Genomic DNA, 461,373 nt, shown 5'->3' with positions numbered 1-461,373 from the left:
CTACAGTTTTATTATCTCTTTGGATTTCCTTAAAGCGAAAGGACGGTTATCTAGGTTCAGTGATAATATCTTTTCATTGGTAAGTTATTAATTTTGAAATATACGATTTAGAGCAATTCACATGATACTTTTTGCAAACGCTAAACTAAATATTGGGCTGCAAGTCATTGCCAAGCGTACGGATGGTTATCATGAACTGAATAGCGTTTTCTATCCACTTCCGATTTACGATATTATCGAATTATTGGAAACGACTGCTGCGGAGACAACACTAAACATTCAAGGGGAACGTATCCCAGGGAATCTCCATGATAACCTTTGTATAAGAGCTTTTGAATTGTTGAAAAAAGATTATGGCATTCCATCCGTTTCCATTGATTTGGTCAAACAAATTCCGATTGGAGCAGGATTAGGCGGCGGTTCTGCGGACGCGTCTTTTGTTTTGAAAGGACTCAATACGCTCTTTCAATTGAATCTTACTGAAGAGCAGCTGGCGGGATACGCCGCAAAGCTAGGCGCCGATTGTCCTTTTTTTATCGCAAATAATCCTGTTTTTGCAACAGGTATTGGGACAGATTTTAAAGACTTAAATCTAAATCTGGATGGCTACCATCTTGTGGTAATTATGCCTAATATTCATATTTCTACGGCTGAGGCTTTTGCTGCTGTGCAACCTAAGGCACCTGAAGTTAATTTGGAAGAAGCGATTCGTTTGCCCATCCAAGAGTGGAAGTTTCATATTCGAAATGATTTTGAGGATGGTATTTTCGAAAGTTACCCCTTGTTGAAAGAAATCAAAGAAACTTTATATCAAAAAGGAGCAATTTACGCTTCTATGTCAGGGTCCGGAGCAGCCATTTATGGTATATTTTGGGAAAAGACAGATTTAAGCGAACTTGCGAAATATGGCAAGATCTATCATCCGACCAAGCTTTAGAAGTAATATCGACTACTGAAAAAGGTGTTATGTATAGCTGTCCAAACAGGTATACATAACACCTTTTTTTATAATTAATATTCTTCTTCCACCTGATAGTCGATGAGTTCGCGAGCCTCGTTTAAGACCTTTTCTTTCCGTTCTTTTGTTAAGTTTAGGAGATCCAATTTCTCGGGATTACTCACGATATCTTTTACCAAAATAAGTTGATTTTTGAGCAGTTGCTGTTCCTCAAGGTCGGAAAGAGTTGTGAGACAAGTGACCGGATAGAAAACAGCTTTGTCTACTCTTTTTTTAATGCTATTTTCTTTTGGATAATCCCAAGAAAGCAAGTTGATATGATAGTATTTGGCAAAATCAATCGAGTCGGAGGTGAAGTATGCATTGGTAATCAGCCAGCCTTCTTGAAACTGCAGCTGTTTTCCAAAAAACTGATAATTGATATTGCTGATATCTTTGAATCTTGAAAGATAATACATGGGCGTCGTTACGGATATTTTTGCGTCAATATCGTTTCGAAATTTGCATTCGGCGGTGATCAGTTTACCGTCCTTATAGGCTACAACATCCAATTCATGGGAAACGGCATGTCCCTGTACGGTCTGTCCGGTGGTGCTTTCATATCCGATGGATCGCAGAAGGTGGGCAATGTATTTTTCGAAGTAGAAACCTTCGGGGCCAAGTTCACGCAGGGCTTTCTTAAGGCTGTAGCGAGCGGCGTAAGAATTTCGCACAGTTTTTAACGTATCAAAGGCCAGCTGATAGAGTTCTCTTGTTGAAATCCCATCATATATTTCGTTGAGTACCTTATCGTAGACCTGATTGACCTGGTCAGCATTGGCACCGGAACGAGAAAGCGAATGACGTAGCGATTCACCATTAAAGGGTACCAATTCACCAGAATATTTTTTGATTTGCATGTATCTCTAATTTGTTAAATACGAATATAAGAGATGTCGTCGGAGAAACAACATAAAAAACTATTATTCTATTCCTAAACTTTTTTAGGACACCATTTGTTTATAACATGTACGATAAATAAAATGGAGATAATTATGAGTAACCTACTAAACTTTGCATTTGATAAGATAAAAACAAAGATCGAAGACGATTGTATCGAAGAAAATATTGGCACCTCTGAGCGTGTTCTGTCGGTGATTGCCGGCGGATTCATATTGGGCTTGGGTGTTAAAAAACTTTTTAAATCACCACTGACTGGATTATCAGGATTGACCCTTGGCGGAGCGCTGATCTATCGCGGCGTAACTGGTCATTGTGATGTTAAGAAAGTGCTGGAAGATAAGGATATCAAAAAAGTAGAGGTGATTGAACACCGCTATTTTGTTAAATAACACAAAAAAAAAGAGGCCAGTACATGAAATGTACTGGTCTCTTTTTTGTATTTATCTGTTTGAACAGGTGGGAATGATTATACATTAAAACGGAAGTGCATGATATCGCCATCTTGGACAATATATGTTTTTCCTTCCACTGATAATTTTCCAGCTTCTTTTACTGCATTTTCGGAGCCAAGTGAGACAAAATCGTCATACTTGATTACTTCAGCGCGGATAAACCCTTTTTCGAAATCTGTGTGGATTACACCTGCAGCCTGAGGGGCTGTAAATCCGTTCTCAATCGTCCAGGCGCGAACTTCCTGTACACCAGCGGTAAAATAAGTCGCCAAATTTAAAAGCGAATATGCAGCGCGGATGAGCTTATGTACGCCAGATTCTTCAAGACCCAAGTCGTCTAAAAACATCTTTCGTTCTTCGTAGCTTTCCAGTTGTGCGATTTCAGATTCGATCTGTGCTGAGATAATCAATACCTCGGCTTTTTCATCCTTTACAGCTTCCTTAACACGTTCTACGTAAGCGTTACCTGTATTAACAGAACCTTCATCTACATTACATACATAAAGTACAGGTTTAGCCGTTAACAAGGCTAAATCCTGGATAAACTCAAAATCTTCCGCTTCTATTGCTGCTGTACGGGCGGATTTTCCAGCTTCAAGATGATCTTTGACGATTGATAGGATGTCAAACGTTCTTTTTGCATCTTTATCGCCGCCTGTTTTAGCCATTTTTTCTACCTTCTGGATACGTTTTACTACAGTGTCCAAATCTTTAAGCTGCAATTCGGTGTCAATGATTTCTTTATCTCTGATTGGGTCTACCGAACCATCTACGTGGATCACGTTCCCATCGTCAAAACATCTTAAAACGTGAATAATAGCATTTGTTGTACGAATATTTCCTAAGAATTGATTGCCTAAGCCTTCACCTTTTGAAGCTCCTTTCACAAGACCGGCGATGTCGACAATCTCGATGGTGTTTGGAACAATTCGTTGCGGGTTGACTAATTCAGCTAATTTATTGAGACGGGCATCCGGTACGGTAATTACCCCAACATTTGGTTCAATTGTACAAAATGGAAAGTTAGCCGCTTGCGCTTTCGCGTTCGACAAACAGTTAAATAATGTTGATTTACCGACGTTTGGTAAACCTACGATACCGCATTGTAAAGCCATATATAGTGCAAATTTTTGAAATTGCACAAAGATAGAAAATTCACTGTAATTTTTAGCTATCTTGTCGAATGGTTCATTGGTACAAAATTGAACATGCCGATTTTCTTAAAAATCAGGGCATCAGCGAACATAAATTTGGTGGAAAAATTATTTGTATTACCTGGTACGAAGACCAACTCTATGCTTTCTCGCCTAAATGTCCACATGCTGGGGCACCATTGAAAAATGGCTGGTGTGAACGTGGCAAAGTAATCTGTCCTTTTCATCGCCATGAATTCGATCTGGTGTCGGGAAGAGGTAATCCCGAACAGCATGATTTTATTCGCGTTTACCCCATAAAATTCGAAAACAACGATTATTATGTTGGCTTGGAATTAGGCTTCTGGGAGCGTTTATTTGCTTAAAAAGTAACGAAAGTATCATATCTCACCGCGTGAATCGTATATCTCGTTAGTAAATAAGTATATTTGCTGTCGAAAACAAATTAAAGACATGCAGGGGAAAAAGATTGGTATAATTGGTAGCGGAAGTTGGGCTACTGCTATGATCAAGATGCTATGTGAAAATGACCAAGACAAGCATATTTTTTGGTGGGTAAGAAAGGAAGAGGATGCAGAATATATTCAAAAATTCAAACATAACCCGACTTACCTGAGCAGTGTTTCGGTTGATCTTAGTATTACGACGATTGATACCGATGCTAAAAATGTAATTACTAATTCAGATATTGTCATTTTAAATACGCCTGCGGCCTATTTGAAGGATGCACTGGCCAATGTGACGAAGGAAGATTTTAGAAATAAAATTGTTGTTTCAGCCATCAAGGGGATTATTCCCAAAGATAATTTGATTATCGGTGAGTTTTTGGAGCAACGCTATGAGGTCGATATTGAACAGATCTGTGTGGTTGGTGGTCCCTGCCATGCGGAGGAAGTTGCCTTAGGCAAATTGTCGTATTTAACTTTCGGCTGTAAGAACCTGGATAGTGCAGCATTGGTTGCTTCCTTTCTGTCGTCAAGGGTTATCAAGACGATTCTTTCGGAAGATGTACTCGGAATAGAATTTGGTGCAGTATTGAAAAACATCTATGCGTTAGCTGGAGGTATCTGTCACGGCTTAGGTTACGGTGATAATTTTCAGGCTGTGCTGGTCTCCAATGCAATTCGCGAAATGCGTCGTTTTGTAGGTAAAGTAGATGGTGATACGTCAAGGGATGTGAATACTTCGGCTTATTTAGGGGATCTTTTGGTAACAGCCTATTCCCAATTTAGCCGAAATAGAACCTTTGGTAATATGATCGGAAAGGGCTACAGTGTACAATCTGCGCAGTTGGAAATGAATATGGTGGCTGAAGGGTATTACGCATCGGCATGTATTCAAGAGTATGCGAAAAAATATGCGGTGGAATTGCCAATATGCGATGCCGTGCATCAAATTTTGTATGAACACCTCCCTGCATCTAAAATTATTCAAGCATTGAGCGAAAAATTAACATAATAAAGTAGCAATAGAGTAGATGATAACAAAAGAAGCGATTGCTTTAGCTTATAAAGAAATTCAGGACGAAATATGTCAGGCGCTGGAGAAATTAGACGGATCGGCACGCTTTGAAGAAGAATTGTGGGAGCGTGAAGGCGGCGGTGGCGGTCGCACCAGGATCATTCAAAATGGTCAAATTTTTGAAAAAGGAGGCGTTAACTTTTCGTCTGTGTATGGCAAATTACCTGAAGCGATCAAAAAGTCATTTGCGGTGGAAGAAGATGATTTTTTTGCGACAGGAGTTTCCATTGTAATCCATCCAAACAATCCCTTCGTACCTATTATACACATGAATATCCGCTATTTTGAACTGAACGATCAGATTCGTTGGTTTGGCGGCGGTATTGATTTAACTCCGCATTATATCGATGAAGAGGATGCGCGTTATTTTCATCAGCAGCTGAAAGATGTCTGTGATAGACATGATTCTACCTACTATGAAAAGTTTAAAAATTGGGCGGATGATTATTTTTATATCAGACATCGCCAGGAAACACGTGGCATAGGAGGTGTATTTTACGATAAGTTGAATACTGAAAAAACGGGGGTGAGCATGGAAGATATTTTTGCTTTTTCCTGTGACCTTGGACGCACGTTTGCACCAACCTACACTGCATTGGTGGAGAAAAATCGACATAAAACCTTTACAGATCAACAGAAAAATTGGCAATTGATCCGTCGCGGACGCTATGTCGAATTTAACCTCGTATGGGATTCGGGGACTAAATTTGGACTTGAAACGAATGGTCGGATTGAGTCCATATTGATGAGTCTACCAGCCCAAGCCAATTGGGTATATGACTATCGTCCTGAAGAAGGCTCCGAAGAAGCCAAAACCTTATCTTTATTGCGAAAAGGTATTAACTGGATTTAAAAACATCGAAGAAAAAATAGATGGTTTCTTATCAAAAATTTACGTTGGAAAACGGCCTACGTGTATTGGTACACGAGGATCATAATACAGCCATGGCCTGCGTCAATATCTTGTACGATGTGGGAGCAAGGGATGAATCGCCGGAACAGACCGGATTTGCGCACTTATTTGAACACCTGATGTTTGGTGGAAGTATCAATATTCCTAATTTCGATACCGAATTACAAAAAGTGGGTGGCGAGAATAATGCATTCACCAGCAACGATATTACAAATTATTACATCACTTTACCCTCTTCAAATCTAGAAACGGCATTGTGGTTGGAGTCGGACCGGATGTTAAGTTTGGCTTTTTCCGAACAAAGCCTCGAAGTGCAGCGGAATGTCGTGAGTGAAGAATTCAAACAGCGTTATTTGAATCAGCCTTATGGTGACGCTTGGCTAAAATTACGTCCATTAGCCTATCAGGTACATCCGTATCGTTGGGCAACCATCGGAAAAGAACTGAGCCATATTGAAGAGGCTACAATGGAAGATGTTAAAGCATTTTTCAAATTACATTATAATCCGCAGAGTGCAATTATGGTTGTTTCTGGAGATGTTCATTTTGAGGAAGTAAAAGCTTTGACTGAAAAATGGTTTGGCGATATCGAGGCGGGCGAAAAATACAATCGCCAATTGCCTAAAGAACCCGCGCAAGATAAGATTAGGCGTGAAACGACTTGGGCAGAGGTGCCTTTGGATGCGCTTTATATGGCATTTCATGGCCCTGCTCGATTGGAAGAGGGGTATTTTGCAATGGATCTTCTGTCGGACATTTTATCGAGGGGCTCTTCTTCACGTTTGTATCGTCGATTGGTAAAAGAGGGGCAGTTATTTAGTGAAATAAATGCTTATGTGATGGGAAGTATCGACAATAACCTCTTTGTTATTGAAGGAAAACCATCGGAAGGCATCTCGCTAGAGGAAGCTGAACGTGCGGTGTGGGCAGAATTGGAGGTCATAAAATCCGAGTTAGTACCTGCAGCTGAATTGGAAAAAGTAAAGAATAAGATCGAATCGACAAATGTTTTTGCAGAACTATCTATTTTGGATAAAGCCATGAACTTGGCTTTCCATGAGTTGCTGGGTGATGCAAACGGCATCAACACAGAGGTCTCAAAATATTTGTCGGTGAGTGCTGAGGAAGTTCAACAGCAAGCTCAGGTTATTTTTAGACCGGAGAATGCTTCTATATTAATGTATAAATCAAAACAAGAGGAGGCTGTACATGTTGGATAGAACAAAAGCACCCGAGTTCCGTGAAATTGGAAATATAAGTTTGAAAGAACCAATCAAGAAGCAGTTTGCAAACGGATTGCCTGTCTATGTATTCCAGTCGCCCGAGCAGGAACTGGTACGGATAGAATGGATCTTTGAGAATACCTATCTTGACGGTGCGGCTGAAAATCCGTTGTTAAATAGTACTTTAAGTGCATTGCTTAAGGAGGGGACAAAGACCATGTCGAGTGCAGAGATTGCAGATAAAGTGGATTTCTACGGAGCATTTCTTGTTCCTGAATATTCTTTTGACGTAACTTCTCTGTCGCTTTATACATTGAATAGACATAGTCAAGTACTCTTGCCGCTTGTAAAAGATATTCTGACGGAAGCATCGATTCCGCAACAGGAGTTAGATACCTATTTGCGTAATAACAAGCAAAAGTTTCAAGTTTCTATTCAGAAAAATGATTATCTGGCGAGACGCAAATTTTACAATTTGATCTTTGGTGAGAACAACCGTTATGGGCGTACACCAAAACTAACAGATTACGATGCAATTACGCGTGCGCAGCTGATCGAATTGTACCGTAGGGAAATTGTTCCTACCAATTGTACATTAATTGTTTCGGGTAATGTTTCTGAAGAGCTTTTGCAGGAGATGGAGCAAATCTTCGGTGTCGATTGGCAAGGAGCAGCTGCTGTATCTCCTTCGGAAGTCCCAGTTTTGGTGCAAGGTTCAAATAACCTGGCTTATGAGGAAAAAGATAATGCCTTGCAGTCTGCCATTCGGTTAGGCTGTCAGACAATTGGAAGGGAACATCCCGATTATCCGGCATTACAATTTGTCAACACATTATTAGGTGGTTTTTTCGGTTCCCGCCTAATGCGCAATATCCGAGAAGAAAAAGGGTATACCTATAGCATTGGTTCGGCTGTTGCTACCTTGAAACATACTGGTTTTATGACCATTGTAACTGAAGTTGGGGTAGATGTAACACAGGCCACGTTGACTGAAATAGAAAAGGAGATCAATTTGTTGAAAACAACTTTGGCCTCCGAGGATGAGGTCAATCTTGTGAAGACCTATATGGAAGGTTCTATGTTGGGTTCGTTGGAAAGTATCTTTTCGCATGCCGACAAGTTCAAAAGTGTTTTGTTAAATGGGATGACATTGAACTATTATTCCTATTATATGGAACAGATCAGAAATATGTCGCCCGAGAAGGTGCAGCATCTTGCCAATAAATACTTGGACTACGATGCCATGGTGAAGGTTGTTGTTGGGAAAATCAGTCAAGTAGAACCAGTTCATCAAGCGGTTGTAAATTAAATTTCTTAGACTACAAAAATCGAATACTACTTTGTATTTTTGGTTTTTGATAAAAAAGTGTATTATCCAGCATGGAATTAAAATTAAAAAGACCATTGGTATTTTTCGATTTGGAAACTACAGGTGTTAATGTAGCGACCGATCGTATTGTGGAAGTATCATTTCTGAAAGTGATGCCCAGTGGTGAAGAAACAGTCTATACAAAGAAGATCAATCCAGAAGTGCCTATCCCTGCGGAATCCTCTTTTTTTCACGGCATTTATGATGAAGATGTGAAGGATGCTCCTAATTTTAAAGCAATCGCAGTGGAACTTGCGGCTTTTATTGCCGATGGAGATCTCGCGGGCTATAATTCCAATAAATTCGATGTCCCAATGCTTATGGAAGAGTTTTTACGGGCAGGTGTTGATTTTTCATTGGAGGGTAGAGCATTTGTGGATGTTCAAAATATCTTCCATCAGATGGAACAACGTACGCTGAAAGCTGCATACAAGTTTTATTGCAACGAAGATCTTGAAAATGCGCATACAGCGGAAGCGGATGTTCGTGCCACATATGAGGTCTTGAAAGCGCAGCTGACAAAATATGAAGGCGCAGCATTCGAAGATAAACATGGGACAGTATCTTATCCTGTCGTAAACGATGTTGAGGCGCTACATACGTTTACCAACCTAAGTAAACCTGTAGATTTTGCCGGACGTCTCGTCTATAATGCGGAGGGATTGGAAACGATCAATTTTGGTAAACATAAAGGAAGACCTGTTATAGAAGTATTTGAGCAAGAGCCCAGTTACTACGCATGGATGCAGAATGGTGATTTTCCATTGTATACCAAGAAGGTCTTGGAGAATATCTGGAATCGGTATAAAAAGGAAAAGAGTGAGCAAAAGGCAAAAGCAGCTGCAGCCCCCCATTCTGTAGAAGATAAAAAACTTGCGAAAAAGGAATTCAATCAACAAAAAGAAGAAGCGCCGCAGAACATTTCTTTGGATATGCTGAAAGGATTGCAAGATAAATTTAAAAAATAACGTTAATTAATAGCTTAGAAAAAGGATTATGGAATTCAAACAAGAAGTGGAACATGTACAGTGTTTGATTATTGGTTCGGGACCAGCAGGTTATACTGCCGCGATTTATGCAGCCCGTGCGGATATGAAACCAGTCGTTTATACCGGTATTGTGCCAGGGGGACAGTTGACTCAAACAACTGAGGTGGACAATTTCCCTGGTTATCCAAAAGGTATCACTGGACCAGTGATGATGGAAGATTTGCGCGAGCAAGCTGAACGCTTCGGAACTTCAGTGCGTTTTGGATATGTGACTAAAGTGGATTTTACAGGTGAGGTACACCGTGTTGAGATCGATGGAACGGTACAAGTTACCGCAGATACTGTGATTATTGCGACAGGAGCCACAGCAAAATGGTTAGGCTTGGAATCTGAACAAAAATACAATGGTTTTGGTGTTTCAGCATGTGCTGTATGTGATGGGTTCTTCTTTAAAAACCAAGAGGTTGCTATTGTAGGTGCTGGGGATACAGCGGCAGAAGAAGCAACGTATCTTGCAAAATTATGCTCAAAAGTACATATGTTGGTTCGCCGTGACGAGTTTCGTGCTTCTAAAGCAATGGTACATCGCGTTATGAATACACCAAATATCGAAGTTCACTACAATTCTGAGGCAAAAGAAGTCCTAGGAGATGGTCAGGTGGTGACCGGAATACGTGTTGTAAACAATAAAGACCAGTCTGAAAAAGATATCGAAGTAACAGGTTTCTTCGTTGCTATTGGGCATAAGCCTAATACCGAGCTTTTCACAGGTATATTGGATATGGATGAAACAGGTTATTTAATTACAAAACCAGATAGTACTGCAACAAATATCCCGGGTGTTTTTGCTTGTGGTGATGTTCAGGATAACATCTTCCGTCAGGCAATCACTGCTGCAGGTACAGGTTGTATGGCAGCTTTGGAAGCTGAAAGATACTTAGCAGCTAAGGAAAGCGGCGAATAATCGCATGGAAATAATAAAAACGGGGCATTGTACAATGCCCCGTTTTTATTTACCTTCTTCCATTTCAAAAACACTATCGATTTTCCAATTTGCCTTATCTTTGGATGCTGCGACAGCTAAACGATCACAGCGCTCATTTAACGGATGCCCAGCATGGCCTTTTACCCATACAAGGCGTACGGTATGGAGCTTATAGGCGTTCATTAAGCGCAACCAAAGATCTTTGTTCTTTTTTCCCGCAAAACCTTTTTGTATCCAACCATATACCCATTTCTTATCAATGGCGTCAATGACGTATTTGGAGTCAGAATACACGGTAACATGTTGCTGTAGATTTTTCAGTGCCTCGAGGCCGACGATCACAGCCATCAATTCCATCCTGTTGTTAGTCGTTTTGCGGTAACCGCCCGAAAACTCTTTTTCGATCAGTTTACCTTTAAAGGCTTCATTATCGCCTGTATAAATAGTTCTTAAGATGGTTCCGTAACCTCCAGGGCCCGGATTTCCACTTGAAGCCCCATCTGTATATAATTCGATCATACCGGCCAAATATACATGAAGTTTTTGTAAGCACATACAAACAGGTAAAAATGATCAAGACTAGTCCATATTTTGATGCTCGAAGTAGAAGAATTTTAACACTGCGACATGTTCAATCAATTCAACGATAGGGCATAGTGCTACAAGCATCAAAATTCATAGGTATTTAAGACTGACTTTATAGGTGTTTAAAAGGGACTTTACACGGCTTTATCCGAATGAGGTCCGAATGAGGTCCCTATAAAGTCCCTATGAGATCCGTTTAAATAATAGAAATATTCCCTTTGCGTTTTAAGCTTAAGCTAAGCGAAGTATGATGATAGATTTCAGCCGCTCTCCAACGTAATTTATCCCTTACATAGTTGGATTGTGCTGATTTATGTGTATTTTGCCCGCTTAAACTGTTATGTAATCGATAAAATAGCTTTATGAAGTTTCGAAAGATTTCTCTTTTTGTTCTATTGGCGTCCGCGTGCTTAAACGTTTCAGCGCAGAACAATGTATCACCGCAAAAAATGGATTGGTTTGAAGATGCCAAACTGGGTATTTTTATTCACTGGGGGATTTATTCTGTCGATGGAATATCAGAATCTTGGTCATTCTTCAATAATTACATCAACCATGACAATTATATCAAGCAACTGAATGGTTTTACAGCAAAGGATTATAGACCGAAGGAATGGGCCAAATTGATCAAAGAAGCTGGTGCGAAATACACGGTGATTACGACCAAACACCATGACGGGATCTCGATGTGGAATACGAAGGCTGATAAAGCGATCACGACATTACAAGACGCAGCTGCCAAACAGGATGTAATCACACCATTTGTGAAAGCCATACAAGAAGAAGGCTTGCATACTGGACTGTATTATTCTTTGCCCGATTGGAGCCATCCCTATTACGATGTTTTTACGCGCAATCGAAAACGTTATGAATTGAAAAGTGAGCCTTCTCGTTGGGATAATTATGTAAAATATTACCAGAAGCAATTGACTGAGCTATCCGAACAGTATAAGCCCGAATTACTTTGGTTTGACGGGGATTGGGAGCATAGTGCCGAGGAGTGGAAAGCTAAAGAGACCTTGAATCTTTTGCGGAAGTATAATCCGAATATTATTATAAACTCGCGATTGAATCATCATGGAGATTACGATACACCTGAGCAAGGGATTCCAGTAACCCGTCCTGATGCTAAATTTTGGGAACTCTGTTATACCATGAATGATTCTTGGGGCTATCAACCCTTTGATAAAAAGTACAAATCACCGAATATAATCATTCGAACGTTGGTAGATTGTATTTCCATGGGTGGAAACCTATTGTTGGATATCGGTCCAAAGGCAGATGGAACGATCCCTGAGGAACAATTAAATATTTTGAAACAGCTGGGGCGATGGACACATAAGCATGCAGCTGCGATCTACGGTACAAGAGCCGGTATTCCATTTGTGAACTACGGCGGGAAATCTGCTTTATCAAGGGACGGAAAGACACTTTACCTGTATGTATACGAACAGAAACCCGAATTGCAGCTCAGAGGTTTGGTCAATCATACAGCCATTAAAGAAGTCTCAGTTGTTGGTGATGTATCCGCGAAAGTGAACGTTAAGTCTGAAAACGGAACCGTTCAAGTCGATTTGACGAAAGTAAACTTTGATCAGGATGTGACTGTGATTGCACTAACCTTTGCGGAGGTGCTTCGTTGGACTGCACCGCAAGATACTGAAGTTACGTTGAAATCTGTACTGGATAATAAGTTGACAGGTCGTGCTTTAGGTCAGATCGCTTCAACACTGCATGCCGGAAAAAATATCTTTGATAATTCCGGATTGACCGTGGATGGCTTAGAGACCAAATTGCCAAGTAGTAATGCGACTAATCCAACGGTATTAAAGTGGATTAAGGATCATGCCGAGGCACTTTATGAGACTGGAAAAGGCTTACCTGAAGGACATTATGAAGGACTAAGCGCGCTCTCTAAAGATCGCCAGACATTGTATCTGTTTGTCGAGGGAAAACCTACGGGTCCTATTGCACTAAAAGGTGTTAAAAATGGAGTCGCCAGGATCCGCGTGGTCGGTGAGGGCTCCATGATAAATCATGAGATTTTCAATAAGCTTTATTGGAGTAGCATCCCGGGTATTATCTACATTCAGGCACCAGCAGAGCGCTTGGATAAAAATATGACAGTTATTGCTGTTTTGTTGGATGCGCCAATACAACTATATCGCGAGAAAGTGGGCGCTATCGAAAATAACCTTTAAGAGGTCGGATAGCAATTAGCGTTGAAAAAAAGCCTGGGATAACAAAATATCCTGGGCTTTTTTGCGAGATATAAACTATGCTGATTTATTAATTCTGATCCATTTTCTTTCGGTATTCGGTGCATTTTCTCCTGAATTGTGGCGCAAAAGCATTTTTTATTATAACTTAGGCCTATGAATCCAATCAAAGCTGTTTTGATCCCAATTTTTGCTCTTCTTTGTGTTTGTTGTTCTTCCGGTGACGGAAGTAAATCCGAGCGATTGCGGGCAGATTCGTTAGTGAATGAAGTGGTCAATGGAAGGTTAGCTCTAGCAACATTAGCAGAGTCAAATGAATTTATGTATTTCAATGATAAATACTTTCATGAACCGGCGGATTTAAAGGTCATTCCGAAATTTGATAAGGTACAGATTCAAGTTGTTACTTATCGGATTTATCAGCATGTCAAATTAAAAAATAATCGCTATGTGTTCAACGTGCAGAAAGCCAGTGAACTGCATATACCAAATAGCGCTTTTGTGTATTACCAACGTTCTTTTGATGATATGAACCGTAAGGCAGCCTTGAGTAAAGATTCGATCCGACTCGAGCTGCCGGATAATTATGCATCTTTGTTGATAAATGAATGATCTAGATCAGGCCTACAGACATGATGAAGGTCATATCAAAAGTCAATCTTAACTATACAATGGTGCAACAAATAGATTTAAGATGGAAAAGAAAAATATCGTTGTATTGACGGGGGCCGGTATTTCGGCTGAAAGCGGTATACCTACCTTTAGGGATGCCAATGGATTGTGGGAAGGACATGACGTCATGGAAGTTGCTTCCATTGAAGGTTGGCATAAAAATCCAGCCTTGGTGCAGGAGTTTTATAATCTGAGACGGAAAGCCGCTTTGGTCGCACAGGCAAATGCGGCTCATCATGCGCTGGTAAAATTGGAATCAGCATACCGGGTGAGTATTGTGACGCAGAATGTAGATCTACTGCATGAACAGGCAGGTTCATCCCATATCGTTCATTTGCACGGACGCCTGGATCAGTCGAAGTCATCTGTCGATGACCGTTTGGTGTATCCCATTGTTGGTGATGAGATCAAAATGGGTGATCTTTGTGAGAAGGGTAGTCAGCTGAGGCCAAATATAGTCTGGTTTGGAGAGGCTGTGCCGGCCATTGAGGAAGCGATAAGCCTGGTTTCGAGGGCCGATATTTTGATTATTGTGGGAACCTCCCTACAGGTTTATCCCGCTGCGGGACTTAAAGAATTTGCGCCTAGTCACTGTAAATCGTTTTTAATTGACAAAAAGATTCCTCATGACAACGCTTTACGTAATATACAGTGTTTTGAAGAATCGGCGACCATAGCTGTTCCTGAACTGGTAGAACAATTACTTAATTAAATGTTATATAGTCGTTTATAAAATAAGGGTTTATGAAGAAAATAATAGGGCTTCTTTGCATGTCCGTTGCTTTTGTTGCATGTCAAAATAATTCAGCGATCAAAGTAAATACGAGTTCAAATGATCAGCCTTTAACCTTGGATAGCGTTCAGGCCAAGCATCTGCTCAGTTTGCCACTGCATTGCATCGAAGTGGAATATCCCAATAAGCTGGGACAGGTACTCGGTAGTGATGGTGATCTAAAAGCACCGCGTACATTGCATCCAATTTTTTACGGTTGTTTTGACTGGCATTCTTCTGTACACGGGTATTGGTCAATTGTGCATATTTTGAAGGAATTTCCAAATTTGGATAGCTCAGGTGAAATTCGACGCCAATTGAACCGAAATATTACAGCAGAAAATGTGGCTGTTGAATTAGATTTCTTTCAAGATAAGAACAATACGAACTTTGAGCGTACGTATGGCTGGGCTTGGTTGTTGCAGCTGCAGAAGGAATTATTAACTTGGGAAGATGCCGATGCAAAACGCTGGGCATCGAATCTTGAACCGTTGGTGAAACATGTGGTAAAATCGTATCAGGAATATTTGCCCAAATTGGTCTATCCGATCAGGACAGGCTATCATGATAATTCTGCCTTTGGCCTTTCGCTGTCCCTGGACTATGCAAGAAGCACGGGAAATGTGACGTTTGAAAAATCATTAATGACGAATGCTTCTCGTTTATACAGTCAGGATAAGAGCTGCAACATTTCTTTTGAGCCAAGTGGAAGCGATTTTCTTTCTCCTTGTCTTGAAGAAGCCCTTTGTATGAGTATGGTGCTGCAACAGGAGGATTACCGTAAATGGTTAAAGGATTTTATGCCAGATCTGTTTAATCCCGATTTCAATTTAGAACCAGGAATCGTGAAAGATCGAACCGACGGACATTTGGTCCATCTGGATGGACTTAATTTTAGTCGCGCCAACTGTTTAAACGGTATCGCCAAAGCGCTGCCTGAATTAAGTTATTTGCATAGGTTGGCGAATAAACATTTAAAGTATTCTTTGCCCAATATTACAACCAAGGATGATTACATGGGGTCACATTGGTTAGGTACTTTTGCACTCTATGCACTATCAAAGCATTGATTCGGGGAGATTATCTTCTCCCCATTTATCCATTAGGTTTAATATTTCCTCGAGCGAACGGCCGAGCTCGGTTAATTCATATTCTACCTTTGGGGGAACTTGCTGGTATACAATTCTATTAATCAGCTTGTCATGCTCCAGTTCCTTTAATTTGGCGATCAGCATACGTTCAGATATTCCCACGAGTCTTTTCCGCAACTCACTATAGCGGAGTTTACCTTCATTTAGCAAATAGGAAAGGATATTGATTTTCCATCTGCCACCTATGGTGGCCAAGGTAAATGCAATACCACAACGGTCTTTCCAGTATAGCTCATTAATGTGATTGGTTGAATTCTCTTTTCGCGGGTTCATACAAACTTTTTTGTTGGTATCATACAATCTTGTATGTACTGTTATTCCTGCAAATTAATAAAGAAATTTGTAGGAAAACAAAAAGTATAACATGGAAACGATTAAATCAGTCGCTCATTGGTTGAGCTATGCGTACTACCTTTATGTATTTGGATATGCATCATTATTCAAAGTTTTTCAAAAGAGCGCCATGATGCAAAGCATGCAGTCCCTGGGTTTTAATAAGACTTGGACGATCATTATCGGAATAGGGGAACTAACGGGGGTAGTATTGCTCTTAATAGGTTTGTATAACCCGCAATTTAAGAATGTTGCAGTGCTGCTGTTGTTTCCATTTGCGGTTGCGGCGTTTACGGCACATATGGCGCATCAAGAGTATCATCATTTCTACAACTCCTTGCTGATGTGTGTACTTAGTATTGTGCTGTTGGCCACAGACAAAACCTTTAAAATTATACTTTAAATCCTGCGTCAGCTTTAGCATGATCATTAGAAAATTAGGATTATTTTATGGCTTAATTTTCTAATGATCCTATGTTTATCCGGAAGCAAGTGGTGTTGGAGATGCAAGAGGGAAAATAATGTGATAGACTACAATTATAAGCGGTATGGCAAGCCGGTCGATAGCCGAAAATATAGGAGCGACTTGATCGGTTGTAAATCGTGATTTGTGCTAATTTAACTCTGTTGATTTATGCTGGGATATTTTGTTTTTCTACCGTTTTATTGCGTTTTTATTGGTATAAGTAAAGTTTTCGCGCTGTTTTTTTTAGATATACATTTTTTAGCAAGTTAGAAAAAGACTATAAAATTCAAGATTTGTGCTACTCTACACGGTCAAACTTATAATACATTTGATCTATCAATCCCATAGGGATGTTACATGCTATGTATAGGTATTTAAGACAACTTTTAATGGTTTTGCCCATTGTTTTTTTCTGTCTGTTTTTTACAGGTAAAATAAACAAGGATGTCTTTTCACATACTGCCTATAAAAACACCTCAAAAACGGCAATAACTTCTTCACAATCCCATTTCGATTTTTATGTCGGATCGATCGAAGAATGCTCGTTCGAATGGCGTTATGATCAACATTTAGCATATGCCGTTCGGCTCTGTACCTTGGGACTGATTCTACCAATTTTCTTGCTATTTGCGGATAAGAAGTCATGGCATAGTTTTTATGAACTCCAAAATAAATATCTATCGAACAGGCTGCCAGACAGGTGTATCCTATACCATTCCTTTAAAATTTTCGGTTAAATCCCTTTTCCTTTTCGTGAATATCATCGGTTGGGTCGACAGACGGCTATAAAACCGATTTAATAAATCATTGCTTGAAGAAAGCGGCTTAATCAGCTGCTTTGCTATTAAATCATTTATATGAACACAACACTTTACGCATTAGCTATTACAGCTATTACGATCAGTTTTTTTCATACTGCATCGGGCCCAGATCATTATCTGCCATTTATTGTATTGTCCAAATCGAAAAAATGGTCGTTGGGGAAAACCATATTATGGACCATTATATGTGGGCTTGGGCATGTTTTCAGTTCGGTCATACTGGGGATTATTGGCGTTTATCTTGGATGGCAGCTCAATAAGATCAGCTGGTTGCAGGACGTGCGCGGCAATGTTTCGAGTTGGGCACTATTTATTTTTGGACTTGGATATTTGATTTACGGGATCTGGAAAATGTCAAAGAAGCATTCTCATAAGCATTTTGATGTGATGGGTGATTAGGTGTATGTGCATGAACACACGCATGGGAAAAGCACATCAGGGCATCATCACCATCATCAAAAAACGAAGGTAACGCCTTTGGTATTATTTGCAATTTTCGTCATGGGACCATCGGAACCATTGATTCCACTTTTATTTTTTTCAGGTGCTCACCGCTCAATGCCAGAGGTGATTACACTGATTAGCACCTTTACCATCACAACAGTGGCAACTATGGTTGGGATGGTCTTGTTGGGAATTTATGGTTATAATTTGCTCAACACCGAAAAACTTGATCGCTATGTACACGCTATTAGTGGTGCTGTCCTGTCAATTTGCGGTGCGGGGATGTTATTTCTGGGATGGTAATTTTTTAAATAGGATATGAACAAACATCAAATCACCTTTTTTATAAGCCTAATGGCTACTACACACAGTTATGCCCAGCAACATGTAATTCAGGGAACTGTGAAAGATAAGGATAGTAAACAGAGATTAGAAGAAGTCAATATACGTTACCAACGTGGAATAAAACATAGTCATACAGCATCGAATGGTACTTTTTCCGTACAGCCGGGAACATTTCCGGATACTTTATTGTTGAGCCGGATTGGCTATCTCGATCAGGTATACATCCTAAAAGAAGCGAAGTCTCCTATTGAAATCGAGATGCAAAAAAATGAAGTGCAGTTGAGTCAAATTCAGGTGGATGCATTCAATAGCAGTAAAACATTGAGCAAAGTTGATTTAAGTAAGATTCCCGTTAATTCGGCGCAAGATCTGTTACGAAAAGTTCCTGGGCTCTTTATAGCACAGCATGCCGGTGGTGGAAAGGCTGAGCAAATATTTTTGCGTGGATTTGATAATGATCACGGTACAGATATTGCCATTACTGCAGATGGCATTCCCGTTAATATGGTCTCTCATGCGCACGGTCAAGGATACGCAGATCTCCATTTTATTATTCCAGAAACGGTAAAAGACATTGATTTTGGCAAGGGTGCTTATTATGCAGACAAAGGCGATTTGAACACATCGGGTTATGTTAATTTTACGACCTTGGATCATTTGGATCATAATCTTTTTAAGGTTGAAGGCGGTTCTTTTGATTCCTGGCGTACCGTGGCCATGCTTAATCTGCTGAATAACCATGAGCAGAATAAATATGCCTATGCCGCAGGAGAGTTCAATTATTCGAATGGTCCTTTTGACATCAAGCAAAATTTTAGTCGTGTCAATCTATTTGCGAAATATAATCAGTGGATCGATGAGAAACATTATATCAATCTCCAGGGGTCCATATTCAGTTCGGGTTGGAATGCATCGGGTCTGATTCCGGAGCGGGCTGTTCGTCAGGGACTGATTAGCCGTTGGGGTTCGATTGATTCTACAGAAGGCGGGAATACATCCCGCATGAATTTGGCGATGCAATACCGTGCGCTGATCAGTGATCAAGAAAGCTGGGAAAGCAATGTTTACTTCTCGCGCTATAAATTTCAGTTGTTTTCGGATTTTACTTTCTTTCTGAAAGACCCCATTCATGGCGATGAAATAGAGCAGGTTGATAATCGATACTTGTACGGTATCGAAAACAAATACAATCGCCAATTTCATTTTGGTCATAGTCAGCTTTCTTGGACATCGGGGTTTGGGCTCCGAGTGGATGATATCAAAGATCTTCAACTGAACCATGTCTATCAGCGCGACGAATTATTGGATCGGCTTTCGCATATTTCGGGTGTAGAAATGAATCTTCATGCCTATAGCAATCTGGATTGGCGTATTGGAAAATGGACGATTAATCCTGCATTACGTGTCGATCACTTGATTTTCAACTTGCATGATAAGCTGAAAAGTGATCCTGCAGGGCAAGAGGCTTCTGCAACAAGAATCAGCCCAAAGCTGAACTTTGGATATACGTTCAATCATAGCGCCCAAATCTATTTGAAAACGGGTATGGGATTTCATTCCAACGATATCAGGGTGGTGATGGAACAACAGGGAAAAGATATTATGCCCATTTCCTTTGGTGCAGATCTTGGCTTGATCTGGAAGCCAACTGATAACCTCTTTATTCAGCCTGCTTTATGGGGGTTATACCTGCAGCAAGAATTTGTGTACGTCGGGGATGAAGCTGTTGTAGAGCCTTCAGGCAAAACGAAACGTCTGGGGGCTGATTTGAGTCTACGCTATCAAGCTACTCCATGGTTATATTTTGATGGCGACATCAATTATGCGTACGCGCGGGCAATTGACCAACCTAAAGGCGAAAACTATATCCCGCTGGTACCTTCTTTAACAAGTACAGGGGGAGTATCTGTGAAGCTACCGCTCGGCATTTCGGCCAATTTGCGCTATCGTTATATGAATACAAAACCAGCGAAAGAAGATAATTCGGTACGTGCTAAAGGTTATTTGGTCAACGATCTCCTGCTTAACTATGGCGTGGGAAAATGGAATTTTTTGTTGCAGGCCCAAAACGTATTTGACACCAAATGGAATGAAGCACAGTTTGAGACCGAGACTCGATTAAGAAATGAACAACAGCCCGTTTCTGAATTGCATTTCACCCCTGGAACACCTTTTATGGTAAAAGCTGGCCTGTCCTATAAATTCTAAAGACTGGGTAAAGTGGTCGCCTTAAAATTTTCCTTTGTATCTTTAATAGGAATTATAAGTCCTTATAAATGATGTATTATGGAAAAGAGTAAGTTACTTCGAATGGATAATATGGGTATCGTGGTGGAGTCGTTGGACAACGCGATTTCGTTTTTTTCAGAACTTGGTTTACATTTGGAGGGAAGGGCACAGATTAAAGGGGAATGGGCAGGTCGAATAACAGGTCTCGGTGCTCAGCATGTGGAGATCGCCATGATGGTGACACCAGATGGGCATAGCCGATTGGAGCTTTCAAGATTTATTGATCCAGCGATAATTGCAGATCATAGAAACGCTCCGGTCAATGCCTTGGGGTATTTGCGGGCAATGTTTACCATTGAAGATATCGATGATGTGCTGCGGCGGCTAACTGACAATCATGGAGCTGTGCTGGTCGGGGAGGTGGTACAATATGAAAATGCGTATCGTCTCTGTTATCTAAGGGGAGTAGAGGGATTATTGATTGGTTTAGCACAACCGCTGTAAGGTAATCGATATGAAGCGGTAAAAGACAGCTATAGGAATAATTACAAGGCAAGTGATAGGAATTGAATCTTTGTACGAAAAAAGAAAATTTAAGAAATTTCTATGTTTTACAAAATAAATAGGAAACTAAGACGTTATTGATACAAATACTTTTCATAAAATAGGTTAATATATGGCTAAGACCCTAGAGTTCCCCGCTCTAGGGCTTTTTTGTAATTATACGTCCGGGAAAAACGAAATTTTGTACAATCTGTCTGGATCGCGTTCTTTCCTGATCAATAAAGCGAAATTTAGCTACTTGATGAAAGCCATGAGGAGGGCCTAAGAATCTATTTTTTAGATGCTGTTTTCAGCGATGAACTCGTCGTTATCACTGGTTTTGCAATTTTGCCCAAACTGGATATAAATTAGGCAATTTTTGAACATGTGGTCATTAGTATAATCACACATAAGACGAGTAATATAATAACAGATGTGGTGTAAGGCGTTCTTCTCATAATACTTTTTTTTACTTAGTAGTTTACAAAAGCCGTGCCTTTATTTTTAGAACTTGCAGTAAGTCTGGTTGTTGTAGCTTCGTGTCTACAAGGCGTCGATATGAATAAGGAAATGATATGTTTGAAAAGGCTTTTGCCGATGTCTTGTGCATCGATTGTGGAATTAATGGATCTGGTTCCTATTGTTCGTTTGAAACGATGTTTTTTTTGATAGTCTATAGACGATGAGAATACCCAAAAGCATTACAATCGTATAGGCAATAAACGCGATGTTTTCAGACTGATGTTCGCTACCCTTTGCAACACAACGCTGTCTGTTTGGTCACAGCGGCAGCGAAAGCAAACAACACCAGCGAAGCCACGTAAAATAATATTACTTTTAGGTATATGGTTTCTCTTTTCATTTTCTAACTGTTTGGTAAACGTGAATTTACACTATTTTTGAAGAAATAGTGAAGGTTATCTGAAAGAGTGGTGTGCTTTTTGTTTATAGGGGAGAAAGATTAGAGAAATAATAATATGAAGTATCCTTATTTAGGAATTAGTATGGTATGTGCGGCCCTAGCGAGCATGGCCAATTCAAAGGCTGTATTTGCCGGAGAGCAATTAGCTGTTCAACACATTGAATATGTGCAGGTAAATTCAGACTCATTGAAGGTTGAACAATTAGCAACAGCGCTGAGAAAGATGAAGCCTATCAGTTCGGCTGATTTTAAGGCAAAGTTCAAACCGGAAATCAACGGATTTAAGCTCACAGAGGTGACGGCTTTCGAGGATGCGGAGTCAGGATCTTACGCAACGGCAAACTATGTGAAGGGAGAGCAAAATATTTATTTGATGGTTACCGACGGAGCCGGTCCAGGTTCGGATCAGGTAAAGTTAAATTTGATGAACTATATCGACCTAAAATCAATTGAAGACCTAGGAACCAAAATGCAGGTTAAGCCTTACAAAGGTTGGCTGGCGTCTTTTGACTGGAGCATGTTTGAAAACGATGGTTTGACTAGCATTCAATATCTCGAATCAAATCGATTTGCAACTGTCTCTTCAGCAAATAATGTAGCAATTGAAGAATTAGAGAGTTTTTTGAATAGTTTTAGTCTATAAGAAAATTGGCACAGTCCCGGAACCTTTAATCAAAGCCGGGACTCAGTCCATCAAACCGATTTAATCCATTCCCCGACTGCTAAAAGTCGTTAAATATCTATATCTTCCGAGCCTTTCTTTCCGTAATTTCCCAGATTATCCGCTCTATAGCTGCGCTTGTTGATGCAATATTTTATTGTTTATTGCTTATTTTTCTTATATTAGGTAATAAACCAGCAAATTGTGTCTATGTTCAATCTAAATCGGAGAAAATTTATTCAAGGAGCGGGAGCAGTCTTAACTTTATCCGCTTTGCAAGTTAAAGGTCTGTCGTTTAAAGATGCGATTAAAAATTTTCGGGTCGGATTGATCGGTGCGGGTTGGTATGGGAAGAGTGATTTGTTCCGTTTAATGCAGGTTCGGGATGTTGATGTTATCGCCATATGTGATGTTGACGACAACCATTTGCAGGAGGCGGGGCGATTAACTGCTGAGCGCCAGGTTTCAAAAAAGGTTCCAAAGCTTTATAGAGATTATAGGGAGATGCTCGCTAACCATAAATTCGATCTTATCCTTATTGGCACACCGGATCACTGGCATGCAAGACAGGCTATAGACGCGATGCGTGCGGGGGCTCACCTTTATTTGCAGAAACCCATCAGTGTGGATGTACTTGAGGGCGATGCCATATGGCGCGCGGCTAGAAAATATAACCGGAAAGTGCAGGTAGGGACCCAACGGCGGAGTACGGCGCATCTCATCGACGCTAAGAAGCGGGTGGTCGATAGCGGCCTGCTTGGTAAGGTTTCGCATGTGGAGATGTGCTGCTACTATCATATGCGGAAAAATGGTAACCCGCCTACACAACAAGTTCCAGAGTTCTTAGATTATGAGTTATGGACAGGACCGGCACCTTTACGAGCTTATGATGGTTTACCGCATGGCAGCTGGTGGCGAACCTTTATGGCTTATGGAAATGGGATAACCGGCGATATGGGAATGCATATGTTTGATACGGTACGTTGGCTTTTGCAACTTAAATGGCCCAAAAGCGTGAGTGCCAAAGGTGGTATTTATGTCCAAAAAGAAGGCAAATCGACGATTGCAGATACGCAGACCGCTCTATTTGAATACGAAGATCTTAACTGTGTCTGGCAGCATAGGACATGGGGAGTAGCAACAGACCCTGAATATCCTTGGGCATTTGTTATATACGGTGACAAAGGTACTTTAAAGGGAAGTGTGATGAAATATGAGTTCATTCCCATCGGAGAAGGTGAGACTATCCGAAAGGATGTTATCTTAGAAAAAGAGACGTTTCCTAAAGATCTTGAAGAGCATCGAATAGAACTGCATACAGCTCCGGCAACGCGACGACACATGCTCGATCTTTTATCAGCAATTGAAAATAATCACCTACCTGTAGCCGATATTGAAGAAGGCTATATCTCCACCGCAAGTTGCATATTAGCCAATTTGTCGATGCAGTTGAATCGGCCCCTGATTTATGATCCTACGCAAAAAATATGTATTAATGACCCTGAAGCAACTCAATTATTGCAGAGAGGGTATCGCAGTCCATGGCAACATCCGTAATAAAAATATCAAGCGACAGATACCGGCAAATGGAAAAAACGCACCCGTCAAAATATGCCATGCATATGGACAGACTTGGCATTTATCAATATATAGAACGTTCCTGACCTAACGGCAAAGGGATCCAATAGATTAAACAAAATATGTTCAAGCTTAAAATTCTAAATTTCTACAGAATTCGAACCGTTCTTTACTCGATTAAAAGACGAGTAGACGATGAATATGAATTCGACGATAACCCATAATTATGCTAGGCTTAGAAAACCCTTGTTCTTTCTACCTATACTTCTATTAGTTCTGCTCATTCTATTTCTCTATTTTAATCATGCATTGAATGTATATGGCTATACGGTCAATCAGAAGAATAGCTTTTTCACAATAAATGCTTACCTCGGACAATATCCAAATCTTGAGTCTAATTTTACACAGTTTGGAGATTGTTTAATTAGCCTGTCACTATTGAGTGTTTTTGTATTATATGCGCCTAAATTATGGGAAGCATTGATATCAGCATCGCTAATTTCAGCTTTTTTTTCCATTGTTTTAAAAGTGGCATTTGCTGTGCCTCGACCTGCAGCGGTGTTTAATCAAACGAGTTTTTTGATTACTGGTAAGATGCTTCTTGGTAACAATAGCTTGCCTTCGGGCCATTCCATTACGATATTTACAACGCTGACCGTTATCATGTATGCTTTTATGCCGCAACGATTGAGTTATAAAATAATGTGGTTTTTTTGTTTAACATGTATTGGGTTAATGCTTGCTTTATCTCGCGTCGCGTTGGGAGCACATTATCCATTAGATGTAGTTAGTGGCTGTATTATAGGATATGTTTCGGGACTGCTCGGAATTTTTTTTAGCAGGGAATTTAAAATATGGAATTGGGTCAACGACCAACGGTATTATCCAATTTTCATTTTATTATTCCTCGTTTTCAGTATAGTATTGGTCAATAGAATAATTAATGATAATTTGCTAATATTTTATTTTACATTTATCTGCTTAATTAGTACACTTTATAAAACCATTACCGTTTATGCTAAAAAATAGCTTAAAACTAGTTCATTTTGTCCTTTTCATGAGTGTGTTGAATTTTATATTCTTCCATTTTCCATTTTATACTTTTGTTTTTAAAAATGTTGATTATAAAAGCTTTGGGGGCATTGTTCTCATCGGCAGTCTAATGGTTTTGATGCTGGTAATGAATGCTTTTGTACTTTATCTATTTTTTTCAGCCTCGCGTCGCTTCGGGAAATCGATACTTGTGTTGTTCTTTCTTATCAATTCAGTAGCCGTTTATTTTGTAAATACCTATAGCGTTATTTTGGATGAAACCATGATCGGCAATATCTTGAATACCCGTTATTCCGAGTCCAGCGGTTTCTTTTCCCTGAAATTGATCGTTTATCTCGTTTTTCTCGGTATTATTCCCAGTATCTTCATTATTAAAGCAAAAATAATAAAGGATAAACCAAAGAAGTTCTTTATCAATTCGTCACTTTCGCTATTATTTATCGTTATTTTAATATTCGCCAATGCGACTAATTGGTTATGGATCGACAAGAATTCGAAGACTTTGGGCGCACTTGCCATGCCGTGGTCTTATACCGTCAATATTTCGCGTTTTTACATTCACGAACATCAAAAAAATAAAAAAGAGATTTTATTGCCAGATGCGAAGATAACTGACCACAAAAAGACAGTGGTTGTCCTTGTTATTGGTGAATCTGCTCGAAGGGATAACTTTTCCTTATATGGCTATCAAAAGAATACAAATCCGCTACTTTCCAAAACACCCAATCTTTATCATTTTGACGCAACTTCTTGCTCCACCTATACGACAGCAGGAGTAAAATGTATATTGGAGCATAAAAATACAGATGATTTGTACGAAATCCTGCCGAACTATCTCTATAGAAATGATGTCGATGTGATCTGGCGAACAAGTAATTGGGGGGAGCCACCTGTACATATTAAAGAATATGAAACAAATGATCAACTTGCCACAAATTGTAAGGGTGAAGGATGTGCTTACGATGAGGTACTTTTAACAGGTCTAAAGGAGCGAATATCCTCCAGTAAAAAAGATAAAATTTTTGTTGTGCTCCACACAAGTACAAGCCATGGGCCAACATATAGCAAAAAATATCCCGCTCAATTCGAGCTGTTTAAACCTGTATGCAATAGTGTTGAACTCGGGAACTGTTCTAAAGAAGAGTTGATCAATGCTTATGATAACACCGTTGTTTATACAGATTATATTTTACATAATCTGATTGAGGATCTAAAACAATTGAAGGAATATAATAGTGCCATGTTGTTCGTCTCGGACCATGGCGAATCGCTGGGTGAAAATAACCTTTATATGCACGGATTGCCGATGAGCATTGCACCAAAAGAGCAATACGAGATTCCCTTTATTGTTTGGGTTTCTGATCATTCAAAACAGTTGAAACCAAATAAAACGTTGACCCAAAATCACGTATTTCACAGTGTGTTGAAATTTCTGGATATGAAAAGCCCTATTTATGATGAAAATATGGATATTTTCGAATAGACAGGATTGCGGGTACAGTTTGGTCTAAAACGGATGGACTATGGCCAATCAGATCAATACCGGATGGTGGATAGGTTATGTTGAGCAAAAAGAAAAGATTTATTTCTTTGCAACGCGGCTTATTCAGGACCGCAAGTTCAATCGTCCTGATTTCTCGCGCTGCCGCAAAGAGATACGCGGAAAGTCTTTAAGGAGCTAAAAATTTTGCCCTAAACCTTAGGGCATTAGATATCAATCATCAAATTTTACCAGGACAATAGACAGATGGAAAATTTTAATCGAAAGAAGCATTGGGAAGACATATACGAAAACAAGCCGCTGGAATCAGTGAGCTGGTACCAGCCCAATCCAAAAGCATCGCTACATTTTGTAGAGCAAGCTAACCTTCCAAAAAAGGCGAAAATCATCGATATAGGTGGTGGTGACAGTTTCCTGGTTGATTTCTTGCTGAAAGCAGGATTTGAAGATATTACTGTATTGGATATATCCAACGCTGCAATTGAACGAGCGAAGAAGCGATTAGGGGATGAGGCGACTAAAGTCAAATGGATTGTTTCGGATATCTTGGATTTCGTTCCCGACGCAACTTATGATTTTTGGCATGATCGGGCCACCTTTCATTTTTTGACTGTTCGCCAGGAGATTGATCGTTACATCAAAATCGCAGATCAATCAATTGCGTTGGGAGGTATTTTAGTCGTTGGAACTTTTTCTGAACAGGGGCCAAAGAAATGTAGTGGCATTACTATTAAACAGTATTCAGCACAATCAATAAGCGATTTATTCCAGACATGTTTTAGGAAAATTGAATGTATGACTATTGACCATATAACACCCTTCGACACGAAACAGCATTTTGTGTTTTGCAGTTTTCGTAAATAGCTGTCATAGCTGGGGCGAACGCATTTCGTACAAATAGCGCATCGGTGTGTGGCTCGAATCTGCCCCTTTGTGCTAATTTTTATTGGAATTTTCCAATAAAAGTTCTCCCCAGGCATTTAATTTCCAGAGTACTTCCACTAAACTTTTCCCTAAGGGTGTCAATGAATACTCCACTCTGGGAGGAAGCTCATGGAAAGATTGTTTACTTAAAATACCATCATTGACCATTTCGGCCAATTGTTGGTTTAGCACCCGTCTATCAACTGTTGCAATACCACGAAGCATTTCACTTGGGCGTTTTTCCCCTTCATTGATACGCCAGACAATCGGAATTTTCCATTTCCCGCTAATCGCATTGACGGCAAATTCCAATGGACATATTTTTTGTTTTATTGCTTTCTCTGTTATACTCATAAAATTGACTTTTTTGCCCCATAGGGATAATAATATGCGGTATTGTGATTGTGCATTTACTTTTAAAACTTTGCAGAAATAACGTACAGCATCATGAAAAATTTAGAACACAAAATTGCTAAATTAAATGCGAATTTAGCTAATCTTCGTCTTGAAATAAAGGAAATATTTGGCAGATCCATTCAGGATCTTCAGTCTGGCGATCTAATCGAAAAGAGCCTGCAGATAGGGGACAAGGTCCCGAATTTTAGTTTGATGAATTCGCTGCATAGCAAAATTGAGCTCGGAAAACTTCTGGAGAATGGAACGGTTAGCGTGGCCTTTTTCCGCGGCAACTGGTGTCCTTACTGTAATCCCGAGCTAAGACTAATATTGATGCGTTAATCATACAGCTATGAGCAAAGTACAACGTAAAGGGGTAAGGCGGACAGCTGATATTTCAATAGACTGCCTAGCCAGTCTGAACCGCGGTGAAATTGAAACTGCAAATCTTGTAGAGTGGCTAGCTGTTGACCAACGGCTTTTACTTGCGCACATTCTTCAGCAGAATGCGCGCATTCACTACTTAAAGCCAATCTTGTTGCTTTTGGAGCAGTTACAGAAACCGACGGTAAATTCCATCAATGAAACGATCGGACGTGCGCTGTTCGACATGATCACACAAAATCGTGATAATACCTTCCTGACAATATTATTCAATCATCCTGCAGATCTCGTGCGTTGCTGGGCGACCTACGCGATTGGAAATGATAAACAGCTTGAAATTGAGGAACTGCTTTCATCAATACGTCCTTTTGCTGCAGATACACATTTTGGTGTACGAGAAATCAGCTGGATGGCCATCCGTAATAGGATAGCTTTTGATTTGGACAGGAGCATTACCTATCTGAGCCTATGGGCGATAGAGAAGGATGAAAATGTGAGGCGTTTTGCTACGGAGTCAACCCGACCGAGGGGCGTATGGTGTAAGCACATCGATCGGTTGAAGCAGGAACCAAGTCTAGCCTTGCCTATTTTAGAACCGCTAAAATCCGATCCTTCAAAATATGTTCGGGATAGCGTCGCAAATTGGCTGAATGACGCAAGCAAAAGCCAACCTGGTTTTGTTAGAGCACTTTGTCATCGTTGGGAAGAAGAAAGTAATACCAAGGAAACACACTACATTATTCGAAAAGCATTACGCACAATTTCGAAGTAAAAATTACCGGTATCAGTATTCTGTTTTTTGCGTCTTTCTAATTCATATTTAATTTTTTATGCAGTAGTTTATTTAGAATTATTAAAAATAATTTGAAATACTGTGTTAAAATACGTTACATTTGCATCTGTTTAGAATCATTTTAAATAGATGTGCCTTTTTGTGCGCTTTTATTCTCACTTATGAAAAAGCTCTATTGGACTAGTTTTATTTTATTTTACACAATTGCAGTTGCGCATGCACAGTCGATATACATCCGGGGAAAGATCACTGATGGTAATAAGAAAGTCCTATTGGGAAGTACCGTTATTTTGGATCAGTTAGGATTCTCCAGTATGAGCGATGGGCGTGGTGAATATCGTTTAACCATCCCTAAAGAGCAGTATGGCAAACTTGTTACGCTATCGGTTTCCTACATTGGTAAGAAAAAGGTTGAAAGGACAGTCCTGTTAGATTCGATGCAAAAGATTGAAAATTTTTTGTTGCAAGATATGAGTCTTGCTCTTGAAGAAGTTGGGGTACAGGCGAAGAGAGGGGAGTTGAGCAACTCATCACTCGTATTTGATCGCGAAATGATTGAACGTTATCCGGCGCTAAGTTTAAACGATCTGCTGAACCGATTGCCAAACCGGAAGAATACAGCCCCTTCTGTGCAGGAGATGCAAAATCTGACGCTGAGAGGTGCTTTTAGTGAGACTACAGGACGATCGCGAGACGCGAATGAACTGAATAACTCCTTTGGTGTCGCTATCATAATGGATGACATGGTTTTGGGTAACAATGGTAATATGCAAGGGCGGAACGCTGGAATATTTGGCATGTCTTCCGCAACGAATGCAATTAGACCTTCAGATTATGGTTTAACCGGTCGACCGACAACGGGAAAATTCTATTCTGGAGAAAATGTGTTTAGCGGTCTGGATCTGCGTCAGATTCCGATAGAAAATATCGAACATTTGGAAGTTATTTCTGGCGTAGCACCGGCACGCTATGGCGATTTATCAAATGGTGCCGTTATTATCGAAAGGCAGGCTGGCAAGACTCCGGCTTTTTTTAGGCTTCAAGTGCGGAGCAATGCAACTTCATATGGTCTGTCTAAGGGAATGCAGCTCGGAAAAAAGCTTGGGACAATTAATGTGGATTTAGGTTATGTGCAGTCTTACGCAGACAATAGAGATAAGCTGAAACAATACGACCGCGTAAACGGAACTTTGATATGGACAAACTATTTTGGCGCAGATAAGCGTCTGAAACAAACCTTCTCAGGCTCTTACAATAAAGTTATTGATCAGGTCCGAAAAGATCCAGATGACCCACTCTCGAATGCCATTTCTTTTGGCGGCCGGGGTTGGAATGCTGCTAGCCGAACCAGTTACAAATTGGACCATAAATTCCTTAAAAGCATTAGTCTCAATGCAGGAATAAGTTCAACACTGCAGAAAACCTATCGGGAGTATTACTATAATGGTGCAGTCGTGCTTTATACCGATTCTGTGCAAACTGGAATTGTAGAAGGACAATATGCACCTGGTCAGTATACTGCGCTAGATCATGTGGATAATAGACCATTGAATTTAAATGCCCGATTGGAAGGAAATGCCATCGCAATTACCGGCGATATTATCCACAAAATAAACTTTGGAAGTAACTATAGTTATGACATCAACCGTGGAAAGGGGCGAATTGCAGATCCTTCTATTCCCAAAAAGGATCTTGGAGCGAGATCGGATAGGTATTATGATTTTTCATTAACAAACGCTTTGCAAAACCTGGGCTTGTATGCGGAGGATGCTATGCGGACAAAAGTATGGGGAAGGGATCTTAGCATGCGGGCGGGCGTTCGCTGGGATCTTATGAATGGTCACTCTTCCATCTCTCCAAGAACCAACATCAATTATTCACTTTCTAAATCAACTCAGATTGGGCTAGCATACGGCTTATCCTTCAAATCTCCTGGATTAGCACAACTATATCCCGGGCCTACTTTTGATGAAATTATATTGCTCAACTCTTATAATGGTAAGGTTGACGAAAGTATGGCATTGATTTACTTGCGGCGTTATGAAAAAGATAATAGCAATCTCAAAAGTAGTGTAGGGCAAACGCTGGAATCATCGTTTTCATGGCATAAGAATGGGCATCAGCTACGTACGAATCTTTTCTATAAAAAAAATACGCGCGGAATCAACACGGTTACGGCTGATCAACTCATTGACTTGCCTACCTATTCGGCTACTGCGGTGCCCGGGGGTAAACCAATAGTTGAACAGACGGGGACGAGAAGCTATTTAATGTCCAATCTGTACTTTGCCAATAGTAATAAATCGTCCAATATTGGTGCGGAAGTCATGTATTCTACACCTAGAATTCAACAGATTATGACAACTTTCTCCGCTACTGCCGCATTTACCCTAGCCAATTCTAGTTCCAGTGCGCTGAGCCGTTTGAATTTTAATGCCGAAAAGACAGCGTTAGATGACGTTATCCTTGGATTTTTTCCGTCCAAATCTACCAAGAACTATTTAAGTCGAGCGCAGTTACGAAGTTCAACTCATTTTCCGGCTTTGCGTTTGATTATTGAACTGAGTGCAGACTGTGAATTATTAAACTACAATAAATCTAATTACCGAGATATTATTCCTGTAGGATATTATACACGTGATTATACGTATCATACCATTGATCAATTTGATATAAACAATCCGAAGCATCTCGAATTATACACAGCAAGGAAAAATGAAGCTGACTTGGTAAATATTGAAAACAACTACGTCTACTGGAACTTTGGTCTCAATATGGCCAAGGAAATAGGCAAGAATATTTACCTGTCATTTAACGTCTATAATTTTCTGGATTACCAACCGCGCTTTTATAGGGAAGGAGCTTCTTCAGTGCAAGCCCCAAATTCATCTCCCAACTATGGCGCCCAACTGACTTATAAATTTTAACATAAAAACTAAACACAATGAAAACTCGTTACTTAATTCCTTTTCTCTTTTTACCTTTTATCTCCTGTAAAAAAGATAATACACCCGGTGTACAACCGCTGGATATTAAGCTGAATTTAAAATATGCTTCTGAAAATTTTAATACCAAGTTGGACTTAAGCAAGGTTATTGTTAAGATAACCAATCTGGCAACAAAAACCAGTGCTACATATTCTTCGTCCCAAGGTGTGGTCAACCTGACTTCTATTATACCGGGTGAATATGATATTGATGCTTCTATTTCGATACCCAAAGCGCAATACAACAGTTTGACAGGAGAATCAAGTATTGAAGACGTGACATTCAATGCTTCGCTGAAAAAAATCAGTTTAACCAGTTCTACGACTTTGGATATGGAATTGGTTGCAGGTCTATTGGGCGACTTTGTCATCAAGCAGATTTACTATGCGGGTTCTGATAATAAAGAAGGAGCGGTATTCAGGGATCAGTTTTTTGAAGTTTACAATAATACAGAACGTGTTTTATATGCCGATAGTCTTTACTTTGGCCGGTTATGGGGAAGGCAATCTCCGACCAGTCAATCCGATTACTATCAATCCAATGGCCAATTGGATTGGAGTAAATCTTCAGGAATGGGCGGCTACGAATCAGAAAATACAGACTATGTTTACTTAAGAGATTTATTTATGATTCCTGGCAATGGAAAGACCTATCCAGTGGAACCTGGTAAAAGCATTGTAATTGCGCAAAATGCTCTAAACCATAAAGCACCGTTTGTTGGTAATAATGGAAAAGAAGTAGCCATCAAGAATCCGGATCTTACAGTAGATCTGAGTAAAGCTAATTTTGAGGTTTATTTTGGAGATATCCCTGGCAAAACTCCTTTTGCAACAGATATTGACAATCCGGCTGTTCCCAATGTGGAGATATTGGATTATACGGGGAATGACTGGATATTGGATAATTTAGGGCGGGATGCTTATGTTATTTTTAAGCACGCGAATCGTTCAGATGTGGAGAATTTGAAGAGCTATGCGGAACCGTCCATCAGTGTTCCGACTTCCACCGCAAAAAAATACAGACAGTTACCTGTCGGTTGGATTATGGATGCCATAGAAGTACAGCCAAACACCAAGGACGCGAGAATTCCTAAAAAATTGACGGCGTCACAGGATGCAGGTTTTACTTTCGCACCATTAGGTGGCTATTCATCGCAATCTGTAATTCGCAAAACCGAAAAAACGAACAATGGAGTTCGTAAATTAAAAGATACAAATAATTCCACAGAAGATTTTATCGCGATAAAAGCAAATCCATTTGGATTTGGTGATTAATGAAAAACGGTTATTCCCAATACCAGCTTTTTCGTTGGAAAGCTGGTATTTTATAAAAAATACCTGAATGAAAAGTGTGAGATACATCATGTTATTTTGGGTGGCTTTCTTAGCCCACCACGCTGTCTTCGGGCAGAGTACGTCTAATTCTTTAGATTCAACAGCAGCTTTGACCTATTGGTATCAGCCATCATTTGTAATAATGCATGATATGGCCATACGAAATAGGGTATGGATTCCTGAGGAAATCAAAAATAGATCTTCTCTATTTGGTATTCGGCACAGCAGGGGGCAAGGGGACTTTAAGGCGGCGCAAGGAACTGATGGGCTCATTCAATCCCAATTGTATACGGAAGGGAAGACCGATTGGCGCAAAACTAGCTTTTGGGGAAGATTTTCATATGACCGCTCCGCAGAAGACAGTACTGCTTTGCGCCATCAGTCACGATGGAATGTCGATGCGCCATTGTATTTTGGTTCGTTGCGAAAAAATAAATACAGTCGAGAGACCTATAAGCTCGATGCGGGAATCCAAAGAGCATTCTTCGATGCTAAGCTCCCGATTTCCCTGGGCATCGATTATCGATTAGGCTCTCACTACTCCAATAATGATCCCAGAGGCGATATCAAAGATATGAACCTGCAGTTTGAATTGAGTGTTGGTCACAATCTGCCAACATTTTCTTATCATATTGCTGGTATTTGGGGATATGGTTCTGAACGGGTCAACGTGGGCTATAAAAATGACAAGTATACAACCAATACAGAAGACCCATTGTATGTCAATTGGATGATGAACGGTTTTGGAAGTGCGAGTGAGCGACTAAAAGAGATCAATTACAACGATATTATTCACCGTAAAGGCGTCGGCGCGCATATCTTCCTGAAACCCAATGATAGGAATAAGATCTATTTTAATAGTCGCTATCTAAATGAAGAACAATCATTCAGACGAAATGATAACTCAAAACAGACCTATTTGTCCTTAAATGATTATAAAAAAGATATCGGATCAATCGATTTTTTATGGAGCCGGCAGATGCATCGTAAGCGATTGCTAAGAGTAGCGCTGCAGGGACAAATTGAAAATGGACAGGATTTTAATTATAGTTATCTAGCAAATAACTACACCTATCGTCGGCATGAAATTTCGTTTAAAACTCAATTAGCCGTACATCAGTATTTGTTTGAAGGCCATGCTGGTATGTATAAGACCGAGAAAAAAGATGGTGTTAGTGGTAACCAAATGGAATTTGATCAAGTTAAACTGGGACTGGGACTGAATCGAACATTCCGGCTCGGCCAGTCGGCCGATATAATAGGAACAATCGCCTATACTAAACAATGGTCACCAAGCCATAATCTCTACGTATCTGAGTTGAATACAGGGGATTTTGGGAAGCAGATACTGTATCAAGATTATCTTTACGACACCGCTCCACGTAATAGCTGGAATATGTCCTGGGTATGGGGCACGCATCATGCAAAGAACAATTGGAGCATACAGCTCCAGATGGATTATCAGTGTAGGGGTAATTTGGTGCCGATAGACTATACGTTGTCAAGTGTACCGGGTAAAAATTGGTTTCTGGGTAAATTGGGGGTTTCTTATATATTTTAAAATAGTTATCGTACTTGTTTATAAGCATAATTAAGAGAGAATGAAAAAGCAGTTTTGTGTATTGGCCACTATTGTTGGTTTTGTGGGTTTGCTTTCTATGAAAGATCAACAGCAAGCCTTTGATGATGAGATACAGCTTTATTATCGACGGCCGGTGAGCGAATGGCCAAAACCAACAATTGATGTAGGGGCTCATTGGAATGAATTTAAGTCTCTACCCAAGATCGATACCGGTTATTTTTCTTTAATGGAAAAGCCTGATGTGAAGTTGGGGAAATATCTTTTTTTTGACCCCATTCTATCGGGAAGCAATCAAATATCCTGTAGTAGCTGCCACAACCCCCAGACTTCCTGGGCTGACAAGCTTACCGTACCAGTTGGTAATGATCATCTTGAAGGCACGCGTAATACGCCATCTTTGCTCAATGTGTATGCACGCAAGGAATTGTTTTGGGACGGTCGTGCTGGTTCATTGGAGGAACAAGCGTTGGGTCCTATTGAAGCTCATCATGAAATGGATATGGAATTGACAAAACTGATTCCCAAGCTAAAGGCCATCCCCGGATACAACAAATTGTTTGTGGATGCTTTCGGGGAAACCGATTATTCGATGCCGGAGGTACTGAAAGCCTTGAGTGCTTTTCAACGGACATTAACAAGTAGAAGAAGCCGTTTTGACGAGTTTTTAGATGGCAATTATAAAGTGTTGTCTGATCAGGAAGTTCGCGGTCTTCATTTATTTCGCACCAAAGCGCGCTGTATGAATTGTCATAATGGTCAATTTTTTACCGATGATCTGTATCACAATATTGGTCTCACCTATTACAAACGGAAATATCAGGACCTGGGACGATACGAGATTACAAAGGATCCTGCTGATGTAGGACGTTTCCGTACACCATCCCTACGTGACGTGATGAATACCGATCCGTGGATGCACAACGGATTGTTTTGGAATATGACCGGTCTGTTGAATATGTACAATAGTGGTATGCAGATGAATTCCGCTACTGCTGAGCAGAAAGCAAAAGATCCACTTTATCCTGTAACTGATCCATTGATGCAACCCCTAAATTTGACAAAAGATGAAATAAAAGATATTGAGGCCTTTTTGCACGCCATCACAGGGACTTCTTATCGTATGCGCCGTCCCGAAAGTTTACCGAGATAGATGACAGCCGAACAATCGTGAAGCTGTGTTTGCATACTGTTCGACATGCTATATTGAGAGTGGGGCAATTTCAGGATAGCTTCTTGCACAAAAAAGGTTATCCAGCTATTGGATAACCAATGTTTTAAACAGATACTGGTAGGGTGTTTATTTTTCCAAATATCGTGAATTCTAGTGACTTATAAAGAAATTTTAAAAAGATGGACGTTTCTCTTTCTTTTAAATACGGCCAAGAGGTTGATATATGGTTACACTTTTCTTACTTCTCCTGTAAAAAAATAACCTGTATAGCCCATTTTATTCCGACTAATTTGTATCTTAATAAGCTGTATAGCCATCCGCAATTTCTTGTTTTAAGGCCTTAAATTGGGTTGTTAACTTGTTGGTCGTATTGGCTTAGAATCGCTATCAAAGGAATATTGCGACAGTTTTAAAAATAAGGAGAAAATACGAAATGAAAAAAATTATCGTCATTGCTATGTACTGTGTTGTGTTGTTTATGTCGTGTAACAGTGGCGGTGGAGATAGGGAAAATGATGAGGTTGCTGAGGTTGCTCATAGCGGAATAGCCTCGGTCGTAAAATCATACTTTCTCTACCATGAAATAAAAAATGTAGACTATGCTATCTATATCAATGATGTATTGGCAGGACAATCTCACGAAAATACTGGTATTCCGGGGCCCTATAAGCTAAATCCGTATATAACTTCATCGGGCAAGCAATTTGTAAAAATGATCATATCTGCCAACAGTCGAGAAAAAGAGATTACCCCAGAAATATTAAGAGAAATAGGTAAGAACGCAGGTATATATTTACTTCTAAATAAAGATTTTGAACATATTAGGGAACTCAAAAAACTGCAATTTCCACACATTGATAAGCCTGTTCCTTCCTATGAATATAGATGGGAATTTGAAGCGGAGTAGTCTTAGTTTTATGCTAGGTTTATATTATTATTTGATTGATCAGTAGAAAGGTATCATCGTCAAACATACTATTTTGATCTGCTTAAGTGTTGTATCGGCCATCAGAAACGGTGTAATGACACCATTCCACACTGGTCCAACTGTATGAATTACATATTTAGCGGCTAGCTTGCCTGCAGTTGTGATGACGGCTTCACCTACCTTGCAGCCTCCTTGTTTAGCCCCAATGTTACGGCATCCTTCCAGAATTTCCGGCCCACCGCAGCGATGAATAGTAACTACGGTTATTTTGTTGTTACTATGTGACGTCGGATTGATCTTAACTCAAATAAATGAAAAAATAATTAGCAGGTTTAATTGGGGTATCGCAGGATAGCCGTTGTATTCAATGCCTCGCTTTAAAAAAGTGAAAATAATATTGCGTAGTTACATAACTACATTTATATTTGTAGTCAAATAGCTACATAATAAAGAACGGTCAGTAAAAGAGCTGCTTTATTTTGGGTGGCAAGGATAATACCGGGTGTTGAAGATAGGAGAGGTGGCTAGGAATGTAAAGTAATTAACAGGATAATAAATAAATCAACGCATTATGAAAAGAAATCGGATAATTTATTGGATAGCAACCATATGGTTGGCTGTAGGGTTATTGTCAACTGCTATCATACAGATTTTTAAAATTCAAACAGAAGGAGCAGGTGGGATACAAAATATAGACCATTTGGGATATCCGAGTTATATACTTCCTTTACTAGGAATCTGGAAACTATTAGCTGTGGTTGCCTTGCTTTGGCCTAAAAGACCACTTTGGAAAGAATGGGCATATGCGGGTATTTTCTTTACGGCTACTGGTGCCTTGTATTCGCATATTGCATCGGGAGATTCTTTCGCTTTAATGGCTCCGGCACTATTATACATTATTCTAATTGCTACTTCTTGGTATTTCAGACCAGCCGATAGGAAATTCGATTAGAAATTGTGTTGAAATCTGTGATGAATTTAATGAGTTACCCGAAAATATGTACTGGGTGAAAAATCCATCAGGGACAGTATTTAACTTGCTTTAACCTTTACTCTTCAGGTGAAATATAGTGATCTCCGGTAGTATCCCAACTCGGCTTGGATAATCTAGATAACCGAAGCCAACATTTACGTACAGTGCCTGATGCTTTTCACGGTACAGGCCTGCCCATTCGCGGTAAGCATATTTGACCGGACTCCACTGATAATTCGGGTTGTTATAGCCGAATTGTCCCCCATGCGTATGCCCGCTGAAAGTGACGTCGATTGTGGGATATTTGGGTAGGATCTCTGCGCGCCAATGGGAGGATCGTGTGAAAGCATCAAATTGATAGGCGAGGATTTATCTACTTTAGACATGGCCAGATCGATATTCCCATAATTTTGTGGATTATTTGCGCCCCAATTTTCGACACCTATAATCGTAATCTTTTCGTTATTCAGTACGAGTTCTTTCGATTCATTGAGAAGTAGTTGCCAACCCAGTTGTTGATGAATGGATTTGAGATTTGAAAGGTTTTGTTGTTTGGTCAAATGCTTCTGATCAAAGAAATGATGTCTGTTAAAATGATAATCTCCATAATCATGGTTCCCGAGGATAGAGAACGTAGCTAATGGAGCCTTCACTTTATCAAATATGGATAAATAATCTTCCATTTCAGCAGCAAAATCATTGATTAGGTCCCCGGTAAAAAAGATGATGTCAGGGTTCTGTGCTAACAAAAGGTCAATCCCTCTTTTTACAGCAGTTGAATTAAATAGACTACCTGCATGTATATCGGAAATTTGGGCTATAGTAATTCCTTCAAATGATTTCGGTAAATTAGGTAAAATTAAATCGAGGTGGTTGACCTCGTACTTATACAAATCAAAGACAAATCCACGTGTAAGTGCAACGATGGGGACACTGGCTAACAGGAGACCACTTTTGACTATAAAATCTGATCTTTTTATGGAGGGTAAATTTCCAATTTGTTTCGGCAACGATTTAGTTTCTTTTATTCGTTTGTTTATTATGTTGAAAATATGCACAACCGCATCAATACCAATAAAAAAAAGGCAGATTATCTTACACAATAGCAACGAAACTGGAAAAAATACTAAACAGGCAGATTCAAAACTAGTCCATCTAAAAAATAAATTAAGAAATATGGATAGATAGGAAAGTATACTGATAGACCACCAGACTATGTTCAGTAGCTTTCGATTGGATTTCCAAGTTGATAATGACCGTATTCTTAGAAATATTAGAAGATCTAAAAAAATGAATAGCATTAAAATTTTTAGATAGGCATAGAATTGTTGGATCATATTCGAAGTCTAAAATTGAATCTGGCATATTTGGAATGAATAATTGGATTACCAAATCTAAAATAGCTGTTTTTCTCCATAATCATAATTTCAGTTTTAAATTATTTTCAAAGCTGATGACTATTAGCTTTGGAGCAATAACCTCCTTTCGCTTTGTGTCATATTATTGACGAATGTGGTGCCACAGATGTAGGGTAGAAGTCTTAAATTTGTCCCTATTTGCAGTGGATTGTATGCTATTAAAGAGATTTTAAATTATGGGAAAACGAAAAGAAAATTCAACCAATAGGATTAATGAACAGTATATTATTGAATGTGATTTAGCGTATGCTGTATGTAAGATCGGTGGCCGATGGAAGCTGTTGATACTTGCTAAATTACAGCATGGCAAGCTGCGGTTTGGTGAGATTAAACAATTGATTACAGGGATTACAGATCGCATGCTCACTTTGCAGCTCAAAGAGCTGGAAAAGCAAGGACTGGTTAAAAGGATTGCTTACGCGGAAGTGCCCCCTCGAGTGGAGTATCAATTGACTGAAATTGCGGCAGAACTTATCCCTATTTGGTGTCAGTTGGAAAAATGGGGCGCCAAGCATAAAATGATAACATAAAGACGGCTTTGTTTTCAGCACTGATTTTTTATCGATACCTAATTCAAAAAAGTTTAGTATAGCCACAATGGAAATTTACACTAGGATGGTCTCTGAAAGATTTTTATTTCAGAGAACCGGCCTTGCTTTAGGTCCCACTTATATTCGAATGCAATGGAATAACCTAAAGATCTAATTTTCCACACCTGGTCTTTTTCATGTCCAACGATATAGTGTAAAAACCCTGACATCGCATTTTTTCCAATTTCTTCAACATCTTGATTAAAGGGGATAATGCCGTTTGAAAATGAAAATAGCTGCTGTGCAACTTCATCGGGTTGCAAAATATGGTTTTTTAAGGTTTTTGTCAATTGTATATTTTCATCGGAAGATAAGTGCAATTCTTGCCAGTTCGTATCCAAATTGCTTGCTTTTTCCAGATCCTTGAGTATTTCATTTTGAACTTTTATGAAGCGGGGCTGATTTTTTAGGTAAAATGTACCTAATCGCTTATCAATAGTATCTTGCCATTCTTGAGGGCTGAGTTGTTGTATCCAAGTTGATGAATAGCTGTTCCAGCGTATTTCATCCATTTCCTGGTAGAGTTTCTCTAATTCATTGGCTGGTTTCTGGGGCACGAACGGAATCCCAAGTCGTAAATATTCCACTTTATTGGGTAGCGTATATTCCGAATTTTGGATAACCATCGTTTGTAGATTAAGGTTGAACTTAAGCATATAAAGCTTATTTACTAGCCAAATTTGCCAAACCTCCTCCTTTAATTGTTTAGCGAAGACTTGATTTCCAAAGGCATAAGCTATTGTAGATTCGTTTGTTCCTATGTTCGATTGTTGGTAAATCATAGGTTGTATAATTCCGCTGATAAGTCGCGCTATTTCGATAGGTCGATAACACTGTAGCAAGTTTACTGTCGTGAATTGTGGGGTTTCCAACATTTTTGACAGTTCCTCAGGAGGCTTGCTATCAAAAATAAATGCATTAAGTGCTGTTGGTGGAGCCTTTATTTTTTCAAAATATTTTTTGCGCAATCGTGTTAAGCCAGTATGTTCTTTATGAGCATACGCAACGATCGGGTTAAATAGTGCATTTTGCTGTTCGGTCGTTAAGGTCGAATCCGTTATTTTACTTCCTATTTCAGTAATAAACTTCAAAAATTCCTTTTGCGTCTTTTCCTTTTGATTCCTCAGTTGGCGATCAAAACTCTGGCCTGTACAAGTGAGTGCCATTAATACGAAAAGTACAGTTGACAGCGCTATTTTTGAATATATCATGTGCTGATAGATTTTATCTCAATGTTAGTATGCAAAGATCGTCCTTTTACTTAACATGCATATCATCTAAAATGTTTATGCTAAAGTTAGCTTAGATAACGAAGGAATATTAATTTATTACAAACGATCTTTGGTTAGAAGCTGTTTGGTTTTTAGAGACATTTGGATTGGGCAATTCCAATCCATTCGTACCGGGTCAGGGAAATTTAAACCATTATGGACAATAAAAATAAGGAACAAATGACGACAGCATATTTGCAAATTGTGTTAAAAATGAATTCTTCCAATAGGGGGGAATTGACAAGTACATATAATAAGTTCAAAGATTTATTTCGAGAACAAATAAAAGGAGCGAAAACACAAGAGCTACTCTTCAGCGATGAGGATATACAGCTCTTATATGGCTTTGATACTTATGAAGATGCTGAGGCCTTTTTGTCAACAGAATTATACAATAATATCATCCTCGTTGCACTAAAGCCACTAATAAGCAATAATCCTGAGATTAAAATATACCATGTGGCATAAAGATAGCGTAGGCAATGCCTTCATATGTAGATGACCTTATATTAATATATAATGAAAATAGAGTTTCCAGAATTGTTACTGCGCGAAGTCGCTCAAAATCTCAAAGATGCTAAAGATCGTATTGCCGTTGCTGAAAGTGTGACAGCGGGATTGTTGCAGTTAGCCTGTTCACAGATGGAGGGAGCAATGGAAGTTTTCGCTGGGGGAGTGACCACCTATACGATTAATGCTAAGATAAAAATACTAAAGGTAGATGCAAAGGAAGCCGAAAGATGCGACTGCGTATCTCCGAAAATTACCGAAGAAATGGCACTTGCAGTAAGCAACCTGTTTGGTACAACATGGGCTATTGCCACAACCGGATATGCAACAGCCGTGCCCGAATCAGCTGGTAAATTGTTCGCCTATATTTCAATTGCTGAAAAGGACAAGATTATATCTACCGAAAAAATTGAACTTCAATCGAGCGTCAAAATGGAAGAAGCGCAGGCCATTTATACCATAAAGGCATTCGAAACTTTAAATAGGCTATTACGACTAAATAGGGTGAGTAAAAAGTCAAGCCAATCCGTTTGAGAACTGATTATCCGAAAGGCTGTTGAATTGGATGGGATGTACATAAAATAGTAAAAAGGAAGGGCTGTCCACGTTAATCACTGCCCTGAAAAGTTAGACTCCTCGGACAGCCCTTTAACTTTATGCTTCTCTTTTCAAATCAAAAGAGAGGTATTTTTCATAATCAATTAAAGATCTCACCGGTGTTGTTACTCCATTTAGAAGCTCGATATACATTTTTGCTACGTTTTTCCATACAGTTTGTTCTCCGTAGCTGCGTGCTTTGAAACGATGCCAAGCGAGTAGTCGATGGGAGGTATACAATAATTTGATGTTGCCACGCATGGATTCTATGTCGTTAAACGGAGTGAGAATGCCACGATCATCTTTCAATAGATCTTTGGCATGCCAGTAAGGAGTGGAGATAACTGCAGCTCCCGCGCCTACTGCAAAAGATAAGGTTCCACTGCTTATTTGTTGTTCGTGAGGGTATGGGGATAAGTATATATCGCATGCTGTCAGATACTCTTTAAGTTCTTCATCCGTTAAGAATTTATCAATAAAAACAACTTTATCCTGTAAACCTAGTTGATCAACTAAATTTTGAAGTTCGAATCGGTAAGATTCACCTTCATGGGCAAGCACATTGGGGTGTGTTTTTCCAACAATCAAGTATTTGAATCCAGGAAGATCGATACCCGACAGGGATTTTATGGCATATTCAAGCCCTTTACTTCTTCCGATTAAACCAAAAGTCATCATCACAAAGTTTTGCTGTAAATTCAACCTGTACTTGGCTAACCCCTGATTATAGTCAAACTGCGGCACGCCATGCGGTATAACTTTAATTTTATCCGTAAGAGCCGAATCAAATTGCTCCTTTAACAATTCTACTCCTTTTGGCGATAAGCTGACAACCACCTGAGATTTTTCCAGAAGTAATTCCATAATTTCTTTCTGCTGCAATGAAGGGGTTTGCAGAATAGTATGAAATACGGTTAATAATGGTATAGTAAGATTGTTGGCGATTTGTGTGATGAAAATACCGTCGGCACCACCAAATATTCCAAATTCATGTTGCACAATACAATAATCATATTCCTCATTGATGATACGAGCTGCTTGATGATAACTATCAAGTCGATCCCGAAAGATGACAAAGCGTACAGATTCATTAAAATCCTCTAATCCATGTTTAGATAAAGCGATGATGTCAATTTGTACAGTAGGATCGAATTCCATACCTTGTTTAAGGTCTTTCGTAAAAGTTGCTAACCCACATTCTTGAGGCGGACAAGTACTGATGATTGCTATTTTTTTCATATGATTTAACCCTCCTTTACTGTATTTTGTACTTCTTCAACTGGAAGATCCAAAATGGCCATTAGCAATAAATAGTAGCCTTTTTCCAAACCTATTTTTTTTGCTTTCTTTTCAATATTTTCCATATCCGTACGCTATTTGAGTGTAAATTCTTTTGATGTAATTGAAACAAAATTTATACCTAAAGGATGTTTATGAAGCTTTAACCGTAGTTTTTGAATAGAAATAGCGTAGGGTAGCTAAGGAACTTCCGAAAAATACAGGTTAAATACGTATTTATAGCGTTGGAGAAATGAATTTATCGTCGTATCACTTAAATAGTCATTTAATCCCATACAAATTTCATAAATAAGTGCTGTTTTGCTAAAGATGTTCAATTTTCCTCGCTTAAATTTTTCTTAGCAGTTTCAAACAATAAAGAGGTTCCTTTGGTTGTTTATTTAAGTTAAAAATGAGTTCATGAAAATAGCTACCTATAATATTAATGGTATCAATGCGCGTCTACCAGTCTTGCTTCGCTGGTTGGCCGAAGAATCGCCTGATGTTGTATGCCTCCAGGAGTTGAAATCTCCGCAGGAACGTTTTCCACTGAAAGAAATTAATGCCATCGGATATCATGCCGTTTGGCACGGTCAAAAAAGCTGGAATGGGGTTGCGGTTCTTTCTAAATATGAGATCGAAGAAATCTCTAGAGTGCTTCCAGGTGATGCCGAAGATGTTCAAAGCCGTTATTTGGAGGTTATGATCCAGCAAGTCGCGATTTGCTGTCTTTATCTGCCCAATGGGAACCCATTTCCCGGGCCCAAATTTGAGTATAAATTGACGTGGATTGAGCGCTTAGCTAAGCGGGCCAAAACGTTGCTTAGTATGGATAGTCCAGCGATACTCATCGGCGATTTTAACATTATTCCAACTGAAATGGATACCTATAAACCTGAAAAATATGTCGACGATGCATTGTTCAGAAAGGAGGTTAAAGAGGCTTTCAGTCAACTTCTTGAAGCGGGCTGGCAGGATGCGATTCGTCAGCTTTTTCCGGATCAGCAGGTGTATACGTTCTGGGATTACTTTCGTCAGGCTTATAGTCGAAATGCCGGTTTGCGTATAGATCATATCCTATTAAGCCCTTCAATTCAGAATCGTTTGATTGAAGGCGGTATTGATCGCCATGTTCGCGGCTGGGAAAAGAGCAGCGATCATGCCCCTACATGGATTCGGTTACGGAATAGCAGCAACAATGGCTAAAAAGATAAATACCAGTGCTGGATTGTTATTGTATAAATTTGAGGCGCTAGAAATTTATTTTTTCTTAGTACATCCTGGTGGTCCCTATTTTACGAAAAAAGATGAAGGCTCTTGGACAATCCCTAAGGGAGAAATCGATTTGTATGAAGATGAACTTGAAGCAGCCAAAAGGGAATTTATTGAAGAGACAGGCTATCTTCCCAGCGGAAATTTTATTGCGCTACAAGCTATTCAACAGAAAGGGGGAAAAATAGTTAAGTGCTGGGCAATTGAAGGAGATATAGATCCTGCTGATCTGGTAAGCAATACCTTTGAAATGGAATGGCCGCCGAAATCCGGAAAAATGCAAACTTATCCAGAAGTAGATCGCGGAGGTTGGTTTACATTTGCGGAGGCTAGGAAGAAAATAAACGAACGGCAGATTTCTTTTTTGGAGCAAGTGATTGCTCATGAGAAATGTTAATTTTTTCAACACCATTTTATTTTGCAAGTGCTACCTAGTAGACCTCATTGCTTTAACTTTCGCTGTATTATCATCCGCTACAAACTTCTGATAAATTGCTGTTTCCATTCCATATAGAGCGATCTTGCCTTCACTATTACTATGAATCCCATACCCATAGGTTTTTGTAAGCGGGGAAGCTCGCAGGCAAGCTTGTCCTCTTGAGAAAAAAACTGCTCTTGCTTCAGGATACTCATCTGGCGTTAGATCCCTTCTTTCCGCATAGACTTGGAAAATAATATCGTCAGATGTATACTGATAAGGTGCAGAGGCGATTAATTCATATTGTCGTTTAGCAACGGTTTTATTGCTTTTTGATGGTGGAATAGTGCCCTTAACTACTTTGGTATCTGCAGCAGCTTCAATCAATGTGTTAAAATAATTGGTCGAATGGATTTTCATAATTTTCATCTTTCTTTAATCAATGGAGCCGTAAGGATAACAACAAAAATAATAGGATATCTTACGATTTGAAAGTGAATCGCAAAATATCCTATGATTTATTGATTATTATGCTCGTATGTTCTAGAGCGCAGCTTTAATAGCGGCTAAACAATCCGATTGGTATTTCATGATGTTATCTTTATCCGAAGCAGATATTTTTCCATCAGCAAGACTTTTTTCGATCTCGTTTTTAATATCCAACAGTGATTTCTCTTTATCCAACGCTTGATCTGCAGACTCTGCATTGATGCGATCCACCCAAGTTTTACCTAATTTTGTATAAAGCTCCTTGGCTTTATCATTGGAAAGGACAGGGGCTGTCACTGAAGCAATGGCTGCATTAGCCGCCGCTTTATCGGAATAAACAACGGCTTCTGCATCTTTCGTCGCAGCATCTTCGGAAGTTTTCATTGCCTCTTCATTGGCGTCAGCTGCTTTTTCCTCCGCATGCTCCATCTTCTCAGCCGCCTTTTCCTGCGGTGTTTGATTATTACACGAAACTAAAATCGCTGCGGTAGCTAGTGAAGCAAGTAATGTTTTGTTTGAAATCATAATATTTATTTATTTAGTGATAATGTTTAAATAACAAGATTTATTTGTAAATAGTTTTAATTTTTATTTTTTTATAGTTTAATATATCCCCTATATTAATGATATATTGCTAACTGCTTTTGCATGGTCTTTCGAATAAAATGAATGCGTGTTTTAATAGTACCTTCAGGCATCTGCATATATTCAGCGATTTCATGATATTTATAACCTTCTAGAAACATGTTGAAAATTTCATAATTATCTTCGGAAAGCTGACGCAATGCTTTTTGGATATCATCCTGGATAAATTTGCTGCTGCTTAAATTTGTTGAAACAGAATCCGCACTGGCTAAAGCTGCATACTCATGGTGATAGTTCTCAGTACGTTTTGTTTTTCTGTAATGGTTAATATAAATGTTGAGCATAATCACATACAACCATGAGCCCACCTTAGGATTATGTATAAGCTTTTCGATGGATTTTAATGCATTAACCATGGTGTCCTGTATAAGATCATTTTTAATCTCCGGATCTGAAGTAAATTGCGAAGCGAAATTTTTGAGTAGGCTTCTTTTTTCTTTAAAAAATGAGTTTATCTCGATGTGCTGCATGTTGTTATTTTCTAAATTTTACGGCTATTATAGAACAACAACAGTGCAGATTTTAGTCAAAATGCTGCGTGTTGGAACGCTGATACGATCTTTAGGTAAATATTACGGAAGATGTAATTTATACTTAATATTGGTTATAACTGCTCATTATCAGTATGTTATATTCACTGTGTGAGTCGCGCCAACATAATCGGCTAAGGATTTAAAACCGTATTAAATTTTTGCGATTGGAATTTTCTCGGTAATGCCTCAAAGTACACGTTATTTATACGCTTATCTCAGGTATTTCATTAAAAAACGAAGCCATCACTTGTTATACTAATGTGCGTTCATGAAGGGAGAGCGTACTGTTAGATTCCTAATTTGTGTAAAAAGCTGGAGAATCTCTATGTTTGGGGCTACATAGGCATCAACAAACTGTTGACATCGCTTCGCTTCTTTTAGCTGAGTTTGATCCACAAGAACAATAACGATCAGGTTTGGATAGCGATTATTTAGAAGCGAAAAGAAAAGGGCGGTATCTTTAAATACCAAACGATAATCGAGCAGCAGCAATTCAGGCTTTTCATGAATGAGAGAATTGCTGCTAATAGATTCAAGAGATGCTGCTTCTAGTACAACCCTTGCGGGACTTTGTATATGTTCAGAAAAAAGGATGCGATAGGCAAACAACTGCTTTCTTAAACTCGTAATAATACCGATATTGATTTTTTCCATAACGAACGATATTGTTGTTGTTTACAAGCCTGCAGTATCTATATTTCATTGCTACTTTATTGGGGTGTGGTTGAAATAATATTTGCGGAATGGCATTTTAAACTTGCGCCAAAACTCCTTTCCGCCTTCTCAATTTCTTTTTCACTCACAATTTTTCGAAGCGACTGACTTGAAAATCGGTTTTTGTTCTTGGTATAACAAATTTCAATTCCCTCTGAAATACAATAATCTCTGCCTGAAAAATCAACCATCTTATAGTCTTCCCCTATAAAGAATTTGTGGACAGGTAGTGACTGAAGCATATCTGTAATGTCGTGATCCGATTCAAAAGGGATGATTTCATCAACAAACTGACAGCCTTCCAATTTGATGAATCTTTCGACCATGGTCTGAGCCGTGTCATGGCCATCAGCTTCCTGTACATTTGAATCAGTTTTAAGTCCCACAATGAGATAATCACACTGACTCTTCGCTTCCTGTAGCGCAACGATATGGCCTACATGCAACATGTCAAATACGCCGAAAATAATACCTATAATCATATTTTTAATATTAGTTTATGCATTTATGCGCTTTAACGCGTAATTAGCCCCATCGTTTATACTGACTACGGCGCCCTTACTAGTGTTTTCCTTCGATGCAATTATTCTTCGCAAAGACGAACTCGAGAACCTGTTTTCCCGTCTATTGAAATAAAGCCGTATCCCTTTTTCTTCGCAATACTGTCTGCCTGTAAATGCCTTATCCATATATTCATCACCCAAAATGCGAACATGTATTTTGTATGAACGTAAAACATCTTCTAGGTCCTGCTCAGTAGCGTAAGGGATAATCATATCCACATGTTTACATGCCTTTAATTGCATATAGCGTTCAAATACCGATTGTGTCGGCTTGTTTTTTTCTGGACGATCCAGCGTTGGATCTGTCTGCAGACCGCAAATCAGAAAGTCGCACTGTTCTTTGGCATCTTCGAGCATCTTAATGTGACCTGCATGAAGCAGATCAAAAGCGGAAAACGTAATTCCTATTTTTTTCATATTATAATAATTTAAACTGCAATTATTGAAGAAGTACAGGTAGAACGCAGCTCAGAAAGATTCGTTTTAATTTTAAATTATTTTTTTGCCTTATTATTTTCAACACCCTTCCATCTCATTTCAACTTCCCTTTTTTGAAAAACGATTGAACTAAAATGGCTGGCTGGCGTTCTGAACTAAAATGAAATCCAGCACTATGCAGACGAATAGAAATGTATCCATTAATAAGCCAAATACAACCTACAGAATTCAATTTCATAAAGCGTTTAACTTTGCTGATTTTAAAGCCATAATTCCTTACCTGCTTAATCTAGGTATAGATACGATTTATGCTGCACCTATTTTACAATCAACGCCGGGGAGTGTCCATGGCTATGACGGTGTTAATATGCATCAGATAAATCCAGAATTAGGTACACTCGACGAGCTCAGGGCTATTAAGAAACAATTAAGAGAATCCAATATCAAATGGATTCAGGATATCGTTCCAAATCACATGGCATTTCATCCAGCGAACGAATGGCTCATGGATTTGCTGGAATTTGGACAGTCATCAACATTTAGCCGTTTTTTTGATACCTGCTATAGTTCTAATTTATTTGAGCAGGGAAAATTAATGGTACCTATATTAGCAAAGACTTTGGATGAAGCAATATCAGACAATGAAATTACAGTCGTTTCTTCCGATGATAGTCTTCGACTTTCTTATCAAGGAAATGTTTATCCAATTTCACCAGAATCTTATGGCTTTATATTGGGCGATTATTTACGGGACACACAAGCCGATTTTAGCGGCCTTTTGGTTCAGATAAATACCGCTCAAGCCAATGGAGATAACGAAGAGTGGAAGCAGTTGCGAATACACATCTTTAAAGGTCTCTCAGGCGAGATACTTACGTCTACGCTGCAACGCTTTAATGCGGATCCCGATCGTATTCTTGAATTGGTAACTAGTCAGAATTATGAGCTTTGTCCTTGGTGGCATACACATCAACGAATAAATTATAGACGTTTTTTTACGGTCAACGAACTAATTTGTTTAAATGTGCAGGACGAAGAAGTATTCAAGCAGTCTCATGAGCTAATCAAAACACTCGTTGACGAGGGGCTGATTGATGGACTCCGCATTGATCATATCGATGGACTTTATAATCCCACAGCCTACCTCTACAATTTGAGAAAATATATCGGTCCGAAAACGTATATCGTCGCTGAAAAGATACTGGAGAAAGGAGAGAAGCTCCCGATCGACTGGCCTATACAGGGAACAACGGGCTATGATTTTTTATCAGTTTGTAATAATGTATGTTCCTGCCAGTCGGGAAAGAAAATATTGAATAACTATTATCGCAAAGTTACTGGCGAAAACTTATCAATTAAAATAGATCAATATGCAAAAAAATGTAAGATTCTTACAGATCAGATGCAGGGAGAGCTCGACAATCTTGCCAAATCGTTAGCATCACTTCTGGGTGTTGTTGACCAAGAGAAGCGGGATGCGCTAAAGGACATTTTAAAGTCCTTTATTGCACTTTTTCCGGTCTATCGGCTTTATGATGATTGCTTTCCATTGTCAATAACGAACTTCGAACTTGTGTCTTCACTTTTTGAAAAGTTGATGAAGAACCCCGAGCTCGACCAAGAGCTGGTCGATCAATTTCGAAATCAGTTTCAGCAAGCGCAGGTAGCTTATCAATCGCCGAACCAAACTGCTTTAGCCGATTTCTTTCTCCGCTGCATGCAATTGACTGGGCCAGTAATGGCAAAAGGGGTAGAAGATACCTTGATGTACACCTACAACCGGTTTATTGGACATAATGAAGTGGGTGACCATCCGCAGAATTTAGGGCTTAGTATCAAGCAATTTCACCGATTTATGCAGGATCGGCAAAAAGATTGGCCACTGTCAATCAACGCCAGTTCAACGCACGACACCAAGCGAGGGGAGGATTCACGGAGCCGCCTTTTGGTCCTAACTGCTATGGCGCAAAAGTGGGTAAAACAACTGCGCATTTGGCAGGATGTGGTCTGGAATGAATATCGAAAGGACCTTCCGCACCCAAATGATGAATATTTCATCTATCAGTCTTTGGTCTCCTCTTATCCAATGGAGAAACAGGATGCGAAGGCATGTGCAGCATTTGAAAAACGTTTCTTGGACTACTTGGTGAAATACCTTCGCGAAGGTAAAGAACGCTCAAGCTGGGAGAATCCAAATTTAGTTTATGAAGCTTCAGTTCGGGACTTCGCTTCTTTTTTGCTGGACAAAGACCGTCCTTTTTTTACGAGCTTTTATCAATTTATTGAGGCAGTCGCTGATTATGGAATATTGAATTCACTTATTCAGCAAATTTTAAAGTTTACTTGTCCTGGTATACCCGATATCTATCAGGGATCAGAACTTTGGAACTATAGCTTTGTTGATCCCGACAACCGACGACCTATAGCTTATGAATTAAGTAAAAGTCTCCTCGACACGATCGAAGAGACAGCCAAAGAAGAGCGAATTCCATTTTTATGGCGAAATAGACACGATGGAAGAATAAAGCTTTGGTTGATAAAGGAATTGGTGAAACTGAGAAAGGACGATCATACACTTGCACCGGATAGCAGCTATATTCCACTGAAGGTGACTGGTCGATATCGGAAACATATATTGGCCTTCGCACGTAGGTCAGGGGATGAGTGGTTAGTGGTGATTTTACCGCTACATCTTGCCGCTATTGGTAAAATCTCAAAATTTGTGCCCTGTTCATTTGATTGGTCCGATACAAAAGTTCATCTCTTAACTCATCGTTCTGTGACTTGGCAGCATGTTTTGATGGATAGCAGTGGCGAAGGCACAGAAATTCCTATCCATGCTATTTTTAAGGATCTTCCCATGGCGATCTTAAAATATAAAGATTCCACTCAGAAAAGGAGTTCCGGTGTATTGTTGCATATAAGCTCATTACCGTCACCTTATGGGATCGGAGATCTCGGGAATGAAGCTCGCCGTTTTGTTAAACAGCTCCAACGTGGTGGCCAAAGCTGGTGGCAGATCCTTCCATTGGGGCCTACAGACTTAGCACAATGTTATTCGCCTTATAGCACGCTAAGTAGCAGGGCTGGAAATCCCTTACTCATCGATTTAAAGGAATTATTAAAATTTGGCTTGCTGAATAAGGATGAATTAAAGACCTTGAAAATGAAGGGTTTGCAAACAATAGATTTCGCGGAAATAAACAGCTCAAAATATCGGCTCCTTGAAAAGGCATTCCATCGTCTTCCAGCGCAGCCTACGCATGAATTTACCGAGTTTGTAGACCGCGAATCTTCCTGGCTTGATGATTATGCACTCTTCAAAGTTTTGAAAAATAGACATGACGATCGTCCATGGTATCAATGGCCAGCGCTTTATAAGCTTCGCGATAGCGCAGCGCTGGAAGATTTCGCCACTCGATTTGCAGATGAATTGCAACAGGAAAAATGGTTTCAGTTCCTATTTTTTAGGCAATGGAGTGCGTTAAGAAACTATGCGCGTGATTATGGGATTAGGTTTATAGGGGATATCCCATTTTATGTTGCCTATGATTCTGCCGATGTGTGGGTCAATCCGCAGTACTTTTCATTAAAAGCAGACGGTACTATAAATCATGTTGCGGGGGTACCACCCGATTACTTCAACGCCGACGGCCAATTATGGGGTATGCCAACCTATAATTGGATCTCACTTCAAAAAGATGGTTATCAATGGTGGGTGGAACGTTTGTCACATAACTGTACGCTATTCGATACGTTACGGCTTGACCATTTCCGAGCATTTTCTTCCTATTGGGAAGTGCCCCATGAAGAAACTTCCGCAAAAAATGGAAGCTGGGTTGTAGGGCCTGGGTCGGATTTTTTTGATCATGTGAAAACTTCGTTGGATCATATGCCTTTTATCGCCGAAGATCTTGGTGACATAGACGCTAAGGTATATCAGCTACGTAATGAATATAATTTTCCGGGAATGGCCGTATTACAATTTGCTTTTGGCAACGATATGCCCCGTTCACCTCATATCCCGCATCAATATAACCGCAATACTGTCGCCTATACGGGCACCCACGACAATAATACTTCGCTGTCTTGGTTTAATCAAGATCTCGATGGAGCGGGCAAAGAAAGGATCAATAATTACTATGGGCAAATCGTTGAAAATACAAATCTAAATGATGTCCTCATACGTTCACTCTACGCATCCGTTGCAGACAGCGTCATTATCGCGATGCAAGATATCCTGAATCTTGATGGATCTTGCCGCATGAACCGTCCCGCCAGCACAGCTGGCAATTGGGTATGGCGTATGCAAAAAGGGGCATTTGCAGCAAACCACCAGGAAAAATTAGCTTACTACACGAAATTATACAACCGTTAAACATACAGATGGAAACAAAAATTTATACCGGAAGCCCTTATCCATTAGGAGCTACTTACGATGGGGAAGGGGTTAACTTTGCCCTTTTCTCCGAACATGCTGAGGCTGTTGAACTTTGCCTCTATACTAGTTCCGATGAGGAGGAAGTCGCAAAATTTAAAATAACCGAGAAGACGCACCAAGTGTGGCATATCTATCTCTCGGGAATTAAGCCAGGACAACGCTACGGCTATCGGGTATATGGTCCGCACGATCCATCGCAGGGACACCGTTTTAACCCCCATAAATTGTTGATTGATCCGTATGCAAAAGCAATATCAGGTACTGTACAATGGGATGATGCTTTATTCGCGTACACTATAGGGGAGGACGATATGAGCTTCGATACAACGGACAGCGCTCCTTTTGTTCCCAAAGCTGTTGTTATTGATAACAAATTTGATTGGGGGAACGACAGTCCGCCGCGGGTACCGATGCATCAGAGTGTGATTTACGAAACCCACGTAAAAGGTTTTACAGCGACACATCCTGACATTCCCGAAGAAATAAGAGGAACCTATGCTGCTTTGGCACATCCTGTTGCTATAAATTACCTGAAAGAACTGGGTATTACTGCCGTCGAATTGTTGCCGATCCATCATTTTTTGACTGACCGTCATTTAAAGGACAAAGGACTCACTAACTATTGGGGATACAATAGCATCGGTTTTTTTGCTCCCGATGTGCGCTATTCCGCTTCAGGTACACATGGTGAGCAGGTTATGGAATTTAAAAAAATGGTCAAGGCCTTACATGATGCCGGTATCGAAGTGATCCTCGATGTTGTCTACAACCATACCGGCGAAGGTAACGAAATGGGGCCAACACTGTCTTTTAGAGGGATTGATAATGCTTCTTATTATCGCTTGGCGGAAGATCCACGGTATTATATGGATTTTACCGGAACTGGCAATACCTTAAATACACGTCAACCCAATGTATTACGTCTGATTATGGACAGTCTGCGCTATTGGGTTGAGGAAATGCATGTTGACGGGTTCCGCTTTGATTTGGCATCAGCATTGGCACGGGAGTTACACGAGGTCGATAAATTAAGTTCATTCTTTGACGTTATTCATCAAGATCCGGTGATTTCACAGGTTAAACTCATTGCGGAACCTTGGGATATCGGAGAAGGCGGCTACCAAGTTGGCGAATTTCCTGCCGGCTGGGCCGAATGGAATGGAAAATACCGTGATTGTATCCGAGATTATTGGATCGGGGCAGATAGCATGATTGCTGAATTTGCCAATCGCCTTACAGGATCCTCCGATTTATATAGGGGAGATAATCGAACACCCTCCGCCAGCATTAATTTTATTACTGCACACGATGGATTTACACTTCATGACCTTGTATCGTATAACGATAAGCACAACGAAGCCAATGGCGAGGATAATCAAGATGGTGAAAGTCACAATCGCTCCTGGAACTGCGGGGTCGAAGGACCTACAGAGGATGCTACAGTTAATAGCCTAAGACAAAAACAAAAACGAAATATGCTGGTGACCTTGTTCCTGTCGCAAGGTGTGCCTATGCTCGTCGCTGGCGATGAACTGGGCAGAACACAGCAAGGCAACAATAATGCGTATTGCCAGGACAATGAGATCTCTTGGCTGGACTGGACCAGCGTGGATGGAACTTTATTGGATTTTACTAAAAAATTAATTCATTTTCGCCGTGAACATCCTGTATTCTGCCGTCGTAAATGGTTTCAAGGTATACCCATTCGTGGTACGGGTGTCGAGGATATCGTATGGTTTCTCCCAGACGCATCTGAGATGGATGATCATCATTGGCAGGAGGATTATGCCCGTTCCCTTGCTGTATTTCTCAATGGTCAGGGAATTCGATCAGTAGACACCGCTGGTAATAAAATAGTGGATGCCAATTTTTACCTTTTATTTAATGCCCATTGGGAAGATGTCGCCTATAAACTCCCTAGTGAAATCTATGGGGCTTCCTGGAATAAGATCATAGATACGAATAGCGATAGGATAGGTGATTTTGGGGAGTTTCCAGCTGGGGATACGGTTTTAGTTCCCTCGCGCTCGATTCTTTTATTTCAATCACAATAGAGCGACCACTGGATTATGAGCAAAACAGGAATTAGACAATTAGGAGTTCAATACAATGGTGCGCTATGGGAGATTCGCGTATGGGCGCCAAATGCAAAGAATGTCTATTGCATGCTTTATAATATGGGTGTCGAAATCCCGCTAGAGCAGCAAGCCTACGGTTATTGGTATGCCGAAAGTGATCTAATCCGTGCGGGCGATTTGTATAGAATACGGGTAGACGACAACGAATTCCCTGATCCGCTTTCTCGTTCACAACCGGAAGGTGTTCATGGACCGTCTCAAGCTGTAGACCTCGCTTTTTCATGGACCGATCAAGACTATCAGCCGCCGCAACAATCAGATTTTATCATCTATGAGCTTCATGTAGGTACATTCTCGTCGTCCCATGACTTTGATGGAGTTATCAAAAAGATTCCTTATCTGAAAAATTTGGGAATAACTGCTATCGAAATCATGCCGGTCGCTCAATTTCCCGGAGAGAGAAATTGGGGTTATGATGGCGTATTTCCATTCGCGGTACAGCATTCTTATGGTGGCGCTTCCGAATTGCAACGGCTAGTTAATGCCTGTCATGAGGCTGGTATAGCTGTAATTCTCGATGTGGTCTATAATCATGTGGGCCCCGAAGGAAACTATTTTGCGCAGTATGGTCCTTATTTCACTGAGAAATATCGAACGCCCTGGGGCGATGCACTCAATTATGACGACCGTTTCTGTCACGGACAGCGGGATTTGGTAGTCAACAATGTACGGATGTGGTTTGAAGACTTTCACATTGATGCGCTGCGCATGGATGCAGTACATGCGATCAAGGATTTCAGTCCAATTCACATCCTTCAGGAAATCCGTGCGGAAACGGATAATGTGATCGCTAAAACAGGGAAAAATCGATATCTCTTTGTTGAGTGCGATCTTAACGACAGAAGATTTTTAGACCCCTTGGCAAAAAATGGCTTTGCGATGGATGCGCAGTGGCTAGATGAGTTTCACCATGCCTTACGCGTAGCCGTAGGTGAGCCGAAGAAAGGTTATTATCGGGAGTTTAATGGCGTGGAAGATCTCGCAAAAGCCTACGAGAAGGCCTATGTTTTTGATGGGAACTATTCTTTTCATCGCGAGAAATTTTTTGGAACAGATACGGCGGGTATTCCAGGCGATCGCTTCATTGTTTTCAGTCAGAATCATGATCAGGTCGGCAATAGGATGCTGGGTGATCGTGCGGCCTCGCTTTACGCCAGAGAAATAACACGTCTTATGACTTTTGCTGTATTCATGTCACCCTATCTTCCGCTACTATTTATGGGCGAAGAATGGGGGACAGCGCGACCTTTTCCGTATTTTATCAGTCACAGTGATCCAGAGCTAGTAGAGCTGGTGCGGGAGGGCCGCAAGCGGGAGTTTGAAGATTTTCTCACAGATCACGAGGTTCCCGATCCACAGGATGAAACAATATTTAGGCAAGCTGTGTTGGATTGGGACGAATTGAACAGGCAACCATATCAGCAACAGTTGTCCTATTATAAATCGTTGATCGCATTTCGGAAAAGCAATCCGTTGTTAAAAAATATGCAACGAAGTGATATCAGGACTGAGTGCCTCTGTGATAAGAAGGTACTTAGTATCTATGTGGAACAAAAGGAGAGGCAAATGATTATCCTAATGAACTTTTCAGCTCATATTCAACATGTCAATCTACCAGCGGCTGTACAATGGACCTCGTCATTCGATACGAATGTGCAGGACGCCGACCTTTTGGCAGAGACTGACGCTGTTGCAGCGAAGGACTGTTCCTTATTACCATGGTCAGGGTATGCTTACACTTCGAAATAGATCGTTTTGGAAAGATTTAAGGGAGTTGATCTTCAGGAATGAAAGCTATTAAAAGATAAAAACAAATTATTCAAACAACTTCGTTAAAAGTATTGTTTCTTATTTAAATACGGCTTGTCCAGTCGTGAAGAAAGTTTTAAAAGCTAGGTCCTTTCCAACCTAGCTTTTTTATTTTTAAAAGGAACATTTGCTCATAGCTTTGAATACCAGTGGTTTGAACGATAAGCTATTCAGAATAAATTTTAAACAAACGTTTGATCTGTTATTCGTCGCAATTTTTTTTTATCTTAGCCTAAGATATGACATGTTTGAAGAGGGGTGCTAGATTTATGATGTATGGCAAATTATCTCTTTCGAGAATTTCCTATTATTAGCGAATTAAATGATTAAAAACTAGCAAACTATGCGTCAACTGGAGTGTCACGAAGAGAAAATCCACCTATGCGGTAAGATCCAGTCTTTCGGTTTCCTTTGTATTTTTGATGAGAGCGGATGTATTGCCGCAAGTGAAAACTTAACTATCGTCCTTGATATTCCCATGAAGGAAATCCTCGGACGCTCTATTGCTCAGCTATTACCATTGCTATCGTCCGAAAAGGAGTTGAATCTTAAAGAGATTGAAAAGCAAATTAGAGGAGAGATCTTTACGCGTTTTGTGGAGCGTATCCGCATTAAAAATGTAGACTATTACCTGAGTATTTACCAGTACGACGAGCGGACATACCTTGAAATAGAAATCTGTAATGAAAATCATTTAAAAGCGACGCGATTATTTTATTATGCGAAGTACCTTGAAGAACGTCGTGGCAATGCTTGGCAATCATTGACTGTACTGATTCGTCAGATCATTGGTTTTGACCGAGTTATGGTATACCGTTTCGAGGAGGACAATAGCGGACAGGTCATTGCAGAGTCCATCGCAGATGGAATGACCCCATTGATGGGCTACCGGTATCCGGAATTTGATATTCCGGCACAAGCACGAGAACTCTATGTGAAGTTTCTTGCGCGCCACGTAGCTGATGTTGATGGTCCGACTATTGGTATACAGGGTTTGGAGGCTGGTGAGGTAGACTTGACGCGCTGTAGCCTCAGAGCATTATCTCCAGTACATCTACAATATCTTAAAAACGCTGGAGCACGGGCCAGTGCCAGTTTTTCTATCGTTATCGAAGGAAAACTTTGGGGCTTGGTGGCATGCCAGAATAGCGAGCCTTTGAATGTTGATCTCGCCCAACGTCATTTATGCGCTTTTTTAACGCAATACGCTATAAACTACTATCTTTCAGAACATCAAAAAGAAAACCTGGTAGCGCAAACCATTATGGGTGTTATGGAACGTGATCTGAAGTCTGAGTTATTAGTTAATAGCGATATTGGAATTGTGCTTGAACGCTTTGCACCACAAATTCTAGAAATTGCGGGCGCAGATGGACTAATGATCAAGCACGACCGGGGTTCTAAAAGTTGGGGCGATGTACCCACTGAATTGCAGTTGCGTGAGATCGATCGCTTTATAGAAGAGGAGGGTCAAGATGACTTGTTTTTCACATCAAACTTTGTCTATGGCGACAGTGAACCCCCGCAACCGGTTATATTGCCTGGCATTTTGCGGATAAATATCCTTCCCAGCAATAAATGGCACATCTATTTATTCCGCAAAGAACATGTTTACGAAGATGTATGGGCTGGAAAACCCGAAAAAATATATCATTACGATCCCGAAAGGAAAGTCGAATTTCCATCTCCACGGACATCTTTTGAAGCTTGGCGTGAAAAGATGAAAGGCAAATCTATCCAGTGGAAAAGTGCCGAGCTTTCTTTTATGGAGAAAGTCGCACAAATAACCCAACAAGCTATTGCCCAGCGCGGCGGAGAGATTGCTCAGCTCAATAAAGAACTTGTCAGATCCAACAATGCTTTGGATACATTTGGCTATACATTAACCCATGATCTTAAAAATCCACTTTCATCGATAAAGCTTGCTGCCCAGATGATGTTGATGAAAGATGATCTTCCGAAGGATATGTTACGCAAAATGGCACTAAATATTATGGATGCTACTGCGCTGATCACTGAAATGATGGACAAGGTGTATCAGCTCACGCAATCGAATTATGTAGCCTTCAAAACGGAACTGATCGATCCACGGAATAAAATTCTTAACATTCTCGAAAGCTGTAAGCAGCAGTTTGAAAGCGCCCATCTTGAATTTGTTTTGGGAGAAACTTTGCCGATTCTAGGGGAGAGAACACTGTTATACCAGTTGTTCTTAAATCTGATCAGCAATGCCATAAAATATAGCAGCAAAAAAGATCGCCCGAGAGTCGAGGTATATAGTGAAAAGCAGGGACAATTCGTTCACTACTACATTAAAGACAATGGTATCGGAATGGATATTAAAGATGATAGTAATATATTTGATATTTTTAAACGCTTGCCTAACTCGCAGGGATTCGAAGGGTCGGGGATTGGGCTTTCTATAGTAAAACGCATCGTAGATCGTCTAGAGGCAAAAGTCACCGTCGATAGTGAGCTTAATATTGGTACAACTTTTTGTATAACATTTAAAGCCTAATGGACGAAGAAAAAAATCAATAAACCAAAAAAGGAGCCCGAAAGCTCCTTTTTTTTGTTTGAACGTAGCAGCAACCTTTAAGAGCGGTAGAGTTACTATCTGCCCAACCTACTCTTATTCAAAGTTTCATCCAATCTATACTTTGCCTTATTGACAGGCCATCCGATCTTCTGGGATACGAAAATTTAAGAACACTTTTAGAATTAAAACAAACGATTAGTCGATTGGAAAAGTTCCTATATGAAATGGTGAATATTGCCCGTCCAGATGGATATGCAAAAGTTACAGCTGAATTTTCTCCAAAGTTTATACAACAAACGATGTTTAAACCCAAAAATCGATTATAATGAAAAAAAAAGAATTGAAGACTGAACAAGTTGATCCAGTGGAAAATAAAAAGGTCAACGCCCTAAGACCACATACGGCGGACGCCACAGGACAGCAAATGACCACTGATCAGGGAGTCAAGATCAATGACGACCAAAACTCACTGCGCGCTGGAGATCGGGGCGCTACGCTTTTGGAAGATTTTATTCTTCGAGAGAAGATCACACATTTTGACCACGAGCGCATTCCCGAACGTGTTGTACACGCAAGAGGTTCGGGCGCGCATGGCGTATTCAAACTATACAAGCCTTTAGCTGAATGGACAAAAGCGGGTTTTCTTAATGATATCGAAACTGAAACCCCAGTGTTTGTGCGTTTCTCTACGGTTGCTGGTTCGAGGGGGTCGACGGATCTTGCTCGCGACGTTCGTGGTTTTGCCGTCAAATTTTATACACAAGAAGGTAATTTCGATCTGGTGGGTAATAATATGCCTGTATTCTTTATTCAGGATGCAATGAAGTTCCCCGATCTTGTTCACGCTGTCAAGCCTGAACCCGACAATGAAATTCCACAAGCGGCTTCTGCCCATGATACATTTTGGGACTTCATTTCTTTAATGCCTGAGTCGACACACATGATCATGTGGCTGATGAGTGATCGAGCAATACCGCGCAGCTACCGCATGATGGAGGGATTTGGTGTTCATACTTTTCGGTTGATCAATGCCAATGGCGAATCGCACTTTGTTAAGTTTCATTGGAAACCACTGCTCGGAGTTCATTCAGTCGCATGGGATGAAGCTCAAAATATATCCGGTAAAGACCCCGATTTTCATCGAAGGGATCTCTGGGACGCCATTGAAAGCGGTGCCTTTCCGGAATGGGAACTCGGCATACAGGTCATTCCCGAATCTGATGAATTTAAGTATGACTTCGACCTGCTAGATTCAACGAAGATTGTTCCTGAGGAGCTGGTGCCTGTTCAGCCTATCGGAAAAATGACTCTAAATCGCAATCCCGATAATTTCTTTGCCGAAACGGAACAGGTTGCCTTTCATATTGGCAATATTGTACCTGGAATTGATTTTACAAATGATCCGTTGTTGCAAGGACGATTGTTCTCTTACACAGATACCCAACTTATTCGTTTAGGTGGACCTAATTTTCATGAAATTCCGATTAATAGGCCCATCTGTCCTTCGCACAACAACCAGCGTGATGGATTTATGCGGCAAAGGATTGATCGGGGTAAAACGAGTTACGGACCAAATTCATTGGGGAATAATGATCCTGCGCAGGTAGGCGAGGCAGATGGTGGTTTTAAAAGTTATCAAGAGCGTATTGATGCCAGAAAAGTGCGGGCTAGGAGCGATAGTTTCCGCGACCATTTTAGTCAAGCAAGGCTGTTTTATAATAGTCAGTCTGAGCCGGAAAAAAATCATCTTGTAGATGCGTTCAGTTTTGAGCTGGGTAAAGTGAAGGCCGTTTCGGTAAGGCAACGCATGATTGGTATACTGTCGCTGGTCGATCAGGGGCTGGCAGCTGAAGTTGCGTTTGCCTTGGGGCTGCAGGTGCAAGAAGAAGTTGAAAAGCCGATTAATAAGAGCCTCCCAGCCGATGCTGATCCTTCCGATTATGAACCTATTCAAGTTAAGGAAAAATTAAAAAAATCGGCGGCCTTAAGTATGCAAAATACGATAAAAGATACGATAAAGAGTCGAAAGATTGCCGTGCTTGCTGCTGATGGAGTAGACACGAAATCATTTCAGGCCGTGGTAGATACGATCCGGGCTCAAGGTGGAATTGTCCACGTTATTGCACCTAAGCTCGGGGAGGTTACGGGCACGGACAAAAAGAAGATCCCTGTGGAAGAAAGCTTTCTAACGGGAGCATCGGTGCTGTATGATGCCATATATATACCTGGAGGAAAGGATAGCGTTGCTACGTTACAGTCCAATGCCGATGCTGTTCATTTTCTAAATGAAGCGTTCAAACACTGTAAAGCAATTGCAGCAGATGTCGAGGCAAGTCCAGTTTTGGAAGCGACCTATTTTTTTAGCAAGGTATACCAAGAGTTTTCAGCGGAGACTGTACTTGATGACGGAATCATAGTTGATCAGGATCCGAAGTCCTTAGTGGATAAATTCATTAAAGCAATTGCCCAACACCGGTTTTGGGAGCGGGAAAAATCGCGCAAAGTGCCTGCGTAGTATCTAAATAATATCCAATGTAGAAATATGCCCCAAAAAGTTTTATACTATTTGGGGCATATTTATGGACCATCCTATTTAAATAAATACTAATGCTGTAGCAGTGTGAGGGCGGTATCATTTCCCTGCTGCGCTGCAAGATCTAACACCGACAAGCCACGGGTATCGAGTAGCCTAGTATTTGCACCATTGTCAAGTAAAAGCTTGAGTACTTCATTTCTACCAAACATGGCTGCAAACATCAGCGCGGTGCCACCGTTCCCATGTTGCAGGTTTAAATTTGCGCCATAACCGATTAATAATTTGGCAATATCATGATAACCTTTAAAAGCAACACCCATCAGGGCTGTGTTTCCACCGTTATCCTGTGCATTTACATCGGCACCAGCTTCCAATAGTAATTGGGCTGCAGCCTGCTTATTGTTATAACAGGCAATGATCAATGGGGTATAGCCTTTGTCGTCTCGTGTATTTACATCGGTATTCTGATTGATCAATTCACGTAAGACTTCGAGATTGCCCAGTCGGGCAGCATGAATCATGATTTCTGAGTTTTGTGTCATAGTGGTTCAGTTTATATCGTAAAAAGCGTTAAATGGGATCGGCAAAAATGCTTCCTGGCGTTCCTTTTTAATTTGAACAAAACTGGGAACCGAAACGTTTGCGCTCATTCGATGTTTTGAAAAGCTTAATTAAAATGTGAAGGTATTATTCTTACGTCAGCTACTGATGAAGAACATAAACTTAGCGACAATATCACACTATTCTTTTTGCTATGGATTGAATAGCGAGTCTGTAAATCTTTAAAATAAACAAAGCCGAACGTAAACTACGTTCGGCTTTGTTTCATCTTTTGAGTTCAGTTTAAGCAGCACCACGAATGACACGTAATAAAACGACAATAATGGCAATGACCAATAACACGTGGATGATATTTCCCGTAGCGTAACCTCCAAAAAAACTTATCGCCCAAATGATGACCAATATAACGGCGATGATGTACAATAGATTTCCCATAATATGATTTTTTTATTTAGAACAGCTTTCGAAGAGTGATAGTTTGCTTTTATATCGTATTTCGATCAATAGGATGTTCAGTTTTCTCAACAACTGTATACAATGTTCATCTGAGTATAAATTGCTAAAACGCAGAATAAACGTATTTCTAACATTTCAGCAGTAAATAAATACCTTATTATCTTTTTTTATTAGTTGCTTATTTTTTGATCATTATTTAAAATAAATGTCAAAAAGCTATTAAACTTTGCTTAATTAGCTTTATAAAATAGGAAAACGTATTTCTACCCTCAACGCTGCTATTTATTTTTTTGCGCAAATGGAACTTCAAATCTAGCATCCTTCTTGTTACCTCTGTTCATGTAAAACCATTTTAAACAATCAGTTGAAAAAAGAAAGAGGATAAGTTATGAACAACTACAATTTAAATGTACTCATCAACGAAAAAAGAAGTTTGCTTAATCATTTTGCTGCTAAATTTACAGCTGATCCGGATGAAAAGGAAGATTTGATCCAAGAAACCTGGATAAGGGCATTGAAGTCCATAGACAACTTTGTGCAGCATCCGAAGTTAATGAGCTGGCTATATGTGATTATGAAGCATACGTATATTAATAAGTATAGAAAAGCCAAGCGGGTGACGGAAATTCAGGATAATTATATTGCCTTAGAAAGTACCAATACGTCTGAACTTAACAAAGGGATCAATAAATTTATGGCCGAAGACATCGAAAAAGCGATGACCAGTCTTACGCCCGAAAATTATGAAATTTTCCGTTTATTTTTAGATGGTTATAAATACCATGAAATCGCTTCCTATTTTAATATGCCAGAAGGCACTATAAAGACCAGAATTCACATGGTACGTAAAAAGCTGCAAAAACAGCTCAAAGTTTACCGCTTAAATTAACTGTTTCGACAACTATAAATAAAAGCTAGGCTTCAATTGTCTAGCTTTTATTCCTCGAAAGAGGACATTTTCCTTTGCAATAAACGTTGTGGTAAAGTCAATCAGAATATCAAAATCAACTTCTTCAATAGCAGTTTTATCGTATCTACAGGAGTGTTGGAGATCGACACAACCTGTCACTCCGCGATAAAAATATTTTTCATGTAGATGCTTTTTTACCTAGCATAATTGTCAAGGGGATGTATTGTTTTTTGAAAATAAGTTCTCGGAAACTGTTTCACTTCAATTTTATTCAAACAAGAAGCTTCCTGCAATTGTTGTTACATATAACTGTATTTATTTCTTAACGTATTTCTTTATGATAATGTTCGAAAAACAACTTTTGCAAACCCTTATTCGGGTTCAGGATAAATTATGTGTCACCATTTCTGTCAATACCCATCGCACACATCCTGATAATCTCAGTGACCGCATAAAAATCAAAAATTTTAAAAGAGAAGCGATTGATAGGTTGTTGGATAAACATGATCAGAAAGATGTTGTTGGTCTGATTGAAAAATTGGAAAAAATAGATCAAGAGCTCGATATCAATTATAATCTTGAAAGTCTACATATTTTCGTTTCTGATACCATCAGTGAAGTTTTCAAGTCCTCTTGGGAGACAAACCAAGAAGGAGTCCATATCAGCAATACATTTGCAGTACGTCCTTTGGTTAAGGAGATTGGCCGTCAAACCAGTTATCTTGTGATGCTCCTTTCGCAAAGCGGTGTCCACCTTTTTCGAGCCACCAATGGTCGTATTGTTGAGGATATCAGTAGCGAAGAGTTCCCGATTCCCGAAAATCAATTCCATAATACTTTTCCGGATAAGAGCAGTGATGCCAAACATCTTGATGATCTTCTCAGGGAATATCTTAATCGGGTTGATAAAGCGCTTTTACGATTTATTGGTGAAGAGAGGATTGTCACGCTCGTTTTCTGTACAGAAGATAACTATAGCAAGCTCTTACAGGTTGCAGATCGCCCCTCGGTCTATTACGGATACCTGCCTATTGATTATAACAACATTGAAACACATCAGTTGGAGAGCCGTGCTTGGAATTTTATGAAACAGGAGCTTGTACGAAAAAATGAGGACTACTTTAAAGAATTGGAAGCAGCTGTGGGCAAGGGCTTAGTGATCACTGATCTTCAAGAAATCTATCGCGCCTGCCAGGATGGCCGCGGGGATATCTTAGTGGTTCAAGAAAGCTTCCATCAGGCCGTAAAGATTCTTTCGGATCGGGATATAGCTATAGTAGACAGCCCTATAGGATTGGACACGATCGACGACATCAGTAGTTTATTGGCCTTGTTGATCGACGAAAGGGGAGGACAGACCGTATATGTTCCTCAGATACCGAATGAGGAATTACAACCTATTGCCCTGAAGACTCGGTACTAGTCCAATTAAGTTAATTATGCTTAGTGAATAACCATTTTTGGAGCTCGTCCGTTAGTAGAAACGGAATGACAATATTATTATGCTGTAAATTTTTAAAAGTTGTGAAATTGAGTTTACGATTTCCGTGCAGCTTTTTGTACAAAACTTCGCTTCCAATATAAGGGTTCTCTATATCTTTTTCACCATGGATAAGCCAAATGTTTTTATGAACAAGTGCGTTGATATTAGATAGATCTGGTACAGCGGCGATAGAAATCATTGCTGCGAATTTTTCTGGGGCCAGGCTCATGAGGTTTTGTGCTGTTGACGCTCCCATAGAATAACCGACGAGATAAATTCGATTTTTATCGATATTTTTAAACTCGTCTTCAATATTTTCTATCAATTCTAAAATTTGCCGTGCATCTCTTGAAGGTCTTGCCTCAAGTATACCATTCTTATTCAATTCGTAGATTGATGAACGCTTTTCAAACTGTGGGGCAACAACGAAACAGTTGAACCTTGTATAAATATCTTCTCTAATCCAGGTTCTTGCCAAATGCTCTAATTGGTTTTCATTGTCACTACCCATTCTAGATGAATTATGAAATGTAATGACAACGGGATATTTTCTTTTTGAATTGAAATTTTTTGGTAAGAGATGCCGGTAAGGTATTGTAACGAACTCATTGGTGAATATCCTTTTCTCATATTGATCCGTGCTTAACTGGCTTAATATTGTTCTAGTTTCAACAAATGTTGCACTATCTATTCGTCTATTATCGTATTTGTGTCTTTGTGCAAAGCAAAAATTACATGTAATTAAATTTAATAGAATACCAAATTGTAGAAAAAAACTTGATCGTTTTTGTAGCATAAGACCTTATTGGTTAGTGATTCGTGTATACTTATATATTAATTCCAATATAATTTAGATTGCGTAATCCAATGGTATTGATTACGGCATTAATATCGTGTTCTGTGCGTTGCAGCTTTTTGTCCACAATAGCCGCAAAAATTGGTCTCTATCGCACAATTGCAATTAAGACATTTATTATTCATTGCTTGGTTAATTGTTTTTTTTGCAAATATAATTTTATTATCGAGATATATCGCCTTACTTCGCTCTTTAATTTCATCGTACTGAATCGCTATTTCAACGAAAATTAGACACAAGCAATTATCTCCGCTCGGAAGCTATTAAACTAGTTTTTTATATTTGAAGCGTAAATCAGTAATGACACTTACACTAAATGGTAGCGACGACGGGTTGAATCGCTCAAAAAGAATGTGAATTTAGAATAGCTTTTATGGAAAATGAATTTTAGATGCATCATTTAGATAAGTTATTGAATGTACATTCTTTATGCTGAAAAAAAATATACCTATTTTATAAAGTAATCGATCCATTTGATTATGTTGAAGCCTCTTGATTTACCAAAAATCAGAGGCTTTGTTTTTCGCCTCGCGTCAAAAACAATCTTGAAAATAACAAGGCCATTTCTGTAGAACTGGCCTTGTTATTTATATTTTTCAATCTAAATGGGTTTTAATCATTTCCATGATCCTCTGACGCATAGGAAAATTTAACTGATTTTTGCGGATAAGCTTCCATACTCTTGCGGCTTGTATTTTTGATAATGGTTTTGATACTAACGCGATCGCCCAATTTATAGTAAGTTTCTACGGTCTGATAATCCAGTAGGTAGGGACCACAAAAGTAATTCCCGTTGTCATCTTTTTCGATGATTCCCTGATAAAGCCCTGTTCTTGTCTCTTTTGGCATGTTAATTTAATTTGAAGAACAAAGGTAGCAAGAGTATTTGGAGAAAATGATATTAAAGATAAAATTAGGGACATTTTATTAAAATTCTGGAAACACCTCCCAAGGGCCATTCTAAATAGCGGATAGAAGACTGAGTGGATTTGATTGTTGGAACTACCAGAATCCGGGATCGAATAATTGCATAAAATCCAGCACCATTTAAAGAAAACAATGGAGCAAGAAGAGGTCAATAGCTCAGGTCTCGCTCCATTGCTTTTTTATTGGATAATAAACGGTCTTTTATTTGCTTTTTACACCTTTTTGAGCCCACACAGAGTTGTTGCACATCGCAGGAAGATGATGGCAAAAGCAGAATGTCAAACCATAGGACAAGTGCTTAAGTATGCCCGTGAGCATAATCTAATTTAAAAAACTAGCGATAGGGATGTTATTCCTTAATAGTGCTCACCAAGATAATGGCGGTTTTAGTTGAAGACTTTAGCTGACTTTGAAAATTGGCGTACATAATCAAATTAGGTTTAAACAAGTCTGAAACTAACCTCGCGGCGAAATAATCGTTATTAATTAATTGTTTAAATATTCTGGTGATCCGTTGTGCAAAGATAGAAATCCTTGGGTATTTACTAAATAGTTGATCTATTTCTTCCCGAAACTGGAATGAAAACTGCACAAAGGATCCTTAGCGATTGCTATGGATAAAAGCGCACCAATATTGTGCGCTTATTGGAAAAGATGATACGAGGAACGTAGGATCTTGTAATTAAAACCGGTAGCCTATGGATAATGCGGTGCGAATACCCGCAAACGGTCCGCTAGTGCTTAGTGTTACGCCATCCGCATTTACTTCTTTTTTGATTTTCATGAGATTACTATCAAATTCATCCAGTTGTCTCCTTACTTCGCGTTGTTCGTCTGCATTTAATGGAGTTTTCCCTTCGAACTTTCCATTGTTGAAGCCATAACCGGGACCGACAATGCGCCAGTCTAAATAGATGTTTTGTCCAAGTTTCCATTGGTTACCGACAGCTACCCCACCGGTAAAAGCATCTAAGCTGCCCGATAGAGGTACTTCACGGTGATAATTTGATTCATCGACGGTTATCTTTGTGTGTACACTATAATTGGCGTATTTGACAAAGGGCGCGATATAGAATCCTTTTGACACTTCTTTATTCCCGAGGTAGAAACGTACTTCGGGGATAATGGAAAAAGCGCCTAATTTAGCTTCGCCCAAAATATTATTATCATCATCAAAAACAGATTCCCATAGGGATTTAAAGGGTAAGTTGGTTTTTGGACGATAACTTATCGTTCCATTGATCGATAGGTGCTCATTGAGCGATCTTTCATACTCCAATGCAATATTCCCGACAGATAGGGGCCAAAGATTTAGTTTGATAAGATTTGATTTTTCTTGTGCTTTTAATCCAGAGATAGTACATATCCCAAGAGTAAGCATCGTAAGGTAGCGCAATTTCATAGTAGTTTTTCCAAAATATAGGTAGCAAAGATATTGGAATATATTTTAGTTCGGAAAGAACAGGTGCGTTCTTCAATTTGTTTTTTAAGCATTATATCTCCTAATGATTTAGAATTGATTTTTTAAAGAACGAAAGCCAGCTGGATTTTGTTCTTTAAATTCTTATTTTTAGAAGTCGTTCAAATTTTTATGCTTTCGAAGGCATATCTTCAGATGCTATGGAAAGTTAAGTTTTCAAGATAAAGGGAAACAGGCAATGGCACAAAATTTAGAACTAGAATATGTGTTTTGAACAATACACTGAGGGAGGACAGCTCCCTCAGTATGATGAACAAATTAAAGTTTGTTGCCTTCTAAAGTGCTTATACTTTTAGCAGGTATTGTTAAGGAATAGACACCTGAGCTGTTTGGTGTTACAGCTCCGACGTTACCCCAATGGCCAGAACTGCTTGCCGTGGTTTGGTAATTGTTCAGCGCGCCGCTTGCAAAACCTGTGAGGTTGATATCCAATGGAACAGCTGCAGTACCCGTGTTGGTGACAACTAAGGCAAACTTACCTGATTGAGGATCTTTGTAAGCCGAAATCAATAAGCCATTTCCATTTTGAACCGCTACATTGATACGCATATAACCTGCTTTGATAAACCTGGAATAATGTCCCATCACATCATACGTTTTTGGAAACTCCAAAGAACCATTACTCTTTGTGCAAATAAGCGCCTCATTATTTTGAAATGCCAGCATCCCTAGCCAAAACACATAGGCATTGGCGTTACAATCCGCCAGTAGTTTGTGCATATTAACGGCCAGTTTCAAGCCGCCTTCAATGCCACTGTCATAATTGCCGCCATCATCGGACGCTTCTGTTACCCACATTGGTTTACCACCAATACTAAAATTCCACATGGACGGACTCTGGTTAAACCCACGTTGACCAGTGATGATGCCACTTATTTCAACGTAGCCGTGCCCCGCAAGGATGTCGACATTGCTTCTGTCCATGCCTGAGAGGAAATTATCGGCAGTTCCCCAGGCCGCATTTTCGGAAGATATAATCTTGGTGGATTGTAGACCAGCGCTGTTTAATTCTGGACGGAGATTGTTGGTAATAAATTGTCCCAAATGCGAAGCGTCCCAATAAGAAGCATCCCAGTCTGAAAAGACATTTTCAGGCTCATTTGAAGGGGAGATGGCATTGATTGTAATTCCTTCATTTTGAAATGATTTTACAAATCCAGTCAGGTAGCGCGCGAAAGCTGTTGAAGAAGTATTAAAATTAAGTCCATTAAACCATTTCGCGGAAATACTGCTCGTATTGGTCTTCATGTATAAGGGCGGAGTCCAGGTACTTGCCATAACGAAGGGAACTTGGAATCTTTCTTTTGCTTTCTTGATGATCCAGACCTGTCCAAGCTGTTCTTTTTCATCTGCTGTCAAATTCTGATAAGTCGCACTATTGGGGTCTACGTCAATCGAAACTCCTGCCGGTTTAATGGTAACGACCTTGGTCTGTTGATTAAAAGGATAGGTATGAAGTACTTTTCCACGAAGGATATTCAGTTTCAATCCACTGCCTCCCCATAAATAATCCAGAATACTATCTCTTTTTGCGGATTCAAAGAATGGAACAATCCGGCCTCCGAATGCACCAAATCCATCAATCTTTTGATAGGTTTGATCCCAATTTAATGTTGCAATTGTAGCTCCTGCCTGTGCGGATACAGCAGCTTTTTTGTTCAGTTGTGCTTCTGGACTCTCAGGAGTTAATGAAGCTTTTTGGCAACTAAAAATAGAAAATGTGGAAACTACGGCCAAAACAGCATAAAGTCTGTTCCAGCGACTGGTTAATTTTAACATAACTTAGTTTTTAAGATTTGTGAATGAATCATTAATTTAATTGTGCTTGGTTTTTCAAGCGGTTCTCATTGTCGTTGTTTTGTTTGCCTCCTTTCTTTAGTTAAAAAAATAAACATTCACCGATTTCCACATTGGTTAGTTTCCGAAAATTAATAATATTTTGGGAGAATTTATTATTACTTCTCTTATTTTAATTTTATTTTTTATTGAATTAAAAATAAAAACATATTTTTTTAATGATAACTTAATTTTAATCCTTCTTTTCTGCTGAAGATGAAGGCTGAACCTGTCGTCGATTATACAGTAATAACTGATGTCTAATGTCATTTTCAAGTTCACTGACCTTGCGTTGATCAATGGTGTCGTTGACCATAATAACGATACCATAATCATCTGTGGGATACAGCACACATAAGGTATTGTAGCCTATTTTAGTATTTCCATCGTGATAGAAATAGCGAACCCCACGTTCATCACGATTGATCATCCAACCGAGCCCCATACCAAATCCATCGTCTTTTCCATAAGTCAGTTGATGTGTTAGACCAAGGGCTCTATCGTTTAGTTTGAGGTTGGCTTCGATGTAGATCAACATATCATTGATCGTTGAATTCATTGTGGGGCCAAAGTAAAACCCGCTCAGATTCGCAAATGGAACAGGCTGACCTTTATTGTCATGGCCCTGTACAACGTCGTTTATTTGTGACTCATCTAAATAGGGCGCTGTATAATGCATACCGAGGTGTCCCTTCAGATATGCGCTGATAAGATGTTCATAGGAATCTTTATAGCTACTTTCCAATAGCGCAATAATTACCACCACAGCCGTGCTATTGTAACTGAACTTTGTACCTGGGACGGTGTCGGGCTTGACTTTCCTCAGATCATCCAATAGGTTGTCACGACTGTACTTTCCAAGATAGTCTACCTGTTCCGGAATAGTGAGCCCCCTTAAACTATCGACAACTTTGGTAGGTAGCGATCTGAAAGTCTTTGGAAGGGCAGAAGTATGATTTGCTAGATGCTTAACGCGGATTCCATGGCCGCGGTATTGTAAATTGGAATAAACCCCTGGCAAGTATTTACGGATATCATCATCGAGGTTGATTTTCTTATCAAGGACCGCTTGCGCAAGTAGAGCGCCGACAAAGGTTTTCGCCACCGATCCAATGTTGTAATAGTTATCGGCGTTTGGTAACTTTTCTCTACTGTAGGTGTAGGTTGTTTTGTGCCCTTTAATATAAATCCCAATAGACACACTAAATGTATTGTTGTTGGAAAGATAATCAACAACAGAACAGTTTACAATTGTATCGAGTTGGTTTTTAAGTTTATGGTCAGTATTGATGGGTGAAAGATACTGTCCGTTTGATGAAAGGCTATTAATTAGCAACAGGGTGCTCAATAGGATAAATAAGGGTTTGGATAGTATATTCATAAACAAGTTAATCGTTCTTGATGCTGGAATCTATCGTCGGTATTCGGAAAAGCATTGGGTTTACAACCTGCCCAAGGCGGGGGATTAGCTAATTTTATTAAAGTGTTAGTGAAAGGTACGAATTGTTATGTAAATATCACAAGGTTAAGTTTTTAAAAGGGCAATACTTCATTTGAACGTATTGCCCCTTTACATGGAATATAAACTACTAATAATTTGCTGTAAACAGGCGTATTACGGCAGTGTTGTTAGATTTATTGAAGGTGCTGTGCCAGTACCTGCTTGTGTAAATTTCGTTCCGGGATTTACGACAGTATTGAAAAAACCACCATTTTTCAGGAAGAAGCTATTCCCGGTTATTCCGCCAATGGCGTCTATCCGCTGGTTATTGGAATAGGTTGCATCAACCGTAAAGGTACTTTCCACGACTTTCAGCCAAGTTCCAGCAGATGTTCGAACCCATTGATTACTATATTCTGCCGAACGTCCCAGAAAGCCGTTGTCGGCGTTGAAATTTTCGAGGAAGCTATGAAATCCTGTTAAATAAGTATTTGTTTTGGGACGTTTCCAACTTGCAATGAGTATCCAAGTATTGGTCGAAGGATCATTAAACCATGCTGTAAAATCAGTACTTCCATTATTATCAGGTTCTCCCTTTAATAAAAATTTATAGGTAGTAGCGGCAGTCCAATTAAACTTGAGGTAGCTTTGTCCGCCAGAACCTTCGCCACCGAACTCTCCTGTCGTGGTATTTGCACCTTTTCTATTTAATGTAATGCGGTCCTCTGCAGGTATTTGTGATGGGTTATCGGTGCTATATGGACTCCAAACAGAAAATAATATTCTGCGCTCTGTCGCTGAATTGACCTGCATTCCGAAATATCCTTGGCCGAAGCCATTTGCCATAAAGTAAGATCCTATTTTATCTTCTCCTGCGGGGACTTTCACCTCGCTATAATAATAGGAAACTTGCTGATTTGTTGGAATGGTATAACTCAAATGGCAGGATGGACCCCGTCGCGACCAATAGTAGGTATTATCTACATTATTGTCACTATAAATTACTGTGCCATTCGTTGCCGAACTATCTAAAATCAAATGGGATACATCGGCAAAGTAACCACCTGACTTGGATACACCTTGAAGATCCATTTTTATATAACCCGCCGCATTTAGCGAATAGGTACCAACAGTGTAATCCTTAAGGGTTCCACCCTTAAGTTTGATTTGTTTACTTACACCGTTGATCGTTAACTTCACCGTACTGCTATCGCCGGACGGTAATACTTTAGCCCTTATTTTAACACGTAAAGCGCCTGCTTGGGGGACCTTTGCATAGGTACTGATCACGCTATTGGCATTGGTCCAGTTTGCCAAGCCATTGCTATTGATGACTTCAACTGCACCGGAAGGTGCTGAAGTAACAAAGGCATTACCACCTAAGGGAACTTCGTATCCGCTTGCTCCAGGGGATGCAGCACGGAGCGATAATTTCTCTTCTAAATTGGTTTGCACCTCGCTTTTTTTGCAAGACAGAAAGCTTGCCAATACTGCACAAAGCAATAGTGTAAATTTGGGATATCTCATAAGTTAAATTTAATTGTTGACTCTAATTTTATAAATACAATTAAATTAAACGAAAATTATTCAATGCAATCGTTTGTGTGAATTGCTTTTGTAACAAAAGGGATACGTTAGATAATCGCCATTGTTTATTTAATGAACTATCATTAGGTAAATGCTGCAATGCGCAATAGCTTAAATAGTCTCTAGTGGTTTGCTGCACACAGCCGTTTTATCTGACGATTTGCTAAGCCATCTCGATTATTCGGCCAGTTTATCGGCATGTCGATGCATAAGCTTCCAATTGCCTTGCTCTTTTCTGAAGATTTCGGTGATTCTGAGATTGAAAATCACTGCTGTATCTCTCCCTTTTACGTTGACTGTCGAACGTTGTATACCCGTCCAGTAAGCTAGCGAATCACATGCATCTTGATGGATCACTTCAAATTTGTTCTCTGCACCCGGAAGGAAATTGGAAGCTCCTTTTTGATTAAAATCATTGACCTCGGATACCCCAGAGATGTATATTCCATTGGGCGGATAAATTGTTGCCGGCTCATTCGAGACAGAAATGTCTTTAAGAGAGTCAAAATGGCCCTCCACAAAATCTGTTGAGGATTTCAATCGGATAGCCATAAATTTTTCGAATTCCAAGAGTGCGTTATTGTCTGTTTTCATATTTCTTATCTGTGTTTGTTAAAAAATCAACCAGTGTGTGAATGTAATTGCGAATATTGTCCATGGTTAAATCGTTTCATCGTCGTAGTGACGCATCATGTAATAAAAATAGTCTATCATCTTCAGGTAGTTTTCAATGCTGATGTATTCATTGGTACTATGCATACTCTGCTGTTCGGCGTGATTAATTTTAATGGGCATAAAACGATAGATATGATCACTGAGATGCTGATATTTGATGGCGTCGGTTCCGCCCACCGTCAGGTAGGGCGTAATAATAAGATCGGGGTATAATCTGCGGATAGCAATTTCCATCATTTTGTAGGCTTTAGCGTCTGTTGGTGAGACTTTGGATGCTTCTCGGGCATTGTCGACTTGTTCGATCTCAACATCAAACCCGCTTGTAGCCTGCTCGACATGATCCCGAACTTCCTGTAGGGTGTTTTCGGGTAGCAGTCTAAAATTGACAACAAATTCAACTTCAGGTGAAAGGACATTGGGGGCATCGCTGCCTTTCATCATTGTCAGTGCCGTAGTTGTTCGCACGAGAGCATTAGTCGAATGGTTTTTCGTTAGTTGAGCCAGAAGTAAAGGTTCAAGAAGCCAGCGGTTAGCGATCGCAAAGCGGGAGGCAAAAGGCATGCTGCCACCAACCTGTTGAAAGAAGTTTTGGATAATGGGGTTGATCTGTGCTTTCATCTGGTGATTTTCTAAGCGCTGCATGATGACTGCCGCTTGACCAATTGCACTCGTTGTTGGGGGCATCGAAGAGTGCCCACCAAGACCTTTAACCTTTATTTTCAGGGATAAAAATCCCTTCTCCGCGCAACCGATCAACGCTACATCCGAGCTGATTCCCTCGACCGAGCCCTTTTCCAGAATGAGTCCACCCTCGTCATAAACGGCTTCGAATTTAAGGCCCTTTTCTTTGAAGTAGTCTGCTATTTTGGCTGCGCCACGTACGCCCCCAACTTCTTCATCAAAACCAAAAGCGAGGTAGATATCCCGCTTGGGCTGTACCTGTTCTCGAACCAGCTGTTCTGTCGCTTCAAGTAAGGAGAAAAGCATGCCTTTCATGTCTAAGCTTCCACGTCCATAAATGCGGCCGTTGGCTACTGCCCCCGAAAAAGGTGCATAGTCCCACTCTTCGGCGATTTCGCTTACAGGGGGTATCGCCTGGTCGCTAGGCCGAAATAGTGATGAATCGTTGTTTTTTATAGCAGCTGAACCAGGAGGGACGACATCCATATGGGAAAGAAAGAGTAGCGGAAGCAAGCTCTTGTCGCTTCCCTTGAGTCGAAAGACCAGCGCATGACCATTGATTGTATAGGTTTCCAGCGAGCGATAGATCAGTGGAAAGTTGTACCTGATGTAATTATTAAGTTCTTCAAAAGGAGCATGATTAAATAATGTCGAGTCGCCGATAGAGATGGTGGCTATTTTGATACCGCCAGCAATTCGGGCAACAATACTGTCATTGACCGCTGGCGGCATTGGCGCCACTTCCGATTTTTTGACTCGCGTAAACGGATAAGTCAGCGTTCTAATGAAAAGCCCAATGAGAAATAGAATAAGTAAGACAAAAAAGATTAAGAGAATTTTCTTCATAACAGAATTCAGATTAATATAAACCACCTACCACATATACCTTGGAAAAAGTCATCCAGCGCATATTCTATTGTTTCTAGTAGAACACGAAAGCCCTTCGTTTGTTTCTTATGTCCCATTAAATGTGCAATAGCTCAAATTCCTGTAGGACCATTTCTCGCCCATTGACAATAATGGAGATTTTATGCTTCCCTGCATAGAATCTCCGGGTGGTAATCAATTTAAAAGATTGCTTTCGCTCAATGCGGTTTATCTCAGCTCCCTGATAAATTCGTTCACTAATTTTAAAAACCTTTCGAGATAGCTGACCATTTGATTTTTGATAATATAACCCATATTCCAGGCGTAGTGATTTAGCGGTGCTGCTTCCATTCTCGATTTCAAAAGAAAAAATAAGATGTTCACCTACTTTAACAGTCGCTGTATGGATGCTGAAATTCGTGACGTGAAAATCGTTACTATCCAGTCCATAAAAGCTTAGAATTGCTGGATGCCCTTGTTTGAGTAAGGTACGGCAGCCATGTTTGATGATAGCATCTGTATTTTTACTGATACCTTTCCATTGCTGGGCAATACCCAAGACAAGATGGGGATGATCCTTAGCGATATCGTTGAGATTGTTGGCTACACTTCTTCTGACGCTCTCGGATGAATCATTATGGAGGTTTTGTAGGATGGACAGGATAGGAGTAGGGTCTTTTTTCAACGATGGAATTGCCATCGCCCAAGGGAGTCGGGGTCGAGATCCTTCGCTTGCAAGGCGTCGTACCTGAGCATGTGGACTTTTGGACCACCTTTCCATTTCCGCGATCATTCGAGATCCATAGTTGATAATAAATGGACGAACGGCAAATTCGCAGCTGATAAATCTCGTGACGATTTCAAATGACTGTACAGCTGTTTCAAAATCTTCGATGCCGTAAGTTTCGATATAGTCTGGAAAAATAACATATTCAAGTCCTCCCGGATGCTTCGTTTTTAGGAGATGTTCCACAACTTGTCTTAGTAAGGCCGCTGCTTCAGGAAAGGAGGTCGGCATAAATTCGTGCAAGACAGCTGTGCTATGTTTTGTGCGCTGTTTCCATTCCATTTCATGAAAACTGCCTGCAAAAACACGTTTGATAATCTGTTCTCTGTTAAAATTGTTATCAACGCGGTGGAACTGATCGGCAATAAACTGATAGAATTCCCGTGTATATATATCTTTAATGAGGGCCATGAGCTGAATAGCTGTTAAATGTCAATTAATGAAGACAAGATACTATATTCGATGTTAGTATCTTGTGCGATGAGCAGACTAGTTAGTAGCGTCTAAACCAAATTTCTTGATGGCCTCAGGGCTCAGTGGCGTGAAAAAGTTAAGCAGGTTACCATCGGGGTCACAAAAAAGCAATGAGCGATTGCCCCAAGGCATTGTTGTCGGCTCCTGAACGATTTTTGAAGCACTATTTTTGATCCGAATATATTCATGATCTACATTTTCTACTAAAAATTCAATAATAATGGGGGCCGTGTTGCCAAATATTGTGGGGCTGTCGCTAAACATTTGCATCGTACGCGTACTTCCAATAGCTATGGTAATCGAACTGGTGGAAACTTCAGCGAAATCTGGTGTAAACCATTGCGCGGTGAGGCCCAGGATTTCTTCATAGAATGTGATGGATTGCTGGATGTCATTTGCAATCAGCCGAATGGATGTTAATTTCATGATGATCTAAATTTATTGATAACAAAATTAAACGGACTATTGACAATAGTCTGTCAATAGTCCGTTCGAAACTGTCAATAAATTTAATGGTTGTTTTTAGATCAGTACGTCGTCAATAATTCCAAATTCTTTTGCTTCTGCAGCAACCATCCAGTGATCCCGGTCGCTAACATCATGTACACGTTGATAGCTTTGTCCACTATGTTTGGCAATAATATCGTACAGCTCCTTCTTTATTTTCAACACTTGATTGGCTGTAATTTCAATGTCAGATGCCTGCCCTTGAACACCGCCCAGCGGTTGATGCAACATCACCCGTGCGTGCTGCAAGGCGCTACGCTTGCCGGCGGCGCCGCCACAGAGTAATATCGCGCCAAAAGAGAGTGCCATACCGGTGCAGATTGTTGCAACATCAGGACTGATCAATTGCATCGTATCATAAATACCTAATCCAGCATAAACTTCGCCGCCAGGAGAGTTGATATACAATTGTATATCTTTTTTGGGATCAACAGATTGAAGAAATAGCAGCTGGGCTTGTACGATATTGGCGATGTTGGATTCTACGGCAGCACCCATAAAGATAATACGGTCAATCATCAATCTGGAAAATACGTCCATCTGTGATACGCGCAATTCGCGTTCTTCGGTGATATATGGAGTCATGGCCAGCGGCATGTGGGATTGCTCGATACCGGAAATGTAATGATCCACCAGATCTTTTTGGACATAGCAGTGCCCTACCGCAAATTTGCGGAACTCATTTTTGTCAATCGTCATGATGTTAAGAATTTAGGATTTGCGAAATAACTTTAGTATTTTTTTTCTAAAAGAGACATGTTCAGGATATGTAAATAATGCTTGCGTTATGGCTTCAATTTCAGTTTTTAATTGTTTGCGCCCAAATTGCTGAATAGCTTCATAAGCTTTTTGTTGCGCAATAACCTTGTCTGCCAATTCTTCGTCCAATACCAATTGCGCTTCAAAAAGCAATGCATCTTCTGGTTCAGCCATTCCAAAGATATATGCTTCTATCTGCTGGGTTTCATTCCATGAAGTCGTCATAAACCAGGGATTTTTCTTTAACGGATTCTCTAACTTTCTCCAGGCATTTGAATTTCTGTACAGTGGCGCTCCTTACGCCCGAATAGCCATATTCATCTGCAATTTCTTGCAGGGACATTTGATCATAATAGAAGCTTTTCAAAAGTTCTAAACATTTGCGCCCGGCAATCTCCAAAAAGCGAAACAGCCTTGCGCTAGAAGGAGACTCTTCGGTTGTCAAAGCAATATCCACTTGATCTAGGGGGAGGTTTGGGCTGGATTGACCATACCGTTTAAGCCATAGATTTTTGGCTGTTCCGACCAAATAACCAATAGCGTTGTTTAGTGGTGTTTCTTTTAAATGTATCTTTTCATAATACACTAGTAAAGCGTCCTGAAATACATCTTTGGCTTCATCTAAATTACCGCCCATGCGACTGACGTACTTAGCCACGATAGGAAATGTACTTTTATACAAGTTCATAAAGAGCAACTGCCGGTCTATTGTTCGATTTGAATTGATCAATTGTTGCATAGCAATATCATTTATAGACATGTACCAATTTAGCGAAAAGTATCACCTTTTATTTGAAAATTAATTAAACAAAAATGCTTCCCCAAAAAGAGGAAGCATTCATTCGCTTATCTGAGTTGACTCATTCCAGTGTATGTTTCTACTGCGCAAGGCTATTTTTTTAAATCCAGTTCCATCTGGATATTACAGCGTTGATAAGTACTTGGAAAGCCATTGATTTTTTGAAAACCTAACTTGTGATAGAGATTGATCGCAGGTTTTAAAATGGTGTTACTCTCGAGAAACAGTTTTGAAGCCCCTAGAGTCTTTGCTTCTTCAATAATTGCTTTTCCCAAAAGATAGCCTATATTTTTGCCCTGCACTGTTGGGGAAACCACCATTTTTGCCAATTCATAGTCAAAATCGGGATGATTCATTTTGATAAGTGAACATACACCTACGGGCTTGTCATTATAAAGAGCAACCATAATTTTGCCGCCTTTTGCCAAAATATACTCCTCAGGGTTGTCAAGTGCTTTATGGTCCGCCTCTTCCAATTCAAAATAGGTGGAAATCCATTCCTCATTCAAGGACTTAAATGCTAAGCGGTAGGCTGGATTGTACGGCACAATGTTGATATCCTTACTTTCACGCATTTTCTTTTGCTCTTGCACCCGTTTTAATAAGGATTTTTGTTGAAGGAGAAATTCCCATTCCGCTAAAGCTTCCCATAGATTGTGCGTAGCTTCCTGGATAATCCCATCAATGGCACGATCGATATCGATACATTGAATTTTCATTCTTTCCCATAGCGTTTTTCCTTTATTACTCAATCCAACCATATTTCTCCGTTTATCCATAGAGCGAAGGTTATCTTCAAGTAGGCCCGCTTCGATCATTTCTTTAACGATTTTAGTGACCGATGGCTGGGAGTGGCCAATCTCTGTTGCTATATCAGTAATTGTCTTGGAATCACCTTCCGATAAAATAAAGAATACGGGAAACCATTTGGGTGCAAATTCAATCTGATAAAGCTCGTGTATCCGGGCGGCTTCTTCTGTGATGTTGGAAGCCATGTAGCGCAATCTGCTACCTAAGGCTATTTTTCCTGTTTTTTCAAATAGTTCCATCGTATTATAAGTAATTATATAACTAGTTATGTAAATGTAGGAAAATAATTTGAATGTTTTAAAATTGAATTTTAAAATTCGACTGGAAGAAAAATATATCGTTGCTTTTTTCGTTATATTTCAATAAATTCAACACATAAAAAACCAGAACCCCTTAAAATAGACCGAAGGACATGAACGAGTTAGAAACTTATTTCCGAAATAATAATGCGAAGCTAATCAATAAATGGATGCATTATTTCGATATATACGACAGACATTTTAGTCGTTTCAAAGGCAAAGAGATCGTGGTGTTGGAAGTTGGGGTTTTTCAGGGTGGAAGTCTGCAGATGTGGAAGAACTATTTTGGCGATCGTGCTAAAATATATGGTATTGACATCAATCCGCACTGTAAGGAACTCGAAGAAGAAAATGTCGAGATCTTTATTGGTTCGCAGTCCGACCGAAAGTTTCTGCGTCAGGTAAAAGAGTCTATTCCGCCGATCGATATATTGATTGATGATGGTGGCCATACGATGAAACAACAGATTGTGACATTTGAGGAGCTTTTTGATCATGTGAAAGACAATGGCGTATACCTTTGTGAAGATTTACATACATCTTATCAGGTATTTTATGGTGGTGGCCATAAAAGGAATGGTACTTTTATAGAGTATAGTAAAAATTTTATTGATTACATCAATGCTTACCATTCCGAGCAACGTGGATTGAAGGTCAATGGATTTACGCGTTCGGTAGGCTCTCTACACTACTATGATAGCATTCTGGTAGTGGAGAAACATCGAAGGGATGAAGCGCCGATCCATATGAAAACAGGGGCGGCGACAGTGAAAGATTTCAATGCGGCTCCCACAGGATTCGATGGATTAAAATGGAAGATTAAAAAACCTGCTTTAACCGTGATCAACAAGTTGCTCCGCTTTTTCCGTATTGGCGGGTTTATGTGGCGCTAACAGACGGGAGCAAACAGACGGGACTAGAAACAAAAAAGGCAGATCATTTGATCTGCCTTTTGGGTAAGTAATCGGGCTCGAACCGACGACCCCTAGAACCACAATCTAGTGCTCTAACCAACTGAGCTATACCTACCGTGATTTTGATGTCACAAAAGTAGTATTATAGCTCATATGTTCCAAATGTTTTTTAAACTTTTTAACTAAACAATTGTCTATCAAAAGGTATAATTTTCAAGTATGCCCATTTAGTGACCCTGAAGAATAATATTGAGGTAATATTTTCAGGTTAAATGTCTAAAAAAGCAGCTTGGTCTTTAATTTGTATAGTATAGTTTATGGGAAAATTTTTAAAATTTTTAATTATCGTAGCCATTTTGGCAGTTGGCGCCTGGTTTGTGTATCATAAATATAACAGCGGACCGACAGTGGAAAGTAAACATCAGCTGTTGGTGGACCGTATTGAAGCCATGGGAAAACTGGAATTGGTCAAATACCGTTACAGTGATGTTGTAGAGCACAAAAACGTGAATACTTTTTTACCGGATGCAAGTGTATTACTCATCGTGAAAGCAGATGCTGTAGGCTGTGTGAATCTGACGAAACTTAGTCCGGAAGATATCACGGTTTTGGGGGATTCGGTCTCCATCAAATTGCCGGCTCCAGAAATTTGTTACATCAAGATCGACCACGAGGCGTCGAAAGTCTATGATACGAAAATGACTTTTTTGCGCGAAGCAGAGCTCGTGGATGAAGCTTATAAAGCTGCGGAAAAAGCTGTTGCTGATGATGTAAAGAAATCGGATATCCTGCAGCAGACCAAGGCCAATGCAACCACCGTTTTTAAACCACTCTTACAGGGATTGGGATTTTCGAAAATCAATCTGACCTTCGAATAGTGCCCAAATAAAAAAGCTAGACAATGTTTACATTGTCTAGCTCTCTACAATAAATCTAATCTCCAGCCATCTCACGACGGGAGGACTTCATAATTATGCTATTATCAAGCCAAGAACAATAGCCAAGTTACATTCGTTTTATTTTTTTGTCGTTGTATCCGGCTGTGGTGTCGGCGGGATTTCTCCACGGGATTCGGCAGATGTGGTGTCGCGATATTGTATCGTCGTGGTATCGTTGGGAACGGAATCACGCATCAGTTCCTGTGATTTTTGATCATCAGTTTTAGCGCCGTTACATCCATAGGCTGCTAAGCATAATAGACTGACGGCAATTAATTTTGTTAAGTTTTTCATATTATCTATCGTTTAATGATGGCATGCCACCTGCATGCACTTAGTAGGAGAACAAAGCTCAGGTCAAAAGCGTTTCGCTTTCTATATTTGCTATTATGATAGAAAAAGAAAATCAATCTTATTTTCTTTATTTTTTAGATAAATTCAATTGTAAAAAACTTTTTACAATTGGGTGCTGTTCCTAGAAGTACATAAGTTCATTAAACAGATAGCTATGATTCAGATAGTGCTTGTTGACGACCATCATTTGGTAAGAAGTGGTTTTCGGCTGATTTTAGAAACACAAGATGACATTACTGTTTTGGCTGATGTTGAAAGTGCTGAAGCAGCTTTGGATGTGTTGAATATCGATCAGCGACCAGATATGATCCTTACGGATATTAATATGGGTGAAATGGGCGGGATAGCCCTCATTGATTTCGTTAAACAGAAATACCCCGATATAAAAATCCTTGCCTTGACGATGGAAAATGACAAACACATTGCCGCAGATGTATTGCGTGCAGGAGCAGATGGCTATTTAGTGAAAGATAGTAGTTGTGATGAGGTACTTTTTGGTATACGGCAGGTTGCCAAAGGAGAAAAATATATCAGTGGTTCCTTAAGTGTTTCCTGCCTTAACGATTATAAAAACTTTGCGGACAGGGCTCCAGACCTAAATCGTGTTTTGTTAAAATATGATATTTCAGAGCGCGAATTGCATGTCTTGGAACTTATCGCACAGGGATACACCAACGGCGAAATTGCAGAGCGTATTTTTTTGAGCAAACGTACAGTGGAAGGGCACCGACAGAAACTGATCGAGAAAACGAATACAAAAAATACAGCTGGTCTTGTCAGCTTCGGTTTTCATCACATGCTCTTACGTTGATTAAACAATAAAAACAAAAAATAGAGGAATATGGCAACAAAAAATGAAAACCGCGTCGTCGGAACCGAAATGGAAAAAAAGAAAAAGGTCAAGTTAGGTGTAAATGGAGAGACACTGCGAGATGTAGGCGATAAGGATCAGGGCGATGCCGAGGCCGGAGTAGACCCGCAGGTGGATCAGTTGAACGACATGCCCAATGATCCTACAGATAGGCCAAAAGAAAGGAAGAAATAAGAAAGACCCGCATTTAAAATTGCGGGTCTTTCTGTTAAGCTTAGTTTCTAACTGAAAATCTGTATCTATTTTCAGGACTAATCGGCACTTGTCCGTGAATGACATTTCTATTTTTTGCCCTGCTTCTCAATGGCTTTAGCAAGTTCATCTTTCGTCATATCGTGACGCCCGGTAATCTCCATTTTCTTTGCCATTTCCAAGAGTTCAGCTTTGGTTTTATCAGAACTTCCGTTTTGCGATCCTTTAGACGCTGAAGCACTTTTTCCTGTTGTTGTCGCTGATTTTTTTTCTTTGTTAGCGTTGCTGCTTTGCGATTGCCCTTTGGCAGTCGTATGGCTTGAACTTTTTGTTGTATTCATAATATACTGTTTTATGTGTTATTTATATGCTGAACATGTTACAAGATCTAAAGGTTGGCCGATTTTATACGTTATTGAAACTGTACTACTACGCTTTGTTCTTTTTTTCTGTCGCAAACGCTTTAATGATGGCTTTATTAAAAGCGGGCAGATCGTCTGGCGTACGACTTGTAATAAGTTTGTCGTCAACCACCACTTCGCTGTCTTCCCATAATGCGCCTGCATTAATCAGGTCCATTTGAATGGCTTCAACGGACGTTATTTTTTTATCACGCACCAGATCCGCGTTAATCAGTAATTGAGGTCCATGGCAAATGGCTGCGATCGGTTTATCCCGTTCCCAGAAAGCATTGATCAATGCAATAGCCGTTTTATTCGTCCTCAATTTATCAGGATTGATGACCCCGCCTGGTAGCAGCAATCCGTCATATCGATTCTCTTCTGCCTCCTGCAGAGCAACATCGACAGGATAGTCATTTGACCATTCATCTCCATTTTTTGCCCGCACTGTTCCTTCAGCCGGTGATATAATGTCTGTTTTGGCGCCTGCATTTTCCAAGGCTTCCTTTGGGCTAGTCAGTTCAATTTCTTCAAATCCATCCGCGACCAATATCGCTATCCGCTTATTCTTTAAATTCTCCATATCACTAATTTTATTTACGTTCTTTCTATACTTCAAGAGAACGGATGTAAATCTGCGAAGGTTTGAAATAATATGATTTAGCGTAGGAAAAGCGTTTTGATTGATAAAAAGGAATAAATCAAACTGTATTTCTTTGGGGGTTGTCTATCCTTAAAATCGATGGTATGTTTAAGATAGCTATTTTTCGGGCCCTTCAGCTGGGCGATCTCCTGTGTTCCATCCCCGCCGTCAGGGCATTGAAGTCGCATTATCCCAATGCCAAGCTCTACTTTATCGGCTTGCCCCATATGCGTACATTGATGGAACGCTTTGATTGCATCGATGAATATGTGGATTTTCCCGGGCATCCGCAGCTTCCCGAAATTGCATATAATCCCGACAATCTTGAACGATTCGTCAAGCAGATGCAAGCGGAAAAATTTGACCTTCTGATTCAGATGCAGGGAGATGGAACTGTGGTGAATGATTTTTTACAGAATTTTGCGGCAAAGCGACTGGTAGGATTTCAACCAAGAGCTTCAATTGACAACCCCGACTGGATGACTTATCCAGGAAAGCTTCACGAGGTGAACAGGCACCTAGCTCTTATGGAATTTCTAGGTTTAAAAATTCCAAATCGTACAATGTATTTCCCCTTATTTCCCGAGGATTGGGAGGCCTATAGGAAAATAAAAGCTGAAATAAACTATCCTTTCGTTATTATCCATGTGGGCAGTCGGGACGCCAAACGACGCTGGCCTATTGAAAACTTCGGATTTCTTGCGACCTTAATGCAGCAAATGGGATATCAGATTATCCTGACTGGGGTAAGTGCTGAAGAATCTTTGGTCAATGAACTGCAGCGCTTACTTGAAGGACCTGTGCTTAACCTCTGTTCCAGACTTGATTTGGGTACGCTTGGCTGTCTTTTGAAGGAATCGACTTTACTTGTATGCAACTGCACAGGAATATCCCATATTGCCGCTGCCTTAGAAGCAAAAAGTGTGGTCATAAGTTTAGATGGTGAGCCCGAGCGTTGGGGGCCACTCAACACAGCACTGCATACCACTTTTGATCTGACCAAACCTATCGCCATAGAGCATATTGTACGCGAGATCAGACGGGTACTTCCGGCGCTGTCTGTTTTTGGGAGGAATGCTTAAGTAATGAATTCAATTTATCCATGATATTTTCAACACTTAACGGTGTCATTCTAGATGATCCATTCTGCTTATCGACAAAGCTGCTAATCGTATTTTTGGAGCGCAGAGCAGGGTCGACGGGGTAAAGGATAAAGTCAGTATCCTGCGACCATGGGATATGCTGCGGGTTTGTCTGAGCGTAAAGAACCAACGTTGGTTTTTGTAGCGCGCAGGCAATATGAGCAACGCCCGTGTTGACCGTGAGCACAGCATCTGCATGTGCTACGAGGAGTAGGAGATCATCAATTGTCGTCTTTCCAATAAGGTTAATCAGATTTTCCCTTTCGAGTTCTGAAAAACATGATCTCAGGTAATCGTTGTATTCCTTGCCAACAAGTATGACCTGAAATGCTGAATCAAGCAGCTGCCGCGTCAATTGTTGTGCGACAGCACGGGGAATTCGTCTTTTTTGCTCCGAAACATCACAATTGACAATAATCTGTTTCCCCCCACGTAAAGGAATTAAATTCGATAATTGACCTCGGGGTACAATTAGGCTCGGTAATCGATTGATCGACCGGCTGATGCCAAGCAGTCTAACCAGTTCGAGATCACGTGCTATCTGATGCTGTACCTCAAACAAAGGTTCTTTGTCTGGTATCCAATGGGTAAGCAACGTATAGGGATTTTCGCGCATATAAGCCGCTCGTAGGGGGATTTCCGCTAGATATGCCAACATGATCGAAGCCATTGGATTTTGGCTGTATACGTTGAAGATAATACAACTATCAAATTGCCGGTTTTTAATGGTTTTAATCAATGCTTCAGTCGAAGCAACCGTGTCATGCGAGCTCAATTTCATCCAAGGGGCATCGTATTGTATATAGTCATCGACAGTGCCTAGGTAGGGGATAATGGGAACAGCCATTTCTGACGCAAGTAATGTGATTTTACAATTTCCATTCGCTGATTTAATTTCCTGAAGCGCTGCATTACTCATGATCAGATCGCCCATATTGTCTAAGCGAATGATCAACATGTTTTTACAATCTTTCCAAGTCCCCATTTTAGCTGATTTTCTTTAACAGTTGATTGTCCTTTTCCTTCACCCGCTGAATGATTTTAGTAGTCGACTGCTGATGGACATGCGGAATAAACACGAGTTGTGTCCCTAGTATTTGCAGTAGCCCTTGTTCGGCCAGTTCTTTATTTTGGTATGCTTCACCTTTTACAAAGATATGCGGTTTAACCTTTTCGATGATCGGGATAGGGTTGTCCGATAATTCATCACCAAACGGTACAATATAATCTACAGCTCCAAGCGCCCGCAATACTTCAATTCGATCGTCAAGCGAATTGACAGGTCTTGTTGCTCCTTTTAAACGTCTGATGCTCTCGTCTGTATTGATGCCGACAATCAAAATATCACCCTGTGCCTTAGCTGCACCGAGGTAATGGGCATGGCCGGCATGGAAAATATCGAAACAACCGTTGGTGAATACGAGTTTATTTTCTTTCCGAAGTCCATCGCATAGTGCTTCAAGATGATTCAGGTCGGTAATTAATTTATCATCTTTGTTCGTAAGGCGCTGGGCTAATTCCGTGCAGCTACAATGTGCTGTACCATTTTTTTGTATACCGATCTGTGCTGCCTTTACACTCAGTGCTATCGCAATATCCGCATCAAGTTTATTATAGTAAGCCAAGCAAAGCACGGTCAGAAAGGTGTCGCCAGCGCCGGAGAAATTTCCTTCTTTTAAAGCAGGAACCCGGTAGTGCTTTGCTGAACCACCTTTTTTTGACAGGATGACACCATCCTTATCGAGGGTAAGTGCCACCCAGTTCGCCTGAGACAAGGCAGCTAGGCTTTCGGGCCATTTCGATGCTTGTGTTAGGCGGTCATCCTCTTCTTCCTGGCTCAGGATTTTTCTTGCTTCGTCATAATTGGGCTTAATTAAGTCGGGATTTAGGCATGCATACTTGTCGTAATCTTTGCTGTCTATGGCAATAATTTTGGGCTCAATCTGCTGTTCTTCGGCGAGCAGCACAATGAGCTCATCCGTGATGTTACCTTTTCCATAATCTGCAATAAAAACAATGTCGACATTTTGAAGGGCTTTTTTTACCGCTGTCAGATACTGGTTGGCTAGCGCTGCACTAAAGTGATACTTCTGACCAATATCATAACGCAGCAGACAGTGTCCATCTCTACGTAATCGCGTTTTTGTTAGTGTCTGACAATTTTTATTATAGAGCAGGTCACCGGTGTCAATTCCCTGTCGCTGCACACTGCGTGCTATTGTCTGTCCACTGCTATCGTCGCCCAACAGACTAACGACCGACACGACGGCCCCCATATTGCTGAGGTTCGTGATCACATTCCCGGCTCCGCCAAGGCAATGTTCTACGGATTGGACATCGAGCACGGGTACGGCGACATCGGGAGCAAGCCGCTTGCATTCCCCATCTAGATAAATATCCAGCATGCAGTCTCCCAAAACAAGGACCCTTGGATTGTCAAAACCATTTTCGACAAGTTTATTTAATGCTATATCTTTCATAATCTACTTTTTCTGAGTTGATAAGTTGAGCCAATCCGTAAAAATCATCTACGATGAAATCTGGTGTATATTTAGGATCAGAAATTCGCTCCTGTTTCCTTTCTTCCTGGCTTCGGTCTACCAATATGGTCCTGCAGCCTGCCGCACGGCCGGCGCCGACATCACTTAAAATATCGCCGATCATCCAAGATTTTTTTAAATCTATGTGCAGCTCCTTGGCAGCCCGGTAGAGCATGCCGGGTAAAGGCTTACGGCAGGAGCATTGCGGTTCGTCCATGACATAGCCGTGTGGACAATAATAGATACCGTCTAATTGGATGTGCTCGTAGCGGAGTAGTTCGTGCAATGCTGAAAAAGCGACATCCAAATCTTCAGCTGTAAAATAACGTCGGGCTATACCCGACTGATTGCTGATGACAATGAGCTTATAGCCCCTTTTTTGTAACCCTCTTAAAGGCTCAAAAATGTCGGAATAAAAAACGATGCGTGCGGGATCAACGTTGTAGGGAACATCCTTTATCAGCGTTCCATCCTTATCCAGAAATACAGCGCTCTCCATCATGATGCGATCAATTTATTATGTATAACGAAGTGTTCATTTTTCCTGCTCAGATTTGCCATCCGCTGTTCCACCAGTGCGCAGAGCTGATGAATAATATGTAGCTGTACTTCCTGAATACGGGCCGTGTGATCGGAAGGAACTATGAGATTGTGATCTCCGAATTGCGTGGCATCGCCACCATCTTTTCCCAGCAAATTTGCACAAATGACCCCAGCTTTACTGGCTTCTTTCAATGCGTTTAGGATATTGGGCGAGTTGCCACTTGTACTTAAACAGATCAGCATATCTCCTGGTTGCCCAAGTGCCTGTACCTGTCTTGCAAATACGCTTTCGTAGCCAAAGTCGTTTGCCCATGCGGTGAGAACCGCCACATCAGCGTTAAGCGAGATCACCGGATAGCCGGGACGCTGTGGTATTTCAAATCGACCCACGAGCTCGGCAGCGAAATGCTGGCTCTCCGCGGCACTACCACCATTGCCGCAGATCATGATTTTTTTACCTTCACGCAAGACGGAAACCATTTTAGATGACAGTCTGGCTATGCCAAGCGCCAAAGATTCTGCCGCTTTTTCGAAGGTCTTTGAGGAACCCAAAAAGCTTTGCTTGATTTGTGTAATTGTTTCTTTTTCGGTATCCTGAGGCAAACATTGTGCATAAAGCTGCGCAATGCTTTCGCTGACCACTTTCCACGTAAAGGATTTAACATGGCGTAGGGAATTAACAGAAAATTTCAATCGTTTACGGTCGTTATTTATCAGGTCAACAATCGCAGCAGACAATTGTTGTGGCTGTTGTGCCGCTACCAAAAGGCCGGTATCTTCATGCCTTACCGTAAACGATATACCGCCCACATCGGCACCAATTACGGGCGTACCACAGGCCATGGATTCCAGCGGAGTAATCCCAAATGGCTCATACCACGGCGTGGTGATAAAAAGCTCACTTGCAGCATAATAGTACCTAAGCAGATCACGACGCTGTTGTCCCGTGAAAATGACCTTATCTTCCACTTTTAACTCGATACACAGATGATGCAGACGATCAAATTCTGCGCGGTCTTCCGCTGTCGTCAGATTTCCACCAACGACCAATAGCCGCAATTCGGGCAGCGCATGGTGCGCATGGGAAAAGGCTTCGATCACATTGTCTATTCCCTTTCGTTTCACCATGCGACCAAGTTGCAAAATGTAGGTGTACGCGGAATCAAGTCCAAGCTTTTCCTTTGCTTCGGTGCGATCTGTTGGATGAAAATCAGCCGGATTAAAACCACAGGGAATAATTTCTATTTTATCCTGTGGCGCCTGATAATGTTGAATCAAGTCTTTCAGATCGTTTGGGCATTCGGCAATGACGCGTTCGGCTGCCCAAATGATATCTTTCTCAATTTTTTCACGAATTTTCGGAAATTTGTCTGAGCCCCCCTGGTGTAAGCGGCGCACCGCACCTAGGGCATGAAAAGTAATAACAAAGGGGATATGCAGTTGTTTCTTGATTTCCATGGCCACCATACCTGACAGCCAAAAATGCGCATGTACCAACTGGTAGCTCAGCTGGTTAGCGGTCATAAATTCGATTGTATGGGCGGTAAATTCATCGATATGTCCATAAAGCTCTTCCTTTGGGAGTATATCTTTGGGGCCTGCGACAATATGAATGACCCTTATATTTTGTTTCCAGAGGACGACCCCTTCTCGGCTTGGATGCTCACATCGCGTATAGATGTCTATTTGATTGCCCATCAAAGCGAGCTGCATGGCAACCTCGGCAACATAAACGTTTTGGCCGCCGCTGTCTTTACCTCCGAGGGTCGCTAAGGGTGAGGCATGATCACTAATAAAAGCTATTCTTTTTTTCATGATAGTATATATTGATGAATTTTTTCATTAATTAAATTCTCCCATTGTTGTCCAAATCGAACTATGTCGAAAAGCTCTTTTGCTTTCTGCTGTGCGTTTACACTGAGCTGCTGTGCATGTTGGGGATTATTCAGCAGCATTTTCATTTTAGCGATGAGCTCTTCGATCTCTAAGCCGATATAGCCTGTTTTTTCATTTTCAATAATGGTAGAAAGCTCTGTGGTAGCCAATCCAACGATCGGAAGACCCACCATCATAGCTTCGCAGATTGCTAAGCCCAAACTTGTGTACCGTATTGGATTGAAAAAGAAACGATAGTCTTTAATAAATTCGGGTAGGCGCGGATGGAGCACTTCACGAAGCCCATAGGGTTCGTTACCCATTCCGATGAGATCTAATGGTACCTGCTTTTGTACATACTTGAAAATATCGCTACCTAGCATGCGTCCACGGGAGGGAAGGTTGTTGATAACGACAATCCCTTTTTCCAATCGACCATTGTAAGCGACATCGTGTGTATCTACACCATGTGTGATGACACGTACATCCGGAATATTTGCCTTCCACATTAACTGGTTGAAGTGTGTCACATGCACCAGTGTAACGGCTGGATTGGTGACTGGATGAACTTCATCACAGGGATGCTGCCATGGCGGGTCGTGTTCAATATAGATACGAGGTAACTGTTGCTGCACTTCAGACAGGATCAGATATTGATCTTCCAAGTAATTTTCATCGCATTGAAAAAGGATAAGATCTAGGTCGAGATTACGCACTTCGCCGGCAGGAACTTCAATCACATTGTCGCCAAAAGGGAAGGTTGTTCCCCGTCCGCCATAGCGAGGTCCTCTTTCGGGCGTATATGGAATATATAAGATATAGTCACCTTGGGATAAATAATACAAGTACGATCCATGGATATGCCATGTTAATACGCGTGGTTTGTGTGTCATAAACAATTTTTAATTTCAACAATGGAAAAACGCCGTTTTTAGCGATTCAATTTCGCAGAAGGAAACGCGCTTTTAACCTTTGCTTAATGAACGGCTGTGGTAACGACTTGGTTGGATGGACTAATACCCAATTGTATGTTGGAAGTACTTCGCCGAACGTATTAAGCTCATTAATTCATTTTAAGGGAACTAACATCCTGGAGCAGCTGTTACATGAGAAAAGGCTATGGATCTCAGACCGGTACATCATCTCGAAACACAAGATATTGACAAAAGCCTCCGAATGGTCATCATAGACGGTGTATGTTCAGAGGTTGTTGTCTGTTTGAGCAGCGGTGTTATTTTGGTCGGAGCAGGTTTGTTGATGGGAGCAAGTAACTTTCAGCTGGGACTGTTGGCGGCCTTTCCAACCTTATGTAATCTTGCCCAGCTGTTAACCATTCTCGTCATGCAGATTTACCCGAATCGGAAAGTAATAACCGTATTCGCTGTATTTCTTGCAAAAATGCCTTTGGTCCTGGTTGGGCTTTTAATGTGGCGGGAAGTCGATTTCTCTTTTACGACCTTGCTCAGTTTTATGTTCATACATTACCTTCTCAGCGCGATAGGTGGCGCAGGCTGGAATTCCTGGATTAAAGACCTCGTTCCTGAGGAACGTTTGGGTACTTATTTTTCCAAGCGCACGGGCATCATGCAATTGACGAATATTACAGTTAGCATCATTGTCGCAGCGTTAGTTGACTATTATACCAATCATGCCGTTATGCAACTACCAAAGCTCTACGGCATATACTTTTTAATCGCAGGGGCTATAGGAGCAGTTGGTGCCTTTTTTTTGGTACAGGCCAAAGAGCCCAAACAACAGATGTCTGGGGGACATTTGGGAAGTTTGTTGCTACAGCCGCTTAAAAATAAAAATTTTAAAAATTTATTGATCTTCAATGCGGCTTGGTTGTTGGCGATTAATTTAGCGATACCCTTTTTTACGGTCTTTATGTTAAAAACATTGGGGCTTTCGATGAAAATAGTCATCCTCCTTACTGTTGTCAGTCAGATAGCCAGTGTCCTGGGCCTACGCTTATGGGGAAACCTTTCGGATCGTTATAGTAACAAAAGTATTATCTACCTCACAGCACCCATTTACATTTGTTGCATTTTATTATGGATATTTGTCGGAATCTATTCGCGTGCATTGCCCAATTTACTTTTACTCCTATTTCTGCATATCATGACGGGAATCTCCACTGGAGGCATTAATCTCGCCCTCACAAACATTGGCCTGAAACTCGCTCCCAAGACAGATGCAATTGTCTATATCACTGTAAAAAATATGGTCGCTTCGTTTTTTACAGCCTTGGGACCTATTTTAGGAGGATTGTTAGTTGATTATTTTGCAACTCGCGAGCTTCAGATTAGCATCTCCTGGAAAAGTCCCAACCTCCAGACTATCGCCAAACTGATCTATCTGCATGAATGGAATTTTCTATTCCTTATTGCCGCACTTCTGGCATTTATATCGCTCCGTTGGCTGGGAAAGGTACAGGAAAATGGCGAAGTAAGTCCACAGCTTGTCAAACGTATTATGAAAAAACGTTTTCGTGCCGGATTGAAAGAAAGCCTACTTGTGGGGAATATTATCACGCTTCATACCCAACTCAAGCAGATTGTTAAACGAAAAACCAATGCATCAGATAACGCAATTTCGGACGAGTAAAAAATAATGCTAAATATCAATGAATGCAAAGCCGGCTTCACTTCCATGCTGGGCCATTAAAACAGGCACTGCCACATTGTAAATCGGTATTCCAGAAGGGGACAGGGCCTTGAATTTTCCGGCATGCGCATGCCCGTGGAAGGCAGCACTTACTTTACGCCGTTGCAAAGGTTCCATTAAATGCGTTGACCCTAAAAAAGGATAAATTTGCTCGGGCTCACCTAAAACAGTTTCAGCAATGGGCGCGTAATGCATTAAGGCAACTTTTTTTATGTCTGCATGTTCTTGTTCGAGGCGCGCCAAAGCTCGATCTAAAAGCAACGATTCGTTTACAGCTTCCTGCACAAAACTTTTCATGGCATCTTCACCAAACATTGATAACATATAACGGTCAAAACCACCGCCAAAGCCCTTTACGCCAGCAAAACCAATATTTTCGATCACGATAGCTTCACCATCCAAGACCGTAATTTTACTGTCTGTCAAAATTTGGCGGATCTGCTTTTGTCGTCCTTTCTCATAGTCGTGATTTCCCAGTACGGCGATGACTGGAACCTTAATGGATTGGAGTTCAGCAACGAGTAATTCTGCTTCTTCTTCATCCCCCGTATCTGTTAGATCACCGCAAAGTAAAAGGACTTTAGCCTTTTCCGAAATCTCCTCAAATTTGGTTTTCCATTTTCCGTGCTGGTTTGCATTCATATGTATATCGCCCAATGCGGCTATGGTTGTCTTCTTGTTCATATTAAACAGTTTTTATTGTGTATGACTTATAATCCCATTCTTTAATATCAATTTCATATTGCGTTTGATCTATAAAGGGTCCCAGACAAACTTTCTCCAAACAAGGAGGCAATTCATATTGATCCGCTGCGCGTTTAATGAGCTCATCAAATAAGTCTTTTGGGAGAATATCGCGATAGTCATGCGGATAAGTAAACTGAAAGATGAGCATTTGAGCCAACAAGAGGTGCCAATGTTGATCCATTCGCGTTAGTAAATGGTTCCAGTCCAAACTTTTTCCATATTTTAGCCAAATATGGTTAATATCGGCGCTGTCATGCCGCTCTCTGTTTTGTACATATAGCTTACACCATACTAGCTCTTCTGCTGGTACATAACGTACATCAGCATCAAAAAGAGTACCTTCAGGTGCTCTGTCAAACCAATCCTGCTCAACAGTGCAATTGTGATTAACACTATCGAAAATAATATCAATGAAATAGGGGTCTTTGTAAATCTTGGCGAGCCATCGCACATCTGTCAATTCGGTCTCATAACCATTAGCGGCAAGGTGTTTAAGAATTTTTGGGTATTCGCTGCTTTTGCAAAAGATATCCATATCCTTAATAGGCCGTATGATCCCCGTGTAGTGAAACATGGCTAAACCACCGCCCACCATAAATTGAGCTCCGCTATCCTGGAGCAGCCGCAATGTATCCTGAAAGAAGGCGAGACAATCTTCAGGTGGATTATCTAAATGAATCATATCGTTTGCTTTTCTTAAAGACAGTCAATTAAATGCAGTAGTTTGTTGACTGTCGATGAAAACGTATTATCCGCCTGTTGAATAGGTAAAAGTACTCAATTTGAAAAATGAGGGAACAGGGAAGGCTCCTACCGATGTTCTGAGATAAAGTAGGCTATTTTGAAATAAATAAAGAGCACATTGCTTCATGATGAAGATGGGCGTATAACAACGATCTAAACGGTATAAAAATATGGACAGTTTTTTTGGCTCTGGTGAAGACCTGACGATGATACAAATGGGGGCGCGTGCGTTTATGATGTTTATCATCGCACTTTTTTTGGTTCGATTGGGCGGAATTCGAATTCTCGGCCGAAAGTCTGGAGTAGATTTCGTCATCATTATTATGCTAGGTGCGGTATTAGCGCGGGGAATAGTTGGCGCTTCGCCATTCCTGTCAACCGTGTTTGCCGGCTTCGTGATGATTATTGTCAATAAAATCCTAGCCCAGGTATCGGCCAGGCTTCCCTATTTGGGTAATATGGTAAAAGGTAAGCCCGCTGTTTTATACAAGAACGGTAAAATCCAATGGGATCAAATGGACCGGTTGGGGGTAAGCCGTACTGATCTACTGACGAGCTTGCGGTTAGAGACAAATAGTAAGCACCTCGATGAAGTGGATATGGCTTTGATGGAGCCGAATGGGCGAATAAGTTTTATACTCAAGGAAAAGGCATAAATACTTAATTGTTAAGTTGTTATTGAAGTTATATGTACTTAATAATAAAATAAATCTTGCTATGGAAAACAAGAAAAATTATTCTTTTTTTTATCGTAATGGCCTAAGCCTGGTGTTTGCAGCGCTTTTTGTCTTTTCCCTAGGCATGCAATGTTTTACGGGTTGGAAAGTACATAATGAAGAGTTGCTGGAGGCCAATCGTGCACCACTGGACATCATTGATTATTTGAGCACAGGACATTTTACATCCGCAACTTTTGAAAATTTCGAGAGTGAATTTCTTCAGATGGCGATGTATGTGATTCTGACGGTGGGATTACGCCAATGGGGCTCTGCTGAATCAAAAAAAATAGGGGAAAAAGAAGAGGTAGACCGTGAACCGCAGCCCGGCCCGAATACGCCTTATCCTGTTAGAAAAGGTGGCTGGCTGTTGAAATTATATAGTTCATCGCTATTCATTTGCTTTGCGCTACTTTTTTTGGGGAGTTGGGTTATGCACTTTTATGGAAGCTGGAGACAGCACAACACCGAACAGCGGCTTGAAGGTTTACCGGTAGATGACGCATGTACGTACCTCATTATGCCTCAATTTTGGTTTGAAACTTTCCAGAACTGGCAAAGTGAATTTTTGTCTGTTTTGGCCATTGTTGTATTCACCATTTTCCTACGTCAAAAAGGATCACCTGAATCAAAGCCCGTTGATGCTCCACATAGCGAAACGGGGAAGGGGTAACGAATAATAATAAAAGGTAAAAACTATGATTAAATATTTGTATTTGGCCATCGCATTCGCAGCTGTGGCAGCAACATCTTGCGATAATAGAACCAAAAGTAGCGAAAAGGAACAGAAAGTAGATACAACAGTCAACCAGAATGGTCTACCATTAGACAATATTCACCGTAGCCGTGGAAAAGATACGACTAAAAATAAGGCTGGGACCGCACAGGAAGCTGTACCATTGGACAATTTGGATCGAACTAAAGCTGAGGATTGAACAGGCAGCGTTGATTAACATGAACACCTGTTTGTAGACGTTTGACCTGTTGCGTACTTCTACGATAGGGAGATATTTTTACTTAAATGCGAACTAAAGAGAACCATTGTTTTTTTTGCACTGTTCACTTTTCGAATAATTTCATACTTAAACTCAAAACATATGAAAAAGATTAGTTTATTGATATTGGCAATCCTTGGACTATGGGGATGCGGCAATAGCAGCAATAAAGGCAATCAGGCAAACGGCAGCTATGATTCCTCCAATACACCCGATGATGGGCAGGTTGGTGTTGGTATAAATGACTCGCTTGGCCGGGACAGCACCGATTCTTTGCAGCGGCAGCCTTCTCCGGCTAAGCCCGATTAAACATAAAGACAAATTTAAAACGTAAAAGATTATGGGCTCAATAATTTGCGCCATGCTAAGGCTAAGCTTGGTCATCCAGCTTAGCCTATTTTGTTCTACGATGCACGCTCAAGAGGTCGATTCCGTTGAGCGATCGAAGGATTCGGTCAGTATTCTTGATTCGTTGCCGAGTAATCCACTGGCCTCGGCGAGAAACTTTTTGGAACAATGGCGTGAGCAGGTTGATCGTTATTATACTGGATTGGACAGCGTAAAGCGAGGAGTGGCCTGGCAGCGGCCGGATGATGGCCGGCTCGTGCCCAGTCAAGTACAGCAGTATATCAGCCTGGTTAAACCCGCTGTGCACGATCTACAGGGAAAAGTTACGGTGTTGCGCAAGCAAACGGTGCCCCAGGACTCCACGGCCAACTCATGGCGGGCTGTGCAAGATAGTGCCGCAACACTAGAACGGGATATTGAATCGCTCCTGTTGGACATGCAAGACCTTGGCGACAAGGCCGAGCAGCAGCAGAATGTGACTCAGGCAGCGCAAGAAGGAACCTTTTGGTATCACTGGAAAAGTATAATACAAAAGAACCTGGAGCAGGATGGACTATCGCAGCGTTACTATGATAGTGCCTGGGATGGCCGTTTCCTCCTTATCCTACTGAGCCTTATTTACTTTTATTGGCTATATCAGATGCGCAGACGTGCCATAGGGGCCGAAGAGACATTGCCCTTACATCGCAATCAACCGTGGTGGATTCCTGTCCTCAAGTTTGCGGTCTTTTTCCTTATTCTCCTGCCACTGACTTCCCTTAGAATCCCCGTGATCGTGCTCGAATTGAGCTATCTGCTTATTTTCGGCTTTCTATATCTTTTGATTCGCTCGGAGTTATCCAATCAGCATCTGAAGATGATGCAATATGTGTTTTTTTATTATCTATTGGTACTTGCCAGCAATCTAGTGCTGGATACAGGTTGGATGTCGCGAATTATTGTCATGTTGATCAATTTATCTGGTATTTGCCTGCTTTGGCACCTCGGGCGGAAGGTCGACGGAAAAATACCTTTTGATTATCTGCGCCCCTTTTCACGATGGTTACTGCTAATTATCAGTATGGCCGCCATTATATTTAATCTGTTTGGTTTTCTAAATCTGGCCCGTACATGCAGTATCGCTGGAGCTGTAGGGTTATTGCAAGCATTCTCCCTGCATGCATTCCGCGACATGCTGTCTCATGATTTACTCAACTCTTATGAAAATTCGAAAGAAGACCGTTTTATAAATCGCTTTGATAAGCAGAAGATACTTGCCGCACTCCGTCGTATTATTGGCCTATTTGCGGGTATATTGGTCATTATTATCTGGGCCAACACCTTGCATATCACAAGTGAAATTCGTCGACTTGGGGATCGCTTGTTAAATAATACCCACCCCATTGGTGGCGTTAATTATACGTATGGCGATGTGCTTTTAGCATTTGCAGTCATATGGACAGCAAATTGGATACAAAAAAATTTAAAAGACCTTCTTGATCAGCCCGACGCGAAAAAAAATCAGCGTCGAACAGCCTTATTACCACTCGTACGTGTTGTCATTTTTATTGTTGGCTTCCTCATAGGAATACGTATTCTGGGGTTGGGAGTTGACAAGCTGACCGTCATTGTCGGTGCATTAAGTGTGGGGATAGGTTTAGGCCTGCAGAATATTATCAACAATTTTGTTTCAGGTGTGATTTTGGTATTTGAACGTCCGTTTAAAGTGGGGGATTATGTGGAACTTGCTGATAAAAAAGGGCAGGTCATGCAGGTGGGTATCCGATCGAGCACCTTATTAACAGACCAAGGGGCCCAAGTTATTATACCAAATGGAGATCTCCTTTCCGGTCGCCTGGTCAACTGGACATTTGAAGAATCGGATATCCGTCTGAATCTTCAGTTGACCATCGTTACGGCACGCAGCATCGAAGAGTGGAAAAAGTGGTTGGAAGATACCATTACTAGCTTTAAGGAGATCGACAGAAGCCTGCCCATGAAAATTTTAACAAAGGATATTACGGCGGATGCCTATGTTGTATCAATTCAGGTAGGTATACAGAACGTGCAACAGATTGAATGGTTTAGGAGTAAGTTTCTTGAGCAAGTTAAAGCCGAAGCCGTACTTCATGATTCAAAAGTTACCTCGGCTTAAACAAAATTAGTTACTTCCCTAACGATAATAGATCCAACCTTGCAACTGTTCTAATTGATTTGGTATTTTCAGATCTACGAGGGTATTCATTCCGAGTTCTTGGGATAATTTTCCGAATGCATCTAGTTCATGGACTGGGTAGAATATCGCGTGTTCATTGGGCATGTCTACATTTCCCTGTAAAAAACGGTAGCCCTCGGCATGTAGATTATCGATAAAGGTGTCGGTAACAGCCGCTAGATAATGCATCATTTTATTAATCCAGGTAAGTTCATCTTTAACCCGCATCGGATAGTGTTCATGCACAAAATCGAGGATCAGTTGTTCGCCCTCCATATCCCAGCCGTCGCGAATCATCGCTAGCCCCATGGAGCGCACTTCTTCCTGATAAAAATCCCGTCCATAGCTCATTTTTATTTCGCCTGCAATAGGGCTTTCTTCAATTTTGGCACGTAGTGCCATTTGTCTATTAAGGAGTTCGTGTATGTAGTCGAATGTCTGTTCCATGTGATGTAAGAAATAGCGAAGGACAGAGCCGTAATGGCTTTGTCCTCCGGAGTGAATTATTGGAAAAAATATGTTGTTATTTTAATGTCGGTTTTGGTACCTTATTCTTGATTGCTGGGGATGGCGCATTTGGTGTAATGGGCATGTCACTTATCGAAGGATCTGAAGGTTGCCAATTTTTAAGCTGATCAAGGTGCTTTTCGAACGCCGGAATTTTATCGGTGGCAAATTTCTTCAGGTCAGCATCTGTAATTGCTGTGCCTGCGCTTGCATCTTTGAAAAGTGAAATTGCATCTTGATGGCTCTTAACCATCAGATCAGTGTAAACGCGGTCAAAATTGGCTGTGTCGGCCTTATTGAGTTGGTCGATCATGGCTTTATAATTTTGATCGTCACTCGTACGCAGCTGCCAATTTTTATTTTTTACAATGGTCGATAGTTCATTTCCTGCAGCGGTATGGTCATCAGTGATCATCTGTGCATATTGTTTGATCGTTGGGTTTTGTGATTTAGCAAGAGCAATGCTTGCCGCCTGCAGTTCGAAATTGTTGCTGGCCGTGGCTTTGCTGGCAAAGTCCAGATCTCCAGACTGTGGCTGAGCGGGATTACTGTCTTGCGCCTGAACGACAATTATACAAGCGAGGGTGGCTAGTAATATTCCCAGGGTTTTTAAAATGATTTTCATGATACTATTATTTAAATGTTAACGATTTTTTCTGTTTCGCGTATTATTTCCCTTTCTTCTATAGTTGATGACGATATAGGATGCTAAGAAAATAAAGACGATGCCAATAATGATGGATGTAAACATATGTTCTTCTTTCGTTGTGTTTTCAAGTGAACAGCGGCGAGGAAGGTAGCGTTTGAAAAGAGCCTATTTTGCGTATTTAAAGCAAAAATTGTGGTGCTTACGCAAAAATATCGTACTAATTCCCTCGTGGAGGAATAGCGAGACTTCAATTATTTATATGCTCTAGCAGAGACATCTCTCACGCCTTTCCAGAAAAAAGAATGCGGCGGCGGTCAAAATCTTTCCGTTGATGTTATGTATGCATTTGCCAAGAGCTATTTTTTTAAAACATTTTTGGCTTGAAAGCTGTTTCGTTCAAAAATCAATCACTAAACGAAAAAGAAAGAAAAACAGATAGCTATGACACAGTTGCTTTTGGTAGATGACCATACGTTAGTACGATCCGGTTTCCAATTAATATTAGAGGCGCAAGAAGATATAACTGTAATTGCGGGGATGGAGAATGGTCAAAAAGCCCTGGAATTTCTCAAGGGAGCCAAACCGGACATCATCCTGACTGATATCCATATGGAGGTAATGGATGGCATTCAGTTTATACAAGAAGTAAAAAAACATTATCCAGCCATAAAAATCATTGTTTTATCTATGGAAGACAATATCCAGATTGTTCAGGAGGTTTTAAATCTTGGCGCTGATGGCTATTTATCGAAAGATTCCAATGTAGAAGAGATTTTATTCGGAATTCAGCAGGTAAAACGTGGGCAACAATATATCAGTGCAGCATTAAGTATTGATTTGATCCGAAACTTATCAAAGTATGCGCAGTTGGATATTGATCGTACAGCAATAATGGCACGATACGATATCTCTGAACGCGAACTGTCTGTATTGGAATTGATTGCGGAAGGACATACAAATGCGGAAATAGCCGATCAAATTTTTTTGAGCAAAAGGACCGTGGAGGGCCATCGGCAGCAATTAATTGAAAAAACCGGTTCGAAGAATACGGCGGGACTTGTCCGTTTTGGTTTTCAGAAAAAGTTATTGAGATAGGATAGGGCGCAATGAACCCCGACACTGGAAAAAGAGCGGGGTTCTTCTGTTTTTTTGTCCACGTTATAGGGGTGTTGCATCTAAATCAGAAGGTGTTGTCACCGGTTGCGTAGGCAGCCCTTCCGCATCATTAGCACCCTCGTTTTCATCTCTTTCATCTTCTTCTGGAAATTCATCTTCACCTGCTGAACCAATTTCCTCATCGAAACCGAAATCATCCTGTCGGGGTATTTCAGGTTCTTCTGCATCAACTGCGAAGTCTAATTCTTCATCCGTTTCCAAATCTTCCTGATCAATTTCCTGATCAATTTCCGGATTCTGATCCGGTGTATTTTCCGGTAGTTCTTCTTCATGCTCTTCCGGAATATCGTTCGGTAGATTTTGGGGGCCTGATTGTGCTACAATCGCTAAAGCGAGGATGGCCATACCTGGACGGACATCCTGAACTGTACATTTTTTATTCATACTGCGTTTAATTTATAATCGTTTGTTGATGAACCACTGTTGTTGCCAGATCGTTAACTGTGTTAGTACGCATTGTCGTATGATTTGTACGTTAATTATAGCTTTGTTGTTCGCTATCATTCACATGTTGGAAAAACGTGTTTTTACTTATAAAATGTGGTATATGCGTGATTTGCAGGATTTACACAGTTCTGGCGAACGAAAAAAGTTTGAGAGCTGTTTATTTGACGAACCGCTCGTTTGAGCATAAAAACTTAGTATTATGGCAACAGCAACAGCAACAGCAGAAAAAAGTAAAACAAGCACAAAATCAGGTAACACAGCAACTTCAAACGCTAATTCAGAAGGAAAAAAAGTACCTGCCGAAGCGGGGGCAGCGAAGGATCTAGCCGAATTATTTGAGGATGGATTAAAGGATATTTATTGGGCAGAAAAAGCGCTGACGAAAGCACTTCCTAAGATGGAGAAAAATGCAAGTTCAGAACAATTAAAATCTGCTATTTCTAAACATCTGGCAGAAACGGAAACACATGTGGATCGCCTAGAGCAATGTTTTGAGCTTATCGGAGTGAAAGCAAAAGCCGAAAAATGCGAAGCTATGGCGGGGCTACTTGAAGAGGCGGAAAGCCTTATGAAAGAAACAGAAGCTGGATCTGTCCGCGATGCAGCAATTATTGCTGCCGGCCAAAAGGTGGAGCATTACGAAATTGCCACGTATGGCACATTGGCGGCTTTTGCGAAAGTGTTAACACATAAGGATGCCTTAAAATTACTACTTGAAACACTGGGTGAAGAAAAGAAATGTGATGAAGATCTTAGCGCGCTGGCCGATACAAACCTCAATTCAAAAGCTGAATAAGTGTACAATAGACCTAGCGTGAACACTATTAAAAAATCAAAAATTTAAGTTATGGCATTAAATACAGGAAACGAAGGTGAAATCACCAAAAAGATAGAAGATCAAACTTCTAAACTACCATCCACCGTATTTTTAGGCGCTGCATTGCTGGCGATGGGTGTATCTGCCGCATTAAAATGCATGTCGAACGATAAAAACGCCCTATTTGTAGGCCAATGGGCTGCACCGTTCCTTCTATTGGGCATCTATAACAAGATTGTGAAAACTGAAGGACATGATTAACGTGCATTTTTTGTAAAAACACATCTGTAGAATAAATATAAAAGGCTCAATTTCATTGGGCCTTTTCCAAAAACGAAAAAAGCTATGAAGTATTCAGATAATATGGGAAGAAGAGCTGCTATCGGTAAAATAGGTTCTGGAATCTTGGCATTGAGTATCATTGGAAGTCCCGATCGCTCAGCGGGCCAAACCCAAGACAGACCGGTCAATCCGGTTAAAGAATACCCAAAACCGCCGTTCAAGAGCCAATCTCAACCTTGGCCTGGACTCTGCAGTGAAATGGAGCCCCGGCCGGATCATGGCGAGGATAGTTATAAAGGATCAGGAAGGCTCCAAGGGCGCAAAGCATTGATCACCGGGGGCGATTCGGGAATGGGACGTGCAGCAGCTATCGCTTACGCCCGAGAAGGGGCCGACGTTGCCATCAACTATTTGCCCGAGGAAGAGAAAGATGCGAAGGAAGTCATCGCTTTGATAAAAGCGGCGGGCCGAAAGGCAGTCGCTATTCCGGGAGATCTCCGTAAAGAAGAGTTTTGTATTCGGCTGATTGAGGACGCCGTACTTCAACTCGGCGGTCTGGATATTTTGGTCAGCAACGCGGCACGGCAGCAGACAAAACCATCGATATTGGATATCACCACTGCGGAATTTGATGCCACGATGAAAACCAATATTTATGCACCTTTCTGGCTTATTAAGGCAGCCTTGCCTCATCTTAAACCTGGAGCTGTAATTATCGGTACAACATCGGTACAGGCCGCAGACCCCTCGGAAGATTTGTATGACTACGCACAGACAAAAGCTGCGACCACCAACTATATTCGGTCATTGGCCAAGCAGCTTGGTCCAAAGGGCATACGGGTCAATGGCGTGGCTCCCGGTCCAATTTGGACTGCACTACAGGTGAGTGGTGGTGCTACGCAGCAAAAGCTGGTGAATTTCGGAGGTGATACCCCCATGGGACGTCCGGGGCAACCCGCCGAACTTGCTTCAATCTATGTGCAATTGGCTGCGGCAGACGCAAGTTATGCGAACGGACAAATTTATGGGGCCGCGGGCGGCGGTGGACAGCCCTAAAAATTAGCGATTACAGCATGACAAAAAAAATCCCCTTCAAGGGGATTTTTTTATCATCAATAAGCTGAATTCTAGTCCGTGGTGTTCGGTCTTTTATCTGCTGAGCGGTTGTGTTTTTCTTTTTGAACCTTTACTTTATAATCATGGTTTTCCTTTGCGGCATCTATGGAGTGTGTGCAAGTGAGATCCCTTTCTTCCAGAGCGAGCTTCGCCACGTGCGCATAAAACTTAGCGAGCTGATCCAATTCCTCTTCACTTAAGTCTTCCAGATTGACCATTCGGTTGCTGGTGCCTTCATGCGACGCTATCAGTTCATTGAGTTTCAGGTGGATTGCTTTGGAATCCTTATTTTGGGATTTTTGAATGAGAAATACCATTAGAAAAGTAACAATGGTCGTACCTGTATTGATGACCAGTTGCCAGGTTTCAGAATAATTGAATATGGGGCCGCTCACGGCCCAGATAATCACCGTCGAAGTTGCGATAATAAATGCGGCTGAACTACCGGTGGCATGCGTTGCCCAGTTTGAGAATCGTTCAAACAAGTTTTTCTTTTTTCCCATGACACAAATTTTTTTAAGGACGTTCAACTAAGTGGATTTGTTTTCTTGTTGATAAAATCGCAGATGACTTATATGATTTGTCTCAAAGGTTTAACCTGTGTATGCACGATGGAAGTACGTAGTGGTTGAGATAGGATATAAGCTATGGTACGCGCGATATCTTCGGCATAGAGCATTTCTAAATGATCAATTTTTTCCTGCTGCTCCTCCGGTGAAAAAGGTTGCATATCTGTTCCAACTGATCCAGGTTCAACAAGCGACACCTGGATACCCTTGGGATTGGCTTCCTTCCGTAACGATTCTGTAAATGCTTGAATACCTCCTTTCGAGCAGACATAGACAGAACTCTGCGCTTCGCGTACATCTGCACTCATTGATCCGACATTAAGGATATGTCCTGTTCCGCGGGGTTCCATCCGTAACAACGCGGCTTGGGTACAAGCCAAATAGGCCAGCACATTCGTGCGAAGGAGGTAGGCCTGATCCGAATAACTTCCGTCCTTAACCGACTGAAAGGCTATAGCCGCATTATTGATGAGAATATCCAAACGGTCATATTGTTCGTCAAATGTCCTGAAGAGCATGTGTATGCCTTCTTCCGTCGCCAGATCTACTACAATCCCTTCCATCTTACCTGTGCATTCCAATTGATTAAAATCACGGAGCGTATCGTCCAACTGGTTTTGATGATGGCCGCAAATTAAAATATCGTTACCCATCGCGGCTAAAAGTAGGGCGGTCGCCCGGCCAATTCCGGTGGTGCCGCCAGTAATAATTATTTTCTTATTTTTTACCCAACTCGGTAAAATGGAGTTGACGTAATCCTTCGCATTTATTTTCATAATGTATATCGTGTTAAAGGTGCAATGAAGCACTTCGTTATTTCATGAAGGAACAGCCTATTTTATACATTGGTTTGGGGGCGCAAAGGAAGACGTACTTCTTCTTTTTTTTACGTATTTAACCGCTAAAACGAAAGTGGAATAGCATGGTTCTTATCTTGGACGTGTTGTATTTGCAATAAAGCAAAGACTGATTCTTTGAATTTAATATAATGACTATGAAGCGTGACGGAACGAACAAGAGCTTTTGGCAGGATGTTGACATTGAAAATTTTTCGACTGACCCTGCCATTTTAGATTTCCATACCATTGTTGTGGGGGCGGGTATAACTGGTGTAACATTGGCCAAGGAACTTCAGAATAGAGGCATAAAATGCCTACTGTTGGACAAGGAGAATCCAGGGTTTGGCACAACCGGAGGAACCACTGCCCATATCAATAACTTTTATGACGCTTCTTACAATGAGATTATTGAAAATTTTGGAAAGGATCCCGCTCAGCTGCTTCTGAATGCGACGCTTGAGGTCTTAGATTATATAAAAGATAACATTTCCAAATATTCCATACAGTGTGCATATTCGACATGTGACTTTTTTCTCTTTAGCGCAGAATCTGGACAGAACGAGCAGCTTGAGCAAATTTACGCGGCCCATCAGCAATTGGGATTGCCTACCCATTATGTCGAAACCATACCTTTTGATATACCTTTCGAAAAAGCAATATGCATTGAGGGACAAGCACAATTTCATCCCATGAGATATATTGCGGGCATGATCGAAGCCTATCGTCGTGAGGGCGGCGAAATATTGACGGGTCGAGGAATTGAAGCCTATAGCAATGAAGATGGAAGGGTCAAATTGAAGCTGAGTGGAAAAGAGGTTTATACGGCAAAGAATATCATTTGGGCTACCCATGTGCCACCAGGCAAAAACAGATTCAATTTTTTACTGGCACCTTATCGAAGTTACGTCCTGACGTTAAAGCTTCATGGAGAACCTGAAGCATTGGGACAAGCTGCGGATCTGTATAATCCCTACCACTATTTTAGGTATCATCGATCTGATAAAGAACATTACCTTATCGTGGGTGGTTTTGATCATAAAACTGGCGACGACCAACAAACAGAGCAACATTTTGCCGACCTAAAACTTTGGGTTGATCAGCATTTCGACTATGATGAACTTACTGCAAGTTGGTCGTCGCAATATTATGATTCAGCCGATGGCTTACCCTTTATCGGCAGTATGCCAAATGAAAATAATGTGTATATAGCCACCGGTTATGGCGGTAATGGAATGACATTTGGATCAATGGCGTCACTTGTGATCCCTGACTTATTGGAAGGAAAGGAGAATCCGCTGGCTGAACTGCTGTCACCAAGCCGCATCAAACCTGTTGCGAGCGCACAGCAGGTATTATCGGAAGGTGTCAATGCTGCAAAACATTTTATCATGGACAAATTTTCGGCTGAAACGCTGAAGGAGGTCGAAAGCTTACAGCCAGCGGAAGGTAAAATTGTTCACTATAGGGACAGAAAACTGGCTATTTGTCGGGATATGGAAGGGGAGTTGCATGCTGTAAACTCAGTCTGTCCGCATATGGGGTGTACAGTAAGCTGGAACCCATCCGAAATGTCCTGGGACTGTCCTTGTCATGGTTCACGGTTCGGAATGAATGGAAAGCTTTTGAATGGTCCTGCTAGTGTAGATCTTGGTCGTGTCAATTTTGATTAGTGCAACTTTGTTTTGACGCTTTTCTAACATATCTGGGACTTATATTGGGTTGGCGTGATCCCTTTAATTGATTTGAAAATTTTATTGAAGTTTGAAAGGCTGTTGAAGCCACAGGCATAAGCAATGTGTGTGATTTGATGCTTGTTTTCGACAATCAATCTACAGGATTCACTGATGCGAACCTCATTGACAAATTGGACGAAGGTTTTCTGCGTACGGGATTTGAAATAACGGCAAAAGGAGTGTTTTGACATATTAGCGAGCTGCGCAACTTGATCCAATTGAATTTCTCCGGTATAGTTGTTAAATACGAATTTAAAGATGCTGTCAATTTTACTATTGTCAATAGGGCTATAGTTGTGGGTGTATCCAGCGCTGGAAATGTAATCAAATTCATCTGTCGATAACATCAATTCGATAATCTCTAGTAACAAAATAGTTTTTTCAAAGCCATAATCCAGCTGTACGATCTTTTTTAGCTTTACCTTCAATTGTTCCTTTGTTGCGCCACGGAATAGGAGACCGCGTTTGGAGACTGAAAAGAAGGTTTCGACTTTGTGTGTTTGAAAGAAATGCCCTAAAAGTTTAATCATTAATTTAGGTTCTATATACAAGGCTAAAGAACGGGAAGTTTTTGTCTCCGCAATAGTAGAGCCTGCGCAATTTATCATGTTATTGTGCCAGACATGTGGCAGATCAGGTCCTACAAAAGTAAGTTCATCGGAAACAAAGTTACTCACATTGTCGCCAATAATCCGCTTTCCCTCACTTTCCACAATATAGGTCATCTGGCAGGCGCTATGAAAATGAAATTCAGTTGAGAAGAATGGGCGTTGCACATCTTTGGTCGCAAAAGTTGTGATAGCTGCACCTTCCAAAATTTTGGCGAAGACAGGTTTCATGTGTTTGGTTATTTTTAAATTAAGAACAGGCAATATAGCCTATTTTGCCTTAAAAATAAGTAAACATGTGTAAAATTGTTAATATAGTGGGAGAAATGAGCAATCTAGCAGTAGTCTCCGTCCTGCTAAGCGCGTAATTTAGTAGTACTATACAACTACGTATAATTATACAATAACGCAGAACTTATGTATCCTAAATTGTATCCTTACATCCTTGTGATCGTCTTGGTCGTACTCTGTACAACAGCCTTCCGGTCTACAGAGAGCAGTCGCTCCGTGACTCGCTATGCATCCATAACAGGATTGAAAGCCGAGAAAGTAGCGTATTATAAAAAGCTTCATGCCAAAGTTTGGCCCACAGTACTTCGAAAGATCAAGGCATGTCATATCCGCAATTATTCTATTTTTTTGAAGGAGATAGATGGTCAATTTTTTCTTTTCAGCTATTTTGAATATGCAGGACAAAATTTCAAGCTTGATATGCAAAAAATGGCTTCCGATCCTGAGACACAGCGGTGGTGGAAGGAAACGGATCCTTGTCAGCAACCCTTATCCGATGCACAGGAGAAAGGGGAGATTTGGTCTGGTATGACGGAGGTATTCCATACGGACTAAAGAAATAAAATTAATAAACGCTGTAATAACCAATAGAATGTAACCATGAGAAAAAAAATATTATTTAGTTTGGCACTCGCTGTTTTAGGTATACATGTCGGTGCTCAAACAAAGGCTATAGTACCTGTTCCATCGGTACGGCCCAATGCATATCAGCGAGCGCAGATCGACCGAAAATATGGCATGTTCGTTCATTTTGGCATGAATACATTTCATGATCAGGAGTGGACAGACGGATCTAAACCCGCCAGCACATATGCTCCATCAGCAATTGAGGTTAAACAATGGGTTTCGACAGCAAAGGAAGCCGGGATGAAGTACATGATTTTGGTAACGAAACACCACGAGGGTTTTTGTTTATGGGATAGCAAGTATACGGATTATGACGTAGCGAACTCTTCGAACGCAACAAATGTTGTACTGGAGCTGGCTAAGGAATGCGCCAAACAGGGAATGCGCCTTGGCTTGTATTATTCTTTATGGGACCGAAAGCAGAACCCCAATGTTAAAGACAGGTCTACAGATGCAGCCTATAATCAATATATGTTGAACCAGCTCAATGAGCTGGTGGATATAACCAAAAAGTATACGGATATCGTTGAGCTTTGGCTGGATGGAGGCTGGGAAAAAGAGAATTATCGATGGCCCACGCAGGAGATCTATAATTTAATCAAGAAAAAGGTTCCTGGATGTCAAATTGGTATAAACTGGAGCATCGGATCGCCTGAGAATACGGACAAACACATTGTTTTGCCGAAAGACCAGCAGAATTATTACCCAATACGTTATTTTCCAAGTGACTTTAGGCTAGGCGACCCTTATCTTCCGGTCGATCCTGACCCTAAGCTTTTTATGGCACAGGGGAACACTTACTATATGCCTTTTGAGACAACAGTGGTACTTGGAGAACGCTGGTTCTATAACACGACAGACAAGAAGTATAAGTCTTTGGAAGAGCTTGCGGGGATTTATCAGACCGCAACTGCGCAAGACAATATCCTGATCTTAAACGTTGGTCCCAATCGAATGGGGCGCATAAAGGATTCGGATGTTGACATTTTACGCAAATTAAAAGAGAAATTAAAGTTATAATTCAAAATAGATTAACCTAAATACTAAAAATAAGCACGTTACGATTTTATGATAAAGACGTTTGATATTCAGGATCGAAGATTTCCTTTGGCTACAGGTGCAGGCAGTGATGCGATACACAAAGATCCGATCTATTCTTATGCAGTGACCCGATTGGCCGATGATAAGGGGCGCGTTGGGACAGGTCTGGCTTTTACACTGGGTGCAGGGAACGAGCTGGTCTGTCGTGCCGCAGCTTTTTATGCCGAACGACTGAAAGGGATTCCAATTGAGGATCTTATGGCAGATTTTGGTCAATTGTTTAATAGGTTGAGCAATGAACAGCAGTATCGTTGGTTGGGTCCACATAAAGGGGTTGTTCATTTGGCCTTAGCTTCGGTAACAAATGCCTGTTTTGATCTTTGGGCTAAAACGAGAGGAGTTCCACTTTGGAAATTGTTAACCGAGCTCAGCGCCGAAGAGATTGTCAATACGCTGGATCTTTCCTATTTGGAAGATGAGTTGACAAAGGCGGAGGCCATCAGCTTACTGGAGTCAAATATGGCTACAGGTCATAAAAGAATGGGGATTATTGAAAAGGGCTATGTGGGCTATGATACGTCAGTAGGCTGGTTTAACTATTCTGATGAAAAGGTACGGGAGAATTGTAAGCGTGCTTTAGAAAACGGCTTCTCCGCAATGAAGCTCAAAGTGGGCAGTGAAGATCCCTTGCGGGATATTCGTCGTGCGCATATCGTGCGTGAGGTTGCTGGTGATGAAGCTAAAGTAATGCTCGACGCGAATCAGCAATGGACGCTGCCGCAGGCACTATCCATCTGTCAAGAGCTTAAAGAGATGAACCCGTTTTGGGTAGAGGAGCCGACACACCCGGACGACATTGTTGGTCATAAACGCTTGGCCGAACATATTGCGCCGATAAAAGTTGCCATGGGTGAGCATGTGCCGAACCGCATTTTGTTTAAAAATTATCTTCAAATGGGTGCGACGGGATTTGTACAGGTCGATGCTGTTCGCGTTGGCGGCGTAAGCGAGTTTATATCCGTGAGTCTACTTTGTCGAAAATATAATATCCCTGTTGTACCACATGTTGGGGATATGGGGCAGCTCCATCAGCACCTGGTTTTATTTAACCACATAAGCTTGGGGCATGAGGCTTTGTTTTTGGAGCATATTCCGCATCTAAAGTCTCATTTTGTACATCCAGTGGCTATAGAGAATGGCGTTTATCGTACCCCAATGGATGTGGGAAGCAGTTGTGATTTGTTATAAGTTGACATTATGTTAGGAAATTTAGATTTAGGTATCGCCATCTTTTACATACTGTTGATTTTAGTTGTCGGCGTATTGGCAGGATCGGTGCGATTTAAGAAAGTCAAGGAAACAAGTGCAGAGGGGTATTTTTTGGCTGGAAAGACACTTCGTTGGCCAGCCATTGGACTAGCGCTTTTTGCAACCAATATTTCAACAGTCCATCTGGTCAGTTTGGCACAGAGCGGATTCGATACCGGGTTGCTTAATGGTAACTTTGAATGGATGGCGGCCTTTACTTTAATCTTACTGGCGCTTTTTTTTGTGCCATTTTACCTCAAGTCGGGTGTTGCCACCTTGCCCGACTTTCTGGAACGGCGCTATGATCGTGCCAGCAGAGATTGGCTTACGTTTATCTCTATACTATCGGCAATTGTTATTCATATCGCTTTTTCGATGTTGGCCGGAGGGATTGTGCTGCGCACACTTTTTGGATTTAATATGTATTTAAGTATTACAGTAATCTGTGTGATAACTGGAATATATACGATTTTGGGCGGATTGCGTGCTGTTGTGGTGACGGAATCTATACAGACAATTGTGTTGCTTGCGGGGCTTTCATTATCAGTTTTGCGGCTTTTGATAAGATGGGCGGTTGGACGCCGATGAAAGCTGTACTGGTACAGGACAATGCTCTTGATCGTCTATCTATGCTTCGCAGTAGCAACGATGGAAGTGGAATGCCTTGGTATGCCGTTTTGTTTGGCTATCCGATTTTGGGTATTTGGTATTGGTGTGCCGATCAGACCATCGTTCAGCGTGTTTTAGGGGCGAAAGATGAAAACCATGGACGTGTGGGCGCTCTTTTTTGTGGTTTTCTAAAAATCTTGCCTGTTTTTATTTTTGTGCTTCCAGGCCTATTTGCGTATACCTTGTTTAAAACAGGTCAATTGGATTTAAGCAGTCTCGGCGTGGACCATCAAGGGCAGGTCAATTCAAAAGGCATCTATACACTTATGATTACACAACTTTTGCCTTCCGGATTGATCGGTGTTTTGGTCGCAGCGCTCCTGTCGGGTTTAATGAGCCAGATATCGGGTGCGCTAAATTCGATATCGACCATGGTGAGTTACGATATCTTTAGACAGCGGAAACCTGCCGCTTCCGATGGTCAGTTGATTCGTATCGGGAAAATTGCTGCAGTTATTGCCATGGGATTTTCCTTGGCTCTTTTACCACTATTGGATCGCTATGAGAGTATTTTCTACGGCATAAATGATGTGATAGCACACATTGCGCCACCAATAACCTGCGTATTTCTTTTAGGTGTGTTTTGGAAAGGGGCATCGGCAATAGCTGCAAAACTTACCTTGTGGATAGGTTCTGTTTTGGGGGTTGCCGTATTTTTACTGAACAAGCTGCTGCCTGACTCGTGGATAGGTCAGACTCCATTTATGATGATGGCTTTTTATCTGTTTTTGATCTGTATGGTACTTCAGGTATTATTATCGTATAAGTATCCCGTGCAGCACACTGCACAAAGTCGGGATTTGTACTGGAAGAATCCCATGGACCCACTTCGGGGTAAAGCCTGGTCGGGTATCGGGAGTTACCGCATTTTGTCGACATTGCTACTCGCTATTGTCGTGATTTTATATGTAATTTTCAACTGATTTTTTAATTTGTTCCAATGCTTTGGAACTTGATGCTAAATACAAGAATAATAGAACGTGAAAATCTTAGAAGATAAAATCATATTGGTTACCGGAGGAAGTGCTGGTATCGGTTTGGAATGTGTAAAAGCCTATGTCAAAGCGGGGGCAAAGGTTGCCTTTATTGGTCTCGATCAAACATCCGTGGATGAAACAGCTGAACTGATCGGGGCACCACATATGGGCATCTGTGCGGATGTCACGCAGGCCAGGGAAGTTGAATTAGCTATCCAAAAGACCGTTGCTGTTTTTGGGCGGCTTGATGCAATCCATAACAATGCTGGCTTGGCAAGTCCATCAAAACCTTTGCATGAAACGACGGACGATGAATGGATAAGGTTACTGGATACCAACATGAAAAGTGTTCTTTTGACTACACGGTATGGCTACCCCCATTTAAAGGAATCTGCCGGTTGTATTCTAAATACGAGTAGCTTAGTAGGGGAAATAGGCCAGGAGAACCATGCGGCATATGCTGCCACAAAAGGGGCTATCAATGCGTTGACAAAATCGATGGCCATAGACTATGCGTCTGTCGGCATACGTGTCAATTCGGTTATGCCTGCAGCTGTTATGACACCCATGCTCAATAAATGGACACTGGAGCAACCACAGCCGAAACAGGTTTTTGATTTTTTGAAGGATATTCATTTGCTTGGATACTGTCCTGACGGTGATGTCATTGCTGATGCCTGTGTGTTTCTGCTGTCAAACCAAGCGCGCTTTATTACAGGGGTAAATCTACCTGTAAGTGGAGGTGCCGAGTTGGGCTACCGCAGAAATGTGTGACAGATTTTTTTATATTAACTATAATTAGCTTGCATTTGAAAAGCAATTTATCTAAGTTTGGCGCGCAGTTGTAGACTGCTTATAAATAATACATCAATCATGAGCCAGAAATTTATATATAATACCCGTTATCCTTCTGTTGAAGATCTAAAGATTAAAGCGAAGAAAAGGATTCCCAAATTTGCATTTGATTATTTGACCGGAGGAGCCAATGAAGAATTGAACCTTGCCAGAAATGAAAACGATTTTGATAATATTCTGTTGAAGCCTCAATATCTGCTTGCGAGTGAAGAAATAGACCTTTCGGTCGAACTATTCGGTCGCCGTTATAGTGCGCCTTTTGGGGTTTCGCCTATTGGACTTCAGGGATTGATGTGGCCGAATGCGCCAGAGATTCTTGCGAAAGCGGCTGCAAAAAATGATGTTCCTTATATTTTAAGTACTGTATCAACAAGTAGTATTGAACGTATTGCCGAGGTATCTGATGGGAAAGCGTGGTTCCAGCTCTATCATCCGACAGAAAACAGGTTGCGCGATGATATTATTCAACGTCTACAGGCTGTTGAATGTCCCGTATTGGTAGTTTTGGTCGATGTTCCTGCTTTTGGACTTCGTTATCGTGAAATAAAAAGCGGATTGTCTATGCCGCCTAAAATGAGTATCGCCAATATCTTGCAAACTTTTGCCTGCCCAACTTGGGGGATAGAAACATTAAGACATGGAATTCCTTCTTTTGCAACATTGAAGCCTTATATGGAAAAAGGTCTTGATTTAGCGCAGCTGGGACAGTTTATGAATAGAACATTTACCGGTAAGGTAGATGTTGAGAAAATTAAAGCTATTCGCGATCTTTGGAAAGGGCCATTGGTGCTTAAAGGGATTGCCACCGACGAAGATATGCAGTCTTCTATCGCATTGGGCGTGGATGGAGTCATTGTCTCAAATCATGGTGGACGACAGCTCGACGCAAGTGAATCTTCGATCAATTCATTGATCCATTTGGCGAGCAACCCAGAATATAAAAATAAGATAAAAATCATGTTAGATGGTGGTATTCGATCGGGAGTTGACCTAGCCCGCGCCCATGCGGTTGGATCGGATTTCAATTTTATGGGAAGACCATTTATGTATGGCGTTGGCGCATTGGGCAATGAAGGTGGGGAACATACAATCAATATGTTCAAGACACATTTGTATCAGGTTATGAAGCAATTGAGTCTTTCAAAGATTGAAGATTTGCCGCAACGTCTACAGGCTGTCCTGTAACCGTTGTAGCAGGTCGAGTTTTCGATCCAGCGTTGAGGTGGGAATCAGGCCTACCATAGAAAGAAGAGAATGTCTCTTATGTTTGTATGAAGCAAATGTAGGAGACATTTTTTGTTTTATAGTTTGACATAAAAGCTAGTTGGCTTTGATGTAATATGATTAAGTTTTCGATATAGCAAACGTAGATCAATCGGTGGCCAAATTCGCGATTTTAACAGTGCTTGTTCAGTGCTCGTTCAGTGCTTGCTCAGTGCTTGCTCAGTGGAGACTGAATAAACAATGACTAATTACTGTCCAAATATTGAATAAAAATTGTTTTTTCACCTAATTTGGTATGAGTATGTTTCCTTGATAATGTTTATCTTTAATATCTATAACATTATCAAGCAATTATGGCGATCGTTAAAAATGGTGTTAATGGAACTGTTTCCGGGAAAGCAGGTTCTGTTGTATTTGTGTCGACTAAAACAGGAAATTATGTACGATCTCTCCCTCGTGTTAAAAAACGGGAGCCCAGTCCTGAACAACTGCTCAGTAGAAAACGCTTCAAAATGGTGAGGTCACATATTAGCCAGTTAAAACCGATCATCAATATGGGGTATAAAGCGTACAGCTATCCTAAACGGGCATACGATGTCGCGATGTCTTATAATTTGAAAGAAGCGCTTATCCAGGAAGAAAATGGTTTTTTGATTGACTGGCAGAAATTTATGATTGCCAAAGGAAGCCCCAATCCCATCACTTCCTACACAATGGATTTTGACAAAGAAAACCAAGTACTTCAGGTTACCTGGGAATATGACGCCTATCTGGAGGAAAAGTTCAATACCAGAACTTACGATTCCTTCTTGGTCCTGTATAATGTAGCGGATAACGGGAACGGATATTCACTTGTCATGAACGACTTCAAAGGTAGCCTACTATCTGGCAAACAACATATTGAAATGCCAAAACATAGAAAGGAAGTGACCTATCAGGTGTATATCTTTTTTATCGAGAGTTACGGTGGAGGTAATACAGACAGTCTGCATTTGGGTTCAATAACGATTTGAGTATACATAGTGCTGACACGATCGTGTATTATAATATAGCATAAAAAAGGGCTATCCACATTCGGCTAGCCCCTTTTTATCCACATTGGAAATAGTTTACCAGTCGATATTTCTATTGTCTGTTGAACCTACTTCCCATTGTTCGCTCACTTTACCGCTGTTGGCATCTTCTGGTCTGGCGTATGCCGAACCGGCGGCGATACCTTGTTCAAGCTCGATCGTGGCTACGCTAATTTGAGGGGCGATGTATGCTAATTTCTTTTCCATAATACCTTTTTTATCCTTGCTGAATTTCTATTGTTATGCTCAGCGTGTATTTAATTTATAAGATTATTGACCTATTTATTGACTATTGGTGACTACTGACAAGGGATTTTCTTCTTTCCAGCGCCTACACCTTTGATAATTGTACGTCCATCAACAAGTTGGGTCACTTTTACGGTGTTGCTTTGCGTTGCGCTCCAAGGGAATGTGTTGAAGCTGTTGCCATTAACGAGTTTAAGTTCATATAGAGGACCGCCGGATGTTTTGCTACCAAACATGGTAACCTGGCCAGTTCTGCTGATGACAAGCTTGATCAATGGGGCTGCACTTGTACCTTTCATGTTGTAGACCTGATCAATTCTTTTACCAGTTTCAATATTGTTGCCTGCGTATTTGCTTCCATCAACAAACTGGATGTTTTGAGCAGAAGAGGCACCCACTTCAAATTGAATTTCTTGTTTCGCCAATTTGACACCATTTACTTCCATGTTAAATGCATTGTCCAGTTCGGTAATGTCGAAAACAAAGCCATAGTCTGCCGCTGGGGCAGTGAAATTTCTATCGATTGTCGTTCCATTGGCATAGAATTTTCCATCTTTCATAATACCCGTTTTACCTCCCGATGTAGTTGCCGGATAACTCCAGTCCAGGCCATTGCTGGTTACATTTTGTGTGCAGGTTCTGAAATTGAGTTTCAGATCGTATTTCTGTCCGGGATTGATCTTAACATTTGGAATGGTGATGTTTGTTTTAGTCTCATCATCCAGTGTTAGACTACCGAGCATCAGTGTTCCATTGCTGGTTGCCGGGTGGATCAATAAAGAGGGGTTACTGATCACGGTACGCAGGCCATTTCCTAAAGCCGGGAATTGCGTGGTCACGCCTGCGTTGTTCAAGCCATTGTAGGTTAGTGTTTGGTCTGAGAATTTCAAATTTGCACTACCATGACTAGGTTTTAATACGGCAGTCCCGATTTGAGTAATAGCTCCGGTCATACTTGGATCCATGGTCAATGTTGTGGTGATTTGGCTAAACCGGTGTTTTAATACAACATTTAAGTTATTTACACCACTTTTTAACGTTAATGTGCCCGTGTAATACATCAAATCACCACTTATATTGTCTAAGCTGGCAGTGGACAGTGTATTTTGATTGTTGATACCCGGTAATGCTGTGGTACTATTGATTGAATAGGCAATGAACGTGTAAGATTTTCCAGCGTCAAGAACGATACCTGCAGCAGTAGCTTCCTCACCATAGCTATAAATCTTTTCCGTTACGTAAGCGCCTTGGTTGTCATAGACAACAACTTTATATTTAACGTTTTTGTCCAATGGCTTCTCTTGTGTCTGGACAGCCGCTAGTTTGGGGGTGGACGAAGCGACGAGGCTTTTTGTGATCGCTGAATTGTTTGTTAGGACCACGTCGACAGAACCACCGTTTTCAAGCGGTACTGTCATTTCCTGTACATCAGGTGCCTCGATTGATGTGCGTGAAGCTTTTGCAGATGCTTGCTTTTGAACAGCATTGTTGTCCGTTTCAGTGTAAGCTTCTACACCCGAAAGATTGACTTTAACGACAGTTTCTCCTGTCAATGCGGTGTTTTCTCCACTTTTGTTACAGGAGTAGAGACTAAGTGCGAAAGCACTGCAACCCAGCATGAACAGGTTAGTCAGTCGGTGATGGGGGATTAGATTCATGTTAATTGACATTTTGTTTTGTTATTGATTTTTTGATTTAGTTATTGATTTATTTGTTGTACTGTCTTTGCAGGTGTATGCCTGTTTGTGTTTAAAATATGGTATACGATTGCTTTTTTTTGTTGCTATTATTTTTTATCGATGCAATTATATAAATAGCATTTTACTTAATATGACGTATTTGTATTATCTTATTTTTCTTGTAGAGAAATATCTACAATACAATTATTTGCTGCTTTAAAGCTGTTTAAACATGTTTTATGCTGTTTTTCTGTTAATTACAATTCGTTTTATTTGAATAATAATTTACTTGTAATTAATATTAGTATCGAGTGATTGTTCTTTGTTGGGTTATGCGGTTTTGTGTGGATTTAAGGTTAAGAAAAGCGTTCGATAGAGGGCAACTGTTCCATTGTTTTTTAGGAAGAATAGGATGTGATGATCGCAATAGATTTCTGAGACTAAGCGGAGATTTTAATTTATTTTTTTAAATTTGTGCATTCATGAGGTTAATTGTTTTCATATTGATAGCATATATTATGGGACTTTCTTTTGTTCCCTGCAGTGATTCTACCAATCGCTGCGAGCAGACTGCTATGGAAAGACAATTAAACCAAACTCATAAACATAATGATGACGCGTCCGATGCTTGTTCGATTTTCTGCTATTGCAATTGTTGTAGTGGAAATATAACGGCTTATGCGTATCAATTTCCGCAAATAGATGGTGTCCCGGTTTCAATTTATTTTGATAATCGTAATCCTGTCCTCAATACAGCGATTGTTTCCAGTTATTTTGGGAGCATCTGGCAGCCGCCAAAGGTTAATGCTTAATTTTTCGTAAAAATTCTAGAAACAAATCTGATAGAGCATGCTATGCTGTTCTTTATTCAGCTTTGTGCTCGGAATACGCTTGTTGTATGGTATTACGACAAAAGATGAGCTATTCTAACGAGCTATTATTTAAGCATTAATCACGTATAATTGTGTTAGATCATATTATAAAATTTAGCATTAAGAACAAGATCATTATCGGTTTAATGACCTTGTTGCTTATCATATGGGGGGCATGGAGTGCAACGAAACTGCCAATCGATGCCGTTCCCGATATTACCAATAATCAAGTACAGATCTTTACCTCTTGTCCAACGCTTGCCGGGCAGGAAGTGGAACAATTGGTTACTTTTCCAATTGAACAAAGTATTGCAACTGTACCCAAAATTGAGGAGATCAGGAGTATTTCGCGCTTTGGACTTTCTGTCATTACTGTTGTTTTTGACGATGATGTAGATATCTATTTTGCCCGTCAGCTGATTGGTGAGCGTTTAAAAGAAGCGGTGGATCAGATTCCACAAGGTATTGGTAAACCTGAGCTGGCTCCAGTGAGTACTGGACTGGGAGAAGTATATCAATATATTATACATCCCAAAAAGGGAAGCGAAAAGAAATACAACGCAAAAGATTTGCGCACCATGCAAGATTGGATTGTTGCCCGTCAGCTCTATGGCACACCTGGAATTGCCGAGGTCAATAGTTTCGGTGGTGAGCTCAAACAATATGAAGTAGCTGTTGATCCGAATAGACTTAAGGCGATGAATATCAACATTCCAGAGCTATTTACTGCCCTGGAGAAAAACAATCAAAATACAGGCGGTGCCTATATTGATAAAAAACCGAATGCCTACTTTATTCGGGGAATTGGGCTGGCGACCTCCTTGGAAGATGTCAGAAATATTGCCATCCGAAAATCAGGAGCAATACCGATTTATGTTAAAGATGTTGCGGATGTACGTTTTGGTCATGCTGTGCGCTATGGTGCCTTGACATACAATGGTGAGGTTGATGCTGTGGGAGGTGTCGTCATGATGCTAAAGGGTGAAAACAGCAATGAGGTGGTCAACCGCGTGAAAGAAAAACTACCGACTATTCAAAAGTCGCTACCTGACGATGTGGTTATAGAGCCTTATTTGGACCGGACAGACCTCGTTGGGCGTGCGATAAGTACCGTTGAAAAAAATCTGATTGAAGGTGCCCTGATCGTCATTTTTGTCCTGGTCTTATTTCTTGGGAATTTGCGTGCGGGTCTTATCGTTGCTTCGGCAATTCCACTGGCGCTGCTATTTGCACTTGGACTGATGAACGTCTTCGGCGTAAGCGCCAATTTAATGAGTTTGGGCGCGATAGATTTCGGTTTGATTGTAGACGGAGCCGTCATTGTGGTGGAAGCTACACTACACCATTTAGGCTTACGAAAGTCTACCGAGAAATTGACCCAGGCCGAAATGGACCATGAGGTATTTGAGTCTGCTTCAAAGATTCGTACCAGTGCAGCCTTTGGTGAGATTATTATTCTTATTGTCTATATTCCAATTTTAACATTAGTGGGTGTTGAAGGGAAAATGTTTCGTCCAATGGCACAAACAGTTGGGTTTGCTATTTTCGGCGCATTGATTCTCTCGTTAACCTATATCCCCATGATGTGCGCTCTGTTCCTGCCGAAAAAACACAGCGACAAGAAAACGTTGAGCGACCGGATGATTGCGGGACTGCAACGTATTTATGAGCCTTTATTACAAAAAGCCATTCGGTTTAAATACTTGATCGTGAGTTTAACCGTTGCCATTTTTGCTTTGTCGGCCTTCTTTTTTAAGAATATGGGAGGCGAATTTATTCCACAATTGCAGGAAGGTGATTATGCATTCCATTGCATACTTCCCCAGGGAAGCTCACTTTCGCAAAGTATCGAAACCTCGATGCAGGCATCCCGGATTATCAAAGAGTTCGATGAGGTGAAGATGGTTGTCGGTAAAACAGGAGCTGCTGAGGTACCAACAGACCCTATGCCACCGGAAGCGACAGATATTATGGTGGTATTGAAGCCTCAAAAAGAGTGGAAGTCGGGCCGTTCTTATGAAGAACTGGGGAGCGCTATTCTGGAGAAACTAGAAGTAATTCCGGGTGTCTTCTTCGAAAAAAACCAACCTATTCAAATGCGTTTTAATGAACTAATGACGGGTATCCGTCAGGATGTTGCTGTAAAGATCTTCGGTGAAAACATCGATTCGCTGGCCGCTTACGCCAATGTGGTTGCCGCGCAGATTCAATCCGTTCAAGGGGCGACTTCGCCACAAGTGGAGCGTGTATCCGGCCTCCCACAAATCAATATCGTTTATGACCGCACCCGTATTGCAAATTATGGCTTGACGATTCAGGACGTCAATGACGTGGTGAGTACTGCTTTTGCCGGTCGAAGCACGGGACAGATCTATGAAAATGAACGTCGCTTTGATTTGGTCGTCCGGTTAGATACAACGCATCGAAACAGCATTGATGATGTGCGTAATCTGATGATTCCTACAGATACGGGTACGCAGATTCCGCTTTCTCAGGTCGCTGCCATTGATTATAAATTGGGGCCGGCCCAGATCAGCCGCGAAGCGGGTAAACGAAGAATTGTGATTGGATTTAATGTGGCCGGGCGTGATGTTCAAACCGTCGTAAAAGATATCCAACAACAATTGGCTGCAAATGTAAAACTTCCTGCAGGGTATTATTTCACCTATGGGGGGCAGTTTGAGAATTTACAGAAGGCGAGCTCACGCTTGTTGATTGCTGTGCCAGTTTCCTTATTGCTTATTTTTATGCTGTTGTATTTCACGTTTCATTCCTTTAAGCAGGCGACGCTTATTTTTACTGCAATTCCAATGAGTGCTATAGGGGGTGTATTTGCGTTGATGTTGCGCGGCATGCCTTTCAGTATTAGTGCCGGTATCGGTTTTATTGCCTTGTTTGGCGTAGCCGTACTCAATGGTATCGTTTTAATTGGGACATTCAATCAGTTGAAAAAAGAGGGTGTCGATGATATTTTTCAACGCGTTAAAGAAGGTACGTTGACTCGTCTGCGTCCAGTACTCATGACTGCGACCGTGGCTTCACTGGGCTTTTTACCGATGGCAATAAGTACAAGTGCCGGCGCTGAAGTTCAGAAACCTTTGGCAACGGTTGTTATTGGCGGATTGGTAACGGCAACTTTCCTGACCTTGTTTGTGCTACCCTTATTGTATATAATTTTTAATTCTAAATTGAATATGAAACGAAGTAGAGGTGCTAAGACCATCGTCACAATACTTGCTTTCCTATTTATGGCTTTGGGATCTCAGGTGTTTGGACAGGAGCGCATTTCTGTCACAGAAGCTGTAGAAACTGCGCTGAAGAACAATCGTCAGTTTCAGATCAATCAGGCTGAAATCGTGGGCGCTGGTTTCAATGTTAAGACGGCGACTGAAATTCCCAAGACCGGGATTTTTGCAGAAAATGAAGATTACCGTCCTACGGATAAGGCCGGCTTATTGAAAATTGGTATAACGCAAAGTATTGCCTGGCCTGGACTCTACACTGCGCGTAAGGCGTATTTTAAAGAACAACTAAAATATGCGAACCTAAATACAGATGTATTGAAAACTGCGATTACCAAAGACGTGAGGACAGCCTATTTTCAGCTCTGGTATCTTCAGGATCGCCAAAAACTGTACATGGAGTTGGATAGTATCTATACCGCCATGTTCAAAGCAACTGAACTTCGCTTTAGAACAGGTGACGTAGCTGCGCTGGATAAGATCGCGGCTGAAGCAAAGCTGAAAGAGCTGCAGGCACAACTTGTTCAAAACAAAAAGGATATCATTATTCAGCAACAGCAATTGATGATGTTGTTAGACCGTAATGAGTGGATGCTCCCCTTGGATCAATCCTTGGAGAAGATTGTCGTGGACGCAAGTCCATCAGATGAAACGGCGCATCCTTTACTGGTTTTACAGCAGCAAAATGTAAATATCGCTTCATCAAACATCAGTGTTCAGAAAAATACCAATAAGCCTGAGTTCTCGGGTCGATTTTTCTCCCAACGTGTTTGGGGAGCCAAAGATCCATTATCGGGATTCTCGGTCTCCGCATCCTTCCCGGTCTTTAGCTTGGGCGCCTATAAAAGTAAAGTGAAGGTTGCCAACGCTGAAATGGAAGTTCAACAGCGTAAGTTGGAATATGATACGCAGGTATTCCAGACAAATAAAGGGAATGCACTTGCTGAAATTGACAAGAATAGTGCATTGCTGCAATTTTATGAGTCTTCGGGGTTAAAACAAGCTGATGCAATTATTAAAGCAGCTAGTTTGGGTTATAGAACGGGGGAGATCAATTTTGCTGAATTAAGCCAATTTTTAAGTCAGGCCATTGGCATTCGCCAGAATTATTTAGAAGTCCTCAATCAGTATAATCAATCAGCAATTCAATATAATTACTTCAATAACAAATAAGGCAACAATGAAAGTTTTCATAAAGATATTTATCGTATGTGTAGCCGTTACTGTTTTTTACGGTTGCGGTTCTAATGAGTCGGAGCGTAAAGGTCAACCGGAAGAAAAGGAAGTACCCAAAGCCGAAGCGGAGCATGAGGAAGGGCCGGTTACGGTGGCGGCATTGAGTGCTGCACAAATAAAGGCTGTGGGAATCGTTTTTGGAGGGATTGAAGAGAAGGAACTAACAGCTACCATTAAGGCCAATGGACTTTTGAGTGTACCCAATAACAATAAAGCGAATGCGACGGCGCTTTATGGTGGTGTTGTAAAGACATTGAATGTGCAGCTGGGGGACAATGTGCGTAAGGGGCAGGTGATCGCCACGATTACCAACCCCCAGTTTGTACAATTGCAGGAGGAATATGTATCCCTGGCAAGTAAGATTACCTTGGCCGAACAAGAAATGGCAAGGCAACAGGAACTCAATGAAGGCAATGCAGGCGCACGGAAAAATCTCCAGGCCGCAACAGCAGACTTCAACAGTTTAAGGGCCCGAAAGGCTTCCTTGCAACAACAGATCCAATTGATGGGTATTAACCCCAATAGCGTGAATCTGTCCAATATGCGAACTTCACTGGCCGTAACAAGCCCTATCAATGGAACTGTTAGTAATGTTTTTGCGAAAATAGGGAGTTATGTGGATGTCTCTTCTCCGGTGATCGAGATTGTTGACAATAGTCTGTTGCATTTGGATCTGCAGGTATTTGAAAAGGATCTACCTTTGGTTAAAGTCGGACAGCTCATCAACTTTCAGCTGACCAACAATCCGGATAAGACCTATACCGCTAAAGTTTTTACAATTGGATCTTCATTTGAAAATGACAGCAAGACCATCGCTGTACACAGTACGGTTGTGGGCAGCAAAGTGGGGTTGATTGATGGGATGAACATTACGGGTATGATCGGTGTCAAAAATGTGCGGACTCCGGCTGTTCCGAATGACGCAATCGTGGAGGCTGACGGCAAGTATTATATTTTTGTGGAGACCAACAAGAAACCGGAAGAGCATGAGGAGGGGCATGACGATCACGGGCATGCGCACGATGAAGGTGAAGCAAAACATGCACATAAAAATGAGCAAGAAGCCGGGCAGCATGGAGAAGAACAGGCTAAAAACATCAATTTTGAAAAAATTGAGATTCAAAAAGGCGTATCTGCTTTGGGATATACGGCGATTACCCCGGTTACAGAAGTGCCTGCTGGAACAAAAATTGTTGTGAAGGGTGCTTTTTTTATCAATGCCAAAATGAGCAATACAGGTGGGCACGAACATTAATTGACCGTATTTGTTAACATAATCAAAGCAAGTGATGGAACATAAACATCGTTATGATGCACAAGGCAGGCAGCTTTGTTGTACACAGACAGAAAAAATATATAATCAGGCTGGAGCTGAGGATCTTATTGGGAAAGCTCCGGCTTCCAGCCAAGGTCATGACCATAGCCATGATGAGGACGGTCACGATCACTCGACGGCAGGGGCCAGTCAGATGCAGTTATTTCTACCTGCGCTAATTTCTTTTATCTTACTCATTGCTGCTATAGCCATGGATAATTGGATTGCACAATCCTGGTTTAAGGATTGGGTCCGTACAGGCTGGTACATATTAGCTTATCTACCGGTTGGGTTTCCTGTTATCAGGGATGCTTTAAAGAGTATAGCCAAAGGGGAAATCTTTTCGGAGTTTTTGTTAATGAGTATTGCTACCATAGGCGCTTTTGGGATCAAAGAATACCCCGAGGCTGTAGCGGTAATGTTGTTTTACGCCGTAGGAGAGGTGTTTCAGACCTTGGCGGTAAGTAGGGCTAAAAGTAATATTAAGGCTCTACTGGATCAGCGTCCGGATGAGGTGACCATTTTGGAGAATGGAAAGAGCAAAGTGATCAAAGCTGCCGATGCAGGTATTGGAGCAATAATTCAGCTGAAACCTGGTGAAAAGCTTGGGCTTGATGGTGAATTGTTGTCTGAGCAAGGTGCATTTAATACAGCTGCGCTGACTGGCGAGAGCAAGCCAGATACAAAGATGAAGGGTGATGTTGTACTGGCTGGAATGATTAATATGAACACCGTGAGCCTAATTCAAGTGACAACAGCATATCAGGACAGCAAGTTGAGCAAAATCCTCGAGCTCGTACAGAATGCAACGGCTCAAAAAGCACCCACAGAGCTGTTTATTCGCAAATTTGCTAAGATTTATACCCCAATTGTCGTGTTTTTGGCCATTGGAATTTGTCTCCTGCCTTACTTGTTTGTGGATCAATATGTATTTAGCGAATGGTTGTATAGGGCCCTCGTGTTTTTAGTGATCTCTTGCCCCTGTGCACTCGTCATTTCAATTCCTTTGGGGTATTTTGGTGGAATTGGTGCTGCAAGTAGAAATGGTATACTTTTTAAAGGCAGTAATTTTTTGGATGCGATGGCAGCTATCCGCCATGTCGTGATGGATAAAACCGGAACAATGACTGCCGGCGTTTTTAAAGTGCAGGAAATTAAGCTACAGGCCGGTTACGACGAAGCAAGGATTTTAAAGCTCGTCAATAAAATAGAGAGCCACAGTAGCCATCCAGTTGCAACAGCGATTAGAGAATATGTCGGTCCGATCGATGAGTCTGTCGATCTCAATACCATAGAAGAAATCCCTGGACATGGACTAAAAGCTATGGCTGATGGCAAAGTGTTGCTGGTGGGCAACTTTAAATTGCTGGACAAATTTAATGTAGTCTATGATATCGATCCCAATAGTATCGTATATACGACCATCGCGATCGCTTTGGATGGTAAATTTGTAGGATTCATGACCATTGCTGATAGCATCAAAGCGGATGCTGCGCTTACCATACAGCTACTGCATAAACTCGGTGTAAAAGCCACAATGCTGAGCGGGGACAAGACGACTGTTGTCGCCTATGTTGCCAAGGAACTTGGAATAGATCAGGCCTATGGCGATCTGCTGCCGGAAGATAAAGTGAATAAAGTCAAGGAAATAAAGGGACTAAACGAATCTGTTGCTTTTGTGGGGGATGGCGTTAATGATGCTCCGGTTGTCGCACTGAGCGATGTTGGAATAGCGATGGGGGGACTGGGCAGTGATGCGACGATCGAGACGGCAGATGTCGTGATACAAGATGATAAACCTTCGAAAATTCCAATGGCGATTCGCATTGGAAAAGAGACGAAAAAAGTCGTTTATCAGAATATAGGCCTTGCCTTTATAGTTAAGGGGATCGTGTTGATTCTTGGCGCTGGGGGATTGGCAACGATGTGGGAGGCAGTCTTTGCCGATGTTGGCGTATCGTTGATTGCGATATTGAATGCCATAAGAATTCAGAAAATGAAATTTTGACATTTAGCATCAAGTTGCACCCGCCCTTTTCATTGGATGAAATGAAGGGTGGGTGTATGCCTATTTTTATTAGCCATCATCTAAAACACTAAATATATTAGTATATTTGGGCGTGATTTTTATGTAATGACGAAAGAGCAAATTGCCGGATTGCTTGAAGGAGTACCTTCAGCAGTCGGCGTATATTATATTTATGATAAGCATGATGCGCTAATTTATGTGGGCAAGAGTATCGATATTAGAAATAGGTTATTGCAGCATTTTAGAAGTACAGATTTTAAGGAACGTAAAATCCAAGGAGCAGCCTGCAGAGTTGGATTTGAACTGACCGGTCATGAATTACTTGCGTTATTGTATGAATCTGACCTGATCAAAAAACACCAACCCTATTACAATCGAGCGCAGCGTCGAACTTACTATGGATTTGGCCTTTATCTGGCTGTGAATCCGTCAGGTTATCAAGTCTTGCAGGTTGAGACACTTGATCCCGAACGTGAAGAGTTAATGACTTTTTCGAGTTACCAGGAGGGGCGGGAGCAATTATTTCATATCGTGGAAGCTTATCAGCTGTGTCAAAAAATAAACAAGTTACAGACGTATACGAAACATTGTTTTCAGTATATGTTGAAGACCTGCAAGGGGGCTTGTATTGCGCAGGAGCTTCCAGAAGACTATAATCGAAGAGTGCAGGAATTTGTCGTCTCTTCGGAGCTTCCGCTGGGCGAAATATTTTTGGAATTTTTAGGGCGTAATCCAAATGAAAAGGGCCTTGTTTACTTGTTGGACGGTCGGTATAAAGGATTTGGCTACTGCAATAAGCGTGTTTCTAGCGAAAAGAAAAAGCGAGAAGCCATCGTCTTCAAGGCCGAGAACAGAGATGTTAGACGTATTTTGAGACGCTATTTCAAACTCAACCCTGTTTAAATTTTTATCAACACTGATTTACTGGCTTGATACACCAGTAAATCAGTGTTTCACCTTTGGTAAAAACTTTTTGTCGTTCTCATCGGAATCTTTATAGTAGGCTCGCGCTTCGTCCAGTTTATGATGCATTTCTTCACGTACGTTGTGGTATCCTTGTACATGGTATACATTCTGCATTTCCTGTGGATCTTTTTCTAGATCGTATAATTCCCACTCATCTTTGTCATAATAGAAATGGATCAGTTTGTACCTTTCGGTACGAATTCCATAATGTCGTTTTACCATGTGAATGGAAGGATACTCATAATAGGTGTAATATACGGCATCGCGCCATTGCTTTTCTTTTCCATTGAGTAGGCCACGAAAAGATTTTCCCTGCATATCTTTCGGGATTGCAAGTCCTGCATAATCTAGGATTGTTGGGGCAAAATCGAGATTCTGGACAAGTGCTTTTGAGGATTGGCCAGCTTTAATTTCTGCTGGATAGCGGATCAATAAGGGAGTTCGAAGCGATTCCTCATACATAAAACGTTTATCAAACCAACCATGTTCACCTAGATAGAATCCTTGGTCTGAGGTATAAATGACAATGGTATTTTCGTCAAGTCTATTATCTTTCAGAAATTCCAATAGGCGTCCAACACCATCGTCTACCGCTGCAACGGTACCCAGGTAATCTTGCATATAGCGTTGATATCGCCAGCGCATCAGGTCTTCTTTGGACATGCTGGGATATTTTATCTTAAAATCTGCCATAATTGGGTTGTATATTGAATCCCATGTTGCACGTTGTGCTGCGGTCATTCTTCCTAAGTTTCCATTAAAGGCAGCTTTATCCCAAGATAGATATTCTTTTAGTCCCAATTCATCCATTAGCGTAGGCGGTATCTTATTGTCACCAGCCCAGTTCATGTGTTTAAGGATATTCATTTCCGCGGTTTTTGCGGCGGTTCCTCTTCCTTCGTAGGTGTCGAATAGATTGTCCGGTTCTTTATAGGTTTTTGATGTATATTGTTGAATATGCCGTAAAGCAGGTAGCCATTCTCGGTGTGGCGCTTTTTGATGATAAAGCACACAGAATGGTTTACTAGTATCTCTTTTAGCGATCCAATCTAAGGTCATATCGGTGGTGAGATCCGATACATAGCCTGGCATTTGTTGTTTCACACCATTGATAATGAAGTTAGGATTATAATATTCGCCCTGGTCGATAAGTACCGCGGAGTAGTTGAATCCCTGTGGCAATCCATCCATGTGGATTTTACCAATTAATGCTGTTTGGTACCCATTTTTTTGAAGAATCTTGGCAAAGTTGTCCTGATTCCAGTCGAATTTTGCCTCATTATCAATTTTCCCATTCATATAACTGTGCTTTCCCGTTAAAAGTACAGCCCGACTGGGCGCACATAATGAATTTGTCACGGTCGCACGTGTGAAAATGGCACCTTCCTTTGCTAATCTGTCAATATTGGGTGTTTCATTTAATCCGTAACCATAAGCGCTGATCGCTTGATAACCATGGTCATCACTCATGATATATACAATATTTGGATGCTTTTTTGTCTGCTCTTTTTGTGCCAATGCCCAAAAAGGTACACATGCGTACAAGGTGAATGTAAGAATATAATGATGCAATTTCATGGTTAAGGTTTGTATGTGTTGCGACGATCGTTTTTACCACAAGCTAATATAGCTGTTTTCATTGAGACAAAGATGATGCTATTAGTTTAATGATACCTTTTACTATTTAAATGATTTGTTTATTTTATTATTCTGATAGAAATTTGCAGTATTGATAATTTTACTTATATATGAAGAAGAGTTTATTAGCACTTGCACTAGGGGGATTAGGGATAGGTATTACCGAATTTAGTATGATGGGGATGTTACCGGACGTTGCCCAAAGCCTGCAAGTTTCAATTCCGGAAGCTGGTTATCTCATTACCGCTTATGCTTTGGGTGTTGTTATTGGTGCTCCACTATTGGTAGTTGCTATGAATCGGTTCTCGCCCCTTAAAACCCTGATTACCCTCATGGGATTATTTACCCTGTTTAATGGGTTATCTGTGATTGCTCCAGACTACGGTCTTTTGCTGGTGTCACGATTTATTTCAGGATTGCCGCATGGTGCTTTCTTCGGTGTAGGGTCTGTCATTGCTAGTCGATTAGCCGATCCTGGGAAAGAAGCGCAGGCGGTAGCGACGATGTATTCGGGATTGACCGTTGCCAATTTATTTGGGGTTCCATTGGGTACCTATATTGGGCATCATTTTTCATGGCGTTATACTTTCTTATTGATTGTTGTCGTCGGTATTTTGACTATGTTAGCCTTAAAGTTGTGGATGCCTAAAATGAAAGCAGCACCTAAAAATAATCCCTGGAAGGACTTTGGCATTTTTCGCAATGTGAATGTCTGGTTTATGGTTTTATTATTTTCAGTGGCCCCAGGGGCGTTGTTTGCCTGGATAAGTTATATTGCTCCGCTGATGACTGAAGTGTCTGGGATTGCTGATAAATACCTGCCGTATATTATGGTGTTGGCTGGATTGGGTATGTTTGTGGGGAATTTGATCGGCGGGAAGTTGACGGATACTTTTTCGCCAACAAAGGTGGTCGTAGCCGTATTGGTGGTTCAGATTTTATGTATGCTGGCTATTTATGGCCTGTCCGACAACGTTGGGATATCCTTGGTGATGACTTTTTTAACCGGAGTCACTACTTTTGCGCTTGTACCTTCGTTAACCCTATTATTGCTTAATTCGGTAAAGAGTGATGCTGAAATGTTGGTTGCTTCTCTGGGGCCTGCATGTTTTAATATTGCGAATGCGTTGGGTGCTTTTTTAGGTGGTGTGCCTATTAATCAAGGCTATGGTTACACTTCTCCAGCTTTGGTTGGTGCGGTAATGGCGGCATTAGGGATAGTCATTTCTTTATGTTACATCCAACGAAGCAAAAAGCAGCCGACTATGGATAACAAAGAAGTTCTTGAGGATGCCGTTGGTCAACTTTCATAACCCTTCATGTCGTCTTGAAATTTGTTGTCGGTCCTAAGAAAATAGCGAATAGAATTGATGTTAACCAATATTTCCACCAATTCTATTGAAGATAGACTTAAATTGAACATCGATATTTTCCCCCAGGTACATGCGCTTGGCCCGGCGTTTTATAGGATTTCCTTGGTTCAATAGGAAGGAAACTGTGGTTGTATTCTCTTGAGGTAGTACAATTTTGGAATTTTGCCTTAAATAGAGTTTTAACAAAGCCATTCCGGCGGATTGTTTATTGGCGACAATAAGACCTTCTCCCAAAGTGGGAAGATAATAGCCGCGGACAGTTTCGTTCTCCACATAGACAAAGCCAGCCGTGAAATGTGGTTCTATTTCGAACCGTCTATTTTCGGCAGCAGTTTTCTGGTCGAGTGCCAAAAGTTGCTCGCTATAACGGGATTGATAGTGCTGTATGCTGTGGTCCGGTTCTTCAAGCTGAGTGATCTGTATATCATCAAAGAAAAGATAGGAAGAAGATTCCTTAAAGCCGAGTTTTGTGTAAACTGGTGCGCCCATATCCGTTGCAATGAGTTGGATGCTCTTGCATTTTTTGCTATTTGCTATACGAATAAGTTCTTGGGTGATGTGTTTCCCATAGCCTTTTCCTCTTTCATCGGCAGCAACGATAATATGTCCCAACCAGGCTACGTTACTATGGATAATGGTCGTACCTATGGCGACAATTTTCTGATCGACCAGGAGTTTTATGGGAAAACAAAAAGGGCTTTCTATATAGTGTTGTATTTTGATCGTGATATTGCCCCATCCTTCCGGACTTAGCGTTGTAATTATGGGAAGATCGGAAAACTGAATAGGATCAAAATTCATGTAGCCTCTATTTTATTGCGGTTTTATTGTACTTGTTTTTATATTCAAGGGGGGATAGTCCCGTAAACCGACGGAATATTTCACGGAAAGCCTTTACGTCAGTATACCCAATAGCGTACATTACTTCATTTACCGTTTTCCGCGAGCTTTCCAATTCCTTTTTTGCCGATTCCACTTTTATCCGTTGAAGATATTCCACAGGTGTATTACCTGTCGCTTTAATAAATCTACGGTCGAAATTCCGGCGTCCGACGGTGAATTTTTCAGATAACTTCTCCATGGAGATTTTTTCTGAGAAGTTATTCTCGAGATAGTCCTGTGCACGCATGACCATTTCATCGCCATGTGACTTTTGACCATTAAAGATCATAAAATCGGATTGCGTTTGTCTGGCAATATCAATTTGAAATATTTTGGAGCAATAAATCGCTGTCTGTCTGTCGTAAAACTTTTCAACCAGGTAAAGGAGGAGGTTGAGGAAGGAATAACCGCCACCATTGGTATAGATTCCCTGCTCATCGGTAATAATTTGTTCTGTTTTTAAGTTGACTTTGGGGAAGAGCTTATGGAAGTTTGCTGCTGATTTCCAATGGATAGAGCAGCTTTTGTTATCTAAAAGTCCCGTGGATGCGAGCAGATATGCACCGGTACACATGCTTGCAACATTTGCTCCTTTGGCATGATGGTGTAATATCCATTCTGAAAGAACGCTATTCCCAGCTTCTATTGCAGTAAAATTGGAAATGACAGCGGGTACAATAATGAGGTCTGTTTTTTGAATTGCAGTGATATCTTTCTGTGGCATGACCGTTAATAATCCATTGACAAAGTTACTCTGTTTAGAAACTCCTGCTAATTCTATAATAAATATAGGCTCCCTGTTCAGTTGATCGTAATAGCGGTTCGCTTCGGTGAATACATGGTATGTTCCAATAATGCACGATATGGTATTAGGGCCTGTCTGACTGTTTGGAACTAAGATCGTTAGGTGTTTCATGTTGAAAGTTTATAAGATTGAATAAACGATAGTACGCTTATTTGATACTATTCAAATATACCGAAACGACTTGTCTAAATCAACCGCTGAGAATGTCTATTTTACACCCCTTTTTGTGTTTTGAACTCCACTATATTTGATCTATAAATTTAAATTAATACGACAGGATGGTACAAATGATCGCAATATATAAGTTGACCGAAGAATCTTGGCACCTCATGATGATGATGTTCAGATTTACATATTTGATTCGATTGAGGTATAGGAAGATAAGAAGTATGAGTTAATGGTTAAAAATACGAAGAATGATGAAAAAGGAAGATTTTAAAATGAGTATTACCGTTGAAGCAGGAGCTCAACGCGTATTTGAAGCAATCAATAATGTCCGCGGATGGTGGTCTCAAAATATTGACGGGCCAACTACCGCTTTGCATGACGAGTTTATATATCATTATCAGGATGTACATCGTTGTCGAATAAATATAGAAACGATGGAAACGGATCGTAAAGTAGTCTGGCGGGTGCTCGAAAACTATTTTAAATTTACCCAGGATGAACGAGAATGGACGAATAGTTCCATTATATTCGATATTGTAGAAGACGCAGGTACAACTACATTACATTTTACCCACCAGGGGCTTAATTCCGATATGGAATGTTACAAGGTATGTCATGATGCCTGGACATATTACATAGCGGACAGCCTAAGACAATTGATTTTAACGGGGATGGGACAGCCTACTCCAAAGGAGGAAATAGCGCTGGACGCTATGGAAGAGAATCGCATACCACATGATCCTGGGACAAAAAGTATCTACCATAGATTGTTAATTGAAACTCCGGTAGAGACTGTTTACAAGGCGCTTACAACGGCGGAAGGACTAGCAGGCTGGTGGACACCAGATACGAAGGCAAAGCCAGAGATTGGTGCGATCCTGCGCTTTGGATTTGGTCCCAGCTATTTTAAAAATATGGAAGTTATTTCGCTGAAGCCTTATTCCAGGGTCGAGTGGCGCTGTGTCAAGGCATTTGAGGAATGGATTGGAACGACACTGACCTTTGAACTTGAACCTCAGCAAAAGGGATGTATGCTGCTGTTTCACCATGATGGCTGGACAAATTATAGTGCGGAATTCGCTTCCTGTAGTTTTGATTGGGCGCTATTTTTCAGGAGTTTAAAATTTTTCTGTGAAAAAGGAAAAGGGTTTCCTTATCCTGAATTTAATGTATAAAATTGCTGCAGGGGCATGATGTATTTTAGGGATAAAATAACACTATCGCAATAGATCGGCAATTGCATGCAGATAGTCTTTATTTTTAGAAAAATCATTATGTCCCTCCTTTGCCAACCGAATCAATTTATCCTGTTTTTTAAAGAATCTACTCAGTTTAATGGAAGAGTCAAAATAGACGGCTTTATCCTGGTCTCCGTGGAAGATGATCGTTCTACATTTTACTTTTTGTAATGCCGAAGCATTGTCGAAATGAAAGGGGAGCCCGCTTGTATCGAGCTCAGGAGCGATATGTTGCGTCCAATCTTCAAAACTATAGTAAGGTGCCTGAAGAATAAGTATTTTTGGGGCGTTATGCGAAGCAATAGTTGAAGCCAGTGCTGTACCCATCGATTGACCAATTATGATGATATGATCTTCCGGATAATGTTGTTTCAGGTTATCATAGACTATTTGCAGATCACTATAAAGTAGTTCTTCATTGGTTACTTTACCTTCACTTTTTCCGTAACCTCGGTAGTCTAACATAAAAAGATCATAGCCGTTATCAGTATAGATATTCGCAATTTTACCCCAAGTGTCTACCGCCCCATTACTGCCATGCAAATAGAAAATTAGTCCTTTGCTCTTGTCTGCCTTAAACAAGATCCCATGGAGTTTAACATGATCTGCTGTTGTGTTAAATTTTTCTTCATATTTGCCCTGAAAATGGAAGGTTGAATCTTGGAGCTTTTTGCCTGGAAATAGTTGTTCCTCAAGGATCTCATTCCAGTTTGGTTTCACTTTAGCCTTACTATTGGCTTGCGCATGTACTACGAGGTATGAAAAGATGAATAGCAGGAGTAATAGCATTGGACGTGACCAAAGGTGACGATAGAATTTTGTTAATGCGGTGGTATTGTTTAACTGCATAAATATACTTGGTCTATGATTTTTATTTAAGTTACACATTTCTGTGGCATCCAGAAAATGTGGGAATTCCTAGTTTTAGCGGTATCTTTCTTATAAACTTAATCTAGGTTAAGTTTACGCCTTAATCTAGGTTGTTGGAAGCAGACTTCTTCTTGTCGTACCTTTGAGATAGCAATTTAAAATGAAGTGATCATTTAGGCTTCAACTTAAATTCATCAAGAACGATAAAAAAGGAGATTATAACATGAAAAAATCAATTGAAAGAATTTTCCAACGTCCAGCTCAACCTGGCATGGTAGGAGATGGATTTCGTGTATTTAATATGATACCAGGGAATGGGATTTCCCAAAAGAGGATGAGTCCATTTCTTTTACTGGATTTCAATGCAGCATTTGATTTTGGACCTTCGGATCATATTAGAGGCGTGGATGTACATCCGCATAAAGGATTTGAAACCGTGACTATCGCCTACAAAGGTAGTGTAGCCCATCATGACAGTTCGGGGAATAGCGGTGTTATTCGTCCGGGTGATGTACAATGGATGACTGCCGGCGCTGGCATATTGCATAAAGAGTACCATGAAGAGGAATTTTCAAAGAAAGGCGGATTATTTGAAATGGTTCAGCTCTGGGTTAATTTACCAGCGAAAGATAAATCAACAGCGGCGCACTATCAGGCAATTACTGCCGATCAGATGGGGAAAGTCGTGTTGCCCGATGCGGCAGGGGTAGTCAATGTCATCGCGGGGAAATTTCAGGATATGGTTGGACCAGCGAGCACCTATACCCCTGTCAATCTATTTGACATCAAATTGGAAGAACAGCATGAAACGAACTTTTTGGTTCCACAAAATCATAATACAGCGATGCTCGTTGTGAATGGCGAGGTTGTAGTCAACGGTGAACTTGCTAAGGAGCATAGCTTTGTCTTATTTGGTCATGATGGTGAAGAGATTTCGATAAGGGCAAATAAGAATGCAGTTTTACTTGTGTTAAGTGGTGAACCCATTGATGAACCTATCGTGAGTTATGGCCCATTTGTAATGAATACACAGGCGGAGATTTACCAAGCCTTTGAAGATTTTCAAGCTGGCAAGTTTGGCGTACTTGAATAAATGAAATAAATTTCCATACATGGCTTATATCCTTAATATGTAGGCCATGTATGGAAATCAAAATAGAAAAGATTGTCCGTTAACTTGCATTTCTTTGGATTGTCGTGCTCAACGACTAAGAAAAGTTTTTTGGTCGTCTATCATAGCCGACATGCACGATGAGGACCAGTAGTGTACAACAAAAGCCGGTCAATACCACGCCATTCCATTGAAAGTATTTCCAAGCCAGGGAGGCCAAGTAACTACCAAATGATCCACCGGCAAAGTAACTAAACATATAGACTGTATTTAGTCGGTTGGTTGCCCCTAGATTTAAGGCAAAAAAAGCAGATTGATTGCTGATATGCATGGATTGTAAACCCAGGTCGATTAAGATTACACCGGTTATTAATCCGATATAGCTATTCCCTCCGATGTAGAATACAATCCAGCTCAATAGCAGGATAAATATGGAACCAAGAATAATGGTATACGTAGAAACACGCGTTGCAATCCTGCCGACCACTGATGCTGCCAGCGCGCCAACAGCCCCTATTAATCCGAAGGATCCCGCTACAGCAGAACCTGCGTAGAAAGGAGCTTCCTGTAAATGAAATACTAATGTAATCCAAAAAGCACTGAATCCAGCAAAGCCTAAAGCCCCTCTGAGTGCAGATAGCTGTAATACCCGTTGAGTTTTTGTCAGATGGACCAAGGAGTGCATTAATTGTAGATAAGTACCTTGAAATGTCGGTTTTACATCAGGTAGTGCGAAAGCTAATAATAACATGAATAAAACCATTAATGCTATAGCTATATAATAGATTGCTTGCCATCCCCAGATATCGCCAATAAATCCAGCTGCGACACGGGAAAGCAGAATACCCAATAGTAAGCCACTCATGACCATTCCGATTGATGAATTGCGTTTTTCCGGAGCAGCAAGTTCGGCTGTCAGGGGGACCAGCATTTGAGGAACAACAGAGCTGAATCCAACCATAAAGCTTGCGATATAAAGCAGCTCGACGTTAGGTGCTAAAACCATAGTCATTAAGGATGCTATGATGAGCAGAAATATGGTTAATATTAATTTCTTTCTTTTTATCATATCTCCCAAAGGGACGATAAACAGTAGCCCAGTTGCAAAACCGATCTGTGTGAGCATAGCAATCATGCTAATTGCCGCTTCACTAACGTGAAAGTCTTTTGCCATCAATCCCAAAAGCGGCTGATTATAATAGTTGTTGCCGACGACAATTCCCGTTGTCAAGGTAATAAGCCATAAAAGGGGCTTCGTCAATACAGGTAGATCCGGTTTTGAGTTTACCTGAGGTTCTTTGCTTTGATCTGCTATTTTTGCTGTATGTATCATCTCGAATTGTATTTCCTTGGCCGCAAATTTAAAGAGAGAATTGTTGGCAGAAATGAAGAATTCGATCCATGAATTGAAGAATTGAAGTTTGATTAACATCAATAGTGTAAAACTCAACAGGCCTATGCAGTTCTTAGATGCATAGGCCTGTTGAGTTTTAAATGAAGATAGGCGAAAATATTGTGCACTGATCAATCAGGTTTAAAGATTTATTTGCTGATTTCTCTTTTTGCGAGAAGCATTATAGACAATGATCACACTAATCGTCATCAGGATAAATGCTAAGAAAAACGGCGCACCCGAAAATTTAAATGGTGCTTGGTCATGGGTGAAATAATAAAATAGGTTTGTCATCATCGGTGGACCAATAATCGATGTTGCACTCATCAAGCTTGTTAATGCACCTTGAAGTTCACCCTGTTCGTTTGAAGGAACATTTTTTGTAATAACCGATTGAAGAGCTGGTCCACAAATACCACCCAAGCAATAGGGGATAAGGAATACAAACATCATCCATCCTTCGCTTGCAAACGAGAATAACAGTAGTCCAATAGCATACAGGGTCAATCCATAGAAAATGCTTTTTTGTTCACCAAGTTTGGGCGTTGTCCATCGAATTAAAACACCCTGAACCAGTCCAATCAATAATCCAATAACACCTAATGAGATACCCACCATTCTTTCTGTCCAGTCGAATTTATACATGGTGAAGAAGTTCCAGTTACTTTGAACTGCGTGGCCTGCGATATATATTAAAATTAAGGCAACGATTAATCCGGATATTTCTGGATGTTTTCCAAGAAACTTAAAGGATCCAATTGGATTTGCGCGTTTCCATTCAAAAGCTCTACGTTTTTCTTTATCTAAGCTCTCAGGTAAGATAAAATAGCCATATAGAAAGTTTAGCATACACAGTCCTGCGGCCGCATAAAAGGGAACCCTGGCACCATAGTGACCGAGCAGACCGCCAATAACTGGGCCGATGATAAAGCCTAGACCAAATGCAGCGCCTATCAAGCCAAAGTTCTTTGCCCGATCTTCATCCGTAGATATATCGGCGATATAAGCACTTGCCGTTGTAAAACTAGCACCTGTCAATCCGGCGATAACGCGTCCTAAGAATAGCCAACCTATAGTTGGTGCGAGGGCAAGAAAGATGTAGTCTACCGCAAAGCCAAAAAGTGAAATCAATATAATTGGCCTTCTGCCATATTTATCGCTGAGGTTACCAACGACGGGAGAACAGATGAATTGCGTGAAAGCATAGGCAAAGCCGAGCCAACCGCCATATTTTGCCGCTTCACTAACATCGCTATGAATCAATTCCTCGATAAGTTTTGGGACGACAGGAATAATGATTCCCCAACCCGTAATATCGATTAGTAGTGTAATAAATATGAATCCGATTGCTGCTTTTTTCTTGGAATTTTCCATCATGATTCAAAAGTAATGAAATCCTTAAAAACTTGTTTGTTATTTAATTACTAATTTGTGGTGAGTGTCGCATTTTCGATACCGTTAACAAATCGAAAAGAGGAAGCTTTTTTCTTTCGATAGCGTGCCCATTTCTGGTTAAATCGCTTGACATTTGGGATGGTGCAGCACCGTGAAATTACATGAATTCGCAATAAAACACAGTTTATTTGCTTGGGTATGTAAGGATAAAGCAAGTTCTATCTGGGATTCATCTGTGATGAGAACCTCGGGGTGTAATATAACTTCTGTAAAACGACCACTTCCATCTCCATCCGTTTCCAGGGTAGCGATAGCATTGTCCTTATAGGATAAAATCTCAATGCTATTTTTCGAGCAGACGTATAAATAGGACATCATGTGGCAAGAAATCAGGCTGCTCAGCAGCAAATCTTCCGGATTGTACAATGCGGGGTCACCCTTGAATGCTTTTGCTGCGGAAACTTGCAGGTCAGCTTTCCCCTCGATCGCGATGTGATGGCTTTTTGTATAAATTTTTGAACCTACAGCACTAGGCTGTTCAGGATGATTCCAAGCCAAGGACGCTTTAAAGATATGTTTGTAACTCATTTTGTTTCAAATTTAAGGTATTCTCCGATAACCAAAGCTGCATAAAAGTAGTTGACATCTAATTGTTGTTTATGGGGGTTCTATAAAATTAAATATACGGAAGATCGCAATAAATTTTTTGCCAACCCCATCAATCGTTCATTTTATGGACAATTTATGGTTGAAAATTTAAAGCAATATATTTGTTACAATTTTATTCTTTTCTGCGTAATTCTATTTTTTGGTTTGTTCAGATCTTAATTGAGATATATTCAGATTGTTAGCGTTATAGGTTGTTGTTTTTTGTCGCAGAAATGTCTTTTTGCGTTCTCGCATAGCAAGTCAGACTACCACAAACTAAAGGATATCATTATATTAGACTGATATTATCGAAAAGTATGCTATCTATGAACAGGTTTTTCCAAAATTACAATACGGGAAAACGTATTATTCTTCATTTGTGTTTTTGGTTTTTGGTTTTGGGAATGCAATTCATTTCCTATCAGCGGATAGATATTGATAATTCCTGGATTTTGTTTGTAAAGGACGTATTTTCTTTGTTGACCATATTTTATGTAACAGCGTATGTCATCATTCCGCGCTGGTTTATTCCAGGAAAGTTTGTGTTGTGTATATTGTGGTTATTGTTTATTTATGCCTGGTGGTCGTTTCTAAGTTATTTTGCAGCCCTATTAACATTGAAATATCTAACACCAGATGTTCGCCTGTCAAGCTATCTTGAAATAATACTAAGTCAAGGAATCTTCGGTGCTTTTCGCCTTTCTTCCATTAGCGATTATTTGTTGGATTTTATTTTTCTGGTGGCCCTGCCTTTGACCGTAAAAATTGTACAGGCGTTTATGTCTGTCCGAAATTCAAAAATGAAACTCGAATTGAAAAATTCAGCACTTGAGTTGAACAATGTCCAGTTGGAACTTGCTTTTCTAAAATACCAGATTAATCCACATTTTTTACTTAACACACTTTATAGCATCTATGTGCTGGTATCCGATCATGATGAAAGAGGCGGCGAAAGTATGATGCGTTTAAGCAGTATGATGGTGTATTTACTGCATGAAAGTAATCAACCCAGGATAGAAATTAGTCGCGAATTTCAATTGCTAAAGGATTATGTTGAATTGGAAAAGTTACGCTATAGCGAGACCGTGCAGATCAATCTTAATTTGGCGGCTGAAGACGAAAGCTGCATGATGGTTCCTTTGATCTTTTTTCCGTTTGTAGAAAATGCATTCAAACACGGACCTCGGCTAAGCTCTTCGGCGGGATGGATATCCATAGACATTAAGGTGAAGGATGACAAGGTGTATATGCACGTGGCTAATGCATATAGGGAACTTTCAAAACCAGAAAATTATATCGGCGGATTAGGGATAGAAAATGTAAAAAAACGACTGGAACTTCATTATCCTCATCATCATAATTTGGAAATAAAGTCGCATGAGGGTGTATTTAGTGTTAATCTTGTTGTAACTTTACATTCGGAAACAGAGCCGTAGCACCAAAGCAGCGGGTTGCGAAGTACTTATGAATAGAATTAAAACTATCCTTATTGAAGATGAGCCTATTGCGAGAGGTCGCCTGGAGAAATTAGTTTCCAAATTAGGCCTGATCGAAATATTGGGTGTATTTGAAAACCCATTGCAAGCAATTGACGTTTTAAGGCAGCAGGAGGTAGATCTCATTTTGTCCGATATAGATATGCCTGAAATGGATGGAATTACCTTTCTCAAAGGACTTGCTCATCCACCATTTGTTGTTTTTATAACTGGGCATTATGAGTATGCGGTTGATGGGTTTGAATTGGAAGTAATCGATTATATCTTAAAGCCACTCCTGACGGAAGAGCGATTGATCAAGGCAATTGAAAAAGTTCAAAAGGCAATCTTGTTTTCTCGAAGAGGGGCACAGGGTGAAAGAAAAGCGATTAAGATAAAGGATCGGAACAAAACTATTTTTATAGATCCTGCAGATATTTTCTATCTAAAAGCCTGGGGGGATTACATTCAAATTTATACGTTAGAAGGTATGCAGACTTTGCTGTCGACCATGAAAGATATGGAAGCAGAACTGCCTTGGGATATGTTTGCTCGTATGCATCGATCCTATATTGTCAATATCAAACAGATCAAGGGTGTTGAGGCAAGTAAAGTCATTCTGAAAAATGGGACAGAACTCGGTATTGGTTTACAATATCGTAATCAGCTCTTCGCGAAGATGGGACTTATATAATTTATCGGGTTCATAGGTTATACGTTTTTTCTGTTTCCCAATTTGCATTTTATAATAGCCAACCATAAAATGGTAAACAGCAAGTTCATGTAAGCGTTGATCGGACATGAACAATCGGTTAATGAACATATGAATGTAGCTTGATAGTAACGATGTTCGGGCTGACTTGAATTCATCTTGATCGGTATGACTCCGTAAGGTGTTAAATATGCTGTATTGAAGTGCATTTAGTTTCTTTTTCGATTCTTCAGGGTTGTCTAAAGGTTTGTCGAACCAGTCTTTTTTCTCTTTAAACTTATTGTTGAGATGAATCCAAAGGTTTTTATTATTATCAAATTCTTGCTGATAAAGGGTATTCATCTGTATGCAGAAATCTCTTTTCTCGATCAGTGTAAATTTTGCAGCTTCTAATAGCGACTCAATATTTTCGAAAGCCAGGCGCCATCGATCATTGATTGAAGTACTTTGTTGGATAACCTTCAGTACCGTTTCGCTCTGTTGATAGAATAGCTCCTCACTAAGTTCCATACAAAATGGGGTATATCGTTCAATCTCCCGTGTATAAGTGTCAAAGGATAGCGTTGATATCTGTCCATCTTTAATAAACTGTTCCAATAGGGTATTAAGCGTGGATATAACGAAATAATACTGGCTTGGATCTGAAAGCTCAACTCTAAATCGAATGTGGGGTGATGGATCGTTGTAGCGTATAAAAAACCATTTTTTTAGGACATCTTGTTGATTAAGTGTCGCTACGATTAGGGGGAAAATTTCCTTTAACAAGGTGTCTGCAACATGTAAACCACAATAGATCTTGGCGTAAAGCCATTCACTGCTCAAGGGGAAGCATCTTTTTAGGTTACTTTCTTGAGGGGCTGATTCATTTGTGAAAGTCTCCTGCTGTGATTCTATTGGAATAATGATTTCGTTGGCAAAAATATGTCCATCTTTATCGCAGGCTACTGATGAATAGTCATTCAGGATATATTCGGTTAATATGATCTCTCTTTTGCACATATGATCCAATACGATTTCTATGCAAAAAGGATTGTCTAAATTTATCAACAATTCATTATCGCCACTGCTGATGATGACCATTGCAGGAATTGCTAGCTCCGCTTGTATATTTTTTATGAAAGCCTGAGGGGTACTGGGGTATTTCGCTATTTTTTGAATTCGCCATTGTGCTCTAGACAAGATAATATTTTTGTAGCTTATTCTTGGGAGTCTCGGCTGCTCCTTCATAATCCCCCAATTCCAGGAAAGATCCAACCTATTATTTTGGAACTGAAAATCTGCGAGAAACTTATATATATTCATACCCTGTTCAAAATTGTGGGCGGTAGTTAAACGGGGTATAACCATTTTATTGAATTTCCTGGACCACAAGATTAGGCGCTGGTCTTTGATGAACAGGTATAAGTCATTAACATCAATTTGCTCTTGTTCTTTATCGATTGTCGGGCTTAGACAAATTGATGCTTTTCGCAGCGCAGGTCTATAAATGATATTTCCAGCATTATTGTCTGGGTAATGACAAATCTCGGCAAGTATCGCATTTGGAAACTGCTGTTGCTCTGTGTCGGCAGATTCCTTCAACTTGTTATTCAATTTTTCATCCAGATGTGCAAATCTGGAAATTAAGTTTCCTGATGACGAACCACCAATGGTAACCAGATTGAAGAATAAGTTTTCCTGACATGAACTTCTAAGGAGATTGCCGATGGCATAGCATGAAGAAGGGATCGTATTGACAGTTTGTTTACGTTGTTTAGCGATATGATCTAGATCTTTGCTGGTCAGCTGAATTTCGGTGAATTGATTTTTTACACTTTCTACAAATTTTTCAATGACCAGATCTTGATAATGGTGGTCGCCATATTTTTTTTCGCCCGCCGGGGTGATGTTGTTAACTTCCCCGAGTATTTCATCCGTTATATTGTAAACACCTTCTTGACGTCCGTAACCAATCCCAATATCGGGGTCTAGAGCTGTCGTTAGCGGAACCATTCTATCTTCATATTTAACAGAGAACGCAGCTCTAAACCGATCAAAATCTGTTAACTTAGCCTGGCTGCAAAGTGGTAGTAAATCCTGAAATTGATCTCTTATGTGATCTAATGCGGTATCTGATAAATTGTTTTCGTCCATCCCTATGAGAAGGTCCCCCTGTAACGAATTGGTCATATCGAGGTCTGGAGCCAAAGGCTGCAATAATTTAAGGATGGCGGTTCGGATCTCAATGACAGATTGAGAACTATGAAGCCATTTTCTTATCGTTAATAAAGGATTTAAATAATTTCCCTCCTTATCCACTCTTTCAAGCGTCGTTATCAGGCTGTCCAGATAACCTCGGCCAATGACATTGGGCTGTAATTCAGAGGATATGATTCCAAGGCTGATGAGGTTATTGACGAATAGGGCCGCATGCCTTATCGATGCTCCAAGACCTTGCAGCAGATCGATTAATGATTGATAATGACTAGTTTTCTTATTGTGTTCAAAGTATTGGATGACTCGATCCAAAACTGGAGTAAGCCTTATACGTTTCAGGATATGCTGTCCTTTCTTCCCATTTGTCACTTTTTGATAATATTTGTAATATTTACCATCTAAGTATAAGGTGGGATTGAGACGATAATAGAGTTGACTGTAAATTCTTTTGTCTTTTGATATCTGTTCAATAATTTTTGTCAAAATGGTGGTATCCAGTTTTAAAACAGCTTGATTTGCATTTGACCTGATTAACGATACCTTTTTTTCGGAGACGGCAATGTTCCCAAAAGATACCCCTGCGAATAAACCGAAAGGCGTACTTCTGGTGCTCATCCTAATCGCATATTTGAGTAGTGAAGCGATCATTTTTGAGCTGCTTTCTTTCTTGTATTCAAGCCATTTTTGAACTTCCGCCGAGAAGGCCGGGCTTGCCAGAAATAAGGCTTCTTTTAATTGCTCATTTTGAAACAAATGACGAAGTTTCTCTTCTATTTCATGTCGCTCAGTTATCGTTAAAAGATCAACGGCAGATGCAGCTGGAAGTAGCGGCGTGCGCAGAAGAAAATAATCGGATAAGTGGAATAATGACATGAATTAGTTGGACTAGTATTGCATGACTTGTTTTATACAAGACTGAAAAATCTGGGGCGAAATTGGTTTTTGCAGCGCAAAATGCTTCCTGTTTTTGATAAATTCTGGATATTGCCAACGTGACACGGCGGAGGTGATGATCAGGATTGGAATATCAGCGATCAATTCGGCTAGTGTATTAATATTACCGCCGCTAACAATGAGATCGAGGAATAGGATGTCTGCAGATTTTAGATCATGGCTAAATAATGCTGGATTTTCAATGTCTTCAACCATCTTAATCAATTGAAGATCTGGAAACATGTGAATGTATTCAACTATTTTTTTTGTCGCCAGTGGTTCATCCTCAATGAGAATACATTTAAGCTTGGGTGAAGTCATATACTCGATTCTTTTTTATTTATTAGGCAATAAAGACGATTGCTGTAAAGGCGCCTACCAGAACGCCTTCACAGCGTTATCCTCTTTTATATTACTTTTGAAGATGTAACTGTCTTAATAGTTACCAGTTCCATATCATCAAAATCAAAAAATGAGATCGGTTCTACCGCGCAGACAGTTTGTACATCCAGTACAAAATCCTCTGCTAAAAAATTTTCAATGTTTTCCATAGTTATACGTTTAAATTGTAAACAAATGTGCTCGCTATGGAAAAGAACAACGAAAAATATCGACAGAATTGAAAATGAATCAGACGAACTAAAGAATCTATTCGACGAAAAAAATAGTGTCTGTTGCTATTTATGTTCGCGATGTAGTAGACTTTGTTTGCAGAGCCTGCCAGATCATCATGGACATTGAAAGAAGTTCTATTGTGTGTTTCTGGAAAATTCGACGAAATAGCATTTGAGTACGATGAAACAGCAGTAGCTTCATTGTAGTATTCCATCTGGTTCGTTATCTTAGATTCGTCTATTTTAGCATCAAAAAACCATTTCTTTAGCCATTAAAGCCATGTAGCTTAAATAGATAAACCAACGAGAGGGCTTGAGGTAATTCCTTAAACCAAAAAAGCATCTACCAAAAAAATAGGTGAGTAGTGTGGGCGCGTAAAACAAATGAGAATATGAATTTATCTAATGAAATGTATGGTTTTTTGAAAAGAGAAGGTTTACGGTTATTTAGAAAAAAAGTAAGCTGGCAGACCTCTGCGAGATATCAAATCTATGGAGATGGGAAAACAAAGATCGGTGTCGCATTTGACAGAATTCAAAATTTTATCGATGAAGATACCAGTGCATCCGGCTGGAGTGGAATGGAAAAGATTAAACTCGAAGAACGGGGTGATTACATTATCTATGGTTTTGTTGAGAAAATTGAAAGCTAAAGAAGAGTTCTCCATATGATTTTTCCATTGAGCTTGACCTTTCGTATTTTATTATCGAGTAAATTTTACAAATCAATTCCTTAATTGTGTAATGACTTTAATCTTATTTGTGGCCAAATTTGTTGTGTAAAATTAAACAATAAGTTATGGCGACAGATATTTATAAGGATACGGTTTATCTACCTTTAGAAGATGTTGAAAGCGAACATTGTGCATCAATTGTCGAAAAAGGACTAGCCCAAGTTAAAGGCCTAGCGAGCTATCGGGTGGAATTGAATAACCACAGAGCTGCTATCGTACCGAAGGATAGTGAAGCCGTCGTTAGCAGTGTAAAAACGATCAAAGATCTTGGTTATGGTGTTTCTACATTAACCAAAACATTTCCAGTTCTTGGGATGACTTGTGCCTCCTGCGCCAGTAGCGCTGAAAGTATGGCGAAATATGAACAAGGGGTTGTCAATGCGTCTGTAAATTTTGCAACAGGAAACCTTACGGTGGAGTATTTGCCTAATATTACGGATCATTTAAAAATCCAGAAAGCGGTTCAGGCTGGTGGCTATGATTTATTAATCGAAGATGAATCTACTCAGCAGAAAACGTTGGAGGCTATTCACGCCGAGAAATTCCGTAAGCTTAAAATCAAAACTCGATGGGCAGTAATACTTTCGCTTCCCGTGGTCGTGATAGGTATGTTCTTTATGGATATGCCGTACGCAAATCCTATTATGTGGCTGTTTTCCACGCCAGTAGTTCTTTGGCTGGGCAAGGACTTTTTTGTCAACGCGTGGAAACAGGCAAAACATCGTTCGGCCAATATGGATACGCTTGTTGCGTTAAGCACGGGAATAGCCTACATCTTTAGTGTGTTTAATATGCTCTTTGCTGAATTTTGGCATCAGCGTGGCTTGCATGCACATGTGTATTTTGAGGCCGCCTCAGTCGTCATTGCTTTTATTTTATTGGGTAAACTACTGGAAGAGAAGGCTAAAGGTAACACCTCATCCGCCATTAAAAAGCTAATGGGCCTGCAGCCTAAGACGGTGATGGTCATTCAATCGGATGGAACAGAGCGTCAGGTCGCTATAGAAGCCGTTAATACTGGCGATATTATTCTGGTGAAACCAGGGGAGAAGATCGCCGTTGATGGGGTTGTTATCAGCGGAAATTCCTATGTTGACGAAAGTATGTTAAGCGGAGAGCCGGTCCCTGTTTTAAAAATGGGCAATGAGCAGGTATTTGCAGGGACGATCAACCAGAAGGGCAGTTTTCAGTTCAAAGCTACAAAAGTTGGCCGGGAAACAATGCTTGCCCAAATCATTAAAATGGTACAGGATGCACAAGGAAGCAAGGCCCCTGTGCAAAAACTGGTCGATCGAATTGCTGCTGTATTCGTTCCTATTGTCATTGGTATTGCTATTTTAACTTTTCTACTGTGGTTTACTTTAGGTGGAGAAAACCATCTGGTACAGGGTTTAATGGCGGCAGTAACGGTTTTGGTTATTGCTTGTCCTTGCGCACTAGGTTTAGCAACTCCCACAGCAATCATGGTTGGAGTGGGTAAGGGAGCTGAGCAGGGTATTTTAATTAAAGATGCGGAAAGTCTGGAGCTGGCCAAAAAGGTAAATACAGTTGTTTTGGATAAAACCGGCACCATTACGGAAGGAAAGCCTGTGGTCACTGACCTTTATTGGAAAAATGATGAGGATAGTTTGAAAGGTATCTTGTTGAGCCTGGAGAAACAGTCAGAGCATCCATTGGCAGAAGCTGTAGTCGGGTATTTTAAAGATGTAAAAGCTACTCCAGTATCCTTTATCGAAAGTATTACTGGGAAAGGTGTTAAAGGCAGTGATGGAATCGAAACGTACTCTGTAGGTAATCGCAGGTTGTTGGATGAGAATGGGATTACAATTCCGACGGATTTGATGGAACATGGCACCCAGTGGGAAAATCAATCCAAAACAGTGATCTGGTTTGCCAACAGTCATACTGCGTTAGCGGTAATAGCCATTGCGGACCGGATTAAGGAAACTTCTGTGCGTGCTATCAAGGAGATGCAGGCCATGGGCATTGAGCTATATATGCTGACTGGTGACAACGAGGCTACGGCTAGGGCCATTGCCGCGGAAACAGGTCTTCAGCATTACAAAGCGGAAGTATTGCCAGAGCACAAAGCTGATTTTGTTAAAGAATTGCAGCAAAGAGGGCAGGTGGTCGCTATGGTTGGGGACGGTATTAATGACAGTACAGCCTTAGCAACGGCCGATGTCAGTATTGCAATGGGGAAGGGAAGTGATATTGCAATGGATGTAGCAAAAATGACAATTATTTCATCTGATTTGACGAAGATACCGCAGGCCATTCGACTTTCGAAACAAACGGTCGCGACGATTAAACAAAATTTGTTCTGGGCGTTTATTTATAATTTAATTGGGATTCCCCTCGCTGCAGGTATTCTGTATCCATTCAATGGTTTCCTTTTAAACCCGATGATAGCTGGAGCTGCAATGGCATTGAGTAGTGTAAGTGTTGTCAGTAATAGCTTGCGACTTCGCTGGAAAAAATAGCTAACTATGGTTGAGGTCTAGACCTCATCTTAAACGGTAAATATTGCAAAACAAAATAGAAAAACTGTAAGTACAACCCATCGAATTAAAGGGATATTTGCATAGATAATTAAATAGATTAATAACATTAAAATTAAATAACATGGAAAGCAAAGAATTTCAATTTAAAACAAACCTTACTTGTGGGGGATGCGTGTCCAAAGTAAGCGCTGATCTGGATAGTGTAGACGGTATCTATGAATGGAATGTTGACACCACAAATGCAGACAAAATTCTGACTGTAAAAGCTGAAGGCGTTTCGGAGGAAGAAATCATTGAAATTATCAAAAAGAAGGGCTTTAATGCCATGGCCTGCTCCGCCTAATTGTTCAATAAATCTATAGAACCCCATAAAAACACCCTAAAAGTTTTCTCCAACCTTTAGGGGTTTTTTATGGGGTATTGTGATGAGACTAAACCGAGCTTAGCTTTCTGTTAATTAAATTGGATAAACATATCTTTAAAATTTAGTATCATTATAGAAAATTGGCGAATAATATCTTGTCCTATATTTCCATACACGGTTTCATTCTTAATCTTCGATTTTAATAGGCTTATATTTTTAAGAGCGATCGGTTTATCGCTAATATGGAATGTATGTTGTATAACAAATCCGTCATATTCAACTTGACCGCCTGCGCCTCCCATGGCGACTTCAACTTGACCGCCTGCGCCTCCCATGGCGACCTTGGTCGGTATATCCTGTTTTTCGATATGTTGTTTGTAGGTTTCGTAAAATGGTGCATAAAGGATTGTTTTTTCAGCTCCTGTATCAAAAGTATAGTGCTTTCCATCAATGGCAATAAGCGGTGATAACCCATCTATTGCAAGATTCGATGCTTTCCATGAAACTGTAGGTCTCTTGGGTACAATGAAAAAATCGTCCTGTGTAAGCTGTACTTCTTGCAGTGCTTCAATAACAGGGAAGCCTATTATACCATTGATCTGATAGCCAATTTGCGGGATACAAAGTGCGCTGTCTGGGAAAACCAGGAATATTGCGTTTGAAATGTTGATGCTACCAAGTTTTAATTGTTTACAAACGGCCAAATCGGCTTTGATAGAAACACCGGTAATGGCGTCTACATCAATATCTGCACGGATAAGATCCATATGAAGACGTTTGGCCACGGACTCTGTGACTGTCGATAGGTTTGCTCCGGTATCAAATATAAAACTTGCGGTATCGCCGTTGACTGTTAGTGTTAGATTCTTCAACCCGGCTTTATCTTTCGTCATTTTAAGACGGGTATCGGCGTTGATTTCTATAAGCTGTGGCCGCACATGTTCAAGTGCTGACCAGATTTTTAGATTGTTTCTGAGATCCGCTCTTGTATCTGTTGACAGCAAAGGATCGAAGTCGAGTAGGATTTTCTGGGTTGTCTGTTTTGCCCCCGCGTAATCTTTCAGTTTGACAAAATTATCTTCCTGAACACGCCGTAATTTTAGTCGCAGTGTGTCGGGTAATTCTTCTGTTGCTGCGCTCAATAGTGCTATTTTTTTGTTTGAAGCGATGGGTTTGTTAAAGGCGTTATCGAGTATTGCCAAAATAAAAACTTGCTCATTGGCGTTTAAGAAAGGTTTATTTACCCTAAACAGGTCGCGGGCAGTGAAGAAATCTTTTGATGCTATTAGCTGATATAGCCTGTTGAATTTAGTTGAGGAGGATTGTCCGAAATTAAGCTGGATGGTGATGAATAACAGGAAACATATTGATACGCATTTTTTGAAATGATTTGCTGGGAGATTCATGGTGTATTCAATTAATTGTCTTTTGGTCAACGATATGTTCACGCTCTTAAATGTCGGAAAAGTTCTTGTTAATTTTTTAATTTTATTGTTGCTTATTTTGTTATTGATCAATGGTTTATGTTGTGGAGTTGTGTGTAATACTTGTGGTCTTGAATAATTAAGGTTAAATTAGCTAATGTTTTGAGAAATTTCTCCCAGAAGGATTGGATAGACGAGGTCTCCGCGATTGGTGGACAGTAATATATTTGTAAATAGCATAATTTAATGAAACAGAAGACGATGAATATTAGGTATAATAAAGGAATTATTTTTTTTGGTCTTGCGGCTTTATCGACCAGTTTATTTTTTGGCTGTGGAAACACAGGCACTAAAAATGAGGCCAAGGCCGAAAAGGTAGAGGGACCTGCTGAAGCTATTGCTGATACTGCAACCACAACGCAGGAGTTATCTTTTAAGGATAAAGAGGGTAAGGTTCTTCAATTAAGTGCTTTAAAAGGTAAGGTCGTGTTTATTAATTTCTGGGCGACCTGGTGTCCCCCATGTATTCATGAACTACCTTCTATTGACCAGCTTAGGCAATCGCTTAAAGATAATAAAGATATCGTTTTTCTCATGGTAGATGTTGATGGCGACATAGAAAAGTCTTCAGCATTCATGGCCGAAAACAAGTATGATCTACCACTTTACATAGCAGCGGGTGAAATTCCTGCAGAATTCTTAGGGCAGTCCATACCAACAACGGTTATCTTGGATAAAGCGGGTAAGATCGTAGAGCGTCTGGAAGGAAGCCGTGACTATGGGGCCCCTGAGATAAAAAAAGCATTGGAGGATATCGCGAGCGGTAGCTAAAGCTCGAAGGTTGTGATCACTATTTTCTATAGCTGGAGAATAGAATTTGAAAAGAAAAACAGTATTTTCGCGGTGTCAAGTTAATTTATAGCTATGTCCGAACTTCAAGAGCAGACTGCAGTCAGAACGACTTATTTTAGTATTGTAGGTAATGCATCACTGGCATTATTAAAATGGTTAGCTGGTTTCTTTGGAAACTCTTATGCGCTGATAGCGGATGCAATTGAGTCAACGGCAGATATTTTCTCTTCATTTCTAGTGCTCCTCGGTTTAAAATATGCGCAACGACCTGCCGACGACAATCACCCTTATGGCCATGGTCGGGTAGAACCACTCATTACATTTATTGTCGTTGGTTTTCTTATTGTTTCTGCAACCATAATCGCTTATGAAAGTATTGAGAATATAGGAACGCCACATGACCTGCCAAAGCCTTGGACCTTATTTGTTCTGGGTGGGATCATTGTGTGGAAAGAGATTTCTTATAGGATCGTTATGAAGAAAAGTAAAGAAACTAATAGTTCTTCACTTCGTGCAGACGCTTGGCATCATCGAAGCGATGCGATAACGTCAGTTGCAGCTTTCATTGGGATATCTATTGCATTGTTGCTCGGAAAGGGATATGAAAATGCGGATGACTACGCGGCATTATTTGCCGCTGGATTTATACTTTATAACTGTTACCATATTTTCAGACCGGCGCTTGGCGAGATCATGGATGAAAATGTATACGATGAGGTCATTGACAATATCCGGCAAGAAGCATTAAAAGTAGATGGGATAAAAGCCACGGAAAAATGTTTTGTCCGCAAATCGGGGGCTAAATATCACGTCGATCTGCACGCTATTGTCGATAGTGAAATTACGGTAAGAGAAGGGCATGAGCTGGCGCATAAACTCAAAGACCACTTGGTTGCGCATATTCCTGATCTTGGTCATGTGATGATCCATATTGAACCGAACGAATGCCTTTGGGAATCAAATTAAAAATGGCAGCACCTATTATTTTTCTTGAACCGTGCTGCCATTTGATTGTTTAAAAACTTAGGTGTTTTCAGCTTCAAGCAATTGAATCTGCCATTTAATCTGATCCGCTTTAATAGGGTAATCGATATTATTTCTTAAGCTTTCATAAATGGCTTCAAACAGCTGATTGTAATCTCCTGTATGTGGCGTTACTAAAGACTCATGTTTTTGATTTGATACGTCTATCGTAACAAGTTTTCCCTCGAGGCCGGCTGGCTCAAGGCCATAAGATGGATCGTCGGGCAGCATACCATCTACCAATTGCTGTTCTTGCACATCCGTCATATTCTTGATAAAACTCCCTTTTGTACCATGTAAGACAAAGGCGGGCTGCGGAGAGGCGACAAGTAAACTGCCTGTTAAATACACGTTCAGTCCAGCTGGATAATAAAGATGATAGTGAAAATAATCTGCAACTTTAGAATCGGGTCTGTTGATGGATGTTGTCTTGGTAAATTTAACCGGTTTTCCAAAAAGTGAGATTGCCTGATCAATAAGGTGCGGGCCTAGGTCATAAGTGATACCATTGGAAATATACTGCGTATCTTCCTTAAAGTATTTTTGTCCCAATTCCATTTTATAGCGATCAAATCTGAAATGCACTTCAATCAGCTTTCCTAATTCTCCACTTTCGATCACTTTTTTAATGTCTAAAAAGTGACTATCATATCGTCTGTTTTGATAGAAAAATAAGTCTTTTCCTTGTTTTTTGCTGATGGCAAGAAGCGTATCGAATTGTGTAGAATCATCAACGGCAGGTTTTTCTATCAAAACGTGTTTTCCTGCCTCTAGGGCGTCTTTTGCATATTGGAAATGGGTATAGTTTGGTGTGTTCACAATGACCAGTTCGATGCTTTCATCCGCTAGTAATTCAGTTATATTATCGTAGCTTTTTATTGCCGGATAAAATTCATGTGCGTTTTTTTTCGACCGTTCTACAACAGCGCTGAGATTGAAATGTGGATTGGTATGTATAAATGGCGCGTGAAAAACACGTCCTGACATGCCAAAACTTAGTATTCCTGTGTTAATTTGAGTGTGTTTCATGTTGATTTAAAATATTTTAGCGCAGTCTTGCTACTTGTTAGACTTCAATATAAAATTTAATGCTATTGCGTGCTTTTTTTGTCCGTGTTCGATTCTTCAATGCGGTTTGCAAAGTGATGTGTTACGCCATCTTCTGTTGCTAGAAGACATACCGAACACAGTTGATAAAAAAGTGAATGTTCTACAACGCCTGTAATGAGTTTGATTTGTTTATTCAAATCAAAAATATCAGGCAGTTTAGAAAAATAAATGTCTGCCAGGAAATTACCTCTCTCAGATAGTAGAGGCCCCGATTTTTGTTCAGATTTTCGTAATACAATGTTTGATATCGCTGAAGAATAGCTTGATTTTAGTTCTTTAAGTACCGATAGCCAAGCGTCGGGAATAATTTCAACACATAGCGGATATTTTGTGGTCAGTTTATCGACCATCTTTGCGCCATCGACCAAGAGAATAAATTGCTTTGCCATATTCGCCATAATCTTTTCACCTGTATGTACGCCGCCGCCACTTTTGAACGCATTTAAATGAATGTCCACCTGATCACAGCTGTCAAAATAATAATCCAGCGTTGCTATGGTACTGTTATCAATACAAATAAGACCATTTTCTTGGAGCAGTATTTTGGTTTCCAAAGAAGGCGATGTAAATTTCAGGCTGGATTTAAAACTGACCCTACTGGCAATTAATTCAATGAAATAAGCTATTGTTGATCCAACACCTAGTCCAATGAATTGATCAGGTTCTAAAAGTTGAAGAGCAGCTTTGGCGGCTTCCTGTTTGAGATTGTTCATAAATGGTAAACTTATAAAATTGTAATACCTTGTTCGACATAAGGCTGCAAAATGCGATCAGAAGGATCCTTTTCTGTAATTAAATAACTGATATCAGATGCGCGGCATGTTAGAAAAGATGCCAGGGTATCGAGCTTATTGCTCGTTGTGGCAGCAACAATGTTCATTGAATTTTTACATAGTACTCTTTTGATAGCTGTTTCTTCGCGAGTTCTTGCCGTAAGTCCACGATAGGGGTCCAGGCTACATACACCTATGAAGCTGACATCCGCATATATTTCTTCAAAGGTAGAAATAGTTTGCTGTCCCTGCATCGTAAGAGATGATTTGCAGAAAGCGCCACCCGCGAAAATCAAGCTGATGTTTGGGAGGTTTGCAAGTATATTGGCTATCGGGAGACTATGTGTGACCACAGTAAGGTTTAGGCTATCTGGAATATTGCCAGCAATTGCCTGTGTTGTTGTGCCACCGTCAAAAAAGACGACTTGATGATCTTTCAATAGTGTGATCGATTTTTCTGCTATGGCTTGTTTCTCCATAACATCAAGGTTATTTCGGTCGTATATATCGAATGGTAAGTTTGACCGTAAAGTGGCTCCCCCTCGAATAGCGCGGAGCAAGCCAGCGTCAGATAGTTCTTTAAGATCACGTCGGACGGTATGCTCAGAGACACCAAGTTCGGCCGCTAACTCTGTCATTACTAATTTCCTTTCCTTTTTGATTTTAACTAATATAAAATCGTGACGTTCTTCTTTGGATATCATGCTATAAATGTAGTGTTTTTGTGCTATATGTTGCAATATTTGTCATTATAATCGTTGTAGTGTTGCGATATATTGCAATATTTCGAGTTATTTATCGTTGAATTGTTTATTTGTGTTTTTTAGTTTTGGTCCCAATTCAATTTTGTTGAACTTGTTTTTGCGGTACTTTTTTCTATTAGCATTATATTTGTGAATGATCAATAATAGTTTCGATCGCTCTTCAGTGGTAACCAATTTATAATTTTCACTTTTACAGGCTGTTGTTTGCTACTACATGTAAAACCATAGAAATCAATTAAAATATGAATATTATCGTAAAAATTGCAGGCTCTATTCTGTTCGTCTTTTTATGCGGCTGCAGCGTGCAGCCTGCTGGAAAGCTTAAAAAAGAACAATGGGTATTAGGAGGCTTTGAACGGCCCAAAGGTGTCAATCCAATTATTGAGCCCGATACGAGTTCCGTATTTTATGATCCAATGCTGAAGAAAGAAATTCGATGGGAGGACAACGACACTTTTAATCCTGCTGCAGTGGTAAGGGGAGATAGTATCTATGTCATTTATCGTGCAGAAGATCGGACAGGAAAAGCTATTGGCCACCGGACCTCCCGATTGGGGTTAGCAGCTAGTGCTGACGGTATTCATTTTGAACGACTGAAAACGCCTATATTCTATCCGGGGCCTGATGAGCAGCAGGATAACGAGTGGCCTGGCGGGACAGAAGATCCCCGGATAGCACAGACTGAGGATGAGCGTTTTGTGCTATTTTATACCCAATGGAACCGAAAGGTACCGCGGCTTGGTGTAGCAATATCCACTGATCTGAAACACTGGACTAAATACGGTCCTATTTTTAAGAACTCGAGAAATAGGCGCACTCTAGTCAATGAACCGCATAAATCGGCTTCTATTGTGACTACATTGAAAGGTAACAAACAGGTTATAGCTAAAATCAATGGGAAATATTGGTTGTACTGGGGAGAACATGGTGTTTATGGCGCCACATCCGATAATTTGATTGACTGGGAACCCGTAACAGATAATAGAGGTACACTGAAAGCCTTCATTTCGCCGAGGGATGGTTACTTTGATAGTTCGTTGACAGAGTGCGGTCCTCCAGCAGTTTTGACTGATAAAGGAATTGTATTGCTATACAATGGTAAGAATCATGCTGAGAAAGGGGATGTGCGTTTTAATAAAAATACCTATTCCGCTGGACAGGTTTTATTTAGTCCACGAGATCCGACAAGCGTATTGGCTCGAATGGATGTTCCGTTTTTGCGCCCCATGGAATCTTTCGAAAAAAGTGGACAATATATAGATGGAACGGTTTTTATCGAAGGATTGGTCTTTTTTAAACAAAAATGGTTTTTATATTATGGTTGTGCGGACTCTAAAGTTGCTGTGGCTATTTATGATCCGCGCCATCCAGGGCTTATGGATCCTGTGCCTGAACTGTAAAAGGGAAGAAGTTGCCTTTGAAGCTTGTTCGGATGATGGGTAGCTGGTCAAGGAGCATTTGTTTAGTTGGCTGAGAACTTATCAAATTAAAAAAGGCAGATCATTTGATCTGCCTTTTTGGGTAAGTAATCGGGCTCGAACCGACGACCCCTAGAACCACAATCTAGTGCTCTAACCAACTGAGCTATACCTACCGTGATTTTGATGATACAAAAGTACGATTAAACCCTATTCCCTCCAAATATTTGACTGAAAAAAAACAGCGTTTAAAGCCAACTGGGTGAAGATTAGTTTATTAAATTTTAATAAAAAACATCTAAAGGGTTGCATTTTGATAGTGCTATGCATTTGGCTGCTCCAAATTTGTCATTTGTGTCCAATTTTTAATAAAAAAGGCGGTTACTATTAAAGAGACCGCCTTTTCTATTAGAAGGAATACCCTTAAATCATTTCTACACTTCTCTTCACAAAAGATGTCAGATCTGCTCCAGACAATAAACCTCTGGATAAGAGTGCTAAATCAAAAGCTTGTTTTGCCAGTTTTGAACCTTCTTCGTCTGATGACGATAAAATTCTTTTGATCAGCGGATGGTTCCCATTGACTGTTACCTTATAATTATCGGGCAATGAACCATAAAAATTCATGCCACCACCTGTCTTGGCCATATCTTTCATTCGACGCATAAATTCATCAATTGTTACCGATACAGGCAGGTCACTTTCATTTAATGCGTCAACTTCAACTTTCATATCTTGGCGCGAAATTGCTTTTTCGAAAACCTCCAGCGCTTTTTTGGATTCTTCTTCTGAAAGGGCCAATTCAACCTTTTCATCTTTTTGGATCAACTTATCGATAACGTCAGCATCTACACGTTTCAGCTGTACCTTATCGCCGCCCTTTTGCTCTAAATAAGCTGCAAAGTGTGTATCCAATGGCCCATCAAGCATCAAAACATCATAACCTTTGTTTAATGCCGTTTGGATAAAGCCATCTTGTTGAGCGGCGTCATGTGTATATAAGTAGACAATGTTACCATCTTTATCTACCTGGATATCTTTGACCTTTTCGTAATACTCTTTAATGGTGAAGCTTTGGTTACCTGTGTTTTTTACTAAACAGAAGTCATTTGCTTTTTCAGCAAATTTCTCATCGCTAAGCATACCGTATTTGATAAATAAACCGATATCCGTCCATTTCTCTTCAAATCCCTTACGGTCGGTCTTAAATATTTCGTTCAATTTGTCAGCCACCTTTTTGGTGATATAACTGTTGATTTTTTTTACGTTACTGTCTGCCTGTAAAAATGAACGGGATACGTTTAATGGAATGTCCGGTGAATCAATTACCCCATGAAGTAACATCAAGAATTCAGGAACAATATCTTTCACCTCGTCGGTGATAAACACTTGTCGAGAATAGAGTTTGATTTTATTACGCTGGATTTCCAGTTCATTTTTAACTTTAGGGAAGTAGAGGATACCTGTCAGGTTGAATGGGTAATCAACATTGAGGTGTATCCAAAACAAAGGTTCATCCATTGAATATGGATAGAGTTCGCGGTAGAAGGCTAGATAATCTTCGTCTTTTAATTCAGACGGTGATTTTGTCCAGGCTGGATTGGTATTATTGATGATATTATCTACCTCTACAGATTTGTATTTTGGTTTTCCTTCTTCGTCTTCACCGTCCTGTTCAGAATTTGTTTTGGTGCCAAAACGGATTGAAACAGGAAGAAATTTAGCATACTTATCTAAAATGTCCTGTAGTCGTGCCTGGCTTAAAAATTCTGTTGATTCTTCATTAATATGTAAGATGACGTCGGTACCACGTGTGGTTCTTGAGCCTGTAGAAATTTCGTAAGATGTACTACCATCGCAAGTCCAATGAGCCGGTTCTGCGCCATCTTGATAGGATAAAGATTGGATTTCTACGGTATCGGCTACCATAAATGCGGAATAGAAGCCTAAACCAAAGCGACCAATGATTTCATTTGCGTCATTTGCCTCCTTGAATTTTTCCATGAACTCTGTTGCTCCTGAGAAAGCGATCTGGTTGATGTATTTTTTTATTTCATCGGCTGTCATACCAATACCATTATCGGAAATAGTGATGGTTTTGGCCGCTTCATCAAATTTTACGTCTACAATCAATTCTCCTGTTTCCCCTTGGTATTGACCCAAAGAAGCCAGACGTTTGATTTTTTGAGAAGCATCAACGGCATTAGATACCAGTTCACGCAAGAAAATTTCATTATCAGAGTATAAGAACTTTTTGATTACGGGAAATATATTCTCCGTGTGAATTGAAATACTACCTTTTTCTGGATTCATAATTTGTATGTCGCTATTTTAATTTTATGATTTGTTTAAAACATACAATCAGTGTTCCAAATCGTCCCTACAGGACATGATGGCAGAAAACCGCCTATTTTGTCATAGGCTCATTCGGTGATTTACGGACTCGTAAAGCAAACTGTCATATAGCGTAAGTCCCTTTCGCTAATTTAGACCTGGGCTCTGTGGGAAGTTGGCGACATGTGCATATTTGGGACCTAATCCAATGATGGCATCCTTCCATAGCAATTCGCCATTACCTTCAAAAATGAGCTGATGGTGGTATTTGTTTTGTACAGCCCAGCTATTTTCTTTGATTTCGCCGTCCAACTGACCAGCAGACCATCCAGAATATCCGATAAAGAATTTTAATTCGTCAGGTTTTATACTATCGGTTTGTATGGCTTCAATAAGCTTTTCTTCATCGCCTCCAAAATAGATTCCAGGAGCCACTTCCTCGCCACTTAGCAGTAAATCAAAACGGCTATGTACAAAAAAAAGACTTTCCTGAGCCACAGGACCACCGACGTAGATGGGGAAATTGCAATTCGGTATAGATTCCAATAATTGGCCTATGCGAACATTTGTTTGATTATTTAGGACAAATCCGAGGGAACCCTCTGTATTGTATTCACATAACAATATCACGGATCTGAGGAATCTAGGGTCTAGCATAAATGGCTCGGAAATCAATAGACTTCCTTTTTGTGGGTTTAGTTCGGTAAACATATAGCGCGAATTTTAATTATTTATTGAATTTAATCTTTTTTATTTAATCTATGCGAGATTTGTGCCAAAATTGAGATTTTGTCAATTTCTACTAACTTTATAGAGAAAAAGCAATGATTTTAGTAAGTTTGTGGGATATAAAAACAGGTTTCTATGTCCATTCAACATAAAGATATTGCAGCAATCAGACAGGATTACGTATTAGGTAGCCTATCTGAATCAGATGTGGATCGTAATCCAGTCCAACAGTTTAAAAAATGGTTTGATGAGGCTATTCACAGCGAGGTAATCGAGCCTAATGCCATGGTGCTTTCAACGGTGTCATCCGATCAATTACCTTCCTCGCGAGTTGTTTTATTGAAGGACATTGTAGCTGAAGGACTGGTCTTTTTTACAAATTATGAAAGCCGTAAAGGGGAGGACATGAAAGTGAATCCGCATGTTGCCATGTTGTTTTTTTGGCCTGAATTACAAAGGCAGGTCCGAATTGAAGGTGTTATTGATTTTGTAAGTGAGGCCGATTCCGATGAATATTTCCAATCGCGCCCAAAAGCAAGCCGTATCGGTGCACTAGCATCCCCGCAGAGCCATGAAATCCCCGACCGTAGTTTTTTGGAAAACAGGGTGGAAGCACTCGAAAACCAATACAATGGAAGCGATTCTGTACCGAGACCGTCACATTGGGGTGGCTATCTGTTGAAACCGATTTATTTTGAATTTTGGCAGGGGCGTGCAAGCCGGCTACATGATCGCATAGTCTATAAAAAGGTGTCGGATTCCTGGAAGATTACGCGTATAGCTCCATAAATATGACATTTGACGAAATTAAATCGATGCTTGTTTCCAAATTTGGAACTCAACTTATTCTTAAAGAAGATCGCAATGGGCTGCAGCCTGCACTATTTATAGATAAAGCAGATATTGTAGCCGTTTGTTTATTCCTCCGGGATACAGAAAGCTTATATTTTGATTTTTTAAGCAACCTTACTGCAGTGGATTATCGAACGCATTTTACCATTGTCTACCATTTAAATTCCTTGCCGTATCAACACAGTTTGGTCTTAAAAGTTGAGTTGTCTGGTCATCGTTCGCTGGATGAACTACCGGAGATTCCTTCGCTTACTTCGGTGTGGCGCACGGCAGACTGGCATGAGCGCGAAGCATTTGACCTGATGGGGATTTATTTTGAGGGACATCCGGACCTTAGAAGGATTTTGCTGCCTGACGATTGGGAGGGCTATCCTTTACGGAAGGATTATGAGGAAGCGGAGAAATATCATGGCATTCATATTAATTGATAGAAATGGCGAATCCAAAATATAAAGAGGCATTACTGCGCTATGAAAAACACCTTACAGAGATCTCAAGTCAGGAAATGGTGTTGAATATGGGACCTCAGCACCCTTCGACACATGGTGTGCTTCGGTTACAACTGATTACAGACGGAGAGATCGTGAAAGAGGTTGTTCCACATTTGGGTTATCTGCATCGTTGTTTCGATAAGCATGCTGAATCGTTGAATTATGCAAAAACAATTCCTTTTACCGATCGCTTGGACTATTTGGCTTCGATGAATAATAGCCATGCTTTCGTTATGGGGGTTGAACGTATGCTTGGCCTTGACAGCAAAATACCTAAAAGAATAGAGTACATTCGGGTTTTGGTCTGTGAACTCAACCGAATAGCATCCCACCTGATTGCTATTGGTACATATGGTATTGATATCGGTGCCACAACGCCATTTTTGTGGTGTTTTCGGGATCGTGAACATATCATGAATATGTTGGAATGGGCCTCAGGTTCCAGGATGCTGTACAACTATATCTGGGTAGGCGGGTTATTTTATGATTTGCCCGTTGGCTTTGAAGAGCGCTGTACAGAATTTATCACGTATTTCAAACCTAAATTGGTCGAACTGGATGAGATATTGACACAGAACCAAATATTTATTTCCCGTACGGCTAAAATAGGTGTACTTCCTGCTGATGTAGCCATAAATTATGGTGTATCGGGACCTATGCTGCGTGCTTCGGGAATAAAATGGGATTTGAGACGCATAGATGGTTATTCTGTCTACCCGGAAATTGATTTCGAGATACCTGTGGGAAAAGGTGAAATGGGGGTAATCGGTGATTGCTGGGATCGTTATAAAGTTAGGGTGGACGAGGTCAAGGAATCGGTTCGCATTGTCGAACAATGCCTTGAACGACTACAGAAAGACTTTAAACGTACGGCCGAATTTGATCCGCGCGCTTTGGTCCCGAAGAAAGTGAATCTGAAAGCTCAGGACTACTATGTCCGTGCTGAAAATCCGAAAGGAGAATTAGGCTTTTATTTTGTCACAAAAGATAAATCAGATATCCCGTTGCGGGTCAAGTCAAGGGGCCCAAGCTTTAATAACCTTTCCGTGATTTCAGAACTTGGAAAAGGGGTGCTGATTGCTGATTTAATTGCGATCCTAGGATCGATTGATATCGTTTTGGGAGAGGTTGATCGTTAGACTGCGGTAGTGTGCATGTTTTATAAACGATTTAGCAAAATAAAATAGATATTGTATTGAAAATGTTGCATAAAAACGCAATTAAATTTGTAATTGAAAGCAATTTTCATCATATTTGCAGTCTCATAATTTAAGTTTATAATTGGTTAATGAAAGCTCGTTACTCCCAAAGTAACGGGCTTCTCTTTTTTATAGTGTGCAATCTATTGATGCTGTGTATTTATGATACTGGTGTGTTGGTTTGAGCTTGAAGGGTTTACTGCCTTTTCTCGCGAGTATTGTTGATTATCCTGTAGATTTCATCGAATTCCTGTACTAGAATTTAACGTAAATGATTACCTTTACTGGTCTTAAATATAAAAAAGTGACGGATAGTTTAGTTATCATTCCAACATATAATGAAAAGGAAAATATTGAAAAAATCATTCGCAAAGTTTTTTCCTTATCACACGCATTTGATATTCTAATTGTAGACGATGGTTCGCCCGATGGGACGGCTACAATCATCAAGAATTTACAGGTTAATGAATTTTCTGGCCGTTTGTTTATCGAAGAGCGAATCGGGAAGCTGGGTTTAGGAACAGCGTATATCCATGGATTTAAATGGGCGCTATCCCGCGAACATTACCGCTATATTTTCGAAATGGATGCAGATTTCAGCCACAATCCAGAGGATTTACTTCGTTTACGGCAGGCTTGTGCGGATGGTGCAGACATGAGCATAGGTTCGCGTTATATCAAGGGCGTGAATGTTGTCAATTGGCCGATGAGCCGTGTGTTGATGTCCTATTTTGCTTCAGTATATGTTCGTTTTATAACGGGAATAAATATCCAGGATGCTACCGCAGGATTTGTTTGTTTCACCAGGGAAGTCCTGAGGACAATCCCACTCGAAAAGATTAAGTTTGTAGGGTATGCTTTCCAGATTGAAATGAAATTCACCGCCATAAAATATGGCTTTGATGTAGTCGAAGTACCCATTATATTCACAGATCGGACCGAAGGCACATCAAAGATGAGCACAAGTATCTTTAAGGAAGCTTTTTTTGGAGTTATCCAATTGAAATTAGGAAGTATCGGAAAGCGGTACAAGAGAAATTAAAAGATCGCTACAATGAACGAGAATTTAGATCCAAATCCAGACCGTCTGAGCAACACAGATCGTGATATTGAACGGGCATTGCGGCCTCAGGCTTTTGAAGATTTTACAGGTCAGGCTAAAATATTAGAGAACCTCAATATTTTTGTGAAGGCAGCCAGGCTGAGAGGCGAGGCGCTGGATCACGTTTTGCTACATGGCCCCCCAGGCTTAGGAAAGACGACCTTATCCCATATCATTGCTAATGAGATGGGTGTTGGCATTAAAATTACTTCGGGACCTGTATTGGATAAACCGGGTGATCTTGCAGGATTATTGACAAATCTCGAAGAAGGGGATGTCTTGTTTATCGATGAGATCCACCGTTTAAGCCCTTTAGTAGAAGAATATCTCTATTCGGCAATGGAAGATTTTAAAATCGACATTATGCTGGAAACAGGGCCGAATGCACGGTCTGTGCAGATCTCCCTTAATCCGTTTACCCTGATCGGGGCAACAACACGCTCGGGGCTTTTGACTGCTCCTTTGCGTGCGCGCTTTGGAATTAATTCACGCCTACAATATTATGATGCAAAACTCCTGACAACTATCGTATTGCGTTCGGCACATATCTTAAACACACCGATTTCTGATGAAGGTGCCTATGAGATTGCACGAAGGAGCAGAGGTACACCCCGGATAGCCAATGCTTTACTGCGCCGTACACGGGATTTTGCACAGATAAAGGGTAACGGAAGCATCGATAAAGAAATAGCGAAATATGCTTTGCACGCGCTTAATGTGGATGAAAATGGTTTAGACGAGATGGACAACAAAATCTTAACGACTATTATAGACAAATTTAAAGGTGGACCTGTCGGTTTAAAAACTGTAGCCACAGCAGTTGGGGAGGATGAAGGTACGATTGAGGAAGTCTACGAACCCTTTCTGATTCAAGAAGGATACATTATGCGGACCTCGCGGGGTCGCGAATGTACAGAGGCTGCTTATAAGCATTTGGGCCGTGTCAATCACTCGAAAGGAAATACATTGTTTTAATCGCGAATAGAAACGATACTTTAACTTTTCTGCTGAATAATTTTATTGGTCCGGCTCATTAGTGCTGGACTCGGTTTTGTTCGTTGAAAATAGCTTATCTGAGCCTGTAACTCCTCATGTATCCAAGGGTACTTTTTTCGTAGGTTATTTAAGATGTCCAGGCAGTTGACCAATACAGCGACAGGACATGCAGGTTCGATCATCCATTGGAAGGAATGCTCGATAATTTCTTCTTCTATCTCATTTTGAAGTGTATATTCTTTATTTTTTTTAGACGTTAAAAATAATAGAATTTTAGTATAACTTCTAAGACAACTCCAGTTTTTTTGTTTTTTTAAATTGTTCAAGAATTGCGGGAGAACAGATTTTAGCAACGCTGTATTCTTTAAAACGATGGTTTCAAATACCCATGCGGCGCGAAAGGCAACCTTTTTATCCTTCTCTAAGGAGATGTTCAGCAGATCAGCCAGGGTTATTCCTTGGAGCATCTCCAAAGAAAAATCCGTTACCTCGAAAGATCTCAAGGTAACGGATAAAAATGCTAATTTTTCATTGTAGGTCATTTAACCGTTATTTTTGTGGTTTTTCTCGATTCATTTCAGTCATGTCAACTTCGTTCATCTTGGAATCACCCAACAGATATTGGCTAAAGTAATCGCCCATTTTCCAGAAGAAATACTCCGTCATATCGCCAAAACCGTGTCTTTGTCCAGGTAATAGCAGGAAATCAAATCTTTTGTTAGCCTTGATCAATGCGTCTACCATGCGAATTGAATTTGCCGGGTGCACATTGTTGTCAATATCTCCGGTAGCGATAAGTAGTCTGCCTTTTAGGTTTTTTGCGAGCTCTGTATTTTTATTGATTTGGTAGGAGAATGTTGTATCGCCTTTAGCCGATACTTTTTCTGTCACCCCATGATGACGCTCACTCCACCAGCGGTTGTAAATCTGATTTTCATGGTTTCCGGCGCCAGACACCGCAACTTTAAAGAAGTCAGGGTAAACAAGCATCGCCGCTGTAGACATAAAACCACCGCCGGAGTGACCAGTTATACCAACGCGGTTAATGTCGATGTATTTATAACGATCTGCGAGCTGTTCCGCCGCTACTTTTTTATCTTCCAAACCATAGTCACGCAGATTGCCATATCCATAGGTATGATACCATTGCGAACGTGAAGGATGTCCACCACGGTTACCAACTGTGATGACGATAAAGCCAAACTGCGCTAGCCTGTCGATTCTGTCCATGCTTCTTCCAAAGGATTTATTGACAGCTTCGGTTTGAGGCCCAGGGTATACATATTCCACAATTGGATAAGTTCTGGTACTGTCAAAATCAAATGGTTTGTACATAACCCCATAGAGATCCGTGGTGCCATCCCCAGCTTTCACTTTAAAAGGTTCTGGAAATTTGTAACCTGCAGCAAATAGCAAGGATAGGTCAGCTTTTTCCAGTGTCATTATTTTCTGTCCATTGCTATTGTATAAGATGGATTCAGGAGTCGTGTTTACTCTGGAGGAATTATTGACAAAATATCGGGAAGATTCACTCATTTCCACTTGGTGGTCAAAGTTTCCTGGATTTAATAATTTAATTCCGGAACCATTTGTATTTACACTGTACTGATGTAGATAATAGGGATCTTCATTTTTCTCACGGCCCGACGCTGTAAAGTATAGTGTTCCTGAAGCAGGGTCTAAACCGGTAATTTCCTCCGTATGAAAAGCTCCTTTTGTAATTTGATTAATCAATTTTCCATTTGTGTCGTAGAGGTAGTAGTGGCCCCAGCCATCTCTTTCCGACCAATGAACTAATTGCTTCTTGTTTTCGATCAGGAATGGTTTTTGAACATCCAAATATACATTGGAACGCTCCTGGATAATATTGTTTACCGTACCATTTATATTGACCTTTAGGAGATCAATCCGTTTGAGGTCACGGCTGGAGCGTGAAATGTAAAACTCTTCGTTATTGCCCAGCCAGTAGTTGGTAAAATAATCCTCTTTATAAGAATTTTTATCCGGGGTTTTTGTCCAGGTAGAGACGGTCTGATTTTTAAACGCAGCTATATTGATGCGGCGTGGAGTTTTTGCTGCCGCGTCGAAGATATATAGTTCAGTTTCTGTCGAATCGACTTCGCCTGGCATTTGGTATTTATAAGTTTCAAGTGTCGGCCGGGATGAGCCAACATTATTGATTACCCATAAGGGCTTTAGAGAACGGTTGTCCTTTCTGGTTAAGGTAAAGTAACGTCCATCCGGAGACCAGCTGATCCATACTCGCTTCCGTTTAGTATCGTTGTCTTTATCTTTTTCCTCACCCGTAGTTGTGCTATATTCATCACCGCCCCAAGCATAATATTGCACCCCGTCCTTTGTTATCTGGTGCTCAACAATGGTGCTGTCTTTTTCATACTTTACCGCTTTAAGATAGTTGGATTTGTCCATCCAATACAAGTTGTAATCTTTCGCAAAATAGACTGTATTGGTGTCAGGCGAGAATGTCGCCCAACCCAATGGCGGTTTTACCTTTGTCGAGTCGCTGATTTCTACCACAGACTGTGCTGCTAAGTCATATTCCAGATAAAATAGTTTCTTTTTGGTGGTATCGGACTTATTCTTGAGCTTTTGTATTTCATCTTTGGATTTTACGGTATCTTTGGTACTCTGAATCTGAAACCTCAATTTTTTCTCATCTTTGGTAAATCGAAGCCCCTGTAATTCCAGATGTTGGGCATCTACAGGATTTTTAACGATTTTAGTAATTTGAGCGGCGAGGTTGTCGTTATTGAAAAGAAGTTCTTTCTTTTTCAGTGCAGGGTTTACAATGTACCAGTTTCTTCCCTGCGGACTTGCGTAATCATACCAAAAGCGATCGGAAAAATTGATCCAATTTGGTTTGATGCTCGTCGAAAAAATCATTTTCTTTAATTTTTCAGGGGAGAATTTTGCAGCCAGCTGATAATTTGACTTTATAGGGGCTTCCTTCGCCTGTTGTGCAGTGCTAACATAGGGCAATAAGCTCGCCGCTAAGATTAAGTAGTACTTATGCATTAATAATATAGATAATTGTATAATAATGGTTCTGAACGTAAAAATATCTATTATTAGGTTCTTTTGCGAATGATTCGTGTAATAATCCTATGATGGATAGAAGTTTTCATTGAAATTGACCAGAAAAAGTTCCTTTGTTGCTCGGGTAACCCCAGTGTATAACCATCTTAAAAATTCAAGATCCAACATATCATCGTTTATATAGCCCTGGTCAACAAACACGATTGGCCATTGACCACCTTGTGCTTTATGGCAGGTAATTGCAAATGCAAATTTAATCTGAAGCGCATTATAATAGGGGTCTTTTTTGATTGCTTCGAGCCTGTCCTTCTTATCCATGATATCGGCATAATCCAAGGCAATCTCTTCGTAGAGAGCTTTTTGGCTTTCATAGGGCAGATTGGGGCCGTCTGTATAGAGGCTATCTAAGATAACGCGGCAGGTGATGGGTTCTATTTCGTCAATGTCTACAAATTCAAGTGTGACATCTGCAAATCGAAATCCATGCTGATCGTGGATGTTACTTACTTTTCGTACTTTGGCCATATCGCCATTTGCAATAAATCCATCGCCCATGTTGTTTTCCTGTAACCAGAAGTAGTTGTTTTTTACAACCATAATATAATCTCCGCCCGTCAGTTCCTCGTCCCGGAACAAAATTCGGTTCCTTATATTTTGGTTGTATAAATTTGCAGATCGATTTGAACGGCAGATAATCATGGTATTTTCGAGTCCATATTTGTCATATGCATAGTTTATACCTTCGATTAACCGTTCACCTGTCATTCTGTAAAGATCTTTAAATCCTTTTGTTATGAATTTTGGAAAAGGGAAGTCGTCTTGATCTTCTTCTGCCGAGGTTATCTCTTCGCGTATTTTGGTTGCATTGTACAATATACCGGAGTCTTTGGATTGGCGGACAACCGTGGTTAGCTCAAAAGGATAAACGCAAAGATGAAATTCACTTTCGAGATAGCTTGGGTTTAAGGCAGGACTATCCAGGAGTCCTACAGGAGGTAATTGAGCCGTATCTCCAACAAATAATAGGGTACAGTTCTTCCCCGATTGTACATAACGGATCAAGTCGTCCAACAGGCTTGCCGAAAATGCATTCACAGGTGCGTTGGATATCATTGAAGCTTCATCGATGATAAATAAAGTGTCTTCGTGCAGGTTCTCCGCCAAGGTGAAATCCAGCTGAAATGATACAGCAGATTTTTTTCGGTATATTTTTTTGTGTATTGTCAGTGCTTTGCGACCAGAATAATAGGTGATCACTTTTGCCGCCCTGCCTGTTGGTGCCAGCAGAACAGCCTTTTTCCGTAATGCAGGCAGCACTTTAACCAGCGCCGAAATTAATGTTGTTTTTCCCGTACCAGCGTATCCTTTAAGTACAAAGCAGGATTGCTTGTCAAAAGCGAGAAGAAATTCTTGCAATAATTCGAAAGCCTCCAACTGCTGTTCGGTGGCTTGCCATGGGAATTGCTGTATTAACAGATTTTTGATGAACACCCTCAAAGTTATTTAAAAGGTTTGTCTTATCCTCTAGAAAAAGCTATTTTTGCTCTAAGAAGTTTTAATTTTTACAATTCAGCGAATGAATTATATTTCAAAACAATTTAATATTCATTATTTACCGGAGTACAATCTTTTGGTCAAGGCTGGCTTTCAGAAGGATGTCTTGGCGGTGGTTGATAAAAAGTCGATCGCACCGATTTTGATCGAGTATCCGTCTGAGGAGCCAATTTTGGATGCCACACGGATTATGAGCCTTCCGTTTCGATTTGTCCGCGTTGTGATACCACATCAAACTTTTACGTTTATTCCAAAAGAATTTTTTCTGAGCGAAAATATCAGCGATTACCTACAGTTTTTAGGTACAACTGATCTTGAAAATACATTTAGCTATTCTTTAGATAATCTTAATTTAGTTGCTGTATACCAGTTTGATGGGCTTTTATTAAATAGGTGGAAGCGGTTGTTTCCTGATGCTGTTATACTTCCCGAATTTGCGGTTGTGCTTGATCGTGCCCAGGAGCGTGTATCTATTAGAGGGAGTGTGCTGGGGCTTCATTTTGTAGCTGAAAATACAGTTGATTTTTATCTGTTTAAAAACGGGGTTTTTCAGCTTTATAATAGTTTTGAAATTCATAATCTTGATGATATCAGCTACTATGTCCTTAATATTTTAACACAATTCAATCTAGGGGACTCCATCAATAAAGTGCTCCTTTCAGGAGAAATTCCAAATGAATCCTATTATAAACGTATCTCTACTTATGCGGGTGATATCGAAATATTGGATTTGAAGACAAAAGTCGTATTGGCGGATAGCGAGATCGAGTCAAATTTGGCCCCATATAATGTATTGTTTGATTCTATACTATGCGAATAATCGGAGGTAGTTTAGGTGGTTTAAGGCTGAACCCACCAACCAATTTACCTGTGAGGCCAACCACGGATATCGCTAAGGAAGCGCTGTTTAATATTTTACAGAACCGACTGGATTTTGATAGTTTAAAGTGTCTGGATCTTTTTGCAGGAACAGGAAATATTAGTTTTGAGCTCGCATCGCGAGATGTGGAGTCAGTAGATGCAATAGATCTTCATTTCAAATGCGTGCAATATATCAATGAAACAGCCGGGAAGATGAAACTGGAGCAAATTAAAGCAAGGAAAGCCGATGTATTTAAGTTTATTGCCAGTTGTAAGGATACCTATGATTTTATTTTTGCAGACCCACCTTATGATATTCCTAAATTGCCACAATTGCCAAAATTAATTTTTGAACAGGAATTGCTGCATGAACATGGGCTCCTTGTTGTTGAGCATCCGTCAACAAGACAAATGGAAGATCATCCAAATTTTATAGAAACTAGAAAATACGGGTATTCATCATTTTCTTTTTACGCTAAGACTATCTAATATGAAAATTGCTGTTTTTCCGGGCTCTTTTGACCCCTTTACATTAGCTCATCAAGATCTTGTTGAGAGAGCAATGCCGCTATTTGATAAAATTATTATTGCAGTGGGCTATAATGCCAATAAAAAAGGAATGTTAGATCATGACGAACGGGTAGATTCAATTAGCCGTGTTTTTAACGATGTGAGTAGGGTTGAGGTGCATAAATATAAAGGTCTTACAGTAGATTTCTGTAAGCAAGTTAAAGCAGGTTTTATATTGCGTGGGCTCCGAAATACCAATGATTTTGAATTTGAAAATGCAGTTGCTCAAAATAATTTGTTGCTCAATAATGATGTTGAAAGTTATTTTTTAATGAGTAGATCTGGAAAGGCTCATATTTCTTCATCCATTGTTAGAGACGTGTGGTTTAATGGAGGAGATATCAGTGCGATGGTGCCTGTTTCCATTTTATCCTTGCTGAATGAAAAAATAAGATAAGTTGCCTCGGGCTGAGAAAAAGTTGTTGAAAAACAGGCGTTTATATTCGTTATCTAAATCATCTGTTTTCTTTATTTTAGAACAGCTCACTTTCTCCTATACGGTATAGCCAAATATTATTTGGTAACTTGATTAGTATATTTTTAATGTTCTTATTTTCAATATACTAGATTGTTTTTTTGTGCTTTTGGTCTAGTAATCGCTTGCTTGGTTTAAGAGGTAATACTCTTCCGGTGTCAGCTTGATTTCTACAGCTCTGCTAAGTTCTTCGAGCTGCTGGATACTAGTTGCACTCACTATAGGCGCTGTAACTGAAGGCCTGTGTAAACTCCAGGCTAACGCTATAGCGGACATGCTAGCTTGTTGTGTATGTGCTATCTCAGCCAAAACATCTAAAATGCGCAGGCCGCGGGTGTTAAACTTGTCTTTTAGTGCGTCATAACGCTTGGCACCTTTGATGTCATCAATAGAGCGGTATTTACCCGACAGGAAACCACTGGCAAGTGAATAATAGCTGATGACGCCAAGATGATTATCGAGGGCCAATTGTTCATACTGCTCTTCGTATTTCATCCGGTCGTAAAGGTTATATTCGGGCTGAATAGCGATATAATACGGTAAATTGTGGTCTTCGGCTATACGAAGGGATTCTGAAATCCGTTCTGGACTTAGGTTGGAAGCACCGATCCATTTTATTTTTCCATTCTGTATCAGGTTATGATAAGCCTCCAGTGTTTCATCGATTCCAGTTGTCAGATCATCGTGATGAGATTGATAAAGATCGATTGTGTCTACATTCAATCGCAGGAGTGAATCTTCCACAGATTTAATAATATACTCTTTTTTAAGATTAGGTTTACTATTGTCTATTCGACGTCCGCCGACTTTTGTTGCAATCTGAATTTTATCGCGAATATCTCTTTTGCTGATCCATTTGCCAATGATTGTTTCTGATTCTGACCCACTGTGTCCCGGCACCCAATGTGAATAGTTGTTGGATGTATCAATAAGACTGAATCCCATATCGATAAAAGCATCTAACAGGGCGAAAGATTGTTTCTCATCGACGGTCCAGCCAAATACATTTCCACCGAAAACAAGAGGTTTGAATTCAATTTCACTGTTTCCGAGTTTTACTTTTTCCATAATCATTTGATTGTTTTCTGATTAAAAATACGTAAAAAAGGTCGTTTTCAATCGTTCTATAGGGAAATGAAAAGTTTTTTTAAAATTTTCTCATTCATTTTCAATGAGTTTTAAAAATGATCAGTATAGTGATTTGGAATAATAAAAACTTTACTTACTTTTGCATCATCCCAAACGGATATGCCCGGATGGCGGAATTGGTAGACGCGCTGGTCTCAAACACCAGTGGGAAACCGTGCCGGTTCGACTCCGGCTCCGGGTACTAAAGCTTCTCAATCGAGAAGCTTTTTTTATTTACTGACTATTTTTTATACTTAGCTTAGCGTAGTTTCGCGCGGTTCCTTATTCATTTCCAAAATGAATGGTCTTATTCTTCTGGTTCTAAAACTTTTTTCCATTAAAATGTAATAGAAATAAAAAACACCACAATACAGCGTATTATGGTGTTACATGAATATGTGGTTTGATTAGTTTTTTGCTAAGACCATTTCTGGTTCTTCTTTTCCGCCATGACAGGTTTTACAGGAAATAGCTTTGGCAGGCGAGCTATCCCAGCTTCGATTAAAATACTTTTTGTTTATCTTTTGGGTCATCTTAATCATCGCTCGTCCAATCTCTTTTTTGTGGTTATCATCACTCGCAAAATCCATTTTTTTGGGATCTTCCTTCGACGGTGCATGACAGAAACCACATTTTACACCCAATGCGACATTAAATTCCTTCATAGTGGAAATCAATTCATCGTGGGAGATATTTTTGGGAAGAACTTTGAGATTAGTCGGTTTTGGTTCTTCTTTAGGTTTTTCCTGTTGGAAGCTAAATGCACTCAAAGCAATGGCAATAGCAAACACAGATGCAATTGCACCTAATTTATTTATTTTTTTCATTTCTCTTTTCCTTTATGCTTACCTAAATATAGGGAGAAAGAGATAATTTTCAAACAGAAAATGAAGTTAATATGACAATTTAGATCGATTATTATTTACGTACTGCATTATCCACAACCCAAGATTGGCTATTAGATTGATAATTAATTTTCAGCAACTTTCCTTCGATCTTCACGTCTTTTAAGAGTGTTGTATCAGTAGACGTCCAAGTGCTATCATTGGTTTTATCAAATCGAACGCCTGTAATATTTGGGATGCCTGTGAAAAACTCAATTTTATAGGTATCGGTACCATCACGAAGCACCCGTATCAGGCGATTATCCCGGTCCACTTCAATGGAATTGCCTTGGTATTTAACACGACCGATAAAGCTGCCGGAAGCGTCCGCAGCACCACCTGTATTTTCATTTTTTTTACACGAGATAAATAAGATAACGAATAAAACGGACGAGACTAAAGGCTTAAACAACTTCATGTGTGTAATTTTTGTGCTAAAATAAGCTTTTTTGGCCAAAATCTCAATTGATCAATCCAGAAATGATGTTAATGGTCAATGCAACGACAAACGTATTTAAAGCAAAGGAGAGGAGGCCATGAAATAATGCTACTCTTCTTATTTTTTTTGACGATATTTCCACATCAGATACTTGAAAGGTACAGCCCATCACAAATGAAAAATAAGCAAAATCTAAATAATCTGGATGGTCATCTCCTGGAAACTCCAGTCCAGCTCCATTTGCGTGATGTTCGTAGTATAATCGCGCATAATGAAAGGTGTATATGGTGTGAACCAATATCCATGAAGCCAACATGGCCAGCATACAAATAATGATAATGTAGGCATCATTCAGCTGTTTATCCTTACTTGATATGATAATCATTAATACTGAAATAAAACAGCCTATGGTCACTAAAATAATAAAAAGGGATACAAAGAGACGGCTGCCATCTTCCTGCTGTGCTTTGCGCGCGATGGTAGAAATAGGTGTGGTGTAGAATGTATACCAAGATATAGAAACGTAGGCAAGACAAAAACCAAACCAGCACAACATTAAATTGAGCAAGGGGATGGTTTTAATGGGAGAGATGAAGTAGATCAATAAAAAAATACAGACCGAAATCATTGCCCTATGAATGGATTGCATTCGATGTAGGTAATAGTTTATTTTTCCCATTTCAGTTCTATTAACAATCAAACTGTTCTTCTGCATCAAAAATCAATGGATTGCCATGATTGGAAAGCAGCAGTAATAGTGCCTCTTCCTCATAATTCCTTGGATTGGAAAAAATAAAATCCAGCGCGCCATCCCGGTCAATATCTCCAACAAATAATGTCCTCATAAATACATGGTCATATTGATCTACCTGGAAAAGTGTCTTTTCTTTACCTCCATTGGTTGCGCTATAGTTGAGTTTATAATTGGCAACCTCATGAAATACTTTCTCGTGACCGTTTTCGTCGGTTTGCACTTCAGTCGATCTAATATCACCCACTGCTTTGAGGGTAACTTTTTGGTTTTTAAAAGTATACTGGACAGATTCTTTTGGCCAGATTTCGGCTTGATTTATTTTGACATGTTCAATGAGACCAGGCTTAAGTCCGCTTAACTTCAAGAATAACAATGAATTTCTGCGTGATTCGACACTCTTAGACGGTACCTGAGCACACTCGTCAAAACCATCTTTAATCACATAATCCGCCTTTGCCAAGTAATATTGTCCACTTTCTTCGTAAAGATCATACCATTCTTTATTTAAGACAGCCGTTGGATCTTCCTTCTCCCAGATACGGTAACTACGAACAAGGAAAATCTGACCTTTAGCAGGGTCTGCTTTTTGGTAAATAGAAGATGTTGTGTCATCCACAGTCGATACCGCTAAACTGTCTGATACTATTTTTGCATCAGGTCGATCTTGCTGTTGTTTTGTTGTCTGGTTTGAACATGCCTGCAGGGAGAGCAAACCCAATATCAGGCTGAAGGAAAAAAAAACATTCATATGCGGTGAATTTTGCTTAAATATATAAAATTCACCGTATATAAAGTAGTTTGGATTCTTACGTAAGAATTTCTTTCAACAATGATAATGAATGGAGACACTTTTCATCATCAAAGATATAGGAAGTCGCCATGATCTCGTCCACTTTGTGATCGTTTACGAATTTTTCTATTTCCGGAAGGATTTTAGGGCCATCGCCAATAAATGCACAGGAAGCCATACTTTGTACAGCTTGCTCTATCGCGGGAATGCCTTTGTAGATTACCTCTTGAGTAGGTTCTGAAAGTGGTCTTCTGGTATTTGTCACAATACCAGCGAATAGATTATAGAAGCTTGTTGCTAAGAAATTGGCTTCTTCCGTACTATCGGCAGCGATAACATTGACACAAGAGATGAAATATGGTTTTTCTAAGGTATTAGAAGGAACAAAATTTTGATGATAGATCATGCTTGCTGAGGCAAACTGTGCCGGAGCAAAATGCGTTGCAAAAGCATATGGAAGACCTAAGCTAGCAGCTAAATAGGCACTATCGGTACTTGACCCGAGGATATAGAGTGGGATGTCCAATCCTTCTCCTGGAAACGCACGTACTTTTGCGTCGTAGTTGTCTCCACTGAAGTAGCGCTGTAAGTCTTTTACCTCTTGTGGAAACTGAAAGGCTGTATTCAAGTTGTTTCTGCGCAAAGCCATTGCGGTCAATTGATCAGTGCCCGGTGCACGTCCCAAACCGAGGTCAATACGCCCGGGAAACAAGGTTTCTAATGTTCCAAATTGCTCTGCAATGACTAAAGGAGCGTGATTTGGTAACATGATCCCACCAGAACCCACGCGTATAGAACTGGTGTTTAATGCGATATGTTGTATGAGGAGTGAGGTTGCTGAACTGGCAATATATTCCATATTATGATGTTCGGCAACCCATATCCTTTCAAAATCTAATTTTTCTACATGTTGGGCTATTTTTACGGTGCGAGCCAACGCGCTTGCTGTATTTTCTCCTTTTTTGATCGGAGCCAAGTCCAATGCTGATAACGCTATTTTATCCATGCATTAAAATTACGGAGAAGTTATTCGACAATTGTAATGAAAATGTCTATTCTAAAATACGTTGTGTATGTATGACACTAAATTGATCATTCACGGTTGTCGTGAAAAATGTGAACGAATCACTAGCGTCTTTGATTTTAAATTTCTTTTTGATCTCTTCGGTCTTCAAGGGAAAATTTTTGGCGATGATATCGGAATTCAATGCTCTTTTATTTTTCTTAAAATCTGTAAATGATTCCACCTGTTTGATGATGAATGTTTTACCGGGAAAATTTTCGATCTTTTGATCGGAGGTGTAGAGATGGGTGTTTTTATGGAGTTTTTTTACGTTGAATACTTCGGCAATAGTCTTAAATGCTCCGGCTTTGGAGAGAGCTACATCCGGTTCGTATAAATAGGATAGCGGCCTACTGTAGTCATTTGAAATTGCACGTTCATTTTCGTAAGTGAAAGATATAATCTGCTGTTGTTCTTGATATAACCTGACCGCGTGGATGCAAGGTTCAGCTTCGTATCCTTTCTCCTGCACGAAGATAAGTTCTTTGCAGTCATTTTGCAAAGAGACGACATAAACGTCCTTAACATGTTGCAGCATGTGTATTGCTGCAGAAATATCCAATAGTGGAGCTAGCTTACTTATTATTTTGTTGGCATGTTTGAAAAATTCATCTTGCAAGACAACCAAATTAGGTTCACATTCATCAAGTAGAAACACTTTTTTGTTTTGAACTCTTCTTGAAGGATCCAAATAGATATAATCAAATCTTCTCTTTGGATCGTTTAGTATATATTCAACTCCATTTGCCGCAATGATCTGAAGATTTTCTGCTTTCAATATCTTTGCATTATGTTGGGTGATTGCAGCGAGTTCGGGATTGAGTTCGCAGGATGTTACTTGCTTTGCCCGTTTAGAGAAGTAAAAGCTATCAACACCGAAGCCACTGGTAGCATCAATTAAATGGCTGTTGTTTTCGATGAGTGAACTTTTAAATAATCCGGTTTTCTCGGAAGAACATTGTTCGAGATTGAGTTTGGTGGGGAAGTAAATCCCTGCTGTTTCGGCCCATAGTGGAATTTTGCCGCTCGCCCGTTGTCTACCATCGAGTTGTGCCGCGAGCTCGGAAGATGATATTCCTTCAAAAGGAGATTTTTTTAAAGCGATTTTAGTCGGAGACTCCAGTTTGTTTCGTTCTAAAAACTGTTGAGCCTCCTCTTGAAGGATTAATGTGTTCATTTATATTTTCTTAACGAGAAGTTGGCAAGTATAGGTATCCTTTAGTTCGCTAATAACTTCTTTATCAACCAAAACGCGATCAATGGTTTCTTGATTATAATAACGGATTGTAATGAGTTCTAGCCCAGATTCATACCTGACTTTGAATTTTTGCTCCAGTTCGTTAATTAAGTCGACTAGATTTTTTCCAGTATCATCGACGGAAACCGTAAAGTTGATCGCCGTATTATGCATCATATTAATTTTAATACGATGTTCATGAAATAGGTTGAAGATGTCTCTCAGATTGTCTTCAACGATAAATGAGAAATCCCTCGGGGAGATGGAAATAAAAATCTGGTTCACCTTAAAGATGAAGGAAGGCACAGGTAAAGTTTGGTTTGTACTCTTTATCATTGTTCCAGGTGAGTCAGGGTCCACAAAGGATCGCACATTTAATGCGATCTTTTTATTCTGAAGCGGCTTGATTGTTTTCGGGTGAATAACCGTAGCCCCATAATAGGTAAGCTCGATAGCATCGGTATAAGATAGCTCAGGAATCAACTCGGTTTTCTCAAACCACTTCGGATCCGCATTAAGTACACCTGGAACGTCTTTCCATATAGTTACATTTTCGGCATTTAGACAAGAAGCAAAAATTGCCGCAGAGTAATCGGAACCTTCACGGCCCAAAGTGGTTGTGAAATTTTCAGAGGTAGAACCTAAAAAACCCTGTGTAATCACAATAAACTCGTCTAGGATGGCTGGCAGTTCGGCACGGATTTTTTCTTCCGTTTTGTTCCAGTCTACGACAGCTTCGCGATAGGTGTTGTCCGTAAATATGTAATCTCGCGCATCTAGCCATTTTACCTTTTCACCAATGAATGCAACGTAGGCTGCAACAATCTTGGTGGAGATAAGTTCACCCATCGAAACAATTTGATCGAAAAGATAATCATATGAATCTTGAGGTTCTTCCTCTAAAATCCACTCGATCTCCACAAAGCAGTTGGAAATCTCATCAAATATAGGATGTTCAGCTTCAGGGAATAATTCTTGAAGGATTTGAAAGTGAAATGCTTTCGCCTCTTCAAGTGTCTGAAATTGGTTCCCCGTGTTATTAAAATATTCTTTGGTCAATTTCTCTAGAAGGTTTGTTGTCTTTCCCATGGCGGATATGACGACTAACAAGGCGTCGCCTTTGTATTTAGAAATAATCCGCGCCGAATTTCTGACACTTTCAGCATCTTTTACTGATGCACCCCCAAATTTAAAAACCTGCATTTATTTATTAGTTTAGTTGATTGCTAATTGATACTATTAATATAGTGTAATCCTTTTTCTGAAATCAGATGTTTAAATGTTGTATAGGGAATACGTAATTCAGTGTTTCCTTCAGCATAAGATTTGATTTCGTATACATTGTAGTAAAACAGGATGTCGTTTTTTTCAAAAGTGAAGTTATCGGCCAAAGAAAATTTACCGTCTTCAAAAAAGTACTTTCCATTTAGGGAATCATCAGCATTTAATCCTTCTTGCTTACGGAAGTATTGCTCGGCGATTTGAACGAATTTATTTTTGTTCTCTTCCTGAATGATATCATTGATTGTAATTGCACTGTTAGATTGACGATCAAAATTGGAGTACAGCGTGAAATGGTCCCCATGCGCTCCACCAGTATATTCCTCTTGTTTGGTTCTTACACCCAAGAAAACAGGCGTATTGACGATCACATCAATCTGTAGATCCCGACTCCAGGTTGATGTAGATTTGCCATTATTGTCTTCCACATATTCGTTGTATGAATTTATAAAGCGATGTGCTGCATCTGCCATGCTTGTGTCGCCTTCAAGATGAACGATACTTGATATGAGGGTATTGATTTTATTTTCTTGGAAAATCGGGTATTTTGCGCGAAAATAAGTTGTGTCCAAGCGATCATCTTCTTTTAGAAAATAATTGCTATGCTCATCGATGATTTTTTGACTATAGGAAAGTGTGTCTGTGGGCTGTTTCGCTATAGCGGCCTTTTTGTGGTCACTGCAAGCGGACAGAACGCAGCTAATAAATAATACTATTAAAAAAAAGTAAAATCGCATTGAATTGATGATTCTCGTTATTTAATACGTAATTGACACATTAATCCATTCGGCATCAAAGTTTGCTTTATATTTTTCATAAAACTTTATAGCTGGCTCATTCCAATCGAGGACCTGCCACACCATGCCATGAAATCCACACTGTTTGCCGTAAGCTAAAGTTTTATCAAAAAGCAGCTTGCCTATCCCTAAACCTCGCATTCTTTCGGTAACAATCAAATCTTCCAAATAGAGTCTTCTACCTTTCCAGGTTGAATATCGGACATAATATAATGAAATTCCGACAATTTCGCCATCCACTTCGGCAACAAATGCACCCCAAACGGGATTCTTTCCAAATCCTGCATCTTTAAATTCTTCAAGCGACACGGTGACCTCGTCCGGTGCTTTTTCAAAAATAGCCAATTCTTTAATTAGCTCGAGCATTTGGGTGCAATCACTTTCAATTGCCTCTCGTATCGTTGTTTTAATCATTGTTTTTGAAGTGTTTGATTACTCTTTTGCCAAATATTGTGCTTCCAATCCGTACCATTGTCGAACCTTCTTCAATCGCTAACTTATAGTCTGAGGACATTCCCATGGATAGGATATTAAAATACTCTTCCTTCCGGTAGAAACTTACCTTAATTCCATCGAATAACATTTTTAACTCATAAAATTCGGCTTTAATGACTTTTTCATTATCTGTATTGGATGCGATGCCCATTAAGCCACAGATCCGAATATTTTTTAATTCGAGAAACTCGTCGTCGCGAAGAAGTTCGATTAGTTCAGCATGGTCGAAACCAAATTTTGTTTCTTCTTCTGCAATATATACTTGTAACAAACAGTCGATTGTACGCTTCGCTTTCTGCGCATGTTTGTTGATCTCTTTTAATAATTTTAATGAATCAACTGACGCAATTAAGCTGATGAATGGTGCAATATATTTAACCTTATTAGTTTGAAGGTGACCAATCATATGCCACTGAATATCTTTAGGTAAAAGCGCTGCTTTCTCAACTAATTCTTGAACATGATTTTCACCAAATATACGCTGTCCTGCCTCATAGGCTTCCATAATGTCCGAATTGGATTTTGTTTTTGAAACTGCTACAAGTTGTACCCCAACAGCCTCGGTTTCCAATCTTAACGCTTCTAAATTACTAGCAATACTCATTTCCGATATAGTTTTGATGATGTAAAAAGTGCCAAATGTCGGTGCTTTTTGTAAATTTGTACAAAACTACGAAATGCTACGATTAATACTGAATCTACTTGCAGTGATTTTTTTATTTGGTTCTTGTATCGGAACTGGGGGGAAAGATATTATCCCTCAAAGTAAGTTTGTGGATGCATTGACCGAAATTCAACTGACAGACTCCTATCTTAATATTTTGCCCATTGACAGCGCACGTAAAGTAATGTTGCCTTTGTATCAAGTGACCTTTGATAAATATGGATTGGATTCGGTTTCTTTTCGAAAGAACTTAGACTATTATGGTAAGGATGCTGAAGTGATGTCTGCGATTTATAAAAAAGTGGAGGATAATTTAACGAAGGAAAATAAGGTTTACGCCGATATAGAACGGAAAAAGCAAGATTCAATTCGAACGCGCGATTCAATCCAGAATATGCGTATTCAAGATAGCACCAATCGCGTTATGCGTGCACAACAGGCTTATCAGGAACGAGTTGCAGCACTTATCCATTATCTGCCTAATAAGACGAAATTCACCTTTAGAGAAGCTTCTTCCTTGTTTAATACGAACTTTCAAACAAAGACTGGTATAAGCATGAACGGCTATCTCATGAACCAATTGTCGGTCGGTAATTCAAATTTACCAATTGAATCGCCTTCTCCACAGAAAGATACGGTTTCCCAACTGAAAACACCTGGTACTTCAGTCAAGGATACTCTTGTGATACAAAACCATGTGGAGCCACAATTACCAACAAGTGAATTGGAAAAAAGACCAATTCTTACACCGCCACGGCACATTAAGCCGCCGACGGAACTTTAACCATCAAAGAATATAATTTCTATGGTATATCCAATAAATGCAATTGATAAACTCGGGTTTTCCGAGATAAAAGATAAAATAAAACAAAAATGCCTAAGTGAGTCTGGGCGTGAGCTAGTTGAAAAAATTCAACCTCAAACCCGGTTTGACCAAATCGACCGATTTCTAAGACAGACCAGTGAGTTTAAGGATCTTCTAATGAATGATGGCGCATTTCCTGTTGAAAATTTCTTTCCGCTTAGATCCATTATCGAGAAAGCTCGAGTCGAGGGCGCGTTCTTACTCGAGGATGAATTTTTTCGGGTATTACTATCCCTCAAGACTGTTTACGCTATTATCCGTTATTTTAATGAGCGGGAAAGTCTCTATCCCAATTTAGAGGTATTGTTTGAGCATTTACCGATCGAGAAGGGGATTATTCGCGATATCGAAATGGTCATTGACGAGCGTGGAAAGCTTAAAAATAATGCTTCCCGATTACTGTTGGAAATAACCCAACAAATTCAACGGGCAGAACAGGAGGCCCTAAAACGTATCAATAGTATCTTTAAGAGCGCACAGGACAGCGGATGGACAGCGGATGGGAATCTGACGATACGGGATGGAAGGCTCTGTATTCCTATTCTTGCGGAAAATAAAAGAAAGCTCAAAGGTTTGATTCATGATGAGTCCGCTACGGGACAAACGGCTTATATAGAGCCTGAAGAAGTATTTCAGTTAAATAATAAAATTAGGGACCTGGAGTTTGAACGTAGGCGTGAGGTCATCCGTATTTTAGTCGAACTAACGGATAAGGTCCGGCCACATATTCCGCTCTTGCTTTCCTATCACAGCCTATTAACCAAAGTAGATTTTGTGCGAGCGAAAGCACTTTTTGCCTTGGATATTGAGGCAGAAATGCCTGAATTATCGAAGGAGGCTGAGATTAATTTGGTCAATGGTCGACATCCGCTTCTATTGCTAAATCAGCATCATACTGTTGTTCCTTTAAACATTCAAATTGATCATATTCAACGTATTATTGTTGTATCGGGTCCTAATGCCGGCGGAAAATCGGTATGTATGAAAACGGTTGGCCTTTTGCAAATCATGGTGCAATCGGGCTTATTAATACCAGCGGAACCGACAAGTAAAGTCGGTGTTTTTAAGCAGCTATTTGCTGATATAGGCGATGATCAATCTATTGAAAGTGATTTGAGTACCTACAGTGCACATCTGTCCAAAATGAAATATTTTACGGAATTTGCAAATGGACGTACTTTGGTACTGATCGATGAGTTTGGAACCGGTACCGACCCTTTGTTTGGCGGACCTATTGCTGAGGCTGTATTGGAATCCCTTAACAAAAAACAAATCAGGGGAGTTGTGACCACCCACTATTCAAATCTCAAAGTTTTTGCCAGCAATACGACAGGTCTGGAAAATGCTTCAATGTTATTTGATAATCGCGAAATGAAACCGATGTATATCCTACAAATTGGTAAGCCAGGAAGCTCTTATGCTTTCGAAATCGCGCAGAAAATAGGATTAGGTAAGGATATTTTGGAATCTGCTAAAAGTAAAATTGGTGTTCAACAGAAGAAGGTAGATACATTATTGATCGATCTTGAGCGAGAAAAGAAAGAGGTGTTTGATACAAAGGTTGCTATTAATAAGCGCGAGAAGGAACTGGAGTCGATTAAATCGGAGTATTTGGAATTACAAAGTTATTTGGAAGAAAATAAGCGCGTAATTTTGAAAAAGGCGAAAGAGGAAGCGCAACAGATTATTAAAAGTTCGAATAAGTTAATCGAAAATACGGTAGCGCAGATCAAATCTGCAAAAGCGGATAAAGAGAAAACTCGTGAGTTGCGCAGCAATTTGGATCAGGCACTTCAAGCTGTTCTTCCCAAAGAGCAAAAACCGGCGAAGCAAATCGTCAAAGAAAAAACGCCTGAAGCCACCGAATTAAATATTGGGGATTGGGTACAGATTATAGATAATGGTGCTGAAGCGCAGATTGTCGAAATTGCAAAGAACAACCTTATTCTTGCCATGGGGGAACTTCGCACTGTTCAAAAGCGAAAGAATGTGATTAAACTCGAAGGGCGGGAAGGGAAGAAGTCTGCAAAAAGTCTATCAAGATCATTATCTTCTGGCAGTGTAGCTGATTTCAAGCCAGAACTTGATTTAAGAGGAATGCGCACAGAAGACGCACTGCATGAATTAGAACGTGTTTTGGATCGGGCCGTCATGATAGGTTATCCGTCCTTAAAAATTATTCATGGTAAAGGTGATGGTATTTTGCGCAAATTTATTCGCGATTACCTTCGTAAATATAGTCATGTAAGCCGTTTTGAGGACGAACATCAAGATCGTGGGGGCGATGGTATAACTTACGCTTATCTATAGTCTTAATTTCATGGAGCTGAGCATGTTCGAAGCTCCGTGTTTCATCTTTCTGTAAAGTTCGGTATGGAGAATATCATTAACTTTTTGACTAGTGAGCCTTTGTTAAACGCTCTCACTTCAATTCTGTGTGGGAGTTTAATTGGTTTTGAACGTGAGTATAGGAATAAATCTGCTGGATTTCGGACGGTAGTGCTTATTTGTTTCGGTTCGGCGATGTTTACTATTGTTTCCTGTTTGTTTATTGGCAATAGTACTGATCGCGTTGCTGCAAATATTGTGACTGGTATAGGCTTTATTGGTGCTGGTGTGATCTTTAATGGCAAACTATCAGTTAGTGGTCTCACAACAGCGGCCGTTATTTGGGCGACAGCTGGTATTGGCATGTTTGCCGGATTGGGGCAACTGGTTTATGCGATTTCCTTTGCTGTTTTTATGGTGGTAATACTCGCGCTTTTTCAGCGGATCGAAATTCTTTTGGCTCGTTACTACCTAGTCCGTTCTCTACACGTAAAGTTTAGTTCCAATGAGTTTTATCACTTACATGAGTTTGAACAATTGGCATTGGATTTTAAGATTAAAGCTACCAGGCGTGTTATTGAAAAGATTAGTGGTAAGTTAGAAGTAATGTATGATATTTCTGGGAAAATGACCGATTTAGATCGTTTTAATCAACAATTGGCAGGTTCATTAGTTATAGATGAGTTTTATTATAACAAATAAACACATCTATAACTAACCTCATTGTAGCTTAAGTCGTTTCTTTACCTCCGAAAGTAATCAAAACCATACCTGAAATGATGACAAACATACCCAGTACCTGCTGCCAGCTCAATGAACTTTTAAAATATAGCGCCATCGCCAATTGGACAGTCAGAAATGTGCCACCAGAACATAAGGCTATTACGATAGGTTGAGAGACGTTCTTAAATAACTGCACAAGAAACCAACTTGCTGATAAAAGAATAATGTTTCCTATAATTAAAGTTGTCCATTTATACTTTGGATGTATCCCGCCAAGTTTAAACAGGATAGATGAAATAATTTGACAGGCCCAAAATGCCACAAAATATATATAGTTCAGCATGGATTTTTTATTCGTATCTACTATAAGCACTATTAAAAGATTGGCGCATCAATGCGAATTGATCGATCACACTCTTCATAAATTCTTCGTCAAGTAAATCAAAGACCCCATTTACACCGCCAATTATATCCATTTCTGCAATTTTATAAGATTGTTCTAAGTTTCCTTGTTCAAATTTAATAATGAATTTTTGATTCATACCAAAGATTGAAATCTTGCAATCGGGATGGGGGAGTTCAGCTATTAATCTCATTTAAATTTTGTGTTTTTTAAAATTAGCATAAAAGTATAAAAAAACGCCCAAATGCAATGCATTTGAGCGCTCAGGATTATGATATGATTAGAAAAAGGCGTGTTATACGATACCTTGTGCTTTCATCGCGTTAGCGACTTTTATAAAACCACCAATATTGGCACCTTTCAGATAATTAACGAATCCACTGTCTTGGCCATATTTCAAGCAAGTTTCGTGAATGCTTTCCATAATGGTTTTTAAGCGATTGTCAACTTCTTCTGTACACCATTGTGTACGGATTGAGTTTTGAGACATTTCCAAGCCGCTGACAGCAACACCACCAGCATTCGCAGCTTTGCCAGGTGCAAAACTGATTTTTGCATCTAGAAAAACTTTAATAGCTTCTGCAGTAGAAGGCATATTTGCACCCTCAGCTACGCAGATACAACCATTTGCTACAAGCGCTTTAGCATCCGATTCTTCTAATTCATTTTGTGTTGCACATGGCAGAGCGATATCACATTTAAATTGCCATGGCTTTTGACCAGGTAAGAATTTGGCGTTTGGATAGCGAGCAGGATATTGATCGAGGTTTCTTCCCAAAGTAGCCCCAAATGCCATTTTTTCAGCATTAAAACCATCAGGATCGTAAAGTGTGCCCAAGCTATTTGATACAGTAATTACTTTGGCGCCAAGTTGAACAGCCTTTTCAACAGCGTAAAAGGCTACGTTGCCAGCACCAGATACTGTAGCTACTTTACCTTGTAAAGATTTTCCTTGATATCTGAATATGCAGTCAACAAAATATAGGAGCCCATAGCCGGTAGCTTCGGGACGAATATATGATCCACCCCATAATTCACCTTTGCCCGTTAGAACGCCTGTAAAATTGTTTTGAAGTCGTTTAAATTGACCGAATAAAAAGCCTATTTCGCGTCCACCAACGCCGATATCTCCTGCAGGAACATCTGTATCTGCGCCAATATGACGATAAAGTTCTGTCATAAAGCTTTGACAAAAACGCATAATTTCATTATCTGATTTACCTTTAGGGTCAAAATCAGAACCTCCTTTACCACCACCAATTGGTAGTCCTGTTAAGCTATTTTTAAATACTTGTTCAAAAGCGAGGAATTTTAAAATACTTTGGTTGACAGAAGGAGCGAAGCGAAGGCCACCTTTATATGGACCGATTGAACTGTTCATTTGAACACGATAACCACGATTTACCTGTACTTGGTGATTATCATCCAACCAAGTTACGCGAAAAGATATAATACGTTCAGGTTCAGTAAGTCTTTCAAGAATTTTTTGGTCGAAAAATTCAGGATGATTTTCAGTAATATAAGGAAATAAATCCTCAGTAACTTCTTTTACAGCTTGTAAGAATTCTGGTTCATTTGGATTGCGTTTCTCAACGATTGAAATGAACTCGTTAAAGTTTTTTGACATGTTTTAATTAGTAAAATTTCCCTTTGGCTGGTACTAATTTATATAATTTTTAATAAAAAACCAATATTTGTTAATTATTTACAATTATTAGTCTTTTTTAATGAAATTTCATATTTTTTTTAAATTATTTAAAACAGACTAATCAATAGCGAAATGAAGGCATAATGAGCATTTAACAGTATTTTATTCGAAATTAAATCTAAAAGATAGAATCATTTTCGTTTTTGATAAAATAGCTATGAATACTCATTACAATTGATGAATATTTAACGTTTAGCTTTTTTTTCTGACTATTTGATAAATGTAGATGACCCCTATTTTCTTTATATATTTGGTATTTATAATTTATATTATGTTAAATAGTAAATATCCGAGTGTGCCCTCTCTATACAGTTGATCTTTAAGCTTGGTTCTTTAAAATGGATTCTGTGGTGTATAAGTTCAACTTCATAAAAAAAAGGAACCCAAACAATGCCTGAGTTCCTTGAATAATATTTAGGTTGAATATTTACGTTTAAAAAAATATTAATCGATTGCTTGAATCATTAAAGCACCAACTGTTAGATTTGTCCGTGGATCAATAACAATCGCTTGAGAATTTGCCGGATTTTCCTGCTGTAGATCAAATACTAGATTCTCAGCGGACTTAATGGCTATTCGACCAATATCATTTAGTTTGATTGGATCATTATATATTTTTTCCTGTGTATTGATATCAAATTTGTATAACACATCTACAATCTTAACCTTGGTTAATTTACTGTGGCTTTGGACAAGATAAACTTGCGCAGTATCCAAAGGTTTATTGTCGAACCAACATAAGTTTGCTTGAATATTGCGCTCAAACTTTGGCGGCTGTTCTACACTTGCAATGGTATCGCCGCGACTAATGTCGACATCGTCACTGAGGTGTACAATGACAGATTGTCCGTTTTCAGCCCGTTGAAGTTGTTGCCCGTTTAATTCAATCGCTTGAATTGTGCTATATGTTTCTGCTGGATAAACAATAACCTGGTCACCAACCGTCAGCCCCTCTCCTAGTACTCGGCCTGCATAGCCTCTATAGTCGTGTAAATCATCGGTTTGTGGTCTTACAACCCATTGGACGGGAAACCTCCAACTGGCTGCTTCCTGTTCGTGAATTTCTACATTTTCCAGGTAATCCAATAAAGATTCGCCTGCATACCAGCTCATTCTTTCTGACTTATGGACAATATTGTCTCCTTTTAAGGCTGAAACAGGTATGAAATCAATATCCTTAAGTCCGAGATTGTTAGCTAAAGTTAAATAATCAGCCTTGATCTGTTTGAAAACAGAAGCGCTATAATCGACCATATCCATCTTGTTTATGCAGACCAAGACTTGTTTCATGGCCAATAATTTGGCTATGAAAGAATGACGTTTTGTTTGCTCTATTACGCCTTTGCGTGCATCAACCAGAATGATTATGAGATCTGAATTGGAAGCTCCAGTTACCATGTTTCTGGTGTATTGGATATGTCCTGGAGCATCGGCTATAATATATTTTCGGTGTTCAGTCTGGAAATATTTATAGGCTACATCAATTGTTATGCCTTGTTCACGTTCAGCTTTAAGTCCATCAGTCAATATGGCCAAGTCTACCGTCCCATCGTCATTTTTCCGGTTGGCACGCTGTATAGCTTCCAATTGGTCGTCCAAAATGGAGTTTGTATCATATAGTAATCGGCCAATCAAGGTACTTTTACCATCATCTACAGAACCGGCCGTTATAAATTTCAATATATTCATTGTTGTCAATATCAGGTATTTGATTTGAATTAAAAGTATCCTTGTTTTTTACGTTCTTCCATGGCTGCTTCCGATACCTTATCGTCCATTCTAGCGCCACGTTCACTTACCGTTGAGGCCTTGATTTCGGCGATAATATCATCTAACTCCGTTGCTGTTGAATCTACAGCTGCTGTACAAGTCATGTCGCCTACAGTTCTGAAACGTACAGATTTGCGTTCTATGATATCATCTGCATCGATATTTAAGAATGAGGCAGCAGCCATCAGTTGCCCATTGCGGGTAATAACATCCCGTTCATGGCTGAAATAAATCGATGGCAATGCAATCTGTTCACGTTTAATATAGTTCCAAACATCGAGCTCGGTCCAGTTTGAAATAGGAAACACCCGTACATTTTCGCCTTTGTTTATTTTGCCATTAAAGATGCTCCACAGCTCAGGTCTTTGGCGTTTCGGATCCCATTGTCCAAATTCATCACGCACGGAGAAGATTCTTTCCTTAGCACGCGCTTTTTCTTCGTCCCGACGTGCGCCACCGATACAGGCATCAAAACCATGTTTTGCGATTGTATCGAGTAAGGTAACTGTTTGCAAGGCGTTCCGACTTGCATTTTTTCCTTTTTGCTCAACGACTTTTCCTTGATCAATGCTGTCTTGAACATAACCAACGATAAGTTTTTCTCCTATGTCTTCAATCAATGAATCCCTGAACGTAATTGTCTCGGGAAAATTGTGACCAGTGTCAATATGAACTAGTGGAAAAGGAAATTTACCAGGTCTAAATGCTTTTTTTGCTAGGTGAACAAGTGTAATGGAGTCCTTACCACCAGAGAATAATAGCGCTGGTTTTTCAAATTGTCCGGCTACCTCCCTTAAAATATATATTGCTTCCGCTTCTAAATGATCTAAATAGTCCATTCTCTGAAATAATAAAATTTGATTTTAATGAATTTGGGTTTCTACTTCGCTATTTTATGATTTAACGGCGTGCAAACCACATTCTTTTTTACTTTGATCTTCCCACCACCATCTACCAGCGCGAAAGTCCTCTCCTTCTTGTATTGCTCTTGTACAAGGTTGACAACCGATACTTGGGAAACCCTTGTCGTGTAGCACATTGTACGGGATATATTGCTCTTTACAATAATTTTTAACTTCCTCAAAAGTCCAGTCAAATAAAGGATGGATTTTGATGATTTGGTTCGTTTCATCGTATTCGATAAAGTCCATGTCGTGACGATTGATGGATTGATCTGATCGGATGCCCGTTACCCAAATTTTTTTCCCTTTAATCGCGCGTTGTAAAGGTTCAATTTTCCTTATCCTACAACATTCCTTCCGATTCTCAACCGACTCATAAAAGGAGTTTGGACCTTTTCTGCTGATAAAATCTTCCAACAATGTTGTATCCGCAGTATATGTTTTAATACGCAACTGATAACGCTCCAAGGTGCGGCTCCACAGGGAATAGGTTTCTTTGAACAGTCTTCCAGTATCCAGTGTGAATATGTCGATATTAATATTATTTTTACAGATCCATTCCGTGATTACTTGATCCTCAATACCGAAAGAGGTTGAAAAAACTACCTCATTAGGAAATAGTGAGGCTATTGTTTGTAAGAGCTCCACTCCTTTTTTTTCGCCAATAATTTCTTTAATTTCCTTAACGTTCATAACGTAATATATTTTTGGTATGCTCGTTCAACTGCTTTACTTTGTATTCAAAATCTCCTCGAAGCTGCTCTCGATAAGCACTCATGAGTGATAGTGTTTCATCAATTTCCTCCGGTAACAAGTCATTTAATAGTTCCTTCACCCTTTTGGCAATCGTCGGTGATTTGCCATTGGTGGAAATAGCTATTTTCAAGTCGCCTTTCTTTACGATGGACCCCAGGTAGAAGTCGCATAATTCGGGTTTGTCCGCGGCGTTAAACAGTATGTTATTTTGCCCTGTTAAATTACGCAGCTGCTCGTTGAGCTCCATGTTATTGGTTGCTGCAATAACAAGTTGTTTGTCCGTAAGGTCGTCTGGTCTAAACGGACGCATGTGGAGCTGAATTTGTGTGTAATTTTGTAATAGCTCCTTAAATTCCGGGATGATTTCCCGAGTCACAATGGTCAGTTTTAATCCCTCATCATTGGAAATTAAAGCTTGAAATTTTTCCAATGCAACTTTCCCGCCTCCAACAAGTAAGGTGTCAATTTGATTCAATTTGACGAATATTGGAAATAGCTGGTTCATATCTATAAAGCTAAAGCTTTTTCTTTAATGTGTTGGAATGAACGATGCTTGGCAACGACCTCGCCGATTACAATAATCGCTGGGACACCGACCCTTTTCTCTGTTGATTCATCAAGAATATTATCGATAGTACCTAGTACAACTTTTTCATTAGGCAATGAACCATTTTGAATCAAGGCTATTGGTAAATTATGAAGATTTCTTTGGCGGTAGATTTCCACGATCTCTGCCAATTTTCCGTATCCCATCAAGACAACGACAGTGGCCTTGGATTCTGCCGCCAGATAAAGATCTGTTGAAAGTGAACCGTCCGATTTGGAGCCTGTGATGACCCAAAAGCTCTCACTGATTCCCCGGTAAGTTAATGGAAGTTGCTGTAGTCCGGTAAGTCCAATTGCGGAGGAAATACCTGGCACAACGGTAGTTTCAATACCATATTGCTGTACGTAGTCAATTTCTTCGCCACCACGGCCAAAAACAAATGGATCACCACCTTTTAGACGTACAACATGGCCATAGTTTAAGGCATAATCCACCAAAAGGCGATTGATTTCATCCTGTGAAGTAGAGAGTTGTTCGGCTCGTTTTCCAACATATATCTTGATGCATTCAGCCTGTGCATAATCCAGTAGTTCATCATTCACCAAGGCGTCGTATAAAATGACATCTGCTTTTTCTATTGCTTTGATGCCTTTTAGGCTGATCAGATCCGGATCACCAGGGCCTGCTCCTACCAATGTTACTTTTGCTTTTATTGACATACCTATTCCCTCCTATACCAATACTGGTTTTAAATTTTTCCGTTGATAGACTTCATTGATAAACTTCGTTGCTTCCTGAAGGTAGTTGATTGCAAAATGCTCTGTTGGTTCATTTTTACTAATCTGTAGAACTAATTCTGGAAACGTTTGGTCAAAACTATATTCACCTGTTTCCACGAAATGTGTTTGGAATTCGTTGATTACAATATTTTGCGTGCTGGCGCTAATCCCTTTATCCAATAGTAGGGCTTTTGCTGCTTGTACAAAGGCATTATAAGCATGATAAATCGCATCCGAGAATTTGGATTCCCGAAATGTTTCATTTGCCCATTGTAATTTCTCTTCCGCCTCATAGATCAACGTAGCAACCAAGTCAATCACCACGCCTGCACACTCGCCAACTCCGATTGCCGTTTGGAAAGTTCCTTCATGTCCCCAGTCGACAAATTCGTCCGCAGCAAGATTGGTCAAATCCGATAGAGGCTTTAAAAGATTATAAAAGTAATTTTTACTTTGTCTGTCGTAGTAAGCATGGAAGTTTTCATTTGTTTCCGCATTTTTTTTATAATCACTCAGCACCCATTCTACAACATGCAAGACTCTTTTTGTCGGCACTTTAATAATACGCTCGGCAACACGTCCTTCACCATTACCAATTGTCCCGCCACCAAGCATAACTTGGGCTGCAGGGACCACTTTGCCCTCCGCTTTAACCGAGCTACCATGAAAGCCGATATGTGCCAGACCATGTTGGCCACAAGAATTCATACAACCCGAAATTTTGATTTTTAAATCCCGATTAAAGACAAAATCCTGATGAAATTCGGCGATATAAGATTCGATAACCCGCGCCATTTCAGTACTGTTTGAAATGCCTAGATTACAGGTATCCGTACCAGGGCAAGTTGTTACATCAGCAGTACTATCAAAACCTACCTGCGCTAGATCCAACGATTTAAGTAATTGATAAATATGTGGCAGTGACTTTTCTGTTGCGTATTTTAGCAGTAGGCTTTGGTTTTGTGTGATACGGATATCGTCCGCGACCAAATCCTTCAGACCTGCAACCAACGCGCGTGCTTTATCTGTACCTATATCACCGGTGGATACCCGCACATAGACACCGTAATATCCTTTTTGTTTTTGTTCGAATGTATTGGTGCCCTTCCAAACTTGATAATTTAGATCACTATCTAGGTTAATCGTTGATAGCTGATTGTCGTCCGGTGGTATTGGCTGTTCGATTTTGGTTCGGTCGATCGGATAGCTTTTCACCTTCGTGGCGATTTTCTCGGCTTCAATTAAACTTAGCACTTCCTCTAACCCTAGTTTCTGAATAAGGTATTTGAATCGAGCTTTATTTCGGTTATTTCTTTCACCATAACGATCAAAGACACGAAGTGTCGCTTCGATATAAGGGATCAATTCATCTTCTGGTAAAAACTCGCTTGTCACTGATGCTAAGAAAGGCTGAGATCCCAATCCCCCACCCAATAACACTTTAAAACCACGAACTTCCACACCATCAACAATTTTTAGTTTTGGAATAAAACCAAGGTCATGAATATAGGAAAACGCAGTGTCTTCATCACTGGCAGAAAATGACATTTTGAATTTTCGTCCCATTTCCGCACATACTGGATTGCGCAAAAAATATTCAAAGGTCGCCTGAGCATATGGCGAAACATCAAATGGCTCCTTTGGATCGATTCCCGAACTTGGAGAAGCGGTGACATTACGGACTGTATTTCCACAAGCTTCGCGTAATGTAATATCGTCATCAGCCAATTTGGACCAAAGTTCTGGTGTACGGTCAAGACTAACGTAATGAATCTGTATATCTTGACGTGTGGTCAGGTGCAGATTACGGCTTGCGTATTCGTCTGATATTGCTGCAATTTTGTTCAATTGCTTAAACGTAACCTTTCCAAACGGAAGCTTTATACGAACCATTTGAACTCCAGGTTGTCTTTGTCCATATACCCCCCTAGCCAAACGCAACGATCTAAATTTTTCGTCGGCAATTTTGCCCTCGTGGAACAATCGAATCTTTTTTTCAAGTTCGATAATTTCCTTCTCCACGATAGGATTTTCTAATTCTGTGCGGAAGCTTTGCATATAACAATTAAAATCTATTGATTTAGTATTCTTTTCTCGATGTCAAATGTAAAAATATTTTTTTAATATTCTATAATATCTACCAAATTAATATATATTTGCCCTATAAAATTTAATATATAAAACCTGTAGACTTTTAGGTGTAATGATGAGAAAGTTTTTTATAATCTTGATTTTAAGCTATGTAATCGTATTTAAAATGACTTCCTGTGCGCCAAAAGTCAAAAATGGTTATAGTAAGGAACATGGTTTTGAAGGTAATATTTCTTTGTCCGGTGCCTTTGCCCTTTATCCTTTAGCTGTAGTTTGGAGTGAAGATTTTAAAAAAATACACCCTAATGTTCGTTTCAATATTTCAGCGGGAGGTGCTGGAAAAGGAATCGCCGATGTTCTGACAGGTATGGTTGATATTGGAATGGTGTCGAGAGACCTACACGAGCAGGAAATAAAAAAAGGGGCTGTTCCAGTTATTGTTGCTAAAGACGCTGTTATCTGTACGATTAATCCCGGTAACCCTAATTATTCCGCTATTTTGAAGCGTGGTCTGAGCCGCGAAGAATTGCTGAATATTTTTGTAAATAGAAAGTTTAAGACCTGGAAAGAAATTGATCCTCAGTTTACGGCGGATCCTATCAACGTTTATGTACGTTCGGATGCTGCCGGAGCAGCTGAAACATGGGCTAAATTTTTTGGTCATAAGCAGGAGGATCTGCAAGGTATTGGCATTTTTGGTGACCCTGGGATTGCTCAGGCCATTAAAGATGATACTCACGGGATTGGATTCAATAACATTAACTACGTCTATAATCTGAAAACCAATAACGTGTTTGATCGTATTGCGGTTGTTCCTTTGGATCTCAATAAAAATGGGCACATTGAGGATGATGAGCAGTTTTATGGCACTCTATCTAATTTGACAGAGGCCGTCGCTACAGGAAAATACCCAGCTCCCCCCTCAAGAGAACTAACTTTTGTAACGCGCAATAAGACCGAATCCCTTCTCTTGAAAGAATTTATTTCTTTTGTGCTTCAAAAACAGGCGCAATCGCAACTCCTTGAGAATGGTTATGTCCCACTAAATGAAACATTGATAAAAGAAGAACTTAATAAGTTATAGCATGCTAAATACTCGTCTCGTTAAAGATTCTCTGGTCAAGCGATCCACCTTGCTCCTGCTACTGATTTCACTTTCAGTTGTGGTGATTATTGCGATTGGTTTAACTATAAAATCGATTCCGTTATTTGAATACAGTAATATCTTTCAACTGTTGACCGACAAGGTTTGGTCACCAATGAAAGGATCGTTTGGCTTTTTGCCTTTTATTGCAGGTACGCTTGCTGTTACCTTGATTTCTCTTGTTATTGCGATTCCGCTTTGTATACTGACTGCGGTTTATTTGACTGAATATGCTTCGGATGCCTTAAAAAATATGATGTTTCCGTTGGTCAATATTTTAGCAGCGATACCGCCGGTTCTGTATGGTGTTTGGGGGGTATTGTTTATTGTACCTTTAATTCAGCTGTATATCGCTCCCATCTTTGGGGTTGTTACATCGGGTTATTCAGTGCTTGCCGGTGGAATTGTATTGGCAGTGATGATCTTTCCCATTATGATTTCCATTATGGTGGAGGTGCTGCAAACGATACCTTATGAGCTAAAAGCGGCTTCGCTATCTTTAGGTGCAACAAAATGGGATACCATTAAGCATGTTATTCTGAAGAAGGCTAGACCTGGCATTGTTGCTGCAATTGTTTTGTCAACATCGAGGGCATTTGGTGAAACAATAGCGGTGTTGATGGTCTGTGGCAACGTTGCAAAAGTCCCTACTTCGGTATTTGATGCCGGATACCCAATTCCAGCATTAATAGCCAATAATTTCGGGGAAATGATGTCAATTCCACTTTATGAATCTGCGTTAATGTTCTCTGCGTTGTTGCTGTTTGTGATCATATTTGTTTTTAATTTAATATCTCGTCTTATATTGAGACGACTGGAAGGAGCTCAGCATGGATAATACGAAAAGACGGTTATTGAGTGAAAAAGTAGCGAAAGGTTTTATGCATCTCTCTGGGATAACCGTGACTGCTTCCTTGTTTTTTATCGTAGGAACCATCTTGTATAAAGGGCTTCCTTATCTCAGTTGGGAGATGGTTAGCCAGTTGCCAAAAGGTGGATTTTATATTGGAAAGGAAGGTGGGATTTTGAACGCAATCTTGGGCTCCCTCTATCTAGCAGGTGTAGCGACAGCCTTGTCCGCAATTATAGGTATTCCGATTTCGTTGTACCTTAACGTTTATTTGGGGGCGAAATCAAAAGTGACACAGCTTGCTAAATTGTTGTTTGATGTCTTGTATGGTGTTCCTTCTATTGTTTATGGAGCGGTTGGTTTTGGTATTATGGTTTATTTAGGTATTCGAGCATCGTTATTGGGGGGAATTATTACAGTGACACTGTTAACCATTCCAATTGTGGTTCGCACGGTTGATGAATTGATAAAAACAATTCCTGACGATTTAAAGAATGTCACTCTTTCCCTTGGGACCACACGCTGGGAATTGGCTAAGGTCATGCTAAGAAGCATCCGATCAGGGCTTCTTACCGCGATTTTGCTGGCTTTTGGGCGTGCTATTGGTGATGTTGCGGGCGTTTTATTGACAACAGGTTTTAGTGACAATCTTCCAAAATATATTGATGAACCAGCGGCAACGTTGCCATTGTCCATTTTTTTTCAGCTAAGTAGTCCTATTCCTGAAGTTCAGGGGCGCGCTTATGCTTCAGCTTTAGTTTTAACAATCATTATTTTAATTATTGTAGTATGCACTCATATCCTTCAATCGAAACAAAAAAATCGTCGATAATAAGTCCTTTGAGCAATCCCCACATTGAAATCAAGGATCTTAATGTCTATATTGACGGCCGACATATACTTAAAAATATTAATCTCGCCCTTCCTAACAATAGTGTAACTTCGATTATTGGTCCTTCAGGTTGCGGAAAGACGACGCTTTTAAAGACACTCAATAGATTAGTAGATGATACCAAGGGGGTTGAAATAACGGGATCTGTACTTGTTAATGGTGAGGATATTTATGGTAGAAATGCTGAAGTAACACATATCCGTAAGAAAATGGGACTTTTATCCCAAAAACCTTATCCTTTACCAATGTCGATCTATGATAATGTGGCTTACGGTCCTCGCATACATGGTACTCGAAGCAAAAAGGAGTTGGACAGAATTGTGGAAACGCAATTGCGAAATGTGGCGTTATGGGACGAAGTCAAGGACCGTCTCGGACATTCGGCTAGCGGATTGTCCATCGGTCAGCAACAAAGGCTTTGTCTTGCAAGAGGTTTGGCTGTAGAACCTGAGATTATACTTGGAGATGAATCGACATCAGCGTTAGATCCGCTTTCAACTGCTAAAATTGAGGAATTACTAATTGAATTGAAGAAAGATTATACCATCGTATTGGTAACGCATATTTTACGGCAGGCAAGACGGGTGTCTGACTATATTCTGTTTGTCTATGGCGGAGAAATTCTTGAGTTTGGACCGACGGAACAGGTTTTATTGAATCCGCAGAATGAAATCACAAAACAGTATGTAAAAGGATTTATTTCCTAGAAGCTTAAGAAACATCGACACTGGATTAGGTTTATGAGAAAGCAATAAGGATTGGCTGATAAAAAGAATAAGCCAAAGGCTTAATTTCTACTGTGGGATATCTTCCCTATAATTGTGAAGACGATTGCTTTGTTGAGATAAACATTAGCAAAATCAGCATATGACCGATATTGTTTCCATCAAATCAGTCCGTAACTTCGTTTAAGAAATTATGCGGGAGCATTCAGGTTTAAAATAGGAATACTCCCGCATTTATTTTATCATGGTATCAGATAGACTCTATTTCCTACTTCAGGTGGAATAAATCATCAACGCCAAGTATCTTCTTGGAAGTAAATCCTTCAGCATATTTCGCTTGGATATATCGTCCAAATTCTCGGGCTCTGGCAGCAGTTGATTCCATGAAATCCGGATTGGAAATGTAGGTTTGTGGTTCATCAGGATTTACGTTTTCTCCTGTGTAAAATTGAGTTTTATAGGCTAAAACGGATTTTTCTTTAACATGGTAATAATCTGTTATATCGATAACAACATCTGGTTTTATATAATAATCCTGTACAAATTGCAGTACCAATCGGGGGCGGTGGGCCTCCTGAGGAACATTGTCCTGATCAAAAGTTTCCACTCTTCTCAAGCCAGCAAGAAAGCAAGCTTCACTGACCATCTGCCCCGCTCTTCCATGGTCCGGGTGGCGGTCTGTGATGGCATTTGTAATAATAATTTCGGGTTGATATTTGCGGATAGCTCTTATTACTGCCATTTTCTCTCTTTCGGCATTTTCAAAAAAACCATCTCTTAAGCCCAGGTTCTCTCTAGCGGCCAGTCCTAGGATTTCGGCAGCATCTTTTGCTTCCTGAGCCCTGGTTTCTGCTGTGCCGCGTGTGCCAAGCTCGCCTTGAGTCAAATCAACAATTCCAACCTTTTTTCCTTCAGCAACATATTTTGCCATTACTCCACCTGCGCCTAATTCAGCATCATCAGGATGTACAGCAATGATAAGTAGATCTAATTTTAACATATGATATCTCTCTTTTTATTTGGCTCTTCAATGACAAATCATTCCATTTAATCAACGAACAATTTTACTGAGATGCTATAGACAGCTTCAATATACTATTGTTCCTGAGTCGATATACGATTAGATTGACGTTGTGAAAGCCGCGGCAAAGGTAAGCAGTTTATGGGTTACTCTTGTAAAAGACGCTCGATATTGCGGCAAATTTTACTTGATAATGGCGAAGTAGTCGGATAATAGAAATCAATGACCTCTCCTTTTTTGTTTATCAGGTATTTGTGAAAATTCCAGGAAGGTTTACTGTTAATATGTCCATTCTGATCTTTGCTTGAAAGAAAACTGTATAAGGGTGTTGTGTATTCGCCGATAACGTGGCTACGCTTAAAAATAGGGAAACTCACCTGTTGATTGATCCGGCAGAATGTCTCTAGCGTACCACCGGTTAATGGTTCCTGGTTACGAAAATTATTTGCCGGAAATGCCAGGATTTCGAAACCTTGGTCTTTATATCTTTGGTAGAGTTTTTCGAGCGATTTAAATTGTCTGGTAAAGAGGCATTGACTAGCAGTATTGACGATGAGTAAAACTTTACCTTCAAAATCAGCGAGAGATTTTTTTTTACCATTAAACTGAAGTGCGTCAAAGTCGTATACTGTTTTCATCTGGTTTTAGTTTGATTGGTCACATGACAGGTTGGGGTCTCGATTTCTCAAATTCCCTAATGATATTTTCAATGGCAAAGTCTTCTTTTGGGTCATAAGTTGACTTTAGGTTGTGACCGAATATTTTCGCGACTCCCTGATAAAAAAAAGCGGAAATCCCACCCTTCATTTCCTTTACCATTTCATAGCCGGTATGTCCCGTATAACGATCGATCAATTTAATGAGTATTTTGCCTTGGGAAATAGTCATATTTTTGATTTCTCGGTCAAACATCTGTTTTACGTCACTTTCACATTTTTCAACCAATGCTTTATGTTCCTTCTTGTCCGAAGTCAGCGCTAGGTCTCTGTCAAGTTGATCATATCTTTTTTGCGCATAGATTGCATAAGGAAGAACCTTGAGGACATTTCTTCTAAAGCGGAGATATTCTCTTCGTGCTTCTTCACTTGACCAGGTCCTTTTGGCCACAACAGTGACCTGTGGAATCGGAAACCAGGGTAATACCTCTCCGTTTGCCAAGGTTGTTGTCATATAACTGTTTACGGTCTCCTGTGCCCCCTCTCCATACAAAGGAAGAGTGAGTGATTGAGACTGCGCCCATCCGGACAGAGTCGCTGTGAGGAATAGCAAACAAAATAATATCGTCTTCATTTGGGCAATTATATAACGCTTTTTAATTTGTCAATGCTATAATATTTTGGTAGATTTATTACAAAATAGTTAGCTTGAAAATTAGTATTCAAGAATACAATAACTAAATTACACAAATTTACTCAAAAAACATCATTTACCTGCAACGTTTATGAAAGATTATGTGATTGATATTGAAGCAGAAAACAAAGAGATAAGGAAACGTTACCGAGCATTGTTACGCGCCTGTAAACCAACTTTACAACGCGGGGACAAGCAAGAGATCCGCAAGGCATTTGATTTGGCGTTGGATAGTCATAAAGAGATGCGACGTAAATCAGGGGAGCCTTACATCTATCACCCAATTGCTGTTGCCCAAATTGCTGCTGAAGAGATTGGCTTAGGGACGACATCTATTGTATGCGCCTTGCTCCATGATGTAGTTGAAGATACCAATGTTACTCTGGATGAAATTGAAGAAATGTTTGGTAAGAAAGTTCGCCGAATTATCGATGGGCTTACCAAAATTTCAGGAATTTTCGATCCAAACAGCTCTATGCAAGCGGAGAACTTTAGGAAAATGTTGCTCACATTGGCCGACGATGTTCGTGTAATTCTCATTAAATTGGCAGATAGGCTCCACAATATGCGCACCATGGAATTTATGGCCAGGGATAAGCAGCTGAAAATTGCTTCAGAGACAAGCTACCTTTATGCGCCATTGGCACATCGTCTTGGGCTGTATGCGATAAAATCCGAATTGGAAGATCTCTCGATGAAATTTACTGATCCGGATACCTATAAATTTATCGCTAGAAAACTGAATGAGAAAAAAGCTGAGCGTGAAAAATTTATAGGCGATTTTATTGGTCCAATCAAAGAGATATTGGAGGAACAGGGTATTAAGGCGTCCGTATTTGGGCGACCTAAATCAATCCATTCTATTTGGAATAAGATGCGAAAAAAATCGATTCCTTTTGAGGAGGTTTATGATTTGTTTGCTATACGTATTGTAATAGATGCTGTGGATGAGAAAGAAAAGACAGAATGTTGGAAAGTTTATTCTATTGTCACTGATTTGTACCGTCCTAACCCCGACCGTCTTCGGGATTGGATCTCCTCTCCGAAAGGAAATGGTTATGAGTCCTTACACACTACGGTGATGGGGCCTAAAGGGCAATGGGTAGAAGTTCAGATTCGAACCAAACGGATGAATGAAATTGCCGAAAAAGGATTTGCAGCACATTGGAAGTACAAAGAATCAAATTCAGATTCTGGCTTGGATCAATGGATCAAAAAAGTACGTGACGTCTTAAGCAGTCCAGATCAGAATGCGATGGATTTTGTGGATGATTTTAAGATGAATCTCTTCTCCGATGAGATTTTTATATTCACCCCCAAAGGAACACTGATTCAACTCCCCAACAATGCCACTGCTTTAGATTTTGCCTTTGAGATTCACTCTGATATCGGTGCAAGTTGTATTGGCGCCAAAGTAAATCACAAACTTGTTCCTTTAAGCCATATTTTGCAAAATGGGGATCAGGTAGAGATTATTACATCAAGCAAGCAGTCACCTAAAGAGGATTGGTTGAATTTTGTTGTGACTGCGAAAGCCAAATCCAAAATCAGATCTTCTCTAAAAGAAGAAAAGAGAAGAGTAGCGGAAGATGGGAAAGAAATTTTGGAACGTAAGTTGAAATCGTTAAAAGTTACTTACAATACGGATAATATTAACAAAATTGCCAACTTTTTAAAATATCCCAGTTCGCAGGACCTTTTCTATAATGTTGCCAAGGGCATTGTTGATATCAGGCAACTGAGAGAATATGTTGCGCATGAGAAAGCGGTTGAAATTAATGTAAGTTCTTCATCAGGAAATCAATTTAATACCCATATAGGTGGGCTAGTTGAAAAGATAAATAAGAAGGAATTCGACACGATCTTGATCGGCGATGATATGCAAAAGGTTGATTATACTTTAGCACCCTGTTGTAATCCTATTCCTGGTGATGATGTCTTCGGTTTTTTGACAGTTAATGATGGTATAAAAATTCACCGTACGAGCTGTCCAAATGCCTCCAAGCTGATGGCAAATTATGGCTATAGAATTTTAAAAGCACGCTGGGCTTCTACAAAGGATTCTGCATTTTTGACAGGTTTACATATCGTTGGCATAGATGATGTAGGATTAGTAAATAAACTTACAACTGTTATTTCTCAAGAATTTGCTGTTAATATTCGATCCTTATCAATTTCAAGTAACGAAGGTATTTTTGATGGTAATATTATGGTGTATGTAAATGATACTGCTCAGCTTGAAAGTTTGATGAGAAATTTAAAGCAAGTTAGGGGGATAACAGGTGTCAATCGATATGAATCGGAAAATTAGTAGCCAACCGTTGGATTGAAAATTACGCTAAGGCGACTACTATTAAGCACTATTTTTAATAGAGGAAATATCAATCTTAATTGGTAAATTTGTACAAGAATATTTTTACTATGAATCAAGCTGAAAATTTTGCAACTGTAAAAAAAATCTTTGAAGCCTACTTAGAAAATAAAAATCTAAGAAAAACACCAGAGCGCTATGCGATTTTGGAAGAGATTTATTCCCGTACTGATCACTTTGATGTAGAGTCTTTGTATATCCATATGAAGAACAAGAAATATCGTGTCAGTCGTGCTACAGTTTATAATACCCTAGAACTTTTGGTCTCTTGTGACTTGGTTACAAAACACCAGTTTGGAAGGAACATGGCACAATTTGAGAAGTCATATGGGTTCAAACAACACGATCACGTGATCTGTATTGAATGTAATAAGGTTGTTGAATTCTGTGATCCACGTATCAACCAAATTCAGAGTCTCATGGGAGATCTTTTAAAATTTGATATTAAGCATCACTCACTCAATTTGTATGGTGTATGTCAAGACTGTCAACTTAAGAACAAAAAAGAAGAGACCGTCGCTCACGAAGCTATTTCAAATTAATCTTATATTTTCTTAAATATAATAGTACATTTGTTCAGGAATGTTCAGGGGAAAATTCCTGAACATTTTATTTTTAAATAGAGTCTATTTTTATTAATAACATTTTAATTACTATACTTTAAAAGCTATGCAAGTTGATGTGCTTTTGGGCTTACAATGGGGTGACGAGGGTAAAGGTAAAATCGTAGACGTATTTTGTCCAAAATACGATTTAATCGCTCGTTTCCAAGGCGGCCCTAACGCCGGACACACGTTGGAATTCGATAACAAGAAATTCGTACTCAACACAATTCCATCTGGTATCTTCAATGAAGGTACACTAAATCTTATTGGTAATGGTGTCGTTATCGATCCGATTATCTTAAAAAGAGAGTTAGACAACCTGAAGACAGCTGGTTTTGATCCGGTGGGTAAAGGCAATTTAGTTTTAGCGCGAAAAGCACACCTTATTCTGCCTACACACCAATTATTGGATGCTGCCTCAGAATCAAAAATGGGTGCAGGAAAAATTGGATCCACTTTGAAAGGTATCGGTCCAACTTACATGGATAAAACCGGTAGAAATGGTTTACGTGTAGGTGATACGACACTTCCGGATTTTCAAGAGCGTTACCAAAAGTTGAAAGAAAAACACCTAAGCATTCTTTCGCACTATGGTGAGATACCTGATTTCAGTGAAAAAGAGAAGGCATTTTTAGATGCTATCGAATTCATTAAATCTATCCCACATGTGGATTCAGAGCATTTGGTGAATCAATATCTGAAAGAAGGCAAACGTGTGTTGGCTGAGGGTGCGCAAGGTACGCTGTTGGATGTGGATTTTGGTTCTTATCCATTTGTAACTTCATCGAATACCACAACAGCCGGAGCTTGTACAGGCCTAGGTATTGCACCAAATAAAATCGGCAAGGTATATGGTATCTTTAAAGCTTATGCGACTCGTGTAGGTGGTGGTCCCTTCCCTACTGAACTTCACGATGAAACTGGCGAAAAATTACGTCAATTAGGTCATGAATTTGGAGCAACTACTGGTCGTGCTCGCCGTACAGGTTGGATTGATATTCCTGCCTTGAAATATGCTATTATGCTTAATGGCGTAACAGACTTGATTATGATGAAGGCCGACGTTTTGGATACCTTCGACAAAATCTATGCATGTACACATTATAAATATAATGGTGAAGTGATTGATTATATGCCTTATGAAATCATCACACATCAAGCCGAACCTATCTTGGAAGAAATTGATGGGTGGAAACAAGATTTGACTGGTATAACGTCTGAACAGGAGATACCTGAAGCATTAAAAAATTACATTTCTTATTTAGAGAAAGCTCTTGAAGTACCTATCACAATCCTATCGGTAGGTCCTGATCGTAAACAAACATTAGCTTTATCAAAATAAACTATGCGGATCGAAAGTTTTGATCTTCTCGATTCTAAAGATAAATTTCATCAAAAAGCCCTGCATTGGTCGGGGCAATTTGATGAAATTTCTTTCTTTAATAGTAATGGGATGTCCGATCAATGGGGAAGATATGAGCAAGTATTGGCTGTCAAGGCATTATTCTCCTTCCGTGCAAATGAAAATGTATTTGATCAGCTCGATACATTTTTGAATTTACATCAATCTCAGTTTATCCCTGGATTTCTATCCTACGACCTCAAGAATGAGATAGAGGAATTACAGACAACGGGAAAGGATCAGCTCGAATTTCCGGAAGCTTATTTCTTCGTGCCAGCGATTACGCTCCGATGGACGGCAAATCAAGTGCATATAGAGGCTGAAGATCCAGTTAAAATCTATCAAGCTATTTCCGAAACGAAAATTCCTTTAGCAGCTCCAATCGTAGTGCAAGTACAATCGCGTTGGACAAAAAGTGAGTACGTCAAAGCATTTGAAGATGTGCAAGCGCATATTCAACGTGGAGACATTTATGAAGTTAACCTTTGTCAGGAATTTTATGCGGAGAACGCCGACATCTCGCCGCTCGAAGTTTATCATCAATTGAATTGCCTATCACCTACCCCATTTAGTTCGTTCTTCAGAGTAGGAGATCATTTTATCATGTGTGCTTCTCCGGAGCGATTTTTAGCGAAAAGGCAGGGAAAGCTGATTTCTCAACCGATTAAAGGGACAGCTAGAAGAGGAACAAGCCCGGAAGAGGACCGACAGATTATAGCTGATATGTTGCGGTCAAAAAAGGAGATTGCTGAAAATGTGATGATCGTTGATTTGGTGCGTAATGACCTGACACGAAGTGCTCTTCCTGGCACGGTTGAGGCTACTCGCCTTTTTGAGATTCAATCCTTCGAACAAGTGCATCAAATGATTTCTACTATTACCTGCATGCAAGACCCAGAAGTCGCCAATGTGGATGTATTTAGAAATACCTTTCCTGCAGGTTCGATGACAGGTGCTCCCAAAATTGCAGCTATGCAAATTTGCGATCAGCTTGAAGCTCGAAAGAGAGGTATCTATGCAGGGTCTATCGGATACTTTGACACTGTACATGATGAGTTCGATTTTAATGTTGTCATCCGCTCACTGCTGTATAATAAACAAAAACGGTACCTTTCCTTTCATACTGGAGGGGCGGTCACCAATCAGGCAGCTGCAGATCAGGAGTATCAAGAATGCCTTTTGAAAGCTTCAGCCATCCTTGAAGCCCTAGATGCAAGATTGGAAGAATAAAACTATACTAATTTTGTAGAGAATATTTTTTGCTTCAAGTATTTTTTCGACCTTTGTCCCATTGGTACCACAAGTTCCTTATATCGATCTACATACTCATCGGAATTATCCGATCAAAGAGCGCGCGATTCTCTCGGTGAAGAATATCGCATTGAATCATGCCGAAGAAATCACTGAAACAGATTGCTCCATAGGGTTACATCCATGGTATATAGACGGGAATTCTGAACTTGCTTTAGCCTTAATGAAAGGAGGATTAAAGCAGGATCAAGTTTTGGCGATAGGCGAATGCGGTTTGGATAAAAATATTGCCATTCCCCTCATCCAGCAGCAGCAGGTCTTTGATCGACAGGTTCAACTGGCTCAAGTTTATCGAAAACCGTTGATTATTCATTGTGTTCGAGCTTTTCAGGAGATTGTCGGTTGTTTAAAAAAAGTGAATTTTAACGAAGCTGTTGTTTTCCATGGCTATCGGAAAAATTGGACACTAGCTCGGCAATTAATTGATCAGGGGTACTATCTTTCAATAGGTGGACATTGTTTAAATGGAAGCCAAGACGAGCTTTTGGAAAATATTTCACTCAGTCAATTGTTTCTAGAAACGGATACAGATACGACCGTAGAAATTACTACGCTTTATCAATACGTAGCTCGGATCAGATCGATCGAGTTGGAGGAGCTAAAGCGGGCTTTATACCAGAATTATAAGAAAGTATTTAATAAGTGAGGCCATCATAGTCTGTTTATTCACGTTGTCGGATAGCTATAAGGTTTCATGAAAATATAAAAAAACAAATTTAGATAGATGAAAGATTTAAGTTGGCTGTCACGTACCGAAGCATTGATAGGTCGATCAGCGGTTGAAAAATTGGCAAATTCACATGTGATGGTTTTGGGATTAGGTGGTGTTGGATCCTTTGCTGCAGAATTTATATGCCGAGCGGGAGTTGGGAAAATGACCATTATCGATGGAGACACAGTGGATCCGTCTAACCGTAATAGACAATTGCCTGCCTTGGCAACTAATCATGGTGAAGCAAAAGCTGAAATTATGCGGGAAAGATTGTTGGCCATTAATCCTGAGTTGGATTTAACCGTAATACAAGATTTTATCATTCCAGAAAAGATACCCGCTTTATTAGAATTGGCGCCAGATTATTGTGTGGAAGCCATTGATAGTATTACACCGAAACTATTTTTCATTCGGAGGGCGTTAGAAGCCAATATACCATTTGTGAGTTCAATGGGTGCCGGTGGCAAAGTGGATCCAACAAAAATAAAAATTGCTGATATCGGTAAATCTTATAATTGTAAGTTGGCCCAACATATCCGTAAGAAATTGCGCAAACATGGTATACGTGATGGAGTGAAAGTGGCATTTTCAACCGAACTTCCAAACAAGGATTCATTATTGTATACCGATGGGAGTAATTTTAAAAAGTCCGCTTATGGCACCATGTCCTATTTACCTGCGGCTTTTGGTGGGGCGATAGCTTCTGTTGCTATACGAGATTTAATAGAAAATGCTTAACTTAGGTATTAAATAAACATATGAAGAAATGAAAGAAGCTGCCTGCCAATTGACGGGTAGCTTCTTTTTTTCTTAGGCTATCGGCTTGTGACCCCTTTTATATCAATACCTTTGGGCTTGATATGTTCCAATCGTTTCTTGAGTGTATCTATTTTTGATTTTTCAAGATTACCCGTTGCAATTATAATCCCTTCTTTAACCTGTGCTGTAATGGTCGGAAAATCTTCCAGAACAAGGTTAACATCTCGTGTTAAGGTAGAATCTATCGCGCCGCCCAAAATTTCGTGATATTTTTCACGGGCATCTTCTGGTTCAGGAAGATTTACGACAATATTGTTGTGAATGGATTTGATATCCTCTCCTCCGGCTAGCTTTGTTTTGTTTTCTATGTCCTGCTTGAGAGAGTCTGAACCTATTTGTCCATTCAAGGTTACATTACCCTCTTCGACATCGACTCCGATGCCCGCAGTAGTTTCCAACGCTGTTTCGATTTTTGATCTTAGTTTTTCGTCCGACTCGGGCGATCTACAAGAGTGAATAAATAGTGCAGCACCAAGCAAGAAGATTAAAAGTAAACTATTGAATTTCATGTCATTCTTTGTTTCTGTACTAAATAAGAACAGATGCGTCGGCATATTGTTTAATTTTTCGGTATTTTCATCACCTAGTAAATTGCAATAACTTTTTGATTAACGTTATTAAAAACAAAACTATCACCTATTTTTTTCCCGATAAGTAGTTGTCCAATTGGAGATGCAGGCGAGATAACGAAGATATTATTGGTCCCTATTTTTACAGCTCCGATACTTGTGGCGATCAAATATAGTCCAACATTGGTTTGAACAAGTGTTCCTAATCTGACGACATCAATTACATCATTTGATAATGATTCTATACTGATCAGTTGCTGCAGATCTTTATTGGCTTCCACGAGTTGTTTCTGGTAGCGATTAATGTCCTGTTGGATCATTTCACGTGACGTCTCATATTTGTCTCCAGCACTACTTTTTGTATCGTCATTACTTGAATCCCGTGCGGTTTCCAAAGCAGATTCTATCATTGTAATTCGTTCCTTGGTGCGTTTTAGCGCTATCTCAAGGACCTCCCCTTTTATGTCGAAATAATTATTTGTCATTCCGAAAAATAAGGAATAAGTTTTATTCATTAAAAAATAAAAACAATAGGCTTAGGCTCAATAGAATATAATAAATTGGATGGTAAATAATACGAATAAGGTTGCAATAAATTAAAAAATTACTACATTTGTGCACTGAAACACGGAAAGGTGTCAGAGTGGTCGAATGAGCAGTCCTGGAAAGACTGTATACGGGATGACTGTATCGAGGGTTCGAATCCCTCCCTTTCCGCAAAACGAACCGTTTTTAACACTGTTAAAAACGGTTTTTCTGTTTTAAGTATTATACCAGCACCAAAAACAGCACCAAATTCAAACCAAAGGAGGAAACGTTTTATGAGAACTTCATCTTACAAAATCCCACGTGTAATAAGAGCCAAATCCGGTGACTGGAGAGTCGTTTATGAATACGAGATTCTGAGCTAGATTAATGAGTTCGAAAGTTTTACATTATCGCTCTACATTTTGTTAGTTGTCTAAATTTTACCTTAAGATATTCAAGTAGGCACATAACTTTACCTATGAACTGTATAATTCTTTCGTAGGCTTTCTTGATCAAGAGAATTAACAACATCAGTCAATTTTTATTAATGGATCTTGTTGCCAATCAAAAGTCAATTCATCAAATTATTGGCGTTTTTTATATTAATATTTTTTTATAATATATTAATATATGTTTATATTTAATTAATCGTACAAGCTAATGTTAATTAAGTTTTAAATGAAAAGGATAATTCAAGAAGAAGAACTTGTCAAAACTGGAAAGATGAAAAAAGATCCGCTCACTATGTCTGCGGATGAAAAGATACAATGGAGGCAAGAATTGCAAAAGAGCATTCGTTCCTATTTATTTTCTCGCGAACAGCCATTGGTTTATAACAAGGATGGGCAAATGGTTGAAGAGCATCGCGATGGCACGATTCAAAGTATTTGATCATGGCGAAAATATATGTGATAACCGGTCCCCCTTACATTGGGAAAAGTACTTGTGGTCAGTATTTCATCCCAGAAGGGATTAAGATACTTGACCCAAATCTCTTTGTTCAAAGCTATGCTGAACTAGGTTTAAAAGATGGATATCGGAGATTTGAGGAACAGCTGTTGGGGCTGCTGAGTCATGACGAAGATTTTGCTGTTGAGGTCAATATCGTTAATAAGGTGCATCTTCAAATGCTACAAGACATTAAAGCCTTGTATCCTGAAAATAAGATTGAAATGATCTTTTTTTACACCGATAATATGTACATATGCCAAGCGAGGTCTAAGGCTAAGAAAAATAGTAGTTGCGACTCCGACCCTGACAAAATAACCCGTTCATATATTCATACCATGCCGCTTGTGAAAAGACATCTAAATCTCTTTTCCTCTGTTAAGGGGGTGGATATAAGCGAAAACCACATAGTACCTGAAACTGTGTTTAAATACCAAGATAATGCTTTAGGAATCGAGGTATCTACATCTCTCCCCGTATGGGCTCAGTGAAGGAACATCATACCCACTTAAATTTCGATAAAAGGAGAAGTCTAAATTTAAAGGCTCTTGACCTGACCAACTTCTACCTTTGTTCGGCTTTTCCTCAGCTGGACTTTGAGTTGGCTTTGATGAAAACTTTCATATTCATACTTACTGCAGTTCCAAATGGTTGATCTTTTTAAGCGATAGATATTATTACTACCACAACGATTATAATAACTTTGGCCTATTATAATCATTATTTTAGTACAATATCTTTTATGCGGGCAAGACCCTCGGATGAATCTCTAAAGATGATCTTGCCATCTCGGTCAATGACAATATAGGTTGGAAAGATATAAACGCCCAATTCGAAGACGATAGAATTTGTTTTTTGCTTCATATCCACATATACCTGAGGCGAGTTTAAACAATAGTGTATTTATTACTATATTTGGGAATAAACCGAACTAAAAAAGCATGGATGCCCTCAACTTTCAACTTACACTTAGACCGACAGTATACACGGATTTAGAAACACATTATCAGTTTCAGCTTGATGAAGAAGCAAATTATCTCGCCGCATTTACCTCAAGTACTTCTTCAGACAAAGAAGCTTACCTTGAGAAATATGCTAAATTTCTCAATGAGCCAAGTATAAACAATCAAACGATTCTGGTTGATGGGACAATTGTAGGAAGTATTGCGAAGTTTGTTATTGATGGTGATGCTGAGATCACTTATTGGATTGACCGGAAATTCTGGGGACGTGGAATTGCAACAAAGGCGCTTAAAGAACTTCTTTCATTTGAAACAAGCCGTCCGATTTATGGGCGTGTCGCTTTCGATAATATCGGTTCTCAAAAAGTACTGGAAAATTGTGGTTTTGTTAAGGTTGGTACAGACCGAGGTTTTGCTAATGCACGCCAAATCGAAATCGAGGAATTTATTTACAGATTAGATGAATCAGTGATTTGATCAGCCTATTTATTACCAGCTTTCTTCTTAGTACATTTTGCATTTACGTTCCGGGCCTAACAAGAATACTCCAGTCTTAATACGGCTTATCGGACACACTACTAAACGCACTATTTATGATCGTCTTTATCGGAAAAGATCGCCTTTAACTTTTCTTCTAAATCTTTTCCCCTGAGGTCGCGGTATATAATTTTTCCTGTGGGATCCAATAAGAAGCTTGCTGGTATGGAATTTATGCCATAACGTTTTGCTGCTTGGCTATCCCAACCTTTTAAATCAGATACTTGTGGCCAACTGAGCTTATCATCAGCAATTGCTTTCATCCATTGTTCGCGTTGAGCCGCCTTGTCCAGGGATACTCCTAAGATCTCGAATCCCGAATCTTTGTATTTATTGTAAAGCGCTACAAGATTTGGATTTTCCTCACGGCATGGTCCACACCAACTAGCCCAAAAGTCTACTAATAGATACTTTCCTCGGAATTCAGTTAGTTTTAGACTCGTACCCATTTGCGTTTGTAGTTCAAGATCGGGGGCAATCTGTCCAACTTTCGTCCTGATCGACGATTCTAATTGCATGGGTATCTCTTTGGCCAAAGGGTAGCTTCTGAGCTCCTCCGCTAAACCGCTGTATATCCCTTTAACCTCTTCTATAAATTTCTCCTGTCCAGCAACAAAGGATAAACTGATTAAACTAAGCTAAGACGATGGATGTTGGCGAGCAAATGCTAAATGAACGCTATACAGGTCATCCATTAATCCCTTTTCCCGATCAATAAAAGCTTCCCGTACTTTAGGATCGCTCTGTTGATTAGCTGAAAGTGCATAAAATTCTTTATTAAGTGCTGTAAATTTATCATCTACAACGCTTCGCATTTTTTTTAAAGCATCTTGGTCGAGATTAATTTGAGACCCGCTAATTACAATGTTCTTCAAGGAGTCGCTTGCTCGCATTTCCATAGTCACAGGCTCAAGGTAAAAACGAAAAAAATCCATTTGCTCGTTGCGAGCTGGTCTATTTACATATGGATTTTTATTGAGATATAACGATGATGAAACAGGATAGTCTACGGTTCCCGAAAATGAAAAATTTCCTCCTCTGGAAAAAGTGGAATCCACGACAGACTTACCTTCTATTTCGTAGATCAAAAATACTTTAGCACCATCCTACAGTGGGGGTATTGTGCCATTAATTTGATAGCGATTTTGCCCACAAACGAGGAAAGGAAGCGTAAGAGCCACTACTAGCAATCCTGCCCGAATTCTCATAATATAAAGTCTATTTTCAGTTAATTTACGAACCTAAATATACGGAATTTTTCTGTTCTAAACCAGTCACTATTTAGTATAATCCATGGTATATACCCGATAAAACAATTTGACAGGTGTTTTCTGCCATAAAAGAGGTAATAGATAAGTTATTAATTTGTGTGTTTTACCAAACTTTTGCATCTTTGCGTATTAGCACCAATATTTAACAAATCACCTTTATATTAACTTAAAGCTGTAAAATGCAAGACGAGATCATTAAGCACACGAAGAAAATTTATAAAACCGCAAAGGAGCCAAAGCATAGTCTCACCGAAAAATTGAAAGAAATATCCATTGAGATCTTCATTATCGTTTTTGCAGTATCACTTTCGATATGGCTTCACGGTTGGAGTGAGCATAGGCATGAACAACAAGAAGTAAAAGAATTTTTGGAGGACCTAAAAGTCGATCTCGAAAAAGATGTCCACGACTTAGAAAAGCAAAATTCCTACCTAACGAACACAGCGGAAGGATGTAAATTTTACGGGGAATTAAACCAACAAAAAATTGATAGCTTGGTGAAAGTCAACCCAAATGATCGTATTAAGATGAACCTTAATCCGATCTTTAAGATCAGAAATACTGGAAATTATGAAGGATTTCGATCTAGTGGAAAAATCGGTCTCATTAAGGATCGAAAATTAAAAACAGGAATTTTGGAATATTATCAAACCGTAGTACCATCAAAAGACGATTGGCAAACCTACTATAACTCATTGGTTTTTAATCTCGCAGATGAGCTGGTATCCGTTCCCAATGCAAATATCAATCCTGATTTAATGTACAAAGCAATTAACGCATCGCCAAAAGTAAAAGGGATTCTTATCAATGCAGCATCTCAAGCAAATATGATTATTCAGCTGAATGATCAGGTGATTAAATCTGCCAAAGAAATCATTGCCGAAATTGAGCATAACAACGAATAAATCGGTTTAAAATGAGTGTGTAATGCCTTACCAATAAAAAAAAGACTTCTTTTAAAGTTTTAAAAGAAGTCTTTTTTACTTGTTATAGATATTATCTCATTGGATTTTCACTATTATCTGTCATCGATTTCCATACGCATTTCCAGAAGATTTGGTTTAAATCCTGCCTTTGCATAGGCTTTTATTGCACTGGTATTTTCTTCATAAACCTGAAGTCTTACTTCCGAGATATTTCTTTCTTTTGCCCAATCGATCAATCGGTGTAAAATCATCTTGTTGATACCCTGACCTCGATATTCTGGCCTAACGTACATAAAACCAAGATAAGCATACTTTTCATACTTTTGATAAGGTTTTGCATCCAATAATTTCGCATATCCTGATCCGACAAGTTGATCGTCAACAACTGCGACAAGGACTTCAGCCTCCCTAGACTTGATCAATTCGAGGAGATCATAATAATGAATTTCGCCTGGCTTTAATGTGTTATCAAAAGGTCGTTCCGCTTCAACGATCCCTTGTTCAAACTCAATTAACACATTGATTTCGCTTTCTTTTGCTTGTCTGATGATTATTTCCATAATTAATATTCTGCGTCTATTATTCCGCCTTTTTCGGGCTATATCCACTGCTGGCAAACTACAAATCGCATAGCAACTGTAGTATTATTTTCATATTTTAAGTTCTAATTAGAAGGAACTTCGGAGCCTTTTTCACCTTTTCTACAAGTTACATATTTATCACTTATAACGGAGGGGCTACTTATCAAGAATATGGAACTCTCGTTTTTCCAATAATCCATTTTTGTATAGTTCAGTATAAATCAACGGTCCTCTTTTTCTTGTGTTGATTATTGGTTCCCCCGTTTCTTCATTATATTCCTGCAATAATTTATAATACTTCCATTTGCCATCAGGAAGCCCTCCTTTATACCTTGCTTCCAAGTACGTATACGAATCTGTAAATGATGGATATTCTTGTAAGTCCACAAACCGATTTGTTTTAAATTCGATCCATTTTCCTTCTTTATGGTGATTTTTAATTGAGCCCTGTTCTTCATCTGTTTTATATAATCCATTCTGATCATAGTATCTGACAAATGTTCCGTTGCTTAAGAGCTGAAATTGATAAACAGGTTTTTGCCTAAAGGGATTCTCATTAAATTCATAATCCCGCAATGAGATTATAAAATTTTTATCGATATAGAATAGTGTATAGTCTGTGAATCCCATTTCTCCCTCATGATGAAGATAAATTCTTCTTATATCAACCGGCTTCCCATTCTTTACTGAAATTAAATATATTTTTTCTATGAATGGTTCACTATAGCGGACAGCGTTATAAATGGCCAGAAAATGAAGCGAATAATCCCCATAACGGAGGAAATTGGAGGCAAGTTTAATCTGATTATATTCTTTGCCGATATCTTGCTCAAATGGAAAAGAAACATCATATGCTTCGGGTATCGTTACGAGATTGTTTTTGATTGATTGATCAAATTTTAATGCATAGCGATTTCCTAAACCACGGTGATCTTGCATAGCCGACAATACGGAATCGACAGGTAGTTGTTTTGAAATATTTGAATACCCAAATGGAAGCGTTATACAATTCCTTTTATCCGTATTAAAAAAGTTAGATCCTTCAACTGATGCAGGTATATTTAAATTCTTATATCCGGTTTGTGCTTTGCTGTAGTTGGAAACAAGTACAAGCACAAGAAGGATAAAGGTTTTATTAATTTTACTAAACATATACTCTTTAGTTGTTCACATTGATCCTAACATTGCTCCATGAGTTTTCAGGCAAACTGAGCCATCATCTCCTATCTAACCTACCAAGCTATCTCCTTCGCTTTTTTTAATGTTTCTTCGATATTTTCACACAAAATCTTGGGAATAAAATCCTCTCTTGGCATTCCGTTGATATGATACAATCTTTCCGTTGGGAATTGGAATCCAATTTTTGTTTCTGTGAGACGGAAGTTTGAAATTGCGCCTAATAGCCCGGCCATAGGTGTGCCAATAACTGTCGCTCTATCAAGCGCGTCAAAACCTATAGCTATCCCTTCGCCCATACTTCCTGTCCAGTGTCCCACGAGGATATACACATTACCCTTGAAGATTTCCTTACGTGGACTTACATACTCTACCCAATGTCGTTTTGTGTCATAATCCTTCTCATCAAATTCGTGAATTTGATAAGGTAGAACTTTATTGACAAACCGCCCCATAATGGCCCTCGCAACCGTTGAATTTCCACCGCTAGGAGTTTCAGTCAAATCCAAAATAAGGTTTTTATTAGAAATCAAACTGTCAAGCGTCTTATCAAATTCAGCGATCAAGTTATTATTTCCCAGTGAATTATTGATTTTGATATAGGCTGTGTTTCCATTTATAATTTTATAATACAACAATTCATTCCGATTGTCATAGCTTACCGGTTCAAATGTTTTACGTTCGCCGTTTTCAACGACAGTAATCACGCGTTTCTTATCATGAGTTCCCGCAAAAAGCATATCTAAAGCATACTGATACATCTTTGGACTGTAATGATCTGTAAATCGAGGTAAGAAACTTTTTAACTGTTCATCGATTGCTTTTCCGTTGAAAAGAGTTACTTGCATACCAATTTTTAACCCAGCTAAATCTGCACCAAAACCTTTTCTTAAGTCTTTTATTAAATATTTGTTTCCATTTTTTTCGACACGTAGGTCGGACCATGATGGAATTATCCTGTTTGATGTATTAAGATTTGTGCTTAACGACGAATGTCCATTGTACAGCTCATTCAACGTATTTTCAAGCAACTGAATAAACTCGTTGTCATTTGTAACTTTTTCTACTTGTGAAGAATAAATTTCTTTGACTTTATTCCAGTCGATATTTTGCCTTTCTAAATAAGCATAATGTTTATTGATATCAGACCAAAACTCATAAAAATCCTTTTGGTATTTGGTTTGGGCGAAAATATTATTCTTTGTTAAAAATAAGAATACTATAGTAAAAATTGCTTTAGTCAATAGGCTTAATTTCATTGTTGTGTTCTTGAAGTGGTATTTCATTGGTCCAACCATAGCAAAAATAATAAAACCGGTGTTAAAATACTGAATCTTTTGAAAGCATTACTTTTTTCGTAATCTCTTTGTATAGATTTATAACTTGGAAAATCCTGGTGTTGTGATTCAGCAATTAAGCTGTTAACATCCCATTGGAGTTTTGATAATGATTAATTTGGTAACTTTTTTACCGTTATCTTTAAGACGACATGCGATCCGTAAGAAATAACGGCTTATACCGACTGCTGATGGATATTCAGATGGCGATTTTACTTTAGTCAAAAGTTTAAACCATTCTTCACCACACTGCTCTTTTACTTTTTGTTTCAACTCGTCCATAGATACGCTGGGAAAGGTCCGATGATCCTGATCAGTATATTCTTCACTTAGAAAAAGGCCATTCCCATTTTGTTTTAAAGGCTTCCAGTCTGAGTTAAAATGTTTCCATTCGGTAAGATCACAATGGGGACCTTCATTCATAATAGTTACGCTGGTTTCATAGCGTTGTTCAACCTTCAAGTCACGGACCTGATCACTTAAAATAGAAATATAAGTTCCCTCGATGCTTTCCCCGACTTCTGCTTCGATTTCTACGATATCACGTTGTAGTCGATCCATCCTCTCTGGATCAAAAATGGCCATGCCTTGAATCGAAACGACAAATTCATTGAACTTTATGGATGTTGTTGTCTTAACCTCATTCGTGGTATGTGAGACGGGGACCGTATCTATCTGCTGCCCGGATATCACTACTTCTCCGTCAATAGGATGTTCTGATTGCTTAACATCCCGTTTTTGTAAGGGTACGCTAGGATTGTTACAAGAGCAAATTGCAGCAACAGTTAGCATGATGATATTTTGTTGTATAATCATCTCTATACCTTAGTTTGTATTTTCTTTGCTTAACCGGGCAGTGTAGTACGCAAACTGCTTCATATTTTCATTGGCAACTTTTTTACACGTATAAGCTTTTATTATGATCGTCATGCTATCGATCCATCTGATGTTTTCCACCGCCCAATTGTCCGTTTCAAAACTGTTGTATTCGGAAAGTTTGATCCGGAAAGGAGCCCTTTCTTTGCGGACAGCAAGTACCCCTATAAAGCAACTATTCGCAGCATAGACCTCATTATAATAATAAGCAAGAAAATCTCCGTTTGGAGATGGAATTGGTATTTCAACTGCACCGTCGCCGACTGAAGCAATTGTATGTTGACTACCGTTGATGCTATCGAGTAAAACTAAATCGCTAAAACCTAATGATTCAGCAACATGATTGCTTACGAGAATATGCATTTTCAGTTTGGGAAGATAGCCTTTATACGCCCAACCCTTAAATCCATCGCCATAACCGGCTGAAAAACTATATTTCCTGAACTTTAGCTTGCCTTTGCCTGTAGGAATCACAAAGCTTTTCCGTTCAACAGCAGGAGTTTTATTGATAATGTTGGAGCTAAATGCTTTATGATAGTCTTCTGGTGTAGCTGCTTTGATTACTAATTTGGGAAGGCTATCATAACAATCTCCATAACCTACTGTCAAATTTGGTATAGATTGACCGTAAACAAGGTTTATCGAAAAAAGAAATATCAATAGCGATTTCATATTTATTTCTGGATTTTAGTAAAAACAGGATTCCATCTAACATAACCCTCCCTGCGTTGCATGATGAAATAGATCTATTGTTTGTTCAAAAGTGACATCATGAATCGATCATCGTGTAAAGATAGGCCACAAGCCGCAAAAGTTTAAGACCATTTAATATTTGCATGTGGCGATTTATTATTCGCTATTTCTTTAAAGGATGAAGACTTGACGCTGTTGTATTACTATACAACTCTCCTGTTTTATCCCAACATTTGATCCTCTTGAAAACGATGACTTCGACTCATCGTCACTAGTCCAGCAGAGTGGCAACTAACAGTACAATAGCGGGTTTTTCCAAACAATCGCGAATCAAAATGAGTTTACAATGCTGTTTTATTATGGGATTGACAGATCGATCAATTTCGCTTAAAGACGGTATTCCCTTCTTTGATTGTTTCAATTACTTTGATGTCCCGTAATTTTTGGGGATCAATTGTTAATGGATTTTGATCCAAAATAACCAAATCAGCTAGTTTTCCTTTTTTGAGAGACCCTTTATCTTTTTCTTCCTGATACTGATAGGCAGCATTGATGGTAATTGCTTTGAGTGCGTCCCTGACATCAATACGTTCATCTGGCCCCAACAACATTCCCGAACGTGTCGTCCGATTGACTGCAGCATACACCCCGGTCAATAGATCTGGAGGCGTTACTGGGCTATCATGATGGATGGTAAACGGTATTCCCGCTTTTTTTGCCGACTGAGCTGGACTAATAAACGCCGCACGTTTGGGACCAAAAACACTTTGATAGTGCCAATCTCCCCATAAGTAAACATGGGATGAAAAGTAGGAAGGAATAACACCGATATCTCTTATCTTGGCGATATGATCGGGGCGGCTGTTCTGCACATGTATCAAGGTTGCCCTAAGCTCAGGTTTATAAATTCCTTCGGCTTTCAATCTGCCGATCACACGAAGTGCCTGATCAATAGCCGCATCGCCATTAACATGTAGTTGTGCCGTAATATGATTTGAAAACACTGTTTTTAAATCATTGTAGAGGGTCTGGTCCGAAAAGATTGGAAAGCCTTTGTAATCTGCCGGTTGACCTTCTGGTGGAACCAGGTATGGTTCTGTCAACCAAGCTGTCTTCCCCTGAGGCGAACCATCATCCGAAAATTTAAATCCACCAAATTTCAAACGCTTTTCGTATTTCATGTAATTGGGTTTAAAGGATTTCCATTCGGCTTTGTTTGCTTCAAAATCCGGAAAATAAACCACATCTGCCTTTAAAAGATTTCTCGAAACTGCTTCCTTCAACAGGCCAACCCCCACTCCCATCGAACGTCCGTCACAGATTGTTGTCTGCCCATAACTAAGCCATTCGTCTTGCGCTTTGACAAAATCTTTTAGGGATTGAGATAGCTCATTTTTGGCCTGTTGAGGCTTGGGAATCATATTCGTCAACTTCACCAGTGCGGCAAAAGAGGCATTTTCTTCTAGTTTGCCGTTTAGTCGATTATCAGGGCTTCGGCCGTAATGTCCCCCCTCCGGGTCTTTTACATTTTCGGCAATACCTAATAACTTCAACATCGCACTATTGGCAACACTTGCATGACCAGAAGCATGAATGACAATAATCGGATTTGTCGTACTGATCGCATCCAATTCCTGACGAGTCGGATGGCGATGCTCACGCATGATAGCATCATCGTAACCATTTCCTAATACAGGAACAGACGTGCCTAATTTTGTTCGCTTAATAACTGATAATATAGTCTTTTGAAGATCTGGTATTGAATTAACGGTACCATATGGACTTGGCGATAAATCTATTGCCTGTTCCATTCCTGCTCTTGAAGTGATATGGCCATGGGCATCGATAAAGCCAGGCAGTAAAGTTTTTCCCTTTAAATCGATCTGTTTCGTGTTTTCCCCTACATAGGGGCCCGCTTCTTTCCGGCTACCGACGAAAAGAATTTTCCCGCCTTTTACTACTAACGCATCTACCTGGGGAAAATCATCTTCCATCGTAATAATATTTCCACCATAATACAACGTATCGCCTTTTTGCTGACTGCTCTTACAGCTTAAAATAAAAAAGGGTAAAAGGATAATTAGATATTTCGTAATTATTGCCATGTGAGAGGTTAACTGTACTGATGAATAACAACAGAATACAGTTAATTGTTTCGCAGCTCTTTGCTGGGGAACAGTCGGTGGAAAAATGCGCATCTAGATGCGCATTTTCGATTAAAGCAGAATCGGTAGCAGTTGATCTAGACTTTCTACCTGCAGGAAATTGCTTGGTTTAACCTCATCACAAGCTTGCTCATGTGTCCAAGTCACATGGTAAGGGACATGTATTGCCTGTCCCCCCAATGCCAAAACAGGCAGAACATCGGAGTTGATTGAATTTCCGATCATGATAAAATTTTCAGCGGGGCATTCAATTTTTCTTAATAATTTTGAGTAATCGTCATTTTTCTTGTTACTCATAATTTCCACATGATGGAAGTACTTTTGGAGACCCGAATTTTTCAGCTTTCTTTCCTGATCCAAAAGATCGCCTTTTGTGGCTACGATTAGCTTATAATGTGCACTCAGCCTTACCAACGTATCTTCAACACCTTCCAATAATTCAATCGGCATCTTTAATAAATCTTGTCCAATCGCTATGATTTTGTTTATTGTCTTCAGCGATAACTGTCCTGCCGAAATACGGCTGGCAGTCTCTATCATACAAAGAATAAAGCCTTTCACACCATACCCATAGAGGGACAGGTTATTCATTTCTGTTTCAAATAATTCTTTTGATACTGCATGCTGTGGAAGATAATTTTCTAACAGTGCACAAAAATCATGTTCTGCTTTTTGAAAATATGGTTCGTTTACCCATAATGTATCATCTGCATCGAATGCGATGACTTTAATGGCAGTTTTATTGATAATCATTCTAATTTTAATTCAATTTAAGTAGTTTACTTGATCTTGATGCCATTATATTGTTCCCATAACCCGGTCAAGTTTAGGTCTGAATCATATACGGCATTAAAAGCAAACAGTTTTCCCTTAGCCACATAATCATAAATATAAAGATCGGTTAAAGGGGTCGGAATAGATTCCAGTTCGTCTGCAGCGATCCATTCGAGGTCACCCTCATTACAATAGGGGGCCTCTACATATTCGATATCGGATACATATACATAGCTGATCCAATTGTAATTGATCGGTGATGTTTCGGTTAACATGCAACAAAATTGTTTTGACGTGATATGGATCCCTGTTTCTTCCATGACTTCACGAACTACCGCATCATCCGGGTTTTCAAATGGGTCTAATTTCCCACCAACGGGAACATACATATCTTTATTGGGTTCTTTAAGGCGCTTTAGCAATAGAAACTTATCTTTATTTCTTAATATATATAGTGTGGCTACACGCTTCAAACCTGTCACTTCAGTGCTCATTTCTTTTCTGTTTGTAACAAAAATAGAAAATGTTGCGAGAGTCTTCAAGCATTTTAGCGAATTCATTCAGTCTATCTCTCATCAGTAAAGACTTGCATATCTATTGCATCGGCATAAGTCACCTTGGCGATCACTTTTCCATGAAGCGGACCCCATAATCTTTACGCACTCACTCTCATGAGGTACCGAAATTTATTTTTGAGGGAAAGCCCATTATCCAATGAACGATCGGCATAATGGGCTATATCCATAGAATTAAACATTAAATTATGCGGGTCTTAAATGATAGGCTTTAGGCTGAACAAATGCTCGTATACCTTGAGCCGATAAGGTCGAACCTAAGCCAGAATTTCGTCTTCCGGACCAAGGCACATTAGGGCTTACCCTATCACAGCAGTTCCAATACACCGTTCCTGTATCCATTTTGCTAAGGATATTCATTGCTCTATCCTGATCGGACGAAAACACCGCTGCAGTAAGGCCATAGGTCGTATCCTGCATCAACGTAATTGCCTCTTCGTCTGAAGTGACCTTTTGTATACCTATCAACGGACCAAAAGTCTCTTCACGCATAAGTAGCATGTTGTGATTACAGTGCTCAAATACTGTGGGAGCATAATAATATCCCTTACCTTCTAATACATGTCCGCCCAACCGTAGTGTTGCTCCCTTTGCAAGGGCATCTTTCACTTGATCCTCAAGGACGTCCAGCTGAGCAGCCCTCGTTAAAGGACCGATAAATGTGTCTCCAGCGCAAGGATCGCCAACCTGATAGGAAGCTACCTCCTCAATAAATGCCTCGACAAACTCATCGTATATCTGTTCTGAAACATAGATACGTTCAACCGCACAACAGCTCTGCCCATTGTTGTAGAAAGCGCCTTCGGCTGCCGACACCGCCGCCTGTTTTATGTCTTTCACATCTTCTGTTACGTATAGTGGATCCTTTCCGCCTAGCTCAAGCTGGACTGGAACTAATTTATGCGCTACGGTCCTAGCAATATGTACTCCAGTTTTATAGGATCCAGTAAAGAAATAGCCATCCAATGGCAATGATAAGATATGCTCGCCAATCCTCCCATCTCCAACAATACAGTGAAATACATCATCAGGTATACCGGCTTCATAAAGGTATTTTGCAAACTGCAATCCGGTTAGCGTAGCAAATTCAGAAGGTTTATAAAGCACGGCATTGCCCGCAACCAAGGCGTACAGAAAAACATTAAAGCCCACATTATAAGGAAAATTCCATGCAGAAATATTGGCAATTACACCAAGTGGTTCATAGCGAATATGTTCTAGTGTAGCTCCCTCATTTACAATAATTTCTTCTGAAAGCCATCTTTCAGCATTTTTTCGAAGATGCTCGATACGGTTTTGTGCTCCGTTAATTTCATTAAGCGATTGTGTGATGGGTTTGCCCGTCTCCTTGATAAGGATCTCCGCAAGTTCCTGTTTATTCGCCAAGATCAGCTCCCCAAATTGTATGATGCACGCCAAACGATCCTTCAAAGGAACGTTGGCCCATTTTTGCTGTCCCTGTTTTAGTAAGGAGAGTGTATTTTCCAATTCAACTGTTGTGGTTGAAGGCAACGTTGCTACTACAGCACCGGTTGCAGGATTTCTAATTTCTATGTTGTCTTGCATGTTCGATAAAAACATTAAGAATTAAATTTTCATCTAAAAGTATTCCCTTCTGTGTTTGGGAAAATTCGGGATGCCATTGTACACCCATCACTTTCCCGGCCGCTTCTTTGGTATAACCAAATGCTTCGATAAATCCGTCTTCCGAGCGCGCAAAGACTTCGAGATCATGGCCAAGATCTTTAATAGCCTGATGATGTACAGTGTTGACCAATGGATTGGCAACATGGCCATATAGTCTGTCGAAAAGTGTTCCTGGTTCTATATGTACGGGATGATTGATGGTGTCGTATAGACTTGCTGAACGATGTACAGCCGACTGAGGAAGCTGACTACCGATATCCTGATACATTGTGCCTCCAAAATAGACGTTCATTAACTGAAATCCCCGACAGATACCTAAGACTGGCTTATGATTTCTGATGGCATAATCCAATATCTTTAGATCATATTGATCCCGATAAGGGTCTCCTTTCCAGGGTCCGATAGGCTCTTCTCCATAATGCTGGGGTGCTATATCGCTTCCACCTTGAAGAACTATGCCATCCATCTGGTGTAAGATGTCCGCTAATAATGATTCTTCAAGATCCGGCAATAATATAGGAAGAACGCCTTTTTTAGTTATCCATCGAACCATATCATTTTCCATATAGCTCAGTGATTTGTGTCCAAAGACCGTCCTCTCGGGGTCTGGATAAAAAAAACACGCACTAATACCGATTTTTAACATATTATTTTCCTTCGTAAGCGGTTTCATAAATTGCAAGAAAATCTGCTTTGCTAACGGGCTTGGGGTTTGATGGGTGACAGAAATCTGCAAACGCCAGTTCTGATAACGGTTGCAGATGTTCCTTTTGCACGCCTATCGCAGATAATTGTGTTGGCAGTCCCAAACGTACATTGAGGTCAAACAGATAGTCTACGACCCTGTCTCCAGCATGACTGCCGAGCCCTAAAGCCATGGCCATTTTATCGAAACGATCTTCAAAACCGACATAATTAAACTGCATGCCATAGGGAAGATTTACCGCGTTGGCCAGTCCATGATGGGTATCAAGGAGCGAGGACAGCGGATGCGCTAAACTATGAACGACTCCTAAACCCTTCTGAAAAGCAACAGCTCCCATCAATGATGCCAAAAGCATTTTAGAGCGGGATGGCAAGTCTGATTCTTTCGTAGCACACTCAATAGACGTCGCCACCATGGCCATTCCTTCAAGCGCTATACCATCACACATCGGATGATACCCTTTGGCCAAATAGGCTTCCATATTGTGGGTAAGTGCGTCCATTCCCGTTGCTGCCGTAATAAACGGTGGCAGATCCATTGTAAGCAAAGGATCGGCAAATACAATTTTTGCCATCAATCTGGGACTAAATAGAATTCGTTTTTTCTTGGTTTCATCTTCTGAAATAATAGCACTACGCCCCACCTCACTCCCAGTCCCGGCGGTCGTGGGTACAGTAATCAATGGTGGTATCTCGTTGGTCACATAGATATCGCCACCGATCAGATCGTCGTAATCAAATAAATCACGATGATGATTTGCGCGCAAGGCAATTGCCCGTGCTACGTCGAGTGCTGCTCCACCGCCAACGCCAATAATTGAATCTCTATTTTGCCCTCTAAAGACATCTCCTCCCAAAAGAACATCAGATTTTATTGGATTTTTATGCAAATCATGAAAGACAATAACGTCGATCCCTTTGTTCGTCAGCTTTTGTTGGACTCCCTTAAAAAATGGCAGTTGGGCGATAGTCGGATCCGTTACCAGTAGAGGGCGATTAAGTCCATTGGTCAATAAATAGTCTGGTAGCTCATCGATCACTCCAGCACCAAAACGGATCGGTGTCGGAAAATTAAAACCGTAAATTTTTGCTGTATCCATTGTTCAGTTAAATAATTTCAAAATATCTTTTTGTTTCCCAATCTGTGACCTGCTCTGAAAATTGTCGCCATTCCCATAACCGTGATTTACAAAAATGATCGACAAACTTTTGGCCAAATAGCTCGGAGGCTATTTGCGATTGCGCCATTCGAGCGGTCGCATCGTGGAGGTTTCTTGGTAACACGCCGTGTTGCAGATCTTTATAACCATTACCGCTAGTATGTCGATTATCCAATGGCAATTTATACTTGATGCCATACAACCCGCTAGCCAAACATGCTGCTACTGCCAAATAAGGGTTCACATCTGAACCGACAACACGGTGTTCAATGCGTGTGGCCTTGGGGCCACCTTCGATGACGCGGAGTGCTGTGGTACGATTATCTATGCCCCAAGTCAGGGTTGTCGGTGCCCATGCTCCTTCAGTCAGCCTTTTATAACTGTTAACAGTGGGCGCCAATAACGGTAGAATATCAGGTAAACAATACAATTGCCCAGCAAGAAAATGCTTCATCAACTGGCTCATTCCGAGTTCATCATCTTTATCATAAAAGAGGTTGTTCTGTTTGTTGAGATCCCAAAGACTTTGATGCACATGGCCACTGCAGCCAGGTAAGTCCTTGGTCTGTTTCGCCATAAAACTCGCCGTGATATTATGTTTTTTTCCGATGTCCTTAACCGCAGATTTAAAGAGCGTAGCCCTATCCGCAGCTTCAAGAGCATCACTACATTGGATCGCAGCTTCCAGAACACCTGGCCCGGTCTCCGTATGTAGGCCCTCAAGAGGTACACCGAATCTTTCGAGCATAGCCAAAAGATCCTGAAAAAATCCGTAGTTGTCAGACATCCGTAAGATGGAATAGCCAAACATACCAGATGTTATCGGTGTCATATCTCTAAAACTATTTTGGGGAGCGGCATTATCGGCTTTCACGAAATTAAACCATTCAAATTCCTGTGAAAAAATTGGTTTAAATCCGGCAGTCTCCGCCTGTGCAATTATGTTTTTAAGGAGTGATCTTGGGCACACATTTTGGTCGCGAGAAAGCGGAGATTCAAAATCAGCTAGAAAAAAGGGAATATCTTCTTGCCAGGGAATCTGTCGAAATGTATTTCCATCAATACGCGCCGGGAAATCGCCGTATCCTGTATGCCAGCCTGTAATTTCCACATTGTCATAAACCTGATCGTTAACATCCCATCCAAACACCACCGAGCAAAACCCAAATTCATTGTCCAGTGCAGAGATAAACTTATCCCGATGCATAAATTTCCCACGGAGCACCCCGTCTATATCAGCGACGGCAACTTTAACGTGCGTACTTGTGCTTGCTGTTAATTTGGCAATAATTTCATTTTTAGTTATCATAATTTGATGGTTTTGTCCTTGTCAAGGAAGATTAGGAAATAGAGGTATGATAAGATGACAAGCCCAAAGAATAATAGAGCTGTCAAGGGGTTATAATATATCATTGCAATGAGACACACGACAGCAATAATAAATGCAATTGCCGGAAACAGCGGATACAATGGAACTTTGAATGGGCGTTCCAAATCGGGTTCCTTTTTTCGCAAGGCAAAAAATGACCACATGGATATTATATAAAGACAGATTGCCCCAAAACATGCGATGGTAATAATACCTGCGGTCTTTCCGGTCAATAATGCTATGATGCCAATAGCCATATTGATTAAGAGTGCATTGGCCGGAGTCTTAAATCGTTGATGTACTTTTCCAAGAATCGACGGTGCATACCCCACTCTCCCAAATTCGAAGGTAGCTCTGCCACCAGCGAGAATGATACCATGAAATGAGGCTATAAGACCCAAAAGACCAACGCCTATAAGTAGTTTATAGAGAATATGGCGATTGTCAATGACATGTGCAATGGCAAGTGGCAATGGTGAATCGGAGGGTTCAGTGCTTCCGACAGGATAAACAACAGCCTCCCAGCCGCCGACACCCACCGCCGACAAAAATGTAATGATACAAAGCACAACTAAAGTTACGATGGCCGATCCAAAGCCGATTAATACATTTTTCTGTGGATTGATCGTTTCCTCAGCAACATTCGCTACACCTTCAATAGCGAGAAAAAACCAGATGGCAAACGGAATAGCTGCAAAAATACCCGAGAAGCCATTGGGCAATGCGTTGTGCTCAAGGTTGGAAAATTCGAAAGCCGGAAATGTAACACCGGCAAATATTAGTAATTCGATAACCGCAAGAACAGTTACGACCAATTCAAATGATGCAGCGAGCTTTACGCCCAGTATATTCATTGAAGTGAAAATCACATAGGCCCCAATGGCAAAAATAAGATAGTCAACCGAAGGATGCAATAAATGTAGATAAGCACCTATAGCAGCAGCAATGGCAGGCGGAGCAAAAACAAACTCGATATTTTGTGCAATACCGGCGACAAATCCCAAATGCTTGCCCAATCCTCGATTGGCATATTCAAAGGCTCCGCCAGCCTTAGGGATCGCACACGCCATCTCTGTATAGCTGAAGGTAAATGTAAGGTACATGATAATAACGAACACTGTAGCAATGGCCAATCCCAATGTGCCGCCTTCTGCCAAACCGAGATTCCATCCAAAATACATTCCCGAGATAACATAGCCTACACCCAATCCCCATAACATAACCGGACCAAGGACTTTTTTTAATTGAGGCTCACTCATAATTTTATTTAGGTTGGTAAATTGATAGTAATTAATTAATTTAAATTTACTACATATAGTTTAAATGATAGTATTATATATCTGTAATTATGGCTATTTTAGTAAAATAATATGGTGGTATTTTATTTACTAGTGTTTACGATCTAACCTACAGTCATAGATATAGTTTTTTTAGATTTAATTTACTACGATAATGAAATTGGATGAGAAAGACCTCATGCTTCTGGACCTTTTGCAACAGGATGCGAACATAAGTAACAAGGAAATAGCTGACCGTGTTAATTTATCCATGACTCCCGTTTACGAACGTATTAAGAAGTTAATGGCAACCTCCGTTCTCAAACAGAAAGTCTTTCTGCTGGACAGAAGAAAACTTGATCTTAATCTAATGGTCCTTGTATCCATTAGTATGGAAAAACATTCCAATGAAAGTGCCTTGTTATTTATGGAGGAGATACAAAAATTTCCAGAAGTAGTCGAGTGTTTCCACGTAACGGGTGCATTTGACTATCAAATAAAGGTGATGGTTAGGGATGTTGATCACTATCATGAATTCAATTTTAATAAACTGGCAACAATCAAGGGAATCAGACATATGGAAAGTTATTTTGTCATGAAAGAAATCGTGAATACAACCCGTCTCCCAATCTTTCTTTGATAATTAGTTTAGCATATTTTAGCTTTACTATGCTGCGCTGACGACTCTCCTAATTTAATTTCCCGGAATTGATGGATTTCATTGGTATGGCACCTACACTTAGGCAATGGTTCATACTTGCAGAACCATGCCTTCTATTTGTATCGTGTTGTTTATAAGAGCACAATATTCTCAAGCGATACGCCTACTCCCTTAAGAGCTGCGTAGGTTAATTTGTCCATTGAGGCCCCGTCAAAATCGATTGTTTTAATACTCTTATAATATTTATTGGTAAGCGCAAACGTGGGCCGAAAGGAAACATTTCTAAGAATAACCCCTCTAAATGAACTGTTTGCTAGGTCTGCATTATCGAATTTTACGTCGACAAATACTTGCCCATCAAAGCTTATGCCTTTCATATCACAGGACTTAAAGCAAACACCATTGAACTCACAGTGTTCAAAAATGGTTTTTCTGAGATCCGACGCCGTAAATTTGACATCTGTCAGCTTTATACTATTAAATCTAGCATTGTTCAACTCCGACGCATAAAATTCTGTACGTGCGAGAACGGTCTTGTTGAAATTTGCGTTCGTCATATTACTAGCAGAAAATGTACAGTCCGTAAGGTTCGACGAATCAAAATTAGCATCGCGGATATCACTTCCTTTAAAAATGCTTGCCGTGAAATCTGCTGTACTGAAGTCTGTGCCACGCAGCTCACTTCCGAGAAATTTTCTCTTTGGCGCATTTACGCCAGAAAAATCAGTTTCGGCTAGCGTGTTACCGCTAAAATCTGTCAGTAGCGGCTTTTGTCCCGTATCAGAAAATTTTGCCTCTTCCAGAGAATTTCCTTTCGTGTCATCTAAAGTGCCAATGACCACCTTTTGACTTGCTACGCTATCTCCTAATTTCGAATTTTCGGCGAAGTAGTTTAGATCGACTGCGAATATTTCCGCAAGTCTATGTAGTGTTAAAAAGTCTGGTAAAGACTCTCCCCGCTCCCATTTTCCAACTGCTTGGGGGCTGACGAATAAAAGTTCAGCAAGCTGTGCTTGCGACATATTTCGCTCTTTCCGCACTTTGGCAATATTATTACCTAATGTTTTGTTATCCATAATTATTGTTTATTGATGATGTTCAACTTTACAAATATATTGAGGCTAATCTGTAATTATCGCGAAAAGGGAAATACCTCTAGTTGTAATTATGCTACTTATCGTTGTATTCGAACAGCTTCGGGTTGTTATTCCTAGAGTATTGTCCTATACTGTTATTGAAACTATATTTTAAGTAAAACTTCTCAAAGACGGGCCTTTCTTTATAATAATGCCATCCCATATTTTAGATCGTGGGTTATGAGAAAGACAAACTTTAACTAATTTAGGAAGATCTACCACCATGAATACCGCCAAGCTAGTTTAAATATTTCTAGAAATTTGATCTATATTTATATACCTAAAATTTACATATGTTAGAGAATTTTGAGTTTTACCTTTTTTTAGTCCTACTAATTACGATGTTGATCATGCTGGCGAGAAAAATTCAGGTTGCATACCCTGTTTTACTCGTATTAGCGGGACTTGTAATAAGTTTTATCCCGGGAGTTCCCCCTATAAAGATAGAACCCGAATTGATATTCATTATTTTTTTACCGCCGCTCCTCTACGAGGCAGCTTGGTCAACTTCCTGGAAAGAACTCTGGCGATGGCGCCGGATTATCTTCAGCTTTGCCTTTGTTGTGGTCTTTTTTACAGCATTGTCCGTTGCCGTTTTTGCCAACTATTTTATCCCGGGATTCTCCTTAGCTCTCGGTTTTCTATTGGGTGGAATAGTTTCCCCTCCTGATGCGGTTAGTGCCGGTGCAATTTTAAAATTCGTGAAGGTACCCAAAAGGCTGGCGTCCATATTGGAAGGTGAAAGTTTGTTGAATGATGCTTCCTCACTAATAATTTTTCGCTTTGCAATGATTGCTGCTGCTACTGGGCAGTATGTATGGTACCAAGCGGCCGGGAGCTTTATTTGGATGTGTATTGGCGGAGTGGGAATCGGACTTACAATTGCCTATGTTTTTCTGAAAATGCATAAACTTTTACCAACCGATTCCAATACAGACATATTGCTAACTTTTATTGCACCTTTCTCGATGTATTTGATCGCAGAACAACTTCATTCTTCTGGGGTTCTTGCGGTTGTCAGTGGCGGCTTATTTCTCTCGTATCGTAGTCACGATTTTTTGAGCAGTGCATCTCGAATCCGGACAGTAACCGTATGGGAAAGCTTTTGCTTTCTGCTGAATGGCATTGTCTTTATGCTTATCGGATTAGATTTACCGGAAATTGTATCTGGATTGGGTGATACCAATATCTCCACTGCTATTGGCTATGGCGTCGCCGTTACAATAGTCCTTATTCTTGTACGAATTTTTGCAGGGTATGCTGCAGTAATTACGACCTTGATCATGAGAAATTTTATAACGGTTGCAGACGCTCAATCGCCCGGTTGGCAAACGCCAATGATTATCGGATGGACTGGAATGCGTGGCGTCGTTTCTTTGGCAGCAGCGCTATCTATCCCATTAACTTTGGCCGACGGAACTCCTTTTCCTCAAAGGAATCTCATTCTTTTCATCACATTTGTTGTGATTCTGTTAACCTTACTTGTTCAAGGGTTGACCCTCCCTTTTATCTTGAGGAAAATCAAATTAGTAGATAGAGATTTTGTAAGAAGTGAAAAGGAGATCGATTATGAAATTCAGAATAGATTGGCTCAAGTCGCCGTTGACAAGATTCGTAATGATTACGCGGACAAAGTTGAAAGTTTTCCGACCTTAAAGGATCAACTACAGAAGTATGAAAATCAATTGCGGAGCTCCGAGATTATCATTAATTATGCCGAATACCGTAAAATCTATATCGATATCCTTGAAACACAGCGAATTTGGCTTATCAATAAAAACCGCGAAGAACTTTTATTGGACGAAGAGATCATCCGCAAACACCTTCGTTTGTTAGATCTTCAGGAAGAAAGGTTGAATATGAGAAGCTAATTTATCCCTAGCTCAGCCTACTGCCGTACATTAATGATCGACAATGCAGATTGAATTGTCGATCATAAATAACTAATTTATTAGTCTTCATCCAAATAAATGTCGTGAACAACAAAACGAATAGATTTGCTAAACACCAACATATCCGCTACATCTTCAGAATCTATGGCATAGAGTGTTTCTACCCCACCTTCATCCAAAAGTTCGGAATCTGGTATAAGTTCAAAAAAAGTGATTCCTTCAACAATGGATAATTCTTCTACTTTAACATATGATACATCCTGGCTCTTCCAAAGTGAGAGAATTTCTTTGGAAAACAATCGATAATTATTAGCTTGATTTGACATGCTCGCAAATTAACAAAAATATGGCTCATTATATTTGTGTTATAACGTTTCTAAAATCTTACTTACTCTTTCGTTTTTAGGATTAATTTCGCGAACTTTTTGATAGTTCTTCTTGGCACTATCTATTTGTCCAGATTTCAGGTAGGCTTCCGCTAAACTATCATAAACATTTTCACTTTTAGGATATAGCACCGTATTCACCTTAAATATGTCAATAGCTTGGTTTATTTTATGCTGTTTGAGCAATTCATAACCTGCACCGTTCAGGAAACCTTCTGAAAGCAACTCATCGTCACTATCCTGTTCTTTTGCTTTTTGAAAAGCTTTTAATCCATCCTCGAAATTTCCTTCTAAAATAAGCTCTAGTGGAGTCCGGTCATTTGCATTGACTTTCGGATTTTTGGAATAAATCTTTTTATCACGCAAAACCTGTACAAGCTCATATTGACCGCTTTCGGTATCCTTTGAAAATACTACGTTCACGTTTCGATCTCGCATAACAAAAGTATTTGCCGACACTTTAACCAACTCTACAGGCTTGTCTAGATTTTGGACTGACATAAGCTTGCCACTCTGACTATAGACCCTTATAACACCGTATTTGCCAGATCGATAACGTCCACTATTGACATTCAGTTCTTGAGAACTGAGCGGCAAAATTTTATTTATTGGGGCCAGGTAATTGGGCCATTGATAGGTTAATGCAACCGCTCGGACAAGTTCGTTGATAAATTCAGGTTTGTTTGTATTTGTAAGAATAACTACGCCATCACCGCTTGTTTTATTTCCAACAAAATAGGAGCTAAAGCCTTCGTTCCATCCACCATGGCAAAAATAAGATGAACCGTCGTAATCTTCCAGAAAGACACCTAATCCTATAATAGGTTCAATATAGGGGCTTGTGAATTCTTCGGCCATCTTCTTGGAAATAATAGTACTACTTTTGCCATTTAAGGTCCGTTGAATATCGATCACGAATCTAGCGTAATCTTCTGCTGTTGACCACAAGCCAGCAGCCGCCTGCTCTGGGTAGACATGATATCTTCCTTCGACTTTTTTACCATCTACAGTATAAGCCGTCGCCGCAAATTGTTTTTTCAACTCAGGAAGAGGCTGGGCAAAAGTGCTATTTTTCATACCCAAAGGTGAGAGTACCTTTTCTTCCATTATGCTACTATAATCTTTCCCTTCAATATCAACGAGCATCTGTTGAAGTACGGTATAGCCACCGCCTGAATACCGAAAATTTAAGCCAGGAAGTTTATCAACATACACCATAGGTGTATTAGCAGGCTTTAGACCACTCAGTACTTCTACCGCTGTAGGAATTGGGTCTGTTGTCCGATAGCCCGGGAACCCACTTACGGTAAGTCCGGCAGTGTGGCTAATGATATTTTTGAGTGTAACAGTTTTCGCTCTGGTCCAATTATTTTCGGGTATTTTCCAGGATTTCAGGTATAAATTCACATCGGCATTGGATGCCAACTTGCCAAGCTCCACTTCCTTCAATGCAGCGTATGCACTTACGGGCTTGCTCATGGACGCCACCTGAAATAAGGTGTTTGACCTAACTGGTGTTTTCGAATCGAGATCGGCAAAACCATACGTTTTGCTCCATAATATTTCAGCGTTTTTTATCACGGCGATGCTTACACCTGGAACCTGATAAAATTCCATGCGCGATTTAATATTCCAGGCCGGCTCACCCTCAAAACGAACAGGCGGTATGAGACTGGATTCGACATGAGAAATCTCCTTTATTTTTTGAGGGGTCGTTTGAGCAAATGCGGTTGACACTAGTATCGCAAAAATTCCAGTAATTGGTGAAGCTTTCATTTTATTTATGATCGTTTAAATGGTGATACGAAGCGCCTCTCCTATCTCTTGCTGGCTTCTTTGTAATTCTTCATTGACAGCTGATGCCAATTTTATTGCCAAAACCATAAGTCACTGTAAAACAATGCTATGAAATAGTATTCCAAAATAAATTGATCGTATTCGNNCGAATACGATCAATTTATTTTTACTAAGCGGTATCTCGCTTTTCTAACATCATCAGCTGTCAGCCCCATAGCATGTTCGCATACAGTAGCATCTTCATTGTCGTATTAGGATCGCCAATAGAAGTTTCCTTTTGGTTGAATTGTGGAAAAATGAAAACGGGGCATACTAGCCCCGTTACATTGTTTGATTAATTGATACTTAATGATTCGGATTACCATAATAGTTTTGATAATTCTGAATGGTAGCACTAAACCATGCTCCACAGCTGCTATAATACATATCATTGGCTCCATAGCTGGTGTACGTGAGAACCTGAGTTTCGATCAACTGACCGCTTGTATTATAGATACTCATCGTCAATCTACATAGGGTACGAGACTTTCCGAGCTTGATCTCTTTGGCTTCGCTCACGATATTCAAATTAGCTTTTCCATTTTGTGATTTGTAAATCGTTGATTTTTCAACAAGGCTGTTGTCGGCCGCTTTTGGCCCCGTTTTCGCAAAAGTAGCAGATGACATTAAAGCCAAGGCTACGGCGCTCATCATTAATTTTTTCATGTTACTAAGTTTTAGATAAATACATTGGAGGACCTGCCTCACTGTTAATTAACCTAAAACTGCCAATAAATTTAACACAGTAAACACTGTAATAAATATCTGATGTAGTCGTAACAATATTCGGTTGGTTTGATCAAATTTTTGAAAATAAATAAGAATTCAAAAAATTCTACTACCTTTGCAATCATCAGATGATATGACTATATGAAGACTGAAGCTATCGTACGAAGATCCTTGGCAGAGGAAGTTGCCGCGGCAATAGAAGAAAAAATCAAATTAGGTGAATTCCCGGTAGAATCTAAACTTCCTACGGAACCAGAATTGATGAAACAATTTGCTGTGGGCAGATCCAGCATTCGTGAGGCGGTCAAATATTTAAGTCAATCAGGCTATCTCAATGTACAACAAGGTCTTGGTACTTTTGTTAAAAGTAGCACAGGTCATCATGCTCTTGATTCAAAAATTGAAAAAGCCAATTTTAACGATATTTTTGAAGTTAGACACGTATTGGAATTGCGAATTATTGAAAAAGCTGCCTTAAATCGTACTTCGAAAGGTCTCAAGGATATGGCTCAAGCGCTCAAAAATAGAGCAAAATATGCCGAAATGGGAAATTTGATGGCGTGCGTGGATGCCGATATTGCCTTTCACAGTGCAATTGCTGAATCATGTGCAAATAGTATTTTGACCGCTTTATATACAACTTTATCTGAACATGTCAATAAGTTCTTCATGACTATTTATAAGGATACAGTACCCTTCTTAACTTCACAACAGCAACACGAGGAACTGATGTTGGCAATCAAAGATAAAGAAGTGAAAAAAGCTGTTGATATTGCTAACCGAATTATCCAACAGCTGTAATTTTCCTATAGCATATGCAAATCATCAATCTCAATATACGTTATTTTTATCAATTAAAACATCAGATGACCTGATGAATATTTCTTTTATGAAAACACAATCTTTAAACCCGAGTGGATCTTGGAAAAGCTCCGAAACCGTCTATCCGATTTTATTTGCGATTAGTCTTTCACACTTGCTCAATGACTTGATTCAGTCGGTCATCCCGGCAGTATATCCCATGTTAAAATCAAATTATGCGCTTAGTTTTACCCAAATTGGTATTATAACGTTGGTTTTTCAGCTTACTGCTTCTATTTTGCAACCCTTCGTTGGTTTGTATACAGATAAAAACCCTACACCACGATCACTCGCTGTCGGTATGCTTTTCTCTTTAGCAGGATTGATATGCATTTCTTTTGCGTCAAACTTTATCTACATTCTCCTTTCTGTAAGTCTTATTGGCATGGGTTCATCTATATTTCATCCTGAAGCTTCTCGAGTTGCTCATTTAGCTTCCGGAGGCAAAAAGGGGCTCGCCCAGTCTATCTTCCAAGTCGGTGGTAATGCTGGTGGTGCGATAGGTCCCCTTCTTGTAGCGCTTATTGTGATCCCTTTGGGCCAACAATACATTGGTGTATTTGGCGTATTGGCCATTGTAGCCGTTATGATTCTTACTTATGTCGGTAATTGGTATCAAATACATCTCAAGCCTAAGACACAAACAACTGCTGTTGGTGCTTCAAAAGCCGACCTGCCAAAATCAAAAGTAGTATTTGCACTTGTAATTTTATTGGTACTCATTTTTTCCAAATATTTTTACATGGCTTCCATGACCAGTTATTTCACCTTCTATTTGATCAATAAATTCCATGTTTCGGTTCAGGAATCTCAAATATACTTATTTATATTTCTTGCTTCTGTAGCTGCGGGAACTATATTAGGGGGGCCATTGGGAGATCGCTATGGGCGTAAACTAATTATCTGGGTATCGATTCTCGGAGCGGCTCCGTTCACATTACTATTGCCACACGTGGGTCTAGGGCTAACCATTATCCTCGCTATTTTAATAGGTCTTATTATATCGTCTGCATTCTCTGCTATCTTGGTCTATGCGACAGAACTCATCCCAGGAAAGGTCGGAATGATTGCTGGTTTATTTTTTGGCTTTGCTTTTGGTATGGGGGGAATTGGTTCAGCAGTTCTAGGCTGGCTTGCAGATCAAACCTCAATCGAATATGTATTTAATATCTGTGCTTATCTTCCATTAATCGGAGTAGTTACAGGGCTATTACCTAATATAAGTCAGCAGAAAAAGTAATTATATAATCAGTGTGTCCGAAAAGTTTGTCACTTGTTTTGTGGAAACTATTTTTGAATAGCAGATAAAGTTTCAACCTGTCCAAAGAGCTATGGTGAAATCCGGTGAAAAATGGCAACAATAAGCGAATGGGAAGCCCTTTGCTTCGTACCTGCTTCGTACTTTCTTCGGATCATCAATAGATTCCGTACAGATGCTGAACAGTCATTGACCAGTCTCCGAACAGGAAAATACTGGTCAGGAACTGGCCAATAGCTAATCCTTATCCGGTGAGCTCCGAAGCTTGTCCGAAGCAGGTACGAACACAATAGGTATCTAAGGCATATTGCCGCCACTAGCAGCATATACTGAAACTTATTCCTGTCGCTTATCAATACAGCATAGTTACTAAAATTGGACCTATTCAAAACGTATTAAAAATTAGCCGCAAAAAAAGCTGTCCAAAAAAATGCAGTGTCCCCAAAAAGTTAGACATTTTCTGGGGGCACTGCACATTTGGACAGCTTCTTTAAATACTAGTAACCTGGATTTTGGATCAATTTTGTATTTCGATTAACCTCATCGCGATGCAAAGACGTGTAGTACATTTTGTCATCCCAGTTCCTATTTTCGATACCTGGATCAATATTGGATACCGTATAGGTATAGGTGTAGTTATCGGGATTATATTGATAAAGAGTTACATTTTTACCCGCCTTAAGGGTTCCCGTGATGTTTATAATATTTGCTTTACGACCTATAGTTTCCGCGGCTATCATCCAGCGTCGCGCGTCAAAGAAGCGATGCTCCTCGTATGCTAATTCAATACGGCGCTCGTTTCTATAACGTGCTTTTAGAGCCGCTCCGGTTTCGGCGGTTGGAATTGCAGGCATTCCAGCTCTAAAGCGGATTTTGTTTAACCATGTTTTAGCTTCATTCTCTTCTCCTAATTCAAGACATGCTTCTACATAGTTCAATATCGCCTCTGTATAGCGAAACATTGGCCAGGGAATGCGCTGTCTTGTGTTTTGATCCTGCATTGTAGGGTCCGGATCTGTAAATTTACGAATATAATATCCTGTCCGTGAACCATTCCAATCTTCAATCGGGCTTTTTCTTGTGTCAAGGCCAAATTGGATAACCTTTTGTCCTTTGGCATTCATTATTTCGTATTGACCTGTTTGGATTTGATTCGCCTTATCTCTTTCAGCGACATCAGCTGTCCTAGGTTTCCAATCCGCACCGTCGTATAAAATTGTTGCCTTTAAACGTGGGTCACGATTTTGATAAGGGCTGGCTGCCATAGTAGGATTTGACCAGCTGAATTTTTGGCCATCAATAGTCTCGTAGTCGTCTACCAAGAGTTGTATCGGTGTATTTCCGGCCCAGTTATGATAGCCATTTGGACCGTTGTCTCGCCCTACCCAGCCACCACGTTCATCCTTTTCGTCAATAAAGAATCTCCCCAGAATAATATCTTTTCCTGCTGTAAAATCAACTGTCTTGCTCCCCCCTCCTAACGATACGGCCATATAGTTGGCAGTACCCTCATTAGGCGAAGCGGGTTGAGTTAGGTCTAACTTATAGGCGAATTCTGTATGATCCAGTACGGCTTTTGCTGCGGCCTTTGCTTTTGTCCAACGCTCCACCTGATTGCCACTCGTGTACATTAGATATTCTGGATTTTTATACCCTGCCAATAATGTTGATTTTGCTTTGGCTTTACCCGCATCGTGGAGATCGCTGGCAGCATAGAGTAATACCCTTGATTTTAAGGCCAATACTGCAGTTTCATTTGCACGTCCCTTTGTTGATGAACTGCCCTTTAACAAAAGAGCTGCGCTGTCTAGATCTTTCACGATGGCATTGACACACTCCTCATAGCTATTCCTCGGAACCATATAGTCTTTATCGTTCAATGTATATATCTTATTATCGATGGGGATGCCACCATAAAAGCGTAAGAGCTGTTGATAATAATACCCACGCAGGAAATAGGCTTCGCCTAACAGCTTATCGGCTTTTGCTTTGTCAAACTTGGGTGCACTCAAATTGGAGATGGCAATGTTAGTTGCCCGGATGCGCGTATACATGCGACCGTATTCGTAAGTATCCATAATATAGCCTTGATCAGCTGGATTTGATCGAGATTCGGTCACGGTATTTATGCCCCGATTAGGGTGTGTAAATAAAGCTTCGTCGGTCATGGATGCCATTTCTTGCTCATAAAAGCCTCCTACCCCAAAACCGTTATAGATTTCTGTCACGAAAGCCTCAGACAAACCAGCATCCGACCAAACGATCTCCTGTGGAACTTCACTGAGTGGCTTCGTGCTCACAAAATCATCATTACAAGCTTGTAATGATGCAGAAAGTACAAGTAGTATAAGTGATATATTCTTAATTTTTTTCATTTTTCTTCTTCGTTAAGTTCTTAATATGACAGTTGGTTAGAACGATAATAATGCGCCAAAATTAATCAATCTTGCCTGCGGATAATATTGCCCTAATGCATTAACGGCTTCTGGATCATACATTTTGATCTTACTCCACGTTATTAAATTCATGCCATTTGCATATAGACGTAAAGAACCAATGCCAATTTTACTACAAATGCTTGAGGCCAGATTATATCCTATTTCCACATTTTTAAGCCGCAAATAATCGGTACTCCGCATCCAATAGGTATTGTTATAAGAATAATATTGATTGCCACGGTCTGTCAAACGTGGATAAACGCTACTTGGGTTACTGATGCTCCAGCGTTTATCATAGAATTCTTCCACAAAATTTCCGATAGATCCAGATTCATCCGTTCCTACACGTATCTCTCCTCCTGTAGCTCCTTGAAATAGTACCGATAAGTCAAAATCCTTATAGGTCAGACTAAAATTGAAACCTCCCTGAAATGTTGGGTCACTATTCTTGTCTCGTCTTACTTTATCATCGGGGGTAATCTTTCCGTCACCATTGAAATCTTTATATTTCATATCTCCAGGGCGTAAAGTTTTCGTAATGGCACTATAGTCCAATTTATTGTTGGCGATATCTTCCATGTCACGGAATACGCCGTCATAGACATAATAAATATCCGTTTTGATAGGTTTACCTGTACTTTGCTGCCATGCAGGGGCGCCCGGGGCTTCATCCCAGAAGATAATTTTGTTTTTAGCATAACCACCATTCACACCAACCGTGTACCCCAAATCTCCCACCTTGCCACGATAACCTAAGTTAAATTCCCAACCCTTGTTATCCACTTTGCCAATATTTTCTGCCGGTAATGTCATCCCTGTACTTTGTGGTATTGACGCATTTTTTCTCCATAGAATGGAATTACGGCGATTTTTAAAAATATCAAACTCGAAATTCAGCTTTCCTTGTAAAAATTGAAAATCAAACCCTAAATTATAGTTATTGGCAACCTCCCAAGTAATCATCTCATTAGGAACACGGCTTTCAAAAAGGGTTTTGGCTAGCTTATCATTGACGATATAAGTACCAAAGGAATAGGTTGAAAAATATTGATATTCTTGTAATTTATCATCATAGTAGATGTTGTCATTACCCATCTGGCCATATGACGCACGGATCTTGAAATAATTAATCACAGGGACATTTTCCTTCCAGAAATTCTCTTCCGACACGACCCATCCCGCCATGGCACCTGGAAAGAAACCGAACCTTTCACTTTCAGGGAACATATACGATCCGTCATAACGCCAAAGGAATTCTGCGATATACTTGCTTTTATAATTATAGCCAAATCGCCCAAAGTAATTTAGCCGCGCTCTTTTCCATGCAGATCCATCGTTATTTTTTTCCTGTTCTCCACCGGCAAAAAGATAGTCGATCGCATTTGAAAGAAAATAGCGACGATACGCGCTGAATTTATCATTATCAATTGTTTCTCTGTTGATACCGGCTATAGCATTTACCTGATGGTCACCAAATTTCCGCTCAAAGCTTAAGATTCCACCAAGTAAGATATTCAGTTGATCTTCATTGCTTTGGTTTAAATTTGGATCGGCAGGCCCACGTCTTCCAGGAACCAGTTGTGGTGTGCTGCCATCGGCCTCATAAGCGCCCTGCCAAGAATACAAAGTCCAGGGTGTAACCCATGTTTTTTGATTTTTTACATATTTGTCAACAGAGGCATTAAGTGTTAATTTAAGACCATCTATCCAGGGATTTGTAATCTCAACCTGACCATTTGTTTGAAAATAGTAGCGTTTATCGTGATCGTAACCTGTCGCATTGGTCGTAATTACCACGGGGTTTTCGCCATTTTCGATATCTGGTCCCGGCATTCCATTAGGCCATATTGCTGGTTGTGTTGGATTTCCCCGCATCAGCATTCTAAAGACCGTGCCAGCACTCTTGGTGGGGAAATTTCGGTTTTCCTGTCTTCCTAAAACACCAAATTGTGTTTTGATATACTGACTTATATTGGCGTCCAGATTGATCCTTAAGTCATACTGTTTATAACCTGTAGCCGAATTTTTATAGTAGGCATCCTGATTTTGATACCCCAAAGACATCAGATACTTGACATCCTCAGTACCGCCATTGATTTGGAGGTTGTGGCGCTGTTGAGGTGACCAGTTTTTTAGCGTAGCTTTATACCAGTCAGTATTGGGATGCCCCCAAGGATCTGATCCGTCTTTGAACTTTTGGATATCTTCTGGTTTAAACGGCGCATCCAAAACTCCTCCACCTTGTTTATTGTAACTGCCTTTCTCGTTGATCGCTGTATAAGCAGCAGACCATTCTTCAACAGGGAGGTTATAAATTTCGAGTTCATTTCTAATTGCCGCAAACTGGGAGGCATCTGTTAATTTAGGAATAACGGTAGGTTGAGAATACCCTTGGTTGAACGTATAAGAAAACTGCGGTTTTCCTGTTTTTCCTCTTCTTGTCGTAACGAGAATAACCCCATTGGCTGCCCTGGCTCCATAAATAGCAGCAGAAGCATCTTTTAGAACCGAGATATTTTCTATATCTCGGGGATTAATACGATCAATTCCTCCTTCACGCGCAGGAACTCCATCAATAACGACTAAGGGACTGCTATTACCCAGTGTATTCGTTCCCCGGATTTTGATATTGGAACCATCGTAGCCAGGCTCGGCGCTCCCGTTGGTTGCTGTAACGCCCGGGACGCGTCCTGTTAATGCATTGGAAACGTTCAATGCCGGTGATTGTGCTAGATCGCTTCCCTTCACAGTGGCTACGGCACCGGTGACAGTCTCTTTGCGTTGCTTTCCGTAACCAACAACAACGACTTCTTCGAGATTCGATTCCGAATTAAGAAGTGTGATATCGATGGTCTGTCTTCCTTTTACAGCTTCATCCATAGATTGTTTGCCGACCATCCGGAAATTAATAATCGCACTTGCGGGGACTTTGTCTAACTTGTATCTACCTTGAACGTCGGTTTTAGTTACTAACTTTGTTCCATTGACGGAAACTGTTACTCCAGGAATTGGCATTCCAGATTCATCATGCACCGTTCCAGAAACACTTTGCTCCTGCTGAAAGAGAATTCCATAGCTTGCGAGGGTTGTAGCATCGACGATTTGGGGACTCAAGGCCACTAGTGAGCACAATGATCCAGTCCAAAACGCTCTCTTCCATTGATTTGAGAAATAATGGCAGTTAATCATAAAAACTGTTTAATTGTTTAAATTTTGTGTTTAATTAGTTATTTTTTTTACCTCTAAGACGTATCGGTTTAGGTGTCTACTGGAGGCGATTTATAATTGTTTATTTAACATGAAAATACGAAAATAAATATACATTGCAAGTGTTATTTTTACACTATTTAACACTATTGTTATTAAGTGATTGGTAATCAGATAATTTATTGAAAAACAAATCAATTGTAAATTCATTTTCTCAAAATTGTTTCCAGCGCTTTTGCTACTCAACGCAAGATCAAAGAACTAGTAAAACACTGCAAATAGAAAGTCCTGAGGAAAAGTACTTTTTATCATTTAGAAACTATATTATCAATTTTTCAAATATTAATACGCATATTTATCCTATATAATTAGATCTATAATTGATTTTTTCTAAACAACTATGTACCTACAAATAATGGGGCCAAAAACGGCTTTATTAATAGCGAAGAAATAGTTGTATCTACAAAAAAACTATGACTGTAAATATTAGGACAGAAAAGTCAAGTGACACAACGATTGTATTCGAACTGATCCGACTCGCCTTTGAAAACGAACAGTATAGCGATCATCAAGAGCACATTTTAGTAGAAAAACTAAGAAGGACAGCAGAATTTATACCACAACTGTCAATGGTAGCTGAAGCTGAAGGAGAAATAGCAGGCTATATACTCCTGACAAAGGTGAAGATTATCGATAAAGAGAATCAAAAAACATCCGATTCTCTTGCCTTGGCTCCTGTCGCTGTGCTACCTCAGTTTCAAGGACAGGGAATTGGCGGTAAATTAATTCTTGGTGCTCATCAGATTGCAAAAGAAATGGGTTTTGATGAGATGACAGCTGACGAACCTATCTAATACTTAATCGGATAATCTTGCATCAATTCAAACTGGTAGCCTTCTTTTTTTAATGCATCAATTAAAGTGGATAACTCCTGCTGCCCTTTTCGCGTTTGAAACATATCATCATGCATTAAGAAAACAACATTATTAGGTACCATTGAGCTTTTGTTGTTCATATAATTTCGGATATGAGACAAGGTAGACTCTTGGCTCTGTATGGGCGTACCAGTAACGCTATTAAGCCGCCACTCGACATCCCAGCCATAAATTGTATATCCGTTCTTATGCAATAGATCGGCTGTGCTGGATCCATTCTTAAGGTCAATCTTACGAACATTATCATATATCCAAATATTCCTTCCTGGAAGCCGAACAATTTTATGTTTTAAATGGAGATCTTTTTCATTCTTTTCAAAATCAGCAAAAGCATTTTGGGGGTTACTATAAAATCTTGAATATTGATTGTTTGCGTGCGTATAGCTGTGATTATAACAGGCTATAAGTGGATTGGATTCATAACGGGCAAGATCGCGTTTTCTTCCTTTGCTCATATTCGCATGTTTACCAATCAAGAATACACTCACTTTAATGTTTTTTTCTTTCGCAATAGAATCAATAAAAGCACTACCAATTAATGGGCCATCATCAAAAGTCAAATAAATATGTTTTGGTTGCTTATCAAATGCTTTCCGCAGGGAGTCCTTTAGCTCACGTCTTTGTTGTTTGATCGGAACAGGGTGTAGACTATCTACTGTAAAGTGTATCTGATTTTTCTGAAGCGAATCCCACCTATTCAACAAATGTGGTATTTTTTCCTTAACAACCAATTTCTCCGTAAGTGTGTCCTTCAGTTCGCCTTTTCCCAAGACTTTGTTTGAAAAATCCTTACATGCGGTTACACTAAACACTATACTACAAATGAAAAGTACCACAAACAACCTACTACACTTCATATCAATCGCTATAACTTAATGAATTTCTTTTTTCAAAATTACTACAAAAACCTATTTATTAACCATAAAATCTTACAAATCCCTACTTTCAGGGATAAGGTGAGTCATCTTCAACGATCCGGTATCGCTCTTTTTATGGCTTCAGTCTTTATTATAAATCCGATATAAGAAACTATCGTGCCACTTTTTTCGACCGTTGGTCTTTATTTCTTTTTAAAAAATAGTGCCTTGTTATACTCAAAATTCATACGTGCGATATTCAGTACTGATATACCTTGTGGACACTCTACCTCGCACGCTTCTGTATTTGAACAATGACCGAAGGACTCCTTATCCATTTGTTTGATCATATTTAATACCCGTTGACTACGCTCTTCCTTTCCTTGTGGTAATAGTGCCATATGGGTGATCTTTGCTGAGGTAAAAAGGGCCGCGCTGCCATTTTTGCACGTCGCCACACAAGCACCACAACCTATACAGGCTGCCGAGTCAAATGCCGATTCAGCTAATTCATGAGAAATAGGAATGGCTGTTGCATCTGGAGCCTGTCCTGTATTGATAGAGACAAATCCACCAGAAGAAATAATTCGATCGAATGCGGAACGATCCACTTTCAGATCTTTTTTTATATGAAATGCGGCTGAACGAAAAGGTTCTATGGTAATGGTATCCTTGTCTTTAAATGAACGTAAATGTAACTGGCAAGTCGTCGTATGCTTAAGGGGCCCATGTGCAATGCCGTTAATCATCATTCCGCACTGCCCGCAAATTCCTTCACGACAGTCGTGATCGAACTCGACGGGCTCTTCTCCTCCTGTTATCAACTGTTCATTTAAAGTATCCAACATTTCCAAAAAAGACATATGCGGATTTAGGTCAGTTAATGTGTACGTCACTAATTTGCCTGTAGCATTGCGATCCTTTTGTCGCCATATTTTAAGATATAAATCCATAATCATTCATTTTATTTATAGCTCCTAACAGTTGGTTGTATTTCTTCAAAGGTCAACGGTTCTTTGACCAACTCAGGTTCTTCATTTTCTCCCTTCCATAACCAAGCGGAAATAAATTGGTATTCGGCATCGTTACGTAGCGCCTCTCCGTCTGCAGTTTGATATTCTTCCCGAAAATGCGCTCCACAGGATTCATTTCGCGTCAATGCATCATAACACATCAGTTCTCCAATCTCAAAATAGTCTGCTACACGCCCGGCTTTCTCCAGTTCGCTATTTAACGTATCGGCCTCGCCGCTGACAATAACGTCCTTGAAAAATTCTTGTTTTAGCTTTCTAATTTCTTCAATAGCATAGCGAAGCCCTTTTTCATTACGTGCCAGCCCACAATAGTCATAGAGTATTTTGCCGAGTGTTTTATGGAAATAATCCACAGTTTTACTGCCTTTGATTTTCAAAAATACGTCGATTTGTTTTCTAACATCCTCTTCAGCACGTTCAAACGCAATATGATCTGTGGAAATTTTCCCCGTATGAATATCGTTTGCCAAATAATTGGCAATCGTATAGGGACCGATAAAATAGCCATCGACAGATGCCTGAAGCAGTGAGTTTGCCCCAAGTCTGTTTGCACCATGGTCCGCAAAATTAGCTTCGCCAAGCGCAAATAAACCTGGCAGACTCGTCATCAACTCATAATCGACCCATAAACCGCCCATGGAAAAGTGTGCAGACGGTGAAATCATCATCGGTACGCTATAAGCATCATATCCCGTAATCTTTTCATACATGTCAAATAGATTACCATATTTTTCCTGTATTTTCTGTTTCCCCTGTTCTCTGATAGCCTTCGCAAAATCAAGATAAACAGCATTTTTGAGTGGACCAATCCCAAAGCCGGCATCGATCCGTTCCTTTGCCGCCCGAGAGGAAATATCCCGTGGGGCAAGATTTCCAAATGCGGGATACCGTCGTTCTAAATAGTAATCCCGTTCTTCCTCCGGAATAGCGTTGGGTTCTCGCGTCTCACCTTCCTTCATGGGGACCCATATTCTTCCGTCATTGCGCAAAGACTCCGACATTAAGGTTAATTTAGACTGATAACTGCCCGATTGTGGTAAGGACGTCGGGTGAATCTGAATCCAGCTCGGAGAAGCCATTAATGCGCCCTTTTTATGTGCGCGCCAAATTGCCGAACCGTTACATCCCATAGCCAAGGTCGATAGGTAATATATTTTACCATAACCTCCTGTTGCTAATACAACTGTATGGGCCGCATGCCGTTCAATATCGCCCGTATCTAGATTACGTACGATAACACCACGTGCCTTTCCATCGATAACAACAACATCAAGCATCTCATGTCGTGTAAAAAGTTGCACGGTTCCCTTTCCTACCTGGCGCATAAGTGCCTGGTAGGCGCCCAAAAGAAGCTGCTGCCCGGTTTGGCCTCTTGCATAGAACGTCCGACTTACCTGTACGCCGCCAAAAGAGCGATTATTTAAATAGCCGCCGTATTCTCGTCCAAAAGGAACTCCTTGGGCTACAGCTTGATCGATCAAATTAAGTGAGCATTCTGCCATGCGGTATACATTTGCTTCACGTGCACGGAAATCCCCTCCTTTTAAGGTGTCAACAAACATTCTGTAAACGCTATCTCCATCATTTTTATAGTTCTTTGCCGCATTTACCCCGCCCTGCGCTGCGACGGAATGCGCCCGTCGCGGACTGTCCTGAAAACAAAATGATTTCACCTGATACCCCATCTCGCCAAGGGAGGCTGCAATAGAACTACCCGCCAACCCTGTACCAATCACGATAACATCCAATTTTTTGCGATTGGCGGGATTAACTAATTTGGCAGTCTTCTTATAGCGTGTCCATTTTTCATCCAATGGCCCTTCTGGTATTTTTGAATTTAATATCATGATTTATCCGCTTTAGTTTACTGTAAAGAATATATAAACAGGCATCATGGCAAAGCCCAAACTAATGATAACCGAATAGCCAATGCCAAGGATCTTAAACCATTTGACAAATTTTGGATGAAATAATCCTAAGGTTCGAATTGCGCTATGAATCCCGTGAATAAGATGATAACACAAGGCTATCATAGATAATACATAGATAAGGACGTACCACCATTGTTGGAAGACAGCGATGACCAAAACATATAAGTCCTTGTTCCCCCGCTCATCAAGCGGGGTTGCACCAAATTTGTATACATACCAAAAATTCTGAAAATGGATAACTAAAAAGATGAGAATTATAGTACCTAAAATTCCCATATTACGCGAGTACCATTTGCTTGCTCTTCCGCGATGATCCGATTTATAAACAGCTCCCTCCTTTTTATTTTTTAATGTAATGACAAGGCCATCTAAGGCATGAAGGATAATGCTGGCATAAAGTACATAAGAGATAATCTTGATCAAGATATTGCCCGCTAGAAAATGTGAGTAGGCGTTAAATTGTAAATGTGCTTGTTCCTGCGGCAAGAATAGCTGTAAGTTCCCTAGGAAGTGAATCAGCAAAAAGAACGCTAAAAACAATCCAGTCAGGCACATGAGCATCTTTTTTGACAAAGTAGATAACATAATAAGATCCTAATTTTTAATAATAACCTATAACCTTCATCCACAATCCACCAACACCCATGTAAATCACCAATAATACGATACCGATTTCCAATCCACGCAACCACCATGATTTTAAATCAACATAGCCACTTCCGAAAAATACCGGTGCAGGGCCATGGCCATAATGTGTTAATACACCATAGATGGAGCCTAGAAATCCAAGCATCATCGCAAGCAGCATTGGTGGAATGCCTAAAGAAACACCGACACCCAACAAAGCGGCATACATCGCTGCTACATGGGCAGTGGCGCTAGCGAAAATGTAGTGACTAAAGAAGTAAACAAGAATAATGACAGGAAAGGCTATTTGCCAGCTCAAATCACCAATCTGTACTTTAATCAAATCACTAAACCAGCCGATGAATCCCAATTCGTTTAATGAACTGGCCATCATGACCAACACAGCAAACCAAACAATCGTATCCCATGCTCCTTTTTCTGCTTTAACATCCTCCCAGGTCAACACAGAGGTTAGTAACAGTAGCGTTAAACCTATAAAAGCCGTCGTTGTAGCATCAATTGAAAAGGATCCACCAAAGATCCATAATGCCAATAAGATAAAGAATGCCAAAAGCATTAACCACTCATTCCTCGAAATAGGCCCCATCTCTTTTAGTTTCTGTGCCGCCATCTTCGGCGCATCGCCTGTTTTTTTTAATTCAGGCGGATATAATTTGTAAAGAACAAGCGGTACCACAAAAAAGGCGACAATACCAGGTATGAATCCCGCAATGGCCCAGGACATCCAAGTAATGTCGATTCCCAGGTTAGCAGCAAATTTTTGACACATTGGATTACTGGCCGTCCCAGTCAAAAACATCGAAGATGCGATAAGATTCATATAATAGCTATTTAAAGTAAGATAGGATCCCAATTTCCGATGTGTCTCTGGTTTATCGGGGACGGAATCAAAACTAATAGCCATGGATTTCATAATTGGATATATAATTCCACCGCCTCGAGCCGTATTGCTCGGGATTGCTGGAGCTAAACAGACGTCTGCCAGTCCCAATCCATAGGCTAACCCGAGCGAACTTTTTCCAAAAACACGAATGAAAAGAAATGCAATCCGATTGCCAAGACCGGTTTTTATGAAACCGCGAGCAATAAAAAAAGAGATACCAATCAGCCAGATAACTTTGTCGCCAAAACCGGTCAAAGCTTTGGTAATGGATTTACCAGCATCTCCGGGGGCCAACACTTGTGTCAGCGCAGTAAATGCTATGGCCATCATACACATGGTACCCATTGGAGCTGCTTTTAAAATAATCCCAAGAATAGTTGCTGCGAAGATAGCAAAGAGATGCCAAGCTTCTGGGCTGACTCCTTTCGGTATTGGGATAAACCATAAAATGAGTGCCACAAGAAAAGTGATGGCAATATTTTTAATACTGATTTCTTTCATAATAAGCGTGGTTTAATAAATTAGAATCGACTTTGCACTTGAATAATAAATAAGTTCTTATTGAATTCACTGGTATTTTCGGTCTGCTTTTTATACCGGTCTAACTGGACACCAAGCTGAATCCTTGCACCATAATTTTTTAAAAATTCTAGACCGAACATCGGTGTGTATGTTTGACGTCCATTTGCATTTAGTTTATAATTAGGATCAATGTATTCATATCGGCAAGATAGCTCGAAAGCGCTTAGGTTGAAATAATTTACTTCGTATCTTAAGTTTGGAAGAAAATAAATACCCCGTACAAGGTAATCGCTCAATTTGGAGCTACGAGCACTCTCGTCCAACGAATAGTACAGGCTATGATTGATCGCCTGTTTTGCTTCCAGCTGCATATCGAGATTCCAGCGCTTGCCAAAGTTCACATTTCCGGTTAGATCAACACCCAATGCGTGCACCTGTTTTTTCATAACCTCGCCAATCCCCCCATTGAGCCCTAAGTTAACACTATACTTCTTCGAAAGGCCAAAGACAAGACGCGTAGCATATTGTTTGCCATTGTCGTTATCGACTACCTGATTTTTTCCATTTCCATTTACCACGGATAACGAGTAGCTAAAAGGCATTTCCCCAAGCGTGGTCTCACCTGTCGCTGCCACGCCGATCTGAAAGCTTGCCCAGCCGAGTTTGCCAAACTCAAGATATTGATTGGACCAATCCAATGATTTGATAATATCAATTGGATAAGTCTCTTCAATACCAAACCAGGGACGGAATTGGCCTACTGTAATCGCCAATTTGGGACTAAATGTATATTTCAAATAAGCATTTTCGAGAACTTTTGTTTTCGGATCGCTTTTAAAATCCGCGAGATTTGCCAAAACTGCCACCTCTGTGCGTTTGCTAATTTGGGCACGCATCTGAACGCGCATATACTTCACCATAAAATTGTTGTCCGTACCAGAACCATCACTGTGATGCAGTCCATTAACGTCTACATCTTTTGTGCCACTCACAAGGTATCTGGCCTGAAATAAACCTTTTACCTGAAGCTTGGGATAAATCGTATCATCCTTGGTTAGTTTTACAGAATCTACTTTGCTTTGTTGTTCGGTCCCTACTTCTTGCCCGTTGGCCAGGTTATTCAATAGTGAGCACGCAATAAGGAGTGGAATGTAATGTTTCTTCATATCAAAACAATTTGGCCTTAGCGAGTAGCCCGGCCTACTTTTCGTTGTTAATAATGTTACTTCTTCGATTTGGTATTGTAGTAACAACAGATAACATTAGAAAATGTTTTGTTATTTTAATATAATTTAATAACTGTAAGAAAACCAGTCCGATTCTAAAATGGTATCGTGTAAATTCCATGTTTTTGTGTAATTTCACGGACGAACATTAAACTAATCTAATTTTCAAATTCGCAGATTGATCTTTTAAGGAGCCATTGAACTCACTGAAAACTTCGCGCGTAAATTATGGTATGCAATTTTTAGAATCGATAAATATTATGAAAGAAAAATTAATCAAGACATGTTTTATTTGCCTGCTTCTCCTGATCATTCAGGGTTTTTCAATAACCACAAGCCACGCTGCTGACAAAGAAAAACCCGCCATGTTTTGGACTTGGCTAGATTACAACGCCAAAACAAACTTTGATTCAATTTGCCGTGAGATGAATTATTTAGGAATCGATGGCGTAATGTTAAATGCCGCCAGTCCAGACGAGTATCGGGTAGCAATTCCCATTGCAAAAAAATATGGCATCCAAGTTATCGCGTGGCTTTGGACGATGAACTTGGAACATGACAGGGATAAAATACTCCAAGAACATCCGGATTGGTTCAGCGTCAATCGAAATGGTAAAAGTCTGGCAGATACCACTGCATACGTTGGTTATTATAAATTTTTGTCACCTGTTGTGCCCGGAGTAAAAGAGTATATCCGTAAAAAAATCGAATCCTATTGTGAAGTCGAGGGATTGGAGGGGATTTCTATTGACTATAATCGCTACGTGGATGTTGTCCTCCCTACAACCCTTTGGCCTAAATACAATATTGTTCAAGATCGTGAATACCCAGCTTGGGATTACGGTTACCATCCAATTGCAATAGCGAAGTTCAAGAAACAGTATGGTTATGATCCGAGAGCACAAAAAGATCCATCGAAAGATCTAAAATGGCGCCAATTTCGTTGCGATCAGATAACCGATATCGCCAATATGATTGCAGACATCGTTCACTCCCATGGTAAAACAATGGCTGCATCCCCATTTCCGACTCCCAAAATGGCTTCTCGTATGGTGCGCCAAGATTGGGGTAAGTGGAATTTGGATGTTGTTTTTCCGATGGTATACAGCAATTTTTATACAGAAGATCCAAGCTTTATTAGAGATTGTACATTAGAAAATGTGCGCGATAAAGGAGCAAATACGACGCTATATTGTGGATTGATGGCTAAAAATAATGAAGAAATATTTGCCGATATGGATGAGGCGCTAAATAATGGTGCGCAGGGAATTTCTATTTTTACCATCCATAGCTTAAAAGATCCGCAGATAAGGGAAAAATTTAAAAACTATACAGCTGCTGCGAAAGCTAAAAAAGCGCAAAATAATGGAACTTTAACCCATTCGGCACATGTGAAAATCGAAAATAATCCTTTCAAAAAAGAAGGTATTATGAAATTAATCAACCAAAAGATACAAGATTTGGTACGCTCAGAAAATCCTGCTGCCAGCCCGATAGCATTATCAAAATATAAAAAAATAGATGCATACGATGTAACTCAAAAATACCTGGTTACTGATCAGGTGAGCAAAAAGAATTTTTACGTCACCTTCTTTTTCTATGGCGGTATACTTTCCGGTTGGAATGTTGATCCAGCTCCAAATGCAGCCTAAAGGATGACCTACTAGATGGAGGTGCTAAAATGTTACTTATTTGGCACCTCTTTTCTTTTAATACACTGTTCCCTATCTTTGGAACAAACAAATACTGAAAAAATGAGAAAAAATGTCAGGTTGGTAGCCTGTATTATAGGTTTGATATGTTCCGGATCAATTACTGTATCGTTTGCTCAAAACAACATTCAAAACCAGCGCAGTACTAAGAGCGCGATCATTGATAAAGCGCTATTGGATAAAATATTGGATAAAAATAGGCAATCATTCAAAGAAGGTAAAGTGGCTGATTACATCCCGGAATTAAGTAAAGCCAATGCAGCATCTATCGCACTTTCGGTGGTAAATAGTGATGGAACAATCGTTAGTATCGGAGATGTACAACAAAGATTTACAATTCAGAGTATTTCAAAAATTGTTTCCTTGATGGTTGCTGTATTGGAAAATGGCGAGGAAGTTGTTTTTAATAAAATGGGATACTATGGAACAGATAAACCCTTCAATCATTTTGCGAATTTGGAAACATCGGGTAAACCGCTCAATCCGATGATGAACGCCGGCGCCATTTTAACGACATCGCTTATTAAAGGAACAGGTGAGGAACCTTTTGTTAAAATAAGGGATATGATTCGCTTTATAACGAATAATGAAAAAATCGATTACAGTAGATCTGTATACCATTCGGAACGGGAGACTGGAAATCGAAACAGAGGCATGTTCTACCTGATGCGCAACAATGGACTCATTGATGGTGAAGGTGAAGACAAACTCAATAATTATTTTAAGCAGTGCTCCATTGAGATAACTGCGGAGGATCTGGCTAAAATAGGTTTCTTTTTTGCCCATCATTGCGTGCGCTATGATGGAAATAAGCAATACTATAACCCAGATCTATCTCAGCTAGTTCAATCACAAATGCTCATTGCAGGGATGTACGAATTTAGTGGCGAATATGCCAGAACTGTCGGACTTCCAAGTAAATCGGGCGTTGGTGGCGGAATCACAGTAAGTGTACCGAATAAAATGGGTATAGGGGCCTACAGTCCAGCATTGGATCAACATGGCAACTCTGTTGCAGCATATCGCATGATATTGGACTTGGTAAAAGAGAAATCGCTGGGCCTCTTTAATTAGATTTTCAACCTTTCAAAATCATATGACACGAACAGAACCCATAATTGCTGTAAAGAGCGTCTCCAAAAGCTCGCTATTCTACCAAAAGCTTTTGGGCTGTACCAGTCAACATGGCGGCGAAACATTTGAAATTCTCACGGATAACGGGACTGTCATTCTCTGTTTACACAAATGGGGTGAGCACGACCACCCTACTATGCAAGATCAAAAACATGCGGGGAATGGATTTATTTTATTCTTTAGAGTAGACAATTTACAGCAAATCTTCGAAAACGCTACTTTGTTAAATGCATTCATAGAGAAAGATATACATTACAATGAGAACTCGCTAAAGGATCAATTTATCCTGCGTGACCCCGACAACTATTACCTGATTGTATCAAACTAGGCTACTATAGCTGTATATCGATTGAATGGAGGCTTGTCTTCATACGTAAAATTTCCATTCTTAAACCAGTTTAATTTTTTTAGCGTATACTAATCGCAACTTTGTCTTATCAAAACTTAAAACAATGAACACACGATTGAATATTGCAAAAGTAGATGCGGTAGCCTATAAGGCGATGATGGGATTGGAAACCTATCTCAATGATATTTTTTTAAATCCAATTCAAAAGGAACTCATAAAAATACGTGCTTCTCAAATCAATGGCTGTGCCTTTTGCTTAGATATGCACACGAAGGATGCGCTGAAGTATGGTGAAACGCCACAACGGATATTTTTATTAAATGCCTGGCGGGAAACGAATCTATTCACTAAGGAAGAACAGATTTTGTTGGAGATGACAGAGGAGATCACATTGATACATCAAAAGGGTTTGACAGAAAGCACTTTTCAAAAAGCAAAAGAAATATTTGAAGAAAAGGAGATTGCACAGATTATTATGGCGATCATTACCATAAATGCGTGGAATAGAATTGGCATCAGCACCCATTTAGAACTATTAAAGTAGTGCTACGCTTTGATTACAAAAAAGCCTCTTTCAATATTGGAAGAGGCTTTTTTCATTGCTAAATATATTCCTGTTTTTTCCAATAAAAATCCCGATTATCCTTTATCTTTATTAGGAAAACCAATATGAATGCATGATTATGAAAATCCTAAAAAAAATCCTAATTGTTTTGGCGATCATCATCGCTATTCCCTTAATTACTGCAATCTTCGTCAGTAAAGACTTCTCGGCCCAGAGTGAGATAACAATCAATAAGCCAAAGCAGGAAGTGTTCAACTACGTGAAAATGCTTAAGAACCAAGATAACTTTGGTGTATGGCAACTATCAGACCCGCAAATGAAAAAAACTGAACAGGGTGTAGATGGTCAAGTCGGCTATAAATCCAGCTGGGATGGTAAGAAAGTCGGTAAAGGTTCACAGACCATTACAAAAATCGTCGAGGGCGAAACAATTGAAACGGCCCTCGATTTCGGTATGGGTGAACCAGCCAAGGGTTATTTCATCTTAAAAGAGATCTCGCCTAATCAAACTTTGGTGACCTGGGGAATTTCAGGAAAATCGCCATATCCATGGAACTTTATGAACTTATTTATGAATATGAATAAAGACTTCGATCAGGGTCTGAAAAACTTAAAAAATAGACTAGAATAGCGACTATACAATGCAAAAAAAAGTGGTTAAAATAAACTTTACTTTAACCACTTTTTCTCATTTTTAAAAGGAACAAAATTTATCTTCTGCGCATTAAAATTCGTAGAATGTACCAGAACAGCAACATGATTGATGAAAATAGCTGCAAGGCTGCCCCTACATATTGTTCGTTGCCGTAACTATACTTCAGATTTTGAGTTTGATAGAGTATGCTTCCAGAAGCAAGTGCAATCATGGCAACCGAAAACCATAATCCAAGTTCAAAACCAAAAATAGCTCCAGCAACAATTGCCCCCAAAGATAAGAAGCCTCCAATCACCAGGATATTTCTGAGAAATGAAAAATCTTTATTGGATACAAATGCAACGACAGTAAGGCCGGTAAACAAGGCCAAAGTCATTATACTTGCCTGATAAATGACACTAATTCCTTCGGTCATAAATACCGCCATAAAAATCATCGGCAGGAAGATGATTGCCTCCAGTACAATATAGAATGCTAGGCCTAAATATTGGGTTTGACGGCTTTGCGAAAGTGTCCATCTTGATGAAAGTGTGGAGCCCAACCAAAAACATCCCAATAAGAACAACCAAATAAATTTTCCGCTAACCATCCAAACGATAAAATCATAAGGGATCAATTTGATCAGCAAAGTTTCCAAAACGATAAATGCTAAAATCGAAAGCGCAACATGAAGATAGGTTTTTTTATAAAAAACGCCCCTTTCAGCGTCATCATTGATAAGAATATACTCTTGTGATTCCATAAAACAAATACAATAGATTAAATAAGGATTAAAAATAAGCATTTATTCTATTTTCACAAGAAAGAAGTTTGCATAGGCTTATAAAAAAAGAACCCCGCCTAGCGGGGTCCATTCAAACAAACAACTTACTTCCAGCCTCCTCCCAAATCTTTATAGATATTGACAACAGCATTGAGCTGCTGCTTCTTTGTTTCTATCAATTCAAGTTTTGAATCCAGTACATCGCGTTGTGTCATTAAAACCTCCATATAGTCTGCCCTCGCTGATTTAAAGAGATCATTTGACACAGACACGGAATTATTCAGAACCTCAACTTGTTTTGTTTTGAAATCGTAGCTGCGCCCGAGGTTTTCAATATTAGAAAGTTGTGTAGAGACTTCTAAGTAAGCATTCAGAATCGTCTTCTCGTAATTATATACCGCCTGTATTTGTTTCGCGTTGGCTGTATTAAATTCCGCTTTAAGCCCATTTTTGTTGATCAAAGGTGCTGCAAGCTCCCCTATTAGATTATACAAAACTGATTCAGGCATCTTAAATAGATAAGAAGGCTTGAATGCCTGTAAACCCAGAGCAGCCGAAATCTCCAAAGAAGGATAAAACTCTTTCCGCGCGATCTGTACGTCCAACTTCGCGGCAGCGAGCTCATACTCGGCCTCACGAATATCAGGTCTATTGCTTAGTAGTTGGCTCGGTATACCTGTCTGAACTTTCGCCGGGATCAGATCGACAAAATTGCTTTTGTCACGTTTGATCTCTTGTGGGAAACGTCCCAATAGAAAATTAATACGGTTTTCAGTTTCTTTGATCTGTTGCCGCGTCTCAAATTCCATACCTTTGGTCTTCAACACTTCGGCTTCAAACTTTTGAACCGCCAGTTCTGTTACACGAGCAGCCTGTTTCTGCAATCGGATTACCGAAAGCGCATTGTCCTGAAGCTCGATATTTTGTTTGATAATAGCCAACTGATTGTCCAATGCCAATAATTCATAATACGAACGGGCAACTTCGGCAATAAGGCTACTTAAGACAAAATTTTTCCCTTCTACCGTAGCAAGATAACGGTTCAGTGCTGCTTGTTCGGAGTCCTTCAGTTTTTTCCAAACATCGATTTCCCAACTGGCATACGCACCAATGGTCAAATCTCCTAGTGGATCCGGCATTTCCTTTCCAGGGGCAATTTCTGTACTGGCATCACCGGCCCCCTGACTGGTGTATCGTCCAACTTTTTCAACACCACCTCCGGCACGTAAACCAACAGTGGGTTTCAATGCTCCTTTTCGTAAAAGAATATCATTCTTTGCGATCGCCAACTCCTGCAAAGTAACATTCAGCTCCTGATTGTTTTTCAACGCTGTATCGATCAATACAACTAAATTTGGATCCGTAAAAAATTCACGCCACTTAACCGACGCTGAATTCGTTGTATCTGATTGAGCTACATCTGTATACTGCTTCGGAACGAATTTATTCTCCTGTATTTGTGTCGCTTTGGGAACCTTACATCCCGTCACTGCTGCTGAAAGCGAAAATGCAATGACCCATTGTATTTTTCTGCGATTAGTCATTATTATCAAGTTCTTCAGTTAATGGATTTTCATCTTCGTGTTTAATAAGCTTGCGTTTGGAGGCAATAGTCCCGAAGATAAAGTATAAGCCCGGTATCACCACAATACCAAAAACCGTCCCAAACAACATACCTCCCGCTGCCGCTGTACCGATCGTACGGTTTCCAATTGCACCTGGGCCTGAAGCCATAACTAAGGGAATCAACCCGGCGATAAAAGCAAATGATGTCATCAAAATAGGTCTAAACCTTACTTTTGCACCGTCCAAGGCAGCCTCAATGATACTCAATCCCTGCGAATGCCGTTGAGCGGCAAACTCAACAATCAACACGGCATTTTTACCAAGTAGACCGATAAGCATGACCAAAGCAACCTGCGCGTAAATATTGTTTTCCAATCCCAATAACTTCAATAGTAGAAATGCCCCAAAGATTCCGATTGGTAAAGAAAGCAACACCGCAAAGGGCATAATAAAGCTCTCATATTGAGCGGAAAGTATCAAGTAAACGAAACCGAGACAAATTAAGAAGATATAAATTGCCTGATTTCCACGACCTACCTGATCTTTGGAAATACCAGCCCAATCAATGCCATAGCCTCGTGGTAAGGTCTTGGCAGCGACTTCATTAATCACCTGAATTGCTTCACCACTGCTATAACCTGGTGCGGCAGAGCCCGAAATTTCAGATGCCATATACATATTGTGCCGGGTGATCTCAGAAAGACCGTAAACCTTTTCCATATGCATAAATGCTGAAAATGGTACCATTTCGTCTTTATCATTCTTCACATATAGTTTTAAGATATCTTCCGGCAAAGCCCTGTATTGCGGCAAAGCCTGAACCATAACTTTATATTGACGGTCATACTTAATGAAATTCGTTTCGTAATTACTGCCCACCAAAGTCGAAAGCGTATTCAGTGCATTATCAATGGTAACACCCTTCTGTTGCGCGAGATCATTATCGATATGCAACATATACTGCGGAAAACTTGCACTATAGAAGGTAAATACAGACGATAATTCAGGCCTTTTGTTCAATTCACGCACAAAATCCTTACTTACCGTTTCCATTTTCTTGTAGTCGCCAGAACCTGCTTTGTCCAGAAGACGAAGCTCAAATCCACCCGCAGCACCATAGCCCGGTACGGCCGGCGGTTGGAAAAACTCGATAGACGCTCCTGGGATATTTTTGGCAGCGGCCTCCAGTTGCTCTATGATCTCCTGCGAGGATTCTTTACGTTCTTCCCAGCTTTTCAAGTTGATCAAACAAGTACCTGTATTTGCCCCGGTTCCTTCAGTCAGGATTTCATAACCAGCCAATGAAGATACCGATTGTACACCATCAATGTCTTCAGCTTCTTTTTGCAATGTCTGGGCCGCTAGATTGGTCCGTTCCAATGTCGATCCTGGCGGCGTTTGAATAATAGCATAGATCATCCCCTGATCTTCATTGGGGATAAAACCTGCAGGAACAGCATTATTCAAAAAATATGCGCCAATACAAAAACCAATTAATACTAAAAATGTAAAAACGCGCTTATCCACTATGCCCTTCAACAAGTAAACATATTTGTTGGACATCTTATCAAACAATCTGTTGAAAGAATCCAGGAATTTATCGATAATGGATTTCTTTCTTGCCTTTCCATGGTTATTCTTCAGCATAATCGCACATAAAGCCGGAGTGAGTGTCAATGCCACAACACCCGATAAGATGATGGAAGTAGCCATGGTAATGGAAAACTGCCTATAGAATATCCCTACGGGGCCAGACATAAAGGCAACCGGAATAAAAACCGCCGCCATAAGGAATGTGATCGCAACAATGGCACCACTGATTTCGTGCATCGCTTTTTTGGTCGCCTTATAGGCCGAAATATGAAGCTCTTCCATTTTAGCATGGACAGCTTCAATAACCACAATCGCATCGTCCACAACCACACCTATGGCAAGCACCAGTGCAAACAATGTGATCAAGTTGATGGTAATGCCAAAAAACTGCATGAACAAAAACGATCCCACCAAGGAAACCGGTACTGCAATGGTCGGAATCAATGTCGAACGCCAATCTCCTAAGAATAGAAAAACCACAATAGCAACAAGCACAAATGCTTCCAATAAAGTATGGACTACTTTTTCCATGGATGCATCCAAGAATTTTGATACGTCATAGCTAATTTCGTAATCCAGCCCTTTCGGAAAGGAAGCTTTCAATTCCTTCATTTTGCTTTTAACGTCTTGGATTACCTGAGAAGCATTACTTCCATAGGATTGTTTTAAGACAATCGCTGCAGATGGTTTTCCATTCAGTGTAGAGTAGATATCGTACATCGCCGAACCGAATTTGATTTCCGCAACATCTTTTAAACGTAACATTTCACCATTTTCACCCGCACGTAAAACGATATTGCCATAACCTTCCGTAGTTGTAAAACGCCCCGGGTATTTCAATACATATTCAAAAGACTGGGAGGTCATACCAGACGACTCCCCGGCTTTACCTGGTGAAGCTTCCAAACTTTGCTCGGATAAGGCTTTCATCACCTCTTCTGCAGAAATCTTGTAGGCTGTCATACGATCAGGTTTCAACCAAATACGCATCGCTAATTCGCGTGTTCCAAGAATATTTGCCACCCCGACACCGTCTACCCGACGTAATTCGGAGACAATATTCATGTCCGCATAGTTATACATAAAATTTCCATCAAGCTCCTTGTCTTTACTGTAGAGATTGATGTACATTAACATATTGGATTCTTCACGTGTAATCTTCACCCCTTCACGGACCACAATTGGCGGAAGCTTGTTAACCACAGAGGCTACGCGGTTCTGTACATTTAAAGAAGCCTGATTCGGATCCGTTCCTAGGTTGAATACGACCTGAATACTTGCTTCCCCGTCATTACCGGCATCGGAAGCCATGTATTTCATTCCAGGAACCCCATTGATCGCACGTTCCAGCGGAATGATAACTGATTTAATCATCAACTCACCATTGGCTCCAGGATACTCGGCAGTGATGTTCACCTTCGGTGGCGATATTGACGGAAATTGTGTTACAGGAAGCTGTACCATAGCAAGCACACCCAAGAACACAATGATCAGTGATATCACGATCGAAAGTACTGGTCTATTTATAAAACGACTAAACATAGTAATTTAACTGTAAGGGATCTATTCTGTTTTTAACTTCAAATTTGAGATGGCGTCTTTAGGTTGCACAAAGCTGTAGCTGATTTTATCATCCTCTTTTGCTTTCTGAATACCATCCAACAAAAATTTATCATCTTTTTGAAGTCCGCTCGTTACCACATACAGATCTGGTAGGGAGTTACCAATGGTGATATGACGGGCTTTTAATTTGCCCTCCTTATCGATTACATACACATATTTACGGTCCTGCATTTCGTATGTCGCTTTCTGTGGAATAATTAAAACCTGTTTCAGCGGAAAGTTCATCACCACCTTGCCGCTCTCGCCATGTTTTAATAGACGGTTTGGATTGGGAAATTTCGCTCTAAAAGCAATATTTCCCGTCTCACTGTTGAACTCACTTTCTATGGTCTCCACAAGACCATTTTGAGCGAACAACTCATTATTGGCAAGCAACAAGCCGACATGAGTATCTCCACGTTTACTCACGTTAGTTTGATAACTTAAATATTCAGGTTCGGAGACATTGAAATAAACCAGCATCTCACTGTTGTCGGACAGACTTGTCAATAATTCACCTTCATCCACCAAACTTCCCAATTTCAATGGAATCCGATCAATGGTTCCGTCAAAAGGTGCCCTGATTTCTGTAAAGGAGAGATGTAATTTTGCAATCGCAGCCTCAGCTTTGGCTTGCTCAAGTTTTGCTTTAGCCATCGCGAGTTCATTGGGCGATACGACATTTTTATCGGCAAGCGTTTTTGTATTTTGAACTTCAATTTCTGCTACATTAACTTCTGCCGAAGATTTACGGTATTCGGCCTCATACATCTTCGGCATAATCCGAAAAAGTAATTGCCCTTTATGGACAAATTGTCCTTCATCTACGAAAATCTGCTCGAGATAGCCCTTTTCCTGAGCCCGAAGCTCAATATTTCGGAAAGACCTAATCTGGGAAACAAAGTCCTTACGGATAGTTGTGTCCATTTGCACCGGAGAGGTCGCTGTAAATTTCTCTTTTTCTTCCTTTTCTTCCTTTTTGGAAGTACACCCGATTTGGCATAAGGTAATAGCCAAACTAGCGAGCATAAATACTCTTTTCATTTGTAAGCGTCTAATTAAAAAAATAAGTTTGATTGTTTGTTGTCTTGGTTGGTGAAATGACCTCTACTTTGGTTTATGGTCGTTCCGACTTGTTCATAGATTGTACAAATCGATTACGACTGAGCAGAGCATCCCTTAGGATATCCACCAAAGCATATGAAATTTCGAAGGGTATATTTTAAATTCTCCAGTTTTGTTGAAGAACGTATCTTTGAGGGAAAAGATAGGCTATGAAATTGCAAAAAGGTATCTTCTTTGCAAATCGAAAAACGAAAACAAAAAGGACAATAGCAAAAAGTAGCAGCGCAACAAATTGGGATGTCACCTGCAAATCCTTGGTCAGTTGAAAATTTTCGGCATCAAATTCCTCGATAACTGGATTATCACTGTGAATATTACCGTAAAATAGCGGATCGATGTGGTCAACTGATGCGTCAATATACTGCTGTACATCAGCATGATTATGCTGATACATAAAACTAACAGTTGGTCGGTCGGATTCAATGAGCACGGCATGGCTATTACTGCTTCTGATAAATAAGAAGCATAAGAATAAGAATATCGTAACAACCGCTTTCATTGCGGAGCAAATATACTAGCGTACAACTAATTTTAACGATCTTTAACACATTTTAACAAAACAATTACAATTCGTAGATTTCCGCTAGAAAAGTGACAATTGCAAACCCCGACCATTTGTTCTCAAGGGTTGTGCATCTCCGAAGACTGTTCTGCCACCATATTTCCAAGAATCTCGCTGTTCTTCTGCTATAATTTGTTGAATATCAAATTGTGGCTGAAAATCTTTTTCGCTATCCAAGACAATCTGGTGCAACTTGTTAATCGACTTTAATTTTTCACCGTAACCCAGTTTAGATTTTTCAATGCCTTTTTGCAAAATTTGAATACTTTCATCGTAAATGGTTAAAGGAACTGGAAAAGGATGCCCATCTTTCCCGCCATGAGCAAAGGAAAATCGAGCGGGGTCATTGAACCGTGAAGGCGCACCGTGGATTACCTCACTGACTAAAGCCAATGACTGTAACGTACGGGGCCCAACTCCTTTTAAAAGCAATAAGTCTTCAAAATGGCTTGGTTGACTTTCTCGAGCCACGTACAACATCGCTCCTAGCCTCTTCAAGTCAACGTCCGAAGCACGGACATCGTGATGGGATGGCATAATAAGTTTAGCGAAGTCTTGCATCACTTGAGTTGAATCCTCCGCTACGATCGTCATAATACCTGTTCTATTGGCCGCCGCTTCTGCAGCTGTCAAGTTGAGGATAATACCTTGTGAAGGACCACTGATACCCGCATGTGGTTCTTCAACGAACGATTTGACCTTTTCAGAATGCCAATGGTAACGACGGGCAGTTCCATCCTTTTCATGCATACCTTGCTGCACGACCGACCAATTGCCATTATCCGTCACGATAAAATTGTGGAGATATAATTGGTAACCATCCTGAATAGCGGTGTTATCCACTTTAGCAACAAGCTTACTGCTGCGAATCAAGTCGTTGCCATCTAGTCCCATGTCGTTCGAAAGCCGAAGTAGTTCCTGTGGGGTCTGCATGGAAAGCTTGCCTTTACCCCCACAGATATATAGTCCTAAAGATTTCGCATCGGGATTAATAGCGCGTTTTAATGCCCCCATAACAGCCGTTGTGATCCCTGAAGAATGCCAATCCATGCCGAGAACAGCACCAAAGCTTTGAAACCAGCGGGGATCTGCCAGTCTTCTCAAAACCTCGTCTTTACCATAATCCATTAATATTACTTCAACAATGGAGCGACCTAGCAAAGCCATACGTTCGTAAAGCCACGCTGGTACTTTTCCATAGTGTAATGGGAGATCTGCGGTTCCGGATCGTTTCATTTCAAACTAAATATATTAGTACAAATCTATCTCTTTTTTAGATAAAATAAAAACGGCTAGATAGCTTCTAGCCGTTTTTATTTTATGATCAATCTATACACTACATCTGAGCATATAACTTAGGGCGCATCGAAGTAGCGGCACAAGTCACAGCTTCACTACTTACCGGTCAACGCTGACAATAATCCAGCCCGGAACGAAGGATCTTTCTCCGAAAACTCGATCGAATGCTTATAGGTGTCTACATTAAAGAAGAGCTCCGCTGGAGCAGCTTTTTTATTGTCCAAAAATAGTTTAAAGCTGTACGCTGTTTTTTTGGACAAATCAGCATTCACCTTATTGGATGAAAACACATTTGGAAGAATTACATCTTTTGTAAAAGAATCAGTGGTAGCTATTTGAAATAAATCACCTAATGCTTTAATTAAATTGTCAGACTGTTGACCCGACGACGAGATTCTAATCTTACCTTTGGTAAAGCCGACTTCATCACTCGGTTGGCCATCTATTATACCTGCGGGTATAAAATCTACAACCTCAAACTTCGCTCCTACAGTATCCTGTTTGTAAAGAGATTTTGTGATATAAATACGGCTTGAATCCGTTTTAATTTCATCTGTAATACGTAGAAAAAAGTTCTTCTTTTCTGCGCCCGGTGAACCATTCGTAAATTGTTCGATTTTTACACCTTCAATTTTGTTCACCGTTGTTGTATCACTTCCATCAGTTTTCTTTTGATTGGAATTTCCGCAACTAGCCATCAGCACCGTAGCGGTCGCAAGAAATGCTATAGATTGAATCTTGTACATATTGAATTGTTTGTTATCAGTTATTAATGAATATTGCTCTTATAATATTACCATTATTACTGATAACAAACAACTATTAGCAATGTTTTTATTTTATTTCAATAAAGCATCGTATAAAATTTCCACAGGATGATAAGATTTTCTTCCTACACCATCTTTAATCTGATGTCTGCAAGAAGTACCCGCTGCGGCAATTAAAGTACCAGGTTCTGTTTGGCGTATGGTTGGTAATAAAACCAATTCGGCTACTTTCATCGAGATATCATAATGTTCAGCCTCATAACCAAATGATCCTGCCATACCACAACAACCCGAAGGAATTGTTTCTACGCTAAAGTTCGTCGGAAATGATAGGACCTGTTCCGTAACAGTAACGAGATGAAAAGCCTTTTGATAACAGTGGCCATGAAGCTTTACCTTTTTCGTTTCCGACGTAAACTGTTCTGAATGAATACGTCCCGCTTTCATTTCATTCAACAGAAATTCGTCAATCATCAGCGCGTTTTTGGCTATTTTTTGTGCGTCAACACGTAAATCATCATCGACTAAACTTAAATACTCATCTCGAAATGTAATTATCCCGGAGGGTTCAACGCCTAAAAGTGGCGTATCATCCGTAATTAGTCCCTTTAAGAAATGGATATTTTGATTCGCAATCTCCTTTGCTTTTTTCACAAAGCCTTTAGAAAGATAAGTCCGCCCGCTTTGCACATGTTTTGGAATGACTACTTCATACCCCAAGGCAGTCAGCAACTTATATGCGGTAATGCCGATCTCGGCATCATTATATTCGGTAAATTCATCCGAAAAAAGGTAAACCCGACGCTTACTATCACTTGCCACTGCTTGTTTTTTTACCCATTGGGTTAAAGTCGTTCCATTGACTGTAGGTAAGGAACGCTTTGGCGCAAATCCTACTGTTTTTTTGACTACTCCTGACAAGAAATCATTTTTGACCACAAAGTTGTAAATGGGCGCAACCCAAGATCCGAGTTTCTGAGACTGGGTGAAATTAGCGATTAATTTTGTTCTAAATCCCGCACCATGCTCATCATAATAGTGCTGCAAAAATTCGGCTTTCATTTTGGCCACATCCACACTGGAAGGACACTCCGTCTTACAGCCTTTGCAGCTTAAACAGAGATCCATGACCTCTTTGATCTCCTCATGATCGAAACGATTTTTCTTTGGGGAATTCGTTAAAAATTGACGCAACATATTTGCCCGCGCCCGTGTCGTATCTTTTTCATCGCGCGTAGCCATGAATGAAGGGCACATTGTTCCACCGGTAATTTCAGTCTTTCGGCAATCTCCCGAACCAGAACACTTCTCCGCCAACCGAAGAATAGACTCATCTTTAGAAAAATCGAAATAGGTCTTTATTTCCGTTCGGTTGCTATCGTTGTCATAACGTAAATGAGAATCCATTGGCGGCGTGTTGACAATTTTATTTGCATTAAAAACGCCCTGTGGATCAAAGATATATTTTACATCTTCAAGCAATTTGTAGACTTTTTCACCAAGCACTTTGCCGATAAATTCGCCGCGCAGACGACCATCACCGTGCTCACCACTCAGTGAACCGTTATATTTTAATACAAGGTCGCTGGTTTTTTCGAGGATTGAACGAAATGTACGCTTCCCTGCTGCTGTTTTCAAATTCACAAAGGGCTCAATATGTAGTTCCCCGGCTCCCGCGTGCGCATAATAGGATGCATGCACCCCCTCTTCCACCAAAAGTTTTTGGATATCACGCACGTAAGCAGGTAAATCTTCAGGCGACACCGCACAATCTTCAATCAAATTTACAGGTTGACTATCCCCGGGTAAATTGCGAATTAGCCCCAGTCCTGCCTTGCGTACATCCCAAACCAAATTGGTCTGTTCAATACCCGTAATGTAGGGATAAGCATAACCAAGCCCGCGGGCTACAAGGTCCGCTTTCAGAGCCATCGCTTTTGCCTCTGTTTCAGCGGCTGTCTGCCCCCTAAACTCAACAATTAATAAAGCCTGGGGATCACCCTCAATAAAAAAACGATTATACTTATAAGTTGGATGCCCAACCGTAAAATCCATGATGTATTTATCTACCAATTCGGATGCTTCCGGCTTGTGCGCTAAGGCTACCACATTACCGTGCATACACTCTACCATATCCGCAAAATGAACACAAAGTAAGCCTAGTTCCTGCGGTGGTAAGGGCATCAGTTTGAGTTTCGCTTCTGTAACAATAGCCAGCGTTCCTTCGGACCCTGCCAACAAATTACACATATTGAAAGGTGTCGAGCGATCGGCAAGGATATCCAAAGCATAACCGGTATTTCTGCGCGTGATAGATCGTTTTGGATAGCCCGCTTCAATGGCGCTTAAATGCTCGGGGTCTGTCAATAATGCATTCATATTACGGTAGATATCCCCCTCACGACCAGCTAATAATAATTTCTTAAAATAGGCTGCTTCATCAACTGCTTCAAAGGTCACTTCAGAACAGTCGTCCAAAAGTACATTGGCCGAAATCAAATTGTGTCGTGTATCGCCCCAAACAATCGAATGCAGACCCGAAGAGTTATTGCCAATCATTCCACCTACCATAGCACGGCTTGCAGTCGAAGTTTCAGGGCCAAACATCAGTCCGAACGGTTTAAGATAATTATTCAAGTCGTCACGGATCACACCAGGTTGTACCCGAACCCACTGCTCGTCGACATTAAGTTCAAGTATATGGTTAAAATGACGAGAAATATCCATGATAATGCCATTGCCTACTACCTGACCAGCTAAAGAAGTGCCGGCGGTACGTGGTATGATTGTGACACCGTTGTGCCGCGCAAAATCAATTATTTTTTTGATATCATCATGATCGACGGGTATGGCTACGGCCAAGGGTTTTTCTTGATAAACAGATGCATCTGTCGAATAGGCAAGCAACATCGTTTGATCCTTCGTTTCATGAGTATAATAGAGCTCCCCTTTGAGTTGAGACGCTAATAAGGCTAATTGATTTTGATCTTTCACTTAATCTGAATTTATGTATGAAACAAATTTAGTCAAATTTATCCATCGGAAAAAGAGAAGATTGCAAGAAATACCCAAATCAAAAACAAAAAACGCATAAAAACGCAAAATCAAACAAATTACCATAAAAGTCAATTTTATTTCGTTCCTTCCGACAATGCACGTATTTTTGTGGCGCTACATCATTTAAATTAACGATTCATATCTTATATGCGTAATCTATTCCTTCGCTATACGCTGCATTCTGATTTTATTATATACACCATCCGGGTATTGATTGGCTTCCTTATAGGTTATCCCCTTTTCGTATCTTTTCCCCAATATTCGGTTTCCTGGACACTAATCTCCATTATATTGGTCATTTCACCGCAAGAGAATGAGTCGAAAAAAATAGCCATCGACCGGGCTAAATCCAACTTTATAGGATCAGCAATTGGTCTCAGTCTATATTTCGTTCCCATTTCGCAACTCTATGCCATGATTATCGGTATTGTTGCATCATTGATTACATGCAAGCTACTCAATATTATGGCTGTGGCAAGGACATCCATGGTGGCACTCATTATCGTCTACCTTCACGAACAGCAAAGTCGCTCTTACTTCGCCGCTTTGGATCGCTTTGGCTGTGTGTGCTTAGGTTGTCTGATTGGATTGGGCGTCATCCTGTCAACGAGTAATATTATTCTGAAATTAAGAAAAAGGTACAATTGTTGAGTTATACGCCTACCTGTCTAAAAGGCAATATACTTACCTTCAGTACCATAGCCCAAATGGTCAAGATTTCTTTCTGATAAATAAGAATAAAATTCACTCAAATTTCCGATAAATCAGAATTATATTCAGAATTTTATATACAATTTTGAATTTTATACTTTTTTGCCTATCTTTGCAGTCGAAATGACAAAAGTAGAATATAATTTAGACCAGGTCGACTATAAAATCTTGCGCTTAATGCAGGATAATGGACGGATCAACAATGCTGACATCGCAAGAGAATTAGGCATGGCACCATCGGCGATCCTCGAGCGCGTAAAGAAGCTCGAGCAAAAAGATGTGATTTTAAAGTATAGTGCCAAGATCAATCCTGCCGCGGTCGATCAGAAACTTTTATCGTTTATTTTTATCAAAGCCAATGATATTATTGGCGAACAGGGTGTAGGGTTGGCACTTGCGGAAATCCCTGAAGTTCAAGAGGTACACGACATTGCAGGTGACGATGGTTACCTTATTAAAGTAAGAACTGCGGATTCTACAGGTTTAGTGGATCTCATGCGAAATACCTTAAGTAAAGTGGAAGGTATTATTTCAACGCGGACAACAATTGTACTTCAGACTGTCAAGGAAGATCAGCAGGTTGTCATACCTGAGTAATAGAAAGGAGGTTTAATCATGTTGCAAGGACAAAAAAAGGCTGCTAGCCCATTAATGGTTGTAGTTGCTTATTTCATTATTTATGTGGTATGGGGCTCGACCTTTTTCTTTATAGAAAAAGCGTTGCATAGTTTCCCCCCATTTATTTTGGGTTCGTTTCGATTTGTTGCAGCCAGTGCAATTCTAATGACATATTGTGCTATAAAAGGGTATAGATTATTTAACAAGCGTTCTATTCAAGAGGCCGCAATCGTAGGTTTTTTATTGCTCTTTGTCGATATGGCCGGGGTTATCTGGGCCGAGCAATATGTGTCTGGTGGTGTTGCCGCTATTATTGCCGCAGCCGCTGCAATCTGGTTTATTTTATTGGATAAACCCAAGTGGAAAGAAAACTTTAGCAGCATTAGCACGGTTGCTGGTGTAGCATTAGGTTTCTGTGGTGTTGTGATGCTTTTCGCTGAACAGATCATGGCGACCAATGATCATACAGACGGTACGCTTAAGGTAATTGCCCTATCTATTTTGGTATTGGGTTCTATCGCTTGGACTGTAGGTTCATTGATTTCCAAGTATTTTAAAAAATCCGAAAAAGAAGAAAAAGAGGACCTGCATGTTATGGTGAAGACTGCTTGGCAAATGGTTACCGCAGGTGTTCTCTTTAATATCACGGCGCTATTTACCGGTGAATATGCATCATTTACACTGAGCAGTGTAGCACCTATTGACTGGTTTAACTTGGGGTATTTAATCACATTTGGTTCCATCCTTGCTTTTAGCTCGTATATTTGGTTATTGCAGGTACGTCCAGCAATGGAAGTAAGTACCTATGCTTATGTGAACCCAATTATTGCACTTATATTAAGTCATTTTTTTACTTCGCATGTGGTGACCTCATTGCAAATTGTTGGACTAGCGGTTATTCTATTCTCGGTCCTATTAATGAACTGGAAAGCATATCGTACCAAGCTGTCCTCGCGCAGCAAAAGGAAAAAGATCCTTCAGCAGGAGAATAGTTTAGAGCGTTTGATAGCAGCGGATCCCCAAACGGACAACAAACATATTCCTGAGACGGAATTAGTTCATTAGGTTGTTATTTTTCTAATTATATGGGCAAAGCTTAACGTGTAACAATGTTAAGCTTTTGTTGTTTTTAAAAATTAGCTAACATTGGATAAGATTTGTTCATATATAATTGGCTAACTTTGCGTACTATTTGGTTAAATTAAAAAGAATGAATATTTCGAAGCAAATTGCCTTTATTGGTAGCCTTGGTGTCGCTTCGCTTTTGATGATTACAGGTTGTACAAAACAACTCCATCCAACGCAAAAAGATTTCCAACAATATCATATCAATAGCGATATGCAAGCTGATCCTGCAGTCGTGTCAATCTACGAACCCTTCAAACACAAAATGGAAGCGGAGATGAATCGTGTGATTGGACATGCGGACAAGGCATTGACAAAAGAGAAAACAGCGGAAACATTAATGGGCAATTTTTTTTGTGAAGCCTTGTTGTGGATGAGTGAACACAATGCCCATAACCCCGCGGATTTGGCGTTCGCAACAAAAGGTGGTATCCGAAATGATCTTAAAGCAGGCGATATTACAGTAGGACATATTTTTGAGGTTATGCCCTTTGAGAACACATTGACGATACTCGAGCTCAAAGGTAGTCAGATTCGTCAGCTGGCTGACTATATTGCTACAACACATGGACAACCTATAGCCGGAATGACGTTGACAATTACGGGCAACAAAGCTCAGGACATAAAGATCAAAGGTCAAGCTATTGAAGACAATAAGTTATATAAATTAGTGACCTATGATTATCTTGCCAATGGTGGTGACAACCTCAGCCTGTTGACACAACCTGTATCCCGGGCTAATTATCCGCAACGCATGCGTGAAGGTTTGATTGAATATGTGAGCGAATTAACAAAAGAAGGCAAAAAAGTAAATGCAGAATTAGATGGAAGAATTAAAATCAATTAACCGAAGATCTTTTATCAAGCAAGTTGGTGGATTTTCTGCTGCAGTTGCTTTGGGATCACTTCCTTTTCAAGTCGACGCGAAGAGCAAAAAGGTAAAACTTACAATTTTACATACCAACGATGTTCATAGCCGTATTGAACCGTTTCCAATGGACGGCGGGAAATATCAGGGATTGGCTGGTGTTGCGCGCCGAAGTACACTGATCAATAAAATCCGCAAAGAAGAAGAACATCTTCTATTACTCGATGCAGGCGATATGTTTCAAGGTACCCCCTATTTTAATCTTTTTGGAGGAAAACTTGAACTTGACCTCATGACAAAGTTAGGTTATGATGCCGGGACATTTGGAAATCATGAATTTGACAATGGTCTTGACGGTCTTGTAAAGTACCTGGATCACGCTAAATTTCCGTTCTTAACGGCAAATTACGACTTCAAAGGAACCGTATTGGAGGGCAGAACCCAAGATTATACCATATTCCATAAAGGTGGAATAAAAATAGGCGTGTTTGGACTAGGGGTAGATATTGAGGGATTGGTTGACCCCAATAACTTCAGGGGAATGAAATATTTGGATCCTATTGAAGTTTCCAACAAGGTGGTCCGCACATTGAAAGAAAAACACAAATGTGATTTGGTCATCTGTTTATCGCATTTGGGCTATCAATATGAAAACGACAAGGTGTCGGATCTGATCCTTGCCGCCAAAACCTCAGACATTGATCTCATTATCGGAGGACATACGCACACCTTCTTAAATGAACCAACACTGGTTACAAATTTAAAAGGAACAAAGACCGTTGTGAATCAAGTCGGTTTTGCTGGAATTAATCTAGGACGTATTGACTTTATTATGGAACCAGGGTCTGACAAGAAACAAATGGTCGCAAGTACCTATCAGGTCAATCCGACAATTCCGGAGTCCATGTTGGCATAATATAATCTAATTTTAACAAATGCCAAGTTGACTAATCAATTTGGCATTTTTTTTACCAATACTATAAGAAGACGTATGAAGTAAAAACTTATACGGTCTATACACGCTGATTCGTCATTCAATGAAAAGAATTTTATCGATTTACCTCGACTCCTTTAAGGGACTGTCTCAAGCCGCATGGCTACTTGCCATAGTGATGCTCATTAATAGAATGGGAAGTATGGTGATTCCCTTTCTTGGCCTCTACATGACCCAGGTTCTACATTTTGACATTAAACAGGTCGGTGTGGTATTGATGAGTTATGGATTCGGCTCCGTTTGTGGTTCCTATATTGGTGGCTGGCTGACTGACCGGATTGGCAGCTTCAAGGTTCAGTTCGGAAGTCTGGTATTGGCGGCCCCTTTATTCTTACTGATCCCACATTTCAAAGAGGTACAGTCCTTATCCATCATGATTTTTACGTTAAGCTTAATCTTTGATGCCTTCAGACCTGCAAACTCCGTGTCAGTGGCAAGTTACGCTAAACCCGAAAATATCACGCGCGCCTTTTCATTGAATCGTCTTGCCATAAATCTGGGATTTTCAATCGGCCCGGCGGTGGCTGGATTTTTGGCCACCATCTCATTCAATTGGATCTTTTATGGAAATTCTTTTGCCGTCCTTTGCGCTGCAGTGATTTTCTTTGTCTTTTTTCATAAACGAGAAAAAAGAAGCGATATTAAATCTACAAAAGAGATTACTGCTGAAAACGAATTACCTCAAAAGACACGAAATCCCTATACCGACCTGCCTTTTGTCTTATTCAATATCTTTTGTTGCATTTTCTCATTCTGTTTCTTTCAGTTGATCACAACGTTACCTATTTTCTACCGAGAAGTTCACCATTTGAATGATCACCAAATCGGATTTCTACTCGGCTGGAGTGGATTCGTTATCGTATTACTGGAGATGTTCATTGTCCATATAGCTGAAAAAAGATTCTCGCTTATAAGCACGCTCGTCTTTGGAACATTTTTATGTGCCAGCTCTTATGCCATGTTAAATTTTTCAGGTGGACTCGGGTGGTTATATTTCACATTCTTTATCTTCGGCCTTGGCGAGATGCTGACACTACCATTTATGGCAACGGTTTCTGTTAACCGTTCGACACCTAAAACACAAGGAGCATACATGGGGTTCAATTCGTTGGCATTTTCAGCTGCAAATATATTTTCGCCGCTTTTAGGGACTAGCATTGTCGATTCCTTCGGTTTTACAACCTTATGGTGGGCAACCGCATTAACATTATCTGCTACGGCGATCGGATTCTACTTGGTTCTGAGATGGATGAAGTAACCTACACTTGAGAAATGAAAAACGGGTGTATGCTCATGTGAGATACACCCGTTTTTCATTAAACATGCCTGAAACCTACCAAATTTTGATACGTTTATCGACCGGAACAAACATTTTGTCGCCGTTCTTTGTATCCCAAGCCTTATGGAAAGCATCTAGGTTAATGATTGGGGCAAAAGCACGGTACTGTGCTGGAGAATGTGGATCAGTTTTTACTTGATTGACCACAAACTCATCGGTAGTTTTCGTTCTCCAAATCGTTGCCCAGGAAAGGAAAAAGCGCTGGTCCTGTGTAAAACCATCTATTAAACCAGGATTTCCCTTATCGTTCAGATAGAGTTGCAATGCATCAAAAGCCACTGATGAGCCACCTAAATCCCCAATATTCTCCCCTAATGTAAAGCGACCGTTCACAAAAACACCTGGTACAGGTTCGTAGGACTCAAACTGACGTACCAAAGCATCAGCCGCTGCTTCAAATTTCGCCTTATCACTGTCGCTCCACCAATTGTTCAGGTTTCCATTCCCATCGTATTTCGCACCCTGGTCGTCAAATCCGTGCGAAAGTTCGTGACCAATTACCGCACCAATACCGCCGAAATTAACTGCAGCATCAGCTTTATAATCATAGAATGGCGGCTGAAGAATCGCTGCTGGAAAGACAATCTCATTAAACAGTGGACTATAGTAAGCGTTCACAGTCTGTGGAGTCATCCCCCATTCAGATTTGTCCACTGGCTTATCTTGTTTCGCCAAATTCTGGTAAAATGCCCATTTACTCGAAGCTAATACATTTTCATACAACGATGTCCCAACATCAAGTTTGCTAAAATCTTTCCATTTATCCGGGTAACCAATTTTAACTTTAAACTTAGTCAGTTTGTCCAATGCCTTTACTTTCGTTTCATCCGACATCCAAGTCAATCCCTTGATATGCTGCCCGAAAGATTTAACGAGGTAGCTTACAAGCTCTTCCGCTTCAGCTTTGGCCTTTGGAGGGAAGTTTTCTTTCACATACAATTTCCCTAATAACTCACCTGCGATCGAATTGACAAATTCCACACCGCGCTTGTCCAGAGCACGCTGCTCCTTTTGTCCTTTTAACTTACGACCCCAGAAATCAAAATACAGATCATTTAACTCCTGTGTAGTATATGACGCTGCATTATTTAAAATATGAAATGTCAATAGCTCTTTGATCACCGGTAGATTTTCAGGGTTGAAAACCCGATCCAAATTTTCGTAATACTTTATTTCCGGTACAATAACAGTATCAGCCTTAAAACCGACATCCTTTAGGTACTTTGCAATATCGACGTTTTTCACAATCTTTTTTAGATCGGCTACAGCGATCGGATTATATCGCCCATTTGCATCGCGTGATTGCTCAACGGTTTTAAGGTTTGCCGCCAGCTGCTTTTCAAAGGCGACAATTTTTGGACCTTTTAAATCCTTCGTAATTTGGCCTGATTTAGCATAAAGTGCAGAAATATAATTTGAATAATCCGTTAACGTTTCTTCGTTCTTCTTATCTTTTACTTGATAATAAGAACGTCCAAGCCCCAGACTTCCTCCGCCGAGGTATACTGTATTAACATCGGAATTTTTAAGATGCGCATATACATAGCCACTAAAAAAAGGATTTCCACCAATCGGTGCTACCTCAACAAGATAGTTGTATAAATCATCAAAATTTTTAATTGCTGCAATTTTAGCAAGATAAGGTTTAACAGGTTCTAAACCAAGTTTATTACGTGTTTTCATATCCACAAATGATTTATACAAATCACCTATCTTCTGATTGTCTGTACCCTTTTGGAATTGTCCAGTTAGCGATTCTTGCAAGACCTTCAACGTAGCAATATCGGTGTTTTCACGCAATTCGTCGAAAGAACCCCAACGTGCTTTATCAGAGGGTATTTTGACTGTTTTCATCCAGTGTCCATTCACAAAATTATAAAAGTCATCTTGAGGACGAACACTCTTGTCCATGTAACTCACATTGATTGCGTTGTTTTGCGCTTGGCCCGCCAATGAGCCGCAGGTCAACAAAGCTGCTAAAAGTAGATTTTTCTTCATATAAAAATTTAGTTTGTCTATCGCTATACACAAACTTAAGCAAAGTTCTTCTATTGTTAATGCAACAATTGGGATTCTAATCGCAACTAAAATTAATGGGGATAATTAAGTCTTGGTTTTATTGCGTGTTGATTTACGTAGTACAAGGATAAAAATCAGTAGAAACAGTGCGACACCGGCAATCCAAATCCACGGATTAGCATACCATAACGTCCCATTCGCTTCTTTAAGCTTTTGATTCTCTTCCAGGGTAACCTGTGCTTTCAATAAAAAAACTGAAAAAACAGGACAAACTATTAAAGCAGTCTTTTTCATATTTAATCACTTCATATGAATAGAATACTCTTTTAGCTGTTTTTGTTTGAAGGAATTAAATTATCCTTGTTTGATTTCGCCTAAATAAACCACGTCTTTTAGATCAAAAGGAGTTTCTTGATACACAAAGTAATTCAACCAATTATTGAAAAGAAGATTCGCATGACTTGTCCAGCGCACCAGAGGGCGATTTTCGGGGTTGTCATCAACATAATAATTTGCCGGCATAGCAATCTCCTGCCCTTTTTCTAAGTCTCTTTTATACTCTTCATCCAGTGTAAAAGGAGCATATTCTGAATGTCCCGTCAAATAAAACTCGCGTCCCCCGCGTGAAGAAACGATAGCAATACCGGCTTCTGGCGATTCTGAAAGAATTTCTAAACCCTCTTTTACCAGGAGATCATCCTTCTCAATTGTTGTATGGCGGCTGTGCGGTATAAAGAACTCATCGTCAAATCCACGGAATAAAGGATGTCTTTTGTTTAACGCAGTGTGCTTAAATACACCAAAAAGTTTTTCCGTTAATGGCTTCTTCTCTACACCATAGAAATGATACAATGCAGCTTGAGACGCCCAACAGATATACAAACTTGATGTTACATGGGTCCTTGCCCAGTCGAATATGGTCTGAATTTCATCCCAGTAGGTCACTTCCTCAAAAGCAACCATTTCAACTGGAGCCCCCGTAATAATCATTCCGTCGTAGAAATTCTCCTTAACCTCGGTCAAGCTCTTGTAAAACATTTCCAAATGCTCTTCGGGGGTATTCTTTGAAACATGCGTTTCAAGTCGCAAAAATTCCATTTCCACCTGCAAAGGATTATTTGACAGCAAACGAATAAAATCTGTCTCTGTCGTAATTTTAAGCGGCATTAAGTTCAGTACCAAAACACGAAGCGGTCTGATATCCTGCTCATTTGCTCTTAAATCACTCATGACAAATATATTCTCCTTTTTCAACAGCTCAATGGCAGGAAGGTTATTAGGAAGTTTGACCGGCATAGATAATTTCTCCTTATACAATTAGCATGCAAAATTAGCAAGAAAATGCCATAAATGCTAAATGAAACATAAATTATCTTCCATTATATTGTTATAGTCTCCAAGACCAAAAGCTATTCCTTGCTTAAATCCAATAGGGATTTTCTGAATTTCTGCGACCCAAAGTTCATTCCACCTACGTGTTTAATGACCAGCTTACCAGCCTTATCCAAAATAATCGTTGTTGGTATGCTTGTGGTACTCAATTCTTTGGGTAAAGCCGAATTTAATTGATAGACCGGTAGACTATATTTTCTTTTCGCCATAAACTTCCGCGAAGCGCTAAGATTTCCATCGATATCGACAGCCAAAATAACAATAGCATCGTTGCCCTTAAAGTCCTTATAGAGTTGATCCAAGGAAGGCATCTCAGCAAGACATGGTGGACACCATGTCGCCCATAAATTAATAACCACAACTTTTCCTTTGAGCTGGTTTAGGCTCAATATATTGTTTTTACTGTCCCTAAAACTAAGATTGTATCCTTCGGTTCTGCTCTTATTCTCCTCCTCGACCACACAATGCTTGCTTGCTTTAACCAAAAATGGATTGCAAAACAACAAACTAACCAATAAAAGGAGACTATAATTTACTTTTTTTGTCATATAACACTTTAACTAAGCTTAAACATTACCATAACGTTTGTATCCTAATTTGATTGCTTTTATAGCAGAAAATTAATCGAATTTTTTCACGCGTTTTTTTAACGGATTTTTCAGCGGCAATGGAGGTTTAAAATTCGGTGTTAGAATACGAAAGCGAAAAGGTAAGTGTAAAAGATATTACAAACAAATTTAGGGATATGTATATTATATAGTATGAAAATAAGTAAATGAATATGAGCAAAGAGAAATCAATACAAGAAATTGAAATTAACGGCAAAGTTTACCAGTATAGTTCTATTAAAGATCTCCCTCAAGGTAATGTTATGCACCTACCGTTCAGCATCCGGATACTACTGGAAAATGTATTGCGAAACCATGATGGATTCAGTATCACAGACGAGCATGTCAATACCCTGATTCATTGGACTCCACAACCTGTTGACAAAGATATCCCCTTCAAACCGGCCAGAATTTTAATGCAGGATTTCACCGGAGTACCTGCTGTAGTCGATATGGCATCACTACGTGCCGAATTTATCCGTCATGGCAAGGATGGACAAAAAATAAATCCTGCTATCCCGGTGGATCTGGTCATTGATCATTCCGTTCAGGTCGACTACTTTGGTACACAGTACTCGTATGACAAGAATGTCGAGTTGGAATATGAACGCAACCGTGAGCGTTATGAACTCCTTAAATGGGCACAGAAAGGATTAAAAAATTTTACCGTTGTTCCCCCAGGTATGGGTATCTGCCATCAGGTCAACTTGGAATATCTTGCCAAAGGAGTCATTGAACGTGACAATTGGCTTTTTCCTGACACATTAGTAGGGACAGATTCGCATACACCAATGGTCAATGGTATTGGTGTATTAGGTTGGGGAGTTGGTGGTATTGAGGCCGAGGCAGCCATGCTTGGACAACCCATCTTTTTCACCTGCCCCGAGGTTATCGGCCTTAAACTTACGGGCAAAATACCAGCGACATGCACCGCGACGGACATGGTTCTTTCCATCACAAAAATACTTCGTGATACAGGTGTTGTGGGCAAATTTGTTGAAGTATTTGGCGATGGATTGGACAGCCTTTCGGTGACAGATCGTGCGACAATATCCAATATGTCACCAGAATTCGGCTGTACGGTTACCTATTTTCCGATCGATGACCGAACCCTTGAATACATGCATAGCACCAATCGAAGTGCCGAACAGATTAAAATTGTTGAAGATTATTGTAAAAGCAATTTACTTTGGCGGACAGGCAAGGAAGAAATTCAATATTCGTCGGTTGTTGAATTCAATTTATCAAGTCTGGAGCCAACTGTATCCGGCCCTAAGCGACCTCAGGATAAAATTCTTGTGAAAGATCTAAAAACTACATTTTCACATCTCTTGGATAGCGAACACCATCGACAGTATATCCCTGTTCTACAGCGATCGGAATCTGCTTGGCTTGCCGACGGCGGGTCTGGTACGGAGTTTACCTTTGGTAAGGTACCTATTGAACATGATTCACCGCATGAAGTTATCCAAGAGTCTATTCATGCTGTGCGCATCAAGCACAATCATAAAGAATATATTGTCAGTGATGGCAGTATTGCCATTGCCGCCATAACAAGCTGTACCAATACGTCGAACCCTACTGTGATGATCGGCGCAGGATTATTGGCCCGTAACGCTATCGAGCGTGGACTGCGGACCAAATCCTGGGTAAAGACCTCCTTAGCCCCTGGTTCAAAAGTCGTTACACAATACCTTGAAAGATCAGGACTTAGTGCTGATCTCGATGCCCTGCGTTTTCACACGGTGGGTTACGGTTGTACCTCCTGTATTGGAAACTCGGGTCCTCTTCCACCACAAATAGCAGAGGCAGTGGAAAAAGGTGAACTCATTGTCGCATCGGTATTGTCTGGTAACCGAAATTTTGAGGCGCGTGTGCATCCTCAGGTAAAAATGAACTTTTTAATGTCGCCGATGCTTGTTGTTGCCTATGCGTTAGTCGGAAGAGTTGATATTAATCTTTTGGAGGAGCCGCTCGACTACGACCCGAATGGTGAGCCCGTATATCTGAAAGATATTTGGCCGAGCCGCGAGGATATTATGGAAACCGTCAATGCCTGCGTCAAACAATCGGATTTTCAAGAAGTTTATGATGTCATCTTCGATGGTTCAACAGACTGGCAAGAACTTGAAGTGAATCTGGATCAAAATTACCAGTGGGACAACACGTCTACCTACATTAAAGAATCACCTTTTTTTGAAAATTTACAGGCTGTACCAAATCCGATACAAGACATCCAAAATGCAAGGGTGTTACTTTATCTTGGTGATTCGGTTACAACGGATCATATCTCACCTGCAGGGTCATTCAAAGAAGAAACTGCGGCTGGGCAATACCTCAGCGCACATCAGGTAAGTAAAGAAGATTTTAATTCGTATGGATCTAGACGTGGGAACCACGAAGTTATGATGCGTGGAACATTTGCCAATGTGCGTATTAAAAACAAAATTACTGATCGTGAAGGTGGATTTAGCCGTTATTTCCCAAGCAATGAGGTGAAGACGGTATATGAAACCGCAATGGAATATCGAAAAAACAACACTGCACTCATTGTGCTGGCAGGAAAAGAGTATGGTTCGGGCTCCTCAAGAGATTGGGCTGCAAAGGGAACATTCCTGCTCGGCGTACGGGCGGTTATTGCTGAAAGTTTTGAGCGTATTCACCGAAGTAATCTTGTCGGTATGGGGGTAGCACCACTTGTGTTTATCAATGACGAAAATGCAGAGAAATTAGGACTAGATGGAACAGAAGTCTATAGCATCACGGGACTTGCGAACGATTTAACACCCCATAAACTCCTCTCGGTAAAGGCGGTGCATGACAATGGAAAAACAACCACATTTCAAGTGAAAGCAAGACTCGATTCTGCCATTGAAATCGAGTATTTTAAGAATGACGGTATTCTGCAATATGTGCTACGGCAATATTTAAAAAACAACTAATATTCGGCAAATTGAAGAATCGAAATAGCTAAAAAAGTAAAGGGCACTCTATAGAGTGCCCTTTAACAACTATATTAAAACCTACCAGAGTTCTACAATACTTCAGTCTTGCCCCCAGAATTATGTTTTATGGCTATGCCAAATATAGTTGGAAAAAATTACCCTTTTTATCCCTGAAATCAGGTATTTTGCATATAATCGGATGTAGCGCATTCACTTCATTTTAAAGTAAAATCATTCGGGAGAATTGTTTATTTTCGCTAAGATCAATGCCAACAGCATACAGAATGAAAGAACTTATCGAACAAACAATCACGAAAAAAACATGGACTCCTGAACTGAAACAAGTTCAGGAATTCTACAAATGCACCTTTGAGCAATGTGATTTTCAGAGCGCGGAACTGTTAGACCTCATTTTCACAAATTGTGAATTTAAATCGTGTAATCTTTCCAACGTCAGTCTGAAGGGCACACAACTAGATCATGTTGTCTTTAATGACTGCAAAATGCTAGGTATACACTTTAATGAATGTAGTTCATTTTCCTTTCATGTTAATTTCAGCAACTCGGTATTGGATTACTCCTCTTTTTTTGAACGAAATATAAAGAAATTTCAGTTTGATCACTGTTCGTTGCAACATGTGGATTTTGAACGAGCTAATCTGCAACAGGCGGTGTTTAGAAAAGCGAATTTGTTAAATGCCCGTTTTATACAAAGCAATCTCGAAGGCTGTGATTTTCGGTCCTCCATCAACATCCAGCTCGATCCCGAGGCCAATCGCATGAAAAAAAGTAAATTTGGTCGGGAACAGCTGCCTGGACTATTGCTTAAATATCAGTTGGCCATCGATTAAATCTCAGAATGGGGTTTGATAAGGGCCTGAAGATCGTTGCATGAGATCGGCTCGATTTCGATTTATCATTAAATAACGGATTTCAGGGATATAACACCTTACATTGAATCAGGATATTTGTCTTTCAAAGTTTAAGAAGATGAAAAAAATATCCCTATCGTTCGTAGCTATCTTGGCGGCCAGCAGCATGTCGTTTGCACAAATCAATAAAGCATTCAAGATCAACTATGCCATTACCTATTCCGTCGATCCCAGCGAAGAAGCGCAAGCAGCTCCAGTTTCTGTCTACGAAGCTTATGTTAACAATGATAAAATAAAAGTTGTATCGGCTTCCGGAGACGGCGAAGAGTCCATCTTTCTCGTTAAAAAAAATGAAGAGCAATCGGTTATATTATACCCAGGACTGGCAAAATATGTCGTGAAAGAAAATGAGCTTAGCTCACATGCGATCAAACTCGTCCCAAACCAGACGAAAATGATCGCTGGTTATCCCTGCAAACTAGCGCAGGTAGAAATTCCTATTTCGGAAGATAACGCGGAAAACAGTACCCTATCGATTTGGTATAGCGATAAACTGCCAGTCGCCTATTGGGAGGGCTTTGATCTGTTCAAAAAAATACCTGGGGCTGTGCTGCAGCTAACAACACCGCTTGGCATGAATATGATTGCGCAGAACATCACCGATAGCCAACTGGACGAAAAGGATTTTATTGTACCTGAGGATTATGAACAAGTAGCATCCATTTATGATGACGAAGAGGATGCGGAAGATAGCAACCAGATTGCTGAAAATCTCTATTTATTTGAAGATGCTGCAACTAGCCTTTTGGGGGTAAAAGACGGCGATGAAAAAACAATTGTGCCAGCACAATACCTTTACATTGCTCCATTTGTTGGCGACCTGAGTATAGTTCAATATAAAGATGAAAAATATGGTGCCATTAATCTCACCGGTAAACCAATCCTCCCCTTCCGATACGATTATTTAGGTTACGATGACCATCTTGGCCAACTGGTTTTTGGACTAAACGAAAAATATGGGGTCATGGATAAGTCTGGTAAAATTTTGATCCCAGCAAATTATGATATGATATCATTCATTAACGGGGGCTATGCTGTATTTCAAGTGAAAGATAAATATGGCATATTGAATCAAGCGGGTAAAATAATTGTCCCGGCAACGTATAGCTTTATTTCTGAAAACAATGCAACGCATTTCGTCAGCATTGAAAACGACAAGTATAATCTTACTGATATTAAGACCAATAAAATCGTTGCGCCCGACTACGATTTGATTTCAATTACCGAAGAACCCAATCTTTTCCTTGCAAGCAAAGGTGGAAAGTATGGGTATTTAGATGGTCAGGGAAAAGTTGCAATACCATTTATATACAGTGGAGCTACCTCGTTCAGCGATGGCGTGGCTTCTGTTTCATTAGCGGATTCGGACGATGTAATTTTGATTAATACAAAAGGCGAACGTGTGGAAATAGATGCTGCGGCAGAGGCAACAGATATAATTTAAACATCAGCAACCAAAAAAGGCAACAGATCTATCTGTTGCCTTTTTGGTTGCTGATCATCAATGATCAGTATAAGGTTATTTTTTCTTTTTAAACAGCATTTTGCCGATCGTAAATAAAATCACCACAATTATGCCTCCACCTAGGCCAAATAACAGCTCTTTTAGCATGCTTGGCAGAGCGGGTAGCGCGTGATGTAAGAAATCAATATAATGCGCAAATATTCCGCCTGAAACTAAAATTAAAGCAAATGTACCAACCACAGCCAATAACTTGATAACAAAAGGCAGTGCGCGGACTAAAAAACGACCTAAACTCGCTACAGGGCCTTTCTCACGGGAGGTTTTAATCAATTTATAACCCGCATCGTCCATCCGAACGATAAGTGCCACAATACCATAGACTCCAACTGTGGCTAAAAAAGCAACAACCGAAACCGTAATAATTTGTAAGGACAAGCTTTTTCCAAGAACTGTTCCTAAAGCGATAATGACGATCTCCACGGAAAGAATAAAATCTGTCGTGATAGCCGATTTTACCTTCGCTTTTTCAACAGCAACTGAGTTTTCAGCAACGACAGTCTCTACTTTCGTTTCTTCTGTAGCATGTTTGCGGTGAAACAGGTATTCAATAATCTTTTCAACACCTTCAAAAGCAAGGTAGAAACCACCCAAAATTAAAATATATTTGATGGCAATTGGAAAAAAGACGTTCAGTAATAAAGCAATAGGTACAATGATCAACTTATTGAGCAGCGAACCCTTTGTAATTGCCCATAAAACTGGGAGCTCACGTGAAGCCAAAAAACCAGTCGCTTTCTCTGCATTTACCGCTAAATCGTCACCTAAGATTCCAGCAGTTTTTTTTGTTGCGATTTTGCTCGCCACTGCTACATCATCCATCAACGCTGCAATATCATCTAGTATTGCAAATATTCCTGAAGCCATATTTATATAAAAATTGAACGTAAAAATATAAATTTAATTCAATTTTGAACTAAAGAATTTAATCCATTTGTAATATTAAGCTACATTACATTTGATTTAAATACGTAATTTTAATACCACAAGGACAACCGTTATGAAAAATTCACTTACACTGCAGGAACAGTCAATGCTACTTGAAACACTAAAACAAAGGTTTCAGAAATTTCCTAAAAGACATCCACAGATCAGTTGGGATGATGTTGCGCATAAATTACTTGAAAATCCCAAGAAATTGTGGAGCTTGTTCCAAATGGAAAAGAGCGCTGGCGAACCCGACCTTATTCTGATTGATGCAAACAAAGAACAGTATGCTTTTGTGGATTGTGCTGAAGAAAGTCCCAAAGGAAGAAGAAGCCTCTGTTTTGACCAAAGAGCCATGGATGAAAGGAAAGAAAACAAGCCTATTGGGAATGCTGTGGAAGAAGCTAAGAAAATGGGGACTGAGCTACTAAATGAAGAACAATATCGCCAACTTCAACAATTAGGTGAATTTGATTTAAAAACTTCCAGCTGGATACAAACACCAGATGCCATCCGCAAGCTTGGAGGTGCCTTATTCTGTGACCGACGTTACAACCAAGTCTTTACCTATCATAATGGCGCAATCTCCTATTATGCCGCACGTGGATTTCGCTGCATACTTTTTCTTTAAAAGTCCCTAACCTTCAAAATTTAAAACCTATATGAAAACAATTGTAATAGCCACCCTGCTCTTTTGCTGGGGAGCTGCCCAACCGCTTTTTTCACAAGTATCTTTTCCATCGTTCTTGGAAGGGACATGGAAGGTGGACAATAAAGAGCAATACGAACAATGGGATCGTATAAATGAACACGAATTAAAGGGACTTTCCTATACGTTGAAAAATGGGCAAAAGATCGTCAGTGAATACCTAAAATTGACCAAAATAAAGGATAAAGTTGTATACACAGCACTGGTCATCGGACAAAACCATGGAAAAGAAGTCAATTTTGAGCTAAGTTATCAGGATAGTACCTATTCGTTTATCAATGAGGCCCATGATTTCCCCAATTACATTCGGTACACACCAGTCGCCACAAACCGACTTCACATTGTAGTGGAAGGAAAATCGGGAAGAGCCAGGTCTTTTTATGCGAGCAGAATTGCACCGACCACGACTGAAGGAAACCCAAATTACGATCAAGAGCTCGCAAAAAAATTGGGGGCTGATGATTATGGAATGAAATCCTACATCTTTGTCCTCCTCAAAACTGGCGAGAATAAAACAACAGACAAACAATTCATTAATGAATGTTTCAAAGGTCACATGGAAAATATCAATCGTCTCGTAAAAAATGGGCAATTGATTGTTGCTGGCCCATTTGGAAAAAATGACGACAACTTTCGGGGCCTTTTTATCTTAAATAACATGGCTTCAACTGATGCGGCAAAGCATATTTTAGAGAACGATCCAGCGATAAAAAACGGCCTCTTAGAAGCTTCGTTTTACCCCTGGTATGGTTCAGCTGCCTTGGCAGAATATCTGTCCCAAGTAGATAAAATCTGGAAAAAACAACATTAGCCCTTTGGTCATGACATAGGGTTGTCATTGGCCGATCTAACTTTGGGGAAAACTAAGCGAAATGAATAATAAAATAATCCCTTCATTCAGTATAATAGGTCTTGCCATCCGTACAAGCAACCAAAATGGGCAGGCGGCGAAAGACATTCCAGAACTTTGGGCCCGCTTTTTTAAAGAAGATGTGTTGAGCCGTATTCCCAACAAGATATCCAGCGAACTCTATTGTATCTATACCGAATATGAAAAAGATCACACATTGCCTTATACGACTTTATTAGGCTGTAAAGTCAGCAATCTTGAAGAACTACCCGAAGACTTGGACGGTATTAATATCGCTGAAAACCATTACCGACATTTTACAGCAGAAGGAAATTTGGAAGATGGCATCGTTTATGAAACTTGGCAAAGGATATGGCGTTCGGATTTACCCAGAACGTATGCCGCAGACCTCGAAATATATGGCGAAAAAGCCCAAAACCCACACGATGCAAAGGTGGATATATACATAGGCATTCATTAGGGTCTTTATCGTAACAAAACGTATGTGTTAAGGTATTTATCGTTTATTTTAAACTAAATAACCCTTACCTTTGTGTCGATTTAAAGAAAAACATGATGCAAGGCAATACGACATACAGAAAAAAAGTTGTTCGATATAGCTATCTAAAATTAATTGGAAGTTCAGCGCTCGTCAGTATCGTTTGTTGTGTATTGGCATACAGCCTCAAACACAGCACAGCTTATGTACAGGAAGAATTGTTTGAAAGTGTATCTTCCTGGGATGCCAAACTTTTTATTGTTTTACCCAGCATAGGTATTACAGCGATTTACTTCTTACGGAAATACGCTTTTCAAAACAGAAAAAACAAAGGGATCAAAGAAATTTATACGACACTAGAAACAAGAAAAGACCATTTACCTTTTTTTAAGATTCCTTCACATTATATCAATGGTTTTCTAACGGTAGTTTTTGGTGGGTCAACCGGTGTTGAAGTTTCTACAGTTGTTGCATCAGCCACGGTGGGTAACCAAGCGTATAAGCGATTACATCCAGCTTGGGCTTACAAAACCGAGTTGATCTGCGCTGGCGTAATCGCTGGAGTCACCCTGTTGTTTGGAAGTGCATTGGGTGGTTTTCTTTTTGCTTTTGAGGTAATTGCACGCAGATATAACAAGACCTTGCTCATTAGCGGACTAACTTCAATGGCCCTGGCTTCCGTATTTGTCTATTATCTTGACGCAAGTCCTTTGTTTACATTTGAGGTAAAAGCATGGCGATGGCAAGCGATCCCTTTTGTCGCTATTTTGGGATTGATTGGCGGGATTTTAGCATTATATTTTACTAAAACGGTAATTTATGCGAAGTCCTATTTTGCAGGCATAAAAAGTAATTTTATCCGTGTCAACTTGGGTGCAATCACCGTTGGAACATTTATCTTTTTCTTACCGGTACTCTATGGCGACAGCTATCATGGTCTTGGAGAGGTTCTAAAAAGCAGTCTGCATGATTCTGTCAATTTACTTTACTTTCTTCCGTTGATCCTGCTTGTTCTCTTAAAACCTTTTGTGGCTTCTCTGACGCTAGGTGCTGGTGGTGACGGCGGCGTTTTTGCCCCCAGTATTGTTACAGGTGCATTGTTAGGCGTTTTGTTTGCACAGCTTTGCAACCATTATCTAGGCACACAATTGGTGGTTATTAATTTTGCCCTTTTTGGTGCTGCAGCAATGCTTTCTGCGGCTATACATGCACCTTTCACGGCGATCTTTATTATTGCAAGCCTTGTTCCTTCCGGATATTTATTACTAGCCCCCCTACTCATCAGCAGTTTTATTGCGAAAACGCTAGCTAAAAAACTATATCCTTATAACGTATACACCTATAAGGAAGTGGCGACGGCCAGGTAATCAAAAGAAATTAAATACGAAAGCGGCTCAGACATCAATCTGAGCCGCTTTTTCTTGCCATTAGTCTTCTCTGCTCCCATCATCTGCCATGCGGACAATCTTGGGCGAAAATTTTGCCACGACATCAACAAGATCTTTTTGTGAAGCCATGACAGTGTGGATGTCTTTATAGGCCATCGGCGCTTCATCCATCCCTGCTCCAAGCAGCATAACACCTTGATCTTTAAGCATCGCATGAAGGTCATGGGAAGATAAGGTTTTAATCGCTTGTGTACGGCTCATCAGTCGACCTGCCCCATGAGATGCCGATTGTATAGCATTCGACTCCCCTTTTCCGCGAACCAAAAACCCTGGTGTCGCCATGGAGCCCGGAATAATCCCCATTACCCCTTTTGCAGCGGGCGTCGCACCCTTTCGGTGTACAATAACATCTTGACCATTCCAAGTTTCCTTCCATGCAAAATTGTGGTGATTTTCAACTTTCGCCAACAATTCAGCTCCTAAAGCCAACGTGATCTTGTCATGGATCACTTCGTGGCAGGCTGACGCATAATCGCCAGCGAGATTCATGGCCAGCCAATACTCCTGTCCCTCATGGCTATCCAGGTCCAAATAAGCCAGATTTTCCGCTTGATAAGGTAACTTACACAGGGATTTGGCCAGCTTGGTATAATGTGCTGCTAGGGTAGCGCCCATTCCTCTTGAACCCGAATGTGTCAACAAACCCAAATAACTGCCGCTATCAATGTTTAAAACCTCATCTCTTTCCTCAAATTCGACTATACCAAATTCCACAAAATGATTCCCCCCACCGGAAGAGCCCAATTGGGTCCAGGCTTTATCCTTCAAGGAGGAAAGTAAACTATTCTCATTGAATAATTTGTTTTCCAGTACAGCATGATCTACGCGTTCATGTCTCAGGTATCCATTACCAGCCCCAAATTTACTGTTTCGTAGAATAATATCTTTCAGCGTCATTATATTGTGCTCCACAAATGAACCCGGTAGATCAAAGATGGACAAAGCCATGCGACAGCCAATATCGACACCAACACCATAAGGGATCACGGCATTATTTGTCGCCAGAACTCCTCCGATTGGCAATCCGTATCCTTGATGGGCGTCTGGCATCAATGCTCCGGCAACCGAAACTGGTAATTTCATGGCGATATTCATCTGTGCTTTCGCCCCTGTTTCAATTTCAGACGAACCGTAAATGGTATAATCCGCCGGGTTTTCGTTCAAGACAATTAATGACTTGTCAATTGCCTCTTGCCCAAGCAGAGCACTCGCTAAAATTCCGAAAACAGCATCATCAGAATAGCTGGTCGGATTTTCCAAAACAGCTTTAAACTTTTCAAGCATTTCTGCCCGCGTAAAACCGTGTCTTTTACTGTTGATCTTCAGTGCTACTCCCAAGCTATGATTTTCTTTATATCCCAAAGCAATTAAGTCATTGCCGTTTATTCTCTTATTTTCCATTTTCTTACTTTCTAATTTATAGAGTAGCTTTACAAATCCTCCAAAGCAGGTAACAACAGCTCTTTACGTTGCTACCTGCACCTCTTTCAATTTAATAATCTTTTATTTCACAAACAATTGTTTGAGTTGGTCAACAATCTGTCCATTTCCGGAAACCGAAATCGTATTGATCTTTTCTGCGATCTTTTCGACATATTCCATTTCCTTCAACTTAAACAACATACTGTTTTCTTCCATCAGTTTCGCCGTATTCAACAGACTCCGTGTCGAAGCGGTCTCTTCGCGACGCATGATGCTATTTGCCTGCGCCCTCTTCTCTGCAATCAACACCTGGTTCATGATGTCCCGCACATCCCCTGGTAAAATAACATCTTTAACACCGCAGGTCAACAGTGTTAGTCCCATGCTCGCAACCTGTTGTAATGTATTTTCTAAGATATAGCCTTGTATTTCAGTCTTCCGCTCCATCAGCTCGTCTAACGTCATCTGCCCGATATAGGACCGTAGGGTCAACTGCATCAACGAATACAATTGCTTCTCGTGGTCTTTATTATTCAATAGTGCTTTGACAATATCCACAATCTGATATTGCAGCGTGAAATTGATTCTGATCTGTGCTTTATCTTTAGACAAGATCTCCTGTCCTACCACCTCCAAGGTCAAAACCCGCATATCAGCTTTTGAAATCGCTATGGTTTTTGCATTCTTCCACCAATAATACGTTCCCGACTTCAAGATATCCACAAACACACCGTCTACAAAAAGCAGGGCTTTCTCATTTGGTTCAATTTTATACTGACGTACATAATAGCTCAAACTCTGTTTCTCCAACAACTGACGATTTAAAGATGCCGGAACCTCAATCTCCGCAATGTCTTCCAGTTGAAATCTGCGTTCACGCAATTCCTTCCAAAAAACATGTCTGCCGGAGGCTAACGTCTTTTCGAAATTATTATTCAAAAAAACAAGACAAATCTCCGTATCGCCCACCTCAACGATGTCAACCAATTCACTAAAACCTGCCAACTGCAAAAGCACATCGATATTACGATCGGAAGGAAATGAATGAGTAGTTGTATATTTCTCCAGTTTTTCACCAAATCCCAACCAATAGTTACCGGATTTTAAAACACGGACCACCATATTGTTTTTAATAACCAATCCGATTTCCGCTGTAGTTATCTGTACTCTTTTCATTTGTATATTCTTTTAAATTTTCATTATTGCTATTATAAAACCTGCTATTTTTTATCCCTTGACCTCAAGCGGGATTCAAAAGCCCAAGTATCCGCTTTTAAAATCAAAAGTCGGTGAACAAATACCCCATCTTATTGGTCACGACTTTTTAGTATAAATTCAAATACCACATCTTAGGAATCTCAGGCCATCAATCAATTGCATAGTCGCATGAAAACAGCGCATAAGCAGGATAAAAAGATAGCAAGCTTCTACCAAATGACCTTTTTAAAGAAGGTCTTAACTTTGAATGTCCGAATGGACAGTTCGGTGCAATACCCTTATGCTATTCCATCCGAAAATGGAAGTGGGATTCGAACCCACACGATTGAGCTGTTGTTCTACCCAGACTGAACTATCCTGATTGCTCAGGAGTAGGAATCGAACCTACGACCCACAACTATCTGCTCTGCTCTACCCTTGAGCTACCTTTTTACGGGAGAGGACTCGAACCTCTAACACGAGCACTTTCCTTTCAACTTCTCGTTTTATCAGTATATTGATTCTCATAGAGAACAATACTAACCTGCTATACTGAAACAGGTGACCAGGATGCCACTGAAGAAGAAAGGCTTCTTTAATACTTCATCAAGAAGTATATATCTTAAAGCTATTCGCTATAATTTCATCAAAGAACGTTTGTCATTGTTGACATTACAAATATCGTTGGGTTAATGCGCAGGGAATTTGCGTAGAAAAAAAAAGAAGTAAAAAAAATATAGAGAAAACATAAAATGCTGTTATACAGCAATTAAAAATAAATAATTAGCATCAGAAAGAAACAAGGGACTCTTAACTACGCAGATGTATTGCGTTTATACGCCACACGATCGGCACACAGAGCTTTGCTTTATTTCAACAAGAATGGGAAATAGGATTTTTTGGTAAATATGCTGTAGAAATATAGCGGTAATCCGTGATCGTGTTATGGGATTTATATCCTAATTTTACACCCAAATAAAAGACGATATCAAAAGATGAAAAGTTTGTATGCAACAATACTGCTGTTTTACATGCTAGCGAGCTGTATAAATCCAACGAAAAACCATAAAAGCACTGCAGTGGAACATCCTGCAAAGCAGGTTTTAATCAACGACGGCACAGGCACAGCGAAGCAAAACACGACAATTGCTCAGCATCAGCAAGCGGAAGATTGGTTAAAAGCGATTTTTAAATGTAAAAGTTCTGCATCCGGCAAATATTGTTACTATCTGGACAAAGAAGATGCCTTATGTACCAAACGCTTTCAGGCGTTCTTAAAAGATGCCAATGAAATTTACGGGCCATCTAACCTCACAGATGAAGAACTGCTCAAAGCTGAAGCAGCTTACAAAGCTAAATGGGAAAAAATCTATCCCTTATATACAGCGGAAACCTGGTTATTTGGAAGAGGTAATGACGACGCATTGGATATCAAGGATGTTAAAATCGACAAAATAACGGAGAGCAAGTTTATCGTATTTATTGATTACGGCGATAATATCCGAACCAAAAACGAGGTTCAATTGGTCCATGAACAAGGTTCTTATAAAATAGACTACTGCAAGACGACTTTCCTACATTAACCGTAATCCCTCCTAAAAAATGAGCATGCCAATTCCCCAGACGATAAATTGGCATGTCGCATGTTCTTATTATGCGCTATTTTAATCAAGCTTGTGAACTATTGTTCCATTTGACGAGATTTCCCTGATGAATAAGCCCATGGACGGTCGAGATCCGAGAAACTGCTTCTGCTGAACAACTCGCGTCGACAAAAAGAAGGCTAGCATCATCTCCTACTTTCGGCCATACCGAATTCCCGTGGTCATCAAGCGGAATTTTGCCATTGGTCGCATAACGAAGGCAACGAGATAGCTCGAATTCAGTTTCATAACCATATAATTGCGCGGCTAGATTGGCTTTCTGAAGCATATTACCACTACCAAAAGTACCCCAATGATCCTGAACATTGTCGTTCCCCACAAAAACTTCCACTCCCGCCTTCTTCAGTTCCCGAAATGGCATCAACATATTGCGGAAAGGAACCGAACTGCATATACCGACTTTCGCTTCTGCCAGTCGTTCGGCCATGTGTTCTAAGTCTTTTTTCGGCAGGTAGCCTAAGGCGAAAGCATGACTGATAAATGTGCGTCCCTGTAATGCAGGGTTTTCCAATGCTTTATCAATCAAATATTCCATAGTCTTAACACCTGATTCTCCACCTTCATGCAAGTGGATATCGATTCCCTTGTTATTGTCCAATGCAAGTCGAACCGTCAAGTCCATCGGTTTCTCGATACTGCCGTCAATACTAAAGGGATCCAAACCACCGATAAAATCCACCTGTTCCCATTTTGCAACTTCCTCCATTAGCTTAGCGGATTCTGTATAGAATAGACCATGTTGGGGGAATGCGACCAGTTCTGCAGCAAAGGAATACTTTAAATGTTCCAGTGCCTGTAACAGATGTTCCAATGACTTCGTCCCCGATGTTGGGTCTACATTAAAATGTGCGCGCGCAAAATTTGTTCCGTAGCCCTGCAATAGCGCAATCAATTTTTCGGCACGTTCGACAGAGGTTTTCAACAATTCAGGAATGATGATCTGTTCCTTGGCAATCATATCTTTTACAGTCCTGTTTTTTGGAAATACCGCCTTCCAGGGCAGGCCGTATAAAGTTTTATCTAAATGAATGTGCATGTCACGGAATGGCGGTAAGGCCAATTTACCTTTCATGTCAAAGCCTTTTCCGTCAATCCCCGATTGCGCTGGCTCTATATTTTTTATTTTATTTGCCTCGATTTGAATATCAAATAATGCCGTTTTCGTAGCAACAATTTCTTCCTTCTCATAAAGAAAGCCTGTTTCTAGTAATACGTTCCTCAACAAATAAGTATCTTGATTTTGATTGATTTCATTCATGCTTAAATCATTTTCACCAAAGCTAAGTGATTTGGGACAATGATCCTTGTACGAATTATCACAGCTTGTGTATAAATTATGGCTGCGCTTTAAACTGACTTGGTGTCATATTTGTATGGCATTTAAAAAACTTGCTGAAGCTTGCATTATCATAAAATCCTAGATCAAAGACAATAGCTTTGATCGTTTTATCCGAAATTTTAAGCAAGCGCTTTGCTTCCAATAACACGCGTTCCTGAATCAAAAATGAAGCTGACTTGTGTAACACCCGATTACTTAACACATTCAGATAGTTTGCGGATATATTTAGCTTCTCGGCATAAAAAGCAACGGATTTTTCACTTTTATACCATTCATCGATAAGCTGAACAAATTTTGCCACAATCGGATTATCCTGATGTTGTTCATAATCATGATAATTATCCTGAACGATCTTGCTAATCAGAAGGGCAATTACTTTAACCCGCGCGTAAATCAATTCCCATAGGATATGGTCGTCCGCTAGATCAGCTGCAATTGCTTTAAATTCTGCTAATAGCGACTGAAAGTGGATCGCTGAAAGATCAATGACCAAATGCTTTAGATAATAAGAAATAGGAAATCGCAATGCAGGTAATAAGCTTTCGAACCAACGTCTGCTGATCATGAGCTGCAATGCATGGGTCGAGTCGTCCATCTTCCACTGATGTACCTGACCTGGAAAAACGAGATGTAATTGATTACATCCAAGCGTAAAGTGATCGAAGTCTATGGTATGCGTACCTCCAGACTCTTCAAATAATAAGAGAATAAAAAAATCATGTTTATGCGGTTCATTAATTTCCCGAGGACCAATAAGTTCGTGAAAAAGCAGGTCACAATCCGCAATAATCCCTTCCTGGAATTTTTGCAGATCTAGTATTGGAAAATGGTCGTTGGGTTGATACATAAACAGTATTCCAAAGATAGTATCTAAATATTAAAACAAAAAACAAAAGCTAGTGAGAGCTGGTAACAATACTAAAAATTACTTCCAACTTATGACCAGCTTCGTACTGTAAACACAGTGAGTCCACAGTAAGTCCACGTTGAGTCCACCTTTTTTATGTGCAATTACCGTGGCTTCATCGTACAGACATACTGCTTACAGTCCGAAGTTGATTACTAATAGGCTATCATTTTTTCTAACGAAGCCCTTAAGCTTGCCCGCAATTATTGACAGAAATTGTTACGATTATCATTATTGATTAATATCAAAAAAACGTTACTTTGAAATAGTTTATAGGGTCTGATTTAGGTCGAATGCCTATGCCTCATTTCCAACTTAAGATCGAAACATGCAAATTGAAATAGGGAGTATATTTTACGAAATAGTACTTTGGAATAAAGATTACATCCAGATTCTAGGTAGTTCATCACCCTATCGTGTATATGCTCCAGCGCATTGCGATGTTGCTTTCCTCAAAGAGTACATTAAGCTAAATCCTCCAGAAAATAAATCGGAAGATTCATCCTATTCCTATCTGGAAGATCCCTACTACCTATTTGGAAAACCTTATTTGGTCAAGATTTATCCGTCCGCAATGCTACCAACTGTTGAATTGACAGCAACGAGCATATGTGTATATCAAAAGAAGAACACAAATACCTTGAACTTACTGTACAAATGGTGCCAGGAATTACTCTACCATGAAGTCGTCAAGCAAATTGCTTACTGGGAGGAGCAATTGGATATATATGATGTGGCAACAGTAACCATCCGTAAACTACCCAAAAGTGATTTTAGAATCGTTGAAGGTGGATTTCAATTTTCAAATCGACTCATAGATTTTAAAAAAGAACACATCAATCTAATTATTCTAAAGGCTTTCTGTAAATTTGCGGATAAGACCCGAAAGGAAACAGAAGCAATTTTCAATCTATATATCCCAAACTGGAGAGATCTTTATTAGCACACTATAATAAAATGGCAGAAATTAGCATCAGAATAGCGATAGAAAAAGACAGTTTAATCATACCGTTCACCGATCAAGAGCTCCTACCATTCGTCGACAAACATCAGAAAGAAATCAATGATTACGTTATCGATCAATTGGAAGATAAAGATGGCGGCCCGCATTTAAGTGACTTTAGCGTCAACAGGCTGACTTTTTTTGCTGATCAGACAGGCGGCTCTTTTAGACTTCATTTTAAAATTGACCGTCAATTTTGCTGCAGTGATCTTTTATCTTGTCAAACGGATTATATAGACTTTAAATTCAATAAATCGAACAATACAATCACATTAACAGGAGGTTATATATCTTGGACAACTCAATAAAAGAGAGGCGAATACCCGAGCGTTATCAAGTTAATACAAGTTCATTTTCTTTCTATTGGTCGAGAGGTCTTGGCGTGGAATTGCTTCGCAAATTGCCGACTAAACCTTCGATCGCTGCTGCCGATCAATTTGTACCTTTACTCGATCAATTTGACAATAGCTGCGACCAGCTTGTCGAACAGCTCCACCTAAAAATTGGTTTCCCTCAAGGTCAACAACTGCTTAAAGATGCACTTGCAGGAAAGCCTATTGATGCCGCATACGAACCCATATTGCAGAATTTTCTACAGACATTGGATCTCAGTCCCTCTTGGTTAGATTGGGATAAAATAGAGCAAGGCATTGGCCTCAGCCAACGTTCGGGCTTATCAGGACTTGTCGTATTACGGGACTATGTCCTCATGGGGGGCTATGAATCCAGTGCCATCAATAAACCCCTAATTTTTACAGGTGCGTTAAAAAAAGGTGCTGTCAAAAGGCTCACCGAAACGGTCACCTTTTGGGTTGACGTCACAGGTAACAATGCACTGAAAAAGGGTAATATCGGCATTGAGGCCATCCTACTTACCCGATGTATCCATTCGTATGCTCGGTTAAATATTCTAAAGCACGGTCAGTGGCAAACAGAAAAATGGGGCATCCCTTTAAACACTTGGGATATGCTTGCGACCAACCTCGGATTCTCTCTTGTTTATCTAACAGGGCTAAAACGCATGAAATTCAATATATTGAAAAGCGAGGTTGATGGTTTATTCCATGTTTGGAAATTTATCGGGACATTGCTGGGCATTCCCACGCAATTGCTACCCGACAGTGAGGAGCAAGCTATTGAAGCGTTGTATTATTGGACGATGACCCAACAATCAAGAGATCAGGATAGTTTAGCCTTAGCAAAAGCGCTCATGGAAGAGCCCATTAAAGCAGCCTACCCCACAAACAAATGGGGACGAAAGCTTATGCGTGAAATTCATCTCTACTACAATCATTATCTATTGGGAGACTATTCGTGTTCATTACTTGGTTTAAGGAAAACGGTACTCGGTAAAATCGCTTATGTGAATATCTTAAAAAATAAAAAAGCAAATCATATGATCACCGACAGCCTATGGCGACAACAACAGATTGACAAAGGAAGAAAGATACACGAGGGTGTGAAACAAATCTATCTGAAATACAATTAACCAACATTGCGCTCGTAAGGCACCCGTGTCGCAATGGACCGTCCTAAGGTCAGTTCATCCACATATTCCAATTCACCACCAAAGGCTATACCGCGGGCAATGGTTGTAATTTTAACATCAAACTCACGCAATTTGCGATATAAATAAAAAATGGTGGTATCCCCTTCCATTGTTGCTGAAAGTGCCAGAATAACTTCATCCACCTCACCTCTTTGAATTCGATTGAGTAATCCCTCAATTTTTAGATCCGCAGGACCAATACCGTCCATTGGCGAAATTAACCCACCCAATACATGATATACACCTTGATAGGAATTTGTATTTTCAATGGCCATCACATCACGTGTATCTTCCACAACACAAATCAAGCTTTTATCACGTTTAAAGGAGGCACATATCTCACATATACTGTGATCCGAAATATTGAAACATTCCTGGCAATACTGAATATCTTCTTTCAAGCGATCAATAGCGGCTGTAAAACGGGCTACATCCGCATCGGATTGCTTCAGCAGATGCAAAACCAGTCGTAATGCTGTCTTTTGCCCTACGCCTGGTAGTTTTCCAAATTCAGCGACGGCATTCTCAAGAAGTTTAGAAGAAAAATTCATAATGCAAATGTAAGAATAATCAGAAAAAGTAGCTACTATTAAAAAAATAGCTATATTGTATTCCTTTTTGAAAAATTGGAATTTAGAATTAAATGTATAACGTTATATATGGACATTACAAAAGAAGATAAAATTATCCGCGCATTTGAAAACAAAACATGGCAGGAAATTAAAGTTAAGGACTCATGGCAGATTTTTAAAGTGATGTCAGAGTTTGTGGACGGATTTGAGAAATTGGCAAAAATTGGTCCCTGTGTATCGATATTTGGATCAGCACGTACGCCACGTGAACACAAATATTATCAAATGGCGGTCGATATTGCCAGTTTATTGACAGAACGCGGTTATGGTATTATCTCGGGCGGTGGACCTGGAATTATGGAAGCAGCCAATAAAGGTGCTTATGAATCCGGAGGAAAGTCTGTTGGTCTAAATATTGAATTACCATTTGAGCAGTTTCACAACAAATATATTGATCGCGACAAACTACTTGAATTCAAGTACTTTTTCGTCAGAAAAGTGATGTTCATGAAGTATTCTCAGGGTTATATTGTTATGCCAGGAGGCTTTGGAACCATGGATGAGCTTTTTGAAGCAATCACATTGATTCAAACCGGCAAAATTGCACGTTTTCCGATCGTGTTGGTTGGCTCTGAATATTGGAAAGGGTTGATGGACTGGGTTCAGAATACAATGATTCCTAACAAATATATCAGCGAAGAAGATTTGAAACTATACCGTATTGTCGATACTGCCGAAGAGGCTGCGGATCATATTTTCCGATTCTACGACAAATACTTGTTGAAACCAAACTTCTAAGAAGTACCCGTAAAAAAAGAGTACCTGAATCAACAGATACTCTTTTTTTTTGCCTATTTGCCCTCCCCTTGGTCTTTGTAAAATAGGTATTTAGCTGTTCAAAACCAGCTTTTACAGATTAAAGTTGCATTATTGCCAATTTAGTCCCTACATTTATAGCGCGATTCGCATTACACGTCGTTAACCGTAGAAAAACAAATTATTGTCTTGCATGAAAGATTTGGGAGGCCATTCAGATGAAGAGTTGATTGTATTGGTTCAACAAGACGATAGCTTAGCTTTCGAAGCTTTGTATGATCGGTATTGGAAAAAGCTTTATTACCAGGCTGCGCGCAAAACAAATTCGCTGGAAGACGCGCAGGAAATCGTACAAAACATCTTTACTTCGCTTTGGCTGAGACGCCATCAACTCCAAATTGAAAGCAATCTCGCCTCCTACCTCGCTGTGGCCGTTAAATACAAAGTCTTTAAATATCTGGCGCAACAATACAAGCAGGAAGCTTTTAAACACGATACGGAATGGGCCGATTTCGATAACTCGACGGAAGATTGGCTTCAGTTTGAAGAACTTCGAGTTCGGCTGGATCAGCTTGTTTCGGAACTGCCCGAAAAATGCCAGCTTGTTTTCAAATTATCCCGCGAAGAAGGACTCACTTATAAACAGATCGCTGAGCACATGAACATCTCTGTGAAAACGGTCGAAACCCAATTAAGCCGTGCCTTAAAAAAAATACGCGCTGGTATTCAGCGCTTTCTGATTACTTTGTGATTTTTTTTCTCTACTTGTCAGGGTATCAACCCAATCTAGGGACTCTATATATAAATAACCCCTAAATATGGTTGATCATAATCAATTCCGGATAAAGCAATTGGCTTACAAATGGCTTCAAGGCACATGTACCCCTGAAGAGGAAGCCGAATTGCAAGAGTGGTATGAAACAAGTAATGGCGAACCTCTCCCTATTCCTGAGGGGCTGGCAACCGATGAACAACAACTCAAAGAGCTGTTATTTTCCAATATAAAGCAGGAAATCCAAGCGTCAAAAATCAGGCGAATTCCGCAACGGGTGAAGTTGGGTGGAATAGCTGCTGCTTTGGCACTGTTGTTTATATTACCCCTTTACCTTGTTAAAAGAACATCTGGAGATAGCCAGCGGGTAGCCGTGAAGATGCAACAACAGGTTCACCCGGGCATTAAGGCGGCCGTATTAACTTTAGCCGATGGAACTAAAATTGATCTTTCTGCCCAGCAACAGAGCGTTCTCCATCAGGATGAACAGGTGAAAGTAATTACGACTGCTTCCGGAACCGTGCAATATCAATTTACAGCCAGTAGGAAAACTGCTACAAGCCGTACCAATACCATTGAAACCCCGATTGGAACAGAGTATACGATCATTTTGGCCGATGGCAGTAAGGTGTGGCTAAATGCTGGATCCGTGCTGACGTTTCCTGAATCTTTTGCGTCGAATAGCCGGGAAGTAAAATTATCTGGGGAGGGCTATTTTGAGGTCAGCCACGATAGCAAGCGCCCCTTCTATGTGCGATCCAATGAACAGACCATTCGTGTATTCGGAACCCATTTTAATGTACGCTCTTATCCAAATGAAAACAATAAAACCACACTTATAGCCGGTTCTGTACAAGTCTCGCAATTCGGTAAGTCAAAAATGCTGAAACCTGGTCAAGCAGCATTTACCACTGGCGGGAATCTTATCGTAGCAGAAGCCAATATCGAAGAAGCAATGGCCTGGAAAAATGGTTTTTTCTATTTCGAATCGACACCCATTAAAGATGCGCTTGCCGCCATAAAACGCTGGTATAATGTGGATATCGTGTATAAAGGAACAAATGAAAAGCGTGAACTGACAGGTAAGATAAAACGCAATTCAACTGCCCAGCAACTGGTTGAGACCCTCAACTTTCTGGATATAAAATGCCGATTGGAAAACAATAAAATTGAAGTTGAACTCTAAATTATCTAATATAAAACAAACTTACCCAACTAATTATGCACAAACTTAAAACCATCCAAGGGGCTGGTAAAAAGGCAAAACTATTTGCTGCTTTACTTGCTATCCAATGCGTTTCCCATGCAAATAATTTGGCGATGGCGAATGTAAACCAATCTAAAATCAAGTTACAAGACAAGGAATACACTTTGGCAAAGTTTGCTAAAGAAATCGAGCGTCAGAGTTCTTATGTGTTTCTGTACGATAACTCACAGATTAATGATAACCAAAAAATCCGCATAAACCATAAAGATGGTTCTATTGTTGAAATTCTGGATGACAACCTGAAAGAGCTGTCGTATTCATACAAAATTGTCAACAACACCATTGTCCTAAAAAAGAAAATAAATGACATACCTTTAAGAAACACGATCAATATACAACAGCTTGTCAAAGGGCGCGTTACCGATGGCGACGGTAAAGCATTAACAGGGGTCACCATCCGCAATACAACAACAGGTAAACAAACGGAAACAGACAGTAAAGGTGAGTTTTCTATTGAAGCGACTACTACCCATCAACTCAGCTTTAGTTCAATAGGTTATGAGACTATCAGTAGTACGGTAGGTTCCAATAGTTACCTCAATATACAGCTAAAAACTGCCAACAACCAACTGGAACAGATCGTTGTGGTCGGTTTTGGAACACAGAAGAAAAAAGACATCACGGGAGCCATTGCAACCATGAGTACAAAAGATATTGAAGATCGCCCTGTGACCCAATTAGCGAGTGCTATGGAGGGCAAAATGGCGGGGGTGGAAATTGTAAAATCTTCCGGACAACCTCAAGCTGGCTTCTCTATTCGCGTTCGCGGAACTTCAACAATTACTGCAGGTAGCAATCCATTATACATTGTAGATGGTGTTCCTACTGAAAACATATCGGAGCTCAATCCATCCGATATTCAAAGCATTTCTGTATTAAAGGATGCTGCTTCAGCCGCTGTCTATGGATCTTCTGGCGCAAATGGCGTTGTATTGATTACAACCAAAAGAGGAACAAACGGTAAGACACAGGTAAATTTCGAAACCTATCAAGGATTTTCAGGCATCAGAAAAAAGCCTAGTGTTCTAAATGCGGCACAATATAGAGAATTAATGACTGAGATGGGAGAAGCCTTGGATTGGTCGAAATATACCGCTGATACAAACTGGCCAGATCAGCTATTCCGCACCGGTCACAGCCAAAAATACCAGGCTTCAGTACGCGGTGGAGATGAAAAGACAGGGTTTTACATCTCGGGATCTTATCAAAAAGATAATGGTACGGTCATCACAAATACAGTAAACAAGGTCAATTTCAAGGTTAATTTGGATCATCAGATCAATAAAATCTTTAAGGTGGGGACCAGCTTATCGTACAACCGTTGGTACGACGTGGATATTACCGAGAACTCCCGAAATGGAGTCATCATGAATGCTTATCTGGGCTCTCCAGTAATCGGAATATATGGCGACAAAGGTGCTTTCACAGTAGATCCATTCTATACAGATCTTGACAACCCCGTTGCATTGGCAACAGGCAACGAGCACAGCTATATCAACAACAGATTTACAGGAAATGCCTTTGTGGAAGCCAATATCCTACCTGGATTAAAATTCAAATCGCTGTTTGGGTATGAGAAATTTAACAACCAGTACCGCAGTTTCGTAGATCCTTTTCGTACAACGGAAGGTCGAAAATATAAGGGTATGGCAACGCTCCAGCAGCAGGACAATCAGTATTGGATGTCCGAAAATACATTAAACTATAATAGAACCTTTAGTGACAAGCACCATTTTACAGGCTTATTAGGCTATATTACAACGAAAACACAAACAACAACCTCAAATATTGCTACGCAAAATTTTGCTAATCCAGCAATCCACACGGTCAATGGTGGTTCGATGATCACAGCGATGCCTACGGCAGTAGACGCCGCTGTATCCACTGTATCTGGCATCGCAAAAATTGGTTATGATTATAACGACAAGTACCTATTTACAGCAAATCTGCGGGCTGACGCATCATCTGTATTTGGCCCAAATAACCGCTGGGGCTACTTCCCTTCTTTCTCTGCCGGTTGGCGTTTATCCAATGAAGATTTCTTCAGTTCGCTGAAAAACACCGTAAACGATTTGAAAATCCGTGCGAGTTGGGGTAAAGTTGGAAATAGCCAAATTCCGGCCTTTTCCTATCTCGGTTTAGTCGACGTGACAGGATCATATAACATCGGCGACCAAGTTGTACCCGGTTATACGCCTGCTACCCTGGACAATCCCAATTTAAAATGGGAAACAACAAATCAGACCGATATTGGTGTGGATGCCAGTTTCTTTAATTCGAGATTGATATTTGGTGCAGATTATTATGCAAAAAGGACTGTAGGCCTACTTCTCAGCTCAAGGGTTCCGTACAGTTCGGGCTATAGAACTGCGCTGAAAAACTTAGGCGACCTACAAAATAGAGGTTTTGAATTCGAATTGAGTAGCCGAAATTTCGTTCACGATTTCAAATGGAATACAACTGTGACCTTTGGGCTCAATCGCAATAAAGTCCTGAATATTGATGGCGGAACCTATTATGACGGAAATATCGATGGTCGGGGTAATAGTACGATTGCAAAAGAAGGCGTTGCATTGGGGTCCTTCTGGGGCTATATCGCAAAAGGCGTCAATCCAGAGACCGGAGATATGATCTATCAGATGGCTGATCCGGAAGCAGGTCTTCAAACGAGTGATATGGCTATCATCGGGAATGCTACACCAAAATTCTCTTATGGCATGACCAATGATTTCAGCTATAAGAACTTCAACTTTTCCTTTTTCTTACAGGGGGTACAGGGAAATGATATCCTTAATGCGACGCGTATTTATACAGAAGGTATGTGGGAACCGAGAAACCAAAGTGTTGCCGTGTTAAACAGATGGACTGTTGATAACAACAACAGTACTATGCCACGTCCGGATCTAAACAATACAGATGACAACTACAATTCACAAATTTCCTCCCGTTTTGTAGAGAAAGGTTCTTACCTCAGGGTAAAATCGATGACCCTGGCCTACACGCTACCTAAACAAGTGCTTGAAAGATGGAAGCTCAATAAGGTCCGTTTTTATGTGACGGGCGAGAATCTGTTAACATTCACCAAATACTCAGGTTTGGATCCTGAGGTAAGCATGTATGGGGGAACTAATCAGCAAACCGTGAGCTCCAATATGGCGCCCGGTATCGATTTTGGTACTTCGCCGCAGGCACGCACCTTTATTGTTGGTTTAAACCTAACTTTTTAACCTTTTAGCTTACAAAAAATGAAATCAACTAGATATACTTCATTGGCCATAGCCTTATTGACATCGCTTACTCTAAATTCCTGCAAAAAGTTTTTAGATCTTCAGCCTACCTCCACGGTAACGAGCGAAAATGCCTATCTCACAGGAGACAATATTGAGAAAGCATTAAACGGAGCCTATAATTCTTTTATAGGCAATGGCACTCGTCCAGGGAGCAATGCCAATTATTATCAATGGGAAATGATTCTGCAAACAGATATTCGCTCTGATAATGCCCATGCTGCCGGTGGTGGCGAAATAGATTTTGCACAAATTGACTATAATAACATCACCAATACCAATGAAATGGTACGCAGGGACTGGGAAGAACTGTATGGAGCAATCTCAAAATGCAATATCGTTATTGACAACGTTGATAAGGTCACAGATCCTACTTTTTCGGATGAAAGACGCAAACAAATTCTTGGAGAAGCTTCATTTTTAAGGGCCTTCCATTATTATCAATTGGTCAAGCTTTATGGTGGTGTGCCCTTGGAAAAACACTCCAACAGTACAGATGCAGAAGTATTACGCATCAAGCGATCAACTGTAGCCGAGGTTTATGATTTTATCGATTCGGATCTGCAAGTTGCTGCAAACAACCTACCCGATGGATTTGGGCAACCTTCCATTGACAAGGTCAGAGCAACAAAAGGGGCTGCAAATGCCTTACTGACCAAGATATGGGCACAACGCCCTGATCGAGATTACAATAAGGTATTGCAATACGCCGATGCAGTGATCGCTGGAAAAGGTGGTTACCAGCTCCTTCAAAACTATGCGGATCTTTTTGACGGCAAACACAACTATAATAGTGAATCTATCATTGAGATTCCCTATATCGCCGGCAGTCCCAATCTAAGCTGCTGGGGTGGCGCATTCTTTTTCCCGGATCTTGATGAAAATGGCAAAATCAACGAAAACGAATGGCGCCGATATGGAACACCATCGAAAGATCTTGTCGAAGCTTATGACAATGCTGGCGACACCGAACGAAAGAACGCCAACATTTGGTTCTATTCAGTTCCTTGGGCGGATGAATTTTGGAATCCCTGCGGAGATGCAGCGACAGAAATCCCATTTAACGTAAAGCAAAAACATGCCAACAGCTTCCAAAGTGGCGATCATTTTTACCTTTTACGACTTGCGGACATCATTCTGCTCAAAGCAGAAGCTCAAAACGCACTGGGAAATACTTCAGGGGCAATAAATACCCTTAATGTCATCCGTCATCGCGCAGGGCTCGCCGATTTATCCGGTATCAGCTCCAGTGCCCTAAAGGCCATCATTCTCAACGAGCGCCGATTAGAACTAGCTTTTGAAGGGCAACGGTGGGATGATTTAAACCGTTATGGTGTCACAATAGATGTGATGAATAAATTAAATGAAATCAAATTTACATGCGATAACGGCAAGCAGAGTAGCCCTACGTTGATTAAGTATAATTTTAACCAAAATAGCCTGCTCCTTCCAATACCATTATTGGAACTGCAGGCAAACCCGAGCCTGACTCAAAATCCAGGCTATTAATTAGACCAAGCATAGGCTGTTCAATGGAGTATCCTTGAACAGCCTTTTTTACCAATACACTTTATTATGACTCGTTTTAAATCACTGGATATTTTCCGTGGGTTTACACTCGCGGCTATGATTCTCGTCAATAATCCTGGCAACTATCATCATGTGTTTCCTCCACTTGAACATTCCATCTGGCATGGATGCACGTTTACAGATCTTATATTTCCATTTTTTTTATTTGCTGTCGGAAACTCCATGGCATTTTCTTTAAAAAACAGCGACCAGCTAGCACCCGTACCTTACTGGAATAAAATTCTCAAGAGAACAATCATCCTTTTTCTACTTGGTCTGTTTTTAAATATTTTCCCCTTTGTGGAATGGAATAGTCTTCACCAGCTCGAGTGGATTCCCTTTGCCAAGTACAGGTATTTTGGGGTGCTGCAACGTATTGCAATCTGCTATTTCAGCACGGCAATGATACTATACTATTTTAGGGCTAAAGGTGCTGCAGTTATTAGTATCTTCCTTCTACTCCTCTATTGGCTAATTTGCTATTACGGTAATCCTGCAGATCCTTACAGTCTGGAAGGTTGGTTTGGAACGACACTGGATATCCGAGTCTTTGGTGCATCCCACCTCTATCACGGCGAAGGAACAGCATTTGATCCAGAGGATGTCTGGAGCGTATTTCCGGCCATCAGTCAAACGATATTCGGGTATATCACAGGAAAATACATTATTCAAAAACTGACCGGCAAAAGTGAACTGATGAACCTATTTGTCGTAGGCCTGGTCTTTATTTTAGTGGGCTATCTATGGTCATTTGCTTTTCCTATTAATAAGAAAATCTGGACCAGCAGTTACTGCGTATTCACAACGGGTATTGCCATCTCTTTTCTTGGTATATTAATCTATCTCATCGAATTTCAAAACATCAGAGGGATATTTTATACTGTCTTTGACGACTTCGGCAGGAATACACTATTTATCTATTGTCTTAGCGGACTAATCCCTACGATTTGTTCATTTATTCTCATTGGGGATAAACATCAAAACCTTTGGAACTTTAGCTATCATTTCCTGTTTGATGGTTGGCATAATCAACAATTATCCTCCGCCCTATTTGCATTGCTATTTGTCGCTTTGAATTGGTTGATCGCCTATTATTTACGAAAGAAAAATATCTATATCAAAATCTAGGTCAAGGTATCTTTGGGTTAAAATAAGCGAATCTGAATTAGGAATAAAAAAAAGGGCCAAAGGCCCTTTTTATATATAAAGATATGGATAAGATATACCGCAGCTACTTTTAGAAAACGCCCCATCTTTGTTTTACTAATTCCGCTATTACAGTACGCTGACACTAAAGTAACTTAAACTAACTATAGAGAGAAAAAACTTAGGGGGACAAAAGGGGGACAAATATTAATCAATTGAAAACCAATAAATTGAAACATACACTTCAAATAAAAAAAAACACTGATTTATTTTGAATAATCAAAATAAAAGGAATACTTCACCTAAAATTCTTGTTCGGAAATATAAAAAAAAGAAAACCTGAGGTTGGGAGCCCCAGGTTTTTAACTAACCAATTATTAACCTAAATTATGAAAAGTCTTTTTTAATATTCTACACAAAGAATATTTCAACTATTGGACCAAAATCGCGCGCGATTTGCGATTTCACATTTCTTTAACAGATTACTGAGATTGAAATGACTAAACGGAAAAAATTCCTAAAATATAAATTGAAAATATGCTGTTAATAGAAATTAAAAAGACTATTCGGGGCCAATTTCTCGTAAGAGAAAGTGGGCTCTGCCGCAACGTCAGGTAAAATCTTTGATTTTGTTAAGAAATGTACTTTAGCGGGATGTCTTTCTGCTGCCATTTTGACCAATTCCATCATGTAGTGATTGCTCTGATATTTTTTAACTTGTCCTTTTATATCTTCAAACTCGTTGTACTGGCCGTATTGATCTATATATCCCATTCCATAAAAAACGCCATTTTCAATAACAATGCAACTTTTTTCATCGGAATTACGTCCTTTATCGATCAATACAAAGGATGGTTGCTGTTTGAGCCAATCCTCAATACAACGTTCCACCCGGGTATTGTGTAGGTCTCGATCGGGCAATTCGGTCTTCTTGATGGATTTCGTAGACAAACTGGCGTGCCCAAACTGACAAAATTGCGGATTAATAGCGCCATGCTGAATAAAGCTTTGCAGCAACTGAATAGCGTCATATTCACGCTGAAACAGCTGAATACATGCTTGTCCCCTTGTCGTCTTCCCTATAGCCAGATGGAGATAGCCATTTTGGTCCTCATAAGAAAATAAACCGAATTTAGGCTCATACCGTTTAAGTGCCCTATTATATTTTGGCCAGAACTTTTTAATTTCCGCACATTCCAATAACAATGACATCAGCTCAGTTCCGCAGCACTCATAACTTATATGATGAATTTCTTTTAAGAAATGTTGCCTTTGCGCTTGAATATTATTCCCTGTAAAATGGGACAATACTCTTTTTTTTATATTTACAGCCTTGCCAACATAAATTACTTTTCCAGCTTTGTCATGAAAATAATAGACCCCGGGCTCATTGGGCAATTGTTCATATTCCAAGGGATTTAAATGCGGTGGAAAACGTTGGTCTAGCGCTTTATGTTTAATCATATCCTGAAATACCTGTTCGGTATCCAGCACTTTCAAATAAGCAAAGAGAATGGCTGTTGCATCGGCGTCGCCACCCGCACGGTGTCTATTTTCAATTGGGATATCTAAATAATCACATAGACGTCCCAAACTATAGGACAATAATCCGGGCTTGATTTTTCGGGCATAGCGTACTGTACATAATTTTATTGCTGACCACTCGAAGCCCGATTCCTGAAGCTGAAACCGAATGAATGAATAATCAAAGTTTACATTATGCGCAACAAAAATACGGTCTTTGAGCATTCCATAAATGTGTTCGGCAACTTGATCAAATAATGGAGCATCTTTCACCATATCATTGTCTATTCCCGTAAGCGCAAAAATTGAATTTGGAATTTCTTTCCCTGGATTAACCAAGGTCTCCCAACGTTCCAAAACCTGGTTACCATCATGAATAACAATGGCAACTTCGGTGATCCGGCTCGATTTTGCATGGCCACCTGTAGTCTCTATGTCCACAATGGCAAATTCTTGTCTTTTGCTTTGATTTACACTCATAACGCAAAGCAAACATACTAAAAATATTAGCTATTTAAAAGAATCACTGCAATTTTACAAAACACAAAAGCGAATTATGCCATCTAACTGGTAAAACAGCTGTTTTTCTCAACTAATGTCATGTTATATATTGCTGGATTTTGTTTAATTTGTACTTTTCATTCATTAAATCATGCTCATGGAAGTAATACAAAAAAATGACGATAAACATGGTAGCTTTGAGGTTATCGATCAAGGAAAATCAGTTGCGCAAATGACTTATACCTGGGCTGGCCCCACAAAATTCATTATAGACCATACGGAAGTAAGTTCTGAATATGCAGGAAAAGGGCTAGGTAAACAGCTATTGATGGCGGCAGTGACTTATGCACGTCAAGAAAATTTAAAAATTATGCCTTTATGTCCTTTTGCAAAATCAGTTTTTGATAAGGATCCGACATTGGCCGATGTGCTTTTTTAAGGCCTCGACCAATATGCAGAAAGATGGTTAGATTGCTGTCGCAATTTACCCATCTTTTTTTCTGTTTATCTACTGGCTAGTTGCTGATCAAATTTAATGGCAAGTTTGTTTATCAACTTGAAGATCAGATCAGCTGTTAATTTCGCCGTTCTAGAATCGATATCAAAATGGGGATTAAATTCAGCAAAATCGACAGATTTTAAGTTGGGCAGATCCAGTAGAATATCGTAGATCGTAAAGAACAAATGATCGGGCACTATACCGTTAAATGCCAATGCACTTACTCCCGGCGCATAAGCTGCAGCGAAAGCATCAAGATCAACCGTCAAATATACATAATCTACTGATTTGGCAAAACGTACAATTTTGTCGCGAATGAAATCAAGTTTCTCAACGACCAGACTCTCTCGCCCTATAATCTGTACTTTCTTCGCTTTGGCATAGTCGAGCAATCCTTTGGTATTACTAATTTCTTGAATACCAATTGCCAGGTAATGAAATGGCAAACCTGCATTAGACTGGTCCTGCTCGATTTGATAGAAGCCCGTTCCCGAATTCCCTTTGCCGTCCTGCAATGGACGGATGTCTAAATGGGCATCCAAATTAATAATGCCTAGACTTTGATCACGGCTCTTAAGAAATTCTTTAACACCCAAATAATGGCCATAGGTTACTTCATGGCCGCCACCCAAGATGACTGGAAATCCTTCTTGTTCAAGAATACAATTTAAGGCAGAACCTAAACCCTGCTGCGACAGCTCTAAATCACTGTCTTTTATCAATATATCACCACAATCTTTAAGTTGTAATTTATCTGTAAAATGTACAGGAAGGTTTGTTAAGACATTCCGAAGTGCTGTGGGTCCGTCCTTGGCTCCTACACGACCTTGATTGCGTCCGACCCCCTCATCGCTACAGAATCCCAGAAAAGCGAAGGACTGTCTTAAATCAGGCTGCTCGAGAAGATCAACACAATCCATTAATTGATGCCAACGCATCCATTCACGATCCTGGCCATCGGTACGCCCCTTCCATACCGCTTGGTCACCTTTACTATATATTTCTGGATTATTCAACAAAAAGTTCATTCGCTCTGATCAAATAATTGTTCAATAATATCGTCATCTACAAGTTGCGCGCGCGTAACTTGCAATGTTGTGTTTCTCTCCATTGCTCGATCTAGCGCCTGATTAGCTTCCTTATTTCTAGCCCAAGCGCGCCTAGCAATCCCATTATTGACATCAAAATACAACATCTTTTCCAATTTAACAGCTGCTTCTTCAGAGCCATCTAGTAGTAGACCAAAGCCTCCGTTGATAACCTCACCCCAACCGACTCCACCGCCATTGTGGATAGAGACCCAGGTAGCCCCCCGGAAACTGTCTCCGATGACATTATGAATTGCCATATCTGCTGTAAATTGACTGCCGTCGTAGATATTGCTTGTTTCCCGATAAGGTGAATCGGTACCGCTCACATCATGATGATCTCTTCCCAATACAATAGGTGCTTCAAACAAGCCACTTTTTACAGCGTCATTAAAAGCCTTTGCTATCGCAATGCGTCCATTGGAATCTGCATAAAGGATACGTGCCTGAGAGCCTACCACAAGTCTATTTTTTCCAGCTTCTTTAATCCATTGTATATTATCTTGCATCTGCTGCTGAATCTCCGTTGGGGCTTCTGTTCGGAGATTTTCCAAAACTGTCATGGCTATTTCGTCTGATTTTTGAAGATCCGAAGCCTTTCCAGACGTACAAACCCAGCGAAAGGGTCCAAAACCATAGTCGAAACACATTGGGCCAAGAATATCTTGTACGTAAGATGGGTAGCGGAATTGATCCTTATCGTCATTCCATACCGCTGCACCAGCGCGACTGCTTTCCAATAGAAATGCATTACCGTAATCAAAGAAATAGGTTCCCTTGGATACATGCTTATTGATGGCATCGACATGCCGTATCAAGCTTTCTTGTACGCATTGCTTAAATCGATCAGGATCACTCGCCAATAAAGCATTCGATTCTGCAAAGGTCAGCCCCATCGGATAATAGCCTCCAGACCAAGGATTATGTAAAGATGTCTGATCAGATCCTACAGTGACGTGGATATTTTCGCGATCAAAAGCCTCCCACACTTCGACAATATTACCGATATAGGCAAAAGATACGGTCTCCTTTTGATCCATCGCCGACTGTACCTGTTCAACGAGCTCATCGATGTTTTCGATCAATCGGTCTACCCAACCTTGTTCATGCCGTTTTTTTGCAGCAGCGGGATTTATTTCAGCGCATACGGTGATACATCCGGCAATATTACCTGCTTTAGGTTGTGCGCCACTCATTCCCCCCAAGCCCGAAGTTAAAAATACTTTACCTTGAATTGTATCATTTGCTGTCAAATGTTTTCGGAAAGCATTCATGACCGTAATTGTGGTACCATGCACAATACCCTGGGGACCAATATACATATAAGAACCTGCTGTCATCTGTCCGTATTGTGTAACACCTAAGGCATTAAAACGTTCCCAGTCATCCGGTTTCGAATAGTTTGGAATCATCATGCCATTCGTTACAACGACACGTGGTGCATGTTGTGACGACGGGAAAAGACCCATCGGATGACCACTGTAGAGATGTAAAGTTTGCTCATCTGTCATCTGAGAAAGATACTGCATGGTGAGCCGATATTGAGCCCAATTTTGGAAAACAGCTCCATTCCCACCATACGTAATCAGTTCATGGGGATGTTGGGCTACAGCCGGATCAAGGTTATTCTGAATCATCAACATAATCGCTGCCGCCTGCTTACTCCCTGCTGGATAGTCAGCTATCGGTCGAGCGTGCATCGCATATTGGGGCCTAAAGCGGTACATGTAGATTCGGCCGTAACTACGGAGCTCCTCTAAAAATTCAGGTGCTAAAACGGTATGCCATTGTTTGGGGAAATAGCGTAATGCGTTCCGTAAAGCCAGCTTCTCTTCCGACCGGGTGAGAATATCCTTTCGTCGGGGGGCATGACTTATGGTATGATCTCGCTCTACTTTTGGGGGCAATACGGTCGGAATACCTTCCGCCACCTCGTTCTTAAATGTATCTTCCATGTTGTTATAATGAGAATACTTCCCGACCATTTTTCCATACTGCTGTAGGTTGCAAACTTCCTTGGTAGTAAGTAATATCCTGATAATTAGCTGTTTTAAATATACTGAAATCTGCTTTCATGCCCTTGGCTAATACGCCGCGATCCGACAGGTTTAAAGCTTTGGCGGCACGGTAGGTTAATGCAGCAAGCAACTCAGCGTTCGTCAACTTCTCTGCTGTTGCCAAAATACTCGCACTCGTCAATAATTGTCCCATGGGTGCAGAACCCGGATTCCAATCACTTCCTATGGCCAAACATGCACCTGCATCCAACAGCTTTCTAGCTGGCGTAAAACCACATCCAAGTCCGATGGAAGCCGCAGGTAGCGCCACCGCAACTGTATCTGAATGGGCAATAAGGTCAATTTCAATTGCTGTTGATGCCTCAAGATGATCCGCAGATTGGGCACCGAGTTCAACTGCAATCTGACTTCCCGAAGTTGTGAACTGATCGGCATGAATAGTCAGGTCAAAACCCATCGCTTTTGCTTTTTGTAAATATGCCACAATGTCTTCCCCTTGAAACGCTGTTTTTTCTATAAATGCGTCAATCCGGTTTGACAGCCCTTCTGATTTTAATAGCGGAAAAAGATCTGTTGTGATTCGATGAAGATAATCCTTTGCCGATCCGCTGAAGTCTCGCGGGAGCATATGTGCCGCCAAACAAGTTGGAACAAGGTCTGATGCCGTACGACGATCCGACTCCTGAATGACACGTAATATTTTCAGCTCCTCTTCAACATTAAGACCGTAACCGCTTTTAACTTCAATTGTTGTGATTCCTTGCCTTAACAGAAAATTTGCACGCTGGATCGTGAGATCAATCAATTCTGCTGCATCACAATCCCTTGTGTGTGATACCGTGCTCCAAATCCCTCCCCCAGCTGCCGCAATCTCCAGGTAGCTTGAGCCTGCATTTCGGAGGGCGAAATCATTCGCTCGATTACCGGCAAAAGCAATATGCGTATGGCAATCAATAAAGCCTGGCAAGGCGACTTGATCTCCTTCTACATGTACAAGTGCCACTTGCTTTCCCCATTGCAGTTGTAATCCATCAAAGTCCGCCACTTCCATGATATCGTTACCTGCTATTAAAATACCTCCATCTTTAATAATAACTATTTGTTTATCATGGAGCGCCCCATTAACGGGCATATTTGACATGGTTAATATCTGCCTAAAAGGTCCAACTAATTTTAGCTCTTTTTCCATCCTTCTTCGTCTAAAACTCTTCAAATCTTTGTTTCAAATCCGCAGCAATTTCGCCCGTCGCATATTGACGATGCAATGTGATCAGTTCGCCCGATTTTACGAGCCTTAATGCTTCAGTCAACAGCTCTTCCATCGGTTGATCGGATTCGATATGCGGAATGGACTGACGAATTCTCGCATGAATAGCTTCCAATGCTGCAGTCGATTTTAATGGCTGATGATAATCCTTTGCCTGTGCCGCACATAACAGTTCAATGCTTAATATTTTATCAACATTGTCAATGACCTGTAGTAATTTTCGGCCGGAAATAGATCCCATACTGACATGGTCCTCTTGGCCTAAAGAGGTAGGAATACTATCTGCACTTGCAGGAAAACAAAGCCCTTTATTCTCACTTGCAATCGCGGCTGTGCTATATTGTAAGATCATAAATCCTGAATTGAGACCGGTTGATTTCATTAACAATTTTGGGACACCGTTGGTTTGACCTTCTAAAGACAAGTAAACCCTTCGATCCGAAATATTGCCGATTTCCGATGCAGCAAGTGTGGCATAATCCAAAGGCAAAGCGATTGACTGTCCGTGAAAGCTACCGCCACTAATGGTTAGTTCATCATTAATGATCACAGGATTATCGGTCACTGCATTTATTTCGATTTCTATGGTCTCCTTCAAATGAAGCCAAGCATTGCGTGATGCTCCGTGGACTTGAGGGATACAGCGCAAAGAATAGGGATCTTGTACGCGGGAACAGTCTTTGTGGCTTTCTAAAATGGCGGAGCCATGAAGCATGTTAAAAATGCTTGCAGCGACATAACGGTTTCCGGCATGCGGGCGTAATTGATGTAATTCAGTAAAAAATGGTTTTATTGAGCCGTTTAAACCTTCAATCATTAAGGTCGCAATAATATCAGCATTCTGAAGTACACGATTTAACTCAGCAACAGCCATCACAGCATGGGCTGCCATAAATTGAGTTCCATTGATCAAAGCCAGACCTTCTTTTGCGCCCAAGTGCACCGGAGCCATACCATATTTTTCCAAAACGGTAGCTGTTTCCATAATTTCCCCTTCTACGTTGACTTTTCCTAAGCCAATCAAGGGTAAAAATAAATGTGACAATGGCGCCAAATCACCCGATGCGCCGACAGAGCCTTGCTTAGGTACCACAGGAATGATATGGTTTTCGATATGCCAAATAATCCGTTCAATTGTCGCATACTGAACACCCGAAAATCCTTGAGAAAGCGCGTGAACTTTAAGAATAAGCATCAATTTGGCCAAATCATTGGCGATAGGTTCGCCCATACCGACAGCATGGCTTTTTAGAATGTTTTCTTGTAGCAACTGCGTTTGACTTGCGTCAATAAGTGTGGTACACAAGGGACCAAAACCGGTATTAATCCCATAGACAACCTCACCACGCTCGACTATTTTACGGACATAACTGGCGCTCTGCTCGATCTTATTCTTGACTCCGGGTGATATTTCCCCCGCAACCGTTCCTTTTACTATGGCTAAGGCTATGGAGCATGTTAGCTGCCCACTGCCGTATAAAAATTTTTCCATCTTCCTATCTGCTTTACTCAAATGTACTTGCTATATTTGATAATTAGAAATACCATTTTTATCATCAATTGATAACCATGAATTATCAAATAGAACTAAGACACTTACTGTATTTTAAAGTATTGGCAGAAGAGCTGCATTTTAGAAGGGCTGCCGAAAAATTGTTTATTGCGCAGCCGGGCTTGAGCAGACAAATTAAGCAGCTGGAGGAATCCTATGGCGTAGCACTTTTTGAGCGTAATAAACGAAATGTTCAAATGACGGAAGCTGGGATCTATCTCTTTGCGGAGGTGAAAGAACTCTTTAGGCACTTGGATCAGATTGAAACTCAACTTCAAAGCTTTGCCAATGGTAAAATAAGTACCTTAAAGCTGGGGTTTATTGGGTCGGCTGTTCAGACCATCCTGCCGGAACTACTACTCAATTTAAAACAGCAGCAACCTGATATCGAGTTATCACTTCACGAACTAGCGAATGAAACCCAGCTGGATCTGCTGGAGAAAAAAGAATTGGACTTAGGCTTTGTTCGTCTTTCGGAAACGCCACCTGGCCTATGTAGCCTGCCTATACATACCGAGCATTTTAGTCTCGTTTTACCCAACGATCATCCCCTATTGAATTCGCCAAAAGCAAGTCTTGACGCCTTAAAAGATGAATCATTTATCTTATTTTCCAAAAACTATAGCCACTCTTATTATGATCTCGTCATGAGTATCTTTAGTGATCATAAGTTTATCCCCAAAGTTACTTTGCGCACTGTGAATGCTTTGACCATTTTCAATATGGTTGCTCAGGGATTGGGTGTTGCCATTGTTCCTTCGTCTTTAAAGAACGGATACCATGTTGATGTCACCTTCCTTGAATTGAACGGTTTACCACAACGAACAACGCTCTCTCTAGTTTGGAATGCACAAAATCGCAACCCGGGTATTCCATTGGTCACCCAGATCATCACTTCACAACTAAAATACGGATATAATACGTCAAAGCGGGATAATTAAGGTCTAAGTCCATATTAAAACAATAAAGAATAAATTGTTCGGTAAGCTTGTTCGTGTATTGCATATCAGAAACAAATTTTCTAAGTTTGAGTTATTTACTAAACTTGATAAAAAAACAAATTATGATTTTAGAAGTAGCTGTATTGCAAATTATTGAAGGACAACAATCCAATTTTGAAAGAGACTATAAAACAGCTTGCCAGTATATTAGTGCGAGTAAAGGCTATATAACGCATTCACTACGTAAATGTATTGAGAAAGACAACCAGTACATTCTATTGGTCGAATGGGAAACGTTGGAAGATCATACCATCGGTTTCAGAGAATCTGCATTATTTAAGGAATGGGAAAAACTTTTACATCATTACTACGATCCGTTTCCAACAGTCGAACATTATGAAGTGTTAAAATAGTAGTTTTATCGTCCTTTTTCTATAATAATCTAGTATCTTTGTAGAAATTTTTGATATTCAACTTTTAACCCCTGTAGCGTCGCAAGCGTTACAGCTTTGAACAGAACAAGATGTACACAAAAGAAAAAGCAAAAGTAAATAGTTTTACGGTAGATCATACCAAATTAAAACAAGGGATCTACGCTAAAGCTTCTACCACCAATAACAGCAATGTTGAAAGTTATACAACTTACGACATTCGCATGATCAGACCGAATTCTCCTGAGCGTATGCTATCGCCTGAAGTCATGCATACCTTAGAGCATTGTTTTGCAACAGAAATTAGAACCATCTTAGGTGATGAGGTTATTTATGTTGGACCAATGGGCTGTTGCACGGGATTTTATGTTGTATTGGCTGGAACAGCGAAAACTCCTCAGAATGTGGCGGAATTGATGAAAGAAGTATTAGAGACTATTCTTACAGAAGGATACGAAGTACCTTTCCAAAACCCGATTAGCTGCGGAAACTACACATTTATGGATTTTCCCACCTCAAAGCAGGCTTGTGTTAACTTCTTAAATCTGATAACTGCCGGAGAATTGGCTTTTGAGTATCCATATATTGAAGAAAACTAAATGATCCTGAATAAAGATATTGAAACGATTATCTTGGTAGCAAATAAAAATGAGCTATCTTTTAATCCGACCAGTGAATCGACTTTTGTCTACGAAATTGGTGTAGGTAAAGTAAATGCTCTCCTAGCCGTTGCTACGCTTTATGAAGACATCAAAGCTTTAGGGATCAATCCTATTCTTCTCAATGTGGGCACTGTGGGCTGTACAAGACATCCGATAGGACATGTTCTTTATCCGGCATACTATGCGCAAGGAGACGCGTATACAGATGGTTTTTTTCTGGAAAACACCTTGTTTTTTAAAGGGCAAGGGATTTTGGAATCCATTTCACGCGATGAATTTCGTTACGAAGATGCACTCTTGACATCGGATCGTTTTATCAATGTAAATACGGCTTTTTATCAGGATATCAAACATTTTAATCCTCTGGCATTTGATATGGAATCTTATGCCCTAGCGAATTTCTGTTTTCAAAAAAATCTCACCTTTCATAGCATTAAAATTGTTTCAGACAATTGTGATGGTACCGTTAAAGATTGGGAAAGCATTTTAGGGGAAATTTCAGGGAGATTAGGAGACATCCTCGATCAATTTATGAAAAAATTGAATCACGAAAAAGCTGCTGCTGTCCCTATATCGTAAGTTAATGAGATAACAAAAAGACCTGTAGAAATAGAGGTCTTTTTTGTTGCTATTTGGGCCGTACCGCTGCCCAAATTCCCCAGCATTATTCCAATAAACTACCTTGTTCTTTCTTCAACAGCTGCCCCTACCGTCCTTCTAATTTGAATTTATCGAAACTATTCTTCGCCGAGGTTGTTCAGATAGTGGATGACAAGCCCATCGTTATAGTCAATATAACTCTTCCACACTGCAAATAAATCGATCTAATATTCTTATGAAGAAAAAGAAGAAAATAATAATTTCAAATAGACTGCCGATACAAATAGAACGAAAAAAAGAAAAATTAATCATCAAGCCGAGTGCGGGTGGACTTGCAACTGGGTTAAACTCCGCTTTTGATAGCGACGAAATACTCTGGGTTGGCTGGCCGGGAATCGTTCCGAAAGATGAAGAGGAAAAAGAAAAGATTGTTGAGCTTCTCAAACCGATGAGCTTACTTCCTGTTTTCTTATCAAAAGATGAAATCCGCAATTTCTACGAAGGTTATTCCAATGAGGTTCTCTGGCCTATCTGTCACTATCAGCCGAGCTACATTCATTTTGATCGCGAATATTGGTCTACGTATGTCACAGTGAATAAAAAATTTTGTGAAGCCGCTCTTTCCATCGATCAACTTTCGGATTTTATCTGGGTGCAGGATTATCAGCTTATGCTGCTCCCGCAACTGCTGCGTTCAGAAAACCAAACACTCAACATCGGTTATTTTCACCATATCCCCTTTCCTTCTGAAGAGCTCTTCATGAACATTCCACAACGTAAAGAATTGGTCGAAGGTTTATTGGGTGCGGATCTCATCGGATTTCATACGTTCGCTGATAGCCAGAACTTTCTAAACGCCTGCAAAAAAATACTGCATGTATCATCTGGTTATAATCAGCTGATATATAAAGATCGCCATATCTTTGTGGAATCCTTTCCGATGGGCATTGATTTTGATAAATTCGTCCAAGTCAGCCATCAACCAAAAATTCAATCCATTGCAAGCCAATTTCGAAGCCACTTTCCCGACCAGAAGATTATTATATCGGTCGACAGGCTCGATTATAGCAAAGGGATATTAGAGCGATTACGTGCTTTTCTCACCTTCCTTGAAAAATACCCCGAATGGCATACAAAAGTTGTCTTATATATGCTTATCGTGCCATCAAGGGATAAAGTGTCGCAATATAAGAAGCTGAAAGACGAGATTAACCGAAAGGTGAGTGAAATCAATTCCATTTATGGAAATTTAAGCTGGACGCCAGTATTATATTTTTACAAATCACTTCCATTCGAGGAGCTGGTTGGATTATATGTTGCATCTGATATCTGCATGATTACCTCGACGCGCGATGGGATGAATCTTGTCAGTAAAGAATATATCGCCAGTAAAACGTTATCAAAAGGTGTGTTGATTTTAAGTGAGTTTGCGGGCGCTTCCAAAGAACTTGTTGACGCCTTGATTATCAACCCCTATAATCGAACGGAAACTGCTGACAGTATTTACCAAGCGCTTAAAATGCCGCCCGAAGAAGTTCAGGAACGTACCGATGCCAATATTCAGATTATACAGAAGTTTAATGTACAGCATTGGGTGCAACTATTTACCAATCGCCTGGCTGAAACCAAAGCCATCCAGCGTGATGAATGGGCAAGGCGGATTTCAGATAAAGTGTTCAGTAGTATTTCGGAACGATACAGTAAAAGCAGCAATAGGCTCTTTTTCCTGGATTATGACGGCACTTTGGTCAAATTCCAGAACCACGCCCAAAAAGCAACTCCGACGACCTTATTGTACAACCTCTTGGATAATATTATTTCAGACCCACTTAATACCTTGGTCATCATAAGCGGGCGCTCGCAAGAAAGCTTATCGTCTTGGTTTGACGGTCGGTCTTACTATTTGGTTGCCGAACATGGCATTTGGTCAAATTTCCCAAATTTCAACTGGTCATATAAAAAAGGACTGGCACTTCATTGGATGCCCGAAGTAAAAAAATTGATGGAAAAATTGGCCGACCAAACTCCAGGCGCATTTATTGAAGTCAAGCCTTATTCGTTGGCCTGGCATTATAGAAAAGTAGAATTAGGCTTGGGCGAACTTAAAGCCACTGAATTAAAAGAGATTTTAAACCCGATGCTGAATGATTATGGCTTACAGTTACTTGACGGAAATGCGGTCATTGAGGTTAAAAATACGGAAGTTAACAAAGGTAAAGCAGCATTGGAAATTGCAGGTCATATAAAAGCAGATTTTATGTTGGCCATTGGCGACGACATTACCGATGAAGACCTATTCCGTTATCTTCCTCAATCGACTATAAGTATTAAAGTTGGTAGCAATAAGTCTGCGGCAAAATATTATCTGGATGAACAAGAAGATGTTCTTCAATTTTTGAATCAACTTATCATAAAATAATGAACGAAAATACAATGGAAAAAAGACATACCTATCAATCTGGAATCATTGGCAATTGTTCCTATATTGCGCATGTCGGTATGGATACCAATATATCTTGGCTGTGCTGGCCCTCTTTCGAAGATAGCTTTGTATTTGGCAGTATGCTCGACAAACAGCAAGGCGGGCGCTTTGAGATCAGCTCAGAGGAACCTATTGTCGAAACCAAGCAATACTACATCAAAAACTCCAACGTGCTCTGCACGGAAATCCATACAGCGTCCTATGCCTATCGCGTTACGGATTTTGCCCCTCGATTTGAACAATTCGGACGATATTTTAAACCTTTGATGTTGGTCCGGAAGATCGAACCTTTATATGGGGTCCCCAGTGTAAACGTTAGGTGTCATCCTACTGGCGACTATGGCCGATTGGCACTTAAACCAACCCGTGGAAGCAATCATATCCTGTACAGTAACGACCAGATAGGGGAACGAATTCGCCTTACTACGGATCTGCCCATTTCTCATTTCTTTCAAGAGGAGAGCTGGACCATCATCAGTGAGAATAAATACCTTGTATTGACCTATGATGCTGCTTTCGAATCAGCTATCGCAGGTACCTGCGAAGATTTCCTCCATAAGACAATTAGCTATTGGCAGCGATGGATTAAAAGATGTAGTATTCCCAACATCTATCAAACAGAAGTTATTCGATCCGCTTTGGTGCTAAAGCTCCATCAATATGAGGACACAGGAGCAATTATAGCAGCTTCAACAACAAGCTTGCCCGAGTACCCTGGTTCTGGCAGAAACTGGGACTACCGCTATTGCTGGGTACGGGATAGCTACTATGTGCTAACGGCACTGACGCATATCGGTCAATTTGAAGAAATGGAAAGCTTTGCAAACTATATTGCCGGCATCACACATCGTAATCCGGGAAGGCTTCAACCATTGTACGGTATTCTCGGCAATTCCGAGCTTACGGAACATATTTTACCCTATCTAAAAGGATATCAGGAAAGCGGTCCAGTGCGAATCGGGAACCAGGCGTTTGAACATATCCAAAATGACGTCTATGGTCAGGCTATGATTGCATTGTTGCCTCTTTTCACTGATCAGCGTTTTAAAATCCATGAAAACAAAAATGTCTTAGGCTGGGTGAATTTTATTCTGGAAAAAATAGAAGCCACAATCGAGGAAAAAGATGCCGGCATTTGGGAGTTCCGGAACTTTGCCAACCATCACTGCTATTCGAATCTTTTCCAATGGGTTGGATGCAAAGCTGCCCTATTAATTGCACGCCAAAATGGTTATCAGGATATGGAGGATCGCGCGAATGTTCTCCTAAAAAAGGCAGAAGCTTACATTGAAGCTTGTTATGACGAGGAGCGAAAAGTCTATCAAAACGCATTAGACAGCCGAAATTTAGATGCAAGCACCTTACAGCTTATTGTTATGGATTATCTTGACCCAAAATCGGACCGTGCACGTCATCACCTCGAGATGCTGGAAAAAGAATTAAAAGGCGAAAATGGACTTTTTTATCGGTATAAGCATCAAGATGATTTTGGCCGCCCCAAATCCACGTTCTTGGTCTGTGCATTTTGGTATGTAGAAGCCTTGGCCTGCGTAGGGCGTGTGGAAGAAGCGAAAGAGATTCTCGAACGTTTGCTGACCTACAGCAATCACTTAGGTCTGTTCAGCGAAGATGTTACGGAAGATAACGGTAGCCAATGGGGTAATTTCCCTCAAGCCTATAGTCACGTTGGATTGATGAATGCTGTTTACCGCCTAGCGATAAAATTGGATAAACCAATTTTTCACTAACATAAAACAAACATGAAGGTGTTAAAAAGTCAGGTTAACACCTTCGGTTTGAGCATTCGAAAGCGCTATCGGTGCTTATATTAAGGTCTGTTTGTATCGATCAAAATGCTCACAGATTTCTTCCACCCCAATTTGTTTACCCATTAAATCTATAAAACGGTTCTTATACAATGAGAAAATATATAATCCTGTTGCCAAGCTTCCCACCACAAAAATACCTTCCTGCTCGTTACTTTTGACCAGTTTATTATTTAGATGACATTCCTTAAGCAATGGTATATCATAAGAAGACCATTTCCCCATTTTATCTTTTAGTACCAACCCAATATTTTTTGTTCCAGTCATCGTAATTTGCTCCTTCCTTAAAAAGGGAACATCAGTAATTGTCTAAATGTTTGCATCATTTGCTGATTCCAGCAAAAATGCGTCTTTTATACACAGTATCAAGTATAAACACGTTATATAAAAAAAGCATGTTTTCACCATTATGGTTTGAAAACATGCTTTTATTAAGTCTGTACGAGATTAATCTATCTTTTGCCAGGCAGATAGATCTGAAAACCCAAACCTACCCCCAATCCACTCGCTCCACTACCCGTATTGATATTGGCTTTACTGTAGTTATAACCGAAGGTGGCTTCCAAAGCCACTGTCCTGGTAATAAAATGTGCATACCCCACATTCGCTCCTACGGCCAGCGCAACATCTTTCCCTTTCGAGCTACCCGAAATCCCGATGTCTCCCTGCCCAAAGAATCTCCCTGTAGTTGAACCTGCATTGGGGAAGTAATAGCGTACAAAAGGTGCAACCCCATATGTCCATTCATTATCAGCATCCTTTACCGTGGCCAAACCTAAGTTGGCTTGCGCTCCGATGGCCAAACCATCCGAAACAAAATAGCCCGCTCTCGGTTGAAGTGCAATGTTAAACGATTTTGCTTCAAAGCTGTAGCCTAGATTACCGATCGATCCACCGACCATCCAGTTTCCTTGCTTTATAGGTTCGATGCCTACCTCCGATGACATCTGTGGCGTGGTCTCAATTTTCTGCGCATAGGCCTGATACCCAATACCTGCTGTTATTAATAAAAGAAGTGTCGATTTTTTCATATATATGTATGTTCTAAATTACTTTAATTTAATAACAAGGTCAATAAATGAAAAGTTTTAAATTTATCATTAAAATATGGATACCACTTTTTAATAAAAAAAACAACCATTCAGTTTTAATTGCTGTTCTTTATTAAAAAGATGATGAATACAGCAATTCAATTTGGTGATTCTATTTCACAATCATATTGGAGAAACTCCATGTACATGAACGAAATAGACCCTCTAGACAACGATCCAAGTACCGACGATGGTACTTCTGTACGGAAGCAGCCTCAAGTCCCTTCCCAAGAAGACGTAACTCCTGACCTATACTATCCTGAAAATGCGGAGGTGCCTGATCCAAGCGAAGAAGAACAACGCGATCGTAGTAATAAAGAAAAAATTAATAAAGAAGAGGATCAAAAGAAAGAGCAACCGGACCATTCAGAAGAAGATATTTATGGTGCTGATCCGGATCAAAAGAAAGAGCAAAAAAACTCCCTTAATTAAGGGAGTTTTTTTATCAGATATATTGATAGGTCGACGAGATGGTTACGGTTTTGATTTACTATTATTGATACTGTCTTTCCTAAGTGTGTCTGCTAAACTCGTATCTTTCTGCATGGTCATTTTTTGCTGTTCGCTTAAATTATACCGGGTTTCGTCGGCATCAGTAGGTGCAATGTTGTCTGACTGACCGCTTCCTTCAGTTTGATTTTTGGTCGAGTTTTGGCACGAAAAGAATAGTGTAGCGCATAATATCGCTCCTAAAGTTAATGTGAATCTTTTGCTCTTTTTCATAGTCTATTTTATTTTGCGTTAATCTTTTTCGATAAGAACCACATTCAAAGCTTATTAGTTCAATAAAAGCTGATAAAAACAAAAAATTCAAAAACTTGCTTAAAAAAATGGACACTAGTATATGGCATTAAAACAGGTAATACCCGTAATAAAGACATTTTTTTTAGGAACAAATACCCAATTAAAAAAAGCTATTCATGGCAGTAAATTTTATTGCGACACGTTTAATCCCGCTTTTTTGTAGTGTTTCTACTACAAAATCAAGGATACGCAGCGTTACGTATTTTTCCCATATACCTGTTTAAACAAGGTTTGGATGACCTCTAAATCGCAAAACTAGCACTTTAATTGTACCTCTGTTTATCGAATACACATCAGTCAATTTAACAAAAGGTACTATGAACAATTCCAATTTAAATTTGTTAGTCGAAGAAAAAAGAAGTCTTTTGAAACATTTCGCGGGAAAATTCACCAATGATCCTGATGAAAAAGAGGATTTGATTCAAGAAACACTTATCCGCGCATTAAAATCGATCGATGATTTTATCCGTCACCCCAAGTTAATGTCTTGGCTTTACGTTATTATGAAAAATGTATACATCAATCAATACCGCAAAGCGAAGCGTACGAATGATATCCACGAAACCTACATCGGTCTCGAAAGTACCAACACAATAGAAACAAATAAAAGTGACAATAAATTCATCGCGGATGATATTGAAAAAGCGATGTGCAGTTTATCGGAAGAAAATTATCAAGTGTTTCAATTATTTCTCGAAGGATACAAGTATCATGAGATAGCCTCTTATTTTGACATGCCCGAAGGCACTATAAAAACCAGGATCCACATGACAAGAAAGAAACTTCAAAAGCAACTTAAAATTTACAGGCTCAAATAAAAAACAAAAAGGTGGTTCTAGGGTTATCTATCTAGAAGCAGCTAACCGACATCACAACAATTCGTTAAATGGTAAACATATGAAATCAAGAGTTAAAATAAATAATCAGCAAGCAATGGTCATTGCGCTAATTATCTGCGGCGGTCCGATAGGAAAAGGAAATAGCAAAACCATTGTTCAACCAGAAGTTTCGGAATCAGTAGACAAGAAACAGATTAAGGTCGATACGGAAAAAGGTAAAAAAACTTCTTTTAATAAAAAATAAAGATAGCAATTACCGTCCAACGGCTGCTTTAGCAATTTAAAGCAGCCGTTTTTTTTTTGCGTTTCGCTCCAGCTATCGTGCAACAATCTACTGATGGTACGCAGTATAAAATCGCCTTCATGGATGAAATTATACCTATCCTGTTCTTTCACAAAACTGCAGGGCTACTTGAGGCGTTCTTAAGTGAAAAATAGAAATTCACAAAGCCGACATTAAATGGAAAACAATACGATAAATGATCGTACATTAATCAGCGACCTTATACAGATCAACAACGATCGGATTGCAGGCTATCAGAAAGCTGTAGAAATAGCCACACGCCTCCATCTTGAACATTTAAATAACACCTTTATTGAGTTTATGAACCAATCCGAGGTATTTATTGAAGAATTAACACCCTACCTAGCTCCGCGGGAAGACGACTCAATCGGAGGAACGATGATCAGTGGCAAGCTATTCAGAATTTGGATGGAGATAAAATCCGCCATTTCAGGAAATGATGAAAGGAGTTTACTATGCAGCTGTGAGCAAGGTGAAGATGCCTTTACACATACCTATAAGGATGTTGTTGACCATGAAGACTGGGAAATCAGCCATGATCTGCTCCTGCTCATCGAAAAACAACTTGGTATACAGCTCGAAGCTCACGAATATATTAAAACGTTACGAGACAAGGCCACTACGTCTTAACCTATTATCAACATATTTTACAAGGGTAAATGCACTATGAAAGCAAGAACGGGGTATACAAGAAGAAAAGTAGGTAAGTCTTTTAAATATTTCGACGCTTCGGAAAAGGAAGTGTCCGATAAAAAGATTTTAGAGCGGATCGCAAAACTCGTTATTCCACCAAATTGGACAGATGTTTGGATCGCTAAAAGCTCAAAAAGCGATTTACAGGCTTTTGGCTTCGACCAAAAAGGACGCAAACAATATATCTATCATTCCAAATTTGTCGGCCAACGGCAAGCTGCAAAGTTTAGCAATATCCTCTATATGGGTAAATACTTACAAGAGTTGAGAAACATCAGTTCCAAACACCTCAAACACGAATTTTGGGACATGGATAAACTTTGTGCAGTTGCTTTTAAAATAATGGACAGTACATTGATTCGTATTGGCAATAAGCGTTATACACTGACAAATAAATCGTATGGGCTGAGTACTTTGGAAAAAAGACACGTCAGCATTGAAGGCAATCAGATATCGCTAGCCTATAAAGGTAAAAAGGGGGTTTTCCAGCAGAAATCCTGGACCAACAAACAACAAGCTAAACTTTTGGAAGAATTACTAAAAATGAAAGGCAAAAGGATATTCCAAATGGATAGTGCAAGTTGCGAAAGCACTTTCTGTGGCTCCGCTTTTAATCAGTATCTGCGGAAGAATTGTACAGGTGAGATCAGTTGCAAGAGTATTCGCATTTGGGGCGCCAGTCGTGAAGCCTTTTATCAGCTTGCGCAAATAAAACAGGCGGAATCACTCAGTGCACGGAAAAGACAATTAAATAGCGTCATCAAGAAGGTTGCAGAGCAACTTGGTAATACGAAGTCTGTTTCGCAGACTTATTATATCCATCCGGCCATACAACAGGTATTTATGGAAGCAAAGTTCCCCTTTATAAAAGATAAATTACCACTAGCGAAGCTTGAAGAGAGAGTATTCCGATTTTTACGTAAGCATGGCTAAGCAGGAAATTACCGGCCAAATCTAAACCATTCTTCCAATGGATGGTTTAGCTTATGAAGCCAACTCGCAACCATCTCCATTGCTGCAACAGAAAAGGTTATACCATTTCCGCCGAAGCCACATACAAAATATGAATTTTTGAACTTTCTATGTTCTCCGATATAAGGTAATCCATCTTTGGTCGTCCCAAATGTACCTGCCCAAGTAAAATCAGTGCGGAAGGTTTTATCGACAAAAATTTTATTAAATGACTGCGCTAACTTATGAGACTTCTTTGCAATGAGCTCATCTCGCTTGATGGGATCTCTAAAGGTCTCATCTTCTCCTCCAATCAGAAACCTATCGTCGTCTGTTGTTCGCATATACAAATAGGGCGTGGCCGTATTCCAGATGAGAAGGTCGCGATATAGCTGATTATGTTCTTTATCAGCTTCCGATACAATAGCAAATGTGCTTAGCAGGTCAACAAATTTTTCGGAAATGAGATTTGTTGTTTCGTATCCTGTACAATAGATAATCTTTTCCGCTTTGATTTTAGCCCCTGTTGAAGTAATCGCTGAATTATAACCAGACTTATAAAACACTTTTTCCAACGCTGTTTTGTCAAAAATAGATAACCCTCGGTTAACATTATATGCCAATAGTTCGTGTGTGAAACAAAAGGCGTCAATGCTTGCCCCTAGATCCGAAAGTATACCCCCATAAGCACCGCACATTGCATAACGTTCCCTGATATCCCGCTCCGTCAGCCACTTGACGTCGAAGCCAGCTTCTTGCCTTGCTTCGAACTCCACCTTTAGCCAAGCTATATCCTTTTTCTTTGCCGCATAGTAGAGTGACTGTTTGCTTCTAAAACCAGCTTTCGATCGGATTTTCTTGGCAAGTCTACCTAATTTATCAATCGCTTCTCCACAGGCTCGGTAGCTCGCAATTGCCCCCTGAATGCCGATTAATTCCTTTAATCTATATAAGGGAATATCAATCTCATATTGTAACATGGAAGTTGTTGCCGCCGAACTCCCATTCACAATTTCCCGCTTATCTATAAGAACACATTTCTTTCCATCGGCCATACATTGATGCGCAATCAAGGCTCCGGTGATCCCCCCTCCTACAATAAGTACATCACAGCTTATATCTTTTTGTAAGGAAGGATAGGTATTTAAGAGACCATTCTTCACCAACCAAAATGGCTCATTTGACTTTAAATCCATGATAATAATAGCAGCTTTACAGTATATAACCGATTCCTTTAGGAATAGTTTGCCAGCTATTTTATTAAATTTCAAACCATTCCTCCATAGCGAAGGTTATCGTATTAGCAATAAATGGACAACATATGCGTGCAATTTGGACAGGGGCTATTGGTTTTGGCTTAGTTAATATTCCCATAAAATTATATAGTGCAACTGAAAATGCAAGTCTCGATTTGGACATGCTTGATCGTAAAGATTTATCCAATATTAAATTCAAACGGGTAAATGAACAGACTGGTAAAGAAGTAAAGTGGGACAATATTGTTAAAGGATACTTTATGAAAGACCACTATGTAGTTTTGGAAGACGCCGATTTTGAAGATGCAAGTCCGGAGAAATCAAAACTTATCAATCTGCATGCATTTGTAAAACTGATGGATGTTGACAGTATTTATTTTGAAACACCTTATTATCTAGAGCCACAGAAGGGCGGTGAGAAAGCTTATCAGCTGCTTGTCAAAGCTTTAGAAAAAACAAAAATGGCGGGTTTAGGAGCATTTGTGATGCGAAATGTCGAACATCTAGCCCTTATAAAACCCTATCGTAATGCATTGGTATTGAATAAAATTCGCTATCAGCAGGAGATTAGGGGCTTGGACGACCTTAAATTGCCCACTACAATAAAAATTCAAAAGGTGGAAATGGACATGGCGACACAGCTGATTGAGCAGCACAGTAAGTCCTTTGATATTAGTAAATATAAAAATGAATACATGGACGAGCTCCTAAAAATTATCAAGCAAAAAGACAAGGGAAAACGCCCAACCATCCGAAAAATGAAAGTTGAGCATACAAAAGCAGACGATCTCCTTGCCAAACTAAAAGCGAGCTTGGGTTAAGACGCACCGACATAAAAACCTAGGTGGCTTAGCTACCTTCAAGGAAGCTAAAAGCAGGAATAAGAAATCCAGTATTTTAAACATAAATGGAAAAACGATGAAAAATATCATACCGGAACAAAAAGAAGGGAAAAGACTTGATTGTTTTGAATCACTTGAATTTGCAAGTGAAGATATCGCTAACTTAGCATTTGAATTGGGCGTAGAGAACCTGAGAAAGGTCAACCATTGGTACACGTTAGCCCAATTACCCGCTACCACATTTCAATTGACAGGCGGTTATGGTACACCGATAGATCGCTTACTCGAATTACATGATTATATCAGACTGGATATCCCCGGACCGGGACTTCCAAGTAGCGGTGGTTATGACTGGGTGCATGTCGTTAACCTCACGCTAGACAAAACCGATGATTATAAAGTTTTTGCCCTAACCTTAAAGCCTTGTCCCGATCCAAGCCATCCCGGCGATAAAAATACAGCTCATTTTTTCGAAGGAATTTCATCGTCAACTTTCCTGATCGAACAGCGTAGAAACAGTATATTGTTTCAATATGCTGGCAGAAACGAGATCATAAACGTTGACAATGAAAATTTTAGCGATAATGTTCGGAACTATCTCGTCGGTTTGGCGGCGAAAATAGGAGCCTCCTATCCGCAGTGGAAATCATTAATTAAAGGAATGGCGAATGCTGTTGCCAAAGAATTTAATGCCCATTTATAGTATGTTACATGTGAGAAAATGGTACCATTTTTAATTCCAAAGTAAAAAGAAGCCAATAAAGCAATTTTATCTACTTTCCAACGTTCTAATATTAAAGATTCGATCTATGTTGTCGTAATTTTTTTTCGTACATTTATGTATACATTAGGAGTTTTGGGGTACTATGAATCATACAATCCAATCGAGCAATCAAACCGCTATTAAGCTTCAATCTTTTGGCAAACTGGTCATTTTAGATCGGCACTTTACTATCGTCGGAGTAACGGAGTCTGTCGTAAATGAACATTATACCAGTGAAGCTCTATTAGGAACTCATTTTTTTCATAGCTTTGGCCATATCTTCGGCGAAGCTTTGTTAAAAGTGAGGAATGCTGTGATGGAACTTCTTGAAAACGGACAGTCGCGCCACATTTTACCCATTAAAATTAAAAACGACCGTGTTTATGTAAAATTACGTAGACATGATGAATATCTTTACATTGAATGGGAACAACAGCATAAAAAATATATTCCCGCTAAAAAAATTAACGAACTCAATTTTTTGTTGGATACCATTCAGCCAAATAATTGGAATCGCGTTTGTTCGGCCATCAACAAGATATTGAATTATGATCTTGTTTTCGTTTTGCAAATTCAAGAAACAGGGTATAGTTCGGTGATTGCTGAGCATACGGCAAATGGACGGTCTTCTTTCAAAGGCAAGGAATTCTCCAAAGATTTTATGCCCGAGGAAGTTTTGTCTTACTATCGTAGTTATTCGTATCGATACGCTCCCAACATGGACGATCAGGGACAAGAATTCTATTATAAAGATGAGGCCATCGATCCCCTTTCGAGCTTATTATCTCCTCTGCCTGAACTCCATCAGCTTTTTTTAAAAGAAATAAATGTTCAAAGTGCCCTTTTTTTTCGAATCTGTATTGATGATGATTTTTGGGGACTTGTGGTTGCGCAGCATGACGAAAAGCGTGTAGTCGACCTACAACAACGAAAACTATGCACATTTGCCATCCAGGCGGCAACCAACAAATATGAAAGTCATATTAAACAGAATCTTTTGGAAAGAACAGAACTTCTTAAGCTTGCAGAAGAAGAATTAAAGAAAAGTCTCTCTGAAAATAAGATGGTAAATTGTGCCTTGATACAACATATGGACATCCTAACTCAGCTTGTGGATGCAGACGGTTTGGCGATTTTCAATCAGGGCGACGTTTTTAGCTATGGGCAGTCTCCTCCTAAAGCACAGTTTTATGAACTCATTCAATTCCTGCAGAAACATACCGACAAAGCCCTCTTTAAAGACTACAACTTTCGTCTAAATCATCAAGAAAACTTTAAAGAAAAGCTTGGTTTTGCCGGTCTAATGTATTTAAAGGTAGGCTTGGAGAACGATTATTACATCGTTTGGTTTAGAAGAGAAAATAGCAGTCAGGTCATGCAAATGGAGTTAAAAGAAGAACAGGATGGTAAAAAGCAGCTCAAAATCTGGGAAGATACGCGTTATGATGTTGCCAAGCCATGGAATGATGCTGAAATTAACTTTGTGCTTCGCTTAAATCAAATCATCAAAGAATCCATCTTTGCGAAATTGAAAGAACGCCAGCTCCTCAATGACGAACTTCTCAGCTTAAACAATGAATTGGAAATGTTTACCCATACGCTTTCCCACGATTTGAAAAACCCGCTGTCCATCTTAAAAATGGGCATACAATTTCTTCAGCAACACCCCGACAATATCGATTTTAAAAAAATCAATAAATGGTATCAGAATTTCAGCCGAAGTGTCACCAACATTGAGGATATTATCAACAATATGGTACAATTAAGTCAACACCGATCCAGCATTTTAGACAAAGAGCCACTTCCAATGGCCTACACCATTCAGCGTATATTCCAAGAAAACAGTATTCTATATAACGTCAATAATTGTCGGCCCACTTTTGGTACATTATTGCCTATTTGGGGCGAGAAAAGTGCCGCTTATCAAATTTTTTCCAATTTAATTATCAACGCTATAAAATATTCAGCCCAGTCGGACAGCCCTGTGGTATCCATAGATAGTTCGCATGAAGATGATTATACCCATTATCAAATCAAGGATAATGGAATTGGCATACCCAGTGAACACCTACCGCACATATACGAAATGTTTACAAGGGCGGATAACGTGGGCTCCATACCCGGTACGGGCATTGGTCTTTCACTCGTAAAGCGCATTATGGAGCGGTTGGGAGGAAATATAAAAATTGAATCGGAAGTCGGTTTGGGTACAACAGTTCATCTTTACTTTCCAATTGTTAAGCCATTTCCCGAACAAATGTTGCTCAATTAACCTGATGCAGCATCCTGAAATCTCGCAAACTATTTCCTTGCTGATATTGTTCATTATTCGAGAGAATACAACGCGAATAAAGAGGGTTGTACCACTTAAACGAAATCGAAAACATGGAAGAGATATTGCAACATGCAGTAGTAAAACGAGGTTTGATTATTGCCTATTACTTTAGTAACATATGGTATCGTAAAGGATTATTCGGGCAACATACTATTCCGGATCCCAATGATACTGATCCAATTGAGCGTCCTGAACCGGACGTGGATGAAACCGATCCTGAAGAAGAAAATGTCAATTATGCCCATAAAAAGACACAAACAAGCGACGGAACAAGTGCTAGAGCGGCCTCGTCCGCTTCTTGGGATGAAAATGTCGAAAATCCAGCAATACCCAAAAAGACAGATTGACCAGTGGGTCAATCTGTAACGATATGCAATTGGCCATTTTCATTAAAAAAAACGTCGCTGATAAACACCATGCGTTTATCACCCGTTTTTATAGTACGTCCGTGATACACACAGCGGAGCTTTCCTTCTCTATCGCTAAATAGGCTATTGTGTCCGGTACCCGAAATTACTCCCCCGCTATGGGTATTTTTTTCAATGATTGGGTTAGCAGGTGACTTTTCATAGCTTCCCAATGGGGCAGTTGCCGTTCCATAGCCTACCGCATAATTGGCTCCAGCAAAATAGTTGGCGGAATACATCATATAATATTGTCCGTTTTTTTTCATTAGAAAAGAACCTTCTGTCCATCGTCTATTTATCTCACCCGAAGTGACTGACCTACTCTCCCATTCAGCCTGTGCGTCATTAATCGAAACTGGAGGTCGCATTAAAAGGACTGGGTCCCCGATCGTTTTAGTCATACTGCTGTCCAATTCAACACCATACACCCAGCTCTCTTCGATCCTGCTATAGCCATACTTCTGCTTCGCCCAATCCGCAACCTCCGACTCCACCGGATGCTCGTAGCAACAACGCGAATAAAACAGATAATTCCTATTGTCGGTATCTCTAAAAACGTTCGCATCAATAATTGGATATCCCGGATCAAAAATAGGTTTTCCAGTAAGGTCTTTGAATGGCCCTAAGGGACTATCCGCCACAGCTACCCCGATGCGATAGTTTTCAATATGTTGTTTTGGATTATCTTTCCAATGGGCGCTATAATACATATAGTATTTGTTATTGACCCGGTAAACTTCAGGCGCCCAAAAATCTTTTTCTCCCCAGCCATTAGGCTGGTTGGCATCATATACTTTCCTTTCCTTCGTCCATGTTTTCAGATCTTTGGAACTATAAGCAATAAAGCCGTTTTCAGTTCCACCTGTGCCATATAAATAATATCGATCGGTAGGCGGATCAAATACAATAAAGGGATCGCCAAAGGCTACATCCGTTTGATAGGATTTTCCATTCCGGGTCAATCCCTGATCTGTGGCCAGGAAGCGAAATTTTGCGGTATCAAACCGAGGAACCGGAATACCATCACCAGTTGATGCAAAATTAAACGGTATGATAGCGGTTCTCCGAGGTGCCACTTTTTCATCTGAAAAGTGTGTGTGACAGACATAATACCATTGCTTTCCTTTTTTGAAAATGTCGCCATGTCCAGTTCCGGCAAAACCGCTATTTTTTCGGCTTAATGCCGGCTGACCTTCCAGTTTTTTCCAAGGCCCATAGACATTATCCGCGATTGCCACGCCGACAGCATAGTCTTTATTTCGAAAATCATTTGCCGAATAAAACATATAATAATACTGGCCTTGCTGGATAACAGTAGGACCTTCGGTAACCGTCCACTCTGCATTTGCTGTATTTTCCCAGGGTAATTCCGCATGGACACATTCTTTTAGCGTCTCTCCTTTTATTCCCGAATAATCGGACTTTAATTCGGCGACAAAAATTCTATTTCCTTGCGTTAATCTGACATGAAACAGGTATTTCCTCCCATTGCGATCGCTGAATACAAAAGGATCTATCTGCTTTTGCCCGACTTCAAGTGGTGCTTTGGAAGTTTGCTTAAAAGGACCTACAGGGCTATCACTAACTGCAATTGCTATATGCTCATCTGCTGTATAAGCCATATAAAATTTACCCTTTTCAAACCATACCTGTGGCGCCCAAAATCCCGTCGATCCAAAAGCATCTCCTTTTAAAAGAGCAAAACCTGAAGTTGTGCCTGCCGGGACCTTCCAATGTTTCAAATCTGTAGATTGATACACTTTAAACCCCTGCTGTTCTTCAGAATCTCCATTCGTACCGTACAGATAATAATATCCCCCGTAAAAGAATACGGTTGGATCAGCCTGAAAAATCCCGTCTATTGGAATATTCGCCTTTCCTATCGATACTGCTGTGGTATGCTGTGCGATTGTCGTCTGTACAAAAGACAGAAAAAGGGCACTAATTAAGAGGTATATTTTGTTCATTGAATTGAATAGCTATTTGGTATACAGATATCTAAAATTCAATAATTAATCGCTCAATTGCCGGTAATATTGTATCAATTGAACATCATTTTGTATCATAAAACCATTTCTCTAACCAAGTTTAGTTAAATGCAACTGTTTCATTTAATTGACAAACCATTTACTTCTGAGACCCGTTCTATTTAAAATAATCAAATACTTATTTAAGAGCGTAGGTCATGATATGTAATAACATCTTTTTCTTTTCCTTAATAACCAGTCTGCTGTTGATATCGTGTAATCATCAAACTCCTCAGGAAAAAGCTTCCCATCATATGGAGGAGGCCGAACATAAAGCAGCGGCAGCCAGTGAACAGGCTATAGTGAGAGCTGAAGCTGCGGCAGCAAAGAATACCGAAGCAGTCATTTATGCAAATATAGCTGCTGCTAACGAGGCTGCTGCTGGGATTCCAGCTCCAGCGTTGTCCAATAAGGAAGCTGAAAGGATATACAACAAACTCGGCAAAATCATTGTCGATCGAATCAATGCAAAGACAGCAGTAGAAGCGATGGAGAAAGAACAAGCCATCGCTCGAATTAAAAAAGATGTTTTGGAAAATTTAAGGAATGGCAAAATTACCCAAGCTGATCATGACGGTATAATGGGCTATTTAGAAGATAGCATCAAAGCCGCCAAGTCAGTTATGTAAGGCGCAATCAGCGAGACAAAACGACAAACTTATGATAAATTCAATCGAACAATCGTGTATAGAAGCCTGTTGGCAATGTGTTACTGCTTGCCATACCTGTGCGAATGCTTGCACAAAAGAAAGTGACCTTCAAGCCATGGCAAAATGTATTGCATTGGATATGGAATGCGCAGTCGTTTGTAAAGCAGTGGCCGAACTTCTTGCTATGGAAAGTTACTATAGCCGACGACTTATCAAGACTTGCGCTGAATTATGTACACTCTGTGCAGAGGAGTGCTTTATGCATCCCCATGAACATTGCCAGCACTGTGCTAAATTATGTGAACTTTGCGCAATTGCGTGCAACAAACTAACTGCATAAAATATAGTGGTGTAGATTTCAAATTTCCTGATGGGGCCATCAGGAAATTTTTAATTCAAAATACCTCTTTCAAATGCAAATTTGACCAAATGAGCTGTATTTTTTACGCCCGCTTTATCGATTAAGTTTTGACGGTGTCCTTCAACTGTACGCTTGCTTAAAAATATCTTATCGGCAATTTCAATATTCGTGTATCCTTCTGCAATTAATTTGAGTACTTCAAGCTCTCTATCGGAGATATCAAAATCTGTCTGTAGTTCTCCTGATACCTGTGCATAGCTTTGTCCAGAGCGAACTTGGTCCAATAGTATCATTGCGATTTCCTCGCTCATGTATCGTCCCCCATTTGCGATATGATTTAATCCAAAAAGCAATTCGTTATAGCCAACGTTTTTAACCAAATATCCGGCAAGACCAGATTCAAATGCTTCAACAACGTAATTGATCTGATTCAACATGGACAGTATTACTACTTTAATGGACGGATAATGTTTTTTTAATTCATGTAATAGTTCAATACCATCCATTTCCTCCATGCTGATGTCTGTTAAGACAATATCAGGAACAGGATTAGAATTTAAGAACTGAAGAGCCTCCTTTCCATTCGACGCCTCTCCAACAACTTCAAATCCATCTTGCGATTCTAATAGTAATTTTATTCCGTTACGTACAACCATGTGGTCTTCAACCAATAGGATTTTTATCATTATTCTTTTTTTAAATAGTTAATTTAAGTAAAATACCTGTTGCCGGCGTATGATTCATAATCCGTGCATTATAAAGTTCAGCAATCTTCATCAAACGCATTGGACTATGTTCATGTTTTATTGTTGACAGCGATTTCTCCTGGCTAAAAAAAGGTGACACTTTAATTAAAATCTCAAATTCAATCACCTGCACCGAAACTGAAATAGCCTGTGAAGGAATCTCATCATTTAAATACTGGAATATAGCCGTAAGTAACTTAAACAGCTGAACTTGTGCCTCATGATGCAATTCTCTTAAATGCGGATCTAGCAAGGTGTCAATTGTAAAACCCGATCGTTTTCTATAACTCGCCACAGCCTCATCAACTGCATGAAAAATGCCAAGATCATTCAGTATCGGATTGTAGAGCAACACAGCTTTATTACGAATCTCCATAACCAACGTGCTTAATGAATCACGTAAGCAGCGTAATTCTTCAAAATCACCATAGCGATTTGTAAAATTCTGAAGAGATATACGCATTCCGTATAGTTCCTGAGCCAATTCATCGCGGAAATACCGTCCTATTTTTCCAATATCATCTTGTTGATTCCTAATAATCGATTTATAAAAATCTTCTTGACTACCATCCCATACCTGCTTTAATTCCGAAGGCTCTTTGAGGCTCTCCAATCGTTCCATGGGCTCTTCTGATAGCTCAAAATATAGTTTTTTGTTTTCGTCCCCCATATTGTTTTTCATTACATGTCATAACTAATAACCATTTAAACGTATCAACAGTTTTAAATATTCACATCTATTTAATCATCAAAAATGTACTTATTAAAACACTACGTATAAATACGTGCGACAAAAAGAAAAAAGGGGGAAATGAGACAGGAAAACACTTGTTATTAATGCAGAATAACGCTTAGCATCAGCCTGATAGCTGAATAGTTATTCTGTATAAAGCATTGACTAACTGATTGTTAAAATAAAACAAGTAATAAATCGGCTTGATCCATTCAGCGTCAACGCATTTCCTCTTAATTATTTTCTAGCACCTTAATTGTAGTGATATAGCGAAGATAGACACTTAAAACTTGATAATATGGAAAATTTAACAATCGATCAACTGTTTAAGGAAAAAAGACCTACATTAAAATATTTGGCAGCGCAATTTACAAACGATCCGGATGAACGAGAAGATCTGGTTCAGGAGACCATGGTAAGGTCATTGGGATCTATTGAAAAATTCCTGAAGCATCCAAAGTTGATGTCTTGGCTCTATATCATCATGAAAAATACATATATTAACCAATATACTCGAAATAAACGATTGGAGAATTACCGCAATGAATATGTAAGTATAGGTTATCATAATGAAATAACAACCAATCGCGGTGAAAATAATTTTATAGCCTCTGATATACAACACGCACTCAATAGTTTATCAAAAGATTACTATAACGCCTTTGCAATGTTTTTGGAAGGATTTAAATATTATGAAATTGCAGAGCATCTGCAAATCCCGGAGGGTACGGTCAAAACACGTATACATATGGCCAGGAAAGCACTGCAAAAACAGCTAAAGATTTATTCAAAAAGTATTGATTAAAAAATGGTCTCTTTTCAAGATAAAAAAGCAGGTAATTACCTGCTTTTTTATTTTATTTCTCATTACTTAGACCTGCCTATGCTTCAACTACATTTTACCCTAGCGGATATTCTAGTTATTCATTATATTTAGATATTTAGGGAACAACTTATTGATTTAATAGATTGAACATCAAAAATTATGAAAAAACAGATAATCACTTTATTTTTTATATGTTTGAGTGGCATTATGGTCGTATTGTCCTGTGATCGGGCAGCAAAAGAAGGTGAAAATAGAATTCGTGTCAGTGGTGAAGGAAAGATTAGGATAATGCCCGATCAAGTCACTTTGACAATCAATACGGCATTCACAAAACCAAGGATGGTAGACGCGGTTAGAGAGACTCAAGCAACTGTCGATACGGTCATTGCATTGCTCCAAAAATACGGCAATAAAAAGGAAGACATTAAAACAAGCAGCGTGTCAGCAAATAAGGATTATCAATATATCGGAAATACCAATAAATTTATTGGGTATCAAGCACAACAAACAATCGATTTTGTTTTACATGATTTATCGAAATTTACAGAATTAACAGGCAAGTTGTTAGAGACCAAAATAAGCGGAATAGGCTCCATCTCATTCGATCATTCCAAAGCAGACAGTATTTTAAGAGAAGCGGATCTTATTGCTTATGATGATGCATTAAAATCTGCAAAAAAACTTGCATCTCGGGCAGATGTCGAAATTGGCAAACTGCTGTTTTTGTCGAACGACGGAAGCGCATCCAACCAATCGACGCAGTTTAGAACAGGGATGGCGTTAGAAACATTCAACAAGGGTTACGGCGGCGAAGGATTTAAAGTAGCCCCCGAAGTTTTAGAATTTAAAAGGACAATATATACGGAATTTGAAATTAGATAGCTCAAAAATTGGGATTAAGAATCTACGCCACTTAGACATTCTCGTAAGATCCTACTTACAAGTAAAACTTGCTTAGAATTAGCATACGGCTAAGCATAATACCATGATTCATCCCGGTGTTTTTTCGTATATTTAACATATAGTTTATATACAGTTCATTTGCGTTTCGTTACTTTATCATACAATAGTTCAATGTAATCAACGGAGTAATGTATCTATTATGAAAACGATAAACTATTTTTTCCAGCGAATTATATTTAGGATCTTTCTAGGTCGATTCAGTTCATTCTATTCACCCTTGAGATTCCACAAGACCTAATTGTTTTTAAACGGCATTGAGGTCCGATAATTTTATTTTATAAATGCTTTTAACCAAAGATGCTTTTGGCAAAGATTTTATTTGGGGAGTGTCTACAGCTGCCTATCAGATCGAGGGTGCGCATGATTTACATGGCAAAGGTCCTTCTATTTGGGATATCTTTGTACAAAAAAGGAACCGTATATTTCAAAATCAACATGGTAATGAGGCTTGCGATTTTTACAATCGCTACGTCCAGGATCTCCATCTAATGAAAGGAATGCATATTCCTAATTATAGATTCTCCTTATCATGGAGCCGTATTTTCCCGGGTGGAATCGGTGAAGTAAATCAATCAGGTTTGGATTTTTATGATCGATTGATCGACCTATCGCTCGAACTAGGGATCACCCCTTGGGTTACCTTATACCATTGGGATCTTCCCCATGCATTAGAAAAAAAAGGTGGCTGGGTGAACCGTGATGTAAAAGATTGGTTTGGCGAATTTGTTTCCAAATGTGTGCATACCTACGGTGATCGTGTTAAAAACTGGATGGTTCTCAACGAGCCTACCGTATTCACTGCCGCAGGTTATTTCTTTGGCGTGCATGCACCGGAACGAAAAGGTCTGGGTAATTTTTTGGCCGCCGCGCATCATGCGGCATTGGCACAAGCACAGGGAGGTCGAATCATCAAATCGATCCAGCCCGACAGTCAGGTTGGAACTACATTTTCATGTTCTCATGTCGAACCATTCACATCGAGAGACAAGGACATTAAAGCAGCAAAAAAAGCAGACGTATTACTCAATCGTCTGTTTATAGAACCTCTCTTAGGAATGGGCTATCCTACTCAGGAGATTAAAATACTGAATAGAATTGAAAAGTATATTAAATTGAATGATGAAAGAGACCTGAAATTTGATATGGATTTCATTGGGATACAGAATTATACGCGGGAGGTTATACGATACGCCATGTTCGTTCCTTATCTCCAAGCAAAAATAGTATCCGCAAAAGAGCGTAAAGTTGATTTAACTGAAATGAACTGGGAGGTTTACCCAGCGTCCATCTATCATATGCTCAAAAAATTCAGTACCTACCAAAACATGCCGCCTTTAATTGTTACCGAAAACGGCGCCGCGTTTCCCGATAAAGCCGAGAATGGTATAGTACATGATCCTAAAAGAGTTTCCTATTTACAGGAAGCGTTACAACAAGTTTATCGTGCGAAACAGGAAGGTGTAAATGTCAAGGGCTATTTTGTATGGACTTTTCTTGACAACTTCGAATGGGCTGAAGGATATCGGCCAAGATTTGGACTGGTGTATGTTGATTTCAAAAATCAACAACGTATTATCAAATCCTCTGGGCATTGGTATGCGGACTTCTTAAAATAAAAAAATTACTTTTTTTCACCATGATGATAAATCAAATTCGTGATTTTTAATAAAATTACCGCTACAAGTATTGCCCCAATAATGATACATACGCTGATTAATGAATTTCGCCCGTTATCAGCAAAAATATAGATTGCGCATACCGCCAACAGACAGGGCAAAGCAAAAACAATCAGCTTGATCCAATAGACACGATCCTCTTCCTGGAGGATCCTTTCGGTGATTACCGCATGAATAAGATCGGCCTTATTTTTTCTAAAATACGTAAGAATGAGCTCTATCTCTTCCTGTCTAAGTTCGCGGGGGCGGACGATCTGTTCTTTTAATACGATAAGTAGATTTTTGCGATCGCGTTGTACAGAGCGAATATCTGCCATTTGAAATCGCTTTTTATAGCCCATGGGATTTATTGCATAGCCCTTATAATCGCTGTTTTCGGGACATAGACAAGAGAACTCAATGGCATTTAAAGAGAAGATAATATCAGTGTGATCTTGACCAATCTCTCTAAATTTTGATACGGCAAGTTTAACGGTTGCAAATAATGCACACTGAAGCACAAACAGACCAAAAGACAGATGAAAAATCCAGGACAAAAGCAATGCAACAGCAATAAATCCAAAAATAAACCAGCTCATATTAGACAAAATGTCAACCTTACGTCGTATTATTAACACAAAAATTGTACACATTACAGCTGGGATACTTGCTTTCCAATCCCAAAATATACTGACAACACCCAGCACTGAGCATAGCATATACATCAGCAGTTGAAAATAATCTGATTTCCGTTGGAAGTTGGTTCTCTTAATTTCAATGCTGTTTTCCACTACCTGCTCGAAGAAAATGAAAAAATGTTTAACATAATATCTCTCTGATTGCATAAATATAAATATCTTTAATTAATATATATGTAAAAAATCAAAGCGTATCGTATGAAGACTTTTCAATTTAAATCACATCAGGTTAAAAAGGGCTTAATCTTTGGATTAATTTATTTAGTTGTTGTATTTATACTATGTTATATGATCTTCGGTGGTATAAATGGGATGGCCGATGCGGCAAATAATTTTGGTTCGGCGAAGGGCTTGGGGATATTGGTTGCGGTTGTTATCATTGGTCCACTCGTCGTCATCTTGCAATTAATCAATCCCAAGATTGAAGTACAAGTTGACAGTGCGAACTTATCTATCAGGCAGCCGAAAAAAGAGGATAGCATTATTCCACTGAAAGAGATCTACATCATGGAAATAAACCATGCTTTGGTTAACCAGCTTCAGCTGTTCGATCAAAATAGACAGCTACTCGCTACAATACACCCCCAAAACGACACAAATGTCATTTTCTCCATCGCTAGTGCAATAGCACAACAGGGTAGATTTGTGAAGACAAAGGGGAACAAAAAGATCTTTGGAAATCCTGTTGAAACAATTTCCTATTCCAGGCAATAAATTTGGCATCGATATACGAAATGAAAAGCGCGGCAAAAATTCAGTATTTGGTCCTAATGGTGACAACTCTACTCTTGGGTTTAATCTCACGTAAAATATCTGTCACACCGCCTATATGTGGCGATGTGCTTTATGCCATGATGGTGTATTGGTTATCACGCTTAATATTTATTAAAAAATCACTGTTCTCCTACTGTATCATTACCATTCTATTCTGTTTTACCATTGAATTTTTACAACTTGTCCAATTGCCCCTATTTTTATGGATAAGGAGCAATTCACTTTTGCGCCTCGTATTTGGACAAGGATTTCTCTGGTCAGATTTAGGGGCTTATTTCCTGGGAGCGCTTGGAGCTGCATTTCTTGATTATCTTAAAGATCATTTGCTAAAAACAGACCCTGCGTTGTGAACTGAATAGACCTATTTTGTCGTTTTGGCCCCCATATCGATGCCCATCTTTTCATAAGCAACATCATTCGGCTGCCAAAGCTCTATTTTATTTCCTTCAATATCCATGATATGAACAAATTTGCCATAGTCAAAGGACTCGATCTTATCAAGTACCGTAACTCCCTCCTTCTTCAATTGATCGATTAGAAGTTCAATATCGGCAACCCGATAATTGATCATAAAGTCTTTGTCCGAGGGACCAAAATAGCTTGTACTCTCTTTAAAAGGGCTCCATTGCGTAAATCCTTTTTTCGTACTATCAGCACCCTGATACCACTCAAATACAGCGCCGTAAGAATTTGTTGCCAGTCCCAGATGATCGGCATACCAGGCCCTTAATTTTTTAGGATCTTTGCACTTGAAGAAAATTCCGCCTATACCAGTTACTCTTTTTAACTCGACAGGTCGGTTCAAATTGCTCATGGTATTAAAGGCGTACCCCATTCCAAACGCCAGCGAAATACTCGCAACAAATACGACTCTTTTCATAATTTGATAAGGATAAATATTTATTTCTACCTCCTCTCCCAAATTTAATCATAAGTTTTGAAAAAACATTTACAGTGCAAAACAACATATTCTTTTCTTATACGCTCAGAATGTTATATTCATAGCTTTTATCCCATTTTTTTCCTGCTCAGATTGTTAAAAAACGATATTGTATTTATACATTTGACTCGGTCAAGATTCATTTATCATCCTGGTAATGCGTTTGACGTACTTAGTAAATAGCATCTGAAGTAAAAAACAGCGTTATGTATAATTTTAAAAACGATTATTCCGAAGGGGCGCACCCCCGCATTTTAGATAAACTTATTGAAACAAATCTGATACAACAAGCCGGCTATGGCGAAGATGAATATGCTAAAGCAGCAAAAAGCATTTTGAAGAAAAAGATAGCGAACGAGCAAGCTGTTGTTTACTTTTTATCTGGCGGAACACAGACCAATCTACTTGTGCTATCCTTTCTCTTACGTATCCATGAAGCCGTAATTAGCGCAAAAACGGGGCACATATCGGCCAATGAAACTGGCGCTATCGAAGCAACTGGACACAAAGTCATTACTGTCGAAACACTTGATGGAAAACTAACGCCGAAGGATATTACAAAAACGTTAAAGGAACATGCACTGGCACCACATGTCGTAAAGCCAAGAATAGTGTATATTTCCAATTCGACTGAAATTGGCACGATCTATACGCTGACAGAATTGGAAGCACTTTATGTATGTTGTCGAGAACATCATCTTTTACTTTATCTGGATGGAGCTCGGTTGGGGCATGCTTTGATGGCTGAAAACAACGATCTAACACTGAAAGACATTGGAAATTATGCTGACGTATTCTATATTGGCGGGACGAAAAACGGTGCGCTTTTAGGTGAAGCCGTAGTGTTTAATAAACCCGAATTGGCACTGGATTTTGACTATGCAATCAAGCAGAAGGGCGCTTTGCTTGCCAAGGGCCGGGTTTTATCCATTCAGTTTCTCGAGCTCTTTAAAGATGATTTATATTTTGAACTAGCGCAAAAAGCAAATTCCTACGCTATGCGGATCGCTCAGGTGATCAAAGAAAAAGGCCATTCATTTTTGACAGACTCAACCACTAATCAAATTTTCCCGATTTTACCCAAATCTGTCATAGAGACATTGAGTCAGAAATACCAGTTTTATATTTGGAAGGAAATAGATAATGATTATGCTGCTATTCGCCTGATTACCTCCTGGGCCACCGACGAGGAGCAGGTTGCAAGTTTTATGGAGGCCATATTGAAATCTTAGTGATCCTGCCTCTAGGCTTATCAATCACTCCTAAATGAAAGCGTCCAATAGGTATGTTGTACCCATTGGACGCATCCGATAAAATGAAAAAAATTAGTCTTTAGGTTCCAACGCTTTCCAAACAACCGCTGCAACTGCAGCACCCACGAGCGGCGCAACGATAAATAACCATAGCTGAGACAAAGCTTGCCCCCCCGCTAAAATGGCAGGACCAAATGAACGTGCTGGGTTAACGGATGTACCCGTTACAGGGATAGCAACGAGGTGGATTAATAGCAGTGTAAAACCGATTGCAAGTCCAGCCATTGTACTGTTACCTACTTTAGAGGTTGTCGCTAATATCACAAATAGAAAAAGAAACGTTAACACTGCTTCGATCAGAAAGGCAGAAGCAGTACCATACTCGTTTTGATAACCCTTTCCCCATCCGTTGGAGCCATAGGCCCATTCACCTGCAGTAAAGCCGGCCAGCTGTCCACTCAAAATCTGTTGAAGAACAAATGCTCCCAAAAGTGCGCCAATAAATTGAGCAATGATATACACAATTGCATCCTTAGCAGACATTTTACCCGCCAATAATACACCAACCGTAACGGCAGGATTGATATGACAACCTGAGATTCCTCCGATCGCATAAGCAAAAACCACGACCGAAAGGCCGAAGGCAACTGCAATACCCAAAAGGCCAAGGCCAGAAAGTCCAGCTGTGGTATTGGCCCCTGCAATTGCGGCAGCTCCACAACCAAAAAGTACCAAACCAAATGTTCCAATTAGTTCGGCAACAAATTTTGAAGATGTTTTAATTTCCATATGAATCTGTTTATAACTTAGTTAACTCTAATTTAATCATTTTCCGTATTAAATTAAAGCACTAAAAAATTTATTGTAGAACAATATCCACACACTATTAAAATCAGTTCTATAGATACATCTTCAACATCAGTTTATCCATATTTCATCACAGGCTATAAGCGCGTTCCGTTTCGGATGATACCTCCATTCAGGTAATTTTGCTAAGGGCTCAGCATAGACTCGAATGACCTTAACACGGTCGTTTATCAAAGCTCGATAGCGAACCTTCTCCACTGTATAATCTTCCTCCTGAGATTCAAGTTTCCTCAGCAGCACATCTTGAAAATCTTCGCCATTTTTGGATACCGAAATGCGGACTTCCTTTGGTGAAAATATCCAATGTCGGACATCCTTTAGAAAATTAAGCTCAATTGTATCGATGTGTTTTTCCTGTTCAAAATCAAACGTAATATCCATCGGCTCCCCATTCCATAGCAACCAGTTGTAGCTATAATCCATGTATCCTGGGACACTATCGGAGAGGGTTTCCAGACCATTGGCAGGGAAGGAAGGATCGAATGGATTTTTCAGTTTTATACTTGCTTGTGAAGCTTTGTTCGTTCTGACTCCAGCATTGAATATTTCGCTCCATTCTTTTGCATAAGCATCAGGTGACGCCCCCCCTTCGGCAAGTTCTATTACCCCCAGCCTTTTGGCGTCTTTAATAAATTGAGTGACTTTACGGCTTACATTAGGTCTTACAACCCAATGGTCGCCGTCTTGCTCAAAGATACCATGCTGATGCGGACCATAGAACCGTGCTTGTTGCAAGTAGGTGTAATCCAAGCCTAAACCGACACGTCTAATACGCGATTCTAATAAAGGATTTCCTTCACTTGCAATTTCAGCTTTTTCTAACAATGTACTGTATTGATCCATAGCTTCGGGACTCAAAAAATCCTTTCTATTATCAATTGGATTTCCATAAATCGACAAAGCGGAGGAAGCTCCAGGCAAGTGATTTCTTCGCAGATCGAGATATTTCTTAATAAATGGCGCAGCCTTACCATAATAGCCCTCAATAAATTCATCTGTCAATTGCTCTTCTGAACGACCATCTGTATCCCAGGCAAGGTTAGCCAAAATATAAGCATTTAACTCCGCCATATCACTATAGGTCGCTCCGCCACCTTGTAAGAATACCCCTTCTACCCCTTGTCCTTTCAAATATTGCATGCTTTTCTGCATCGTTCCTTGAATGGGGAATGGGGCAAGATAATTGGTAAACTGAGTCAAATAATCCCATACAAACACATGCTTCGCTTTCGATTTCCAAGCGCCCAATTGTCTACGGAAAGTTACTGCAGAATATTCACTACTGATATCATTTTTCCGAAAAGCATCGATATTACTTAATATAACCGAAACATTATCTGCGACGCGAAGATGCGCTGGAGCATTAGCCGATTCGAGATACGCCAGCGTCGTAAATTTCTTGTCTGGAAATTTTCCGGCCACCCTATTCACAAAGTGGATCAAGGAGCCCTGTGCTCCTCCTTCGCGCTTATCAATGGCTTGGCAAAGATCGCAAGTACAGCTTCCAATGTCGTCATTGGCTGCTATGGACCAATAGATAGCCGTTGGATTTTCAAGCATCCTTTTCTTAAAGTAAGCGACTGTATGAGTAAAAACTTCTTCATTGGAAAGACAGAGCTGAATCGGTTGGCGCTTCCCATCATACAGCGCGTAATATTCCGGATGATCTTTAAAGTAAATCGATGGTGGCAATATTTTACTGAAGGTATGGCCCCAGTCCCCCCATCTATCTTCCAAATTATGTAGGCCATACCAGTCCATGTAATCCTGATCCAATTCCACAGGGAAATAAACTTCTCTAAATTGAAAATTAGGCTTTGAAAAGATTTTTAAATCGGCATCCACATATAACGCAGTACACTTTGGAACATCGGTACTTTCTTTACCTGTATACCACTTTCGCCCACCAATAACATCCCTGACATAACGGTACGCCGCAAATATTACACCTCTACCACTTCCTTTGATGTAAATATTTTTTCCTACAGCTTCAATCGAATAACTGTCTTCAGGGGACGCATTTGTTATTGGGCTTCTTTCCAAAATAATGGCATGTGTATCATCAACTTTGGCTTGTATTGCAAAATCTACACCTGTGCTTTCTTTTGTAAAGGTGTTTATCACCGCAGCAGCTTTTTGTACAACAGGATCATTTGCATCCGCCTGGATGACATAATCCGTTTTCCCATTGTCCACCAATACCATTCTTTCCTTACCCTGAACTATCGTTACCAAAGACAATAGACCTAACATAAACTTCCACATCATATTAAAAATATCTCCTTAATGATAGATTTAGATCATACTGGTTCATAAATCTATTTTCAGCAACTTTGTAATAGCTCCAACCGCCCATTAATGTAAAACCCCAAGCATCTATGCGATGTTGCCAGCCTGCATTAATTGATCGGGATAAAAAATTGAAACGGTTGTTTAGGAATTGATAACGCGATGGATCATCTGGCGAAGTCCCCACATTACCGATTAGTGTGACATAGGAATCCGGTTTTTCACTGTTATAATAATGTCGTATCGCGAGGGAGTAGGCTTGGTTCCATCGCTGTTCATCACGTAACAAAAATCCCCTTAAATAGACAAAAGTTGGCCCAAAATATCGGCCTGCCGAAGCGACAAGTCCGTAATTATTTGTATTGTCATTTGCACGAACATACCTTCCTCCGAAATCGAAGAGCCACAATCCCGCTTCCCGATACAGGCTATAAGATGCGCGCCACGTTGGAAAAACACTGCCATCAGCCCAAGCTATCTGGTGATAGGCATATATATTTTTACTGTAGTTAAGCCAAGCATCCAAACCGACCTGATAACCTTTCTCACCACGTCTATTCCCGTAATTAAACTGTCCGATAAGTGTATTTTTCTCCCCTAATTTTTGGCCATATTCCAGACCTGAAATAAAGAAATGTCCATTTGGCCGATCTTGCGAACTTTGCATATGATTTGCTCCAACATAAAACTTATAAGGCATATTCTCGCGGTAAACTTTGGTCAAATGCTGATATTGTACATTTTCTGGCATCTTCGCTACCAGCTGATTCATATAACCCAATGCCGTTGAATAATCTTTGTTTAGTGCGGCAATGTTTGCTAATTGTTCGGTAACAAAAATCGAACTGTCACCTCTGCTCCATAAAGTTTCGAAATCTGTCTTCGCTTTCCCGTATTCTCTATTCGTCATAAAAGCACTTGATCGCAGGTATAAGAAACGATTGTCTGCAGGATCGGCATGTTGTATACTGTCCGAATAAGCCAATGCTTGAAATACATCTCCCTTTTCGACGAAATTCCGTCCCCTTTTATACCAGATATCGATGCACGCATCACGGTCACGTGTTAACTTCCTATGTTCAAATTCGCTATACAACCTGATGATTTCAGCGTCCATCGGAAACCGTTTACGTGCGGATTGCCAGGTAATCGTTGCTTTTTCAGGCTGATTAGAAGACTCATATAGTGCAGCTAATGAAAGATACGCGTCTCTGTAGCTGGGCTCGCTCGAAACCACTGCTTCAAAATAGGGAATCGCCCAGTCGGCTCGCCCCATCTTCTGATAGCTCAATCCCAAGATATACCTAAAATCCGTGTATTTAGGATATTTTGATAATACGGTTTGGCTCAATGCAATGGATTCCCCCACTCTTCCTGCTCGCAGGTAGCCAGCGGCTTTTGGAACCAAGCTGTCAACGTCGTATGTTTTATTTTGCCAGTTAACCTGCGCATGTACAACTTGCGACAAAAATAGCAAACAAAAAATTAGCGCAGATAGGATTAATTTTTTCATTTTTCTACTTTTTAATGTGATCAGATGGCAAAGGAGTTAAGGTGCCTTTTCGCGTCATTTCCCCCCAGGCATGCTTTTTCCCAAAAAGTTCTTGGACATAGCCCTTAATCGAACTATAAACGATAATGGGATGATATACAAATGGTTCTATAAATGCGGTGAGGCATAACCTTATAATATCTTTTCGCCGTTTGTAATATTTATAGACATAATTGTCCAGTAAAATGGAAAAACTTGTCAGAAAGACCGAAAACATATAGACGAAGATCAATAAAAGAATAGCCATTGGCCAATTAATGCCATGTGTTAGGATGAGGTAGATATAAAAGAAAATACCTAAAATTTCCATAATAGGGGCAAAAAATTCGAAAATGGCATTGTATGGAAAAACGATGAGTCCAAACCTTTTGTACTTTGGATTAAAAAAGGCCTTACGATGTGTGCGCATAATTTGCATCAAACCCCGCGCCCAGCGTACACGTTGACGCGTTAACATCTTGAGGCTGTCAGGCCCCTCAGTCCAACAGAGCGTCTGCGGAATATACTTGACCTCGTATTTTTGGTTATTGTCACACATGGTCATACACATTCTGGTTACCATCTCCATATCCTCACCCAAGGAATTAGAATCATATCCGCCCGCAGCAATGAGAATCTCTTTATCAAACAATCCCAATCCCCCAGAAACATTGGGAATACAGTTGAGGTAATTCCAGCCCATTTTACCCAACAGGTATGATCGAATGTATTCCATTTCCTGAAAACGTGCCAATATGGGTTTGGGTAATGCAGCTTCCACCAACATACCGGAATCCACATAACTGGAGTTTGACATCCGTAGTGTTGCGCCCACAGCGATTACACGTTCCTTCGAATCCAGTACAGCTTCGATTAATTGAACCAGGGTGTCATTGGCGAGTACACAATCCACATCGGTATTTAAAATATAAGGAAAGGAAGCTACATTAATTCCAGCATTTACCGCATCGGCCTTACTGCCCCCGTTTATTTTATCAACGATCGTTAGTCGTTTATGAGAGATGTCCCTGGATTTGTAGATTGCTTTAATCTCCTTACATGGCACCAAATAGTCAACCAAAAAGTCTACCTGGACCAGATCAAACTCTTTAATGAGCTTCTCCAATGTATCATCTTTACTGCCATCATTCACAATAACGACCTCATATCTGGAGTAAAACAGTGTCATCAGCGAACGTACATTGTTTACGATTGTAACCGATTCATTATATGCTGGTGCGACAATACTTACCCCTGGAGCAATTTCAGACTCCATTAATGTCTGCACACGTCGGGAATTTCGCTTCCGAAGATTCTTCCGGATCGATATGGATGACATCCGAAACAACATGACGTATACAATCAACAGCAAGAGACAATAAAATCCGAAAACAAATTCTATTGAAAATATAAAATGTTTCATATGCAATACTTTTGTGTTATGGAACCAATACCTAGCAATCTATATATAGTGAACCATAGGGTGACTAACATAACGTATAAGCTTATAATCGTCCAAATTTTCAGCAGTTTCAATTTTACGTAAACTTGATGCACTGTAAGGCTTTTGCGCGAGCAGGGAACGATAAGCGTGTTTTCGTAGTGCCAATACTGTACTTTTATCGTTGAAGATGTTCTCTAAAAGATCGATCGATTTTCCTTGACCAAGACGCCCCAATGCTTTTACAATCTCTATCTTGACATTTAAGGGCTGCTCGATGGTGTAAAAATCCACTAACCGACTTTCGCTATCTCTCGCCAGGAGTTTGCCCAATGAGTTGATCGCTTTGTGTAGCGTTTTAGCATCCTGAGCTGAAACGATGAGCTGCCATAATTTTTCTTCATCCAATTGCTGGTAATAGACCATGAGGTCCATCATAAGGCTATTGATTGAAAAAGATTGAGCGCCGTCCAGCCATTGAGAGAACACGTAAGATCCCACATAATCGGTTGAGACAATTGTTTGATAGATATCAAGTGCATCCAGGTCAGTAATTCCTGCAATACCAGAAAAAACCTGATCGAAGGATATTTCACCCCGCACCTGCAAAAGATATTTAAAGGCCGCTACCCGAATTTCAATGCGTGGGCTACTCATCAGCTGCATCAAAACCGCATCCTGGATTTCGACCTTCATCAATGCTAAATCGGCCAAAGATCTTACTGTGGCTGCCACATGGTGGCTCTCGTGTCTTATTTCGTATTGCGCTTCTCTATCGAAGCCCAATTCATTAAATAAACTCCGCATATTTTTTCCTTTCTCTCCACCGATAGTAAAAATATATTCATGCAATATTTGACGGACCACTTTCTGAATGATCGGCTTATGAAGATCCAACGCTAGTTTATCCACCGGATAATGGCTATTCCTATTATCAATCAAAATGTGTTCATAGATAAAATCTCGCAATACAGGATATATTTTAGCATGATATAGGCGATACCGATAGTCGCGATAATAAAAGATAGCAATACCGACAAGACAGCTTACCCAAAATAGAAAGCTCAACACAAGCGCTATCGTAACCAAAATAGGCCAACCCTCACCCTCAAAAAAGGATCGGATGCTATGAATCGTATGTTCTATTTTACTAAGCATGACCTATTCTTAATCGTACACGGGATATCAGTTCAGACGGCGAAATAGGTTTTTTGATATAATCGTTGGCTCCTACTTCGAAACCTTCAACAATGCTGTTGTCATCTCGATAGCCTGAAATAATAATAACGGGCACTTGGTTATTCGTACTGCTTTTCCGAATGCGATCGATTATTTCGTAACCATTAGCAAAGGGTAATGCCAGGTCTGTTATGACCAAATCAATGGTTTCATCCGAAACCAGCGAAAGGGCTTCTTTACCGGACTTTGCCAGTAAGAGGTCATACCCTTCTCTTACAAGAACAAACTGCATTGTGCTCAATAGAATTTCATTATCTTCGATAACAAGAATTCTCTTTTTTTCGTTCTCCATAGCGGTAGATTTTTAGTTTTTCACGGTGAGACAAAGTTTCGAAAAAAAAAGAAAATGTCTTGTAGATTAACAACTACAGGTGGATTTAAATAATTTAAACGCAGGTTTTAAGGATTGTTATCTCTTAAAATGACAATATATTGACATAGCTTATTCGTGTTTATTGTTAAACAACTAAACTAGTATGTAAAATTTCAACTTCTTCGATCAAGGAACGAATGATATCTGCAGTAGAAAGTTCACTGTAAGAATGTATCGATTGTCCGGTCCAAATGTTGATAAAATCAGCATTTCTATTTATCCTTGCTACTCTTCTTAATTCGCCTGTGAGTTTATTTTGATAAGGATAGGGCAAAATCTTTTGAGCGGCTTCAAAGCTTCAATGAATTTATTTTTTATACCTCTGGCGTAGCGCCCTGAAAAGCTCCTCGTTAATACGATGTCTGATTCATTAACGCCTGAAAGACGCGCTTTTTCAAAGTCCAGGAGCGCGCTCTCCTTAGATTTGAGTAATAAACTACCCACCTGGAAGCCACTGGCACCTAAGAGCTTTGCAGCATGCAATGTACTAGCGTTGTATAAACCACCGGCATAAATAAGGGGAACATGGACATGCTCTTTTACCTGCGGTAGTAGTGAAAGTCCGCCAATCGCCGGTATTGGAGTCTCGTCAAAACTTCCGCGATGTCCCCCTGCTTCTAGTCCCTGTACACAGATGATGTCAATGCCAGATTCTTCCAAAGCGATTGCTTCTGCCACCGAGGTGCATGTACCAATAAGAGTAACATCATTGTCTTTCAATCGTTTTATACTTTCTGTATCCAAATTTCCAAACGTAAAACTCACAACTTTACACCGATGGGTGATGATTACGTCAATCTGTTCCCTGTAATCGGTCAAATGGATACTATCAAGCTCGGGTAAGGTTACTTTCAAGTCGTGCTGCGCGGCTAATTGCTCCACGAAAGTTTTTGTTTCACTATACTGTTTCCTTAAATCGAATGAAACCTTGGGAATATTATTGACAAAAATATTGACCGCGAAAGGCCGCTTTAGATTTTCGGCAGTCAAACGAATAAGTTCGCTGCAACGTTCTGGCGGCAGATCACCCAAAGATAACGAACCGAGCGCTCCAGCACGCGAGGCTGCAATGACCATTTCTGGTGTCGTAACACCAAACATTGGAGCTTGGATAATCGGATATTCAATACCTATTGATCTTGTGAGTTGATTTGACCACTGCATATCGGGACAATTTAATAGTCTTAAAATTTGTATAACGATCGATGTAATGCGTCTAATTTAGCTTATTTTTTGTTAAATGATGTGATAACTATTGGGAAACATCCTACAACGGAAGTTCCAAATAAGCTATTTATACTGTATATTTATGTATTCTATTACGTAACAAACAATTTTATGAAAATCGCCTTCTTTTCGACTAAACCATACGACAAATTATTCTTTGAACAGGAAAACAGCGCTTACGGATTTCAGTTTAATTTTTTTGAAACGCATTTAGGTCCACATATTGTCAATGCTATTGAAGATGAGAAAGTGGTCTGCGCATTTGTCAATGATAAACTAAACCGACAAGTGATTGAAGTACTTGCTCAAAAAGGTGTCGAACTGATTGCATTACGCTGTGCTGGTTTTAACAATGTTGACCTGGAGGCGGCAAAGGAGTTTGGCATTCAGGTATGTCGGGTCCCGGCTTATTCCCCAGAAGCAGTTGCAGAGCATACAATGGCAATGTTATTGACATTGAATCGTAAAACCCATAAAGCCTATAACCGCGTAAGGGAGCAAAATTTTGCATTGAATGGCCTTTTAGGATTTAATCTTCACCAGAAAAAAATTGGCGTTATTGGAACGGGGAAAATTGGAAAGGCCTTTATCAAAATTGCATTGGGATTTGGGGCAGAAATAATTGCCTATGACTTATATCCCGATCAGCAGCTTACAACACAGGGTGTCAATTACAAATCATTGGATGAGCTCTTTAAAGAATCAGATATCATTTCACTTCATTGTCCCCTAACCTCCGAGAACCACTACCTCATCAATAGCGAGTCATTGGGGAAAATGAAAGACGGCGTTACTATTATTAATACAAGCAGAGGCAATCTGATCAACACCCAAGATGTCATTAAAGCACTCAAAGAACGAAAAATTGGTTTACTGGGTATTGATGTCTATGAACAAGAGGAAAAGTTGTTTTTTAAAGACTTATCGACAACAATTATTGAAGATGAAACAATACAATTATTGATGAGTTATCCGAATGTCTTAGTGACGGCACACCAAGCTTTTTTCACCACAGAAGCATTAACCGAAATTTCGCAAAGAACACTAAGGAGCATCTCAGACCTATCAACCAAAGGAATCACTGACGCCGAGGTCATGCTTTAACAAGACTTCCCATCAAATTTATTTTGAGGTAGCGCTATTAGCAATGTTGTGGCTAAATGCACCTTTTAAAGAAACAGAATGGATGCAAACTGTTGTATCATCGGTACAATTGTCTCATTAGGCATCAGCAAAAATGAGTAGCGAAAGGGAATATAAACTAAATGCCTATCCCCTTTCGCGTTTGTAATCACACCACCACTCATCAAGTCTTTCAATGACCGGCAGTAAAGTTTTACCTAATTCGCTAAGTTTATACTCCACACGTGGTGGAGATTCAGCATAAATCTGTCTACATAAAATACCATCACGTTCGAGCTCACGGAGTTGAACGGTCAAGGTCGTTTGCGCCAGATCTTCCATTTCCCGCCGTAGTTCTCCAAATCTTTTGGGGCATTGTTTGGCAACAGCCTTAATGAGCAAAACTTTCCATTTTCCGCCAATTATCTTAAAAATTCCGTTGACATCACAACAGGCTCCAAAATTTTCACTTTTTTTTTCCTTCATAATCTCCTCATACTGACCATTAGTTCATAAAAACATACCAAGTACATCATTTATAACTACTTGATTGCAAAAAATATCCAAACTATTTTTAATCGTAAAATTATTAAAAACTTTCTATATGCGCTTTCAAATTAAGGATCTACTTCATATTTTCCTCCTTTCAACGGGTATATTTCTTTTCGTCATCGATCTTTTTATCATTAATGTTTCTCTTCCCACGGTTCAACATGCGCTACATCTACGCAATAGTGATACGCAATGGATCATAATACTATATATCATTGGTTACACAAGTCTTCTAATCAATGCAGGGAATGCCGGAAATCATTATGGAAAGAAGAAATTATATTTAATTGGCATGGCTGGTTTTACAGTAGCCTCTCTTTTATGTGGCTTAGCCGATAATCTTTACATTTTATTGGCCGGAAGATTGATCCAAGGGATTAGTTCTGGATTGATGGTTCCACAGGGTATCGCATTGATCACCTTACGTTTTGAAAATCCCGAGAAGAGATCAATGGCATTGGGTATTTATGGGAGTATAGCAGGCATCGCTTCTGTCATCGGTCAATTATTGGGAGGAATACTTCCCGACCAGACCTGGATACATGAAAGCTGGCGTCTTATCTTTTTAATTAATGTTCCCATTGGGGTGGTCGCCTGCTTTGCTGTCTATCGTTATACAGCTAACGATCAAGTCTACGTTAAATCCGCTGTTTCTTTTAAACCAATGGTAACATTATTTACGCTTTTAATGGGAATAATTTTTCCATTAATCATGGGGCCTGACTTGAAATGGCCAATATGGTCACTGCTGGTCCTGGGAACAACGCTTGTTTTTGTCCAGCTATTTCTAAAAAAACAGCGTAAATTAGAAAAGATGGGCTATCCTAGCGTACTCAATTTCACCTTATTCAATAATCGGGTTTTCAATTTGGGTCTGCTGGCCGCATTAGCCTACTATATGGTACAGGACGCTTATTTTATCATAAATTCCAATTACCTTCAAAATCAAAAGAATTATACAGCAACAATGACCGGAATTGCCTTTGTTTATCAAGGTATAGGTTATGTATTGGCAAGCGTTATGGTCAGCAAGTTGATACAGCGTCATGGAAAAATTGTGGTGCTTTATGGATTAGGCATCATGATTTTGGGATTGGTTGCACATCTTTTCATTTTTAATAGGATGCTTTTAAATAACTACCAGATACATACCCTGTTCTTTTTATACGGCATTGGTTGCGGTAGTGTGCTACCTGCATTAATGACTCTTGCCTTAAAAGACCTCAATGAAAAATTAATTTCAGTCGGATCTGCCATCTATCTTACGATACAACAACTATCAATATGCCTGGGAATCACATTTATCGTCGGTGTATTTCTACATCAAAAAGAAAATAAATTTTTCATTTGGCAGCATATTTCATCAGCTTATGGCTACTCGATCGCACTATCGGTCATATTGCTCTTATTTGTCCTAGGTTTTATAGCTTATTTACCTTCACAAAAGGTAAAATAGCAGGTAATTTGTATAGGGTTTAGCTGTTTTATCTTATTTTATATAAGGGTTAAGGCCGCTAATTTGCTGCCTTATATTTGTTCACTAAAGCATAATCATAGGGTATGCGCATACTCAAGGGACCAGCTTCCCACAAATCTGAATCAGGGGACAAGTAAAAGTCATAAGCATTACGCAGGAAATTTTCCCCATCGGGTGCTTCTTGCCATTTTTTCTGCGCTCTATTATAAAGTAGTATCATGCAACTCACGCAAGTTCCCTTATCTTTCATGGCCAGGTTTTCATAACACTTCCCTATTTTTACACTTAATTTTTGTTGAATAATAAGGTCCGTCAACCGTCCTTTGGTAAGGTGAATTAAAGCAAGCTGTGCATCTTCATCCGTTGGCGAATGTTTTGCGGGGTTCAATCGGTCGAACTGAGCCTGATATATTCGTGCTATTTCGGCCTGCCTCACATCCATTGGTAAGAGATTTGTATCTACGGGATGGAGGTCTTCAACATCGTCCACCTGGGTGGCTCCAACACTTAAGGCGATATTTTGTTTGGATGTGTCAGCATCTGCAGCAGCTGAGCTTTCATTTTTATCGAATAACTGCGTAAGTTCTGAAATATGATGTCCTATTTGATTAAAACCAACAACGTAATTTAAGATAACAAAAGCAAATAGTGCAAGGACAGAAAAAATAAAAAGTGCCTTCCAAATACTGGTCCGGCTATGCTCATTTGTTTCCACTTCCAAAAATGTAGATCTTTTGTGATCTGCTCTGTCAGCATCGTCACGATTTTCAATCCGGTCATAATCGCCTAAAAATAAGTCTTTACCATCAAAAAGATCAATATGATCTTCTTGAAACATTTGCACTATATCCCGGGCAGCTTTATACTTTACATTTGCCGCTGTGGCAACCAGATCAATTGCGGCATTGACATCGCCCTGTTTAATTAATTCACGAATAGTTGCTTTATCAATTTCGATTGTATTTACGAGAATATTTTTAGTCATACCGTTTAATTTCTATGGATTGCTTCGCTATCGATTAGCACTGAACCATTTTAGATCAAAAATCAGATTAATAAATGAAAGATCAATGAAAATTTCTTCCCTTATGAAAAATACCTGCAGCATTGTCGCCAACTGTTGTCAGATCTTTTAACAAACCTGACATATCAAAGCATCGTTCTGCTATTACATGAATAACCTCTCCTTCAACTTGAATTTTACCCGCGACCATCAGGAGTTTTGCGCGAAGAATTTCTTTTCGATATTTTTCAAATACAGTACTCCAAACGACAATATTTGCAAAACCGGTATCATCTTCAATGGTGATAAATAAAACACCTTTAGAGGTTCCTGGTCGTTGTCTAACCGTAATCAATCCGCATATTTTCACGAGTATATTATTTTTGATCAGACCTAATTTTGCTGTAGGCACGACATGGAGTAGATCAAGCTTACCGCGCAAGAAACTCACGGGATGTGCTTTAATGGATAGCGAGGTTCTTGCATAGTCGGCCACTACATGTTGGCTTTTCGTGAGCAATGGCAGTTCGATCTGTCCTTCTACTATACTTTCAGAGGGTTGACCTTCAAATAATGCAATCGGACGATCCGCCAATGCTGTAATTTCCCAAAGTGCTTGCCGACGATCAATACCTAATGATGTAAAGGCATCTGCATCAGCTAACTTCTCCAACGCAGTAAGAGATAGTCCAACATCCATCATACCAGTAATGGATGCATAAGCAGACTGCCGACCTTGTGTCAGCACAGCAGCCTCTTCCATTGAAAATCCTTTGATCTGACGTAAGCCTAATCGAAGGTCATGTGGTTTTCCAATTTCTCCTTCTAAGGTATTGTCCCACAAAGAATGATTGATATCAATAGGGCGTACTTTTACCCCGTGTTTCTGTGCATCAATAACAATTTGTGCTGGCTGATAGAACCCCATGGGCTGACTATTGAGTAAGGATGCTGCAAAAATATCCGGATAGTAATACTTAAGCCATGAGGACACATACACCAGTAATGCAAAAGACGCTGCGTGACTCTCTGGAAAACCGTAACTGCCAAAACCTTCCAATTGCTTAAAAACTCGATTTGCAAACTCTTCCGTATAGTTTTTCTTTACCATACCATCGACCATCTTTTTGTGAAAAGTCGACACCTGCCCTTTGGCTTTGAATGTAGCCATGCTTCGGCGCAATTCGTCGGCCTCTGCAGGTGTAAATCCCGCAGCAACAATGGCAATTTCCATGGCCTGCTCCTGAAAAAGGGGGACGCCCAAGGTTTTTTCAAGAATGGTTTGGATCTCTGTGCTTGGATAATCGACATCTTCCTCTTTATTTCGCCGACGCAAATAAGGATGCACCATATCGCCTTGTATTGGTCCAGGCCGTACGATAGCCACCTCAATAACCAGATCATAAAATTCGCGCGGTTTTAATCGCGGCAACATCGACATCTGGGCCCGGCTTTCGATCTGGAATACACCTAAGGTATCCGCATGACAGATCATATCGTAAACCTTTGGATCGTCTTTTGCCCCAATATCAGCCAGGGTAAGCTCTTTTCCATAATGCTTTTTAGCGAGGTCAAAAGCTTTGCGTATACAGGTCAACATCCCCAAAGCAAGTACATCAACCTTTAGAAAACCCAGTGCCTCAAGATCATCTTTATTCCATTCGAGATTTGTCCGATTATCCATACGGGCATTTATTAAGGGACAAAGCTCATGCAAATTACCTTGCGTAATAACAAAGCCGCCCGTATGCTGCCCCAATTGACGTGGAAAGCCAATATATTGGTGCGTCAATTCGAGAATTTTTCGCAAATGTTGATCTTCGGGATTAAAGCCCTGTTCAACCAAACGTTCCAAATTGATATCATCGTCCCAATGGCTACTCACTACCCCTGCTAAACGCCCTACCGCATCCATGGAAAGCCCCATCGCCTTGCCAACATCACGTATTGCGCCTTTGGAGCGTACCTGTGTGACAGTTGCTACGATAGCAGCACGATTTCGACCATATTTCTCATAAATATACTGGATCACTTCTTCTCGACGCTCATGTTCAAAGTCGACGTCTATATCCGGCGGTTCATCGCGTGCATCGGACATAAATCGTGCAAATAAAAGCCTGTATTTTGATGGGTCAACAGAAGTAATGCCCAAACAGTAACAGACCGTAGAATTTGCTGCCGATCCACGTCCCTGGCATAAAATTCCTTTTTCCTTTGCAAACCGGACATAATCGTATACAGTTAAAAAATAAGAAGCATAATTTTTGCGTTCGATAAAATCAAGTTCCATTAGAATCGTTTCACGAACTGTTGCTGGAATATCACCATCAAATCGTTTTTTTGCCCCTTCCCAGGTTAAATAAGTTAATTCCTCCTGCGTCGTTCGACCATGGGATGATAATTCATCTGGATAGATGTACTTCAAATCATCTAGGGCAAAACGACAAGCATTGGCTATTTTTACACTCTGTGCTACGGCCTCAGGATACAGCCTAAACAAACGTTCAACTTCAGGTATTGATTTGAGATAACGCTCCGCATTAGGATGTAAATGAAATCCAGCCGTATGTATCGTACATTTTTCACGAATGCAGGTTAAAATATCCTGCAATTCACGCCTTTCAGGGACATGATAATATACATCACCAAGTACCACCCTCGGGATATCCAATTGTTCGCCAAGCTGATTTATCCGAAACAATAATTTAGCATCATCCCCACGATAGAGTTTTTTTATTCCTAGATTAAGATAGCCCTGGAGATGCTGTTGACATTCCTGAACAAACTCAATAAATGAATGTTCAAGCTCAAACCCCACGACCAATTTTTCAGGTGGACAAATAATGAATATAATCCCTTCAGCGTATTGAAATACATCGTTTTTATATAACTCGCATTTTCCTTTTTCGGTCCTTAAATTTCCAAGAGTTAACAATGTTGAGAGTCGGCCATAAGCCTCTTTATCTGTTGGGTAGGCCAATAAACTTGGGCCATCCTGTAAATCTAAACGACAGGCAGGAATAAGTCGTATACCTACTTTTTTAGCCTCGATATGCGCACGAACGATCCCAGCAAGGCTATTACGGTCGGTTACTGCAACAGCATGATACCCCAATTGAGCAGCCCTTTCGATCAGTTCCTCAGGGTGTGAAGCACCTTCGAGAAAACTAAAATTACTTGTTATCTGTAATTCACAATAGCCCATGCTTAAGCGAAAAAACCGTGTATAAACCATTGATCCGTATGCCCGTCATAATGCCCCGAACGATACAGCCAAAAACGCCGGCCTTGCAGATCTTCTACCGCATAGTAATCCCGATGTTCGCCTGGATCAATCCACCATTCACGCTCAATACGTTCGGGGCCATCTGCTTTTCTGATCGTATAGGTGTCTCCCTTATAACGGAACAAGATGGGGGGATAATCGGGTATGGGAGCTGTAACAATAATACGTTCCGGAACCTTCAATAATCGCGTCGGACGTGGTCTTGCCATTTGCCAGTCAACAGTTGCAACCTCATCTAGTGTAGTCGCTATTTTCATGGATCGCTCGGGCCAGTAATGTGCAGACGGAACATAGCGTGAAATCTCACAATTGGCGTCCCTACTTTTCAAGCGATCTAACAGTTCGGTAACTGCCGGGTTTTTGAGGCCAATTCTATTGTTCCAAAGATTTTCCTGAATAGGATCTGCAATTTCAACTTTAGAAACCTCCAAAGTAAATAATTCAATCCCCAATGCCGGTTCAATCTGTGGAATCTTTATGGCAAATAATTGAAGGATATGTTTGACCTGGGCAGTAGCACGATTAGTCTCAATGCTGATTGTCTCTAATTTCCCATCCACGCGGTGGCAATTCAATTCAGCTGCACGTAATCCTTTCCCCTCTCCCGACAAACGTTTACACAACTTGTTTAATAACTCTTCCAGCGCCAGTTCAATACCATGTGCTGTACAGATGGGTTCGAGACAAGGTAATCGCTCTTCATACGGTAAATTAGCTTTTATAGGAAGAACAAATTCATCTTCCAGCCCCATGGCCTGATCCAGTCGAAGCAATAGGCTGTCACCAAATCTTCTACGCAAGACTGAACGCGGCATTTTTGCAAAACTTCCTATTGACTGTAGTCCAAGCGATTGCAACCTTTTCAATTGAACCTCTTCCAATCGTAGTGCTGCAGGGTGCAAGGGAAAAAGTGCCTCTGACTGCGCCTGTTCATTTATAATCGTATTTTCAGAACCAAAATGTGTGATAGCCCATGCGGCCCCAATGGTATCAGCAATGCCCATGCGCACAGTATAACCATGTTGTTTAAATTGAGAAACAATACTTGTTAAGTAAGTTGCCTCTCCACCCCAAAGATGTGCACAACCACTTATATCGAGCATAATTCCATCGGGCTCATCCAATGAAACCCATGGTGTATACCTTATGCACCAATCTGCTATGGAATGGAGTAATTTTTCAGCCAATCCAGCTTGCTCTTTGATGATTTTAAGTGATGGAATAAATGCCCGTGCATCTGCTATAGCCATACCTGCGTGTATCCCCGCTTGCTCTGCAAATGCGTTACACGCACTAACGATTAATTTTCCTTGCACAGCGACAGACAAAACAACAGGAACATCCTGCAAATGTGGCTTACAGACGGTAAGCCAATCTGTTTTTAAGTAACGAAACCAAAGGGACGCAAATCTTTTTTTCATGGCTAGCCTAAATTTTGATAATTATAGGTCCAATCTGTGATCTGCACATCTTTTTTGAGGAATGTTCTAAATCCTTGTGGAGACCAGATAATTTGTCCTTTGGCTGGATTACCATTTCTTACCTTAAGCAGCTCTACTTCCCAACAGGGGTAACCAATACCAGGTAATCCATCATCCGATTGACTAGGTAAAGAAGTAACCTTCCAACGTGCAGCACAACTCGTCGCCAACAAGATCTTGGGGTTATGTTGAAGTATAAATCCTGTCACCCGGCTTTTTTCTACGGCAAGTTGAAGGCGCCTTGACTGAATAAAATCCAGCTGATGTATTTCAGCCAATACGGCTGTTATGCCATGGCATTTCAACGCTTCTTCCATTGCCCATAAAACATCTCTTTCCCGTTTCATGGAGACAAAAACAATCGAGGCCGGATCAACTCCAAATGATTTGATAGCAGCAGGAAATACCGTTTGAATAGAGCCTATCCAAATACAAATCCCATCATTTTGCATCAGTTTTCCAAGCAAAGCACCAATAAATCCACAGGAAGCAGCACTATCCATGCGGTTAAAGCTAACAAATTCATGTATAACACCTTTGGGAAAGATTCCATTTGGAAAAGCTTTTTCCAAAGGCCCCAAATCTATAGCGCATTCATCATTCAAACTTTGAGCTACTCCCTGCCACGACAGTAAGTCTTTTTTAAGTTTGCTAATCAAAGCTTGTTTATCATCTAACATCATAGCCCCTCCTATTTAATAGTACATACAAATGTAATACTAAATATTTTAGTATTAAAGACGAAAGCTATATTTTTTAGCAAATAAACACAGTGCTAAAACGGAATCTTTACTATTTCAATTCTTATATATCATTCAAGAATTGTTGGATGACATCTTTTTTTCTGGTCGCAACAGGAATCATTTTACCATCAGACATTTCTATTTGGCCATCCTTGAAATATTTTTTAATATAATTGGCATTGATTAAATAAGATTGATGACAACGAATAAATTCAGATTCAGGAAGCATCGTTTCAAAATGTTTAAGGACTTTTGAAACCATCATCGGTTTATTGTCTTTGATATAAAATGTAGTATACCCTTTATCTCCATGACAATAAAGAATATCATCAATATTCACGATCTGGGTATATTCAAATGTACGAAGCGCTATCTTACGAGGTCTACTTGGAGATTTCAGATAGCTTTCGGCCATGCTTAATTGCATGCTATTGAACTTAAATTCCGTATTTTTTTTATAACATTTTTCAATAGCTTCCATAAATTGTTCTGGGACTAATGGCTTTAATAAATACGCAATGGCACCTATATTTAGGGCTTCTATGGCATACTGGTTAAATGCTGTTATAAAGATGGTATTAATATCCAATTTCAGTTCTGAAAGGAAGGATAAACTGGATCCGTCTTTCAATTGAATATCGGCTAAAATAAGATCTGGATTAGATTCAAGCAATTCACGTTCTGCCTGGGCAATAGAGGGACTATAACCTACTATCTGAACATAGGGTATCGCATCTAACAGAGACTTAATATACAGATAGATGTTATGCTCGTCTTCAAGAATATAAACTTTCATAATTTCACGTATTTAATTAAAATATAAAACAAGTGGGATATAAATTTCTACACGATATCCACTTTTATCCTCTTTATAATTGGTTTTTATTTCAATCCTTGCTTTTTGCTTTGGATCAGTAAATAAAAGTTCAAGACGCTCTTTGGTAATCACCTGTGAAAGAGATGTCTTGTGCGCATTCTCTTTTTTATCTGTGCGCATTCCCCAACCATTATCACTGATAACAATATGCAATTGATCTGCTTGCTGATTAAAAAGAATTTGTAACTGTCCGCGATAATTTAAATTTTTGAAAGCATGTTCAATAGCGTTTTCAACAAACGGCTGAATCAACATGGGGGGAATCATGACATCGTCCACATCCAAATTACCGCTCTCAATTTCAAAATCAAATACATCTTGATAGCGCATCTGCTGTAAAAGTATATAATTCTTTAATGATTTAATTTCTTGATCCAAAGAAATATACTCCTCCCTATTTAATTCGAGTATATCACGAATTTGACGGGACAACAGGATGAGGTATTGATTTGCTTTTGCTTTTTGTTCACTACTGATCAAACCTTGCAAATTAGCTATAGCATTATAAATAAAATGCGGATTAAGCTGGTTTTGTCGTGTCTTTTGCTCTAAAATTAATTGTCTGTTTTCGGCAACTATACGCTGATTAATATTTTTCAACAACTTTTGTTTATTCCGATAATAAATGAAGAATGCAATACTAAAGATCAGCGCAAATAAAATAACAAAAATCCAACGCTGTTGGACCATAATCTGATGGTTGAAGGCATTTGTTGTTTTTAAAAGCTGAATAGCCTGGTCCTTTTTTTCAGTTTCATATCGTGTATTGATCTCATTGATACGATCATTTTCAATACTTTTTGTGCTATTTTTATAATCCTGATAGGCTGAATCTAAGGTAAAATAAGCCCGTTCATAATCTCCTTTTAATGCGTGTGCTACTTGTAGATTCTGGTAATAGAATAATTTATTTTGCTTGCCTTTATGTGTTTTGATAAACTGCAATCCAGCATTGAAATAATAGATCGCCGAGTCCACTTGATGATTATTCAAAAAATTTTTTGCCAAATTCGCATACGCATAGGCATTGAGCGCCTTGCTTGAAGATAAATAATTAAAATACTTTTGGGATGCCTCTACTGCTTTTCGACTATTACCTATGCTAAAAAAATACTGCGCCTGTAAATTATACATGCGCATAATAATAGCAGAATCAGCCGTTTTATTTGCATAATATCTGCAGCTATCCAGTGTTAATTTTAATTTCTCAAAATCATGCAATTCAATATACTGTATAAATTTAATCTCCTGATAGGCCTGTGCAACATGTGGGTCGGATCTGTTGGGATGATAATAATACCACGACTCGTTATCTTTGAGTGCCTGGTTATAATCAGCGCGGCGATAATTTGCATTGGCCAATAGATTAAAAAAAAGAAAACTAAACCTACTTTTATTTGCTAATGCATATTCTTTCGCATCGATAATTTGTTCCATGATGCCAATAGTAGTCACATCATTAAAACTAAAATTAGCTCTTATTTTAAAGTAATCCTTCAGAACATGCAAATCGGGAGACATTGTTCTCCCATTAAGGTTTTTCAGCGCAATTTCTATTGAATCAATTTTATCATCCAACAAGTAGTTATACGCCAAAAAAATCCAATTATAGCCAGAAATATTAAAATATCTATCCTTAGCAAACTCCGTTGTCTTCTTTGCTATAATAGATTGATCCCTAAAATCCTGTAGAGCGAGAAATTTTAATAATGTGTCCTGATAGGTTAAATCAAGTGCCTTATCTTCAGTATGCGCATTATTTCTAGACGTCTGACGGTCACTTTGATAACAAGAAAGTAACTGTGCCATTAGCACGAGAGATAAAAAACAAAAAGTAAATCTTGTCAAATTTCGTATCATCAGAATATAACTATCTGTTTAAATTTACATGAAGGTCTTATATTTTTCCATTACCTCCTTCATTAACTATAATAAGCTTTCACAAGATATCAACAGCTATAAAAAAATAGGCAAGGCACTACTATCCATATCATGTTATCTATTGTCGAATATCGGAATATTATCAAAAAAACCAATATATACTTTCAAAAGTATTTAACCCCACTGATACTTATGTTAATATTCTTCCTCAGTAAAAACACCGAGTGCAATTATTGATCGCAGATAGAGTTAATTTTCTTTTACTTCCTACAAACATACAAATTGGTCAACAATGAAAACTTACTATTTAATAATCGCAATATATGACTCAATATTTGCATCGATAAAGAGAATTTCGTTTTTTTATCAAAACGTGTAACGAAATAGCCATACCACATACTTATATCATAAAGCATCACGCTAAAACGTAATATGGTAAATAACCTAATCTTTACTTACATAAACTGGACTATAGATAGTGATATCTTTGTTATTCCACTTATTGAACACCCTATTCGCTGGTACGGACTATTTTGGTTATTGGGTATTGTATTATGTTATAAGATATTAGGATCATTATCTAAGAAAGAAGGTCGGCCACCCGAGTTTTTAGATCAACTAACCATTTATATTGTTTTTGGTACTGTCATTGGCGCTAGACTAGGGCATGTATTATTTTACGATCCCGGTTATTACCTCAATAATCCCTTAAAAATATTAGCCATATGGGAAGGTGGGCTGGCAAGCCACGGTGGTGGTATAGGCATACTAATCGCAATCTATTTATTTGCAAAAAAACAGCAACTTCCTTTTCTCTGGCTTGCAGATCGGATTGCTTTGGTCGTCCCTTTAGCTGGTGTTTGCATTCGATTGGGCAACTTAATGAACTCTGAAATGATTGGCACAGCAAGTAGCTTACCTTGGGCCTTTGTGTTTACCCATATCGATACTATCCCCCGGCATCCAGCACAGCTTTATGAAGCCTTATTTTGTCTCTTATTATTCGTATTGTTATATCGTTTATGGAAAGAAAACAAGCTTCGACGTAACAATGGAAACTATTTCGCCTTGCTGTTGGTTTTGCTGTTTTCGTTCAGGTTTTTAGATGAGTTTTTGAAAATCAATCAAGAGCATTTTGAAGACTCCTTATTGATCAATATGGGACAGCTGCTTAGTATACCCTTCATTCTTATTGGAGCTGGTCTATTTATTTTCAATCGTTGTCGAGAAAGAATACCGAATATAACGTAATAGCATGCGCGGACTTCCAATAATAGCCCGCTACGTCATGCTCACCAAATACAGAAATGGTTATCATGACTTTTTTAATAAGCCATGTTGAAAAGCATATTTTACTAATTCCGCGGTATTTTTTACCCTTGTTTTATCTATCAAGCTCTGCCGATATCCTTCAACAGTACGCTTACTCAAAAAGATTTTATCTGCAATTTCTAAATTTGTAAAACCGTCAGCGATTAACTCTAATACTTCTAGCTCGCGATCGTTTATTTCCAGATCGAGGATGATATTCGAGCCCGCATCCCTATAAACTTGACCGGAAGAAACTTGTTCAAGCAGGGCTATACTAATTTCTTCGCTCATATAGCGTCCGCCTTCAGCGACATGCTTTAATCCAAAAAGTAATTCATTGTAACCTATATTTTTCAACAGGTAGCCTGAAAGACCATGTTCAAAACCTTCAACAACATAATGAATTTGATTTAGCATAGACAATATCACAACTTTGACCAATGGATATTTTTGACTGATGATTTTTAAAAGCTCCATCCCGTCCATATGCTCCATGTTTATATCAGTTAAAACAATATCAGGAGCTAAACCATTCGCCAATATAGACAGCGCTTCTGCACCATCAGATGCCTCGCCTATCACCGTAAATTCACCCTGGGATTCTAAAAGTAGTTTAATACCATTCCGTACGACCATGTGATCTTCAACCAATAGTATCTTAACCGTATTCATCTTCTATGGCATTTAAATAAAAACTTTCAATTCTATTTTCTTCCAAACTTATACTGCAACGATAATTTATCATATTCGCTATTTGAAATAAAAAAGAAACAGACTGCATAAACAAAATAAAGATACAACTTTCTATCCAGTCTACTGTCGACATGATGAGTTCACATTAAACAGCCCACAGGATCAACTGGCAAATAAAATAGTGGATTTCATCCCTTACGACAACTCCGGTCATTTATGGATAGAGCGAAAACTCATGAGAAAGGAACAATATTTGTATGCTATTAAATCAAGCTATAGCGATATCGCTTTAATCAATACTTAATTTTTGCTATGTTATGATATGTTCAGATAAAGATATTTTAGCCGTTCTCACCTCTTCATTGGATGCCTGCGCAATTTATGATAGTGCAGAACTCCATATTTCTTATGCAAGCACTAACATGTTAAAACTTTGGGGTTGTGATCAGCGTATTATTGGGCAGTGTCTTGAAAATTGTCTTCAACGAGAAGATTTAACACCCTATATCCCCCTCCTGAAAAATGTCTGGATAAACGGAAAAACTGCGGTCATTGAAAAGATAAGGATTAAACTCAAAACGGAAAAACAGTCTTCACTAGGTTATACGCACACTTTTGAATATCATCCGCTCATCAATGAAAAAGGTGAAATTTATGGCATATTTAATCAAATTAGACTGATACCTGAAAATGAAGACAAGTACCCACAAACGCAGGAAAAAAATACCATTGAACGAAAATTGCTACAAGATTTATTAACTCAAAAATATCTTATAGCAGGAAAACACTATAAGAGCCCAACGAATAATTACACCTTGTCATCTAAACATACTGAAGATCTAAATGAAAAACTTAAGGGGGCACTCAAGAAAATCATTGAGAGTGAAGAACATTATCATTTTGCTTTACAGTCGGCCGAGATGGGAACATGGAACTTAAATTGTAAAAATTACTTAGTGAATTGGGATGAACGGACTCGGGAACTCTTTGGGTTTGCGAAAGGTGAGTATGTTCCATACAATGAAGTCCTTAAATATATTCATCCAGAAGATAGGAATAGAATCGATCAAGAAGTCAAAAAATCACTGACTTATCAAAACAAAGGTGTTTATGACGTACAGTTTAGAACCATTGGAGCACAAGATCTTCAGTTACGGTGGTTGCACTGTAAAGGAAGAGTATACTTTGACCAAGACCAACAACCCGAATGGTTTGCAGGTACCGCTATAGATATTACCACCCAGCATCAAGAACACGAAAAGCTTGAAGCAATTCATCAACTTATCGCCAAAAGAGATCAACAGTTTAGAATGATCGTAGAAGCCGCCGGTATCGGTATATTTTCTATTGACATGGAAACCAAAACAATGGAACTCAATGATCGCTGCCGTGAATTATTTGGCTTCGATCAGCAAGACAACATCAAAGAAGCTGACTTTTTTGACCAAATCCTGCCTCAGTACAGAACTATCATCCATGATGTTTTTCTGGAAGTAACACATAAACAATCTCCTTTCGATTGTCAATGTGAAATAAAAGATAAAAAAACAGGTAAGATAAAATGGTTAAGGTCAATAGGTGGAAGTCAATTGGAATCGGATACAACAAGACATATGATCTACGGCGCTATAATAGACAGCACCAATGACAAGGAAGAAGAAAGGAAAAAACTAGACTTTATTAGTATCGCAAGTCACGAACTTAAAACACCGTTGACCTCACTAATTGCCTATATCCAATTACTTCAGGCCAAAGAAGGTACACTGAGCACCGAAAAGCGCATGCAATATCTCCACCAATCGAATGAGCAAGCAACGCGTATGCGCGGTTTAATTGACGGCTTTTTAAATGTTACTCAATTAAATGAGGGTAAGCTAGTGCTTCGCAAAAAGACATTTAACGTTTGCTCTTTAATCGATTATATTCAAAATATCTATTCTTTAAAATCGGTAAAGCACTTCATCCATTATACAGGAGCAATAGATTCGAATTTGGAGATTATTGCCGATCGTGATAAAATCGAACAAGTGCTAATCAACTTCATGGACAATGCCATTAAATATTCACCCAGTAATTCAACAATTACCCTGCATGTGGCAATACAATCAGGTTATTTTGAAGTCGAGATCAAAGACCAAGGAAAAGGCATCAATCACAAGGATCAGAAACAAATATTCAACAAATTCTATCGTGTAAATGACGATGCAGATTGTTACGCGTCGGGATTTGGCATTGGGCTGTTTATTTGCAAAGAAATTATTCAAAAACATCAAGGAGAAATTGGTGTCAACAGCCAGATTGGTCAAGGATCAACCTTTTGGTTTAAAATTCCGCTCAGTGCATAAAGCATAACGCGAGGTATTTTAAACAAATATTACCAATAGCAAAAAAAAGCAACAGCTGTAATCAAATAACAACTGTTGCTCTAGCACTTATTCTATAACCTATTTCTTTTTCAAATCCGCTCCGGCAATATCTTCCCATCGATAGTAATGGAATGTTTTATCGTCGCTCATAGTAACAAACAAACCATGTTTAAAGGTTTCATTTAAATTAAAGGAGGTCGTTTCTGAACCATCACTTTGTGTTGCCATAACCGGTACAGTCTTCAGATATTTGTGTTCGAAAGGATTGCTTTGGGTTCCTTCCCGACTAAAGACCTGAAAACGATTTGCACCCTGGTCCGACACCAAGATATATCCGGTACTATCGGTCAATTTATAAATCGAAATACCTTCATGATCTTCTTTAAAACCTGTTGTAGCAAATAATGCCAACTGTTGGTTTCCCTTTGCTGGATCGGCATAGTATTGTTTTACGCCAACTTGTTCGTCCGAATAGTAAATATATCCAAGCTCATTGTCCACCGCTATCGCCTCGATCTCTTTTTTCCCACTAAATGAACCAAATTTGCGAACTAATGTAGCTTTTACCGTACCAGAACCATTATCCTCCAATAAATATTGACCCAAATAGCCTTCTTTTGGTCCATTTTTCCGTCCAACAATAGCATAGATCTCTCCTTTTGGGGAAGTATATAGGGCAATCCCCATCAGATCCCTAAATTCCGGTTCAGTTTCGCTAACAAACATATCCAGTCCCCCTTGATCGATCGGTTTCATATCGGGTAATGAAAAGACACGCAATTTATGGGTCATACGCTCTGTTGTGACGGCGATATCGACAGGTTTCCCCCCCAATACCAAACCGTAGGCTACATCAACATTGTTTGGTCGTTTTAAATTGGAAACCACTTTTTCTTTGACCGTTTTACCCTGTAAATCGTACACGAATAAAGCTCCATCGGCATCTTTATCCGTTGCTATAATCAAACTCTTGCTCGGATCGCTCTTATTGATCCAAATTGCGGGATCATCCGAATCATAACGTACAGCATCAGTCACAATAACGGGCTTAACTGATTCTATATTATTTGTTTGCGCATTTTCGCATGCCATTTGAAGCAGGGTTGATGCTCCCAAAGTTAGTGTTAGTATTGTTTTTAAATTTGTCATTATATGAAGTAAATTAGAATTTGGAACCGAATGCCCCAACATATGCTGCTGGCTGGGGAGAACTATAGATTAGACCGTTTGACATCACCAGGCCACTCGTAAAATGAGGTTTAAAAGCAAGGGTACCAGCCTTTAATGCAGGTGAATTCCCTTGGAGATGAAAATCCCAGGTGGAGTCAAACAGATAGTTGTCGACTGAGGTTTCCAAAGGATAGGCTATAAATTTAGGATTATTATCTCCTGCCACTTTACCTCTAATATCATTACTACCGCCTACAATATCATTTTTGCCGACCTGAAACTGATCTACATTCAATTGGCTGTAACCATAGTACCAGTTATTACTTGACACAGAACGGTTATCTTCTGGCTTTTTCGGGTCGCGCTTGACTCCAAACCGCGTATTAGCAAAAAGATTATTGTAAATCTCGGCTCTGACAGATGCTTCTAACCAAATCGAACCTCCTTTGGCTGTCGGTCTGCGCCATCCAGTGTTGAGCATGGTATTATTGTAAACAATAATATAAGCCTGGGGTGTACGGTCTCCTGAATTGGACAGTTTTAATGCATTGGTATTTACACTATACACTAGGTTATAAGCAACATCTGCAAGACATCCGGATTTGAAATTCATCGCTTCTCCACCTGTCACCCCATTGGAAAAGAAACGGTTGTTAGCAAAAATGATTTTTCCTCCTTCAATATACGTGCAGTCTTCGTGAAAATGACTTACCGTACTATTTTGAACCACTAGTTTTCCATTTGGATTAGAAAACCATAGCGCTGGTAAAGCTTCACCAGACACTTTTTTATACAAGCCCATCTTTACAGAAGTTGACGCGTCTGATGTAATTGCACCCCCATACTCTATGATGGTATTGTCCAAAACAAGTTCCTGACAGCTTGGGGCGGCTAAAATTCCTCCCCATAATTTGCCAAATTCATTCGTCTTCGTCTTATACCCATCTTCAACCGTAAACTTGACAGGATTTTCAGCTGTACCTAACGCATATAAATTACCCAAAACAACAATTTCAGGCTTATTGACAGAATCCATCAATACAGTTACGCCTTCCTCAATCGTTAGTGTCTTACCTTCGGGAATAATAATATCCCCCTTAATATGCTGCACACTCCCCTTACTCCACACACCGGAGACCTCGCCGATAGCACTTCCATCGGCATCAGAAGTATCAACATCAATATTTGCTTTTTCACAGGCGCTTAACACCACGATAAAAAATGCTAGAAACGATAAAATACATTTATTTTTCATCTGTATATATTTAATTTTAATGATGAAGCGAATCATACTTGTTCAAAACTTGATCGTTCCAAAAAAGGGAAAGCTTCACCGAAACAAACTGTTGTTATTTCACACCGTACATGTTCAGATTAAAACATGTTGTGTTTTACGCGGGTCTATTATTTACTAAACGAATAACGTAAACCAAGGATATAGTTCTGTCCATACAAATCCTTTCTAATCAATGTATTTCCGCCTTCAATAAGCTTTTCAGCGATCTTCTCATTTTCGGGATTTGTTCCTTTCACATATAATTCCATAGGTGTATTCAAGATATTGTTGGCTTTGGCAAAAACGGCCCAACCTGCTTTAAATTTTTTCTCAATAGAAGCATCTAACTGAACAAATCCCTTTTGCCATAAATCATCGTTCAGAAATTGCGATACTGTATTGATCCGTGAGCCAGTATAAGATCCAGCCAATTGTCCTTCCCAGCCATTATTAGCATCTTTGTAAAGCAATGATAGATTGGCCACATGTGCAGCTTGCCCATATAATGGTCTAGTTTGATCCACGATTATCGCTTCTGGGTCCTGTGTGGTTTCATTGATTCGACGCGACATCTTAGCGGTCGTTATACGAGAATGTGTATAGGTATAATTGGCCTTAACACCAAATTTCTGGATATACTTGATGTAATCAACCTCGACACCAAAGTTGTTGGCATTACCAAAATTACCTGGAGTGTAGTATACATCCTGCTTACGAACCTCATCCGGTTGAAAGGTATATTCAATAGGGTTTTTGATTTTCTTATAAAACATACCGACAAGAAATTGTGAGGAAGCTTCAGGGAATAATTCATACCTTAAATCGAAATTATCTGCTATGGCATGTTTTAAATCTGGGTTTCCTTTTTCTAAAAACTCTTCATTAACCACACTTGAGGGTACAATTTCATAAAATCCAGGTCGGTTTAACGCGCGATAATAGGCCGTATGAAGCTGTTGTTTTTCGTCCAAATGATATTTCATGGTCAAACTTGGCAGCCATTCTGTATAAATTTGTGATCCCTTCGGTCTTTTTTCTCCTGCAGGAAACAATAATTTATAATTCTGATTGCTGTGTTCCATACGGATTCCACCGATCATCTGCCATTTGTCATTCTCATAATTGAACATGCCGTACAATGCTGTGGTCTTCTCACCAGCGTCGTAAGTTAGTGGATTTGCGACAGCTCCAGTAGGATTGGTGACAGTCAGATTGAGATCGGTATAGCGCTGAAAATCCACACCGTATTTATACTTTGCCTCTTCTGCAGAAGCTGGTGATAAGTTGTAGTTATTGTAAAAACTACTACGCTGTTTATCACGATACAGACCTCCGGTCGATAGCTCCAGCTTACTGTTTTCCATTGGAACTTTATAAGCTACATCCCAATAACCTGCATGATCATTATCCGTATTACGCTCCCAACGATAGGTTACAGGAGATTTATTGACGAGAGAAGTTCTTTTACGTTCAAAATTTTCTTCTACGCCATCCAAACTGATCATCGTATTTTGTGGCAATTGATTGCGCGCTGAAGAAAGCACACCTGACCAACGGACATTCAGCCGATTATCTAAAAAATGATGATCCCCCTGTAGGGTACCATTGTAGATCTGTTGTTGTGTTTTTCGACTTCTTGTCACATAGGTCAGTTCGGCTTTACCAATACTGGGATCATACTGGCCATTATATATCGTATTCACAGCATCACGCAATTGCATGTTATTTAAATTCACATACATTTGATAGAAGCTAATCCGATGATTCAGATTAAATCGATAGTCGATCTTGTTATGCAAACCTAAGCGTTGTTGCTGTTCATCATATTGACGATCACTCTGCTCAGTAATTACCGCATTGGGATTTACGCCAACGACAGCCGATTTGTAGAAAATAGAACGACTGCCACGATGTAAATTTTGATAACTCGCACCCAAAATAACGCCCAATTTATCATCCAAATACCGATTGCCTATTGTCAAATTGCCGACAAGGTCTGGAAGTGGCTTTTTATAAGTATAATCTAATGCACCCTTATTAAAATCAGCAGCGGTTGCATTGTAATTCTTCCCATGCTGTTCATATGGCGATTTTGCCGAGGTTCCGCTTGTCGAAAAGCTTCCAAAATCCCGATTAAAATAACGTTGGCTATAACCTGTTGCCAAATTTGCTTGAAGCAATAGCTTTGTCGGCGCCGATTTCATAACCATATTGACAACCCCACCCACTGCATCGGCTTCCATATTTGGTGTTAGCGACTTGTAGACTTCTAAGCGTTCCAACATATCTGAAGGAAATAAATCCAAAGGCACATAACGGTATTTATTATCTGGACTCGGAACTTTTACGCCATTCACCAAAGTCGTGTTGTAACGTTTATCCATCCCTCTCAGAATTGCGTATTGCCCCTCGCCATTCGAATTTCTTTCTATGGATACACCCGAAACACGCTGTATAACATTTGCGACGGTGATATCGGGAGAAATCTCTATTGCGCGCGCCGAAACAACATTCATAATTTGTGACGCATTCTTTTCTAAACGCCGCGCGCTAGGATCGTCATCCCCACCGTTTCGACGTCCTTTTATAGTTACTTCCATTAATGTTTGTTCGGTCGATGTCAGCTGAAAAATAAAATGAGGGGTATTTTCTTTTTGAATCTCGATTTCTTTAATTAGTTCGGCGTAAGCCATATGCTTGATATGGACCTTATCCACACCTGCAGATAATCCTTTGAATTCAAACGAACCATCCAATTGTGTTTTGGTCGATAGCCCACTTTGTTCCAAGAAAACTGTTGCACCAGCAATAGCTTCACCAGTCTGACCATCCAATACCTTACCTTTGATTTTGGTCGCATAAGCAGCGCTGACCGAAATACTGGAGGCAAGTAATACTGTTAAAAAGTTTTTCATTTTGCTTAGATTATTATGAATCTTTGATTGTTGTCGCAAAGATGGCAGCCAATTTTAATCACACAAAATATCGAGCGTTACAACAAGGAAACAAGGCAGAAAATGGGTTATACAGCGAGGAAACAAACACTACTAAACAACTAATAAACAACAGTTTAAATGCTATTTAAGCGCCATTAACATTCTATTACTCCTGTGTTAAAAAATTATGAAATCCCAACAAGATAGCCCGCGAGGTCCTCTCCTTGTTCCAATCTTAATTTTTTTCGCAATCGATGTCTGGCAACACGAAGGCTATCTTGTGATATGCCCAATAAGACGGCAATATCGATATTATTCAAATTTATTTTAAGCAATGCGATTAACCGCATATCCGCGGCCGTCAAATCTGGAAATCGTCGAATAAGTTTTTCAAAAAAGCTGTGATGTACCTTTTCGAAAGTTCCCATAAACTCTTTCCAATGAATACCCTGTGTGATATTTTCATTGATCTGCAACACCAACTTCTGCATCTGTCGTTTTTGATCCCGGCGTTCGTCCTTAACCATTCCTTTTAATTCATCACGAAGTTCTTCCAAAAATTGATTGTTACGGATTAAATTTAAGGTATGGGATGTCAATTCCTTTTGCTTGAGCGACAGTTCTTGTTTGAGCTGCTTATCTTCAAGCAACTGGTTTTTAAGTGCAATTTCGGTCAACTCGCGTTCGGCCTCCTGTTTTCGGGAATCGGAGATCTGGTTTTTGATCTTAATTTTCTGGCGACTATGCAATACATAGGATAACACAATTAACAAAATTAAAACCACGATTGTTCCCCAGAGCATGATTAAGTTGATTCTTTTGGTTACTTGTAATTTCTCGATCTCTTCGGCTTGTTGATTCATATCGTAGAGTGCCTGAAAAAAAGCAGTATGGCGAGCACCATCCACACTATAAAGTTCAAGCACCAACTTACGGCTCTTTTCTGCATAAAAATAGGCGCTATCCATCTGCTCACGCAAGGCGTAGGTTCTACTCAAATCTTTTGTCGTAGCAGCCATTTGATACACATCACCCAAATTTTCCGCCATCTGATAAGCCAATTGCGTGAGTTTAATACTTTCTGGATATTTATTGGTCTTCCTAAAAATATCGCCCATATTATTTATGACCACAATTTTTCCATAATTGTCTTTTGTTTCCGTATAGAGGGTACGTGCTTTTTCAAAATGAAAAAAAGCGCTGTCATACCTTGCAAGATCTTCATAAATACTGCCTAAATTTTCATGGATCTTGGCTTCTCCATTTTTATTACCAATACTGCTATAAATGGACAAAGCAAGATTCTGGTAGACAAAGGCGGAGTCGTAGTTCGCTTCCTTTTCAAATAAATGACCTATATTCCCTAATGTACCTGCCTCTCCATTTTTATCCCCTTCTGTTCGGAAAGAATGTAGCGCCTTGTTAAAATAAACTTTCGCTAGATCATGTTGTTTGTTGAAAATATTGAGCTCCCCGATATCACTCCAATTCGAAGCAAGATGCTGTTTTGAATTTAATTGCGTATAGATTCGATCGGCTTGAAAATAGTAGTCCTGCGCCTGTCCATAATGCCCCTGATTAACACATAACCATCCAATCGCCTGTAAACAATTGGCTTGTAATAATAAGTCTTTATCCGTAACAGCTTTTGCATAACGTTTTTTTACGAGCATAATTGCAGAATCAGGATGGTTTTGACTTAATCCTCTAATATCCTTAAAGGATTCAACCTGCGCAGTACCTGGCTGCCACAAAAAAAGCTGTATAAAAAAAAGTAGAAACAAAATAATTTTATCAGAAATCCTCATATTTCATGTAAATAATCGAATTGCAAATGTACATGAAACATGTTAACACAATATTAAATCACATAGAGTAATACGAGTTTTAACATAAGGAAGGCTGACTTATTTTTATCCACCAAGCTCAACGATATACTATTAAAAAAGCCCTTTTATTGACGATACACATCAATAAAAGGGCTTGAAAATAGACAATCCCAAAACCGGTTAATTACTCGATTTCAATTCAATGAGCGGAGTGATCCGTTCTAATATATCAAATGCCACCTCTGCCATTTTGTTACCCTTATTGTCCAATAGTGGATTAACTTCAACAATTTCAAAACAAATCACCTTACCCGATCGGATGATCTCTTCTAAAATCGACACAATCTCCCTTGGCAAAAACCCCTTCGGTACTGGTGTTCCGGTGCCATCCGAGATCAATTCACTATCCATGCTATCCACATCAAAAGAGATATAAATCATATCACATGCTTCTAGGATTTTCAATGCTTCAGCCACACAATCGGTTATTCCGCGCTGTCTCGTATCTTCCACACGATAGTTTTTAATGCCAAGTCGTTCAATGACCAGATCTTCCGGTTCTTCCGTATCCCTTACACCAAAATAAATCAAATGATTGGATAGTATTTTACCTACTGGGCCAGCTATTCGTTTTAGTTTATTCCAAAATTCTTGTGTCGATTCGTCTATTTTATTGATTTTACACGGGATATTATCCTCATTCAACATCGCCGCTAAAGGCATTCCATGCATATTACCAGAAGGTGTTGTGTGCGGAGAATGAATATCGGCATGCGCGTCTACCCAGATCACACCGAGTTGTTTATCAGGATAAGCGGACTTTAAACCACTGATCGTCCCCATTGCGGAGGAATGATCCCCTGAAAACACCAATGGAAAATTGCCGGAAGATAAGCTATCTTCAACGGTGGAAGCTACTTGTTTGCATTGTTCATAAACCTGCTGAATATGTTTCGCAAAAGGATGATTATCATTCTGATAAATGGAGCTATTTCGAGTCGGCACATCAACAAATGGATAGTTAATGAAATATTGACTTCCTTTATTAATTGCAGCTATCTCGATGGCGTCGATGCCCAGATCTGAACCCCTAGTCCCTGCTCCTATATCCGATCTGTTTTTGATCAATTCAATCATTTTCTCCATACACTATTTCAAATTAGTCAACGATCGCTCAATGATCCCTAAGCAAGTCTCGACTTGCTCTTTTGTAATAACCAGCGGCGGAGCCAATCGAATTTTGTTACCATGTGTAGGCTTCGCTAAAAGTCCATTTTCTTTAAATTTGAGACAGATATTCCAGGCCAAATCACTTTCTTCATCCGCATCAATTACAATGGCAGTCAAGAGCCCCTTTCCTCGCACTTCTGTAATTAACGTAAACTTAGCAGCAATCTGACGCAATCCATCCAAAAACAAGGCCCCCATCTCAAGCGCCCGTTGCGTCAAATTTTCATCCCGCACAACATTTAGCGCTTCCATAGCTACTGCACAGGCTAAGGGATTACCACCATAAGTCGAACCATGTTCGCCCGGTTTAATACACAACATAATGGAATCATTTGCCAACACTGCCGATACCGGCAATACACCGCCCGATAAAGCTTTCCCTAAAATCAGAACATCTGGTTTGCTTTGACTCTGCGCATCATCAATAGCATAGGATGCCAACATGCTTCCCGTCCGAGCAATACCAGTTTGGATTTCGTCTGCAATAAACAATACATTGTATTTTGTACATAATTGTCTCACACGCATCAGATAATCCTCATCAGGAACGACAATACCCGCTTCGCCCTGAATTGGCTCAACGATAAAACCGGCGATATTTTCATCTGCTTTGAATAACTGTTCTAGTGCATCAACATCATTATAGGGAACGAGTACTATGCCATCTAAAAAGGGACCAAATTCATGTGTTGCAGTAGGATCATTGGATGCCGATATCACAGAGATTGTCCTACCATGGAAATTGTCCTTGGCAAAGACAATTTTCGCTTGATTGGCTGCTACACCTTTCACCTGATAGGCCCATTTACGACAAAGCTTCATTGCTGTTTCCACAGCTTCAACGCCCGAATTCATCACCAAAGCCTTATCAAATCCAAAAAGATGACAAAGCATTTCTTCAAAATCACCCAGTTTATTATTATAAAATGCCCTGGATGTTAATGTTAATTTCTCGGCTTGCTCTTTTAAAGCGTGTACAATCCGTGGATGGCAGTGTCCTTGATTGACAGCTGAATATGCAGATAAGAAATCAAAATAAGACTTTCCATCAACATCCCACACCATAACTCCTTCAGCTCGTTCCAAGACGACCGGAAGAGGATGATAATTGTGCGCTCCATATTTTTCTTCTTTGGCAATGAACATCTCGCCCTTACCTTGTTTAGCTACTGTACTCATAATTCAGTTTTTTCTAATAAGAACAAATATACAATATTTACTTTTTTATTGACTGAAAAATAAAATTTAACACTAAATTAGCATATAAATATTAAAATTAACTTTTAAACCACTTTCTACAATGAATAATATCGATGACTTTGATCTACAGATTTTAAAATATTTAGACGAAGATGGACGGATGGCCTACTCTGCAATAGCAACAGCCATGGGCGTATCCAATACCATGATCCATCAACGAATCAACCGTTTGACGGAACAAGGGATACTGACAGGTATAAAGCCCGTATTGAATGAAAAGAAGCTAGGCTATGATTGGGGTGCTTTTACCGGGCTAAGTTTAGAAAAAGATCATGATTCGAGCAGAATTATTGAAGAGCTCAAAAAAATACCAGAAGTTACAGAATGCTACTATATTACGGGCAACTACACGTTATATGTGAAAATTATTGCTAAAAATCATGAACATATGCGACAACTACTTTATGAAAAAATCGATAGCATTCCAGGAATTGCGAAGACAGACTCCCTTATCGAATTAGGCTGTGCTTTCAAACGTAATATTATATTCTAGCACAAGAAACAACCGAAGGGATCCTGAACACGGATTTTCAGGGTCTCAACGCTATTTACCAATATTTGCTAACTCTTCTTCCGTCCAGTAGATTAATTCTCGTAAAACATACACATTTTCATAACTTCCCAATCCATCGATGTAATCCCACAAATCACCTTCAACCTTCACTGGTCTTCCATGATGAAGTATATCATACCCATTATCTAACCAATTTTGTATCTGCTCTTTATCCATCGTTATTAAAACTTATTGTTAATTATCTTTAAAATGACTATATCAAATATAATGTATTTTACACTGGCTGCCCACAACTGGATAAAAGAAAGTCAAATTTCAACAACTTTTTGACATAGTGTCTATCACTCTTCAAGAAGTTCTCACGCTATTTGACAAATTTTAAAAATAAAAAAGTATATTCGTATAACATTAAATATCAATATTATGGCAGATTTTTTCTACGTTGGATACGAAGGTGAAGACGAATTACTCGAACTGGTGGCAGTATCTACAATTCAATCCCTACTCTATTTCCAAGATGCCGATCAAGAGGACTTTACAACAATAAAAACCGCTATTGATCAAAATTTTATTGTCGAAGAAGATCTAATCACTGTAGCAGACACCCTCCGATTGGATCAATCTATTGTTCGCTTTACTCCTGGCAAGCCTAATTATAAAGATTAATTGCATACTCAATCATCTGGGCAATAACTCTCCGTGAAGCAATTCATTCAAGATAATTAGTAAAGAAAATAAGTAAGGAAATAATGAAGGTAGTTTTAATTGGCGGTTCTGGTGCTACAGGAAGGGCGCTCATTCAATTGATGTTGAAATCTAAGGAAGTTACGGAAATCGTTGTTCTTTTAAGACGTGTGTCGTTTGAGGAGCACATTAAATTGAAACAGGTTATCGTAGATTTTGAAAATCTAACGGATTTTGAGCGCGAGATCCAAGGCGACATCGCTATTTCCTGCCTTGGCACCACATTAAAGGATGCAGGCGGTAAAGATGCACAATGGAAAATAGATCATGATCTTAATTTGCAATTTGCGGCATTGGCCAAAAAAAATGGTTTTCCTACCTTTCTCTTATTATCGGCAGTTCTTGCGGATCCTGCATCAAAAATTTTTTATAACCGCATGAAAGGAACCCTTGAACAGGATGTTAAAGCACTTAATTTCAATCGGCTTATCATTTTCCAGCCGGGAGGATTAATTCGACCAAACACAGATCGCTTCGGTGAAAAAACAGCCATTACTGCCCTTCGTATCCTTAATACGATAGGATTATTCAAATCCTATAAGCCACTGTCTGTAGCACAAGTTGCTTCCGCAATTTTACAGGCGATCAATCACTACACAAAAGGTATCCACACTGTAAACGTTAAAGATATCCAAAAATTAGCAACAGAAACCAGTTGAATCGCCTAAATAGTAATTCATAATATTGAATTAACAATAAACTAATCCTAAGGCTGTAATTTGTGTTTTTTTAAAATAACAACCATTCAAATGAAAAAACACGTTTTATTTCTGTTTCTCCTCGTTTTTGTACATGTTTTCCCCTCTTTTGGCCAAGAAGCAAAATACATCTTTTATTTAATTGGTGATGGCATGGGCCTCAACCAGGTTAATCTCACCGAAATTCATCAAGCTGAAGTACAGCATAAAGATAACCCCATCCCACTTGTGTTTACCCAATTTCCTCATGTTGGATTTGCCTCCACACATTCACTCTCAAATGGCGTAACGGACTCAGGCGCTGGAGGTACCGCATTAGCCGTTGGAAAAAAAACCAAAAATGGCGTTATCGGTATGGATAGTACAGGAACTGTCCCCTATAAGAGTATAGCTTATGCCGCAAAGCAAAAAGGAAAGAAAGTCGGTATTATTACAAGCGTCAGCATAGACCACGCTACCCCGGCTTCATTTTATGCGCACCAAGCAGACCGCGACATGTATTATGAAATCGGTAAAGAAATTGTCACTTCCAATTTTGATTTTTTTGGCGGATCCAATTTTCTCAAACCCGAAACAACATTTGATCATAAAAAGGCGCCATCGCTTTTCCCCATATTAGAAAAAGCCGGCTATAACGTGCTTAAAGGAAAAGATGCTTATGCACAACTACCAAATAAATCAGATAAGATCATATTGATGAATTCAGATGGCAGTCCCATAGATGCCCTTAAATATGCCATAGACCAAAAGCCAAATGATTTAAAATTGGCAGATATCACATCTGCAGCTATCACTTCACTGCATAAAAACAATACAAATGGTTTCTTTTTAATGATTGAAGGTGGAAAAATTGATTGGGCATGCCATGCAAATGATGCGGCTACAACGATTCAGGAAGTATTGGATTTCAATGCCTCCGTACAACTCGCCTATGATTTTTATAAAAAATTCCCAAATGAAACACTTATAGTCGTTACAGCGGACCATGAAACAGGAGGATTAGGTGTCGGTAATGGAAGTTCTTCGCTGAAAACAAAATTCTTGTCCCACCAAAAAACCTCGCATGCAGAACTTTCGAACGCAATAGGCAACCTTCGTAAGAATAATCCAAATGCAACATGGGACGATCTCAAGAATCTCATTGCTGCTCAAACTGGTTTATTTTCCAAAATTACAATCCATGAAACTGATCGTAGTGCTTTAGAAGCTGCCTATCAAAAAAGCTTTGTCGATCACCAAAATGAAACCGCAAAAAGCCTTTACGCAAGCGACGACAAAATAGCCGCACTGAGTATTTCAATCTTAAATCGGATGGGATCAATAAGCTGGGCCTCTAACAACCATTCGGCCGCCTATGCACCGATATATGCGATCGGTGTTGGCTCCGAGCAATTCAGTCAGAAAATGGATAACACAGATATACCAAAGAAAATCGCTACAGCAGCAAAACTTAGTTTGGACTAAACAAAAAAAGATCCCTAAGAAATCTTGGGGATCTTTTTTATGAGCCTCTTATCGGAATCGAACCAATGACCTACTGATTACAAGTCAGTTGCTCTACCAGCTGAGCTAAAGAGGCTTTCAAATGAATTTTAATGAGTGTCGCTCAAAGAGCCTCTTATCGGAATCGAACCAATGACCTACTGATTACAAGTCAGTTGCTCTACCAGCTGAGCTAAAGAGGCTTTTTAAAGAAGTTTAATGCATGTTGCTTAAAAGAGCCTCTTATCGGAATCGAACCAATGACCTACTGATTACAAGTCAGTTGCTCTACCAGCTGAGCTAAAGAGGCGTTACTTCTTTTCAATCTTATAACGTCTGACCGTTTTAAGATGCTGCAAATATCGAAAGCTTAAACCAAAAATGCAAGTCGATTTCAAGAATTTTATACCCTGCTAAGCCAATTATTTAAAAATCAAGCGCATTATTTTTGACAACTGAAAATTTGTCATGATTCAATAAAAATTATTGCCATTTTTTCCGAAGTATAGCTTAAAACCCGAATGGCACTTCAATTGTTATAACCAATATGTATCAACGAAACTTTAAATAAGAGAATAAAAATGAATTTTAACAACTATACAATTAAAGCCCAAGAGGCTATACAAAAAGCTTCCGAAATTGCGGCTGGTCATCAACAACAGGCGATTGAGACAGCGCATATTTTAAAAGCTTTACTCACAGTGGATGAAAATGTTGTCAGCCACTTATTAAAAAAGTTAAATGTCAACATCAGCTATCTCGGGACTGAACTTGACAAACAAATTGAAGGTTTTCCGAAGGTTAGTGGCAGCAATATTTATTTAAGTAGCGATGCCAACAATGCACTTCAGAAAGCACAGGGCTATCTCAAAGAATTCAATGATGAATTTGTCTCGGTAGAGCATTTATTATTGGGTATTCTGGCAACTTCTGATAAAACCTCAACATTACTTAAGTCACAGGGCGTTACAGAAAAAGACTTAAAGACCGCCATAAAAGAATTGCGCGGAAACAGTCGGGTAACTGATCAAAATGCGGAGGCCACCTACAATGCTTTGGGAAAATATGCCCGAAATTTAAATGAATATGCCGAATCCGGAAAATTGGATCCTGTGATTGGCCGTGATGAGGAAATTCGACGTGTGATGCAGATACTCTCCCGTCGTACCAAAAACAACCCGATACTTGTCGGTGAGCCTGGGGTTGGTAAAACGGCTATCGCGGAAGGTATTGCTTACAGAATTATTAAAGGCGACGCACCTGAAAACTTAAAATCTAAGATTGTATTTTCCTTAGATATGGGCGCTTTGGTTGCCGGAGCTAAATATAAAGGTGAATTTGAAGAACGTCTAAAAGCGGTTGTAAAAGAAGTTACCGATTCCAATGGAGACATCATACTCTTTATCGACGAAATCCATACATTGGTGGGTGCTGGAGGTGGTGAAGGTGCAATGGATGCGGCTAATATCCTCAAACCGGCGTTAGCTAGAGGTGAACTACGTGCAATTGGAGCGACAACCTTAAACGAATACCAAAAATACTTTGAGAAAGATAAAGCATTGGAGCGCAGGTTCCAGAAAGTTATGGTTGAAGAACCTGACACGCAAGATGCCATTTCCATTCTCCGTGGCCTAAAAGAACGCTACGAAACACACCATAAGGTACGCATTCTGGATGAGTCTATCATTGCTGCCGTGGAATTGTCACAGCGCTATATTGCCGATCGTTTTCTACCAGATAAAGCGATTGATTTAATTGATGAGGCAGCATCCAAATTGCGCCTTGAAATGGATTCTGTACCGGAAGCTGTCGATGAGCTTGAACGTCGTATCATGCAATTGGAAATTGAGCGTGAAGCTTTGAAACGTGAAAATGACGATAAAAAAGTTGCAGAATTATCGGAAAGTATCGCTAATCTATCTGCAGAAAGAGATACCTTAAGAGCGTCATGGCAAGAAGAAAAGAGTCTTGTTGACAATGTCAATCAAGAGATTGAGAATATTGAAAACTACAAACTCGAAGCTGAGCAGGCCGAACGTTCCGGAGACTATGGAAAGGTAGCAGAACTTCGTTATGGACGAATTAAAGAAGCGCAAGAAAAAGTGGACAAACTAAAGGCTGAACTCGCTGAAAAACAAGAAAGCAAGCGTATGCTCAAAGAAGAAGTTACTTCAGAAGACATTGCTGATGTTGTCGCAAAATGGACAGGAATACCTGTGAGCAAGATGATTCAATCAGAACGCGAAAAATTATTGAATCTGGAGGAAGAGCTTCATAAACGTGTCGCCGGTCAGGATGAAGCAATAGAAGCTATTTCCGATGCCATTCGTCGATCACGTGCTGGATTAAGTGATGCGAAACGACCAATAGGATCGTTCATATTTTTGGGGACTACCGGAGTCGGAAAAACCGAACTTGCAAAAGCACTTGCCGAGTTCTTATTTGACGACGAACAATCCATGGTTCGTATTGATATGTCGGAATATCAAGAACGACACGCCGTGTCTCGTTTAATCGGAGCGCCTCCGGGATATGTCGGCTATGATGAAGGCGGGCAGTTGACTGAAGCAGTCCGAAGAAGACCCTATTCTGTTGTTTTGTTAGATGAAATTGAAAAAGCTCATCCCGATGTATTCAATATCCTATTGCAGGTATTGGATGATGGCCATCTTACAGACAACAAAGGTCGTACGGTAAACTTCAAAAACACCATTATCATCATGACCTCCAATACGGGGTCAACCATTATACAGGAGAATTTCAGTCATCTGACCGATGATAATAGGGATGAAATTATCGCCAAAACACGCAATGAGGTCTTCGATCTTTTAAAACAGTCGATTCGCCCCGAGTTTTTGAACCGTATCGATGAAGTGATTATGTTTACGCCATTAAGTCGAGACGAAATTGGAGATATTGTTCGTTTACAATTTGCACATGTTCAGAAACAGCTGGCCGAACAAAATATATTCATTACGGCTTCTGATGAAGCAATGGATTGGTTGGCACAGCTTGGTTATGACCCAATTTATGGGGCTAGGCCACTAAAACGTGTTATTCAAAAACGAATTTTAAATGAACTATCAAAGGAAATTTTATCCGGAAAAGTAAATCGCGATTCGATTATTCGTCTGGATGTATTCGACGGTAAATTTGTGTTCATCAATAAACAAGAACAATAAAAAAAGAACGTCAGACAGTACTGTCGGACGTTCTTTTTTTATTGTTAATTTTTAAACATTTAACCTGTAATACCTAAAGCTTTTAACAACTTGTTTACATCGTCTTCGCCGTCCAAATGCTGTACCAATACTTTGGTTTTTGCGTCATAGATATAGAGCGATGGGTAATTGCTTGGCTTAAATTTTTCAATAAATTGAGTTCCAGCATCAAACAAGAATTTGACATTTGGGGCACTTTTCAATGCCTTCGCATGCATATTAATAAATCCATCGACATAAGGCTTATCATTCATGGAGATAAAATAGAAGGATACATTCTTGAATTTGGACAAATTGCGTGCGATACCAGCCCCCATTTTCTGGCAATGGCCACAACCCGAGTCGTAAAAATCCAACACAATATAGCCCGATTTTGGAAGCCTGTCTGAATTAAACTTGCTGGCCTGATAGACCTCCTCAAAAGTAAACGATGGAAGTGTTTTGGGTGCCTGTGCAAAAACAGGTTTAAATAAGAAAAATACACTTACAAAAAATAGGGAACAAAGGAACCTCATGTTAAAGAAATTTAAACCAACAGTGACTATTCAATTAATTTTAATCAATAATACTTAAAAATGCGCTTCAGTCAACTATTATTTTAGTTTTTTTACAAAAAATCCGTAAGTTTGGGCTAATTTTTAAATCGATCAAATCTATTAATACTTATTAATCGTGAAAAAACGAATTGCTATTTTTGCTTCAGGTTCAGGGTCCAATGCTCAAAAAATAATGGAACATTTCAAGTATTCAGATGAAGCTGAGGTTGCCTTGATTTTATCCAATAACCCTGATGCTTACGTTATTCAACGAGCCGACAATTTTGAAATACCTGCACATATATTTGATCGTGACGAATTTTACAAAACCGACAACGTTGTCAACATTCTTAAAAACTTAAATATTGATCTGATTGTTTTGGCGGGTTTTCTTTGGCTCGTTCCAAATAACCTGCTGAAAGCATTTCCAAATCAAATTATAAATATACATCCTGCTCTCCTACCAAAATATGGTGGCAAAGGTATGTATGGTGACCATGTACATAAAGCCGTTTTGGCCAATAAGGAAGAGGAACATGGCATTACGATCCATTTCGCAAATGAACATTTCGACGAGGGGGAAATTATATACCAAGCACGATTCAAAGTGGATCCCAACGATACTTTAGACATTATTAAATTTAAAGGACAGCAACTCGAACATCAGTACTTCCCTAAAATAATTGAAAATCTGATCAAAAAAATGTAAAAACAATTCTATTATTTAGAATTGTTTTAAACAAATTGTAACTTTGTATTATGAACGAAGTTATTGAATCTGTGTTGGAGATCGATGAGTCAGAAAATAAAGCTGGGTTGTTTCAGTTTCGGAATACGGCTATGAACCCTTTTTCTGACTTTTCTTGTGCCTGCTTTAAAAAGTGTTGCAAAAAATATAAAGAAGGCAAACGCTGTAAAAAATGTCCGGGACGAAAAAAATAGCTATTTATTGACTACTCTTCCAGGTAGTCTAAATCTTTATCAAAGCTTTCTTCTAACTGGGTCAACGAATAAATTGCTATACCCGAAAGAACGACAACCATTGTAATTGCTGCTGGCACAATTCCAAATGCATTTACTAGAAGTCCATATAGCATTGTTGACGGAATGAGTGCACCCCGTACAAAATTGGGGGCCGTCGTTGCGACAGTTGCTCTAAGATTTGTACCAAATTGTTCCGCTGAGATAGTCACAAAGGTTGCCCAATACCCTACTCCTAAGCCCATTATAAAGGCAAGGCTTAAAAACTTCGTCGCTGTAATACCATCACTCAATAAATACCATAGTGAGCTTCCAATGATAATTAATTGACATATAAACACCACTTTTTTGCGGGATTTTAAAATCTGTGCGAATATTCCTGCCAGTACATCCCCGATAGAAATACCGATATAGGTAAACATCACCCCTTGACCAGCACTCAGTGTACCTGCAGCCCCCAAGGCCTTGCCGATCTCCGGAGCTTGAGTAACCAAAACACCGACAACAAACCAGATTGGAAGACCAATGCATAGACAGTTGACATACCGTTTTAAGCGGCTTTTATTTGTGAAAAGCATGCGAATATCCCCTTTCACAACACCCGATTTATCTTGCTCCTTAAATAATCCTGATTCAAAAGAGCCAATGCGCAACAATAGCAACAGTAAGCCCATTCCACCACCGACAAAGTAGGCCGTCCGCCAGTCAAATTCTTCCGAGACAAAATAGGCCAATATAGCGCCTAAAACACCGACACCGGCAACCAACATGGTCCCATAACCGCGTTTTGATTTATGCATACTTTCAGAAACCAGGGTAATTCCCGCCCCCAGTTCTCCGGCCAAACCAACGCCCGCTATAAAACGAATAATACCATACATAAGCACATCATGTACAAAACCATTTGCAATATTCGCTACAGAGTATAAAAGAATCGATCCAAAAAGCACTTTTAAACGTCCAAATTTATCCCCTATAATCCCCCAAAGAATTCCACCCAACAGCAAACCGCCCATTTGCATATTGAGCACAAATTCACCTTTTACCCGCATCTCTTCCGCAGGGACGCCAATATCAGTGAAGGACTGAATACGGACGATGGAGAAAATAATCAAATCGTAGATATCGACGAAATAGCCCAGTGACGCAATCATAACCAGTAACCACACTTTTTTATTGGGTTGTTTTTCTTTTATTGTTGACATTTTAGGTTTTTTGATCTGTAAAAATACCATAGTGAAGCTATAAAACCAAGATTTCGAAAAATAATCCGACACATTGTTTTATTTTTGCATCATGAGATATAGTCCACTTGCCTTAACATGGCTATTACGTATTTACCCGCCCTTTCTATTTCAAGGAATCTGGGTAAAAAAAATTAGTCCTGGCTTCCAAGGTGCCAAAGTAAAAATATATAAAACACCATTCAACATCAATACCAACAAAACACTCTTTGGTGGAACAATCTTTTCTGCAGCAGACCCCATCTTCCCTATCCTAATCGACCAATACCTTCAAAAAATTGGCTTTAAGAAAACCGTTGCTTGGTTAAAATCATCACAGATCACCTTTAAGAAACCCGGCAAAACCAGCGTGGAATATTCTGTGCAACTCTCAGAGGAAATCCTTGAAGAATGTGCCCATATTATCCGCACAAAAGGCAAAGTAGTTAAGGATTTTACCCTGGAAATTAAAGATAAGTCTGGTGACCTCTGTGCCACGGTACGTTGTGAAACCTATATTCGTGACTTGAATTTTACATTCCCTTCCAGAAATCGAAATATTGAGCCATAAGAAATTAATATATTTGTCCAATTACCAAAAAACATAAAACATGAATAAAATCGCGTTTGTAGCTATCGCATCCTTGGCAATAGCAGCATGTGGAACCCAGGGAAATGGTGCAACAGGTGTAAAAGCCCTGCAAGATTCAACTATTAAGATACATGATGAAATTATGCCTCAAATCGCTCATTTCGACCGCGATGTTGTTAAGATAGATTCTATTTTGGCAAATTTAAAAAACCTAAAAACAACTAAGGCTGATTTAGACACCAATTTAACAAGAAAAGAGCTAAGCACATTGAAAGCTAATTTAGAAAGTGCTACAGACCATATGATGGACTGGATGAAAGGATATAACCCAGATTCAACAGATGTTAAATATTTTGAAACAGAGCTTCAAAAAGTAAGTGATATGAAAAAAATATTTGATAATGTTGCTAAAGAAAGCCAAGACAAATTAAAGAATTTTTAAATCCAAAAATTCAAATAACACAGTCCGCCCCTCTTTAGGTTAACATTAAGTTGTTCGTGTAAAGATGGAATCAAGCTTTAACAAACAAAACTATTAAATACATGAGATCCATAACTAAATTTTACTGCGCAACTGGTCTTTTACTCGGTTTATTTTCCTGTAAAAACAATAGCCAGACAAGCTTACCCATCTATGGCGAAAGAGAAGCTGTAGAAAAAACAGTTGATGGAAAACAAATCGTAGATACAGTCTATCATACTATTCCGCCTTTTAAACTGCTCAATCAGGATAGTACAATGATTTCAGACAAAGATTTTGAGGGTAAAGTATATATCGCCAACTTCTTCTTTACCCATTGTCCAAGTATCTGTCCAACGATGAATCGCAACCTATTAAAGATATACCAGCAATACAAGGATAATGAAGAAGTTCGTTTCCTGTCCCATAGTATAGACTTTAAATACGATCAACCCTACGTACTGAAAGATTATGCCAATAAATTGGGTGTAACCAATAATCACTGGCAATTTGTTTCGGGGACTAAAGCAGAAATATATGGTCTAGCCAATCAATACCTGGTTTATACCGCTGAAGATAAAAATGCGCCTGGAGGTTACGATCATCAGGGGTACCTTGTCTTAATAGACAAAGATAAGCGAATTCGGGGCGCCTACGACGGTACAAATGATGAGCAAGTAAAAAAACTGATGAACGACTTACCTTTACTCTTGAGCAAGGATAAAAAATAACATGCACATTCTCTTAAAAACAGGTATAACAATTGGTGCTATTTTAGCGGTCTTGATAAGCTGTCAGCATGAAGTTGATATCAAAACTGCGCAATATGCGGTCAACGGTCAAAAGGTATACCGAACACATTGTCAAAATTGTCATGGAGAGAAAGGTGAAGGATTGGGCAATCTCTATCCGCCCCTAACCGATACCACCTTTCTGCAAACTCATCGTCAAGATCTTGCTTGCATCATCAAGCACGGAACTTCTGGTGAACTTGAAGTTGCGGGTAAAAAGTTTAATAATACCATGCCCGCTTCAAATCTTTCCGCAATTGATATCGCTTATGTATTAACCTATATCAATACCAAGATCAACAAAGGGAAAAATTTATATCCTTTGGAAGATGTTGAGAAAAGTTTAAAAGGTTGCAAATAGAAAAGCGGTGATTNNAATCACCGCTTTTCTATTTGCGATCCTTCACCTCTACCTCCCCTCCACCGATCAAAAAAAATAAAAATACGAAAACAATTTCATCTCTTTTTCCTTATTGTATTATTGATTCAAATCGTTTTATATTTATTGATTTATAACAATATTCTGACATTTTGGATCCAAATTAATCGTTAATTTTGCAACCGAATGAACGTTCGATTGATGAATTCCAATGAAAAAATTGCGGCAGTATTTGCCAGCACACTAAAACTTATACAAACAAACGGCTTCCATGGAACGCCGATGAGCAAAATCGCACAAGAGTCTGATGTAGCAATTGGGACTATCTACCATTATTTCCCGTCAAAAGACGATCTAATTTTTGGTTTGTTCAAACATTGTAGAACACTACTCAATGAGTATATTTTTGATGGTATAAAAGATGATTTCGACTATAAAGACTCATTTTTTCATATTTGGCGCAACTTTGTCAAGTTCTATCTAGAGAACGGGCACATCTTTAGTTTTTTTGAGCAGTTTTTTTCCTCTCCTTATTACGAGAAGAACAAAGCTGAGATACAAGAACCTGTGGGGGGGCAAAACAAAGTTGTTGATTTTTTACAGGAAGGCATTGATCGAAAAATTTTGAAGCAGGTAGATGTCCATCTTTTGGTGGCAAGTTACATTGGCGTGGCACTATCAACTGTTCACAGCATCAAATTTAAAGATCTCAAGTTTTCCGAACAAAATGTGGAGGACTTAATGGGGATTATTTGGGATGGGGCTATTAATAGAGAAAAAAATAATTAATTACATATATGAAGTTTAATAAAATCGTTTATTCCTTAGCGGCCCTATCGCTTTTGAGTAATACAGGATTTGCACAACAGCAATCTGAAAACTTGCCGGCAAATGCAACACTTCAGCAGCTGATTGATTACGCCTTACGTAATCAAATCGCTGTAAAACAAGCGCAATTGGACGAGACCATCGGTGAAAAGGATATTGACATCTCTCTTTCAGGTTGGTATCCACAATTGGGTCTAAAAGGAAGTTATAATTATAATGTCATTGTTCCATTAGCAAATATTGGCGGAAATAATATCAAAATGGGGCAGAACAATGCAAGTGCATTAACGCTTCAAGCGGATCAACAGATCCTAAATCCAGAGCTAATGCAGGCGAAGAAAGCGGCAGAATTGGTACGTCTTGGCAATAAACAAAATACGGAGAACAAAAAGATCACCGCTGTTGTAGAGGTCAGCAAAGCCTATTATGATATCCTAACTTCGGAAGAGCAGATCAAGATTGTACGAGAAAATATCGCTCGCCTCCAAAAACAATTGAAAGATGCAAAATCTCAATACGATGTGGGCTTAGTCGATAAGACCGACTATAAGCGAGCACAAATTGCTTTGGCAAATTCGAATGCAGACGAGAAAAGAACGGTTGAGCTTCGCAAATATAAATACGAATACCTCAAACAATTGCTAGCTTTGGATAAAAGCAAAAATTTGACGCTATCCTTTGACAATAGCAATATGGAATCAGAAATTTTGTTAGACACAACTGCTGGAATAAATGTCTCTAATCGAATTGAATTCCAACAATTGGAAACATCCAAAAAAATCCAGCAGTTGAGCACGCAATACTATAAATGGACATATTTACCAAGTGTAAGTGCTTTTTATAATTACGCTTTCAACTATCGAAATGATAAATTTAGTAAACTTTACTCCGATAATTTCCCGGGTTCAGTTGCCGGCCTAAATGTTTCTTTTTCAATTTTCGACGGATTTAAACGTAAAAAACAAATCAATAAGTCCAGATTGCAGGAAGAAAGAATTGACTGGGACATCAAAAATTTAGAAAATAGCATTAACACAGAGTATTCGCTGGCAAGAGCAACCTATAATGCTAACTTAAATGATTGGAAAACAGCTAAAGAAAATGTGGAACTCTCCAAAGAAGTATACGAGACCATCAAACTTCAATATGACGAAGGTATCAAAACTTACCTCGATCTAATGACAGCAGAAACTGATCTCAAAACAACGCAACTTAATTATTTGAACTCCCTCTATGCACTATTATCAAGTAAATTAGATGTTCAGAAAGCAGTTGGGGCAATCCACACAAATTAATTAATAAACGGAAACTAATACAAATCATGAATAAAAGACAATTATTATTCGCTTTCTTCCTTGGGACGGCATTAGTATGGACCTCTTGTGGAAATAAGGATGCAAAAAAGCAAGGTGCAGCACAGGCTCAGGCTGAAAAAGTTGTTCCTGTCAGCTTTGGCGTAGCATCACATGAGATTGTTACAGGTACAATCAGCTATCCAGCAACAGTCAAACCGTTGAACGAAGCAGATCTATATGCGGAAGTAAGCGGCTATATCACCAAAATATATGTTTCTGACGGCGCAGTAGTTTCCGCAGGACAAGCGCTTTATGAAATTGATGGAACACGCTACAATGCGGCTGTCCAACAAGCTAAAGCAAGCTTACAGGTAGCACTAACGGATTTGGACCGCCAAAAAAGAGATCTAGCGCGCTACCAAACATTAGCCGATAAAGATGCGATTGCGAAGCAGGTATTTGACAATGCAGTTTCGAATGTAGCCGCTTCGCAGGCACAGGTAGAGTCTGCTCGTGCAGCTTTGGTCACCGCGAATACAAACTTATCGCGTTCGACCATTCGGGCTCCTTTTAGTGGTACCGTAGGAATATCACAGGTACGTTTGGGCGCCTTGGTCAATCCAGGTACGACCCTATTGAATACCTTGTCTTCAACTAGCCCAATAGCTGTTGAATTTCAGGTAAATGAAAAGGATATTACCAAATTTACCCAACTGCAAAGTAGCCATTCATCATCGGATCTTTCTCTTGTATTGCCAAATGGAAGTACGTATGAAGGTAAAGGAACAATCACAACCATCGACCGCGCAGTTGACCCTGCAACCGGGACGATCAAAGTGCGCGCTACTTTCCCCAACAATGCCAACGAATTGCGGGCCGGTATGAATATTACGATGAATGTATCGACAACCTCAGCTACGGAAGAAGTTGTGGTTCCTTACAAAGCCGTTTTCGAACAGCTTGGCGTATTTAACCTCTATACCGTAAATGATAGCAGTAAAGCTGAAATTCGCCAAGTAAAATTAGGTATTAAAGCCGGTGACAAAATTGTGATCAAAGAAGGTGTTAAAGATGGTGAGAAAATCGTTGTCGATGGTGCCATGAATGTCCAAAATGGAGTTAAAGTAGTTGACGCTGCTGTCGCTGCCCAACAGGCTGCAAAAGGCGCACCTCAAGGAAAATAACACCATTAATTTTTTAAAGAGAATCTAAAAGATATAGAATGATTTCAGAAGTATTTATTAAGAGGCCAGTTACCGCAATCGTTATTTCGATATTGATTTCAATTATCGGGATCATTGCAGTATCCACGTTGCCAATTAGCCAGTATCCTTCTATTGCACCTCCAACAGTAACGGTTACGGCCAATTACACCGGAGCTGATGCACAGACGGTTGAACAAACCGTGACAACTCTTATCGAGAGTCAGATCAATGGTACACCTGGCATGATTTATATGTCGTCCAATAGTACGTCAAATGGTCAAGCAACAATTACGGTGACATTTGAAGTAGGTACGGATATCGATATTGCGACCTTAGACGTACAAAACCGTGTGGGAATCGCTGAACCAGCCCTTCCGGAAGCGGTAAGACGTTTGGGGATTACAACCCGTAAAGCCAATAACGATATCTTGATGTTGGTTGCTTTAACTTCACCAAAAGGAACTAGAAGTGAAAATTTCTTGGCCAATTACAACAACTTATACGTTAAAGATGCACTTTTGCGTGTGAAAGGCGTCGGTGATGTAACGGCTTTCGGGCAACCATTCTCGATGCGCGTGTGGCTTGACGCAAATAAATTAGCCAACCTGAGCATGACTCCTGCTGATGTATCCACAGCAATTGCCGAACAAAACTCCCGTATACCTGGTGGTAGCGTTGGTGGACGTCCACAAGAGTCTTCGACGGTATTTGAATATCCGATCATTACCGATAGTGATCTTTCAAATCCCGAGGACTTTGAAAACATCGTTGTAAAAACCAATAAAGATGGATCTATCGTACTCTTAAAGGATGTTGCGCGTGTTGAATTGGGTCAATTTAATTATGGTACATCATCTACCGTAAATGGTATGACTTCATCTGCGATGATGATCAATCAAACCCCAGGAGGAAATGCCGTAGAATCCGCAAAAGGTATTGTCGATGCTTTGGAAAAATTAAAGAAATCTTTTCCAACGGATGTAGATTATACGATCAGTTATGAGACGGTGTCGGTTGTGAATGCCTCTATTTCTTCGGTTATCCACACCTTGGTTGAAGCATTGATTCTGGTAACGGTCGTGGTATTTTTCTTCCTTCAAAGCTGGAGAGCAACATTAATTCCCGTACTGGCAATCCCCGTATCCATCATCGGTACTTTCATCTTCTTCCTAATGTTTGGCTTTTCGGTCAACAACCTGACCATGCTTGCCTTTGTATTGGCCATCGGTATTGTGGTGGATGATGCCATCGTTGTGGTGGAAGCCGTCCAGCACTATATTGACCATTATAAACTGGATGCAAAAGAAGCGACACGTCGTGCCATGGGCGATATCACTGCTCCGGTTATTGCAATTGCATTAATTTTGGCTGCGGTATTCGTTCCGGTTGGTTTTATCCCTGGAATGGTTGGTAAATTATATCAACAGTTTGCAATCACCATTGCAGTATCCGTTATGCTGTCTGCATTTATCGCACTTTCGTTAACCCCAGCATTATGTTCAATTTTATTAAAGCCGACAGCAGTACATGAAGGCGCTAAAGGTTTGAATAAATTTTTCTACAAATTTAATATTTGGTTTGAAAAAGTGACCATCAGGTACTCAAATGGTGTAAAACAGGCTATCAAAAAAGCACCACTGGTATTGATTATTCTGTTATGTATTTTTATCGGAACAGGCTGGATGTTTACAACCAAACCAACTGGATTTATTCCTTCAGAGGATGGTGGTGCATTTTTCGCCGGTATTACATTGCCAGAAGGTTCTTCTTCTGCGCGTACAAATGAAGTTCTTAAAGAGATTGAAGCCGATCTACACAAGACATTTCCAGAAATCAAGTATGTTACTGCAATTTCCGGTATCAATATTTTGAACCGCGCGTTTAAATCCAATGGTGCAACAGTGTTCGTTTCGCTTAAACCTTGGGAAACCCGTACACGCACGGCAAACGATATCGCTGGTATGATTATGGGTAAATACCAGGGCTATACCAAAGCAAGGGTGTTGGCGGTAACGCCACCAGCAATTCCGGGTCTAGGTACATCTGGAGGTTTCTCTATGCAGGTACAGGATTTACAGACGGTAAATATCAAAGATTTCGAAGCGACAGTCGGCAAATTCTTGATGGCTGCCAACCAACGTCCAGAAATTGGAATGGCTTATACCCTATTTAATACCAACTCTCCCAACTACAAATTGGAAGTGAACCGCGAACAGGCAAAACGCATGGGCGTGCCTATCTCCAGTATTTATTCGACGATATCATCCTATTTGGGTAGTAGCTATGTGAATGATTTTACAAAGTATGGTCGTAGTTACCGTGTCGTCACACAAGCTGATATCCCGTACCGTATGAATATTGAAGACATCAACAAATTGTATGTCAATAATGTGTCGGGAAACCCTGTACCTATGGGTACGCTGGTTAAGTATGAATTGATGACTATGCCTTCGATCATCAATCACTACAATATCTTTAGAAGTATCGAGATCAATGGTAGTTCGGCCCCTGGTTACTCATCAGGAGATGCTTTGAAAGCCTTACAAGAAGTAGCTGCACAAACATTACCAGAAGGTTTTGACTATCAGTTCTCCGGTCTGTCGCTGCAAGAGATGCAATCGGGATCAAAAACTGTCCAAATTTTTGCGTTGTGTATCCTGTTTGTGTTCTTGCTTTTAGCCGCATTATACGAAAGTTGGTCTGTACCATTCTCTATTTTATTATCTGTTCCTTTAGGTGTATTTGGGGCCATATTAACCCTAACATTAATCCCTACATTGGATAATAACATCTATGCACAGATTGGTCTGGTCACCATCATTGGACTTGCTGCCAAGAATGCGATTCTAATTGTGGAGTTTGCTAAGGAACGGGTTGATATCGGGATGAACCTTTATGAAGCGACATTAGATGCTGTAAAATTGCGTCTACGCCCAATTATCATGACGTCCTTTGCCTTCATCTTGGGGATTATTCCATTAATGCTATCTCATGGAGCTGGAGCAATTTCTCGCCAAACAATCGGTTGGACGGTATTTGGTGGTATGACTGCAGCCACACTCCTAGCGATCTTTATCGTTCCGGTACTATTCGTTGTGATTACACGTATGGCATACGGTAAGAAAAAATTGGCTGAATTAGAAGCGAATTTCGATGAAGAGAAAGCGAAAAATTTAAGTTCACACTAATTATACGCTGCCTCTGTGAAGAATCCCCACGGAGCTAACAGCAAGAAGCCTTTCCTTGTAACAAGGGAAAGGCTTCTTTTTTGCTCGTCCAATTATATTTTTTTATTTTTACTGCTCACTATTAAAAGTATATGTCACCTGAATCACAACGAAAATTTGAATTACTAAACCTTCTTGCCGAATCCTACGACGCACTATTATTTGATGTCGATGGTACCCTGGCAGATAATATGGACGCACATAAACAAGCCTATAAAGCTGCAGCCAAACAATACGGAGTCGAGTTGGATGTCAATTTGATTGATGAAACTGCCGGATGGCCCACTGTGGCTGTTGCAGAGGAAATCAGCAAACGCTATGAGGTAGATTTCGATTATCAAGAATTTTCCACACTAAAGTCTACTATTTTTCGAGACGAGTATGTTTTCAAGACTAAGCCTGTAGATTACGTTGTTGAACATCTAAAATATCAGAAAGGTAAAAAACACATCGCTGCCGTTTCAGGAGGAACCAGAACAACCTTATCCATGACATTAACCACCATTGGTGTATGGGATGATTTGGAAATACTGGTTTGTGCTGGAGATACAGCTGAGGGAAAACCTTCACCACAACCCTTTCTTTTGGCAGCTGCTCAATTGAATATTGCTCCGGAAAGATGCCTGGTCTACGAAGACGGGACCCCTGGAGTTGAAGGTGCGAAAGCCGCAGGAATGGGTTGGGTTCGCGTTGATGAAATTTAATAAACCCCAATTTGCAGACTATAAAAAAAGCCGCAGTAAACTTCAAGCTTACTGCGGCTTTTTTTATAACATTATGCTATTTAAAAACTAGTAATTATTTTCACTCCCCCGTTGCTATAGTTCAAATCGGATGATTTCAAATTTCCGATTGGAGCTTTATAATAAGGCTCTACAGAAATGGATAATTTTCCAACTTTCTGTTTCCGACCAACTGAAAAATTAATAAAGCCGTTCACACCTTTATCATCAACATTTTTGTCTTGAGATTTTTGTCTGTACTCCGTATTATTTGTTTCATAGATCGTTGCCCGTTCCTGATCCAATACACCAACATAGGATACACCGACTGAGGTATAGAAATTCTTGTTTATCGCGTATCTAACATCCAATGGGATATCAACTGTTAGGATTTTACCTGAAACCCGTTCATTACTCTTTGCATCTTTTGCATCTGCTGCCCGCATCGCAAAGGAATTATTCAAATTCGATTGAGAAATATAATTTGGCGCATCTGCATTAAGAGAATTTGATCCCATTGCAGGAGTAATGGGTGAATTACCCGAAACAGCTCCATAATGTTGAATGGAAGCTCCTGAACGAAGACTTACTTTGCTCGAAATATTATAGGCTAGCGCGACCCCACCACCGAGCGTTATGCTTTCCGATGTAGAGGCTGGGGATACAAAAGCGCCCATTTCCCATTTTTTATCTTGAGGAATGTTCGTGTGAACAACACTAGTTCTTGTTCTCCCTTGTTGCGCATCATACAATTGCGCGAGTTTTACAGCGTCACGTTGCGTTTGATTAACAGGCGGGATTAGCCCTGAATTGGTCGATGCAATAACGGTTTTATTCGTCAACGTGTTATTTGTTGACGCGCTTGCCCGTTCCGCTTCATTATCAGGTACGCCAACCTGCGCTGAAAATGAATTATTTTTCAATTGCATGGACTGCAGTCTTCCTAAATCGGCTGATACAGTCACATCCTGCCCCTGCATTAATCGCCCAGCACCTAATATCAAGTGGTGATTACCCAAACTTTCTGTCGGATGAGCCGTTGGTACAGAATAGGTATAGGGCTTTTGCAGTGCTAATACCTCTGGACTTAAAGCCCTACCGCCCCTAATATCCGATAATGAACGCTGGATGGATTCTTTTAAATCTTTGTTGTCGCCTAACACATCTTCTCGTTCCGGCAGATGTGTTAACACTACTTCCGGTAAATCAGTCTCCACATTCTTCTTTAGCCCCCAATACCCCACACCAAAACACAATAACACGGCCGCAGCAGCACTCCAGTATTTCCAATTCGAAGAACGATGTGCTGAAACGCCATAACTTGAGGCAAATTTCTCCCAGGAACCTTCTTTATAAGGTAGTTCATGGTCCTTTAATTGTCCAATGATCTCTTCTATCAATTCCTTTTTCTTATTGTCTTTCATCGTAACAACACTATTTATCTTATTTCTTGAACTACGCCTGTATAATCCAAGTATAATTTTCTAAGTTTTTGTTTCGCTCGCGTCAGATAAGTCCTTGACGTACTATCTGGTATGTTAAGCATTTGGGCTATTTCATCATGCGAATAACCCTCAATTTCATAGAGATTAAAAATAGTTTTTTGAATTTCGGGGAGCTGATCGAGCAGACGCATAATCTCATTGACCTCTAGTCGACTGTCCAATTGTACTGCTGGAGTATGCATATCCCCTTCTCCCAAATCTTCAACCGAATAAAACTGCTTTTTACTTCGTAAAAAATCAATCGAAATATTGGCAGCAATTCGCCCTATCCAGGCTCTAAATGATTTTTCGAGATTTTCATCATCAATATCCCTATTAAATGATTCTAATTTCCGAAATACCCGAACAAAACTTTCATTTACAAGCTCTTCCGCGTCCACATCCTGTTTAACATAACGAATAATAATAGCCATGAGATAACCATAATACTTCTTATAAACGAAGGCCTTGCCGTCCTCACGATCGCGTAAGCAACGTTCTAAGGCATCCTGTAAAGATGATAGCTTCTTGTTATAAAAATATGACCGAATTATACCCACTTAAACCATTTAATTATTAAGTTTCAAACTTAGACAAATTGCCTTTCATATGCAATCAATAACATATGCCATGTAAACAATCTATCGAATTCTCCCTTTCAAGATGAACGTTTTTTTCGAGGAGATAACGAAATTAAAATTATAAAACTCAACATCAAATAGCCGAATGTCCCCTTGTAATAATATCACTATTTAACTATTTTTATCCATATAACGAAATGCCATTTCCTTTCGCTACAGCGTTTTCAAAAAAAATCCATAAAAAGAATTGAAAAAAATGGCTATTTTTGCGTGATTTTCACATTTTAAATATTATTCATACCGAATGAGTACTGTATTATCCGAACAGGAACAACTTAGAAGACAAGCGATGCAATCGTTGTTGGATATGGGAATTGATCCATTTCCAGCCAACGAATTTGTCGTCAATGCACATGCTGCTGATATTTTAGAAAATTACGATAGAGATAAATTGAATTATAAGAACATCACCATTGCGGGACGTATCATGAGTCGTCGTGTCATGGGTAGTGCTTCATTTTTTGAAATTCAAGACTCAACCGGACGTATTCAAGCTTATATAAAGCGTGACGATGTCTGTCCTGATGAGAATAAAGACCTTTACAATGTAGTTTTCAAAAAGCTATTGGATATTGGCGATATCGTTGGTATCAAAGGCTATGTCTTCACGACACAAACCGAGGCCATTGCAGTACACGTAGAAGAATTTACTGTTTTATCCAAATCGCTGCGCCCCCTACCTGTTGTTAAATCGGCAGAAGGTAAAACTTTTGATGCGTTTACAGATCCAGAACAACGCTATAGAATGCGTTATGTAGATTTGATCGTAAATCCAAGTAACAAAGACATATTTATCAAACGTACGAAGCTTTTCAATGCGATGCGTCAGTTCTTTAACGACGCTGGATATATGGAAGTAGAAACACCGGTCCTGCAATCCATCCCAGGCGGTGCTGCGGCACGTCCGTTCATCACGCATCATAATGCTTTAGATATTCCATTATATCTTCGTATCGCCAACGAGCTTTATCTAAAAAGACTAATCGTTGGTGGATTTGATGGTGTATACGAGTTTTCTAAAAACTTTCGTAACGAAGGAATGGACCGCACCCACAATCCGGAATTCACCGCAATGGAAATTTATGTAGCCTATAAAGACTACAACTGGATGATGAATTTTACAGAACGTTTGTTAGAACATTGTGCGTTGGCTGTAAATGGTACGACTGAAGCAACCTTCGGTGAACATAAAATTGACTTTAGAGCACCATATAAACGGATATCGATGACAGATTCCATTAAGGAATTCACTGGATTTGATATTACTGGAAAATCTGAAGAAGAAATCCGTATCGCTGCCAAAGGAATGGGCATCGATGTAAACGAAACCATGGGTAAAGGCAAACTGATTGATGAAATTTTCGGTGCAAAATGTGAAGGAAACTACATCCAGCCGACATTCATTACGGATTATCCAAAAGAAATGTCTCCTTTAACGAAGAAACACAGAGATAATCCTGATTTAACCGAGCGTTTTGAGCTGATGGTTTGTGGAAAAGAGATTGCCAATGCTTATTCAGAACTTAATGATCCAATTGATCAACGTGAACGATTTGAAGATCAATTACGTCTTTCTGAAAAAGGTGATGATGAAGCCATGTTTATAGATCAGGATTTCCTTCGTTCATTGGAATATGGAATGCCACCGACCTCTGGACTTGGAATCGGTATGGACCGTTTAATCATGTTCTTGACCGATAATGCGTCAATCCAAGAAGTTCTTTTCTTCCCACAAATGAGACCTGAAAAAGTCGTCAAAGTAGCAGAAGTAAAAGATTATGAAGAACAAGGTATTCCTGCAGCCTGGGTTCCCGCATTACAAAAAATGGGCTTTACAACCATTGAAGCTTTAAAAGAAGCCAATCCGAACAAGGTTTTTAATGACCTTGGTGGTATGCGTAAAAAACTTAAACTGGATATCAATATGCCAACGAAAGACGAAGTATTTGCTTGGTTTAATTAAATCGGTATTTATGCTAGCTAAAAAAGCTGTCTCAAATTTTATTGAGGCAGCTTTTTTTGTTTAGGGCAAATTTGTAAAAGTATTTACAAATAGATTCGCTATGCATTGAAGCACAGGATCGCTGACAATTGTCACCAATATATGACTCCTGCCAATTGTAGACATTTATTATATTTACATATCGTTAACTAAATCAATTTTTAGCTTATGAAGAATATTCTCGCGCTTGACGGCGGTGGTATCCGGGGTATCATTCCTGCAATGGTTCTTGTGGCTCTCGAAGAGAAGTTGCAAAAGCAGACGATGGATCCTAATGCACGGATTGCCTCCTACTTTGACTTTATTGCAGGTACAAGCAGCGGCGGAATTCTAACGAGCATTCTCTTGTATCCAGAAGAAGGCAATCCCGCGCATCCTAAATTTTCAGCTCGAGATGCGTTAAACTTATTCGTCAACCATGGAACTGAAATTTTCACGGCCTCCAAATGGCGTCGATTTCTGAGTGGATTTGGTCTGGTCAGTGAGCTGTATTCGTCGAATCCATTATCGAATGTCCTGGATGAATATTTTCAAAATGCACAATTGAGCCATCTTATCAAACCATGTATCATCACTGCATATAACATTGAATTACGGAAAAATCATTTTTTCAGGCAGCAAAAAGCAATTACGCATGGCGAAGCACGGGATTTCTACCTCAAAGACGTCTGCAAGGCGACATCCGCTGCGCCCACATTTTTTCCTGTTGCAGAGATCTATTCCCTTTCAAAAACAAGATATCCGTTGATTGATGGCGGTGTGTTTGCTCAAAACCCCTCCATATGTGGTTTACTTGAAGTTTTAAAGGCTTTTAACAGCACGCAGATAAACGACATGTTTATGGTATCCTTAGGTACGGGAATGTCAAAGACAGCTTATAACTACGAACATTTTAAGAAGAAACTTGCTATACAAATCGGCCCCGCTTTAGTTGACATTATGACAAGTGCATCTTCCGAGAGTACCGAATTTTTTATTCGGCAACTATTCCAAAATAATGGCAAGCAACAAAATTATCTGCGCATAGAGCCCTCCAACTTGTCTAGTATCAATGCGTCGCTAGATGCAGCCTCGCCCAATAATATACAGAAGTTGATTTCCCTATCCGATAAAATGATCAGTGAGCACGAGGATACATTGGATTATATCGTTGCACACCTCATTAAGGAAAAGAGTCAAAATAAGAAGAAAAATCCATGGAGCCAGTTGATGGATAAGTTCTAAAAGATTACTTTTACGCATATTTTAAATCTATATGGCATTAAACTACGTTTGGGTTGCATTTTTTTTAATCACATTTGCCGTAGCCCTTGTAAAACTAATCTTTTTCGGAGATACGGAAATCTTTCAGCAAATTGTAAATTCAATCTTTGACAGTGCAAAAACGGGGGCGGAAATCTCTTTAGGGCTGATCGGCATGATGAGTTTTGCCCTTGGAATTATGAAAATTGGCGAGAAAGGCGGTATGATCAATATTTTTGCAAAAATCGTGGGCCCTTTTTTCCATAAACTATTTCCGGAAATACCCAGAAATCATCCGGCACTTGGCTCAATTCTGATGAATTTCTCGGCTAATGCGTTGGGATTAGATAATGCGGCAACGCCATTGGGCCTTAAAGCGATGAAGGAACTCCAAGAGCTCAATCCCAATAAGGAAACCGCTACCAATGCACAGATCATGTTTATTGTGCTCAATGCATCTAGCTTAACCCTATTGCCTATTTCAATTATGGCTTATCGGAAGGAAGCTGGTGCTCCAGACCCTTCAGATGTATTTCTGCCAATTTTGATCGCAACCTTCTTTTCCACATTGGTGGCTTTGATTCTCGTTTCCATCTATCAAAAAATCAATTTATTTAACCGTGTAATTCTAGGATACCTGGGTGCAATGGGATTATTTATCGGCGGACTACTTTATTACTTTTCGGGACTGCAACAAACAGAAATTGAAATATTCAGCAAAGTGTTTGGTAATGTTATTTTATTCAGCTTATTTACCTCTTTCATAGGTTTGGCTCTTTTTCGTAAAGTAAATGTGTACGATTCATTTATTGAAGGTGCCAAAGAGGGCTTCGAAGTTTCTGTAAAAATAATCCCCTATCTTGTCGCCATGCTTGTTGGTATTGCGGTATTCAGAGCATCAGGAACGATGGACTATATGGTCGCTGGAATTTCCAAAGCCATCGCATTATGTGGTCTAGACACATCTTTTGTAGACGCTTTACCGGTAGCCTTTATGAAACCGCTCAGCGGCTCCGGTGCACGTGGACTTATGGTCGATTTGATGAATGCCAAAGGTCCAATGGACTTCGCAGCCAGGGTTGCTTGTGTTATACAAGGATCGACAGAAACTACTTTTTATGTCCTCGCCGTATATTTTGGTGCAGTGGGCATAAAACGTACTAGGCATGCTTTACCATGTGCATTATTAGCCGAATTAGCCGGTGTAATCGCAGCAATAATTATCTCATACATATTTTTTAAATAACATACTTATACTACAGAAAGGTCTGCTGTTATAACAATGTCAACTATTTACAAATTATTATATTGTGATGAAAAAAACAATCGCACTAATAGCCCACGACGGCAAAAAACCTGAAATGGTCGCATTTGTCAAAGACCACCAGGAATTATTGGAGCGCGCCAATATCATTGCCACAGGTACTACAGGCTCTTATGTCAGGCAGACAGGACTGCCTGTAGAATTGAAATTAAGTGGCCCCATGGGCGGTGATGCACAGATCGCAGCTTTAGCCGCCGAAAGAAAAGTGGACGGCATTATTTTCTTTCGCGATCCACTAGGAAAACATGCACATGAACCAGATATTCAAATGCTTATGCGTGTATGTGATCTTTACAATGTCCCTTTGGCAACAAATCCTGCAACTGGAAGCCTTATCATTGAAGGTCTATTAGAAGACGTTGAATCCTAATTTCTATCGCTTATGGACAATGAAGTAATCGTTTCAATAGGGAAAATCCCCTATACAACGACAGTACAATACGGTAAGCATCAAATAACGGTCGATGAACCTGAAGATATAGGCGGTGAAGATCAGGGCATAAACCCTACTCCATTACTGTTATCATCCTTAGGCAGCTGCAAAGCCATTACCGTCAAAATGTATGCGGACCGCAAAAATTGGCCGCTGGAAGAAGTACAGGTGCGTTTATCTTATGAGGTGCAAACAAGTGAGCAGCAGCAAACGACCTATATACAATGCTTTATCAGATTTAAAGGAGATTTAGATGAGGTGCAAAAGCAACGGTTGTTCAAAATTGCTGAAAAGTGCCCCGTTCATAAGATATTATCAAATCCTATTGTAATAACTTCAAATCATTTATAATGTTTCTTGGGATAACGGATAACACTATTTATATTTGTCCGCGCAAAAAAGACCTTTAATAGCTCCTAGAATCGAATAGAAAAGGTTACTTGTCCTGCAATATAGATAATTGGAATAAAAATAAAGCAAACAATGCAATTGGATCCACAAATAGCAATAGACTCGCCTTTTAGATCGATCAAACGTGAAGACTGGAAAAATTTAAACGGAAAAGTATCGCACAATTTCAGTGTCGAAGATCTGGAAAATCTCCATGCACTGAATGAACCCTTGACAAATCAGGAAATAGAAGAAGTCTACTTTCCCTTGAGTCATCTACTTGAGATTCATATTGATCGTTTCCAAAGTCTTCACCAGCGTACAAACCGCTTCTTTGGCAAGGAAGTGAGCAAACTGCCTTATATCATCGGTATAGCTGGGTCGGTTGCTGTGGGAAAAAGTACGACAGCCCGTGTGCTACAACGTGTGCTTAGTTTACTCCCGTCCAAACCGAAGGTCGATTTGGTGACCACAGACGGTTTTCTTTACCCAAATCAATATCTTATCGAACGTGGTATTCTAAACCGAAAAGGCTTTCCTGAAAGCTATGATGCTAAAAGATTGATTCATTTCCTTTCAGCAGTGAAATCAGGAGCTCCAAAAATTACGGTTCCAGTATACAGCCACCTGGTCTATGACGTGTTGCCAGACGAACAGCAACAAGTGATTGAACAACCCGACATCCTTATTGTAGAAGGGATAAATGTATTACAAGTCAATTCCCAGCGACCACGAAAGGGACATAGCGTATTCGTTTCCGACTTTTTTGATTATTCAATCTATGTACATGCCAGCGAGAAAAATCTTATTGAATGGTATACCAATCGATTTGAGTCACTGCGTGCCACTGCATTTCAAAATCCGGCTTCATTTTTCCATAAATATGCAAATATGACAGCTGATGAAAGTCACACCATGGCTGTAAATATCTGGAACGAAATTAATAAGCCCAATCTAATTAAAAACATTTTGCCAACGAGATATCGCGCCGATCTTATTTTGGAAAAAGGAAGCCACCACTTTGTTAAAAATGTCAAAGTAAGAAAGATTTGACCCTACAGTCTCGTAAACTGCAGGATTTCATTTAATATGCTGCTTTGTACCTGTTGATGTACTTTATTGCTGGACGAGATTGCACTAACCTCAACTTTATACTTGATATAATCTTTAGTCATATCGGCGACCTTAATTGTAAAACCTTGGGAATGATCTAAATTTGGATTTTTTTGTAATAATGGACTTAAATACTGTTCCAATTCCGCCACTGCAAACGAGCGATCAATCGGCAATTCGAATTTTACAACAATTTTATTTGACTTTTGGGAGGTCTTATTGACCAACGTTGCAGTAAACACCAAATTATTGGGAATCATCACAGCGTCGTCATCTTCATCGCGCACAACCAGATTAGCCAGCGTGATATCCACGATTTTCCCCTGATATTCGCCGATTTTTATGCGATCGCCTACAGAAAACTGATCCGAAAACATAATAATCAAACCAGATATCATATTCGTGATGTATTCTCTAAAAATCACAGCGATAGCCATTGCGACAATTGTCATGCTGGTGATAAAATCTTTTGGGTTAATCCCAACCGCTATCATTAGGCTGACAATAATGAAAAAGACATTGCCTACCGTGGCGACACGCGTAATTCCAAGCACAAAATTACCCCGTACAACCTGCTGCTCATTTCGGCTATTGTATAGTTTTACAAGGATAAAATGACCAATGGAGATCAGGACACTAGCTGTTAGAAAAGTATTTAAGCCGTATGCCATATTCCGGATGATCTCCCGCTGCTTATAAAAGGTTTCAAATTGAACAAAGGATGCCGTTAGCGCAATCAACAATATAATTCGGACGATAAAAGAAATTGAAATCGGTTTTGTCATTTTTTACACAAGCTTAAGTTGTCTATCTAGTCAAATTTAATGTTCTCCCATTCACTATTCACGATATTTCATATAAAATGGCTTCAAACAGGCTTGCTAAACTAAACAATTTTACTTTACGTAAAAAGCATTATCAGGAAATAGCTATCTTTGCCTAAAGACATTACATGCTATTAAATGAAGGAATCGAACGTGCAAACTGAACTTAACGTAAGCGGAATGCACTGTGCAAATTGCGCTATTTCAATCCACAAATACCTAGAAAACAACGGTGCTAAGGATATCTATGTCGATTTTGCATCAGATGAAGTGAAATTTTCGGAGATACCGCTGGAACAAATACCTGTGCTGGTAAAAGGCATTGAGTCTTTGGGGTACAAAGTTATGGAGGGTAAGGATAAGAAACCTAGCTTTTGGAAATCTATCGAGCTTAAGTTCCTCTGCTGCCTCATCTTTACGATACCCTTGTGGAGTCACATGTTTACGAATTTACCTATTCTGCATGATCCCTTTATCCAACTCGCGCTTTGTGCCCCAGTTTACATCATTGGTTTTTCCTATTTTGGCATCAGTGCATTTCGTTCCATCTGGAACAAAATGCCCAATATGGATGTACTCATCTTTATTGGATCTACAGCTGCTTTTGCCTATAGTCTCATTGGTACATATTATAATCTAGGACATGATTACCAGTTCTACGAAACATGTGCAACAATCATAACATTGGTATTTTTGGGAAATGTCCTCGAAAAAAGAGCCGTTACCAAAACCACATCAGCCATCAAAGAGCTGGTTAAATATCAAGATATACCCGCTATCAAAATTGAAAATAACCAAGAAGTCGAGCTATTAGCCCGAGAAATTAAATCCGGTGATATTTTAAAGGTAAATTCTGGAAATCTCATCCCCGCTGATGGCGATATTTTGGAAGGACAGGCTTGGGTGGACGAATCTATGCTAACCGGAGAAAGTCTACCTATTGAAAAACTTAAGTATGATGCCGTCATTGGCGGTACCTTACTAACCGAAGGAAATATCAGAATCGTGGCGACCAAAGTTGGGTCTAAAAGTGTACTGTATCAGATTATCCAATTAATTAAAGATGCGCAGAGTAAAAAGCCTCCTATTCAAAAATTCGGTGATAAAGTAGCCGCTTATTTCGTTCCAATCGTTGTGACGATATCATTTTTCACTTTTTTTGTTACTTATTTTATCGCACAATTGCCGCTGCAGCAATCCCTCATGAATGCCATAGCTACCCTTGTTGTATCCTGTCCATGCGCTATGGGGCTAGCCACACCTACTGCTGTCATGGTTGGCCTGGGAAGAGCTGCAAAAAGTGGAATACTGATCAAAGGCGGAAGCACCATCGAGGAGATGTCCGATCTCAAACAGATGGTATTTGACAAAACGGGGACCCTAACGACAGGCGATTTTAATATCAAAGCGATTCAGACCTTTGGTATCGAACAATCGCAAGTCGAATCGATCATCGCACAATTGGAGAGTTATTCGAGCCATCCGATCGCCAAGTCGATCCGAAAACAGCTCAAGGAGATAAAATCTTACCGCATTATCTTTAAGGAAGTTAATGAAATAAAAGGGAAAGGAATCTTTGCGACCGACACAAATGGAAATAACTATTCCATTTGTAATGCAAAACTTGGCGAAAAAGATTACTCCAATCGCTACGACCTTACCTTAACCATCAATGGCGTTGTAATTGCAGGCATTGTCCTCGAAGATCAGATTAAGCCCTACGCAAAGGAACTGATCCAATACCTCAAAGATAGAGGCATACGGCCTATTCTTTTGAGTGGAGATCGACAAAGCAAATGTGAACGCACAGCACAGAAACTTGGTATTGCAGATGTATATTGGGACAAATCGCCAGAAGAAAAATTAGCAATCTTGTTCAAACTCAAAAAGAATGGCCCTACCGCAATGGTTGGTGACGGTATCAATGACGCTCCTGCATTAGCTGCTGCCGATGTTGGCATCTCGCTTGGCGATTCGACACATATTGCCATCCAATCGGCAAAGGTGGTTTTATTAAACAATGAGCTCAAATCTATTGAAAAGCTGCTGAAAATTGGTCACCATACCCTATTGACGATAAAGCAAAATCTCTTTTGGGCGTTCGCGTACAATATTGTGGCCATACCGCTTGCCGCGGTTGGCTTTCTCGGACCTATGCTTGCAGCCCTTAGCATGGCCTTTTCAGACTTAATTGTCATCGGCAATTCGATTCGGCTCCGCTTTAAAAAAATCAAATAAAAAGGATACCCCATAAGTACCAAGACAATCCATAAAAGATTGTCTTTTTTGTGTATATTAGGGCTTAAATCATTCGCTTTTGAGGTTAAATTTTTGTAACTTCGCATGCGTGGCAAGCCAGTTTAGAGGGCTTGCATACTAGTTTTATTGAAACCAAATTCATATGGCTGAAGAAACAGAAAACGACAACAATCTTGTTCCGGCAAACGACCGGATTATCCCAATTAACATCGAGGATCAGATGAAGTCTGCCTACATTGACTACTCCATGTCTGTCATTGTATCAAGAGCACTTCCTGATGCGCGTGATGGCATGAAGCCAGTACACAGACGTGTTCTTTATGGCATGCTGGACTTAGGGGTTACCAGTGGCAAGCCTTACAAAAAGTCTGCCCGTATCGTTGGTGACGTATTAGGTAAATATCACCCACATGGTGATTCATCCGTTTATGACACCATGGTTCGTATGGCTCAAGATTGGAGTTTACGTTATCCTTTGGTAGATGGTCAAGGTAACTACGGTTCCATCGATGGCGATCCACCTGCGGCGATGCGTTATACGGAGGCAAGATTAAAGAAAATTGCCGAGGAAATGCTATCTGATATCAACAAAGATACGGTTGATTTCCAAAATAACTTTGACGATTCCCTACAAGAACCAACAGTCCTTCCCACCCGTATTCCAAATCTCCTGGTCAACGGAGCTTCGGGGATTGCAGTGGGTATGGCTACAAATATGGCCCCACATAACCTATCCGAGGTTATCGATGGCACAATCGCTTTTATTGATAATCGTGATATCGAGGTTTCGGAATTGATGCAGCATATCAAAGGTCCAGACTTCCCTACAGGTGCATTAATCTACGGCTATGCTGGGGTTCAAGATGCTTGTAATACAGGTCGTGGCCGTATTGTTATGCGTGCAAAAGCTGAAATAGAAGCAACCAAATCGGGTAGAGAGCAGATTATCGTCACCGAAATTCCTTATCAAGTGAACAAGGCGAATATGATCGAGCGTACAGCCGAATTAGTTAACGAAAAGAAATTAGAAGGAATTTCTGCTATTCGTGATGAATCTGACCGTACCGGGATGCGTATTGTGTACGACATCAAGCGCGATGCAAATGCAAATGTTGTTTTAAACAATTTGTTTAAATACACAGCGCTACAAACTTCATTTTCAGTAAACAACATTGCTTTAGTTAAAGGAAGGCCAATGCTGTTGAATCTGAAAGACATGATTCACGAGTTTGTCGAGCATAGACATGAGGTAATCGTTAGACGTACACGCTATGAGCTGGCGGAAGCTGAAAAACGTGCTCATATTCTAGAGGGGTATTTAATTGCCTTGGATCATTTGGATGAAGTCATCAAATTGATCCGTAATTCGGATACTCCGGAAGATGCACGCCTTGGATTAATGGAGAAATTTGGCCTATCCGATCTTCAGGCTCGCGCGATCCTTGATATGACTTTACGTCGTCTAACAGGACTAGAACGTGATAAGATTAAAGAGGAATATGCTGAATTGATGAAAACAATTGACTATTTAAAATCGATATTGGAAGACGAGGGACTTCGTATGAAAATTATCAAAGATGAGTTAATTGAAATCAAAGAAAAATACGGTGACGAACGTAGATCCCAGATTGTACACTCTGCTGAAGATATGCGTATGGAAGATTTTATTGATGATGAAGAAATCGTTATCACAATCTCCCATAATAGTTACGTAAAGCGTACACCATTATCCGAATACAAACGTCAGGGTCGCGGTGGCCGCGGATCAATTGGCACAAATACACGCGAAGAAGATTTTACCGAACATATCATTACAGCCTCGGCACATAATTATATGCTGCTATTTACAGAGGCAGGTCGCTGTTTCTGGTTGCGTGCATTTGAGATTCCTGAAGGAAGCCGTACTTCTAGAGGTCGAGCACTTCAAAATATCATCAACGTTCCAAAAGAAGAGAAAATAAAGGCCTTCATCCTGGTGAAGAACCTGAAAGACCAAGATTATTTGGAAAACAACTTCATTATTATGTGTACCAAAAAAGGTACGATTAAGAAGACGTCTTTGGAGGCCTATTCTCGTCCAAGAGCAAATGGTATCAATGCGATCAATATCAATGAAGGCGATCAATTGATTGAGGCTTGTTTGACTACTGGAAGCAGCGAAATTGTCATGGCACTCCGTTCTGGTCGCGCAATTCGTTTCAATGAATCTACGGTTCGTCCAATGGGCAGAACGGCAACAGGTGTACGTGGTATTACCTTGGCAGCGGAAAGCGATGAGGTGATTGGCATGATTAGTGTGAATGATTCGGAAACTACCGTGTTGGTCGTTTCTGAAAAAGGATACGGAAAACGTACAGATATCGAGGATTATCGCGTAACGAATCGTGGTGGTAAAGGTGTGAAAACAATTAATGTCACCGATAAGACAGGCGAACTCGTTGCAATTAAAGGCGTTACAGATAACGAAGATTTAATGATCATCAACAAATCTGGTATTGTTATCCGCATTGCTGTAGAAGAATTAAGAGTAATGGGACGTGCAACACAAGGTGTAAGGCTCATTAATTTGAAAGATAACGACGAGATCGCGTCTATTACGAAAGTCGATCGTGAAGAAGAATCTGAAGAAGAGTCTGAACTGACCGAAGAGTCAACGGAAAATGGTGATTCGACTTCTGAAGAAAACACGGACTCAAACGAAGAATAAATAGTCTAATGAAAAACTTACTGATATCATTGTTAATATCTGCAAGTAGTTTAACTGTTGTTGCCCAATCCAATTTAAAGGAGGGCAGCAACAGTTTTGCTTTATATACCAAAACTGGCGAATTTAAAAATCTTGAAAATGCGCGAAAGTTTGCAGACGCCGCCTTCCAATCAAAGAAAGATTCGGCTTCTGTCAATAATAACCTTTTAAGGGCATTGGTATATAGCTCCTTGGCAGTTGCAGATTCAACAAGGAAGCAGCCCTATAAAATGGATCCTATCGACGTATCCATCAAATCACTTAAGCTTCTGGATCAAAAAAAAGCACGTCGAAACTTTCCTGCGGAAATGGACTACATTCGTCAAAATCTTGCTGGAGCCATATCCTATCAGGGAGCGTTGGCTTTAAAAGATGGCAAATTTGACAAAGCTTATAAAGCTTACCTTCGAATAGATTCACTTGGTTTCAAAAATAATGATCTCAAATATAATCTGGCGGTACTCTCCGGCAAGAATAAAGATTATATGAATTCAATCAAATATTATGACGAACTTATTAAAAGTGAACATCCAAAGCCTAATTACTTTCTTGAATTAGCACAGATTTATTCGCTCGGAGGTACTAAACAGGATGTCTTGAACGTTCTTGAAAAAGGACATGCTATATTTCCTGAAAATAAACAGATACTTTTTAGATTAATTGATGTGTATTCAGCCAATAATTCTTATGACGCTATCTTAAATGTCATTGCTGATGCCATCCGTTTAGAGCCTGAAAATGTCGAACTGAATTATATTGCAGGCTATTCTTACGAAAATGCCAATGATATAAAACGAGCGAAAGAATATTATAATAATGTATTACGATTGGATCCGAATAATTATGAATCTAATCTTGCATTAGGGCTAATCAATCTGGAGACTTTATTAAAGGAACCTTCCAACCAGGATATACAAGAGTTGACCATCGAGTATCTGTTGAAGGCAAATGAGATTAAACCCTATGATGTCAATGCGCTTAAAGCTTTGGCTAAATATTATAAGCTTATTGATGACGCATCACAATTAGACAGAGTGAATTTATTATTGAATCAATTAACAGTTAAATAGATATGAATTTAAAATCTCTATTATTATTAGCAGCAATAGGTACTGTATCTACCTCAGTTTCTTTTGCGCAGACGGGCAATGTTAAAAAGGCAAAATCTGCCCTAGCGAAATTCCAAGAATTGAAAGACGCTGGTACGGTTCAATTGGGTATTCCTAATTTGAAATCGGCGAAAGAAGCTATTGACGCAGCTGTTGTCAATGACAAAACAAAAGATAATGCGGAAGCGTGGACGGTATATGCATTGGTAAATGCAAACCTATCAACAATAGATAAGTCATCTGAATTAGCGAAATTGGCTGAGGACGGAATTGCGAAAGCAAAACAGCTGGATACAGACGGTGCGAATAAAGCGAATATTACTGTTGCAGAACAAATTCTGGGACAATATAATTTCAATTTGGGAGCAGAAGCATATCAAGCACAAAAATATGCTGAATCGTACAGCTCTTTTACAAAAGCGTTGACCTATCTTCCTGGAGATACATTAGTTACTTATTACAGCGGTGTTGCAGCGCTATCAAATAAGGATTATAAGAATGCTGTGGAACGTTATAAAGAACTAATTCCAAGAAAAGATTTCTCTTCGCATAAAACGATTATGGTCGATCTACCGAAATTGTACCTCTCTATGCAAGATACAACTTCAGCACTTGAATATGCAAAAAAAGCGGCTGAAGCTTATCCAGATGACAATGCGGCGATGACTCAAAACATCGAATTGAATCTGATTACAGGCCACGAAAAAGAAACAATTGATGCTATCACTGCACAATTAGCAAAAGATCCAAACAATAAAAGCTTAAATTATTACCTAGGCATAGCCCAATCTTCAGCGAAAAACGAAGACGCAGCAGTTGCAGCATACAAAAAAGCATTGGAGATTGATCCTAACTTTTTTGAGGCAAATACAAATTTAGCAATCACGTTAATGAACAAAACACGTGAAAAATTAAATGTTGTTAATAATAACAGAAAATTGACGCAAGCGCAATATGATGCAGAATTAAATAAGATTAAAGCAGAATTAAAGCCAGTGCTTCCTTACTTAGAGAAAGCAGTTTCTTTGCAACCAAAAAATGTAGATGCTTTAACGAACTTAAAGAACTACTATATTTTTATGCAAGACGAAGCTAAAACGGCCGAGATCAATGCTAAGATCAAAGAAGTGGAGTAAAAAATAAACTTCCATAAAAAAGCCCGNNCGGGCTTTTTTATGGAAGTTTTTTAGGGTTAAGCTAAAATCGCAATTAACTCAATCTGAAATATCAACGTACATTCTCCTCCTTTTCGAGGTAACAACTCTTCCTTTCCATAAGCCAGTTTTGGTGGAAGGCACACCTCCCAGATTGATCCAACCGGCATCATTGAAATCGCTTCTTGCCAACCCACAATGAGTTCATTAATATAAAACGTTTCGGGGCGCTTCCGCTTATACGAACTATCGAATACAGTTCCGTCTAAAAGCTCGCCTTTATAATGGCAGATAACTTTAGCCGACTTCTTGGGAATTTGCCCCGCCCCCTTTGTTAATACCTTATAATGCAAACCCGATGCGCATACGACTACTCCTTCTTGCTGGGCATACTTTTCCAAAAATGCCTTTCCAGCTTCCAGATTATTTTCCGCAAGCGCTGCTGAACTTAACTTATTTTTCTTTCTCTGAACCAAAACTCAATGGATTAAAATTCAATATTGCTAATTATTTATGTTAGCCTCAAAAATAACAGCTTTTTCTCCTTTTAACGAAAAAAGACCAAGTCTTTGTTCGATAGAATATCTTATGAAAGGAGCTTTGCATCCAAGGTTTTTTCGAAACTGAATGCCTTACTCACCGGACAGTTTTCCTTCGCTTTATGCGCTATTGTTTGAAACTCAGTTTCGCTTATCGTTGGCACCTTTCCTTGCAGTTCAAGTTCAGATCGCACAATTGAACCATTCTCGAACACGATTGTAGAAACTGTTGTTAGTTCTTCCGGAACAAAACCGGCCTCAGAAAGAAAAGCACTCAATTGCATGGTGAAACATCCTGCATGTGCTGCTGCCAATAATTCTTCGGGATTTGTCCCCACACCATTTTCAAACCGTGTCGAAAATGAATATTGCGTATGATCCAACGCTGTACTGTCTGTAGTCAGGCTACCTTTTCCTTCTTTCAGATTGCCGTTCCATTGGGCTGTGGCTTTTCTTCTCATGTTTTCTATGCTAATTATTTAATTTTTCTAACGTTAATTTCTCCTTTCGCGATTCTAGCCTTTCAGGTATCTTTTATAGAACAAATAGCCGATCAAAAAGTTGTACACTTTGAATAATTGATGTCGCATTTTGAACAGCGCTTACGTTAACAATTGTATTAAAACTAAACTCATGAATAAATTATTGTACCTTTTTATCCTTGTAATCGCCTTTAATTCATGTAAAACTCGTCAAGTCAAAGAACAGGCTTTGATACAGGACTGTCCTGAAGAGAAGATTGTCAATAAAATACCTGGTCCCCCAGTAAAGGGCGAATCTGAAAAAGTTTACTATATCTATCAAGGCAAAAGAATTTCACCAAAACAATTTGACCAAGAATGGCTCGAGAAAAATTGTGATATTAAAGAGACAGTTGTTTATTGATTTTATTTCTTAAAACAAGCATAAAGACGTAATTTCGCCTAAAATTTTTATAATGACAATTTCTCTTCGGGAGGTCAATCAAAAGATTTTAGGCTACGTCTCTTTAACTTTCCTTGGTTACCTCACAATCGGCCTATCGCTTGCTACCCTCCCCATCTTTATTCATCAAACTTTAGGATTTAATACTATTATTGCGGGACTGGTTATTAGCGTTCAATATATCGCTACTTTCCTACTACGCGGTTATGCAGGAAAAATTGTGGACACCAAGGGCCCCAAGATTTCCGTTCTGCGCAGCATGTTATTTTTTGCATTATCGGGACTCCTTTTATTGCTTGTTTTTCTATTCCGGTCTCAGCCTCTGCTCAGTTTGGGTCTCCTACTTATTACCCGCTTGTTTACTGGAATTGGAGAGGGTCTAGTGGGTGCGAGCCCTATAAATTGGGCATTAATGGAGCTCGGCGACGAACATGCCGCAAAAGCGATCTCTTTCAACGGAATAGCCAGCTATGGTGCATTGGCTATTGGTGCGCCCTTGGGTGTGTTGCTGGTGGATCATATCAATTATGAAGCTTTGGCTCTATTGACCAGTGCTATTGGTCTGCTCGGCTATTTTTATTGCCGCGCAAAAACACCCTATCAAGTGGCGGGTAAAAAGGCTGAAAAAGTGAGTTTTAAACGCGTATTGCTTTTAGTAGCTCCCTTTGGAATTTGTCTTGCTTTAGGTGGTCTGGGGTTTGGCAGCATCTCCACTTTTATGACGCTTTACTATGAACATTTCAATTGGGAAAATGGGGCAGCGTGCTTAACTTTATTTGGCGTATTTTTTATTTTAACACGGCTAATTTTCAATAAGGTCATTGACCAATATGGTGGGCTCAAGGTTGCCTTAGTTAGTCTTTTCGTTGAAACAGTAGGCCTCACGGTTATCGCCGTGGCAATTGATCCCTTATGGACCCTATTGGGCGCTGCGTTAACGGGTTTTGGCTTCTCACTGGTATTTCCTGCGCTTGGTGTCGAAGCCATTAAACGGGTAGACCAAAGTCAACAAGGCTCTGCTCTGGCTGCTTATGGGCTATTTATTGATATTTCACTTGGCATCACAGGTCCATTAATTGGCTTTGTGGCCAATAATAGGGGGATGACAGCGATATACCCATTTAGTACCATGATGGTCTGCATTGGTTTTGCCGTTGTTGGAAACCTACTCTATCAAAAACAGCGAGAGCTGACACCATAGTCTCCACTAAACATCCGTACATCGTATCAAAGATATACCTACAAAAAGAGCGGTGAATGTTTAAACATTCACCGCTCTTTTTGTAGGTATATTCGTTAAAGTTAACCTTCAATACTAGGTACGCCAACAACTTCATTGGTATCAGCATTGTAATCGATACCCTCAAAATTGAAACCGAACAAATTGAAAAACTCGTTACGATAACCTTCAATATCTGAAATTTCGGCTAAATTTTCAGTTGTTGCTTTCTCCCACAATGCTGCAACTTCAGCCTGAACATCTTCACGCATTTCTAAGTCATCAACACGGATACGACATTTCTCATCAAGCAATACTTTACCGTCAGCAGTATAAAGTCGCTCAGCAAACAAACGTTGCATTTGCTCTATTGTACCTTCGTGAATTCCTTTTTCCTTCATTACTTTATACAATAAAGAAATGTATAAAGGAACAACAGGAATAGCTGAGCTTGATTGCGTAACCAGAGCTTTATTTACCGATACATAGGATACACCATTAATATCGCTCAAAATCGCGTTTATGGCAGGCACTGTGCCTTCTAAATCGTCCTTCGCACGACCAATAGTACCATTACGGTAAATTGGATAAGTAAGTTCAGGACCTATGTAAGAATAGGCAACTGTTTTCGCTCCATCAGCTAACACACCAGCAGCCTTAAGATCTTCGATCCAAAACTTCCAGTCTTCTCCACCCATAACAGCTACAGTATTCGCAATATCTTCTTCATTTTCAACAGGCTGAATGGTAATATCTGAAATTACACCCGTATGGAAATCTACCGTTTTGTTGGTAAATGGTTCTTGTATCGGTTTCAAAACAGAAGCATGTGCTACCCCCGTTTTTGGATGCGTACGGCGTGGTGATGCCAAACTGTAAACCACTAAATCAACCTGTCCCAGATCCTTTTTAATAAGTTCAATAGTTTGTTTTTTCACTTCGTCCGAAAAAGCGTCACCATTGATACTTTTGGCATATAATCCCGCCTCATGGGCTTCTTTCTCAAAAGCTGCGGAATTGTACCATCCAGCAGTCCCGGGCTTGCCTTCTGCCGCAGGTTTTTCAAAAAATACACCGATTGTAGCAGCTCCAGAACCAAATGCTGCAGAAATCCGAGATGCAATACCAAATCCAGTAGAAGCACCGATTACCAATACTTTCTTTGGACCATTCGCGATCTCACCTTTGGATTTCACGTATTCAATTTGATTTTTAATGTTTTGCGCAGCCCCTTGTGGATGCGAGGTTAAACAAATAAAACCTCTAGTTCTTGGTTGTATAATCATCTTGATTAATTTTCTTACTACTTGTTTTATTGATTAGGCAAAATAAGGAATTTTAAATGAGAAAATCGCGATAAAAATCAATTAGTTTTTGTTTCATTTTCATTTAAACGGACATTTGCTTACTTTCACAAAGTTAAGTATACATCCCATTCCCCTTATTTATGCCAATCCAATTTACAATAAAAAAGAATAAAAAAAAATGCACTTTTTTTAGGAACGCTAGCCGCCTTATTTTTTGCCAGTACCTTCGTTCTAAACCGCATTATGGCCGTGTCCGGTGGAAGCTGGCAATGGACAGCCTCCTTACGGTTTATTTGGATGCTCCCAGTCTTACTTATCATTGTTGCCATAAGAGGAAACCTCATCGATTTACTTAAAGAAATCAGATCCAACCTTTGGCAATGGCTTCTTTGGAGTACCGTCGGATTCGGACTGTTCTATGCGACGCTTACCTATGGCGCAAATTATGGCCCATCTTGGCTCGTAGCCAGCACTTTCGAATTCACCATTATAGCCGGCATGTTTATTGGTCCGCTGCTCGAAAAGAAAGGTCAGCGAAAAAGCATATCAAAAGCTTCACTCCTCTTCTCCATTCTAATTTTTTTAGGTATTCTTTTGATGCAAATTTCAGAAGCCCAGTCAACCTCCTTAAACAGCATGTTATTGGGAACCATCCCTGTATTGATCGGTGCCATTGCCTATCCCTTAGGTAACCGTAAAATGATGAAAATATCAAATAATAGGTTAGATGCTTTTCAACGCACGCTCGGGATGACGCTCTGTAGTATGCCATTTTGGATTATCCTGAGTCTATTTGGCTATTCTGATCATGGTTTACCAACTGATAGCCAGCTCTTCCAAACCTTTTTAGTGGCCATTTGTTCGGGGGTGATCGCAACACTTTTATTTTTCTCAGCTACTGATTTCGTTCATCACGATCATAAAGCCTTAGCAGCTGTAGAGGCAACACAGGCCATGGAAGTTATTTTTACGCTGCTAGGCGAAATTCTCATCTTGCAGGCGGCACTTCCAAATGTATATTCCTGTATGGGTATTGTATTGGTGGTCATTGGCATGATACTCCATAGTCGCACAAGTTAATAATCCCCTATCTTTTATCTGCTTGTAATGTTCTGCTTATTTTACTCAGGTTTAAGCTGTTGGCCATTGCCGAGAAAATATCATAATAGGTTCCTTTATGTGCGTAAAGATCTTCATGTTGTCCTTTCTCCACCACCATCCCCTTTTCCATGACCACAATAGCATTGGAATCGATGATCTGGGAGATACTGTGGGAAACGATAATCACTGTACGGTCTTTCTTTATGGCATCCAAACTATTTTTAATCTGTTCGGTCGCAATGGCGTCCAAATTAGCCGTAGGCTCGTCGAGAAAAATAATCGGTGGATTTTTTAAAAACAAACGAGCTATAGCGATCCGCTGCTGCTGCCCCCCTGACAGCGATTGCGCATCTGAATCGTAACCTTTGGGCAAATCCATAATCTGCTCATGGATATAGGCCTTTTTGGCCGCTTCAATGATCTCTCCCCCGGAACTTCCCATTTTACCATATTCAATATTTTCAAAGATAGTTCCTTTAAAAATATGATTCCGTTGCAATACCATACCGATATGTCGACGGAGAAACGCTGTATCGTATTTTGCCAAGTCTACCCCATCCAAAAAAATTTGCCCACTGGTGGGTTCATAAAATTTATCCAATAAGTTGATAATCGTACTTTTCCCGGCTCCACTCAGCCCCACTAATGCCGTAATTTCATTTGGCTTGATCTCAAAATTTACATCCTTTAAAGCAACCGTCCCATTCGGATATTCAAAAAATACATTCCGTAATGCCAAATGTCCTTTTATCTGTGCCGGCTTATAATCTCCCTTTGATTCTATATACTCGTCAGATTCCAAAATTTCAAAGAAAGATTCCGAATAGACCAGGGCATCGTTTACCTCATCATAAATCCGGTGCAGCTGACGAATCGGCGCCGAAACGTTATTAAATAACATAATATGAAACATAATCGCACCAATGGTAATTTGGCCGGAGAGAACAAGATAGGCCGTTAAAACAATAATTATCACAACGGCAATCTGTTCTACGAAATTTTTAATGCTATCGTAAAAAAAACTTGTTTTTCGAGTTTCCATTTGATTCTCAGTCATTTCATATTGAATCTTTTCATGACGTTTCGCTTCTTCTGGCTCTCGAACGAAAGACTTAATTACCAAAATTGAATCGATCAAACTAATGATCCGATTATTTTTCGACTCCCGGTATTTGCGCATCTGCCTCCTAAAGCCCGTCAATCTGGAGGCTTGGGTCTGACTAATATAAAGATACAAGGGAATAACAGCCAATCCCACTAGACCTACGTATACATTAGCGTAGAACATACAGATTAATGCAATGATTGCATTGGCAAACAAAGGCAGAATATCAATAAAGAAATTTTGGACCAGACGTGTCAACGAACTGATCCCGGCATCTATCCGGGTAGCCAATTTTCCACTTTCATTGTCGCTTGAGGTATAGAAGGCTAACTTATAGGTTAAAATGCGGTTTACAATGGATTGAGAAAAGTCACGTGCGATATAAATGCGAAGTTTCTCCCCGTAAAATTTCTGACCAAATTGCACAAAAGCGTAGACTATTTCTTTAATTAGTAAAATAATACTAATTATACCAACAAGATACATGCCTTTCGATAAAGGCTCCTTGGCGACCATCAGCTCATTAATTTGATCGACGGTATAACGTAAAATAAAAGCGTTTATTTGCGCCGCGAAAGACCCCACTACCGTTAATAGCAACGTATAAATAATCAGCCGACGATAAGGTTTGGCAAAGGGAACAATTTTCTTAAATAATTGTGGGATAGTCATTGAAATCGATTTAATACACAGGAAACAATTAAGCTACGGACATTGTTTAACTGAAAGCATACAATCAATTTGATCGCAACGTCGGGCTGACCTAAATTAGGAAGATATCCAAACTGTGAGGCCAGCTTCTTTGATAAGCGAATAACTTAAACGGTACTGTAAGGAATACGTCTGGCATGACACAAACAGGGCTATCCATTTTGGATAGCCCTGTTTGTGTCAAATAGTAGCCCCGCTACATTAACCAAAAATCCGATTTAACACTTTGGCAAGGCGTAAACCACCTTTGAGCATACATTGCTCCATAATATCTTTGTTTTGATAGACATAAGTGTATGATAAATTGGCATTATTAGCTACGTCAGCGTAAATCTTTTCAGCTAATTGATTTGATTCATACAACCAATTCGAGAGTTCTCCAGCCGCTAACTGCGTATTCTCTTTTTTATTGTTCACATCTAAAACAGTTGCAAACTCGGTATAACTATACTTCTCATTATCAACCAAATCGCTATCCCATACACGATGAATATTCGATTTTTTTCCAAACCAGCTTACTTCAATCTTATTGCCTCCCTGATCCTCAGCACGACTAACGTGCATGGGTTGATGCGCATCGCCCAAAATATGGATCAAGAAATACAGGTTTTGCTTTTGCTGATCCATTGGAAGAGTTTTATCTGCAAACGACTTCTCAATACGTAGCGCTGTCTTATAAAGATTCTCGTCGGCTGAACTTTCCAAACCCAATTGAAAATCAGCCCAGGGTAAATTCGAGTTTAAATTGATAAAATGGGAATTTCCCAGTTTTTTAAATTCAGGATTGGGATCTGATTTAATAAAATCTCCCCAGTTGGCCCAATAAGCCAGTTTCTGTTTTCCAATAATTTTCCCTATATTTTTTTTGGCTTTTTTTGTCAAATGGCGTTCCGCAATTTCGGCCACGACACGATGTCCCGTTGTACCCCACGCAAATACCGAAGAAAGCTGAAAACACATTGCCATTGCCAGCAAACCCTTAATCATTTTTTTCATTAGATTGTTGTTTTAAATGATGACGAAGTTCTTACCTGTAAAAAACGCTGTTCTCTTCACAAACTGGGGTTGAAAAGCGGAATCAAACCTGTAATAACTCATCTTACTATACTAAATGTTAATTATTTGAAAATATCGAAGGTATACTTCGCTGAGGACCAAAACTCATCCAGCGCAATTATTCGAGGCTTAAAAAAAGAAATGAGCTCAGCCCAGTCTGTCTCTTTAAAAACGCTGTAACCTGTTAAGCTTGTGTAGATCCGACAAATCGGTTTCCCATATTCGTCCGTTCCGTCCATGTCCCAAATCCACTCCTCTTCAAGAAGATCCTGCAACAACGCTTTAAACTGAAAAAATTGTTCTGCCATCAATGCCCTCAGTCCAGCATCAGGTTGTGACCACTGTATCGCAACAGTTGCCACTTTGTTATCCGCATCCATTTTGAAGTATAAATGCTTAATGCCTGTCTTGTAGTTGATCCAATTTACCTTATCCCCATCTGCAGAAGTATGTAAAGCCATAAATTGGCCAAACTTCGTCCAGAATAACTGTTTTAATTGTTTTATCTCTTCCCTTGAATACACCGATACAAATTTTAGTCAACAAAATTAGCAAAATAGCGCGGTATGTCTAAACCTTATTGGTATCAAAATTGTTGTTTTAACAATATATATTCGAAAGATGAACATGGATAAGAAAAAATCACTGTTACTGTTAGCTGGCGTCGCACTTAGCGCTGTGGCCTATAATGCCTTTAAGCCCGTCATCTCGCGACCTGACGTCGTCGATCCGTTTGACTTGGATAAATACCTTGGAAAATGGTATGAAATAGCTAGACTCGATTTTTATTGGGAAAAAGGCTTAAGTCAAGTTTCGGCAGAATACAGCAAAAATAAAAATGGTACAATACGTGTCAATAACCAAGGGTACTCCGAAGACAAAGAACGCTGGAAACAGTCTATCGGAAAAGCTAAATTTGTCAACAGCCCCAATGAAGGTGCACTTAAAGTGTCGTTCTTTGGACCGTTTTACAGTGGCTATAATATCGTAAAAATAACATCGGATTATAAATATGCACTTATTTTTGGAGACAACCTCGACTATATGTGGATTTTGGGCCGTGAAAGGGAAATTCCAGATAAAATAAGAAATGAATTTTTAACCTATGCCCTCCAATGTGGATATAAAACAGGAGATCTTGTGTGGACCAAGCACTAATCCTGTATAGATCAAACCTTAGTTAAAGATAGGGGCCAATAGCTGATAGTTTAACGTCTTGTCCTGCGAGAGCACATCGGCGATTTCTTCAATATCCTCTGGGGTAATTGCATTTCTAATACCTGCATTGTAAAGGTTCGTAAGGAAAAATGCAGCTTCACGTTTTTCGTTAAGCGGCAAAATTGAACTCCCGACATAGAAATTTAATACAGATACAGCATATTCGCCAAACAGGTTAAAACCGAAATCACCATTTTTCTGGAGGCAATAACGCATCATTTTTTCAAAATCAGAACGCAAAGTATCTTTAATCTCAGTAGTCATTGAACATCTTTTTAGAGGCATAGTTGCCGAAAATAGTGTATAACAACATACACTCTTCTCCTGGCAGGACAAAAATGCAAAAAATATCCCAAACAATGTACCGCGAAGCAGTAGATTGTTTGGGATAAATGGAGCGTTATGCCACGAATGGTTTACAATGCTTCTGCATGTTGAGAAACATCCAAGCCAAGCTCTTCATCTGTTTCTTCGACGCGCAATGGAGCGATAAGATCGGTGATCTTCAATAGTACCAATGAACCCACGAAGGCAAAAAATGACACCGCAAATAACGCGACCATATGGACAAAAAACAATTTCGTCTCGCCAAAAAATAGGCCATTGTCCACAACAAGCGGATTAACATTATGGTGAGCAAACACACCGGTAAGTACCATACCAACCATACCGCCTACCCCGTGACAAGGGAACACATCCAACGTATCGTCTATACTTGTTTTGCTTCTCAGATATACAACCAGATTACTAACCAAAGCACCAACCAAACCAATGATCATCGCATGTGGAATACTGACAAAACCAGCTGCTGGAGTAATTGCAACCAAACCAACAACAGCACCGATACATGCCCCCATTGCTGAAGGTTTTTTTCCACGTATGATATCAACAAATATCCATGCCATCGCGGCCATAGCCGATGCTGTAGTTGTGGTCGCAAAAGCATATGCTGCCAACGAATTTGCTCCACCGGCAGAACCGGCATTAAATCCAAACCAGCCAAACCATAAAAGTGCTGTACCCAAGATCACGTAGCTTATACGTGCTGGATTATGACTTTGTGTCTTACGTCCTTTTAAATAAATAGCAGCTGCCAACGCCGCCCAACCAGCCGACATGTGTACAACTGTACCACCGGCAAAATCAAGAACACCAAATTTTGCCAATATACCTTCTGGGTGCCAAGTAGCATGTGCCAATGGCATATAAATAAAAATACTGAACAGGATTATGAATAACATAAATGAATTAAAACGGATACGTTCTGCAAAAGCCCCAGTAATTAATGCCGGTGTAATAATCGCAAACTTCAATTGAAACATGGCAAACAAAACCAAAGGTATAGTGGGAAGCGCTCCCCAAGCAACATTCCCTAATGTACCTTTCATCATAAAAAATGTACGCGGATCACCCACAATACCACCGATATCATCGCCGAAAGCTAAACTAAAGCCAACAATGACCCAAAGGATTGTCATTAAACACATACATATAAAGCTTTGCATCATCGTTGAAATTACATTCTTCTTGCTAACCATACCGCCGTAAAAAAAGGCAAGTCCAGGTGTCATAATCAACACCAATGCAGAAGAAGTCAACAACCAGGCCGTATCTCCCGTATCAAATTCTGTCTTGTTTAAGTCAGACAAGTCAATCGAGGGAAATACAAGTCCTAATACTCCCAAAAGAACTAGAACAATGAGTGGAATAATTTTTTTCATTTGTTTAAACTGATTAGTGTTTTCAATACATTAATAAAATTGTTAAAAAAATACAAGAACAAAACAAAAACCTACTTTCGCTTATAATTTTTTCAAATATAAAGTCTTTTTATTAAAAAAATACCATGTTATTTTATTTTTTATGATTTTTTTTACATAATTTCACAAAAACAAATACAAAAACCACAATAATCACTTAATTTTTCAACCAAAAACCAAAAACAACAAGCAAAACAAAGATAATTACACCTAAAAACATCAAACAAATCAAACTTAAACCCAAAAAAAACATGAAAAGACTTCTAACAACCATCATCCTGTCGACATTTCTAATAAAAACAGCCACGTGCCAAGAAGAAACAAAAGAAAAAGGAATAGAAATATCCGGATCAGTGGACACCTATTGGAAATATGATTTTCAAAACAAACCCAACATCAACACCTATTTTACGGAAGACAACAACTCTGTGTCTATTGGCATGGTGGATCTGGCTGTAAAAAAGAAGTTTAAAAAAGCATCATTTGTCGGAGAATTATCTTTTGGGCCCAGAGGACAGTATCGATCCATTATTAACGGTGATGGCCAGGCCGGCGATGACAAAAACAGTTTCCACATCCAAAATTTATATGTAGGCTATGATCTAACCGAGAAGCTCAATCTTACTGCAGGATTCATGGGAACATTTGTGGGTTTTGAAGTAATATCGCCCACATACAACTTTCATTATTCAACTTCCTATTTATTTGGCGCCGGCCCCTTTCAAGACGCAGGTTTAAAAGCTACCTATAGTTTCTCAGACAAAGTAGCCTTAATGGTCGGACTATTTAACGACTGGAACGTCTATCAAGATATGAACGGAGTTTCCCATGTCGGATCACAACTGGCCTATACCCCCAATGACAAAAGCAGCTTCTATCTCAATTTTCTGACAGGATCGTCCGCTGGCGGTAAAAACAATTACAGTTCCGGGACCTTGGTCGATCTCGTTGCCAATTATGACTTCACCTCGAAATTTTTCCTTGGATTAAATGCTACAAATTATAAAAAGAGAGATGGTGGCGGTTACTCTGGAATAGCACTTTATCCAAGAATTCATTTTTCAGAAAATTTTGGTCTAGGATTACGCGAAGAGTTTTTCCAAACGCATAAAGAGGAAGAAAATGGAATCCCTAGCTCCAATATCCTCGCAACCACCTTAACAGCAGAATACAATTACCATGGATTCAAATTTATTCCCGAAATCAGAATTGACAAAGGAAATACCGAACGATTCATCAAGAACGACTTAAGCCCAACTAAATCTGCAGGACAATTTCTATTGGCCTGTGTATACAGTTTCTAAAGAGCATTCCATTACACCAAAGAAAAGGGCAAGTTACACTGCAATGCCCCCAAAAGCGAGACACTTTCTGGGGGCATTTTTATGAGAAAAAACATAGTTTGGAATTCAAACTTAGTCTTGTCGATCGGATCGTTCAAGGTTATTGTTCAGCAAAAAACACTTACCGTACACTTATCGAAACATGCCGATCCATAATACGATCGGATTCGGGCGCATCTGCCTTATACTTGGCAAACTGTGAACCGTACCCCTCTGCACCGATTACCTGTTTGGAAAGCTGCTCTTTACCCAGGTAATCCTTTACAGCTGTTGCGCGCTCAAGCGATAACTTTTTATTAAAATCCTCATTACCTGTTTTGTCGGTATAACCACCGATCTTAATATTGGCTGCAGGAAAAGCCTTTAATATCGCCGCAAGATTACGCAGTTGCACCTGGCTTTCAGGCAACACCTCGGCTGTACCTGTTTTGAAATTCAGGTTATCGAAATCAAACCAGGTATTTTTCAGGGAATCCTCACCGATCGACTTATAATCGGATTTTAGAAATTGGACCAACTGATCTTCTATCCCGCCTTTAAATGCAGCAAGTTTGACACCATCTGGCAAGATGACCTCCGTCTGCTCGCGCTCCACTACACTGGAACCTGTTTTCATCGTACTTGAATCCACCATTGCACTGTTCACACTGGTGTCGGTAGCACCGTCTTGCTTACTGCCACTGCAGCCTTTTCCAAATAAAAACCAGAGTAGAGCCAATATAACCAAGGCGATTAAAATCTTCCACCAACCGCCACCGGAACCGCTTCTGGAACTGTTTTCAGCTATTGCTGCCCGCGACTCGCCTGTTCTCGGCAATGACAAAGGCTCTTTATGTGCTTCCAACTCATTTGCTGGATTAATGGAGCTTGGCTTATGACTATCGACCTCCCTGACAACATCGGCAGGAACTGCAGGTTCAGTCACCGACTCCGCAGGTGGAGAAAAATGCGCCCCATCGAAAAGCTTTCCAAAGGCACCTAAACCTAAACCCGCTGGCACAGCAGCAGCAAAAGCTGTTTTATTTTCCTGCAAAACATGACCGATACGTTCAAAATCCCAATTTTGTCCCTTATTTGTTAAACTGGAGAATATCGCTGGCAGAGAAAAGTTCATTAATTTCCCAATGGAACTACCATCATAGCCCAAATAACCGGCAACGGTACTCAAAACGGTATCAAGGCCACCACCAAATATTGATCCCAGTAGCCCAGCCGAATTCTCACCTTCCACCGCACGAGCCCCTGCAGACTCATCCGCGTTTGTCACACCGCCGAGAAGACCTTTGAGATCAAAATCCGCGAAATGCTGCTTGGCCTTTTCAAGTATTGCCGAAATTCCACCGGAATCGGAATGTTGGCTTAAACCTAAAAACAAGGCGGGAATTGTTGCATTCAACCCCTGCTTCACCCCCTCTTTATCCTGGTTTAAAACTTGCCCTATCTGAGCGACCGCTTCTTCGTCAAAAAAGTCCTTCGCCCCTTTTAAAAGCTGATTTTCCATAATCTTCGTTTATTTTTAGTTTTTATAAAACTCTAACAAACAAAGGTTTAATTTGTTTACTCAATACGATTTACTGATCAAAATCACCCGAAAGCCATTTCGGAAGAACAAACTCGGATGCCAAATGAGCCCATCGGTAGTTCTGCCAATTAGCTTTACTGATCCACAGCGCTTCGTCCAGCTCTTCGTAAGCCTCAAATGCATGACGCTCTGCCAGTTTAATTAAATAGATATAGCCCACGACAACCGTATTAAGTTCATTTACGGCTTGCGTACTGTGGCTTCCGATAAACCGTATTTCCATCCCGCCCACGTCATACTGAAGCTCCTCCTTGAGTTCGCGAATTAAGGTCTCCTCACGGCTTTCTTCCGGAGCTACCTTCCCGCCGGGCAGCTGAAAATAGCTAGAACCTTTTTTACGAACCATCAGCAAATCTCCTTCCGGGGCAAGCATCACCCCCGAGCAAATAACAATTTTGTCCATATCACTTATTTCACACTGATTATTTCAGACCACAAAACTAACTTTTTATCATCAGCTAAGAAATATATCCGACGAACGTCAACACAGTCCTTCAGCACTACATTTAACCTAAATTAACTACCGCTGCAGTAGCTGACCCTTGAATAGTTCTTCAAGTACACAAAAGGAATAGCTAAAGGTTTAACGGTAATTCTTTTTCTTTCAACTGCAATAAAATTGCAAATAATAAACTAATTATCTAAGTTTAAGGTATAAAACGATAATCTATACATCCATATATGAATCGAAGATTAACCTGTTTCATACTAAGCATGTTGTTTCTATTGCCGGGATGCCGGCAAGATAAGAAAAACACAACAAAGACCAATCAGCAAACTGAACAGCGAAAACCTACACCTCCTAAAGAGCAGGTTGAGAAGAAAAAAGTATTTACGGCTGATGATATTATTCTTAAAAAAGAGCTGCTTTACAACAAATACACCCTGGAGGACAGTTATCCCTACAAAGATACCACGCGAGGTTTTCAATGGGATAAAATCAAGGAACGCCTGGCTTTTATCGAAAATTTTCAACAGACGCCATCGCTGTACGGCGTTCTACAAAATTATCAAAATGAAAAGGGCGAAGCGCCAACAATCCAGAATTATAAGCGGGACTCTTATAAACGCGTGTCCGACAGTTTCAATGTCGAACGCTATCAAGCGGCACCACTCTACGATCTTAACAGCGCCAAGGCCGTTCGTTATGGTCGGGATGGCTGGCTCGTTCGCGTACAAGGTCCAGACAGCACCGCACGGATTCCGATTGAGGGTATTTCATTCGAAGGAAAATATACCGTACCCAAAAGATATCTTCGCATCATTAGCGATACCGTACAGTTCAACATTATCAATGTTGTCGATGTGAAGAACCAAAATATCTGCACCATGGAGAAGGTCGGTAAGGAATGGCTTGTCCGAAGCATGAACCCCGTGACGAGTGGCCGACACAAACCTCCCCATGCCCAAGAAACACCGACAGGCCTCTTTGTGGTCCAGGAACACAAATCCAAGATGTTTTATTACGAAGACGGTACCAAAACTTATGCCGGATTCGCCCCCTATGCTACCCGATTTACCGCCGGAGCCTATATACATGGGGTGCCAGTTAACAATCCCAATGGCAGCATCATTGAATATAGTGAGAGTCTGGGCACAATACCCAAGTCCCATATGTGCGTCAGAAATGCGTCATCTCACGCTCAATTTGTCTATAAACGGTCAAAAGACCTCGCTTCGCTGGTTGTTGTTATTGATTAACAATATTTAACATTCTGTAAATCAAATATGTATTAACTTTAATCATTAATTTTGTAAACATCTACACAGAAAAGGGAGAAGAATGGGAAATACGTTTATGTTTCTTTTGATGGCACTTAATACAGCACTGTCCTCACAAGAAGAATTAAAAACAACAAATCAACACACCACCAGCACTCATCGTATCAATGTCGAACGTCAACACACCGAAGTTGACTCGTTGTATGATGAAATGAATCTAGGCAAAGTATTAAAATACGAAGCGTTTCGTCAAGCAATGGAAGGCAGAAAAGAACTTCCGATCCACAACAAGGACATCATGACCGTCATCGATTTTTCATTGGCATCAACGGAAAAGAGGCTTGTGGTACTCGATCTTGCGCACAAAAAAGTACTATTCAACACGCTGGTCGCACATGGAAAAAATAGCGGTGAAAACTATGCCGTCAATTTTTCAAATCAACAGGAGTCACTTAAAAGTTCTTTAGGATTCTTTACAACAGAAAACACCTACAATGGCGAGAACGGCTACTCTTTGGTGTTAAATGGTCTTGAAGAAGGGATAAATGACAATGCAAAAGCACGATATGTTGTGATGCATGGCGCCGACTACTGTAGCACAGGAACAATAGCAAGTTTAGGCAGACTTGGCAAAAGCTACGGCTGCCCCGCGGTTCCAAGGGAATTTGCAGGTCCAATCATTAACACAATCAAAGATGGAACGTTGTTGTTTATTTATGCAGACAACTCCGAATACCTCGCAAAAACACGTTTGATCCATCAACCCAATATATTAATGGCTCAATTTCAAAAAAGACAGTCTGCCTTTGATCACGAAGGCTAATAACAAAAAAGCCTGATAGAAATATTTCATCAGGCTTTTTTATGTTATAAATCGCTGTCCGACAGACCACCCTCGCATTCACGCTAAGCTAAGATTTATGCTTTTTCTTAAATTTCAACATCCAATTGTAAATTGCATCGTCATGAAACAATCGTTCCACGCTTCCGTGTGTGCCCCCTTTTATTACATTTAAGCTCACATTTGCTTCCGGGTCCTCTCTTTTTATCGCATTCATAATTTTTCGGGATTCCGAAATTGGCACAGCACGATCAGCAGTACCATGATGAAGCCATATCGGCACCTGCGTCAGGTTAGATGCATACTGACTCGATCCACCACCACATATTGCAACGGCAGCAGCGACCCTTTCGGGATATTTACCAGCCACATCCATGGTGCCATAGCCTCCCATACTCATGCCGCAAACGTAAATACGGTCGGGGTCGGCATTGTAATGTTCAATAACATAGTCAACAATTTCGATTACTTTGTCTGGATCCCATCCTCCCCGGGACTGTGGTGCAACAATTATCCCAGGTACATCCTGCCCTTTATTGATGGCATACAGTACACCGTAACGCTTTACACGGTCTAAATTTGTCCCGGACAAACTTCTTCCGTGCAAAAACACAAACACAGGCTGCTTTTCAGATTCCAATGAATCCGGTGTAGCGTCTTTCAATAAAAAAGGATAAGCAGTCTCCCCTTTTATAGCGTGTATTTCCTGCGCGTTTACGCGCGTCAACAGCATAAAGAAAAAACAGATATACAGGTAAATTTTTCGCATATTTCTTGTCTATGACTATCTAGCTTAATTTTGGAGCACTAAAAATACAATTAAATGACTTTTACGGCATGCATTTAACATGTTTTAACATTTCGATTTCGAGAACATGGCCATTCAAACAAAAGAAAAGCTTCATTCCTTATTAGCACAAATTGGTCATTTGAAAGATTCCATCCAATTATAATTGCATTTCATGCCAAATTTATCTTAGTTTGTAACATTGAAGCAAAATATCCAAGCTCTCACATGAAAATATTGCATACCGCCGATTGGCATTTAGGAAAAAGATTGGACAGTTTTTCCCGGATAGATGAACAAGTACTGGTCATGGATGAAATCGTTCATATCGCAGATCGGGAAGACGTGGATCTGGTGATCATCGCAGGAGATCTGTTCGATGCCTTCAATCCAGGTGTGGAAGCCATTGAGTTATTTTACCGAACCATAAAGCGTCTTACAAAAAATGGCATGCGTCCTGTAATAGCAATCGCAGGCAATCACGATTCACCTCATTTGATTGATGCGCCCGATCCTTTGGCAAGAGCGTCGGGGATCATCTTAATCGGGCATCCTCATGCTGTGGTCACTCCTTTCGCAACAGAGGGTTTCACCGTGTTACAGTCAGATACAGGCTTCATCGAATTAAGCTTGCCGCAATTTGACTACCCGATTCGTATTGTTCACACAGCCTATGCCAATGAAATACGCTTAAAACAGTATCTAGGCGAAGAGAAAGAAAGTAAATTGAATGAAGTTTTAGCGGCAAATTGGCAAAAAATAGCCAATACCTATTGCGATGATAAAGGCGTCAATATATTGACGGCACACCTTTACATGAATAAATTGGGCAGTCCACTTTTAGAGGAGCCAGATGGCGAAAAACCGGTGAAAATTGGTAATGCAGACTTAATCTATTCAGAGGCCATCCCGCCGCAGGTCCAATACACGGCATTAGGACATCTCCATGGCTATAAAAATATCGGTTCGGCTGAGAAACCGGTGATTTATGCATCTTCGCCCCTATGTTATAGCTTTTCGGAGGCTGGGCAAACTAAATACGTTGCGTTGGTGAATGTATCGGCCGGCGAACAAGCAATTGTCGAGCGCATTCCATTGACTCAGGGCAAACCGCTGGTCAGAAAATCATTCGACGATATTGAGCAGTGTATATGCTGGTTGTCTGAAAACCCCGATGCATTGGTGGAGCTCACGTTGAAATCAGAGACCTTCTTAAAAGCCGAGGACCGCAAGCGAATCTATCAGAGCCATTCGGGAATAATCTACCTCATTCCGCTCGTTAAGCAAGATGAGCAAGAGCTGCTTGAAGCCAAAGAAATTAATCTTACACAAGACATGTCGACCTTATTCAACGATTATTTTAAATCCAAGAACGGCAACCAGGCACCCAATGATGACATCCTCGATCTTTTTCGCGAAATCCTAAACTCATAATCCATGATTCCATTACAGCTAACTCTAGAAGGGATATACTCTTATCAAGAACGTCAGACGATCGATTTCACTGCGCTTTCTCAAGCAGGTCTTTTTGGTATCTTCGGTGCTGTGGGTTCCGGCAAATCATCGATATTGGAAGCGATTACCTACGCCCTATTTGGAGAGACGGAACGTCTGAATGCACGGGATAAACGCGCTTATAACATGATGAATCTCAAGTCCAATAGATCGTATATCGAGCTTGATTTCGTCAACTTTGAAGACCGTACATTTAGAATTACCCGCGAATTTAAACGCAATTCCAAAAATTTCGATGATGTGAAATCGCCCACGGTTGTACTCTACGAAAAAATCAATGAAGCATGGGTTCCACTAGAAAGCAGCAATACACAGCATATCATCGGATTAAGCTATGAGAACTTCAAGCGGACAATCATCATTCCCCAAGGACAGTTCAAAGAATTTATAGAACTCGGCGCCAAGGAACGCACGGATATGATGAAAGAAATTTTTCAGCTGCATCGATTCGACCTGCAGGATAAAGTTTCCAACCTCTATAAAAAAAATCAGTCCGAACTGGATCACCTCAACGGTCAATTAATCGGATTTGATGAGGTCACAACCGAACTGATAGAAACGACCGAAACAAATCTCCAACTGGCAGTCGAGTCCTTTGTCGTCCTTGAGTCGTCGTACAAGGCGCACCATGAAAGGTTCTTAAACCTCAAAAAACTCAAAGAGGATTTCTTAGAACTCCGAACAGTGAAAGCACTCTTTCAGCAATTGCTAGAACAAAAAGATGAAAAAGAAACTTTACGGTTAAAGTTAAATCGCTTTGAGGAAGCGCAAACCAACTTTCTACATATTCTTAAAACCAAGGAAAAATTAGCAGCAGAAGGCCTAATTGCACAGAAAAGAGTAGAAACCGAAAAGCAGAGACAGGCCGAAATTCAACAGCTGATCCAGGAGCATTCCTCAAGTCTAAATCTGTTGAAATCACAATATGAGCTGCTACCACAGCGTCGTATTCAGGAATTGGACCTGGAATTGATAAGCCAATTGATTACGTTTTCAAATGAAATTAAGAGTTTACAGGATCGGGCGCAGAAGGGACGCAATTTTGTGCAAGAAACGAAAGATCAACAACGACATTTTAAAGCTCGAATCCAGGAGACAGAAATTCAGATCGCCAGCCTAAAGCGAGCAAAACCCTCATCTCAAGAACTCATGGAGCTGGGTCAGTGGTATACCAAGCAGCAGAGCATCCAGCAGCAGGAAGACGACCTGAACAAACAGGCCATTGATTTAGAAAAAAACATAGCCATACTGAAGAATGAACTCCATGCCTTCCATCCTGATCTCGAAGAATTCCGATCCAATCATCCTCTTGTCGTTAATGCCCTCGAGCAAAAACTTCAAGCACTCCAAGATGAAAAATCTCATCTTCTCCTGCAGCAAAGGTTGACCCAATATGCAGAAAACCTTAAAGCAGGCTCCCCGTGCCCACTATGTGGAGCTTTGGAACATCCCGCCATCAATCAAGGACAGGATATTTCTCACCAGGTTGCCGCTAATGAGAAATTGATTACTGAGACAAATGAGAACCTTAAGCACCAACAGGATCAGCAATTTCAGGTCGAGAAACTTCAGCTACGTTTGCAGTCACTAAATGATCAGCAACAAGATCTACATACGAAAATACAGCTGAATGCCCGTAACAAAATTGCGCATGCCCAACAATTTACATGGGCCGGTTACAGTCCTACGGATGAATCCAGCTACACATCAAATAAGCAGGAGCTTGCCCGGATCGAAACGCAACTAGCAAAAGTGGAGCAACAACTTGGCGAACATCAGGCTACACTCGCCTCCGTTGAGGAAAAGCTGGAGAAATACAATAAAGCACTGCATCAGTTTGAACGTGATGAAGCAAGCAAACAGGCCCAGATTAATCAAAATATGGGGAATCTAAAAACGCTGCGCTGGTCCGACTATAAAATGCGGGAGTCCGAAGCAGTCGAACAGGAATATACTGCACTGAAAAGATCGAATCTTGAAATTGAGCGCGACTACATTGCTTTAAGCGAACGATTAAATGAGTTAAACAGTCAATTTGCAGCCCAAAACAGCTTGGTACAGACCATTGTTGAACAGCTCGGACATATCGAACGTGAAAGTCAAGAGGCCGATGCCGCAATCCAGCAGCTGCTCGTAACCTCATCCTTTGACACGTTGGAAGAGATTCGGCAGATCCTCGCCGAGAATATGTCTGTCATACAGATCCGACAAGAGCTGGAGCAATTTCAGATCCAGTTTGAAACGGTGAAGACACAGATCAGTCAGTTGGAAAAGAAACTCGTCGACCAGGTATATGATGAAAACCAATATCTCGCGCAGGAAAAAATCCTGGATGAAAGCGCCCAACAATTGAAAGCAAGCACAGAAAATGTTGCCCGACTTCAACAAGAACGCGATCAGCTAAGAATCGCCTATGCTAAAAAGGAAAATCTCCTGCAACAACAGATCAAACTAAGTTTACGCCACGAGAATTTGAAACAACTTTTTAATTTATTTAAAGGAGCGGGCTTTGTGCAATATGTTTCTTCGATTTATTTACGGCAGCTGTGTGATCATGCGAACATTCGTTTCCATCGCATGACCCGCAATCAACTCAGCCTGCAGCTGAATGACAACAATGAATTTGAAATTATCGATTATTTGAACGAAGGAAAAAGTCGCAGCGTAAAAACACTGTCCGGTGGACAGGCATTTCAAGTATCCCTAAGCTTGGCTTTGGCCTTAGCAGAAAGTGTACAGTCAAATTCGCGTGCGGCTAAAAACTTCTTTTTTATCGATGAAGGCTTTGGAACACAAGATATTACTTCTGTTAACATTGTTTTCGAAACGCTATTGGATTTACACAAAGAAAACCGCATCGTCGGCATTATTTCACATGTTGAAGAGCTCAAAGAACGTATTCCAGTGTCCCTTTCGATAGAAAAGGATGAAGAGCGTGGCAGTCAAATTTTTATCAATTAACTCCGTTTTATTTTGTACATTAGTTATAGCGGTTTCGCTGAACGAGCCTGATCGCTATAACCAACAAAAACAAAAGATTATGGGCTTATTTTCAAACAACAAAAAAGGAAAAGGGTCACATCCTTTTTTTCATAAGGCGACCAAAACAGTAAGCAGCACGGCCTTTTCAGCTAAAGAAACCCGTCAAACAAGGACAATACAATCCATGCTTTTTGTCAAACAATACGATATACTAACGATCTTAAGGGAGGTTTTAATGCCGCAGAATCAAAACTAAAATTAAGCAGATTTCCATCTTCCATACTAACGTGAATGATGTTGGCCCTCCATGCAAACGTAAAGGACTATGTTTACTACGCACGATTAGTGCCTAGGTTAAAGAAAGTCTAGGTACAGCATAGCGCATAAAGCTATCAAAATTTAGCAAAACACATGATTGCTAATCCCTGGGAACCAGAACTTCACAATTGGCTTTAGGGCAGAAAAAAGAAATACAATAAAACATTGAAATTATAAAAAAGAAAGTTTATTTTAACAAGACAAAACTTTTTCCAAAAAAATATTGTCATACGATAAATAACAATCGATAGACAGTATATTTGTCAGCTATATGAAGTACAAACAAATCAACAATAATTCCATCAATCAAATCATGCTAATCGTCATCATATTGGCGATATGTATATTGATATTTACAAGCCTATTCTACTATCTCCCCGGTTTCTTGGGAGCAGTTACGTTATATATTCTTTTTAGAAAAATCAACTTTAAGCTGACTGAAGAAAAAAAATGGAATAAATCTTTTGCCAGTATTTTATTGATATTATTAACCATCATATTCTTGGTAGGGCCACTCTATCTGTTAATCAACTACATGGTACCTCAGGTAACAGAAGTCATTAGCAACAAAGACGATCTGATACACAAGTTTGACTCGATCAAAACGTACTTTAAAGACAGCCCTTATTTAAGCAATATCGATCTTTCTGATACCGCCTTAATGGGAACGCTTCAAAAAGCAGCTAAATTTATACCCAATATTCTGAATTCCGTTGCGGAAGTTGGTGTCAATATACTGGTGGCGCTATTTGTGTTGTATTTTATGTTGGTTAGCAGCAAAAAACTAGAACAAACCATTTATCAAGCGATCCCTTTCACTCAAACCAGTAAAGCCGAGTTGTGGAAAGAGTTTGACATGATGGTAAAATCCAATGCAATCGGCATCCCGATTTTGGCCATATGCCAAGGTATTGTAGCGGGTCTTGGCTATTGGTTCTTTGGCTTAGAGAGCCCGATCTTTCTGGGAATTCTTACCGCAGTTTCCACTATAATCCCAATTTTGGGAACCATGGTGGTGTATCTGCCCGCAGCGCTTTTTCTACTGGCGAATGGACAGTCCGGAAATGCAATAGGTCTTGCCTTATATGGTATCATTATAATTGGTAGTATTGATAATGTACTTCGATTTACCATATTGAAAAAGTTGGGTGACGTTCATCCCTTAATAACGGTATTCGGTGTTTTGCTGGGATTAAACCTATTTGGTATGCTGGGATTAATATTTGGTCCACTAATCCTATCTTGTGTTGGCGTGCTACTGAAAGTGTACAGCATTGAATTCGGACGAAGTACACCTGATATTATTCAATCTACCTCATTGACAGACACAAAGTCCAGGCATGACGGTCCTGACATCATAGAATAAGGGAAGTGCAACAGGCTAAATTGTTTTGATCACAACATGCATTAATATCCAGTATACTGTCATAAATGAATTTCTACGATTAAGAATCCCTTTTTTTTCATAGTTTTGATCATTAGTATAATAGATTCTTCAATACTTTCTACGCAAAAATTGACGATGTATTAAGCATTAAAATGATAAAATCACGAAATTGATTTAAAAGCAAACGTATTCTATGAACAAAAAGATAATCTTAGGAGTGACAGCGGTATTGACTGCCGGGATTCTTTCCTCATGTAACAACAACAAAACAAAATCAGATCAAACGGCAAATACGACGCAGGAAGCCAGTGCTGAAAGCCATGACCATGCAGGCCATGATCATGCAGACCACGACCCTAGTCAAGCTGCGCCAAAGCAATCTTCCGACCCTGCAGCCATTCTTCCTAATTTCACATTTTATCAGCTTCGTTCGGGCATCCGTGTTACGCAGGAAAACTTCGCTAAAGACAAGAATACCGTTTTTATTCTATTTGATCCCGGGTGTAGTCATTGCCAACATGAAGCTACGGAGCTTGAAAAGAATATTGATCGTATAAAAGACGTCAATATTTATTATATTTCCATGAATGATCCGGCCTTAGTACTAGGTTTTTTTGACACCTTTGCACCTAAACTATCCAAAGCATCCAACGTAGAGGTATTGATTGATAAAGACCAAACGTTTATACAGACCATCCACGTACCTTCACAATTTCCCGCAAATTACGTCTATGGTGCGGACGGAAAACTAAAAGCACATTGGGAAGGTGAAAAAAATATTAACGAAGCAATAAGCCAATTTCATAAATAATCTGAAATGCTAAACATAGCAATCAATGGATTCGGACGCATCGGTCGGAATACACTACGTAATATCTTTTTACGGGAGGCTTTCGATGAACTGCAGGTCATTGCCATCAATGACCTGACAGATACGAAGACCTTAGCCCACCTATTTAAATACGATTCTGTACATGGTCCTTTTCCTGGTACCGTGACACACGATGACAAACATATTATTGTCAATGGTCTTTCCATCTTGGTTACCAATGAAAAAGATCCTGCAGCACTGCCTTGGCAGGAGCTTCAAATTGATGTTGTCATCGAATCTACAGGGTATTTCACCAGTCGTGACAAAGCGGCTCTGCACCTGAAAGCTGGTGCAAAAAAAGTGATTATCTCCGCCCCGGCACAAGATAAAGACATTCCAACAGTGGTATTGGGCATTAATGACAGTGTCATTGATATATCCGCTTCGATTTTATCCAATGCTTCCTGTACAACAAACAATGTTGCTCCTCTTGTTAAAATATTGGATGAAAAATGGGGCATCAGAGATGGCTATATTACCACGGTTCATTCCATGACAGGAGACCAGAATCTTCACGACGCACCACATAAAGATTTGAGGAGAGCGCGGGCAGCATCGTCGGCGATCATTCCAACAACTACTGGTGCCGCTAAAGCGATTACCAATGTTTTTCCGCATCTGCAGAATAAACTTGGCGGAGCCGGGATACGTGTACCCGTACTCAATGGTTCATTGACGGACTTTACCTGTACGCTCGAGAAAGAAACCACCGTAGAGGAAATCAATAAAGCGTTCAAAGCTGCAGCAGAAAACGAATTAAAAAACGTATTATTTTATACAGAAGACCCTATCGTTTCGGTCGATATTATCAATAACCCCTATTCATGTGTATTTGATGCGCAGTTAACCTCGGTGGTGGGCGGTCTGGTCAAAGTTGTGGGCTGGTATGACAATGAATTTGGTTATTCCAATCGTTTGGTTGACCTTCTGATCAAGATCGACAGGCTCGCATAAGTTTGCTACCTCATCATCATCTTAGGATAGGTGGCGGCATAAAAAAAGCGTCCTTGCCAATTATAATTAGCAAGGACGCTTTTTTTTCTTCATGCATTAATTTTACATTTCCCCTTCAACGCCTAATCCAAATAACGCAAAATCATATTTGACCGGATCCAGCGGATCCAGTAAGCGCAGATTGGCTGTTAATTCCTGGGCTGTTTTCCAATTCACTTTATCCAGCGTAATTAGACCAAATTTGCGGGCAACACGCTCGACATGGACGTCGCATGGACAGATGAGATCTTTTGGGGACAGGCGGTGCCAAATACCAAAATCTACACCTTTTGTATCTTTTCTGACCATCCAGCGTAAAAACATATTGATCCGCTTAACAGTTGACTTCTGTGCTGGACTACTAATGTGCTTCCGCGTGCGAACAGGATAATCAGGTAAGGAAAAGAAATAGGTTTTAAAGGCATTCAATGCCATTTCTAGGTCGACCTCTTCCCTGTTCTCCTGTCCTACGAGAAAAGCATCCTCCAAAGATTCGAAATGCGCATAGTGATGCTTAAAAAAAGAAACAAAATAAAGAATGTCGGTATCATTGAAGGTACGGTGCTTAAATCCCAGCAAGGTCTTTAAATCCTGTTCCTGGTGATTTACAATATAATCGTATGGCGAACCATCCATACGAGCCACCAGTTCATTACATTTATTGATAATCGTCTTTCTTTGTCCCCAAGCCATGATGGAAGCCAAAAATCCCATGATCTCAATATCCTGCTTCCGGGAAAATTGATGGGGAATCGATATGGGATCATTTGGAATAAAACCAGGTTGATTATATTCATCAACTTTCTTATCCAAGAAATCTTTCAGATCAAAATCAACTGCCATGCTAATCCTTATCTTCCTGTCTGCAGGATACCTTTACAAATTTTTGCAATCAAGCCTGGGCCTTCGTATATAAAACCGGTATAAACTTGAATGAGACTGGCTCCAGCATCTAACTTTTCAATGGCATCTTTCGCCGAATGAATCCCCCCTACACCGATGATGGGAAATGCCCTGTTGGACTTTTCACTTAAGTAGCGAATCACTTCCGTTGAACGCTTTGTCAAAGGACGTCCACTTACCCCACCCGCTTCATTGATCAGCTCCTGTTGGCTCTGTAAGCCTTCTCTTGAAATCGTCGTATTTGTTGCGATAACACCTGCAATTTGAGTTTCCAAAACGATCTCGACGATATCATCCAATTGACTATCCGTCAAATCGGGCGCTATTTTAAGCAAGATAGGCTTCGGAGCCGATTTTGCGATATTGAGGCTTTGTAAAGTATTCAATATATGTTTTAAAGGCTCCTTTTCCTGTAAATCCCGTAAGCCCGGTGTATTCGGAGAGCTCACATTGACAACAAAATAATCCACGTAGTCAAACAATGCATTGAAGCAATAAATGTAGTCGTTGACAGCTTCTTCATTGGGTGTCACCTTATTCTTACCAATGTTCCCCCCTATTAACAATCCTTTTCGATCCTTTAGATTTTTCAACCTTGTGGCGGCAACATCTGCCCCCTGATTATTAAATCCCATTCTATTGATCAACGCTTCATCGGGAACAAGGCGGAACATCCTGGGTTTATCGTTGCCCGGTTGCGGCTTAGGAGTTACCGTTCCAATTTCGATAAAACCAAATCCCAAATTAGTCATATCTGCAATATATTCCGCATTTTTATCAAAGCCAGCAGCAAGACCCACCGGATTTTTAAATTTCAATCCAAAGACTTCGCGTTCCAAACGTGGATCTTCCACGGTAAAAAAAGCATTCAATAATTGTTTGGCGCCCCAAATTTTTGAGAAAACATTCAATCCACCGGTCACTTTATGGTGAGCCGTCTCCGGATTCATTGTAAAGAATATAGGTTTGACTAATTTATACATAATCGCAAAGTTACTCAAAGAAGAAGAAATATTCATTACTTTTGTACTTTTGCAGTTGAAATGATATCAATAAATAATTTAACATTTGAAATAGGATCTCGCGCTTTATATGACGAGGCAAACTGGCACATCAAACCAGGAGATAAAGTTGGCTTAATCGGTGCCAATGGCACAGGTAAATCGACTTTACTTCGCCTTATTGTCGGTCAATATACGCCCACATCAGGAACGATTTCCATGGCGAAGGACCTTAAGATTGGTTATTTAAACCAGGACTTATTGTCGTACCATTCTGACAAAAGCATTTTGCATGTTGCCATGGAAGCTTTTGAGCGCCAAAATCAATTACATGCCGAAATCGAGGACTTACTCCACAAACTAGAAACAGATTATTCGGATGACATCCTGAATAAACTAAGTGATAAACAAGTAGAATTTGAGGCTTTAGATGGTTATAACATCGAATTTAAGGCCCATGAAATCCTTGCCGGCCTAGGTTTTTCCGAAGAAGAACAGAAAAGACCATTGGCCACTTTCTCCGGAGGATGGCGTATGCGGGTTATGCTTGCCCGTATCCTATTGCAAACTCCAGACATTCTGTTACTGGATGAGCCAACCAACCACATGGACTTACCTTCCATCAAATGGCTGGAGAATTATCTTCAAGCATTTGATGGCGCCATTGTGATTGTTTCCCACGATCGATATTTTCTTGACCGCATCATCAAGAAAACGGTAGAATCACGTAAAGGAAAATTAACACTTTATGCAGGTAATTACAGTTTTTATCTTGAAGAGAAGGAACTACGGAATGAATTGCAGGCCAATCAATTCAAAAACCAGCAAGCCAAGATAAAACAGGAAGAACGCCTTATCGAGCGTTTCCGTGCTAAGGCCTCCAAAGCCAAAATGGCGCAGTCGCGCATCAAAGCATTAGATCGCTTGGAGAGAATTGACGATGTAGACGATGACAATCCTATGGTAAACTTCAGCTTTAAATTTTCAAAACCTTCGGGGCGCCACGTCGTGACATTGGAAAATATTTCTAAGTCCTATCCTAATCTGGAGATTTTAAAAAATACTTCAGCCATTATAGAAAAGGGTGATAAAATAGCCCTAATTGGTGCCAATGGTAAAGGTAAATCTACCCTCTTACGTATCGTGGCCAATGCGGATCACCAGTTTGAAGGAAAAGCAGAACAGGGACACAATGTTTCGCAGACATTTTTTGCGCAACATCAGCTAGAGGCTCTACACCTGGAAAATTCCATACTTGCCGAGTTACAAGCTTTTGCGCCGAAGCATACAGAGACTGAATTGCGCTCCATCCTTGGGTGTTTTCTATTCACCGGTGATGACGCTTTCAAAAAAATCAAAGTACTTTCCGGAGGTGAAAAATCACGGGTAGCCCTTGCAAAAGCATTAACCGCGGACGCAAACTTCCTGGCGCTTGATGAGCCTACCAACCACTTGGATATGCAGTCTGTCAACATTCTGATCCAGGCCTTGCAGCAATACGAAGGTACATTTATCGTTGTCTCCCACGATCGTTATTTCTTAGACAATGTAGCAAACAAAATCTGGTACATTGAAGACAAACAGATCAAGGAATACCCAGGTACCTATCAGGAGTATGAAGAATGGGCTGCAAAACGCGTCGTAAAGGCGGACGTAAAAACGGAGAAAAAAGTTAAGGAAGAACCCAAAGTAAAGAAAGAAAAGCAACCGCTTACGGAAGATAAAACACGTTTGTTGAGTAAAAAAAATAAGGAGCTAACGTCTTTCGAACAAAAAATTGAGGAGCAGGAAATTTTAGTTAAAAATTTAGAATCAAAGCTTGCCGACGAAGCAGTGTATTCGGATGCGACTAAGTTACAGGAAACTACACGCTCTTACAACTCAGCGAAGGCATTATTGACGCAATTTCAGGAGAGTTGGGAGCAGCTGGCGGAAGAAATCATGGAATTGGAAAATGGTTAATTTTTTTGGCTTAAAATCAGCTTATTAAACCTCAAAGCGTGATTTTAAGCCAAAATTATTTGCAGGAACAGGATTAAAGCCCTACTTTTGCATCACTTCAAACAAGGAACGACAGTTCAAAAACAAAGAAGTAAGATTCCGTAGCTCAGCTGGTAGAGCAATACACTTTTAATGTATGGGTCCTGGGTTCGAATCCCAGCGGGATCACTGAGAAAAGCTAATCGCAAGATTAGCTTTTCTTGTTTAAGCGTATTACCTTAGATTTTCAAAGACACATAATTATCAATGTGGAATTTGTTTATCAGGTTATTCTACTTCGATTTAATGATGTCATTTATTTTCACGCAATGACTTTAATCATTTAATTCCGTTCAAAATACCTCCTTTAATCATATTTCCATATCCAACAGCCGATAATTCTAAATGTATATGGATTAGTTTTAAAAATGTAAGTAGTCAACGTTAAAACATTCAAGTTTTAGATGCTTTGAAAGATGTCAAAAGATCATTTCGCTTTATCCCTATACCTAAATAAACTATTACCGCGAAACAGTTTTTTTTGTCACAGAAGCGTAGTTCCTTTTCCTTTTTTTTGTTTGATCTTTAATTGCAGTAAATGAGGATCAAAGAGTGATCAGATTCTAATTTAGTACAGTGCTTGTTCAGTGCTTGTTCAGTGCTTACTCAGTGGGAACTGAACAAATACTGACTAATCACTGTCTAAAAAATGATTGAAAACTGTTATTACCTCCAAATTGGTATTAAAATGTATCAGTTTTAATGCCTCCTTAGCTATTTATTGTCAGCCAAGTGTGGCAGCCATCAAAAAGGGATCGAGCTAACCATATTAATAACGCTGCTGTCTACCCGGGCGTTTAGCAATTTAGCCCCATATTTACATAAACGAGCAGAATAAGTGCTGGACCTTGATCGATGACATCCTTGACATTGCATGTAGTAATAAACAACGTGGTTTAATTGCGTATAGCGATTAAAGAAAACCTTTGTGAATCGGACAGCAAGATATAAAAATTTGGAGTATTGAATCCCGCGATGCTTCATCGACAAGAAAATAAGCTGGCTAGCTGTATAGACCAGTAACAAGAATAGTGAATCCGTATAAACGGTTCTGCGTAACACCAAAATGAGACTAACTATCGGGATTTTGATACAATATGATCAAAATCAAATGTGTTATTTCACTATTTTCACCCATTCATTCGATAACATGTATAAACAATTAGCAAGTCCATCGACATCTTCGGAATACAATCAGAAGCCATGAATAATAAAAACCTTTCTACAAAACCACACTATCCCATTTTAGACGGACTACGAGGATTGGCGGCGATTATCGTTGTCACCTTTCATCTCACCGAGCCATTGGCAACAGGCCACCTCGATATCTTGGTAAACCATGGCTATTTGGCAGTTGACTTTTTCTTTCTTTTATCTGGCTTTGTAATCGGTTATGCTTATGATGATCGCTGGCGTACAATGTCGATTGGCACTTTCTTTAAACGCCGTATTGAACGCCTTCAGCCCATGGTTATACTGGGTATGACTCTTGGCGCGATAGGCTTCTACTTTACCGATTCCACCATCTGGCCACTTATTCATACCGTCCCGATTTGGAAAATGCTTCTCGTAATGCTCATCGGTTATACGATTCTCCCCGTCCCCCTCTCTTTGGATATTCGTGGTTGGCAGGAAATGCACCCGCTCAATAGTGTTGGCTGGTCATTGTTTTTTGAATATATTGCCAATATTCTCTATGCTATCGGTATTCGTAAATTATCCAAAACAGCCTTAAGCATTTTGGTCATTATCGCAGCTGTGGCGCTCGCGCATTTGGCGATTACAAGTCCCAATGGTGATGTTAGTGGTGGCTGGACGTTAAATGTTGAGCAAGTGCGGATAGGAATCACCCGCACCATGTATCCCTTTTTTGCGGGCCTTTTGCTATCCAGAATAACCAATCCCAGCCGTATCCGACATGCATTTTTATACTGCAGTATTTTAATCGCCATTGTGTTGTATATGCCTCGTATAGGCGGAGCAGATCAGCTTTGGTTGAACGGGATATATGAGTCTGTATGCATTATCATTGTATTTCCCTTGATTGTTTACTTGGGAACAAGTAACATATCAAGTAGCAGAATAGAAAATAAGCTCTGCAAGTTTTTGGGTGACATCTCCTACCCGCTATACCTCGTACACTATCCTTTGGTCTATTTTTATGTTGCCTGGATCAGCAATAACAAGGATGTGACGCTAGTGACAGCCTTGCCTTATGCCCTATTGATTTTGCTGACGAGTATTGCACTGGCCTATGTCAGCTTGAAATGGTATGACGAACCTGTCCGTACATGGCTCAGAAAGAAATTGGACTAATCATTGTTTCTATAGCTCTGCTTTGAGCTTTTGCAAGAGATGGGGTAACTTTTTGTGCAACTGCTTTTTCCAGCCCATTTCCATAATAAAACTGATCAAAACCAGCTTAATGCCTTTATAACCGGACTGTTTCACTTTCAAAAGAGTCCCACTACAGGTTGGTTCTAATGAAAAGCTCAACACTGTATCCAATTTTGTGAAGATTCCTTTCGTTAGTTTATCTGCCTTATCCGAATGAATTCCGGCACAGGCCAATGCTTTCTCACCAGTAGCTTCACCCCGGTAGCTATACGCAAGATATTGCTTGGGTATTGCCGAAATAATTTCGCAATGCGTAATACCATCCCAGCCTTTCTGGGCTTTCATCCTAAACGTAAAATAATGTCCTGTCTCGGCTTCGATGTCGTTTGGCATAAACCAAGCCCCAAGCAGGTCTGCTTCCGTCAATGCACGCCACACCAGATCTTGGTCATAGGGCAAAAATACTGTCAATTTAATTGTTCTCTCCATTTTTTGCATAGCTAAAACTGCTGGCCCAACAGTAATATCAGTTTTTTGATTTTTTCCATACGATTTAATTATTCATGCAATCAAATGTAATAAGACCACGATGAAAGCCAAGTACACCATCGGTTAAAGATCGTCCATTTCCTATTAATTCTTAATGATTTCCTACCCAAACGAATTAAAATGTTACAAAACAATTTTCAAAGCTGATTAATCAATCGATTGACTAAACTAATTATGATAAAAGTTTATTTTTTTTACACACCATAAAAGATACCTTATTTATATTTATTGATACACAATATAAACCATTATGAGAAAACTTTTAAATTTAATGCTTGCAACCCTCGCACTAGGGGTTGCATCCTGCAACAAGACCTTGGTTAACACCGAAGAAAGTGTAGGAAATCTAAAGGCAAACGCAGCAACAACTTCGGTAACCAATGAATGGAGCAGTAATCCCTATAAGCTGAATGTCATCTATTTTGTTCCAAATGATGTTGACTCCATTCCCAATTTCAGAAAGCGTCTTAGCAAGATCCTCTTAGATGCCCAAAATATGTTTGCAAATAATATGGATCGCGAAGGCTTTGGTAGAAAATCTTTCGGATTGGATCTACTCAATGACAGTTTGATTAATATCCATTACATCACCGGAAAATACGGCAAAGCTACTTATCCATATTCGGGGGGTAGCGGAGCAGTGAAGGCAGAAGTGGACAGCTATTTTAACCAAAATCCGTCAGGAAAAAAAAGCGAGCACAATCTAATCATTATTCCAACATATAATACAGATCCAGCTAATCCCGGAGGCCCGCCGTTCTATGGTACAGGCACCAGCTGCTACGCCTTAGATTATGTAAATCTGGACGCTAAAAACTTAGGAATAGGCGGCGATATTGGATGGAAAGCAACTGTGTGGATCGGTGGAATGATCCACGAACTGGGCCACGGATTAAATGCCAGCCACAATAGGATGAACAAAACATTAGCACCAACTTTAGGTACGGCTTTAATGGGTTCAGGCAATTCAACCTATGGAATCTCCACAACCTCATTGACCAGTACCACAGCAGCAACATTTAACAATAGCCAAGTATTTAGCACTGTGGTAAGAAGTGACTGGTATGCATCCGCTTCTGCAGAAATTACATCCTTGTCATCAAGCTTTGTGAACAATAAGATTATCATTTCCGGGAAATTTACGACAACAAAACCGGTCAATGACATTGTTGTCTGGCATGATAGAGAGCCTTTTGGCGTAAACAACGATTATGATGCCGTACAATGGGCCACAAAAATAATTGGCCAGGATAGCTTTCGATTCGAGTGTCCATTAGCTGATTTTTATGATCTGACAGGGAATTACGAAATGAGAATAGGGTTTCTCCATGCCAATGGAAGCCGTACAACCTTAGGGTACGCTTATAACTTCGTTAACAATGTACCCGATCTATCCAAGGTTGTTACCTATAAACTTTTACCGACAACAGGTTGGTCAATTGTCGCTAGCGATAGTAACGAGCCTGGATCACCGGCGAGCAATGTATTGGATATGAATAGAAGTACAGTGTGGCATACGCCCTGGTCGTCCACTCAAACTCCGCAGCCTCACTTCTTCTCCATCAATATGGGGGCATTACGCACGGTGAAAGGAGTTGCTTTCCGTAACCGCGACAATTTAAATGGAGCGATGAAAGATGTCAATATTTACTCAAGTACAAATGGTGTAAGCTGGACATTGATCAAAACGACGCAGCTGAGCAAAGTTGCTGGTTTCTGGATCAATGTCGATCTGAATGCCTCCGTTAACACCCAATACCTTAAAATAGAATCGACAAGTTCCTGGGGTGATTTCTTCTATTCTCATCTTGCAGACTTTGGTGCATATTAGTTTTTAAACCAATAGAATAGGCGGCCGGTATAACAAACAATACCGGCCTTTTTTGTTTTGATCACCATGAATAAGTGAGTTTCATAAGTGTGGTTAGCAAATAATTTTATATTTTTAGTACGGCGTGCAGGCTTTGACTTATCAATAAGCGAGAATAAACGACCGAAGTAAACACTTACCAAAAAAAATAGGATGAATCGACAAGAACTGATCAAAACTTTTTCTGACAACCACCATACGGTTATTGCCTATATCCAGGCATTACCTGATCCCCTTTTTTTATACCGTAATCATGAAAAATGGACAGCTGGTCAGCAGCTAAAACATATCCTCTTAACGCTTCTACCCTTTCCAAAGATACTGCAATCAAAAGAGTTCATCGTCCAAAAATTCGGCACCCTACAACGTACATCTTGGGACTACGATACAGTACTTAACAATTATCTCAAAACAAGCCTACAGGCGCCAGGTCAATTTTTGCCTGATGAAATCCTGCCTGCACAAAAAGAGGGCCTTATAACGCAATTGGAAGAAGTAATAACCACAATTAATCAATTATTTGCACTGTACAATGAAGAGGAGCTCGATAGCCTGGTCTTACCCCACCCTTTGCTCGGAAAACTCAGTATACGTGAAATGTTTTACCTGATGAGCTATCATCCCCTACACCACCTGAATCAAATTAAGGAAAACTTGGCGTCATTAAACCACTAAGTAGCAACCTATTTTTCAACATGTTGCCTGACCAGCATTCAGTCATTTGTCTATTCTCTTGTATGGACCATATCATATAAATCAAAGCCTTCAGCCCAATAATCTTTATGGATTTCCCGTAGTACAAAACCATTTTTCTTATAAAATCCAAACGTAAATTGAGAGGTGCCGACTTCGATCTTTTCAACCTGATGATGGGCGTAAAGAAAGTCAATACGATGATGCAGTAGGGTTTTTCCAAAACCAAATCCATGATATTTTGGATTTAAAAAACTCCAGCTCAAATATCCTGTGCGTTCATCATCGGAAAAACCTACACCACCGCCACCAATAATTTGTCCGTTAACCAGTGCAACAAAATAGGTTTCCATTTCCTGATCCAGATATTCCCTGAAATCGGCAACCTCGCTCTGCGCAAAATACTTCGGTATATTCAGATGAAGAATATCGATCAGCTTATTGGTGTCCTCAACATCATATTTCCTAATTTCCAAATACTTATCCATAATTGGTATTATTACAAATCCCTGTCTATTTTTAACTTACATCTCCTGTGAAGTTTATTAAATATAAGAATAATTCAGTGGGTTTTTATTGCGCAATTTCGAACCCGCTGACTGATCGTATTTTTCCCAAAAAACATAAAAAACATCGCTATTGGCTTGATTTTTGACTACCTTTACGATCGCTCTGTGGTAAGCAGATGATCATTAAATACCCAATATGCAAAAACCTCAAAAGGATTTTCCGATTTTTTTTGAAGCATTAAATCAAATGCCGATTGCCACGGCCATTTATGATAATTCGAACCTCAATATCGCATTTGCCAATTCTCGTATGTTAAAAATGTGGCGTACAGAGAATGAAATCGTTGGACATTCCTTTGGAGAGGTTTTTCCGGTTTTTACCCAGGAAGGATTTGCCGATATACTCCGTAACGTCTGGGAAAGCGGTGTTACCTACAAGGCAGTTGAAACTCCCGCAACGATTGTTGACGGTGATTTCAAAATCAAACGCTATTTTGATTTTGAGTATAAGCCACTCTTTGATAAGCGCGGACGAACAAATTCCATCCTCCACACAGCTACCGATGTCACGCATAAGATACACGATGAGAAACCTTTAGATCGAGAAAATATAACTATCAATCCCGCAACCAACCTGCGCATGATATCCTATACACTATCACATGATGCGAAAAATCCCTTGGCACTCGCTAAATTGGGTATAGGTGTACTTAAAGAACATTTGGATATGCAAACCAATAGGCGGCTCGAACTGTATGAGGTCATCGATCAATCACTTGAAAACATCGCTGACATTATCGACAAAACGGTAGAGCTGAGCCTTGCCCCAATGTATAGGCTACGGAAACAACCTGTCCGTTTAGATCTTACATTGCCCAATTGGTGCCGGGAAGCTAAATTATTATTCCGTAGCCCGCATACTGAACTTATCTTTGGAGACCTTTTTCCAGTAAACAGTGATCAAAATGGAGTTTACCAAATCTTTACAAACTTGATCAACAATGCCATTAAATACTCTTCGGCCAATACGAAAGCAGCGCTGCATATTTATAGTGAAAAAGTAACGAACGGTGTGTTATATATTATTAAAGATAATGGTATCGGTATTCCGCAGCATGAACTCGAAAATATCCGTATGGAAAGACTGCGTGGCTCAAATTCAACGGAGTACCAGGGAAAAGGCATCGGATTGTTTATCGTTCAGGAAATTCTTGAAAGGCTCAAAGCGCAGATGACCATTTTCAGTCAGGAAAACCAAGGGACCGAAATTCGTTTGTTTTTTCCAAATTAATAACGTGACGTAGCCTTTTATCTTCCTTTCAGGACAGATTTTGCCAATCTTATCCTGCTATTCAAGAAAAATCATTGTTGAACTCCTGATTTATAGCTAATTTTGAATGTTTAGAAATTGCAAGCAAATCAGACAAGTCTTTATGAATCATTTTCGTAAATATTGGAAACTACTTTCCCATATTGGTGCACATCCGGACATGTCATACATCGATTTCAAACGCGTATACATGATCAATCTGATTGCATTGTTATGTTTATTTCCGACAATTTTCTTTTCAATCCTCAATCTTATCGACCACCGTTATATTTTAGCAGCGATTAACTTCTGCAATTCACTATGTGCGCTTACGGTCCTTCTACTTCAATATTATGAGAAGCGTACTATCGCTAAGGCAACACTGTTGACAAGTAATGCTGTGTTTTTCTTCGCTGGAGCGCTACTTTATAAAAATGGTGGCGAATACTTTTTATTGTGCACATTGATTGTCTCCATGTTGATGTATGATAATCGAAAGATCCATATAGCCCTTTGTATTACGGTAGCTTTTTTGATTTCACTCTTATATCTACTTCCCGATATACTCCCGTTAAGCCAGCAAGTGCCTCGATCTAGGTCTGTTTTCAATATTATCAATGCACTAGCTTTTATGGTCGTCGCAGTCAACTTCTTTCTTGACATCATCTATAAGAATATAAAAAAAATTGAGCAGCAACGCCGCAACTTAGAATCCATGAATCGGGACAAAGAAAAAATCTTTTCTATTATCGCGCACGATATCAAAAGTCCTTTTGCCAATCTGGAAGCACTGGTCTTTATGTTTCGTAATCAAATGCTCGACAGTACAAACTCCCAGGAATACATCCAGCAGATCTTTCAACAAATTACGCAGCAGAATCAGGCGTTGGATGATTTATTGCAATGGGGCAGCAGCAGTATGCAGGGGATCAATACCAAAGCATCACCCCAGTTGATCAAACCTATAATACAACAAATTGTTGAAGTTTTTAATGAGAATGCACAATCTAAACAGCTAAAAATCAATATTGATATACCAAACAACACACAGATAATTGCCAATCGGGATCATACCATCATTATTTTACGCAACTTGATCAGCAATGCGATTAAATTCAGCTATGTGAGCGGGAATATCAACATCTACACCAGCATGGATGAAACCTATACACATATTCATATTCAAGATGAAGGAATAGGAATTAACCCTTCGAAGTCCGCCGTACTTTTTAATGAGATCCAGCAAAAGTCTTTCGGAACGGAAGACGAACCCGGATCGGGCGTAGGCCTTGTTTTATGTAAGGATCTTATTGAGCGGAACAAAGGTGTAGTGAACATCCAAAGCACACCTAATAAGGGATCCGTTTTTACGGTCGGATTGCCATCCTGCCCCAGCCATAAACCACAAACCGAGTTCAAAGTACCCACATGCTGTTAATTCAACTATAGGTTTAGAAATTTTTTGGTGGTTTTATGGAATCATTGAATTGCCGATGAAGAGAGAAAAATTGAATCTCCCTTTTGTAATTAAAACTATATCTTTATAAAAAGAATTACAGGGTCACTATGATAGAGAATACGTTTGGAATGGATATAATGCCTGAAAATGAACATGACCGACTGAATGCCCTCAGACGCTATAAAATAATGGGAACCCCCGCTGAAGCCAGCTTTGATGGAATTGCAAAATTAGCCAGCCAGATCTTTAATGCCCCTATTGCATTGCTCTCATTGGTGGATGCAGAATCGGTCTATTTCAAAGCAAATATCGGCATGGGCACCACAAAGGAAACGAATCGAGGGCAAAGTTTGTGTAGTCTGGCTATTTTGGACAAGAAAGTAACAGTCTTTGAAGATACATTGGAAGAAGATATCCTACTGACCAATCCAACTGTAATTGGAGACTTTGGGCTACGGTTTTACGCAGGTGCACCCCTTATTACACATGATGGTTTTATGATCGGTTCACTGTGCGTTATCGACAAGCATCCGCGGGCTTTCAGCGCAGCTGATCGACAGATATTAGCAGGTCTTGCACGCACAGCGATGGATCAAATCGAGCTTCGAAGTTCTTCCATCGATAAAATTGATGAGCTTGAGGGCGTCAATATTACCATGGCAACCATGCAACAACGACTGCTCGAACTTAATGACGAAATGGAGCTTGCCAATGACGAACTTTATCGCACGAATAGTCAGCTCAACAAATCCTATGATTTGACAGTGCTACTCAATAAAAATCTCAAAAAAAGTGAACGTCGATTCAGATCCTTTATAGATAAGGCCCCAATAGGCTTTGCGATTTTAACAGGCCGTGAGTTAGTTATTGAAGTTGCCAACGATAGGATGCTCAAGCTCTGGCGCAAAACCGAAATTGTCCTCGGCAAACCACTTGCACAAGCGCTTCCAGAACTTCAGGGACAGCCCTATTTAGGGATATTGGACGATGTCTTTACCACCGGCCAAAACTACATTGGAGATACTGCCTACGCAAGACTTGAGTCTATGGGGGTATTGGGCGATCATTATTTTGATTTTACTTATGAGCCGTTAAAGAATGATGAAGGTGAAACGGAGTCTATTATTGTCATAGCCAATGAAGTTACCGAGCGCATCAAAAGAAACGAACATCTTGAAGCTCTCAACTATCAGTTGGAAATTGCACTAAAAGCTGGTGAACTCGGCTCCTACAATCGCGATATCAGAACAGGAAAAATGGACTGCTCCGAAACCTGTAAAATCAATTTTGGTCTTACCAAAAACGACCGCTTTGACTATGAAGACCTCATGCGAAGCATCGTCCCTGAACACCGCGAAATGGTGTATCAAAAGGTGCAGGACGCTATCCAGAACAAGACCACTTATCACGCTGAATATCTCATCCGTTGGCCTGATGGATCGTTACACTGGATCAATGCATCAGGTCTTCCCAAATACGATCCAGAAGGTCATGCAACTCACCTCATCGGCGTAGTGGCAGATATTACAAAACGAAAGAATTACGAATCACAAAAAGATGACTTCCTGGGCATTGCCAGCCATGAACTAAAGACACCCGTCACGGGCTTAAAGGGAACGATTCAATTGCTGGAACGATTTAAGGACAAAACTGGAAGTGAGATCATTTCAAGGCTTATTGATCAGTCTGCTGTCAATATCAAAAAAATCGTTACACTTGTTGATGACCTGCTCAATATGCATAGAATCAGTGAAGGACAGCTTCATCTCGAAAAAACAACCTTCAAAGCGTCAAAGATTCTTGCCTCCAGTTGTCACAATATCATATCCCAAGGCAATCATCAAGTTAATATTACGGGCGATCTCGATGCAACTATATTTGCTGACGAGCAACGCCTTGAACAAGTGCTTGTTAATTTTGTCAACAATGCCGTTAAATATGCACCAGAATCGAGAGAAATCAATATCACTGTGGAACAGCTGCAAGATTGTATCAAGATAACCGTCAAGGATCAAGGTGAAGGTATTGATCCGGCAGTACAGCCTTTTATTTTTGATCGATATTATAGAGCAAACCATGAAGGCAAATCGTACTCGGGGCTCGGGCTCGGACTCTATATCTCCGCTGAAATTATCAAAAAACACGCGGGTCTAATAGGAGTTGACAGTACGGTAGGCTTGGGCAGCAGTTTCTGGTTTTCCATTCCACGCCCACCAGCGGAAAGATAATCGCAAAAGAGCCGGTAAAAAAACCGGCTCTTTGTTATAAACTCCTATGCGCTTCTATTTACAGACTGCTTATGTGCAGCCGATCGGCATTTCAATATAGACTTAGGCTATCTCCTCAACCGTCGCGTCAGGCGCATTCTTCTTGACAGATTCAATGCCGTTTTCCATACCACTTGCGCTTTCATACATCTCGCTGCTTCCAATAATTTGACCATTGGTCGCCTTGAGATTGAAATAGTACTTACCATTGGTAGCAGTTTTACGATCAAATTTGTTATCGTCCTGAGCATTCTTCTTAACAGATTCAACGCCATTTAAACAGTTTGCTTTAGTTGTATAACCTTCACTGCTTAAAATCACCTGTCCGTTTCCAGCTTTTAGATTAAACTGAAATTCGCCATTTTTCCGAGTTTTTACTTCAAATTTACCCATTTTCTCAATTAATTAAATAAATACGTGGTTATTGGAATGAAATCCATACTACAATATAATACTTTTCCATGTTTTTATTGTAAAACAACGATTAATTTTTTTTCCGCGATAACGTACTTGTTTCTATCCGTCTATCCTGTCCAACAGGGTATTTAAGAATGTTTAATCTCTTAAAGTAGTTAGATCCTGCATTGGCGCTGGCAAATTCAAATCAGCTATTGCTGTATAGACAGATTCATCAACTTTAAACCCCCATTTTCTAAAAAAATCCGAGAGATCTTTTTGAGCAATCTGACATGCAGACAGCATAAAATAGCGCATTTTCTCTGCATCTGTCGAAACTGCGGGCCTGTTCTCGCGCGTAGTTTTGCTAAGTTTGATGTAAAAATCGTCGCCAAATCCCAACCAGAGTTGATGAAACATAATCATTTTCAAATCATTATCCCCCAAATTAAAGTTACGATCAGCGATATTTTTTTGAAAGTAAGTCGTCAATTTAGGCCAGGAATTATTGGCTGTCACTCGACTTACCGGCAATCCAAATCCCCTTTCGCTGGCTAGGGAATAGACATTCACGGTTGTTTCTGTCAGATTGCCCCAGGTCCAAGCTTTTTGTTGATAGGTGTGGCCGACCTCATGCCATATTCCCCATCCATTTGTATTGGACAGATATTTTGGCTGCAACATACGATAAGATAAGGCATCGGTAAAATAAATAGAAATACCGGCTGCCATATAGCCTCCAGCACTCGAATCCCTCACGGTAATCAGATGCTTATTGTAAGGTATCGCATGAACTCCACTGGTACCATTCAAGCCACTGATCCGATTGGAAAAGTCAATAATTGAATCCAGTCTATTAACAATCAGCTGTTGATCTTCGTCCCTGTACAACAGGGCATCGGCAATTTTGGCTACCATAATGGTGTGATCCGACGAGAAGATGACATCCGGAACGGTACTTTTCAACGAATCCAATGTAGCTACCCATTGCTCATGGGAGGTTATCCCCTTTTGAAAGTAAGGGACCGGAATAAATCCATTGCCAAAAGAAAGCTCGATTTCTCCAGTTGTTGTATAATTATCAGCTGTATAAATCACATAAACCAATCCCCCGTATTGATCCACTGTGAAAGTTTGCGTACCTGCCTGGAGATTGAAATACTGCCGGACTGGTCGAATATTATCTCTAAAAGGCGTCCCGATCGCTAAGCGTGCTGCTGTAGTACCCGAGTTGACTTTTACGTTTATGGTTATGGTACTGTTTGGCGCCACATAAAATCCGGTCATTTGCATTTCATTGTGATTCGCTCGAAATTGAAGTCTATCAGCCTCCGTTGCGGCCGAAGGACTTACGTTGAATAGTTGGACCGAATCCGCTATTGCTAAGGATTCTGCGCCGGTATCGTTTGGTAAGGTGTACATTAAGCTGCCATCTTTCCGGCAGGAAATGCTCATAGCGATCACTAAAATCGTGATTAAGGAAAACACGGTCTTTCTCATAATTTTTAAATAAAGTTTATAAATTGTATTAATTGTCCGCACTTCTTCCGATCATCCTACAAAGCCTCAGCGGCTGTTTCGAAGTTTTTTATTTTTTTTATCGATTTAGGATTCCACAAAACTTGAAACAAGATGATCCATACAAAGAATTCTCTTCACCTTCGGTAAAGTATTAGTTCATAATCTTAAAGCAAGATATAATATATTGTACAGAAAAATAATCAACTGCTTCAGATCAAACGTTTGCACAATCAACGAAAACCTTTTCGCTTAGACAAACATCAAATAACCCAAAAGAAAGTATATTTTATAAAAAATGACAAGAATCGAGTAATAACCTTATTCTGTACCGCGATAGAAGCTAGATGTTATTCAAACTAATCGCTCAGATCTAACGCTATTCGCTCGAACACTCCATCATCCAGCACTAGCGGAGCTGCGCATGATCATCTCAATAACCATGATTAAATTATAGATGAAGATGACTTGAAGTGGATTAATTAGACGTGAATCCTAAAAAACCTAAAAAAAAGCAGTATAACCAAAGGTTATAATCAACGTATTTCATAGTTTTATTTTTAATAAAGATAACATACGTAAAAACCTATATTACAAAGAATAATACAAAATAAAACAAGAGAAAAATGAAATCAGAAAATAGAACAAAAAAACGATTTCTCTCTTCTCGGAGCCAAGTTTTAATTTATCCTTCTATTTTTCAAAGGATAATCTGCTTCGCTTCAGTTTACCAGAATCAATTATAAAAAATTATAATTTTAAAAAGCGAATCGTTAATTTCGAAAAGTACACTATGAAATTAATACCCTAATTTTGCTTGTATTCAAAAAAGTTTGATGAAACATTTAACCTAAACTATAGCCTCAGAACACTATAGTGAATCAATAACAAGCGATTATCTTAAAACATGAAAAATAACATAAAGGAACAAAAAGAAACATTAAATCAATTGGATCAAAATTCAGCACCGCTAGCGGAACACCCCATTATAGTAGAATTTAAAAAACTCATTCACCAGTATCCTCAGAATCACTGGGATCTCCAATTCTACTTGAAAAAGCTCAACGTTTCAAGAATGGCCTTACATCGATTGACACTTTCAAGCAGTGAAACTTCACCCAGCACGATCGTCAAGGAAATTGTCGCAAGTGAGATTGCCAAAAAACTTGCTACCACTGAAATTCCGATTAAAGAGTTGACTTCGTATTATGGTTTTAGTTCTTCAGCATCATTAACACGGTTTATAAAAAAGCATACCGGTCTGAGTCCCCGAAAATTTAGGGCATTAAATGCGCTGGATTATATTTAAAAAATAACTCGAAGCTATCTCCCGATCGATAGCTAAAAATTGAATAGCATAGGGTAAGCTTTTTATGAAATTTGGGCGATATTCCTATATTTACCAGTATTTAATGCTGATTTCGTAAAGCTGCATAGTACAAAAAATCAAGATAGTGTATCTACTGCTTTTTGATAAGCCTGTAGTTATTCAGCGGTTCGTCCTTTTGCTCGGCATACTGATCTTTGAGTTGCATCACCCAGCCCTCACCCTCTACGCGTTGCCCTTCGATTTTTGTAGGCCTACTAACTGTTATTTTATCCCAATTGGGGCCCATAAGCGCTCCACTTTTGACTTGGCGTGGTATTATAGGCAAAAGACCTTACATAAGTGGGATTCGAGAAAAATCTGTCTACAACATTAGTAAAATGTTTTTTTGTTTTTTCTTTGTTTCTCCCACTAATCATTAGCCCGGTATACTCTGCGATTCCTTCATTAAGCTCCAATTGGTTTTCAATGTGGGCAGAACCTGGAAAAAGTGAATTTCGATACTTCCGAAAAATCAAAGCATCCTTCAAATGCATTCGTTGTTCTTATAGAAGCGTTATAACTATTTTCTTCATTAAACAATTATGAAAAGGGATTATAAACGATATTTTTTAGTTTAAAGATATTGTTAAAGTTTGACAAACACCTTCTTTTTAAAAACTAAAAATACACATTATAAAACTAAAATATCTATCATTAAACAAAAAAAGCGCACTAATCTGTGCACTTTTTTTGCTAAACATTATTATGCTTTGTTTAAACTTCACGATAAAGTTCCTTTGAACTATGAGGTCGCCTTAAGATATATTGCTGATTCCAAGGCCAATCCCTCGAATCTGCTAATCCCTGGCTGTTTTATAAATCCATTCTGCTCGAAAAATCCTATCGACGAACTTATTATGGGTTCATTGACCCATATCACGTCATAGGGATTGCAGACGGCAAGACATTTGTCCATTAAAGATGTCTCCATTTGCTGCCGAGCTGCATGTTGGCGGACACCAAAGTCCGCGATTCGAATCGCACGTGTACCTGCCAGGGCATCCGGCTTCTGCCCTTTCGAGGTTATTCTTGCATAACCCATTGGTTGATCGTCGGCATACACCACCAGCCATTGGTTTGACATGCTGTTTATTTCGTTGACAAGTGTTCTGGAATTAAAATTGTCAGCGATGTAATGTTCCAGTTCAGCTGGCTCCACTAAGCTGGCGAATTTTTCTAGCGCCAGTGTTTTGGTGATCATCGACAACGCTTCAATTCCCTGCTCTGTTGCCACCGTAAATTTTGTAACTATATTCATATATGCATCTCCTATTAAACAAACAAATGTACATGCTATCACTTGCTATTATTCGATACACATTATTCATTTAGCATCAGTACAGCTACAGGTTCCCACATAAATACCGACCTATATGCTGGATCGCTTCAATTCGTTTATCAGAAAATTTATCCGCGATGACCAACCTAAAATAATGTCCAAAAGTATTCGCAAAAGAGAACGTATAACCCGGTGTGAATCTCGCACCAATTTTTTCACACTGCGCATAAAAATCCGACATATCTGTACTTTCGGGCATTTTAACCCAAAGACTATATCCACCTGCCGGGGCAATCACTTTGGTTTGTTCGGGAAAACTGGAAGCGATTAGGTTGGTGGCTAGATAGGCATTTTTTGCCAGTTGCATCTTCAGTGAACGAATATGCCGATCGTAACTACTGCTGCCGATTAAACGGCTTACAGTCTCCTGATTCAAAGGGGAAACTGTACTGCCCAACGCAAACTTGATCTGTTCGGCATCTTTCAGAAATAGCCCTGTGCTTAACCAGCCCAGTCGAATTCCAGGTGCCAGGGTTTTTGAATAAGATGAATAAGTCATCACCAATCCGCTTTCATCAAATTGTTTTAAAGTAGATGGTCTACTCCCGTGAAAGTTTAGGTCGCCATATATATCGTTCTCGATAACAGCAACATGATATTGATGAGCAATCGCCAATAAAGCAATTTTCTGTTCATCTGCAAGCAAAATACCTGTTGGATTATGAAAATTCGGTGTTAGCACGACGGCTTTTACAGCACTTCTTTGACATGCTCTTCTAAAAAAATCAATATCGAAGCCTTCTTTAGTCAGAACAGGAACTTCAATGACACGCAGTTTGAGCACCCGAATGACCTCCAATACAGAAAATACACATGGACTTTCCACAGCAACAATATCTCCGGCTTCGCATATGGCTGCCAAGGCGATATACAAGGCCTGTAAAGCGCCATCTGTGATCAGCAGTTCATCTGTATGCAGCAAGGTCTGATGAGAGGCCGCACGGCTGACAATGTTGTCCTTCAATTGTACAGAGCCATTAGACGGATAATAGCGTAGCAATCCTGCCCCTAGTTCCCGAATGACCTGTTGCATCGTCCGAAGTAAAAGTTTTTGCGGAACAAGGAGATCCCCTGGAGCCGCAACATTAAATTCCGAAAAACCCCGCCCCAAAGGTGACGCTGTTGTCAGGCCCAGCCTTTGTTCAAAGACAGCATCCCTTACTATTGGTGGACGACCATGCCCTCCTGGTTCTGCCAGCATTTCATTTTTCGCACTGACATAGTAGCCAGATTTCGGAACGCTTTCCACTAGGCCACGAATCATAAGATATTCGTATCCAGCTTGAACAGTACTCATACTTAAACCATAATAATCTTTAAAATCACGTACTGAAGGTAGCTTTTGTCCGGGTTTATAGACCCCTGATTTTATATTTTTCTCGATTGCCTGTGTAAAGATTTCAAATTTATAGTTCTTCATCTGTATTGATCACTTTTACCTATACTGTACCTGTATCGCAAATCTAATCAATCTAAATTTGTCTAAAAAAGAAATGACAGGTAATTATCAAATCAACAGCCCCAGTGAATTACGAGCTCTTCCACAGGAGGTATTACCCGAATTAGGTCAGGAATTAAGGAACCTCCTCATTGACCATATTGCTACACATGGCGGTCATTTTAGTTCAAGCCTTGGTGTTGTAGAACTTACCATAGCAATACATTATGTGTTTAACACCCCTGAGGATAAATTGATATGGGACGTTGGTCATCAGGCTTATGTCCATAAATTAATCACAGGTAGAGCGGCTCGCTTCCATTCGAACAGGCTTCTACATGGCATCAGCGGATTTCCTGTTATGGAAGAAAATAACTTTGACGCCTTTGGTACTGGTCATTCATCCACATCCTTATCAGCAATTCTGGGTATGGCCTGCGCGGCCAGGTATAAGGGTGATCATAACCGTCAACACATCGCTGTTATCGGTGACGGCGCCATGACTGCCGGTCTAGCATTCGAAGCTTTAAATAATATTGGTTTCGAGCAGCCCGACCTATTGATTATATTAAATGACAACAATATGTCTATTGATGCCGGTACGGGAGCGCTACAAAATTATCTGACCGACCTGACCTCGGGGCAAGCCTATAATCAGTTCAAATCACAGATCAAAAAGCTGCTGTCGCGTAATAAGGATCGGGCACAATGGTCAATTGCTGCGATTAGAAAAATAGAGAAACTGATAAAAACGGGACTACTTGCTTCAAGCAATATTTTTGAGGCCTTAGGTATACGTTATTTTGGACCAGTGGATGGGCATAATCTCCATAAGCTTATCAAAATATTCGAGCAGTTGAAGCATATAATGGGGCCCAAAATAGTACATTGTGTGACGCAGAAAGGAAAAGGTTTTGCACCGGCCATGTTAAATAAGGCAGAATGGCATGCCACGGGGAAATTCGACAAACTGACAGGTGAACGGTTAGAACACCAGCTACCGCAACTCCACAACGAGACTTTTCAGCAGGTGCTGGGCGAAACGCTGACACAGCTGGCCCGAAGGAATAGTCGTATTATGGCTATTAGCCCAGCGATGCTTTCCGGCAGAAGGCTAACCGCAATGAAACAGCAGATGCCCAACCGTGTTTTTGATGTTGGTATCTGCGAACAGCATGCCGTTACTTTTTCTGCTGGCCTTGCTGCCGATGGACTACTTCCTTTCTGCTTTATCTATTCGACATTCTTACAACGCGCCTATGATCAGCTTATCCACGACGTCGCTTTGCAGAAATTGCCAGTCGTGTTCTGTATTGACAGGGCCGGTGTTGTCGGTCCCGACGGCCCCACTCATCAGGGGGCATTCGACATTGCTTTTCTCCGATGCATACCCAACATTACGGGCGCTTCCCCCATGACGCTTACAGACTTTAAAAATTTGTTGTTCACGGCTCAGGACATCGCTCTCGACGGACCGTTTGCAATCCGCTACCCAAAAGGTCGAGGTAACCAAGAGAAGCAATCCGACAAATATAAAAGACTTGAAATGGGAAAAGGAAGAAGACTTTGTTCAGGTAAAGACATTGCCCTACTCTCTCTTGGACCCGTTGGTCAATATGCACAGGACGCCTGCTGCGAGCTGCTCCAGGAGGACATCCACGTCGGGCACTATGATCTTCGGTTTTTTAAACCGCTCGACGAAGCGTTATTACATGAGGTATTCCAATCATATTCGTCTATCATCACCATCGAAGATGGATGTATCGCAGGTGGAGTGGGTACCGCAGTGCTTGAATTTATGGTGGAACATGGTTACTCGGCTACGTTAAAACGTCTTGGTTTGCCCGACTCGTTCGCAGTACAGGGTACACAGCAACAGCTTCACCAACTTTATTACTACGACAAACAGGCTATTATAGCCACAGTGAGACAGCTACACAGAGATACAGCTACACAGAGATACAGCTGGCGAAGTTTAGCTAAAAGGTCTTTTTGTCAGGACATACCTTTCATAGACTTATTTCGTCTTCCAATTGTAAAAAGAATCTATTAGAGTCAAAACTGTTTATATCTTCTAAGTTAAACATCCAGAAAGGTACGGTGTTTGTAGCCTACATGAAAGAAACAATGTTGTTTCTTTCATGTAGCAATCCATACCATGAAACACTTATTCGTCCTCCTTGCTATAGCGACCGGCTTATTTCTGATCAGCAAGGTTTGCTTTTCACAAAAAGGGAAAGACTTAAAACCGTCAACACAAAATACTATGAATACTACAAATCAAAAAGATCATGTTGTCTATTTTGCAGGAGGATGCTTCTGGGGAACTGAGCACTTCTTTAAACAAGTGCGCGGGGTCACCGCAACGGAAGTTGGCTATGCCAATGGAAACCTTCAGCACCCTTCTTATGCACAAGTTTCGACAGGAACGTCCGGGTTTGCCGAAACCGTAAAGGTAAACTTCGACCCAGCGCTTGTCGATCTAAAGCTGCTCGTAGACCTTTTCTTCAAAACAATTGACCCAACTTCACTGAATAAACAAGGCAACGATATCGGTAAGCAATACCGTACAGGCATCTATTATACCAATGCCGACGATGCTGCTGTTATCAAAGAGCAAATAGCTGCTTTAGCAAGTCAATACAAGAGCAAAATAGTGGTGGAAATAGAACCTTTACAGAATTACTATAATGCTGAAGCTTATCATCAAAAATACCTGGACAAAAACCCCGGTGGTTATTGCCATATAAGCCCTGATTTATTTGAACTTGCACGAAATGCCAACCCCGAAAAAGCGAAAGTGAACATTGAGAACAGGTATAAAAAAGCTGACAAGGAGACCTTGAAGAAGGAGTTAACTCCATTGCAATACGATGTTACACAAAACAGTGCAACAGAGCGCGCATTTGACAACGCCTATAATGACGAATTTAGGGAAGGCATTTATGTCGATATCACAACTGGAGAACCCTTATTTGTCTCAACAGATAAATTTGAATCGGGCTGTGGATGGCCAAGTTTTTCCAAACCAATTAGCGATAGCTTGATTCAAGAACACTCCGACAATTCGTACGGGATGCGCAGAACGGAAGTACGTAGCAAAACTGGTGATGCACACCTCGGCCATGTTTTTAACGATGGACCGGCAGATAAAGGTGGTCTACGCTATTGTATAAACAGTGCTTCACTTCGATTTATTCCAAAAGACAAGATGAAAGCACAGGGCTACGAGAAGTACTTACCCTTATTGGTAAAAAAATAATCTGCAGCGCCTCGGTTGAGGCGCTTGCCCTGAACATTTCAACA

The 461,373-nt window shown here is 39.9% G+C and carries 417 protein-coding genes, 9 tRNA genes and 4 pseudogenes (1 of these 430 only partly in view); 224 read left to right on the top strand and 206 right to left on the bottom strand.

The features are described 5' to 3' along the window. A protein-coding gene (locus B3P16_RS19485) for an adenine phosphoribosyltransferase (RefSeq protein ID WP_046676245.1) crosses the window boundary here: on the top strand, positions 1 to 91 show its 3' end. It extends 437 nt beyond the left edge of the window; the window shows 91 of its 528 coding nt (coding positions 438-528); its start codon lies beyond the left edge, outside the window; it ends in the stop codon at positions 89 to 91. A 30-nt stretch (positions 92 to 121) separates the two neighbouring features. Then, complete coding sequence (gene ispE / locus B3P16_RS19480; protein WP_286802561.1) at positions 122 to 937, top strand: 4-(cytidine 5'-diphospho)-2-C-methyl-D-erythritol kinase; 816 nt, start codon at positions 122 to 124, stop codon at positions 935 to 937. Between the two features lie 74 nt (positions 938 to 1,011). On the opposite strand, the gene B3P16_RS19475 is transcribed toward ispE, so the two are convergent. Then, on the bottom strand, positions 1,012 to 1,857 hold the full coding sequence (locus B3P16_RS19475) for an ATP cone domain-containing protein (protein ID WP_286802562.1): 846 nt from the start codon (positions 1,855 to 1,857) through the stop codon (positions 1,012 to 1,014). 135 nt (positions 1,858 to 1,992) lie between these two features. On the opposite strand from B3P16_RS19475, the gene B3P16_RS19470 reads away from it, so the two are divergent. Then, entirely contained in the window at positions 1,993 to 2,289 is a 297-nt protein-coding gene (locus tag B3P16_RS19470; RefSeq protein WP_046676248.1) for a YgaP family membrane protein, read from the top strand. Between the two features lie 77 nt (positions 2,290 to 2,366). Here B3P16_RS19470 and ychF read toward each other — a convergent pair whose 3' ends face one another. Next, on the bottom strand, positions 2,367 to 3,467 hold the full coding sequence (ychF, locus tag B3P16_RS19465; protein ID WP_070560853.1) for a redox-regulated ATPase YchF: 1,101 nt from the start codon (positions 3,465 to 3,467) through the stop codon (positions 2,367 to 2,369). 68 nt (positions 3,468 to 3,535) lie between these two features. On the opposite strand from ychF, the gene B3P16_RS19460 reads away from it, so the two are divergent. The 7 genes from B3P16_RS19460 (at position 3,536) to trxB (ending at position 10,485) form a co-directional block, all read left to right on the top strand. Continuing rightward, on the top strand, positions 3,536 to 3,871 hold the full coding sequence (locus B3P16_RS19460; RefSeq protein ID WP_070560851.1) for a Rieske (2Fe-2S) protein: 336 nt from the start codon (positions 3,536 to 3,538) through the stop codon (positions 3,869 to 3,871). Between the two features lie 88 nt (positions 3,872 to 3,959). Next, positions 3,960 to 4,964 carry an NAD(P)H-dependent glycerol-3-phosphate dehydrogenase gene (locus B3P16_RS19455; protein ID WP_070560849.1) on the top strand — a complete coding sequence of 335 codons (1,005 nt, stop codon included), beginning with the start codon at positions 3,960 to 3,962 and terminating at the stop codon, positions 4,962 to 4,964. 19 nt (positions 4,965 to 4,983) lie between these two features. Further along, positions 4,984 to 5,880 (top strand): oxygen-dependent coproporphyrinogen oxidase, encoded by an 897-nt coding sequence (gene hemF, locus B3P16_RS19450; RefSeq protein WP_070560847.1) that lies wholly within the window; start codon positions 4,984 to 4,986, stop codon positions 5,878 to 5,880. A 20-nt stretch (positions 5,881 to 5,900) separates the two neighbouring features. Next, positions 5,901 to 7,160: a M16 family metallopeptidase gene (locus tag B3P16_RS19445; RefSeq protein WP_115048529.1), complete on the top strand. Its 1,260-nt coding sequence runs from the start codon at positions 5,901 to 5,903 to the stop codon at positions 7,158 to 7,160. Continuing rightward, positions 7,150 to 8,472, top strand: a complete 1,323-nt coding sequence (locus B3P16_RS19440) for a M16 family metallopeptidase (protein WP_286843955.1) — start codon at positions 7,150 to 7,152, stop codon at positions 8,470 to 8,472. The genes B3P16_RS19445 and B3P16_RS19440 overlap by 11 nt, the downstream gene beginning before the upstream one ends. 71 nt (positions 8,473 to 8,543) lie before the next feature. Next, positions 8,544 to 9,500, top strand: coding sequence for a 3'-5' exonuclease (locus tag B3P16_RS19435; RefSeq protein ID WP_286843953.1), 957 nt, complete (start codon positions 8,544 to 8,546; stop codon positions 9,498 to 9,500). Positions 9,501 to 9,528: 28 nt separating this feature from the next. Beyond that, entirely contained in the window at positions 9,529 to 10,485 is a 957-nt protein-coding gene (gene trxB, locus B3P16_RS19430; protein WP_286768972.1) for a thioredoxin-disulfide reductase, read from the top strand. Between the two features lie 45 nt (positions 10,486 to 10,530). Here the strand turns inward: trxB and rnhA are convergent, their stop codons facing one another. Continuing rightward, positions 10,531 to 11,025 (bottom strand): ribonuclease HI, encoded by a 495-nt coding sequence (gene rnhA / locus B3P16_RS19425; protein WP_112374834.1) that lies wholly within the window; start codon positions 11,023 to 11,025, stop codon positions 10,531 to 10,533. A gap of 428 nt (positions 11,026 to 11,453) precedes the next feature. Between rnhA and B3P16_RS19420 the strand changes: the two genes are divergently transcribed. The 4 genes from B3P16_RS19420 to B3P16_RS19405 all read left to right on the top strand — a co-directional run bounded on the left by B3P16_RS19420 (position 11,454) and on the right by B3P16_RS19405 (position 15,824). Continuing rightward, positions 11,454 to 13,292, top strand: a complete 1,839-nt coding sequence (locus tag B3P16_RS19420; RefSeq protein ID WP_286843952.1) for an alpha-L-fucosidase — start codon at positions 11,454 to 11,456, stop codon at positions 13,290 to 13,292. Positions 13,293 to 13,466: 174 nt separating this feature from the next. After that, a complete protein-coding gene (locus B3P16_RS19415) occupies positions 13,467 to 13,922 on the top strand; it encodes a hypothetical protein (RefSeq protein WP_112374698.1) in 456 nt (151 codons plus the stop codon). An 82-nt stretch (positions 13,923 to 14,004) separates the two neighbouring features. Then, complete coding sequence (locus tag B3P16_RS19410) at positions 14,005 to 14,694, top strand: SIR2 family NAD-dependent protein deacylase (RefSeq protein ID WP_286751785.1); 690 nt, start codon at positions 14,005 to 14,007, stop codon at positions 14,692 to 14,694. Positions 14,695 to 14,726: 32 nt separating this feature from the next. Continuing rightward, positions 14,727 to 15,824 (top strand): DUF2891 domain-containing protein, encoded by a 1,098-nt coding sequence (locus B3P16_RS19405; protein ID WP_286843951.1) that lies wholly within the window; start codon positions 14,727 to 14,729, stop codon positions 15,822 to 15,824. Here the strand turns inward: B3P16_RS19405 and B3P16_RS19400 are convergent. Then, positions 15,813 to 16,178 (bottom strand): winged helix-turn-helix transcriptional regulator, encoded by a 366-nt coding sequence (locus B3P16_RS19400; RefSeq protein ID WP_112374699.1) that lies wholly within the window; start codon positions 16,176 to 16,178, stop codon positions 15,813 to 15,815. The genes B3P16_RS19405 and B3P16_RS19400 overlap by 12 nt on opposite strands. 91 nt (positions 16,179 to 16,269) lie before the next feature. Here B3P16_RS19400 and B3P16_RS19395 point away from each other — a divergent pair, with 91 nt between their 5' ends. From B3P16_RS19395 to B3P16_RS19345, 11 genes and pseudogenes are all read left to right on the top strand, one after another. Continuing rightward, positions 16,270 to 16,641 carry a DoxX family protein gene (locus tag B3P16_RS19395; RefSeq protein ID WP_286751787.1) on the top strand — a complete coding sequence of 124 codons (372 nt, stop codon included), beginning with the start codon at positions 16,270 to 16,272 and terminating at the stop codon, positions 16,639 to 16,641. A gap of 920 nt (positions 16,642 to 17,561) precedes the next feature. Then, a complete protein-coding gene (locus B3P16_RS19390) occupies positions 17,562 to 17,924 on the top strand; it encodes a hypothetical protein (RefSeq protein ID WP_286843950.1) in 363 nt (120 codons plus the stop codon). A gap of 6 nt (positions 17,925 to 17,930) precedes the next feature. Next, positions 17,931 to 18,272 (top strand): hypothetical protein, encoded by a 342-nt coding sequence (locus B3P16_RS19385; protein ID WP_286843948.1) that lies wholly within the window; start codon positions 17,931 to 17,933, stop codon positions 18,270 to 18,272. Between the two features lie 15 nt (positions 18,273 to 18,287). Next, a complete protein-coding gene (locus tag B3P16_RS19380; RefSeq protein WP_286843946.1) occupies positions 18,288 to 20,522 on the top strand; it encodes a TonB-dependent receptor in 2,235 nt (744 codons plus the stop codon). Between the two features lie 78 nt (positions 20,523 to 20,600). Continuing rightward, positions 20,601 to 21,047, top strand: a complete 447-nt coding sequence (locus tag B3P16_RS19375) for a VOC family protein (RefSeq protein ID WP_286843945.1) — start codon at positions 20,601 to 20,603, stop codon at positions 21,045 to 21,047. 1,016 nt (positions 21,048 to 22,063) lie between these two features. After that, entirely contained in the window at positions 22,064 to 22,651 is a 588-nt protein-coding gene (locus B3P16_RS19370; protein WP_070560823.1) for a hypothetical protein, read from the top strand. 228 nt (positions 22,652 to 22,879) lie between these two features. Continuing rightward, on the top strand, positions 22,880 to 24,226 hold the full coding sequence (locus B3P16_RS19365; RefSeq protein ID WP_286843943.1) for a Gfo/Idh/MocA family protein: 1,347 nt from the start codon (positions 22,880 to 22,882) through the stop codon (positions 24,224 to 24,226). Positions 24,227 to 24,442: 216 nt separating this feature from the next. Continuing rightward, entirely contained in the window at positions 24,443 to 25,276 is an 834-nt protein-coding gene (locus B3P16_RS19360) for a phosphatase PAP2 family protein (RefSeq protein ID WP_313552709.1), read from the top strand. Further along, complete coding sequence (gene eptA, locus B3P16_RS19355; protein WP_286843940.1) at positions 25,263 to 26,783, top strand: phosphoethanolamine--lipid A transferase EptA; 1,521 nt, start codon at positions 25,263 to 25,265, stop codon at positions 26,781 to 26,783. Before B3P16_RS19360 ends, eptA begins: the two co-directional genes overlap by 14 nt. A 31-nt stretch (positions 26,784 to 26,814) precedes the next feature. Then, positions 26,815 to 26,996, top strand: a pseudogene (locus B3P16_RS19350) (class D beta-lactamase); the annotation flags it as partial. Positions 26,997 to 27,047: 51 nt separating this feature from the next. Next, positions 27,048 to 27,665: a class I SAM-dependent methyltransferase gene (locus B3P16_RS19345; protein ID WP_286751791.1), complete on the top strand. Its 618-nt coding sequence runs from the start codon at positions 27,048 to 27,050 to the stop codon at positions 27,663 to 27,665. A gap of 72 nt (positions 27,666 to 27,737) precedes the next feature. Here the strand turns inward: B3P16_RS19345 and B3P16_RS19340 are convergent, their stop codons facing one another. Beyond that, positions 27,738 to 28,079, bottom strand: coding sequence for a winged helix-turn-helix transcriptional regulator (locus tag B3P16_RS19340; protein WP_070560815.1), 342 nt, complete (start codon positions 28,077 to 28,079; stop codon positions 27,738 to 27,740). Positions 28,080 to 28,172: 93 nt separating this feature from the next. Here B3P16_RS19340 and B3P16_RS19335 point away from each other — a divergent pair, with 93 nt between their 5' ends. The 7 genes from B3P16_RS19335 (at position 28,173) to B3P16_RS19305 (ending at position 37,279) form a co-directional block, all read left to right on the top strand. Further along, positions 28,173 to 28,463: a redoxin family protein gene (locus tag B3P16_RS19335; RefSeq protein ID WP_070560814.1), complete on the top strand. Its 291-nt coding sequence runs from the start codon at positions 28,173 to 28,175 to the stop codon at positions 28,461 to 28,463. Between the two features lie 10 nt (positions 28,464 to 28,473). Continuing rightward, the gene (locus B3P16_RS19330) at positions 28,474 to 29,277 is read left to right on the top strand and encodes a DNA alkylation repair protein (protein WP_159332927.1); all 804 of its coding nucleotides are present in this window, start codon (positions 28,474 to 28,476) and stop codon (positions 29,275 to 29,277) included. A gap of 182 nt (positions 29,278 to 29,459) precedes the next feature. Further along, positions 29,460 to 32,225, top strand: coding sequence for a TonB-dependent receptor (locus B3P16_RS19325; RefSeq protein WP_286751792.1), 2,766 nt, complete (start codon positions 29,460 to 29,462; stop codon positions 32,223 to 32,225). A 17-nt stretch (positions 32,226 to 32,242) separates the two neighbouring features. Then, positions 32,243 to 33,559, top strand: a complete 1,317-nt coding sequence (locus B3P16_RS19320; protein WP_286751793.1) for a DUF4876 domain-containing protein — start codon at positions 32,243 to 32,245, stop codon at positions 33,557 to 33,559. 67 nt (positions 33,560 to 33,626) lie between these two features. Continuing rightward, a complete protein-coding gene (locus B3P16_RS19315) occupies positions 33,627 to 35,180 on the top strand; it encodes a DUF6850 family outer membrane beta-barrel protein (RefSeq protein ID WP_159332930.1) in 1,554 nt (517 codons plus the stop codon). Positions 35,181 to 35,220: 40 nt separating this feature from the next. Continuing rightward, complete coding sequence (locus B3P16_RS19310; RefSeq protein ID WP_070560807.1) at positions 35,221 to 36,351, top strand: cytochrome-c peroxidase; 1,131 nt, start codon at positions 35,221 to 35,223, stop codon at positions 36,349 to 36,351. Between the two features lie 454 nt (positions 36,352 to 36,805). After that, the gene (locus tag B3P16_RS19305; RefSeq protein WP_286751794.1) at positions 36,806 to 37,279 is read left to right on the top strand and encodes a hypothetical protein; all 474 of its coding nucleotides are present in this window, start codon (positions 36,806 to 36,808) and stop codon (positions 37,277 to 37,279) included. A gap of 39 nt (positions 37,280 to 37,318) precedes the next feature. On the opposite strand, the gene B3P16_RS19300 is transcribed toward B3P16_RS19305, so the two are convergent. Beyond that, complete coding sequence (locus tag B3P16_RS19300; protein ID WP_262511813.1) at positions 37,319 to 37,552, bottom strand: macro domain-containing protein; 234 nt, start codon at positions 37,550 to 37,552, stop codon at positions 37,319 to 37,321. 319 nt (positions 37,553 to 37,871) lie between these two features. On the opposite strand from B3P16_RS19300, the gene B3P16_RS19295 reads away from it, so the two are divergent. Then, the gene (locus tag B3P16_RS19295; protein WP_236560186.1) at positions 37,872 to 38,252 is read left to right on the top strand and encodes a DoxX family protein; all 381 of its coding nucleotides are present in this window, start codon (positions 37,872 to 37,874) and stop codon (positions 38,250 to 38,252) included. A 176-nt stretch (positions 38,253 to 38,428) separates the two neighbouring features. On the opposite strand, the gene B3P16_RS19290 is transcribed toward B3P16_RS19295, so the two are convergent. Then, complete coding sequence (locus B3P16_RS19290; RefSeq protein ID WP_286751795.1) at positions 38,429 to 39,283, bottom strand: metallophosphoesterase; 855 nt, start codon at positions 39,281 to 39,283, stop codon at positions 38,429 to 38,431. A 584-nt stretch (positions 39,284 to 39,867) separates the two neighbouring features. Here B3P16_RS19290 and B3P16_RS19285 point away from each other — a divergent pair. Continuing rightward, on the top strand, positions 39,868 to 40,221 hold the full coding sequence (locus tag B3P16_RS19285; RefSeq protein ID WP_046676278.1) for a winged helix-turn-helix transcriptional regulator: 354 nt from the start codon (positions 39,868 to 39,870) through the stop codon (positions 40,219 to 40,221). Between the two features lie 80 nt (positions 40,222 to 40,301). Here the strand turns inward: B3P16_RS19285 and B3P16_RS19280 are convergent, their stop codons facing one another. Beyond that, positions 40,302 to 41,492 carry a hypothetical protein gene (locus B3P16_RS19280; RefSeq protein ID WP_286751796.1) on the bottom strand — a complete coding sequence of 397 codons (1,191 nt, stop codon included), beginning with the start codon at positions 41,490 to 41,492 and terminating at the stop codon, positions 40,302 to 40,304. A gap of 216 nt (positions 41,493 to 41,708) precedes the next feature. Between B3P16_RS19280 and B3P16_RS19275 the strand changes: the two genes are divergently transcribed. Together B3P16_RS19275 and B3P16_RS19270 are read left to right on the top strand one after the other, a co-directional pair. Beyond that, on the top strand, positions 41,709 to 42,020 hold the full coding sequence (locus B3P16_RS19275; protein WP_053003998.1) for a hypothetical protein: 312 nt from the start codon (positions 41,709 to 41,711) through the stop codon (positions 42,018 to 42,020). Between the two features lie 51 nt (positions 42,021 to 42,071). After that, complete coding sequence (locus B3P16_RS19270) at positions 42,072 to 42,596, top strand: CinA family protein (protein WP_083295736.1); 525 nt, start codon at positions 42,072 to 42,074, stop codon at positions 42,594 to 42,596. Between the two features lie 120 nt (positions 42,597 to 42,716). On the opposite strand, the gene B3P16_RS19265 is transcribed toward B3P16_RS19270, so the two are convergent. Next, positions 42,717 to 43,898, bottom strand: coding sequence for a glycosyltransferase (locus tag B3P16_RS19265; RefSeq protein WP_115048573.1), 1,182 nt, complete (start codon positions 43,896 to 43,898; stop codon positions 42,717 to 42,719). A gap of 459 nt (positions 43,899 to 44,357) precedes the next feature. Here B3P16_RS19265 and xth point away from each other — a divergent pair, with 459 nt between their 5' ends. Both xth and B3P16_RS19255 read left to right on the top strand, forming a co-directional pair. Next, positions 44,358 to 45,143 carry an exodeoxyribonuclease III gene (gene xth, locus B3P16_RS19260; protein ID WP_286751797.1) on the top strand — a complete coding sequence of 262 codons (786 nt, stop codon included), beginning with the start codon at positions 44,358 to 44,360 and terminating at the stop codon, positions 45,141 to 45,143. Continuing rightward, positions 45,136 to 45,606 (top strand): NUDIX domain-containing protein, encoded by a 471-nt coding sequence (locus B3P16_RS19255; RefSeq protein WP_112374725.1) that lies wholly within the window; start codon positions 45,136 to 45,138, stop codon positions 45,604 to 45,606. Before xth ends, B3P16_RS19255 begins: the two co-directional genes overlap by 8 nt. A 30-nt stretch (positions 45,607 to 45,636) precedes the next feature. Here B3P16_RS19255 and B3P16_RS19250 read toward each other — a convergent pair whose 3' ends face one another. From B3P16_RS19250 to B3P16_RS19225, 6 genes are all read right to left on the bottom strand, one after another. Next, on the bottom strand, positions 45,637 to 46,056 hold the full coding sequence (locus tag B3P16_RS19250) for a DUF6157 family protein (RefSeq protein ID WP_286751798.1): 420 nt from the start codon (positions 46,054 to 46,056) through the stop codon (positions 45,637 to 45,639). 114 nt (positions 46,057 to 46,170) lie between these two features. Then, positions 46,171 to 46,641, bottom strand: a complete 471-nt coding sequence (locus tag B3P16_RS19245; protein ID WP_046676283.1) for a hypothetical protein — start codon at positions 46,639 to 46,641, stop codon at positions 46,171 to 46,173. Positions 46,642 to 46,736: 95 nt separating this feature from the next. After that, the gene (locus B3P16_RS19240; protein ID WP_286843939.1) at positions 46,737 to 47,231 is read right to left on the bottom strand and encodes an RNA polymerase sigma factor; all 495 of its coding nucleotides are present in this window, start codon (positions 47,229 to 47,231) and stop codon (positions 46,737 to 46,739) included. A 318-nt stretch (positions 47,232 to 47,549) separates the two neighbouring features. Then, positions 47,550 to 47,948 (bottom strand): hypothetical protein, encoded by a 399-nt coding sequence (locus B3P16_RS19235; protein ID WP_112374726.1) that lies wholly within the window; start codon positions 47,946 to 47,948, stop codon positions 47,550 to 47,552. Positions 47,949 to 48,004: 56 nt separating this feature from the next. Continuing rightward, positions 48,005 to 48,490 carry an adenylyltransferase/cytidyltransferase family protein gene (locus B3P16_RS19230; RefSeq protein WP_070560786.1) on the bottom strand — a complete coding sequence of 162 codons (486 nt, stop codon included), beginning with the start codon at positions 48,488 to 48,490 and terminating at the stop codon, positions 48,005 to 48,007. Between the two features lie 15 nt (positions 48,491 to 48,505). After that, positions 48,506 to 48,988, bottom strand: a complete 483-nt coding sequence (locus B3P16_RS19225) for an adenylyltransferase/cytidyltransferase family protein (RefSeq protein WP_046676287.1) — start codon at positions 48,986 to 48,988, stop codon at positions 48,506 to 48,508. A gap of 196 nt (positions 48,989 to 49,184) precedes the next feature. On the opposite strand from B3P16_RS19225, the gene treY reads away from it, so the two are divergent. The 5 genes from treY to B3P16_RS19200 all read left to right on the top strand — a co-directional run bounded on the left by treY (position 49,185) and on the right by B3P16_RS19200 (position 62,451). Further along, positions 49,185 to 53,387: a malto-oligosyltrehalose synthase gene (treY, locus tag B3P16_RS19220; protein WP_286843938.1), complete on the top strand. Its 4,203-nt coding sequence runs from the start codon at positions 49,185 to 49,187 to the stop codon at positions 53,385 to 53,387. Between the two features lie 8 nt (positions 53,388 to 53,395). Then, complete coding sequence (gene glgX / locus B3P16_RS19215; protein ID WP_286843937.1) at positions 53,396 to 55,504, top strand: glycogen debranching protein GlgX; 2,109 nt, start codon at positions 53,396 to 53,398, stop codon at positions 55,502 to 55,504. Positions 55,505 to 55,519: 15 nt separating this feature from the next. After that, the gene (gene treZ / locus B3P16_RS19210; protein ID WP_286843936.1) at positions 55,520 to 57,337 is read left to right on the top strand and encodes a malto-oligosyltrehalose trehalohydrolase; all 1,818 of its coding nucleotides are present in this window, start codon (positions 55,520 to 55,522) and stop codon (positions 57,335 to 57,337) included. A 403-nt stretch (positions 57,338 to 57,740) separates the two neighbouring features. Beyond that, a complete protein-coding gene (locus B3P16_RS19205; RefSeq protein ID WP_286843934.1) occupies positions 57,741 to 59,915 on the top strand; it encodes an ATP-binding protein in 2,175 nt (724 codons plus the stop codon). A gap of 346 nt (positions 59,916 to 60,261) precedes the next feature. After that, a complete protein-coding gene (locus tag B3P16_RS19200; RefSeq protein ID WP_286751804.1) occupies positions 60,262 to 62,451 on the top strand; it encodes a catalase in 2,190 nt (729 codons plus the stop codon). Between the two features lie 89 nt (positions 62,452 to 62,540). On the opposite strand, the gene B3P16_RS19195 is transcribed toward B3P16_RS19200, so the two are convergent. Together B3P16_RS19195 and B3P16_RS19190 are read right to left on the bottom strand one after the other, a co-directional pair. After that, positions 62,541 to 63,014, bottom strand: coding sequence for an ankyrin repeat domain-containing protein (locus B3P16_RS19195; protein ID WP_286751805.1), 474 nt, complete (start codon positions 63,012 to 63,014; stop codon positions 62,541 to 62,543). A 301-nt stretch (positions 63,015 to 63,315) separates the two neighbouring features. Further along, complete coding sequence (locus tag B3P16_RS19190) at positions 63,316 to 63,468, bottom strand: lmo0937 family membrane protein (protein ID WP_115048587.1); 153 nt, start codon at positions 63,466 to 63,468, stop codon at positions 63,316 to 63,318. Positions 63,469 to 63,877: 409 nt separating this feature from the next. Here B3P16_RS19190 and B3P16_RS19185 point away from each other — a divergent pair, with 409 nt between their 5' ends. Continuing rightward, a complete protein-coding gene (locus B3P16_RS19185; RefSeq protein WP_046676293.1) occupies positions 63,878 to 64,378 on the top strand; it encodes an RNA polymerase sigma factor in 501 nt (166 codons plus the stop codon). 358 nt (positions 64,379 to 64,736) lie between these two features. Then, positions 64,737 to 65,822 (top strand): hypothetical protein, encoded by a 1,086-nt coding sequence (locus tag B3P16_RS19180; protein WP_286751806.1) that lies wholly within the window; start codon positions 64,737 to 64,739, stop codon positions 65,820 to 65,822. 10 nt (positions 65,823 to 65,832) lie between these two features. Here the strand turns inward: B3P16_RS19180 and B3P16_RS19175 are convergent, their stop codons facing one another. Next, entirely contained in the window at positions 65,833 to 66,678 is an 846-nt protein-coding gene (locus B3P16_RS19175; protein WP_286843933.1) for a phospholipase, read from the bottom strand. Positions 66,679 to 67,350: 672 nt separating this feature from the next. Continuing rightward, positions 67,351 to 67,587, bottom strand: a complete 237-nt coding sequence (locus tag B3P16_RS19170) for a hypothetical protein (RefSeq protein WP_070564469.1) — start codon at positions 67,585 to 67,587, stop codon at positions 67,351 to 67,353. A gap of 210 nt (positions 67,588 to 67,797) precedes the next feature. On the opposite strand from B3P16_RS19170, the gene B3P16_RS19165 reads away from it, so the two are divergent. Further along, positions 67,798 to 67,995 carry a hypothetical protein gene (locus B3P16_RS19165; RefSeq protein WP_286802592.1) on the top strand — a complete coding sequence of 66 codons (198 nt, stop codon included), beginning with the start codon at positions 67,798 to 67,800 and terminating at the stop codon, positions 67,993 to 67,995. Between the two features lie 352 nt (positions 67,996 to 68,347). Here B3P16_RS19165 and B3P16_RS19160 read toward each other — a convergent pair whose 3' ends face one another. From B3P16_RS19160 to B3P16_RS19105, 12 genes are all read right to left on the bottom strand, one after another. Further along, entirely contained in the window at positions 68,348 to 69,067 is a 720-nt protein-coding gene (locus B3P16_RS19160; protein WP_286802596.1) for a DUF3575 domain-containing protein, read from the bottom strand. Between the two features lie 336 nt (positions 69,068 to 69,403). Beyond that, positions 69,404 to 70,924 (bottom strand): glycoside hydrolase, encoded by a 1,521-nt coding sequence (locus tag B3P16_RS19155; protein WP_286843932.1) that lies wholly within the window; start codon positions 70,922 to 70,924, stop codon positions 69,404 to 69,406. A 250-nt stretch (positions 70,925 to 71,174) separates the two neighbouring features. Next, complete coding sequence (locus tag B3P16_RS19150; RefSeq protein WP_286843931.1) at positions 71,175 to 72,362, bottom strand: serine hydrolase domain-containing protein; 1,188 nt, start codon at positions 72,360 to 72,362, stop codon at positions 71,175 to 71,177. A gap of 234 nt (positions 72,363 to 72,596) precedes the next feature. Further along, positions 72,597 to 73,949 carry a DUF3472 domain-containing protein gene (locus B3P16_RS19145; protein ID WP_070564455.1) on the bottom strand — a complete coding sequence of 451 codons (1,353 nt, stop codon included), beginning with the start codon at positions 73,947 to 73,949 and terminating at the stop codon, positions 72,597 to 72,599. Positions 73,950 to 74,186: 237 nt separating this feature from the next. Next, on the bottom strand, positions 74,187 to 74,603 hold the full coding sequence (locus B3P16_RS19140) for a nuclear transport factor 2 family protein (protein WP_286843929.1): 417 nt from the start codon (positions 74,601 to 74,603) through the stop codon (positions 74,187 to 74,189). 66 nt (positions 74,604 to 74,669) lie between these two features. Further along, the gene (locus B3P16_RS19135) at positions 74,670 to 76,211 is read right to left on the bottom strand and encodes a M20/M25/M40 family metallo-hydrolase (protein WP_286843927.1); all 1,542 of its coding nucleotides are present in this window, start codon (positions 76,209 to 76,211) and stop codon (positions 74,670 to 74,672) included. Positions 76,212 to 76,329: 118 nt separating this feature from the next. Then, positions 76,330 to 77,430: a DNA alkylation repair protein gene (locus B3P16_RS19130; protein ID WP_286843926.1), complete on the bottom strand. Its 1,101-nt coding sequence runs from the start codon at positions 77,428 to 77,430 to the stop codon at positions 76,330 to 76,332. 78 nt (positions 77,431 to 77,508) lie between these two features. Continuing rightward, entirely contained in the window at positions 77,509 to 77,919 is a 411-nt protein-coding gene (locus B3P16_RS19125; RefSeq protein WP_286843924.1) for a VOC family protein, read from the bottom strand. Between the two features lie 96 nt (positions 77,920 to 78,015). Further along, the gene (locus B3P16_RS19120; protein WP_286843922.1) at positions 78,016 to 78,699 is read right to left on the bottom strand and encodes an ATP-dependent Clp protease proteolytic subunit; all 684 of its coding nucleotides are present in this window, start codon (positions 78,697 to 78,699) and stop codon (positions 78,016 to 78,018) included. Positions 78,700 to 78,711: 12 nt separating this feature from the next. Continuing rightward, positions 78,712 to 78,984, bottom strand: coding sequence for a hypothetical protein (locus tag B3P16_RS19115; RefSeq protein WP_286843921.1), 273 nt, complete (start codon positions 78,982 to 78,984; stop codon positions 78,712 to 78,714). After that, on the bottom strand, positions 78,965 to 79,498 hold the full coding sequence (locus B3P16_RS19110; protein ID WP_286843920.1) for an RNA polymerase sigma factor: 534 nt from the start codon (positions 79,496 to 79,498) through the stop codon (positions 78,965 to 78,967). Before B3P16_RS19110 ends, B3P16_RS19115 begins: the two co-directional genes overlap by 20 nt. Before the next feature lie 152 nt (positions 79,499 to 79,650). Then, positions 79,651 to 80,607 (bottom strand): bifunctional helix-turn-helix transcriptional regulator/GNAT family N-acetyltransferase, encoded by a 957-nt coding sequence (locus B3P16_RS19105; RefSeq protein ID WP_286843918.1) that lies wholly within the window; start codon positions 80,605 to 80,607, stop codon positions 79,651 to 79,653. A 173-nt stretch (positions 80,608 to 80,780) separates the two neighbouring features. On the opposite strand from B3P16_RS19105, the gene B3P16_RS19100 reads away from it, so the two are divergent. Then, positions 80,781 to 81,560, top strand: coding sequence for a class I SAM-dependent methyltransferase (locus B3P16_RS19100; protein WP_286843916.1), 780 nt, complete (start codon positions 80,781 to 80,783; stop codon positions 81,558 to 81,560). Between the two features lie 62 nt (positions 81,561 to 81,622). Here B3P16_RS19100 and B3P16_RS19095 read toward each other — a convergent pair. Next, positions 81,623 to 81,696, bottom strand: a tRNA-His gene (locus tag B3P16_RS19095). Between the two features lie 202 nt (positions 81,697 to 81,898). On the opposite strand from B3P16_RS19095, the gene B3P16_RS19090 reads away from it, so the two are divergent. Then, the gene (locus tag B3P16_RS19090; protein WP_286843914.1) at positions 81,899 to 82,459 is read left to right on the top strand and encodes a DUF4230 domain-containing protein; all 561 of its coding nucleotides are present in this window, start codon (positions 81,899 to 81,901) and stop codon (positions 82,457 to 82,459) included. Positions 82,460 to 82,597: 138 nt separating this feature from the next. Here the strand turns inward: B3P16_RS19090 and B3P16_RS19085 are convergent, their stop codons facing one another. Beyond that, entirely contained in the window at positions 82,598 to 82,813 is a 216-nt protein-coding gene (locus tag B3P16_RS19085) for a hypothetical protein (protein WP_201639232.1), read from the bottom strand. Positions 82,814 to 83,027: 214 nt separating this feature from the next. Between B3P16_RS19085 and B3P16_RS19080 the strand changes: the two genes are divergently transcribed. Together B3P16_RS19080 and B3P16_RS19075 are read left to right on the top strand one after the other, a co-directional pair. Next, complete coding sequence (locus tag B3P16_RS19080; RefSeq protein ID WP_286843913.1) at positions 83,028 to 83,684, top strand: response regulator transcription factor; 657 nt, start codon at positions 83,028 to 83,030, stop codon at positions 83,682 to 83,684. Positions 83,685 to 83,714: 30 nt separating this feature from the next. Further along, a complete protein-coding gene (locus B3P16_RS19075) occupies positions 83,715 to 83,918 on the top strand; it encodes a hypothetical protein (protein ID WP_286843911.1) in 204 nt (67 codons plus the stop codon). A 107-nt stretch (positions 83,919 to 84,025) separates the two neighbouring features. Here B3P16_RS19075 and B3P16_RS19070 read toward each other — a convergent pair whose 3' ends face one another. Continuing rightward, positions 84,026 to 84,277, bottom strand: coding sequence for a Rho termination factor N-terminal domain-containing protein (locus B3P16_RS19070; RefSeq protein ID WP_070564428.1), 252 nt, complete (start codon positions 84,275 to 84,277; stop codon positions 84,026 to 84,028). Positions 84,278 to 84,365: 88 nt separating this feature from the next. Continuing rightward, positions 84,366 to 84,920, bottom strand: a complete 555-nt coding sequence (locus B3P16_RS19065; RefSeq protein ID WP_286843909.1) for a type 1 glutamine amidotransferase domain-containing protein — start codon at positions 84,918 to 84,920, stop codon at positions 84,366 to 84,368. Positions 84,921 to 85,084: 164 nt separating this feature from the next. Between B3P16_RS19065 and B3P16_RS19060 the strand changes: the two genes are divergently transcribed. Further along, positions 85,085 to 86,062 carry a glycosyltransferase family 9 protein gene (locus tag B3P16_RS19060; protein WP_286843907.1) on the top strand — a complete coding sequence of 326 codons (978 nt, stop codon included), beginning with the start codon at positions 85,085 to 85,087 and terminating at the stop codon, positions 86,060 to 86,062. Here the strand turns inward: B3P16_RS19060 and B3P16_RS19055 are convergent. Genes B3P16_RS19055 through B3P16_RS19035 form a run of 5 tightly spaced genes read right to left on the bottom strand, consistent with a single transcriptional unit; the run spans position 86,016 to position 91,973 of the window. Next, complete coding sequence (locus B3P16_RS19055) at positions 86,016 to 87,080, bottom strand: glycosyltransferase family 9 protein (RefSeq protein ID WP_286843906.1); 1,065 nt, start codon at positions 87,078 to 87,080, stop codon at positions 86,016 to 86,018. The genes B3P16_RS19060 and B3P16_RS19055 overlap by 47 nt on opposite strands. Positions 87,081 to 87,108: 28 nt before the next feature. Next, positions 87,109 to 88,602, bottom strand: a complete 1,494-nt coding sequence (locus B3P16_RS19050; RefSeq protein ID WP_286843905.1) for a PfkB family carbohydrate kinase — start codon at positions 88,600 to 88,602, stop codon at positions 87,109 to 87,111. Continuing rightward, positions 88,580 to 89,164: a D-glycero-alpha-D-manno-heptose-1,7-bisphosphate 7-phosphatase gene (locus B3P16_RS19045; RefSeq protein ID WP_286843903.1), complete on the bottom strand. Its 585-nt coding sequence runs from the start codon at positions 89,162 to 89,164 to the stop codon at positions 88,580 to 88,582. The genes B3P16_RS19050 and B3P16_RS19045 overlap by 23 nt, the downstream gene beginning before the upstream one ends. Beyond that, on the bottom strand, positions 89,161 to 91,020 hold the full coding sequence (locus tag B3P16_RS19040; RefSeq protein ID WP_286843902.1) for a glycosyltransferase: 1,860 nt from the start codon (positions 91,018 to 91,020) through the stop codon (positions 89,161 to 89,163). Before B3P16_RS19040 ends, B3P16_RS19045 begins: the two co-directional genes overlap by 4 nt. Next, positions 91,017 to 91,973 (bottom strand): glycosyltransferase, encoded by a 957-nt coding sequence (locus B3P16_RS19035; protein ID WP_070564408.1) that lies wholly within the window; start codon positions 91,971 to 91,973, stop codon positions 91,017 to 91,019. The genes B3P16_RS19040 and B3P16_RS19035 overlap by 4 nt, the downstream gene beginning before the upstream one ends. 226 nt (positions 91,974 to 92,199) lie before the next feature. Here B3P16_RS19035 and B3P16_RS19030 point away from each other — a divergent pair, with 226 nt between their 5' ends. Continuing rightward, positions 92,200 to 93,687 (top strand): MFS transporter, encoded by a 1,488-nt coding sequence (locus B3P16_RS19030; protein ID WP_286843900.1) that lies wholly within the window; start codon positions 92,200 to 92,202, stop codon positions 93,685 to 93,687. 9 nt (positions 93,688 to 93,696) lie between these two features. Here the strand turns inward: B3P16_RS19030 and B3P16_RS19025 are convergent, their stop codons facing one another. Beyond that, complete coding sequence (locus B3P16_RS19025) at positions 93,697 to 94,431, bottom strand: metallophosphoesterase family protein (RefSeq protein WP_070564402.1); 735 nt, start codon at positions 94,429 to 94,431, stop codon at positions 93,697 to 93,699. 1 nt (position 94,432) lies between these two features. Next, positions 94,433 to 95,176 (bottom strand): nucleotidyltransferase domain-containing protein, encoded by a 744-nt coding sequence (locus B3P16_RS19020; RefSeq protein WP_286843898.1) that lies wholly within the window; start codon positions 95,174 to 95,176, stop codon positions 94,433 to 94,435. A gap of 232 nt (positions 95,177 to 95,408) precedes the next feature. Between B3P16_RS19020 and B3P16_RS19015 the strand changes: the two genes are divergently transcribed. The 5 genes from B3P16_RS19015 (at position 95,409) to B3P16_RS18995 (ending at position 99,431) form a co-directional block, all read left to right on the top strand. Beyond that, positions 95,409 to 95,894, top strand: a complete 486-nt coding sequence (locus B3P16_RS19015) for a DUF421 domain-containing protein (RefSeq protein WP_112374749.1) — start codon at positions 95,409 to 95,411, stop codon at positions 95,892 to 95,894. A 61-nt stretch (positions 95,895 to 95,955) separates the two neighbouring features. After that, positions 95,956 to 96,627, top strand: a complete 672-nt coding sequence (locus B3P16_RS19010; RefSeq protein ID WP_286843896.1) for a DUF6766 family protein — start codon at positions 95,956 to 95,958, stop codon at positions 96,625 to 96,627. Between the two features lie 25 nt (positions 96,628 to 96,652). Further along, entirely contained in the window at positions 96,653 to 96,889 is a 237-nt protein-coding gene (locus B3P16_RS19005) for a hypothetical protein (protein ID WP_070564390.1), read from the top strand. A 162-nt stretch (positions 96,890 to 97,051) separates the two neighbouring features. Next, positions 97,052 to 97,258 carry a hypothetical protein gene (locus B3P16_RS19000; RefSeq protein WP_046676320.1) on the top strand — a complete coding sequence of 69 codons (207 nt, stop codon included), beginning with the start codon at positions 97,052 to 97,054 and terminating at the stop codon, positions 97,256 to 97,258. A gap of 31 nt (positions 97,259 to 97,289) precedes the next feature. Further along, complete coding sequence (locus tag B3P16_RS18995) at positions 97,290 to 99,431, top strand: mechanosensitive ion channel family protein (protein ID WP_286843895.1); 2,142 nt, start codon at positions 97,290 to 97,292, stop codon at positions 99,429 to 99,431. 18 nt (positions 99,432 to 99,449) lie between these two features. Here the strand turns inward: B3P16_RS18995 and B3P16_RS18990 are convergent, their stop codons facing one another. Further along, positions 99,450 to 99,938: a hypothetical protein gene (locus B3P16_RS18990; RefSeq protein WP_286843894.1), complete on the bottom strand. Its 489-nt coding sequence runs from the start codon at positions 99,936 to 99,938 to the stop codon at positions 99,450 to 99,452. Between the two features lie 76 nt (positions 99,939 to 100,014). Then, positions 100,015 to 100,623, bottom strand: a complete 609-nt coding sequence (locus tag B3P16_RS18985) for a DUF4142 domain-containing protein (RefSeq protein WP_286751825.1) — start codon at positions 100,621 to 100,623, stop codon at positions 100,015 to 100,017. A 465-nt stretch (positions 100,624 to 101,088) separates the two neighbouring features. Between B3P16_RS18985 and B3P16_RS18980 the strand changes: the two genes are divergently transcribed. Further along, positions 101,089 to 101,742 carry a response regulator transcription factor gene (locus B3P16_RS18980; RefSeq protein WP_046676323.1) on the top strand — a complete coding sequence of 218 codons (654 nt, stop codon included), beginning with the start codon at positions 101,089 to 101,091 and terminating at the stop codon, positions 101,740 to 101,742. A 63-nt stretch (positions 101,743 to 101,805) separates the two neighbouring features. Here the strand turns inward: B3P16_RS18980 and B3P16_RS18975 are convergent, their stop codons facing one another. Then, positions 101,806 to 102,207: a hypothetical protein gene (locus tag B3P16_RS18975; RefSeq protein ID WP_286843893.1), complete on the bottom strand. Its 402-nt coding sequence runs from the start codon at positions 102,205 to 102,207 to the stop codon at positions 101,806 to 101,808. Positions 102,208 to 102,469: 262 nt separating this feature from the next. Between B3P16_RS18975 and B3P16_RS18970 the strand changes: the two genes are divergently transcribed. From B3P16_RS18970 to B3P16_RS18960, 3 genes are all read left to right on the top strand, one after another. After that, positions 102,470 to 103,066: a ferritin-like domain-containing protein gene (locus B3P16_RS18970; RefSeq protein ID WP_286843892.1), complete on the top strand. Its 597-nt coding sequence runs from the start codon at positions 102,470 to 102,472 to the stop codon at positions 103,064 to 103,066. Positions 103,067 to 103,117: 51 nt separating this feature from the next. Next, positions 103,118 to 103,348 (top strand): hypothetical protein, encoded by a 231-nt coding sequence (locus B3P16_RS18965; protein ID WP_046676326.1) that lies wholly within the window; start codon positions 103,118 to 103,120, stop codon positions 103,346 to 103,348. An 84-nt stretch (positions 103,349 to 103,432) separates the two neighbouring features. Next, complete coding sequence (locus B3P16_RS18960; RefSeq protein WP_286843891.1) at positions 103,433 to 104,425, top strand: SDR family oxidoreductase; 993 nt, start codon at positions 103,433 to 103,435, stop codon at positions 104,423 to 104,425. Between the two features lie 71 nt (positions 104,426 to 104,496). On the opposite strand, the gene B3P16_RS18955 is transcribed toward B3P16_RS18960, so the two are convergent. Both B3P16_RS18955 and B3P16_RS18950 read right to left on the bottom strand, forming a co-directional pair. Next, positions 104,497 to 104,988, bottom strand: coding sequence for a low affinity iron permease family protein (locus B3P16_RS18955; RefSeq protein WP_286843890.1), 492 nt, complete (start codon positions 104,986 to 104,988; stop codon positions 104,497 to 104,499). Between the two features lie 68 nt (positions 104,989 to 105,056). Then, the gene (locus B3P16_RS18950) at positions 105,057 to 105,830 is read right to left on the bottom strand and encodes an SDR family oxidoreductase (protein WP_112374754.1); all 774 of its coding nucleotides are present in this window, start codon (positions 105,828 to 105,830) and stop codon (positions 105,057 to 105,059) included. Positions 105,831 to 106,042: 212 nt separating this feature from the next. Here B3P16_RS18950 and B3P16_RS18945 point away from each other — a divergent pair, with 212 nt between their 5' ends. Continuing rightward, positions 106,043 to 107,563 (top strand): FAD-dependent oxidoreductase, encoded by a 1,521-nt coding sequence (locus B3P16_RS18945; RefSeq protein WP_286843889.1) that lies wholly within the window; start codon positions 106,043 to 106,045, stop codon positions 107,561 to 107,563. Positions 107,564 to 107,586: 23 nt separating this feature from the next. Here B3P16_RS18945 and B3P16_RS18940 read toward each other — a convergent pair whose 3' ends face one another. Then, entirely contained in the window at positions 107,587 to 108,465 is an 879-nt protein-coding gene (locus B3P16_RS18940) for an AraC family transcriptional regulator (RefSeq protein WP_286843887.1), read from the bottom strand. A gap of 186 nt (positions 108,466 to 108,651) precedes the next feature. Here B3P16_RS18940 and B3P16_RS18935 point away from each other — a divergent pair, with 186 nt between their 5' ends. From B3P16_RS18935 to B3P16_RS18900, 7 genes and pseudogenes are all read left to right on the top strand, one after another. Beyond that, positions 108,652 to 109,080 (top strand): L-rhamnose mutarotase, encoded by a 429-nt coding sequence (locus B3P16_RS18935; RefSeq protein ID WP_286843886.1) that lies wholly within the window; start codon positions 108,652 to 108,654, stop codon positions 109,078 to 109,080. A gap of 45 nt (positions 109,081 to 109,125) precedes the next feature. Beyond that, positions 109,126 to 110,172, top strand: coding sequence for an alpha-L-fucosidase (locus tag B3P16_RS18930; protein ID WP_286843884.1), 1,047 nt, complete (start codon positions 109,126 to 109,128; stop codon positions 110,170 to 110,172). Positions 110,173 to 110,220: 48 nt separating this feature from the next. Beyond that, positions 110,221 to 111,441, top strand: a complete 1,221-nt coding sequence (locus tag B3P16_RS18925) for an enolase C-terminal domain-like protein (RefSeq protein ID WP_286767550.1) — start codon at positions 110,221 to 110,223, stop codon at positions 111,439 to 111,441. 9 nt (positions 111,442 to 111,450) lie between these two features. Beyond that, a pseudogene (locus tag B3P16_RS24365) lies at positions 111,451 to 113,093 on the top strand (sodium:solute symporter). 57 nt (positions 113,094 to 113,150) lie between these two features. Continuing rightward, entirely contained in the window at positions 113,151 to 113,921 is a 771-nt protein-coding gene (locus B3P16_RS18910; RefSeq protein WP_286843879.1) for an SDR family NAD(P)-dependent oxidoreductase, read from the top strand. A 99-nt stretch (positions 113,922 to 114,020) separates the two neighbouring features. Continuing rightward, positions 114,021 to 115,187 carry an alpha-hydroxy acid oxidase gene (locus tag B3P16_RS18905; RefSeq protein WP_286843878.1) on the top strand — a complete coding sequence of 389 codons (1,167 nt, stop codon included), beginning with the start codon at positions 114,021 to 114,023 and terminating at the stop codon, positions 115,185 to 115,187. Between the two features lie 392 nt (positions 115,188 to 115,579). Next, positions 115,580 to 116,239 (top strand): DUF6266 family protein, encoded by a 660-nt coding sequence (locus tag B3P16_RS18900; RefSeq protein WP_070564348.1) that lies wholly within the window; start codon positions 115,580 to 115,582, stop codon positions 116,237 to 116,239. Positions 116,240 to 116,335: 96 nt separating this feature from the next. Here the strand turns inward: B3P16_RS18900 and B3P16_RS18895 are convergent, their stop codons facing one another. Beyond that, positions 116,336 to 116,506 (bottom strand): hypothetical protein, encoded by a 171-nt coding sequence (locus B3P16_RS18895; RefSeq protein ID WP_175441970.1) that lies wholly within the window; start codon positions 116,504 to 116,506, stop codon positions 116,336 to 116,338. Between the two features lie 92 nt (positions 116,507 to 116,598). Further along, the gene (locus tag B3P16_RS18890; protein ID WP_286843876.1) at positions 116,599 to 118,203 is read right to left on the bottom strand and encodes a hypothetical protein; all 1,605 of its coding nucleotides are present in this window, start codon (positions 118,201 to 118,203) and stop codon (positions 116,599 to 116,601) included. Positions 118,204 to 118,706: 503 nt separating this feature from the next. Here B3P16_RS18890 and B3P16_RS24360 point away from each other — a divergent pair. The 5 genes from B3P16_RS24360 to B3P16_RS18870 all read left to right on the top strand — a co-directional run bounded on the left by B3P16_RS24360 (position 118,707) and on the right by B3P16_RS18870 (position 127,821). Then, positions 118,707 to 119,036, top strand: coding sequence for a DUF6660 family protein (locus B3P16_RS24360; protein ID WP_368072488.1), 330 nt, complete (start codon positions 118,707 to 118,709; stop codon positions 119,034 to 119,036). A 152-nt stretch (positions 119,037 to 119,188) separates the two neighbouring features. Further along, complete coding sequence (locus B3P16_RS18885) at positions 119,189 to 123,511, top strand: CusA/CzcA family heavy metal efflux RND transporter (RefSeq protein ID WP_286843875.1); 4,323 nt, start codon at positions 119,189 to 119,191, stop codon at positions 123,509 to 123,511. Positions 123,512 to 123,518: 7 nt separating this feature from the next. After that, positions 123,519 to 124,829 carry an efflux RND transporter periplasmic adaptor subunit gene (locus B3P16_RS18880; RefSeq protein ID WP_070564339.1) on the top strand — a complete coding sequence of 437 codons (1,311 nt, stop codon included), beginning with the start codon at positions 123,519 to 123,521 and terminating at the stop codon, positions 124,827 to 124,829. A 34-nt stretch (positions 124,830 to 124,863) separates the two neighbouring features. After that, on the top strand, positions 124,864 to 126,897 hold the full coding sequence (locus B3P16_RS18875; RefSeq protein ID WP_286843873.1) for a heavy metal translocating P-type ATPase: 2,034 nt from the start codon (positions 124,864 to 124,866) through the stop codon (positions 126,895 to 126,897). A 126-nt stretch (positions 126,898 to 127,023) separates the two neighbouring features. After that, complete coding sequence (locus B3P16_RS18870; RefSeq protein ID WP_070564333.1) at positions 127,024 to 127,821, top strand: GIY-YIG nuclease family protein; 798 nt, start codon at positions 127,024 to 127,026, stop codon at positions 127,819 to 127,821. A 42-nt stretch (positions 127,822 to 127,863) separates the two neighbouring features. On the opposite strand, the gene B3P16_RS18865 is transcribed toward B3P16_RS18870, so the two are convergent. Further along, complete coding sequence (locus tag B3P16_RS18865; protein WP_070564330.1) at positions 127,864 to 129,462, bottom strand: sulfatase family protein; 1,599 nt, start codon at positions 129,460 to 129,462, stop codon at positions 127,864 to 127,866. A 170-nt stretch (positions 129,463 to 129,632) separates the two neighbouring features. Here B3P16_RS18865 and B3P16_RS18860 point away from each other — a divergent pair, with 170 nt between their 5' ends. After that, positions 129,633 to 130,835, top strand: a complete 1,203-nt coding sequence (locus B3P16_RS18860; protein WP_286843872.1) for an MFS transporter — start codon at positions 129,633 to 129,635, stop codon at positions 130,833 to 130,835. A 60-nt stretch (positions 130,836 to 130,895) separates the two neighbouring features. Here the strand turns inward: B3P16_RS18860 and B3P16_RS18855 are convergent, their stop codons facing one another. Together B3P16_RS18855 and B3P16_RS18850 are read right to left on the bottom strand one after the other, a co-directional pair. Beyond that, positions 130,896 to 131,696, bottom strand: a complete 801-nt coding sequence (locus B3P16_RS18855) for a GNAT family N-acetyltransferase (protein ID WP_286843870.1) — start codon at positions 131,694 to 131,696, stop codon at positions 130,896 to 130,898. Positions 131,697 to 131,703: 7 nt separating this feature from the next. Continuing rightward, positions 131,704 to 132,693 (bottom strand): GlxA family transcriptional regulator, encoded by a 990-nt coding sequence (locus tag B3P16_RS18850; RefSeq protein WP_112374766.1) that lies wholly within the window; start codon positions 132,691 to 132,693, stop codon positions 131,704 to 131,706. Positions 132,694 to 132,998: 305 nt separating this feature from the next. On the opposite strand from B3P16_RS18850, the gene B3P16_RS18845 reads away from it, so the two are divergent. Further along, positions 132,999 to 133,925 (top strand): SRPBCC family protein, encoded by a 927-nt coding sequence (locus B3P16_RS18845; protein WP_286843869.1) that lies wholly within the window; start codon positions 132,999 to 133,001, stop codon positions 133,923 to 133,925. A gap of 42 nt (positions 133,926 to 133,967) precedes the next feature. Here B3P16_RS18845 and B3P16_RS18840 read toward each other — a convergent pair whose 3' ends face one another. Beyond that, a complete protein-coding gene (locus B3P16_RS18840; protein ID WP_286843868.1) occupies positions 133,968 to 134,837 on the bottom strand; it encodes an alpha/beta hydrolase in 870 nt (289 codons plus the stop codon). 244 nt (positions 134,838 to 135,081) lie between these two features. Here B3P16_RS18840 and B3P16_RS18835 point away from each other — a divergent pair, with 244 nt between their 5' ends. Beyond that, positions 135,082 to 135,951: a pirin family protein gene (locus B3P16_RS18835; protein WP_070564311.1), complete on the top strand. Its 870-nt coding sequence runs from the start codon at positions 135,082 to 135,084 to the stop codon at positions 135,949 to 135,951. Positions 135,952 to 136,066: 115 nt separating this feature from the next. Here the strand turns inward: B3P16_RS18835 and B3P16_RS18830 are convergent, their stop codons facing one another. From B3P16_RS18830 to B3P16_RS18820, 3 genes are all read right to left on the bottom strand, one after another. Next, positions 136,067 to 137,302, bottom strand: a complete 1,236-nt coding sequence (locus tag B3P16_RS18830; protein ID WP_286843867.1) for an MFS transporter — start codon at positions 137,300 to 137,302, stop codon at positions 136,067 to 136,069. Positions 137,303 to 137,503: 201 nt separating this feature from the next. Beyond that, positions 137,504 to 138,739, bottom strand: coding sequence for a TCR/Tet family MFS transporter (locus tag B3P16_RS18825; RefSeq protein ID WP_336828676.1), 1,236 nt, complete (start codon positions 138,737 to 138,739; stop codon positions 137,504 to 137,506). Between the two features lie 135 nt (positions 138,740 to 138,874). After that, positions 138,875 to 139,345 carry an OsmC family protein gene (locus B3P16_RS18820; RefSeq protein ID WP_286751851.1) on the bottom strand — a complete coding sequence of 157 codons (471 nt, stop codon included), beginning with the start codon at positions 139,343 to 139,345 and terminating at the stop codon, positions 138,875 to 138,877. Positions 139,346 to 139,731: 386 nt separating this feature from the next. Between B3P16_RS18820 and B3P16_RS18815 the strand changes: the two genes are divergently transcribed. Together B3P16_RS18815 and B3P16_RS18810 are read left to right on the top strand one after the other, a co-directional pair. Then, entirely contained in the window at positions 139,732 to 140,841 is a 1,110-nt protein-coding gene (locus B3P16_RS18815; protein WP_286751853.1) for a sensor histidine kinase, read from the top strand. A gap of 28 nt (positions 140,842 to 140,869) precedes the next feature. Continuing rightward, entirely contained in the window at positions 140,870 to 141,574 is a 705-nt protein-coding gene (locus tag B3P16_RS18810; protein ID WP_115048652.1) for a LytR/AlgR family response regulator transcription factor, read from the top strand. Here the strand turns inward: B3P16_RS18810 and B3P16_RS18805 are convergent. The 3 genes from B3P16_RS18805 to B3P16_RS18795 form a co-directional block, all read right to left on the bottom strand. Then, positions 141,530 to 144,661, bottom strand: a complete 3,132-nt coding sequence (locus B3P16_RS18805) for a lantibiotic dehydratase (protein WP_286843865.1) — start codon at positions 144,659 to 144,661, stop codon at positions 141,530 to 141,532. The two genes, B3P16_RS18810 and B3P16_RS18805, sit on opposite strands and share 45 nt — an antisense overlap. Positions 144,662 to 144,673: 12 nt before the next feature. After that, complete coding sequence (locus tag B3P16_RS18800) at positions 144,674 to 145,042, bottom strand: hypothetical protein (protein ID WP_286843864.1); 369 nt, start codon at positions 145,040 to 145,042, stop codon at positions 144,674 to 144,676. Positions 145,043 to 145,128: 86 nt separating this feature from the next. Then, entirely contained in the window at positions 145,129 to 145,272 is a 144-nt protein-coding gene (locus B3P16_RS18795) for a hypothetical protein (protein WP_159332940.1), read from the bottom strand. A gap of 455 nt (positions 145,273 to 145,727) precedes the next feature. Here B3P16_RS18795 and B3P16_RS18790 point away from each other — a divergent pair, with 455 nt between their 5' ends. The 3 genes from B3P16_RS18790 (at position 145,728) to B3P16_RS18780 (ending at position 148,916) form a co-directional block, all read left to right on the top strand. Further along, a complete protein-coding gene (locus B3P16_RS18790; protein ID WP_139144941.1) occupies positions 145,728 to 145,988 on the top strand; it encodes a hypothetical protein in 261 nt (86 codons plus the stop codon). Between the two features lie 146 nt (positions 145,989 to 146,134). Continuing rightward, positions 146,135 to 148,552 (top strand): heavy metal translocating P-type ATPase, encoded by a 2,418-nt coding sequence (locus B3P16_RS18785; RefSeq protein WP_286843863.1) that lies wholly within the window; start codon positions 146,135 to 146,137, stop codon positions 148,550 to 148,552. Positions 148,553 to 148,694: 142 nt separating this feature from the next. After that, positions 148,695 to 148,916, top strand: coding sequence for a heavy-metal-associated domain-containing protein (locus tag B3P16_RS18780; RefSeq protein ID WP_286843862.1), 222 nt, complete (start codon positions 148,695 to 148,697; stop codon positions 148,914 to 148,916). 110 nt (positions 148,917 to 149,026) lie between these two features. On the opposite strand, the gene B3P16_RS18775 is transcribed toward B3P16_RS18780, so the two are convergent. Then, positions 149,027 to 150,343, bottom strand: a complete 1,317-nt coding sequence (locus tag B3P16_RS18775) for a pepsin/retropepsin-like aspartic protease family protein (protein WP_286843861.1) — start codon at positions 150,341 to 150,343, stop codon at positions 149,027 to 149,029. Positions 150,344 to 150,607: 264 nt separating this feature from the next. On the opposite strand from B3P16_RS18775, the gene B3P16_RS18770 reads away from it, so the two are divergent. Both B3P16_RS18770 and B3P16_RS18765 read left to right on the top strand, forming a co-directional pair. Further along, complete coding sequence (locus B3P16_RS18770; protein ID WP_070564265.1) at positions 150,608 to 151,192, top strand: TlpA family protein disulfide reductase; 585 nt, start codon at positions 150,608 to 150,610, stop codon at positions 151,190 to 151,192. Between the two features lie 93 nt (positions 151,193 to 151,285). Next, positions 151,286 to 152,179 (top strand): cation diffusion facilitator family transporter, encoded by an 894-nt coding sequence (locus B3P16_RS18765; RefSeq protein WP_115048663.1) that lies wholly within the window; start codon positions 151,286 to 151,288, stop codon positions 152,177 to 152,179. Positions 152,180 to 152,236: 57 nt separating this feature from the next. On the opposite strand, the gene B3P16_RS18760 is transcribed toward B3P16_RS18765, so the two are convergent. The 3 genes from B3P16_RS18760 to B3P16_RS18750 form a co-directional block, all read right to left on the bottom strand. After that, positions 152,237 to 153,265: a Gfo/Idh/MocA family protein gene (locus B3P16_RS18760; RefSeq protein ID WP_286843860.1), complete on the bottom strand. Its 1,029-nt coding sequence runs from the start codon at positions 153,263 to 153,265 to the stop codon at positions 152,237 to 152,239. Between the two features lie 62 nt (positions 153,266 to 153,327). Then, entirely contained in the window at positions 153,328 to 154,059 is a 732-nt protein-coding gene (gene rpiA, locus B3P16_RS18755; RefSeq protein WP_286843859.1) for a ribose 5-phosphate isomerase A, read from the bottom strand. An 11-nt stretch (positions 154,060 to 154,070) separates the two neighbouring features. After that, positions 154,071 to 154,823, bottom strand: coding sequence for a DeoR/GlpR family DNA-binding transcription regulator (locus B3P16_RS18750; RefSeq protein WP_083295861.1), 753 nt, complete (start codon positions 154,821 to 154,823; stop codon positions 154,071 to 154,073). Positions 154,824 to 155,125: 302 nt separating this feature from the next. Here B3P16_RS18750 and B3P16_RS18745 point away from each other — a divergent pair, with 302 nt between their 5' ends. Continuing rightward, positions 155,126 to 156,283 carry a glycoside hydrolase family 130 protein gene (locus B3P16_RS18745; RefSeq protein WP_286843858.1) on the top strand — a complete coding sequence of 386 codons (1,158 nt, stop codon included), beginning with the start codon at positions 155,126 to 155,128 and terminating at the stop codon, positions 156,281 to 156,283. 120 nt (positions 156,284 to 156,403) lie between these two features. Here B3P16_RS18745 and B3P16_RS18740 read toward each other — a convergent pair. From B3P16_RS18740 to B3P16_RS18730, 3 genes are all read right to left on the bottom strand, one after another. After that, positions 156,404 to 156,477, bottom strand: a tRNA-His gene (locus B3P16_RS18740). 247 nt (positions 156,478 to 156,724) lie between these two features. Beyond that, a complete protein-coding gene (gene htpG / locus B3P16_RS18735) occupies positions 156,725 to 158,614 on the bottom strand; it encodes a molecular chaperone HtpG (RefSeq protein WP_070564247.1) in 1,890 nt (629 codons plus the stop codon). A gap of 168 nt (positions 158,615 to 158,782) precedes the next feature. Beyond that, on the bottom strand, positions 158,783 to 159,346 hold the full coding sequence (locus B3P16_RS18730) for a YqgE/AlgH family protein (protein ID WP_201639210.1): 564 nt from the start codon (positions 159,344 to 159,346) through the stop codon (positions 158,783 to 158,785). Positions 159,347 to 159,499: 153 nt separating this feature from the next. Between B3P16_RS18730 and pdxH the strand changes: the two genes are divergently transcribed. The 5 genes from pdxH (at position 159,500) to ruvB (ending at position 163,983) form a co-directional block, all read left to right on the top strand. Continuing rightward, positions 159,500 to 160,153, top strand: coding sequence for a pyridoxamine 5'-phosphate oxidase (pdxH, locus tag B3P16_RS18725; protein ID WP_286843856.1), 654 nt, complete (start codon positions 159,500 to 159,502; stop codon positions 160,151 to 160,153). A 2-nt stretch (positions 160,154 to 160,155) separates the two neighbouring features. Next, entirely contained in the window at positions 160,156 to 160,644 is a 489-nt protein-coding gene (locus B3P16_RS18720; protein WP_286843854.1) for an NADH-quinone oxidoreductase subunit C, read from the top strand. Positions 160,645 to 160,649: 5 nt separating this feature from the next. Further along, entirely contained in the window at positions 160,650 to 161,846 is a 1,197-nt protein-coding gene (locus B3P16_RS18715) for an NADH-quinone oxidoreductase subunit D (protein WP_115048667.1), read from the top strand. 364 nt (positions 161,847 to 162,210) lie between these two features. Beyond that, on the top strand, positions 162,211 to 162,948 hold the full coding sequence (locus B3P16_RS18710) for a polyprenol monophosphomannose synthase (RefSeq protein WP_070564553.1): 738 nt from the start codon (positions 162,211 to 162,213) through the stop codon (positions 162,946 to 162,948). A 12-nt stretch (positions 162,949 to 162,960) separates the two neighbouring features. Next, positions 162,961 to 163,983, top strand: a complete 1,023-nt coding sequence (gene ruvB, locus B3P16_RS18705) for a Holliday junction branch migration DNA helicase RuvB (protein ID WP_286769557.1) — start codon at positions 162,961 to 162,963, stop codon at positions 163,981 to 163,983. A gap of 20 nt (positions 163,984 to 164,003) precedes the next feature. Here ruvB and B3P16_RS18700 read toward each other — a convergent pair whose 3' ends face one another. The 3 genes from B3P16_RS18700 to B3P16_RS18690 all read right to left on the bottom strand — a co-directional run bounded on the left by B3P16_RS18700 (position 164,004) and on the right by B3P16_RS18690 (position 168,552). Further along, positions 164,004 to 164,546, bottom strand: coding sequence for a hypothetical protein (locus tag B3P16_RS18700; RefSeq protein ID WP_070564232.1), 543 nt, complete (start codon positions 164,544 to 164,546; stop codon positions 164,004 to 164,006). 7 nt (positions 164,547 to 164,553) lie between these two features. After that, the gene (locus tag B3P16_RS18695; protein WP_286843853.1) at positions 164,554 to 167,040 is read right to left on the bottom strand and encodes a S9 family peptidase; all 2,487 of its coding nucleotides are present in this window, start codon (positions 167,038 to 167,040) and stop codon (positions 164,554 to 164,556) included. Positions 167,041 to 167,127: 87 nt separating this feature from the next. Next, positions 167,128 to 168,552: an ATP-dependent DNA helicase gene (locus tag B3P16_RS18690; RefSeq protein ID WP_070564226.1), complete on the bottom strand. Its 1,425-nt coding sequence runs from the start codon at positions 168,550 to 168,552 to the stop codon at positions 167,128 to 167,130. An 85-nt stretch (positions 168,553 to 168,637) separates the two neighbouring features. Between B3P16_RS18690 and B3P16_RS18685 the strand changes: the two genes are divergently transcribed. The 3 genes from B3P16_RS18685 to coaD are packed head-to-tail and all read left to right on the top strand — an operon-like array spanning position 168,638 to position 170,443. Beyond that, positions 168,638 to 169,435, top strand: coding sequence for a DUF3822 family protein (locus B3P16_RS18685; protein WP_201668394.1), 798 nt, complete (start codon positions 168,638 to 168,640; stop codon positions 169,433 to 169,435). Further along, positions 169,426 to 169,965, top strand: coding sequence for a 16S rRNA (guanine(966)-N(2))-methyltransferase RsmD (gene rsmD / locus B3P16_RS18680; protein ID WP_286843852.1), 540 nt, complete (start codon positions 169,426 to 169,428; stop codon positions 169,963 to 169,965). The genes B3P16_RS18685 and rsmD overlap by 10 nt, the downstream gene beginning before the upstream one ends. 1 nt (position 169,966) lies before the next feature. Next, the gene (gene coaD, locus B3P16_RS18675) at positions 169,967 to 170,443 is read left to right on the top strand and encodes a pantetheine-phosphate adenylyltransferase (RefSeq protein WP_286843850.1); all 477 of its coding nucleotides are present in this window, start codon (positions 169,967 to 169,969) and stop codon (positions 170,441 to 170,443) included. Positions 170,444 to 170,635: 192 nt separating this feature from the next. Here the strand turns inward: coaD and B3P16_RS18670 are convergent, their stop codons facing one another. Further along, on the bottom strand, positions 170,636 to 171,589 hold the full coding sequence (locus B3P16_RS18670; RefSeq protein WP_070564213.1) for an aldo/keto reductase: 954 nt from the start codon (positions 171,587 to 171,589) through the stop codon (positions 170,636 to 170,638). A 182-nt stretch (positions 171,590 to 171,771) separates the two neighbouring features. Between B3P16_RS18670 and B3P16_RS18665 the strand changes: the two genes are divergently transcribed. Continuing rightward, a tRNA-Leu gene (locus tag B3P16_RS18665) sits at positions 171,772 to 171,851 on the top strand. Positions 171,852 to 172,056: 205 nt separating this feature from the next. Here B3P16_RS18665 and B3P16_RS18660 read toward each other — a convergent pair. The 10 genes from B3P16_RS18660 to B3P16_RS18615 all read right to left on the bottom strand — a co-directional run bounded on the left by B3P16_RS18660 (position 172,057) and on the right by B3P16_RS18615 (position 179,993). After that, a complete protein-coding gene (locus B3P16_RS18660; RefSeq protein WP_070564210.1) occupies positions 172,057 to 172,476 on the bottom strand; it encodes a c-type cytochrome in 420 nt (139 codons plus the stop codon). Between the two features lie 91 nt (positions 172,477 to 172,567). Further along, the gene (locus tag B3P16_RS18655) at positions 172,568 to 172,951 is read right to left on the bottom strand and encodes a hypothetical protein (protein WP_115048675.1); all 384 of its coding nucleotides are present in this window, start codon (positions 172,949 to 172,951) and stop codon (positions 172,568 to 172,570) included. 43 nt (positions 172,952 to 172,994) lie between these two features. Further along, positions 172,995 to 173,651 carry a DUF1345 domain-containing protein gene (locus tag B3P16_RS18650; RefSeq protein ID WP_201303531.1) on the bottom strand — a complete coding sequence of 219 codons (657 nt, stop codon included), beginning with the start codon at positions 173,649 to 173,651 and terminating at the stop codon, positions 172,995 to 172,997. Positions 173,652 to 173,661: 10 nt separating this feature from the next. Then, a complete protein-coding gene (locus B3P16_RS18645; protein WP_070564203.1) occupies positions 173,662 to 174,474 on the bottom strand; it encodes a hypothetical protein in 813 nt (270 codons plus the stop codon). Positions 174,475 to 174,532: 58 nt separating this feature from the next. Continuing rightward, positions 174,533 to 175,522 carry an LLM class flavin-dependent oxidoreductase gene (locus B3P16_RS18640; RefSeq protein ID WP_286843847.1) on the bottom strand — a complete coding sequence of 330 codons (990 nt, stop codon included), beginning with the start codon at positions 175,520 to 175,522 and terminating at the stop codon, positions 174,533 to 174,535. 46 nt (positions 175,523 to 175,568) lie between these two features. Further along, a complete protein-coding gene (locus B3P16_RS18635) occupies positions 175,569 to 176,756 on the bottom strand; it encodes a THUMP-like domain-containing protein (RefSeq protein ID WP_286843845.1) in 1,188 nt (395 codons plus the stop codon). Then, positions 176,757 to 178,019: an aspartate kinase gene (locus tag B3P16_RS18630; protein ID WP_286843843.1), complete on the bottom strand. Its 1,263-nt coding sequence runs from the start codon at positions 178,017 to 178,019 to the stop codon at positions 176,757 to 176,759. It abuts the gene before it with no gap. 23 nt (positions 178,020 to 178,042) lie between these two features. Further along, the gene (locus B3P16_RS18625; protein WP_070564193.1) at positions 178,043 to 178,834 is read right to left on the bottom strand and encodes a DUF3298 and DUF4163 domain-containing protein; all 792 of its coding nucleotides are present in this window, start codon (positions 178,832 to 178,834) and stop codon (positions 178,043 to 178,045) included. 21 nt (positions 178,835 to 178,855) lie between these two features. Further along, positions 178,856 to 179,308, bottom strand: coding sequence for a GNAT family N-acetyltransferase (locus B3P16_RS18620; protein WP_046673395.1), 453 nt, complete (start codon positions 179,306 to 179,308; stop codon positions 178,856 to 178,858). Then, complete coding sequence (locus tag B3P16_RS18615) at positions 179,301 to 179,993, bottom strand: YggS family pyridoxal phosphate-dependent enzyme (protein WP_286843842.1); 693 nt, start codon at positions 179,991 to 179,993, stop codon at positions 179,301 to 179,303. Before B3P16_RS18615 ends, B3P16_RS18620 begins: the two co-directional genes overlap by 8 nt. A 73-nt stretch (positions 179,994 to 180,066) precedes the next feature. Between B3P16_RS18615 and B3P16_RS18610 the strand changes: the two genes are divergently transcribed. From B3P16_RS18610 to B3P16_RS18600, 3 genes are all read left to right on the top strand, one after another. After that, the gene (locus tag B3P16_RS18610; RefSeq protein WP_286843841.1) at positions 180,067 to 180,837 is read left to right on the top strand and encodes a DUF4296 domain-containing protein; all 771 of its coding nucleotides are present in this window, start codon (positions 180,067 to 180,069) and stop codon (positions 180,835 to 180,837) included. 21 nt (positions 180,838 to 180,858) lie between these two features. Beyond that, positions 180,859 to 183,228 (top strand): endonuclease MutS2, encoded by a 2,370-nt coding sequence (locus B3P16_RS18605; protein ID WP_286843840.1) that lies wholly within the window; start codon positions 180,859 to 180,861, stop codon positions 183,226 to 183,228. A 63-nt stretch (positions 183,229 to 183,291) separates the two neighbouring features. Beyond that, positions 183,292 to 183,948: an MgtC/SapB family protein gene (locus tag B3P16_RS18600; protein ID WP_286843839.1), complete on the top strand. Its 657-nt coding sequence runs from the start codon at positions 183,292 to 183,294 to the stop codon at positions 183,946 to 183,948. 28 nt (positions 183,949 to 183,976) lie between these two features. Here B3P16_RS18600 and B3P16_RS18595 read toward each other — a convergent pair whose 3' ends face one another. From B3P16_RS18595 to B3P16_RS18555, 9 genes are all read right to left on the bottom strand, one after another. Further along, complete coding sequence (locus B3P16_RS18595) at positions 183,977 to 184,312, bottom strand: hypothetical protein (protein ID WP_231585243.1); 336 nt, start codon at positions 184,310 to 184,312, stop codon at positions 183,977 to 183,979. A gap of 7 nt (positions 184,313 to 184,319) precedes the next feature. Beyond that, positions 184,320 to 184,565 carry a hypothetical protein gene (locus B3P16_RS18590; protein WP_070564176.1) on the bottom strand — a complete coding sequence of 82 codons (246 nt, stop codon included), beginning with the start codon at positions 184,563 to 184,565 and terminating at the stop codon, positions 184,320 to 184,322. A gap of 102 nt (positions 184,566 to 184,667) precedes the next feature. Continuing rightward, on the bottom strand, positions 184,668 to 185,999 hold the full coding sequence (gene gdhA, locus B3P16_RS18585; RefSeq protein WP_070564173.1) for an NADP-specific glutamate dehydrogenase: 1,332 nt from the start codon (positions 185,997 to 185,999) through the stop codon (positions 184,668 to 184,670). A 525-nt stretch (positions 186,000 to 186,524) separates the two neighbouring features. After that, the gene (locus tag B3P16_RS18580; RefSeq protein WP_286843838.1) at positions 186,525 to 187,769 is read right to left on the bottom strand and encodes a sulfate adenylyltransferase subunit 1; all 1,245 of its coding nucleotides are present in this window, start codon (positions 187,767 to 187,769) and stop codon (positions 186,525 to 186,527) included. 29 nt (positions 187,770 to 187,798) lie between these two features. Then, positions 187,799 to 188,689: a sulfate adenylyltransferase subunit CysD gene (gene cysD, locus B3P16_RS18575; protein ID WP_070564167.1), complete on the bottom strand. Its 891-nt coding sequence runs from the start codon at positions 188,687 to 188,689 to the stop codon at positions 187,799 to 187,801. Positions 188,690 to 188,743: 54 nt separating this feature from the next. Next, complete coding sequence (locus B3P16_RS18570) at positions 188,744 to 189,445, bottom strand: phosphoadenylyl-sulfate reductase (protein ID WP_286843836.1); 702 nt, start codon at positions 189,443 to 189,445, stop codon at positions 188,744 to 188,746. Then, positions 189,435 to 190,013: a precorrin-2 dehydrogenase/sirohydrochlorin ferrochelatase family protein gene (locus tag B3P16_RS18565; protein WP_070564161.1), complete on the bottom strand. Its 579-nt coding sequence runs from the start codon at positions 190,011 to 190,013 to the stop codon at positions 189,435 to 189,437. Before B3P16_RS18565 ends, B3P16_RS18570 begins: the two co-directional genes overlap by 11 nt. Before the next feature lie 2 nt (positions 190,014 to 190,015). Then, positions 190,016 to 190,774, bottom strand: a complete 759-nt coding sequence (gene cobA, locus B3P16_RS18560; RefSeq protein WP_286751882.1) for a uroporphyrinogen-III C-methyltransferase — start codon at positions 190,772 to 190,774, stop codon at positions 190,016 to 190,018. Positions 190,775 to 190,786: 12 nt separating this feature from the next. Next, on the bottom strand, positions 190,787 to 192,892 hold the full coding sequence (locus B3P16_RS18555) for a HEPN domain-containing protein (RefSeq protein WP_286843835.1): 2,106 nt from the start codon (positions 192,890 to 192,892) through the stop codon (positions 190,787 to 190,789). 199 nt (positions 192,893 to 193,091) lie between these two features. Here B3P16_RS18555 and B3P16_RS18550 point away from each other — a divergent pair, with 199 nt between their 5' ends. Genes B3P16_RS18550 through B3P16_RS18535 form a run of 4 tightly spaced genes read left to right on the top strand, consistent with a single transcriptional unit; the run spans position 193,092 to position 196,518 of the window. Further along, positions 193,092 to 194,009: a PstS family phosphate ABC transporter substrate-binding protein gene (locus B3P16_RS18550; protein WP_236560197.1), complete on the top strand. Its 918-nt coding sequence runs from the start codon at positions 193,092 to 193,094 to the stop codon at positions 194,007 to 194,009. Position 194,010: 1 nt separating this feature from the next. After that, entirely contained in the window at positions 194,011 to 194,907 is an 897-nt protein-coding gene (gene pstC, locus B3P16_RS18545) for a phosphate ABC transporter permease subunit PstC (RefSeq protein ID WP_070564149.1), read from the top strand. Then, complete coding sequence (locus B3P16_RS18540) at positions 194,900 to 195,751, top strand: PstA family ABC transporter permease (RefSeq protein WP_046673380.1); 852 nt, start codon at positions 194,900 to 194,902, stop codon at positions 195,749 to 195,751. Before pstC ends, B3P16_RS18540 begins: the two co-directional genes overlap by 8 nt. Next, positions 195,709 to 196,518 carry a phosphate ABC transporter ATP-binding protein gene (locus B3P16_RS18535; RefSeq protein ID WP_046673379.1) on the top strand — a complete coding sequence of 270 codons (810 nt, stop codon included), beginning with the start codon at positions 195,709 to 195,711 and terminating at the stop codon, positions 196,516 to 196,518. Before B3P16_RS18540 ends, B3P16_RS18535 begins: the two co-directional genes overlap by 43 nt. Before the next feature lie 286 nt (positions 196,519 to 196,804). On the opposite strand, the gene bshB1 is transcribed toward B3P16_RS18535, so the two are convergent. The 3 genes from bshB1 to B3P16_RS18520 form a co-directional block, all read right to left on the bottom strand. Beyond that, a complete protein-coding gene (gene bshB1, locus B3P16_RS18530; RefSeq protein ID WP_046673378.1) occupies positions 196,805 to 197,536 on the bottom strand; it encodes a bacillithiol biosynthesis deacetylase BshB1 in 732 nt (243 codons plus the stop codon). Positions 197,537 to 197,703: 167 nt separating this feature from the next. Then, on the bottom strand, positions 197,704 to 198,195 hold the full coding sequence (locus tag B3P16_RS18525; protein ID WP_070564142.1) for a glutathione peroxidase: 492 nt from the start codon (positions 198,193 to 198,195) through the stop codon (positions 197,704 to 197,706). Between the two features lie 19 nt (positions 198,196 to 198,214). After that, the gene (locus tag B3P16_RS18520; RefSeq protein WP_070564139.1) at positions 198,215 to 198,847 is read right to left on the bottom strand and encodes a DUF4294 domain-containing protein; all 633 of its coding nucleotides are present in this window, start codon (positions 198,845 to 198,847) and stop codon (positions 198,215 to 198,217) included. Positions 198,848 to 198,998: 151 nt separating this feature from the next. On the opposite strand from B3P16_RS18520, the gene B3P16_RS18515 reads away from it, so the two are divergent. From B3P16_RS18515 to B3P16_RS18490, 6 genes are all read left to right on the top strand, one after another. Further along, positions 198,999 to 201,218 carry a RelA/SpoT family protein gene (locus tag B3P16_RS18515; RefSeq protein WP_070564136.1) on the top strand — a complete coding sequence of 740 codons (2,220 nt, stop codon included), beginning with the start codon at positions 198,999 to 199,001 and terminating at the stop codon, positions 201,216 to 201,218. Between the two features lie 110 nt (positions 201,219 to 201,328). After that, positions 201,329 to 201,820 (top strand): Fur family transcriptional regulator, encoded by a 492-nt coding sequence (locus tag B3P16_RS18510; protein ID WP_046673375.1) that lies wholly within the window; start codon positions 201,329 to 201,331, stop codon positions 201,818 to 201,820. A 127-nt stretch (positions 201,821 to 201,947) separates the two neighbouring features. After that, positions 201,948 to 203,225, top strand: coding sequence for an adenylosuccinate synthase (locus tag B3P16_RS18505; protein WP_070564133.1), 1,278 nt, complete (start codon positions 201,948 to 201,950; stop codon positions 203,223 to 203,225). Positions 203,226 to 203,228: 3 nt separating this feature from the next. Next, positions 203,229 to 204,515, top strand: a complete 1,287-nt coding sequence (locus tag B3P16_RS18500) for an anthranilate synthase component I family protein (protein WP_286802048.1) — start codon at positions 203,229 to 203,231, stop codon at positions 204,513 to 204,515. A 61-nt stretch (positions 204,516 to 204,576) separates the two neighbouring features. Further along, positions 204,577 to 205,242, top strand: a complete 666-nt coding sequence (locus B3P16_RS18495; protein ID WP_046673372.1) for a TatD family hydrolase — start codon at positions 204,577 to 204,579, stop codon at positions 205,240 to 205,242. Positions 205,243 to 205,320: 78 nt separating this feature from the next. Then, the gene (locus B3P16_RS18490) at positions 205,321 to 206,046 is read left to right on the top strand and encodes a tRNA threonylcarbamoyladenosine dehydratase (protein ID WP_286751888.1); all 726 of its coding nucleotides are present in this window, start codon (positions 205,321 to 205,323) and stop codon (positions 206,044 to 206,046) included. 77 nt (positions 206,047 to 206,123) lie between these two features. Here the strand turns inward: B3P16_RS18490 and B3P16_RS18485 are convergent, their stop codons facing one another. Both B3P16_RS18485 and B3P16_RS18480 read right to left on the bottom strand, forming a co-directional pair. Further along, positions 206,124 to 206,636 carry a BON domain-containing protein gene (locus B3P16_RS18485; protein ID WP_159332942.1) on the bottom strand — a complete coding sequence of 171 codons (513 nt, stop codon included), beginning with the start codon at positions 206,634 to 206,636 and terminating at the stop codon, positions 206,124 to 206,126. A 74-nt stretch (positions 206,637 to 206,710) separates the two neighbouring features. Beyond that, positions 206,711 to 207,181 (bottom strand): 3-oxoacyl-ACP synthase, encoded by a 471-nt coding sequence (locus B3P16_RS18480; RefSeq protein WP_286843834.1) that lies wholly within the window; start codon positions 207,179 to 207,181, stop codon positions 206,711 to 206,713. Positions 207,182 to 207,325: 144 nt separating this feature from the next. Here B3P16_RS18480 and B3P16_RS18475 point away from each other — a divergent pair. From B3P16_RS18475 to B3P16_RS18465, 3 genes are all read left to right on the top strand, one after another. Continuing rightward, positions 207,326 to 207,413 (top strand) — tRNA-Ser (locus B3P16_RS18475). 489 nt (positions 207,414 to 207,902) lie between these two features. Then, the gene (locus tag B3P16_RS18470; protein ID WP_046673369.1) at positions 207,903 to 208,115 is read left to right on the top strand and encodes a hypothetical protein; all 213 of its coding nucleotides are present in this window, start codon (positions 207,903 to 207,905) and stop codon (positions 208,113 to 208,115) included. Between the two features lie 2 nt (positions 208,116 to 208,117). Continuing rightward, positions 208,118 to 208,663, top strand: coding sequence for a hypothetical protein (locus B3P16_RS18465; RefSeq protein ID WP_286802044.1), 546 nt, complete (start codon positions 208,118 to 208,120; stop codon positions 208,661 to 208,663). A gap of 229 nt (positions 208,664 to 208,892) precedes the next feature. Here B3P16_RS18465 and B3P16_RS18460 read toward each other — a convergent pair whose 3' ends face one another. Beyond that, positions 208,893 to 209,036 carry a hypothetical protein gene (locus B3P16_RS18460; RefSeq protein ID WP_159332943.1) on the bottom strand — a complete coding sequence of 48 codons (144 nt, stop codon included), beginning with the start codon at positions 209,034 to 209,036 and terminating at the stop codon, positions 208,893 to 208,895. Between the two features lie 77 nt (positions 209,037 to 209,113). Here B3P16_RS18460 and B3P16_RS18455 point away from each other — a divergent pair, with 77 nt between their 5' ends. Then, on the top strand, positions 209,114 to 209,611 hold the full coding sequence (locus B3P16_RS18455; protein ID WP_070564113.1) for a GNAT family N-acetyltransferase: 498 nt from the start codon (positions 209,114 to 209,116) through the stop codon (positions 209,609 to 209,611). Between the two features lie 110 nt (positions 209,612 to 209,721). Here the strand turns inward: B3P16_RS18455 and B3P16_RS18450 are convergent, their stop codons facing one another. Continuing rightward, complete coding sequence (locus tag B3P16_RS18450) at positions 209,722 to 210,189, bottom strand: peroxiredoxin family protein (protein WP_286843833.1); 468 nt, start codon at positions 210,187 to 210,189, stop codon at positions 209,722 to 209,724. Between the two features lie 120 nt (positions 210,190 to 210,309). After that, positions 210,310 to 210,765 (bottom strand): annotated as a pseudogene (locus tag B3P16_RS18445) (DUF4369 domain-containing protein); the annotation flags it as partial. Between the two features lie 356 nt (positions 210,766 to 211,121). Here B3P16_RS18445 and B3P16_RS18440 point away from each other — a divergent pair. Next, complete coding sequence (locus B3P16_RS18440) at positions 211,122 to 211,847, top strand: DUF6090 family protein (protein WP_286751894.1); 726 nt, start codon at positions 211,122 to 211,124, stop codon at positions 211,845 to 211,847. 113 nt (positions 211,848 to 211,960) lie between these two features. Here the strand turns inward: B3P16_RS18440 and B3P16_RS18435 are convergent, their stop codons facing one another. The 13 genes from B3P16_RS18435 to eat form a co-directional block, all read right to left on the bottom strand. Further along, positions 211,961 to 212,428, bottom strand: coding sequence for a GNAT family N-acetyltransferase (locus B3P16_RS18435; RefSeq protein WP_286751895.1), 468 nt, complete (start codon positions 212,426 to 212,428; stop codon positions 211,961 to 211,963). Between the two features lie 177 nt (positions 212,429 to 212,605). Continuing rightward, entirely contained in the window at positions 212,606 to 213,601 is a 996-nt protein-coding gene (locus B3P16_RS18430) for a hypothetical protein (protein WP_286751896.1), read from the bottom strand. Positions 213,602 to 213,681: 80 nt separating this feature from the next. Further along, a complete protein-coding gene (locus B3P16_RS18425; RefSeq protein WP_286843832.1) occupies positions 213,682 to 214,884 on the bottom strand; it encodes a S41 family peptidase in 1,203 nt (400 codons plus the stop codon). A 162-nt stretch (positions 214,885 to 215,046) separates the two neighbouring features. Then, entirely contained in the window at positions 215,047 to 215,778 is a 732-nt protein-coding gene (locus B3P16_RS18420; protein ID WP_286843831.1) for a hypothetical protein, read from the bottom strand. 9 nt (positions 215,779 to 215,787) lie between these two features. Then, positions 215,788 to 216,510 (bottom strand): hypothetical protein, encoded by a 723-nt coding sequence (locus B3P16_RS18415; RefSeq protein ID WP_286843829.1) that lies wholly within the window; start codon positions 216,508 to 216,510, stop codon positions 215,788 to 215,790. A gap of 398 nt (positions 216,511 to 216,908) precedes the next feature. After that, a complete protein-coding gene (locus B3P16_RS18410) occupies positions 216,909 to 218,636 on the bottom strand; it encodes an amidohydrolase (RefSeq protein ID WP_286843827.1) in 1,728 nt (575 codons plus the stop codon). A 111-nt stretch (positions 218,637 to 218,747) separates the two neighbouring features. Then, complete coding sequence (locus B3P16_RS18405; protein ID WP_286767204.1) at positions 218,748 to 219,449, bottom strand: HAD family hydrolase; 702 nt, start codon at positions 219,447 to 219,449, stop codon at positions 218,748 to 218,750. A 26-nt stretch (positions 219,450 to 219,475) separates the two neighbouring features. Further along, positions 219,476 to 219,964, bottom strand: coding sequence for an NUDIX hydrolase (locus tag B3P16_RS18400; protein WP_286843825.1), 489 nt, complete (start codon positions 219,962 to 219,964; stop codon positions 219,476 to 219,478). Between the two features lie 267 nt (positions 219,965 to 220,231). Continuing rightward, complete coding sequence (locus B3P16_RS18395) at positions 220,232 to 221,611, bottom strand: aldehyde dehydrogenase family protein (protein ID WP_286843824.1); 1,380 nt, start codon at positions 221,609 to 221,611, stop codon at positions 220,232 to 220,234. After that, the gene (locus B3P16_RS18390; protein ID WP_286843822.1) at positions 221,589 to 222,365 is read right to left on the bottom strand and encodes a gamma-glutamyl-gamma-aminobutyrate hydrolase family protein; all 777 of its coding nucleotides are present in this window, start codon (positions 222,363 to 222,365) and stop codon (positions 221,589 to 221,591) included. The genes B3P16_RS18395 and B3P16_RS18390 overlap by 23 nt, the downstream gene beginning before the upstream one ends. Continuing rightward, entirely contained in the window at positions 222,340 to 223,497 is a 1,158-nt protein-coding gene (locus B3P16_RS18385) for an iron-containing alcohol dehydrogenase (RefSeq protein ID WP_286802036.1), read from the bottom strand. Before B3P16_RS18385 ends, B3P16_RS18390 begins: the two co-directional genes overlap by 26 nt. A gap of 7 nt (positions 223,498 to 223,504) precedes the next feature. Then, positions 223,505 to 224,866, bottom strand: a complete 1,362-nt coding sequence (locus B3P16_RS18380) for a glutamine synthetase family protein (protein ID WP_156167603.1) — start codon at positions 224,864 to 224,866, stop codon at positions 223,505 to 223,507. Beyond that, the gene (eat, locus tag B3P16_RS18375; protein WP_115048706.1) at positions 224,863 to 226,185 is read right to left on the bottom strand and encodes an ethanolamine permease; all 1,323 of its coding nucleotides are present in this window, start codon (positions 226,183 to 226,185) and stop codon (positions 224,863 to 224,865) included. The genes B3P16_RS18380 and eat overlap by 4 nt, the downstream gene beginning before the upstream one ends. A gap of 193 nt (positions 226,186 to 226,378) precedes the next feature. Here eat and B3P16_RS18370 point away from each other — a divergent pair, with 193 nt between their 5' ends. Continuing rightward, the gene (locus B3P16_RS18370; RefSeq protein WP_070564088.1) at positions 226,379 to 226,843 is read left to right on the top strand and encodes an Lrp/AsnC family transcriptional regulator; all 465 of its coding nucleotides are present in this window, start codon (positions 226,379 to 226,381) and stop codon (positions 226,841 to 226,843) included. A gap of 152 nt (positions 226,844 to 226,995) precedes the next feature. On the opposite strand, the gene B3P16_RS18365 is transcribed toward B3P16_RS18370, so the two are convergent. Then, positions 226,996 to 227,940, bottom strand: coding sequence for a pentapeptide repeat-containing protein (locus B3P16_RS18365; RefSeq protein ID WP_112374120.1), 945 nt, complete (start codon positions 227,938 to 227,940; stop codon positions 226,996 to 226,998). A 353-nt stretch (positions 227,941 to 228,293) separates the two neighbouring features. Between B3P16_RS18365 and B3P16_RS18360 the strand changes: the two genes are divergently transcribed. After that, positions 228,294 to 229,871, top strand: coding sequence for a Na+/H+ antiporter (locus B3P16_RS18360; RefSeq protein WP_286843817.1), 1,578 nt, complete (start codon positions 228,294 to 228,296; stop codon positions 229,869 to 229,871). Positions 229,872 to 229,951: 80 nt separating this feature from the next. Here B3P16_RS18360 and B3P16_RS18355 read toward each other — a convergent pair whose 3' ends face one another. The 3 genes from B3P16_RS18355 to B3P16_RS18345 form a co-directional block, all read right to left on the bottom strand. After that, entirely contained in the window at positions 229,952 to 230,218 is a 267-nt protein-coding gene (locus tag B3P16_RS18355; RefSeq protein ID WP_046673356.1) for a hypothetical protein, read from the bottom strand. Between the two features lie 39 nt (positions 230,219 to 230,257). Further along, complete coding sequence (locus B3P16_RS18350; RefSeq protein WP_286843816.1) at positions 230,258 to 232,054, bottom strand: beta-lactamase family protein; 1,797 nt, start codon at positions 232,052 to 232,054, stop codon at positions 230,258 to 230,260. 366 nt (positions 232,055 to 232,420) lie between these two features. Continuing rightward, entirely contained in the window at positions 232,421 to 232,780 is a 360-nt protein-coding gene (locus tag B3P16_RS18345; RefSeq protein WP_286843815.1) for a hypothetical protein, read from the bottom strand. A gap of 204 nt (positions 232,781 to 232,984) precedes the next feature. Here B3P16_RS18345 and B3P16_RS18340 point away from each other — a divergent pair, with 204 nt between their 5' ends. From B3P16_RS18340 to B3P16_RS18330, 3 genes are all read left to right on the top strand, one after another. Next, positions 232,985 to 233,644, top strand: a complete 660-nt coding sequence (locus B3P16_RS18340) for a FadR/GntR family transcriptional regulator (RefSeq protein ID WP_286843814.1) — start codon at positions 232,985 to 232,987, stop codon at positions 233,642 to 233,644. Between the two features lie 88 nt (positions 233,645 to 233,732). Beyond that, positions 233,733 to 234,944: an MFS transporter gene (locus B3P16_RS18335; protein WP_070564519.1), complete on the top strand. Its 1,212-nt coding sequence runs from the start codon at positions 233,733 to 233,735 to the stop codon at positions 234,942 to 234,944. A 111-nt stretch (positions 234,945 to 235,055) separates the two neighbouring features. Next, positions 235,056 to 235,199, top strand: a complete 144-nt coding sequence (locus tag B3P16_RS18330; protein WP_159332944.1) for a hypothetical protein — start codon at positions 235,056 to 235,058, stop codon at positions 235,197 to 235,199. 260 nt (positions 235,200 to 235,459) lie between these two features. Here the strand turns inward: B3P16_RS18330 and B3P16_RS18325 are convergent, their stop codons facing one another. Beyond that, positions 235,460 to 237,337, bottom strand: coding sequence for a RagB/SusD family nutrient uptake outer membrane protein (locus B3P16_RS18325; RefSeq protein WP_112374115.1), 1,878 nt, complete (start codon positions 237,335 to 237,337; stop codon positions 235,460 to 235,462). A gap of 36 nt (positions 237,338 to 237,373) precedes the next feature. Next, a complete protein-coding gene (locus B3P16_RS18320; RefSeq protein ID WP_159332945.1) occupies positions 237,374 to 240,589 on the bottom strand; it encodes a SusC/RagA family TonB-linked outer membrane protein in 3,216 nt (1,071 codons plus the stop codon). Between the two features lie 491 nt (positions 240,590 to 241,080). On the opposite strand from B3P16_RS18320, the gene B3P16_RS18315 reads away from it, so the two are divergent. After that, entirely contained in the window at positions 241,081 to 241,461 is a 381-nt protein-coding gene (locus tag B3P16_RS18315) for a GNAT family N-acetyltransferase (protein ID WP_115048716.1), read from the top strand. Here the strand turns inward: B3P16_RS18315 and B3P16_RS18310 are convergent. From B3P16_RS18310 to B3P16_RS18285, 6 genes are all read right to left on the bottom strand, one after another. After that, positions 241,458 to 242,399: a polysaccharide deacetylase family protein gene (locus B3P16_RS18310; RefSeq protein WP_070564061.1), complete on the bottom strand. Its 942-nt coding sequence runs from the start codon at positions 242,397 to 242,399 to the stop codon at positions 241,458 to 241,460. The two genes, B3P16_RS18315 and B3P16_RS18310, sit on opposite strands and share 4 nt — an antisense overlap. A gap of 203 nt (positions 242,400 to 242,602) precedes the next feature. After that, positions 242,603 to 243,352 (bottom strand): succinate dehydrogenase/fumarate reductase iron-sulfur subunit, encoded by a 750-nt coding sequence (locus B3P16_RS18305; protein WP_046673445.1) that lies wholly within the window; start codon positions 243,350 to 243,352, stop codon positions 242,603 to 242,605. 11 nt (positions 243,353 to 243,363) lie between these two features. Further along, entirely contained in the window at positions 243,364 to 245,280 is a 1,917-nt protein-coding gene (locus B3P16_RS18300; protein WP_046673351.1) for a fumarate reductase/succinate dehydrogenase flavoprotein subunit, read from the bottom strand. Between the two features lie 12 nt (positions 245,281 to 245,292). Continuing rightward, positions 245,293 to 245,949, bottom strand: a complete 657-nt coding sequence (locus B3P16_RS18295; protein WP_070564055.1) for a succinate dehydrogenase cytochrome b subunit — start codon at positions 245,947 to 245,949, stop codon at positions 245,293 to 245,295. 16 nt (positions 245,950 to 245,965) lie between these two features. Continuing rightward, positions 245,966 to 247,396 (bottom strand): anion permease, encoded by a 1,431-nt coding sequence (locus tag B3P16_RS18290; protein WP_046673349.1) that lies wholly within the window; start codon positions 247,394 to 247,396, stop codon positions 245,966 to 245,968. Positions 247,397 to 247,416: 20 nt separating this feature from the next. Continuing rightward, positions 247,417 to 248,583 carry a porin gene (locus B3P16_RS18285; RefSeq protein WP_286843813.1) on the bottom strand — a complete coding sequence of 389 codons (1,167 nt, stop codon included), beginning with the start codon at positions 248,581 to 248,583 and terminating at the stop codon, positions 247,417 to 247,419. Positions 248,584 to 248,903: 320 nt separating this feature from the next. Here B3P16_RS18285 and B3P16_RS18280 point away from each other — a divergent pair, with 320 nt between their 5' ends. From B3P16_RS18280 to B3P16_RS18260, 5 genes are all read left to right on the top strand, one after another. Then, positions 248,904 to 250,295 carry a hypothetical protein gene (locus B3P16_RS18280; protein ID WP_070564513.1) on the top strand — a complete coding sequence of 464 codons (1,392 nt, stop codon included), beginning with the start codon at positions 248,904 to 248,906 and terminating at the stop codon, positions 250,293 to 250,295. A gap of 102 nt (positions 250,296 to 250,397) precedes the next feature. Then, positions 250,398 to 251,429, top strand: a complete 1,032-nt coding sequence (glsA, locus tag B3P16_RS18275; RefSeq protein ID WP_070564052.1) for a glutaminase A — start codon at positions 250,398 to 250,400, stop codon at positions 251,427 to 251,429. Positions 251,430 to 251,451: 22 nt separating this feature from the next. Continuing rightward, complete coding sequence (locus B3P16_RS18270; RefSeq protein ID WP_070564049.1) at positions 251,452 to 251,817, top strand: glyoxalase; 366 nt, start codon at positions 251,452 to 251,454, stop codon at positions 251,815 to 251,817. Between the two features lie 124 nt (positions 251,818 to 251,941). Beyond that, positions 251,942 to 252,382: a carboxymuconolactone decarboxylase family protein gene (locus tag B3P16_RS18265; protein ID WP_115048720.1), complete on the top strand. Its 441-nt coding sequence runs from the start codon at positions 251,942 to 251,944 to the stop codon at positions 252,380 to 252,382. A 139-nt stretch (positions 252,383 to 252,521) separates the two neighbouring features. Beyond that, a complete protein-coding gene (locus tag B3P16_RS18260) occupies positions 252,522 to 253,034 on the top strand; it encodes an SRPBCC family protein (protein ID WP_046673443.1) in 513 nt (170 codons plus the stop codon). A gap of 79 nt (positions 253,035 to 253,113) precedes the next feature. Here B3P16_RS18260 and B3P16_RS18255 read toward each other — a convergent pair whose 3' ends face one another. From B3P16_RS18255 to B3P16_RS18220, 8 genes are all read right to left on the bottom strand, one after another. Next, positions 253,114 to 253,800: a Bax inhibitor-1/YccA family protein gene (locus B3P16_RS18255; RefSeq protein ID WP_046673344.1), complete on the bottom strand. Its 687-nt coding sequence runs from the start codon at positions 253,798 to 253,800 to the stop codon at positions 253,114 to 253,116. 125 nt (positions 253,801 to 253,925) lie between these two features. Next, positions 253,926 to 255,365 (bottom strand): TolC family protein, encoded by a 1,440-nt coding sequence (locus B3P16_RS18250; protein WP_286843812.1) that lies wholly within the window; start codon positions 255,363 to 255,365, stop codon positions 253,926 to 253,928. Beyond that, entirely contained in the window at positions 255,358 to 258,522 is a 3,165-nt protein-coding gene (locus tag B3P16_RS18245; RefSeq protein WP_286751920.1) for an efflux RND transporter permease subunit, read from the bottom strand. Before B3P16_RS18245 ends, B3P16_RS18250 begins: the two co-directional genes overlap by 8 nt. A 21-nt stretch (positions 258,523 to 258,543) precedes the next feature. Continuing rightward, positions 258,544 to 259,626, bottom strand: a complete 1,083-nt coding sequence (locus B3P16_RS18240; protein ID WP_046673341.1) for an efflux RND transporter periplasmic adaptor subunit — start codon at positions 259,624 to 259,626, stop codon at positions 258,544 to 258,546. Positions 259,627 to 259,804: 178 nt separating this feature from the next. Then, on the bottom strand, positions 259,805 to 260,101 hold the full coding sequence (locus B3P16_RS18235) for a hypothetical protein (RefSeq protein ID WP_070564037.1): 297 nt from the start codon (positions 260,099 to 260,101) through the stop codon (positions 259,805 to 259,807). Positions 260,102 to 260,290: 189 nt separating this feature from the next. Continuing rightward, the gene (locus B3P16_RS18230) at positions 260,291 to 261,505 is read right to left on the bottom strand and encodes a DUF763 domain-containing protein (protein WP_286843811.1); all 1,215 of its coding nucleotides are present in this window, start codon (positions 261,503 to 261,505) and stop codon (positions 260,291 to 260,293) included. Between the two features lie 158 nt (positions 261,506 to 261,663). Continuing rightward, on the bottom strand, positions 261,664 to 262,314 hold the full coding sequence (locus B3P16_RS18225; protein ID WP_046673338.1) for a hypothetical protein: 651 nt from the start codon (positions 262,312 to 262,314) through the stop codon (positions 261,664 to 261,666). A 93-nt stretch (positions 262,315 to 262,407) separates the two neighbouring features. Next, positions 262,408 to 265,329, bottom strand: coding sequence for an FAD-binding and (Fe-S)-binding domain-containing protein (locus tag B3P16_RS18220; protein ID WP_070564032.1), 2,922 nt, complete (start codon positions 265,327 to 265,329; stop codon positions 262,408 to 262,410). 210 nt (positions 265,330 to 265,539) lie between these two features. Between B3P16_RS18220 and B3P16_RS18215 the strand changes: the two genes are divergently transcribed. From B3P16_RS18215 to B3P16_RS18190, 6 genes are all read left to right on the top strand, one after another. Then, complete coding sequence (locus tag B3P16_RS18215) at positions 265,540 to 266,043, top strand: FUSC family protein (protein ID WP_046673336.1); 504 nt, start codon at positions 265,540 to 265,542, stop codon at positions 266,041 to 266,043. Positions 266,044 to 266,226: 183 nt separating this feature from the next. Beyond that, positions 266,227 to 266,700: an Lrp/AsnC family transcriptional regulator gene (locus B3P16_RS18210; RefSeq protein WP_046673335.1), complete on the top strand. Its 474-nt coding sequence runs from the start codon at positions 266,227 to 266,229 to the stop codon at positions 266,698 to 266,700. Positions 266,701 to 266,718: 18 nt separating this feature from the next. Further along, positions 266,719 to 267,786 (top strand): EamA family transporter, encoded by a 1,068-nt coding sequence (locus B3P16_RS18205; protein ID WP_070564029.1) that lies wholly within the window; start codon positions 266,719 to 266,721, stop codon positions 267,784 to 267,786. Between the two features lie 145 nt (positions 267,787 to 267,931). After that, complete coding sequence (locus B3P16_RS18200) at positions 267,932 to 268,693, top strand: 5'-nucleotidase C-terminal domain-containing protein (protein WP_236560201.1); 762 nt, start codon at positions 267,932 to 267,934, stop codon at positions 268,691 to 268,693. Further along, positions 268,671 to 269,630 (top strand): bifunctional metallophosphatase/5'-nucleotidase, encoded by a 960-nt coding sequence (locus B3P16_RS18195; RefSeq protein ID WP_046673333.1) that lies wholly within the window; start codon positions 268,671 to 268,673, stop codon positions 269,628 to 269,630. Before B3P16_RS18200 ends, B3P16_RS18195 begins: the two co-directional genes overlap by 23 nt. Before the next feature lie 121 nt (positions 269,631 to 269,751). Further along, entirely contained in the window at positions 269,752 to 270,966 is a 1,215-nt protein-coding gene (locus B3P16_RS18190) for an MFS transporter (protein ID WP_070564026.1), read from the top strand. 75 nt (positions 270,967 to 271,041) lie between these two features. Here B3P16_RS18190 and B3P16_RS18185 read toward each other — a convergent pair whose 3' ends face one another. The 4 genes from B3P16_RS18185 to B3P16_RS18170 all read right to left on the bottom strand — a co-directional run bounded on the left by B3P16_RS18185 (position 271,042) and on the right by B3P16_RS18170 (position 275,006). Then, the gene (locus B3P16_RS18185) at positions 271,042 to 273,045 is read right to left on the bottom strand and encodes a M13 family metallopeptidase (RefSeq protein ID WP_046673331.1); all 2,004 of its coding nucleotides are present in this window, start codon (positions 273,043 to 273,045) and stop codon (positions 271,042 to 271,044) included. A gap of 105 nt (positions 273,046 to 273,150) precedes the next feature. Next, positions 273,151 to 273,360 carry a hypothetical protein gene (locus B3P16_RS18180; RefSeq protein ID WP_046673330.1) on the bottom strand — a complete coding sequence of 70 codons (210 nt, stop codon included), beginning with the start codon at positions 273,358 to 273,360 and terminating at the stop codon, positions 273,151 to 273,153. Positions 273,361 to 273,420: 60 nt separating this feature from the next. Continuing rightward, positions 273,421 to 274,362 carry a homoserine O-acetyltransferase MetA gene (metA, locus tag B3P16_RS18175; RefSeq protein WP_112374108.1) on the bottom strand — a complete coding sequence of 314 codons (942 nt, stop codon included), beginning with the start codon at positions 274,360 to 274,362 and terminating at the stop codon, positions 273,421 to 273,423. A 113-nt stretch (positions 274,363 to 274,475) separates the two neighbouring features. Beyond that, positions 274,476 to 275,006 carry a TlpA family protein disulfide reductase gene (locus tag B3P16_RS18170; RefSeq protein ID WP_070564020.1) on the bottom strand — a complete coding sequence of 177 codons (531 nt, stop codon included), beginning with the start codon at positions 275,004 to 275,006 and terminating at the stop codon, positions 274,476 to 274,478. Positions 275,007 to 275,239: 233 nt separating this feature from the next. On the opposite strand from B3P16_RS18170, the gene acnA reads away from it, so the two are divergent. From acnA to B3P16_RS18155, 3 genes are all read left to right on the top strand, one after another. After that, the gene (gene acnA / locus B3P16_RS18165; protein WP_236560202.1) at positions 275,240 to 278,008 is read left to right on the top strand and encodes an aconitate hydratase AcnA; all 2,769 of its coding nucleotides are present in this window, start codon (positions 275,240 to 275,242) and stop codon (positions 278,006 to 278,008) included. Between the two features lie 287 nt (positions 278,009 to 278,295). Continuing rightward, a complete protein-coding gene (locus B3P16_RS18160) occupies positions 278,296 to 278,862 on the top strand; it encodes a pentapeptide repeat-containing protein (protein WP_286843810.1) in 567 nt (188 codons plus the stop codon). Positions 278,863 to 279,001: 139 nt separating this feature from the next. Next, positions 279,002 to 280,387, top strand: coding sequence for a WG repeat-containing protein (locus B3P16_RS18155; RefSeq protein ID WP_070564010.1), 1,386 nt, complete (start codon positions 279,002 to 279,004; stop codon positions 280,385 to 280,387). Between the two features lie 75 nt (positions 280,388 to 280,462). Here the strand turns inward: B3P16_RS18155 and B3P16_RS18150 are convergent, their stop codons facing one another. Next, positions 280,463 to 281,332 (bottom strand): DUF808 domain-containing protein, encoded by an 870-nt coding sequence (locus B3P16_RS18150; protein ID WP_112374105.1) that lies wholly within the window; start codon positions 281,330 to 281,332, stop codon positions 280,463 to 280,465. Between the two features lie 133 nt (positions 281,333 to 281,465). Between B3P16_RS18150 and B3P16_RS18145 the strand changes: the two genes are divergently transcribed. From B3P16_RS18145 to B3P16_RS18130, 4 genes are all read left to right on the top strand, one after another. Then, complete coding sequence (locus B3P16_RS18145) at positions 281,466 to 282,023, top strand: DUF4256 domain-containing protein (RefSeq protein ID WP_070564004.1); 558 nt, start codon at positions 281,466 to 281,468, stop codon at positions 282,021 to 282,023. Between the two features lie 31 nt (positions 282,024 to 282,054). Next, positions 282,055 to 282,912 carry a DUF6265 family protein gene (locus B3P16_RS18140; RefSeq protein WP_112374103.1) on the top strand — a complete coding sequence of 286 codons (858 nt, stop codon included), beginning with the start codon at positions 282,055 to 282,057 and terminating at the stop codon, positions 282,910 to 282,912. Between the two features lie 61 nt (positions 282,913 to 282,973). After that, a complete protein-coding gene (locus B3P16_RS18135; protein ID WP_286843809.1) occupies positions 282,974 to 283,432 on the top strand; it encodes a GyrI-like domain-containing protein in 459 nt (152 codons plus the stop codon). 92 nt (positions 283,433 to 283,524) lie between these two features. Next, positions 283,525 to 284,817 carry a chloride channel protein gene (locus B3P16_RS18130; protein ID WP_236560203.1) on the top strand — a complete coding sequence of 431 codons (1,293 nt, stop codon included), beginning with the start codon at positions 283,525 to 283,527 and terminating at the stop codon, positions 284,815 to 284,817. Between the two features lie 60 nt (positions 284,818 to 284,877). On the opposite strand, the gene B3P16_RS18125 is transcribed toward B3P16_RS18130, so the two are convergent. Together B3P16_RS18125 and B3P16_RS18120 are read right to left on the bottom strand one after the other, a co-directional pair. Further along, on the bottom strand, positions 284,878 to 286,299 hold the full coding sequence (locus B3P16_RS18125) for an RtcB family protein (protein WP_070563998.1): 1,422 nt from the start codon (positions 286,297 to 286,299) through the stop codon (positions 284,878 to 284,880). A gap of 102 nt (positions 286,300 to 286,401) precedes the next feature. Further along, positions 286,402 to 287,496, bottom strand: a complete 1,095-nt coding sequence (locus tag B3P16_RS18120) for a slipin family protein (RefSeq protein ID WP_070563995.1) — start codon at positions 287,494 to 287,496, stop codon at positions 286,402 to 286,404. 210 nt (positions 287,497 to 287,706) lie between these two features. On the opposite strand from B3P16_RS18120, the gene B3P16_RS18115 reads away from it, so the two are divergent. Next, complete coding sequence (locus B3P16_RS18115; RefSeq protein WP_046673477.1) at positions 287,707 to 287,889, top strand: hypothetical protein; 183 nt, start codon at positions 287,707 to 287,709, stop codon at positions 287,887 to 287,889. A gap of 14 nt (positions 287,890 to 287,903) precedes the next feature. Here B3P16_RS18115 and B3P16_RS18110 read toward each other — a convergent pair. Further along, positions 287,904 to 287,965, bottom strand: a tRNA-OTHER gene (locus B3P16_RS18110). 547 nt (positions 287,966 to 288,512) lie between these two features. On the opposite strand from B3P16_RS18110, the gene B3P16_RS18105 reads away from it, so the two are divergent. Further along, positions 288,513 to 289,100 carry a hypothetical protein gene (locus B3P16_RS18105; RefSeq protein WP_286843808.1) on the top strand — a complete coding sequence of 196 codons (588 nt, stop codon included), beginning with the start codon at positions 288,513 to 288,515 and terminating at the stop codon, positions 289,098 to 289,100. Between the two features lie 85 nt (positions 289,101 to 289,185). Here B3P16_RS18105 and B3P16_RS18100 read toward each other — a convergent pair whose 3' ends face one another. Further along, a complete protein-coding gene (locus tag B3P16_RS18100; protein WP_286769619.1) occupies positions 289,186 to 290,439 on the bottom strand; it encodes an amidohydrolase in 1,254 nt (417 codons plus the stop codon). A 76-nt stretch (positions 290,440 to 290,515) separates the two neighbouring features. Beyond that, the gene (locus B3P16_RS18095; RefSeq protein ID WP_286843807.1) at positions 290,516 to 291,367 is read right to left on the bottom strand and encodes an AraC family transcriptional regulator; all 852 of its coding nucleotides are present in this window, start codon (positions 291,365 to 291,367) and stop codon (positions 290,516 to 290,518) included. A gap of 388 nt (positions 291,368 to 291,755) precedes the next feature. On the opposite strand from B3P16_RS18095, the gene B3P16_RS18090 reads away from it, so the two are divergent. The 3 genes from B3P16_RS18090 to B3P16_RS18080 are packed head-to-tail and all read left to right on the top strand — an operon-like array spanning position 291,756 to position 293,919. Continuing rightward, positions 291,756 to 292,370: a hypothetical protein gene (locus tag B3P16_RS18090; protein ID WP_070563987.1), complete on the top strand. Its 615-nt coding sequence runs from the start codon at positions 291,756 to 291,758 to the stop codon at positions 292,368 to 292,370. A 14-nt stretch (positions 292,371 to 292,384) separates the two neighbouring features. Continuing rightward, positions 292,385 to 292,738, top strand: coding sequence for a hypothetical protein (locus B3P16_RS18085; RefSeq protein WP_070563983.1), 354 nt, complete (start codon positions 292,385 to 292,387; stop codon positions 292,736 to 292,738). After that, positions 292,723 to 293,919 (top strand): oxygenase MpaB family protein, encoded by a 1,197-nt coding sequence (locus tag B3P16_RS18080; RefSeq protein WP_286843805.1) that lies wholly within the window; start codon positions 292,723 to 292,725, stop codon positions 293,917 to 293,919. The genes B3P16_RS18085 and B3P16_RS18080 overlap by 16 nt, the downstream gene beginning before the upstream one ends. Here the strand turns inward: B3P16_RS18080 and recR are convergent. After that, a complete protein-coding gene (recR, locus tag B3P16_RS18075) occupies positions 293,916 to 294,530 on the bottom strand; it encodes a recombination mediator RecR (RefSeq protein ID WP_286843804.1) in 615 nt (204 codons plus the stop codon). The genes B3P16_RS18080 and recR overlap by 4 nt on opposite strands. 114 nt (positions 294,531 to 294,644) lie before the next feature. Here recR and B3P16_RS18070 point away from each other — a divergent pair, with 114 nt between their 5' ends. From B3P16_RS18070 to B3P16_RS18045, 6 genes are all read left to right on the top strand, one after another. Beyond that, a complete protein-coding gene (locus tag B3P16_RS18070; RefSeq protein ID WP_046673602.1) occupies positions 294,645 to 295,349 on the top strand; it encodes a TIGR00730 family Rossman fold protein in 705 nt (234 codons plus the stop codon). Positions 295,350 to 295,560: 211 nt separating this feature from the next. Next, positions 295,561 to 296,118, top strand: a complete 558-nt coding sequence (locus B3P16_RS18065) for an RNA polymerase sigma-70 factor (protein ID WP_286769622.1) — start codon at positions 295,561 to 295,563, stop codon at positions 296,116 to 296,118. 67 nt (positions 296,119 to 296,185) lie between these two features. Further along, a complete protein-coding gene (locus tag B3P16_RS18060; RefSeq protein ID WP_070563977.1) occupies positions 296,186 to 297,325 on the top strand; it encodes a FecR family protein in 1,140 nt (379 codons plus the stop codon). A 35-nt stretch (positions 297,326 to 297,360) separates the two neighbouring features. Continuing rightward, the gene (locus B3P16_RS18055) at positions 297,361 to 300,633 is read left to right on the top strand and encodes a TonB-dependent receptor (protein WP_286843803.1); all 3,273 of its coding nucleotides are present in this window, start codon (positions 297,361 to 297,363) and stop codon (positions 300,631 to 300,633) included. Between the two features lie 18 nt (positions 300,634 to 300,651). Continuing rightward, entirely contained in the window at positions 300,652 to 302,202 is a 1,551-nt protein-coding gene (locus B3P16_RS18050; protein ID WP_286843802.1) for a RagB/SusD family nutrient uptake outer membrane protein, read from the top strand. Positions 302,203 to 302,268: 66 nt separating this feature from the next. Continuing rightward, positions 302,269 to 303,390, top strand: a complete 1,122-nt coding sequence (locus tag B3P16_RS18045) for an acyltransferase family protein (protein ID WP_204991144.1) — start codon at positions 302,269 to 302,271, stop codon at positions 303,388 to 303,390. Positions 303,391 to 303,951: 561 nt separating this feature from the next. Here B3P16_RS18045 and B3P16_RS18040 read toward each other — a convergent pair. Beyond that, a complete protein-coding gene (locus B3P16_RS18040) occupies positions 303,952 to 305,412 on the bottom strand; it encodes an exonuclease domain-containing protein (protein ID WP_286843800.1) in 1,461 nt (486 codons plus the stop codon). Positions 305,413 to 305,590: 178 nt separating this feature from the next. On the opposite strand from B3P16_RS18040, the gene B3P16_RS18035 reads away from it, so the two are divergent. After that, positions 305,591 to 305,872 (top strand): GNAT family N-acetyltransferase, encoded by a 282-nt coding sequence (locus B3P16_RS18035; protein WP_112374089.1) that lies wholly within the window; start codon positions 305,591 to 305,593, stop codon positions 305,870 to 305,872. Between the two features lie 65 nt (positions 305,873 to 305,937). Here the strand turns inward: B3P16_RS18035 and hutG are convergent, their stop codons facing one another. The 4 genes from hutG to hutH are packed head-to-tail and all read right to left on the bottom strand — an operon-like array spanning position 305,938 to position 311,797. Beyond that, positions 305,938 to 306,960 carry a formimidoylglutamase gene (gene hutG, locus B3P16_RS18030; RefSeq protein ID WP_286843798.1) on the bottom strand — a complete coding sequence of 341 codons (1,023 nt, stop codon included), beginning with the start codon at positions 306,958 to 306,960 and terminating at the stop codon, positions 305,938 to 305,940. Beyond that, positions 306,957 to 308,975: a urocanate hydratase gene (locus tag B3P16_RS18025; protein WP_112374142.1), complete on the bottom strand. Its 2,019-nt coding sequence runs from the start codon at positions 308,973 to 308,975 to the stop codon at positions 306,957 to 306,959. The genes hutG and B3P16_RS18025 overlap by 4 nt, the downstream gene beginning before the upstream one ends. Positions 308,976 to 308,979: 4 nt before the next feature. After that, on the bottom strand, positions 308,980 to 310,179 hold the full coding sequence (gene hutI, locus B3P16_RS18020; protein ID WP_286843796.1) for an imidazolonepropionase: 1,200 nt from the start codon (positions 310,177 to 310,179) through the stop codon (positions 308,980 to 308,982). Between the two features lie 58 nt (positions 310,180 to 310,237). Then, entirely contained in the window at positions 310,238 to 311,797 is a 1,560-nt protein-coding gene (hutH, locus tag B3P16_RS18015; protein ID WP_286843794.1) for a histidine ammonia-lyase, read from the bottom strand. A gap of 77 nt (positions 311,798 to 311,874) precedes the next feature. Here hutH and B3P16_RS18010 point away from each other — a divergent pair, with 77 nt between their 5' ends. The 6 genes from B3P16_RS18010 to B3P16_RS17985 all read left to right on the top strand — a co-directional run bounded on the left by B3P16_RS18010 (position 311,875) and on the right by B3P16_RS17985 (position 318,721). Beyond that, positions 311,875 to 312,798, top strand: a complete 924-nt coding sequence (locus B3P16_RS18010) for a LysR family transcriptional regulator (RefSeq protein ID WP_070563954.1) — start codon at positions 311,875 to 311,877, stop codon at positions 312,796 to 312,798. Between the two features lie 122 nt (positions 312,799 to 312,920). Then, complete coding sequence (locus B3P16_RS18005) at positions 312,921 to 313,211, top strand: antibiotic biosynthesis monooxygenase family protein (protein ID WP_046673491.1); 291 nt, start codon at positions 312,921 to 312,923, stop codon at positions 313,209 to 313,211. Positions 313,212 to 313,321: 110 nt separating this feature from the next. Continuing rightward, positions 313,322 to 313,828, top strand: a complete 507-nt coding sequence (locus B3P16_RS18000) for an S-ribosylhomocysteine lyase (protein ID WP_046673492.1) — start codon at positions 313,322 to 313,324, stop codon at positions 313,826 to 313,828. Beyond that, positions 313,829 to 314,470 (top strand): hypothetical protein, encoded by a 642-nt coding sequence (locus B3P16_RS17995; RefSeq protein ID WP_286843792.1) that lies wholly within the window; start codon positions 313,829 to 313,831, stop codon positions 314,468 to 314,470. Between the two features lie 256 nt (positions 314,471 to 314,726). Further along, complete coding sequence (locus tag B3P16_RS17990; protein WP_115048735.1) at positions 314,727 to 316,910, top strand: bifunctional alpha,alpha-trehalose-phosphate synthase (UDP-forming)/trehalose-phosphatase; 2,184 nt, start codon at positions 314,727 to 314,729, stop codon at positions 316,908 to 316,910. After that, positions 316,910 to 318,721: a glycoside hydrolase family 15 protein gene (locus B3P16_RS17985; RefSeq protein WP_070563945.1), complete on the top strand. Its 1,812-nt coding sequence runs from the start codon at positions 316,910 to 316,912 to the stop codon at positions 318,719 to 318,721. The genes B3P16_RS17990 and B3P16_RS17985 overlap by 1 nt, the downstream gene beginning before the upstream one ends. Before the next feature lie 75 nt (positions 318,722 to 318,796). Here the strand turns inward: B3P16_RS17985 and B3P16_RS17980 are convergent, their stop codons facing one another. Both B3P16_RS17980 and B3P16_RS17975 read right to left on the bottom strand, forming a co-directional pair. After that, positions 318,797 to 319,066 carry a hypothetical protein gene (locus tag B3P16_RS17980; RefSeq protein WP_046673496.1) on the bottom strand — a complete coding sequence of 90 codons (270 nt, stop codon included), beginning with the start codon at positions 319,064 to 319,066 and terminating at the stop codon, positions 318,797 to 318,799. Positions 319,067 to 319,251: 185 nt separating this feature from the next. Then, the gene (locus B3P16_RS17975; RefSeq protein WP_070563942.1) at positions 319,252 to 319,830 is read right to left on the bottom strand and encodes a hypothetical protein; all 579 of its coding nucleotides are present in this window, start codon (positions 319,828 to 319,830) and stop codon (positions 319,252 to 319,254) included. 141 nt (positions 319,831 to 319,971) lie between these two features. On the opposite strand from B3P16_RS17975, the gene B3P16_RS17970 reads away from it, so the two are divergent. Then, a complete protein-coding gene (locus tag B3P16_RS17970) occupies positions 319,972 to 320,322 on the top strand; it encodes a hypothetical protein (protein ID WP_286843791.1) in 351 nt (116 codons plus the stop codon). A 42-nt stretch (positions 320,323 to 320,364) separates the two neighbouring features. On the opposite strand, the gene B3P16_RS17965 is transcribed toward B3P16_RS17970, so the two are convergent. Beyond that, positions 320,365 to 320,613, bottom strand: coding sequence for a hypothetical protein (locus B3P16_RS17965; RefSeq protein ID WP_070563936.1), 249 nt, complete (start codon positions 320,611 to 320,613; stop codon positions 320,365 to 320,367). 398 nt (positions 320,614 to 321,011) lie between these two features. Here B3P16_RS17965 and B3P16_RS17960 point away from each other — a divergent pair, with 398 nt between their 5' ends. From B3P16_RS17960 to B3P16_RS17945, 4 genes are all read left to right on the top strand, one after another. Next, positions 321,012 to 321,512, top strand: a complete 501-nt coding sequence (locus tag B3P16_RS17960) for an RNA polymerase sigma factor (RefSeq protein ID WP_070563934.1) — start codon at positions 321,012 to 321,014, stop codon at positions 321,510 to 321,512. A gap of 79 nt (positions 321,513 to 321,591) precedes the next feature. Then, positions 321,592 to 321,777: a hypothetical protein gene (locus B3P16_RS17955; RefSeq protein ID WP_070563932.1), complete on the top strand. Its 186-nt coding sequence runs from the start codon at positions 321,592 to 321,594 to the stop codon at positions 321,775 to 321,777. A 216-nt stretch (positions 321,778 to 321,993) separates the two neighbouring features. After that, a complete protein-coding gene (locus B3P16_RS17950; protein WP_286843790.1) occupies positions 321,994 to 322,467 on the top strand; it encodes a PA2169 family four-helix-bundle protein in 474 nt (157 codons plus the stop codon). 36 nt (positions 322,468 to 322,503) lie between these two features. Continuing rightward, a complete protein-coding gene (locus B3P16_RS17945; protein WP_070563928.1) occupies positions 322,504 to 323,463 on the top strand; it encodes a DNA topoisomerase IB in 960 nt (319 codons plus the stop codon). Between the two features lie 8 nt (positions 323,464 to 323,471). Here the strand turns inward: B3P16_RS17945 and B3P16_RS17940 are convergent, their stop codons facing one another. After that, positions 323,472 to 324,677 carry an NAD(P)/FAD-dependent oxidoreductase gene (locus tag B3P16_RS17940; protein WP_070564496.1) on the bottom strand — a complete coding sequence of 402 codons (1,206 nt, stop codon included), beginning with the start codon at positions 324,675 to 324,677 and terminating at the stop codon, positions 323,472 to 323,474. A 125-nt stretch (positions 324,678 to 324,802) separates the two neighbouring features. Here B3P16_RS17940 and B3P16_RS17935 point away from each other — a divergent pair, with 125 nt between their 5' ends. The 4 genes from B3P16_RS17935 to B3P16_RS17920 all read left to right on the top strand — a co-directional run bounded on the left by B3P16_RS17935 (position 324,803) and on the right by B3P16_RS17920 (position 329,024). After that, positions 324,803 to 325,558: a Ku protein gene (locus B3P16_RS17935; protein WP_070563924.1), complete on the top strand. Its 756-nt coding sequence runs from the start codon at positions 324,803 to 324,805 to the stop codon at positions 325,556 to 325,558. A gap of 97 nt (positions 325,559 to 325,655) precedes the next feature. Continuing rightward, on the top strand, positions 325,656 to 326,282 hold the full coding sequence (locus B3P16_RS17930) for a hypothetical protein (protein ID WP_070563921.1): 627 nt from the start codon (positions 325,656 to 325,658) through the stop codon (positions 326,280 to 326,282). A 163-nt stretch (positions 326,283 to 326,445) separates the two neighbouring features. After that, on the top strand, positions 326,446 to 328,614 hold the full coding sequence (locus tag B3P16_RS17925; protein ID WP_286843788.1) for a GAF domain-containing sensor histidine kinase: 2,169 nt from the start codon (positions 326,446 to 326,448) through the stop codon (positions 328,612 to 328,614). 113 nt (positions 328,615 to 328,727) lie between these two features. After that, positions 328,728 to 329,024: a hypothetical protein gene (locus B3P16_RS17920; protein WP_286801996.1), complete on the top strand. Its 297-nt coding sequence runs from the start codon at positions 328,728 to 328,730 to the stop codon at positions 329,022 to 329,024. 8 nt (positions 329,025 to 329,032) lie between these two features. On the opposite strand, the gene B3P16_RS17915 is transcribed toward B3P16_RS17920, so the two are convergent. Then, positions 329,033 to 331,051 (bottom strand): glycoside hydrolase family 43 protein, encoded by a 2,019-nt coding sequence (locus B3P16_RS17915; RefSeq protein ID WP_286843786.1) that lies wholly within the window; start codon positions 331,049 to 331,051, stop codon positions 329,033 to 329,035. A gap of 218 nt (positions 331,052 to 331,269) precedes the next feature. On the opposite strand from B3P16_RS17915, the gene B3P16_RS17910 reads away from it, so the two are divergent. After that, the gene (locus B3P16_RS17910; protein WP_286843784.1) at positions 331,270 to 331,740 is read left to right on the top strand and encodes a hypothetical protein; all 471 of its coding nucleotides are present in this window, start codon (positions 331,270 to 331,272) and stop codon (positions 331,738 to 331,740) included. A gap of 104 nt (positions 331,741 to 331,844) precedes the next feature. After that, positions 331,845 to 332,093 (top strand): hypothetical protein, encoded by a 249-nt coding sequence (locus B3P16_RS17905; protein WP_156167613.1) that lies wholly within the window; start codon positions 331,845 to 331,847, stop codon positions 332,091 to 332,093. Positions 332,094 to 332,151: 58 nt separating this feature from the next. Here the strand turns inward: B3P16_RS17905 and B3P16_RS17900 are convergent, their stop codons facing one another. Together B3P16_RS17900 and B3P16_RS17895 are read right to left on the bottom strand one after the other, a co-directional pair. Then, positions 332,152 to 332,808 carry a response regulator transcription factor gene (locus B3P16_RS17900; protein WP_286751959.1) on the bottom strand — a complete coding sequence of 219 codons (657 nt, stop codon included), beginning with the start codon at positions 332,806 to 332,808 and terminating at the stop codon, positions 332,152 to 332,154. Between the two features lie 10 nt (positions 332,809 to 332,818). Then, on the bottom strand, positions 332,819 to 333,550 hold the full coding sequence (locus B3P16_RS17895) for a hypothetical protein (RefSeq protein ID WP_286843783.1): 732 nt from the start codon (positions 333,548 to 333,550) through the stop codon (positions 332,819 to 332,821). A 349-nt stretch (positions 333,551 to 333,899) separates the two neighbouring features. Here B3P16_RS17895 and B3P16_RS17890 point away from each other — a divergent pair, with 349 nt between their 5' ends. From B3P16_RS17890 to B3P16_RS17880, 3 genes are all read left to right on the top strand, one after another. Continuing rightward, the gene (locus B3P16_RS17890; RefSeq protein WP_046673512.1) at positions 333,900 to 334,406 is read left to right on the top strand and encodes an RNA polymerase sigma factor; all 507 of its coding nucleotides are present in this window, start codon (positions 333,900 to 333,902) and stop codon (positions 334,404 to 334,406) included. Positions 334,407 to 334,586: 180 nt separating this feature from the next. Then, positions 334,587 to 335,309 (top strand): SIMPL domain-containing protein, encoded by a 723-nt coding sequence (locus B3P16_RS17885; protein WP_286751961.1) that lies wholly within the window; start codon positions 334,587 to 334,589, stop codon positions 335,307 to 335,309. A gap of 362 nt (positions 335,310 to 335,671) precedes the next feature. Then, a complete protein-coding gene (locus tag B3P16_RS17880; RefSeq protein ID WP_286843782.1) occupies positions 335,672 to 337,006 on the top strand; it encodes a GH1 family beta-glucosidase in 1,335 nt (444 codons plus the stop codon). A gap of 5 nt (positions 337,007 to 337,011) precedes the next feature. Here B3P16_RS17880 and B3P16_RS17875 read toward each other — a convergent pair whose 3' ends face one another. Then, positions 337,012 to 337,890 carry a hypothetical protein gene (locus B3P16_RS17875; RefSeq protein WP_286843781.1) on the bottom strand — a complete coding sequence of 293 codons (879 nt, stop codon included), beginning with the start codon at positions 337,888 to 337,890 and terminating at the stop codon, positions 337,012 to 337,014. 51 nt (positions 337,891 to 337,941) lie between these two features. On the opposite strand from B3P16_RS17875, the gene B3P16_RS17870 reads away from it, so the two are divergent. Both B3P16_RS17870 and B3P16_RS17865 read left to right on the top strand, forming a co-directional pair. Next, entirely contained in the window at positions 337,942 to 338,457 is a 516-nt protein-coding gene (locus B3P16_RS17870; RefSeq protein WP_070563896.1) for a hypothetical protein, read from the top strand. A 20-nt stretch (positions 338,458 to 338,477) separates the two neighbouring features. Next, positions 338,478 to 338,867 carry a DUF2809 domain-containing protein gene (locus B3P16_RS17865; RefSeq protein ID WP_286843779.1) on the top strand — a complete coding sequence of 130 codons (390 nt, stop codon included), beginning with the start codon at positions 338,478 to 338,480 and terminating at the stop codon, positions 338,865 to 338,867. 11 nt (positions 338,868 to 338,878) lie between these two features. On the opposite strand, the gene B3P16_RS17860 is transcribed toward B3P16_RS17865, so the two are convergent. Further along, positions 338,879 to 339,397, bottom strand: coding sequence for a VOC family protein (locus tag B3P16_RS17860; RefSeq protein WP_286770710.1), 519 nt, complete (start codon positions 339,395 to 339,397; stop codon positions 338,879 to 338,881). A 266-nt stretch (positions 339,398 to 339,663) separates the two neighbouring features. Here B3P16_RS17860 and B3P16_RS17855 point away from each other — a divergent pair, with 266 nt between their 5' ends. Beyond that, a complete protein-coding gene (locus B3P16_RS17855) occupies positions 339,664 to 340,689 on the top strand; it encodes a threonine aldolase family protein (protein WP_286843777.1) in 1,026 nt (341 codons plus the stop codon). Positions 340,690 to 340,782: 93 nt separating this feature from the next. Here the strand turns inward: B3P16_RS17855 and B3P16_RS17850 are convergent, their stop codons facing one another. The 7 genes from B3P16_RS17850 to B3P16_RS17820 form a co-directional block, all read right to left on the bottom strand. Next, a complete protein-coding gene (locus tag B3P16_RS17850) occupies positions 340,783 to 341,499 on the bottom strand; it encodes an MIP family channel protein (RefSeq protein WP_046673518.1) in 717 nt (238 codons plus the stop codon). A 129-nt stretch (positions 341,500 to 341,628) separates the two neighbouring features. Continuing rightward, positions 341,629 to 343,845 carry a DUF4838 domain-containing protein gene (locus tag B3P16_RS17845; RefSeq protein ID WP_286843775.1) on the bottom strand — a complete coding sequence of 739 codons (2,217 nt, stop codon included), beginning with the start codon at positions 343,843 to 343,845 and terminating at the stop codon, positions 341,629 to 341,631. Position 343,846: 1 nt separating this feature from the next. Then, positions 343,847 to 345,379, bottom strand: coding sequence for a YaiO family outer membrane beta-barrel protein (locus tag B3P16_RS17840; protein ID WP_286843774.1), 1,533 nt, complete (start codon positions 345,377 to 345,379; stop codon positions 343,847 to 343,849). Positions 345,380 to 345,383: 4 nt separating this feature from the next. Next, positions 345,384 to 346,820: a glycosyltransferase family 2 protein gene (locus B3P16_RS17835; protein WP_046673521.1), complete on the bottom strand. Its 1,437-nt coding sequence runs from the start codon at positions 346,818 to 346,820 to the stop codon at positions 345,384 to 345,386. Positions 346,821 to 346,859: 39 nt separating this feature from the next. Next, the gene (locus B3P16_RS17830; RefSeq protein WP_286751969.1) at positions 346,860 to 347,996 is read right to left on the bottom strand and encodes a HEAT repeat domain-containing protein; all 1,137 of its coding nucleotides are present in this window, start codon (positions 347,994 to 347,996) and stop codon (positions 346,860 to 346,862) included. Further along, a complete protein-coding gene (locus B3P16_RS17825; RefSeq protein ID WP_046673523.1) occupies positions 347,989 to 348,369 on the bottom strand; it encodes a response regulator in 381 nt (126 codons plus the stop codon). Before B3P16_RS17825 ends, B3P16_RS17830 begins: the two co-directional genes overlap by 8 nt. A gap of 315 nt (positions 348,370 to 348,684) precedes the next feature. After that, positions 348,685 to 349,614 (bottom strand): NAD(P)H-dependent flavin oxidoreductase, encoded by a 930-nt coding sequence (locus B3P16_RS17820; RefSeq protein WP_286843772.1) that lies wholly within the window; start codon positions 349,612 to 349,614, stop codon positions 348,685 to 348,687. A gap of 174 nt (positions 349,615 to 349,788) precedes the next feature. Between B3P16_RS17820 and B3P16_RS17815 the strand changes: the two genes are divergently transcribed. Continuing rightward, a complete protein-coding gene (locus B3P16_RS17815) occupies positions 349,789 to 350,781 on the top strand; it encodes a 2-hydroxyacid dehydrogenase (protein ID WP_046673609.1) in 993 nt (330 codons plus the stop codon). Between the two features lie 165 nt (positions 350,782 to 350,946). On the opposite strand, the gene B3P16_RS17810 is transcribed toward B3P16_RS17815, so the two are convergent. Next, entirely contained in the window at positions 350,947 to 351,285 is a 339-nt protein-coding gene (locus tag B3P16_RS17810; RefSeq protein WP_112375470.1) for a winged helix-turn-helix transcriptional regulator, read from the bottom strand. Positions 351,286 to 351,403: 118 nt separating this feature from the next. Between B3P16_RS17810 and B3P16_RS17805 the strand changes: the two genes are divergently transcribed. Further along, positions 351,404 to 352,807: an MFS transporter gene (locus B3P16_RS17805; protein WP_286843771.1), complete on the top strand. Its 1,404-nt coding sequence runs from the start codon at positions 351,404 to 351,406 to the stop codon at positions 352,805 to 352,807. Between the two features lie 58 nt (positions 352,808 to 352,865). On the opposite strand, the gene B3P16_RS17800 is transcribed toward B3P16_RS17805, so the two are convergent. From B3P16_RS17800 to B3P16_RS17775, 6 genes are all read right to left on the bottom strand, one after another. After that, positions 352,866 to 353,813 (bottom strand): hypothetical protein, encoded by a 948-nt coding sequence (locus tag B3P16_RS17800; protein WP_115048765.1) that lies wholly within the window; start codon positions 353,811 to 353,813, stop codon positions 352,866 to 352,868. 82 nt (positions 353,814 to 353,895) lie between these two features. Continuing rightward, positions 353,896 to 357,036, bottom strand: coding sequence for an error-prone DNA polymerase (locus tag B3P16_RS17795; RefSeq protein ID WP_070563869.1), 3,141 nt, complete (start codon positions 357,034 to 357,036; stop codon positions 353,896 to 353,898). Positions 357,037 to 357,038: 2 nt separating this feature from the next. After that, positions 357,039 to 358,538: a Y-family DNA polymerase gene (locus B3P16_RS17790; RefSeq protein WP_286843769.1), complete on the bottom strand. Its 1,500-nt coding sequence runs from the start codon at positions 358,536 to 358,538 to the stop codon at positions 357,039 to 357,041. A 2-nt stretch (positions 358,539 to 358,540) separates the two neighbouring features. Next, positions 358,541 to 359,281, bottom strand: a complete 741-nt coding sequence (locus B3P16_RS17785; RefSeq protein ID WP_070563863.1) for an ImuA family protein — start codon at positions 359,279 to 359,281, stop codon at positions 358,541 to 358,543. 121 nt (positions 359,282 to 359,402) lie between these two features. Then, on the bottom strand, positions 359,403 to 360,137 hold the full coding sequence (locus tag B3P16_RS17780) for a LytR/AlgR family response regulator transcription factor (protein WP_046673530.1): 735 nt from the start codon (positions 360,135 to 360,137) through the stop codon (positions 359,403 to 359,405). 12 nt (positions 360,138 to 360,149) lie between these two features. Continuing rightward, positions 360,150 to 362,027, bottom strand: coding sequence for a sensor histidine kinase (locus B3P16_RS17775; protein WP_286843768.1), 1,878 nt, complete (start codon positions 362,025 to 362,027; stop codon positions 360,150 to 360,152). 504 nt (positions 362,028 to 362,531) lie between these two features. Between B3P16_RS17775 and lgt the strand changes: the two genes are divergently transcribed. After that, positions 362,532 to 363,350: a prolipoprotein diacylglyceryl transferase gene (gene lgt, locus B3P16_RS17770; RefSeq protein ID WP_286843766.1), complete on the top strand. Its 819-nt coding sequence runs from the start codon at positions 362,532 to 362,534 to the stop codon at positions 363,348 to 363,350. A gap of 63 nt (positions 363,351 to 363,413) precedes the next feature. Here lgt and B3P16_RS17765 read toward each other — a convergent pair whose 3' ends face one another. Next, on the bottom strand, positions 363,414 to 364,082 hold the full coding sequence (locus B3P16_RS17765) for a response regulator (RefSeq protein WP_070563855.1): 669 nt from the start codon (positions 364,080 to 364,082) through the stop codon (positions 363,414 to 363,416). A gap of 338 nt (positions 364,083 to 364,420) precedes the next feature. Between B3P16_RS17765 and B3P16_RS17760 the strand changes: the two genes are divergently transcribed. Beyond that, complete coding sequence (locus tag B3P16_RS17760) at positions 364,421 to 366,448, top strand: sensor histidine kinase (protein ID WP_286843764.1); 2,028 nt, start codon at positions 364,421 to 364,423, stop codon at positions 366,446 to 366,448. Positions 366,449 to 366,547: 99 nt separating this feature from the next. On the opposite strand, the gene B3P16_RS17755 is transcribed toward B3P16_RS17760, so the two are convergent. From B3P16_RS17755 to rocD, 6 genes are all read right to left on the bottom strand, one after another. Beyond that, positions 366,548 to 367,618: a phytase gene (locus B3P16_RS17755; RefSeq protein ID WP_084823135.1), complete on the bottom strand. Its 1,071-nt coding sequence runs from the start codon at positions 367,616 to 367,618 to the stop codon at positions 366,548 to 366,550. A gap of 13 nt (positions 367,619 to 367,631) precedes the next feature. After that, on the bottom strand, positions 367,632 to 368,894 hold the full coding sequence (locus B3P16_RS17750; protein WP_070564482.1) for a right-handed parallel beta-helix repeat-containing protein: 1,263 nt from the start codon (positions 368,892 to 368,894) through the stop codon (positions 367,632 to 367,634). A 149-nt stretch (positions 368,895 to 369,043) separates the two neighbouring features. Further along, positions 369,044 to 371,830, bottom strand: a complete 2,787-nt coding sequence (locus tag B3P16_RS17745) for a TonB-dependent receptor (RefSeq protein WP_286843762.1) — start codon at positions 371,828 to 371,830, stop codon at positions 369,044 to 369,046. 206 nt (positions 371,831 to 372,036) lie between these two features. Beyond that, complete coding sequence (locus tag B3P16_RS17740) at positions 372,037 to 373,524, bottom strand: tetratricopeptide repeat protein (protein ID WP_286751981.1); 1,488 nt, start codon at positions 373,522 to 373,524, stop codon at positions 372,037 to 372,039. Between the two features lie 336 nt (positions 373,525 to 373,860). Beyond that, positions 373,861 to 374,826 (bottom strand): arginase, encoded by a 966-nt coding sequence (locus B3P16_RS17735; RefSeq protein ID WP_286751982.1) that lies wholly within the window; start codon positions 374,824 to 374,826, stop codon positions 373,861 to 373,863. Between the two features lie 3 nt (positions 374,827 to 374,829). Next, positions 374,830 to 376,089: an ornithine--oxo-acid transaminase gene (gene rocD, locus B3P16_RS17730; protein WP_286843760.1), complete on the bottom strand. Its 1,260-nt coding sequence runs from the start codon at positions 376,087 to 376,089 to the stop codon at positions 374,830 to 374,832. A gap of 121 nt (positions 376,090 to 376,210) precedes the next feature. Here rocD and B3P16_RS17725 point away from each other — a divergent pair, with 121 nt between their 5' ends. Continuing rightward, complete coding sequence (locus B3P16_RS17725) at positions 376,211 to 376,663, top strand: Lrp/AsnC family transcriptional regulator (RefSeq protein WP_046673539.1); 453 nt, start codon at positions 376,211 to 376,213, stop codon at positions 376,661 to 376,663. Between the two features lie 51 nt (positions 376,664 to 376,714). Here B3P16_RS17725 and B3P16_RS17720 read toward each other — a convergent pair whose 3' ends face one another. Then, entirely contained in the window at positions 376,715 to 376,900 is a 186-nt protein-coding gene (locus B3P16_RS17720) for a hypothetical protein (protein WP_046673540.1), read from the bottom strand. A 207-nt stretch (positions 376,901 to 377,107) separates the two neighbouring features. Between B3P16_RS17720 and B3P16_RS17715 the strand changes: the two genes are divergently transcribed. The 3 genes from B3P16_RS17715 (at position 377,108) to B3P16_RS17705 (ending at position 379,590) form a co-directional block, all read left to right on the top strand. Next, positions 377,108 to 377,350 carry a hypothetical protein gene (locus B3P16_RS17715; RefSeq protein ID WP_046673541.1) on the top strand — a complete coding sequence of 81 codons (243 nt, stop codon included), beginning with the start codon at positions 377,108 to 377,110 and terminating at the stop codon, positions 377,348 to 377,350. A gap of 83 nt (positions 377,351 to 377,433) precedes the next feature. Beyond that, complete coding sequence (locus tag B3P16_RS17710) at positions 377,434 to 378,087, top strand: NAD(P)H-binding protein (RefSeq protein WP_286843759.1); 654 nt, start codon at positions 377,434 to 377,436, stop codon at positions 378,085 to 378,087. Positions 378,088 to 378,177: 90 nt separating this feature from the next. Next, positions 378,178 to 379,590 (top strand): alkaline phosphatase, encoded by a 1,413-nt coding sequence (locus B3P16_RS17705; RefSeq protein WP_286843758.1) that lies wholly within the window; start codon positions 378,178 to 378,180, stop codon positions 379,588 to 379,590. Positions 379,591 to 379,632: 42 nt separating this feature from the next. Here B3P16_RS17705 and B3P16_RS17700 read toward each other — a convergent pair. The 3 genes from B3P16_RS17700 to B3P16_RS17690 all read right to left on the bottom strand — a co-directional run bounded on the left by B3P16_RS17700 (position 379,633) and on the right by B3P16_RS17690 (position 379,918). Next, positions 379,633 to 379,705: transfer RNA gene (locus B3P16_RS17700), tRNA-Thr, on the bottom strand. Between the two features lie 33 nt (positions 379,706 to 379,738). After that, positions 379,739 to 379,811 (bottom strand) — tRNA-Thr (locus B3P16_RS17695). A gap of 34 nt (positions 379,812 to 379,845) precedes the next feature. Beyond that, a tRNA-Thr gene (locus B3P16_RS17690) sits at positions 379,846 to 379,918 on the bottom strand. Positions 379,919 to 380,189: 271 nt separating this feature from the next. Between B3P16_RS17690 and clpB the strand changes: the two genes are divergently transcribed. Continuing rightward, positions 380,190 to 382,790 carry an ATP-dependent chaperone ClpB gene (gene clpB, locus B3P16_RS17685; RefSeq protein WP_286843757.1) on the top strand — a complete coding sequence of 867 codons (2,601 nt, stop codon included), beginning with the start codon at positions 380,190 to 380,192 and terminating at the stop codon, positions 382,788 to 382,790. A gap of 59 nt (positions 382,791 to 382,849) precedes the next feature. Here clpB and B3P16_RS17680 read toward each other — a convergent pair whose 3' ends face one another. Continuing rightward, on the bottom strand, positions 382,850 to 383,344 hold the full coding sequence (locus B3P16_RS17680) for a TlpA family protein disulfide reductase (RefSeq protein ID WP_286843756.1): 495 nt from the start codon (positions 383,342 to 383,344) through the stop codon (positions 382,850 to 382,852). Positions 383,345 to 383,501: 157 nt separating this feature from the next. Between B3P16_RS17680 and purN the strand changes: the two genes are divergently transcribed. Further along, positions 383,502 to 384,074: a phosphoribosylglycinamide formyltransferase gene (gene purN, locus B3P16_RS17675; protein ID WP_070563826.1), complete on the top strand. Its 573-nt coding sequence runs from the start codon at positions 383,502 to 383,504 to the stop codon at positions 384,072 to 384,074. Between the two features lie 244 nt (positions 384,075 to 384,318). On the opposite strand, the gene B3P16_RS17670 is transcribed toward purN, so the two are convergent. Continuing rightward, positions 384,319 to 385,551, bottom strand: a complete 1,233-nt coding sequence (locus tag B3P16_RS17670; protein WP_070564477.1) for an MFS transporter — start codon at positions 385,549 to 385,551, stop codon at positions 384,319 to 384,321. A gap of 91 nt (positions 385,552 to 385,642) precedes the next feature. Between B3P16_RS17670 and B3P16_RS17665 the strand changes: the two genes are divergently transcribed. From B3P16_RS17665 to B3P16_RS17625, 9 genes are all read left to right on the top strand, one after another. After that, positions 385,643 to 386,140, top strand: a complete 498-nt coding sequence (locus tag B3P16_RS17665; protein WP_070563819.1) for a PaaI family thioesterase — start codon at positions 385,643 to 385,645, stop codon at positions 386,138 to 386,140. Positions 386,141 to 386,180: 40 nt separating this feature from the next. Then, positions 386,181 to 386,603, top strand: coding sequence for a hypothetical protein (locus B3P16_RS17660; protein ID WP_070563816.1), 423 nt, complete (start codon positions 386,181 to 386,183; stop codon positions 386,601 to 386,603). Positions 386,604 to 386,704: 101 nt separating this feature from the next. After that, complete coding sequence (locus B3P16_RS17655) at positions 386,705 to 387,352, top strand: SCO family protein (protein WP_070563813.1); 648 nt, start codon at positions 386,705 to 386,707, stop codon at positions 387,350 to 387,352. Position 387,353: 1 nt separating this feature from the next. Beyond that, positions 387,354 to 387,773 carry a c-type cytochrome gene (locus tag B3P16_RS17650; RefSeq protein ID WP_070563810.1) on the top strand — a complete coding sequence of 140 codons (420 nt, stop codon included), beginning with the start codon at positions 387,354 to 387,356 and terminating at the stop codon, positions 387,771 to 387,773. A gap of 219 nt (positions 387,774 to 387,992) precedes the next feature. Beyond that, a complete protein-coding gene (locus tag B3P16_RS17645) occupies positions 387,993 to 388,580 on the top strand; it encodes a TetR/AcrR family transcriptional regulator (protein WP_053003616.1) in 588 nt (195 codons plus the stop codon). Positions 388,581 to 388,588: 8 nt separating this feature from the next. After that, on the top strand, positions 388,589 to 389,914 hold the full coding sequence (locus B3P16_RS17640; RefSeq protein ID WP_046673553.1) for a TolC family protein: 1,326 nt from the start codon (positions 388,589 to 388,591) through the stop codon (positions 389,912 to 389,914). Between the two features lie 26 nt (positions 389,915 to 389,940). Next, positions 389,941 to 391,098 (top strand): efflux RND transporter periplasmic adaptor subunit, encoded by a 1,158-nt coding sequence (locus tag B3P16_RS17635; protein ID WP_286843754.1) that lies wholly within the window; start codon positions 389,941 to 389,943, stop codon positions 391,096 to 391,098. A 38-nt stretch (positions 391,099 to 391,136) separates the two neighbouring features. After that, complete coding sequence (locus B3P16_RS17630) at positions 391,137 to 394,307, top strand: efflux RND transporter permease subunit (protein WP_070563807.1); 3,171 nt, start codon at positions 391,137 to 391,139, stop codon at positions 394,305 to 394,307. Positions 394,308 to 394,438: 131 nt separating this feature from the next. Then, complete coding sequence (locus B3P16_RS17625) at positions 394,439 to 395,050, top strand: HAD family hydrolase (RefSeq protein WP_286843752.1); 612 nt, start codon at positions 394,439 to 394,441, stop codon at positions 395,048 to 395,050. Positions 395,051 to 395,130: 80 nt separating this feature from the next. On the opposite strand, the gene B3P16_RS17620 is transcribed toward B3P16_RS17625, so the two are convergent. Then, a complete protein-coding gene (locus tag B3P16_RS17620) occupies positions 395,131 to 396,492 on the bottom strand; it encodes a hypothetical protein (RefSeq protein WP_070568854.1) in 1,362 nt (453 codons plus the stop codon). Positions 396,493 to 396,506: 14 nt separating this feature from the next. Continuing rightward, on the bottom strand, positions 396,507 to 397,112 hold the full coding sequence (locus tag B3P16_RS17615) for an RNA polymerase sigma factor (protein ID WP_046673558.1): 606 nt from the start codon (positions 397,110 to 397,112) through the stop codon (positions 396,507 to 396,509). A gap of 325 nt (positions 397,113 to 397,437) precedes the next feature. On the opposite strand from B3P16_RS17615, the gene lysS reads away from it, so the two are divergent. The 6 genes from lysS to coaA all read left to right on the top strand — a co-directional run bounded on the left by lysS (position 397,438) and on the right by coaA (position 403,637). Next, a complete protein-coding gene (gene lysS, locus B3P16_RS17610) occupies positions 397,438 to 399,156 on the top strand; it encodes a lysine--tRNA ligase (RefSeq protein WP_070568858.1) in 1,719 nt (572 codons plus the stop codon). A gap of 207 nt (positions 399,157 to 399,363) precedes the next feature. Beyond that, positions 399,364 to 400,419 carry a patatin-like phospholipase family protein gene (locus B3P16_RS17605; protein ID WP_286770452.1) on the top strand — a complete coding sequence of 352 codons (1,056 nt, stop codon included), beginning with the start codon at positions 399,364 to 399,366 and terminating at the stop codon, positions 400,417 to 400,419. Between the two features lie 31 nt (positions 400,420 to 400,450). Continuing rightward, entirely contained in the window at positions 400,451 to 401,683 is a 1,233-nt protein-coding gene (locus B3P16_RS17600; RefSeq protein WP_046673561.1) for a nucleoside recognition domain-containing protein, read from the top strand. A gap of 67 nt (positions 401,684 to 401,750) precedes the next feature. Further along, positions 401,751 to 402,131 carry a methylglyoxal synthase gene (locus B3P16_RS17595; protein WP_046673562.1) on the top strand — a complete coding sequence of 127 codons (381 nt, stop codon included), beginning with the start codon at positions 401,751 to 401,753 and terminating at the stop codon, positions 402,129 to 402,131. Positions 402,132 to 402,143: 12 nt separating this feature from the next. Then, on the top strand, positions 402,144 to 402,545 hold the full coding sequence (locus B3P16_RS17590) for an OsmC family protein (protein ID WP_286843750.1): 402 nt from the start codon (positions 402,144 to 402,146) through the stop codon (positions 402,543 to 402,545). A 132-nt stretch (positions 402,546 to 402,677) separates the two neighbouring features. Continuing rightward, positions 402,678 to 403,637 (top strand): type I pantothenate kinase, encoded by a 960-nt coding sequence (gene coaA / locus B3P16_RS17585; RefSeq protein ID WP_286843749.1) that lies wholly within the window; start codon positions 402,678 to 402,680, stop codon positions 403,635 to 403,637. A 2-nt stretch (positions 403,638 to 403,639) separates the two neighbouring features. On the opposite strand, the gene B3P16_RS17580 is transcribed toward coaA, so the two are convergent. Continuing rightward, complete coding sequence (locus B3P16_RS17580) at positions 403,640 to 404,482, bottom strand: mechanosensitive ion channel family protein (RefSeq protein WP_286843747.1); 843 nt, start codon at positions 404,480 to 404,482, stop codon at positions 403,640 to 403,642. Between the two features lie 177 nt (positions 404,483 to 404,659). Here B3P16_RS17580 and B3P16_RS17575 point away from each other — a divergent pair, with 177 nt between their 5' ends. The 4 genes from B3P16_RS17575 (at position 404,660) to B3P16_RS17560 (ending at position 411,771) form a co-directional block, all read left to right on the top strand. Further along, on the top strand, positions 404,660 to 406,759 hold the full coding sequence (locus tag B3P16_RS17575) for a heavy metal translocating P-type ATPase (protein WP_286843745.1): 2,100 nt from the start codon (positions 404,660 to 404,662) through the stop codon (positions 406,757 to 406,759). Between the two features lie 163 nt (positions 406,760 to 406,922). Next, the gene (gyrA, locus tag B3P16_RS17570) at positions 406,923 to 409,487 is read left to right on the top strand and encodes a DNA gyrase subunit A (protein ID WP_070568875.1); all 2,565 of its coding nucleotides are present in this window, start codon (positions 406,923 to 406,925) and stop codon (positions 409,485 to 409,487) included. 8 nt (positions 409,488 to 409,495) lie between these two features. Continuing rightward, positions 409,496 to 410,596 carry a tetratricopeptide repeat protein gene (locus B3P16_RS17565; RefSeq protein ID WP_070568880.1) on the top strand — a complete coding sequence of 367 codons (1,101 nt, stop codon included), beginning with the start codon at positions 409,496 to 409,498 and terminating at the stop codon, positions 410,594 to 410,596. A 2-nt stretch (positions 410,597 to 410,598) separates the two neighbouring features. Further along, on the top strand, positions 410,599 to 411,771 hold the full coding sequence (locus B3P16_RS17560; RefSeq protein WP_112376491.1) for a tetratricopeptide repeat protein: 1,173 nt from the start codon (positions 410,599 to 410,601) through the stop codon (positions 411,769 to 411,771). 56 nt (positions 411,772 to 411,827) lie between these two features. Here the strand turns inward: B3P16_RS17560 and B3P16_RS17555 are convergent, their stop codons facing one another. Then, positions 411,828 to 412,265, bottom strand: coding sequence for an FKBP-type peptidyl-prolyl cis-trans isomerase (locus B3P16_RS17555; protein WP_286843743.1), 438 nt, complete (start codon positions 412,263 to 412,265; stop codon positions 411,828 to 411,830). 110 nt (positions 412,266 to 412,375) lie between these two features. Next, entirely contained in the window at positions 412,376 to 412,789 is a 414-nt protein-coding gene (locus B3P16_RS17550) for an OsmC family protein (RefSeq protein WP_286843742.1), read from the bottom strand. Positions 412,790 to 412,961: 172 nt separating this feature from the next. Here B3P16_RS17550 and B3P16_RS17545 point away from each other — a divergent pair, with 172 nt between their 5' ends. After that, positions 412,962 to 413,213: a hypothetical protein gene (locus B3P16_RS17545; protein WP_046673571.1), complete on the top strand. Its 252-nt coding sequence runs from the start codon at positions 412,962 to 412,964 to the stop codon at positions 413,211 to 413,213. 52 nt (positions 413,214 to 413,265) lie between these two features. Beyond that, a complete protein-coding gene (locus tag B3P16_RS17540; RefSeq protein ID WP_286843741.1) occupies positions 413,266 to 414,453 on the top strand; it encodes an MFS transporter in 1,188 nt (395 codons plus the stop codon). 101 nt (positions 414,454 to 414,554) lie between these two features. On the opposite strand, the gene fabV is transcribed toward B3P16_RS17540, so the two are convergent. Next, complete coding sequence (gene fabV, locus B3P16_RS17535) at positions 414,555 to 415,757, bottom strand: enoyl-ACP reductase FabV (protein ID WP_286843739.1); 1,203 nt, start codon at positions 415,755 to 415,757, stop codon at positions 414,555 to 414,557. Positions 415,758 to 415,946: 189 nt separating this feature from the next. Between fabV and B3P16_RS17530 the strand changes: the two genes are divergently transcribed. Next, positions 415,947 to 416,858 carry a multidrug resistance efflux transporter family protein gene (locus B3P16_RS17530; RefSeq protein WP_286844402.1) on the top strand — a complete coding sequence of 304 codons (912 nt, stop codon included), beginning with the start codon at positions 415,947 to 415,949 and terminating at the stop codon, positions 416,856 to 416,858. A 7-nt stretch (positions 416,859 to 416,865) separates the two neighbouring features. On the opposite strand, the gene B3P16_RS17525 is transcribed toward B3P16_RS17530, so the two are convergent. The 3 genes from B3P16_RS17525 to B3P16_RS17515 all read right to left on the bottom strand — a co-directional run bounded on the left by B3P16_RS17525 (position 416,866) and on the right by B3P16_RS17515 (position 420,275). Beyond that, positions 416,866 to 418,656, bottom strand: coding sequence for an ABC transporter ATP-binding protein (locus tag B3P16_RS17525; protein WP_286843738.1), 1,791 nt, complete (start codon positions 418,654 to 418,656; stop codon positions 416,866 to 416,868). Between the two features lie 240 nt (positions 418,657 to 418,896). Continuing rightward, entirely contained in the window at positions 418,897 to 419,691 is a 795-nt protein-coding gene (locus B3P16_RS17520) for a S1/P1 nuclease (RefSeq protein WP_286843736.1), read from the bottom strand. Positions 419,692 to 419,813: 122 nt separating this feature from the next. Beyond that, positions 419,814 to 420,275, bottom strand: a complete 462-nt coding sequence (locus B3P16_RS17515; RefSeq protein WP_070568910.1) for a DUF4268 domain-containing protein — start codon at positions 420,273 to 420,275, stop codon at positions 419,814 to 419,816. Positions 420,276 to 420,378: 103 nt separating this feature from the next. On the opposite strand from B3P16_RS17515, the gene B3P16_RS17510 reads away from it, so the two are divergent. Then, on the top strand, positions 420,379 to 420,909 hold the full coding sequence (locus B3P16_RS17510) for a lipocalin family protein (RefSeq protein WP_070569098.1): 531 nt from the start codon (positions 420,379 to 420,381) through the stop codon (positions 420,907 to 420,909). An 18-nt stretch (positions 420,910 to 420,927) separates the two neighbouring features. On the opposite strand, the gene B3P16_RS17505 is transcribed toward B3P16_RS17510, so the two are convergent. Together B3P16_RS17505 and B3P16_RS17500 are read right to left on the bottom strand one after the other, a co-directional pair. Further along, complete coding sequence (locus B3P16_RS17505; RefSeq protein WP_046673578.1) at positions 420,928 to 421,233, bottom strand: hypothetical protein; 306 nt, start codon at positions 421,231 to 421,233, stop codon at positions 420,928 to 420,930. 152 nt (positions 421,234 to 421,385) lie between these two features. Next, complete coding sequence (locus tag B3P16_RS17500; protein ID WP_046673579.1) at positions 421,386 to 422,690, bottom strand: ammonium transporter; 1,305 nt, start codon at positions 422,688 to 422,690, stop codon at positions 421,386 to 421,388. Between the two features lie 290 nt (positions 422,691 to 422,980). Between B3P16_RS17500 and B3P16_RS17495 the strand changes: the two genes are divergently transcribed. After that, the gene (locus B3P16_RS17495; protein WP_286843734.1) at positions 422,981 to 424,033 is read left to right on the top strand and encodes an outer membrane beta-barrel protein; all 1,053 of its coding nucleotides are present in this window, start codon (positions 422,981 to 422,983) and stop codon (positions 424,031 to 424,033) included. Between the two features lie 160 nt (positions 424,034 to 424,193). On the opposite strand, the gene B3P16_RS17490 is transcribed toward B3P16_RS17495, so the two are convergent. Together B3P16_RS17490 and B3P16_RS17485 are read right to left on the bottom strand one after the other, a co-directional pair. Next, a complete protein-coding gene (locus B3P16_RS17490) occupies positions 424,194 to 425,573 on the bottom strand; it encodes an OmpA family protein (RefSeq protein WP_286843732.1) in 1,380 nt (459 codons plus the stop codon). Positions 425,574 to 425,643: 70 nt separating this feature from the next. Beyond that, the gene (locus B3P16_RS17485; RefSeq protein WP_286843730.1) at positions 425,644 to 426,057 is read right to left on the bottom strand and encodes an NUDIX hydrolase; all 414 of its coding nucleotides are present in this window, start codon (positions 426,055 to 426,057) and stop codon (positions 425,644 to 425,646) included. A gap of 278 nt (positions 426,058 to 426,335) precedes the next feature. On the opposite strand from B3P16_RS17485, the gene B3P16_RS17480 reads away from it, so the two are divergent. Both B3P16_RS17480 and B3P16_RS17475 read left to right on the top strand, forming a co-directional pair. After that, positions 426,336 to 427,355 (top strand): L,D-transpeptidase, encoded by a 1,020-nt coding sequence (locus B3P16_RS17480; protein WP_286843728.1) that lies wholly within the window; start codon positions 426,336 to 426,338, stop codon positions 427,353 to 427,355. 82 nt (positions 427,356 to 427,437) lie between these two features. Then, entirely contained in the window at positions 427,438 to 428,199 is a 762-nt protein-coding gene (locus B3P16_RS17475) for a murein L,D-transpeptidase catalytic domain family protein (RefSeq protein WP_286843727.1), read from the top strand. Positions 428,200 to 428,287: 88 nt separating this feature from the next. On the opposite strand, the gene B3P16_RS17470 is transcribed toward B3P16_RS17475, so the two are convergent. Then, complete coding sequence (locus B3P16_RS17470; RefSeq protein WP_286843725.1) at positions 428,288 to 428,986, bottom strand: prolyl oligopeptidase family serine peptidase; 699 nt, start codon at positions 428,984 to 428,986, stop codon at positions 428,288 to 428,290. A 246-nt stretch (positions 428,987 to 429,232) separates the two neighbouring features. On the opposite strand from B3P16_RS17470, the gene B3P16_RS17465 reads away from it, so the two are divergent. From B3P16_RS17465 to gap, 5 genes are all read left to right on the top strand, one after another. Continuing rightward, the gene (locus B3P16_RS17465) at positions 429,233 to 430,438 is read left to right on the top strand and encodes a metallophosphoesterase family protein (protein WP_286843723.1); all 1,206 of its coding nucleotides are present in this window, start codon (positions 429,233 to 429,235) and stop codon (positions 430,436 to 430,438) included. A 3-nt stretch (positions 430,439 to 430,441) separates the two neighbouring features. Further along, positions 430,442 to 433,480, top strand: coding sequence for an AAA family ATPase (locus B3P16_RS17460; RefSeq protein WP_286843721.1), 3,039 nt, complete (start codon positions 430,442 to 430,444; stop codon positions 433,478 to 433,480). A 610-nt stretch (positions 433,481 to 434,090) separates the two neighbouring features. Next, a complete protein-coding gene (locus B3P16_RS17455; protein WP_286843719.1) occupies positions 434,091 to 435,185 on the top strand; it encodes an AI-2E family transporter in 1,095 nt (364 codons plus the stop codon). 214 nt (positions 435,186 to 435,399) lie between these two features. Beyond that, positions 435,400 to 436,017: a TlpA family protein disulfide reductase gene (locus B3P16_RS17450; RefSeq protein ID WP_286843717.1), complete on the top strand. Its 618-nt coding sequence runs from the start codon at positions 435,400 to 435,402 to the stop codon at positions 436,015 to 436,017. 6 nt (positions 436,018 to 436,023) lie between these two features. After that, positions 436,024 to 437,031 carry a type I glyceraldehyde-3-phosphate dehydrogenase gene (gene gap, locus B3P16_RS17445; RefSeq protein ID WP_286843715.1) on the top strand — a complete coding sequence of 336 codons (1,008 nt, stop codon included), beginning with the start codon at positions 436,024 to 436,026 and terminating at the stop codon, positions 437,029 to 437,031. Positions 437,032 to 437,133: 102 nt separating this feature from the next. Here gap and B3P16_RS17440 read toward each other — a convergent pair whose 3' ends face one another. Together B3P16_RS17440 and B3P16_RS17435 are read right to left on the bottom strand one after the other, a co-directional pair. Next, positions 437,134 to 437,913: a TIGR02757 family protein gene (locus B3P16_RS17440; protein WP_172462523.1), complete on the bottom strand. Its 780-nt coding sequence runs from the start codon at positions 437,911 to 437,913 to the stop codon at positions 437,134 to 437,136. 8 nt (positions 437,914 to 437,921) lie between these two features. After that, complete coding sequence (locus tag B3P16_RS17435; protein ID WP_046673617.1) at positions 437,922 to 438,956, bottom strand: quinone-dependent dihydroorotate dehydrogenase; 1,035 nt, start codon at positions 438,954 to 438,956, stop codon at positions 437,922 to 437,924. A gap of 60 nt (positions 438,957 to 439,016) precedes the next feature. Between B3P16_RS17435 and B3P16_RS17430 the strand changes: the two genes are divergently transcribed. The 3 genes from B3P16_RS17430 to B3P16_RS17420 all read left to right on the top strand — a co-directional run bounded on the left by B3P16_RS17430 (position 439,017) and on the right by B3P16_RS17420 (position 443,330). Further along, on the top strand, positions 439,017 to 440,936 hold the full coding sequence (locus tag B3P16_RS17430; protein ID WP_286843714.1) for an ABC-F family ATP-binding cassette domain-containing protein: 1,920 nt from the start codon (positions 439,017 to 439,019) through the stop codon (positions 440,934 to 440,936). A 134-nt stretch (positions 440,937 to 441,070) separates the two neighbouring features. Continuing rightward, a tRNA-Lys gene (locus B3P16_RS17425) sits at positions 441,071 to 441,143 on the top strand. Between the two features lie 1,074 nt (positions 441,144 to 442,217). After that, positions 442,218 to 443,330, top strand: a complete 1,113-nt coding sequence (locus B3P16_RS17420) for an acyltransferase family protein (protein ID WP_286843711.1) — start codon at positions 442,218 to 442,220, stop codon at positions 443,328 to 443,330. 9 nt (positions 443,331 to 443,339) lie between these two features. Here B3P16_RS17420 and B3P16_RS17415 read toward each other — a convergent pair whose 3' ends face one another. Next, the gene (locus B3P16_RS17415) at positions 443,340 to 443,840 is read right to left on the bottom strand and encodes an SRPBCC family protein (RefSeq protein ID WP_046673618.1); all 501 of its coding nucleotides are present in this window, start codon (positions 443,838 to 443,840) and stop codon (positions 443,340 to 443,342) included. A gap of 310 nt (positions 443,841 to 444,150) precedes the next feature. Here B3P16_RS17415 and B3P16_RS17410 point away from each other — a divergent pair, with 310 nt between their 5' ends. Both B3P16_RS17410 and B3P16_RS17405 read left to right on the top strand, forming a co-directional pair. Continuing rightward, positions 444,151 to 445,731 carry a discoidin domain-containing protein gene (locus B3P16_RS17410; RefSeq protein ID WP_286843710.1) on the top strand — a complete coding sequence of 527 codons (1,581 nt, stop codon included), beginning with the start codon at positions 444,151 to 444,153 and terminating at the stop codon, positions 445,729 to 445,731. 192 nt (positions 445,732 to 445,923) lie between these two features. After that, complete coding sequence (locus B3P16_RS17405; RefSeq protein ID WP_046673594.1) at positions 445,924 to 446,445, top strand: DinB family protein; 522 nt, start codon at positions 445,924 to 445,926, stop codon at positions 446,443 to 446,445. 50 nt (positions 446,446 to 446,495) lie between these two features. Here the strand turns inward: B3P16_RS17405 and B3P16_RS17400 are convergent, their stop codons facing one another. Next, on the bottom strand, positions 446,496 to 446,951 hold the full coding sequence (locus tag B3P16_RS17400; RefSeq protein ID WP_046673620.1) for a GNAT family N-acetyltransferase: 456 nt from the start codon (positions 446,949 to 446,951) through the stop codon (positions 446,496 to 446,498). Positions 446,952 to 447,168: 217 nt separating this feature from the next. Here B3P16_RS17400 and B3P16_RS17395 point away from each other — a divergent pair, with 217 nt between their 5' ends. The 3 genes from B3P16_RS17395 to B3P16_RS17385 all read left to right on the top strand — a co-directional run bounded on the left by B3P16_RS17395 (position 447,169) and on the right by B3P16_RS17385 (position 451,968). After that, positions 447,169 to 448,263: a PAS domain-containing sensor histidine kinase gene (locus tag B3P16_RS17395; RefSeq protein ID WP_286843708.1), complete on the top strand. Its 1,095-nt coding sequence runs from the start codon at positions 447,169 to 447,171 to the stop codon at positions 448,261 to 448,263. A 142-nt stretch (positions 448,264 to 448,405) separates the two neighbouring features. Then, a complete protein-coding gene (locus B3P16_RS17390) occupies positions 448,406 to 449,719 on the top strand; it encodes a sensor histidine kinase (RefSeq protein ID WP_070569087.1) in 1,314 nt (437 codons plus the stop codon). 128 nt (positions 449,720 to 449,847) lie between these two features. Then, positions 449,848 to 451,968, top strand: a complete 2,121-nt coding sequence (locus B3P16_RS17385; RefSeq protein WP_286752035.1) for an ATP-binding protein — start codon at positions 449,848 to 449,850, stop codon at positions 451,966 to 451,968. A 102-nt stretch (positions 451,969 to 452,070) separates the two neighbouring features. Here B3P16_RS17385 and B3P16_RS17380 read toward each other — a convergent pair whose 3' ends face one another. Both B3P16_RS17380 and B3P16_RS17375 read right to left on the bottom strand, forming a co-directional pair. Further along, a complete protein-coding gene (locus B3P16_RS17380; RefSeq protein WP_070569093.1) occupies positions 452,071 to 452,400 on the bottom strand; it encodes a YegP family protein in 330 nt (109 codons plus the stop codon). Between the two features lie 162 nt (positions 452,401 to 452,562). Next, positions 452,563 to 453,903: a M60 family metallopeptidase gene (locus tag B3P16_RS17375; RefSeq protein WP_201639170.1), complete on the bottom strand. Its 1,341-nt coding sequence runs from the start codon at positions 453,901 to 453,903 to the stop codon at positions 452,563 to 452,565. A 925-nt stretch (positions 453,904 to 454,828) separates the two neighbouring features. Between B3P16_RS17375 and B3P16_RS17370 the strand changes: the two genes are divergently transcribed. Continuing rightward, the gene (locus tag B3P16_RS17370) at positions 454,829 to 455,230 is read left to right on the top strand and encodes a helix-turn-helix domain-containing protein (protein ID WP_070561060.1); all 402 of its coding nucleotides are present in this window, start codon (positions 454,829 to 454,831) and stop codon (positions 455,228 to 455,230) included. Between the two features lie 151 nt (positions 455,231 to 455,381). Here B3P16_RS17370 and B3P16_RS17365 read toward each other — a convergent pair whose 3' ends face one another. The 3 genes from B3P16_RS17365 to B3P16_RS17355 form a co-directional block, all read right to left on the bottom strand. After that, positions 455,382 to 455,537 carry a hypothetical protein gene (locus B3P16_RS17365; RefSeq protein WP_286843707.1) on the bottom strand — a complete coding sequence of 52 codons (156 nt, stop codon included), beginning with the start codon at positions 455,535 to 455,537 and terminating at the stop codon, positions 455,382 to 455,384. 495 nt (positions 455,538 to 456,032) lie between these two features. After that, positions 456,033 to 456,548 (bottom strand): N-acetyltransferase, encoded by a 516-nt coding sequence (locus B3P16_RS17360; RefSeq protein WP_286843705.1) that lies wholly within the window; start codon positions 456,546 to 456,548, stop codon positions 456,033 to 456,035. Between the two features lie 85 nt (positions 456,549 to 456,633). Continuing rightward, positions 456,634 to 458,049 (bottom strand): PLP-dependent aminotransferase family protein, encoded by a 1,416-nt coding sequence (locus B3P16_RS17355; protein WP_286843703.1) that lies wholly within the window; start codon positions 458,047 to 458,049, stop codon positions 456,634 to 456,636. Positions 458,050 to 458,122: 73 nt separating this feature from the next. Between B3P16_RS17355 and dxs the strand changes: the two genes are divergently transcribed. The 3 genes and pseudogenes from dxs to msrB all read left to right on the top strand — a co-directional run bounded on the left by dxs (position 458,123) and on the right by msrB (position 461,329). Beyond that, positions 458,123 to 460,120: a 1-deoxy-D-xylulose-5-phosphate synthase gene (gene dxs / locus B3P16_RS17350; protein WP_286843702.1), complete on the top strand. Its 1,998-nt coding sequence runs from the start codon at positions 458,123 to 458,125 to the stop codon at positions 460,118 to 460,120. A gap of 105 nt (positions 460,121 to 460,225) precedes the next feature. Continuing rightward, a pseudogene (msrA, locus tag B3P16_RS24270) lies at positions 460,226 to 460,801 on the top strand (peptide-methionine (S)-S-oxide reductase MsrA); the annotation flags it as partial. A gap of 108 nt (positions 460,802 to 460,909) precedes the next feature. Then, positions 460,910 to 461,329, top strand: a complete 420-nt coding sequence (gene msrB, locus B3P16_RS24265; RefSeq protein WP_349675893.1) for a peptide-methionine (R)-S-oxide reductase MsrB — start codon at positions 460,910 to 460,912, stop codon at positions 461,327 to 461,329. Positions 461,330 to 461,373 lie beyond the last annotated feature (44 nt).

Origin of the sequence: Sphingobacterium sp. UBA7631 (genome assembly GCF_002483935.1) — a bacterium.
Lineage (GTDB): Bacteria > Bacteroidota > Bacteroidia > Sphingobacteriales > Sphingobacteriaceae > Sphingobacterium > Sphingobacterium multivorum.
The sequence above is the reverse complement of the archived record's forward strand: the minus strand, read 5'-3'. Positions and strand labels throughout refer to the sequence as shown.

Coding starts and splice junctions, on each gene's coding strand:
- B3P16_RS18130 (WP_236560203.1), top strand. CDS start 283,525: ATGATGCAAGGCAATACGACATACAGAAAAAAAGTTGTTCGATATAGC.
- B3P16_RS18960 (WP_286843891.1), top strand. CDS start 103,433: ATGAAGTATTCAGATAATATGGGAAGAAGAGCTGCTATCGGTAAAATA.
- lysS (WP_070568858.1), top strand. CDS start 397,438: ATGAGTACTGTATTATCCGAACAGGAACAACTTAGAAGACAAGCGATG.
- eptA (WP_286843940.1), top strand. CDS start 25,263: ATGCTAAAAAATAGCTTAAAACTAGTTCATTTTGTCCTTTTCATGAGT.
- B3P16_RS18085 (WP_070563983.1), top strand. CDS start 292,385: ATGGCAGAAATTAGCATCAGAATAGCGATAGAAAAAGACAGTTTAATC.
- trxB (WP_286768972.1), top strand. CDS start 9,529: ATGGAATTCAAACAAGAAGTGGAACATGTACAGTGTTTGATTATTGGT.
- hutI (WP_286843796.1), bottom strand. CDS start 310,179: ATGTCAAATATGCCCGTTAATGGGGCGCTCCATGATAAACAAATAGTT.
- B3P16_RS17830 (WP_286751969.1), bottom strand. CDS start 347,996: ATGCTTAGTAAAATAGAACATACGATTCATAGCATCCGATCCTTTTTT.
- rsmD (WP_286843852.1), top strand. CDS start 169,426: ATGCGAATAATCGGAGGTAGTTTAGGTGGTTTAAGGCTGAACCCACCA.
- B3P16_RS18925 (WP_286767550.1), top strand. CDS start 110,221: ATGATAAAGACGTTTGATATTCAGGATCGAAGATTTCCTTTGGCTACA.
- B3P16_RS17450 (WP_286843717.1), top strand. CDS start 435,400: ATGAACAAAAAGATAATCTTAGGAGTGACAGCGGTATTGACTGCCGGG.
- B3P16_RS19455 (WP_070560849.1), top strand. CDS start 3,960: ATGCAGGGGAAAAAGATTGGTATAATTGGTAGCGGAAGTTGGGCTACT.
- B3P16_RS19435 (WP_286843953.1), top strand. CDS start 8,544: ATGGAATTAAAATTAAAAAGACCATTGGTATTTTTCGATTTGGAAACT.
- B3P16_RS18555 (WP_286843835.1), bottom strand. CDS start 192,892: ATGCAAAGCTTCCGCACAGAATTAGAAAATCCTATCGTGGAGAAGGAA.
- B3P16_RS18760 (WP_286843860.1), bottom strand. CDS start 153,265: ATGAAACACACTCAAATTAACACAGGAATACTAAGTTTTGGCATGTCA.
- B3P16_RS19085 (WP_201639232.1), bottom strand. CDS start 82,813: ATGAAAAACTTAACAAAATTAATTGCCGTCAGTCTATTATGCTTAGCA.
- B3P16_RS19360 (WP_313552709.1), top strand. CDS start 24,443: ATGAATATGAATTCGACGATAACCCATAATTATGCTAGGCTTAGAAAA.
- B3P16_RS18620 (WP_046673395.1), bottom strand. CDS start 179,308: ATGATTAAAACAACGATACGAGAGGCAATTGAAAGTGATTGCACCCAA.
- B3P16_RS17720 (WP_046673540.1), bottom strand. CDS start 376,900: ATGGATAAAGAGCAGATACAAAATTGGTTAGATAATGGGTATGATATA.
- B3P16_RS18005 (WP_046673491.1), top strand. CDS start 312,921: ATGATTTTAGAAGTAGCTGTATTGCAAATTATTGAAGGACAACAATCC.
- B3P16_RS19045 (WP_286843903.1), bottom strand. CDS start 89,164: ATGATGGAGAGCGCTGTATTTCTGGATAAGGATGGAACGCTGATAAAG.
- B3P16_RS19020 (WP_286843898.1), bottom strand. CDS start 95,176: ATGATTCATTTAGATAATCCACCTGAAGATTGTCTCGCCTTCTTTCAG.
- B3P16_RS17630 (WP_070563807.1), top strand. CDS start 391,137: ATGATTTCAGAAGTATTTATTAAGAGGCCAGTTACCGCAATCGTTATT.
- B3P16_RS17740 (WP_286751981.1), bottom strand. CDS start 373,524: ATGCTCGTAAAAAAACGTTATGCAAAAGCTGTTACGGATAAAGACTTA.
- B3P16_RS18160 (WP_286843810.1), top strand. CDS start 278,296: ATGAAAGAACTTATCGAACAAACAATCACGAAAAAAACATGGACTCCT.
- B3P16_RS18460 (WP_159332943.1), bottom strand. CDS start 209,036: ATGAAGCAAAAAACAAATTCTATCGTCTTCGAATTGGGCGTTTATATC.
- B3P16_RS18185 (WP_046673331.1), bottom strand. CDS start 273,045: ATGAAGAAAAATCTACTTTTAGCAGCTTTGTTGACCTGCGGCTCATTG.
- B3P16_RS18480 (WP_286843834.1), bottom strand. CDS start 207,181: ATGACAAATAATTATTTCGACATAAAAGGGGAGGTCCTTGAGATAGCG.
- rnhA (WP_112374834.1), bottom strand. CDS start 11,025: ATGATCGAATTATATACAGATGGGGCTTCAAGTGGAAATCCGGGCCCT.
- B3P16_RS18970 (WP_286843892.1), top strand. CDS start 102,470: ATGGCAACAGCAACAGCAACAGCAGAAAAAAGTAAAACAAGCACAAAA.
- B3P16_RS18610 (WP_286843841.1), top strand. CDS start 180,067: ATGCTACGATTAATACTGAATCTACTTGCAGTGATTTTTTTATTTGGT.
- B3P16_RS18695 (WP_286843853.1), bottom strand. CDS start 167,040: ATGCATAAGTACTACTTAATCTTAGCGGCGAGCTTATTGCCCTATGTT.
- B3P16_RS19160 (WP_286802596.1), bottom strand. CDS start 69,067: ATGAAATTGCGCTACCTTACGATGCTTACTCTTGGGATATGTACTATC.
- cobA (WP_286751882.1), bottom strand. CDS start 190,774: ATGTCAATAAAAGCAAAAGTAACATTGGTAGGAGCAGGCCCTGGTGAT.
- recR (WP_286843804.1), bottom strand. CDS start 294,530: ATGAATTTTTCTTCTAAACTTCTTGAGAATGCCGTCGCTGAATTTGGA.
- B3P16_RS18945 (WP_286843889.1), top strand. CDS start 106,043: ATGACTATGAAGCGTGACGGAACGAACAAGAGCTTTTGGCAGGATGTT.
- B3P16_RS17645 (WP_053003616.1), top strand. CDS start 387,993: ATGAATTCCAATGAAAAAATTGCGGCAGTATTTGCCAGCACACTAAAA.
- B3P16_RS17850 (WP_046673518.1), bottom strand. CDS start 341,499: ATGGAAATTAAAACATCTTCAAAATTTGTTGCCGAACTAATTGGAACA.
- B3P16_RS19075 (WP_286843911.1), top strand. CDS start 83,715: ATGGCAACAAAAAATGAAAACCGCGTCGTCGGAACCGAAATGGAAAAA.
- B3P16_RS17650 (WP_070563810.1), top strand. CDS start 387,354: ATGCACATTCTCTTAAAAACAGGTATAACAATTGGTGCTATTTTAGCG.
- B3P16_RS18605 (WP_286843840.1), top strand. CDS start 180,859: ATGGTATATCCAATAAATGCAATTGATAAACTCGGGTTTTCCGAGATA.
- B3P16_RS17865 (WP_286843779.1), top strand. CDS start 338,478: ATGAAAAGCGCGGCAAAAATTCAGTATTTGGTCCTAATGGTGACAACT.
- B3P16_RS18650 (WP_201303531.1), bottom strand. CDS start 173,651: ATGGGAAAAATAAACTATTACCTACATCGAATGCAATCCATTCATAGG.
- ispE (WP_286802561.1), top strand. CDS start 122: ATGATACTTTTTGCAAACGCTAAACTAAATATTGGGCTGCAAGTCATT.
- B3P16_RS19395 (WP_286751787.1), top strand. CDS start 16,270: ATGGAAACGATTAAATCAGTCGCTCATTGGTTGAGCTATGCGTACTAC.
- B3P16_RS17605 (WP_286770452.1), top strand. CDS start 399,364: ATGAAGAATATTCTCGCGCTTGACGGCGGTGGTATCCGGGGTATCATT.
- B3P16_RS19225 (WP_046676287.1), bottom strand. CDS start 48,988: ATGAAAAAAATAGGAATTACGTTTTCCGCTTTTGATCTGCTTCATGCA.
- B3P16_RS19475 (WP_286802562.1), bottom strand. CDS start 1,857: ATGCAAATCAAAAAATATTCTGGTGAATTGGTACCCTTTAATGGTGAA.
- B3P16_RS19115 (WP_286843921.1), bottom strand. CDS start 78,984: ATGACGACTTCATGGAATGAAACCCAGCAGATAGAAGCATATATCTTT.
- B3P16_RS18140 (WP_112374103.1), top strand. CDS start 282,055: ATGAAAACAATTGTAATAGCCACCCTGCTCTTTTGCTGGGGAGCTGCC.
- B3P16_RS18565 (WP_070564161.1), bottom strand. CDS start 190,013: ATGAACCAGCTATTTCCAATATTCGTCAAATTGAATCAAATTGACACC.
- B3P16_RS18515 (WP_070564136.1), top strand. CDS start 198,999: ATGAAAGATTATGTGATTGATATTGAAGCAGAAAACAAAGAGATAAGG.
- eat (WP_115048706.1), bottom strand. CDS start 226,185: ATGAGTGAGCCTCAATTAAAAAAAGTCCTTGGTCCGGTTATGTTATGG.
- B3P16_RS18745 (WP_286843858.1), top strand. CDS start 155,126: ATGAATATTATCGTAAAAATTGCAGGCTCTATTCTGTTCGTCTTTTTA.
- B3P16_RS18860 (WP_286843872.1), top strand. CDS start 129,633: ATGAAGAAGAGTTTATTAGCACTTGCACTAGGGGGATTAGGGATAGGT.
- B3P16_RS17815 (WP_046673609.1), top strand. CDS start 349,789: ATGAAAATCGCCTTCTTTTCGACTAAACCATACGACAAATTATTCTTT.
- B3P16_RS17765 (WP_070563855.1), bottom strand. CDS start 364,082: ATGAATACGGTTAAGATACTATTGGTTGAAGATCACATGGTCGTACGG.
- B3P16_RS17370 (WP_070561060.1), top strand. CDS start 454,829: ATGAAAAATAACATAAAGGAACAAAAAGAAACATTAAATCAATTGGAT.
- B3P16_RS19135 (WP_286843927.1), bottom strand. CDS start 76,211: ATGAAGAAAATTCTCTTAATCTTTTTTGTCTTACTTATTCTATTTCTC.
- B3P16_RS18295 (WP_070564055.1), bottom strand. CDS start 245,949: ATGTTATCTACTTTGTCAAAAAAGATGCTCATGTGCCTGACTGGATTG.
- B3P16_RS18715 (WP_115048667.1), top strand. CDS start 160,650: ATGGCGAATCCAAAATATAAAGAGGCATTACTGCGCTATGAAAAACAC.
- rocD (WP_286843760.1), bottom strand. CDS start 376,089: ATGAGTACAGTAGCTAAACAAGGTAAGGGCGAGATGTTCATTGCCAAA.
- B3P16_RS19310 (WP_070560807.1), top strand. CDS start 35,221: ATGAAAAAGCAGTTTTGTGTATTGGCCACTATTGTTGGTTTTGTGGGT.
- B3P16_RS19415 (WP_112374698.1), top strand. CDS start 13,467: ATGAATCCAATCAAAGCTGTTTTGATCCCAATTTTTGCTCTTCTTTGT.
- B3P16_RS19265 (WP_115048573.1), bottom strand. CDS start 43,898: ATGAAAAAAATAGCAATCATCAGTACTTGTCCGCCTCAAGAATGTGGG.
- B3P16_RS19190 (WP_115048587.1), bottom strand. CDS start 63,468: ATGGGAAATCTATTGTACATCATCGCCGTTATATTGGTCATCATTTGG.
- B3P16_RS17900 (WP_286751959.1), bottom strand. CDS start 332,808: ATGATAAAAATCCTATTGGTTGAAGACCACATGGTTGTACGTAACGGA.
- B3P16_RS19040 (WP_286843902.1), bottom strand. CDS start 91,020: ATGAAAAAAAGAATAGCTTTTATTAGTGATCATGCCTCACCCTTAGCG.
- B3P16_RS18290 (WP_046673349.1), bottom strand. CDS start 247,396: ATGAAAGAAATCAGTATTAAAAATATTGCCATCACTTTTCTTGTGGCA.
- B3P16_RS17910 (WP_286843784.1), top strand. CDS start 331,270: ATGATATGTAATAACATCTTTTTCTTTTCCTTAATAACCAGTCTGCTG.
- B3P16_RS17950 (WP_286843790.1), top strand. CDS start 321,994: ATGGAAAACAATACGATAAATGATCGTACATTAATCAGCGACCTTATA.
- B3P16_RS18850 (WP_112374766.1), bottom strand. CDS start 132,693: ATGAAACACCTAACGATCTTAGTTCCAAACAGTCAGACAGGCCCTAAT.
- clpB (WP_286843757.1), top strand. CDS start 380,190: ATGAATTTTAACAACTATACAATTAAAGCCCAAGAGGCTATACAAAAA.
- B3P16_RS19060 (WP_286843907.1), top strand. CDS start 85,085: ATGTTTAAGATAGCTATTTTTCGGGCCCTTCAGCTGGGCGATCTCCTG.
- B3P16_RS18780 (WP_286843862.1), top strand. CDS start 148,695: ATGGAAAGCAAAGAATTTCAATTTAAAACAAACCTTACTTGTGGGGGA.
- B3P16_RS18985 (WP_286751825.1), bottom strand. CDS start 100,623: ATGAAAATCATTTTAAAAACCCTGGGAATATTACTAGCCACCCTCGCT.
- B3P16_RS18955 (WP_286843890.1), bottom strand. CDS start 104,988: ATGGGAAAAAAGAAAAACTTGTTTGAACGATTCTCAAACTGGGCAACG.
- B3P16_RS17860 (WP_286770710.1), bottom strand. CDS start 339,397: ATGAAAAGAGTCGTATTTGTTGCGAGTATTTCGCTGGCGTTTGGAATG.
- B3P16_RS19320 (WP_286751793.1), top strand. CDS start 32,243: ATGAAAACTCGTTACTTAATTCCTTTTCTCTTTTTACCTTTTATCTCC.
- B3P16_RS17745 (WP_286843762.1), bottom strand. CDS start 371,830: ATGAAAAACTTTTTAACAGTATTACTTGCCTCCAGTATTTCGGTCAGC.
- treZ (WP_286843936.1), top strand. CDS start 55,520: ATGAGCAAAACAGGAATTAGACAATTAGGAGTTCAATACAATGGTGCG.
- B3P16_RS18340 (WP_286843814.1), top strand. CDS start 232,985: ATGAAGACTGAAGCTATCGTACGAAGATCCTTGGCAGAGGAAGTTGCC.
- B3P16_RS19245 (WP_046676283.1), bottom strand. CDS start 46,641: ATGATTTCAAACAAAACATTACTTGCTTCACTAGCTACCGCAGCGATT.
- B3P16_RS19180 (WP_286751806.1), top strand. CDS start 64,737: ATGATAATGTTCGAAAAACAACTTTTGCAAACCCTTATTCGGGTTCAG.
- B3P16_RS18260 (WP_046673443.1), top strand. CDS start 252,522: ATGAAAATCCTAAAAAAAATCCTAATTGTTTTGGCGATCATCATCGCT.
- B3P16_RS17405 (WP_046673594.1), top strand. CDS start 445,924: ATGAATCGACAAGAACTGATCAAAACTTTTTCTGACAACCACCATACG.
- B3P16_RS17805 (WP_286843771.1), top strand. CDS start 351,404: ATGCGCTTTCAAATTAAGGATCTACTTCATATTTTCCTCCTTTCAACG.
- B3P16_RS19130 (WP_286843926.1), bottom strand. CDS start 77,430: ATGGCCCTCATTAAAGATATATATACACGGGAATTCTATCAGTTTATT.
- B3P16_RS17970 (WP_286843791.1), top strand. CDS start 319,972: ATGATGAATACAGCAATTCAATTTGGTGATTCTATTTCACAATCATAT.
- B3P16_RS17565 (WP_070568880.1), top strand. CDS start 409,496: ATGAAAAACTTACTGATATCATTGTTAATATCTGCAAGTAGTTTAACT.
- B3P16_RS18845 (WP_286843869.1), top strand. CDS start 132,999: ATGATGAAAAAGGAAGATTTTAAAATGAGTATTACCGTTGAAGCAGGA.
- B3P16_RS18400 (WP_286843825.1), bottom strand. CDS start 219,964: ATGAGCACTGAAGTGACAGGTTTGAAGCGTGTAGCCACACTATATATA.
- htpG (WP_070564247.1), bottom strand. CDS start 158,614: ATGAATCCAGAAAAAGGTAGTATTTCAATTCACACGGAGAATATATTT.
- B3P16_RS19315 (WP_159332930.1), top strand. CDS start 33,627: ATGAAAAGTGTGAGATACATCATGTTATTTTGGGTGGCTTTCTTAGCC.
- B3P16_RS17410 (WP_286843710.1), top strand. CDS start 444,151: ATGAGAAAACTTTTAAATTTAATGCTTGCAACCCTCGCACTAGGGGTT.
- B3P16_RS18035 (WP_112374089.1), top strand. CDS start 305,591: ATGGAAGTAATACAAAAAAATGACGATAAACATGGTAGCTTTGAGGTT.
- B3P16_RS19230 (WP_070560786.1), bottom strand. CDS start 48,490: ATGATTATAGGTATTATTTTCGGCGTATTTGACATGTTGCATGTAGGC.
- B3P16_RS19390 (WP_286843950.1), top strand. CDS start 17,562: ATGAACACAACACTTTACGCATTAGCTATTACAGCTATTACGATCAGT.
- B3P16_RS19050 (WP_286843905.1), bottom strand. CDS start 88,602: ATGAAAGATATAGCATTAAATAAACTTGTCGAAAATGGTTTTGACAAT.
- B3P16_RS17355 (WP_286843703.1), bottom strand. CDS start 458,049: ATGAAGAACTATAAATTTGAAATCTTTACACAGGCAATCGAGAAAAAT.
- B3P16_RS17375 (WP_201639170.1), bottom strand. CDS start 453,903: ATGAGAAAGACCGTGTTTTCCTTAATCACGATTTTAGTGATCGCTATG.
- B3P16_RS17990 (WP_115048735.1), top strand. CDS start 314,727: ATGAAGAAAAAGAAGAAAATAATAATTTCAAATAGACTGCCGATACAA.
- B3P16_RS19370 (WP_070560823.1), top strand. CDS start 22,064: ATGAAGTATCCTTATTTAGGAATTAGTATGGTATGTGCGGCCCTAGCG.
- B3P16_RS17525 (WP_286843738.1), bottom strand. CDS start 418,656: ATGACTATCCCACAATTATTTAAGAAAATTGTTCCCTTTGCCAAACCT.
- B3P16_RS17580 (WP_286843747.1), bottom strand. CDS start 404,482: ATGACAAAACCGATTTCAATTTCTTTTATCGTCCGAATTATATTGTTG.
- B3P16_RS18390 (WP_286843822.1), bottom strand. CDS start 222,365: ATGAAACCGCTTACGAAGGAAAATAATATGTTAAAAATCGGTATTAGT.
- B3P16_RS18880 (WP_070564339.1), top strand. CDS start 123,519: ATGAAAGTTTTCATAAAGATATTTATCGTATGTGTAGCCGTTACTGTT.
- B3P16_RS17840 (WP_286843774.1), bottom strand. CDS start 345,379: ATGAAAAAATTAATCCTATCTGCGCTAATTTTTTGTTTGCTATTTTTG.
- B3P16_RS18950 (WP_112374754.1), bottom strand. CDS start 105,830: ATGAAAATAAATGCGAAGGATTACGTCAACTCCATTTTACCGAGTTGG.
- B3P16_RS17510 (WP_070569098.1), top strand. CDS start 420,379: ATGGATAAGAAAAAATCACTGTTACTGTTAGCTGGCGTCGCACTTAGC.
- B3P16_RS18245 (WP_286751920.1), bottom strand. CDS start 258,522: ATGTTTAGTCGTTTTATAAATAGACCAGTACTTTCGATCGTGATATCA.
- B3P16_RS18200 (WP_236560201.1), top strand. CDS start 267,932: ATGAATATTTCGAAGCAAATTGCCTTTATTGGTAGCCTTGGTGTCGCT.
- B3P16_RS18790 (WP_139144941.1), top strand. CDS start 145,728: ATGAATTTATCTAATGAAATGTATGGTTTTTTGAAAAGAGAAGGTTTA.
- B3P16_RS17955 (WP_070563932.1), top strand. CDS start 321,592: ATGAAATCAAGAGTTAAAATAAATAATCAGCAAGCAATGGTCATTGCG.
- B3P16_RS18315 (WP_115048716.1), top strand. CDS start 241,081: ATGACTGTAAATATTAGGACAGAAAAGTCAAGTGACACAACGATTGTA.
- B3P16_RS18875 (WP_286843873.1), top strand. CDS start 124,864: ATGGAACATAAACATCGTTATGATGCACAAGGCAGGCAGCTTTGTTGT.
- B3P16_RS18430 (WP_286751896.1), bottom strand. CDS start 213,601: ATGTTTAGTAAAATTAATAAAACCTTTATCCTTCTTGTGCTTGTACTT.
- ychF (WP_070560853.1), bottom strand. CDS start 3,467: ATGGCTTTACAATGCGGTATCGTAGGTTTACCAAACGTCGGTAAATCA.
- B3P16_RS18570 (WP_286843836.1), bottom strand. CDS start 189,445: ATGAACGTTAAGGAAATTAAAGAAATTATTGGCGAAAAAAAAGGAGTG.
- gap (WP_286843715.1), top strand. CDS start 436,024: ATGCTAAACATAGCAATCAATGGATTCGGACGCATCGGTCGGAATACA.
- B3P16_RS19335 (WP_070560814.1), top strand. CDS start 28,173: ATGAAAAATTTAGAACACAAAATTGCTAAATTAAATGCGAATTTAGCT.
- B3P16_RS18360 (WP_286843817.1), top strand. CDS start 228,294: ATGTTAGAGAATTTTGAGTTTTACCTTTTTTTAGTCCTACTAATTACG.
- B3P16_RS19140 (WP_286843929.1), bottom strand. CDS start 74,603: ATGAAAACAGACAATAACGCACTCTTGGAATTCGAAAAATTTATGGCT.
- B3P16_RS18320 (WP_159332945.1), bottom strand. CDS start 240,589: ATGATTAACTGCCATTATTTCTCAAATCAATGGAAGAGAGCGTTTTGG.
- B3P16_RS19150 (WP_286843931.1), bottom strand. CDS start 72,362: ATGAATATACTATCCAAACCCTTATTTATCCTATTGAGCACCCTGTTG.
- B3P16_RS19055 (WP_286843906.1), bottom strand. CDS start 87,080: ATGTTGATCATTCGCTTAGACAATATGGGCGATCTGATCATGAGTAAT.
- B3P16_RS17800 (WP_115048765.1), bottom strand. CDS start 353,813: ATGACTAAAAATATTCTCGTAAATACAATCGAAATTGATAAAGCAACT.
- B3P16_RS17365 (WP_286843707.1), bottom strand. CDS start 455,537: ATGGGCCCCAATTGGGATAAAATAACAGTTAGTAGGCCTACAAAAATC.
- B3P16_RS17680 (WP_286843756.1), bottom strand. CDS start 383,344: ATGAGGTTCCTTTGTTCCCTATTTTTTGTAAGTGTATTTTTCTTATTT.
- B3P16_RS18635 (WP_286843845.1), bottom strand. CDS start 176,756: ATGAACACATTAATCCTTCAAGAGGAGGCTCAACAGTTTTTAGAACGA.
- B3P16_RS18800 (WP_286843864.1), bottom strand. CDS start 145,042: ATGACTTCACCCAAGCTTAAATGTATTCTCATTGAGGATGAACCACTG.
- B3P16_RS17490 (WP_286843732.1), bottom strand. CDS start 425,573: ATGGAAAATCAGCTTTTAAAAGGGGCGAAGGACTTTTTTGACGAAGAA.
- B3P16_RS18465 (WP_286802044.1), top strand. CDS start 208,118: ATGGCGAAAATATATGTGATAACCGGTCCCCCTTACATTGGGAAAAGT.
- B3P16_RS17995 (WP_286843792.1), top strand. CDS start 313,829: ATGATCCTGAATAAAGATATTGAAACGATTATCTTGGTAGCAAATAAA.
- B3P16_RS18090 (WP_070563987.1), top strand. CDS start 291,756: ATGCAAATTGAAATAGGGAGTATATTTTACGAAATAGTACTTTGGAAT.
- B3P16_RS18265 (WP_115048720.1), top strand. CDS start 251,942: ATGAACACACGATTGAATATTGCAAAAGTAGATGCGGTAGCCTATAAG.
- B3P16_RS18510 (WP_046673375.1), top strand. CDS start 201,329: ATGAATCAAGCTGAAAATTTTGCAACTGTAAAAAAAATCTTTGAAGCC.
- B3P16_RS17875 (WP_286843781.1), bottom strand. CDS start 337,890: ATGCAATCAGAGAGATATTATGTTAAACATTTTTTCATTTTCTTCGAG.
- rpiA (WP_286843859.1), bottom strand. CDS start 154,059: ATGAACAATCTCAAACAGGAAGCCGCCAAAGCTGCTCTTCAACTTTTA.
- B3P16_RS18385 (WP_286802036.1), bottom strand. CDS start 223,497: ATGGATACAGCAAAAATTTACGGTTTTAATTTTCCGACACCGATCCGT.
- B3P16_RS17785 (WP_070563863.1), bottom strand. CDS start 359,281: ATGATGTTAGATGATAAACAAGCTTTGATTAGCAAACTTAAAAAAGAC.
- B3P16_RS17945 (WP_070563928.1), top strand. CDS start 322,504: ATGAAAGCAAGAACGGGGTATACAAGAAGAAAAGTAGGTAAGTCTTTT.
- B3P16_RS18520 (WP_070564139.1), bottom strand. CDS start 198,847: ATGAAGACGATATTATTTTGTTTGCTATTCCTCACAGCGACTCTGTCC.
- B3P16_RS18625 (WP_070564193.1), bottom strand. CDS start 178,834: ATGCGATTTTACTTTTTTTTAATAGTATTATTTATTAGCTGCGTTCTG.
- B3P16_RS18995 (WP_286843895.1), top strand. CDS start 97,290: ATGGGCTCAATAATTTGCGCCATGCTAAGGCTAAGCTTGGTCATCCAG.
- B3P16_RS18435 (WP_286751895.1), bottom strand. CDS start 212,428: ATGGAAATAATCATCAGACAAGCAAAAGAAAGCGAAATCAATGTGTTA.
- B3P16_RS17380 (WP_070569093.1), bottom strand. CDS start 452,400: ATGGGTAAATTTGAAGTAAAAACTCGGAAAAATGGCGAATTTCAGTTT.
- B3P16_RS19460 (WP_070560851.1), top strand. CDS start 3,536: ATGGTTCATTGGTACAAAATTGAACATGCCGATTTTCTTAAAAATCAG.
- B3P16_RS17500 (WP_046673579.1), bottom strand. CDS start 422,690: ATGAAAAAAATTATTCCACTCATTGTTCTAGTTCTTTTGGGAGTATTA.
- B3P16_RS18835 (WP_070564311.1), top strand. CDS start 135,082: ATGAAAAAATCAATTGAAAGAATTTTCCAACGTCCAGCTCAACCTGGC.
- B3P16_RS17360 (WP_286843705.1), bottom strand. CDS start 456,548: ATGAATATAGTTACAAAATTTACGGTGGCAACAGAGCAGGGAATTGAA.
- B3P16_RS18350 (WP_286843816.1), bottom strand. CDS start 232,054: ATGAAAGCTTCACCAATTACTGGAATTTTTGCGATACTAGTGTCAACC.
- B3P16_RS18225 (WP_046673338.1), bottom strand. CDS start 262,314: ATGTACAAGATTCAATCTATAGCATTTCTTGCGACCGCTACGGTGCTG.
- xth (WP_286751797.1), top strand. CDS start 44,358: ATGAAAATAGCTACCTATAATATTAATGGTATCAATGCGCGTCTACCA.
- B3P16_RS18540 (WP_046673380.1), top strand. CDS start 194,900: ATGGATAATACGAAAAGACGGTTATTGAGTGAAAAAGTAGCGAAAGGT.
- B3P16_RS18040 (WP_286843800.1), bottom strand. CDS start 305,412: ATGAGTGTAAATCAAAGCAAAAGACAAGAATTTGCCATTGTGGACATA.
- B3P16_RS18115 (WP_046673477.1), top strand. CDS start 287,707: ATGAAAACAGCGCATAAGCAGGATAAAAAGATAGCAAGCTTCTACCAA.
- B3P16_RS17790 (WP_286843769.1), bottom strand. CDS start 358,538: ATGAAAAAAAGATTTGCGTCCCTTTGGTTTCGTTACTTAAAAACAGAT.
- B3P16_RS18190 (WP_070564026.1), top strand. CDS start 269,752: ATGAAAAGAATTTTATCGATTTACCTCGACTCCTTTAAGGGACTGTCT.
- B3P16_RS18670 (WP_070564213.1), bottom strand. CDS start 171,589: ATGGAAAAAGTAAAACTCGGAAACAGTGAAATTGAATTCAAACCTCTT.
- B3P16_RS18440 (WP_286751894.1), top strand. CDS start 211,122: ATGCAAGACGAGATCATTAAGCACACGAAGAAAATTTATAAAACCGCA.
- B3P16_RS17735 (WP_286751982.1), bottom strand. CDS start 374,826: ATGGAGAAAATGATTGAATTGATCAAAAACAGATCGGATATAGGAGCA.
- B3P16_RS19325 (WP_286751792.1), top strand. CDS start 29,460: ATGAAAAAGCTCTATTGGACTAGTTTTATTTTATTTTACACAATTGCA.
- B3P16_RS19380 (WP_286843946.1), top strand. CDS start 18,288: ATGAACAAACATCAAATCACCTTTTTTATAAGCCTAATGGCTACTACA.
- B3P16_RS18000 (WP_046673492.1), top strand. CDS start 313,322: ATGTACACAAAAGAAAAAGCAAAAGTAAATAGTTTTACGGTAGATCAT.
- B3P16_RS18820 (WP_286751851.1), bottom strand. CDS start 139,345: ATGAGTTACAAACATATCTTTAAAGCGTCCTTGGCTTGGAATCATCCT.
- B3P16_RS17575 (WP_286843745.1), top strand. CDS start 404,660: ATGAAGGAATCGAACGTGCAAACTGAACTTAACGTAAGCGGAATGCAC.
- B3P16_RS18145 (WP_070564004.1), top strand. CDS start 281,466: ATGAAAAATTCACTTACACTGCAGGAACAGTCAATGCTACTTGAAACA.
- B3P16_RS17400 (WP_046673620.1), bottom strand. CDS start 446,951: ATGGATAAGTATTTGGAAATTAGGAAATATGATGTTGAGGACACCAAT.
- B3P16_RS19345 (WP_286751791.1), top strand. CDS start 27,048: ATGGAAAATTTTAATCGAAAGAAGCATTGGGAAGACATATACGAAAAC.
- B3P16_RS18310 (WP_070564061.1), bottom strand. CDS start 242,399: ATGAAGTGTAGTAGGTTGTTTGTGGTACTTTTCATTTGTAGTATAGTG.
- B3P16_RS18930 (WP_286843884.1), top strand. CDS start 109,126: ATGAGAAAAAAAATATTATTTAGTTTGGCACTCGCTGTTTTAGGTATA.
- B3P16_RS18805 (WP_286843865.1), bottom strand. CDS start 144,661: ATGTCATTATTCCACTTATCCGATTATTTTCTTCTGCGCACGCCGCTA.
- B3P16_RS18345 (WP_286843815.1), bottom strand. CDS start 232,780: ATGAAAAAATTAATGATGAGCGCCGTAGCCTTGGCTTTAATGTCATCT.
- B3P16_RS17855 (WP_286843777.1), top strand. CDS start 339,664: ATGTATAATTTTAAAAACGATTATTCCGAAGGGGCGCACCCCCGCATT.
- B3P16_RS18940 (WP_286843887.1), bottom strand. CDS start 108,465: ATGAAACCTGTCTTCGCCAAAATTTTGGAAGGTGCAGCTATCACAACT.
- B3P16_RS18795 (WP_159332940.1), bottom strand. CDS start 145,272: ATGGAAAACATTGAAAATTTTTTAGCAGAGGATTTTGTACTGGATGTA.
- B3P16_RS19175 (WP_286843933.1), bottom strand. CDS start 66,678: ATGCTACAAAAACGATCAAGTTTTTTTCTACAATTTGGTATTCTATTA.
- B3P16_RS17915 (WP_286843786.1), bottom strand. CDS start 331,051: ATGAACAAAATATACCTCTTAATTAGTGCCCTTTTTCTGTCTTTTGTA.
- B3P16_RS18025 (WP_112374142.1), bottom strand. CDS start 308,975: ATGGAAGATACATTTAAGAACGAGGTGGCGGAAGGTATTCCGACCGTA.
- B3P16_RS18990 (WP_286843894.1), bottom strand. CDS start 99,938: ATGGAACAGACATTCGACTACATACACGAACTCCTTAATAGACAAATG.
- B3P16_RS18685 (WP_201668394.1), top strand. CDS start 168,638: ATGAATTATATTTCAAAACAATTTAATATTCATTATTTACCGGAGTAC.
- B3P16_RS17925 (WP_286843788.1), top strand. CDS start 326,446: ATGAATCATACAATCCAATCGAGCAATCAAACCGCTATTAAGCTTCAA.
- B3P16_RS17825 (WP_046673523.1), bottom strand. CDS start 348,369: ATGGAGAACGAAAAAAAGAGAATTCTTGTTATCGAAGATAATGAAATT.
- pstC (WP_070564149.1), top strand. CDS start 194,011: ATGCTAAATACTCGTCTCGTTAAAGATTCTCTGGTCAAGCGATCCACC.
- B3P16_RS18420 (WP_286843831.1), bottom strand. CDS start 215,778: ATGATTATACAACAAAATATCATCATGCTAACTGTTGCTGCAATTTGC.
- B3P16_RS19275 (WP_053003998.1), top strand. CDS start 41,709: ATGGACAATAAAAATAAGGAACAAATGACGACAGCATATTTGCAAATT.
- B3P16_RS17870 (WP_070563896.1), top strand. CDS start 337,942: ATGAAGACTTTTCAATTTAAATCACATCAGGTTAAAAAGGGCTTAATC.
- B3P16_RS17560 (WP_112376491.1), top strand. CDS start 410,599: ATGAATTTAAAATCTCTATTATTATTAGCAGCAATAGGTACTGTATCT.
- B3P16_RS24360 (WP_368072488.1), top strand. CDS start 118,707: ATGAGGTTAATTGTTTTCATATTGATAGCATATATTATGGGACTTTCT.
- B3P16_RS19195 (WP_286751805.1), bottom strand. CDS start 63,014: ATGACACAAAACTCAGAAATCATGATTCATGCTGCCCGACTGGGCAAT.
- B3P16_RS18215 (WP_046673336.1), top strand. CDS start 265,540: ATGCGTAATCTATTCCTTCGCTATACGCTGCATTCTGATTTTATTATA.
- B3P16_RS19145 (WP_070564455.1), bottom strand. CDS start 73,949: ATGAGATATCCCAAATTTACACTATTGCTTTGTGCAGTATTGGCAAGC.
- B3P16_RS18415 (WP_286843829.1), bottom strand. CDS start 216,510: ATGAAATCGCTATTGATATTTCTTTTTTCGATAAACCTTGTTTACGGT.
- B3P16_RS17985 (WP_070563945.1), top strand. CDS start 316,910: ATGAACGAAAATACAATGGAAAAAAGACATACCTATCAATCTGGAATC.
- B3P16_RS17880 (WP_286843782.1), top strand. CDS start 335,672: ATGCTTTTAACCAAAGATGCTTTTGGCAAAGATTTTATTTGGGGAGTG.
- B3P16_RS18935 (WP_286843886.1), top strand. CDS start 108,652: ATGTATCCTAAATTGTATCCTTACATCCTTGTGATCGTCTTGGTCGTA.
- B3P16_RS17820 (WP_286843772.1), bottom strand. CDS start 349,614: ATGCAGTGGTCAAATCAACTCACAAGATCAATAGGTATTGAATATCCG.
- coaA (WP_286843749.1), top strand. CDS start 402,678: ATGCAATTGGATCCACAAATAGCAATAGACTCGCCTTTTAGATCGATC.
- B3P16_RS17595 (WP_046673562.1), top strand. CDS start 401,751: ATGAAAAAAACAATCGCACTAATAGCCCACGACGGCAAAAAACCTGAA.
- B3P16_RS19255 (WP_112374725.1), top strand. CDS start 45,136: ATGGCTAAAAAGATAAATACCAGTGCTGGATTGTTATTGTATAAATTT.
- B3P16_RS17845 (WP_286843775.1), bottom strand. CDS start 343,845: ATGATGTGGAAGTTTATGTTAGGTCTATTGTCTTTGGTAACGATAGTT.
- B3P16_RS17935 (WP_070563924.1), top strand. CDS start 324,803: ATGCGTGCAATTTGGACAGGGGCTATTGGTTTTGGCTTAGTTAATATT.
- B3P16_RS19330 (WP_159332927.1), top strand. CDS start 28,474: ATGAGCAAAGTACAACGTAAAGGGGTAAGGCGGACAGCTGATATTTCA.
- hemF (WP_070560847.1), top strand. CDS start 4,984: ATGATAACAAAAGAAGCGATTGCTTTAGCTTATAAAGAAATTCAGGAC.
- B3P16_RS18455 (WP_070564113.1), top strand. CDS start 209,114: ATGGATGCCCTCAACTTTCAACTTACACTTAGACCGACAGTATACACG.
- B3P16_RS18630 (WP_286843843.1), bottom strand. CDS start 178,019: ATGCAGGTTTTTAAATTTGGGGGTGCATCAGTAAAAGATGCTGAAAGT.
- B3P16_RS17485 (WP_286843730.1), bottom strand. CDS start 426,057: ATGGACAAAATTGTTATTTGCTCGGGGGTGATGCTTGCCCCGGAAGGA.
- cysD (WP_070564167.1), bottom strand. CDS start 188,689: ATGGACTATTTAGATCATTTAGAAGCGGAAGCAATATATATTTTAAGG.
- B3P16_RS17455 (WP_286843719.1), top strand. CDS start 434,091: ATGAAGTACAAACAAATCAACAATAATTCCATCAATCAAATCATGCTA.
- B3P16_RS19005 (WP_070564390.1), top strand. CDS start 96,653: ATGATTAAATATTTGTATTTGGCCATCGCATTCGCAGCTGTGGCAGCA.
- B3P16_RS18500 (WP_286802048.1), top strand. CDS start 203,229: ATGCGGATCGAAAGTTTTGATCTTCTCGATTCTAAAGATAAATTTCAT.
- B3P16_RS18395 (WP_286843824.1), bottom strand. CDS start 221,611: ATGCAAGACAACATAGAAATTAGAAATCCTGCAACCGGTGCTGTAGTA.
- B3P16_RS18285 (WP_286843813.1), bottom strand. CDS start 248,583: ATGAAGAAACATTACATTCCACTCCTTATTGCGTGCTCACTATTGAAT.
- B3P16_RS17415 (WP_046673618.1), bottom strand. CDS start 443,840: ATGGAGAGAACAATTAAATTGACAGTATTTTTGCCCTATGACCAAGAT.
- B3P16_RS18210 (WP_046673335.1), top strand. CDS start 266,227: ATGACAAAAGTAGAATATAATTTAGACCAGGTCGACTATAAAATCTTG.
- B3P16_RS18890 (WP_286843876.1), bottom strand. CDS start 118,203: ATGAATCTAATCCCCCATCACCGACTGACTAACCTGTTCATGCTGGGT.
- B3P16_RS19125 (WP_286843924.1), bottom strand. CDS start 77,919: ATGAAATTAACATCCATTCGGCTGATTGCAAATGACATCCAGCAATCC.
- B3P16_RS18255 (WP_046673344.1), bottom strand. CDS start 253,800: ATGGAATCACAAGAGTATATTCTTATCAATGATGACGCTGAAAGGGGC.
- B3P16_RS18815 (WP_286751853.1), top strand. CDS start 139,732: ATGAACAGGTTTTTCCAAAATTACAATACGGGAAAACGTATTATTCTT.
- B3P16_RS17430 (WP_286843714.1), top strand. CDS start 439,017: ATGATATCAATAAATAATTTAACATTTGAAATAGGATCTCGCGCTTTA.
- B3P16_RS18240 (WP_046673341.1), bottom strand. CDS start 259,626: ATGAAAAGAGTATTTATGCTCGCTAGTTTGGCTATTACCTTATGCCAA.
- B3P16_RS18720 (WP_286843854.1), top strand. CDS start 160,156: ATGACATTTGACGAAATTAAATCGATGCTTGTTTCCAAATTTGGAACT.
- B3P16_RS18700 (WP_070564232.1), bottom strand. CDS start 164,546: ATGACCTACAATGAAAAATTAGCATTTTTATCCGTTACCTTGAGATCT.
- treY (WP_286843938.1), top strand. CDS start 49,185: ATGCAGACGAATAGAAATGTATCCATTAATAAGCCAAATACAACCTAC.
- B3P16_RS19375 (WP_286843945.1), top strand. CDS start 20,601: ATGGAAAAGAGTAAGTTACTTCGAATGGATAATATGGGTATCGTGGTG.
- B3P16_RS18595 (WP_231585243.1), bottom strand. CDS start 184,312: ATGCTGAACTATATATATTTTGTGGCATTTTGGGCCTGTCAAATTATT.
- B3P16_RS17835 (WP_046673521.1), bottom strand. CDS start 346,820: ATGAAACATTTTATATTTTCAATAGAATTTGTTTTCGGATTTTATTGT.
- B3P16_RS18730 (WP_201639210.1), bottom strand. CDS start 159,346: ATGTTTACCGAACTAAACCCACAAAAAGGAAGTCTATTGATTTCCGAG.
- B3P16_RS18590 (WP_070564176.1), bottom strand. CDS start 184,565: ATGAGATTAATAGCTGAACTCCCCCATCCCGATTGCAAGATTTCAATC.
- B3P16_RS17480 (WP_286843728.1), top strand. CDS start 426,336: ATGAATCGAAGATTAACCTGTTTCATACTAAGCATGTTGTTTCTATTG.
- gyrA (WP_070568875.1), top strand. CDS start 406,923: ATGGCTGAAGAAACAGAAAACGACAACAATCTTGTTCCGGCAAACGAC.
- B3P16_RS17980 (WP_046673496.1), bottom strand. CDS start 319,066: ATGACTGGAACAAAAAATATTGGGTTGGTACTAAAAGATAAAATGGGG.
- B3P16_RS18170 (WP_070564020.1), bottom strand. CDS start 275,006: ATGACAAAAAAAGTAAATTATAGTCTCCTTTTATTGGTTAGTTTGTTG.
- B3P16_RS18100 (WP_286769619.1), bottom strand. CDS start 290,439: ATGAATGAAATCAATCAAAATCAAGATACTTATTTGTTGAGGAACGTA.
- B3P16_RS18250 (WP_286843812.1), bottom strand. CDS start 255,365: ATGACTAATCGCAGAAAAATACAATGGGTCATTGCATTTTCGCTTTCA.
- B3P16_RS17975 (WP_070563942.1), bottom strand. CDS start 319,830: ATGAAAAAATCGACACTTCTTTTATTAATAACAGCAGGTATTGGGTAT.
- coaD (WP_286843850.1), top strand. CDS start 169,967: ATGAAAATTGCTGTTTTTCCGGGCTCTTTTGACCCCTTTACATTAGCT.
- B3P16_RS17640 (WP_046673553.1), top strand. CDS start 388,589: ATGAAGTTTAATAAAATCGTTTATTCCTTAGCGGCCCTATCGCTTTTG.
- B3P16_RS17760 (WP_286843764.1), top strand. CDS start 364,421: ATGATATGTTCAGATAAAGATATTTTAGCCGTTCTCACCTCTTCATTG.
- B3P16_RS19030 (WP_286843900.1), top strand. CDS start 92,200: ATGGATCTCAGACCGGTACATCATCTCGAAACACAAGATATTGACAAA.
- B3P16_RS18300 (WP_046673351.1), bottom strand. CDS start 245,280: ATGATATTAAATTCAAAAATACCAGAAGGGCCATTGGATGAAAAATGG.
- B3P16_RS19305 (WP_286751794.1), top strand. CDS start 36,806: ATGAAAAAAATTATCGTCATTGCTATGTACTGTGTTGTGTTGTTTATG.
- B3P16_RS18355 (WP_046673356.1), bottom strand. CDS start 230,218: ATGTCAAATCAAGCTAATAATTATCGATTGTTTTCCAAAGAAATTCTC.
- B3P16_RS18045 (WP_204991144.1), top strand. CDS start 302,269: ATGACTCGTTTTAAATCACTGGATATTTTCCGTGGGTTTACACTCGCG.
- B3P16_RS18580 (WP_286843838.1), bottom strand. CDS start 187,769: ATGAATATATTGAAATTTATAACGGCCGGTTCTGTAGATGATGGTAAA.
- B3P16_RS19280 (WP_286751796.1), bottom strand. CDS start 41,492: ATGATATATTCAAAAATAGCGCTGTCAACTGTACTTTTCGTATTAATG.
- B3P16_RS18840 (WP_286843868.1), bottom strand. CDS start 134,837: ATGCAGTTAAACAATACCACCGCATTAACAAAATTCTATCGTCACCTT.
- B3P16_RS19025 (WP_070564402.1), bottom strand. CDS start 94,431: ATGAACAAGAAGACAACCATAGCCGCATTGGGCGATATACATATGAAT.
- B3P16_RS17520 (WP_286843736.1), bottom strand. CDS start 419,691: ATGAAAAAAATGATTAAGGGTTTGCTGGCAATGGCAATGTGTTTTCAG.
- B3P16_RS18980 (WP_046676323.1), top strand. CDS start 101,089: ATGACACAGTTGCTTTTGGTAGATGACCATACGTTAGTACGATCCGGT.
- B3P16_RS17390 (WP_070569087.1), top strand. CDS start 448,406: ATGAATCATTTTCGTAAATATTGGAAACTACTTTCCCATATTGGTGCA.
- B3P16_RS17885 (WP_286751961.1), top strand. CDS start 334,587: ATGAAAAAACAGATAATCACTTTATTTTTTATATGTTTGAGTGGCATT.
- B3P16_RS17495 (WP_286843734.1), top strand. CDS start 422,981: ATGAAAAGACTTCTAACAACCATCATCCTGTCGACATTTCTAATAAAA.
- B3P16_RS17475 (WP_286843727.1), top strand. CDS start 427,438: ATGGGAAATACGTTTATGTTTCTTTTGATGGCACTTAATACAGCACTG.
- B3P16_RS19270 (WP_083295736.1), top strand. CDS start 42,072: ATGAAAATAGAGTTTCCAGAATTGTTACTGCGCGAAGTCGCTCAAAAT.
- B3P16_RS18405 (WP_286767204.1), bottom strand. CDS start 219,449: ATGATTATCAATAAAACTGCCATTAAAGTCATCGCATTCGATGCAGAT.
- B3P16_RS18645 (WP_070564203.1), bottom strand. CDS start 174,474: ATGAATGTTTTTTTTTCCTTCAGCCTGATATTGGGTTTGCTCTCCCTG.
- B3P16_RS17620 (WP_070568854.1), bottom strand. CDS start 396,492: ATGAAAGACAATAAGAAAAAGGAATTGATAGAAGAGATCATTGGACAA.
- pdxH (WP_286843856.1), top strand. CDS start 159,500: ATGTCCATTCAACATAAAGATATTGCAGCAATCAGACAGGATTACGTA.
- B3P16_RS19015 (WP_112374749.1), top strand. CDS start 95,409: ATGGACAGTTTTTTTGGCTCTGGTGAAGACCTGACGATGATACAAATG.
- bshB1 (WP_046673378.1), bottom strand. CDS start 197,536: ATGTTAAAATTAGATCTACTTATCATTGCTGTACATCCTGATGATGCT.
- B3P16_RS19120 (WP_286843922.1), bottom strand. CDS start 78,699: ATGACGATTGACAAAAATGAGTTCCGCAAATTTGCGGTAGGGCACTGC.
- hutH (WP_286843794.1), bottom strand. CDS start 311,797: ATGGAAAAATTTTTATACGGCAGTGGGCAGCTAACATGCTCCATAGCC.
- B3P16_RS17505 (WP_046673578.1), bottom strand. CDS start 421,233: ATGACTACTGAGATTAAAGATACTTTGCGTTCTGATTTTGAAAAAATG.
- B3P16_RS17385 (WP_286752035.1), top strand. CDS start 449,848: ATGATAGAGAATACGTTTGGAATGGATATAATGCCTGAAAATGAACAT.
- B3P16_RS18270 (WP_070564049.1), top strand. CDS start 251,452: ATGACACGAACAGAACCCATAATTGCTGTAAAGAGCGTCTCCAAAAGC.
- B3P16_RS19410 (WP_286751785.1), top strand. CDS start 14,005: ATGGAAAAGAAAAATATCGTTGTATTGACGGGGGCCGGTATTTCGGCT.
- B3P16_RS18550 (WP_236560197.1), top strand. CDS start 193,092: ATGACTTCCTGTGCGCCAAAAGTCAAAAATGGTTATAGTAAGGAACAT.
- B3P16_RS19295 (WP_236560186.1), top strand. CDS start 37,872: ATGAAAAGAAATCGGATAATTTATTGGATAGCAACCATATGGTTGGCT.
- B3P16_RS18095 (WP_286843807.1), bottom strand. CDS start 291,367: ATGTATCAACCCAACGACCATTTTCCAATACTAGATCTGCAAAAATTC.
- B3P16_RS18425 (WP_286843832.1), bottom strand. CDS start 214,884: ATGAAATTAAGCCTATTGACTAAAGCAATTTTTACTATAGTATTCTTA.
- B3P16_RS17905 (WP_156167613.1), top strand. CDS start 331,845: ATGCTTGCACAAAAGAAAGTGACCTTCAAGCCATGGCAAAATGTATTG.
- B3P16_RS17550 (WP_286843742.1), bottom strand. CDS start 412,789: ATGAGAAGAAAAGCCACAGCCCAATGGAACGGCAATCTGAAAGAAGGA.
- B3P16_RS17775 (WP_286843768.1), bottom strand. CDS start 362,027: ATGGCACAGTTACTTTCTTGTTATCAAAGTGACCGTCAGACGTCTAGA.
- B3P16_RS19285 (WP_046676278.1), top strand. CDS start 39,868: ATGGGAAAACGAAAAGAAAATTCAACCAATAGGATTAATGAACAGTAT.
- B3P16_RS19100 (WP_286843916.1), top strand. CDS start 80,781: ATGAACGAGTTAGAAACTTATTTCCGAAATAATAATGCGAAGCTAATC.
- B3P16_RS18810 (WP_115048652.1), top strand. CDS start 140,870: ATGAATAGAATTAAAACTATCCTTATTGAAGATGAGCCTATTGCGAGA.
- B3P16_RS18640 (WP_286843847.1), bottom strand. CDS start 175,522: ATGGATAAAATAGCGTTATCAGCATTGGACTTGGCTCCGATCAAAAAA.
- B3P16_RS17795 (WP_070563869.1), bottom strand. CDS start 357,036: ATGGGCTATTGTGAATTACAGATAACAAGTAATTTTAGTTTTCTCGAA.
- B3P16_RS17755 (WP_084823135.1), bottom strand. CDS start 367,618: ATGACAAATTTAAAAACAATACTAACACTAACTTTGGGAGCATCAACC.
- B3P16_RS18325 (WP_112374115.1), bottom strand. CDS start 237,337: ATGAAAAAAATTAAGAATATATCACTTATACTACTTGTACTTTCTGCA.
- gdhA (WP_070564173.1), bottom strand. CDS start 185,999: ATGTCAAAAAACTTTAACGAGTTCATTTCAATCGTTGAGAAACGCAAT.
- glsA (WP_070564052.1), top strand. CDS start 250,398: ATGAGAAAAAATGTCAGGTTGGTAGCCTGTATTATAGGTTTGATATGT.
- B3P16_RS18660 (WP_070564210.1), bottom strand. CDS start 172,476: ATGAAAAAAATAAATAAATTAGGTGCAATTGCATCTGTGTTTGCTATT.
- B3P16_RS19165 (WP_286802592.1), top strand. CDS start 67,798: ATGGAGCAAGAAGAGGTCAATAGCTCAGGTCTCGCTCCATTGCTTTTT.
- B3P16_RS17545 (WP_046673571.1), top strand. CDS start 412,962: ATGAATAAATTATTGTACCTTTTTATCCTTGTAATCGCCTTTAATTCA.
- B3P16_RS17940 (WP_070564496.1), bottom strand. CDS start 324,677: ATGGATTTAAAGTCAAATGAGCCATTTTGGTTGGTGAAGAATGGTCTC.
- B3P16_RS18050 (WP_286843802.1), top strand. CDS start 300,652: ATGAAATCAACTAGATATACTTCATTGGCCATAGCCTTATTGACATCG.
- B3P16_RS18855 (WP_286843870.1), bottom strand. CDS start 131,696: ATGAATTTTGATCCTATTCAGTTTTCCGATCTTCCCATAATTACAACG.
- B3P16_RS19235 (WP_112374726.1), bottom strand. CDS start 47,948: ATGGAAAAAATCAATATCGGTATTATTACGAGTTTAAGAAAGCAGTTG.
- lgt (WP_286843766.1), top strand. CDS start 362,532: ATGGTAAATAACCTAATCTTTACTTACATAAACTGGACTATAGATAGT.
- B3P16_RS17960 (WP_070563934.1), top strand. CDS start 321,012: ATGAACAATTCCAATTTAAATTTGTTAGTCGAAGAAAAAAGAAGTCTT.
- B3P16_RS18900 (WP_070564348.1), top strand. CDS start 115,580: ATGGCGATCGTTAAAAATGGTGTTAATGGAACTGTTTCCGGGAAAGCA.
- B3P16_RS18865 (WP_070564330.1), bottom strand. CDS start 129,462: ATGAAATTGCATCATTATATTCTTACATTCACCTTGTACGCATGTGTA.
- B3P16_RS19250 (WP_286751798.1), bottom strand. CDS start 46,056: ATGAAAATTATGAAAATCCATTCGACCAATTATTTTAACACATTGATT.
- B3P16_RS17460 (WP_286843721.1), top strand. CDS start 430,442: ATGATTCCATTACAGCTAACTCTAGAAGGGATATACTCTTATCAAGAA.
- B3P16_RS18830 (WP_286843867.1), bottom strand. CDS start 137,302: ATGATACATACAGCAAAAATAGCAGATCAAAGCAAAGAACCTCAGGTA.
- B3P16_RS17470 (WP_286843725.1), bottom strand. CDS start 428,986: ATGCGAAAAATTTACCTGTATATCTGTTTTTTCTTTATGCTGTTGACG.
- B3P16_RS17670 (WP_070564477.1), bottom strand. CDS start 385,551: ATGTCAACAATAAAAGAAAAACAACCCAATAAAAAAGTGTGGTTACTG.
- B3P16_RS19170 (WP_070564469.1), bottom strand. CDS start 67,587: ATGCCAAAAGAGACAAGAACAGGGCTTTATCAGGGAATCATCGAAAAA.
- B3P16_RS17660 (WP_070563816.1), top strand. CDS start 386,181: ATGAATAAAATCGCGTTTGTAGCTATCGCATCCTTGGCAATAGCAGCA.
- B3P16_RS18785 (WP_286843863.1), top strand. CDS start 146,135: ATGGCGACAGATATTTATAAGGATACGGTTTATCTACCTTTAGAAGAT.
- B3P16_RS18870 (WP_070564333.1), top strand. CDS start 127,024: ATGACGAAAGAGCAAATTGCCGGATTGCTTGAAGGAGTACCTTCAGCA.
- B3P16_RS17435 (WP_046673617.1), bottom strand. CDS start 438,956: ATGTATAAATTAGTCAAACCTATATTCTTTACAATGAATCCGGAGACG.
- B3P16_RS18895 (WP_175441970.1), bottom strand. CDS start 116,506: ATGGAAAAGAAATTAGCATACATCGCCCCTCAAATTAGCGTAGCCACG.
- B3P16_RS17635 (WP_286843754.1), top strand. CDS start 389,941: ATGAATAAAAGACAATTATTATTCGCTTTCTTCCTTGGGACGGCATTA.
- B3P16_RS17780 (WP_046673530.1), bottom strand. CDS start 360,137: ATGAAAGTTTATATTCTTGAAGACGAGCATAACATCTATCTGTATATT.
- B3P16_RS18825 (WP_336828676.1), bottom strand. CDS start 138,739: ATGATGGAAAATTCCAAGAAAAAAGCAGCAATCGGATTCATATTTATT.
- B3P16_RS18305 (WP_046673445.1), bottom strand. CDS start 243,352: ATGGATTTATATCTTAAAATATGGCGACAAAAGGATCGCAATGCTACA.
- B3P16_RS19000 (WP_046676320.1), top strand. CDS start 97,052: ATGAAAAAGATTAGTTTATTGATATTGGCAATCCTTGGACTATGGGGA.
- B3P16_RS18365 (WP_112374120.1), bottom strand. CDS start 227,940: ATGGATAACAAAACATTAGGTAATAATATTGCCAAAGTGCGGAAAGAG.
- B3P16_RS18120 (WP_070563995.1), bottom strand. CDS start 287,496: ATGAAAAGAGTACAGATAACTACAGCGGAAATCGGATTGGTTATTAAA.
- B3P16_RS17895 (WP_286843783.1), bottom strand. CDS start 333,550: ATGAAAAACAATATGGGGGACGAAAACAAAAAACTATATTTTGAGCTA.
- B3P16_RS17715 (WP_046673541.1), top strand. CDS start 377,108: ATGGCAGATTTTTTCTACGTTGGATACGAAGGTGAAGACGAATTACTC.
- B3P16_RS17395 (WP_286843708.1), top strand. CDS start 447,169: ATGCAAAAACCTCAAAAGGATTTTCCGATTTTTTTTGAAGCATTAAAT.
- metA (WP_112374108.1), bottom strand. CDS start 274,362: ATGCCGGTCAAACTTCCTAATAACCTTCCTGCCATTGAGCTGTTGAAA.
- B3P16_RS18010 (WP_070563954.1), top strand. CDS start 311,875: ATGAATTATCAAATAGAACTAAGACACTTACTGTATTTTAAAGTATTG.
- B3P16_RS17890 (WP_046673512.1), top strand. CDS start 333,900: ATGGAAAATTTAACAATCGATCAACTGTTTAAGGAAAAAAGACCTACA.
- B3P16_RS18905 (WP_286843878.1), top strand. CDS start 114,021: ATGAGCCAGAAATTTATATATAATACCCGTTATCCTTCTGTTGAAGAT.
- B3P16_RS18065 (WP_286769622.1), top strand. CDS start 295,561: ATGAAAGATTTGGGAGGCCATTCAGATGAAGAGTTGATTGTATTGGTT.
- B3P16_RS19110 (WP_286843920.1), bottom strand. CDS start 79,498: ATGCAACAATTGATCAATTCAAATCGAACAATAGACCGGCAGTTGCTC.
- B3P16_RS18505 (WP_070564133.1), top strand. CDS start 201,948: ATGCAAGTTGATGTGCTTTTGGGCTTACAATGGGGTGACGAGGGTAAA.
- B3P16_RS17590 (WP_286843750.1), top strand. CDS start 402,144: ATGGACAATGAAGTAATCGTTTCAATAGGGAAAATCCCCTATACAACG.
- B3P16_RS18750 (WP_083295861.1), bottom strand. CDS start 154,823: ATGATATCCAAAGAAGAACGTCACGATTTTATATTAGTTAAAATCAAA.
- B3P16_RS19240 (WP_286843939.1), bottom strand. CDS start 47,231: ATGCAGCACATCGAGATAAACTCATTTTTTAAAGAAAAAAGAAGCCTA.
- B3P16_RS18600 (WP_286843839.1), top strand. CDS start 183,292: ATGGAGAATATCATTAACTTTTTGACTAGTGAGCCTTTGTTAAACGCT.
- B3P16_RS18490 (WP_286751888.1), top strand. CDS start 205,321: ATGAAAGATTTAAGTTGGCTGTCACGTACCGAAGCATTGATAGGTCGA.
- B3P16_RS18055 (WP_286843803.1), top strand. CDS start 297,361: ATGCACAAACTTAAAACCATCCAAGGGGCTGGTAAAAAGGCAAAACTA.
- B3P16_RS19105 (WP_286843918.1), bottom strand. CDS start 80,607: ATGGAACTATTTGAAAAAACAGGAAAAATAGCCTTAGGTAGCAGATTG.
- B3P16_RS18765 (WP_115048663.1), top strand. CDS start 151,286: ATGTCCGAACTTCAAGAGCAGACTGCAGTCAGAACGACTTATTTTAGT.
- B3P16_RS17750 (WP_070564482.1), bottom strand. CDS start 368,894: ATGAAAAATAAATGTATTTTATCGTTTCTAGCATTTTTTATCGTGGTG.
- B3P16_RS17440 (WP_172462523.1), bottom strand. CDS start 437,913: ATGGCAGTTGATTTTGATCTGAAAGATTTCTTGGATAAGAAAGTTGAT.
- B3P16_RS18380 (WP_156167603.1), bottom strand. CDS start 224,866: ATGATAACTAAAAATGAAATTATTGCCAAATTAACAGCAAGCACAAGT.
- B3P16_RS19070 (WP_070564428.1), bottom strand. CDS start 84,277: ATGAATACAACAAAAAGTTCAAGCCATACGACTGCCAAAGGGCAATCG.
- B3P16_RS18525 (WP_070564142.1), bottom strand. CDS start 198,195: ATGAAAACAGTATACGACTTTGACGCACTTCAGTTTAATGGTAAAAAA.
- B3P16_RS18060 (WP_070563977.1), top strand. CDS start 296,186: ATGGTTGATCATAATCAATTCCGGATAAAGCAATTGGCTTACAAATGG.
- B3P16_RS17540 (WP_286843741.1), top strand. CDS start 413,266: ATGACAATTTCTCTTCGGGAGGTCAATCAAAAGATTTTAGGCTACGTC.
- B3P16_RS17705 (WP_286843758.1), top strand. CDS start 378,178: ATGAAAAAACACGTTTTATTTCTGTTTCTCCTCGTTTTTGTACATGTT.
- B3P16_RS19470 (WP_046676248.1), top strand. CDS start 1,993: ATGAGTAACCTACTAAACTTTGCATTTGATAAGATAAAAACAAAGATC.
- B3P16_RS17965 (WP_070563936.1), bottom strand. CDS start 320,613: ATGAAAAAGAGCAAAAGATTCACATTAACTTTAGGAGCGATATTATGC.
- B3P16_RS18205 (WP_070564029.1), top strand. CDS start 266,719: ATGTTGCAAGGACAAAAAAAGGCTGCTAGCCCATTAATGGTTGTAGTT.
- B3P16_RS18330 (WP_159332944.1), top strand. CDS start 235,056: ATGGCAACAATAAGCGAATGGGAAGCCCTTTGCTTCGTACCTGCTTCG.
- B3P16_RS17930 (WP_070563921.1), top strand. CDS start 325,656: ATGAAAAATATCATACCGGAACAAAAAGAAGGGAAAAGACTTGATTGT.
- B3P16_RS18230 (WP_286843811.1), bottom strand. CDS start 261,505: ATGAAACGATCCGGAACCGCAGATCTCCCATTACACTATGGAAAAGTA.
- B3P16_RS18535 (WP_046673379.1), top strand. CDS start 195,709: ATGCACTCATATCCTTCAATCGAAACAAAAAAATCGTCGATAATAAGT.
- B3P16_RS19155 (WP_286843932.1), bottom strand. CDS start 70,924: ATGTTAAAATTAACCAGTCGCTGGAACAGACTTTATGCTGTTTTGGCC.
- B3P16_RS18180 (WP_046673330.1), bottom strand. CDS start 273,360: ATGAAAAAGACTGCTTTAATAGTTTGTCCTGTTTTTTCAGTTTTTTTA.
- B3P16_RS19340 (WP_070560815.1), bottom strand. CDS start 28,079: ATGAGTATAACAGAGAAAGCAATAAAACAAAAAATATGTCCATTGGAA.
- B3P16_RS18775 (WP_286843861.1), bottom strand. CDS start 150,343: ATGAATCTCCCAGCAAATCATTTCAAAAAATGCGTATCAATATGTTTC.
- B3P16_RS19185 (WP_046676293.1), top strand. CDS start 63,878: ATGAACAACTACAATTTAAATGTACTCATCAACGAAAAAAGAAGTTTG.
- B3P16_RS18410 (WP_286843827.1), bottom strand. CDS start 218,636: ATGGCAATAATTACGAAATATCTAATTATCCTTTTACCCTTTTTTATT.
- B3P16_RS19200 (WP_286751804.1), top strand. CDS start 60,262: ATGAAAAAAAAAGAATTGAAGACTGAACAAGTTGATCCAGTGGAAAAT.
- dxs (WP_286843702.1), top strand. CDS start 458,123: ATGACAGGTAATTATCAAATCAACAGCCCCAGTGAATTACGAGCTCTT.
- B3P16_RS19010 (WP_286843896.1), top strand. CDS start 95,956: ATGGAAAACAAGAAAAATTATTCTTTTTTTTATCGTAATGGCCTAAGC.
- B3P16_RS19400 (WP_112374699.1), bottom strand. CDS start 16,178: ATGAACCCGCGAAAAGAGAATTCAACCAATCACATTAATGAGCTATAC.
- B3P16_RS18150 (WP_112374105.1), bottom strand. CDS start 281,332: ATGGCTTCAGGAATATTTGCAATACTAGATGATATTGCAGCGTTGATG.
- B3P16_RS19420 (WP_286843952.1), top strand. CDS start 11,454: ATGAAGTTTCGAAAGATTTCTCTTTTTGTTCTATTGGCGTCCGCGTGC.
- B3P16_RS19080 (WP_286843913.1), top strand. CDS start 83,028: ATGATTCAGATAGTGCTTGTTGACGACCATCATTTGGTAAGAAGTGGT.
- B3P16_RS17920 (WP_286801996.1), top strand. CDS start 328,728: ATGGAAGAGATATTGCAACATGCAGTAGTAAAACGAGGTTTGATTATT.
- B3P16_RS19405 (WP_286843951.1), top strand. CDS start 14,727: ATGAAGAAAATAATAGGGCTTCTTTGCATGTCCGTTGCTTTTGTTGCA.
- B3P16_RS17665 (WP_070563819.1), top strand. CDS start 385,643: ATGAGATATAGTCCACTTGCCTTAACATGGCTATTACGTATTTACCCG.
- B3P16_RS18450 (WP_286843833.1), bottom strand. CDS start 210,189: ATGCAATTAGAATCGTCGATCAGGACGAAAGTTGGACAGATTGCCCCC.
- B3P16_RS17810 (WP_112375470.1), bottom strand. CDS start 351,285: ATGAAGGAAAAAAAAAGTGAAAATTTTGGAGCCTGTTGTGATGTCAAC.
- B3P16_RS18155 (WP_070564010.1), top strand. CDS start 279,002: ATGAAAAAAATATCCCTATCGTTCGTAGCTATCTTGGCGGCCAGCAGC.
- B3P16_RS18470 (WP_046673369.1), top strand. CDS start 207,903: ATGAAAAGGATAATTCAAGAAGAAGAACTTGTCAAAACTGGAAAGATG.
- B3P16_RS17655 (WP_070563813.1), top strand. CDS start 386,705: ATGAGATCCATAACTAAATTTTACTGCGCAACTGGTCTTTTACTCGGT.
- hutG (WP_286843798.1), bottom strand. CDS start 306,960: ATGAACTTTTTGTTGAATAATCCAGAAATATATAGTAAAGGTGACCAA.
- B3P16_RS18280 (WP_070564513.1), top strand. CDS start 248,904: ATGAAAGAAAAATTAATCAAGACATGTTTTATTTGCCTGCTTCTCCTG.
- B3P16_RS17600 (WP_046673561.1), top strand. CDS start 400,451: ATGGCATTAAACTACGTTTGGGTTGCATTTTTTTTAATCACATTTGCC.
- B3P16_RS18195 (WP_046673333.1), top strand. CDS start 268,671: ATGGAAGAATTAAAATCAATTAACCGAAGATCTTTTATCAAGCAAGTT.
- B3P16_RS19440 (WP_286843955.1), top strand. CDS start 7,150: ATGTTGGATAGAACAAAAGCACCCGAGTTCCGTGAAATTGGAAATATA.
- B3P16_RS18335 (WP_070564519.1), top strand. CDS start 233,733: ATGAAAACACAATCTTTAAACCCGAGTGGATCTTGGAAAAGCTCCGAA.
- B3P16_RS19445 (WP_115048529.1), top strand. CDS start 5,901: ATGGTTTCTTATCAAAAATTTACGTTGGAAAACGGCCTACGTGTATTG.
- B3P16_RS18485 (WP_159332942.1), bottom strand. CDS start 206,636: ATGAAATTCAATAGTTTACTTTTAATCTTCTTGCTTGGTGCTGCACTA.
- B3P16_RS18235 (WP_070564037.1), bottom strand. CDS start 260,101: ATGTATCAGCATAATCATGCTGATGTACAGCAGTATATTGACGCATCA.
- glgX (WP_286843937.1), top strand. CDS start 53,396: ATGGAAACAAAAATTTATACCGGAAGCCCTTATCCATTAGGAGCTACT.
- B3P16_RS18370 (WP_070564088.1), top strand. CDS start 226,379: ATGAAATTGGATGAGAAAGACCTCATGCTTCTGGACCTTTTGCAACAG.
- B3P16_RS17725 (WP_046673539.1), top strand. CDS start 376,211: ATGAATAATATCGATGACTTTGATCTACAGATTTTAAAATATTTAGAC.
- B3P16_RS18770 (WP_070564265.1), top strand. CDS start 150,608: ATGAAACAGAAGACGATGAATATTAGGTATAATAAAGGAATTATTTTT.
- B3P16_RS18135 (WP_286843809.1), top strand. CDS start 282,974: ATGAATAATAAAATAATCCCTTCATTCAGTATAATAGGTCTTGCCATC.
- B3P16_RS18125 (WP_070563998.1), bottom strand. CDS start 286,299: ATGGAAAATAAGAGAATAAACGGCAATGACTTAATTGCTTTGGGATAT.
- fabV (WP_286843739.1), bottom strand. CDS start 415,757: ATGATTATACAACCAAGAACTAGAGGTTTTATTTGTTTAACCTCGCAT.
- ruvB (WP_286769557.1), top strand. CDS start 162,961: ATGAACGAGAATTTAGATCCAAATCCAGACCGTCTGAGCAACACAGAT.
- B3P16_RS17420 (WP_286843711.1), top strand. CDS start 442,218: ATGAATAATAAAAACCTTTCTACAAAACCACACTATCCCATTTTAGAC.
- acnA (WP_236560202.1), top strand. CDS start 275,240: ATGAGCAAAGAGAAATCAATACAAGAAATTGAAATTAACGGCAAAGTT.
- B3P16_RS19205 (WP_286843934.1), top strand. CDS start 57,741: ATGCGTCAACTGGAGTGTCACGAAGAGAAAATCCACCTATGCGGTAAG.
- B3P16_RS17625 (WP_286843752.1), top strand. CDS start 394,439: ATGTCACCTGAATCACAACGAAAATTTGAATTACTAAACCTTCTTGCC.
- B3P16_RS19065 (WP_286843909.1), bottom strand. CDS start 84,920: ATGGAGAATTTAAAGAATAAGCGGATAGCGATATTGGTCGCGGATGGA.
- B3P16_RS18965 (WP_046676326.1), top strand. CDS start 103,118: ATGGCATTAAATACAGGAAACGAAGGTGAAATCACCAAAAAGATAGAA.
- B3P16_RS18615 (WP_286843842.1), bottom strand. CDS start 179,993: ATGAGTATTGCTAGTAATTTAGAAGCGTTAAGATTGGAAACCGAGGCT.
- B3P16_RS18975 (WP_286843893.1), bottom strand. CDS start 102,207: ATGAATAAAAAATGTACAGTTCAGGATGTCCGTCCAGGTATGGCCATC.
- B3P16_RS18655 (WP_115048675.1), bottom strand. CDS start 172,951: ATGAAGTTGTTTAAGCCTTTAGTCTCGTCCGTTTTATTCGTTATCTTA.
- B3P16_RS17710 (WP_286843759.1), top strand. CDS start 377,434: ATGAAGGTAGTTTTAATTGGCGGTTCTGGTGCTACAGGAAGGGCGCTC.
- B3P16_RS19365 (WP_286843943.1), top strand. CDS start 22,880: ATGTTCAATCTAAATCGGAGAAAATTTATTCAAGGAGCGGGAGCAGTC.
- B3P16_RS17465 (WP_286843723.1), top strand. CDS start 429,233: ATGAAAATATTGCATACCGCCGATTGGCATTTAGGAAAAAGATTGGAC.
- B3P16_RS19090 (WP_286843914.1), top strand. CDS start 81,899: ATGGGAAAATTTTTAAAATTTTTAATTATCGTAGCCATTTTGGCAGTT.
- B3P16_RS18105 (WP_286843808.1), top strand. CDS start 288,513: ATGAAAAGTTTGTATGCAACAATACTGCTGTTTTACATGCTAGCGAGC.
- B3P16_RS19035 (WP_070564408.1), bottom strand. CDS start 91,973: ATGACACACAAACCACGCGTATTAACATGGCATATCCATGGATCGTAC.